Genomic DNA, 461373 nt, shown 5'->3' with positions numbered 1-461373 from the left:
GCGCCACGGTCGACGAGCACGACGACGGCATGACCATCACCCCTGGTTCGCTTAGGCCTGCCGAGGTGGCCACCTACGACGACCACCGCATGGCGATGAGCCTCGCCCTGGTTGGCCTCCGACAGCCGGGCGTGGTGATCCTCGACCCGGGATGCACATCCAAGACCTACCCGGAGTTCTTCCGCGACCTCGAGTCGATCACGGCGTGAGTGGGCCAGGATGCGGTTTGCCGCGTCCTGGACGCGCCAAAGACCACCGCTGCAGCCCGTACTGACGGGCCATCACCGATGGATACCTTGCGGGTTCTTGCGGCCCGCCGGGCGTTGCTCAGCTATCCTTTGGTAGGCCGATCCCGCTGGCGGCGGCGGACTGCAATAGCTCCTCCGCCCGCTGCATGATGGCCGACGAGGAGCTATCGGTTTGGCTCCCACGTGAGGACGGCTCGCTCGCCTCAAAGCGAGCGCTGCAGTGTTGGCAGACGACGCGACGACCAAGGTATTCCACCCGTACCTGCAGATTTCTACCGCAGGTGGGGCATTCTTGGACGAAGTAGGTAGTGCGTGGCATCGGATAGCCTCCTGTGCGCCGGTCCCTATCGCAATCGCAGCAGATGAGTGTTGGACAGGATAGTTAAAGGGGCTCTCAGAATCAATTGTTTTCGAGCCTCAGAATGCCCGAATCCTTGGTTCCAAAAGGTGTAAGTTCAATGGTGGGAATGGTTTGCGGATTTTCGGGGCGCCGCATGCGGGTTCTGCCCAGATCCCGTCTGCTGCGTGCGGGGAAGTGTTCGGTCTTGTACGCATTTGCCGCCACATTGGTTCTATCGGCCACTCAAGTTTTTGCCGCCGGCGATACCGACAATGCGATACATGCGGCCGCAACGAAGTACTTTTCCACTAAATCGGACTACCGGCAGGGCGACGTAATCCGCAGATCTGACCTGACCGGAATTATCAAGCTGCTAGATGAGACCGGCGTGCCCGCCAAGCGGTTCGCGGCGTTGGAGGACTACATCCCGGCCGATTCGTCCGAGATTCAGCGGCTTAACGCAGGCAAGAAGGGCAAGCAGTTCCTCAGGAACCTGGCGGGGACGCCCGGCGGCTTTGCGGGCGTCGAGGACCTGGCCAGCCGGCCTGGCGGCGCCCGTGACCTCCGGCAGCTCGCCAACTCGCCAGGGGGCGACGTCATGATTACCTACATGACCACCACCAGTGGGGGGCGGAAGATGATGCAGATGACCCCCAAGGGCAAGAAGACCAGCAAGCAGGAGCCCCGCATCTACACCGAGTCCCAGCTGGTGCAGGCGATGATGCAGCTGAGCCGCATCGACGCAGCGCCGGCCGCAAAGTAGGGAGATCGTGCGGAAGCCCAGGCGGAAGCAGTCCCCGAACGCACGCCGATTGGTGCATCGCTCGCTTGAAATCGTAGATTCCGTTAGACTGGAGCCAGCCGTGGGAAGATTTCCCCGTTAGCCCCCCGCCTCGGGAGGTGGCGACGTTCTGACTGTCCGCGGGGAAAGCCATGGGCAACAAAGTATTCGGGCTGGTCGTGTTTCTGCTGTGGGCATCGTCGATGTCCTGGCTGACGATGGCCAAAATTCTGCCCGCGTACCTCCACGGCGACGCGCCCTCGCGAGGGCTGTCGTCCAAATCTCTGCCGGTCGGGTGGGGGATCGAGCTGGGCGGGCGTTCGTGTGGGGTCGCGGTGACGCAGACCGTCGACGGCGTCGACCAGGTCAAAGAGATCCACAGCCGTGTCTTGCTGGACGGGGTGTCGCTCGACTCAATCGCCCCGCAGTGGATGCAGGCCCTCATCAAGGGCCTGGGGCAGATCCGGCTCGACATGCGGAACAAGTCGACGCTCGACTCGTTCGGCAACCTGGCGACGATCGCGTCGCGGGTGAACCTCAACGAGATGGAGTCGGTGGTCCGGGTCGACGGCCACGTGGGCGATGGCAAGCTCAAGCTCAGGATCCGCTCCGGCGAAATCAGCCGCCTGGTCGAGTACCCGTGGCAGGACGGCGACCTGATGGGAGAGCTCACGCCGGAGTCGGTGATGCTCCAGGCCTACGTCGGACGCACCTGGCGCTCGGAGGCCTACTCTCCGTTCGCCTCGCCGCACGACCCGGTGGAGCTGGTCGAAGCGCGGGTCGTCGAGGAGGAAGACCTGCTGTTCGATCAACGCCTGACCCGCACCCGCCGCGTCGAGTACCGGTCGGTGTCGGCGGCGGGCGTCTCTTCAAGAAACCGGCTGCGTTCGGTAGTCTGGGTCGCCGAGGACGGACGCGTGCTGCGGCAGGACGTCTACTTCCTCAACACGCGGCTCCGGTTCACACGGTTGTCCGACGAAGAGTCGGTCGCGGTCGCGGACGAGCACCTCGAGTTAGACCGCTACGCCTCGGTCACAACGCCCCGGGCGGCCGCTGGGCGACGCTCCGCCCCGGCGCCCTGACGCGCAACAACCCCGGCCCGGACGCCCCTACTGCATGATTGAATTCCAGGACGTCTCGCGGACCTACGGGGACAAGCTGGCCGTCAACGGCCTGAGCCTGTCGATCAAGTCGGGCGAGCTGTTCTCTATGCTCGGCCACAACGGCGCCGGCAAGACCACGTCCATCAAGATGATCGTCGGGCTGCTCCGCCCCAGCGAGGGCACGGTGACCGTGGGCGGCTACGATGTCGTGACTCAGACACGCGACGCCGCCCAGCTCATCGGCTACGTCCCGGACCAGCCGTACCTGTACGAGAAGCTCTCCGGGCGCGAGTTCCTGCGGTTCGTTGCCGAGATGCACGGGCTGGGGCCCGACGCGGTGCGGGACGGCCTGGACCGAGAGATCGAGCGGTTCGGGCTGGCGGAGTTCGTCGACGACCTGACCGAGAGCTACTCGCACGGCATGAAGCAGCGCACGGTGTTCGCGTCGGCGTTGCTGCACAACCCCTCGGTGCTGGTGGTCGACGAGCCGATGGTGGGTCTCGACCCGCAGAGCATCCGGCTCGTCAAGGACCTCTTCCGGTCCGAGACCCGCGACGGGCTGTGCGTGCTGATGTCGACGCACACCCTGACCGCCGCAGAGGAGGTCTCCGACCGCATCGGCGTGATGGACCACGGCAGCATGATCTTCAAGGGAACGGTGAAGGAGCTGCAGGCGCTGCACCCGCACCAGGACGCCACCCTCGAAACGCTGTACCTCAAGATGCTCAGCCCGGATCAGGACGGCGGCGGCGAGCAGGAGCCCCGGAGCGTCGGGTAGCCGCCGCGGAGTCGACCTGCCGGTATGTCGTTGTCACTGATGCCCGAATCGAACGCCGACAAGCGGCCCTCGCCGTCCGGCAAGTCGCTGCCGTCGGAGGACCGCGAGGCGATGCTCTTCTGGGGCGTCCGGGCCGCGACCATCCGCGCCACGCTGCGCCAGCTCTACGCGCAGAACCGGCTGCGGACCGCCCTGGTTATCGGGCTGAGCCTGTTCTTCTGGGGCGGCCTGTTCCTGCTGTTCTACGAGGGGTTCCGGTTCCTGGTGCAGTACGTGGGCGGCCCCGGCGACACCTACCACGCGCGGACCGTGCAGTTCATCTTCCACATGTTCTTCGCCTCGTTGAACGTGATGCTGGTGTTCTCGTCGGCGATCATCACCTTCGGCGGCTTGTTCGCTTCGCACGAAACGCGGTTCCTGCTCACGCAGCCCGTGCGAGCGGAGCGGATCGTGCTGCACAAGTTCCAGGAGGCGGTCTTGTTCAGCAGCTGGGGCTTCTTCCTGCTGGCCAGCCCGCTGGCGATCGCGTACGGCATCGTCACCAACGCCATGTGGTACTACTACGCGTTGTCCCTGCCGCTGATCCTGGCGTTCGTCTACATCCCGTGCGGCCTGGGCTGCTTCTTCTGCCTGCTGCTGCTGCGGTTCCTGCCGAGCCTGTGGAAGACAGTCATCGCCAGCACGGCGGTGGTGATCATCGCGCTGACCTCGGTCAGCATCTGGCAGAGCGTCCGCAGCCCGCGCGACCCGCTGTTCGGCGCCGCGTGGTTCGAGGCGACTATTTCCCGCTTCCGCATTGCGCAGTCGGACTGGCTCCCCAGCAGCTGGCTGTCGAGCGGCCTGCTCGAGGCCGCCCAGCCGCTGGACGGGCTGGTCGATCAGCCGTTCGACCTGCCGTACGTGCAGAGCTGCCTGTACCTGGTGCTGCTGATCTCCAACGCGCTGATGTGCCACGTGCTGGTGCTGTGGTCCGGCCGGAGGTGGTACCGCCAGGCGTACGGCATCCTGGAGTGCCGCACCCGCCGCGCCCGCAAGGCGGAAACCGCCTGGCTGGACCGGGTCGCCCAGACACTGGTCAGCCCGCTGCCGCGTGAGGTGGGGCTGCTGCTGATCAAGGACTGGCGGCTGCTGCGGCGGGACCCGGTGCAGTGGTCTCAGTTCCTGATCTTCTTCGGGCTGCTGGGCTTGTACTTCCTCAACATCGACCGCTTCAACGCCAAGAGCTCCGACGTTAGCTACGTGACGTGGGTCAACATGGTCAGCTTCCTGAACCTGGCGGTTGTCGGGCTGATCCTCTCGACGTTCACCACCCGGTTCATTTTCCCGATGCTAAGCCTCGAGGGGCGGCGATTCTGGGTGCTAGGGTTGATGCCGGTCTCCCGGCGCACGCTGGTGATCAGCAAGTTCGTGTTCGCCGCCGTCGGGTCGTGGGGACCGTGCGCGCTGCTGGTGCTGCTGAGCGACCTCATGCTGCGCTTGCCGCTGCTGGTGATCGCGGTGCACCAGCTCACCACCGTGATGCTCTGTTTCGGACTAGCGGCGATGGCGGTCGGACTGGGCGCCATGATGCCGGACTTCCGGGAGCCGTCGCCGTCGAAGATCGCGGCCGGATTCGGCGGGACGCTGAACCTGGTGCTCAGCGCCCTTTACATCATCCTGATGGTGGTGCTGACCGCACTCCCCTGCCACTTCTACCACATCGCCACCCAGAGCCCGCTCAACACGCGGCTGTTCGACCCCGAATCGCTGCGGTGGTGGCTGCTCAGCGGGGTCCTGACGGCCGCGGTCGGGGCGGTGGTGTCGGTCAGCGTCGCGTTGGGCAAAGGGATCCGGGCGTTCGAGTCGCTCGAGTTCCACTAGCCGGGCGCCTCCCCCGCCTTCTGCGATCGGGGGGCGCGGCGCTATAATCCGGGAGACCGCCAACCGCCCCCTCCCCGCACGCCATGACCCCCGCCCCGCTGACCGACGCCCGACTCCGAATCGGCGCGGTCAATTACCTCAACTCGAAGCCGCTCGTGTGCGGGCTGACCGCCTACGCACCGAACTGCCAGCTGCTGTTCGACCTTCCCAGCCGCCTGGCGGACTCGCTGTCGGCGGGCAGGCTCGACGTGGCGCTGATCCCGACCGTCGAGTACCTCCGCGCGGCCGACTACCAGATTGTGTCCGACGCGTGCGTCGCTAGCAGCGACCTCGTGCGGAGCGTGAAGGTGTACTTCCGGACCACCCCGGAGCGGGTCACCAGCCTGGCGCTGGACGAGGGCTCCCGCACCAGCGCGGCGCTAGCCCAGGTGCTGCTGGCGATGCGTCACAACCGGCGCCCCCGCCTGAGCCCGCTGCCCATCGGCGACTGCGCCGAGGCGGCCGAGGCCGACGCGGTGCTGATTATTGGTGATCGCGCGATGTCGCCGCCGCCGACAGGATTCAAGTCGGAGTGGGACCTGGGCGCCGAGTGGCGGCGGGAAACCGGCCTGCCGTTCGTATTCGCTTGCTGGGCGGCGCCGCGCACCGGCGAGGCCGCCGCATTGGCGCCCGCCCTCGCCGCGGCCCGCGACCAGGGCGTCGGCGAATTGCCACAGATCGCCGCCCGCGAGGCGCCCAAGCTCGGCCTGACGGTTGATTCAGCCCACGAGTACCTCTGCCAGCACCTGCACTACCGCCTCGGCGGCGAGGAGCGTCGTGCGATCGAGTTGTTCGAGAGCCACTGCCGAGAGCTAGGCCTGGTCACCCCTGTAGAGTGTTAAGGCCGAAGAGTTTGGTTCGGTCAATGCCGCACCTTCCCAAGCCCGATAGAATCTCCCCGCGTCCGGGGCCAAGCAGCGCGCGAGTCCGACTATGGTTGCGATGAACCCGATTGAGAACCTGCTCTCGAAAGCCGTCGAAGGGGAGCGTCTGACGCCGTCCGAAGGGCTGCAGCTGCTCCAGTCGGCGGACCTCGCCGCGCTGGGGCGTGCGGCCGACGAGGTGACCCGCCGCAAGCACCCCGAGCAGTACCGCACGTACAACATCGACCGCAATATCAACTACACCAACATCTGCACCGCGGTCTGCGATTTCTGCGCGTTCTACCGTTCGCCGAAGTCAAACGAGGGCTACGTGCTGCCGCGTGCGGAGCTGCTGGAGAAGATCCGCGAGACCGTCGAGCTGGGGGGCGAGCAGATTCTTCTGCAGGGCGGCCTGCACCACGAGTTCAAGCTCGACTGGTACGAGGAAATGCTCCGCGACATCAAGTCGGCGTTCCCGCAGGTCAATGTGCACGGCTTCAGCCCGCCGGAGATCCACCACTTCACCAAGATGAACAACCTGTCGGTGGAGGAGGTGCTCACCCGGCTGAGGGACGCGGGCCTGGGCAGCCTGCCGGGCGGCGGGGCCGAGATCCTGGTCGACCGGGTCCGCCAGGAGATCACCCGCGGCAAGGTCCTGTCCGACGACTGGCTGAACGTCAACCGCGTGTGGCACCAGCTCGGCGGGCGGAGCACCGCCACCATGATGCTGGGCCACGTCGAGACCCTTGAAGAGCGCATCGAGCACCTCGAGCGCCTGCGCGAACTTCAAGACGAGACCGGCGGCTTCACCGCGTTCATCTGCTGGACATTCCAACCGGACAACACGGAGTTGTCACACCTGCCGCCGGCTGGGTCGTTCGAGTACCTCAAGACCAACGCAGTGGCGCGTCTGTACCTGGACAACTTCGACAACCTGCAGTCTAGCTGGGTCACGCAGGGGCTGAAGGTCGGCCAGCTGGCGCTCCTGTACGGCGCGAACGACATGGGCAGCCTGATGATCGAGGAGAACGTCGTCTCCGAGGCGGGCACCGTGCACCACCTGACGCTGCAGCAGATCCGTGACGCCATCGCCGAGCTGGGCTACGAGCCGCGCCAACGGGATGTCTTCTACAATCCAATCGACCGTGAGTACCGGCCCGCCGAGAACGCGGACGGCCGGCTGCCCAAGCTGCCGGTCGTGAGATAGGCTCAAGGAGAGGCCCCTGCTCACCCCGCCGCCGGCGGGACGCGTTCATCGATCGGAAACAGCCGGCACGCATGGATGACGACACCCCACAGCCCGCAACCGCCAAGGTGGTCGTGCGGGGCTTGGTGAAGGAGTACGACGACTTCCAACGGGGGAAGGTCCGCGCGGTCGACGGGCTGTCTTTCGAGGCCCACGCCGGCGAGATCATGGGGCTCCTGGGCCCCAACGGCGCCGGCAAGACCACCGCGCTGCGGATCCTCGCGACGCTGCTCCACCCCACCGATGGCGTGGCCCTTGTGAACGGGTTCGACTGTCAGCAGCAGTCCGAGCTGGTGCGGCGGCAGATCGGCTTTATCTCGGCCAACACCGCGGTCTACGACCGCATGACCGCGTGGGAGTTTGTCGAGTACTTCGGCAAGCTCCACGGGCTGGGCGGCGTGGAGCTGTCCGAGCGGATCGACACGCTGTTCGATCACCTCGAGATGCAGCCCATGCGCGACACGCTGGGCGCCAAAATGTCCACCGGCATGAAGCAGCGCGCGTCGATCGCCCGGGCGCTGATCCACGACCCACCGGTCCTGATCTTCGACGAGGCGACCAACGGCCTCGACGTGCTGGCCGCCCGCGCGGTGCTCGACACGGTGTCGCACCTCCGCGAGCAGGGCAAGTGCCTGATCTTCTCGACCCACATCATGCGTGAGGTGGAGCGGCTCTGCGACAGCGTGGCCGTGATGCACCGCGGGCGGATCCTCGCGCAGGGCACGATCGAGGAGCTCAGCGACCTGCACCATCAGAACGACCTGGAAGAACTGTTCTTCCAGCTGATCCGCGACGCCGACGCCGCTGCTCAGGAGGCGCTGGACGCGTGAACTGGCGCAACATCCAACTCGTGTGGGCCCGTGAGGTCCGCGACCAGCTGCGCGACCGCCGCACGCTGTTCATGGTGGCGGTCCTCCCGCTGTTCATGTACCCGCTGCTCGGCGCCAGCTTCTTCCAACTGTCGCAGTTCCTCAAGCAGCACAAGGCGACCGTGGCCGTTGTGGGCGCGGAGCAGCTCGGCCAGGTCGACGGCGTCCCGCCGCTGATCGACGGCGACGCGTTCGCCGCCGACCTGTTCTTGGACCCGCAGCAGTCGCGACTGCTCGAGGTGCAGCGGATCGCAAGCGACAGCCCCGACGCCGACCTCAAGTCGCTCCAGCGGCGGCTCCGCTCAGGGGACATCGACGCCATCGTCCGCTTCCCCGATGACTTCGCCGAGAGCCTGGGGCGGATCCGCGAGCAGTCCAAACAGCCACCCGGCGCCGAAGCGGATGACGCCGACGAGCCCGACCCGCAGATCAGCACCATCCCCGTGCTCTCCAACACGGCCCGCGAGGCGTCGCAGGTGGCGCACCTGCGGGTCGACCGCGTGCTGGGCGCGTGGGTCGAGCGGGTGGTCCGCCGCAACCTGGCGGACAGCAAGGTGCCCGAGAGCATCACCCGCCCCATCCAAGTCGTCTCGAAGGACGTGGCGGACGAGTCGCAGAAGCGGGCCGGCGTGTGGGCCAAGCTGCTGCCGTTCGTGGTCTTCGTGTGGGCGCTGACGGGCGCGTTCTACCCCGCGGTGGACCTGTGCGCCGGTGAGAAGGAACGCGGCACGCTCGAAACCCTCTTGTCGAGCCCCGCCCAACGCGGCGAGATCGTGTGGGGCAAGATGCTGACGGTCATCTGCTTCAGCATCGTGACTTCGCTGCTCAACCTCGCCAGCCTCGGCGCCACGGGCAAGTTCTTGCTCGGCCAGCTCACCACCGCTTCGGGCGGCGACGCCGGGCTGGGGATGCCGCCTATCACGTCGCTGCTGTGGCTGATCGTGGCGCTGCCGCCGGTGGCGGCGTTGTTCAGCGCCCTGAGCATCGCCTGCGCGTCGTTCGCCAAGAGCACCAAGGAGGGTCAGTACTACTTCATGCCGCTGTTCATGGGCATGATGCCGCTGATGCTGTTCCCGATGTCGCCGGGGGTGGAGCTCAACCTGGGCAACTCGCTCGTGCCGCTGATGGGCGTGGTGCTGCTCCTGCGGTCGCTGATCGAGGGGCAGTATCTGGAGGCGTTGCGGTACGTCATTCCGGTGACCGCCGTGACGCTCGTCTGCTGTCTGCTGGCCGCCAAGTGGGCCGTGCACCAGTTCAATCAGGAGTCGGTGCTATTCCGAGAGGGCGAGCGGTTCAGCGTTGGGCAGTGGCTGAAGAAGCTGGTCCGCGAGCCGCAGCCGGTCGCCACCGCCGGCATGGCGATGGCGTGCATCGGGTTCGTGTTCCTGCTCAAGTTCTTCGCCGAGATGGCGGTGGCGGGCCTCGTGGCGGGCGCCGAGCCTGGCATGCAGCTGCTGGCCGTGACCCTGCTGGTCAGCCAGGCCTGCATCCTGACGCCGGCGGTGGTGATGGCCCTGACGCTCGTCCAGCAGCACGCCGCTGCGCTGTTTGGGCGGCGGCGACCAACCGCTGCGTCGCTCGCGCTCGCCGTGCTGACCGCCGTGTTGGCGCACCCGGTCGGGATGCAGCTGGCCCACTTGGTGCAGAGCATCTACCCGCCGTCAGAGGAATTGATTAGCCAGACCGCCTGGATTTCCGCCCTGATCATGCAGGCCTCGCCCTGGCTGCTCGTGCTGCTGATGGGCGTGCTGCCGGCGGTCTGCGAGGAGCTGACCTTCCGGGGGTTTGTGCTGGGAGGCCTTCGGTCGTCCGTCCCCACGACCTGGGCCGTGCTGGTCTCGGCGGTTGCGTTCGGGGCGGCCCACACCATCCTGCAGCAGTCAATTTCCGCCGGAATCCTCGGCATCCTGCTGGGCTATCTGGCGGTCCGCTGGGGGAGCGTCTGGCCCGGAATCTTCTTCCACGCTGTGTACAACTCGCTAATGCTGCTGTTTACCTCCAACGCCGGGGCGATTTCCGATTGGGCCCAGAAAAGCGGTTGGCGCGGCGTCCTGCAACTGGATGATAGAGGGCAGGTCAGCGGGTACCACGGGGCGGTGGTTGCCCTGGCGGCCGTGGGCCTATGTGCGATGCTAGTTTTCTACGAGCGTACGAAGCCCCGGGCGGCTACAATGGCGGACCCCGCCCAGTAGTTCTGGCTCTAGACAGGCCGGCCCGCAGCATACTGCGTGCGGATAGCCGTGGTTGCCTGGGTACTGGCGTCCTCCCGCCCTTAGAAACGCTGCCGCTGAATGTCTGCGATTGCTCTTCGTGCTCGGGTTGTCTACCCCGTCGTTGCCCCCCCTGTGGAAGGGGGCGTTGTGGTGGTGGAAAACGGCCGGATCGTCGAGATTGGACGCCGCACCCCGCCTGGGGCGGTTGAGCAAGATCTTGGCGACGCCCTGCTGATCCCTGGGCTCGTCAACGCGCATACCCACCTCGAGTTCAGCTCGCTTAAGAAACGCCTCGGCAAGCCGGGCATCAGCCTTCCTGAATGGGTGCGTCTGGTTATCGGGCAACGGCCTACCAGCCGCCAGGTGGACAAGGCGGTCGCCGCCGGGCTGCAGCAGAGCGTTCAGGCCGGCGTCACGACCGTCGCCGACATCTGCCGCCTCCCGAGCAACGCTTACGCAGACGCGGCTGTGTGCCCCCGTTCGGTGCTCATGCAGGAGTCGATCGGCTACTCTCAGGCCCGTGCGGCGTCGGCCCTGTCCGCCGCCAAGCAGGGGCTGGAGGAGCTGGGCGCCGCGTCCCAGCGGGCCGATGGCCGGGTGTCGCTCGGGGTCAGCCCCCACGCCCCGTACACGGTGTCGCCTCACCTGATCCGCGAGCTGGTCTCGTTGGCATCCGAACGCAGGCTGCCCGTGGCGCTGCACCTGGCGGAGTCGCCGGAAGAGCTGGAGCTGATGAACTCCGGCACCGGGCCGTTCCAGGAGCTGCTTGAGGAACGCAGCATGTGGGACCCGTGGAGCGTCTCGCGCGGGGCGACGCCGCAAGACTACCTGCGGATCCTTAACCTGGCCCCACACGCGCTGGTGGTCCACGGCAACTACCTGGACCACGCCTCGCTAGCGATGATGGGCCGGCATGCGGACAGCATGTCGCTGGTTTACTGCCCCCGCACCCACAGCTACTTCCAGCACAGCGAGTACCCGCTCGCCGAGGCGCTGGCGTTGGGTGTCCGGGTCTGCATTGGGTCAGACAGCCTGGCGTCGAGCCCCGACCTGTCGATCCTCAGCGAGATGCGCGAGGTCGCGGCCAAGCACCCGACCGTCTCGCCGGACGCCATCCTGCGGATGGCGACCCATTCGGGCGCCGAGGCGCTGGGCGTCAACGACCGGTCCGGCAGCATCCGCCCCGGCGCGCCGGCCGACATGGTGGCGGTTAATGTTCCCGGCGGCATCGACGGCCGGGCCAACAGCCTGCTCGAGTCCGTACTCAACGACGATCAGCCGATCGCCGGCTGCTGGATCGGCGGCCAGGCGGTGGTGTAGCGGGCCGCAGGGTCCGCGCGGCGCACACGTTCAACCGGCCCGATAACTCAGGCCTATAGACGCAGCTCGACTGCAGAGATCTGGCGGTGTTAGCACCGCGGCGAGACGCACTCGCTCAGCGCGACCGCTCCCAGCGGGATCGTCCGCTCGGTAAGGAGCTGCAGCTCGGTCGCCTTGGCGGCGAGCTGCGTGGCGTTCTCCGCGCGGAACTTCCGCAGCACGCGGGCGCGGATCTTCTCGACCGTCCGCACCGACACGTCGAGGTCGTTGGCGATGGCCTTGTTGAGCTTGCCGCCGATCACGGCGTCCATCACCCGACGCTCCTGGGCGGTCAGCTCACTGGCGGAGGACTTGAGCGCGGTCAGCCGGCTCCGCAGGTCCATGCACATGGCGTCCTGGTCCAGCGCCTTGCCGACCGCGCGGCGCAGCGTCTCCGCCGCGTAGGGCTCCTCGAGCACCGTCACCGCGCCCTGCTGCATGTACTCGACCGCCGCGGCGACGGTGGCCTGCCCGGCAAGCACGACCAGCGGCGTGGCGTCGCCCCGCGCCTTGAGCTCCTGCTGGAGCTGCAGGCCGGTTGTTCCGCCAAGGTCGTGTCCCACCACCAGGCAGTGCGGCCGCGACTCGCGTTGAATCTCCAGGCAGGCGCCGGCGCTCGGCAGGGTTCGGGCGTCAATCGTGTCAGATCGTAGCTCGGCGGCCAGGGCTTCCCTTACCTGCGGATCACAGTGAGCGACGTAAACAACGCGTTGGCTAGCACGGTACACAGTAGGTCTCCGGAATCTCAATGAGGCGGGTACATCTTCCCCACCCCCTCCCCACGACAACGGGCCTTTGAATGCGCAATGGTTTTTCTTCACAATCTGGCGCCCATGGCCTGGATCGGACCTAAGGCTTTACTGTGTAAGAGCTTTTAGCTAGGATTCGGACACCCGAACCCTGGTTGCGGGAGCCCAAAAGACAGCCGCAAGCTGGTCATTCGCCCCGTTCTGGTCGGTTCGGACCACGCCTTTTCGGGGCCAGCTGCCAACGGTCCCATCCGTGTATGCTTCGCGGTGCGGTTGGCCGATTGGCCGACCGCGCTAAGGTTCTTGTGATCGCCATCGATGGCCAGCGCACCGACGCTCCGGGGCGCCGGGTCCCACCGACCAGCGGTTGCAGGAGGAGCCGAAGCGAGAGTCAACCGCGTAGCATGGACGCTGATTCACCTAGGGCGACCCGTGTCCGACGAACGTCAGATCACCGCCGTACTCCAGGCGATCAGCCGGGGCGATCACAAAGAGATCGACCGTCTTGCGCCGATGGTCTACGACGAGCTCCGCGAACTCGCGCTGCGGTACATGAGCCGGCAGCCGGCCGGGCACACGCTCCGCTCAACCGCCCTGGTTAACGAGGCGTACCTCAAGCTCTGCTCCGACCGGGACGTCGACTGGCGGGGGCGGAGCCACTTCTTCGCCGCTGGGGCCCAGGCGATGCGTCGGATCCTGGTGGACCACGCGCGGAGCAAGGGCCGGCAGAAACGCGGCAGCGGCTTGCAGCGGGTCGAGTTCGAAGAGGGGCTGCTGGGCGAGGACGAGCCCCATGAGGACGTGCTCGCATTGAACGAAGCGCTTACCAAGCTGCAGACGCTGGACGAGCGGCAGTCGCAGATCGTCGAGCTGCGGTTCTTCGGGGGCCTGACGGTCGCCGAAGTCGCCGAGGCGCTGGGGCTCTCCAAGCGGACGGTCGAGCTCGAGTGGAAGATGGCGCGGGCTTGGCTGCGGCGAGAGCTCTCCGGCGGCGGGGCGTCGTAGGTCGCAACGACAACCAGTCGGAATCTACTGGCCGCTTCCTGCCTTGACGCCCGACGGGACCAGCCGACGCCCTAGGTTCAGGGCCGTCGTCCGTTCGGCCGATACCCGAACCGTGATAGCCCGGTCCGAACGGCCGATCGCGATCGCCAGGGGCGACTCGGGCAGCTGCTTGGGCGCCGTGAAGCCGATGGCGTCGGCCATATAATCGGAGAGGACCGCGTTCTGCCACGCGGCGTAGCGGTCGAGCCACACCCTCCCGCTCAGGCCGCCCGGCTGTTGGCCGGGTCGGACCCCAGCCGCCAGTTCACGAAACTCGGGGGTGGGGACATCGGCTAGCAGCACTTGGGTATCCCCGAGGACCGCCAGCTTCCCGACGTGCAGTCCATCGACGCCGTAGTAGCGACGCATGATCGCCTGCGTGTCGGCGGACGGCGGGTCTTCGAGCGCCGCGCCGAGGTCGCTGACAAACCTGGTGACCGGCGGCTGGTCCTCGCCCAACAATTGCTCTTCGTCTACCTGTACGGCTAGCTTAATCCGCGCGTCCGAAGCCGCGACCGTCCGGTTCCAGGCGTCGGTTGCCGCCCGCACCTCGGCAAGGAACTGCTCCGCGTCCGATACCCGCAGCACGGCGGCCCGGTTGGAGTAGAACGGGTCTTCCGCGGTGCGCGTCAGCAGCACCGCGTCGGCCGCGGTGACCATCCCGACCGCTGCGAGCGTCCGAGCCTCGAACTCCGCGTACTCTTCGCCGGGGTAGACGCTCGCCTCTAGCTCGTCGGGACGTCCTTGGCAGTAGGCGAGCCACACGCTCATAAGCGTGCGCAGCGCCCCGCTGCGGGCGTCGCCCGCGAGGGTGGCGATGGGCAGACGCGGCGAGTCGCCCAGACGCGGCGCCACTTGCTGATTGCCTGCCCCCGTCGTGGCGGCGTTGCTCCCAAGCTCATCGGCGACAACCTCGACCGAGAATTCCTCGTCTGTCAGCGAAACTCCTAGCGAGACCTCCCTGAACAGCTCAGAGACACGTTCGGCGAGTGGGAGGTTCCCGCCGATGGCGGCGTCGATCCACCGGGCCGAAGGAGGCCACCCCAGTTCGTTGAGGGCGATTCGTTGGCCGCGGCTGCGGCCGGCATGCTGCAACTCGACGCGCTGGCGGAGCTGGTCCAGGCCCTGCTGCGAAACGCGGAGGGTCACGTCGTGTGTGGGCTCCGGTTGGGCCGCACGGGCGCCCAAGTCGTCTTGGAGGAGGGCTTGCCGGTCGAACGGCGCCACCATCGTCACGCCGCCACGGACGCGCGAGGCGAACTCGATTCCACCGACGGTGAAGATCCCGATGTCGCCGGTGAGGTCGCCGCCGAAAGTCTCCACAAGAGCAGCCGGGGGGGTAGGCGTTGTCGCAAACAGGTGCAGCCGCTCGAGCTCGCCATCAGGTGCGGCGACGCCGACCGTCACGCTGCCGCCGGCTAGCTTGAGGTCTGGCGCAGCAAGCAGCGGCAGCCACTCCTTCCCGAGCACCGGCAGCCCCGCGTCGGCCGCCATCCCCTGCACCCTGGAGAGCGTTTCCAGGGGATCACGAATCGTGAGCGTGGCGAGCCAGTCGGGCGGGAGTGGGCCCTGAGCCTGCGCGGGTTGGCAGGCAAGGAGGGTGGCCAACAGCAACGCCGCGGTCACTCTTCGGACGTTGGGCATGGGGCGTCTGGAACGGGTGCGGGGCCGGCTCAGCAGCTGCGCAGCATGCGAAACTCGGCCGCGGAACACGTGCCCAGTATAACATGACGCAGCACGGCAAGATCCGGACCGCCTGCCGGCCGCTCGCGGGCCGGCGCAAGGTTTGCGCCGGATCTCCAACACGGAGTGAGACCCTCACGCGAGATCACGGCAACTACCGACCTTGGCGGCCCGCAGTGGCGCTGGTTGCCGCTAGAGCTGAGCCTTCGCGGCCGCGACGATCGCCTCGGTGGTGATGCCCCGCGCCTGGTAGACCTCCTGGTAGGGCCCCGAGTCGCCGAAGCCGTCCATGCCGACGAACGCGCCGCCGGCGCCGATCCAGGCGTCCCAGCCCTGCCGGACGCCGGCCTCAACGCCGACCCGGGCGGTGACAGCGGGCGGCAGCACGCTGTCCTTGTAGGACTGTTCCTGTTCGTCAAACAGCTCGAACGACGGCATGCTCACCACCCGGGCCTTCACGCCGTCGGCGGTCAGCTGCTCGTAGGCCTCGACCGCGAGGTACAACTCGCTGCCGGTCGCGATCAGGATCACGTCGGGGCTGCCGCCCTGGGCTTCGGCCAGCACGTAGCCGCCCTTGTCTAGGCCCTCGACGCTGGCGAACTTGTCGCGGCAGAGGGTCGGCATGTTCTGGCGGGTGAGCACCATCGCCACCGGGCGGTGCTGCTCGGAGATAGCGACCCGCCACGTGCGGCTGGCTTCGTTGGCGTCGCCGGGGCGGATGACCACCAGGCCGGGGATCGACCGCGCGGCGGCCAGCTGTTCAACCGGTTGGTGGGTGGGGCCGTCCTCGCCGACCCCGATCGAGTCGTGGGTGAAGACGTAGGTGACCGGCAGCTTCATGATCGAGCTCAGCCGCATCGACGGGCGGAGGTAGTCGCTGAACACGAAGAAGGTGGACACGTACGGCCGCAGGCCCAAAAGCGCCATGCCGTTGCCGGCGGCGGCCATCGCGTGTTCGCGGATGCCGAAGTGCAGGTTGCGGCCGCCGTGCGTCGTGGCGGAGAAGCTGCCCTCGCCATCGATGAGCGTCTTGGTGCTGGGGGCCAGGTCGGCCGAGCCGCCGAGCATCCACGGGAGGTTCTTGGCGACGCCGTTGAGCGCCTTGCCGCCGGTGTTGCGGGTGGCGTTCCCTTTCGCGTCGGCGGGGAACTCGGGCAGGTCCTTGTCCCAGCCCTCGGGGAGCTGGCCGGCCCAGATTGTCTCGAGCTCGGCCGCCAGTTCCGGGTGCGCGGACTTGTAGGCCTCGAAGGTCTTGTCCCAAGACGCGCGGGCCGCGGCACCACGCTCGCCCATGGTGTCGGCGAAGTGGGTGAGGGTTTCCTCCGGGACGTAGAACTTCTTGTCGGCAGGCCAGCCGTAGCCCTCCTTGGTGAGCTTGATCTCGTCTTCGCCGAGCGGGGCGCCGTGGGCGCCGGAGGTGCCAGCTGCGTTGGGGGCGCCGTAGCCGATCACGCTGCGGACGATGATCAGGGTGGGGCCGGCGTCGTTGGCCTTGAACTTGGCGAACGCCTGCGACAGCGACTTCAGGTCGTTGGCGTCGTCGACGCGGTAGACGGTCCAGCCGAGTCCCTCGAATCGGGTCGCGACATCCTCGCTGAACGCCAGGTCGGTGCCGCCCTCGATGGTGATGCTGTTGTCGTCGTAGACCCAGCACAGGTTCGACAGCTTCAGGTGGCCGGCCAGCGAAGCGGCCTCGCACGCGACGCCCTCCATCAGGTCGCCGTCGCTGCACTGCACGTAGACGTCAAAGTCGAACAGCTGCTGACCCGGCTTGTTGTAGCGGGCGGCAAGCCAGCTCTGGCCGATCGCCATGCCGACGCTGTTGGCGCACCCCTGACCGAGCGGTCCGGTGGTGGTCTCGACGCCGGTGGTGTGCCCGAACTCGGGGTGACCCGGGGTGAGGCTGCCGAACTGGCGGAAGTTCTTCAGGTCGTCGACCGTGAGTGATGGCTCGTCTAGCACCTTGCCGCAGGCCTTGGTCTTCTTGATGCCCGAGACGTGGATCATCGAGTACAGCAGCATCGACGCGTGGCCGCACGACAGGATGTACCGGTCCCGGTTCGGCCACAGCGGGACGGCCGGGTCGTAGTCCATCTCCTGGGCCCAGATCTGGTACGCCACCGGCGCCAGAGCCATGGGGGTGCCGGGGTGCCCGCTGTTGGCCGCCTGCACCCCGTCCATGGAGAGGGTGCGGATCGTGTTGATGGCGGTAGTGACGGTATCCAGGGCGGACGTGGACATGGAGGGGGAGTCTCACTAACGGGTACGGAAGCCTGCAACGAATGGCGTCAGTCTAGGTGTCGCCTGCTCAGACTGTCAACGATGCCCCGGGTTTACCGCCGGTGGATCCGCCGTGCCCACCCGACCGACGGTAGCGGCAAGGTCAAATTACCGAATCCACGCCGTCCGGGCTTGCAACTCGGACCCTAGGAGAGCTCGATCCGGCGTCCCTCGCGGTGGCTGGTCTGCCCGGCGATCACCAGCGTGGCCGCCCGGTAGGCGTCCTCTAGGCCGGAGCTCTTGAGCACCAGGCTCGACACGGCGCGGTGGAACTGCATCAGCAGCTGCTCGCCGACCGGCCGCTCGGAGTCGAGCGACTCGGTGTGCTGACCGGCGTCGTCGAACCAGACGAGGCGATTGGGGAGGTCCAAGAACGCGATGCCCCGCTCGCACACCACCTGCAGCTCCGCCGGCCTGCGGAACGACGCCGCGTCGGACCACGCGCTCGAGACATAGCTGCCGCACGCGATCTGCGCCATCACGCCGCAACCCTCGCCCGGGCCGGGTCGGAAGCCGAGCGTCATCAGCGAGTAGTCGCCGCACGCCTCGGAGACCGACGGCGTGTGCGGGCCGGTCTCGTGGGCGGCGCCCGTGACGCTCTGCACTTCACGACCGGCAACGTAGCAGCACCAGTCGACCATCTCGACCAGCCGCCGCATGTTGGCGGGGCCGTCGCCGTCGTCGCCGCGGGAGGCGTAACGCTGGTTGCAGAAGATTAGGCGCGGCCGGCCGAGCCGGGTCGCCATGAGCTCCTGCAGACGCGTCGTGGCCGGCGCGAGACGCTTAGGGAATTCCGCCATGAAGGCGATGCCCGCGTTGGCCACCCGGTCCCGCAGGGTCGCGGCCTGCTGGGCCTCGAGGTTGACCGAAGCGCCGCAGTAAACGGCCTTGCCAAAGTCACAGGCGGCCAGGATCGGCAGCGCGCCGAACCAGCGGGCCGAAAGCAGCATTACCGCGTCGACGTCCTCGCAGGCGGCCAGCGCCCGGAAACCCTCCATCGGGCGGGCGCCAAGCTCGTTGGCGACCTGCTCGGCGCGGTGGGCGACCGGGTCGCAGACCGCCCGGACCTGGAACCGAGTGGACAACGCGTGCAGCGCGGGTTTGTGCCGCGTGGCCCAGGAGGGGCCGAGTCCAATGAGGCCGAGTCTGAACTTCAAGTGTTACCGTCCGCTGCCTGGCGTGCTGTGCACGGCTTCCTGCCGACCGCCCCGAATATAGCGAATGGCGGGCCGATTCCCCAACCTGAATTGGGGCTAAGCCCCCGCCGGCGGGCGGCGGCTCGCCCTCCGCGCTACTCCATCAGCTTGCGGACATCGGGGTCGGCAAGCTGCTTGACGACCTCGGGCAGCGTCGCGTCGATGGACTGCAGCTTGCCGCGGCCCTCGCGGACACGCTGCTCTACGTCACGCTGCAGGTCGGGGGAATCAAACTCCCACGCCACCGCCTTAACCTCTTCAGACATCGAATCCAACGGGCGGACCAGTCGGAAACCGATCCCCATCGACGGGTCATCGGTGAACCACCAGGGGCTGAGCGGGATGTTCGGGTCGGACGCCTTCCAGTCCTCGTCGACCGAGAGCAGCCGCGCTGCGAACGTGGCGTCGGCCGGCTCGGACTCGTAGAAGCCCCCCTTCGCGATCCGCGGGAACTGCTGCTCCGGCTTGCCGATCGCCTGCCGCCACGTGAGCGGCCCGTTGGACGCCGCCGACTTGTGGGGCACGTCGAGCACCCACTCGGCGGCGTTGCCAATCATGTCGTGCAGGCCGAACGCGTTGGCCGTCTTCTCGCCGACCGGGTGTGCGACGTAGTCGCTGTTCGCCTCGTACCACGCGGCGGCGTCGAGATCGCCGGCCGGGGCGTCGCCGTCGGCGCCAGCGCGGGCGGCGTGCTCCCACTCGGCCTCGCTCGGCAGCCGGTACGGCTCGCCGGTGAGCACGCTCAGCCACTTAGTGTACTGCCGGGCCGCGTAGGCGGTCATGGTCACGGCCGGCAGATTAGGGTCCTCGCCTGAGTAGTACGTGGTGGACGGATCGTAAAGCGCCGTGGGCGCCGTGATGCCGTCGACGGTTGTGGGCGTCGCATCGATGGCCGCCTTGAGGGCGGTGCGGCTGGCCAGCGCCTTCTCAAGCTTGGGGCTTCCGTCGTAGAGCAGGCCGCGGAGATAGGCGAGTTCGCCGAACGTGCTGTTGAGCGCCATGAACGGCTTGTACTGCGCCCAGGTGACCTCGGTGGTCGCCATCCAGTAGGGCGGAATCTTCACCTGAACGGGAGGCGACTGGCTGTTGGGCTCTGCTTCTGACGCGTCGCCCCGCGGTCCTAGCGTCACGACGCCGCCCGGGATGGGCGTCATCTTGAACTTTACCCCGGCGCCCGGGATGGATTGCTCGTAGGGAACCATGAAGCCGTGGTCGGTCTCGACGAAGGGACCGCTGGCGGGCTTCTCGGCGGAGATCCCAACTTTGCTCGTGGATTCTCCGTGGCTCAAGCCGGCGGCGAGAGTGAGTAGAACCAGCGGGCACACGCGGAGCGGCTTCGGAGACATAGACGGCCTTGAGGGGATTCTGGGGGAGGACCCACCATTATGGCTGCTCTGGAGACTCGTTCCAACCTGCATGTCGCCGCAGCATCTCGCGAACCTCGTCCATCGGCAGCCCGACGACGTTTGATTCGCTGCCAGCGATAATCCGCACAAACCCGAGCCCGTCCTGGTAGCCGAAGGCGCCCGCTTTGCCGCGCCAGGCGTCGCTGTCCAGGTAGTCTTCCAGCCAGTCATCGGTGAGGCTGTCCATCATTAGCACCGACTCGCTGTGCCAACACTCGGCCGGTTCGGGGGCGTCAGTCCCCCACAAGCAGACGCCGGTCAGCACGCGGTGCTCGGTTCCGCTGAGCGTGAGCAGGATGCGGCGGGCGTCGTCGCGGTCGGCCGGCTTGCCAAGCACCTGACCGTTGCACTCTGCGATCGTGTCCGCCGCCAACACCCACGCCGGCGGGTCCCCTTGGTCGGCGATCCGCCTGACGACATCCTCGGCCTTGCGTCGGGCCAGGTCGCACACCAAGCTGGTAGGGTCCGGCAGCCGCGGCGCGTCGGCCTCGGCCGAGTCGCACGGCGGGAAGAGGTTAAACTCGATGCCGGCGTCGGCCAGCAACTCGCGTCGGCGGGGCGATCCGCTCGCCAAGACTAATCGCTTCATGCTCTCAACTCACTAGACGCTAAGGTAAGTCACGCCGCGAAATGCAGGTACTGTACGAGGATAATCACCTGCTCGCGGTCGTAAAACCGCCGGGCGTCGCGACGATGGGAACGCCCCAGGGCGTCGAGACGCTTCTCGACCAGGCCAAGCAGTACCTGGCGCGGAAGTACCAGAAGACAGGCAATGTGTACCTGGGCGTCGTGAGCCGCCTGGACGCGCCGGTGACCGGCGTGGTGCTGATGGCCCGCACCTCCAAAGCCGCGTCCCGCCTGAGCGCCGCGTTCCGGGACCGGGAAGTGGGCAAGCAGTACCTGGCGCTGGTGGAGGGACGACCCGACCCCGAGCAAGCGCGGCTCGAGCACTTCCTCCGCAAGGACGAACGCCACCGGAAGGTCCACGTCACGAACAGCGGGGCCGAGGACGCCACCCGCGCCGAGCTGAGCTACGAAACGCTCGTCTGCCGCGGCGAGCACTCGCTCCTCCTGGTCAAGCCGGTGACCGGGCGGAAGCACCAGATCCGCGTTCAGCTGGCCAAGATCGGCTGCCCGATCGTCGGCGACCGCAAGTACGGCAGCCCGACCCCGCTGAAGCAGGGCATCCGGCTGCACGCCTGGCGGCTCGCGGTAGAGCACCCGGTGCGACGCGAGCCGCTGACGCTCAGGTGTCCCCTGCCCCGCACATGGCCCGAATGGGCCCAGCACGCGGCCGACAAGGCGGGTGAGTAGCAGCGACTGTGGGGGCGACGCGCAGATCCCTTCGAGAATCGTGCAATAATAAAGAAGCCTACTGGCGTATCGTATCCCGGTGCGTTGTTTCTGCCGGGGGAGCCTCGCACAGGGCTGGCCCCGCACTAGGTTAACCACTGAGGCGTTCTTGTCGAAGCCGCTAGGCCAGACACCGTTTGAGCAAGCCCTGCTGGCCAGCGGGCTGGTTCCCCCTGCGCAGATTGCCGAGGCCCGCGCGGAGCTGAACGGCTCGGTAGGCGACCAGGCGTTGGCGGCCAAGCTGGTTGAGCTCGAACTCCTCAACGAGTGGCAGGTCGACCAGCTGCGCGAGGGACGCACCAAATTCACGCTAGGCCAGTACGCGATCATCGATACGGTCGCCAAGGGCGGCATGGGCCACGTGTTCAAGGGCGAGCATCAGCTGCTCGGGCGCGTCGAGGCGATTAAGGTGCTGCCGCGGAGCAAGAGCCGCCCCGACGCGATCGCCAGCTTCAGGCAAGAGATTCGCGCCCAGGCCCAGCTCAACCACCCGAACCTGGTGAGGGTGTCGTACGCCGACCGCGATGGGGACACCTACTTTCTGGTTACCGAGTTCGTGCCGGGCGTCGACCTCCGGCGGCTTGTCCGCCGCACCGGGCCGCTGCCGCCCGACGCCGCGGCGTGGGTGGTGCTGCAGGCGGCGCAGGGGTTGGAGTTCGCCCACCGCCGTGGCATCGTCCACCGGGATGTGAAGCCCGGCAACCTGCTGGTCACCCCGGATGGGGACGTCAAGCTCGCCGACCTCGGGTTGGCGTGGTACCTGAACCACGAGGTGCCGACCGACCCCGGCGGACGGAAGAAGGTGGTGGGCACGTGTGACTACCTTGCGCCGGAGTCGATCTCCGACCCCACGCGGATCATCCCGGTGAGCGACCTCTACTCGCTGGGCTGCACGCTCTACTACGCGGTGACCGGCAAGGTGCCCTACCCCGGCGGCAATGCGGTGGAAAAGATGCGGCGGTGCCTGCGCGAGCCGCCGCTCCCCCCGCAGAGCATCCAGCATGACCTGCCCGACACGGTGGTCGAGGTGATCGCGCTGCTGATGGACAAGAACCCCGAGACCCGGGTGCCGTCCGCTTCGGTCGCCATCGAACTGCTCCGGCCGCTGCTGCAGGAGGGGTCGCGCGAGCGGGTGTGCGAGAGCATCCGGGCTTACGACCGGGTGATGAGCGAGCGGGGCCGCACCGACCGGTCCGGCGCGCACGCGGCGACGAACCTCATCAGCGAGACCCTTACCGATTCCGACTCGCACCCGTACTCAGAGCCCGGCGACCCGGCGAGCGACATGACGCCCGACGCCCAACAGACCAGCGGCGCCCTCAGCACCACGGGCGAGGTTCCGATCGCGAGCGAGACCCCCACGCCGATCCATCCGCCGTTGGCGCCGCCGCCACCCGCCCAGCCGCTGGACGTGGCGGTGTGGGCCGTGGCGGGGCTCGCGCTGCTTGGCACACTGGGCATCGCCGCCGCGGGGCTGCTGAAGATCCTCGGCTAGCGGCCGACGCCGGGCGTAGGATCAGCCCTCGTTCTTCCGCGCGTTGGCCAGGCGGCTTTTTACGCCCTGGATCTCGCTCGGATTCAGGAACGCCGCGAGCACGCTTCTGGTGTCGGCGAAGATCCGGTCGATCCGCTTCTGGATCATGGGCACGTCCGACGTGCTGGACTGCTCGAGGTTGCGCAGCTGGCGGTCGAAGATCGCCCGGGCGGGCAGCCGCTCGAGGTCGGTGATTAGGCGGACGGCCTGGTCGTAGTTCTTGGCCTCGATCGCCGCGTCGATGCGCGCAATCAGGATTTTGCGCTGCGCGACCAGGTCGATCAGGTCCTCGCGGAGGATGCCCAGCTTTGCCTCGGCGTTGAGCCGCGTGGTCTCGTCGAGGAGCGGAACGTCCATCTCGTCTACTGAGCCGGGCGCCACCGGCACCTTGGCGACCAGCTGCGACCCGCTCTTGATGTAAGCCATGAGGATGGGCGCCTCGCCCGGCTCGATCACCAGCCGACCATCGGGCCCGGTGGCGCCGGCGGGCTCTCGCTCCGCATCCTCACCGTCCTGGATGAACACTTGGTAGCCGACCAGGGCTCGTGCAGGGTCCGCCTTCGCGTGCGCACGCAGCGTGATCGGCGCCGACCTGCGGGGCAGCCGGACGGCGAGCCGTTCGACCCGACCCCGTCGGCGTGAGGGAAGCGGGCGTCGCGTGTGGCTGACAAACTTGGCGGTCGGGTTGTCGCCGGCCTCGCCCACCAGCAGGTAGGTCCACGGGACGTCACGGATCCCCTCGGCCGTGGCGGCGCCGTCCCGGTCGAGCTGCCGGAGCACCGGCTGCAGGATGTCGTCGGGGCGGATCCAGTCGGGCGCCCCGCGGCGCTGCGGCAGCTGGTCGCCGCGGAACGCTAGCTCGATCAGGTTGGGGTCGCCTTGGGAGATGCTAAACTCGGCCAGTGGCGAGAACGCTTGGCACGCTAGGCGGAATACGGCCTCCGGCGCCTGGGAGAGGGTCGCGACCTCGGCCTCGACCGGTCGTCCCCAACGCATGAGGATGGCGTCGTACTCGGCGACACGGGCCCAGACGCCGCGGGGCGTCTCGCGGATCTGGGCGACTAGCAGCTTGTCGGCGCCCTCGATGCCTTCAACCAGCGCCTCGCGGGCGGCGGCCTGTCCGTCGATCGCGTCCGCGACCAGCCGGGTCTCCGCTGGCGAGGCCGCCGCGATGTGCATGTCCCAGAGGGCGCCGATCGACGCGTCGGCGCGCTCGTTGACGTGGGTGTCGACGTCGGCGGCAACCTCTTGGTCGCCGGCGGTCACCGACTCCACCGCTACAAGCATTTGAATCTCGTAGGGGGAGAGACGCCACGTGCTGCTCTGAGCCGTGGCGTGGCTACTGGCGAGAAGCGTCGCGACGAACGCCGCAACCGACGCCAGGTGGAGTGCTTGCTGGATTACGCGTTGAGTCCGTGTCATAGCTGCCAGCCCTCCAAGGTTTGGTAGAGCGACACACAGCTCTCGGTTGGGCCCTTCAGGTCGCGGCGGTAGGCGTAGAAATTGACCGTCTGCCACAGCGGCAGCACCGGCAGGTCGCCGGCCGCCAGGGCGTGCACGCCCCGCAACGCCTCGCCGACCTCCACCCAGTTGCGGGCGTCGTCGAGGCGTTTAAGCGCCGCCACCATGGGATCGCTGCAGCGTCCGGCGACGCCCTCGGGACCCAGCAGAGTCACCGCGTCGACCAGCGGCTCCCACACCGCCAGCTCTGCGTAGCGTAGGTCAAAGTCTGGCTCGTCCGACAGCAGCTCTACCTCGCTGAGTTCCACCACCTCGATGGGCACACCGGCCGCCTTGAGCTGCATCTGGATCGACTGGCAGGCGGTGCGCGCCACCGGGTCGCTGTTGTGCGCTAGGCGGAGCGTGGGGAACGGGCGGTCGGCCGGGTCTTCCTTGCCGTGCTCGGCCCGCTGCGCCTGCGACCACGACAGCGCGGAGAGCAGCGCTCCCAGGCGGGGGTCGTAGGGGCGGGGCTCGACGCCGTCGTTGTAGCCGTAGCGGATTGGGTCGCTGAGCGACACGCCGGCGGGGAACGGGCCGCTGACCACCTGGAACCCGAGCTCCGAGCGGCCTCCCAGGATCAGCTCGTTGAGGATCTTCTCGCGATTGATTGCGTACAGCATCGCCCGCCGCAGCGGGCGGGCGTCGAGCAGCGGGTTGCGGTGAGTGGGGATCAGGACGTGGACCGTGGGCAGCTCGTACTTGCCAACGGCCAGCGACCGATCTCGGCGGACCGCCGCCAGCTGCCACGGCATCAGCCGGTCGATCAGCTTGACGTCGCCTCGCGACAACGCGGTTAGCGCTTCGCCGTCGTCGGCCAAGTACCGCTCTTCGAGTTCGGCGATCGGTGCGTCGGGGTCGCTGCAGATAAACTGGCTCAAGCCGTCGGTGGATTCGCCAACGGTGAATGAGACGCGTGGCGGCGCGATCCCGGCCTCTCGCAGCGACGACAGCCTCAGCATCGCGTCCGGCCTCACGTGCGGGCGCTGGAGTTCCAGCGTGAGCGAGCCCGTGAGCTGATCTACCGCCACCGACGAGACCAACGAAGGCAGAGGCGCCACGGCCTGGCTTCCACCGGGCGTAGACGCCCGCAGCAGCCAGCGGGCCAGCTCGTACGGTGTCTGCTTGGCCCGCTCCTCCGTGAACCCGAAGTGCAGCGCGGCGCCGCTGTCGTCCAGCGAGACCCGGCCCACCGGGCAGGTGTAGACCCCGCCCTCAGGGCTGTAGCCGCTCAGCTCTGTTATCGTCCGCCGCGCGACCCGGCCCGCCCGCAGCGATGCGGTTGAGTCGATCCGCGGTTCTAGGTCTCGCGGCGCCATGGTGCGGACGCCGACCGACATCGTGGGGTACTTCTCGGTCACCCTGCGCAGCAGCTCGTTGGCGAGCGGGTGATCGGGCAGGATCGCGAGCGCGTCGAAGGCGGCGTCACGGGCCTGCCGGTAGTCGCCATCACGGAGCGACCCGGCGCCCTCGCGGACCCGATCGGTGGCGTTCTGCTTGAACCTTGCACGCCAGCTCGAGACGACCTGCAGGTCGGCGTCGCGGAACTGCTTCTCCACCACGTCGAGCACGTCGCGCGCTGCACGCAGGTTGTTTGCGCCCACGTAGTCCTGGATGATCCTGTTGGCGACCGTGTCGACCGCGCGGCCGATGCCGCCGGCCTGAGGGTTGCGGTCATACAGGCTCAGCAGGATGGCGAGGGCCTGGTCGTACTCCTTCTTCTGGAACGCGTCGAGCGCGTTCGCCTGCAGGTACTGGGCGGTCGCCTGCTCTAGCCCTGGCAGGTTCTTGTAGTTCTTGTTCAGGAACGCGAAGTAGTCGAACGCGTCATTGAACTTCTTCTGCTTGGTCAGCTGGCTGGCCTCGGAGATCAGCATCTGCTCGTAGAGCCGCACGTCCTGGATATCGGACCAGGAGATCTCGTAGTCCTTGGTCGGTTGGTCGAGCAGCCGGACCACCAGCCGCCCTCCCGGGAAGGGGCGGGGGACTCGCCGGCCTGGGAGTTCCAGTGGAGCGACCTCCAGTGTTTTGCCGCCTGCTGATTGCTTGAGGACGACCTGGTCGAACGGGCGGCGGTCGACCACCCGCTGCGCATCGTCCTGTGCGACCGCCGCGGGGGCGGCGGCGAGCAACAGAATGCAGGCGATAAGCGTCAGGTTGGCGGTGCGGAGGTGCAAAGCGGACTCACGGCTGTGGGACAATAACCAGGGCGCCATCCGGCGTGGCGAGCGCGACGTCGCCGCCGAATAGCGCCGGACCGGCGGCGAGCCGCTGGCCGACGTCGAGGCCTCCGGTTGAGGCGCCGTCGGCAAGACTGAGCCGCGTCAACGACCCGGAACGCGTCGCCAGGATTGCGGCGCCGTCGCTAGCAGCGGGCGCACCGACCAGGTCGGACGCCGTGACCGTGGTCCGCCAGGCCGGCTGGCTGGGGTCCGTGGCGCGGATGCAGAGGAGTTCATCACCCGCGGTCGCGACCAGCACGCTCTGATCGTCTACCGCGTACGGGCCCCACAACACGGCCGCCCCGGGGTCGACCACGCCGGCCTCCTCGAGCGAGTCGGTTGCAAGGGCGGTGACCCGGCCGTTGGCCCGCGGAACAAACGCCAGCCCGCCGGCGACCGCGATGCGGCCCTGCGCGGCGTCGGGCCCGGCGGCCTCAACGCGGTGGATTTCTTCTAGCCGGGCGGCGCCGTCATCGACCAGCTCGAGCGCGGTGATCGAACGGTCGTCGGCGATCACGATCCGCCGGCCGTCGACGCCCGGCGTCTGCCAGTGGACCCGCTCTCCCGGCTTGAGGATCGGTTGATACGGGGCGGCCAGTGGCTGGCCGGTTTCGCCGCTGAGGCAATGGACCTGCCCCATGGCGAGCGGCACCACCCAGCCGGCGCCGATCGCGGCGGGCTCGCACGCCACCTGGCCGGGGAGCGCGTAGCTAGGGCTGCCGTTGCGGCCGGCGTGAGCTGCGCGGCCATCGGTGGCGTCCCAGTAGACGGCCGACCCGTCGGATTGACCGCTAGCCAACTCGAAGACTGGTGCGGCGTCGGTCGCGTCGGATTTCGCCGGCGTGGCGACGGCGAAGCGGGCGGGCGCTGAATCGATGCGGAACACGCTTCCGGCCGCGGTCGCGTGCAGCAGCCCGTTGGATCCGGCCCGCGAGACCGGAGCTCCCGCCGGCGGCGCCGCGAGATCGGTCTCCCAGTAAGACTTGCCGCTCCGCAGGTCCGTGGCGCCGATCGACACGCCAGGACGCCCGGGGCGTTTGCGGGCGTGAATCAGCGCGCCGTCCTGGATGATGAGCGGGGAGACGAATGTGTCACGGCGGAACGGGTCCGCGACGTCCCGCACCGGCAGTCGGTTGCCGCTGGGCGAGATGGAGTAGCGGAACAGGCCCACCTCGGCGAGCCAGAGCTCCCCGTCGTGCACGCCCGCGTAGCGTGGCCCGCGGCGCATTCGCGTCGGTTGACGAGAGGCGAGCAGCACGATTGGCTGTGCGTCGTCCTCGGCCGAGACTTCGAACACATCGACGTGCCCGGTGTCGGTCGCGACCGCCACGCGGCGGGCGAAGGTGATCGGCGGCTCGGTGACGAGGCCGCTGATCCGCTGCGTCTGCAGCCGCCGGTCGATCGATCGCCGCTCGTCGACCCCCAGCACGTGAAGGGTGGAGGTCTCGGCGCCGTCGTTCTCGAGCACGAGAACACGGCCCTGCAGGGCGATTGGCGCCGTGGCGATGCTGCCCTTGGCGTGCCCCAGGTAGAACACGCCCAGGCAGGACAGGTCCTTGGCAGACAGGCTGTATAGGCTGGAGTGATCGCCCGCCAGGTAGATGGCCTGGTTCTCGGCGTCGTACGCGGGGGGAGTGCGGAGCGGCTGTGCGAACTGGACGTATCCGGCCGAGTCGCCCGACTCGGCATCCACCACGAAGAGCTTTCCGGACGCGCCGGGCGTGAGCAGGCGGCCTTCGACCAACGCCGGCTGGGAGAGATCATCGCCTAGCGGCGTGCGCCACACGAGCTCGCCGTCCGCCGCCCGCAATCGCACCAGCTCCTGCCGGCGGGAGTCGACCGCCACCACGTCGTCGCCGATCCGCAGCGGCGCGCCAAGGTTTGGCGCGGCGCCGACGTACCTGCGCCACAGGAGCGCGCCGTCGGCTGCCGAAACGCCGTACAACCCGCCTGCTAGACGCAGCACCGCCACCCCTGTGGCGGGCGCGGCGGCCTCAACGCGGGGCGTGGCGACCGCCAGCTCGGCGATCACCGGCGACTCGGCCTCGGCGTCGAGGCCGGCCTGCGGCTCTTGGACGAGCTTCACCAAAGACTCTTCGGCTTCGGCGGCGGCGGCCACCGCTTCTACGACGCGTTCGTCCTGTGCGAGCTGCGGGTACTGCTTGATGAACGCGGTGTGGGCGGCGTACGCCTGCTTGGGGTCGCCGTCGGCGGTGGCCTGGCTCATCGCCCCGAGCGTGGACTCGAGGCTCTCAAGGGCCGTCTGCCGCAGCCTGATCCGATCGAGCACCTCCCGCACCGCGTTGAGCTGTCCCTTGTCGCGCAGGTTGCCCGGGATGAGCTTCGCGTTCTGGCAGAGCACCAGCGCCTGCTCGGTCAGCCCGACGTACTTCTGCATCTGGTCGATGGTGGTCGCTTGATCGGCCTCCTGCGAGAGCTGCTCGGCGATCTCCGGCAGCAGCGCAGCCAGTTCCGCCTGGGCCTCCTTGTAGGCCTCCTGGTCCTCGATGATGTCGGTCTCTTCCTTGGCGACCTGCAGCGCGTCCTCAAAGTCGCGTTTGACGTCGGTCACCAGGCGGATCCGCGCGGTTCCCAGCCGCACACGCGCCAGCGGCGCGTCCTCGCCGTTGGGGTGTTTTTCGAGGTACTCCTCGAAGTCGGCGATCGCCTGGGGGTAGGACCCCTGGTCGTAGGCCTCTTGGGCGTTCTTGAAGCGTTCTTCGGCAGACTCGTAGCCGAGCAGGTAGAGGATGGCGCCGCCGATCAACAGCATCAGCACCAGGCCGCCGGTCCCGATCAGGATCAGCGGCGAGTCCCACTCGTTCTGGCCCTTGGCCTTCTTCTTCCCCTTCTTTTTCTTGCTCTTGGACTTCTTGTCGCCGCTGTCCCCGTCGGTGATCGTCTCGGTCAGGCCCCCGCCCGTCAGGCCGCCGCCGTCATCGCCGTAGGCGGACATGCCGACGCCGCTCAGGCTGGGGAGGTCCGGCAGCCCGCCCGAAGCGGCCGCCGCGCTGTCATCGTCGTCGTCGAGCCGCTGGCTCTCGAGGATGGCGCTCTCCTCGGGCGTGAGGATCGCCTTGAGGGCGCGTTTGGCCTGGGCGGCGGTGAGGTGGCCCTTGTCCACCAGGAACTTGGCCACCGCGCGGGGCGACGGCACGTCGCTCTTGTCCGCGAGCTTCTGCTCGAGCTTCTTGAGCACCGACCGCGAGACGACGTCACGCTTGGCCAGCTCTTTGAGTAGTCTTTCTGTGTCCATATCCGGTTATCGCTTCTTGCGTTACGCGAGGCGTTGGGTGCGGGTCAGAGGTCGCCCTCTTCGTACATCATGATGCGGACCTCGGGCATCTGCACGTCGGCGCCGGCGTCCAGGGCGGCGATCGCAAACTCGTACAGCGACTCCGAGTGCGCCTGCACCAGCATCTTGGTCGGCCCCTTGCCCATCCGGCCTCCCTCGCCGTTGCGGGCCTCGCGGACCTTGCTCCGCATCTCCTGCACGCTGGGCGCCTTCTGTTCGTCGGTCCACAGCGGGCTGCCGACCCAGTAGACGTTGTCCTCATCGATGCGGATCACGATCGAGTCCTTCTCCAGGTCATCGATGGTCTGCGTGGCGGCCGCCTGCTCTTCGTTCACCGGAGGCACCTCCAGCGCCTTCTGCAGGGCGAATGCCGCGGTAATCATGAAGAAAATCAAGAGCAGGAACGTGACGTCGACCATCGGGGTCATGTCCAGCTCGTCGTCGATGCGCTTCGCCTTCTCCTCCCCTTCTTCGACCATGTGTTCCAGGTCGTCTTCGATGTCACTCATGCCGTCGGCTCGCTACTAGTTTGTCAACGCGATGGGGCGTTACTGCACTTCCAGGATCGCCAGGTGGATCTTCACGCCCTCGACCTGCGAGATCGCCTTGATCAGGCCGTCCACGTCACGATAACGGATGCTCTTGTCGCCCTTGATCACGACGTCGGTCTTGGTCTCGGCGAAGCCCGCCTCAACGGCGTCCTTGACCTCGTCCCGCCGCTGGGCCGGGTCGTCGGGGAGCCGCGCGGATTCAATCTTTCCATCGGCCTGGTAGACCGGGGCGGTGTCCAGTCCGCCGTCGCCGATGGTGAACACCGTGGAGGTGAGCTGGCTGACGGGGCTGCCGCTCTTGGCCTCGGGCAGCTCGATCGATGTCTGCTTGTCAGGCGTCGACGCGACCAGGAAAAAGATCAGCAGCAGGAACGTGATGTCGATCATCGGCGTGATGTCCATCTCGTCGTCGACGTCTTTACGCTTGCGGCGCAGCGACGCCCCGGCGGCGACGTCGTCCAGCTCTTCCTGCGGTTCTGTCGGGGTGGCAGTGCTCATCGGGCCCCGGGGGCGGTGGTGGATTGAAAGTTTGGGTCGCGCTAGCCGCGTCCGACCACGGACCGCATGTCGTCGATCAGGCGGGCGAGGCCAACGGAAACCAGGTCCTCCATCTTGCGGATCTGGATGTTGATGCTCGCGCTGCCCAGCACCAGCGGCACCGCGATCGCGAGTCCCATGGCGGTCGTGATCAGCGCGAACATGATGTCCTCGGCCATCTTGCCGGTGTCGACCTGGGCGCCGGAGCTGAGGTTGCTGAACGCGCCCATCATGCCGATAACCGTGCCGAACAGCCCGATCATCGGCGCGCTCTTGCTGACCGTGCTGACCCAGCTCAGCCGGTGCTCGATGTCCGCCAGCACGTCCTGCTGGAACCGCTCGACCAGCCGCCGCTGCAGGCGGTTCATGCCCACCTTGCGGTTCTCGATGGCGTACAGCGCCAGCTGGGGCATGGCGCGGCGGTCGTCGTCGCACAGCTCGGCCGCGACATCGAACTTGCCCCCGTTGAGCGGCGGCTCGAGCTCCTCGAAGAACTCGTTCTGTTCCGACTCGTTGCGGAAGCGGGTCTGGCTGACACGCCGCCAAGTAAGGATCAGGCAGAACGCCCCCCACAACGCCAAAAGCGCCATCGCGGTGTAGACCACGTAGCCAATCAGGGTGAACAGGATCGCCATTGCTGGTTTCTCGGTTTCCGGTAGGTGTCTTGCCCGCCAGGCGGACCGTCATGTGTTAGTAGTAGAGCTGCTCTTCCAGCTCCCAGGTAAACTCGTTGCCGTCCCGCACCACGCGGAACACGCTCCGCTGAACCTGGTCGAGCGACGTCTTGCCGGCCTTCTGCATCGCCTGGTTCTCCAGCCCCAGCAGGTACCCCGCGGACTCGTTCGGCCAGAACTGAATGATGATGTTCCCCCGGTTCGCAATCCCCGCCCGCTGCACGAGCGCCCGGTCGAGCCCCTCGAACGCGGTGCCGTTGGAGAGGAAGCTCACACGGTTCTCTGGGTTCTTGGCGGGGTCGGCGCTGCGCGTCGTCGGGCTGCCGGCGGTGAAATTGGACGCGTAGTACACCGTGTTGTTGCGCTGGTCGAGCACGGCGAGTTCTACCTTCCAAAAGTCGAGGAAGCGGGCGTACTCGTTGCGGTCGGCGGGTTCGAACCGGATCTCCCGCTGCGGCTCATTGACCGGGGGCCCGTCTCCTCCCACGCCCGCCTGCCGAGAGTCGCCGAACCCGCTTCCCTTGCCGACCTCGGAATCGGAATCGACCGCGTCGTCCGCCAGCAGGGCCGACTTGGTCGACAGGTCCGATAGCGCAGTCAGCGTGTCCTGCAGCTGCGGCTCGGTCAGCTCAGGGGCGTCCTCGATGCCGGGCGGCTCGATGTCTTCTTTCAGACCCATCGCCGCGTCGGCCGGCCGGCTGGCGGGGTTCACCGGCAGCAGGAACGGCGGCACGTTGCGGCGGTTCAGGTGGTTGGCGTACCAGATGATCACCAGCGCCCCCACCCCCACCCCGACCATCACCAACAGGGCGATCAACAGGCTCGACCCGCGGTCGTACGAGTTGACGCTCAGGCGATAGCCCTGGTCGTTCGGGTTGTGGTCGGCGGCAGGCATCGACGCCCGGGGGTTAGTTCAAGTTGATCGCGGCGTCGGGGCGGACCGACAGGTACCAGCTCTTCCACCGCTCGATCACGTCGCGCAGCTGCTGGTCATTGTAATTGTCGGGCAGCCCGTAGCCCTCGAAGCGGCGGCTGACGAACCGCAGGCCGTCGCGGGCCTCGCGGACCACCCGCTTGTCCGGGTCGGTCAGGGCGAAGATCAGCGTGGGGGCGTAGTCCAGGTCGCCGCTGCGGCCCAGGGCCCTGACCGCCAGCACGCGGGCGGCGGGCGCGCCGCCGCGGGCGATCTGCTCGAACCGGCGGCCGTTCTGATCATTGATCTCGCCGACCAGCGCCGTGGGGTCGTTGACCATGGCGTCCAACGCGGCGCCCTCCTCGTCGCTCAGCATGTTGATCAGGTCGTCCACCTGGGTGGCCGCCTGCTGGGCGACAATCTGCCCGCGGCTGAGCTTGATTGAGTCCAGCCGGGCCGGAAGCCCTCGCCCGCTGACCAGCGTGCCGACGCCCAGGCCCCGGCGGATGCTCTTGAGGGTCGAACGCTGCAGGAACAGGATGGCGAACGCCGTGTCGACGCTGTCGCCGCACTGCCCCTTCCAGGAGCCCTCCGGCGCCTGGTTCTGCTTGAGCCACTCGTAGCCCTTGTTGTACCACTCCGGCTCGTCGGGAGCGTCGCCGGTCAGCTGTCCGAAGAAGCTCTTGTACCGCTCAAGCGAGTACATGTAGTAGAGCTGGTAGCGGCGGATCGCCACCTCGTAGTTCTTGGTCATGTAGGCGTCGCCGTCGCGGATGGTCTCGAACAACTCATTCCGCGGCAGGTCACCCACGCTCAGTGGCGGCGCTTTGCGGCGTTCGCGTTCGCCGGCTTCGCGGAGCGCGTCGGGCACATCTTCGGCCGTGTTGGTCTCGGCCCCCGGCTCTAGCAGGCCGAATAGGTCGGCCGCGATCAGCACGCTGCCCATGGCGGCCGCGCCGATCGAGATGGTCATCTCCGACTTGTCCTGCGGCTCGCGCTCGCCGAGCGGCGCCAGCTCGCCCTTGTAGGCCCAGCCGCCCTCTGGGTCCTGCGTGCGGATCAGCCAGTCGGCCATCCGGCGGGCAGTGTCCTCGTCGGGCCGGTAGCCGTTGCGGTGCGCTTCCCACAGGGCGAGCGCGCCGTATTGGGTTTGCGAGGTGTCGCCGATCTGCTCGTTGGTGTAGCCCCAGGCGCCGTGGGCCTTCTGGCGGGCGGCCAGGGCGTTGAGGTAGTGGCGGATCATGTCCGCCTGGCCCCGTGCGTCGTACTCGCACAGGAAGATAATAGCCATGCCGCAGCTGTAGATCGTGATGCTGTTGCCCTGGTCGCCCGCCTGCATCGACTGGCGGCACGCCTGAACGGCTTCCTTCACCCGCGGGTGATCGGGCTGGTCCGACTTGACGTAGGCCAAGGCGATGACGCACTTGCCGCCGAGCCGCGAGTCGCTGTTCTTATCCAGATACTCCAGGCCCTTACTGATCAGGGCCTTTACTTCAGGGCTCTCGGGCGTGTAAGCCCGGGCGGGCGCGGCCGACAGAACCACCGCAAGCAGCGTCAATGCTGCTAACAATACGGTTCGGGGGCGTGTGTCCTTCATCGCGCGTAGCAATATTCTAAGGCGGGGACGGTCCCATTAGGTGGGAGAGTCCGCGGAGAGCGATCTAACGGTGCTGCCCCGGACTACGAGCGAGCGGTGTTCCAAGCCGCACGCCCAAGGACCGAACCCTCATGGTAGTTGGCTCTTACGGCGAAAGTCAACTAGCGGGGCCGAAAACAGGGCGGTGGGACCTAAAGCCAGTTGGCTGCCCTTACAATGAAGCTCCCGTACTGGGGCCGGCCGGTCCGTGCCGGAAGCCACCGACTTAAGGCCCCGCGTTCGGCTGCGACTACGCATGATCGATGTATCCGTCCGGGGGCGGCGCAACCTTGAACGTCAGTTCACGCATCGGCGCCTGCCACCGCCTCCACGGCTTCGGCGCAGGTCTCTCAGCAGGGTGGCGGTCGATGGGCGGTGCGCATCGAGAGCTCCACGGCACTGTTTCGCGCATGGCGAGAGCGTAGGAGAAATCCCACAATTGAAGGCACCCCTATCTATCGCACATCGCTCTTGGCAGGCCGGGCTCAAGAGGCGGTTGGCTGACGCAGAGAGACCCGTCGGACCAGTAATCCTCGATTGAGCACGAAAGTCGACGCAAGACCTGCCTCGAAGCCGACCGACGCGTGGGGACCTCTGGTTAGCTGGCGCAATAGACGCCGCTAACGCGCGTCAGGCGTCAATCTCGTAGCCCGCTCGTGAGGGCCGGGCGATGAAGCTGTTGGCAAGCGGGTCGTCGACGAAGCTCTGCTTTACGGGATCGAAGGTCACACGCTTGCCGAGTCGTAGCGCCACGTTGATTGCGTGGCACACGTTGAGGTTGTGACGGTTCGTGTCGACGCCAGAGATCGGCGTCGCGCGGGATTTGAGGCATGCCAGGAAGTTCTTCACGTGCTTCTCAACAACGAACTCGTGACCCTGGTCGGTCAGTTGAGCCCCGCCGTTCTCGAGGCCGGAATACATCCCATCCAGCTCTTCCAGCGGCAAGCCGGTTTCGGCGAGCTGTTCCACCGGCTTGCCAACCAGCTTACCGCGGTTCACGAGGTAGCGGCCCTGGTCCCCCTCGAACAGGATCGCGTTGTCGACGCCCACCGCGTCGGACGAGTCGACGACGTCCAGTTCGACCCCATTTGCGAATCGCACCCGCGCGTGGAACTCTGTCGCGACATTAAAGCGGTCGTCCTCAGTGGGGCGCCCGTCCTCAAGCGGGATCGGGTGCACCACGCGCAGCGGTTCTACCTCGTACGACATCTCCGATGCGATCGAGTCACCCAACGCCCACAACGCGATATCAACGTGATGGGCGCCCCAGTCGGTGATCTTCCCCCCGCCGTACTCGTACCACCAGCGGAAGTGCACGTGCCCCCGGCTGTACGGATACTGAGAGCCGTAACCGGACTCGGGAAGCGTTAGACTCGCCCGGTAATCCACGGCCGGTGTTGGTCCGAGCCAGCGGTCCCAGTTCATGCCGGCGGGAGCCGATTGCTTGGGCAGCGGGTCGCAAACCGGACTGCCGCCGATCGCGCAGGTGACTCGACGGGGACGGCCCACCCGCCCATCGCGCAGCAGCGCGGCGGCGAGTTGGAACTGACGCGCCGAGCGTTGGTGGGCGCCCACCTGGACAACTCGTCCGGTCTCCTTGACAGCGTCGGCGATCAGGCGCCCTTCGTCGATCGTCAGGGTGAGCGGCTTCTCGCAGTAGACGTCCTTCCCGGCGTGCATCGCTTCGATCGCGATCTTCACATGCCAGTGGTCCGGTGTCGCGATCGCGATCGCGTCGATGTCGTCTCGATCAATTATTCGCCGGTAGTCGTCGCAGGTGGTGGGCGCAGCATTCTGTCCGCTGCCGGAGAGCGACTGGAGCCGCTGGACACCGAGCGCTAGCTGGCTGGGGTCGACGTCGCAGATTGCGGCGATGTCCGCATTTGGGAAGAACGCGCCCGCCAGCGTCTGGAACCGGATGCCCGTACCGATCATTCCAAGTACCGGCCGATCGAGCGCGTCCGCTCGTTCGTTCGATCTCGCAAACCGCGGACCGATGGCTGCGATGGCGCATGCCGACCCGTATTTCAGCACATCTCGTCGGGTGGGGCCGTTCATAGCAACGCTGCTCCTGGAGTGGTAGCAAGTTTCAATGCTGTTCGGGACGAACCTGCGATTCGTCGTACTCGTGTATCTGCCGCTAAGCACGCGCCGGCGACGCGGGTCAGGCCCGATCTCGAACGAGCAAGGCCGGGCATACGGAGACCCTGCTCAGTCGATCGTCCAGTCGATGGGGGTGTGGCGGGACACAATCTCTCGGATTGCGTTGATCTCGCGGAGGCCTTCCGCACTGGTGAGCCCCCGCTCTGAAAGGTAGGCGGCGGCTGCGCCTGCCGCACAACCCGAGGACCATTCGGAAGGGTGCAGGCGTACGGCCGAGTTTGCCAAGAACGTCTGCGCCATGGTTTTGCCCGCCACAAGCAGGTTCTCGAAGTCCCGATTGGTGAGGCTGCGGTACGGAATGTAGTAAGGCAGCAGTGATCGGGTCGACGAGTGGGCTAGCTCGCTGTACTCACAGCCGGCTAGCGGGTGGATATCCGCGGCGTACGCGCCAAGGGCAACGCGATCGTCGAATCGACGCCCGGTTTGCGCGGGCTGGGCGCCGCTGATGTCGCTGAACGTCAGGAGGAAGTCCTCCAGCCCGACGGACCTCCGGGTGTCCCGGATGTAGGGGACCTTAGACAAGCCGTGGGTGGTCCCCAACGCCTTGTCGTCGATGGTGAAGCAGTCGGGGTCGATGTCTTGAGGCGCCGCGCGGCGGAACCAGTCGTGCCAGGCAAACGCCTGACGCTCTGCGGCGGCAAGTACTTCCACGTCGACGCCACCCCGCCAGTCGTTGGTTTGGCGGGCGGTCTGTTGCTTGTTAAGGAACAGATAGCCGTACGGGTAGTCGTTGCCGGACTCGTCGGTAGAGGGGTGGTACCCCCAGTTCTGCAGCGAGAGGTCGCCCGGCGAGGGGGCGGCCGAATCGGCCAGCAATCGGCGGTACGTCCACACCTTGTCCCAGGCGTCGGCACGGTCCCGGTAACTCCCGAAACCAAGGTTGGGCGCCGTTGGGTAGACTGGGTGCTTCTCTTGGGCGGAGCTGTGGTACCGCATCACGAAGCCGAATGTGATGGCTTGGCCGCACGCACTGCTGCCTGCCAAAGGCTTCTCGGGATCCTCGGCGCCAATCAGGTAGCTTGCCCCGGAAAGGGCCAGGACCTCTCCCCACTCGGTCGCGTCAATGAAGACGGTTTGGCGGTCGGCGCCTGCGCTGAAGACGTAAACGTGTTTATCAAACCGTTCGGACGGCGCAACCGAGTACCAGTCAGCGAGTTCTTCGGACAGAAGGCGGTCGTACCCGTTCGCTGCGACGCCGGGGCGTGGCAACCGCTGGATGGCTGTGACGCCGGTGATCCGACGGTTCGCCTTGTCGGTGGTGACCGACTTGACGACCGTGTCCCGGAAGACCGTAAGCCGATCATGCAACCTTCGCTCACGCGGGAGGAACGCTTCATCGAGTATCACGCGTGGGAGGAAGCAGAATCGGCTCACCCAGCCTTTCCCCGGGTTCCCGATCTCGGCGAGCGTGTCCCGCAGGAACGGCGTCATGTTCCGCGGGTCACGCGCAATCCCCGCGACATCAACAACAACCTTCTTTGTGTGGGGATCGACGACCCGGTGCCACGCCTCGTCAACCGCGGGAACACCGGAGGAGGTGAACTGCCCTCCGATCCAGTCCGTCGGTTCGAGAAGTGCTACGCGGGCGCCCTCTTCCGCGGCGGTGAAGGCAGCAGCGAGCGCCGCCGCTGAGCCGCCGCAGACGACTACGTCGAACTGGTCGAGCGAGTTTGTCTCGCCCGGAGCCGAGCCGCAGAAAGCCAAGACGATCGCCGACGCCCAGCAAGCCGACGCAACGGATGCTGAGATGACTGCGTGGAAGGCAACTCTCATCGACGCCCCGCCTTCCCCGACTCGAGTGCGATCTGATGGCCACTCAGCCCGTCCGCTGGAACATCGGCGGTTAGCCCGCTAGCACCCAGCGAGGTGTACTTCTCGGGAATCAAGAGCTGGCCCAGCGAGTCGCCGGCGGGCCCGGACGCTTCCGGTCGGCTTGGGTCCTGCGAGTTGTAGCAGACCACCCGCACGCGGTGCTGCCCAACGATCGCCCCGTCATCCGAGGAGAATGTCGACAAAGAGAACGTACCGTCTTGTTGAATCGTGCCGGTCGCAGGCTGACCGCCGCTGACGGCTTGGAACATGACGCTGCCGAAGCGGAGAGGCTCGCCGTCCAGGGTGACCTTGCCGCTCACCGGCGCCACGGCGGGGTGGGAGGAGCAGCCAAGGGGACTAAACAACGCAGCAAGCGTTAGGGTCGTGGCTGCTGCGTACAACTGACGGGGTATCGACAAGTCCGTGCTACTCCTGCGCTGATGGTTCATTCGCATCCTCCGGCGCGGGCCCGGCCGGGAGGCTGCCGTTTGGCCCGTCACCGCTGTCGTCTCCGGCGAGCCCGTCGTCTTCATCGTCTTGGGGAAGGTCTTCCAGCTTGATGACAAATGGAGCATTCCCTGTGGCGAGCACTGAGACCTCAATCCCGCTGGTCGAAAAATTGGCGTAGCGCTCCGGAACCAGCAGCTCACCAAGGGAGTCGCCGCTGGCTTCGGCATCGGATTCCCCAGCCTGGGTTGAGTAGCTTGTAACACGCACTCGGTGTCGTCCTACGGCTGCGCCGTCGTCATCGCCGTAGGTGCCCAGGGTAAACGACCCATCTTCCGACAGCCGCCCGACCGCGGGCTGCCCGCCGCTGATCGGCTGGAAGACGATCTGCCCGACCGCCAGCGGGCTCTCGTTGAGCATTACCGTGCCACTAACCGGGGCCAGCTCGGGCCGGCCGTCCGACCCACCGCAGCCAACGATAGATGCGGCGGTCAACGCCACGGCGGCCAGCGCCCCTCGTGGGGAGTGACGTTGTGAGTTACAGCCCATTGATGATCTCGCCGCCGTTGACAGTGCCAAGCCCCAGGTAGGTCAGGAAGTCGATGTTCTCGGCAACCGGTCGTACGCTGCCATCGCAGTACACGAACTGAACCACGCCCGTGTGTAGGCTGCTGAAGGGCCGCTGCACAAACGGCGCTGAGAACTTGTCGAGCTTGGAGTTGGGTTGGTTCAGCAGGACCTTGAGGTGGTAGGGGGCGTTTTGGAAGCCTCCGAGGTACCACGGCCGGTTGAACCACGGCCGGTCAAGACACGTCGAGAAGTTCTCACACGGGGTGTCGACAAACTCTCCGATCATGAACGAGTTGGACGTCCCGTCGGTGATCTGCCGCAGCTTGCGGGGCTCTTCCTTGCCGAAGAAGCGGTTGGGCAGCGGTTCTATCACGTCGAACGTAAACGCGCCGTTGCGGTAAACAGGCCCGAAGGGCGTCTGAACGCGCAGCTCGTCGATCTCCTCCTGCGAGTACCCTCCCCCGCCGCTAAGGCTCGCGATTGTGGCGGCGTCTGCCCCCGAGCAGCCCGAGTAGGTGACCAGGGCGCCGTGCTGGTAGGCGTAGGCGCTCGACGACCCGATTCCGGCGCCGTCCTCCGATGTCACGCGCACCGGCGGCGCGTCCCAACTAGGGCACAGGTACGTCGAAACGACGATTGACTGGGAGGGGTCATCGTACGGGTTTGCGCTCCGCTCGTACTCAAAGTCGATCTGGTCGTAGGCGGCCTGCTCCTCGATAAACGGAAGGATCCGCGAGAAGATGCTCTTCTTCGTGAAGTTCCACTTCGGCTGGCGGCGCTGCTCGTCTAACTCCCAACCGGCAAACCCTGGGGGCAACGCGTCCTTGTACGTTGACGCGTAATTGAGGCAACCGATGCCCAGCTGACGAAGGTTGTTGCTGCACGAACTCCGTCGCGCTGCTTCCCGGGCGGATTGAACCGCTGGCAGCAGCAGGGCGATCAGCACCCCGATGATGGCGATGACCACCAGCAGCTCGACCAGTGTGAACCCGGATTGGCGCTGCGGGACGCCCGGAGTCGACTTGCTTTCCAGTCTCATGCACCCGTCCTTTGATTGCGGATCCCGCGGTCACCGAGACGCCCGCACGCTGTGCATGACGCCAAGAGCAGGGCGAGGACAGCGGAGGCGGGCTCCGGGGCGGCGCCGCTCTGCAGGCTGCCCCCAGCCGCCGCCCCGTAGTTGCCTCGCCAGAACGCATAGTCCTCGGCGTCGACCAACCCGGGGGTGGCCGCGTCGGGGCTCTCGCCTGGCAGCGACACGCTCGCGCCCTCGTTGTCTCGCCAGATGGTGTAGTCGGCCGCGTCGACGGCCCCGTCGTCGTTGTAGTCGCCGACAAGCACGTCGACGCCGGCGCCAACCTCGAAGATGAAGACGTTGCGGTTAACGAAGTCGACTATTGCTAGCGTGTTGGAGGCCGGGTCGTAGTCGAAGTCGTAGATCCCGGCGCCGTCGCCGATGTCCGCGCCGGTCAGGCCGCCCAGGAGATTGAACGTCGCGGTCTTGGCGACGCCGTCCGTGTCAACAACCTTGACTACGTCGACAAAGGCCTGTTCGGTAGACGAGACGACGCTGTCGTTGTAGATGAGCAGGTCGCCTTCCTCGGTGCCCCCGATGAACTCGATCTTCTGACCCAGCTTGAAGGCGCCCGCATCGGTCGGGTCGTCGACGATGGTGCGACGGTTGGTGGTGTCGTTCTCGCCCGAGCGGTCGGCGGCGTCGATGTCGTTGTTCCGGCGAACATACATATCGCCGGTGTCGGGGTCGAAGGCGAAGTCGCGGGCGAAGTTAGACCCCGGCGGGCTGTCGGGAAGCCACTGGAACCCGAGCGGATCGGACCCCAGCAGGTACTCGCTGGCGCCCGTGTCTGCGTCTTGCAACGCACGGCGGCCACTAGCGAACTGCGTCCACGCGACGCCGGGGGTGGCGTCCGATCCGTTGAATCCAGGATCAAATCCGACGCCCGAACCGCCCCGCCCAGTGATGCCCGCATTGCTGAGGTCCCACTGCAGTGAGTTACTGCTGGTGTCGAACAGCTGGATCGCGTTGGCGGACGCGGCGCCATCGTCGTATGCCGCCGCAAGGCCGCTGCCCGACAGTTCGAGCCCCGTGTAGCCACGCCCCTGTGGCTGGAAAATGTCGCCGAACTTGGCGCCGAAGTCCGCGTCGCCGAGCACGTTGACCCCGGTGCGGGTCGGATTCAGCACTTCGATCAGTCCAATCGGAAGCAGCGATGTGCCGAAGTTGTCGTGCCCGGCAAGGTAGAGCTTGCTGCCGTTCCAGGCCACCGCCAGGGGGTTGGTCCCGATGTACTTCGGGTTGTCGTCGAACGAGGTGTCTTCCGGGTCGAGGTCGGAGCTGAAGGCATAGCTGACGTCGAACCTGGCGATCTCGTTGAACTCAATCGCACTAGCGTTACCGGCGAAGCCGGCCGCGACGGCCGCGGCCAAGACGCCGAGTGTGTAAGGGAGGAGTCGCATAGTCTACCTAAGGCCAAATTGTGTGAAGTCTGTTGCCGTAGCCAACTCTGGTCACGCCGACCGCACCGGCAGACCCACGCGTCGCGTGCGCTGAGTGGCTCCGGTGGCGAACGCAGCAACCAACAGCACGGCCGCAGTCGGTTCGGGCACAACTCCGAAGATGTGCACGTTGCGATTGGCGAAGTCGGCGATCGCCAGCGTCCTGGTGGTGGGGTCGTAGTCGAAGTCGTAGTAGCCGTTGCCGTCGGCGGGTACTCCGCCGCCGATGAGGTTGAATACTGCAGACTGGGCGGCGCCGGCTGTGTCGATCACCTTCACCACCGATGCAAACGGCTGGTTAGACTGCGTCGCAGGGCGATCGTTATAGATCAGCAGGTCTCCGTCGGGCGTCCCTGAAAGGAAGCTGATCATGTGCCCGGCAACGAAATCAGCGCCCGTGTCGATGGGCACAAGTTCGGTGATCGCCGTCACCGAGTTCCCCCCGGTGCGAGTGCTCATGATCACGCCGTTCGAGCGACGGGCGTAGAGATCGCCGCTGGCAGGGTCAAAGTCCATGTCACGCCAGAACGACCCCGAGCCAGTGTTGATGATCATCCCATCGGATGTGCCGTAGATGTCGGCGCCGGTAGCGGCGTCCTGCAGGGCGCGACGGCCGCTGCCGAAGGTCGTCCAGGCGACGCCCTGGTCGGCGCCGCCGAAGCCTGGGTCGAATGCTACTCCGCTGCCGCCGCGGGCGTTCTTGGCCCAAGTTTGAGTGCGAGTCGATGCGTCGAGGGCCTGGATGCCGTTGGCGTCGGCGCCGCCGTCGTCGTACGCGGCCGCGAGGGTGGAGTCCTTCAGGTCGAGGCCCGAGTAGCCGCGGAGATTGGGAGTCGAGAGCACACCGAACGAGTCACTGAGCGTCGCCACATTCAGGCCGGCCGCGCCGGCGTTGGTGATTTCAGTGATCGCCGTGTCCGCCTGAGCGCCCGACGAGTTGAACCCGGCGATGAACAGCTGTCGTCCATCCCACGCAACAGCTGAGGGGTTGTTGCCGATGTACGACGTGGAGTTGGCGTCCGCAGAGGCCGAGACATCAAACCTGGCAATCTCAACAAAGGTTGCGGACAGCGCGGCGTTGGGAGTGAGGAAGAGGCAAGCGAGGAGCGTGATCGCCGCCGACAGTTTGCAGTTCATGAGACGTCCAGCCAGAGGGTGCGAATGTGGTGAGGTATCCAAGCAAGTCCATCACGAAGGCCTAATCTCTATTCCTCAGGCGCGCATGGCGACTGTGGCTTAGGCTACCGGGACATGGATCAGCGGTCAAAATTATCTGCGATATTATTTCCACCGTTTGCGACACCGCCCTGCCCGTCAGGCTGTGCGCCTCGCCGAAATTGCAGCGGAGTGGCGCCGTACCGGTTGCGAAATGCGGTTCCGAATTGCGTTGCTCCGGCGTAACCAGCCGCCTCCGCCACTTGGTCGATAGAGAGTTCGGTTTCGACCAGCAGCTGCCGGCCTCGTTCCAGTCTCAGCCGCCGGAGCTCTTCGGCAGGCAGACGCCCAAGTTTGGTCTTGAACAGCCTTTCGAGCTGGCGACGCGTGACCGGCACGGCCTCGAGAACTTCCGCCACCCCGATCCCGCGGCAGGCGTTCTGCTGCATGAAACGCAGGGCTCTCACGATCATCGGGTCGTCGATTGCCAGCACGTCCGTCGATTGGCGGCTGTAAATGCGGAGCGGCTCGATCAATGCTGGTTCGGCGCTGGCGGGGGCTCCCCGCAGCATTGCGGCAAGGCGCTTGGCGGCCTCGAAGCCGATCCGATGGCTGGCCACTTCGATACTGGAAAGGGGTGGGGTGCAGATCTCGCAGAGCAGATCATCCGAGTCACCGGCTAGGACAGCGACGTCGTCGGGAATCGACAGGCCGGCCTGAATGCCGACCTCGATCAGCGACTTCCCCTGCACCGCATCGGAAGTCAACACCGCGACAGGCGTCTCGAGCTGCGTCAACCAACGCGTGACCCTGCGGCGATACTCTTCCGGGCTGATCTGCCGACCTACACGGTACCCCGGCCGGTACTGCGCGCAGCCAAGCCCTTGCTGCTCAAGCACTGCGGCGAAGGCTTTGCCGCGGCGGCGCGAGTAGTCGCGACTCGGCGGTGCGAAGTAGGCAAAGCTTTCAAAGCCTTTGCTGCGGAAGTGATCAACCGCCGACTCCGCCCAGGCACGAAAGTCGGTGATGACCGAGTCGGTCTCGTCCGCTTCGGTGTAGAAGTCGCCAACGTCAACAACCGGCGCGCCCTGGGAGACCAGCCGCTGGAACTGGAGCGGGGTTGAGATCCTCGCGATCAACCCGTCGGCACGCCAAGCGGGAGGGATAGTGCGGGTCGCCGGGCTGTGGTGAGGCTCGATGAGCAGGTTCCACGGGCCAAACTTGTCGGCGTAGCTTGCAACGCCACGAAGCAGGTCTCTGCCCCATGCCGTGTCGGATTCGATGAGTACGCCAACCTCCGGGATCGCCATCTACGTTCCTCTGCTCGCAGCACCGGGTGTTCGGATGGCTCTCTCGCGCCTGTCGGCACACGGGCGGTAAATCGGCCAGCGATCATGCCCTTGGAGTGGTAGTCTGGTCTAGAATAGGCGGGCGGCGACGAGCGAGGAAGTGCGTCGCTGCCAGCCCATTCGCCCATACGGCCAGTCAATGGAATCGCCACATCGCTTCGCCATCGGGCTGTTGACCACTGTCACCGGCGACGCGGTGGAAGCGGCGCTCATTCACAGTGACGGTAGGGACGACATCCGACCAATCGGTGGCGTACATCTGCCGTGCCCTCAGGCTTTGCATTGGGGGCTGCTCGAGGCCACTCAGAACGACCTTCCGATTACCGAGCTAGGCCGGCTAGAGCAGGAGCTCACGCACCACTTCGGTCGAGCGGTGGAAGAGCTGCGTCGGGCTCACCCCGCGGAGGTTAACGCCGCCGCCGCGGTAGGGCTAGACGGGCACACCGTGCGCCGGATGCCAGAGGAAGGGGTTTGGCTGCAGATCGGCAATCCCTGGCTGCTAGCCGAACTCACGGGACTGCCGGTTGTAGCCGACTTCCGTCGCCACGATATCGCGATCGGCGGCCAAGGGGCGCCGCTAGAGTCGATGTACCACTGGGCCCTAATGGCCGAGGAGCCGCGGCCCGCTCTGATGATCAATTTGGGCGCCGTGAGCAGCCTCACTTGGCTGAGTCCGGCGAATGAAATCATCGCGGGCGATGTGGGTCCAGGGTTGGAGCTGCTGGACGAGTGGGTTCAGGAGGTCGCCGAAGCCGCCAACGACGATGGAGGCCAGGTCTCGCTGCGGGGTGAGGTGCACCAGCAAGTGGTTGACTACGCGCTGGAGGGTCGCTTCTTTTCCCGTCCGCTGCCCCGCACGCCGACCCGGTCCGACTTCGAACACATCGATGTCTCCGGATTGGAGCCGGAGGACGGCGCGGCTACCATCTGTGCGATTATCGCCGACGCCATCTCGCTAGCGGTCCGGCAACTCCCGCAAGCACCCGAGATAGCCTGGGTGACGGGCCGCGGCAGCCGCCATCCCTTGCTGTTGGAACGCCTCGGCGCGTCCATTGCCGAACTGCGCAACGTCGACCGACGGGGCCTAAACCCTGACACGCTCGAGGCGGAGTGCTTTGCCTGGCTAGCCATCCGCTATCAGCGCGGCCTACCCGTAACGACGCCGGAGACCACTGGCTGCCGCGAGGCGAGCTGTGCCGGAGTTTCAACGGCCCGTGGGCCATGGTCTTAGCCGGGTATAGCGAGCCAGGCGGTATCGCGTTAGCTCACGAACGGCGCCCGTGGTTAGGTCCGGCGCGACTCGAGGGTCTGTTGGTCGGCCTCGAGGAGCTGCATCTGGCGATCGAATAGCTTTGAAAACCAAACCGCCATCGCCACGGCGGTCGCCATGTATAAGAATCCTTCGGCCCAGCGGCCCACGAACCATACAGAGGCGGTCAGCACGCCCGCGATCAGCGTCAACGCGCCCACGGCGGCCGCCAGCATGCCCCGCAGCAGAATGCCCCGAGGGGGCGCCCGAAATTGTGGGTTCTCTCGCAAGCAGCGTTCTCTCACGGGGTTCCAGAACCCCATCGGTTTGGCCTGTTGGTAGAAGGCGACCAGCTTGGGCATGGGTTCGGGTCGCGTTATGAGCGTCGCCACCACCCACGCAGTGCACGTCAGCGCCATGCTCAGCGCAGCCTGGAGCATGTCCATTCCCTGCGCGGCCGACTCGCTCGTGGCGCGCGTCTCTTCCCAGGAGGTCAGGCTACTTAATAGGCCGGGCATCCGGTGTCCAAACACAGAGATACCGCCCAAGAGAACGTAGATACAAGGCCCCCCAACCATTGCCGTCAACCAGCTCCAGAAGTTCACCCGCCACCACCACCACTGGCCCCAATACACGCTCGCGGTGGCGCCGTACATGCCAGCTAGAACGATAGCGATGCCTATCAGCGATTCGGAGTAGTAGGCCACGGTGACTCCCGCCCCAAGGACCGCGAGCATCAGCACCCTTCCAACCCAAACGGCGCCGCGTGAGCCGGGCGACAGCAGTCGCGAGTCAGGGATCAGTTGTCGGGCGACATCGTTAACTAGTGTTTGAGCGCCGTAGCTCAGGTGACTCGAAATCGTTGACATTACACTCGCCAGCAGAGCCGCCAGCGCTATGCCGAAGAATCCTGACGGGAGGTACTCGCCGAGAAGCATCGAGTATGCCTCCTCGCGGCGGCCTGGACGCGCGTCGTAGAGCCACGGCTGTTTGGCGAGCAGCCCCAGCGTGGGCAGCGTCAGCAGCAGCAGCATTGTGAACAGTCCAAGAGTTCCCCAGATGTTCATTCTGGCCGCGTCACGGTCACTCCGGCAGGAAAAGAGACGTTGCCCTTCGAGGTCGACGGCCCCTCCGCGTCCGACGGTGGGCACGATTAGCCACGCGAGCACTACTGCCGGCCCGAGCACGCGATGCCCCCAGACCGGCCATGTTGAGAGGATATCTGCGGCGTCCGCGGGCCGGGCCGCTTCGATGGCCAGGGCAAGGCCAGAGGGACCGCCGTGCTCCCACAAGACGGCGACAACGAGCATCGCGCTAGCGATCAGCATCACAAGCGACTGCATGACGTCGGTCAGCACGACGCCGGCGAACCCACCGATCCACACATACACGATCAAGATGGGGAGAATGATCGATAGTGTGGTTGCCTTATCCTCGATGCCGAACGCTGGGCCAAAGACTTTGTGAACGCCTAGCAGCCCCGCCCCGATCCAAGGCGCCATGTTTACCGCCACCGCGAACAGCGCGGAATAGACTCGGATGAAACGCGTCCGGCGCCCAGAGAACCGGAGAGAGTAGAACTCGGGACCGGTGCGGATCTGGAGCTGCCTCCAGCGCACTGCAAACAGCAGCGCCGCGATCATCCAGCCGAGCGCGAACCTGGGCAGGTAGAAGAACGCGATCGGCAGTCCGACTACGACCGCAAAGCCGCAGTACGTGGGGCCGACATCGGCGTTCAACGCGGTCGCGGCGAACGACACGCCGTTCATCCAGCCCGGCACCCGCCGCCCGGCGAGGAAGTACGCGTCCTCGCTGTTGGCGCCGCCGGCTGCAGCGTCCTGCTCCGCGCACGCCGTGCTGCGGAATCTGCGACTCGCAAGCAAACCGATGACTAGCGTTGCGAAAAGGTACAGCACGACCAGCAGCTGGTCGATGGCGGTCGCGTATCCGAGGACCTGGCAGGCGTGCATCTGGATGGACACGTGTGGCAGGGAGGCAACGGGGCCGAGTTGCAGTTATTGGGCCCCGTGTTAGCCCTAGGCGTAGACCACTTGATTGGCGTCGCTTGAGTGGTAGATCAGGTCGACGATCGATTGCACGTCTCTTGCCTGCGTTGGCGTGGCGCCCGTGCCGTACCGACGCGTCGCGACCGCCCCGGCAAAGTCTTCGATCTGGAGGACGAGCCGATCGGCTTCAGGTAGCTCGACACGGCGCTCGGTGTTCCGGCCCTCCGACTCGGTCCGCAAATTTAGGTGGTCGCCGAACAGCTCGAACGAAACCCCGCCCCGATCTCCGAGCAGGGCGAACATCGAGTCCGGCGCACTTGCCTGCGGCAGGTTGCACGCCCAGGCCACCTGAAGGTCGAGCGTGGCGCCGTCCTCGAAGGTGACTAGGGCGGTGGCGTGGTCGTCGACATCGAACGTCCCTTGGTAGTCGGGAGGCCCGGCCCACATCGACTCGTAGACGTACTCTCTCATCTTCACGCCGAAGACCGAGTACGCTTTGCCACTGACGGTGGCGGTTCTCGGGTAGCCCATCAGGTGCTGCGCAAGGTCGATGAGGTGCACTCCCGCATCAATCAGCACCCCGCCGCCAGACAGGGACTTTGTGGTGAACCATTTGCCCAGACCGGGGATTCCGCGGCGTAGGTGTAGGTGGGCCTTGGCGTGGTAGATCTGTCCCAAGTCGCCCGCTAGAACACACTGCTTAGCGGCCCTCCCCACAGAGGTGAATCGGTGGGCGTAGCCTACCTGCAGGATGCGGCCGGAGTCCTCGGCCAGCTCCACGAGTTCGTCGCAATCGGTGGCCGTCAGCCCCATCGGCTTCTCGAGCAAGACGTCTTTTCCAGCGCGCATCGCGTCCACGGCTAAGGGGCGGTGCAGGCTGTTGGGGACGGCGATTACGACCGCTTGGATCGATGAGTCACCCCACAGCGACTCACAATCGGAGGCGGCGTACGCGTTGTGTTGCACGGCCAGCCGCTCGGCCTGGTCGAGATTCTGGTCGACCACCCCCGCTACTTGTAGTCCGGCGGCGGCCGCCGCTTCGGCGTGCTTCTCGCCGATCGCGCCGGCGCCAATGATCCCTAAACGCAACATTGCTTCACTCTACTCGGTTCGGTCGGTTGGGCTTTGCGGTCCTCACCGTTTCGTCGCGGACACGCTGCGGGCCTGTCGGCCGTGATCGAACTGGAGTATGACTGCTCGCGCAGGCCTCAACAATAGCGCGGCTGTCGAGAGCTAGCCCGAGTGCGGCTCAAGATCCAGCCACGTGGAGGCGGCCTCGGGCGCCCGCGTCGCGTCGAGGACCCGCATGATGGCCATCGTCTGTTCTCGTGGCACGAGCGCGCGGCCGGCGTCGAAAAAGTCGAGGATGCACCTTGCCGCGTTGACGAACAGCACCGAGTCGTCGACCCTGAGTAACCGCTTCTCTGCTAAGGACTCAACGAGCACCTCGAAAGGCAGGTGCTCGCTGGCGTTGAAGTGAATGGTCGCGGTGCGGCCCCGAGAGAACTCGAGCAGGATCGTCGTCCACGGGCTGCCGCTGATGACTGCCATCCGGCTGGGCGTCTCGTCGAGGCTGCTCACCGCCAGCTCAATTGGGTGCACTCCGTACTCGGCGAAGGTGTCGCCGCCGGCCCACACCGTGATCGATCGTATTCGCTCGCCGGATTCTCTGCAGTACGCCTGAACATTGGTCGAACGCAGTGCCGACGTCGACTGAATCGCGGCGCCGTGTTGGTCGGCGAGGTCGAAGATCTGCTGGGCCTCGGAGCAGTTGATGGCGAAAGTCTTGTCGACGAACGTTGGCTTTCCGTGCGGCAACACCATCTTGCACAGACGCCAGTGGGTGGCGGGTGTAGAGGGCGCCAGGATTGCAATCGCGTCGACATTGGATGCGAGTTGGTCAACGCTGTCGTAGTACACCAAGCTGTTGCGCTCGGCCCATTGGACGCCTTCGGGCATCTGTAGTGCGGTAGCGCCTGCCACGCTCCAGCCCCGGCCCGCCAGTTCTCCGCGGATGGCGGCCAGATAGGTATTAGAATGGAAGTTATCCAGGCAGTCATCGACGAAACCGAGGTTTCCCCCAGGCATTGCCGCCTCCGTCCGTTCGGTGTTTGTAGAATCACGGGTTGCGAAGGAGCCGCATTGGGTAGCGGCGGTCGGCTCGTCGGTTAGCGCGGGAGTCGACTCCAAGGCAAGAGAAGAGCATAGAGGACGGCCGCGGCGTTGGGGACTACCGATCGGATGAGTCGAAACCAACTACGGGTGTCCGATCGACGCAAAAGCTCGTGAACCCGGTCATTGCGAACAAAGCGGCGGGGCGTTGCTCAAGGGCCAGATCGGCGATGCGCGGCCGCAAGCAACGCGGCGACCACGATCAATGCAGCAACCGACGGCGCGGGCGCCTCGGTCAGTTCCGCAACGAGGCTCGCCTCAACGGCGCCGAAATTCGCTCTTTAGACATCGTAGTCTTCCATGGTCACCTCGCCAGGGGTCGCCTGTTCGTTCGGCAGACGCGGACGATCGGCGCCGAACTGGTCACGCCAAACCGTGTAGTCCGCCGCGTCCACGACGCCGTCGTCGTTGTAGTCCCCTTCGAAGACCACATCGGCGACTTCCAGCGACAGCATGTTGGCCGAATAGTTCAGGTTCCATCCGAGCTGGCCTCCCAGCGACAGGAGGGACAAGTGGGGGAATTCGCCGTTGATCGCCGCCGCAGTGAGGATCTTGAAGGTGTCTCCTAGAACGGGGGCGTACGTTCCCAGCAGCTCGACATTTAGCCGGCCGTCGAGCACCGCCTCGCCGACGACCGTTATCGTACCGAACACCGTTTCACTGGCGAGCTGGATATCAAGCGTGCTTAGGTCATTCTGTTCATAGTCGCCTTCGACAACCATATCGCCGGTGGCGAGCGGATTTGGCCCGGGTCCCATGGCGCCGCATTTGTTGACGAGATCACCGCGGAACACGTCGGCAGACAGGACGCCGCCGACCATGGTAAAGTCGCCATCGGCGGACAGCTCGCCCGCGCGAAGCCGGCCGCTTCGCAGCTCGGCCTTGGCGGGCGCCTCGATGTTGAACACGGGTGAAGCAACGTCCCCTCCATCGACCAGAGCCGTCTGAGCAATAGTGACAACGTCCAGTCCGCTGTGGACGCCGTCGTTGAACTCCACCGACGCGTCGAATCGGACGGTCGTGCCCGAGCCCACCGAGAAGGACAACCCGGCCCCTACGAACCTCGTCTTGGCAAAGATCGTGTGCGTCGACGGCCCGGGAGCGACGACGCCTCCGGTTACGTCAAGGTCGACGCCCCTGATGGCGGCTCCCTCGCCCTTGACGCCGGAGATCAACCGTAGCATGTCCGCCAGGAACCACTGATCGTCGGCCACGTCGACATTCAGCAGCCCACCGTGGATCGACAGGTACCCGTTGTAGACGTTGTGCGACGGGTTGAGGCTGCCAGCAGTGAGGTGGAACTCGCGGCCGTTCTCAACAGTGAAGGACGAGTCGTTCAAAGGGCCATCCCAGTCGAACACGCTGGTAGTGGAGATCGTCTGGTCGGCGGTGACAAAGGCGTCGCCAGCCTGCTCCACAATTCCAGAGGCGTCAATCAAGCCGCCGTCGTAGTAGGTCTCTCCCCAGACGACGAGCGTAGACCCCGCGGTGACGTCCGTTGTTGACGTCGACCGGAAGGTGGTGGTCCCCAGCAGGTTGGCGACCCCGCTAACGTTGACTAGACCCTGCAGGTCCATGCCGGCGTCGACGTAGGCGATGCCGGCGCGGAAGTCGAGTCGCCTGCTAGATAAAGGACAACGTCGGAGCCATCGAGTACCGACGTGGTTGAGCTCCCGGTAGAGCCGTCCGAGTCGAAAGTGCCGACTTCGACTATGCGATGGGGGCGGGAGTGTTATACGCCGCTCGGAGAGGCAAAACCCTACACACCAGCTGGCAGACCGAAGGTGTCTCGCGCTAGCTGTACGATAACGCCCGGAGCTCACAAGGCGAGTCCCCTAGCCAGCGCGGACTCCCGTTGCGATTTCATGAGCCGAGTGGCCAGGAGCCCGGGCGACGCCAAGTTGGCGCCGGTGGGCGGCCAGATGCCCCTCGTAAGAGGGAGTCTTGAATGAGGCGTCTGTGATGGATACCCGACCGGCACGGGCGGCACGCGCAGGACGGCCGCAGGCGGAGCAATCGATCCGAACTCAACGACCTACACTTCGATCAGCATCCTTGCGGGATCCTCGATTGCCTCTTTGATCCGGCGGAGGAAGGTGACCGATTCGCGGCCGTCGACGATGCGGTGATCATAGGTCAAGGCGACGTACATCATCGGCCGGATGATCACCTCGCCGTTGCGGGCGATCGGCCGGTCCTCGATGGCGTGCATGCCGAGCACCCCGCTCTGGGGCGGGTTCACAATCGGGGTCGACAGCAGCGAGCCGTACACCCCGCCGTTGGAGATGGTGAAGGTGCCGCCGGTGAGTTCGTCGGGCGAGAGATCCCCCGAATTCGCCCGATTGGCGAAGTCGCCGATGGCGTGCTCAATCTGGGCGAAGCTGAGCCGTTCGGCGTGCCGAATCACTGGGACGACGAGCCCCTTCTCGCCCCCGATTGCAACACCGATGTGGTGGTAGTTGCGGTAGGCAATCTCGTCGCCGCGGATCTCGGCGTTGAGTTCGGGGATTAGCTTCAGTGCATCCACAAGCGCTTTGACGAAGAAGGACATGTAACCCAGCTTGACCCCGTGCTTGTGCTGGAACCGCTCGCCGTGGGCCTTGCGGAGGTCCTTCACCGCGGACATGTCGATCTCGTTGAAGGTGGTCAGCAGTGCGGCCTGATGCTGGGCCTGCACCAGCCGGTCGGCAATTCTCCGCCGGATGGGACTCATCCGCACGAGCTCCTCTCGGGCGGCCTGTTGCAGCGGACGGTGGTCCTCTGGGCCGGGCGGGTTGCGCGGGCGGTCGTCTCCAGCCGGCCGGTGGTTCTCGTGCTCCTTCACCCACTGCCGAACATCTTCTCCCCGGATGCGCGGCCCCGAAGCCTCGATGTCTTCTAGTTCGAGGCCGTGCCGACGCAGCTCGCGACGCGCCGATGGCGTGGCGAACGCCTTGGCCGTCGCCCCCTCCTTGGATGGCGGCGCCGGTGCTTCAGCGCTGGGGCCTTCGCCTTTCTCCGTTTCATGATTGGCGGGCGCCGCCTCCCGGTCGTCACGCTCCTCCCCCTCAGTCGCGCTGGGACCTTGCTCGCTATCTCCGTCCTCCCTCCCCTCTTCCAAATAGCCTACGACCTCGCCGACGCCGACCGACTCGCCCTCCTGCTTGAGGATCTTAGTGAGCACTCCGGCCCGCGGCGCAGGGAGTTCGAGCGATGCCTTCTCGGATTCAAGCTCGACCAGCCCCTCGTCCGCCTGCACGGAGTCGCCTTCCTTGTGAAGCCACGCCCCAATCTGGACCTCGCGGATCGATTCGCCCACTTCGGGGATTCTGAGTTCAATGCTCATCGCAGATCTAGGTGTTAAAGGCCTGTTCGATTAGTTCTTGCTGTTCGTCTTTGTGCGCGGCCGAGGAGCCGGTCGCGGGGCTCGCGGAGCTCTCGCGGGAGACGCACGAGAACGGAAATCGGTCAGCAATGCGATCACAGCACCGCTGCCTCCAGTACGGCCAGGCCCCCATGTTCTCGGGCTCCTCCTGAACCCAAACCACGCGGGCGCCGTCCTCATATGGGCGGAGCGTGTCGGCGAGCTGGGCGTCGCTGAGCGGGTAGAACTGCTCGACCCGCACGATCGCGACGTCGGAACGCCCGCGTTCTTCCCGCGCCTCCAACAGGTCGTAGGCCATCTTCCCGCTGGACATCAGGATCCGGGACGTCTCCGACGCGGCGGGCCGGTCGTCGGCCAGGATGGGGCGGAACCCGCCGCCGCTCAGCTCGTCCAGGCTCGACGCCATGCGTGGGTGACGCAGCAGGCTCTTGTGGGTCAGCACCACCAGGGGTTTCCGCCACGGACGCTCCACTTGACGGCGGAGCAGGTGGAAGTATTGGGCCGGCGTGGTCGGGCAGGCGACCTGGATGTTGTCTTCGGCGGCTAGAGTGAGGAACCGTTCGAGTCTCGCGCTTGAGTGCTCAGGCCCCTGCCCTTCAAAGCCGTGCGGCAGCAGCAGCACCAGGCCGCTTAGCCGCCGCCACTTGTCTTCCGCGCTGGAGATGAACTGATCAATGATCACCTGTCCGGCATTGGCGAAGTCGCCGAACTGAGCCTCCCACACCACCAGGGCGCCGGGGTAGTCGAGGGAGTAGCCGTACTCGAATCCCAGCGAGGCGCCCTCGCAGAGCGGGCTGTTGATGATCTGCACCTCGCCCTGTTGGTCGGCGAGGTTCGAGAAGATGTTGATCCGGCGTCCGTCCTCCGCGTCGTGGAGCAGCGCGTGGCGATGGCTGAACGTTCCTCGCCCCGAGTCTTGCCCCGACAGCCGCACCGGCGCCCCTTCGGTCGCGAGGGACGCGATAGCGAGCGATTCTGCGGTCGCCCAATCGACGGGCGCCTCCTGCTCGGCGATGAGTTTCCTTTGCTGGACGCTGCGTTGGAGCTTGGGGTGCAGGTGGAACCCGTCCGGGAACGTCGTGATCTTCTCTATCAGCTCCTTCAGTTGCCCGGCGTCAACGGCGGTTTCGCATTCGTCGTCATCCGCGGCGCCGCCGCGGTAGTCCTGCCAAACGCCGCCGAGGGGAGGCTCGTGCGGTTGGGCGGTCTTCTGCTGAGCAGCCTGGTAGTGCTCCTCGAGCTCAGCACGCGTCTGCTCGGCGTGCTGATCGGCCTCGGCGCGCGTCACAACGCCGGTTTCGACGAGCCGATCACGGTACGCGTCGTAGATCGAGTCGCGGCTCTCGACCGCGTCGTACATGACCGGCTGGGTGAAGGTTGGCTCGTCTGCCTCGTTGTGCCCCCAGCGGCGGTAGCAGTACAGGTCGACGACAACGTCGCGCTGGAAGCGGGCGCGGAACTCCATCGCCAGCCGCACGACGCTGGCCACGGCGAGGGGTTGGTCTCCATTGACGTGGAAGACCGGGATATCGTACGCCCTGGCGATGTCGGTGGCGTACTCGGTGGACCGACCCTCCGACGGCCCGGTGGTGAACCCCAGCTGGTTGTTGACAACCACGTGCAGCGTTCCGCCGGTGCGGTAGTCGTCGAGCCCGGTCAGGTTGAGGGTCTCCTGCACGATGCCCTCGCCGGCAAAGCCGGCGTCGCCATGGATTAGGACCGTCACGCCGCGTGTCCTATCGGCGTCGCCTACGCGATCCTGCTTCGCGCGGATCCGGCCCAAGGCGATCGGGTTAATGAACTCCAGGTGGCTCGGGTTGAAGCAAAGCGAGATGTGCACGTCGGCGCCGTTCGAGCCGGTCCACTCGCCGCTCGCGCCGAGGTGGTACTTGACGTCGCCACGTCCCCGCCACCAATCGGGGTGCTGGTCCTCGAACTCTCGGAAGATCTCCTCGGGGGGCTTGCCCACGATGTTCGCGAGCACATTCAGGCGGCCGCGGTGGGCCATGCCGATCACCACCTCCGCGACGCCGTGGCCCGCCGCGTTGTCGAGCGCCAGGTCGAGCAGCGTGATCAGCGTCTCGGCGCCTTCGAGGGAGAAAGTCTTGGACCCCAGGTACTTCTTGCGGACAAATCGCTCGAAAGTAACGGCGCGGCTCAGTTGCGTGAGGACCCGCCGCTGAAGCTCCGCCGGGGCGTCGGCTCCCTGCTGGTTCTCGATCCGATTCTGCAGCCACGCCCGCGCATCGGCGTCGCGCAGGTGGGAGTACTCGTAGCCTACCCATTGGCAGTAGGTATCGGTGAGCCGCTGCCGCAGCTCTCCCAGCTGGACGCTCGTGGGCGCCTGGCGGCCAGCGGTGGAGAGCAGAACGCTCTCGCTGTCGTCGTCGGTGCTCAGCCCGTACTCACCTAGCTGGAATAGGTCGCCGCCGCGCTCCGACAGCCCGAGCGGGTCGAGCTTGGCCGCGAGGTGCCCCCGGTCACGGTAGTCTGCGACCAGCCGGTCGACGCCATGCTGCAGCCGAGCGCTGCCGTGATCGCGTGCTGCGAGAACGGGGGGGTTAAAGATGCTGGTCGGTGGGAACGGCGGATGGTTAGAAACGGCCGTCCGGTTCCTTTGCACAAGCGTGTTTGATTCAGCTCCAGGCTCCGGCATGAGAGGCTCGGTGGTTCCTTGATGGCGGCGTACGCTTTTTGGGCGCTGCTGTCAGTTTGAGAATTGGGACGGGGCAGCAACGTGCCAAGACGCACCGCCGCTCCGCCATGGGCGACGAAGGAATTAGAACGTGAACTGTTGGTACAGCGAGGCAAACGCTATGCCGAGTCGGTAGCGACGGCGAACCTTCACTAGCTAAGGAGAGCTAGCGGTACACTTATGCCTAAACGCTTCAGCGTGGTCGCCATGCAACCAAGGTGGGCCGGTAGAAACCGGGCTCAATAGCGCCTATGCCCGATCATGAACGCGATTCGCAAAGAGCCCACCGCTCATCGCAGCTTGGGTAGGTAGAGCCTTGCGTTCTGATAGTACTTAGGGAGTCTGGACCGGAAAGGGCGTCCGCGGGCCTCGTACGGGGTGGCAGGTCCTGTTGGAACTGCATCCACCAAGCTTCCACAAGTTGGGGCGATTTGGCGGCTCAGTTCGAGCAGGCGTGCGTCGGTTGGTCCGGCAGGCGACCTGGCTGAGCGAGTCCGAATGCGGGAGCAGACGCAGTGCGAGTCGTACGGCGAGCGTGAGGTTTTCGGTCACGGAGGCACGCCCCTAATTGCGTTAGTCGGAAAGTCCCGTACAACCGCTTCATCACTCAGGCGGGGCGCTGGCGGTGCGGCCTAACCTAGCAAAGTCGGTGGGTCGTAAGTGGGAATCGAGAATAGGGTTAGGAGGGCTTGATGGAGGCCCGACTGGGGGGCATACTTAGGAGCTCTCCGAGTGGAGAGCTAAGACGATTGGGCCTCCGGCTTGTTGTGTCGCACGTCGGCGTTGCGAACCGTCGCAGGAGGCAAAATGTCCTTCCGACAGTAAGTTGCGTTTCGCGCCACTCTGTGAATACGGTCAGATAGCTCAGTTGGTAGAGCACGGCCCTGAAAAGGGATTCTGAGCACTCTGCTCAATCATGCCGAATACGCGTTATAGCCTGAAATAGTAGGCGCAAACGCATTCTCTCGTAGTTGCGAAATATGACGGAATCGGCCTAATTGTGCTGGTAGCGGTTGTGGCCACAACCGCTCGCTCGCGTCCACGGTGTGTCAGGTTACCACGTCCATCTTGACTGGCAACCTTCGGCGGAGGGGCATAGGAGCGCGTCGATTCCAATTCCGATGAGTGTCCGCATCGTTGATGCGGTGCGACCCGCGGCGGCGCCAAAGCAACGTGTCTGTTCGGGGGCAGAGAAGACGGATCGTTATTCAGAACACTTCCGTGGTGGAGCGTGTGGTCGGTGGTCACACTCGCGGTTGTCACGCTCGACTAGGCCGCTCTGCAGTCAACACCGACGGACTTGAGGCCGCACGACCGGTACAACCCGCGCCACCGACCGGGATCGCAAAGTTTTCCTGGCCAGCGGGGCTTTCCAGACTGGAAAAGTTCTGGGGCAGTGATTAGTTAGGAACCCATGAACTCAGCCACGTGTGTGGCTGTCGTGGGTCCGCGCGTCGCGGATCCAGCTGGCCCCTCCCTATCCTGTTGCGTCCCGCAGCACGAGCACGAAGCTCAATCGGGAGCGACGTCGACGGCGTCCTCCACCCGAGCGGCATGGACATATGCCCCCACTTCTCTCTTCCCAAGGCGTCGCCGAACGCCTCGGCGTGAGTCGCTCTCACGTCTCGCGTCTGATTTCGACAGGCGTGTTGCCCGCCAAGGACATCGCGGTCCCCGGCGCCCGTCGTCCGACCTACCGTGTTGACCCGGTGGCCCTGGACGCGTACCTAGACCGGTCCGCGTACCAGCCTCAAGGCAGGCCGCCGGCGCTCAAGAGGCGTCGTCGGTGCGTCGACCAGGGCTGCAAGGACTTCTTTCCGCGCGCCTAAGCGCAGACTGCTGTCTTTGATCGACACAGTTTCGGCTTGGTCGGGCAGTCGTGCACGGCGTGCTGCAAGCAGGTGCAACGGTTCGGTGTGTCGCCGAACCTCTAACCCGCTTTTCGCCAGACTGGTTTGGCGATTACTTTTCTATTCAGGAGCAGAGACTAATGACGACAGAATCCCTTACCGATTACCGCAACGAGCTGAAGACGTGGGCGAGTAAGCTTCGCGGCAAGGGGCTGCGTGTCCGGGCCGCCGAGGGGAAGAACCCCGGCGCCATGGGCGCCAACTGGCAGACCGCGGAACCCACCGAGGCCGCCCTTAACGCCTTTATCGACCGTAGTGCAACGCCCACGATCGGGATTCTGGCCGGCCCCTACAGTCCGCCGGACGGCGCCGAGGGCCAGATTGTCGTGATGGTCGACATCGACTCGGACGAGGAGATGGAGGCGGCCAAGGAGTTGTTCGACGGAGAGATCCCTCCGTGCTGGTGGGCAAATACGGGGCGCGGCCACCGGCTCTCGTTCCGGGCCGCGGCGTCCGACCTGCCGGCCGACCGCGGCAACGTGCACTTCCGGGGCTCAAACGGGGCCAAGGTGATGGTGCAGATCGGCACCGGCGGCAAGGGGGCCTTCTCGGTGCTCCCGCCGAGTCGGCACTATGTATCCGATGGCAAGGGCGGATGGACGGCTACCGGGAACCGCTACGAATGGAAGGTCGGCCACTCCCCGGATGCAATTCCCGAGCTCCCCACCCTCCCGGACGACGTGGCTAAGAAGCTGAAGGAGTTGGCCGAGAACGACGCCGAGGCAAAGAAGCAACACGAAGCCAAGCTGGAGGGCATCGACCGCAAGGAGGGCGACCCGGACACGGGCGTGCACCGTGGCTGCCTGGCCGCCATGATCGAGACGACGAAGAACATGGAGGACGTTAGCGACGGCTCGAAGCGTCTAGCGGTCTGCATGCGCAGGGCGGCCGAGCACTACCTCTCGAACGACTGCGCGCTGGCGACGCTCCAGGAGTACGAGGAGCAGACGACCCCGTTTCTCAGCAGCTTCACCGATAGCGAGCGTCTGGACCGGCTCCGCCAGGCCGAGCGCAGCCCCGACGTGACGACGGGAGGGGCCCTGGTGGAGCTCGACTTCGCGACGTTCGCCCCGATCGCGCTCCGCGGCCTCAGCGACGACGGCAATACCGAGCGGCTGGTCAGCCTGGTGGACGGCGACATCAAGTACGTGCCGGAGTGCAAGCAGTGGGCGACCTACCTGCCCAAGAGTGGGCTGTGGCGCTTCTCCTCCGAGCCCAACGATCTGCGGTACATGGCTCGGAAGAATCTCGCGGCTATGGTGCGGGCCGAGCTGCAACTGGCCTACAGCCTGGGTATGGACGTCGATGAAGAAATGGTGAAGCAGTACGAGAACTTCGCGAAGAGTTCGGCCAACCACGCCCGGATCCGTGACGCCGTCAAGCTCGCGGCCGACGACCCCGCCATGCGGCTGGGCCTCGCCGCTTTCGACAGCGACCCGTACCTGCTGGGCACCCCGAACGGCGTGCTGGACCTCAACGCCGGCCGGCTGCTGACGGCGAACCGGAAGGCCTTGCTGACCAAGGCGACGAAGGCGCTGTTCGGGGACGCGGCGAAGGCCACCAAGTTCCTCGAGTTCCTCAACGAGACCTTCCAGTCCGACACGACGATGATCGCCTACATGCAGCGGCTGCTCGGCTTGTCGCTCATTGGCAAGCAGCTCGAGCACGTCCTGCCCGTCTGCTACGGGTCGGGCGCCAACGGCAAGTCGGTGCTGTTCGACACCGTCTCGCACGTGCTGGGGGACTACGCGGCGCCCCTCCCCGACGGGCTGCTCACCGCGTCGCGGTGGGACAGGCACCCCACGGATATCGCCAGCCTGCACGGCAAGCGGTTCTGCTTCGCCGAGGAGACCGCCCAGGGCGCCGAGCTCGACGAGGCCAAGGTTAAGCGCCTGACCGGCGGGAGCGCCCTGACGGCGCGCTTCGTCCAGAAGGACTTCTTCACCTTCAACCCTTCCCACTCGCTGTTCCTGATGACCAACCACAAGCCCGAGATCCGTGGCACCGACACGGGAATCTGGCGCCGGATCAAGGTGGTCAGCTTCGACAACATCGTGCCGGAGGAGCAGCGGAACCCGCACCTGAAGAACCAGCTGCTCGACGAGCAGGACCACATCCTGGCCTGGCTGGTGGAGGGCTGCAGCGAGTACCTCGCGTCGGGGCTCCAGGAGCCGCCGCAGGTGCAGCTCCATACCGAGAAGTACCAGCAGCACTCCGACCCGGTGCGCCAGTTCCTGAGCGAGGCCATCAAGCCCGCCGATGGCGGGTTCCTCGCCACTCAGGACATCAAGGCCAACTGGGAAGCATGGAGCCAGGAGAATGATGTGTGGGCGGCCGGGCCGATCGAGAAGCGGCTGAGGGAGCACTACCCCGGACTCTCCACCAACCGGAATGGGAAGCGGGGGTACAAGAACCTCGCGTTCCAGGACGATACGTACGCCTTGGGCGTCTGATGAGGGGGCCCGGAGGTTCCCTCGAGATACGTTCAATACATTAGATACACCAACTGGTAAGGGATTCTTCAGATAGACAACTGTAATAGTTCTCTATTGGAACTCCTTACTCCAGTTAGTGTATTTGATGTATGAGGTGTATTGGATCGGTTGTGGCGGACGTTCTCCCGGCGGCGCCTCGAGAGAAAAAATCAGGAGAGGCCCCACATACACGCATGGGGCCTCTCCTGTTCTCGTTTCCCACAGTCCATTCCCCTGGCTAACTGCCCTCCAGCGGCTCAGGCCGTCGCCTCTCTTCTGAGCGCCCTGCGGCGCCCCGCGCCGAGCCCAGCTGGCCACTCCCCCAGCGCCCAAACCCTAGGCGCAACTGCCCAGCAACCGGGCGCACCAATCTCTCCGCCCAGGGGGCGCCGACCCCGACCCGCCCGCGAAGGATGGCGGCGGATCCGGACGCGTGTTCGGTGGTTCGTCACCCGAGGAGGCTTATTGCGATGGCCTGCTTTATCGATTTGATCCACGCGCTCGCCACGCTGGCGGGCGCCGCCGGGCTGGGCGCGGCGTGCGTCGCGCTGGTCGTGGTCGCCCTGCTGCACGGAAGGAGGGGCCGATGAGACTGCTCCGCACCAACGCCAAGCTGGCGAAGGCCGGCCCGGACCGCTACCTGCTGGCGGGCCTCACCCTCGCGCCGCACCGGCTGTCCGGGCATGAAGTCTGCCCGGCCTCGACCGTGGGGTGCCGCGCGGCGTGCAACCTCTGGTTCTCCGGCCAGCGGGTGCTGCCCGCCGCGCGGAACCGGGCCCGCCTGGACACCCAATGGCTCTACGAGGACCGCACGGGCTTCCTGGCGCAGCTGGACCGCGACCTGGCCGCCCATGCCCGCCGCGCCGAGCGGCTAGGGCTGCGGCCCTTGGTCCGGCTCAACGTGGCGTCCGACCTCGACTGGTCCGAAACCATCGCCCGCTGGCCCGGCATCCGGTTCTACGACTACACCAAGGTCCGAAGCCGGTTCCGCGCGTACCTCGATGGGCGGCTGCCGGAGAACTACACGCTGACCTTCTCGGCCTCGGAGTCGTCGCACCCGGCCACGCTGGCCAGCTTCCTCCGCCGCGGGGGCAACGTGGCGGCCGTGTTTGCGGTAGACTACTACCCGGCTTGCGGCCGGATCGGCGCGCTGCCGCGTTCCGTTAGGTACTGGGGCGCGGAGTGGCCCGTGATCGACGCCGACAAGCACGACGTCCGACTGCCCAGCGTCGACGGGCGGGGCGTGGTCTGCGGGCTGCGGCTCAAAGGGACCAACGCCGCCAAGGCCCGCGGACGCGCAACCGGTTTCGCGGTGCGATGCTAGAACTGCAACAACGCGTGGCGGCGCTGCTGCTGGCGATCCTGGATCGCCAGGACGAACTGCCGCCCGACATCGTCGAGGCGGCGCGGGACCTCGAGCCCGACGTCGCCGAAGCGATCGCACGGCTGCGGCGCGAAGCAGCCGAGTAGCCGCGGCCGGCGCACAACCTGGATTCCCCTTCACGCCCGCTAGGCCTCTAGCGGGCGTTTTCTGTTGGCGGCGCGGGCTTCTCTCGCGCCAAGTTTGCTCACACGGCGCCCAGGAACCGCCAGGGCGCGCTCAGGGGCCCTCAGAGGCCGTCTCGCGCGCTCCGGGCGCGGCCGTGGGCCATCTGCCCAACCGGCGCTGCGGCGCGCTGTACGCGCGCTCAGGCGACTTCTCGGCGGCATTCCCAAGACCCAGCTGTCCACCTACTCTGATGGCGGGCGTTCTTGCGATGGCCCACGTGGCCCGCTTGCCCAGAAAAACAGCAGAAAATCCATCAGATCGGGCGTTCAGAGGGGTGCCCAACCGGCTGGCCAAGATATGAACGTCTGACCACTTGTCGGAAATGCGGCTAGCCGACACTTCTCAATAACCACAACCATAGGTTCTTCCTGGAGTTACGGCGACCGTGCCCCCGGCGGAAGAGGGCGTTAGGGCTGGGTGGCTGTCGGTCGGGCTGGCATGGCCGGATGTCGCGGATGCCAAACGGCTTTTCAGAACAACGTGATGTCCGAATGGCTTCAATGCTTGCGATTGGCTTCCGATTGCAATCACGTGTTGCTACGCCTAATGGTTCCTCAGGAATCGCCTTGGATCGATCTGGCTCAACTCTTGTCTTGGAGGTTATGCAGAAGCTTAGATTAGCGCTGTATGTAGAACTGATGTAGCCACATCTGTTCTTGGCCGCGACTTGACCTTGAGTAAACGAGAAAACAGTTGCACGCCGCATCAGTGTCTGTCAAATTCGCGTGAGCACGGAAGCACACTTTTCACTTGCCGACGCGTGCACTGACTCTGCAGCCTCAAGGACGACCCATGCGTCGATTCCCCATCTCCTGGGACGGGACCCTTGCGTCACTAGGTCTCAAGCGAAAGCTTTCCGCCAGCAAGAAGGACCAGTATTGGCGCCGACGATTCGCTCGCATTGAACAGCTTGAGCGGCGAGAAATGCTAGCCGCGGACTACGTCGTAACGACGCTGGAAGACATCGTTGCGGCGGATGACGTGTTGAGCTTGCGAGAGGCCATTAGCGCGGCGGCGAGCGACGGGCAGTCTGATCAAGACACCATCACGTTCGACCCATCACTTTACGCCGCGGGGCCCGCAACGATTACGCTAGGATCGCTGGGCTCGATAATTACAAGCACGGACTTCATTCTTGATGGGCCAGGCGCCGACTTGCTCACCATCTCGGCAAACGCTAGCGCCGCCGATCAGCGACGCGTTTTCCAGTTCAACACTGGGGCGGACGTCACCCTTACCGGCGTCACCATTGCCGACGGGTACGTAATCAGCGATGGCGGCGGCATCTGGAACCGGGGAAACCTCACGCTTCGCGAAGTGACATTCCGCAACAATGTGGCGGTTAGAAACAGCAGCGGAGGTGCGGGCCAAGGGGGCGGGCTATTTCACCGCACCGGGAAGCTGATCATTCGGGACAGTACCTTTGAGGAGAACACGGCTCGCTATGGCGGCGGTGCAAGGCTGCTGATGGGCGACTCGGGCACGCCCGAGGCTGAAATCTACGGCGTTACGTTCGTCTCAAATCATGCCCTGGATCTCAGCAGCAGTCCGAGCAGCTACACGGCTGGCGGCGCGTTGCACGTGCAGCACGCGGTAGGCGACGTGCTCGTTGCCAACAGCACCTTTTCAGACAACACAACAACGTACGGCGGTGGGGCAATTCGAGCGGCCTACGGTGTTGAGTTGACGGTCGTCAACTCAACGATCGCTTTCAACCACTCTGACAACCAAGGCGGAGGTTTTAGCGTCAGTGGCGCAACGGTAGTAATTGACAACTCGATTGTGGCCGCCAACACGTCTGGCAACGGCTACTCGGACGCCGTGTCGTGGAGCAGCCCCACGTGGAAGGGCAGCCACAATCTGTTCGGTTCGGTTGGCAACGCGGGTCTAGACACGACCCCGGGGTCTGGCAATACGTCAATCGGAGTAGGAGTTAACCCAGGCCTCGCCCCGCTGGGCGATTACGGTGGCCCCACCGCAACACATGCGATCCTGGCCGGTAGCCCCGCCATCGACGCCGGCATCCTCTACTCAGACGCGGTGTTGACCGGTGCGCCGGTAGCGTACTACCGCTTTGACGAGCCAAGTGGATCGACTGCTAACGACTCGGCCGGCACTAACAACGCAGTCGTCTATGGGGCGCCGTCAATTGGGGCCGGCGCCGTTGGCGGTGGGAAATCGCTCGAGTTGGACGGTGTTGATGACTATGCCCAGATCACCAACGCCACGATTGGCGCTAGCTTTACCGCCGAAGCGTGGGTGTCTTCCTCGGAGGTCAAGTGGAACAAGTCCGCCTGGATTGCCAGCGCACGCGGGGCCAACGGGTTCATTATTCATCCAATGGCGGGTTCCACCAAGTGGAAAGGATACATCTACGACAGCTCCGGCACCGCCTACGAGATCGGCATCCACACACCGCCAGGCGGCGACATTCAATCTTGGAACCACTACGCGATTACCTTCGATGCGTCTACAGGGCAGGCGGTCATGTACTTTGACGGCAATGCCGTCGCCATTAAGGACCTCTCATCGATTACTCGTACCGAGGTTACTGATGCCACCGTGCTGATCGGCAAGGACGACTGGAGCACAAACGGCATTTTCGGTGCAGGCAAGGTCGATGAGGTCGCCCTCTACGACACTGCGCTTAGCGCTGCCGCCATCCGATCCCGGGCTTCGCTGCGCGCCGCTAGTTTTGCTGATCAGCGTGCAGGGAGCGGCTATTCGGCACGCGCCGTAAACGGCATGGGGGACATCGGCCCCTTCGAGTACGGAGCGCAGCCCGTCGCTTCCGAAGAACCTTTCGAGGTCACCAGGCAAGACGGATACGTCGCCGACGGCGAGAACTGGGTGGCTTCGAATGCTGCGGGCGCTTCGGTCGTGGTCTGGGAAGGGAGCGGCGCCGAGGGCGACGGGATCTACATTCAGCACATCAACCCAAATCTAAGCGTGTCGAGTCTGCCGAGGCTAGTGGACATCGGCATGGACGCGACGGACGTGTCCTCGCCCCGCGTCGCCATCGACGGGCAAGGCCGGCACGTGGTCGTCTGGCGGGTCGACAGTGGCGACAACGCCGGCATCTGGATGCGTCGGTTTGATGCGGCGGGCGGAGCGATCGATGAGTTCCCCGAGCAGGTGAATGATGGCGTCGACACGTTTTACACTCCGACGGTTGAGACCAACGAGGCTGGCCAGGTGGTTATCCTCTGGAAGTCAGGCGCGGACACGTTGCGATTCCGACGATTCACGACCAGCGGATTGAGCCTGGACAATTCGTCGCGTGTTGCTGTTGCAAGTTCAGCTGACCTCTACGTAGCGACGTCCGGCCGCAGCGCAGTAGTGACTGAAGACGGCGGCTTCTACGTGCTGTGGGAGGACGACAACGAGACCATTCTGATCAAGCAGTTTGAGGCGAGCGGAGCCCCGGCAAGTGATGCGGTCGTTGTAGGCAGCAAAGTCGATGATGCGGCTCCGCTGCCGGACCCGGAATCGGGCGCCCAGTCTGAAGTCACCTCGCTTGCCCCTTACGATATCGCCCCAGACGGAAACGGAGGCGTGCTAGTCGCATGGGCGAAGCAGCTACACGTCACGGACAACGAATCTCAGGGCGGGAATACAACAAATGCCTCGACAACAGACGCACTCTTGTACGTAAGCCCGGTCTCGGCCAGCGGTGTAATTGGCGGTCGGATCACGATCGATGCCTCGACCATAGAGACGACTCAAGTCGACTACACGTCGCCATTCACCGCTAACTACTACCTCTCTGAAGCGTATACGATTAATCGACCAACGTTAGCGGTTGATGCAGAGGGAAGATTTGGGCTGGCGTGGAGTCGCTCTGACAGCGTGCTCTTCTATGGGTCTAACTTTGATCTGAACTCATCAGGGAACATCGTCTACTCGCCCGGAAACCACCACACAAACAGCGGTAGTTCTGGTCATGAGATGACTTGGTTCAACTCCGCCGGGATACGCCTGCTCGACGTTACTGCGAAACCACTCCCCGGCGTGAGCAGCACTTACTCATCCCTGACCTCTGATGCAGCCGGGAACTTCCTGCTCACAGCGAGAGGAAATGACAGTGAGATCTGGGGCCAGCGATTCAGGCTTCCCCAGCGAGTGACGCTCAGTGACGGCGGCCTGCTGACGATTGACGAAACCATTGCGCAGAACCAGACGATCGTGCTCTCTGCGGCGATGTCCGACGGCCAGTGGTGGGTCACCCTCAATAGCAAGAAAACCAATATCCTGGCTTCGGCGGTGACGGCGATCAGTATCGTCGGCGGCGCGAACGACACCCGTGTTGACCTCAGCGGGGTGGTCGCGGGCCAAAATCAGCCGTTTGCCAACCTCAATACCACCGACGCGGAAATGATCGTCGTGGACGGCGGCAGCGGCAACGACGTCATCATTGGCTCGGCTTACCCTCAGACGCTCCGTGGCGGCGCCGGTGACGACCGGATTCTCGGTGGCGACGCGAACGACCTGCTCTACGGAGGCGAAGGCGACGATGTGCTGCTCGCCGGTCTTGGCGCCGATGAACTCTACGGCGGCGTCGGAAACGACACGCTCAGGGGCGGCGAGGGCAACGACACCCTTTACGGGCTCGATGAGACCACTACGCCAACTCTTCAAGAGGGCGAGGAGGACAACGACCTGCTGTTCGGCGAGGAGGGCGACGACGACCTCTATGGGAGCGCCGGTGATGACCGGCTCGACGGCGGCAGCGGCGGCGACGATTTGCTAGTAGGCGGTGATGGCGACGACGTGTTCGTGGTGACCGACGCGAGCGCGGATACGGTAACGATCAGCGACACCGGCGGCGTCGACACGATTGACCTTTCGGCCGCGGCAAGCGGCGCGACGGTCTCGCTGGAAGGCGGCTCTGGTGTGTTTGCCATAGCTAGCGTTGGTTTCACCGTGTCCGGGGTGGAGAACATCATCGGCACGCCTTACGCGGATGTCCTAATTGGCAACTCGTTCGCCAATCGTATTGAGGGCGGCGGCGGCGATGATCACCTCTTCAGCGGTGGTGTTGCGTCCACTGAAGTAGGCGGCGTCGACACGCTTGCTGGCGGGCAAGGGAACGACCACCTCTTCGTCCAAGTCGTTGCCGACGCGCAAGGCGAAGACCCCGAGGTTAGCGATCAACACTTGCTGCAGGGGGGCGCAGGGAGTGACTTCTACTACGTTTCGAATGTCGACGCGACCGTCACGATCAGTGACCCCACGGGCGACGACACCCTCGACCTGGAAACGCTCGGCTGGGCCGGCGCCGCCGCGCCGGTGATCGACGACAGCCTCACCGAGGGGCTGCAGCAGTTCGGCGATCTGAAGCTGGAGAGCGCGGGGCTAGCCGACCTCGAAAACAGAGCCGTTCCAACCGATGCGGAGGCGGACCTCACCGTCACTTATTCAGCTCTTAATGACGGGGGATGGGACATCAGCGGAGCTTCACCGACGTTAACGGCGTCGGCGACTATCGATGGCTCAGCAGCAGGCGTCGTTATTCAGTACGAGAGCGAATCCCTCGGGTCCGGTGCCTTCACCATCGGTGGCTCCGGCGCCTCGATAACGATCACCCTCAGCAGCCCGGGGGCGCTTGCCCCGGGGATGCACGCGATCACCATTTGGGCGACTAAGCCAGGTGATGAATTCGTCTTGTACACGCCCGAGACGGTGGTCTTCGAGATCGCTGGCGCGCCCACCCCTGTCGCTAGCGTTGTGGTGGAGGATGGCAGCGGCGTCCCTGTGACCGGCTCTGTGACTGTGCAAGCCGGGTCAAGCACAGAAGGGACCGCATCGCTTTTCCTCAAACACGCCGAGACGCAAGACGTTACCTACCACTACAGCTTGGGGCCTGGCGCGCCCCGGGGAGCGTCGATCGACGCCAACGGCGCCTTTAGCTGGACGCCCAGCAGTGATCAGCTCGGGAGCCACACGTTTGACCTTCGCGTTACCGAGCCGGGCTACCCGCCTGTCCGCGTGTCGAAGAGCGTCACGATCGAAGTGGAGAGCGAGCTGGCAATCGACTCGTTTGAGCTAATCAGCGATACCGGTGCGTCTGGAACCGACGGGATATCGGCCAACACGTGGCTGCAAGGAAAGGTGGTTTCCAACACTCCGCTGGAAAATGTCAGGGTCGTCTTTCAGCTCGGCTACCCCGGGACGGGCAACATCGCGATTGGCAACGACAACGAAAACATCGTTCAGCTCTCCGTTTCCCCAGACAACCCGCGCGAAGCGACCTTTCTGATCATACCCGACCGAAGTCTTCTCACGGCTGGCCAGTACAACACTATCGGTGTGCAGCTGAATGAGGCAACGTCTCCGAACAACGCGATTGGCCCGGTTCACACTGCCACGTTTAATCTTGATCCGAGTGAGAATATAGTTCCGTCGATTGTCTCCGGCAGCTTTGGGCTGGCCACCGACACGGGCATTGACTTGAACGGAATCACCAGCGACCCAACCCTCGTTGGAAAGGTATCACATCCTGACGGTGGGATTGCGGGGTTGAAGGTTGATATCTACCGGAAGTCTGCTGACAGCCCGTCAACAACGTACGTCCCGCACGACCCAGAAGTTCCCGGGAGCGCGCAAATAGTAGCGACCGTCGAGACTGACGATGAGGGTAGCTTCACTTATACGCCAGCAAATCTCAGCGACAGCGACAAGAGCCTTTGGTGGGCCGTGGTAAGGGAGGAGTTGTTCGAGGATTCTCCCGCGGAATCAACGCCTGACCCATCAAGCCAACTAGACTCGGCGGTGTATGTTGAATTTCGTCAGAACACGGCGCCCACGGTGACCAGCGTCTACCTGATCAACGATACCGGCACGCCTGCCGACAACAAGACCAGCGACACCCGGGTCGGGGGGCAGGTTGAGGCCGGCGAGACCGATGGCGTCGTCGAGGGCATCGTCGTTGAGGTTAGCTACACCGGCACGGAAACGGTGACCGAGTTTGCGGTGACGGACTCTGACGGCAAATTTGAGCTTCCATTGTCTCACCTGCAGGTGGGAACGCTGACGCCAATCTCGGTCCGGGCGATCGAGCGGGACACCTACACAGGGCAGGTTCTGACCGGAACTCCCAACAACACGCTCTCCATTACCCACGACCCGGCGGATCTCTCCGCGCCCACGATTGAGTTCTTCGGACTCGGCGGAGGCGTCGCGAACAATTACGTCGGCGAGGTTGCCGGCTACGACCCGAATAGCACACCGATCGTCATCGAATTCTCGACAGCATCCGATACCACCAGCACGTCCAACGAGGATGAATTCGAGGCCAACATCGTCGGCTACGCCACACCAGCGGGGGAAGAGCGCTCGTTTGCCTTCACTGTACGCGGGCTAGGTCTCGCCCCTGACGTCCAGACTTTGTACGCCCGCGCTGTAGCGATCGGCGACACCGGCGCCACAGCGGTCGGGCCCGAGGTCTCCGCGGCCATCGCTGAGGTTGAGGACCCTACCTTCCAGAGCCACTTGGCGTATGTCGATGGAGACGATCGCACGGCGCTCCCAATTGTCGAGGGCGTGGTGGACTACGCTGGCGACATGGCGGACCTGCTGCTGGAGTACCGCATCGACGAGTTAAGCGGCAAGGTCTACACGGCCGAGCTGAACGAAGACGGAACGTTCCGGTTCGTAGTCGAAGGAATTGAGTCCGCCGCTCCAGGCTACGACCCGAACGCCCCCACGCACTCGGTTCAGCTGCGCGTCCGCCCGCTTGACGAGGTGGCCGCCGCGCCAGAGTTTAGCGATGACGGCGTGCAGACTGATACGGATGGATTCGTTTCTGGCCTTGACGGGGGTCTAACCGATTCCTCGGCCACCTGGCTGGTGGAGACGCTTGGAGCGGACGGCGCCGGGCTGAGCGGCGATTGGCACAACGGCGCGTTCGCTCGTGACTGGGAGCAGGCCGAGGCCGCATGGGAGGCGCCGACAGCATTCACGTATGACGCGAACTTGTGGGCGTCATCCGTGGACCTCACGCTCGACACACGGGCTGATACCTCGTTGCCGCTCGTAAGCGGCACGCTCTCTGGGTTGGACTCTACCAACAGCAATACGGGGCTCGGCGGTCTGACGGTCGAGTTCTACTTGCGGGATGGACAGGCGGTTGAGGTCCTGGACGGCTCCGCCGTCACCGACACAGACGGGTCGTTCGTCTACCACTTGGCCGGGCACTCCGTCGGCGTCAACGAGCTTGTCGTTCGGCTTGTGCAGCAAGAGGCATCATCAACAGGCGGCCCAACGACCTCGATGGTGGTCTATGACGGCAACTTTGCCGTCACCGCCGATCAGACGCTAGCGTTGGATGATTTGAGCCTGAAGTCGCCCACCCTCGACGATGGCCAGACGCTCCAAGCAGTCCTGCCGACGCTCATCGGGGCTCTTGGCGCCGCGATCCAAGATCGCGGTTTGCGGACGGTCGAGTTTGACTATGGCGCGGGGACTTTTGAGGCATCGACACTGACCGACGCCTCTGGGGCGTTCGAGTTCACCCCGGAGAGCCTAGCTGGTCATGTCAGCAGCAACCATGTCACGGTTGCCGCCCGCATGGCTGAGACACGCACCGATGAGGCCACCGGGCAGAGCTACAAGGTCTATGGAGCGCCGCTGTCGCTGACCTGGGAGGTAGTCGGCAACCAAGCGCCGTCAATCACGCAGTTTGAGCTGGCCAATGACACCGGCTATTACAACGCGGGCCACCAAGTGCTCGACCGCGTCACCAGCGATCCAACCCTGGTTGGGCGCGTGGTGGATGAGGACGGCACCCATCAGGCGTTCGTCAACGTCGAGTTCGACCACAACGGTAATGGGCAGGTCGACGGGTGGACCACGACCGATGCCAATGGAAACTTCCGCTACACGCCAAAAGGGATCGATTACGGACACTGGGATATCCGCGCCCGCGTCGTTGAACGCGACGGCGTAACCGGCGACGACCGGGCGGCCGAGTACGGCGGCGGCGGGGAGGACTGGGCTTGTGTCACTGCCACCGGCGATCCCAACATCAGCTCCGGCGCGTCGGGATTCACCTTCGTGGCCCCGCTGGGCGTGCTGGTGGACAACCTCGGCATTGTGCAAGGCGGGGCGACAGTCGACCCGCGTCTGTCTGGAACGGTCAAAGATAGCCAGGGCGGCGCCGCCCCGTTCGCCACTGTAGATTTCTTCCGCTACGACGCGATTGCAGAGACAATCCACGAGGCGCTCGGCAGCGTTGTCTCCGACGAGAACGGGGATTTTGAGTTCATGCCGGTTGGGCTCCCGTTCTCGGCCGACGCGGCCAATCTTGGCGTGATAGCTGTGCCTCAGCAGAGTCCCTACTTTGAGGAGGCGCCTCCCGCGTCATCGGGTGACACCTACACCTACGCTAGTACTTTCGCATCCACTTCCACTGCCGGCACTCCCACGGTGGCGGCCGCACTGGCTAACCTGTCGACGCTGTTGGTCAGTGGTGAGTTTGACGTAGAAGACGACGCAACCAGTCCCCAGTACGTCGAGCTGCAGTTGCTCGATTCCAACTCCCAAGTGCTGTCAACCGAGATTGTCAGCCTGGAGACGCAGTTCAAAGAAGTGCTCGACAACGAGGTTGTCACCGTCAAGACGGTGTACGCCTTCAGCTACCCGCTTGACCTCACCGCCAGCGGCGCCAGCGAGGTCGCTGAGGTTAGTGCCAGGGTAGTCGCTTGGAAGGAGGACGCGTTCGGTGTCGATCCAATGGTAGGCGGATTTACTTTTGGCGGATGGTCAAGCCTAGACATCGACACGTCGCAGGGCGCCGGCGCACTGGCGTTTAGCGATGACGTGGAGTCCACTGGAACGGGCGTCGTCGCTCCGGAGCTCTCGGGCGCAGTCGACCGCATCGGCGCTACAGGGGGCACCCTGGTCGATGCTCAGTACGAGGTCGAGCTCGACTTCGACGGCGATGGTCTCGCCGATGAAACCGTGCGCCTCGACGATGCCGATCCGTTGGGCAGTGGTTCGATCGGGTGGTCTCACGTGCTAGAAGGCTTCGAGGCCGGCGAGATCGAGTTGTGGGCGCGCCCAGTTGCCTATGTGACGTACCGGACCTCGGAGGGCGAGGAGGTTAACGAACGGGTAGAAGCGAGCTGGGGGGAAGACCCCATCAGCATCGACTTCGAAAGCCCGGCCCCATCGATTAATGCGCCCGGTGTCCATTCTCCCGAACCCTCTAACAGCGGCGCCACCAAGGACCCGACCATCACCGGCGAGGTGACCTCGCCGCTCAACGGGGTCAGCACGGTCGGAATGACGGTCGAGATTGATGAGAACCTCGATGGTATCGCCGATGGAACTGCCGTCGTATTGCCGAGTGAGACGTTCGAGTACACGCTCAGGGACGCCAAGTTTGGCGAGGTCACGGTCAATGTGCGCGCAGTAGACACGTATTCGCACACATCGGAGCTGGCCGGGCAGTGGCAGCCGGTGGTGTTCACCTACCTGCCGCCGACGCCGCCGGAGGTCCTTAGCGTAGGCCTCCAGACGTCCCACACCAATGCCGAACTCTCGTCCGAAGCTGTCACCAACAACCCGGTGGTTGTTGGCGAGGTGACGGTTCCCGCCGGCGCCTATTCCGTGACGGTGCAGTTCGACCACGAGGGTGACGGAGTCATCGACGGCACGACAACCACCGACGCGCTAGGCAGGTTTACTTATGTGCCGGAGAACCTGCGGTGGGGGGAGATCAACAACTTCCAGATGCGGCCGGTCGCCCGGGTCGGCGATCAGGCAATCCCTGCAATCGGCTGGCACAGCTTCTCGTTTTTCCATGATGTCTTTGACGCGCCGGTGATCAGCCAGCTCACGGTCGTCGACGCCAGCCGAGCGATCATCGAAGGCCGCGCTACCAGCGGCGGGTTCGGCCAGTCGGTGCGGGTGGAAGTCGTCGTGCGCTATCCCGGCGGCGTCGCGGCGACTAATTCTCCCAATACCGTCGAGACGTCCGGTGATGGCTACTTCCGTATGGAGCTCACCGAGCTTCCAGCGCTCGCCGCGGGGCAAAAGTACACGATCGAGGCGACCCCCTACTTGGACGACCCGAACAGCGTCACGGACGTGCCGGGCGAGACGGCCAGCGAAACCTTCGAGTATACCCCCACGTCGGTCGACATCTCGCAGGCTGCGCTCACGGCTTTCGGCCTTGCCCACGACACCGGCCCTAGCGATTCACTCACCGCGGATCCGACGCTCGCTGGAACGGTAAGCGGCGCTGTGCCCCAACTCTATGTCGAGTTCAGCTTTGTCAGCAGCCACACCGACGCCGGCTTGTATCGCACGCCGGTCATGGCGGATGGGACCTACTCTTATACTCCGACCGGACTGACGCCTGGCGTCGAGTACAACGTATGGAGCCGCCTCTCGCTGTGGAATCCTGGCGATCCCCAGAACCAAGTCTCCGCCGGCGAGCAGTACAGCGCGTGGACCGGCGCCGAGCAGTTCACGCTTGACCTTTCACAGCTCCCGGCGCCGTTGGTCACCTCAATCGTGTTGTCTCAGAACCAGGCGGGCGAGAACGAGACTCCCCAGTCCAGCACGCCGGTCTTCAAGGGGCAGGTCAGCAGCGACGGCGCTATCGCGGGCCTCAAGGTGCTGTTCGACCACAACGACGATGGCGTCATCGATGGGTGGACCACGACCCGCCAGGACGGGACGTTCCTGTACCGAGCCGACTCGATTGAGCCAGGCCCGGAGGCCCTGACCCAGACCCTCACCGCTTGGGTCGAGCAGCAGCACTACCAGGTAGAGCATACTACCCGTTCGGCCCCCACGCGGTTCGACTTCATCCTCACCCGCGCCCCGATCGTACGGAACCTCGAATACACGCCCTACGACGCCGCCGGCCCTGCGGACGCCACGCTGGCCGGAGAGGTGTTCGACGACTCGGGCGCCACGCCGGTAGCGGTCGAGTACTACCTATTCGACGACGGCATCGGCGACGCGCCGCCCACCGACCTCGACGACTGGACCCCGCCCGCGTCCGGTGCCAACAGCACGCCGGTCGCCAATGACGCGTTCACCGTCACACTCGGCGATCCCCCTAGCGGACCGCTGACGGTCGTGCTCCGCGCGACCAACGACGAAGGCGTCGACGGACCTTGGCGAATCTTCTCAGTGGTTGTCGGAGAGGACGCCAGCCCCATCCTGCCGATTACCAACCTCGGCCTAGCCGCTAACATCGGCAGCGAAGCAGCGCCTCAGACGTACGAGCCCACGCTGGTGGGCCAGGTAGGCAGCGGACGCCAAGGCGCCTTCGACGTGGTGCGGATAGAAGTCTGGAAAGCGGAAAACGACCCAAACACCGACCCCGCGGACGTCACGGTTCGCACCAACGCTGATGGTGAGGGGCGCTTTGAAATCGCTATCCCTGACCTCGATCCCGGTGATCACGTCGCGCACGTCGTTTCGCTGTGGTACGACCCCGCTCTGCAGGAGGAGGTCGCCAGCGCCGCCGCAGAATTCGAATTCGAGATTGTCTCCACGTCACCGTCTCTGACGGGCCTGTGGCTCGCCGATGGCACCCCCGTAGATGGGGCCACATCGGACGCTTCGTTCCGGGCGCAGCTGCAAGTAGGCGCCGCCAACGCGGCGGGCTACCGTGTCGCCTACGAGGTGGTTCCCACTGGTCAGAACGCCACGGGCGAACCAGATGGCTACGCGATCAGCACGCCCGGCGCATCGCACAATATCGAATTCACTCCCGTCGGGCTGCCCGCGACAGACGTTACCGTCCATGCTTGGGTGGTCGAGTGGAGCGACTCGGACGAGCGCTACCTGCGCCCGGGCGACAGCGGCATCTCCGCTCAGCAGTTCTCGTTTACCTACCAGCCGCCCTCGGCAAGCGGTCCGCAGCTTGACTCGGAGGTAAATGACTCGGCCGCCCAGCGGGCGGACGGCGCGTTTGTCGATGCGGTAAAGCACTCGCTCAGCGACGGTCTTAAGAACGCGTTCTCGTCCTCGAGTGGATCGAACGCGTTCGACACGCTGGCGCTTGACGAAAACGACGGTGGCGGCGCCTATCTGGCCGGGTCGGGGATGATCAACCTCGACTTTGCTCGGGTCGAGATCATGCACCGCGGCGCCGCCGACGAGGTGGGCGCCGACGGCCTGGCGCCAAGCCTCTTCGAGTTTACTGACACGTTCGCCTACACCGGCGACAAGTCGTGGAGTGGGGAAGTGACCATGCCGGTCACGCTAACTGGCGCGGACGGCAACTACGACATCGACTACGCGTACGCCCAGTACGTACTGGAAGACAACGGGACATCCCTCGATCTCTGGGCGATTTACGCCATTCAGCTCTCGCTGGACTGGGAGTCCACCGATGGGGAAGGTCTGAACCACAACCTGGAGATTGCAGGGTCCTACGTCATCACCATAGGCGCAGAGTTAAGCTACCCGTCCGGCGGCCAGGCCGATGTGCTGTCCTACAACATCACAGAAGACGCCCAATACGAGTTCTGGCAGCGCGAGTCCGACGCCCCCACAGACGAATTCGCTACCGAGACCGTCGTCACCGCCGGAAACTACGGCCTCTACTACCGTGAGGGCGACGCATTTGACGACGACTCCGACATCACGCCTACCCTGACCGACCGACGCTACAACATAACCGAGGATCGCACCACCGAAACCTGGGTCACCAGCGCCGACAGCGACTCTTTGTCCACGTCCACGGGGACCGAGTCCTACGACTACGAGCTGAGCGCCTACGCCAAACAGACCAGCGAGGTGACCAACTCCGGCTCAATAGTCACAACGTTCAACGGCGCCGGCGCATCCCTCACGCAGGACATCTCCGGCCAGCGTACCGTCACCTCCGAGGCGATGTACGAGTCCACCCTCGACGGCGACGCCAGTTTCCAGCGGGCGCTCGACAACGACGACCTCGACCGCGCGGAGGTCGCCACGCTCGACTACTCGTTCTACCAGGCCAACCTCTACGCCGAGACCGATTACCAGCTCACGCACGCCGAGCGGCACGTCGACACCGCCTACCAGCTCGAAGAGACTTCAATCGAGCGGTCCACACAGAGCGGACTGGGCGTGCTCCAGTCCGGGGAGGCTGCTTCGGACTACTCCAACAGCGATTGGGACTTCCACCAGACTACTGAGGCCACCACCCGCACCACCGAGAGCGGGACCGCCGGCAGCCACGCCGGCCCCGGAGGCGCCACGGTCGAGTCGCTCGACGCGGCGCTTGCGCTTACGACGACCGCGACAGCAAACGGCCACGGCGGCGTGCACCGCTACTACGACGAGGGCGCCGACGCCTCGGGCGACCTCGTCAGCATGACCGACTCGGGCGAAGTGCGCTCCAGTTACCAGTTCGACAGCAACGCCGTCGGCAAGCTGGACGCGGTGGCCTACGCCGTGGACGAGTACTTTACCCTCTCCGGCGCCCAGACCCTCAACGTCACCAGCACGTCGAGCGACCTCACCGACGTAACCGGGCTGAGGGTAGAAGTTACCCAAGAAGCCGGCGCCACAGCCGCGACCACCGCAACAATCGACTACTCCAGCCGTACGAGTTCTCAAGCTACCGTATCAACGCGAGCCGAGACAGCGTTCCGCCGCGACCCGTCAGGCGGCGTCTCCTCCGGCGCCTTCTCGACTTCGGCCACCGGGTCAGCGATATCGGCTTCGCAGGCAGGCGGCATGAGTGTGGTGCAGGAGCCGAGCTACCCACCTAGCCTCGAAACAGCGTTCCAGGACAAGCAGTCTTCCAGCTACTCCCTGGCCGCGGATGTGCAGGCTTCGTTTGGCGAGGATGGCGTTGTGAACGGCTCGGTCAAGCGTTCAGAGAACGTGGACGCCCGCTCAAGCAGCTACGTGCAGCTGGGCGGTGAGCTCGTAGCGCCCAGCCTCCAGCTCAAGGTCGCCGACGCCACCATCGACAGCACCGGCCCCGCCACAAGCTTCTCTCTGGAAAAGGCTCAGGCCACCAGCCAGTCGCAGGAGGCCTACATCTTCCAACGCTCCGCTGGTGTCGAGAGCCAGCAGGGCACGTTCTCGGATGAATCGACGCTTTCCGTGGAGGGCACATCGCAAGTCCGTGTGCTGCCGGGTTCCGGAGCGGACTTTATCTACGCCCAACGCGAGGACACGGGCGTGCAGTCCACGAGTTCGCTTGCCGGTTCGTTCACGGACAACGGCCTGGGACACCGGCGGGTTCACGCCAGCTCCGACGAGACGCTCGAGTCCCACGCCAGATCACGAAGCCTGTTCGGCGACTCCTATTCTGAGGGGAGCACCTCCGAGGACACTATCCACTACGGCGTGATCAGCGGCGACCGCACGTCGTCCGAGTCCACGTTCAAGACCCAGGGCATCGTGAGCATCGAGGAGACCAACGGAGTCGAAGCGGTCGAGTCGGCCTCGACCGGCACGTTTGGCGTCAGTTCCCTGGTCAGCTCGCACGTGATCACCACGAGCAGCTCCAGCCCCAACGCGTCCGACTACTTCCGTGTGCGTCAGAACGTGTCGCAGAACGCGACCAGCACCGCCTACGGTGAGATCACTGCCACTGCGGTTGACGACTCTGAAACCAGCCGCACAACCGTCGACGCGCGGCAGGGGGCCACCGCCCGCGAGAGCTACGATTCGGTGTCACGCACTGCTGACGCACAGGAAGAGAGCAAGTCGCTGGTGCAGTCTAGCGGCCGCAGCCGCGCTCGCCAGAGCGGCTCGTCCGAGGGGACGGTCACCGCCAGCCCGCGGGGGACGAGCTCGCTGTTCTTTGTCGACAACGACGCCACCGCCAAGTCGCAGGACAAGGTCGAGTGGAACGAACGTTCCGGCTCAGGCCCGACCCTCGAATCGTCCCAGGGGACCCGCATCGACAAGAGTTCCTTTGACTCCGAGTCGGACGGCTACGTCAAGACGGACATCGATGGCGACCGCCACGCCGAGTTCGACTGGAAGGAGTCCTCCACCGCGTCGGTCGACCTCACCAGCAAGTCGAAGCGGGGCTACACCGACTCGTTCGACAAGACCCGCTACGCAGACAGCTCGGCTCGGATCAACCAGTCGCTCTCGGCCGAGGCCCAGGGCCAGCTCCGCGAGCAGCGCGAGAAGGTCGACGTCGAGGTAACGTCGTCCTCGCAGTCCCAGACCGGCGGCTACCACTTCGAGGGGGGCAGCTTCTGGGTCTACTACCACCTGGACGGCGCCGCGGAGGTCTACCACCTGTCGGCCTCCTTCTGGACCGTCGATGGCGACGCCGATGGGTCAACCGAGACCGAGGAGGAGTGGGTCGAGGGCTTCAGCGACAGCAGTAACAGCGAGATCGACTACGAACGCGAGGACAACTGGTCGAAGAAAACCAAGTTGAAGGACGACGGCGGCTGGTCCTACGAGACCACCCAGGACTGGGACTCGTGGCACGAGGAGTACGTGTACTCAACCGAGCAGACCATCACCACCACCGACGTGGGCAAGCTCACCGAGGACTTCACTTCCGCGGGTGGCGAATCGGGTGATCGACAAACGCTCGAACGCACCCATCATATGAATTGGCGTAAGGTCACCTCTGAGCCGGTGGCGCCTTACGGCAACTACATAATGTGGGCCAACTTTGGCATACCACCGGCGGACGCTGGTCTCGAAGAGTACCTCACCAAGGAGTACACGGACTCACTGATAGAAACCCGCTTCCAGGCCGGCGATTCGCACAGCAGTCACACGCTCGGGCCAGACGGCGGCGCGCGGAATGGCACTCTGGTTGCGCACAGCCAGGACATCAAGACACGGATCGAACGTGACGAGCATAAGTGGAACTACTCGCCGCCCGTTTTGGATCCGGGCGACGACGGCATTTTCGAATCGCTGACCGACGTCGGGCGAAAAACCAAAGACAAGGTCTACCAGTCCGGCGTCCGCGTCAACGAAACCGCAGGCTACTCGGACGATGAGTCAGGGGTACGCCAAGCGTTTGACGGTTATGCCCGCACGGTCAACTACGCTACGACGGGGGAGGTTTGGTCGGAAGCCGGCAAGAAAGACTACCTGTTCTACCACATAGCAAACGGCTCCGTGCAGAACAGTGATTCAGAGGACGAGATCAACCGCTGGGAGTCGATCGATTTCGACCTGACGACCGTCACGCTCACGACCGACACCTACTACGGCAAGCAATCGGACGGCCAAGACGGCGGCGCCGCCAGGGCTACCACCGCAGCTTCAGGCAGCGAGGAGTCCAACGCCGTCCCCGGCGCCCGCGAAGAGACGACCAGCACGGTCAGCGAGAACGAGAGTCAAAGCGGCCGACAGGTAGAGACCTCGGGCTCGCGTCTGGAGGACACGGGCTTCTGGATCGCCAGCACCGTTGTGGATCGCGAGCGGACGCCGCAGACCGTTGCAACCGAAACGGAGGGCGAAACGGTTGTAAAGCCAAGTGATGCTGCGTCGGGGGGGCAGTGGTCGACGATTAAAGACGCAACACAGTTAACCCTCGAAGAGCTTCTCGAACTCAACCATATGTTGCCAAAGTATCCAGGGGAGACTTGGACTGACTACTTGGCAAATTATGGATTCGACAGTCCCCATGTTGCTTTGCTTGACGCCCTTGCAGACGGCAAAGTCACTGGCCCAGAAGCTGCGAGCCTCGACTTCACGGATGAACAGTTGCGGGATATCCTCGGAGACATGTACCTCGAAGACAAAGGCTATGAAGTCAACCGAAATCGGGCCAGGTTGGCGGTCATGGTGAGGAATAACCCTGCACTTGAGATTTATGCTAGAATAGCGATCCCCACTGCCGATCTGATCGCAACGGGCATGTCAGTTCCGACAATGGTACGCCCACCAGCTACTGGGCTCTCTGGGGCACTCACCAGATCCAAGCCGAACTTTCCTCAACCAGTTAGGGCACAGGCCCCAAGAACGCTATTCAAGAACGGCGAACTCTTTGAAGCTGCCTTTGACACCAGCAAAGGGAAAGTAGGTTTGCTGGCGGAGACGGTCGTTGATGGTAAAACGCTCCGCCTGAAAGATGTCGTTATTGAGCCGCTGAAAACTGGCAAGTTGAATATCGGGCCAAAAGAGGTGCTTGCTGCGAGGCAACAGCTAATTGAACAAGCAAGAGCTGCTGGTTTCGAGAAGCTGATAATCTCTGGCAAGCGATTGACGGGAGCCAATAAAGGGAAGTTGGTTGACTTGACTATTGACCTCACGAAGTAAGGTGAAGCCGGTGGGAACGCCAAGTGATTACAGCCATACCGAAACAGTCTGGCGGCAGACGGGTAGTTATGATGCTGTCTTACGCCACCTGCGTAGTAAAGGCTTCTCGAAAATAGAGTCGGTGAAGGCAGTTCGAGAATTCTGTGATGTTTCTCTTGGCGAAGCGAAAGAGATCACTCACTCAAGCGATGTCTGGAAAGACACTCTGGCTGATTCTCAGCAACTTCATGATGCCTTGTTTGAGGGGGCCGATGAAGCGGATTAGGGTGATGTCGTGAGCAACTTCTTACGGTTCGTATCACCCTACAAGTGGGAAGGCTGCTGGGTCTTCGACGACGACCAGTACGATCTGGTCAAAGAACCGTTCGTGTTCGGTGCTGACGTGGTGCTCGATTGGCTCGTCACCGACATCGAAGGTGCCGAGAACGGCTTCAAGCTTCTGTTCGCCGAGAAGCCCTTCCCCGGCTATCAAGCCAAGTTCGAGTGGCTCAGGGAAGAGTGCGAAGGCAACTGGTACATCGAACAATCAACAGGCCAGGAAGGCTGGCTCTGCCCGGCTCTGCTCAACTACTTCGAGACGCCGCCGAAAGAGATATACGTGCTCGCCAGCAAGCGAGATTGACGCCACCACCTCATCACCTCGCCGAACCGATGAGGCCGTGAGGTTGGCGCCCCACCAAAATCACAACACGCTCTCTGCCGATAGGGCGGTGCGTCGCCCCTGTAATCGGCCTTCTCATCACCGCGCGGATATACCCCTCCCCCCACCTCACTGCCTCAATCGGACCACGGGTTTCTACGCTTTCGGACTGTAGGGTTTGCGGTAGGTGGCGTTGGTGAGGCGCCAAGGGAACGAAACTGAGAGCCGTGTATGCTCCCGACAGTCTTCAGTAGAAACCGGCCACCCAGCGCGATCTGATGAACGGTTGCCGGGAGCGCCGTGCTGTCCTTCCGTGTCCCTGGACGGCCTGACGGCGGGCAGGGTTGTGTCCGCTATGGACGTCAGAAACGGACAGAACCCCTGCCGCGGACATTGGCGGTGTTCGACTAAGGCATTGTGTTCAAACGGTTTACGCGAAATTCGGGGCGGAGCTGTGCCCCGAGTTTTGTAGCTCTGTAGAAAACTTACAGTCAACCACGACATGTAGCCCGGTTGACCAACGTGAGCACCACAATCCATTGTGTTTGAAGGGATGTTTTCTACAGAGCTAGTTTTGTAGCTCTGTAGAAAGCTTCTAGATGTTTAAAGGATCATGAGGTTGAGCGTGAGCGTCTTGAGGGCGGCTTCGCGTCGCTGGTTGGGCTTTTTCCGTGCCCTGAGCTGGGAGCCGATAAGTCGCTTGAGCATGCTGATGGTGGTCTCGGCCTGGGCGCGTTGCCCGTAGCGGGTGGTGTGCAGCCGGCTGGCCATGACGTGTCGCCAGTAGGTTCGGGGCGGCTTGCCGGACCGGCCGAGCCTAGCGGGGATCAGCGAGCGGACGCCGCACGCCTCGCGGCAGTGCCGGTGGTTGGCCTCGCTGTCGTAGCCGCCGTCGGCCAGCAGCGTCTCTGGATCGGGATCCGCCGGCGGGCCTGATCGAACGCCTCGCGGAAGTGGCGGACGTCGCAGCTGGGGCCCTTGTCGTGGACCACCGCCAGGACCACGTGGCTGGTGCAGTCGCACAGCACGCCGATCTTGGGGAACTCCCGGTAGGTGAGGTAGGTGTGCTGTTTCCCCCGTTTCTGGGCCCGCGAGCGGGCCTGCGTGTAGTGCCGGCTGGCGGCGCTCGACTCCAGGCCCGTGGCGTCCAACGCCGCCAGCGGCGAGCGGCCCGGCAGGAGCGACAGCTACTGCCCCATCCGGACCGAGTGGTCCAGCATCCGCTGCACGCGGCGGCTCTCCAGCAGCCGCGTCGCCGCCTTCTGGAAGGTGGTGAAGTGCGGCACGCTCGCCAGGCCGATCGCCGCGGTCCAGCTGGGCGACTCCTCGAGCACCGCCGACAGCTTCCGGTAGTCCAGCCGCAAGAACTCCTTCAGCACCAGGCAGGCGAACAGCTGAGGGAGCGTGAACTTCTTCGGGGCCCGGTGATGCCAGTAACGACGCACCGTCCGACGACCCAGCTCGTGGGCGGCAAGCAGCAACGCGATGGGGGACTTCGTCGTTCGCACCCACCCCGTACGGAAACAACACTACCAAGGGTTTAGCTAGCAACGATAAGATTTCTACAGAGCTAGTTTTGTCCCCTCCGCGCGTGTTTTCGGACAGAACCCTGCGGTCGAAACCCTCTGGAGTCGCTTCGACTGAAGTAGTCGAAACGAGGACCTATTCCGAGCTGCCCGGTTCGTTGGTCTCGGGTGCATCGGCATCCGAGCTACTCTCAGTCGCGGCGGGTCGCGACCGGCGACGGTTGAGTAACTCCCTCGTGCGACTGAGCTCGGCGGATTGCTTCGCTGATATCGGTCCGAGCCCTAGCCAGCGGCTATCACCCGGCAGGAGGTTCACAGTGGCCTCGTGCAACGACGTGGCGCCGCCGTCGGAGTCGGCGAGGCTCCGCTGCACGCTTGTCTGCCGGTAGGGAGGGACGTGGGGGAACACGAACGCGCGGCCCTCGGGCGGTTCACCCCGGTCGGACCAGTACTGGTTGATGACCACCTCTGGCAGCGTGTCCCGCTCCGGGGTCCGGGTGGTGAGGTCGATCGCCTGAGCCAGGTTGCTGGGCGCCTGGAAGCTAACGGTCAGCTCGCCCCAGGCCATCAGGCGGACCGCACCGCTGGCGGCCAGCTGCTCTCCGGACAGGTCGGCGAAGCCGGCGGCCGGATGCAGCACGATCAGCCGCCAAGACTGGACGCGGGGCGCGGCCAGCCGGAAGGCGCCCGCGGCGTCGGTGGTGGTGATCACGTGCTCCAGCGGATTGCGGACGCGTCCGTCGACCAGGGCGAGGTCATAGCTGCGGTAGCGGATCGACTCGTCGATCGGCGTGATCAGCAGTACCTGGGCACCTGGCGCCGGGTTGCCCGCCGCGTCGACCACCGTGCCGGTGATCGGCTCGGCGTTGGGCGGCGTGAGGTCGTCGGCGGTGCGGATGCGGTCGTACCGCAGGTCGGTGCGGGGCCACAGATTGCCGATGCTGTGGCCATTGAAGCCGACCTCCTTGCGGAGCAAGAAAATCGCCTGGCTGGCGGCCTGCTCGTCCTGATCCAGCTCGCGCCAGCCGCGCGTGACGTAGAAACTGGGGTGCAGCGATTTAGGATCGGGCGCCGCCAGCATGCGGCGTTTGAGCCCGTCCCAGGTGACGATCTTTTCGCCATTGAGGAGCAGCACGTGCTTGGCGATGATAATGCGGAATTCCAGAGGAGCGGACGCGGCTGTCGCCTTGAACGGCTCTTGCTCGGCCGTCGGGAGCGGATTGCCTTGGGCTTCCGCATCGGCGGGGTACAGGACGACTTCCGCCTGCTTGTCTCGCAGCGCAGCCAGCGATGGCGCCAAGCTGAACGCCTCGGCGCGTTCGCCGTCAAAGTCTTGGAAACGCTCGTGGGTCACGTTCAGCACCAGCGGCGGCCCAGAGGGCGCCGGACGGCCGGGCATCAGAGGAACGAACAGGAGATCCTGCTCCTGCGGCGCGGTGTCTACCGACCAACGCCCGTCGGCGTCGGTGGTCGCCGTGGGGCCCCAGTACGACCGCACCGGCCGCACAACCGGCTTGCCAGGGATGTCAACGTGGAACTGCGAAGCGACGCGATCGATGACCTCTACCGTCGCTCCGGCGACCGGCTCTCCCTTGGTGTTGGTGACCCTGCCGCCGATCTCCACCCCATTGAGGAGCTTGAACACAAACTCGTTGGGAATCCGGCCGCCATCGGCTTGGTCCTCCGCCCACATGGCGTGCATGAAAACGCGGCCCGGCGCCGACGCCCAGATTCGCAGGTCCTTGGACTCTCCCTCCCAGGTGACGCTGGCCCAGCCGTCGGCGTCGGTCTGGTAGTTGTGGTTCTTGATCTTTGTCGGCCGCGGCCCGTCAGGATCGTGGATCACGTGGTTCTGCCGCACCTTTGCGCCCTTGATTGGCTGGCCGGCCTCGTCGAGCACGCGGATGCTGATCGTCGAAACGCGGTCTGCGTCTGGGCCCTCGGTGAGGATCTCGATTTCTTCGTCCACTGAGTTGATCGGTGTGGCGTTAAGGCGGGCTTCCGACGCGGCCTGCTTCGGCGAGTCGCCAGCAACTGCGGGCGACTTGGCCAGCGGCGCCGCCAGCAAGATGGCAATACCCATCACCGCCAGCGCCCCGCCGCGAGACAGTCGCAGCGGTTCTCGCAGCGGCTCCCCAAGCAACCGCGCCACGCGCCGGCGCAGCTCCGACGGGCGGCCGTTGGCGGCCAGCGCGACGAGCTCGTCGGTTGGTGCGCTCCCGCGGCTCAGCTCCACGACCCGCAGCAGCGCGGCCGCGTACAGGGCCCGTGGCTCTGGCGAGTGGTTGGCGTCCACCGCGCAGGCCATCTCATCGCAGCAGTACTCGCGGAGTCTGCTGGCACGGCGGCTGAGAAGCCATACGGCAGGGTTGAAAAACAGCAGCGCCTCGGCCAGCCGTTGCAGCAGGTTCGCCCACAAGTCATACCGCCGCACGTGGGCCAGTTCGTGCCGCAGGATGAGCTCAAGCTCCTCACCACGCATCCCGGCCAACGCGACGCCCGGCAGCAAGATGGTGGGACGCAGCAGCCCCACCACCTGCGGCGTCACCGTCGTTCTGGCGACTACCAGTACCGGCGTGAAGCCCACTCCCCAGTCTTGGGCCAGTTGTCGCAAGAACCGGACCGGCGCCCCATCCACAACCGGCGCCGCTCGTGACGCCAAGCGGTGCGCTCGCGCGGCGGCCAGCCCTAGCCGGATGAGCATCGCCGCCACGCCGCACAGGTAGACTGCCACAACCCACGCAGCGGCGGCGGGCTGCGCCGTACTGGCAGCCGGCGATGACTCGCGCAGCCGGGCAGGAGGCGCCTCGATGGGCGGGGGACTGACGGCAGTCGGCGTCGGGTCGACAGGCGCCGCGGTGATGTCGGGCGTGACCAGGCTAGCCGAGGCGGAAACAGGAGCAATCGCCTCAGCGACCACGGGATTGTGCTCGCCATGCAGCAGGTAGGTCGCTGGCAGCATTGCAACACAAGCGGCCAAAGCTACGACATGCACCACATAGTTTCCCTCGATCGAGCCCCTCGTGCGGACTCGATCAACGGCCCCGGGGGCCGCCGACCAGCAATGCCCCCTGCCAGAGCGAGTGCAGCAGCGTCCAGCAAAGACGACCGCATAGATCTGTGTCAAATGCCTGCAGGTACATCATGACTTCTGCTCCTTCGCCTTGCGGACAATCAACTTGCGGATCTCTGCGAGTTCTGCTGAATCGACGTCGGCAGACTCTAGCAGGTTGAGCACCATTGCGGACGGCGAACCGTCAAAGACACGCGACAGAAGGTCCGTGACAAACCCACCGGAAATCTGCTCCTTGGCCACCTTCGGAGAGAAGAGAAAAGACTTGCCCTGCTTCGTCCGCGTGAGGTAGCGTTTGCGGTGCATGATGTTAAGCACCGTGATCACCGAGCTGTGCGCCAGCGGGCGATCGGCCTCGGCTTCGAGCCGGGCACGGACGTCGCGCACCGGCAGCGGGGATTCTTCCCAGAGGATCTTGAGGATCTCGAGTTCGAGCCCTGTTGGGAAATCCGACTCAGGCCTGGCCATGCGCATCTCCGTAAACGCTCAAGCACTGTCTAATTCTTTAGATGATGGTATGGGCGTCCGGCGTCGCGGTCAACACAATTATTTAATTAGTTAGATGGATTGTCGGGCCGCACCTAAGCTGCCAAAGAGGCTGCTTTCACCTGGGGAACTGGCTTCGCCAAACTTGAACGACGAACCCAAGGCGCCGAGGATGGTGGGCCTCGAAATGGGAGTGGACGACGGACATTACGGCAAAGGTCATCGCCACAAGTCTGCCGGTAGGGAGAAAAGCGGTAAACGCCGAGGAGGCTCTGGAGCGGCGCGTCAGCGAAGCTTCGGAATCCTTCTGGGATCGAGCTGCGGTGTGGGCTAACGATCTCATTGGATGCCTAACCTAGCTGCGGTGCCAACGTGACGGAGACGCCGCTGCGAGTTGGCCCTAACGTCAACTCAGCGAAGTCAATGCAACCGGGGCGGAAGCGATCTAAGAGAACCAGCAGCGGCAAGCGAGTAGCGAAGACTGCTGTCCCACCCGTGTAGGCGAGTCGCTGGCGAGATTGGGTCTGTAGTGTGGCTCTGCCACCACTCATGTGACAGGCCACACCCCGTTCAGGAGTCTCGCGTCGTCCGCGCGTAGTCACCCGGAGGCCAACTGTTCCCAACAACGTAGCCGAGTAGCCTAGCCCGACTACGCCGGGCCGCGCCCGCCAGCAAGAGGAGCGTGAATGCTGACGGCTCTGGAATGGTGGCGACGTTAGCGAGCACGACACCGTCGGTTTGGTACTTAACGTCGAACAGATAGTTTCCAACGCGGATCCGCTCTTCAGCGTCCAGGAACCTTCCCCCCAGGCTGGCCGCCTGCAAGATCAGAAACTCGTCGGTAGGCAGTGGAGAGAAACCGTCGACCAACGAGAGCTCAAGGAGCGCGCCGTCGATCGATGCATCCCCAAGCACGTCGAGCGCATCGTACCCACTGCCGCGGAGCACCCCGCCAAGTTCAACGACAAACCGGCTCCCCCCTCCCAGGCGGGCGTCGCCATCGATGGTCAGCAGGCCTGGCGACTCGCCCGGCGAGACCGAGGCGCCATCGGCGAGAACTACGTCGTTGCCGAGCACGCCGCCACCGACCAGCGCGGCGCCCTCGCCAGCAAGTGCCAGCTCCATTGGCGCGCCGCCCTTGAGGAGCGTGAGTGACTGGCCCGTCTCAGCGTGCAGTATGACGTCGACCACCGCCTCGTCGAGCCCGCGGTCGACCAAGTTCAGCACCGCGACTGCGGCGTCTGAGCGGATCTCGCCGAGCAGCTGCGTGATTCCGGCATTCAGGTTAGCGAAGTTGGTCTCGACTACCTCGACGCCGTACTCCAGCTCGGCGTAGCCGCTGACGTAGATAGGACCGCGAAATTGGAGCAGCTCGTCCGTGACTGCCGTGAGACGCGAGTTGTCCGCGAGGAAGGTCGGGCCAGCGACTTCCACGCCGCCGACGCGGGATTGCCCCGAGACATAGAGGGCGCCACCGATCTGCTGCTGGAATTGAAACTGAGGCAATCCTCGCAATTCTCCGGACTGCAGGTAGACCTCGTTGTGTAGGGTGTGTTCGTCGATGTCGCGGGAGTCGAGCTGCAGCACTCCGCCCGCAGAGACAGTGATGGCGCCGGATCCGAGTGCGTCGGCCTGACGCAGATTCACGGTCACGCTGTCGATATTGACGTCACCGGTGAAATCTGGGTTCGAGCTACTTATAGACAATAGGTTCTCCTGCCGCGGCTGTATCAGCCCGCGACCGGTGAAGGCGAGGTCGCCCCCGCCAGAAATCGGGCGGTTCAGCGCCGAGTTGACGCCCGTCGCTACGTACCTCTCGACGACGATCCGAGATGCCGCGGAAACGTGGATCTGTGAGTTGGCCGAGTAGTCTCGCGATGAGAACGTGGATGGCCCCACCAACAGCTCGCCGCCGGCCAACTCGACGGTGGCGCCGGAAGAGTAGAGACCAAGGCTTCCGCCCGTCACGACGAATCTGGCGTCCGCGAACGCGGACGCCCCAAGGTGGCCCTGCTCGACAACGACCCTCCCGCTAAATGTCGACCCGATTCCAGTCCTAAGGAAGGCGTTGCCGCTAGTCGTTTTGACAATCTCCCCCTCGCCTGCCAGGTTGACTTCGCTGACCAGGCCTCTCTCAAGGATGAGCTGCTGGAACGCGAGCGAGTTCTGGCTGCCGAAGCCGGCCTCGATCGAGCCGCCCTGAGTGACACGGATTGTGTCGAGCTGCTTCACCTCCGTGGCAGCGTAGTCGAGTTCGACAACGCCGCCCGCCACACTCAAGTTGGTGCCGGCGGGCAGGCTATTCACTGACTGGAAGACGACCGTCCCCTCATTGACGTAGGTAGTCCCGGTGTAGGAATTCGTTCCACTCAGGTAGATGTCATAGGTCTGCGCCCCGGGCGTTAGAGTGAGATCGAGTGGGGCGCCGCTCTCAACGATGTCTGCCCCGATGCCGCCCCGACCGTAGATGAGCAGCTCGCTGAGGCCCTGCGCGCCGGTGGACAGCCGCCCATTAGATAGCTGCCCCCCGTTGGCGAGGTTGAGACCGCCAGTCTCAATGTTCAGAGTTTGGCCGCCAAGATCGATTGTGGTATGGCTTGCATCGAAGCTAAGCGACGCTATCGTAGCCTCACGACTTAGAGTCGTTGTGGAACTCGTCACCGCGACGTGGTCGCTGGCCACAGCCGCATTGAGATTCGTTCGATCGATCGTCACCGGGACGATTCCACGCTCTGAGAAGGAAGCGAACAGGCCGATGCGATTGCTCGACGATTGGTGGTCGACGGCGATCAGCCAGGGCAGGATGCCGTGGGTCAGCTCGGGCAGCTCGGTCACGTGGGCTTGTGCCGTCGGCGAGACGTCGATCCTCGCCACAGCGCCGCGCTCCCGTGCGAGGCTTGCGAGCGTTAGCTGTTTGTCAAACGTCCGTTCCGTCGACGACGGGAACAGGTCTACGAGCGAGTCGCCCTCGACAAACCTCGCGGCGCCGACCACTTCATCGAGCTCACCGTTGCTGACGAGCGCGCCCCCCTTGAACTCGAGCGGAACCCCGTCGGGGATACGGTCGTTGATCTTCACGCCGCGGTTGTTCAGATCGAGGGTTCCATTACGGAAATCGGTCGCCTCGTGCAAACGGATCACCGACGTGTTGTTCAGCCGTCCCGCGCCGGCCACTACCACAACGGCTTCAACTACTTCGGTGGCACCGGTGTAGTCGGCGTCGGGCGTCGTGATCTCAAGGCGGAACTCGTCGCCTCTGGTCACCAAGTCGCCCCCGGTGATCGGCCCGGCCAGCTCGATGACCTTGCCGCCTAGTGTAGAACTACGCTCACCGAGATCGAGCCGTCCGTTCAATCGGACTCGGCCGCGGCTAGCGAACATCCCCGGCGCCCAGAGGTCTCCCGTTGCGTTATCCAGTAGAATCTCTTCGTCATACTCCACGACTCCGGTCTGGTTGAAGTCAACCACCGCGCCCGGCCCAACGACGTGTGTCGCGCCCGCCGTGGTCCCGAAGGAATCGGGCGAGGTGATCTTGAGCCGCCCCTCCTCGACGCGGATAGCGCCGGCGTAGCCTGGCAGGGCGCCCAACTCGGCGTCGACGCCGGTCGTCTTGCGGATCAGCGACACGCCGGTCAGGCTCCCGTCGATACGCCCGCTCTGCAGCTCGATGTCGCTGTTCCTCACATGGAGCGAGGCCCCCGGCGTAACCGCCAGTTTGCCGCCCTGGCGGACGACGGCGTCATTGATCGTGAGGTCGGCGTTCACTTGCAGCGAGCCTTCAACGATATCGACGTCTTCCAGGTAGGATCCGACGTGGTTCACCACGACCGCCTGGGTCCGCGGGGGGTCGAACTGCCGGGTTGTCGCGAGCCTTGGCAGCCGCGCCTGCTGGGCGTTCAGCTCGACCACTCCCTTTTCGGCGACCACCACTGGTTCGTTGGTCGATGCGTTCAAGATCAAACGATTGGAGCCGACGTAGGTCCCCTGCTGAACGCTGCCCAGCGCGGCGGGTGAGTTTATCGTCACCGTTCCCGTTCCGCTGAGCAACGTCTTGGCCGCGTAGGTGCCGTCAGTGTGCAGGACAACCGGGGCGTCGCTCCCAAGGGTGAGCGAAATCGCCGAGCCGATGGCGCCTCCGTAGTAGTCACCGCTGCGAAGGGCAGCGGCCCTGCCCGTCAATTCAATCGCTCCCATCACCGACAACCCCGTAGCTGTGAGCTGGCCTCGATCGAGCGTGATCTTGCTCGCAGCCGGCGTGCCGACGTTAAGGGTCAGGCTACCCCGCTGGACCAGGAAACCGCGGTCGCCGTTCGGCAGCACGTCGACCACGACACTGGCGTTTTCGTGCACCTCGATCGGGGTTGACGAGACGCCGAACACATCGGGCCGATCGATGACGTAGTTTCCCGCGAGGATTGTTCGCCCCTGGTAAGCGTTAACCACGTTCAGCAGCACGCCGCCGCGGATGGTTAAATCCCCGTCGTGGGCGAGCGGCGCATCGACGCTAATAACACCGTCCAAAAAGAGACTGCCGGCGCCCGTGGATCCGCCGGTCCAGGTCGCGCTGTCACCTTGCCGCGCCCCAAAGACCACCTGGCCGCCGGCCCCGTCGGCAACAATCGGTAAGGCGTACCCAGGCTGCCTGGGGAACTCGACCACTCCGCCCGCCACCGTCAGAGGAATGTCTGCGCTGAGCGTGTCCGCGGAGTACTTGAGCTCGCCCGCTTCGATGCGGAAGGGCTCTCGAGTCGGCGCGAGGATATTCACCGCCCCACCCTGGATCGTAGTACCAACAGAAGTGGCGCCAAACGGCGTGGCCGAGTTGGCGTTGACCTGCCCAGAGACAATCGTTGTCTTCCCGCCGTAGGTGTTGTCGGCGTTGATCTCAATCCGGTCTCGCGACTCATTGCCGAGCGTCAGCCCACCAACTCCGGAGATGACGCGCGCGAGATTGGTCGAGCCGAGGTACGGCTCGAAGAGTTCACCCCTGCCGTCGAGCCGCAGCGGGTTCTGCGGGCGGAGGATGCTCGAATCGCTCAGCAGTTCGATCCCGCGCAGAGCTGTGACTCCGGACGGCGCGAGCGTCCCGCCATCGAGCACAAAGTCCTGGCGAGGCGTGCCCAATACCGGCAGCACTTCGCCGGGGCCGACGTAGGTCTGACCGCTGGTAGTTAGCGACTGGAGCCCAACAAGAATCAAGGCGCCGAGCATCCGAAGGGGCAAGACTCTCATACAACTCCGCCTGACTGTACAAACTGGTTCATCTATGGCTGGCGCGCATCTTAGCGAGTCCCGTTCAGATCTCTCGCCCTACAACGGGCCGCCTCTAGCGATGGCGCCAGAGATGTGTTGCGAAAACGCACCACTGTACTCGATTACGGGTTGACTCATGTGCCACGATTCAGGCAAACGCAGCCCGTAACCGGCCCATCGAACACGCACGCCGTCCGACGAGATACCCTGCGGGTTGAACGCACGTACCTGCGGCAAATATCCCGGACCCACCCCACTCTGAAGAAACCACGGGTCTCGTTGATTCTGACCGGGATTACCTATAGGGACTTGCCAGGATCCACTCCAAGGTCGGAGTCTCACCTATTGTAGCAGCATGCGCCCACCCGCGTCTATGCTGGGGGTGCGCCACGCGATCGGCCAGCCGCAGTTAGGGCAGCGTTGCGAGACGCAGCCGCGCGGAGATGAGCCCAGATCGCTCAAGCGGATGCTGCACGATACCTCGCGGGACACCACCCGCAGTTAGGCTGCCCAGGCGTTCGACGCGTTTCTCGACCGCCAGCTCAAGCAGGCCATGTCGATTTTGTGCCGACAGAAAGACTGTGACGACATACTCCCCTTCTACGAATTACCCGAGTAGTGGGGCCACCTGCAGACCACCGAATCTGATTAAGAGTGCCTTCTCCACCATCTAACTGCATTACCGAAGGACCAAGGGCTGCGGCAGACGCACCAACTCGCTCACCATGCTGTTCAAGCTCGCCGAGTACGTGTCAGAACGTTGGTGGGCCGTCAATTGAGCGCTGCAGCTGCCCAACGTCCTTCAAAGAACCTCGTTCCAAGACACACTCTCACTCCATGCCGCCGCCTGCGTCGTTCTCCGTTTACCACTCCTAACGGTCCTGCCGCCGTTGCCTCACTGACGCCAGAGTGGAATCTCAAGAATCTTCAGTATTTCCTTGAGCCCAAGCAGGCTGGAGCCTGCTGAGATTGCCACAACCGTCGGCACGAACGCTCCCTCAACGCTGCGGGCGGTATTCACTACTTTGCGGCTACTGGCCTACCTCGCAGAACGGGCGACTCTGGCAGATGAAAATCAGCGGTCACGAACATGTGGTTTCAATCCGCGCCCCCGTGAGGGGGCGATGACATCAAGACTTACACCGGCTACGACAACACCAAGTTTCAATCCGCGCCCCCGTGAGGGGGCGATACGCCCCGAGCCCGCCCCGCCGTACTCGCTGCCGTTTCAATCCGCGCCCCCGTGAGGGGGCGATTTCCGGTCGGTTTTCTATCCCGCGACCAACAGGGTTTCAATCCGCGCCCCCGTGAGGGGGCGATCCGTCGCAGCCGGCGGTGGTCGAAGTCTGGGGAGTTTCAATCCGCGCCCCCGTGAGGGGGCGATGACACGGACGCCGAGCGGTTCGGCTGGGTGTGCCATGTTTCAATCCGCGCCCCCGTGAGGGGGCGATAGACCGGCCCGCCCAAGGAGTGGATCATCGAGCGGTTTCAATCCGCGCCCCCGTGAGGGGGCGATGCCCCGATTGACTCCAGCACAAACACCCGGTCGTAGTTTCAATCCGCGCCCCCGTGAGGGGGCGATGTAGCAGCCTTCCGCGACGTTGCCCTCGCCTACCAGTTTCAATCCGCGCCCCCGTGAGGGGGCGATTTGAACGCCTTGTGCGTGCCCGCCTGGGCGTAGTTTCAATCCGCGCCCCCGTGAGGGGGCGATGACGACACGCATGCAGTTCGCGACGGTCTGGTTGTTTCAATCCGCGCCCCCGTGAGGGGGCGATCCGGCGTGCGGGATGTAGCCCTTGGACGTTTCGCGGTTTCAATCCGCGCCCCCGTGAGGGGGCGATCGTGTTTCGTTGGCATCCGTACGGACGAGAGCCTGTTTCAATCCGCGCCCCCGTGAGGGGGCGATGCCCGGTCGGCTGATCTTCAGCACCACGCCAGACGGTTTCAATCCGCGCCCCCGTGAGGGGGCGATGGTGAGCAACGCCTGATCGCACTGGAGTACCCGGTTTCAATCCGCGCCCCCGTGAGGGGGCGATCTGACCTCCTAAAGGTGACAAGCGATGGCAAAGAAGTTTCAATCCGCGCCCCCGTGAGGGGGCGATAGGATTCGAACCTGCGACCTTTTGACCCCCAGTCTGTTTCAATCCGCGCCCCCGTGAGGGGGCGATGGTGAGCAACGCCTGATCGCACTGGAGTACCCGGTTTCAATCCGCGCCCCCGTGAGGGGGCGATTCGGTACGAGGTCCGCTACGAGTTCACGGCCGCGTTTCAATCCGCGCCCCCGTGAGGGGGCGATGGGCTTTGCTACTAACTTGCTACTAACGTCCGCAGTTTCAATCCGCGCCCCCGTGAGGGGGCGATACGACATTCACAAGCTCAAGGCCAAGGCGGCAAGGTTTCAATCCGCGCCCCCGTGAGGGGGCGATCACAATGCCGCCGACCACCGCGATTGCCAGGAAGTTTCAATCCGCGCCCCCGTGAGGGGGCGATGAGCTTGATTGACTCCCACGCAACGCGGGCGCGGTTTCAATCCGCGCCCCCGTGAGGGGGCGATGGGGTGGGCACAATCTCCGCCAGCAGCATTACTGGGTTTCAATCCGCGCCCTCGTGAGGGGGCGATTGCGGCGCGTCAAGCTTCTCGGCGAGAACTCGCGGTTTCAATCCGCGCCCCCGTGAGGGGGCGATCGTCGGCGATGGCGTGGGTGATCTTCAAATGGGGGTTTCAATCCGCGCCCCCGTGAGGGGGCGATTCGAGACCGATGGCTGCGGCCCGTGTCTCAAGGCGTTTCAATCCGCGCCCCCGTGAGGGGGCGATGTTGGTGGACTGTCGCTACAGATCCGTGCGGACGAGTTTCAATCCGCGCCCCCGTGAGGGGGCGATGCGGCGGGAGTCGAACCCGCTCGGGCACGGATTGTTTCAATCCGCGCCCCCGTGAGGGGGCGATGGCCAGCGGCGGACCCTCGGCCCACTGGTGTCGCAGGTTTCAATCCGCGCCCCCGTGAGGGGGCGATGTGGGCACAGCGCCCTGCTGCCGAGCCTTGAGCTCTGTTTCAATCCGCGCCCCCGTGAGGGGGCGATCAGGAGTCGTCAAAGTGACTCCGGCCGAACGTGTTTCAATCCGCGCCCCCGTGAGGGGGCGATCCAGCGGGTGGTTGACGAGTTCATGGAGCGGGAGTTTCAATCCGCGCCCCCGTGAGGGGGCGATGGCCGAGGCAGCCGCGCCCTTACGCTACCCCTCAAAGTTTCAATCCGCGCCCCCGTGAGGGGGCGATTCACCGCTGGACGGCCAGCCGTCGACGAAGTGGGTTTCAATCCGCGCCCCCGTGAGGGGGCGATGCCCCGCCGCTCTGCAAGAGGCCGCCGGCCAGTACGTTTCAATCCGCGCCCCCGTGAGGGGGCGATGGCCAGCTCGTGACAACCTGGCTCCACGTCGAGTTTCAATCCGCGCCCCCGTGAGGGGGCGATGTGAAGTCGACAAACTGCTGCGCGGCGTCGTTCCAGTTTCAATCCGCGCCCCCGTGAGGGGGCGATACCAGCTGACCGTGGACTCGGATGCTTACGGTGTGTTTCAATCCGCGCCCCCGTGAGGGGGCGATCAGGATTGCTCGCATCACTTGTCGGTCTCCTATAGTTTCAATCCGCGCCCCCGTGAGGGGGCGATGGCGTGCACCGCTCGACGATTGGCTGCAGCGAACTGGTTTCAATCCGCGCCCCCGTGAGGGGGCGATTCAGGTGGTTGACGACCACGCGGACCTGGTCGCGGTTTCAATCCGCGCCCCCGTGAGGGGGCGATACAAGTTGATAGTTGGTCCGGTCCTTTGGTTTGTGTTTCAATCCGCGCCCCCGTGAGGGGGCGATCTCGGTCAGGTCGTCGGTGCCGTCGGGCGTGGTGCTGTTTCAATCCGCGCCCCCGTGAGGGGGCGATAGCATTTGGGGACCTGATACCCCAGGAGTGAGTAGTTTCAATCCGCGCCCCCGTGAGGGGGCGATTCCGGCAGCTACAGGCCGACGCCAGGTTCGACATGTTTCAATCCGCGCCCCCGTGAGGGGGCGATGCGGAGCTGGGCGCGGAGGCACGCCATCGATTCGTTGTTTCAATCCGCGCCCCCGTGAGGGGGCGATGATCTGGTCGAGTTCTCGGTGAACCATACCGAGGTTTCAATCCGCGCCCCCGTGAGGGGGCGATCCAGGTCCCCGTCGGCCTCACGCAACGCGTCGGCGTTTCAATCCGCGCCCCCGTGAGGGGGCGATTGCCGGTGGTAGCCGTAGTCCGCCACGCTCCGCGGTTTCAATCCGCGCCCCCGTGAGGGGGCGATTCGACGCCGCTGACACGCACTGGGTCTTGCGTGATTGTTTCAATCCGCGCCCCCGTGAGGGGGCGATGACCGGTCCGGCGCAGACCTGCGCGTCGTCGTGGTTTCAATCCGCGCCCCCGTGAGGGGGCGATCCTTGGCTGCTGCAAATCACTCAGTCGGAGAGCCGTTTCAATCCGCGCCCCCGTGAGGGGGCGATGACGTTCCCCGACTACACGTCGGACATGAGCTGGTTTCAATCCGCGCCCCCGTGAGGGGGCGATGATGATCGGCGACAAGGCCCAGAGCGTCGGCGAGTTTCAATCCGCGCCCCCGTGAGGGGGCGATCGCGTCCGCGTCGGTCGGCGCGTCGTCGCCGTAGTTTCAATCCGCGCCCCCGTGAGGGGGCGATGACCACCAACGAGCTGGTGGGCCGCTCGGCGTGGGTGTTTCAATCCGCGCCCCCGTGAGGGGGCGATCCCGAGCCGCCTAGTCTCTTGCGTGTAACGACTTGGGTCAAGCGATCCGCGAGGGGCTGCTGATGAGGCACGCCGAGACGCAGGCCGGGATTGCAAGGCCCCATAAGGCTCGAATGCCACACGGGTTGTGGAATCCGCGAACCTCCCGGGAAAAGCACGAGCGCACCGGGTTCGCTGCACGCCGATACGGACTCTTGGCTAGATGATCAACGGCCCATCGACATCATACCCCGGCTTGCTGCCGTGGTGCTCGACGCGACGCTGCCAGTTCGCCCCGAGATGGTAGAAGCGGAGGCTGTCCTCCTCGGGCTTGATCAGGCTGAGGAGCCGCGCCCGGCACTCGGTCCACTGGGCGGGATCGACTTTCATCTCAAACACCGAGTTCTGCACGCGTTGGCCATAATCCAAGCAGGCCTTGGCGACGCTGCGGAGGCGTTTCGCGCCGCCTGGGGTAGCGGTGGCGACGTCGTAGGTGACCAGGACGTACAACAGGTTTCTCCAGAAGGGACACTACTTCCACAGGTAGGGCGGGTAGGCATCGATATCGCCCCGCAGGTATCTCGCAAACAGCCTCGCCTGCAGGTGGATCACGAGACCGATCGTGCAGCGTTCGCCCAGAAAGGTATGGGTCGTCTCTTCCTGCTTGCGGTTCTGCCAAGCCACAAGTAAATCCTTGCGTGCCTTCTCTTTCATCAGTACTGCGCCACTCTCGACGGTTTGAAAATCGTTGGGGCGCACCTGCCCTCGGTTAATCAGCGTCAGCACAAACCGATCCGCCAGCCACGGTCGGAACTCCTCCATCAGGTCGAGCGCCAGGCCAGGGCGACCGGGGCGGTCGCGGTGCAGGAAGCCAACGGCGGCGTCCAGGCCGACCGATTCGCACGCGCTGCGCACGTCGGACATCAAGAGCGTGTAAACGAACGACAGCAGCGCGTTGATTCGGTCGAGCGGCGGACGGCGGGACCGGCCTCGGAACGCGAAATCGCCCCCGCCGGAGGTGCGGAGCGTGTCGAACGTGGCAAAGTACTGCAGCGCGGCTTCTCCCTCGATCCCGCGGAGCCGATCCGTCGAATCGGCCGCCTTGGCCTCGACGATGCTGGCCCCCATCCGCTTGGCGGACCGCGAGAGGCGGTCCGCTCGCTCTCCGGTGGCGTCGTCGCGTGCGGCGCGGTTGAGCACTGTCCGGCAGTTGCCTAGCTTGCCCAGCACGAACGATCGGGCCGCCTCACAGGTTGCTTTCTCATCATCGGCCGCCCGATACTGCTGCCGACGCAGCAGGACATTGCCCGGGGAGTAGCCGACCACGGCCGCGCGGAATCGGCCGCTCTCCGACAGCAGCGAGAGTGAAACGCCCGCCTCCGCGCAGGCGGCCATCAACTGCGGGCTCAGCCCAACGCGGCCGAAGCAGGTGATCGCGTCCAGGTTGTGCAGCGGCACCCTCAGGCGGGTCTTCTTCTCGATCCGCACCGCCACGGCCTGGCCGTCCTTCGCCAGGTAGGCGCCCTGGGTGGTGATAAAAAGCGTGTTGAGATGAGTCTTCATGGGACAAGACGCCGTGCGGTTCTGCCAGAGGTCTGCGTCACGACTCCGCTTCGGCCGCACGCTCTAACTGCCGATCGATAAACGCCCGGGCGGACCTCCTCCGCATCGACTCTGGCAGGCAGAGCGGCAGCAGCGAGCAGGTTTCGCATTTCTTCTCGCGGACCGCTGGGGGAGTCACTCCACGGTAGAGCAGGTCACGCAGGCGGTCGGCGGCCGAAAGGGTGCTTGAGCGAAGGTCGGTATCAAAAGGCACCGGATAGCGTTTGCGGAGCCTGCCGTAGTACAGGGCGCCCTCGCTGATCGTAACGCCGTGCATCTCTTCCAGGCAGATCGCCTGGGCGCAGAGCTGAACCCGGTCGGAATCGTTCTTCTTGGGCTTGCCCCGCTTGTACTCCACGGGCGTCACGACCCATTCGGCTAACTCGTCCTGGCTGGCCCGCCGCAGTCGGCTGGCCAGCGAGCCCCGCGAGACCCTGGCGCCAGTCGGCGGCCGGTACAGCACAATGTCCGCCACGCCGCTGACGCCCAGCACGAGCGACCGTAGCGGCAGCCCGCGGGCGATCCGCTCGCCGTCGCGGGTCTCGGGTTTGCCGTCGTGGGCCTTGCGGTGCAGCACCTGGCCTTCGGCGGTGAAGCGATTCTCGGCCCACACCCGCTCCACGTGAATCAACGCACACTGCCGCTCGCAGAACAGCAGGTGTTGCAGGGCGCTGATTGGCAGGAGGTCGGATTCGGGGTGGGGCATGATGTTGCTCGGGGAGTTGGGCGTTCCCGCATATGCTAACTCCTGCCTGCCAAACGTAGCCGATCCGACTGTCGTCAGAACTTGCGATCGATCGTGATGCCCTCAGGCAGTTCGCTTTCGTCGACGAGCACCTTATAGTCGTCGAAAGACCGTGCCGGCAGCCCCTCCAGCGATTCCTTACGTTCGATCCTTACACGTCCGAACAGCTTGCTGGCCGGGGCGTTACCAAGGGAATCGGTATGCTCAAAGCAGATCAGCGACTGGGGCGACATCTCACCGCGCGACGAGGAACGGTCGGACTCGAACATCTGTTCGAGCGCCTTCCAGAATAAGTTGAGGTCTTGTTCGCCAAAGCCGGTCTTGGCGGCGAGGTAGGGATTAATGAAGCCGTGCACGCGGTACAGGCCGTATGGGACAGTGAACTTGCGCCCCATGGTGCGGTTGCCGCCCTCTTGCTTCTCCGCCTCACGCTCGGTCGTCACCGCGCACCGCGTTACCGCGTGCTCCTGGGCCACGATGGGTTCGACACTCTCGGCGATGGCGAACTGAATTGGTCCCCGCACCTGCCCGCAGTTCACGTCAGTCGTCATGACGGCGCCAAAGGTTCGAATATCGAAGAAGTTCTGGCACATCCACTTGGTGAGATTGCGATCTTCTTCGGCCTTGTCCTTCCCCTTGGATTTCCGCTTCTTGGCGTCAATGTCAAGAGCCTTATAGGCCAGGCTGTGCTGGTCGTTCAGAATGGCCTTCTCGCGTACGTAGATGCGGAATCCCTCGGCTTCGGCGTCCGAGTCGCCGTTCTTCACCAGATCAACGAAATTACGGACCTTACGCTTCAAGCAGACGTCGGTAACCAGGCCGTGACCGGTCTCCGGATCGACCCGTGGCAAGTTGCCGGCGTCGGGGTCGCCGTTAGGGTTGCCGTTCTTCACATCGAAGAGGTAGACGAAGTCGATTCGCGGGATCATGTCCTGAGCCTTAGTGAATGTCTGGAAGAGATGTGTCCGTAGGAATTACCCGAGGTTACACTGCAGCGGCGGGATCAAGCGCTGGCTTAGGCGCCTTCTTCGTGAAGATGTCCTGCCGCTGATGGTAGTAGCCGATCGCGAACAGGCCCTGCTGCTGCAGGTTGAGGTGCGATGGGAACCCATTGATCCGACCAGTGATCTCTTGGATGCGGCGCTCGTGATAGGTGCGGGCGCCTTTCTCCAGCTTGCCGAGGTGATGCTGGTTCATGCGGATGATCCTAGGGAAGACACTGCCGGGCGTAGCGGACGCGGCGCCGAAGTAACGGTCTTTGATTGTGTCGTTGATGCCCGGGAGAGCGTCCTCTTGGGTCTTCTCAAGTTCGGCAAAGAGTCTGCCCAACTGATATGCTTCTTCAGTGCGTTCAGGGTCGAGGCTCATCAGTAGCTCCTGAGCGAGTGGCTGAATGTTGTTTCGGGTGTTGCGATTCAAGCACGCCTTGATCGCCGCAGCCCTGACGTACCGCACCTCGCAGTCTGCCCGGACGCGGCGAAGCAACGCGGCATAGAACATCTGTGGGTAGGGCCGGCCGGTCAAGATCGCCCGCAGCAGGGCGCCCTCCAGCAGGTCGGGAACTTCTTTGGCCTCTCGTGCGGTCTCGCCGATGAGCCGCCACAGTGGCGGGTGGGGTTGGTCCTTGGGGCCGTGGCAGATCTCGAGGTCCTTGAAGTGCTTCCCCAGATTAGCCAGGAAGTCCCCTAGCGTGCTCTCGTGCCAGAACCGCACCGAGATCCGCGCCGCGTTGGGCGCCAGGCCGAGCACATAGAACGGGGTGTTCGGGTCCTTGAACTTGGGTGGGAAGGAGCCATTGGCGATCGCGTCAATCAGGTCATGGACTTCGCTGAGCTGGGTATCATCCTCCGTCTTGGTGCTCGGGTTGAAGAGCTGCTCAATAAAATCTTCGGCAGGCGACGGAGCGGCGGTCCAGAACACGACCGACGTGTCGCCAACGGAGAGTCGTCGGCCAGCAGAGCGGTCAAGCAGCCGATTTAGCGCCGTGCAGTAGCGGAAGGCGGCTTGCTCGGACACCGGGGCGTTCACGCTCTGCTTCTTGCCGTAGGAATCGAAGGCGTCCAGATTGAACGAGACCAGCGCAGCTCCCGACGATTGGCCACCGTAGACTCCTTTAATCTTGGGCTCGTGCAACCGGGCGATGGGCGCAACCTCGCCCGTCACCAGGCATTGGCCAAGGGTGCCAACTTCTGCCGTCTCTTCTTCAGCGAATTGCTTCAACCACCAGTCACGCACCGGGGCAGCGTGGTGAACGTAGGGCAGCGTGTTGCGGATCTTGAACACGCCAAAGCCAGTTCCTAGTTCGACAAGTGCCGGCTGGTCGATCGCTTTCGTAGGGTCCCAAGCCTCAAGGAACCGGCAGACGGCGCTGAACTGCGAGTCGTTGACCTGCGGCTCGGCATCCAAGTGGCGTTGTCGGAAGGCGGCAAACGCTTCGGCGGTGCGCTCCGGCTTAGGGTCGTCCGGTCTATAGCCCAGCATGTATGCAGCATTGTCCCACAAGAAGCAAGGGTTAATGCCAGAACCCGAAGGCTTCGAGTTGCCCGGCACCACAACCGACCGGTGCCGATTCCTTCCCTTCGCGTCAGGCTGCCGCGCGTCCTGCACCTCGTGCAGCGTCCCATCGGCGTCGATCACGACACAGAACGAGATCTGCTGGCGGCTGAAGCCGTACTCAGCGACGCCGCTGTCGGGATCGGCCAGCAGCCGCTCGTAGTACGCGTTGAGGGCCCGGAGGATCATGCGTGTCCCCCAACGTCGGCCATCGCCAGCGGTGGGACCTCGATTACGCCCTGACGCATCTGGGCGTCAAAGAACCGTGCCCGGGCCGTCAGCGGCTCGCCCGTGTGGCCCGAGACGGTGTCAGCGTCCTTTGGTTTGTCCACCGGCGTGAACACCATGTCATGCAGCATGAGGCCGAGATCACGTTCGCCAGCCAGCTCGGACTCCGGGATCGGGCCTTCGACCCACTCAAAGTCGCAGGGGAACTCGCGGTTGCCCAGGTAGGGGCGGTGGAAGCACTGGCCCTTTTCCGCCCGACGCTTGAACATGTTGTAGTGCTTGGCGATCGGGTCGCTGTGGTCGAGGAGGTCGAAGCGGGCCTCAATGATGTACTCGACATCCCGCAGGATGGTGGCCGCGCGCTGCTGGCGGACCTCGTCGACGTACAGGGCAAGCGGCTCCTTGAGCGTGCCGTTCATCGCCTTTTTGGCGTTGGCGGCCGAGGCCTTGCTGGCGACCTCGTTGCGGCGGAGGTTCGTGAAACGCGGCGGCTTGTAGACGTGGATCCGCTCCACCACCCAGCGCACCTGGGGCTTCCAGTAGATCGCTTCGAGAATGCCGCGGGCCGCCGACGGGGTGATGACGTCGTAGCTCAGCCGCTCGACCTTGGTCTCAGGGCGGGTGAAGCAGGCGTAGTCTCCCCAGATACGGACTGCGATGGGGGATCTACCCATGATTCTGTTTAGCCTTTCGATGCACCACGGCGACAGGGCGGAGGAGCGATGGCCGCAATCTAGCAGGCGGATGACCGCAGGACAAGTTGGTGGAAAGCTTGCCATGCGATGGAGCAACTGATCTCAGAACACCTGGCTCTCAGCCGACATGAACCCCGGTCGGTCGGCCATCAGTCCCCGGTGGGGATCGTAGAGCGATATGTTCTCAAGGGCGTAGTACCCCTCGCTGACCTCCGCAATGTCATGCTCAGCGTGCAACGCACGAAACGACCACAAGCTGAGCCCTACCGTGTACCGCTGTAGCTTGCGGAGCAGCCATCGTTCGGGGCCATTACGCCGCAGATGCTCGATGAGGGCGGCGCCGCCTCCGTACCGCACGAAGACTGGCAGCGTTGTCTCTTCGATGAATTGAAACCTCTCGTCAGCCGACTTGAAGTTGTAGGCAAACTGGCCACGCTCCTCAGGGAAACACTCCATCACCCGGTTGTCGTCCCACTTGTGGTCGCCGGCTTGATTCCAGTAGTGCAACTCGAAGTACCGACGCACCGCGGCGGGATCGAGCGGGTCAGGATGGTCGTCTAGCAGTTCTCGGGTAGTCTGGGCTGTGGCGCCCAAGTAGCCATGGGGGCGAACCTCGCTAGGATCGAATAGGTACAACTCTCCCAGCCCCGGCAGGCGACCTTCGCGGTTGCACCGCCCGGCCGCCTGGGCGATCGAGTCAACGCCGGCCATCGCGCGGAACACTACCGGAAAGTCAACATCGACGCCCGCCTCGATGAGCTGTGTGCTCACCACGCGGCAGGGCTGGCCGTCCTTCAGCCGCTTCTTCACTTCGAGCAGCTTCTCACTGCGGTGCTGGGCGCACATCAGCGTGCTGAGGTGGAACAGGTCGTCCGGCGGCACGTCAGAACCAGCCAGGCGATGGTAGAGGTCTGCGGCGTGGGCCTTGGTGTTGACGATTGCCAGCCACGCCGAGTGCTTTTCGAGTCGGTCGACTAGCTGGTCGTCCGACACGTCGCCGAGTATGCGTGGCTCGACACGCCGCATCGCCGCGGCCAGTACCTGGGGCTCCGGGATGATCTCGCGAACGTTCGTCAATCCGATAGGAAATTCGTCCCTGTGGTCAAGGGCCGGTTGCGTAGCCGTGCACAGCACCACGGTGCAGCCGTAGTCGGCAACCAACTCGCGGAGCGCCGCGAGGCACGGCTGGAGCAGATGCACCGGCAGAGTCTGCGCTTCGTCAAGGATGATCACGCTCCCCGCCAGACGGTGCAACTTTCGGCAGGGCGTCGTGCGGGAGGCGAACAACGATTCAAAGAGCTGAACGTTGGTCGTGACCACCAGCGGCGCGTCCCAGTTCTCGGCGGCGAGCCGATTGCTCCGAGTCTCCTGGTCAGGGTCGAGGTTCGAGTGGTGTTCCAGCACGACGCCCTCGCCCAAGTCATCAAAGACCCTGCGATACACATCGACCGTCTGCTCGATGATGCTCGTAAACGGGATCGCCATCACCACCCGCCGCAGGCCGTGCCGCCCCGCGTGGCGGAGAGCGAACGCCAGCGACGCGAGGGTCTTGCCGCCCCCGGTAGGGACGGTCAGTGAGAACAGGCCGGGCTGGCGTTCTGATGCCGCCCAACAAGCTTTCAGAATATCTTGGCGATGCCGGTTGACCTCGGTTGATTCCGATTCCTGACCGAGCGTGTCGAGATACGCGTCAAGTGTTTCAGCATGCAGTTGCAGCGGCGCGGGAGGCAGCCTCTGCTCGGCCAGGTCCGGGGCGCAGAAGCGTTCGGTCTCGATCCTGTCCGCGTCGATCAGGCATGAGAAGAGCATGCGCGTGAAGAACGCACACTGAAAGGCGAATCGCTCGCGACCGTCCCGGTCGACGGTCAGGCCGGGCGTTCCGAGTTGGGGTGGCTCAAGCAGTTCCGGCTCGACGTGTGCTTTCCAACCTGGAATCGGCTTGTCAAGCCGCTCTGAGAGCTTAGCGTTGTTCGCAAGCCCGGCGTGGTGACCTGCGATGACGTAGCTGAGGAGACGCGAGAATTGACCAGCCGTCTCCTTCGCGTACTTTGCGCCAGCCGTAGAGTGGTCGACCCGTCCGACCTTCTGCTCCAGGTGAGCCTCAAAGCCGTTTGCCTCCTGGAGCATTGCCTGAAAAGCATCGGAGTACTTTCCCAGGTCGTGCCACAGTCCTGCGACGCGCCCCCACTCGGCGCAGCCCCCCTTGTTGGGGCAGAGCCAAGCGGCGAACCCTGTCGCACAATCCGACACGGCGCGGAGGTGACTCTCAATTGGCTCCCAACGCTCAGGGCCTTGTTCGGGCAAGGTGTGGGCGTATCGCATCGGGGACTCGGTCGTAAGTCTGTTTTGGTGTGATGGAGAAGCGAACACGCTGCGGACTCTCGTGGACTACGTTGGTGCCGGCGCGCCAAATGCACTGAGGCCAACCACTGGGAGCTCGAACCACTCACGCGTAACGATGGTTCTGGGCGCTTGCCGCGATGGGATCAAGATTATACGGGAGCATGGCAGTCACCAGCCAAAGGAATTCACGCTGAGCGCTCTCCGCGAGCTTCAAGAGCCAGCTCGAAGAATTCTCTCCCGGGAGATGGGATAGGCGCACCTCTTGAGGTTGCAACTGCCAAGAACCGCGCTGAGTTCCGACACGTGGTTCCGTCGATACCGTCTCTGTGCCCGCACAAAGCCGGATGCAGGCAGGGTTGAACAGCAATGCAGTGCGGGTTGCGTGTCGCAGCGGTCCGCTTCGCCTAAATGTCGCGATCCTTCATGAGCCAGTCGCGGACGTGATTCGCCACATCCCAGAACCGCTGCTCGGAGATCGTCTCGCGGTAGGCGCCCGCCATGGAGTTGTCGGAGTGCCCCATGATGCGGTCCACTACGATCTGATCCTTGACGTCACCGCCGATCGTGGCGAACGTGTGCCGCAACGCGTAAAATGTCACGTTGGGGCGGTAGACACCAACTCGCTCGGCCAGCTTGCGGTACTCGGATGAGAGCGACGAGCTAGCTGCCCACGACTTGCCGTACTTCGTGCGAAACGCCAAGTTTGCCACCTCCTCGCTCGCCGGTGCGGGGCTGGCGTCAATTCCCGCCTGGATCGCTTCGATCGTCTCCGGCCACAGCGGGCAGTCGCGCTCAATCTCGGTCTTAGGACGGGGAAAGCTGATCCACTTGCGATCAACGTCTATTGCAGAGACCGGTAGCTTCCCACAGTCGGTATTTCCGAAGCCGCAGTTGATCCCAAGCAGGACAAACGCTCGGAAGGGATACTTGGCGGCGTCCAGGAGCTTCCAGATCTCTTGAGCGGAGAGAAGCTTGGGATTCTGCGATCGCCGGTGGGCCTTGTAAACGCGGGACTTGGGGCGGCTGAAGTAAATACCAAACCGGATGTTCTTCTCGGTGAGCCCCTCCTTCATTGCGTAATTGAAGATCGTCCGCGTGCGAGTCACCTCGGACCCCAGCGTGTGCGGATTGCTGGTCTCGGCGGAGAAGGCGGCGTGGAGCTCGCTAAAGTCAGCCGGCCCAATGGAGTCGAGCGTGCGGCCGCGTCCCAGCGTCGCGAGTATCGTCTTGGCCGTCTTGAAGTACTTGTTCCAGGTGAGTTCCGTAAGCTCGTTGCGCTCGACACGGGCCTGGTTGTGGTTCAGGAACAAGTTGCACAAATGGTGGAGGTCGATCGATTCGGAGTCGCGGCTGCGCGGCCGTCTTCCGGCGAACAGGTCGTCTCGCTCCTCAAGGAAGCGGCGCACCGCAGCGTCAGGATCGGCCCAGACGCCAAAATAGTAAATCTTCCCCTTGATCTTCTTAGCCCACTGTCCGCACGGATGGGCCGTAAGTGGAAAGCCAGAATAGGGTTTGGAGGGCTTGATGGGGGCAGTTTTGGTGGCCATACTTAGGTCTCGCGAGGTGGGGCTGAGGGAGGCCAAAGCGGCCAGCCACTGCCTCGCCGGGGGCGAACCCTGCGGGCAGGAAATTGTCCTCCCGGTTGTGGTTTCGGTTGTGGTCGCGAGCAACGATCACAAAAAAGCCCATACGGTCAGATAGCTCAGTTGGTAGAGCACGGCCCTGAAAAGGCCGGTGTCCCCGGTTCGAGCCCGGGTCTGACCACTAAACGTAAGTTAAGCCGAATCAAGAGTTTAAGTTACCTGCCGACGGTCGGCAGCGCGGCGTTTTCCAGGGAGCCAATAACGGTAGTCTACCGTTTTCGGGCTCCGAAACTCTGGAGGCCCGCGCCATGCCGCGTTCTACCGCCGTCCCGAAGTACCGCAAACACCGCGCTAGCGGTCAAGCGGTTGTCACTCTCAACGGCCGAGACTTCTATCTCGGTCGCCACGGTACCAAGGCCAGCCAGGCTGAGTACGATCGCCTCATCGGCGAGTGGACCGCCAATGGGCGTAACCTGCCAAGTGCCGATGCCAGGATTACCGTCGTCGAACTCTCCGTCAGGTACCTGAAGTTTGCCGCCGGGTACTATCGGAAAGATGGGCGATCTACGGACGTCCTGCACAAGATCAAGTCGGCGGTCCGGTACCTCAAGCCGGGTTACTGGCGGCGGCCCGCTACGGACGTCGGGCCGCTAGCCCTCAAGGCGATCCGCCAGAAGATGGTGGAGGACGGCCTCAGCCGCTCCTACATCAACGAGCACGTTGCCCGCCTCAAGCGGATGTACAAATGGGCCGCGGCAGAGGAGCTGGTTCCCGAGTCAGCCTACCGTTCGTTGGCCCTGGTTGATGGCCTTAAGTGTGGCCGGACCGAGGCCCGGGAGACATCCCCCGTGCTCCCGGTCGACGACACCATTGTCGACGCCACCCTGCCCTGCCTGCCCGAGGTGGTTGCCGATATGGTGCGGCTGCAGCGGCGGACCGGGATGCGCCCGGCAGAGGTCTGCCTGGTGCGTCCCTGCGACCTGGACCGCACCTCCGACGTCTGGGTCTTCACCCCGGAGTCGCACAAGACTCAGCACCACGGCCGAGATCGTCAGATCTTCATAGGTGCCCAGGGGCAAGCCATCCTTCTACGCTACATGGCTCGCGCTGCGGATGCCTATTGCTTCCGTCCGTGCGATTCTGAGGAGAAGCGGCTCGCCCAGCGAAACGCGGCTCGCAAGACCCCATTGTCGTGCGGCAACACCCGGGGCAGTAACCGGGTCAAGCGACCCAAGAAAACCGCGGGCGACTGCTATACAACCCGATCCTACCGGCAGGCAATCTACCGCGGCTGCGACCGGGCTGGCATCGATCGCTGGGCGCCCAACCGGTTGAGGCACACCGCGGCAACAGAGATCCGGCGCGAGTTCGGCCTCGAGGCGGCGCAGGTGATCCTTGGGCACTCTCAGGCGGCAATTACACAGGTGTACGCCGAACGCGACGCTGCCAAAGGAATCGAGGTCGCCCGCCAGATCGGTTAGGATTCAATCAAGCTCGCCGGGTCCGCGGAGTAGCTACCGCTCAGATCGGCCGGTGTTTGTGGTCCGCAATCTCGCCACGGCACCGGCTGGTCGCCCGGTTCGTTAAGGAGATTGCTGTGGCGAAGAAGAACGCTATCCCGGCGCCGATGACCGGCATTTACACCAAGCGCCGACGCGAGCTAACCCCTGCACAGTGGCGTTCTTACTCTGACGCGTTGAACGCCCCGGCGGAGTCGTACGTGCGGGACCTGCAGTCGCGGTTCGTCGACGCCGCTATGCCGCATTTAGTCCCAATAGACGGCGATCCGTTGATGGTGGTCAGCGGAGCGACTCCCCCGCCTGCGGGATGCACAGATCGTGTCGAGATACTGGCGCCAGGCGAGGCCTACGCGGTGCAAGAGTCCGCGCCGCCTGCGTTTGACCACGCTATGGAAGGCCTGCGGCTCTGCGAGAATCTGCTACGTGCTTTGCAGCGTGACGATCGTGGCGGAATCGTTCAGAACGCCGTCGCAGTAGGTCGCGCGATCGAACGATTGGCGATCTTGCCACTCGAGCCGTTCGTCATTGAGGGGCACAAACGGAAGGTAGTTCAGACGGCGAGCATGCGGGCCAAGAAAGGCAGTGTCAGCGAGCGCAATAAGTCCGAAGCGTTAAGGGCGATTGCACGTGAACAGCAGCGACACTACGTACGCCGCCATGATATAGACTTCATCAAAGAGATGGCCGCACAGAAGCTCGGAATCTCGAAACGCGCGTTGAACATGAGGCTCAAAAAGTAGTCGAGGGTTTTTTGGGAAGCGTTCTTAAGAGACTTCCCATCCGGCAAGTAACCTCTGCAAAGACTTGGTACCTAACACCAACCTTTGTGGAGGTTTTTTCATGCCCATCCTCGAAGAGGAGCTAGGCCCGCTGGTCGACCGCGTCGAGAAGGTCTGCCGAAAGCGGCACCACTACAGCACTGCGTTTCGGTGGACACAACGTGGCCTGCTGACCCCAGACGGCCGCCGTGTCCGCCTGGAATACGTCAAGGCCGGAGCCGAGCGGCTCACCAGCGTTGAGGCTGTCCGGCGGTTCTTTGCCGCCACTACTGGGGCCACCGCCCCGGTCGTGACCCCTCAGACCAGCCGTCAGCGTGAGGCCGCTCTGGCAAGGGCTGAGGCCGAGTGCGAGTCGCTCGGGATCTAGAATCGCCCCAAACAAGTGAGGCCCCTCTGCGCGGCAGCGCCGAAGGGCCGCACCAACAAAGCTGGAGAATCGTTCGTGACCAAAATCTTACCAACTAAGCAGGCCGCCGCTAAAAGTAGGCGAACTGCCGAAATCACTGTGTCGCGCATCGACGTCGCGCCGGGCGGCAAGCTGCGGGTCCACGTTTCCGCCCACGGGGGGCATGCCTGGGTGTTCGCGGCGAAGGCCCGCGACGTGCAGACCTTCGCGGCGTTTCAGCGGCAAATGGTCAACGCCGTCGGGGTCTGGGCGGACCACGCGAGTCAGCACGACCACTCGAGCCGCAACAGTGTCCGCCGCTGGCGTTTTGCGATCGACGACGCCTTCGGCTACGGTGAACTGATCGCCGATCCTGAGAAAGGCGGCGACGATGTCTAGCGCAATCACTCACGCGGCCCGCGCCGGCGAATCGCTTCGGCGGCTCTTCCCCGCGCATATCGCCGAACTAAAGGCATCGGGGATAAGCGAGGATCAGGCGCTCGAAGCGGGAGTTTACTCCGAGCACGATCAAAGAGAGCTCGCCCGCCTTGCGAATAGGAAACGGTGGGGCGTCAAGCTCGGCGCCGCTTTGGTATTCGAGTATCGCGACCTTGGCGGCAACACGGTTCTGCATCGGCTCAAGCCCGAGCGTCCCGCCAAGCAGGGTGGTCGGGAGCTAAAGTACATTCAGCCATCGGGCGAGCGGTCGCAGAGCTATTTCCCACCTGGCGTCGCGAAGAAGGCGCTCGAGCCCGGCGTCATGCTCGCAATCACAGAAGGCGAGAAGAAGGCGCTGTCGGCCACGATCCACGGCCTGCCCTGTGTCGGGCTGTCGGGTGTCTGGAATTTCAAGCCCGGTGGCAAGGTTGGTGAGCTGTTGCCCGAGCTAGAGTTAATCGACTGGAGAGGTCGGCCGGTATACATCGCGTTCGACAGCGACGTCCTCGACAAGGAACAGGTTCGATTGGCCGAGCAGGTCCTAGCCGCAACGCTCCAGGATCGTGGCGCCGAAGTCAAGGTCTGCCGGATCCCAGCGGCCGACGACGGCAGCAAGCAGGGACTCGATGATATCATCGTCGCGCGTGGGCGGTGTGTGCTCGACGAGCTGCTGAATGCCGCGGCTGTTCCCGAGCCGGTTGATTCTGCGTTGTTGATGGCGCCGGCCAAAGAGGTCGACGGCGCCCGCGAGGCTGCAGAGATCGTCGACGCCGAGCAAATCGACGGTGTCTGCAAGCTGATATTCTGGTCTGGGCAGTGGTGGCATTGGGCGGGCGGACGCTACGTCGTTCGTCGCGATGACGAGATTCGGGCGGAGGTCGTCAATCGTCTTAGCGGGCGCTACGCGGGTGTGCGAACCTCACACGTTGGCGACGTCCTCGAGCACTTGAAGGCGAAGACGGTGCTGTCTTCTCAGGTCGACGCGCCGACCTGGTTGAAGCCAACCCGCGGCGACCCTGACCCCTCGCAGTGCATCCCCGCCCGTAACGGCATCATCGACCTGGCGAAGCTGTACGGCCCCGACGGCACTCCCCGCGCGGAGGCGATCATCGAACCCACGCCGCGCCTTCTGAGCGTCGCGGCTTGCGACTACCGATTCGATCCTGACGCCCCGGAGCCGGCGGCCTGGCTCGCCTTCCTTGATTCGATCTGGGGCGACGACCCGGAGTCGGTTAGCGCGTTGCAGGAAATGTTCGGCTACTTGCTGACTGCGGACACCAGCCAGCAGACGATCTTTCTGCTTGTCGGGCCGACCAGGTCGGGCAAGGGCACAATCGGCCGCGTGATTCACCAGCTAGTCGGCAAGGCGAACACGTGTGGACCGACGCTGGCCGGGCTGGCGAGCAGCTTTGGCCTAGCGAGCCTCATAGGCAAGTCGGTCGCCGTGGTCAGCGACGCCCGGGTCAGCAAACGGGCTGATTCGTCCGTGATCCTCGAGCGGCTGCTGAGCATCAGCGGCGAGGACACCTTGAGCGTGCCGGTGAAATTCAAAGAGGACGTCAATACGAAGCTGCCGACCCGCTTGGTGATCCTCAGTAACGAGCTCCCGCAATTCGCCGACGCCTCGAGCTCGATCGCTGGGCGGTTCCTAGTCCTGAAGATGAGCCAATCGTTCCTCGGAAAAGAGGATCGATCGCTCGACCGAAGGCTGGCGGCTGAGATGCCGGGGATTCTGCTGTGGGCCTGCGAGGGCTGGCGTCGCCTCAACGAGCGAGGCGGCTTCATGCAGCCCGAGTCGGGGCAGGAAGCGATTGAGGGGCTGCGCGACTTAGCGAGCCCGATCGGGGCGTTCCTGCGTGATCGCTGCGAGATCGTTCCCGGCGGCCTAGTGGCTGCGGATGATCTGTTCGCCGAGTGGACGGGCTGGCTTTACGACCAGGGCTACTCGCAACCGACCGACAGGGCGTCATTCGGCCGCGACCTGGCCGCCGCAGCGCCGACCGTGCGGCGGGTTCAGCGGCGGAGCGAGGGTGGGAAGCGGGAGCGGTACTACCAAGGCGCCAAGCTCCGAAGGGGCTGACCGACTGTCACCGGTGTCACCAGCGTCACCGGTGACAAACCATTGTACGTATGCGAGAGAGAAGAACAGGTAATTAGGGGTAATATAGGGGGTGCAATGCAGCGTCACCGGTGACGCTGGTGACACCGATCACGACCGCAACCTACCAGGCCGACCAGCGTGAACGTTCCAGCTACTACCGTCACGACGCCCCGCGACAGCGTGTCCGACGGCGGGCGTTGCCTGCAGGCGGCCGCACGGGTCCTAAATCTAGATCCGAAAGACGGGATCAAAGGGAAGTACTAGCGGCTGCAACTCTCTTTACTTTGTAGGCGAAGACAATCCCATGCGACCGAAGCTCGGCGTCAAGATCCGAGGATCTGGGATGCCAATCCGTTCGATGAGTGTCACGATTGGCACCGAGCTGATCGCCCAAGTTGTGCTGCCGGTGACTATCAAACTCAACGCCGCGACCCGACTGCGCCCCAAGCTGCAGGCCGGCATGATCGGAGCGGCGCTCCGAGAATCGTTCCCGGCAATCACACCTGCACCGACGGTTGTCGCCGTCGCGCAAGTGGAAGGCCGAGGCTGGCGGATCTGCTCGTCGGCCTCGCCGACTACTCAGCCGAGATTGCTCATGCGACCTGCTCGATGCCCGGGCCGCGAACCAACGAGAATCCCATTAGTAAGCACGACCCGCGGCTGCTTTAACCCCACCTAAAGCCGCTCGAGCCCCGCTCGGTGCAGCGCGGGCTCGGCGAGCGCTGGAAAAGCTATCCGCGCGCCGCAACCGGCGCGTTGTGATCTTTGACAATTCGGTCCGTGCCCGCGGGGTCAGCGCGTCAACGGCCGCCTGCGGGCCAAGCGGTCATCGAGTCTCGAATACTCGTTTCGTTTGGCTCGGGTTCGAAGATGTAGAATAAAGGTAACCGGTAGATTTCCCTGAGCGTTGAGAGGTACGCGTCCGCAATCGCATCTGCCTCGCGTGGGCCAACTACGTGCAACGCCGATATTGGGCAAGAAATTGGCCAGTGAGCATACTCGAGCAGCTGGCCAATAGCTTGGCGGATGCATTCTCGTGGCGACAGAGAAGTCTTTATTTCAAAGATCTCCAGCCCTCTTTCGACCTTAACAACAAGGTCGGCAAGATTGCCACTCGCCATCTGACATTCAACAGCTACTGACGGTCTTCCATAACGATCGACAAGTTTTGCATATAGTGATCGTTGCATCGCCGCATGGACATGGGAAACGGTGCCCGGCTCTATCCCTCGGCGTTGAGAAGGGGCGACGGACTGGGTCGGTGAACTTGGACAGAATCTGAACTCGCCTGGACCGTTCGAAAACATCGCGCTCCCTTGGGCAAGCGCGTGTTGTAGCCCGTGCAGAGACGCATCCGCCTCAATACCAATCACTAGTCGGAGTCGCTTGGTCGGATTGCCGCCGGATGTAGATTCGAGCGTCCTAGCTGTCCTCGCAGCACTCCTGGTTATTGATCTTCTCAGGTCATTGATATCGGTAACTTGGCGTAGCTCGATCGGGTAACTGTAGTCGTCGATGTTGATCTGAGATTCCGCTCGGGCTAGATTCCGAGAACTCGCAGAATCAACGAGAGTGCAAGATAGACTTGCGCCGCATTCAGCGAGCCCGTGAAGCAGCGTTTCGAGCCCAGCCAAGTAATCAATGTTCCGGTCCGGCCCTTTACTTTCGATGATAAGGAAAGTGCTCTCTGCGTTTCTTCCAACCGAGAATGTCGCATCCAAGCCGGCAACTGTGGTCATCTTGGTCACGATTTCGAAGCCGTTGTCGAGCAGGATTCGAAAGGCAGTCGAGCTCTCGCCTCCGCTGAAGTCATCTGGGCCAAGCGGTGCGCCCAACGCGGCTTCAGCGGCGAGGGCTATTACAACTTTGGGCGGAAATCTGAGTCCGTCGTGCAATAAATCAAACCGAGTAGAGTCGGCAAATCTCGGAAGCGATTCGCCTTGCTTGGATCGTTCAATCGCTTGAACCAGATGCTGCTTACTAATCTTGTATAGAACTCGCGCGGGTACTCGGGCAGTCATCTTCTTTGCTTTCTGGCCACCAAGCTAATGGCGGCGCCAATCTGATGCGATCGATCGAACAATCGGCAGGGTCATTCTACCCTGCCGCCGTCGTCCGTATTTCAAGACAAGATCCATAGCGGTGGGGATGCAACGCCGCAGACGAACCATATGGCCCCCACCTGCGCCACAGTGGAGAGCAGCGAGGTCGGCGACAATTTCATCTCGCCCGGCTTAAGTAACAGTGAGCTGGCTGAGTCGGTAGGCGCATTCCGTAGTGCCTTTTCGGTCCAGACGACTGGCGGCCTCGGCAGTTTGACCGCTGAGCCGGCAACCGTCGATGAGTACTGCTTCACGGATCTCCATTTTGATTCAAATAGTTCAAGCCCCTAGAGGACGCGAGGAAGCCATATGGACCCTTGCCCATACATTCCTTGCCTTACTCGGGGCAGCCTGCAACTACCGTAGGGGGCGCCAGGTGGTGTGCCTCGAGATCGACGTGATCGAGGGCCGACACCCCTGCGAGGCGGCCCTTCTTCTCGAGACATAGGGCTAGCTAGGTGCCATATGACTTCTCTCGGCGACGTTTCAAGCACCTGTAACTCTCAACTAACTTGGGCTCCGCTGCAGCGACGGCTACTCTCGATTGACTTCAAGTTCTGGCTGAGAGTGCCGCCGAAGTCCAGTCGCGTGCTGTCGAGGCGTCGCTCATCTTTGCGGGGGAAACGACCTGCTGCGGATTTAAGAGTAGCTTGGCGAACCCAGGTCGAACCTGATAGGGTTTGCTTGAAATCGTCAATCAACTCTACAGCGGGACGCAAGGAGACTGTGTAGTCATGGCAAACCTAATTGACTGGAACGCGATGCAGCACAAGTGCAAGGCCTACATCGGCGAATCAGATTACGCCAAGAGTGAACGCAGTGCGTTTACGCATGTGGTTCTTGAGTATCAACTTGATCTTTCGTCCGAGGAGATTTCGGACAGTATCACTGATGGGGCTCAGGACCGCGGCATCGACGCTGTTTACGTCGACGAGCGCGATGGATGCAATGATATCCACCTGTTCCAGTTCAAGTACGTAAGCGAGTTCAAGAAAGCAAAGAACAATTTTCCTTCGAACGAGATCGACAAAGTACTTACGTTTGTTGCTGAGCTGCTAAACAAAGAACCAGGGCTAATTCCAAGCTGCAATTCGATGCTTGGTGCCAAGGTGCAGCAGATGTGGGATGCTTTAGCGAACCCAAATCCAGCATTCCACGTTCACTTTTGCGGGAACTGCGAAGCGATGGTTGATGACCAACAAGCTAGATTAGCAGCCAGTCTCGCCCCGTACCATTCATTCACGGTGCACCATCACTCCCTAGAATCACTAGTGCGAGATTTTCTGGAAACCAAGAGGCCGCGGCTAGATGCCGATATCAAAGCGGTCGACAAAAACTACTTTGAGCGGACAGACGGGAAGATCCGCGGGCTGATTTGTACATTCGAAGCGAATGAGATCGTCAAACTAGTAGCCAACCCAGATAATCCAGCGGAAGTGCGACCCGACGCTTTTGATGACAATGTTCGGATCTACCTCACAAAAAAGAATAGTGTCAACCGTAAGATCCTCGAAACGGCATTGTCAGATGAGAATTCCGAGTTTTGGTACCTGAACAATGGAATCACCATTACCTGCGATTCGTTCTCGTACCAGCCAGGTGAACGCGGACCCACCATAGCGTTAAAGAACTTTCAGATTGTCAACGGAGGGCAGACCTCTAATGCCCTGTTTGAAGCGCACGCACAGGATAAGACAAAGCTCAGCGATGTACTTGTGCTGGCCCGGATCTATCAGACTCAGGATCATGACATCACGTCAAAGATCGCCGAAGCCACAAACAGCCAGACACCGATTAAGACAAGAGACTTGCATTCCAATGATGAGATTCAGAAGAAGTTAGAGGAGGCATTTAGCGACAATGGACTGTATTACGAGCGAAAGTCGCGACAACATAGCGATCAGCCCAAGAGTAGTCGGATCGATGCCTTAGAGGCAGCGCAGGCACTGCTCGCCTATCTGGGCGGGTTGCCTGAGGTTGCAAAGAAGGATCGAGGCAGGATCTTTCGCGATCTCTACTCGACAGTATTCAACGCGGAAACGACCCACGAAAAGCTCCTCGTTGCACTCCGGGTTTACGAAGAGATCCAGAAGCAGAAGAGAGATCTTCAGCGGAAACTTCGTGCGAAAGAGGAGGTAGATGCTTCGTTGCTTTTCCTAATCGATGGCGGCTATCACGTTCTGTTCGCGGTGAATGAGTTGTGCCTAGCAGAGGAAATCTCGCCGCTTGATCAATCGCAGGCAATCAAGCAGATTCCGTCAGCGATGACGATTGTCAAGAGGGCAGTCGCGAAAGAGATGAAGGCCGATAGAGGATTCACAACTAATCGCTATTTTAAGGATCCGCGAACGAAGCGGGACATTCAGCGTGCAGTCGTCGGCTTCTCGGCAAAGAAGAAGTCGGCAAAGAAGAAGTCGGCAAAGAAGAAGTCGGCAAAGAAGAAGTCGGCAAAGAAGAAGTCGGCAAAGAAGAAGTCGGCAAAGAAGAAGTCGGCTAAAGAATGAACGCAAGAGTCTGTGTAGCCCAAGGATCTCTGACAATACTGCTTGAAGTAAGTATTAAAACCTCTTGATGGCGATCACTAAGCCGGCGAGCTTGAGGAATCCGTGGAAGAGGTGAGCATGCCGATCGTTAAGACTAGTGAGCCTCCAGATGGTGCGGAGCCAACTGATGGTGCGTTCAATGATTCAGGGTCGCTTGTAGGGGTGGGCCTTCCGCTTGTCCTGCGTGGCGGGGCGGACGCGGCCCCGGCGGTGGGGGCAGATCAGGTCGATGCCGAGCGTCGCCAGACGGCCGCGTAGCGGATCGCTGTCGGCGGCCCGGTCGTAGACCAGCTAGTCGGGTACGTGCGGGGTGATCGCTGAGAGGACAGCGGTATCACGAGCTGAACCTCGGCACGGTTGGCCGGCTCGATATCCATGGCCAAGGTGAGGCCCTGACCAACGGCCCGTTTCATTAGCTTGGTCGCCATGCCGCGGCGGATCTTGCCTACGCGCTTACACCTATCCTGGCCGAGGCCAACGCGCAGTCGGCGAAGCCTTCGCTCTAGTCGACTTGGCCCGCGCGGTCAAGCTTGCCAATCAGCCGACGCCAGGCATTCTCGAGCACGCACGACTCGATCAACTCGACGAACTTCCGCCAGAAGGTCGGGTACGACGAGAACCGGTCGGGTAGGTCCGTCCACCGGGGGCCCGCGCGGAGCACCCACAGCACGCCCTCGAAGCAGGCCCGGCCCGAGTGGCCATCAGCGGCAGGCAGGAACTAGTCCAGGTCGCCAGCGGCGTGACCCACTGAGTGTCGTCCAGGTATATGAACGGCGGCAGCGATATGGTCCTCGCCCAGTTTTCGTCATTCAGCAGCGCACGGGTGTCTCGCATCAGTGTGCGTTCGTCACACCAGCAGACCCCTGCCGTCATTCAGAAGTAATTCCGCCATCGCTACGAGTGACGTCACCGCGAATCGCTTGTACTGTATTTCTAACTTGATTTGATTCTGTGATCCAATTTTATACCGTGGAGGATATATAATAGCTCTTTCGCCACGAGCCTACATCCTAGGACGAGGTGCACACTCAGAGACAGCCTGTTTTACCTAGCAAGCCAGAGCCGAGTCGTCGCTTCTTTCGAACAGATTGGTCGGTCACGTGACCTGCTGAAGACATCAGGCACAAGCATATGGCGATTCAGCGACATTCCAACAAGCAATCTCCTTCTGACTTCGGCACGGGTAGTCCTCCGCCATTGCCAGAATCGAATGAGCAGCAATTCCATTCGTTCGCCTCAGCTGTCGCAGCAACCTTATTCGTGTTGTTCTTGCTTGTAGTCGTAGTGCTGGGGTTTCGCTTCAGGTTGCTCAGCAATCACCGCGCAGCTGAGAACTCGGGGGTAGCGTACACTTCCTCAAGAATGGAAGGCGGGGAGTCCAACGGGAAGCAGATTTCCGCCGAAGGAATGATGCCTCATCAAGCTTCCGATGCGATGGAGTCCAACCCGGATTCCATGGCTGAATCAGAGGTTCGAGACCAAGGGCAAGATCCCCTCAGCACGACATTCGAAAACGAGGGACGGCAGCCTCCACAGGATGCACGACATGCTATCGAAGAAAATGTGGAGGTAAGTCTTCCGCCCGTGGCGCTAAAGGAACCCTCGGTCGGCCAGTTCTTCATACCGGACGACGAAGGCTCACGGAACTGGGATCCTGAAAACCAGACGCTTGACTACCTCGACCTGTCAAGTTCTCTATCCGGCCGATCCGGCGACGAGAAGCAGCAACTGCTAGAGGAGAATGGTGGAACTCCGGTCACTGAGCATGCCGTCGAACTTGGGCTCGAGTGGCTGGCGCGCAACCAACAAGAAAGCGGCCTGTGGAGTCTGCGAGGGCCGTATCAGGATGGAGCGAGACTAGAGAACGACGCTGCTGCAACCGCAATGGCGCTGCTCGCGTTTCAAGGCGCTGGCCATACTCATCAGGGAGATTCCCGCAGCAAATATCGGAGAGTTGTTGCCCGAGGCTGGAAGTGGCTCAGGAGACAAAGTGACGCAAGCGGCAGTTTCTATCGATTGCGCGGTGGGTCAACTAGTGGAATGTACACGCATGCGTTGTGTGCAGTCGCACTGAACGAGCTGTACGGAATGACTCGCGACAGAGACTTCCGTCGACTTGCGCAGAGAGCCGTAAACTTCAGTGTCCGCGCACAGTCACCGATGGGAGGGTGGCGGTATAGCCCCAATAGCCATGACAGCGACACATCGGTAACGGGATGGTTCGCTATGGTCTTGCAGAGCGCACGAATGAGCGGACAGGATATTCCTCTTGAGTCGTTGCGTAACGTTTCGGCTTATCTCGACAATGCATCAAACGGCTACGGAAGCCGGTATTCCTACATGCCTGGTACAGTGGCAAGCCGGAGCATGACGGCTGAGGCGCTTCTGTGCCGGCAGTACGAGGGCTGGCCCCGCAACGACCAGCGAATGCTGGAAGGCGTCGACTATCTTCTCGAGGAGCTGCCAGAGTGGGATAACCGGAAACGCAACATCTACTATTGGTACTACGCCACGCAGGTTTGCCACAACATGGGTGGGAAGCCGTGGCGGAAGTGGAATGATGCCATGCGCGAAGTACTTCCCGGCAATCAAGAGCAAGAAGGCCCAGAGGTCGGAAGTTGGAGTCCACGCGGCGACCGGTACGGTAGCGTTGGCGGACGTCTATACGTCACTTGCTTGTCGTTGTGCACCCTCGAGGTTTACTACAGGTACCTCCCGATCTACGAAACCACCTCTGTTGAGGAACGCTAATCGCCCCTATCGCTACGATTAGGGCTGAGAAAAGGTGCCCGTGCAACGCGGCCGACGCCGTGTTCGGCACCGTGCCGCTAGAATGCCCGCAATTTTCGCCTGCTCTTCTGAATCTCTAGGACTTGAGGTTGCGCGACGCCGCAGTCAGAATGGAAGGGCAAGCGACCAGGTCGAGACGGCGTTCGGAAGGTCACTAGAAGAGGCCGAGCGCCATTGCGTGGCCGGGGCGGCTGCGTTCAACAAGCTGTAAACTTAGGGACGACTGCAAGCTAGCTGCATCGCCTTAGTTCAGAGGGTAAATCCAGGGGCAAAATGGACTCCAACGAACTAGCTGTTTACACGCGACTGCTTGGCATTCCCACCGAGAAGTGCCCTCCGACCTACTACACTCTCCTCGGCCTCGAGCCCAATGAGCCCGACACCAACGCGATCGTCGCGGCGGCGAAGGCGCAGACTAATCGGCTTCGCAAGAATGTACCGCACGAATTGCATGCGTCAGTGCTCGCCGTTGCTAAGACAATCTCAAGGGCGAGGATATGCCTGAGTGATCGCGATGCCCGTGCGGCTTACGATCAGAGCATTGGCTTCCACCATAATGCCGAAGAAGAGAAGCCTAGCCTGATCTCGGGAGGTGGCAATGAAGGCTTAGTATCGCCGGATGAGGGAAGTCTACTGCCGCCGTTGATTCTAGAGGAGTTCCCACTAGACCTGACATCTGATGACGACTCGCTGTGGGTTGAGGACGAAATACCGGAACTGCCTCCAACAAGGTTTGCTCTTTCCTCTGCTCCAGCCACCAGAAAACCCGCGAACGGCCGTAGCAGCAAGAGCAACACTAGTCTCTTTGTGATCGGCGGCAGTGTGCTCGCCGTCACTGCTGCACTTCTCGTAGCGATGCTGTGGCGGTCGCCTAGTGCTACGATCGGCCACACCGCCTCCTCCGATAGATCTGAAGCATCGAACCGGCAGCAGTCTTCACGACCGGAGAGCGAGAATCAACGTGCGGTCGCAACAGCGGAAACGACTGTGGTTCCAGTGGAAGTTCTAGAGGAAGCAGATCCTAGTCCCGAGGAGGATGCCTTAAGACCGCGGGATCAGTCGCCCACGCAAGTTGAGGTAACGACAGACCGCGTCGAAGTGCCACCATCAATGAGCTTGGTCGAGCCTGCCGCGGCAACGTCAAAGGTCCTTTCTGCTGATGCCAAGCCGAAAGCCAAAGCAGGTGAGGCCGTTGTCTTTGATCTTCAAGACTCGGTTACGTTACCAGGTTATGCACGCTCATACGGTGACGCCGCAGAGTCAGCTTCTGCGAAAGTTGTATCTCTCGGAGCCATATCGCATATCTCAGATTCAGACTTGAAATTTGCGATTTATTCGCCGAGTCACGGAGGTCAATCAGCATCGACCTTCGACGTCATGAAGATAAAGGACCGCCCAAGTGGGAGTGTCTGGGGGATTCGCTTTGGTACGCAGGATATCCCTGGCACTCCGGACCGGAGGTCTGCTCTCGCAAGCCACGCCAAGACGACTGGGCCAGTGATCGCAGGCCTGCGCGTACGTGACGGAAGGCTAGAGTTTGCATGGGGCAAAGGGGATGCAGCTGCGGCAGGGGGGCAGCTCCGCAACTGCGCGATACATGTTTCGGCAGGGAAACTAGAAGGGCGAGTTGGACTGTCCGAATCTGGCACGATAGACGCATTGACACTTGATCTAGAGCAACCGATTCCACCGATTCAGGTACACCACTTCCCACTCCCTCCCGAGCCGACGCTCCGCTGCGAGCTTGTCGCTGCCCTGTTCGCTGGAGTAGCGACGGAAGTAGATCCACCATCGCAACAGATTGGCTGCGGCGAGACTCTGACGCTGAAGATTGTTGACTGGCAAGACGGTGAATGGGTTGGAGATCTAGAGGTTCGCGTGCGTTTTAATGCTTCGCGTGATGGTCGTTCGGCTGAGCTAGAGGTTCAGCCAAGATTCCGCATGGGCAGGGGATGGAAGCCATTGGAGGCTGAAGAGATAGAGTCGCTCGCGAGACGTTCCGAGATCGATCTTCGTAAGGCGCGCGCCGAGTTAAACTCTGCACGGAGCGAGATTTCTTCTTTACCGGGAAGGATTGCCAGCCTGAGGGCGGCGGCGACTCGTAATAGTGGCAGTAATCCTGGCGCAGTGCGTGAATTGTCTTCTGCCCAGTCTGCTCTGAAGCGTGCAAACTCGCGAGCGGGGCGACTGAGTCGGTCAATCCCGAAGATCGAAGAAGGTATAGCCCATCTGCGACAATTAGAATCGATTCGACGATCTCTCCATCAGAAAGCAAGGTTGCAGTTTCGTGTGTTTGTGCAGCTAGTGGATGGAGAGCTCAGCCTACTTCACCCGGATGAATCCAGCACAACTCTGTGAGGCCGGAGTGCCTGTGAGTCTCAGTAAACTTAACTCTCGAATGAGATTACTCCGAGTTGGGCTAGCGGTTGTCTGGCTTGCTACGGCAGTTTCGTGCCAGCTATCCACCTCTGTGGTCCACGATGCCGATTCGGAATCGCTGCCGAATGAGTCGGACACTTCCGCGTCCATTTCCGCTTCTCCAGATGACAAGCCAGAGCGTAGGAGCAAGGCCGGCGACGCTGCTCACGGCGTCAATGATGAAGAGACTCGTAGTACGCCGCCCCCCAAGGCGCCTAACGCTACACCAAACGCAACCGCTAAGTCGTTTGAAGAAGCGCATCAGTCTGCTGAGATGGGCCGGCGTGCGGCTGATGCCGCGTTCGATGCGGGCCGCCTTCAAGACGCTTTCTCTCAGGCAGTTAAGGCTTGGCAGCTTGTGCGTACTCGCACGGACGACCCGGAGTCCCAAGCGTTGGCCGCTGCTCTGCTTAGAGACGTAGAGAAGTACGGAGAAGCGTTGAACCAAGCGAACGGCGGCGTTCGTCACGCCGTCGAAACCAATAAGCCGCTTCAATTTGAGTAAAGCAATTGACGTGATGAGTGGTTCGATTTCACCGAACGAGGTTCACCTGGGCTTGCGTCCTCGCGTGATCTGCCCGCATTGCTGGACCCGGTTTAACACGGAAGACACACTTTGGGTCGCGACCCACCCGGAGCTTCAGCATGACCCGCGGCTTGATGGAGATGGGCTTCGGTTCTTGCCTACGCGTTTCGATGTAAATGGGAACGCTATCGATCCTCACGGGATGGTTTGCCAGGACTTGGCGTGCCCCAACTGCCACCTTCGTGTTCCGCGTCCCCAATTCGAGATGCCAGCGATGTTCGTCTCGATTGCTGGGACGCCATCCTGTGGCAAGACGTACTTCCTCGCTTCGATGACATGGCGTCTGCGACACGTTTTCCCGAAGCATTTTGCGATGACGTTCTCTGATGCAGACCCGGTTTCAAACCTCCAGCTCAACGAGTACGAGAACCAACAATTCTTCAACCCCAACCCTGACGAAGTCGTCAAGCTGGCAAAGACGCAGGAGCACGGCGAACTCTATGACACCGTGATGTTCGGAGAGAAGCTGGTAGAATACCCGCGTCCGTTTCTTTTCGCGATCCGCCCGAATGCGCACCACCCCAACGCCGGACAAGGTGGCAAGACCTCTCGCTTGCTCTGCCTGTACGACAACGCGGGAGAGTCGTACGAGCCCGGCCGCGACGATGCATCGTCGCCTGTCACTCGGCACTTGGCTCACGCCCAGGTGCTGATGTTCTGCTTCGACCCGACACAAGATCCACGGTTCCGCCAGGAATGCCGGTCGGCGTCACAGGACCCGCAGGTAGTTGGTGGACTCGAGACGCGTCGTCAGGAAGCGGTTTTCCATGAGTTGGTTGACCGCGTGCGACGTCACGCAGGTCTTCATCAAAACGAGAAGCACCGTCGCCCGTTGGTTGTCATTGTTACCAAGTACGATGTTTGGAAACCGATGCTTGGCGAATGCGATTTGCCAGATCCATGGCTGCCAGTACCAGGCTCCGCATTGTCGGGGTTGGACGTTCCCCGGATTGAGGGGGTTTCGGATCAGGTGCGGGAGCTCCTCTGGCGGTTCACCCCGGAGATGGTTTCGGCGGCAGAGGCGTTTTCAGATAGAGTCACCTACATCCCCGTCAGCGCTACCGGCTGCAGCCCGGTGGTGGACGAGGACTCTGGGCAGATTTCAGGTATTCGACCGCGAGATATCAATCCTATCTGGACCGAGGTGCCGCTACTACTAGCACTCGCTAAGTGGGGAGCGGGAATGGTGCCGTACAAGACCGGCAAGAAGCCAGAAGGCGACATCGAAGGCCGATCCGCCTAGCGTCTTCGCCGGGTGTTCACAAGTACTTTCTTACGTCACCAAGAACCGTGTCTCAAGAACTCGTCTACACGTCGGCGCCGAAAGGGCTCAAGGTTGGAAGCCGAGGCTTCTGCACCGTCGCCTCGACGCGTGGGATGGCCAAGAACCTGGCCGATCGGTTGGAGGCAATCAGTGGCTACAAGCATGTCTTCCCTCCCGGCACACCAGAAGCCATCAAGAATCCCGTCAACTACAGCTACTTGAGTTTCAAGGTTGGCGGCAAGAGCTACTTCATTCTTTCTCGAGTTGCGGACGCGGGGCTCGACTACACCCAGCGTGCAAACAAGATCGCGCATCACGTCGCTTTTTCAAGTGGGGAGTTTTGCGATGCTGGTCCGGCGTGGGCGGCCTCTCAACCCGGGTTCCTGATTGAGTCTTGGGATAGCGAACCACAGATGTTCGAGGAGGGGCGTGCCCTACCCGCCGGTGGATTGGAAGCCGGAGTCTGTTCTGGCTGGCGTTCAGCTACGGGAGACGCCGGTTGGGCGGGTGTGCTGGCGGAAACCGTCGCAAACCGCACGCATAGCGAAGCCTACCTCGTGTATCCGCTCGGGTTGGACATCCTTGCCCTGCTTTGTGAAGCGCAGTCGCTGCTGTCACCGCCCTCGCGTTGGGGCGCAACGTTCACAACCTACTTTACACGGATCCCTCCCGGCGTGGACTGCAAGTGGCGATGCATCCCGGTCACCGAAGGCGAGGAGCAGCGCGTCGCTGCGGCGCCCGGCAGACTCGTCGTTGACCTTACGAAGCCGCTTGCCCCGGCCCGTGGGGGGGAGTTGGTAGAGTTTGCGAGAACGGGACAATCACCGGTCCGGCCAGCAACGCCTCCACCAAAGCCACACGTCGCTGCTCCTCCTCCGGAACCAGTTGTCGTTCTGGAAGATATCGAACTAGACGAAGGCTACGATCTTCAACCCGAAGCAAGAGCCGGTGCCGGTCCTCCGCAGCTTCCCGCCAAGCCAGGCCGGCGCCGCGAGCCACTCGAATACGGCCCTATCTCGAATTCTCCGGGGGCCGGGGTCTATGCGCTGCTTTCGCTGCTTATTCTGCTGAGCTGCGGAATAATTGCGGGTCTCTCTTACTTAGGTTGGGGAATGTCACAGCGTTCGGTAGTCGAGGCCGACAACGAACAACTTGACGAATCACTTGATCCATTTAGCCCGAAACTTATCGAAGAGCCAGGTGCAGAGTCGGGTGAAGAGTCGGGTGAAGAGTCGGGTGAAGAGTCAGGTGAAGAGTCAGGTGAAGAGTCAGGTGAAGAGTCAGGTGAAGAGTCAGGTGAAGAGTCAGGTGAAGAGTCAGGTGAAGAGTCAGGTGAAGAGTCAGATGAAGAGTCAGATGAAGAGTCAGGTGAAGAGTCAGGTGAAGAGTCAGGTGAAGAGCCAGGTGAAGAGCCAGGTGAAGAGCCTAACGCAGATACTGCAGTGCAATCGAGAAAGCATGCAGGGGTGGGCGACGGTGTGATGCTAGAGCCGATTCCAGACGATTACTTTGCACAACTGAGTTCGGCCGTTGAGCTCCCATCTGAAAGTGAGGAAGCTGTCAAACTCGGCACATTGCCGAGCAATAGCGTCTCCCTAGGCTTGGCTTTAGTGATACCCGATGGACCTCCGATGCCTAACCTGTCAATCAGAGAGCAAACGGATCTGTTCAGCTGGGAGATCCTTCGCGACGATTCGCCGATTATCTCGATCGACAAGCAAGCTACTGGCAGCGACGACCTGCTAGAGATTGTTGCAAGGGCCCTCGTCAAACTCGACAGCGAGCTATCCGTTGCCGAGCAACGCCAGCTTCGAGGCGGCTACTTGCAGTTCACCACGATCGGCAGACAACCTCAGCTGAAGCACTTCATCAGACTGAGTCGCGTAGCTGTATTGAGGCCATTGCAGTTGTCCGCTCGCGATTCAAGCGACTCCATTACCGTTCCTCTGGAGCATAGCTACTCGAAGCTAACGGTAGTGCTCAAGCTTATTGACGATCGAGTGAAGATGGTCGATGCGAACGGACAGCACCTAGACTCGATTTCGATACCTCTCGGATCTCCACGCTCGATGGGGCTCACCGGCGTGCTCAAGTCAAGTGACTCCAGGAGGCACCGCATTCAATTGGATCTGATGGCCGACGAGCATTCAGTAGGGCAAGTAAGGGTCGACGCGAATCTTCGGTATCGTCCGTGGCAGGGTTTTGAAGAAAGTGAGCAACTCCCAGACCTTGAATCCATCCGAAAGCCAACGAAGGGTGAGATCCTAGCCACTATTACAAAGTGCTTAGTTGCTGACAGCTCGCGCTTAGAAGTCCTGAATCAGTGGATCCAAGGCTCTAGTTCACCAACTCATATCAGGACTAAGAGCGACCTTGGCCGCTGGGCGAATTCTGTAAACTACAAGAAGCTCGACCAAGCTGTGAAGGTCGTTCGGCCACGAGAAGGCAAGCCAGTAACTAAACTGAATGAGCAAGGCGAGTCAGTGCCAACTCGCGAGTGGGAAGATGCGTTGGAGGCCTATAGCATCTACCGTGACTGGACAGCCACCGTCGCCAAGTTGGATGAGCTACGACAGTCGAGAAAGTCAATCGTTGAATTCGGCACAACTCTCGTAGCGGAATTTGACGACGCCGGAGGCAACATCACCAGTCAGGTTATCGCGGAAACTAACCCTTAGCCAATGCAAACCTATCAGGACTACGTCGACGAGATCCAATCCGCTGTCTTCTCCACGGAGACGGCGGACCCGGACTTCCTCCGTGACACGGCGGCACTCTACGCGGAAGCGTGCGCCGAAGTGAACGACCGCCTGCGTCGAGTTGGGCACCTACTGCGACGTGGGCACCGGAGCGAGGCGATCCAGCTTACCGAGGAGGAGCCTAACCTGCTGGATCAGGTCGCCCTGCTCGACTTCCCCGAGCTCCCCGAGTGGATCAATATGCTGATCTCCTGGGACATGGCGACTCCGCCGCCCCTCCTGGTCGATATCGCCGCCGATCTCAACCGGGCATATGCGGACCAACAGCCCGTGGCGCCATTGCTCAGGCAGCACCGCCTGCTGGCATTAGGACGTGCGCCTTTGAGCGCACGTATCAATGTATTGCGACGGCTTATCGAGCTCGACGGGTACAACGAAGCCTGGGGCAGCGACCTCGAGTCGATGGAGAAGGTGCGGCTCAAGGAGATAGGCAACGAAGCAGAAAAGGCGTTCCGGAAAAACGATAAGGTACGTCTGTCCCGATTGCGCGAGGAGCTTCTATCGGGAGACTGGAGCGTCTCCATCTCGGACAGCGTCAAGGATCGCGTTTCCGAACTGAGTGACCAGGCAAACGTCAGGGGAGCCTCAGAGGACGTCACACGACTGGCGTCAGAGCTTAACGAAGCGTTCATGGCATTCGATGTCGATCTCGGGATGCAACTGCGAGATCGTTGGCGAGACGCTGTATCCACGGCCTGCCTAGCGACGGACGATGAACGCTTGGAACAGGCGAATCCCGCCCTAGACTGGTTATCTGACCAGGACAAGTTGATCGGCGAGCAGGTACGCCGCAGGGAACTCATTGAGGAAATTGAACGGGGCCTCGAAACGGAGGCGCCCGCCAAAGAGCTCGAACGTCTACTAGACAAGTCCGAGACCTTTGAGGAGCCTTTGCCAGAAACGCTACGACTCCGCGTCTCACGCCGGCTGCAGAACGCGTCGGTAGCGGCCCGCCGTCGGCACATGGTCACTCTAGTCTCGCTAGTTGGGCTGCTACTATTGATTGGCGTCGGCGTAGGCTACCTCGTTACGTCGCAACGCCGTGCCCGTATAGCTAACGACGCGGCCGCAACATTGGAGCGGCTGATTGGCCAGGGAGAGATTGAGCAGGCAGCACGCTATTACTCTACCCTCGCGGCGGACCAACCCGGGATTGCGGGCACATCAGCCGTACAAGACCAGCAGGCGAAAGTTGTTGCGGCTCAACGGGAGTCCGAGCAGCGAAGAGCAGGCTATGAGCGAGCGGTTGAGAGAGCGAGGGAACTCACCCCTGAAGATGCGGACACCTCGGCGATTGAAGAAGCGTTGGACCTTGCGACAACCGATGAGCAGCGTCGGAACGTCGAAGCCATTCAGGAGAGCCTGGCAAAGGATAAGTTCGCGTTGCAGCGGAAACGCGACAGCGACTTCACACGTATCCTGGAAGGTCTTCGCTCCCGGCTACGGACCCTTCAGAAGAACCAAGAAGCACCTGTCGCCGAGCTTGTGAGTCAAGCTCGCGCCTTCAGGAGAGAGGTCACCGAAACAAAAGATGCGCATCCCGGTGTGAGCTCGACTCTGCTGAGTCAGCTTTCCCCTTTGTCAACACGCGCCGAATCGCTTGAACGTGAGTGGCGTCGGTCAATCTCGAGCCAGGAGGCCCGCGACGACCTCGGAAAGGAGATCGGCAACACAACGGGGTATGTCGTTGCACTAGAAGACTTCGCGCAAGCCGTGCCTGACTCTCCAATTGCCGGTAACTTGGAGCTGCTCAAGAGCGAGAGCCTATTATGGCAAGGGTTGCTCGATTGGAGTGCGTTTCTGTCGTCTGAATTGACCGAGCCACACCGGCTCAGTCCAGCAGATGCCACCGCCGTGCTCGCAAAAGGCGACAAGCTACTAGAAAATCGAGCCGAATTCCCTGGCAGCACAGCCTTTAAAGACCGTCGTGCATACATTCAAAGTGTCGAGATGCGACCAAGGGCGATTGAAAGCCTCGCCAAGCTCTTCAGGGATCCACTTATCGCGAATCTATGGATGCTTCACAAAGCCGACAATGGAGATTCCTTCTATTGCCCGCAAGAGCCTGTCGAGCGAGAGAACCAGTGGCGTTTTGAGTACTACACCGACTTCAGCTTGACTAAGAGAAACGGAGGGTCGCTCAAGAGCGCTGTCGACTATGCAGGTCGAGCGCCTCAGTCGGAGTTAGCTGAATCTAGTCGCGAGGCGCTCGGGCAATTGGGTAGTCGTTCGTGGGAAAGCGTGATGTGCGAACTGCTCAGAGGGGTGATGGAAAAGCAGCGACTTGACCCGATACTCCGCTTGATCCTTCTGAAACGAGTGCTGCGAGAAGCTGCTAGAGGCAGTGATGCGGTCGAGAAGGGATTCACTACCTTCGGTGATTCGCTCAACGACATCAACATTGACATGACCGTCAAGTGGATGGATCCACGCGACACGGAGGCCCGGAAAGAGCGTGCGCGGGCTGCAAGGCTGTTGCTTCAACTTCCGCCGATCGACCAGGCTATACAAGCCACAGTTCGAGCGTATCAGGCACTGCGGTTGGCTGATCCTCCCCTGCACAGCTGGATCGGATGGTTGTCTCGCGATAGTTCTGGGAATTGGGAGGTTGTTACGCGAGAGAACCTGGAAGCTGACGGCGCCCTGGTTGTGCTGATGTCCGGGCAAGGCGATCGTAGTGCGGAGCTTCATTCCATCGGCCAGATTAGAGAGGGAACCGCAACAGTTCGATCTTCCACTTCTCCGGCGTTCGTAGAAGGACGGCCGGTATTCCTACAGCACTGATCAAGAAGCAGAGAATGAACGACAAGTACTGGCTCGGAGTATCCGTTGATGGATGAGCAACTATACGTCCGAATCCGTGGACGCGTGCAAGGACCATTTGAACTGGACAGGCTGCGCAATCTTGTTCGGCGCGGCCAGCTAAGCCGCATCCACGAGGTATCCACTGACCAAGCTACATGGACCGCAGCAGGTGACTACCCAGAGCTTTTTGCGTCCTCCGGCGCCGGAGTGACCGTATCGCAGGACGCGGGGCGTGAGGAGGTAGCCGAGGCGTCGACCAGCGGTGGTTCCCCATCCACTGAAGTCTCCGCAACTTGGTACTACTCTAATGGGCAGTCACAACAGGGGCCTGTGACCTTACCCGCCCTCAAGTCGATGCTGCAATCGGGAATGGTGGATAGCGACGAGTTAGTGTGGACTGAGGGAATGGACCAATGGGTTGCGGCAAACCAGGTTCGCGAGCTTGGCAGTGTCACGAACGCAGTGTCCCCCAATTCATCACGTCAGGTCAGAGATCGCGACCCGGTCAGTGAAAGCACAGCTCGCACGCTTGCGGAATCTCGACCGTGGGTCTTGTTCATATCGATCTTCCTATACGTCACGGCTGCCTTGTTCATTGTGGGCGGAATTCTCGGATTGGCAGTTGGGCCGCCTGAGCTCGGAGTGCTCCGGATATCGGCAAGCATCTCGTTGCTCCTATACGGAGTCGTGTCATTCTGGGCAGCACAGCTACTACTCAACTACACCACGCGTTTAGGGAAGTTCATCAATAGCCGCTCCGATGCACAACTCGACTCCGCCTTCAAAGGTCTGAAGACTTTCTGGGTCTTCACCTCATTCATTCTGATTTACCTTACGGTGAACGCCATCGCCGGGATCTTCTGGCTCACCACCCTTGACGCCGCTCTGAAGCTCTAGACGTATCTTGGACGCGGCGAGAATGTGTGGGACCTCGCGATTATGGCCACAACGATGCACAGCGAAGCTCCTGCCGCCGATATCGATCCAGAGCGAATTCTGTCCTGGACTCGTCTAGATGTCGAACAGCGTCTTGGGTTCCGAGGCGCTCGTTTTACACGGGTGAGCACCCCACTCACTTTCCTCATCGGCCTCGCCATTACGGTGGTCTTCTACGCAGCGATTACGCTCGCGGACGATACATACTTCTCGCAGATGTTCTGCGATAGAGGCATAATCCCATACGCAATTGTGTCGCTTACTGGTTGGTCGCTTGCGATCCTTTATATTAAGTACTGCAAGCTGAGGGTACAGAGGCGTGCTCTGGAGGTGCCTGTAGCGCCGACGGACCACGAATTCGTGCTTTCTCCAGCAACCGTCAATGACGTACTCACTTCGATCTACCGACGAGTAGACGACCCCCAACGCTTCATCGTATTTAACCGTGTCTTGCTTTCGCTGGCGAACCTCAAGAATCTCGGGCGAGTTACGGATGTCGATGAGATGCTACGATCGCAAGCGGAATACGACGAATCGGTCATGGAAACGAGCTACTCGTTGCTTAGGGGATTTGTCTGGGCAATCCCTGTGCTCGGTTTCATTGGAACCGTCCTCGGCCTGTCAGCCGCTATCGGATCTTTTGGCTCCGTTTTGAGCGAGAACTCAGACATGAGCGTCGTGGCGCAGTCGCTGAGAGGTGTGACATCTGGACTTGCAACAGCGTTCGAGACCACCCTCGAAGCTCTAGTAGCGGCACTGGTCATCCAGATTCTAGTCACCTTTCTCAGGAAGTCTGAGGAAGAATTCTTAGACGACGCTCGCGAATACTGCCATCAACAGGTCGTCAACCGCCTCAGAATGACTCCATTCGAGTCAACGACCCAATAGAAATGAGACGGTCCCGCCACGAAAATGCCTTCTCGCTGTTTGCCTTTCAGGACATCATCACAGCGGTGACTGGGGTGGTCGTTCTCTTGACGTTGATGCTGGCAGTCGAGCTTGTTCAACGCAAAGAGATTTCGCTCGATCCCGGGTCGCCCTCGTCTGCGGCTCGGGCCGCAGAGCTGTCAGCGCTTGTTGATGAGGCAGAAACGCTCGAGAAGACACTCCGTGAGATTCAGGCTCTCGTCGAGGAAGCTGCCGCGGTACCGTTCAACGCAATATCGCAGAGAAAAAGGGAACTCGAGAAATCGGTTCTCTCGATGGAAGAGGAGTCCCGCAATCTAAGTGGTGAAATCAATCGAGTAGAGCTGTCTCGGCAACAGGCAGCAGCTAAGTCTGAGGCACTATCTGAGACAGTTGATCTCGACACCCTTAGACAGCAGCTAGGTGCTCTGAAAAGCCGTCTCAATTCTTTGCTTGTGTCTCCGCGCGTTGCTTATAACCCAAGCCCGCTCGCAAGGAAGTCGGCATTACTTGTTGACCTATCCCCGGAGTTTATTCGCGTGAGTCGTCCAGGCCTAAGAGAACCACTGGTTCAATTCGACAAAACTCAAACGCCAGCACGGATCGACGACCTTTCGACTTGGGCGATCTCGAGAGATCCTGGAGATGAGTACTTTGTGATCCTGGTGCGCCCGAAATGCCTTGCGATGTTCGATGAAACGCAGCGGAGGCTAAGAGAACTGGGCTTTGATCTTGGAATCGACCTGTTGGGCCCTACTGCGGTCTTGTCGGATGCCAGCCAGTCTGGAGATTCGCGATGAGAAGACGGCACGACAGTCACAATGCGGACAGCTTGGATCTCTTACTAGACACGGTTTCAAACACATTCGGTGGAATTCTGTTCTTGGCGGTCTTGATCGTCATACTCTTGCGATTTACGGGGCGGGATACTCCATTAATTAGCTCGTCAGTTGCACCTAACGACTACGGCGGCCCCTCGGAGCTCGAGATCGCAACCGCCAAGGCCATTGTCGATGAGCTACGGACTGCCTGTAGGCAAGCTAGACAGAATGCCTCCGAAATGGGTGCAGCCCAAGTAAAGGGCCAATATCGCTCCTACCTGGACTTACAACTACAGCGCAGCGAGCTTCAGGTGAGGCGAGCGAAGCAATTGACGCAGTTATCAGAACTCCAAGTAGCTGTCCGGCAATCGCAAGCAGAAGCCGCGTCAACGCTTAGCGAGGCAGCCAGCCTAAAGAATGAGATTGCTGAGGTGGAAAGTGAGATCCTTCGCGAGACGGCGAAGGTCTCTAGGACCACTGAGCTTCCTAGCCTAAGAAACACGAACAAGCGGGAGTTCCCAGTCATCCTCCGGTATGGTCGCCTATATGCCCCTTATTCGCCTACCGGCTACGGCGAAAGTCGCAAACGAAGTCTTGGGGGGTTTGTCGTCTTAGACGAAGATGATTCGATAGTGCGAGTCACGCCCAAACCATACGCTGGCCTGTTGCTAGACGGCGGGCAAGCGATGACACAACTACTTGAAGACCTTTTTGAAAACCTTGATGAGGAACGCTTTTATGTTGCAATCGGGATATGGGAGGACTCGTTCGCCGAGTTCTCGGAACTGCGTGCACGCCTAGTGGACCTAGGCTACGAGTATCGAGTCGTTCCTATTGCGGAGGATGGCGTCATAGTCGAAGGCGGGGCAAGGGATGCCTTAGTTCAATGAGTGCCCATCCTCCTAACATTTTCCTCGTGGATGAACGGCCACGTCACCCGTGCGGGAATGCTATGCTGCATTGGGCGCGTCTTGAGCCGACTTCACATCAGGTAGCCAATTGCTTTGGCAGGCGGGGCTTGGCAGAGCGCGAAGTAGGAACATAAAAGACGGCTCTGCAGCGTCTAAGGCAGCAATACCAGCGGAGGTGACACCGCGGAGAAAACGAGCTTGAAGGAATGGGGCACACGTCGTAGTTTTACGGAGCGTCTCTAGCGACTGCTTGACAAGACTTCGAAGTCGCGGCTGTGATACGTTCTTGTTTGCCCCAATACCTAGTGGCTTTCCGAATCTTCAGCTGGTTTGCGGCTATCGATAGGCCAAAATGCCGGGAGAGCGCGTGGAACGTGTGCTCTTTGAGAAGAGCGAGCGAAAAGTGCGACGCTTCCAGTGATTGCTCGGAAGCTTTAGGGAACCGTGGTCAACACTTGAACGGATTTGGGAAGCAGTGCATGTGCAGCCTGCTCCCGCACTTAATACGTTCGTCGGTTAAGTGGGACGCTACTCAAGACCCAGGTCCGCATTGCGACTAGGCCACTCGACGTCGACGACGTCGACACTGAATACGGCGTCGTCTGGAATCTCGATCGAACGAAAGTCGCTCATGATATTCGGCTCAAGCCGAAGCTCTTTCGATTCACCAGGCTCAAGACCGCCGGGAATCGAGTAGCGAATAAGGCCCTCAGCCCAGGGAAGCTCGCGTCCGGGCGTCTGCAGGACTCCGATAAAGTCGACGGTTTGGATGACGTGGTCGTTGTCATTCCGAATCGTGATCAGGATTCTATTGGAATACTCATACTGCCCGGGCGGCTCCAGCGAGGCCGAGAGCACCTTGACGCCCACAAGGTGAGGCGCTAGGAGCTCCGTTTCTGATACGCGACGCGCCTCCACCTCTTTGGCGGCCTCAGCCATCACCTTGGTTGTTGAGTTCACTGCCGAACCTGCAAAGATCACAAAAGCCGCGCATCCACCTATGGTCGCCACGCCGACAGCAGCGAGGCAGCCGCACGTCATCCCGAACCCGGAGAAGAACGTACCCCGCGTCTTGTGGGTGTGCTCAATAGATGCAGTCGCATGCCGGGCCGGCTGCGGGGCGACCGGAGCCATAGGCATCGCGGGTGGTGGGGGGGGCTGGACCTCAGTAGTAGGTGATGATGGTCTCAGGGGAGGGGGAAGGGAAACATTGGCCTGAGCGGAACCACTTGGAACGATGATCGGAGCGCCACAGCCAGGGCATTTTGCGGACTTTCCCGCCATCTCGTCGGGAGCTTTGATGCCTCTAGAGCATCCGGGGCACACTACTCGGATCATGGTCACCTCAGAACAGGGTCCGGCATCAGGAGGGAAGTAACACAGTATAGTTGCCGCTAATCCGAGACACAAAAACGTCCCCAGCCCGTGGGGGGCAACCGGGAGGTCTGACATTCTGCGACGACTGTTGTCTGTGCTGCCAGGCCAAGTCCTTCGACAAGGACCGATCCCTAGTGGAAGCAGTGCGAATATATTACCCAGCCAGCTCACTTCGATCCCTCTACGCCTGCACGAAGTGAGCTGGTTCAGGCTGGAGGTGGATTCCGAGGCGTCGAGGCGGTCGGGTTGAGGCGGCGCCTCGGACAGCAGACGGCGGATTCGGGCTACATCCGCCAGAGTGAGATGCGCTGCGGTTGAAACTCCGATCTACACAAAGATTGGCCAGTGACCCCACCTGCGCCATTGCGAAAGGTCCGGCCGCGTTGCCACGTCGCGAGCTCTATCAGGTCTTTGCCAACGGCTGCGCGATCGAGTTAACGTTGAAGACACTCAATCAAGAGCAAGACGGCGCTTGCTTCGGTGAAATGGTCGTCCGACGCGGATGAGACAGTGCTTGATCAGCCACAGGTGACAAGCCGCTGGTCGGGCGCATGTTCGCCACGGCTATCAGCACGTAAACAGGCCCATTTGTAGAAGCCGAACGCGGGTCTTGGCCCTTTAAAGATTGTAAAGCGTCGCAACAGAAAATACGGCTGCCTGATCTTCCCAGACCGCTCAAGCCTAAACGTCACCGCAGATTGCCGGTGTCTCGTTAAAGCGGTGCTTTCGTAGACCATTTGCTCGGTGCGTCCATCGACAAGGGAAGCAGGGGGGCTTAGCAGGGATGAGATATCCCCTGGCTCACAGTACAGATCCACTCGTAAAAAATCAGCCGGTGCTGCTTGTGGGTTCTTGCACATGGCCGGAAGGACAGTAAAAAGGGTTTTCCGCAACTGCAACTCACTAGGCCTAGCTTGGCCGGCAAGCGGCGAACCGGGCCGGCGGTGCCGGTAGGCAGTGTTCGCCAAGCAATGGTGCCAACCTTGAGCCGCAAAGAACGCAAACGGCATGCGTTGAAACCCCCGACAGCTCTTGTGACGATCAACCGTTACCGTGTCTGCACTGCCAAGCTCTTAACCAGAAGGAGATTCCGCATGTCCACGGGTGCTAAGAAGCGGGATTGGATCGCCAAAACTGTGGTCACCGTTGTCTTGCTGTCTGTAGTGTTCGCGGGATTTAGGATTTTTTGGCCGCAGAATTTCTATTTCGTCATCACTAATGAGTTTAAGCTGCCGCGCAATACATTCACCGAGCAGATAGATAAGCTCGATCAGATCTACGCGAAAGGTTCCATTAAGATCCCACGTGGTCAAATAGAAATTCATGTCCCGTCTCAGAATGTAGCGGGCACCGAAGTCAACTTTCGATCACTCAAACTCGACTTTAGTTCACCAACGACGCTGCACTACGACATCAGTTTCATCTTGGAGTTGTTGGACGAGCAACCTGACACCGACAAGTTGGCTGCTACGGCAGTCATAGACCGATTCCAGTTCGATCTCACGACACCGATGGAAATCAAGTACGGTGACATGCCTGTCGTGTCCGTTGCCAGACTCCAAGTCGATGAGGTCGGCGCTGACGGCGAGAGTGCGGAAGCAGGTCACGGTGCGTCCGATTCAACACCAGATTTGGGAGTTGAGGTCGAAGCTCAGGTGCTGCTGGGTTATGCCTTCCTGCAGGCGATGCTCGATGTCCCGTTTGAGACCAGCAGTCCGCTACTGGCAGACATAAACGCCGGAAATGCAAAGGTGGTAGATCTGCCGAAGGTCAGCGTCGATGCGCTTAAGTTGCGATTGGGAGAAGGATTTCAAGTTGGCTACCATGAGTCATCGCTTCTTCTCGAATCAGGGTCGGAGATAGAGCTAGTCAACGTCAGAATCGATCCCGAGGGCGATACTAAGGCATCCGGAAAACTTCAGATTGATTTGAGTCTTGGAGGAGAGTCCAAAGTCAAAGCCCAATCCGTCACTCTGTCGAACATGTCGGGTATCGACCTCATCTACAGTGGCGAGTTCAAAGTATTCAACGATCGAATTGTCATTTCGGATGGTGAGTCTGTAGACAGCTCTTTGATAGTGGAAAGCTGCCGCGTCACTGCTGAGTTGGGGCCGTCGACCGTCAAGTCGAAAGTCAGCCCTTTGCGAGTTGCTCTTGATGAACACTCAGCAACCTGCTTACTGAAAGGCACCGAAGTTATCCACTTCGCACCGGGCGACTCTAACCAAGTCAAAGTGAGTCTCGGACTCCAAAACTGTAGCATCAAGTCGGAATACGTCTCGGCAACGCTCGAGGAAGTCGCGATCTCTGACGCGGCCTTTGGATATGAGGTGCGTAACGGCAAGTCGTTGGCCACGCTAGAGCTACCGTCAGTAACTCCAATCCGACTGTCAAAGATCGACTTCTCAAAGTCTGATGTAGATTTTGCTCTGGCCGGAGAAGCGGAACTACAACTTCCGGCTGGCGATCTGCTAAGATCGCGAAACTTGAAACTCGACATGCAAGACTTCTGCGCAGCAATCGATTCGTTGACCGTATCGCTGCCCAGTAAAGGCTTAGTGCGTGCGGAAGGTGTAGGGTTTGAGATGCCGCAAACAAGCGGTACCATCTTCCTTGCGGACAAGAGAGGCTTCGATGGGAGCGCCGCCCTCAAGAGCGTTGTGTCAAAGGCATCCTTCTTTGACAAGGGGTCTGGGAAGCCAACTGCCACTTTAAAGAACGTCACATGCGACCTGCGGCTAGTAGGCGCCGATGGCCAAGTCAACGTCGCTGGCTCGCTCAGCGGAGGAGAAGGCGATGTAGATGGGTTCAAGATTAAGTCTGGTGATGTTTCTGTAGCTCTAGGCGGCCTCAGTTTTGGTGAAGACACCATCGAGTACAGTCGCATTGTACTTAGGGTATCTGAGGGCTTCCTCAATCGTCTGATCGCGACGCAGGTGAAGAGCCTCAATCAGGAGAAAGTTAAGCGAGATGGAAGCCTGAGATATGAAGTTGAAGTCTCGCGTGCTAAGGCAAAGGTGAGTCCACGCAACGGTGACAGATTCAGTTTTTCCGGCAGTGCTCGCGTGCGTGGCAAGTACGAAACAAAGACACTTCCACGTGTACGAATGGAGAGGAAGACGAAGAAGGTGACAGTGAGGATTGCCGGGAAGAAAATCGGGAGCAAGACAATTAGCTGGGACGAACCGCGGACTTACATGGACTGGATGAGAGTGGCGAGCGCGACTGCCAATGGGACGATCAAGGGCAATGCGAGTGTGTCTTTCAATTCCAACGTCAAGTTAAGCGATCTCGAGGGTAAGCTAAGAGTCAGAATATCGAAGATTGAAGCAGACGTTAGAAACTTTCCGGGGGGCGTCGAGACGGTGTTGAACAATTACTGGAAAGACATTGCAAATCTTGACAAGACTCATAAATTCAAGCCCTTTAAGAGCTTCAGCGGCAAGAACCTGAAACTGCTAAGTTCAGTCACCGTGAAGGAGCTGGCTTTTGAGAATGAGCCAGGCGTAATGGTCTTAGTCATGTCTGGCAGCTCGCCTAGATGAGAAACCGTAGATTCTGTAGACGAGAGGGATCTCCAATGGGCGTTTGCTAAGCTGTGCGGATTACTGACGATTGATGAAGTATTCTCATTCGTGCGGCGGTGCAAGTCTTGGTGAGCGACTGAAATAGTGGGTCTCTAGCTGAGCAAACGGTGAGGCCGAAACGTCTTGATCGCAAGGTAGCTTACGATTCCTGAATATGTGATTGTGTACCATGGTGGATAGATCCATGGCATCTCTTTGCGTGGGAACCTAGGCCAAAGCGGCTCGAAACCCGAGAACCATGGCTTTCCCATAAGTAGAGTGACGATCGAGCTATCAGCATCGTCCGCTGGGCGAAATGTCGCGTACTCCGCAAGAAGCACGAGCACGCTGGCAAGCCCGATAGAGTAGACTGCTCTTGAGAGAAGGTGCGGCCCAACTAGTCCTAGGAGGCGTCTGCGGCGGATCTGAAGAGGCAGCGAGACAATAGTGTCTTCGACTGGGGATAATTCGGACGGGCCCAACATTCCCGCTTTGACTGTACTTATCAGGGAATCCCTCAGGTCAAGGCATTGCGAGTATGCTCGGTCAAAGGCAACTGCCATGACGAGTATGACGAGCGGCCCAAAGACTACTAGGAAGCCGTTGTCGATACCCCCTCCAAATACATCCCACGTTTCGCCGTGGGTGTCATCAGTACCGTACCCAGATTTCGTTACCACGCTGCGTGACATCGCAGCCATTAGGACAAAAGTCACAATCGCGTACGCAGCGAGTCTTTCAACAGAGTCGCGTTTAGCGCGGTAATAGAGAACGAGGTCAATTCGCTGCTCCTGCATTGACTGCCCCGAGTGTTGAGGTTGATAGTCGGAGTGGCCAACGTTCGGAAGCAATCGGAAGAATCCGATGAGTGTGAACGCAAGCGAACTATGTCTGGTGTACTTCTTGCCTGCAGTTTATTGAACCAATCTTCGCAGTTCAATTGGCCTGAGTATTTGGCGATGGTGGTCAGCCTTTTCTCGGGACGTCGAGAGAATAGCATGCAGGGACGTTCTACCTGTGGTGCGGTGGATCGCGGGACTCCCGCCTGAGCATTGGCAAGTTGCATAACGAGATACGATTCCTAAAGAGCGTTTCTAGATCTGGGAAACAGGAGGTAAGCGAAATGCCCTCAGTAGAAAGAAAAACGAAGAAGCGCAAAGGCGATGATGGCACAAGGATTGAAATAACCACGGTCAGGACGTGTCAGAAGATCGGTCCGAAGACAATTTGCACACCGCGCATCAATGAGGCGGCTCAGATTCACCTCGGGGCAGCTCCGGCTAGACGTTTGAACGATGGACAGAAGAAGGCGGCCGCCGCGATCGCGACATACTTGGCAAGCACCGGAGCCGGCACTCCGGCTGCCGCTATCGTCGCGCTCGTTGGCGCCCTTATCGCTATTGGCTACGATGCTCTCAAGAACACCGATGGCAGCATGGACATTTATCTAACCAATGTTTCGGCGAGCGCGGGCAAACCGCGAGTTCCTGTGGTTGTCGATCCGGGGGTCTGCACTGTTTTTCTGCAGACGCTCTGAATTAGCTTTCTTGTCTGACTGCGTGACTGCATCTGTGACAACTTTGTTGAGGTCGAACTCTATTCTGTGAAACCGATGCTGTGATTCGGTTCGGCGGGCATCGGGCAGTGGATCCGCCCGTATGGCTGACTTGGCAGCAGCGTTCACAGACGCTGCGCGTCGACGAGAAGTACCTGGCGGGTGTCCATGGGCATCAGTCAGTAGCGTCCGGGGTTTTGTGTACTGTGCCGTTGTTAGACCATTGATTCGACAGTGTTGAGTGTAGGGCGCCTTCATCTCGGTTGATTATGCCGGGTCGGTGCTAAGCAACACGCACGCGGCGGCTCTCGAATAGTAACCGACTTGTCACGCCTTAGGCGTTATCGGCTATTGTTCGCGCCTCTTTATAAGCGGTTCTTGCGGTCAAACTCCGCGACGCTCACGCTCGCGGAGGATTGGGTGCACCTCGTCGATCGTCGCCCCTCCCGCTGCGACTGGGCGGAGCAAGGCGAATGGGAACTCTCGGCCTGTAGCCGGTGGGCAGGTACAACAGTACCGCGGCGATGGCGGTCACATATAGGTGCGTCTGTATGATGCGGCCGAATCAGCCTCGCTCTGGACCGGCTCGGGCATGGCGAGGACTTCCGACAGCCACGTGGAGGTCTTCACGTAGGCGTCAACCCTCGCGGTGACGGGTCGGCCCTTGGCTATTCCGCTCGGCGATCGCCCACGCGCCGCCCGCCACGGCGGGCAGGAACTTATTGTCGACCGCAACCGTCTTCTGCAGCAGGCCGTGCAAGTAAACCGCTCCGCCGGCGGGTTGCGTCACCTCCTTGCGGACGCGCTTCGCCACTATCGTCTCGATAATCGACGTGAGCCGTTCGGGTTTGCAGAGCGCGTTGAAGTCCGAGATCGTTCTCTTGCAGACCTTGGAGACCGTGAGGTGCCTCTGCGCCTGACGCGTGTGTCTGAGGTTTTTGATCGTCTGCAGCGAGCGGACAGCCGAGTTGAGAAGCGCAGGCAGGTAGGCGACGAACACGTCGTCCAGGAACAACCGACAGTTGCCGTAGGCGCCTTCACCACGCAGCGCGTCGCGAAAGTTCTGCAGCAAACGAATGTGTTTGCCGCCGACATCAGGCTCGGGCAAGTTGGCGGGCGACATACGCCACCTCTACCGTTCTGAGCCGTAACCGCGCACGTTAATACTGTGAGAATGATATCCCAGACGCTAGTCGGCGCTAGGATAGGCAGCGACGGGGCGATATGCCACAAGAAGATCCAAGATTCGAGGCCGCGAACCTAGCGGAGTTAGAAGGCCGCTACGACAATGGTGGCATGACTAAACTTCTGCCAGCAATCGCCCTCTGCCTGGTCGCCACTTATGCCCGCGCCTGGAGCGAGCAGGGCCACCACATCGTCGCGCTAATAGCGTTCGACCTTCAAGACGAAGCGACCCAGCAATGGCTGCTGGACTTGCTTACGCATCACCCCCGGTTTGAGCAGGATTTCCGTGTCCCGCCCAATGCTACTGAGGCTGACCGCTACCGCATCGGCCGGGCCGCCTACTGGCCCGACGTCGCGAGGAGGCAGCGGCGGTACAACCGCCCGACCTGGCACTACCAGCTCGGAGCGACGCGCGTCGTGGGAGACCCGTCCAAAGTAAGCGTCCACCAGACCCCAGGCCCTCTGCCTGCAGACGCCACCCTCGATACCCGCGACTTGTACATCGCGCAGGCGATTGATCTTTGCCGCAAAGTGATGGGCGACAGCGAAGCGACAAAGCCAGACCGTGCGATCGCGCTATGCTGGATTGGCCATCTCGTTGGTGATGCGCATCAGCCCTGCCATGCCGGGAGTCTGTACGTTGAGGGGCTTTTTCCCGAGGGTGATCGCGGCGCTAACGAGATCAAGACGCGTCAGTCTGGCAACCTGCACGCCCTCTGGGACGGCCTGCTCGGGCGGCGGTTCGATGAAGGGGATGTTGAACGGCGCCGCGAGTCTATCGTCAACGGCGACGGCGTTAAGCCGTTCAAGCGTCTGCTTCAACGCCGCGTCAAAGACCCACCTCTGAAGTGGCTGATGGAGTCCCGCAAGTTTGGGATCAGCGAAGTCTATGACCCGGAGGTCCTGCGACCAATTCAGGCAGTGGTCGACGGTAAGGCAGAGACGTTGCCCCAATTGGATCTATCCGACGCCTACCTAAAACAGGCCGGTGCCATGGCCCGAATGCGTGCCTTGTTTGCTGGCTACAGGTTGGGGGAAGTGTGGCGGTCCGAGCTTGCGAGGGCATCCAGCCGGCAGGCAGCTGGGATCGGCAACTAGCCCGCCTCCAACCTTCCGTAACCGCGACAGGCGAACCTTCGATCATCCCACAACGAGAATTCTGCCTCCTTCGAGTCAGATGAGAGTGACATAGTCGCCACACTTCCGGCCCTCCCGCGGGACCCCACATACTGGCCCGGGAGGCGATGGTGGAGGGATGGAAGGACGAGTGGTTTATGGAACAAGAGAGGGCGTACCGCCTGCGACAACTTGAGGCCCGGCGGGCGAGAGCACGGCTGCTCGGCTATCACCCCAGCCTGGGTGACCCACCCAACTGGGTTCTCGATATGAGCAGGGCCGAAGTCAAGACGCTCATGCTGATTATTGAGCTTCAGGCGATCTAGGGAAGCGATTGGGATTCGCTTCCCGACGCCGCCAACCGGTTGCGAGCGATCCGGCGAGCAGCAAGGCGACGGCCGCGGGCTCAGGGACTGCTGTCGCCGCGCCCACAATGTCGGAGAGCCGTCGGCCGTAGTTGTCTCGCCAGAGTTCGTACTCGGGGAGCCCTATGGTGCGGCGATTCTCGGGAAGGCTCTCGTGCTCTGCCCATGTGATGGCAACGTTGTGCATTGCGTAGAGATCGTTTCCAACGTTCTCACGCCACACGGTGTAGTCCGCCGCGTCGACCGAGCCGTCGCCATTGTAGTCGCCCTCGAAGACTATGCCGGCCTGGCTCCACGCGAGGGTGCTCAGTTCTGCTGTGTGGTATCCGTATGCGGTGACGGTCAGGAATTTGCCCCCAAGCGTTGAGGTGTCGACTTGGAAGCCGTAGTCAACCGCGCCGTCACTGACGAGCAGGGTGTCTGTAATCTCGCCGCTCCCGACGGAGTTCCCAACTGCGGTGAGGACAAGGTCAAGCTCGTCGGCGGCGATATCTATGGCCACGTCGGCAGCGTTCCTCGCGGTGAACCTGAACGCGAGGGGCTCGCCGACTGGAGCGGTGAAGTACTCGCGAGGGATGGCCTCGAACGAAAGCACCGCCGGAACCTGGTAATCTGCGACGACCGGCAAATGATCGCTTGACGACTCCAGGGCAGCCAGAACTCCTGGCGACGCGCCGGCGCCTGTCGTGATGCTTCCATTGAGCGAGTGGGTTCCGTTGTTGCCGAAGGTTCGGTAGCTACCTGCGAGCAGATCAAGCCCCTCGTTGTCGAGCAGCTCACCGGTCACGAGTTGGAAGTCGAACCGGTCATCGATACCCCCCGTAACCTGACCGGCGAACTTCGGAGAAGTCGCAGGGCTCTGGGTATGAAGGGCGCGAAAGGCCGAGTTGTCGTGCCAGTTGCCGGGCGAGGCGACAGGGTCAAACGCCTGGCCCGGGCCTGGAGCTAGCAGGGCATGATAGCCAGGTTCAGACGAGCTGTAGGTGTTGAAGTCGCCGCTCAGTATGGCAGCTTGTGACTCGTTCATCGCGTCCAGATCGGACCGCAGGGCGTTTGCCTCAACAAGTCGGCGGGCCTCATTGCTCCCGCCCGTCGATGCCTTGTAGTGATTGCTGTAAACGAGGAACGACGCTCGCTGATGATACCCTTCTGGCACCAAGCGATAGCGGAGTGTCGACCGAGCCTGCGCCGACGTGTTCACACTGCCGAAGGCAATGGTCTCTAGAAGGTCGACCGTTTGAGTGTTGTAGACCAACCCAGGCAGCCCGGCGCCGGAGGACTGTGCGTTGGTGGGCACCGGGGCAGCCGCGTAGATCCCCGCCCCATAAATGCCGTTTAGCACATCAACGATCGACTGCGTGTCGCCACCGCTCTGTTCCTGCAGGCTTAGCACGTCAATTGGTTTGGCGATCCCATTGACCTCTTCCAGGCCGATGGCTTCGAGTACGGTCGCCGTGCCGTCCCTAGCGCCGCCGTTCGTGTTCCAGGACACGACGCGGAGTTGGGCGGAGGCGACGCAGCAGACGAGCCAGCAGGCCGCTACGCGGGCGATCATCCAGAGCGGAGAGGTCGGCAACGATTTCATCGAGTCCGGATTCGATCGCGGTGAGCTGGTTCAGGCGGTAGGCCGCTTCGGTGGGGCCGAGGCGGTCGAGCTTAGGGTCACCTCGGCCAGCAATCCCCGGATGCGGCGTACGTCGGCCAGAATTGTCCGGCGAGTGTGCATAGCCCCAAGATAGCCAGCCGCTGGGCGGGATGCCACAAGATGGGCGTCCGATTCGTGCCGCTGCGGCTGAGTGACTAAGATACCGCCCGCCATGGAAACGCCGTTCCATTCAACGCCCGTCATCCGAACAGACCCGGCGCCGCTGCCGGAGGGCGTGACGCGCTGCAGCCACACCACGCCCGACGTCACCCTCGACACATGCCACGCGGTTAGGATCACCCTGCGGACGCTGGACGGCAGCCGTCAGTTCTCGCTTATCGCCTGGAGGGGCAGGCCGACGCAGATGAGGCCGATCGACAAGCCGCGGATTACGGCGCTGCGGCTGGGGGATTGGGTGCGGTGGCGTCGCGGTGTCTATGAGGTGGCGGGGGTGGAGGTTTGGCGCTAGAAAGGTACGCAGAAGTTTCACTCCGGCGCACAAGAGCGGACCCCAATTCGCATAGGTGATATACACTGACTGCAATTTGAGGATCGCTCTAGCGACGGAGGTTGGGTGCTCCGTCCGCAGTTGCGCGGATGGCTAGAATGCTGAGGGTGGTCCAACCAACGCACATTCCAGTTCAGCGTGAGTGACGGCTGACAAGGTCACCGCAGTAAGTTTGCTTGCACTGTGCGCTAGCTGACCAGCCGCATCGCCGCTGCGACAGGGCCAAGCCCATGGCTGCCGCCATCAGCACCGCGGCAGACGGCTCAGGGATCGGGATCAGGAACACTTGGCCAAACGTGTTAGTGGGCGAAATCCCATCCACCAAGATTGCCCCATCGTTGTTGATCTCCCTGGCGACGTTCAAGCGCCACCCTCCTAAGTCGGGCACCAGCGTTTCAAGGTCGTAGAAACGGTCGTCTTCCCAAATCATTGCGGTGCTGCGATTGCCCTCGGGCGTTTGAATCGAGCCCACGATTAACCCGGCATCGTTGATGCTCAAGGCGTCGGAGGCTAGGGCGTCCGCGGGGTGGGGCAATTTCTCAACCACACTGTCGATCCACTTTACCGCCCGGATCTCGGCCTGATCTATGTACGACCCCCCAACCACGACTCCACTGGCGTTGATATCGGCCGGCGCGGTGTCATCGCCTCCCGCTAGGTCGGGCAGTGTCGTGAATTCACCGTCTCGCCAGCTCCACCCTTGCAACAAAGATCCGTCGGCGTGGCCTACCACTTCTCCGGCGTCGTTCATAGATCGCACCGTGCCGCGCACTGAAGGCATGGGTCCCCAGTCGACGAATTGCCCACCGTGCCACGTAAAGAGCCGCCGCTCGGCCGCAGATCGAGACAGCTCGAACCAGCCGGCGATCAAGCCGGTCTCATTCACTGCCCCCGCCTCGGCGCCTGTGCCCCCAAACTGGCCGAGTACCTGCAGCACGCCATCGTCCCAGATCGCCGCTTGCGGTCGTGTGCCGGCGCCACCGCCATAGACAGTACCGGCCACCCGCGCAGCGTTGTTAATCGCCAGGCCAATGCCTTCTCGGCCAATTCCTGGGTCGAGGTTTGACACGGTCTGACCGTCGTACCAAAAACCGTCGTTGCCGCCGCGAACGACGAAGTACGTCAGCTGCCGAGAGTCGTTCATATCGAGCACCCGACCGCCGCTGACCGCAAATGGCGCCACCTCAACCCGGTAACCCTTGACGGGGATTACGGACCCGCGAGTTTGCGCGTTGAGCGATTGCGCATCGGGGGCCAGATCGGCCCCTAGCAACTCTGCGGGGTGCGAGTACGCGGCAAGCACCAACGCCGTCAGAATCGTTGGGAGGGGCAGCCAATTCTCTCGAAGCATTAGGTCAACTCCACTCTCATTCGGGCCAGCGTGCCAGGTTCCTCGGGGCACGCCTTCGGATGAGCGGCTCCGCAAGCGTACAGAATAACCGGCGCTCGAGGCCCAGTCTAACGACAGGCCTTGAAACTTACTGAAGATACATCGTCCTGCGAAATCAAGTCGCTGGGCACTGCTCATCTCCGCCGACGGCTGAACGCTCCAACGCACGCCAGGGCAACTAGGGATGCGGCGGTGGGGGTGGGGACTAATACCAGGTTCAACCCCGACGTGTCGTCACCCAAAAACTTGACAATGGCGTTGAGCGGAGTTCCATCCTGAATTGTTCCGGTGAGGCGATACTCGCGCAGAAGAATCGGCAGAGAGGGCGGGGATTCGTTCAGCAGATCCCAGCGGAAATCTGAGCCGTACACGTTAATGGCGGCGTCCCCATTCGGGAAAGCTTCCAGAAAGCCCCCCCCAAAAACATTGAGGGTGCCCCCAGAAGTGGCTTGCACGGTTCGCACCGAGCCCGCATGGAGATTTGCCACGCCACCGAACTCGGCCTTGAGCAGTCCAACCTCACCACCGCGCACTTCGGCGACTGCATCACCTCCAACTTCGTTCTTGAAGTGGGTTTGATATCCAGAAGCCTGGACGCTGCCGGCAGAACCCCCAAGGAACTCGGTGCGGCTGTTGCCCCATCCTTTGAAGTATTGAACCGAGCCGCCCCGAACGGTTGCGACACTCGTCCCCTGTATATCGGCATGCGCGACGTAACCGCCATCCATCAGTACGCTAGCGCTATCGAAGGCACGAACTCCTCCGATGTCCCCACCTCGGATTTCAACACTCCCAGATTCCCAAAGGCGCATATGGGCGACGTATCCGCTTACCATGAGAACTCGCTGGTTCGAGACGAAGTGAGGCGTAGCGGACGACTCGTCAATTACAACGTCGAAGTTGGTTGCCGCACTCACATGGCAGCTCGCAGCAGCTAGTGCGATGCAAATCAACGGCGGCAAGCAACAGCGGGACGCCTCAAGCGCGAGTATCTTCATAGCCCCAGACTATTCGGTAACCGGCGCATTGGCAAACACGCCGTGGAATCCAAGTTCAGCGAGTCGGTGAAGGCTGGCGAAATCGTCAAGCCGTTCGAACTCGGAGGCGGACCACATTGGCTGCGACGCCGGCCCTGGACGTATTCGTCAGAGGGGCATCTAGGGGGCGCTAGCTGGGCCGTGGCCGACGCCCGCGCTGCCAAGTGCTCCAACTTGGAACGTCTTGGCGGCCGGGCCTTACTTCCTACGCCGCGGGTGACAGCCGCAGGAGGGATTGGTGCTGGCGGCCACGTTGTACTTGTCTGCAGTGAAGAGTCGTCCGCAGTCGCAAAGGAACTCGCCGTTTCTGCCATCCAGCTGCCGAACGAACGCTATGCCCTTGAAGACGGCTCCCACTTCGTACAGACCGGTCCTTAGTCGGCAGCCGCAGCTTGGCCGTCTGCTACGCGCCACACTTGGGACGTTCCGTTCGAACACCACTCCGCAGACACAGAGGAATCGGCCCACGCCCCCCTCCAGGCGTTCGAGCAACTCGACTCCTACGAACACCTCTCCAGGAAGGTGCTTCCCTTCGTTGCAACCGCAACTGGTCGTGTTGCCGTCTGCGATGTTGCCGATGCGGGCGTCGAACAGCTCACCACAGTGGCAGCGGAAACGCCCTTTGTACTTCGGCAACCGCTCGACCAGTTCCAGGCCGTTGATTACCTGGCCGGCGGAGTACTTCGGCGGGCGGCCGAGGGTAGGCTTATTGGCTGGGGTTGGCATACCTCAAGCCTAGTCCGTGACGCATCGCAGTCAAAAAACCTAGCTAGACACTGGAGCCCGGGATGGGACACGACATCACAGCCTATCGCTCAGACGTCGACCGCGACGCCTTGCGGATTGAATACGGCCTGATCGACGAAGACGGCGACGATAGCGGCGAGGAAGTCGACGAATGGCTCGCGAGGTACGAAGAGTACGACAAGCACGCTAGTGTCGCCCACTTGCGAAGGTCCGCGGGCGACCCAATGAATCAGGTAATCTACCTTGCCCTGGGCGTCCTCGATGAGGCGTACGCAGGTCCGTCCGGTAAGGGCGTCGAACTGCCAATCTCTCTCGACCAACTCAGGACCGCCGAGACCGTATTGCTCAATAAGACCTACCAAGGCGTGAAGCTTGACCCGAAGGCATCTCGCATCATGAACATCCTTCAACGGATGCTGGGCGGATCTGAAGTCGTGGTAGGCGTCGGCGAGCAGAACCCCGAGCAGGAACTTGAGTTTGTGCGGGCGTGCATCGCCCACCTGGAGGAGGTGGAGGGGGGAGCGTTGTTTATCTTGTTTTCGTGAAGAGAGGGGCAGCGATGCGAATCGCAGCGGACGGGCTCTCTCAAAGCGACCACCTGGCGCAAAACGGTACGTACCGTTTTGGCTTTCTCGAATACCGCTAAACCCCGAGAAATAACGCGATCGGCTGCAACTGCTTGCAATGGTATTTTCGGGGCCGTATAGTGCGAAAGGTTCGAGGAAAACGCCGATAAACGCTTGGTTCTCAGCCGTTCTGAAAAGGCCGGTGTCCCCGGTTCGAGCCCGGGTCTGACCACTAAATTAGAAGGCCCGCGTGGATGCTGTCCACGCGGGCCTTCTGCGTTTGAGATCTGGTGGCCGCCGTCTGGGCAGGCGCATAGTAAAAGGACGCGCGAGAGATTCTCGCGCGTCCTTTTGGCTTGCTATCAGCTCTGATCGCTGCCCGCGCCGTGGGACTGCGTGCGGGGACGCAGGTCAGGCTCGGATCGGCTTCGCGGGGCCCTGGCTTAGGACACCATGTCCTTCAGCTTCTTCAGAGCGGTGACCTTGACCGCCTTGCTAGCGGGCTTGGCCTTGAAGATGGTCGGTTCGCCCGTGAACGGGTTGATGCCTTCCCGCTCCTTGGTGGCCGGCTTGTGCTTGACTGTGATCTTGCACAGGCCTGGGATGGTGAAGACCTCAGGGCCACGGCGGCCAAGAGCCTTCTCGATCTGGCCCGACAGGGCATCAAAGACTTCACCAACCTGCTTCTTGGTCAGGCCGGTCTCCTCCGCGATGTTCGCGAAGATTTCAGTCTTGGTCGGTGGCTTGGGGGCGGCTTTCGCCATAGCGTTGGATCCTCCAATCGATGGTTAAATCTTTACTGGCACGGGCCAAGATCGGCTGATCCAACCCGCGAAGAGGTGATTAAAAGACCCGCCATCACAAATTACAAGCGGGAAATAGCCGTCTCATTCGGAAAATACGGGAAGGTCGTGGCCGTGGCGGCCGTTTTTCCCGCGGATTTGAGGGGATTCTCTGAGCCAGCTTCCACAGCACACACCGTTCGGATGGCTTCTGTGAGGAAGCGTAGTACGCGGCGCCGCAAAGGCCAGCAACTATCGCATTAATTGTCTTAAGGTGTTTTGTGACATAGGCTTGCGGTGCTACGTCGTGTAGCGTAATAACCGCTCACACTGCTTCCGCGTGTGGCTGCGGTGCTGTTCAGGAGCCTATACGGGGTCGGCGTGCATTCAGCTTGTTGGTCCTGGGGCTGGCTCGTAGACTTCAGCGTAGGGCGGCGGGCAAAATATTCGAAAATTCTTCGGGTGAGACGCCAATTTGGTCCCTAAATCTCCTCGCCAACCCGCTCACTGCGACTCATCCGGACTGCCTCAGGCGGACCCATTGGCGCCCGCACTGGGCGGGTGTAAATCGCGGTCCTGCTCAAAAGGCGGGCGAATCCGACGCCGGTTTGCATTGGCCGTCGTACCATTGCTGGCGCTGATGCCTTCCGGTGCGATCGGGGCGACCGCGGACGAAACCGAGGACGAGGTCGGCTTTCAGGACCAGCACTCGCTCTATTATGGGGTGCATCTGCCCCGGGAGCGGGTGCTTGCTCGGGGGCTGACAATCGCCAAGCAGCTGCTTGAAGAGCAGCGTTATGCGGAGTCTCTGCCCGTTCTAGTACGCGTGCTCCATTCGACGGAAGACGCGTACCCTGCCGGTCCGAGCCCCGAGTCGGACGAGCAACTGAGCCTCAAGGCCGAGGCCGCGCGCATCGTCGCCAGGTTGCCCGCCGAGGGCCAGCGGGCATATCGGCTCGAGGTGCAGGCTCAGGCGGAACGCGAGCTCTCTCAGGCTGCGCGCTCGGGCCCGGACGCGCTCCGACTGGTTGTCAGCCGCTTCCCCCATACCGAGGCTTCACGGCTGGCATCGTGGCTGTTGGCCCAACACGCGTTCGAGTTCGGCGAATTCCGGGAGGCAATCGTTTGTCTCGAAACCCTCAAGTGGGATGGGATGCCGGGTGACCAACGTGATCAGGTTGACGCGCAGATCGAGCTAGCTCGCCAGGCCGCCGGAGACTCGACTGCGCAGTCAACTGTCGAGTGGAATGGTGAAGGGAGCTGGCTGAGCGGCAGCCGCGAGTGGCTTGCCGCCGGTGGGGGGCCTGCGCGGAACCCGCTTCTGGATTCGCCGTCGCCCCACCTGTGGGCCGCCTGGGTCAGTTCAGCGGCCGGACTCCCGGGGTGGGCGGCGTCGGCGTCGGTCGGTCAGGACGACTCGCCCCGGGCGAGTGCGGTAAGCCCGCTGGTGGTCGGCCGGTGGGTCGTCGTGCGGCGGCACGATGGCCTGGCGGGCGTTGACCGCGAGAGTGGAAAGCTGGTGTGGCGACGCCGCCTGCCGAGCCACGCCTCCGACACGCCCGCGTCGCACCAGATCCGCCGCATGCAGGGCGACGCCGCCTACCTCAAAGACGTGCTGGAAAGTGAGAGTCGAGACGCGGTGAGCACCCGCATCAGCAGCGATGGGCGGTTGGTCTTCGCGGTCGCGGCGTGGGCTGGGGCGGGCGACAGCCGGCCACGCGACGCTTGGCGGGCCTACAGCGGTGGGGCGTTCGCGATCGATGGAGGGCAGCAGAATCAGCTGGTCGCCGTCGATGCACTTGCCGAAGGGAAGCTCCGTTGGCGGTCGTCGGACGTTGACGGGCTTGATGGGGTCTTCTTTCTAGATTGCCCGCTGGTTGTTGGCGATCGGCTGTTCGTGCTTGGCGAGCAGGATCAAGCCGTCTGCCTGCTGCAGCTCGATCCGCAGACGGGCGAGGTTCGCTGGCGGCAGACAATCGCGACCGTTGAGAGCCCGGTGCAGCAAGAGGCTATGCGGAGGATGGTCGGCGGCAGTGCGTGCTACGCCGATGGTTTGGTCGTCTGCTCAACCGGCGCCGGTCTGCTGGCTGCGGTGGATCCGCTGCAACGCACCCTCCGTTGGGTCTACCGGTTTCCGGTTGAGGGCGGAGTGCAGCTTGGTCGCAGCACGCCCTGGGGCCGCCGCGGATCGGACCGCTGGCCGCGGGATGCCCGCAGGCAGTGGCTATGGAACCAGATGCTTGTGGCCGATGGAAAGGTGCTGGTAGGTTCGCCCGAATCAAGACGGCTGCACTGCGTCGACCTCCAATCCGGCGAGGCAGACTGGTCCACCGGGAATTCGAATCCACAGCTGTTGTGCTCGGCTGACAACGGCGTGGTAATTGTGGCCCGCGAGGACGCCGTTGCGGGGGTTGCGCTCGACGATGGCCGCACCGAGTGGACCACTCGACTCCCGGCAGGGGCGCACCCTGCGGGCTTGGGGGCGTGGTTCCGTGGCGGCTGCCTGCTGCCACTGTCCGACGGCTCGGCGGTGCTGCTACGGCCAGAAGACGGCGAGGTCGCCTCAACCTGGCGGGTCGGGCCCGAAGGCGTGATGGGCAACCTCGCATTCGACGGACAGTCGGTCTATTCGCAATCGTTCACGGGCGTGGCCCGCTTCAATACCAACAGTACTGAGGAGGGCTCGCTCCGCCGTGAGGCCGAGATCGCTTCGGTCAATGGTCGCGACCGCGATGTACTGACAGGTCTGATTGAGGGCTACCGCGAATCTGGCGTTGGATCCGAGTATGCCGCGCGGCTCCGCGAGGTGCTTGCCAGGAGTGGCTACACCGACGTGCTCGACGCCGCGCAGCCAAGCGAGCTTGTCCCGCTGTTCACAGATCGGCCAACGCCCGTGTCGCTCCGCCTGGCACGCCTAGACGCCGCGGTGAAAGCCGCGGACGCCGCCGCGGTTCGACGCGAGGTGGCGGAGTTTATGAACACGCCGGTGGGCGACCAACTGCTGACGCTCGACGCCAGCCGAGCGGTTGCTCCCGCTCTGTGGTTCCGAGCTGCGGTCGAGGCGACCCTCGATCGCGACGCGAGAGATCTCTTGCGCAACGAACTGAGTGGCGACGCGGGGCCGGACCGAATGGCCCTCTTGAACGCAGTGTTCGGCCGAACAGGCCTCGCAGACGCGTCGCGAGACGCGCAGCAGTTCACGCCCGATGGCCGCTGGGCTCTGTCGCAGGTGAGATCGGAGACCCGCCCGCGTGCCGACCGGGTCCGGCGGAGAAGCGGGGGCCGGGTAAGCTCGAATCCCAGTGAGTTCCAGCTGCCGCTACTGGTGGCGGTTGGTGGGGCGAGAGGTCCCGTTTCGCGGCTGGTGGCCTCCTCTTCGGGGCAGGTTTCACTAATGAATGCGCTCGGTGAGGTGACCTCTCAGATTGAGCTTCCTAGGAGCTCACCCGAGAGGCTGCAGCGTTTGGCGAGCGAGGACGCGCCGGTAGCGGGCTGCTGGGGCCGCTGGCTGTGCGTCTGCACCGGCGACGACGTCATCGCAATCGACACCGCTTCGCCCGACTCCGGCGCTGTCTGGTCGGCGAAGCGATCGCTGTTAGAGGTCGACGCACAAGGGCCCCCGGGCCAAGCGGCCCGGCTGCGGTCGGTGGTTCAGGCGGCGGCACAACGTGAGGTGCGTTTGGCCGGGGTCGCCGAACGAGGAGTCACTGTCGCAGCACGAGACCTAGTGGCATGCCTCGACCCGGTCGGGGGGCACGTGCTGTGGGTCGTGAGCGGGATTGAGACCGAAGGGCGGCCCACGGCCGATGCTAAGTACGTCTATTCCTCGCCCACACTGCGGCCGGGCTGGCGGCTCGACCTCGCCGATGGTCGGCGCGCCGAGCTGCCAACGCCCAGCGGGGACCAGCTCGCTATCCTGGGTGGGCGGGTTGCCGTGCTGCAACGAGATTCTCAGTCTGCCCGACTGATTGTCGTTGACAGGTCGACGGGAGGGACGCTGCTCGACCAGCAGTACGAAGCCGCGGTGCAGCATTGCTACCGGGGTCCCCTGCTGACGGTGGTCGACCGCGTCGGGGTGGATGTGTTCGACCTCTCTGCACCTGAGGGTGTGCAGCAATTGCTGCACGACGACCTTTCGCTCGAGGCCGACGTGGTGTCGGTGGTGGCAGAGCGCGTGGACAACCGCCTGCTGGTCGGCGTAAACCACGCGGCGCCGCACGTGCATCGGGCAGCGAGAATCATGCCGATCGACCAGAACCCCGTGCAATCCGGCCCACTCTTCTGCTACAGCCTCGCGGACGGAGGCCGGCTGTGGCCATCGCCGGTCCAGGTATCGGGCAAGGCGCTCTTGGCCCGGCAACCGCAGCTCAGCCCGCTTGCGCTGCTCGCCGCGTCCGTGCAGGAGCGGGACGCCACCGGGCGCTACGACTCTGTACAGCTCGTCGCGATCGATTTGGCGTCTGGCCGGACCGTGCACCGCGACTCGGGGCCGAGGAACGACCGCGGGCGGCAGTACCGCATCCAGCTCGGTCAGGGGCCGAAGCCGTTCTACCAGATATCGCTCGACGACCATTCGGTCGTGCTCTCCGCGGAGCCGCACCCAACCCCTCCAGGTCCGCCCGCGCGGGCCCCGGTTGAGCAGTCCGAGGGGGGGAGTCTGTGGAATATGGGGCGGGCAATCAACAAGCTGCTCGGCGAAGGCCTTGGAGAGATCGCGACACCCGAGCCAGAGGATGACGACTAGCGATTGCGGGGCACGGCAGTGGTAGTTGGCGGTCAAAATGCATCAGGTGGGCCAAATGGGATTAGGACACTCCGCGGGAGGGGCCTACAATGAGAGAAGCGAAAGGAAACCCCTGCCGTTGCCCCTCCACGCGTGCCTGGACGGATTCATGCCACTCTCGCCACAGCGACTCAACCTCTCGCTAGTCTTGGTTACAGCGACCTGCCTAGCAGCCCTGGGTAGTGATCGCAGCAGCTGCCGAGCTCAAACCCCGGACGCCCGGGCGGACGAGGTGATCGACCAGGGACTGCTGTGGTTGGCGTCTCAGCAGCACCGGCTGGGGCACTGGACCGCCCAGGGCCGCTACCCTGCCGCGATGACCGCGCTGTCGGGGCTGGCATTCCTGTGCGAGGGATCGACGCCGACCCAGGGCACCTACTCCGAGAACGTCCGCAGCGCGGTCGATTACCTCGTCCGGCAGGCGCGCCCCAACGGCCTGATTGGCGACCCGCTGCGAGACGACCGCTACACCTACGGTCACGGTTTCTCGATGCTGTTCCTCTCCCAGGTGCTGGGGGAGGAAGAGGACTACCAGCGACAGCAAGAACTCATTCGCGTGCTCACCAAGGCGGTCGAATTCACCGGCGAGGCCCAGACCGCCGCGGGCGGTTGGGGGTACGTCAGCGCGAAAGACCAGTCTGGTTTCGATGAGGGATCCACCACCATTACCCAGGTACAGGGGCTCCGCGGCTGCCGCAACGCGGGCATCCCGGTGCCCAAGGTGGTGATCGACAAGGCGGTTGAGTACATCCACAACTGCACGCTCAAGGACGGCGGCGTACAGTACAGCTCGAAGGGGGGCGGCGGCCGACCGGCAATCACGGCCGCGGCGATCGCGTGCCTGTACAACGCGGGCGAGTACGACGACGAGTTCGTCCCCCGCATGCGGGAGTACTGCCGCCGGCACCTCGACGCGCACAACCAGAGCAACTACGGCCACTGGCACTACGCCCACTTCTACTACTCGCAGGTGCAGTACCGCGAGGGCGGCGAGACCTGGGAGAACTACCGCAAGGCGACCGCCGCCAAGCTGATCCGCGAGGCGAGCCGCGTGCAGACCCCCGCCGGCCAGGGCGTCACCTGGGGCCAGGGCTACATTGGAAACGTCTACACAACAGCGCTCAACCTGATCATCCTGCAGCAAGAGAACGCGGCGCTGCCAATCTACCAACGCTAAGCAGTCCAGACACGCAACCCGGAACCGAGCATGGCCGACGAACATGATCCCCACAGCGACCCGCCGCCAAGCGAAGAGATTGTGGAGCGGATGCGCGCAGCCACCGAGGCGATCCGCACCCAGCTCCGGCAGGTGATTGTGGGGCAGGAGGAGGTGACCGAGCTGCTGTTGATCTCGCTGTTCAGCCGCGGGCACTGCCTGCTGGAGGGGGCGCCGGGGCTCGCCAAGACGCTGCTGGTGAGCACGCTCGCCAAGAGCCTGAACCTGACGTTCAGCCGCATCCAGTTCACGCCCGACCTGATGCCGGCCGACATCACCGGCACCGAGGTGATCGAGGAAAACAAATCGACCGGCGCCCGTGAGATGCGGTTCATCCCGGGGCCTATATTCACCAACGTGGTGCTGGCCGACGAGATCAACCGCACGCCCCCCAAGACCCAGGCCGCGTTGCTCGAGGCGATGCAGGAGAAGCAGGTCACGATCGGCCGTATGCGGCACCTGATCGGAGAGCCGTTCTTTGTGCTCGCCACGCAGAACCCCATCGAGCAGGAGGGCACCTACCCGCTCCCCGAGGCGCAGCAAGACCGCTTCATGATCAAGGCGCTCGTCCGGTACCCCAGCTTCGACGAAGAAGTAGAGGTCGCTCAGCGCACCACCCGCGGCGCCGCGGGCGAGGTGCAGGCCGTGCTCTCGCCCGAAGAGATCTCTAGCCTTCAGGACCTGGTTCGCAGCGTTCCGGTGAGCGATCACGTGACCCGCTACGCCGTGGCCCTGGTTCGCGGCACACGTGTCGGCGAGCCGGAGGTGACCGAATTCTGTCGACGCACGTTGTCTTGGGGCGCCGGGCCTCGGGCGGTGCAGTACCTCATTCTGGGCGGAAAGGCCCGCTGCCTGATGGCGGGGAGGCCGTGCGTCTCGGTGGAGGACATCCAGGCGCTGGCCGCGCCGGTGCTGCGGCACCGCCTAATGCTGGACTTCGCGGCCGAGAGCGAGGGGGTCACCCCCGACGACGTGGTCGCCGACCTGATCAAGAACACCTCCACCCACCCGGACAGGCTCTCCGATGACCCAAGATTCCGCGGCGTCCTTGCTTCCTGACGTCGTCCGCCGCGTTGGACGACTAGAGGTCCGCGCGCGGTACGTCGTCGAAGGATTCCTGAGCGGCCTGCACCGCAGCCCGTACTTCGGGCAGTCGCTCGAGTTCCGCGAGCACCGCCAGTACACACGCGGCGACGACCTGCGCCACGTCGACTGGAAGGTCTGGGCGCGTCAGGACCGGTTGTATGTCAAGCAGTACGAGGAGGACACCAACCTCCGCGCGACGATGCTGGTCGACCAGTCGGCCAGCATGGCGTACGGCGGTGGGCCGCTTTCCAAGCATGAGTACGCGGCCACGCTGACCAGCGCCTTAGCCTACCTGCTGTTGCGACAGAACGACGCGGTTGGCTGCATCACGTTCGCAGCAGGAGTTACCGGCCAGGTCCCGCAGCGTTCCAACAAGGGGCACCTGACCGCCGTTGCTGACCTGCTGCGGAGCGAACCCGGCGGCCGAGAATCGGACATCGGCGTGGCCGCTTCGGCGGCGGCCGCTCAGCTCCCACGCCGGGGGCTGGTGGTGCTCACCAGCGACTTGTTCACCGACCCCGCCGGACTGGACCGTGGGCTACGCCAGCTCCACTTGAAGGGGCACGACCTGATCGTCCTGCACCTGCTCGACGACGACGAGCTCGACTTCCCCTTCAACCGGGCGGCCAGGTTCGAAGGGCTGGAGTCGACCCAGCAACTGGCCTGCAACCCGCGGGCGCTGCAGAAGGGCTACCTGGAAGCGATGGACCGCTTCCTAAACGAGACCCGCCGTATCTGCCTCGCTAATCGCGCCGACTACCAGCTGGTGCGGACCAGCGCGCCGTTCGATGCGGTGCTCACTGCCCTGCTCTCCCGCCGCCAGGTGCGCAGCCGCTCGCGCGACCGTGCCTCGCCGCCGACCGGCGCCCCGTCCTGATCCGACTCGCTCTAAACATTCTCAGATCTGCTCCGCGTGACCTTCGCCTTTCCCTCGCTGCTGTGGCTCGGCATCCCGTTCTTGGCGGGCGTGCTAGCGATCCACCTGCTCAACCTGCGTCGGCAGAAGCCGATCCAGTGGGCGGCGATGGAGTTCCTGCTGGAGAGCGAGCGGATCAATAAGGCTTGGATCAATCTGCGGCAGTGGCTGCTGCTAGCGGTCCGGATGCTTGTGATCGCGGCCGCGGTGTTCGCGCTGGCGAAGCCGCAGCTCAAAAAGTTCACTCTAGCCGCGCTGGCGGACAGCCGTGTGAGCCATATCGTCATCCTGGACGATAGCTACTCCATGTCCGACGAGCACGGCGCCGGCAGCGTGTGGGGCGACGCCGTCGCGGCGGTCGACCGGGTGCTGGAATTCGCAGCCAGTCACCCTCAGCACCAGGTGACGCTGCTCCGCGCGAGCCATGCGGGGCCGGATGAGGCCCTGCTCGGCGAGGGCGAGCAAGACATTGGCCGTCTGCGTGCGCTTCTCGCCGACTGGCGGCCCAGCCAACAACCCGCTGCGCTTGCCCCAGCCATGGCCGGCGCTGTTCAGTTGACCGAGGCGGCGCCAACCGGCGCCCGCCGCATCGTGTACGTGGTGACCGACGGGCGCCGGAGTGAAGTCGAGCCCCTCAACGACTCGGCCCAGCGTGTGGAGCGTCTGCAGGAAGCCGGCGCCGAGGTGCGTTGGGTCGCCTGTGCCGCCACGCACAGCCCCAATCTGACCCTTTCTAGCCTCGAGCCGCTGCCGGGCCCGCTGGCCGCCGGCGTCGAGCTGAGGATGCGGGTACGGGTCACCAATCACGGCCCCGGAACAGCCACGGACGTGTTGGTCCAGGTCGCCCGCGATGGTCGGAGCTCGCCGGCGATCGAGATCGGCGCGATCGAGGCGGGCCAAACCGCCGAGCGGCAGTTCTCGGTGCTCTTCCGCGACCCCGGCCCTCATCGTGTCACCGCTCGATTGGACGCCGACGCGGTTGTGGAGGACAACGCGCGTTACTGCAGTGTCGACTTGGCGCCTGAGCGGAAGGTGCTGCTGGTCGACGGTTCACCTGAGGGCCGCGAAGGGGTGCCGTACGCCGCCGCGCTGCGACCGAATCCGCGGATAAACACCGGTTGGCAGCCAGAGGTTGTGGCGGCCGAGAAGATTAGCGGCGCCACGGCGTTTGGGCAGTACGCGGCCGTGTTCCTGCTGGACGTTCCCAGGCTGAGCGACACAACGGCCGCAGCTCTGGTGGAATACGTCCGCGGCGGCGGCGGGCTGTTCATGTCATTGGGTGAAAACGCGGACCGAGACTTCTACAACCAACAACTCCTGGGAGACCGTCCCCAGGCGATCGCGAAGGTCGAGCTGCTCAAGCAGGGGCGCCCGCCGCTAGGCGAGGGCGGCGACATGACGGTCACTGAGCACCCCGTGTTCGGGGTCTTTTCAGGAGATCGGAACACCTTCCTGAGCCTGGTCGCTGTCAACTACTTGCATAACTGCAGTCCCGTCGATATCGGCGGCCGCGCTCGGGTGATCGCGAGCCACACGAGCGGGGCGCCGTTGGTTGTTGAGAGCCAGCTGGGCGAAGGCCGCGCCGTGGTGATGCTGACAGCCGCCGGGCAGAAGCAGCGTCAGGATGAGAGCTGGTCGAACCTGAGCACCCTGCCGGTTTTCCCGGTGCTCGCTTTGGAGCTGGCGGCGCACCTCGCGGAGCCGAGGCTATCCCCCGATCCGCTCGAAGTGGGAGGGACATGGAATCTGCCCACGGGCGGCGACTCCGGTGGGCCTCGGGTGCGTATCAGTCGGGTAGAGCGTGGCGTCGCGGAGCTGGTCACAGAGGCCTCGCACGACGAGTTCGCGACGCGGGGAGGACCGACGGCGGCAGGTTACTACCGGATTGAGCCCGCGGGCCGATCGGCCGACGAGATCGTTGTTGTGGCGGCAAACGTTGACCCGGCCGAGGGCGATCTCCGACTCCCCGCTGACGGCGAGCTTGCGGACGCGCTCGGGCGAGTCGGCGTTTCCGTGGAAACGGCTGTCGCACTGTCTGCCTCGTCGGGTGAGGATGGCCCTTCCCCCATCCCCCCATTGCTTGCGCTGCTGGTGGTCGGCTTGCTGCTAGGTGAGCAGGCGTTAGGCGTCGCGGCGAGCTACCACCAAGAATCCCGCGGGGGGGCTGCATAGTGATCCTCGCGCAATCAACCAGCGGCCCCGCGCCACGCTACGAGTTCGCCACGCTCGGCCCCTGGTCGGATGAGCCTGGTGCCTTGTTGGCCGCCGCCTGCGTGGGCCTGGTGCTGCTTGCGGCGGTCGCGCTATTCTACTGGCGGGAGCGGGCGTCGCTGTCCCCGGCCGCCATCCTGCCGCTGCTGGTGCTCCGGCTTGGGGCCGTTGTGGGGGTGGTTGTTTACGGGCTAGCGCCCGAAAAGCGTGACGCGCGTGAAGAAACGCAGCCGTCGCGGGTGCTGATGATTGTCGACAACAGTCTCAGCATGTCGATGTCGGACTCGAGCGAGTCGACCGCAAACGCCTCACGAGCGGAGACCGCCGTAGCCCTGCTCGGCGGCGGGCTGCTCGACACGCTCCGCGCGGAGCACGAGGTCCACGTGGCGCCCTCCAGCGATCTGCGCGGCGGCGTTGTGCTTCCCCTCCTCGATGCGAGCGGCGACGCTCAGGCTAGTCAGCAGACTGAAGAACCGCCCGACTTCGCGACGATGCTCGCTCCACGAGCCGCAGAATCGCGCCTCGGTGACGCGATTGAGCAGGGGCTGGCTGTGTCGGCGGGCAGGGCGCTGGCCGGGTTAGTGATGATCTCCGACGGGCAGAACAACGCCGGTGCGAGCCCGGAGCTGGTGTCCGCGGTGGCTGGCGATGCGGGCACGCCGATCTTCACGATCGGCACAGGTAGCGAGTCGGTCGCCAAGAACCTGGCCGTGCGTGACTTGATTGCGCCGCGGCGTGCTTACCCGAAAGATGAGATCCAGCTGACCGCGGTGATCGAGCAGCAAGGGTTCGACGCGGCTAACGCTTCGGCCTCCCTGTTCGTGCGACCCGCCGCAGCGGCGGCCGCGTCGGAGCAACTGCTGGACGCGCAGCCGATCGAGTCTCTGTCGCCAGACGCACCGCTGACGCTGCAGTTCACCGCCAGACCCGAAGAACCGGGGAGCTACGTGTACCGTGTCAGCGTTCGGCCGCTGGCGGGAGAAATCAACGAGGAGGACAACTCCGCGACCGCCGAGGTGCAGGTGGTTGACCGGCTATTGAAGGTGCTGGTCGTGGCGGGCGGGCCGACGCGGGACTACCACTTCCTCCGCGACCAGCTCCGCCGGGACGACTCGTTCGCGGCGGATGTCTGGCTTCAGTCAGCGCCAAATGCAGCGGTGCAGGACGCTGACAACGTGCTCCGCGAGATCCCCGCTGACGAGGAGAAGCTCGGCGAGTACGACCTCTTCGTCGCCCTCGACGCCGACTGGACTCGCGTGCCCCGCCAGACGATCGACGCGATCGAACGGTGCATCGCGGAACGGGGCGCCGGCATGCTCTTCGCAACCGGTCCCGTGAACACTCCTCGCTGGCTCCGCGACGGCGACGCCCAGGGCGTGTTGTCGCTGCTCCCGGTTCGACCGGCCGCCGCGCCGCTGCTGCTCGGGCCGACCGAGCGAAGCTCGCCCACTCCATCGAGGATCGAGCTCACCCGAGCCGGCGAGCAGGCGCCGCCGCTGTGGGTGCTGGGCGATCAGCAGGCCAGCACCGCGTTCTGGGAGGACCAGCTGCCGGGCTTCTACACGACAGCGGAGGTCGACGCCGTTAAGCCGGGCGCCGTTGTCTACGCCGAGGCGGCGTCCAACGAGGCAGCGACCGACAAGCCGCTGGTGGTCTTCGCGGAGCAGTTTTTCGGCGCGGGCCGTTGCTTCTATATTGGGGCGCCGGAGGTCTGGCGGCTGCGAACCGAGTCGACGGCGGCTATGAGAGCCTTCTACACCAAGCTGCTGCAGCACCTGTCGCAGGGGCGGCTCCTGGCCGATTCACCGGCCGGTAGCCTGTTGTTCGAACGGGATCGTTACAACGTCGGCGAGACCCTAACTCTGCGCGCCACGCTGACAGACTCCGCCGCGTCAGAAATCGCGAATCAAGGGTCGCTCACTGCCCGCCTGGAGCTCCCTGACGCCAGTGTGCAATCCGTTCCGCTCAGCAACAGTGGGGCCGCCCCGCATATCTGGACCGGTTCGCTGCGGGCCGACCGAGAGGGCGCCTACCACGCGACCGTCGACATCGCAGCGGTGGGCGACCCGCTCACCGCGAAAACCCAGGTCCTGGTGCCTGCTCTGGAGCGGTCGCGGACGCAGCGGAACACGGCGTTGCTGACCGAGGTCGCGGCGCAGAGCGGCGGGCGATACTACCCAAGCACCGAAGCCGTTCTGTCGGGCGGCGATGACCTTCCGCCGCTTGCAGAGCTGCTGGTGTCTCGCAGCGAGACCATGATTGTTTACGGCGCGCCGGACGAGCAGTTTTCCAAGATGGCGGCTCGATGGCTGCTGGGCCTTATTGCTGGTTGCCTCTTGCTAGAATGGGCCACCCGCCGCGTGCTTGGGCTCGCCTAACAAGACTCTACTATGCCGCACCACCACAATCTTATCCGATACGCGCTCGACACGGTCCGCAGCCGTGTGCGTTTCGCGTTGGCAGGTGAGACCGCGGCCCGCACCACCGTGGCGGTCGGTGGGTTTGTGTGGGCGTGGCTGGCGGTAGACCGGTTGCTCGAACCGCCGTGGTGGGTCCGGGCCGCCGTGTTCGCACTCGCCGGCGCCCTCGTGCTACGCTGGCTCTGGCGGCACTCGCTCTCAGCGCTGCTGACGAGGCTTCCGGACTCCGTGATCGCTGCCTGGATCGAGCGACGCCACCCGGAGCTGGGCGAGTCGCTGCTAACGGCGCTGCATGCGGACCCCCACGACCCCGATCCCTCTCACCGTGTTCTTGTGCAGGCGGCCGAGAGACGGGCCGAGCAAGTGTTGCTGGAGCACGAGGAGCCCGAGGTGGTCGACACGCGTCGGCTCCGGCCCTGGTTCTGGGGCGCCGCGGCGATTCTGCTGACGCTGGTGGCTGGCCTCGCCCTTGCGCCCGATGCGTCCGGTGTCTACTTGCGGCGTCTGGCCTTATCGAGCGAGCTGTGGCCGCGTCAGGTAGTGCTGGTGGCCGAGCAGTTTACGCCGGATGACAACGGGCGGTTGGTGTGGCGGGTTCCGCGGGACACCCCGCTGGAGCTTAATGTCCGCGCCGACTTCACGGGGGGGCACGTCGCGCCGACCGAGGTGCAGGCCCGACTGCGTCAGCAGGACGGCGCCCGCAGCCGTCGGCAGCTCGCAGCGATCGGCGAGCCGACCGGCGGCCCAGACGCGCACCAGGCTTACCGGATGAAGATCGATCGCCTGCGTCAGGACCTGGAGGTTCGACTCTACGGCGGGGACGCCCGGCTAGGGCCGTTGCTGCTGGTAGTGACGCCCCGCCCCACGGTCACCTCTGTGGACGTTGAGGTCAGGCCTCCTTCCTACACGAGCGACCGGCCCTACACGGCGCCCGCGGACGCGGTCGATCAGGTCCCCGAGGGGGCGGCGCTGACGTTCCAAGCGCAGTGCAATAAGCCGCTGCGCAAGGTCGCCGCAACGCTAACACGAGGAGACGTGTCCACCCGGCTGACCGCGGACATAGCGGCCGACGGTCGGCGGTTCACGCTCATGGTCCCGCCTGTGGTTGACGGGGGCGGCGTCGAGATCACGCTGCTCGACCAGGACGGAATCGACAGCCAGCCTGCCTACCGGTTCCCGCTCCGCGTGCAGGCGGACACACCCCCGTCGATCGAGTTCGCCGTAAACGGGGTGGGACGCGTGATCACCCCCGACGCAATCCTGCCGACCGACATCGCCATCGACGACGACCACGGCCTCGGCGCCGCCACCCTGACGTTAACGATCGGTGACTGGGAACTCCCGATCCAACTCCCGGTGGGCGACGTTGGGGACGAGTTGACGGCGTCTCCCTCGGTTGACCTCCTCGCGCTGCGGTCGGATCCGGCGGCGCGCCTGCCCCGCCCCGAGCCCGGTGAGCGGCTGCAGCTGCAGGTGTCAGCCGAGGACCTCTACCGGTCGTCGGCAGACCCAGAGGCGCGGCCGCACGTGAGCACAAGCCAAACCGAGACCTTCACGGTTGTCACGCCCGAAGACCTGGTCGCGCGCCTGGAGGAACGCGAGGTCAACCTCCGCCGCACCTTCGAACAGACCTACGACGAGGCGCGGTCCGCCGAGCTCAACGCCGCCCGCATGGACGACGCCCCCGACGGCGTCGCGGCCGACGAGCTTGCTCGGCGGAGGCGCCTCAGCATGTCGCGGCTCGTTGAGCAGCTCAGCAAGCTCAAGCATGATGTAGCCGGCGCCGGCGAAGGGTTCAGGGGGATCCTCGAAGAGCTCGACAACAACCGCATCCAGAACGACGACCTCAAGGAACGGATCGACGTGCGGATCGTCCGCCCGCTCGACAATATCTCCCAGCGCAGCCTGCCCGAACTTGAAGGGCAGGCCCGATTGGCCGCCAAGTCGTTGGACGACCGGCCCGGCGAACCGGCGCTGCCCGAGGAGGCCAGTGCGAAGCTCCGCTCGACCGTAGCGGAGATGGAGTCCGCGCTCAACGAGATGAAGGCCGTCGAAACCTATAATGAAGTGCTGGCACTGCTGCGTGGGATCATCGACGATCAGCGTGACCTGTCAGAAAAAACGGGCGACGCCCGCAAGTCATCGCTCAAGGGGCTACTGCTGGACTGATCCCCCAGCCTTGGGAACCTGCTATGCACGCTAAACGAGGTACTCTACCAGCCTGCCTGCTAGCCGCCGTCGGCTGGCTTGTGCCCGCGGTTGGCCTCGCACAGCCCGCCGACCTGTCGGTCGAGCAGGCGCAGCTGCAAGAGAAGTTCGCGAGGCTCGAGTCGCTCGCGGTCCGCATCGCCGAGTTTGTGGAGTCGGACAACCCCGATCGGGCGCAGCAGCTGCGGGACGCGATCGGCAAGAGCAGGGACCTGGCGCTCCGCGACCGGTTTGAGGCGATTGTCACGCTCCTCGAGCAGGAACGCTACGCCGCCGCGCAGCGCGATCAGGGCCAGCTAGCGGACAACCTTGAGACGCTACTCGGCTTGCTGCTGGCCGACCCCCGCGAGGCGCGTCTTGAGGCGGAACGCAAGCAGCTCAAGCAGGCGATCCAGGACGTCGGCAAGTTAATCCGCGAGCAGAACGCGCTCCGCAGCGAGACGCTCGACAGCGAAGACCCCAGTGGTGGAGTAGAGCCGCAGAACGCGCTCGAGAAACGCGCCGAGGGCGTCGAGCAAAGCCTGGATGAGCTGATCAAGAAGTCCGACCCGTCCGCGGGTGACGGCCAGACCCCGCAGCAGCCTTCGGGCGAGCCCAGCGACCAGGGCCAAGCGGCGAAGCAAAGAGCCGGGCAGCGCTTGTCCGATGCCCGGTCGGCGATGAAGAAGGCGTCTGGCCAGATGGGTGAAGGAGATTCCCAGGGCGCCGCCGACGCGCAAACCGAGGCCCAGCGGCAGCTCGAGGAGACCCGTGCCGAGCTTGAGGAGGCGCTCCGGCAGACTCGGGAAGAAGAGGCGATGCGGACCCTCACGAGGCTGGCCGCGCGGCTGCGTCGCGTGCTCTCGGAGCAGACCGAGATTAACCGTCTCACTGTTGAGGTGCAGGAGCTGCACGGGGACGCCGTCAGCCCGCAGAAAAGGTCGGCGTCGGCAGGGCTCGCCAAGCGCCAGGATGAGGCCGCGTCCATTGTGGACGGTGCATTGCGGCTGCTGTCCGAAGAGGGCAGCAGTGTGGCGTTCGTCGAGGTGCTGGATCAGGTCCGCGAAGACATGACCTCTGTGTCCGGGCGGCTCATGGGCAGCAAGTGTGGCTCGCTCACCCAGGCGATCGAGCAGGACATCGTCGACGCCCTGGACGAGGCAATCGCCGCGCTCGACTCTCAGCTTGCAGAAATGGCGAACAAAGATCAGCAGGAACAGCAACAGTCGGGGGGCGGCGGAGGGGCGATGCAAGAGCCGCCGCTTGTCGACCAGCTTGCCGAGCTGAGGATGATCCGCTCGCTGCAGGTCAGGGTGCTGAAACGCACGCGTCGGCTGCAGGAATCGCGGAAAGGCGAGCAGATCGCGGAGGAGGATTTCCGCCAGATGCTCGACGACCTCTCCGAGCGACAAGAGCGGGCCGTCGAAGCGGCTTTGCGACTCTCGCAGCAATGATTGCGGATCCCGACCCCCAATACAGCCATCAGGCACCGCCGAATGGCTGTTTTCCGAACCAGATTCGCGTTGTCGCTTCTGTAGAGATAGCCGATAATAAGGTCTGCAGGCGCGGGAGGAGGAAGAGGTTGACTATGGCGTTTCCCAGAGCACGATCCCCGCGCCCCTTCTGTTGGGGCCTGCTTGGGGTCCTCATCGCCGCATCGCCCGCATTATCGGCGGTCGACGACGCGCCAATTGCTTCAACGCAGGCCGAGCCGGCACAAGCGGAGAAGCGGTCGGACTCGCTCGAACAACTTGACGCCCGCCTACGCAAGCTAGCGCCCCAAGACGAGCGCGTGGCCCGATTGCTGGATGCGGTCGACGCGGGGGACCCTCCAAGCACGATCGAGACCGTCCTTAGCGGCGATCCGCTGGTGGGGGCGCCAAGGAGCGATATCGCTCTGCGGGTTGCTGCGGAGCACCTCGCCGCCCGTCGGTACGAAGAGTGCTTGGCGTGGCTCGAGGTTGCTGATCCGGCCGAATCGAACTCACCCGAGCTGTACTGGCACTACGCGGCCGTGGCGAACCATCAACTCGTCCGCATGCCCCAGGCGGGGGACGCCGCGGACGCCCTGCTCGCTCTGCGACGCACCACCAGTCGGCGCGTGCGTGAACTCGCCGAGCTGATCCAACGCGATGCACAGGCCCACAAAGATGGGACGCTCACGCACATCACGCATCAAATGAACGACGTTAGCCGGAGGCTCAGCCTTGGCCAGGCGGGTGAGCCTAATCAGACGCTTCAGCAGCAGGTCATCGATTCCCTCGACAAGATGATCGACGAGATCGAGCAGCAGCGAAAAGAGCAACAGCAGCAGCAACAACAGCAACAGATCGCGCAAGGGGGCCGCGGGGGATCTGCTCAGCCCATGCAGGACAGCCGCCCTGCCGATTTGAAGGGCGCCGGCGAGGTTGATGATCGAGACCTTCCGTCGGGCGGTGAATGGGGATCCCTGCCGCCGGCCGAGCGTGAGCGAGTCGCGCAGCAGATCGTCCGGGACTTCCCGGCGCATTACCGCGAGGTTATCGAAGACTACTTCCGCTCGCTCGCCACCGCACCAGAGCAGGAGGGCGAGCGTTGAGCCGGTTCACTACGACGGGCAGGCGGACCGCAGCGTTGGCCGTGCTTGCTTGGTTCCCGCTGGCGGTTGCGGCAGGGGCAGGCCCTGACGGCGCGCTCTTGACCCTAGGTGGTCAGCAGTTCGAAGGCGAACTGCTGACGCTCACTCCAGATACGGTTGAGCTGCGCACCGCTTCCTCGACTCGCAGCATTCCGGTCGACGATGCCCACTGGCTTCGGTTTTCAGTCTCTCAGAATTCGCTCGCGGACGAGGGCATCGGATGCATCGAACTCGTCAACGGTTCGCGTCTACCTACCGCAGGAGTGACGCTCGCTAACGGCGAGGTCACCGCAGCCCTGACCCCACCGCTGTCCACCCAAGGCGGGCAGCCGCTTCGAACTGACTTTGAGCAGGTGGCCTCGATCGTTTTTCAGGTGGGATCGCCAGACCTGCGTGAGCAGTGGGGACGCATCCGCCAGACCGATGCGACCGCCGACCTAATTGTTGTAAAACGCCGCGACGGCGCAACGCTCGATTCAGTGGAGGGGATCGTCACCGCAATCTCCGACGAGTCGGTTGCTGTCGACCTGGATGGCGAGTTGATCAGCGTCGACCGCAGACGCGTGTATGGCGTGGTCTGCTTCCGACCCCAAGCCCAGGAAGACCCGCGGCTGGTCCGTGTGATCGCGAGGCGGGGCGAGCTGCACGCCACCCGCGTTGAACTGCGCGAAACGCGGCTGCGTGTTGAACTCCCTGAAGGCGCCGAACTGTCGGCCCCGATCGACGAAGTGGACGCGATCGACTACTCACGTGGTGGGGTTCGTTCCCTGAGTGACCTGGAGCCCATGTCGGCTGAGTGGACGCCGTTCTTCCAGCCGCCAGGCGACCTCGGCCTGCTGGAGGAATGGGGCCGCGTGCGTCGCGACAGCTCGTACTCCGGGAAGCCGATCACACTGCGTGGCCCCAACGGCGATCTCCTCACGTTCGCCAAGGGGATCGCTATCCGCAGCCGTGGGGAGGTCTCCTACGCCGTACCGGCGGGGTTCTCGTGGCTCCGTGCAACCGCGGGCCTCGACCCGGCGCCCCGCGTCCGCAGCAACGCGGTGCTGAAAGTCCTGGCCGATGGGCGGGAGGTATTCACGCAGGGATTTCGATCGGGCGATCCGCCGATTGAACTCCAGCTACCTATAGCGGGCGTAGGGGCGGTGACGCTTGTGGTTGACTACGGCGGCAACGCCGACGCCGGAGACAACCTCCACCTCGGCAACGCCCGTTTCACCAAGTAACGCTATGTGGATGAAACGCCTCCTACCGCTGGTGCTCTTCGCAACGCCTCTGCTGACGCGTGCGTCGGGGCCGGAACTGCACCCGCTACTCCTCCAGGCCGAACGCAGTCGCGTGCAGGCGGTCGACAAGGTCACGCCGGCCACGATCGCCGTGTTCGACAACAAGGGTGAGGGGGGCGGCTCGGGGGTCATCATCCGGTCTGACGGACTCGCGGTGACTAACTTCCATGTGGTCGCGCCGTGCGGGCCGTTTATGAGCTGCGGCCTGCCCGACGGAACGGTGGTTCCGGCGGTGCTGCTGGGGCTTGATCCGCCCGGAGATGTCGCGTTGATCCGCCTGCTCGATGATCGTGAGTACCCGGTTGCCGAGATCGGCGACAGCGACTCCGCGGCCGCCGGCGATGAGGTGTATGTCGTGGGCAACCCGTTCCTGTTGGCTGAGGACCTGCAGCCAACAGTGACGCACGGCGTGCTTTCCGGAGTGCACCGCTACCAGTACCCGGCCGACACCATCCTCGAGTACGCGGACTGCTTGCAGACCGACGCCGCCATCAACCCAGGAAACTCAGGGGGGCCGCTGTACAACGCACGCGGCCAGCTGATCGGCGTCAACGGTCGGGCGTCGTTTGAGAAACGCGGACGCGTGAACGTGGGCGTGGGGTACGCGATCTCCATCAACCAGGTGATGCGGTTCGTTTCTGCTCTGGAGAGCGGCCGGGTGGTCGACCACGCCAGGCTGGGGCTGACGGTGCGGACCCTCGGCCGGAGACGCGTCGTGATCGATGCGATCGACTCCGACAGCGACGCCTTCCGTCGCGGCCTACGGTACGGCGACCAGGTCCTGCGGGTTGCGGGCCGCGACGTTGGCTCCGCGAACGAAGTGCAGAACATCATCGCCACCTACCCGCCGGGCTCCAGGCTGGCGGTCCGCGTCCGGCGGCCCGGCGAAGAGCCATTCGAAGCACGGGTGCGGCTCGAGCGGGCCCACGCCCCCGGTCGACTGGAGAGCATTGTCGAGGAGCAACTCGCGAAGCTATCAGGCGACCCGCCAGTCGCACACGCCTACGAGGCTCGGCCCGGGTTCGCCAACTACCTCGTTAATCGAACGCGTCGAGATCAGATCGTGCAAGCCTGCCCGCAGCGGGTCGAGGCGGCGACCGACCAGCCGTGGAATCTGTCCGGGCGGGACGATACGAGGGGCACGGTGGTCATGCGTCTGGCGTCCGACCGGGCGAGTTTCGCGTCCGACCGGGGGGAGTATTGGATCGATCCAACCGAAGACCTGTCGGGCCAGCGGGACCCGCCGGGCTCAGGCGGGCTGCTCGCAGCGCTGTCGCTGTGGCGTACGCTGCTCACGGCGGGGCCGGACGGCCTGCAGGACTGCTATTACCTGGGACAATTGCCGCGAGGCGGTGATGAGCAGTCGATGGAGTGCATCGTCGCCAACCACAACGGGGCCAGGGCCGAGTTCTACTTTGTTCCCAAAGATCTTCGCCTTGCCCGAGTAGAGTATTTTGGCGATGACGAGTCCGACCCGTGCGTTGTGCGTTTCGAGCAGGACGCCGACGGCCCAGGCCCTGGCGCGCAGCGGGTGGTCGTGTCGGTCGGCGAATCGACCTGGCTCAACCTGCGGCAGGTCAAGCTATCGACGACGGGGGAAGCGCCATGAGGAGCCCCCTGTCGGCATGCGTGACGCTTCTGTTGGCTCTAGCCGTGCTGCGTGCTGCGCCTGCGCAGCCGCCGCCAAAGCAGGTGATAGACAGGGTCCAGCAATCCCTGGTTAAGGTGTACGGCGCTGGGGGTATTCAGGGGCTCGAGGCCTATCAGTCCGGCTTTATCGCCAGCGATCAGGGGCAGGTCGTGACCGCCGATAGCCTGGTCCTCGAGCAGGGCGAGGTCACCGTGGTGCTGGCGAGTGGCGACCGATTCTCGGGCCGGGTGGTCGGCGCCGACCCGCTGCTGCGTTTGGCGGTGGTAGAGTTCGATCCAGCCGGTGAGTCGCTCGCGGCGGTCGACCTCACCAAGCCCCGCGACGCCCGCCCGGGTGAGCCGCTGCTCGCCTTCTCCAACATGTTCAATATCGCGGCCGGCGCGGAGCCCGCCTCGGTGATGCGGACACACTTGTCCGCGGTGACGCCCCGCGAGATTGCCTTCGGGGTGGCGGCCCCACGCGGGGCCGATCGGGTCCTGGTGGTGGACTCAGTGACGAGCAACCCGGGCGCCGCCGGCGGCCTGCTAACCGACTACGAAGGACGCCCGGTCGGGGTCATCGGAAACGAGGTCCAGGGACGCGTCACGGGGGGGTGGCTCAACTACGCGATCCCCGCGTCGCAGGTCGCCGCTAGCGCGCAGCGGATTGTGCAGGGCGAGCGGCTCCGTGGCGCCGACGACGCGCCGCTCGAACCAGTGCGCCCCCTGCCCCGCTGGGGCTTCGCGCTGGTGGAGAACATCGCCGCGAGGACGCCCCCGTACGTCGAGCTGGTGCGTCCCAACTCGCCCGCCGCCGCGGCGGGGCTCCAATCCGATGACCTTGTTGTCATGGTGGAGAACCTGATCACCGCGACGGTCACCGAGTCGTTACGCGTGCTCGCGCTCCGGGGCGACGGTCCCGAGGTACGCCTCACTATTGAACGGGACGGTCAACTTGTCGAGGTTGTGCTGCCCAACGAACCTGGCGGTCGCCCGGCCAAGGAGGCGCCATGAGTCGAATCGTTGTGCTGGTGCTCTGCGCGGTCCTGGCTTCACTGCCCGCCCGCGGCGAGGCCCAGAACCTAGCAGGCGGAGGCACTCCGGCACGCAACGAGCCGTCGCTAGCCGAGCTTTACGCTGAAGCGGTCGACGCCGCGGTCGCTCAGGTAGCGCCTGCGCTGGTGCAAGCCAGGGCGATCGGCGACTTCCGCGCGCTGGGACGCGAGGCCGCGGGGACCATGACCGGGGTGCTGCTGGATCGGCGGTGGGTGATCACCAGCTCGTTTGGCTTGCAGCGGCGTCCCGACGTGCTGATCGTTACGCTGCCGGGGGGCGCCACCCGATCGGCGTCGCTGGTCAGCATCGACCACAGCCGCCAGACCGCCCTGCTCCGACTTGCCGAGGAGGCGCCCCATGCGCCGCCGCCGCTTGAGCCAAGAACCGACCCCCAGCCTGGGGAGACCGCCATCGGCGTCGGCGCCGCGTACGAGGCGAGCAGCCCCAACCTCTCGGTGGGGATCGTCAGCGCCGCCAGCCGGCGGCTGGGCCGCGCGGTGCAAACGGATGCGGCCGTCTCGCCAGCGAACTACGGCGGCCTGCTGATCGACCTGCGCGGGCGCGTGCTTGGCCTCCTGATCCCGACGGGCGAAGTCGATGGCCAGACCGGCGGCGCGGAGTGGTACGACTCGGGGATTGGCTTTGCAGCGCCGCTCGAGGCGGTGCTCGCTCGGATCCCAAGGATGCAGTCGGGCGAAGACATCTACCGAGGTCGGGCCGGTCTCGCGCTAACCGCTGGGCACGAATTCCTCGAGCCGCCAACGATCCGCACGCTGCTCCCAGGCGGTCCGGCGGACGCAGCCGGCCTCCAGAAAGGGGACGTGATCACTTCGGTGGGCGGCGTTCCGGTCGCCAACCAGAAGCAGTTCCGTATCGCCATGGGGCCGCGCGACGACGGTGATGAGGTCGAGTTGGTTGCGCGGCGTGGCGACGACGAGAATACCCTTGTTGTCAAGCTGGTCGCTCCCTCGGAGCTGCCCCAGCCGAAGAAGAAACCAGCCGAGGCATTGCTAGAGGGTCTGAAAGAGCACCTCCCGCAAGCCGATTGACGCCGTTGGGAAGAACTCGTCGACGTAGCCGGCGTCGGCAAGAGCTCGGGCATTGGCGCCCGTGACCGGCGGCGGAGCCGACTTCAAGAGCACCAGGCCCGCGTCGAGCAGCCCGGCGATCCTTGCCGCGATCGAATCGCTGGTGACCTCCCAGCCGATCGGCAGGTGAGTTCCTGGCAGGCGGGGTTCCAACTCGCGCAGAAAGTCGCTGACCAGCAGGAAGTCGGTGCCCGTCCGCTCGGCAAAGGGCGAATCGACTAGAGGGACGTCCAGCTGCTGTCCGAGCGACCGACTGTTGTGATCCATCGCCACGATCGCTTCCCAGTGCGCGTCGATGCTGCCTATCTCGCCAGCGACCCACCGCTCTCGCAACTGATCGACCAGCATTCCTCCGCCTGCGATCAGGAGGAGGTCATTGGTTGCACACGCATCGCCGACCCACCGCTTGAGCCGGCTGGCAGCGCTGGCGTCGCGGAGCAGGCTGCCGCCGACTTTGACGACGTGAACGGGCTTGTTCAAGTCGGCTCCGTGCGTTCGGCGAGGAAAGCGACCGCCCACGCCGGCGCGCAAACGCTCTGCGCGTCGCCGATTAGTGCGGAGAGTGAAAGCAGAGGGGTATCGGGAGCAACTTTCTCCGAAGCGGAGCGAGCGAGCCACTCACCGGCGCCCGACGTGATGACCTGTTGGGTCAATCCATGATCCTCCAGCAATCGCCGCGAAAGGCAGTCGGCGAGGTGCTGCTCCAAGGCATGCACAACGCGGGACGCCACCGCCGTTATCTCGTCGGGTGAAAGCTCCGAGGCGTCGGCGCAGACCATTCTGGCCAGGCGTGCGGCGGAAAACGCCCGCGTGGCGGGGCGGCCGTCTGCCGTTTCGCAGTCGGCCGACTCCTCGGCACGCCCAAGCAAGCGGGCCGCGTCGGCGACGGTGGCGAACAGTTCTGCGGCCACAGGGCACTCGTGCCCCTGCAGCGGAAGCGACCGCACCACCGCGCAGACCGGGGTACGGCCAACGCCCTGGTAGAGCAACTCGCCGGCCAGCAGCCGGTCGGTGTCGGTGATCGACTGCGTGGTCGGTCCCTCTCGGTCGAACCGCACGACATCAGTCGTCGTCGAGCCGACATCGATCAGCACGCCGGGGGCCCCCACGAAGTTGCCGCACGCGGCCGCCAGAGCATGCCAGTTGGAGGCGGCGACGCCCACACAGTCGGCTTTCGCCTTGGCGGCGTCGACGAAGGCGCCGATTCGCAGGTTGTAGTACTGCGCCACTCGACCGCCCGCGGCCTGCTCAACCGCGTCGATGATCGCCCGGACGCCCTCCGGTTTGCTGGCGAAGCAGTCAGCCAACTCACCGGTCATTGTCACGGCCAGGCGTTCCGACCGGGGAGATGCGTCCACTAGCTGCCGGACGGCGTCGCCGAGCGACTCCGGCTGCCGCCACAGTGGGAACGCGACCTGCTTGGCGTAGCCGCTGGTGTTCGCGGCCTTAAGGTTCGCGCCGCCGATGTCGAGGCCAAGCCACGCGCCTGCCGTGCTCATGGCTCCACGTAGCTCACGATGCCGTCCGGATCGAAAATGATGGCCCGCTGGTCGAAATCGAGCTGAACCGGCTCGCCCCGGGCGCTGTCGAGCATCGCCTGGGCGAGGCTGCTCGTGGCTGCGAATCGGAGTCCCGCGTACGAGGTGGTGAGTCGGGGGTTGATCTCGATCACGTGGTCCTCGACGCCAGACGGATCGGCGCCGAGCACAATGTCCAGACCCACATAGCCACGCGTCTTGGGCATCGCGGCGATCGCTTGCAGGCTGATCGCCTCGGCCCGTTCCGCGAGGCCGGGGTCGAGGGGCGCCGATCCGCCTAGATAGCGGAACCGGCCGTCGGCCGACAGGCGTTGCCGGCACGGCATGAGCGGCGTCGGCCCCGCGTCCGAAAGAAGCACCGCGACGCTGGCCGCCATGCCAGAGACAAACGGCTCCAGCCGCTGAGCCCACGCGTAGTCGGGCGGGTGCTCGCTGCTGTCGTACATCAGGTAGGTGTCTTCCGAGCCGGCGCCGTCGATCGGCTTCAGCACCGCGGGGTACGGGTGGTTGGACGGCAGCAGGGCGCCCTCGTCTACGGTCACGCCGCCCGGCACCCTGACGCCGGCGGCCGCCAGCAGGTCGGCGGTGCGGCCCTTGTCGCCGGCGATCTCGATAAAAGCGCTTCCCGGCGAAATCAGGCGGGCGCCGGCCTGCTCGGCGTGTTGGCACAGCCGCAGCAGGCTGCCGTCGGTCTCCGGGGCGATCAGCAGCACCGCGTCGGCTTCGTGGAACTGCTGCTCCAGCAGCTCGTCCCGTTCGCCGGGGCTGTCTACCGTTTGGATCCGGCAGCCCTTGGCGGCCAGCCCCATCGCGCGGTTGTCCCTCAGCAGCAGCACCTCGGCGCCCGGCAGGCAGGCAAAGTCCTCCGCCACCGCCTTGGCCATCGAGCTACCCTCGCGCAGCAGCGAGGGGGGAAGCGGTCCGTCGTGCTCCAGCAGCCCGCCGCCGGAGACCCATTCGTAGACCAGCACCTGCACTAGGCATCCCGGATTGTTGAGCGGACCTTATCGGCGTCGGTCCTGACGCGCCGACCCACGCGTGTGCCTGCGGATCAATTTCGGTCTTAGAAGATGCCGAGCTGATCCCGCGCGTCCTCGGTCATCCGGTCCGGCGACCAGGCGGGCTCCATCACGAGTTTGATGTCGACCTCGCCCACGCCCTCGACGCCGGCCACCGCGTCCTTGGACTGGCTGAGGATCTGCGGCGCCGCCGGGCAGGCGGGGCTGGTCATGGTCATATCGATCGCGACGTCCGACTTGCCGCTTTCGGCCTCGGTGATCGTGACCTCGTAGATCAGGCCGAGGTCAACGATGTTGACAAACAGCTCGGGGTCGATGACCTGCTTGAGCGATTCCCGGACGGCGTCTTCGGCGATAGGCATGGGAGGGCGGTTGACCTGGCAAGAGGTGGGCGGGGGCCGCGGCGGCGGCCCCAAAGTTTGCGAGTGACTCTCCGGTATATTATCGTGTTATCCGATCTGGCGGTCCACCCACAAGCACACCGACTGCGAGCTAGAACACCATGAAGGCGGCGCTCCTGTACGCAATTCTCACCGCCCTGGCGGCCGCGCCCACCTGGGCCCAGACAGGCCGCGTGCTGGACGATCTGTCGCTTGAGAGCGAGATCCTCGGCGAAACCCGCAAGTACGCCGTCTACCTCCCCCCGGACTACGACAGCTCCGAGCGGAGCTACCCGGTGCTGTACCTGCTGCACGGCGCCGGCGACGACCAGTCCGGCTGGGTCCAGTTTGGCGAGGTCCTGCACCTCGCCGACCGTGAGATCAACGCCGGCCGCGTGACGCCGATGGTGATCGTGATGCCCAACGCCAACGAGACCCACCGCGGCTACACCAACCACATCAGCGAGGACTTCCGCTACGAGGACTTCTTCATCGAGGAGCTGATGCCGCACGTGGAGTCCAAGTACCGCATCCGGCGGCAAAAACGCTACCGTGCCGTGGCCGGGCTCTCGATGGGCGGCAATGGCAGCTTTATCTACGCGCTGCGTCACCCGGAGCTGTTTGCTTCCGCGTGCCCGCTGAGCGCGTACGCCGGGCCGCTCTCCATCGACGAGCTCAAGCAGCGGCGCGGAGGGTCCGAGGCCTCGCCCGAGCAGATCGAGGAGCACTTCAAGAAGTACTCCATCCTGGAGCTGATCAAGAACATGCCCGACGAACAGCGCAACGCCGTCCGCTGGTACATCGACTGCGGCGACGACGACTTCCTCTACGAGGGCAACTCGCTCGTGCACATCGAGATGCGGAAGCGGAACATCCCGCACGAGTACCGCGTGCGCGACGGCGGCCACCGCTGGAGCTACTGGCGGTCGGCGCTGCCAGAGGTGCTGGCGTTCGTCACCGAAGGTTTTCATCAGAACTGAGGACGGGGCGTCACTCAGCTAACAGCCGCACGTGCGTCGGCGCGTCGCGGTCGCAGGTGAGCCAGCCGTCGCGTTCGTGCAGCTCCACCACCTGGATTGAGCTGCGGCGTTGCTCGGCCGTGTCCTTCCGGGCGTCCGGGCCGCGGCGGCCGGGGTGGGTGAAGTAGAACATGAACGCGCGGTCGCCGCTCACCACGACGTCCGGGTGCTGACCGATGACCTGGTCGTCCTCGCCGACGCCCGGCTCGGCCAGCAGCGGCGTCGGCTGCTGCTCCCAGTTGTCGGCGTCGTCGGAGCGGAACACGCCGATGCCCCGCCACAGGTCCATCACCAGCCAGTACTTGCCCCGCCACCGGAACACCTTGGGCCCTTCGCCCCGCTGGCCGATGGCCTTGCCGCGGTCGGTCCACTCGGTCAGGTCGTCGCTGCTGGCCTGCCAGATCGATTTGCCGTCGCGCTCGTTGTTGTACCACAGGCGCCACTTGCCGCTGGGCGTCTGCAGCACGGTGGCGTCGATGACCTTCTCGTTGGCCAGCGGCAGCGGCTTGGCGTCGGTCCAGTGGAGGAGGTCGTCGCTGCGCAGCTCGACGATCCGCCGCGGGTGCGACCAGTCGGCGAACACGCCGGGCACCACCGTCAGGTACATCCGCCACTGCCCCTCGGCGACGCGCGTCACCTCGGGCGCCCAGAACGTTGGCTCCCCGCTGGCGATCTCGACCGGCACGTCGATCTCGGCGGCGCCGACATAGGACCAGGTCGCGCCCCCGTCGGCGGACTCGGCGATGCCGATCTTCGTCCCGTGCACCCACTCCACGCCGCGCAGCCCTTCAGCCGTGGCGCGGCGGTTGGTGTAGAACATCCACCACTTGCCCGTCTCTGGGTTGAAAACGAGCGACGGGTCCGCGGCGCCATCGAACACCGGGTCGCGGAAGAGCGGCTTGTCGGCGACCTTGCCGGCAGCATCGTCCGCTGCCGCAGCGGGCCAGCATGCCAGGACAAGGCACAGCCCAACAAACCCCCGCTTCGCCAAGTTGATTAGATTCTTGAACATGGTCTATCTGTCAGCGGCCAGAGGATGTGTTGAGCAGAGGTTCGCCGTCAGCGGCGCCGCAGGGGTATTGTCCGATTGTTTTGTCCAAAAGCACGCGCGAAGGGGACAAAACTCGGGGTGCACCACTGCCTGGTTTGGTCGCAAGTGTTGTATTTGTATAGCGTTGCGCGAATCGCCTCTGGCGGGGCCGCGGGGGTTTTGTCCGATCAGGCCAGGTGGTTGGGACACCACCGTAGCCGTTGAATGATTCTCTCAGCGCTCGCACCAGCGCTGACGACCCACGAGTGACTTTAGGGGCACAAGAGCAGCGCCTCCATTAGATCGCGCGGCGCGGCCGTTTTCCACAACAAACGCTGGCCGCCGGCAGACGGGGGGCGGGAGTACGCGATCTCCCGGCTGGCCTGGGGGCGTCAGTCGGAGAGCCTGACCAGCACCTGCCCATCCTCGACCTTCACCTCGTGGGCGACGGTCGGTTTGGTGGCGGGCATGGTCAGAGCGGCGCCGCTCTTGAGGTCGAATTTGGCGCCGTGGCGGGGGCAGGCGATGGTCTTCGCCTCGGCGTCGATCGGCCCGTCGGACAGCGGGCCGCCGTCGTGCGTGCAGACGTCGTCGATGGCGTAGAAGTGGCCCGCGGCGTGGATCAGCGCCACCGCGCGGTCGTCGACCTCCACCAGCGTCGACGAGGGGTCCGGGAACTCGTCGACCGAGCCAACCGAGTGGAAACTCATCGCGGCGCCTACTGGTTGCTGAGGTCTTGGACGCGCTGGCCGATCGCCTCGCCGAGCGCCTCGCGGACGCTCTCGATGGTGATGCGGTCGAAGATCTGCTGGAAGAAGCCGCTGACGATCATCCGCACGGCCTCCTTGCGGGTGTAGCCGCGGGTCATGGCGTAGAAGATCTGCGACTCGTCGACCTTGCCCGACGTGCTGCCGTGCGTGCAGCGGACGTCGTCGGCCTCGATCTCCAGGCCGGGGATCGAGTCGGCGCGGGAGTGCTCGGACAGCATCAGGTTGTCGTTGCGCTGGTAGGCGTCGGTCCGCTGGGCCGGCTTGTCGACCTTGATCATGCCCCGCCACACGGTGCGGGACTTGTCCTGCAGGGCGGTCTTGTACAGCAGGTCGCTGCGGCAGTAGGGCGCCTCGTGGTGCTGGTGCGTGTTGTAGGTCAGGTGCTGGCGGCCCTGGGTGAACATGGCGCCGTTGACCTGCGCCTCGGCGTCGGAGCCCTCGAGGGCCACGTGCTGGTTCACCTTGGCGAGCTTGGCGCCCAGCGCGCCGATGGTCCATTGCAGCTGGCCCTGCTTGCCGACCACCGCCTTCTGGTGGGCGAAGTGCCAGACCTTGTTGTTCCAGTTCTGCAGGTTGACGTACCGCAGCTTGGCGCCGGCGCCGACGATCAGCTCGATCGCGCCGCAGTGCAGCCCGGCGGCGTCGGGCGAGGCGCTGGCGGTCTCGGCCAGCAGGGTCGCCTCGGCGCCGTCCTCCAGCACGACCAGCGTGCGGGAGAGGTCGGCCGACTTCTCGGCGCCCAGCACCGACAACGCGTGCAGCGGCTCTTCAATCGCCACGCCCTTGGGAACGTACAGCACGGCGCCGCAGGTCCAGAACGCCGCGTTGAGCATCGCGAAGCGGTCGTACTTCGGGCAGACGATGTCCCGCTCGATCGCCGGGCGGAGCTTGTCGCCGTGCTCGGCGATCATCCGCTGCATCCCGCCGAACAGCACGCCCTTGGCCGCCAGCGAGTCCGAGAGCTCCTCGCTGACGAGGTCGCCGTCGACCGACTGCACGTGGCCGCCCAAGTCAACGCCCTGGGTCAGCAGGCCCGGGTTGGCGGGGCTGGAGGCCGGATCGGCCGGCTTGGCGAACTGGTCGAGCTTGAACAGCCGGATGTCGGTCCGCATCCACTCCTCGTCCTTCGACGAGGGCCACGGCGTGTCGCAAAACGCCTGGAAGGCGTCGCGGCGGCGGTCGGTCATCCAGCCCGGCTCGTCGAGCCCGGCGAGCAGCTCATCGAAGGCTGCCTGGTCGTATCCCTGGGAAGAAAGCGTAGCGGTCATGCTGGCGTTTGTTTGATTGCTGGCGTGTGTGTGGTTGAGATCCGGCTTAGCCGACGCTGCCTTCCATCTGCAGCTCGATCAGGCGGTTCATCTCCACGGCGTATTCCATGGGCAGCTCCTTGATCAGCGGCTCGATGAACCCGCTGACAATCATGCTGCTGGCCTCGGCCTCGGTCAGGCCGCGGCTCATGAGGTAGAACAGCTGCTCCTCGCCGATCCGCGAGACGCTGGCCTCGTGCTCGATCTGGACCTGCTGCTCCTCGACCTCGATGTAGGGGTAGGTGTCGCTGCGGCTCTGGGGGTCGAGGATCAGCGCGTCGCACACCACGTTGCTCTTGGCGTTGGTGGCGCCGTCCTCCACCTTGCACAGGCCGCGGTAGCTGCTGCGGCCGCCGTTCTTGCTGATGCTCTTGCTGATGATGCGGCCCGACGTGTCCGGGGCGCAGTGCACCAGCTTGGCGCCGGCGTCCTGGTGCTGGCCCTTCGACGCGAACGCGATCGAGAGGATCTCGCCCCTCGCGCCCGGCTCCATCATGTACACGGCCGGGTACTTCATGGTGAGCTGGCTGCCCAGGTTGCCGTCGATCCACTCCATCAGGGCGTCCTGGTAGGCCATGGCCCGCTTGGTCACCAGGTTGTAGATGTTGTTGGCCCAGTTCTGGATGGTGGTGTAGCGGCAGCGGCCGTTCTTCTTGACGATGATCTCCACCACGGCCGAGTGCAGGCTCTCGGTCGAGTACATCGGCGCGGTGCAGCCCTCCACGTAGTGGATCTCGGCGCCCTCGTCGACGATGATCAGCGTCCGCTCGAACTGGCCCATGCTCTCCGCGTTGATGCGGAAGTAGGCCTGCAGCGGGAAGTCGATCTTCACGCCCGGCGGCACGTAGATGAACGAGCCGCCCGACCAGACCGCCGAGTTGAGCGCGGCGAACTTGTTGTCCTCCGGTGGGATGATCTTGCCGAAGTACTCGCGGAGCAGCTCGGGGTGCTCCTTCACGGCGGTGTCGGTGTCGGTGAAGATCACGCCCTTCTTGGCGAGGTCCTCGTGCAGCGAACCGTACACCACCTCGCTCTCGAACTGGGCTTTCACGCCGGCCAGGAACTTCCGCTCGGCCTCGGGGATGCCCAGCTTGTCGAAGGTGTCCTTGATCTCCTGGGGGACGTCCTCCCAGGTCTTGCCCTGGCCCTCGGTCGGCTTGAGGTAGTAGTAGACGTCATCGAACTTGATGTTGATGTCGCCGCCCCACTCGGGCATCGGCTTCGACTCGAAGATCTCCAGCGAGCGGAGCCGGAACTCGCGCATCCAGTCCGGCTCGCCCTTCATCTCGGAGATCTGCTCTACCACCTCGCGGTTCAGTCCCTTGCGGGCCTTGAACACGCCGGTCGTCTGGGTGACGAAGTCGTACTTGTTGATCTCGCCGACGGTGTCCTTCGGCGCTTCCTTGAACGGGAGGGTTTCGGTAGCCATTTCGATCACCTTATGCGGCGCGGATCCGCGCCAGAGTCACTTAGGTTGGTGTACGGGCGGGTCGGCGTGCTAGACGGCGGCCGCTTCTTCATCCTGCATCTCGGCCTCGACCTTCGCCTCGACCGGGTGGTCGGCGCGGATGCGGTCGTAGCCGTCGGTGTACAGCTCGCGGGCCAGCTCCTCGCCGCCGGTCTCGACGATGCGGCCGCCCAGCATCACGTGGGTGAAGTTGGGGGTGTTCTGCTCCAGCAGCTTGTCGTGGTGGGTGATGATGAGGATGCCCATCTCCGCCCCGCCGATCTCCGCGATCGACTGGCTGGCCAGCTTCACCGCGTCGACGTCCAGGCCGGAGTCGGTCTCGTCGAGGATGGCGAACTTCGGCCGCAGCATGGCGAGCTGCAGGATCTCGGCCCGCTTCATCTCGCCGCCGGAGAAGCCGTCGTTCACGTAGCGGCGGGCGAACTCCGTGTCCATCCGCAGCTGGCCCATCTTCTCCTTCAGCTCCTTGCGGAACTCACGCATCGGGATCAGGTCCTCGCCCTCCTTGCGGCCTGGGTTGCGGACGTTGGTCGCGGCGTGGCGGAGGAAGTCGGCCAGCTTGACGCCGGGGATCGCCATCGGACGCTGGAACGCCATGAAGATGCCCGCGCGGGCACGCTCGCTGGCGTCCATGTCGAGGACGTCCTCGCCGTTGATCTCGATCGAGCCGCCGGTCACCTCGTACGACGGGTGGCCCATGATGGCGTTGCCCAGCGTGCTCTTGCCGCTGCCGTTGGGCCCCATCAGGGCGTGGGTCTCGCCGCGGTTGATGGTGAGGTTGACGCCGTTGAGGATCGGCTTGCCCTCGACGCTGACGTGCAGGTCCTTGATTACTAGCGATTCGGTCATTGCTTTTCGGTAACTGAAGCTTGGTTGGGGGTGTGCGGTAGCTGCCGGCCAGGCCGGCTTACGTGGGCCGCCGGCCGGCTAGGTTTGGGCGGGCAGCGAGTTGGCGGGGGCGTCGGCGTGCTTGGCGTCCGCCTTGGTGGGCTCGAACGAACAGCAGGAGCCGCCGTCCAGCCGGCATTCGGCAAGCCGGACGGTTTCGCCGAGCGCTTCGGAGATCATCAGGCGTTCCATCGCGCAGACGCTGCGGTCGTGCTCGGCCAGACCCGGGTACGGGCAGGCCAACGCGGTGAGCACGGGCAGCCCGCCCGACTCGTCGACCTCGAAGGGGACCTCCTTCTGGTCCATCAGCTCGCTGAGCGCCCTCATCTTCTCGGCCAGGGCGCCGTTGCCGAGCTGCTCTGCGTAGCCTTCGGCCAAGCGGTTTGCGAGCCGCTTCAGCAGGCCGCGGCGGACTTCGATGTCCTCAATCCGGCGGATCTCTTCCCACAGAACCTCGACGAGGTCGCTGAAGTTGTCGCCGGTGAGCTGCTCGCCTTGGGGGCTGAGCGAGTAGCGGTAGCTGGGGCGACCGCGTGGCTGCTTCTCGACCACCCGGTCAACGACGCCTTTGTCCATCAAGCGGGAGAGGCGCTGCCGGACTGCGGTGCGGGTAACCCCAAGAAACTGCTCCAGGTCGCCAATGCTCGCGGATTTGACGCGTCGCAGGTGATCGAGCAGGTCGCGGTCGGTGGTGTCTGGGGCGATAGCGGCCATGGTTGCCTCAATCGTATCGGTTTAGGCATTTTTGGCAACCGGATGTTTCTAAAATTGCCAGAATCACGCCCTCTGCGACGTAACCCTTTAATTGGTCTTGCTTTATCGTTGCATGTCAGCAGAATTGGGCCCTAGCAGGCACATGCAAGCTTCCGGGGCACCCAATCGGTGTAACGCACCGATTCGCCATCCGTACGAGGAAGCGTCCCTGCTGGCAGCGTTGCCGACCTACGACCGCAAGCCCCCCAGCACCCCAAGGACCACGCGATGCCGTTTGTCCCCACCTCTGACATAAGCAAGATCCTCCTGAGCCTGCTGCTAGCAGCGGCGGCGATCGGACTGCCGACAGCAGCCTACGGTCAGGACGGGGGCGACGACTCCGACGCCCTGGAGGCGGTTGAGGAGGCGGCGGGCGAGGCTGAAGAGGCGGCCGAGGACTGGATGGAGGAGGTGGACGACTGGTTCGGGCGGATTGTCGTCGCCCCGATGGTGGCCGTGTTGTTCTACAACCTCGGTCCCTACTTCGGGATCGAGGCCGGCGTTCCGGCGGTCGTGGTGTGGCTGGCGGTGGGCGCCGTGTTCCTGACATTCCGCATGGGCTTTATCAACTTCCGCGCCTTCTGGCACGCCATCCGGGTCACCAAGGGTGACTACGACGACGACGACCACGACGGCGAGGTGTCTCACTTCCAGGCTCTCTCCAGCGCGTTGTCCGCTACGGTCGGGCTCGGGAACATTGGCAGCGTGGCGGTAGCGGTAGGTATCGGCGGGCCGGGCGCCATCTTCTGGATGGTCATGTGCGGCCTGTTCGGCATGACCAGCAAGTTCACCGAGTGCTCGCTCGGCCAGATGTACCGGCGGGTCGATCCCGACGGGCACGTTTCCGGCGGCCCAATGCGTTACCTGTCGGCCGGGCTCCGTGAGATGGGGCTGGGACCCCTCGGGGCGTTTCTCGCGGTGCTGTTCGCCGTGCTGTGCATCGGCGCCTCATTCGGCGGCGGCTGCGCGTTCCAGGTCTCGCAGTCTCGGCTGGCGGTCAACGAAGCGGTGACCGGCATGTTCGGCGTCGCGCCGGAAACGCTCGACGACCTCCGCTGGGTCTACGGCCTGGTGATGGCGGCCCTGGTGGGCATCGTGATCATCGGCGGCATCCGCCGCATCGCCGCGACAGCGGAGAAGATTGTGCCGCTGATGTGCGCGGTCTACGTCACGACCGCGCTGGTGATCCTCGGCATGAACGCCGATCAGATCGGCGCGGCGTTCGGAGAAATCTTCCAGCAGGCCTGGGCGAAGGATAGCATCTACGGCGGCGCCATCGGGGCCGCGATGCTCGGCATCAAGCGGGCGGCCTTCTCCAACGAGGCGGGCGTCGGCTCCGCCGCCATCGCGCACTCGGCGGCCCGCACCAACTACCCCGTCCGCGAAGGCATTGTCGCGTTGCTGGAGCCGTTTATCGACACGGTCGTGATCTGCACGATCACTGGGCTGGTGATCGTGGTGAGCGGTGTGGCGATCGACCCGGCCAACGCCGAGATCGTCAAGGCCGAGGAGGGCGCCACCATCACCAGCCTGGCTTTCGGGTCGGCCGTTGAGTGGTTCCCCTATGTTCTGGCGATCGCGGTGATCCTGTTCGCGTACTCGACGATGATTTCCTGGTCGTACTACGGCGAACGGTGTGCCACGTACCTGTTGGGGCCCAAGGCGTCGATGCCGTACCGGCTGGTGTTCCTCGTCGCGGTGTTCTTCGGCGCCGTGATCGACGCGAAGAACGTACTCACCTTCAGCGACCTGATGATCCTCTCGATGGCCATCCCGAACATGATCGGCTTGTACCTGATGAGCGGAAAGGTGAAGCGGTCGCTGAACGAGTACTGGGCCAAGTACAAGCACGGCGACTTCGGGCAGAGCGCGGCGTAGGCTAGCCGGCGGCCGCCGGCTGCTCGCTCGGGAAGTAGTCCCGCACCACCGCGTAGAACTCGTCGGCGGTTTCGATCGTCGCGACGTGCTTGCGGAACTCCCGCGCGCCGCGGCGGCCCTGGGCGTAGCAGCAGGCGTACTTCCGCATCAGCACGGCGCCCTTTTGCTCGCCGAACCGCTCCTTCACCAGCTCGAAGTGGTGGACCATCAACGCCCGCTCTTCCTCGAGCGTGGGGTCGGGGGGGATCGGCTCGCCGCGTAGCGCCGCCTGCGCCTGGGCGAACAGCCACGGCTTGTTGAGGCTCGCGCGGGCGATCATCACGCCGTCGACGTCGTAACGCTGGAACGCCTGCACGACCTTCTCGGCCGAGTCGAGGTCGCCGTTGCCGATCAGCGGGATCTTCTTCAGGAAGGGCTTCACCTGGGAGATCAGGTCCCAGTCGGCCGAGCCGCGGAACATGTCCGCCGCGGTGCGGCCGTGGAGCGTCAGCGCGGCGGCGCCGGCGTCTTCCACAATCTGGGCGACCTCCTTGGTGACGATCTTGTCGCGGGTGCAGCCGAGCCGCGTCTTGGCGGTGACCGGCGTCGGCGCGCAGGCCTTCACGACATGCTCGATGATCCGCCCCATCCGCTCGGGCTCGCGCAGCAGGTACGAGCCGCTGTGCGCCTTCTCGGTGACCTGCCGCACCGGGCAGCCGAAGTTGATGTCGACCACGCTCACGCGGTACTCTTCCACCAGCCGCTTGCCCACGCGGGCCATGATCTCGGGGTCGTTGTCCCAGATCTGGACCGCCAGCGGGCACGGTTCTTCCGCCACGCCCCACAGCCGGTCCGGGTGGGTGGCCTCCTGCTCGTCCAGCCAGACGAAGCCCTTGGCGTTGACCATCTCGGTGGCCAGCAGCCCGGCGCCGCCGAACTCGCGGACGATCTGCCGGAAGGCGTAGTTGGTGAACCCCGCCATCGGCGCCTGCAGCACCGGTGGGTCGACCAGGAGGTCGCCGATATGGAAGGGCGGCGCGATAGGCGGGGCGGCGGGCATCCCCCGATTGTAGCAGCCGTGGCCCGCTCAGAAACCGGACCTGGCGAGCGGCTCGAGCGACGCGGCCGACTCGAACCCGAGCGCCGCCGCGTAGTCGGCTAGCGCAACGTGGTAGTCGTACAACGCCTCGACGCGGGCGATGGCGGCCTCGGCCAGTTGCTGCTCACGCAGGTTGAGATTGAACAGTGTGCTCTGGCCCTCGCGGTACAGCCGCTCCTCGGCGGCCTGCATCCGCTCGGCGAGGGCGACCCCTTCGGTGGTTTGCGCTGCGCGTTCGGCGGCGGCCGTCAGGCCGACATGGGCGGCTTGGGTCTCGGCGGCGATCTTGTCGGAAGCGAACCGCGTCTTCGCGCGGAGCTGGGCGATCTTGCCGCGGAGCTGCCGCGCCTTGCCCAGCGCCTTGCGACGCTCAAGCGGGACCGACAGCAGCACCGAGGCCTCGAGCTTGAGTTCTGACTTGTCCCGCTTGGCGCTGGTCGGGGCGCCGACGTCCTGCGCGGCGAGCAGCCCGGCGTCGACCCGCGGCCGGGTCTCGTTGTTGGCCTGCCGCAGCAGCACCGCCAGCTGACGCCTGGCCAGCTGCAGCTCCTCGAGCTCGGGCCGGTTGGCCTGGGCGAGCGGGACGTCGGCCTGCTCGCCCCACGCCTCGGGCGCTAGCGCGTCGGGGAACGTGACGTTGGCCAGCGCGAGCGGAAGGACCACGGGGCGGCCGGTGTCGTCGCGGAGGAACAGCGACAGCTTCACCGCGGACTGCTCCAGCTTGCGGCGCGCGTCGGTCAGCTTGGCCTGCCGCGACACGATGATCCGCCTGTTGTCGACGATGTCGATCTGGGCCTTTTCGCCCTCGTCTACCTGCCGCTCCAGGTAGTCGGCCCGGTCGAGCCCTAGCTGCAGCACCTCTCCGGCAATCCTGTACGCGGCGGCGGAGGCGACCCACTGCCAGTACACGGCGGTGGCGTCACGCACCGAGCCGATGATCATCGCCCGGATCTCCGGTTCTACCCTGCCCCGTTCGAGCTGGGCCCGCCACAGCTCGGCGCGGTTCTCGTCGATGCCGCGGTCGCGCGCCAGCGGCGCGAGGAACCCGAGCTTGAACTCGCCCCCCTCGTTGGTCTGCCGCTCCTGGTACCACGGCTCAAAGTCGCCGCGGCCGACACGGTAGCCGGCGAAGGTCTCGCCGCCCCAGTAGGTGTCACGCTTCACGCCGATCTCGTGCCGGTAGTTCTCGTAGAAGTCGAGCGGCTGCGAGATGCTGGCGCCTTCCAGCTTGCGGTCGAACGCGCCGGCGGCGGCCAGCGCCTCGCCCGACGCGATCACCCGCGCCGCGACCGCCTGCTGCACAAGCGGGAAGTGGAGCCGCACCGAAGCCGCTAGCTGCTCCACCGATGGCGCGGAGACAGGCAGCGGCACCTCTTCCGGCTCACCAGCGTCGAGCGGCGGTAGCCGGAGCGTCTCCTCCTCTTCAGCAGCGTCCTCGCCGGGGACGGACGGGGCAGGCGCCTGGTAGGCGGCCGGTTGCACGTCGGGGATCGGGGTGGGAACGGCCGCGGACGTGGCGGGACGCGCCGTGCGGCAGCCGGGCGCAACCGCGGCCATGCTCACTGAGCAGGCAAGCACCCATTCCAACCAACGCATGGCGACACCTGCAGACCTACAAGGGGCGACCGGACACAACGCCCCGGACTTACAGGCACAATCGGCGTTACGCGTCCAACCGTTGCAGGCGGGCCATACCAGGCCGCAGAGCTTACCAGCGGCTGTTAAACCCTGCGGGTTGGCTAGATCTTGATCTTGGGTGGCTTGGGCGACTTGGCGTCCTGCTGGGAGCCGAGCGCCTGCGGGAATCCGTTCATCCGCCGCCACACCTCGTACCCGAGCGGCACTTGATCGAGCAGCACCCAGGCGTTGGCTCGGACGCCCTGCCGCAGGTACGGGTGCTCGGGCCAGGGCTGGTCGTCGGGGTCCGGCACGACGACGATCCGGAACTTGCCCAGCCCGTTGTCAGCCGGGTCGACAAACGCCACCTCGCCGCCGAAGGTGCCGACCGCCACGCTCGGCCAGCCCGAGAACTGAACCGCCGGCCAACCCTCAAACTGCAGCCGCACGTGGCGGCCCGCCGAAACGAGCGGCTGGTCATTGCCCGAGACCCACGCCTGCACGGCCGGGGTTTCGGTGTCGGGCACGATGCGGCAGAGCTGGTCGCCGGGCTTAACGATCGACGACGAGTCGAACACCGCAAGGTCCATGATGAAGCCGTCGCGTGGCGCCCTGACCTCCTGCGTTTGTTGGACGGCCAGCTTGCTCTGCTGGTCGAGCAGCTTCGAGTTCTTCTGGTTGATTTCTTCTTCGATCTTGTTGATGTCAATATCCGCTTTCGCGACGTCCGCCCGCGCTTTCTCGAGCTGCGACATCACCTTGTTGATCTTGGCCTGCCACTCCTGACGCTTCGACTCCCGCTCGCGGCGTTTTCCCTCGACGCCGCTGCGGGCGTTCTCGACTTCCTGCAGGGCGATCTGCACGCCGGCCTTGGCGTCGCGGTACTTCTGCTCGGTCTCCTGGGCCTTGAGCTGGGACTCGATGCCGTCGTTAAAGAGCGACTGCTTCCGCTCGTAGTCCGCCTCGGCCTGCCAGCGTTTGGCCTCGGCCGCGGTGACCTTGCTCTGCTGCGCGGCCAGCTTGGCGGAGGCCTGGTCGACAAACCGGTCGTAGGCCGCCACCAGCTCGTCCCTGGCGGTCTGCATCGCGGTGAGCTCTTCGCTGGTTACTGCGACGATGCGGAGGTTGTTGTCGCGGAGCTCGCGGGCCCGCTCCAGGCGCCCCTGGGCCACCTTCAGCTCTGCTTCGGCGTTGGTCACCTGCTGCTCCAGTCGGCTCAAGAAGAGCGGGTCCTGGTCCTCGATGCGGAACAGCAGCTGCCCTTTGGTGACGTAGGCGTTCTCGCGGACGCCCTCGCCACGCTCGGCAATCCGGCCCTTGATGGGCGCCTGGATCGACTGCTGACGCTCGAACGGGTCGAACGCGATGACTGAGCCCTCGCCACGGACCGATTGCTGCCATGGCGCTAGGAGCATCGTCAGGGTTGTCAGGACCAGGACCACCATCAACCACTTGCCGAGCCGCCGGACAAAGCCGGTCACCCTGGCCAGCCTGAGCGCGGGGAACTGGCTGGCGTCGTAGGCCGCCCGAGCCAATGCCCTGGGCCTCGTGTGGTCGCCGGTGGTGGAAGCTCCGCTGTTCTGCATTGCTATTCTCCAGTCTCTCTCGTGGCGCCCGCCAGCCCGGCGGGAACCTGTGCCTCGGTCAACGCGAGCACCGATCCGATCCGCTCCGCGAGATCGCGTCGTCCGGTGGTCACGACCAGCGTCCAGGTACGGTCGGCGTCCAGCAGCGCCTCGAGCGCGGACTCGAGCTGCTCGTCGGGGAGGCCGTCGAGGGTCCCGTCGACCAGCAGCAGCTTCGGGTCTGCCGCCACGGCGCGAGCGATCATCAGCAGCCGCTGCTGGCTGCCGCTCAGGGGCGCCGCGGCGGGCGTGAGCGGGGTGTCGATTCCCTGCTCAAGGCTGAGGCAGTCGTCGAGCAGGCCGACCGCTTCGAGCGCGTCCCGGCACTTGTTGGTGCCGACACGCCGCCGCCTCAGGTGGACGTTGTCGGCGATGGTCCCTTCGAACACCTCTGGTTCAGCGGCCAGCGCGATCGCGTCGCGAAGCACGTCGGGCCGCAGGTCCGTCGGCGCGACGCCGGCAATCGTGAGACGCCCCGCAGGAGGATCGACCGACCCGTACATCATGCCGCACAGGGTGGATTTGCCAGACCCGGCCGGGCCCACAACCGCCACACGGTCGCCGGCGGACACCTCCAGTGACAGTCCCCGTCCTAGCAGCCCACGGGCGCCCGGCACGCGGATGTCTCGCAGTGAGATGCGCAGCCCTTCCTCGGGGGTTTGGAATTGAAGCAGCCCGTCGTGCCGCTCGAGCGGCAGGTCGAACAGCACGCCCAGCTTGTCGACCGCCGCAACCAGGTCGTAGAAACCCTCGAGGTGCTTGCCGGTCTTGGCGAGCGACCCCAGGATCGTCGAGACGATGAGCTCGGCCGCGACGAGCTGGCCCAGCGAAAGCTGACCCTGGATGACCAGCCAGCCGCCGGCGCCGAGCAGGATGGTGCCGGCGACCGCCTGCAACCCCAGCACGAAAATGATCTGGCGGAACAGCACGCTGAAGTGCGACTGCCGGCGTTCCAGGTAGTTCGTGGTGAGGAGGCTCGCCCGGTCGGCGGCGAATTCGGCCCCACCGGCCGGTTTGAACGCGGTGCCGCAGCGGGTCAGGTCCTCGAACCAGGCGGTCAAGCGGTACTTGTACTTGGACTCGTCGATGCCGGTCCTGACCGCGCCGCGGCCCAGGGTCACCAGCCCGCCAACGACTAGGCCCATCAGGATCACGTCGAACCCGAGCAGCCAGGGGTGGTAGAACGCGAGCACGGTCATGCCGACCAGGGTCGCCAGCACCAGGTTCACGCCGTCCAGCAGCAGCTGCGCCACCACCTTCTGCAGCGTGACCACATCGAGGAACCGGTTGGTGAGCTCCGGTGCGTAGGCGCCCCCGAGCTTTGACTTGTCGATCGATGGGAGGCGGTAAGCCAGGTCGGCCGCGATGCGGGCGAATAGCCGACGCTGGATCACCTCCGCAACGTACGTCTGCATCGCCTGCATCACGCCGGCGAACGCGAGGAACCCGAACAGCAGGGTCGCCAGCACCACGACCGGCTGCAGCAGCCGGCCGAACGCGACCGTATTAACGAGCGCCTCGACCGCGATCGGCGTCGACAGGCTGAGGAGGCCCGCGACGAACGCGAATGCGAGGATGATCCAGATGTCGTCCCACTCGGGCCGCAGCAGCTCCGCGAGCCGGGCAACCGGCCGGTGGGCGAACCGCGGGTTGTGCGCCGCGTCGACGGTTTCGGCGTGCTCGACAATCAGCCACCGCCGCGGATCAGGGGACGCGTCGGCGGCTTCGGCCAGGGTCTTGGCCTTGGCCTTGGACTGGGCGTCGATCTCGCCTTCGGCGACAAGATCACCCGCTAGCAGCACAATCGGGCCCTCGCCTTCTCTCCACAGGCCTGCGACAGCCGCGCCGTCATCGGCCAGGCGCCGCGCCTCGTCGATACTGAGCGCGGCCTCCCTCGCCCGCAGGTTGAGGCTCTGGCAGGCCTCGGCCAGCCACTCCGACCAGCGGTGCGCCTCGTCGCCGGGCCATGCCTCTTGGGTCTCGCGGAGCAGCTGCTCGGCGCGGAGGTGCTCCACCGGCGCGCCGCACTCGCGGCTCAGCCGCACCAGCACGCCGGCGAGGGTGGAAACGGATTGGGACGGGGCGCGTTTCATTGGTTCCCCCGCGGCTTCGCAGCGTTGGCGCCATCGTCCGGTTGGTAGGCGAGCACCTCTAGCAGTTCCTCGATAGTGGAGTGCGACTCAACCGGGTGACGCAAGTGCTTGCCCGAGGTGACCGTGTAGCGATTCCGGCGTCCAAGGCGCTCGTGCTCCAGGAACCCTTCCTCCTCGAGCTCGTGCACAATCCGCTGCACGGCCCGCTCCGTGATCCCAATCCGGGCCGCGACCTCGCGGAGGACGAGGTCCGGTTCGCAGTACAGCACGACAAGCACGTGCGTGTGGTTCGTCAGGAAGGTCCAGGGCGCCGAAGACGCGTTCTTCTGCGCGGACTGTTGAGCGGATTGCAGGCGGGGCACAGGTCGGTTCCCTCGAAACGTAAAGCTATCAGATGGGCTTCCAAGGGAACTCTAAGACACGAACTGCATTTCGCCAATTGCGATTCGCTAAAATAGATTCCTCAAATTGCATTCGCAGGATTTCAACCAGTCGGCCGGCGCCTGCGGAGGCGGTGAATCCTCGTGATTTCTCGAGGATTCTGTCGAAACCGGCCACTTGCTGTGATCCAATTTGGGTACCGACCAGCCCTCTGCAGAGTTCCGAGGACACCACCCGCATGGGGGTGATTCAGGGCCGTCTGGGGTGGGCTTTGATCGCGAACCGCAGGTAGTTTTGTCCCTATCAGCGTGTAGGGGTGGACAAAACTCAAGGCTGCCAGCGGCACGCGGTTGGCGTTCGAAGCTGCTATTTCAGCGTGAAACGCATTCCGAGGCCGGAATTGAACCCCGACTTTTGTCCCTAAGGATCGATAGCGCCAGAACGGACAAAACTCTCGGCCGCGGGGCCTACCGAGTCAGCCCGCCCTGGAACGTCTGGGGGCGGGTGGGCGGCATGCGGGAGCCGCCGGTGGGGTTGGAGGCGGTCGCCGAAGGGCTGCTCGCCCGCGGGCGGTCTACCAGCATGGCGACCAGCCGGTTGGCGCCGATGTCGCCGGGGGTGGCGAGCTCGGTGTAGCGGGTGATCTGGCGGTTGTAGTCCTTGGCGATCTGCACGAACGCGCGGCGGTTGAAGGCCAGCAGCTGGAGCGCCTCGAAGACGGCGTCGCCGTTAGGGCTGCGGTTGCTGATCGATTGCAGGAAGGTCTGGGCGCGGGTGACGTTCGCCGCGGCCGCCACGAGCTCGGCGTGCCGGAGCGGGATGAGCTGGTTGAGGTCGCGCGCCTCCGCAGAGCTGCGGCCGGCGAACGCCTGGTCGTAGACGGTCTCGTACTCGTCGCACAGAGGCAGATCACCGGGCAGCGGCAGCGTTGCGGCGCCCATCATCGCGGCCAGCCTGCGTTGGGCCACGACCGCCGCGAGCTGCGACGTGCGGACGCGCGACTGCCAGATCGCCACGGCCTGGCGGATCTCCTCGTTCCGCCCGCCCAGGGCCTGGTTCTGGTTGTTCAGTTCCAGCGACTCGGCGAGGCCGAGGTAGTAGTCGGCCACGGCCGAGCAGAGGTCCCAGTAGGCGTAGATCCGCCGGGTCTGCTCGGAGCGATCGGAAGCGGTGGCGATGACCTGCTCCAGCCGCACCGGCGTGCCGGACAGCGGGGCATTCGTGGGGCCACGCATCATCCCCTTCATCAGCTCGTCAGCGCGGTAGGCGCGGGAAGAGACATTGCTGCGGGCCGCGGCCGGGGGGGCGAAGGGCTCCTGCTGCGCGGGGCGGGTTGGCTGGACGGATGGTGAGGCCGGGGGAGTGGCGGCCGGCGGCGTAGCGAGCGGGGCGGCGGCGCCGCCGCCGAACGGCTGGCTCCCGCCGAGCGGGGCGATGCCGGCCGGGGGCGGACTGGCGGGCAGGCCGCCGGTGGCCGCGGGCGGAACGGGGGCGGCGCCCTGCCCCAGCGCGAGTGGTGGGGTCGACGCGCCGTAGCGGCTGTCGACCTGCGCAGACGCCACCTGGCAGATGGAGATTCCTAACAGGCAGGTGGCTGCGAGTCGCATGTGCGCGGGTCCTTGCGCAGGGTCGGGGTGATCCGTAACACCGCCGACAACCTGCCAAGTGCTGGCACTAGCGTCAAGATCAATCCTCGCGGCCGTGCTAGCAACGCGGCCGCCGAGCCAACGGATCAGTCGAGTTCTTCGAGCCAGACGCGGAGCTCGTTCTCGTACTCGCTCGCCAGGTCGCCGCGGACGAGGGTGCGCTGGAATTCGGCCAGGCCGTCCAGGCCGGTGTCGGCGTCCTCGGCGCTGACATAGCGGAGCGTGGGGTCCGGCGCGGTGAGCCGCCGGCAGATCGTCATGAGGAGGTCGCTGTGGCGGACTTCGGCGGGGAGGATTTTCTTGAGCCGCTGGGGCAGCGCGCGCTTGGCCTCCAGCAGCTTGGCGAAGTCGTTGATGCCGGCGAACAGCGGCTGCCCGGCGAGGATCTCGATCAGCACATAGCCCAGGCTGCACAGGTCGGAACGGGGGGACTGCTCCTGCCGCTCCAGCACTTCCGGAGCGGCGTACTGCGGCGTGCAGGTGCGGTCCGGCGGCATGTTCTTGAGGTCGACCGCCGAGCCGATATCGATGATCTTCGCGTTGCCGGTGCGCTTGACCATGATGTTGGACGGCTTCATATCGCCGTGCACGATCTCTTCGCGGTGCAGCGCGGCAAGCCCCGCAAGGCACTCGCGGATGATCGCCACGGCCATGCCGGGCTTGAGCCGCGGGCGCACCGGGCCCGCGGTGACGATCACGTTATTGATGTACTCCCAGCGGCGGTTGCTGACCCGCTCGCGGGCGCGCTCCAGCATGCCCGCGGTGAGCAGGATGTCGAGGTCGTAGCCGTCGATCCACTCCATCTGCAGGATGCGGATGCGGTTGCGTTCGATGAAGTTCTGCACGTCCAGCAGGTTGTCGTGCTGGATCTGGGCGACGCGGCTGTTGATTGCCGCCATCTGGCGCATCGCGTCCACGTAGGCCCGCTCGTCCATGTAGCGTTCGGGCGAGAAGAACTTGAGCGCCACCGGCAGGGTGAACTGGTCGGAGCCGCGCTGCTCCGACAAATAGACGACCCCTTGCCCGCCCGAGCCGAGGATCCGCTTCATCCAGAGGTGCTCGGTCCAGCTCAGCTTCTCTTGCTGGATGAGCTCGTCGTACCGGGCGTAGAGCTCGTTCGGGCAGCGGTTGCCCTTCTGATCTCCTTGGAAGGAGATCGTGCGAGTCTGCTGCAGGATCGTAGTGCTCATGAGGGAAGGTCTTTCAGCCGGGTCGTGGTGTATCCGTACAGGGCCCCGCCTGAGGGGCAAACTCCGTTGTCGCTGCTCGCTTCCCTTCGATCCGTTCTCAAGTCTCCTCTAATTCTATGTCGCCCAAAAGTGCAGCGTCTACCTAAGTTTACGCAATATCGGGGCGTAACCTCAGCGGCCTTTCAGGTATCCGCGGAGCGAGTCCTCCGGGGTCGGGAACCCGAGCCGCTTGTCGACGAGGTTGAGCGGCGACTTCCCGTCGGCAAACCGCTGGAGGTTCAGGCAGAGCAGATCGGTCATGTCGTCGATGCGAGACGCCTTCTGCCCCCCCACGTGGGGCGTGATCAGCGTGCTGGGCGCGTCCCACAGCCGGCTCTCCACCGGCAACGGTTCGATCTCGGTGACGTCAACCGCGGCGCCCCCCAGGTGGCCCGACTCCAGCGCGTCGACCAGATCCGATTCGACCACCAACGGCCCCCGGGCGACATTCACCAGCACGGCGCCCGGCTTCATCAGGCCGAGCTGCTCAGCTGCAATCATGCCGCGGGTCTGGTCGTTGAGCGGGGCCGTGAGGATCACGACGTCGCACTGCGGCAGCAGCTGGTGCAGCGCGTCGTGTGGCATCAGTGTGTCGACCGTCTTCGGCTTGTCGCGTGGGTAGTAGTCGGTCGCGATGATTCGCGTCTTGAACGGGGCAAGCACGTCCGCCAGCCGCCGCCCGTTCGCGCCGAAACCCACAATGCCAACGGTCGACCCGCACAGGTCGCGGGTGGGCAGCCTGATGAACTCGCGTTTCTTCTGGGCTTCGACAAACTGTGGGATCGACCGGAGCAGGCCGAGCAGCAGCGCCAGCGTGTGGTCGGCGACCTGGTCTGCCAACACGCCCGAAGCGCTAGAGACCGTGATGCTCGAAGCAATGACCTCCGGCGTCAGGCAGTGGTCCATGCCGGCCGCCGACGATTGGATCCATTGCAGGCGGCCTGCGGAAACTGTTTCTGGCCACGGCACGGGGACCTTGGCGTGCCCGCAGTAGATGTCGGCCGTAGGGAGCAGCTCGGCGATTCGCTCCTGGCCGGCGTCCACCACTTCGAGTTCCGGGGCGGCGGCCTGAATCCGCTCGATGTGGCGCTGCTCGACGGGGTAACACAGGACGATTCTCACGATTGGCGCTGCCTCTGGTCGGTTCCCAGGCGGGCGACCGCTAGGGTCCGCTTGCGGGATAGTGTGGTTTTATTTCGCACTTTGGGCTACAATCCGGGCTTGACGCGAGCAGCCGCGGTGGGCGGTTGTTTCGACGGTCGAAGATCCTACCTGCCTCGACTAAGCTCGCCTAGCGACAGTAGTCCGGTTCAGGGCGCGTACGAGTCTACCACTCTGCCACGGTCAAGCTCGGACAGGCGGTCCTCTTGCCAGCGCCCAGGAACCAGCGGTCGGCTAGCGCGATCCCCTCCTTCGTCTGGGGCGCCACAAATAGGGAGTGTTTCGGTTGGGCACCACTAAGGCTCAATTGGGCGGATTGACCGTCCTCTGTATCGTGTTGATGCGGCTGGCAGCCGGCTACCACTTCTTCTCCGAAGGGATGAAGAAGTTTGAGCCGGACCAGATCAAGAAGACCGAGGGATTCCTCCGCGGCGCCACCGGGCCCATGGGGGACTACTTCAACTCCTTCGCGCCTGGCCCGCACCGCGCCTACGAGTTGCTAAACCGCCCGCACAAGTGGGACAGCCTCGCCGAAGAGGAGGAGGCGGAGATCAACAAGTGGCAGGGCGAGTACTCGAAGTACCTGGCCGAGGTCCGCAACCGGAACAAGCCGATCGAGGCGAAGAACAAAGAGATCGCCAAGAGCGGCGAAGGCGAGCCTGATGAGCTGGAGCTAGTTGACACGCAGTTCCCGCCGCACGGGTCCTACGGCGATTGGGCGCGGCAGATCGTGGCCGACTGGGAGGGCCAGCTCGAAGAGTTCGCCAGCCGGGCGAAGCTCGACGATCAGGGGCAGCACCTCGCCGAGCGGGCCTACCTCCGGGCCAAGATCAAGCTGGGCCAGTACCTCGAGTCGATCGAGCAGGAAGTCGAAGAGTACCAGCACGAGTTGTGGCGGCTGGAGGAGCTGAAGCACGAGGTCCACAACGAGGGGGGCAGCCTCCCCTACATGGACGACCGCATTGCCGATCAGCAGCGGTCGGCGGCCGCGACCCCGCTGCCGTGGATCGCCGAGGTTGGCGCGATCGAGAAGCGGCTGCACGAGGACTTGCTGGAGCTGGCGCCCGAGGGTGCCGAGCCCGAGAAAGTGGTCGCGGCGCTGCACCCCACGACCGAGCTCGACCAGGTGAACACGATCGTCACCTGGGTGGTGGTTGGGTCGGGCGCGTTGCTGTTCGTCGGCCTGTTCACCCGCGTCGCGGCGGTGGTGGCGGCCGGGTTCCTGTGCTCGGTGATCGCGACGCAGCCGCCGTGGGTCTACGGCGCCAACACGCAGTTCTTCTACTACCAGCTGTTCGAAGTCACCGGGCTGCTGCTGTTGGCCGCGGTCGGCGCTGGCCGCTGGCTCGGCATCGACGGCCTGATCGGGGCCTGCTGCTGCGGCGAGAAATGCGAAACAAAAACGACCTAGCACGCCTATAACTCCGTATACAACTCACCCAGGCGGCCCCCCGGCCGTTCTCCTGGCCCCCTTGGAGACGAAACGATGCATCTGACCGACGAAGAGCGGAAGATCGGCAAGGACAACTACGACCGAGTCATCGGCACGACCCGGCGCGACTTCTTCAAGGACCTGGGAGGCGCCGGGTTGGTGACCGGCGCCGCGGCCGGCGCATACTACTTCGGGTACAAGGAGACCATCGGCGGCGACCGGCTCCGGGTCGGCGTGATCGGCACCGGCGACGAGGGCAACGTGCTGATCGGCGCGCTGAACCCCGAGTACATCGAGGTCAAGGCGATCGCCGACCCCCGCCCCTACAGCCAGCACCGGGCCTTCCACGGCGACCAGTACAGCCCCTCGGCCGCCAAGGCGCGCAAGGGCCTGATGGCGGTCTACGGCTGGAAGTCGGAGGACGAGGCCAAGAAGAACGTCGACGTCTACGCCGACTACAAGGAGCTGCTCGAGCGCGACGACATCGAGGCGGTCATCATCGCCACGCCGCTCTTCTTGCACGACGTGGTCGCCATCGACGCGATGCGGTCCGGCAAGCACGTACTGACCGAGAAGCTGATGGCCCACAGCGTGCGGCAGTGCAAGGAGATGGCCCGCGTCGCAGAGAAAGAAAACAAGCTGTTGGCGACCGGCCACCAGCGTCACTACAGCATCCTGTACGCCAACGCGGTCGACACCATCCGCCGCGGCGTGATTGGCGACATCCACCACATCCGCGCCCAGTGGCACCGCGGCAACCTGCCCGGCAACGACAGCTGGCGGCCCGACCTGCCCACCGAGATGCTGACCCCGAGCCAGATCTCGGCGGCAGAACGGAAGGCGAAAGCCAACGGCGGCGCCGCTGGCCTGCAGGCGTGGCGCGACGAGTACCACATGCTCCGTGAGTTAGTGAAGTGGCAAGCGCAGCTTTCCAAGCTGAAAAACGATAGCAAAGCCAAGGAGTCGGATATCCTGGCCTGGGAACGGAAGGTCGCCCAGAAGGAGGCCCAGATGGACGACTACGGCCTCGACGCGACCAACTACGGCTACCGCGAGTACCAGGTTCCGGAGGGCGAGTACGTCTGCTCGCCGATCGAGGAGATGATCCGCTGGCGGTTGTGGGACCGCACCGGCGGCGGCCTGATGGCCGAGCTGGGCAGCCACCAATTGGACGCGTCGGGCATCTTCATCAGCTCGCAGTTCGACGGCAAGACCAAGGTCCGACCGCTGACGGTCACCGCGGTGGGCGGCCGGCATATCTTCCCGCCGAACCGCGACGTCGACGATCACGTCTACTGCACCTACGAGTACCCCGGTCGCGGCTACTTCGAAGACAACGACCCGAAAACCGAGCAGGTGGCCGACGAGAACAAGAAGGTCGTCGTGACCTACTCGTCCATCAACGGAAATGGCTACGGCGGGTACGGCGAGGTCGTGCTGGGGACCGAGGGGACCCTGATCCTCGAGCGTGAGCAGGAGACCCTGCTGTTCGGCACCCGAGGCACGTCCACCAAGGTCAGCGTCAACAAGGAAAACGCCCTGACCGACAGCTACGAGACCGGCGGCGCAGCGGTGGCGCAGTCGGTGGGGCAGCTCGCTTCGGCCGACGTCAGCCGCGGCTACACGGAGGAGATCGAGCACTGGGCCTGGTGCATCCGCAACGGCGAGCCCGCCTCGACGCTGCACTGCAACCCGAAGGTCGCGCTGGCCGACGCCGTTATCGCGCTGGTCAGCAACCAGGCGATCCGCGAGAAGACCCGCATCGATTTCGACCCCGAGTGGTTCGACCCGAACAGCGACGCGGTCCCCGAGGGCCCGGCGCCCAAGAAGGCTGACGACATCAAGGTGTCGGTCACCTAAGCGGGACCTGTAGCAACGCGACAATAGATTGAGCCCCGCGCCGGGCGGCTTGCCTGGTGCGGGGCTTTCGCGCGCCGCGTGGCGTCAATCAGCGATAGCTGCCGCCCGCAGCAACTCGCCTGCCTTGTACGAGCTGCGGACCAGCGGACCGGAGGCGACGCCCTTGAAGCCCATCTCGCGGGCGGCGTCGGCCCAGGCGTCGAAGGTGGTCGGCGGCACGTAGCGGTCGACCGGCACGAAACGCTCGCCGGGGCGGCCGGGCGCCAGGTACTGGCCGAGAGTCACGAGGTCGACTTGGGCTTCGCGTAGCCGCCGCATTGCCTGCAGGATCTCGTCGTCGGTCTCGCCGAGGCCGACCATCAGGCTGCTCTTGGTCACCATGTCGGGGCGGAGCTGCTTGGCGTGGGCGAGCACCGCCAGGCTCTGCCCGAACGATGCCCGGGGGTCCCGGATGGCGCCGTCGAGCCGCTCGACGCACTCCACGTTGTGCGCGAACACGGACAACGGGGAATCGGTTAGCAGGTGCTCGAGGGCCGCCAGGTCGCCGGCCAGGTCGCTGCCGAGGAGCTCAATCGTGGTGTGGGGGCAACGCTCGTGCACCGCCTGGACGCAGCGGCGGTAGTGGTCGGCGCCGCCGTCGGGCAGGTCGTCGCGGTTAACCACCGTGATGACTACGTGCGCCAGCCGCATCCGCTCGACGGCGTCGGCCAGCTTGTGCGGCTCGTCCGCCTCGGGAGCGGCGGGCGCCTTGAGCGTCTGCACCGAGCAGAACCGGCAGCCGCGGGTGCACTCCTTGCCGGCCACCATAAAGGTGGCGTCGCCGCTGGCCCAGCACTCGTGGATATTCGGGCAGCGGGCCTCCTCGCAGACGGTGTGCAGCTCGTTGGTCTGCACCACGTTGAGCGTCTTGTTGAACACCGGCAGGCCGCCACCGCTGGGGGGCTGGCGGCGGAGCCACTCGGGGAGACGCGGGCGGGTGGGCTTGGCGGAGGGGAGGTTCGTCACGCCCCTTATCGTAAAACAGCGGGGGACGCGCGGCAATCCGCGCGTCCCCCGAGAGAGTGGTTCATGCTGAAGCTACAGGTGGCTCAGCCGGTCAGCCCCTCGAACAGCGGCGTCGACAGGTACCGCTCGCCCAGGCTGCACATGATCGTGACAATCCGCTTGCCGGCCATGTCCGGGCGGGCCGCTACCTTGGCCGCCACGCACATGTTGGCGCCGCTAGAGATGCCGGCCATGATGCCCTCCTCCTTGGCCAACCGGCGGGCCCAGAGGAAGGCCTCCTCGTTGGTAACGGTCACGACCTCGTCCACCAGCGACGTGTCGAGGTTGCCCGGGATGAAGCCGGCGCCAATGCCCTGGATCTTGTGCGGTCCGGGAGAGCCGCCGCCGATCACGGGCGAGTCCGCCGGTTCGACGGCGATCGCCTTGAACGCCGGGTTCTGCCCCTTCAAGTAGCGGCTGGCGCCGGTAATGGTGCCGCCGGTGCCCACGCCGGCCACGATGGCGTCGATGTTGTGCCCGCTGTCTTCCCAGATCTCCGGCCCGGTGGTGGCCTCGTGGATGGCGGGGTTGGCCGGGTTCTCGAATTGCTGCGGCAGGAAGGTGTTCTCGCCCGACTCGGCCAGCTCGGCCGCCTTGCCGATCGCGCCCTTCATGCCGTCGGCCGCCGGGGTAAGCACCAGCTCGGCACCCATCGCCCGCAATAGCGCCCGGCGTTCCAGGGACATCGACTCGGGCATCGTTAGGGTCAGCTTGTAGCCCTTGGCGGCGCAGACAAACGCCAACGCGATGCCGGTGTTGCCGCTGGTTGGCTCGATGATGTGGGTGTCGGCGTTGATCTTGCCGTCACGCTCGCCGGCCTCGATCATCGCGGCGCCGATCCGGTCCTTGACGCTGTTGAGCGGCTGGAAGAACTCGCACTTCGCGAACACCGTGGCGTGCCCCTCCGGGACCAGCCGGTTGATCTTGATCATCGGCGTGTCGCCGATGCAGGTGGCGGCGTTGTCGTACGTGCGATTGCGTGGCATGTCAGAAAGTCCCTTTTGAGTCGATGAGTCCGTGACGCGGGTAGCCAGCGATTATCGGCTTTTTAGCCGTGCTGGCAACCCAGAACGACCGCCGACGAGGCCGCCCTGGTGGCGGCGGTTGGGCGACCGACGGACAGACCGCGGCCCCGCAGGTGGCTAGTCCTCAGCGACCGTCGTCCGCAGGTAGGCCAGCAGCACAACCACGGCGCCCAGGATCGACATGATCCAGCCGCTCGGGCGGACGAACGAGTCGCTGCTCGCGAACAGCAGCGTCGACAACGCCCCGCCCACGAACGAGCCGACCACGCCGAGCGTTATGGTCATCAGCCAACCCAGACGTTGGCGGCCCGGCATCAGCAGCCGCGCGATTGCTCCGACGGCAAGCCCGAACAGGATCCACGAGATCACTCCGAAGAGGTCCATGGCGGTCGCTCCTGGGGAGGTGAGAGAGGGCTCCCTCATTCTACCCCCGCGCGGCCGACCGCTCCAACGATCGTGGGTCGCCTACACGGCGAGCCGGCAGTCGGGCTCGGCAATCGAGGGCGCCAGCTCGGGGTCCGCCTTGCGGAGCAGCGTCTGACACTCGTCCGAGAGGTGGCAGAGCGTCACCGACTTGCCCAGGTTACGGTACTTCTGGCAGACGCCGCTGATCGCCTCGAGCGCCGAGTGGTCGTAGACCTTCGTGTGCTGGAACTCGATCGTCACCTCGTCCGGGTCGTCAGCCGGGGTGAACAGCTCACGGAACGAGGTCACGGCGCCGAAGAAGAGCGGGCCCGTCAGCTCGTACCGCTTGACGCCGTTCTCCACGGATACTTCGGCGTCGATGTGGTGCGACTTCCGCCACGCGAACACCAGCGCCGAGATCACTACGCCCGACGCCACCGCGACCGCCAGGTCTGAAACGACGGTGATCGCAGAGACCGCCACGATCACCAGGAAGTCGCTTGCAGGGATGCGGTTCCACAGGCGGAGTGATGTCCACTCGAAGGTGCCGATCACCACCACGAACATCACGCCCACCAGCGCCGCTACGGGGATCAATCCGATGCAGTTCCACAGCGGCGGGAACACGATGAAAGCCAGAAGCGCCAGCGCCGCGGTGATCCCCGACAGCCGGTGGCGCCCGCCCGAGCGGATGTTGATCATCGACTGGCCAATCATGGCGCAGCCGCCCATCCCCCCGATCAGACCGGCGAAGATGTTCGCGGCCCCCTGCGCCATGCACTCCCGGTTGGGCGCGCCGCGGGTTTCGGTGAGCTCGTCGATCAGCGTCAGCGTCATCAGCGACTCGATCAGTCCGATCGCCGCGAGCGTCACGCCCAGCCCCAAAACGATACCCAGGCTCTCAAGATTGAGGGGGATGCTGGGGATCGCAAACCGACCCGCCTGGCGGCTTGGCGCCGACTGGGTCACCTCAATCTGGCTGGCGGCGATCTCCCGGCCACGTTCGTCTACCTGCGAGACCAGCAGCTGCGGCTTCTCTTGCTCGAACAGGCGGGCCTTCTCGGTCTTCTCCTGGGCCACCGCGTTCATCTCGCGCACCGAGTCGTTGACCGTGACCGACTCGATGGGCGTCAGCTGCACCAGCAGGGTGGTCGCCACGATCGCGGCAAGCGTGCCGGGCACGGCGCGGGTCAGCTTGGGGAGCAGGTAGATGATGGCCATCGTCAACGCGATCAGCGAGAGGGTGATCGCCATCTGCCCGCCGCTGAGCCACTCGCCGGCGACCGCGAACGCCCGCTCGTGCTCGTCGAACACGACGCGGTGGTTGTGCTTCAGCTGGCCGAACTGCGACATGCCGATCACGATCGCCAACCCGTTGACAAACCCGAGCATCACGGAGTGCGGCAGCAGCCTGACAAACTTGCCGAACCGCAGCACGCCGCACAACATCTGGATCACGCCGCAGGCGATCACCGCAGCGAACAGGTACTCGAGGCCGTGCAGCACGACGAACGCGGTCATCACCACTGCCATCGCGCCGGTAGCGCCGGAGATCATCCCGGGCCGCCCGCCGAAGGCCGACGTAACGAATCCGACCACAACAGCGGCCCACAGGCCGACCGACGGGTCTACCCCGGCCACAAACGCGAAGGCAATCGCCTCGGGCACCAGCGCCAGCGCGACCGTCAAACCGCTCAGCAGTTCGTTCTTGAGATTGATTTCGCGTTTGATCAGCAGGTCGAACAGCATTCGTCTCTTACAGCAAGTTTGCGGTTGGCGAGCACTCTCCACACCGATCACGGGCGCACAAGAATGCTGGTCATCGGGGCGCGGTTTCAGCGGTCGAAACCGGCCGTGTGGTGCGACAACCCGTGCCAGGCGGCGGCGGGCTGTCGCTGGAGGTGGGAGGCTAAGGCGGGGACTCTCATCGCTCGGGAGGGCACAGCTTAGCCTGCCAGCGAGCACGCGGGAAGCCGGAATCGAGCGGCGCCGCGACGCATCGGCTGGTATGGCACGCGCATACCGTGTCTTCCGCGTGCGCAGAAACGCTAAATCCAGCTGTGCGTATCTGCGCGATACGCGTGCGCACAATCGCGTAGGAGCGCACGTAAATGATGCCTAGACTGCACCATAGAGGAGAGCATGCACGCGATTCGTGGGGCTGGGCGTCTGGAACGGATTGACGCCCCCCGCCGATCGACTTCCGCAAATGAGGTGCGACCGAATGCAATACGCAACACCCAATCGCCGCCAGCGCGGCTTCACCCTGGTCGAGCTGCTGGTAGTCATCGCGATTATCGGCGTGCTGATCGCACTGCTTCTTCCCGCGGTGCAGTCCGCCCGCGAGGCCGCGCGACGCATGAGCTGCACCAACAACCTGAAGAACATCGGGCTCGCCTGCCTCAACTATGAGTCGGCCATCGGCACGCTTCCGCCGGGCAGCATCAACACCCAGGTTCAGCAGGGAAGCGGCTTCGGATGGATGGTTCACATCCTGCCGTATGTGGAGGAGGCGAGCGTCAGCCGCCAGGCGATCGAGCGCTACACCAACTCAGAGGACCCCGACGCGTACGGCAGCAACATGGACGACCTCAACCAGCTGCTGCTGCCGATGTACCTCTGCCCGTCGGACCCCGACCTCAAGAACCAGCAGGAGAAGTTCGGCAACGCCGCCCGTAAGGGCATGAGCTACGCCGGCGTGACCGGTTCTTTCTACAGCCGCACCGGGTACTGCCCGTCGACGCGCGAGAACGACACCTACTGCGTGGCCGCCAGCGTGAGCGGACTGCTCGGCCCCAACAACTTCGATGGCCTGCTGGTCATGGACTGGCCGATCGCGTTGCGGAAGGCCACCGACGGCCTCAGCAAGACCTACATGATCGGCGAGCGGACCTACCAGATCCGCGCGTGGATGATCGGCGCCTACTGGAACCCGCCGACCATTCCACCGAAGCCCCGCCGCAGCACCAGCGACGACCCGTTCGTCCCGGACGGGCCGCAGCCGTCGGCCGCGTTCTTCGCCTGCAAGAACATCAACGATACCGCCCTGCTCAACCACGACCCGCTGACCGGCTGCTACAAGGCGCACGACAACAACGCCGGCGACCGCCCCGCCGTGGCGGACAGCACGCCGCGGACCATCACCGTGAACGACCTGCCATTCGCCAGCCGGCACGTGGGCGGAGCGAACTTCTGCTTCGGCGACGGCAGCGTGCACTTCGTTCCGGAGAACATTGACGTCGCGGTCTACCTGGCGCACGGGTCCCGCAACGGCGACGAGACGGTCGTCGACAACTAGCGCTCCTACCTGCCCCTCAATAGGCCCCACCAAAGATGATGCCACGCGTCTGCCGCCTGATCTGCCTGGCCCCAATGCTGATCGGCCTCGCCGGCTGCGGTGAAGCCTCCACCTCGCAGGCGGTTACCGGAACGGTCAGCTATCAGGGATCACCGCTAACCAACGGCGCGTTGGCGTTCTACCCTGCCGAGGGGCGGCCAATCCAGGCGGCTATCCAGTCTGACGGCGCCTACGAGGCCGACCTGCCACCCGGCGAGTACCGGGTGACCGTCATCGTGGGCGTGGACCTGCCGCCGGGCTGGAAGGACGGCGACCCGCTGCCGCCGCCTTCCGTGAAGCTGCCTCCCGCGTACACCAGCCGCGTCCGCACCCCGCTGGTGGCGAATGTCTCGGCCGCGCAGGCCGAGCCGGTCGACTTCACGCTCTAACGTCTTGGCCGTCTAGCGGCGACGCGACGAGTTCCGGCTCGACGAGTTCTGCGCCTGGTTGCTCGACCGTGAGCGGCTGCTGCTCGCTACGTTGCTCCGACGCCGGTTGCGGTACAGGTTGTCCACCACCTGCCCCGCGGGCGGCTGCACAAAGATCTTCGGGTCGTCGATCACCCAGGGCGTCGACCAGCTGCGGCCGTTGTCCCAGTTTGCGACGTTAAAGAAGAAGTTGTTGAACGTCAGGCACCGCCAGCTGTAGGCGTACGAGCTCATCAGGTGGTCTTCTTCGGTCAGGTCCTCGATGCCCTCCTTGGCGTAGTAGTGCACCATGCCGTCGGGCGTGAAGGACATGCCCATCGTGATCCAGCCGGGCTGCTCGATCTTGAAGCTCCGCGCGTCCTGTCCGCGGTTGTTCGCCCGCACGGTGATCTGCGCGTAGTCCGCCTCGATGTTCCGCGAGGTCTCGCTGCGGAACAGGATGAACATGCCGGGCCAGTAGGGCTCGACGTCGCCGTCGGGCTTGCGGCCGCGGCAGTCCGCCCGCATGCCGAACGACGGCCCCGAGCGGTTCTCCCACTGATCGAACGACGGCAGGTAGACCCGCACGGTGCAGCTGGGCTGCCAGCTCACCGGGATTGACCGACCGAGCCGGCGGTCAAACTTCATCAGCAGGTCGTCCTGCATCTGCTCGCCAGACAGCTTGCCCGGAATGCCCGACAGACGGGTCTGCATCATCAGGGCGCCGGTGCTGCCCAGCAGGCCGCCGGGCGGCGTATCGACCCGTTTGACCACGTCGGGGGTTCCCCGTTTGCCCCCCTCGTGCCACAGCTTGTTGTTCGAGTAACCACCGGGGCCGCGCTGCCGCTCGTCCTGCTCGTAGCTGCTCTTGGGCAGGTTCAGGCGATAGGACCAGCTGGGGTCCTCAAAGTCGTCCGAGCAGTCCTCCAGGAACACGCCCGTGCCGGGGACAAACGTCTCGGCCACGGCGGGCCCCGCTAGCATCGCCGCAGCGGCGAAGACGGTCAGGCGGAAAGTCAGTTTGCGCATCCTTGCATCCCCCCGGGGAAGTTCCGATTTCGGTTGTCCGGCGCAGCCCTGCGCCCGCACGGTTTAACTTGTCGGCACGACCCTCCCGATGGTTTGAGTCCGGATGCACAACTTGTCCACGACCGCCGCGAAATCGTCGTGCTGTCAGCGACTAGCGGAATCGGTTCCGGGCGTTCAAACCCGCCGGCAGATGCGGCGAGAGTTTATTGCAAGTGCTTCTTGGCAAAGCGCTTGCGATGAGCCGGCGGCAGCTTATCGCCACGCTAAATCCGCCTGATCAACGCCGCTGTACCAGATCTCAGCTGGATGGTGCACTTGTTCCCATGATGTGCTATCAATCTGCCGCATGCCCTTGCACCGACAATCGAAGCCGCCCTCCGGACTACCCAGCGAGGCCCGCGTGCTGGTGATTGGAAACAGCGCCGCCGGCAAGAGCACGTTGGCCCGGCGACTGGCGAGGGCAGTCGGCGGCCCCCACATCGAACTCGATGCGCTCCACTGGGGGCCCAACTGGCAGCCCCGCGAAGACTTCGCCCGTTCGGTTGACGAGGCCTCTCGCGGGCCGCGGTGGGTGGCGGACGGCAACTACAGCAGCGTGCGACAAGCACTCTGGCCGCGGGCGACAACCGTGGTGTGGCTCAACTACAGCCTTCCCCGCACCTTCTGGCGGGGCCTGCGGCGGACGGCGCACCGCTGGCTCACTCGTCAGGAGCTTTGGAGCGGCAACCGCGAGTCGATCCGCACAACGCTCTTCTCACGCGACTCGATCCTGTGGTGGATCCTCGCCACCCACGCCAACCGCCGGAGGGAGTTTGCCAGCCTCCGAGCCACGAGCGAGTTCTCGCAGCTAACGTGGATCGAATTTACATCGCCCCGGTTGGCCGAGGAATGGCTAGGCGCACTTGAAGCGAGTTGCGGCTAGCATCCGCCGGCCCTACGAGCGGCCGAGCGTTGGCGGCAGAACGTCGGACCCGCTACACTGGCGGCCGCACGCGGCAGAGCCCCTTACCAAGCTTGCCGAATCCGCGGTTCGCCCGCGTCTCGGCTCTCTGGGGTTACCCCAGGGCAGATTGAAGGGTTCGCGTTTCAGCGCGTGAGGTGCCATGCGCGCCTACGCATCGTACCTCACGCCCGACCAGACTCGTTGGTGGGGCTCCGCCGCGGCGCCTACCATGCTTCCCTCACGCACGCAGGTCACGCCACCGGTGGAGTGCACGCGGAACAACCTCGCCCGCGCGCTCGCCTCGGCTATGGCCGCGGGGCCAGTTGAGACCGACGCCCTGATGGAGCGGGCGTCCCGACTGTTGGGCGATCAGGAGCAGCACAAACGCTTGAGCTGGCTCCGTCCGCTCACGCGAAGGGTCGAAGCGGAGTTCGGCGCCGGCCCGCGCCCCCGGGCGGCTGCCCTAGCGGAGTACTTGCTTTGCGATGAGGGCTTTGAACGGGCGTTCCAGAAGCATGCCCCCTGGCCGGTAGGCCTGGTCAGCGCAGCACCCGCGATGGCGCCGATCCCGGACGCGGCCGATTGGCGGGTGGCGCCACTCACGACTGTCGGCCAGGCAGCGTCTTGGCTGGGGCTGTCGGTCGGTGAGCTCCGTTGGTTTGCCGATTGCCGAGCCTGGGAGCGGCGCCGGCCCGCGGGGCCGCTGCGACACTACCAGTACCGCGGACTCACCAAGCGGTTTGGGCAGACCCGCCTGATCGAAGCCCCCAAACCGCGGCTGAAGGCCCTGCAGCGGCAGGTCCTGGAGAGAGTGCTCGACCGCGTCCCCCCGCACGACGCCGCGCACGGGTTTCGCCGCGGGCGGTCGGTCGGCACGTTCGCGGCGCCCCATGCAGGGCAGCGGGTGGTCCTGAAGATCGACCTGCAGGATTTCTTCCCGTCGATCGCGGGCGCCCGGGTTGCGGCCCTGTTCCGCAGCGTGGGCTACCCGGAGCCGGTCGCCGACGTGCTGACCGGGCTGTGCACCAACTCGGCGCCACCCGACGTGTGGGCCGAGGGCCCGACGTCACGCGCCGCCGCGCAGCAGCGTCGGCTCTACTCGGCACCCCACCTGCCGCAGGGGGCGCCCACCTCGCCCGCGTTGGCGAATCTGATTGCCTACCGGTTGGACTGCAGGTTGGCGGCGCTCGCCAAGTCGGCCGGCGGCGTCTACACCCGCTACGCGGACGACCTGGCGTTCAGCGGAGGCCAGGAGTTCTTAAGGTCGGTTCACCGGTTCAGAACGCACGCCTGTGCGACGGCGATGGAGCAAGGTTTCTCCGTCAACCACCACAAGACGCGCGTGATGCCGAGCAGCCAGCAGCAGCGGATCGCCGGGCTGGTGGTCAACGAGCGTCCGGCGGTGAGCCGCGTAGAACGCGGCCGACTCAAGGCGATCCTGAGCAACTGTATCCGCCACGGCCCAGAAAGCCAGAACCGCGACGGCCACGCCGACTTCCGCGCCTGTCTGCAGGGGCGTGTGGCGTGGGTGGAGATGGCCTGCCCTCCGCAGGGCGCCAAGCTGCGGAGCTTGCTTGATCTTGTTGACTGGACGGCGACTAGGAAGCGTTGAACCACGAAGGGTAAGACGCCGACTTAGAGCCTCTCGCGGCCTTTGTGGTCAATGTCAAGCCTTTGATGACGGGTGACTTCACTCGCCGTAGCCTTCGAGTGACGACGCTTGCGAGCCTACACGTCGGGGTCCCCACCGTCTGGCAACGATCGCTGAGCCTCTAAAGATTCGGACGTTGCTAGAATTCTGTGGCTGGTCGGAAAGAGCTAATAACTGATGAGCAGCAAGCCTAACCCCTATCAGTCGCCGGCAGCGGTCGATGAACCTTCGCTACAATCACACCGGGTAGCCAACGTTTGGTATGGCTTGTTTCCGCTGTACTGCCTCGGGTGTTTCGGTGTGATTGCTTGGCTATCGATTCCAGCGGGGATTGCGTCGCCCCACCTGCCGAATGATCACCCGGGACACGTTGCCCCTTTGGCTTTCGGGGCGGTCTTCGCCGGGATGATGCCGATCCTGGGGACAGCCGCGGCCACCGTTTGGATAGTCTGGCGGCGTGGGGGAAGCGTTCGCGACCGTCTCGGCTGGACCTTCCTCGCGTGGATGTTCCCGCCTTTGGGGTGTCCCCTTGCCTACTTTCTGACGAAGCCCGCTACGCCGTCTCGTAGCCCTTCCGCTGCGGGCGGCTGACGAAGGTGTTGGCCTGCGCGTCGCCCACGAACTGCTGCGTGGCGGGATCGTACGTGAGCGTGCGGCCCAGCCGCATCGCGATGTTGACCGCGTGACAGATATTGAGCATCTGGTTGTGGCTCGCCACGTCGGAGATGGGTGTTTGACGGCTCTTCACGCAGTCGAAGAAGTCGGTCATGTGCGACCTCGGCTTCGCGCGTCCGTACAGGGTCTGGAACGGGTCGTCCGGCAGCGGTTTTTCCTCCAGGGCCTCGACCGGGGCGCCGACCAGCTTGCCGCGGTTGACGAGGAAGCGGCCCTCTGAGCCGGTGAACATGATGCCGTTGTCAAAGCCGAGGTCGGCGTCGGCGGTGTCGCGGACGTCCATCTCGACGCCATCGGCAAACGTGCAACGCACGTGGAACGCGGTCGCGGCGTTGAATCGGTCGTCCAACGCCGGCACGCCGTCGACAAACTCGACCGGGTGCGTCACCGAGAGGGGCTCGATCTTCACGTGACCGATGCCGCTCCGCAGCTTGTCGAGCGCCAGCATCGCGATGTCGACGTGGTGCGCGCCCCAGTCGGTCAGCTTGCCGCCGGAGTACTCGTACCACCAGCGGTAGTAGTGGTGCGCACGGCTGAACGGGTGCCCGGCGCCCCAGCCGCTGGTGTCGGTGATGGAGGGGGCTTCGCGGTACTCGACCACCGGGCACTGGCCGAGCCACTTCTCCCAGTTGAGGTGCTTCGGCGGCGCGACCGCGGGCAGCGGCGTCGCCTCGCGGGAGCCGCCAATGCAGACCGTGACGCGGCCGACGTCGCCAACGCGGTTGTCGCGCATCATGGCGGCGGCGTTCACAAACCGGCTGCCCATCTCGGTGCGCTGCTGGGTGCCGACCTGGACCACCCGCCCCGTGCGCTCGATGGCCCGCTCGATCTGCGCGCCCTCGGCGATCGTGAGCGTGAGCGGCTTTTCGCAGTAGACGTCCTTGCCAGCGTCGAGCGAGTCGATCACGTGCTTGGTGTGCCAGTGGTCGGTCGAGCCGATAATCACCACGTCGATGCGGGGGTCGTCGAGCACCCGCTGGTAGTCCTCGTGCACCGTCATGTCGATCGGGCGGCCCCGGTCGCGGTGGGCGTCCATCATCTTCTGCCAAGCACGGCCCGCCTGGGCCGCGTCGACGTCGGCTATCTTGGCGCACGGACCGAACTCCACCCCCTGCGGGCCCAGTGCGGTGTGGAAACGGATGCCGGTCCCGATGAATCCGATTACGGGCTGCTCGTTAGGCGAGGTCGAAGGACCTTGGGCAACCGAGGCGCCGGGGTGAAACGCGTTGAGCGCCGCGGCCTGCGCGGCGACGGCGCCGGTCGAGGCCAGAAACGTGCGTCGGTTGATTCCCATGATGTGGTGGAGGCCCAGGGGTTCGAGAAGGTGGGTCGCGGCCGGCGTCGGTACGTTTCGCTACGGGGCTAAGTCAACCGCGGTTCACGGCGCGGCGTCCAGGCCCTCGGTGGTCTGCACGATACGCTTGATGGTGCCGTCCTCGTTGTAATGCAGCCGGTCGATGCAGACCGAGCGACGGAAGCTGCCGCCGGTGCTGGGCGCCTGGACCAGTCCGTTGTGGTAGAAGAAGTAGTCCTCGCCCTTGAAGTTGATGATGCCCTGGTGGATCGTGTTGCTGTTGCCCGCCGCTTCTGCCAGTAGGCCGCGGTACTTCCAGGGGCCGGTGATCTTGTCGGACGTGGAATAAGCAGTCTTCTCCGGGAATCCGGTGGCGTAGGACAGATAGTAGGTGCCCTCTCTCTTGTGGATCCAGGGCGCCTCGGTGAAGGCGTGCACCTCTTCGTCTGGGATGACCTGGATCTCGCCGTCAAGCTCGGTCATGTTCGGTTTCAGCTTGGCGTAGTAGCACTTCTGGTTGCCCCAGAACAGCCACGCCTGGCCGTCGTCGTCGATCCACACGGTGGGGTCGATGTCGTCCCAGCTGATGCGGGTCGCTTTGGTCATATCGTTGGTGACTAAGGCCGAGCCGCGGGCGTCGATGAACGGGCCGGTGGGCGAGTCGGAGACCGCGACGCCGATCGCCTTGCCGCGGTGCGAGTCGTTGTGCTGCACAGTAGCGAAGAAGTAGAACTTGCCGTCCTTCTCAATCACCTCCGACGCCCAGGCGTCGCCGACGGCCCACTCAAAGTCCTTGGGCGAGAGCGGAGAGCCCTCCGGTTTCCAGGTCTTCAGGTCCTGGCTGGAAAAGCAGAGCCAGCGGAACATGCGGTAGTGCTCGTCCGGCTTGGCCTCGTCCTGGCCGCAGTACAGGTAGACGGTGTCGCCGACGACGAGCGGCGCCGGGTCGGCGGTGAACACGTCGGTGATGATCGGGTTGGCGGCGCCGGCGGTGGAGGCGAACGCCAGGAGCAGGACGAGCGGATTCAGATGCTTCATAGCGGGTGGTCGACAAGGCGGTGAGACAAGCGTCAGCGTCCCGACGCTAACCCCACCAGCATAGTTGGGCGAAGCTGGCGAAAACAGACCCGCCGCCCGCAGCGTCAGAACCAGAGCCGCAACCCCACCATCGGCCCCTGCAGCTCGGCCTCGCCGATCCGGCGGTAGTCGTAGCCGCCGAACAACTCCAGCCGGTCGGTGGTGACCCCCAGGGTGGCGGCGCCGTGCAGCATCTCGGCCTCGCCGACGCGGCCCATGTCGAGCTCGGTCGAGAACACGAAGGGCCGGCAGGGGGCGAAGTCGGCCTTGACCGTGAAGTTGACGCCGGCGTTGGTCTCGACGGCGTCGCCCAACCAGTTCACGCCCAGTCCGACGCGGACTAGCGAGTGGTCGGTCTCGACAACTCGGTACATCGCGTTGAGGTCGCCGATGTGCAGCTCGTCGTACCCGCCTGCGGGAAGCGACTCGCGGTAGGCGTCCCAGTGAAAGTCGAGGCACCACCCCATCGAACCCTCTACCTGTGCCGAGAGCCCCTGACGCGACAGGCCGTCGAAGTCGCTCCCCAACTCAAACCGGACGGCGCCCAGCCACGGCTTCTCGAGACCGGCCGGCCGTACGTTCAGAAAACCCTCCGCGCTGCCCGCGTACGGGAAGCACGCGAACGATCGCCGAAGCTCCGGGGTGTAGGGCTCCGCGGGAGGCGCCGGAGCGGCGGGCACATACGACGGCGCCACCGGCTGGTACACACTCGGCTGCTCGACGATGTAGGTGGTATGGCACGGGGTGCTCCAGAACGCCGGACCGGCAAATCCCCAGCCGCCGCAGGAGGACGGGGCGAACCCATGGCCGCCACGCGGCCGACGCCTGTGGCGTGCCGGCGCCGGTTCGTGCCGATGCTCACGTGGCTCGGGCGCGGGGCGCGTCTCGTGGCGGGCGACTTCCAGCTTGCCGCCGCTTGGCTTTGGCTCGGAGGGGGCCGGCGTCGAACCACGCGCTGCCGACCGGGCCTTGCTGAGTTGACCGGCCCCGGCGTGGCCTGAAGCCGCCGCTAGCAGGGCCGCGGCGTAGCAGAGGTTGAGCAGCAGCAGGGTTTGAGGTCGCATGGCAGCACTCCGTTTGCCGAGGTTCCAGGTCCGTTGACCTCACCCTATGGCAACGCGGGCGCCAAACCGCGTAGAGAGCCGTTTTTACGGTTGTTTCGGTGCTTGGCCGTCGTATCGTAGCGGCGGGTGTCGTCAATTGGACTGCGCCAATCTCAGAACCGCGACACCCTGCGGGCGGTCAGCTGCCGCTGCCCGCCACGCACTTGGCTACTCGGCTTGCTAGCACTTCGCACATGGCGGGGTGAAGGCCGAGCGGCTCGGCTACCTGGAACGGCGTGTCGCCGTGCCGCGCGGCGGCGGCCCGAGTCAGTTCCGGTATGTCCTCGTTCCAGTGTTTGCCGGGGGCGAGGAAGAAGGGGGCGACAATTATCCGCCCTGCGCCTTGCTCGACGAGCCTCGCGAAGGCTGCTTCGATGCTCGGCTCGGCCAATTCCATGTGCGCCGGCTCGACCAGTGACAGGCCGGTCTGATGCCGGAAAGATTCCACCACCGCCAGCAGCAGCACGTTGCTCTCGTCGCGTCGCGAGCCGTGGTCGACGATGATCAGCCCGATCGGTCCCGCGCAATCGGCGCTGTCGAGAAGGTGGGCGAGCGACTCGGTGGCGGGGGGCTGAGGCATCATCAGGCTGCAAGCGGGTGGCACGATCGGGGCGGTGGCGCCCCGCTGGCAGATTCTAGCGCCCTGGCCCGCTACGGCCAGGCGATCTTCTCGCGGGGTCCCACCGTCAGCGTGGCGCCAGAGGTCAGCGGGTACCTCTGCAGAACGCGGCGTACGTCGGCCAGGGTGACCGCCTCGATTGAGTCGAGATCCTGCTGCGCGGTGCGGTACTCGCGGCGGTGGAGCCAGTTAACCCCGACGCTGAACAGCCGGCTGCGCGGCCGCTCGTTGCCAATCACGACCCGCGACTTAATCTTGCTGCGGGCGCGGTCCAGTTCATCTTGCGTGAGCCCGTCCTCTTGAGCTTGAGCGAGCACATCGTTCAGCCGGACGAGATTCGCTTCCAGGTCCTGCGGCGCGCAGCTCATCCAGGTGTAGTACATGCCCAAGTCCTGGTACTCGTAGTGGCCCAGGCTGGCGGACTCGACGTGCCCGGGGTCGACCAGGTCCCAGTACATGCGGCTGCCGGAGTCGTCGCCCACGGCCATGGTCAGCAGCTTGGCGGCGTAGCGGTCCGAGTCGCCTGCATCAGGGCCCGCGGTCAGCTTCAGCAGGTACTGCTGCGTGGCGGCCGCCTGCGCGACGTGGTCGTGATTGTCGCCGATCGTGATGTCGGTGGAGCAGCGGTTGTCTTCGGTCCGCGACCAGCCGCCGCAGGCGCCCTCCACCTGCTTGACCAGGTCGTCAAAGTCCACGGCACCGCTCGCGACGAACGTCACGGTGGCGGGCCCGTACCGGCTGTCGAAGTAGCTGCGCATCGCCTCGGGCGTGAGGCCGCTGACGCTTTCGGACGTGCCAAGCACGCTCCGGGCAACGGGGTGTTGGCCGAAGCAGAGCAGCTTCACCTGCTCGTCGGCGCCGTAGGGGGGCTGGTCCAGGTACATCTGGATCTCTTCCAGGATGACCTGCTTCTCCATCTCAAAGTCTTCGGTCCGCAGGCTGGGCCGGACGATGTCGGTCAGCAGGTCGACGCACGGCCGCTGGTACTCCGGCAGCACGGTTCCGTAGTAGACCGTGTGCTCCTCGCTGGTGTACGCGTTGTAGTGCGCGCCGATCTCGTCGAACTCCCGGTTGACGTCCTCGGCCGAGCGGCGGGGCGTTCCCTTGAACGCCATGTGCTCCAGGAAGTGGCTCACGCCGGCGACGTCGTCCGTTTCGTCGCGGGCGCCGGCGCTGACAAACGCGCCTAACGCGGTCGACAACGCGAGCTCGTTGCACTCGGCGACAATCTGCAGCCCGTTGGGCAGGGTGTGGCTACGAAATTCCAACGGGCGACTCCAGCGGTTCGGGGCCGAGTGTTACCAGGGTGAAGTTTTCCGGCGGCTGCCCCTCGAGGAACTTGTTGATGCTTTCGGCGGTGATCGCGTCGATGATGGCGGAGAGCTCATCCACCGGCCGCACGCGACCCAGGCGGTACCAGTCGTGCGCCAGCGAGCCGCTGCGGCTGCTCGAGGATTCCTGCTGCAGGATCAGGCTGCTCTTAATGCGGGCCTTAAGGCAGTCCAGCTCATTCTGCTTGATGCCGTCACGCAGCTTCAGCAGCTCGGCGTGGGTAACGTCGAGCGTTTCCTGGGCGCGCTCGCAGGTAGTGCCTGCGTAGCAGAACACTGCCGAGCGTTCCTTCTGAGACTGCAGCGAAGCGCTTACCGTGTAGCATAGGCCCCGCTTCTCGCGGACCTCGGTGAACAGCCGGCTGCTCATGCCGCCCGACAGCACGCCTACCGAGGCCCACGCCTGGAAGTAGTCGTCGTGATCGTAGGGGACCGAGTCGTAGGCCAGGCCGATGTGGCACTGATTCGACTCGTAGGGGATGTGTGTGACCGGCGCGATCTCCGGCGGTGGCGCCTGGGCGCCCTCGTCCGGCGCCTCCCAGTCGGCGAACAGCCGCTGCACGAGATCGACAATCCGCTCCCACTCGAAGCCGCCAGCGATCGCCAGGATGGCGCCCCCTGGCTGGTAGTGGCGGCCGTGGAACGCCTCGACGTCGTGTGGAGTGAGCCGTTTCACGGTGTCGATCTCGCCCTGGCTCGGCAGACCCCACGGCGAGGGGTAATGCTGCCGCCGCAGCTCTTGCATCAGCTTGTGGCTCGGCTCGTCTTCGATGCCACGCAGCTCCTGCAGGCAGACCATCCGCCCGGCCTCGATCTGATCGGCCGGTAGCAGCGGCCGTCGGAGGATGTCGGCGTAGATCTCCAGGGCCGGCGCGAGCGCCTCGGCCATGCCGCTGGCACGGAGCGACACCTGCGACACCCCCACCGACTCGCCCCGATCGACGCCCAGCGCGTCGAGGTCGTTGATCAGCGCGCGGCCGTCGCGGTCGCCAGCGCCACGGAGCGTCATCTCGCAGGTCAGCGAGGCGAGCCCCGCCTTGCCGGCCGGGTCGTGCCGGCAGCCCGCCGGCGCCAGCATGGTGAACGCCGCGGACTGGAACGACGGGTTGGGCTCGCCCAACAGCACCATCCCATTGGGCAGTTCTAGCGTGTGCGTATCGAGAGACAACAGCGTACCCGCAGCTTAGAGGACATCAGGACAAGCGTAGCAGCGTAGCGGCTACCCCAGCGAGTACGCAACCTCGACGGCCTTGTACAGCGTCTTGGTGCGGCGGAAGCCGAGCTGCTGGTACAGTCGGACCGCCGGCTCGTTGGCGGCGGTCACCTCCAGGCACGCCCGGGTTAGACCAGCCTGCTGGAACCCGACCAGGGCGGCCGCCACGAGCGCGGACCCAAGCCCACGGCCGCGGTGCAGCGGCGCAACCCCGACGTTCTGAATGCCGCCCATCCGCGGCGACGCCTTGATGCCCTGGATCGTGCCACAGGGCTCAATCTTGTGAGGGCCTGCGACGTACTCAATCAGCCAGGTAGCGGCTGGCAGGAAGCCGTTCTTGCCGGAGATCTCCCGCATGAGCCGCTCGCACCCCTCGGCGGACCGCAGGCATTCGAACAGCTGAGAGTCGATCTCCTCGGCGAACGAGAGGTGCTTCGCCTCGGTGTGGTCGAGGAGCCGCTCGGGCGACCACGCCACCAGCCGGTAGCCAGTTGGGAGCGTCGGCAGTCTCAGCCCGGGGCCGAGCCGCCGCTCCATCTGAAATCGCTTGTGGTAGGTCAGCTTGCTCAAGTTTTGGCGCCACCGGTTCGGTGCAGCAGGACTTGCCGCACGCGCAATCTAGCCCGATTCGACAACCGGGTCAAACTGTTCTAAGCCATGCTGTGAAAAGCAGTTAGGGTTGTCTGCCGACCACGCAGCTCAAGCCGATTGTGCCGAGCTACGCCTACCCCAGCAGAGGGGCATCCGGCTTTGTCAGGATTCGCTTGATCGTCCCGCCCTCGCTGGGTTTTTGATCAATCAAAAAATCTGGTATCCTGTTGATATGGCACTACTTACTCCGACTCGACCTTACCCTCGCTGGTTTGACTGGATTGCCGTATCTCTTGTCTTCTTCGTCGCCGTGGGCTGCACGAATTCGGAGCCCGAGCCGGACGACGGCCGCCCGCTGGTGGTCGCCACGACCGGCCCCGTTGGTGAGCTGGTCCGCAACATCGCGGGCGACCACGCTCGGGTTGAGGTGCTGATGGGCCCCGGCGTGGACCCCCACCTGTACCGCGAGCTGCCGGCCGACACCGAGAAGCTCGGCCGGGCGGATGTCATCTTCTACAACGGCCTGCACCTGGAGGGCCGGATGGGCGACACCCTGGCCAAGCTGGGCAGAAAGAAGCCGGTCTACGCGGTCACGGAGGTGCTGGAGCGTGACCACGCGGATCAGTTGCTAACGCCGCCCGACTTCGCCGGCCACGCCGACCCCCACGTGTGGCACGACGTCGGATTGTGGGCCGAGTGCATCCCGCTGGTGGTGGAGAAGCTCAGCGAGGCCGATCCCGACAACGCCGACGCCTACCGGGCCGCCGGCGACAAGTACGCCAAGCAACTTACCGACTTGGACGCCGAGTGCCGCGAGCGGATCGCCCAGATCCCGTCCGACCGCCGAGTGCTGGTCACCGCGCACGACGCCTTTGCGTATTTCAGTAAGGCCTACGGACTCGAGGCGGTCGGCCTGAAGGGCGTGAGCACCGAAGACGAGGTGGACCTCAAGCACATGCAGGAGGTGATCGACCTGGTTGTCCACCGGAGGATCCCCTGCGTGTTTGTCGAGTCGGCCGTGGCGCCGCAGATCATGCAGGCGCTGGCGGAGCCCTGCCGCGACGCCGGGCACGATGTCTACGTCCCCAGCAGCGAGGAGCACCAGCTCTACGCCGACGCGCTGGGCAAGCCGGGCTCGAAGGCCGAGTCTTACACCGGCATGATCCGGGCAAACGTCGACACGATCGCCGCGGGCCTGACCGGCAAGCTGGGGGGCGGCCAGCCGTGAGCCGCATCGCCCTGGAAGCCCACGACCTGACGGTCGCCTACCACCGCAAGCCGGTGCTGTGGAACGTCGACTTCGTAATGCCCGAGGGCAACCTGGTGGCGATCGTCGGTCCGAACGGCGCCGGCAAGACCACGCTCATCAGGGCGGCGCTCGGCCTGACGCCGGTTGCCAGCGGGCATGTGGAAATCTACGGCGAGCCCTACCAGAAGCAGCGGAGCTTGGTCGGCTACGTTCCCCAGCGCGAGTCCGTGGACTGGGAGTTCCCGGTCACGGTGCGGGACGTGGTGATGATGGGCCTGTACGGCAAGGTCGGGTGGTTCCGCCGTCCAGGCAGGGCCGAACGCGAGATCGCCGACCGGCGGCTCGACGAGGTCGGGCTCAGCGACTTTGCCGGGCGTCAGATCCGACAGCTGTCCGGCGGACAGCAGCAGCGGGTGTTCTTAGCCAGGGCGCTGGCGCAGGACGCGCAGGTCTACTTCATGGACGAGCCATTCGCCGGCGTCGACGCCGCTACGGAGGCCGCCATCATCCGCCTGCTGCGGACGCTCCGCGAGTCCGGCAAGACGGTGTTCGTCGTGCACCACGACCTGCAGACCGTTCGCGACTACTTCGACCAGGTGATCCTGCTCAACATGCGGCTCGTGGCGAGTGGGCCGGTGCCGGAGGTGTTCACCACCAGCAACCTGCAGCGGACCTACGGCGGACGGCTGACCATCCTCGAGCAGGCGGCCGAGGCGGTCCGTCAGGGGGAGCCGTCCAAGTGATCCTCGCGTCGTTCGTCCTGAAGATCACGCTCGGCGCCGCGTTGCTCGGCGCCGCGGCCGGCGTGGTCGGCGGGCTGGCGGTGCTTCGGAAGCGATCACTGATGGGCGACGTCCTCGCCCACGCCGCGTTGCCGGGCATCTGCCTGGCGTACCTGCTGTTCGACACGCGGAGCCTGCCGGTGCTGTCGCTTGGCGCGTTGGCCACCGGCGTGCTGGCGGCGGCCGCGATCGCGCTGGTCACCCGCTGGACCCGCACCCGCGAGGACGCCGCCATGGGCCTGGCGCTCAGCACCTTCTTCGGCGGCGGCGTGGTGCTGCTGACGGTGATCCAGCGGCTGGCGCGTGGCAACCAGGCGGGGCTATCCTCGTACTTGTTTGGCGAGATCGCCGCGCTCCGCTCCCAGGACGTGACGCTCATCGCCGCGGTGACGTGCTTGCTGCTGGCGGTCGTCGCGCTGCTGCACAAGGAGCTCAAGACCCTCTGCTTCGACCCCGAGTTCGCCCAGTCGCAGGGCTGGCCGGTGCTAGCGCTCGATATCGGCATGATGGCCGCGGTGGCGGTCGTCACGGTTGTCGGCCTGCCGGTCTGCGGGGTGGTGCTGATGGCCGCCATGCTGATCATGCCGTGCGTGGCGGCCCGGTACTGGTCGCACCGTTTGGGGGTGGTGCTGATCGCCAGCGGCGCCATCGGTGCGCTGGCGGCGGCCGGCGGCGTGCTGGCCGCCGCGCCCGGTGGGCTGGGGGATACGGCTCTCGGCGGGCTGACCCAGGGCATGCCGCCCGGGCCGTTGATTGTCGTGACCGGCGGGTTGGTGTTCTTGGCGTCGGCTTTGTTCGCTCCGGAGCTAGGCATGCTGAGCCGGGCCCGCCGCACCCTCGCCATGCGGGTGCACATGGCGCAGGACCACCTGCTCCGGCTGATGTACGAGGCCGGCGAGTCCGCCCTGCCCACCACCACCCCGATCGCGATTAACTCCGTGCTGGCCCGCATGAGCGCCAGCCCGCTGACCAAGCACCTGGCAAGGCTCCGGTCGACCTGGATGGGGTTGATCGACCGCGTTGGCGCCGGCGAGTACGAGCTCAGCACCGAGGGCCTGGCGGCCGCCGCCCGGATCACACGCACCCACCGGCTGTGGGAGCAGTTCTTGGTAGAGCACGCCGACATCGCCGCCGACCATGTGCACCGCTCGGCCGACGACATCGAGCACGTGCTGCCCGCCGAACTGGTTGATGAGCTCGAACGCGAGCTGCAGCAGGAGGGCCGTCTGCCGCGGAGCGCGGCGGGGCTGCCGGCGTCGCCGCACGAGATCGCCAGTCCCGATTAACCCATTGTTCTCCCTTCAATCCTAGCCGTTCCGTGATTGCCGAGCTGTTCGACTCCGTCGGAAACCGCGCGATGCTGGTCGCCCTGACCTGCAACGCGTCGTGCGCGCTGGTCGGCTGCTACCTGGTGCTTCGCCGCGTCAGCCTGATGGGGGATGCCCTCTCGCACGCGGTGCTGCCGGGCCTGGTGATTGCGTTTGTCGTATCGGGCAGTTCGGGCCCGATCCCAATGTTTCTTGGCGCGCTGGCCGCAGGCATTGCCACGACGTTTCTTACCCAGGCGGTGCAGCGGTTCGGCCGACTGGCGCCCGACGCCAGCCTGGGGGTCGTCTACACGACGCTGTTTGCCATCGGCGTGCTGCTGGTCAAACGCTACTTTTCCGAGGACCGCATCCATTTCGACATTGCCTGCGTGTACGAGGGATCGCTCCAGCAGGTGGCGCTCGACACGTTCGACGTCGGCGGCGCCGAGCTCCCTTACGCCATGCTGGCCGCCGGTCCGGTGCTGCTGGTGGTTGTGGCATGCCTGCTGTTGTTCTGTAAGGAGCTGAAGATCAGCTCTTTCGATCCCACGCTGGCCGACACGCTCGGGCTTGCGCCGGGCCGGATGCACTACCTGCTGATGCTGCTGGTGTCGCTTGCGACAGTCACCTCTTTCGAAGCGATCGGCTCGATCCTGGTGGTGGCGATGCTCATCGCGCCGGCCGCTGCGGCCCAGCTGCTGGTCAACCGGCTGGCGCCGATGCTGCTGACGTCGGTGGCGCTGTCAGCGGTCGCCACCGTGGCGGGGTACCGTGCGGCGGTGTTATGGAATGTTTCGCCCAGCGGCGCGATCGCCGTGACCGCCGGACTGCTTTACCTGCTGGCAGCGTTGTTTAGCCCGACTGAGGGCGCCCTCAACCGCCTGCTCAACAACGCCCGGCTGGCGCTCCGGGTTCGCCGCGAGGACGTGCTGGCCTCGCTCTACCGACGGGGCGAGGCGGCCGACGCCGCGCCCGTAACCTACACAGCAGCTCGAGAATCAGCCGGCGGTGGGCTCTTCGCCGGGCTGGCGATCTCGCAACTGGTCCGCAGCGGGCATGTCCGCCGCCGTGGCGACGAGCTCTTGCTCACCGACCTCGGTCAGTCGGCCGCGGCCGAGCTGGTCCGCGCCCACCGGCTGTGGGAGTCGTACCTGGTGGACCGCGTCGGCATCCAGACCGACCACGTGCACGACGCCGCCCACGTCATGGAGCACGTGCTGGACGAGGGCATCCGCGAGCAGATCGCCAACCAGCTGGGCGTCGCGACCGACCCGCACGGCAAGGAGATTCCCCGCCAGTAGCTGCTGCTACTTCTCGATCAGCCCCCGGAGCGTCCGCAGGTTGATCACGTCCAGGTCCTCGCCGTTCTCTTCCCCCTTGGCGGTTTCCAGGTACATCGGCTTGCGGGCGAAGCGGCGGTCGTTCATCAGGTGGCGGAACGGCGACAGGCCCATCTCGCCGCGGCCAATGTGCTCGTGCCGGTCGACCCGCGAGCCGAGCGGCTTCTTGCTGTCGTTCAGGTGCAACGCGTGCACCGAGGCCAGGCCGACCGTCTGGTTCAGCTCCTTGACGGTCGCCTTCCACTCCTTCTCGGTCTCCATCGGGTAGCCGGCCGCGAACGCGTGGCAGGTGTCGATGCACACGCCCAGCCGGTCGGGGTGCCGCGCGAGGTCGATGATGGTCGCCAGGTGCTCGAACCGGTGCCCCAGGTTGCTGCCCTGCCCCGCCGTGTTCTCCAGCAGGCAGCGGGCCTCGACGCCGGAGGTCTGCTTGTGCACCTCGTTCAGACCCTTGGCGATCCGCTTCAGTCCGGCCTCCTCGCTGCTGGTGGTGAACGAGCCGGGGTGCACCACCACAAACGGGATGCCGAGCTGCTCGGCCCGCTGCAGCTCGACCGCCATCGCGTCGATCGACTTCTTCCAGAGCTCGTCGTCCGGGCTGGCTAGGTTAATCAGGTAAGAAGCGTGCGAGATCGGCTGGCGGATTTTGCGCTGCTTCAGCGCGCCACGGAACCGCTCGACGTCGTCGTCGGTGATCGGCTTGGCGCGCCACTGGTTGTTGTTCTTGGTGAACAGCTGCACGCAGTCGCAGCCGGCGGCCGCGGCGGCGTCGACGGACTTGTAGTAGCCGCCGGCGATCGACATGTGGGATCCAAGGTTTGGCATGGCGGCCATGGTATCAGATCGCCGACGCGAACGGCGCCGGGACCCTGCGGGCCAAGTCCAGCCGCGAGAAAGAAAGCCTAAGAAACCCACCGCAGAGCGGTTTTCGGCCAAGCGCATCCGTTAGAATGCGTCCTCGTTCAGCCGGTCCCGACGCAGGGCGCGTTCGCCAACTCTTCGAGGAGACTCTTGTATGCAAGGCTTCGGTGGCTTTCTGGTGCTGATGGGCGCCGGCTCGTTTGTGCTGAACATGATGAACCGCGAGTTCGTGCTGCTCGGCTGGATCGACAATTGGGGCCCCACAGTCGGCAACATCATCCGCGTCGGCTTGATCGCCCTCGGCGCGGCGATGTTCGCCTTGGCTGCCGTAAACGACTCGGGCTCGGACGACGATGATGATGATCTGTCGCGAGATGCGACCCGACATCTCTAGCGTGGTGGGCCGCTGGGCCGCCGTCGGTTCGCTTGTGGGAGTAGTGCCATCCGTTTCCGCTATTCGTTGCGGCTGCTCCTGCTGGCGCCGGTCACGCTAGCCGTGGCGTTTGCGTGGGCCGCCTGGCCCAGCCGCACCGTCACAGCGTTTAAGTCGGCGATCGTGAACGAGCGCTACGAGGAGGCTAACGAGATGGTGCGGCTAGAAAGCTGGACGCTGCCCGACGGGCGGACGCTGCCGTGTTCGTTTGAGTCGGGGCCCGATGGAGTGGAGCTCAGGTGTGGCGGAGGCGCGTTCCACCGCACCACGGATCCTGCCCGGTTTGCCAATGGGCTGGTTCCCGCGCCGGTAGGTGTTGCGGACATGGTGGTCTCCCGGCGCGTTTATGCCGTTGGGACCTATGGACAGCACCGTCCAGGATTCGAATTCGTTGTCGAGCGGGGCACGGTAACGCTGCGGCTGCGTTAGGCGACCGGCTCAAGACGCCCCAGGCTGGCGGCGATCCTGCCGTCGTGGGCCTTCGGCTCCGTGCAAATCCAGCCGAAAAACACCTTGGCGTCGCCCCGCCGATGGACGATGATACAAGCACAGGTGCCGATAGAAGGATGGATTGCATCGGAGTTCTCTGATGGCAAGGTGCCCGACGTGTGGGTCGAGGGCGATGACCCGGAGCCGCACCCAGGACCGCAAGGTCTACCGCTTGATCTTCGCCGCCAAGGCGCGGTGCAACAACTGCTTCAGCGTGTTCCTGGCGCCGCAGTGGGCTGTCAAAGACGAGCCGCAGCAGCGCCGGATGCGGGCCCAGCTGGCGAGCGACCTCAGCGGCCGCCAGAAGCGGTCGATTTTTTGATCCGCCGTCCCACCCCTCGGGCGGGCTTGCGGGGCTAGCCGAGCGTCACCAGCTCTTCTTCGCCGACTGCATCCGCTGAGCCGCCAAAGGGCTCCTCGGCGGCGTGATCTTTCTCTTCCAGCGTCGCGTCAAGCTGACGGGGCCGGGTGGCCAGGGCCGCCAGGTACAGCCCGGCGACTACCAGCAGCAAAGCCTTGACGCCGATCACGAAGGTGATGGACTCCAGCAGGCCCCCGACCAGGGCGCCCAGCAGGTTTGCCCCGAGCGCCTCGTTCTTCCGTTCGACTGCGGCGAACGACTTGATGAACACGATGCCGGCAAAGAACATCGGCAGCGTGGTTAGCAGGCCCACCACCAGCACGCGGCCCACCAACGGCAGCACGCTCATCTGCGACAGGTCGACGAAGTAGAGCACCGCACACGAGGCGATCAGGCAGCCGCCCACCAGCTTCTGAGAGAGCCCCGGCAGCGCGGAGGCCATCAGGTTTGCTAGCAGAATCATCGTGAGGATACCGGAGATGATCACCGCGTTGACGATCCAAGTGCTTCCGAACACCAGTGAGGCCTTGCTGATGTTCTGCACCTCCAGCAGCAGGAACGCGGCTCCCAGCAGGAAGAAGTGCAGGTTGGTGCGGGTAAGCCACGGCCGACCCGCGGCAGACGACCACACGCCCAGCCGCTTGCGGTAGTGGAACGCAAGCACAAGCACCATCACGCCCAACAGGTAGTGAAGTGTGGGGATGCGGCGGTGCTCAAGGTACAGGTAGGGCCAGTCGTCCACGGCGATCTCGGTCCCGCCGGGCAGCACGATCGGGTGCCGCTGCTGCCAGTCGGCAATCTGGGCGGCGAGTTCCTGGTCGGAGCCTAGGGCTGCGTTGATCGAGTCCTGGCTGCCGGTCACAAAGGTGGCGCCGCCCCAGCCGATCTCGGTCTGGGGGATGCCGAAGATCAACGGCGCCCGGCCGAACACCTCCGTCAAGCAGGTCGAGATGCGGTCGGCGATATACGGCCGCTGGGCGATAAAGGTGAGCATCATGACGCCGTCGTCGGTCAGCAGCGACCGCGCCTGCGACAGGCTCTCCTTGGTGTACACGTAGTGGTCCAGCCGGGCGTTGGTCATCGACGTGGTGGTGTGCGAGTCGAGCAGGCCGAAGATGACCAGGTCAAACCGCTCGTCGGTGGTCTCGAAGAAGGCGCGGGCGTCATCGGTGACGACCGTCACCCGGGGCGACGCGTAGGGCTGCTCGGGGTGGTAGTCCCGGCCCATCTTGATGATAGCCGGGTCGATCTCAACCGCCGTGACGTGCTCGGCCCCGGCGCGCAGCGCACCGGCGACGTCGTTGCCGGTGCCGGCGCCGACGATCAGCACCCGCTTGGGCTGCGGCTTGAAGCGGAGCGGGATGTCGTACTGACTAATGCGGTCGCGGCCCACCTCCGGCGGGTCTAGGCGTAGGGCCTCCTCGCTCAGGTCAACGATGCCCTGGTAGGCCGCGTTGTTCACGGTCACGACGTATCTGCCACGCCAGTTGCTGGCGTCGTTGTTCTCGCTGAGCGTCAGCTTCTGGTAGGGCGACCAGGTGTTGACCAACGCGTCGGAGTTCATGTCCGCCAGGCCGGCGGTCACCACCACGGCTCCCAGCACTGCGAGGTTGGCAAGCCGGCGTCCGCCGGCGTTGACGAAGACCGCCAGCAGGCCTGCGGCCACGGCGAACCAGACAACCGGAGGCGCGTGCAGAGCGCTCAGCAGCGCGAACAGCCAGATGCCAATCAGGCTGCCGCCAACGTTCACACCGTACGCCTGGATGGTGCGCGGGTGGTCATCCATATACCTGCCCAGCAGTCGGCCGAGCGGGATAAAGGTCTCGCACACCAGCAGCATCAATAGCAGCGTCAGGATTAGCCCGAGGGTCATCCGTGAGAGAACTAGCCAGCCGCCGGAAACGCGTTCGTACTCCCAGATCACCAGCTCGTCGAGCGAGCTCAGCATGGTGCTGATGTTGGCCACGAAGTCCCGCGTAAACGGGATCGCGAGGATCGCCGTCAGGCACAACAGCGGGATCAGCGTCCGCTGGATCTTGATCTCCTGCCGGCAGGTGAAGCAGCCCAGCCCTAACCCCAGGAAGCAGACGATGAGGATCGTGTTCTGCAGGTAGGCGAAGATGCGGATCTCAGTGCCGATCCAGCGAATCAGCAGCATCTCGAGGAACAACCCGAGCACGCTGACCAGGAAGATCCCGAGGTTGCGGTTCACGGGGCCCACGAGGGACGAGGGCTCGGCGGGACGGGATGGGGTCATCGGCCTGGCTTGCAAGTAAGGTGGCGGCGGGCCCGACCTGCGGGCGTTCCCGCAAGGCTAGGTCATGGACCCACGGAGGCGGTAATCCGCCGGCGCCCCACCCTGCGTGTACAGGTTCGGCGCCATCACTACCCGCATAACCTGCAAGGACGCGCCACCCACTGCTGGGGTGGGCAATGCCTGGGACGAGGCTAGAGTGTTTGTTTAGCTTCTCCCTCCGAACAGGAATCCGCTATGTTCCTCGCCCGCATCTACCTCGCCCTGGTGGGGCTGCTCTACGCCGGGCTGGCCGCGTACTGCTCGCTAAAACCGGCCGACGCGGCCCGCAAGGTGGGGTTCGAGCGGCTTGGGGACTCCGGCAAGTCGGAGTTCCTTACCGTGTACGGCGGGTTGGAGTTCGGGCTCGCGTTGCTGTTGCTGGTGCCTTTGGTGCGCCCGGCAACCACTGGCTTCGCGCTGTTCGCGTGTATCGCGGTGCACGGTTCGCTAGTGGCGTTTCGCGCGGTGAGCGTCGCGCTGCACCGCGACATATCTCCCTTCACCACTCGGCTGGCGGTGGGCGAGTGGGTCATCTTTCTGCTGTCGCTGGCGGTGTGGTGGTGGGTGCGTCGGAGCGGGGCTAGCTAACCCCCGCGTTTGCGGCGTTGGACACACACAGCTGCGGCGATCGCAACTACCGAGAGGCAGGCGGGCTCGGGCGCCGGTGTAGCGGCGATCCCAATCGTCTGCATCGCGTCGCGCCAGACGGTGTAGTCGGCGGCGTCGACTGTGCCGTCGTAGTTGCCATCGGCTGAGCCAAGCTCGATAGCAAACGCCCCCTCGGTGCCGTACTGCTGCCGCCAGATGCCCAGATCAGCGGCGTCGACGGCGCCGTCGAAGTTGTAATCGCCCGCCAGCAGGAGCGTGTCCGCGTGCTCGGCAACCCACGGCACGGCCACGTCATCCAGACGCGTGGAGGGCACTGCGCTGGTGGCCGCCGCGACGTAGAACGGCTCGCTGCTAGCGAACCCCTCGGCCCGCACCTGCATCGCAGCCAGGTAGACCCCCTCAGGCACCGAGGTGGACGACTCCATGAAGAACCAGCGGTGCGCGTGCAGCGCCAGGTTGTTGGCCGAGATTGCGCCCAGGCGTTTGCCGCGGACCATGGCGGGCGAGCCGTCTACGGTCGCGCTGTCGGAAAAGCCCTCGGTGTAGAGCGTGAAATCGACGCCCGGCGCCGACGACGCGAACGAAACCACGTCAGTCGCTGCGTCCCAGTACATCAGGTTGGCGGTCTGGCCGCCCACGTGTATTGGCAAGAAGTCCCAGTGCAGCTCGGTCCCCACCGGCAGCGGGCCGCTGCCCGCCGGCGCGTTGGCTAGGGAAAGGAATGAAGGCACGTCGTTGGCGAGCGAGGAGGGGAACAGGAGCCCGAACGCGCGGTCTCCGATAGTCTGTGCGCCGGTGGATTCGTCGTCGTAGCCGGTCACGAGCCGGCCGTCCTTCTGCTGGACCAGGATGCCGCCCTTGTGCGCCGTGGCCGGGGGCACGATCAGCAGCACGGCGGCCGCGGCCGCGAGCCATGCAATTGATGGACTAAACATGTGGGACGCCTCGATTAGAAAAATGAACGCTTCGCCGGAGACGACCCGGCGAAGCGTTCCGGTTGCGAACGACTAGCCTCGACGCCGCCGGCGCAGCAGCACGGGCGCAGCCCAAGCAGCGAGCGCGACGGCGCCTGGAGCGGGCACGGCGGCCAAGTCTCGGACGTGCTCCACGGCGTTGGCGTAGTACGTGTAGTCGACGCCGCCGTAGACCGGCGCTGGGGCGCCGATTGGGTCGGAGGCGTAGTTGCGGACCAGCTCGCCAATCGCCTCAGCGGCTTCTACCTGGAGGTCCGGGTCGGCGATGCCGGTGACGCCGTCCGCGATCAGCGAAACCATATAGTACGGGTCGGAATCGGTCAGGCCGTCGACGCTGATCGTTAGCTTGCCGACGTACACGCCCGCCGCGGGCGTCGTAGCGCCTTCGACGCCGAACAGCGGGTGCGAGTGGAAGCCGCCGTCCGGGAACGACTGCATCGGCTGTGGCGCGACGCCGCCGTTAACGCCGGCGGGCGTTGAGAATGACACCGCTCCGGCGCCATCCCAGTAGCTCAACTGCAAGAGGTTGACGGTAATCTCCGCGCTAGCGGGCAGCGTTCCCTCGTCCGCGTCGAAGCCGGGCTCCGGAGAGCCGAAGTCCCACGGGACCACGGGGTTGGTCGCCTGCGGAAGCAGCACCGACGAGAACACATTCTCGTTTGGGTCGAACACAAGCTGCTGATCGTCGTCGTCGTCGAGGATAGCGAAGCCGACGTCGGCCTGGCCGTTGGTCGAGAACAACGCGATGTCGCCTCCGCCGCCGTGAGCCAACAGGTCGTGCGGACTGACTGCGGCCGCCAAGCCTAGCAGGCAGGCGGTCGCGCGAATGAAGCCGTAGGAAGTCATCGTGGTATCTCCATGGTTGTTAACTAATGATTGGCTGACCCGGCCTGGAAGGCCGGGCAGCAACTCGGTTGGGACGCAGGCATCAGCGTCTACTGCGGCGGGATGGCAAAGTTCTTGCCCTCGCGACACCAGTCGAGCACCAGCGCCGCGGCGACCGCTGAAACGTGACCGTCCGCGTACAGGTAGTTGGCCGCCTGACCAGAGTGGCGGTCGATGGCCACCTCGGTGGACACGGCCTCCGCAACAAGGTCGTTGCGGAGGTTCTCTTCCGAGAACCACAGGTAGCTGTGCACGTGGTCGTAGTGCACGCCGAGCCGAGCCGCCTCGCCCTCGAACATGAGGATTGTGGCGTGCGTCTTGGGCAGGTCGTACAGCTCCGAGATCAGCCCCTCGTTGCGGGCGGCTACCGCTGCCGCGAGCGCCGGCGGCAGGCCGGCGGTGTCGACGTCGTTGCGCTCGCGTAGGTAGCCGTTCATCGCGTAGCTGGTGGCCGTGTCGAACATTCGCTCCCGCCGCTCTAGGTCGTCGGGGCAGAGCCGCAGCTCGTCGACATCCTCGGCGTAGGGCGCCAGGGTCGCGATCCACGACTTCTCCTCCTCCAACCGCTGCGGGCCGGACTGGTTGTGGTAGGCCATCAGCGGGAACCGCCCGTCATGGGTGGTCGCGTACTGGTGGATTGCCAGACCGAGCTGCCGCATGTTGTTGGCGCACTGCGAGCGTCGGGCGGCGCCACGCGCCGCCTGCACGGCCGGCAGCAGAAGCGCCGCGAGCGCGGAGATGATGCTCACCACCACCAACAACTCGACCAGGGTCATCGCATCGCGACTTGCGCGCATACGCTTGCCTCTGCGGACACAGGGAGGGCGTCGGCTAGCGGCGCCCAATGCGCATCGGCGCGCACCGCCAGACAGACCAGAACCAGCTACGCGAGCCGGCCGGCAGGCGGTCCGCGAGGAAGTCGCAGACGCAGCGACGTAGAAGAGTCTCGCGCGTCCCGATCGGCGGGACGCAGAAGACTGGGAGTCGGCGCTGGGCGCCCACTGGTGACCGCGGCGAATCCGATCTTTAGCACCGAGGACAGGGACAGCAGCGGGCACGCGTGCGGCGCGTGCGTAGCTACAACGCGGTGCAGACTTGTGCCCGAGTCGGGCTCGCTGCAGTTGTCCGACCGGCTCTTCGCAGCCGTGTGGCTGTGGAAGTGCCAGTGGGCGTCCGGCGCGTGGCTGTGGAAAAAGCCCTCCCGGTGTTTGTGCTCCGGGGCGCCGCCAGACCAGCTTTGCTCGGCAAGCTGATGGAGCGAATCGCCCACCGCCCCGACCGTCAAATAGACGAGCGAGAGTAGGATCGCTGCCGGTTTATGCAGGCTTCGGGCGGGCATGGGAGTGGGGTCAGAAGGTGGGTCCCCGATTATGCAGCAACCCTGGCAAGCGGGGAAGCATCTTTCGGACGATTGCAGCGTCGCCGGCCAACACGGATCAGTACCACGGCTACTAAGGTACGCGGCGGGTCGGATCGTAGATTCGAAAAAATGCCGCTGGCCAGGGTATCGGGCGGCTTGGGACCGAAAGCGGCGGCTCGCGATCCGACCGGACACGCGGGCCGCAGGCGGATTGAGCAGCTCGTGGGCTTGGCTTAGAATCTGCGGTTTCGACAGGCGATCTCCCCTCCCACCTCAACCATCGACCCCCCCAACCACGCAATGGAACGCTCGCTGATTCTTCTCAAGCCCGACGCCGTGCAACGCCGCCTGATGGGCAAGCTGATTTCCCGCTTTGAGGAGAAGGGCCTGAACTTTGTGGCCATGAAGCTGATCCGCATCACGCCCGAGCTGTCCAAGCAGCACTACGCTGAGCACGCGGAAAAGGCGTGGTACCCGACCCTCGAGACCTTCATCACCGGCGGCCCGGTGCTCGCGGCCGTGGTCGAGGGCCTGGACGCGATCCAGGTGGTCCGCGGCATGCTGGGGGCGACCAACGGCCTGCAGGCGGCGCCCGGCACCATCCGCGGCGACTTCAGCAGCAGCCGTCAGATGAACCTGGTGCACGGGTCGGACGGCCCGGACGCGGCGTCGCGCGAGATCGCGCTGTACTTCAAGCCGGAAGAACTCGTCGAGGACGAGCCGACCATCACGAAGTGGATGCGGGCCGCGGACGAGTAGGCGGTTGATCGCCTAAAAATCTGTGCTGCGACTACTGCCGCAGCAGCGAGACGCTGACGTGCATCAGGCGGTCGGCCAGCAGCACCGCCTCGGGGTCGTCGTGCTCGAACGTCACGTTCAGGAATTCAAGCCCCCGGGCGTACGCGATAGCGTAGCCCTGGCCGACGATCACCGACGGAACGGTGATCTGGCTGAAGGCCCACTCGCTGCGGCCGAGAGCGGACTTGGCGCCGCCGACGATGATGTTGGTGATCTCGCCCGCGCCGTCCACGACCTGTGAAGTCAGCTCGCTGAAGGTGTCACCCAGCAGGCCCTCGACCGCCTTGATGGCGAACCGCTCGGCCATGTTCACCGTGACAAACCCCGACACCTTGCCATGCACACCGATCATGCCGGTGATGCTGCCGGTTTCGCGGGACGGCACCGACGAAACGCCGACACACCTGGCGGACACGCCGCACATGGCGAGGCCGTTGGTCACGGCGTCGACCACCGACTCCAGCAACTCGCCGCTGACGCCGACCTGCGTGGCGGTGGTGGGAACCTCTCTCTCGGCGACAGCAGACATACGCTCGTTCCGTCTGTAGGGGGCGGGGGCGGGGCTGATGCCCGGCTTGCGATAGTATTGGTCGCAAAATGCCCGGCGCCGGGTTGCCCGCCGCCAATTGCCGTTACCCGCCCACAGGCGATAGAGCCGCGGGCGGCGCAGCCGGCGCCACCCGCAGAAGCGGCCCGCGGGCCTAAGACTCGGCCGCGACGCGGTTCGTCGCCAGCCCGTAGCGCTTGATCTTGCGGTCGAGCGTGGACCGCTCGATACCCAGGATGCCGGCGGTCTTGCTCTTGTTCCAACCGGTCGCGATCAGCGTGGCGAGGATATGGTCCTTCTCCATGTCGGCCAGTGAGGTGGGCTCGAACTCACGGCGCCCGTCGTTCGACGAGGCGCCCACCTCGGTGTCGCCGGCAGTCTTGAGCGTGGAGAGCACCAGGTCGGTCGCGTCGATGAACTCGCCCCGGGTGAGCACCACCGCGCGTTCGATGACGTTCTTCATCTCCCGCACGTTCCCGGGCCAGCGGTAGCGGAGCATCTCCTCCATGGCCTTCGGCGTGAAACCCTTAATGCGGCGGCCGGTGTCGGCGTTGAACCAGCGAAGAAAGTGCTCGGCCAGCAGAGGGATGTCTTCGGGCCGCTTACGCAGGCCGGGCACGATGATCTCCAACACGTGCAGGCGGAAGTAAAGGTCGCGGCGGAAGTTACCCTCGGCCACCTCGTGCTCCAGGTCGCGGTTGGTGGCGGCGATCACGCGGACGTCCACCTTGATGGCCTCGCTGCCGCCAACCCGCTCGAACGGGTGCCCTTCGAGCACGCGGAGGAACTTGGCCTGGATCGTGGGGCTCATCTCGCCGATCTCGTCGAGCATCAGCGTGCCGGTGTCGGCGGCCTCGAACTTGCCCTTCTTGCGGTCGGTCGCGCCAGTGAAGGCGCCCTTCTCGTGGCCGAACAGCTCGCTCTCGAGCAGCGTCTCGGAGAGCGCGGCGCAGTTGAGGCAAACAAAAGGCCCTTTGCGGCGTGCGCTAGAGAAGTGCACCGCGCGGGCCACCAGCTCCTTGCCTACGCCGGACTCGCCGCGGATCAGCACGGTGGCGCGGCTGGGCGCCGCGCGAGCGACCTCCTGGTTGACTTTCTCGATCGCCTCGCTGCGGCCGATGATCTCGCTCTGCACGCCGAGCTGCTCGCGGAGCTGGACGTTCTCGTCCTTCACCTGGTTCAGGTTCTCCGAGAGGACCTGCCGCTGGTTGAGGTTCTGCAATGCTACGGCGATGGTGTCTGCCACCGCGAGCGAGAACTCTAGGTCGTCCGGGTCGATCGGCTTGGACGAGTCCGTTGTATACAAGTGCACGAGTCCCAGCACTTCGCCCTGCCACCGGATCGGGGCGCACAGCACGCCGGTCGCGAGGATGTCGCCGCTGGAGTCGCGTGCGCCGAGCTGGCTGTCGTCCATCACGTTGCGGGCCAGCACGCCCTGCCCCTCGCGGAGCACGGTACCGCTGAGGAATGATGACACCCGCTGGTAGCGGTGGGTGGTCTCGGTTCGCGAGGTGATTACCTCGAGCTTGTCGCCCAACTCGCTGCCGATGGCGGCGCCCGATCGCAGCAGCACGGCCCCGGCGTCCACCGCGACGCTCTCGAACAGCCCGTCGAGCGCGCTGTTGGAGAGCGACACCAGGTCGGTCGCCTTGGCCAGGGTGAACGCGACGCGGCACAGCGCGGCGGCCGCACGGCCGACCTTGGGGATGGGCGCGTCGTTGTCGATGGACGACGGGTCGAGGTACCGGCTCTGCTCACGCCGGTGCGTGATCTGGGTCGGCTCGGCGCCGTCCAGCAGCACGCTTTCCTCGTCGTCGTACTCGAGGGTGTGGTGCGGCGAGTCGGACTCTACCGAACGGGCCGAGCGGAGCACGCTGCCCGAGTCGGGAAACGCCTGGGACAGGTTGTCCACGAACGCCAGGTGCGAGCTGCCGATCCGCACAATGTCGCCGGGCTCGAGCACGCGGTCCTCGCTGACTCGGTCTCCGTTGACGTAGGTGCCGTTCCGGCTGTCCAGATCCCGCAGCGTCCAGTGGCCCTGGGACAGGAAAACCTCGCTGTGGACGCGGCTGCAACGCTCGTCTTTGATGCAGATTACGTTGGTCGGCGCGCGGCCCACGGTCACACTCTCGCCCTCAACCAGGCGGAAGACATCGGTCCATTTGGACCCTTCGCGGATTACCAGGTACGCCGTAAGGCTCATGGACGCGGTGGGGTGAGAGCGGGGGCACGCGGTGTAGCAAAACGCAACACTTGCCTGTCTTCCAAGGTACGATCGACCCTTCGATATTTCAAGCACGCGTTGTCCGAAATTGTGATTTCACAGACACTTACGGAGATGTGGGGGTGCCCAATGGCCCGGGGATTCCCGCTCTTCCTGGATAAACGACTATACGACTGCACGGCCCTGAGATTCGCCACCCACGCTCGTCAGTTGATTGCGGGCATTTGAACCAAAGCGTTTGATAGCCCTAGACTTAGCAACTATTCTGGAGGCTTGCGGAACAAATCGCCCGCCTTTACGCGAAGAGGCTGCTCTGGCGGGGTCTCATAATTCTCGGAGGATGCGTCCGATGCGTCGGTGTTTCAGCGCCCAATCAATCGTCACGTTCGCCGTGCTCGGGCTCGTGGCCCTGTCCTGTGCGCCCAGCCAAGCGCAGTTCTTCCGCGGCGGCGCCGTGGGCGGCGTCAGCATCGACGCGCAGGGCGTGCTGACCGCGCCCGAAGTTGGCGAGAACGAACAGCTGATGAAGGCCTGGCAGAAGGGCCTGAAGCCCGTGCCGGCTGACCTGCAGGCCTACACCGATATGCGGTACGTGTCGCTCAAGCGGCTTGAGCAGCAGGTCGCCAAGGCGTTTGCTACCGGCGAGGCGATCCCCGAAGAGGTCGCGTTCCTGGCCGGTATGCTGCGTGTCGAGTACGTGTTTGTCTACCCCGAGCAGGGCGATGTCGTGCTGGCCGGGCCGGCCGAGGGCTGGAAGGTCGACCGCCTGGGCAACGCCGTGGGCGCCACGACCAACCGCCCGGTGCTGATGCTGGAAGACCTGGTGACCGCGCTGCGGGCCAACCGCGTGAGTGGCGGCCCGGTGATCAGCTGCTCGATCGACCCAACCGAAGAAGGCCTGCGTCGCTCGCAGCAGGTTGCCGCCCGGTTCAGCGCCGCCACGTCGTCAACCGCCGCCGGCCGCGCCATGGAAGAGGCGCTCGGCCCGCAGGTGATCACGGTGACCGGCGTCCCCGCCACCAGCCACTTTGCCCGCACCATTGTCGCGGCCGACTTCCGCATGAAGCGATTGGCGATGAACTTCGAGCCGGCGCCAATCGACGGCATGCCGAGCTACCTGCACATCGCCGGGACCAACACCGACGCGTTCCCGCGCTGGTGGCTGGCCGCCAACTACGAGCCCGTCCTGCAAGACCCGAAGGGCCTGGCTTGGCAGCTTCGTGGGCAGGGCGTGAAGTGCATGACCGAGACCGACTTCGTCGACGCTCAGGGGCGCCGCACCCGCAGCGGCAAGGCGAGCCGGGGCGCCCAGAAGTGGGCCGACCTGCTGACCCAGCGGTTTGACGAGCTCGCTAACGAGGATTCGGCCTTCGGCCAGCTTCGCAACGTGATGGACCTGTCTGTCGTAGCGGCGTTGCTGGAGAAAGAGGGCCTGCTGGAGCACGTCGGCCTCAGCATGCCCGCGCTGATGACGACCTACGAGCTGCAGGAGTACCCGGCGCCGCGCGAAGTCGCCTCGCAGGCCAGCTTCCTGAACAAGCGTGGCAAGCGGATCGTCACGGCCTCTGGCGGCGTTCAGCTGAGCCCCTGGCGCGTGGCGGAGAACCTGCAGCAGACCGATAGGCTTACCCCCGCCCGCGATCAGGCTATGGCCAAGGCGGGCGGCGCCTGGTGGTGGCAGTAGCAGCTGCCCTACGTCCCCTGCGCCAATAACTCTGGCCGGCCGACGCGAGTTTCTCGTCGGCCGGCCTTTTTTTGCGCCGGGCCCGAGCTTGCCCTGACGCCAGCATCTGTAAGAATCAGGCCATGACGTTTCGGTTCTCTATCCGCGCGGCGCTGCTTATCTTGACTTTGGGCGCCGGCTTGTCGCTCATCCTCGCCCAAGCGGTGCAGGGACAGATCTGGGCGGTTGGCATTGTGATCGCGGTGGCGTGCCTGCCTGCGGCGTTTCTGCCGTACGTTTTCTGGTATTGGGTGATCCGGGCCACTTCCCTCGTGTTGACCCCCAAGCAGCCCTCAGCCGATACGCCGCAGCAACCGAATTGAACACCGCTATTCGCCAGGGACGCTCGATCGACCTCCGACGCGGAACAACCCGTCGCGAGTGGCGACTGTGGTTAGCGATCGCCCTGCTGACGCCGTCAGTGGCTGGGGCGCAGGCAGGGCGGTTCACGGCCTCGACGCCTGCTCAGACGTCCGCCGGATCGGCGGCGAACGACCTGCGCGTCACGGTCAGCTTCGATCCGCTCCAGCTCTTCGGGCGTCAGCCCGTCGAAGTCGACATCAACGCCGTGAAGCCGACCGCCAGCGACCGCCAAATTACGGTTCGGTTCTACGCCGACCGCGGCTTCGACGGCACGCCCGATCGGTACGACCTGGCCTACGAACGCGACGCCGAACTGCCCGCCGGCGCCGCGCAGCTCTCGATCGAGATGCTGGTCCCGAAGCTGCACAGCTGGGGGATGGTGCGTTGGCAGGTCTGGGTGGACGGGCGGCTCGACCCCGATCTGTCCGGGGGCGCGGCCCTACAGAGCGGCGGCGCTCAGGGGCCGGTGAGCATCCTGGCGCCGGGACCCCAGCAGGCGATTGGCTCGCCCACGCTCGGCAGACTGCTCGCGTTTGGTTCGCCGCGGGGGACGCTGAACGGCGTGATCGAGATGAGCTACGCCCCGCTGCCTTCGGATTGGCGTGGCATTGAGTCCTACCACGCGGTGCAGCTGTCGGCCGACGAGCTGCAGGCGCAGGCTTCCAAGAATCCGGAAGGCGTTGCGGCTCTGCGGAGGTGGGTGTCGCTGGGCGGGCAGCTGCTGATCGAGAACGCGGGCGATGACTTCCGCAAACTAGACAAAGTAGACGAGTTCCTCGGCCCGAACTCCCGGGTCTTCGACCGCCAACTGGCCCGCGACCAGCAGCCCGAGGCGCCCCCCGACAAGGAAGACGACGAGCCGCCGGTGGAGGTGACGCCGCCCCCGTTCCCAGACTCGCCGGCGTGGCGCTGGGCCGAGGTGCTGCTGCCGGGCGCGGACGACGACGAGGACGACAGCAACACCACCGATCGGTCCGGCGGCGGGCGGCGGGTCCGCTCCGCGATGGAGGGTTGGTTCCTGGAGCGGCCGGTGGGGTTCGGCATGGTGACCGTCTTCCCGGAGGCGATCGAGCAGATCCCGGACGAGCGTTCCGGGGGAGGGCTAGCCGATCGCTTCTCAACATACAGCGACCGCTGGCTGCAGCGGGCGGTGGTCAGCTACCTCGCTGGCTGGGACTGGACCCAGCGCCACGGGCTGGCCCCCGACCGGGGCAACGACGAATTCTCCAACTGGCTCGTGCCCGGGGTCGGCGCCGCCCCGGTCGACGCGTTCCGGCTGCTGGTCACACTGTTCGTGCTGCTGGTGGGGCCGGCCAGCTTCTTCGTGCTCAGGGCCTACCACCGCACGCAGCTCATGGCGCTCACCGCACCGCTGGCGGCGGCGGTGTTCACGCTCTGCCTGTTCGCCTACGCGACGTTCTCGGACGGGGTCGGGCTGAGGGTGCGTGTGCGCAGCCTGACGCTGCTCGACCAGCAGCGGGGCGAGGCGGTCAGCTGGTCGCGGCAGTCCTACTACGCGGGACTGGCCCCAGCCGACGGGCTGGTCTTCCCAGAAGGATCGTCGGTTTATCCAATCATGGCGAGCTGGCAGGCCTCGGCCTTCAGCGACGCCAAGCCGTACATGCGTGAGATGATCGTGGAGGAGGACGCCGAACGCTACAGCCGCGGCTGGCTGTCGTCGCGGCAGACCTCGCAGCTGCTAGCGCTCGACAGCCGCAAGACCAACGCCGGCCTCCGGCTGGGGGGGACGGACGACAAGCCGACGGTGACCAACGAACTCGGCGCCACGATCGACCGGCTGTTTGTCCTCGACCGCGACGCCAATTGGTGGTCGGTGCGAGGCGTGCCGAACGGCGAAACGCTTCCGCTCAACACAGACGACCGGGCGGGCATCGTGGCCGCCGCCCGCAGGGCGTTCCTTGACGCCGCTCCGGCTTTCCCGCCGGGGATCGACGGCTCGACCCACCGCACGTCGATCAACCCGTTCGCGCGGCGCCGGTCTCGCAACCGGTACGGCCGCGGGGGCGGCGCGTCGCTGGAGGACGGCCAGCTGGAACGGCTACTCATCCAGATCGAGGGGCGCAGCGACGGCCTCACCACGCCGCTGCGGCCAGGCACGTACATCGCGATTACAGACAGCACGGTCGCCGCTCCGCTGGGGAGCGCCGACGCCCGCGAGCTCGGCAGCTTCCACGTCACTCTAGGAGTGTGGGGGGAGGACTCGCCGTGACCGCCGACCGCCCCCTGATCGAGCTGCGAGGCCTGCACCGCGTGTTCGGCGACACCCACGCGGTGCGCGGCGTGTCGTTCGAGGTCGGCCCGGGTGAGGTGTTCGGTTACATCGGACCGAACGGCGCCGGCAAGACGACCAGCATGCGCATCCTCGCCACCCTGGACGAGCCCACCGCCGGCGACGCCTACGTCGATGGCCTGTCGGTCACCGAGGACCCGGACCGCGTGCGGCGGCGGCTCGGCTTCATGCCGGACTACTACGGCGCGTACCGCGACGTCAACGTGAAGGAGTACCTCGACTTCTTCGCCCGCAGCTACGGGCTGCGGGGCGACGACCGTCGCCGCGCGCTGGCGTACGCGATGGACTTCACCGGCTTGGACAAGCTCGCCTACAAGCCCATGGACGGGCTCTCTAAGGGTATGAAGCAGCGGCTGGCGCTGGGCCGCACCATGATCCACGACCCGGCGGTGATGGTGCTCGACGAGCCCGCCGCCGGACTCGACCCGCGCGCGCGGATCGAGCTGCGTGAGATGATCAGCCGGCTAGCGCAGCTCGGCAAGGCCGTGCTGATCAGCTCGCACATCCTGACCGAGCTGGCGGCCATCTGCCACAAGATCGGCATCCTGGAGCAGGGCCAGCTGCTGGCGGTAGGGTCGGTCGAAGAGATCAGCCGTCAGGCGCGGCCGCACTCGATGATCACGCTGAAGATCCTGTCCGATCCGCAGGCGGCCGAAGCCTGGCTCCGCGACCGCAAGGACGTGGAGCACATCGAGCAGGTGGAGCAGCGGTTCACCCTGCGGCACGCAGGCGACGACGCCGCGCGGGCCGATCTGCTGGCGGCGATGGTCGAATACGGCATCCGTGTGGCGGAGTTCCGCTCGCAGGAGACCTCGCTCGAGGACCTGTTCTTGCACGTCACTGAGGGCCGTGTGCAATGAGCGTCAGCGCCCCTCCCATCTCGGACACGGAGCCGGCCGACGAGTCGTCGCCGTCGCGGGTCGCCGCCGCACTGGCCTGGGTCGACCAGCGGCTCGAGACGCTCAGCGACTACATCAACCCGATCCTGGTCAAAGAGACCCGCCAAGCGCTCAAGAGCCAGCAGTTCGTCCTCTGGTACCTGCTGCTGCTGGCGGGCTGTTGGGTGGTGACCATGGGCGGGCTGGCGGTGATCGGGCCGGCGGCGTACTACGGCGCCTTCGGCGGGCAGCTGTTCTTGTGGTACGCATGGATCCTGTCGTTCCCGCTGCTGGTGGTGGCGCCGTTCTCGGCGTTCCGGTCGTTGGCGGCCGAGCAGGAAGAGAACACCCGCGACGTGCTGACGGTCTCCGCTTTGTCGCCGTTCCAGGTGGTCAACGGCAAGCTGGGCAGCGCGGCGCTGCAGGTGGCTATCTACCTGTCGGCGATGGCGCCCTGCCTGGGGTTCGCCTACCTGCTGCGCGGCGTCGACGCGTTGACGCTCCTGCTGCTGCCGGCGCTGGGCGTGCTGGCCTCGCTGGGGTTGTCGTTGGTGGGGCTGCTGCTGGCGTCGCTGACGCGGCTGCGGTACCTGCAGATCCTCATTAACGTGGCGTTCATCACGCTGCTCCTGCTGCTGTTCTACAACTGCTTTGCGGTGATCGAGGAATTCGTTGACAACGGCTTCCGCATGTACCAGGCGGAGGAGTTCTGGCTCGGCCTCGGCATGATCTTCACCGCCTACGCCACCACGTTCCTGCTGGCGTACTTCCTGGCGGTGGCGGCCAACACCTTCACCAGCGCCAACCGGTCGACCCACCTGCGGGTCGCGATGCTGGTGCAGCAGTCCGCGTACATCGGCTGGTTCGCCGCGGTCTGGATCTACGACCGCGACGCGGACATCCCGATCGTGATGTTCGTCTTTGCGCTGGCGTACTGGACGTTCGCCGGGATGTTCCTGACCAGCGAGGGCCAGGTGCTCTCGCCGCGGGTCCGCCGCACGCTGCCCAAGACGGCGCTCGGCAGGCAGCTGTTCACGCTGCTCTCACCGGGGCCCGGGACCGGCTACTTCTTCGTCATGGGCAACCTCACGTACCTGATGCTGCTGACCTTCACGGCGTCGGTCTTCTCGCGGCGGGGAGGGCCGTCCATCAGCGGGGTGCCGCTGCTGTGGGTGCTCTGCGTCGCGCTGGCGTACGCCGCGGCCTACCTCGGCCTGGGGCGGATTATCATCCTGCTCGTGCGGCGCGTGGCCGAGCTGAGCCTGTTCGGCGGCTTCCTGGTGCACGTGCTGCTGATGCTGGCCGGCGGCTCGCTGCCGTTCGCCATCGAGGCCTCGTCCAGCATGTTCCGCCGCGAAGGGTTTAGCTACCTGGACGTCCCCAGCCCGGTGGCGGTGATGCTGCACCTGGAACGGGGAGACCTGTCCGACGTCGAGGCGGTCACCACCGGCGTGATCGTCATCGGCGCGGCGACCTGCCTGCTGCTTGTCAATCTAGTGCTGGCGGCGGGCGAACTCCGGCAAACGCGGCTGCCGCTGCCCCAGCGGATCATCGAGGACGAGCTGGCCAAGGCCGCCCGCCCCGTGCGCGCATCCAACCCGTGGGGCGACACCACCGCGGCGCCGCCCACCCAAGATGCCGCCGCCGACGGGGCCTGACGCGGCGGCGGGCGATTGCTTGTCTGGCGTTTTGTCCGCTTCGTTTTGTCCAAAAACACGCGCGAAGCGGACAAAACTCGGGGCGTATCTCTCCTAGGGTTGTGCGTAAGTGCTTTGTTACGAATGCATTGCGGTCATAGCCCTGTGATCCGGCAGCCGGGGTTTTGTCCGTTTTGGCCGCCAGGATCGGACAATCGGCTCCCGGGATAAGCCCCGGATCTCCAAGAGCGCAGCAGTCAGCCCCGCCTGCCGGGGACGTAGGGCCTAACCGGGGCGTGGGGGACGCGCGAACACCACCCCTCATTAGATCGCACGGGGTGGCCGGTTTCTACGAGAATCGAGCGGCGACAGCAGAACCCAGACGCGCCGCGTGGGGCGCGCGTCCGTGACGCCGGGCCCGTCGCACCGCCTCCCTAATCGAGCGACGCCGTCCAGCGGTTGCGGCCCCGCTGCAGCACGACCTCCGGAGGAGCAATCGAGATCACCTCGATGCCGTGCTTCGCAGTCCCCGCCGCAACCGAGGCGATCACGCCGTCGATCGACAGCACCGCCTTCGGCTGGTCGACCGACACGAAGCCCAGCAGCTGGACGGACTCATCGTCGTCGAGGGCGTTGCTGCGCGTCGCGGCCCGGGTCCGCTTGGGCGGAGCGAACAGGTCTTCGCGTTCCGGGTACGGTGGGTTGTAGGCGGGCACCCGCTCCACCTGCACCTCTTCCCGTGGCAAGGCGGGCGGAAGCTCGGTGGGCTGACGCCGCGGCGCCAGCTGCGCAGCGGCGGCGGGCGGCGGGGGGGCCTGCTCGGCGCATCCGGCGGCCACCATCAGTGGGGCGGCCAGCAGCAGCATCGTGGCGGGGTTGCGAGTCGGCATCGGCGGCAAGTCGGGTCGGTTCGAAGGCGGCCCGGCGACGGTCGCTGCGGGCCGAGCAAGTGTAGCACCCACGCCGGGGTCAGGCGGTGGCCGGTGGCGCCGGCTGTGCGGGCTTTGCCGTCAGGTTAGCGCCAGAACCGTTTGTAGAACGGCTCCCGCTTGGCCTTCTGGACCGGCGGCTGGCGGGTCTGTTCCGCGGCGCGGAACCGGTCGTCGTAGCCGGGCCGAAGGCCGCCGGAGAAGCCGCGTCCGCTGGCCGCGGTAGCGGCCTCGCTCTCGACCGGGGGCAGGCGGCGGATGTTGAGCGACCGCCCTTGCGCGTCGGTCGGGTAGGCCGGCAGGGCCTCGGCGGGCGTGGGCAGTTCGTGCGACGGGACGCACCCGCCGGGGCCGCAGGACGCGCACGCGCCGGGCGGGCAGCCCTCGGCGGCCGGGATCCGCTCCAGGCGGCAGTCGATGGTGTCGACCGTGCGTTGCTCGCGCTCGCAGAGCGGCTCGGCGCAGCTGACGATCGTGGGCCGGATAAACACCATCAGCTCGCTCTCACGCACGTCCGTCTGGTGCGAGCGGAACAGCGGGCCGATGAACCTCACGTCCTTGAGGAACGGGATGCCGTTGAAGTCGCCGACGTCGCTCCGCTGACGCAGCCCGCCGATCACGACCGTCTGGCCATTGGCGATCCGCACATTGGTGGTGGCGACCCGTTTGTCGATGATCGGTTGGTTGTCGCCGGGGGTGAACCCGGTCAGCCGGCTGAACTCGGGCTGCACCTCCATCTGGATGCAGCCGTCGTTGCCGATCTTGGGCGTCACATTGAGGGTGATGCCCGCCTCCTTGAAGGCCGTGGTGCCGATATTCCCGCCGGCGGCCGTCTGGGTGAGCTGCTGGTACGGGATCTCCGACACGCTCTGGATCACCGCCTGCTCGTTCTCCAGCACGGTGACGTTGGGCGAGGCCAGCAGACGCGAGTCCGCGGCGTTCTGCAGCGCCATCGCCACGGCCGCCATGCTGAAGTTGCTGCTCAGGTTGTACAGCGTGAACGCGCCGCCGGCGGAGCCTTCGGCAAACGGGATCTTGGTCACGGAGTTGATCAGCGTGCCGGTGCCCCGCGACAGCGTCCCGCTGCCGGAGACCTCGCCGCCGCCGGCGATCACGGTCCCCTCCAGGCTGCCGTTGCTGATGCTGTGCCAGTTGAGGCCGAGCTCCTCGAGGTCCTTGAGGCTGATGTCGTAGATCAACGCCTGGATCGCCACCTGGGGGCGCGGCCGGTCCGCGTGCGAGACGACCTGCCGCACCATCTGCAGGTTCTCTGGGTAGTCCACCACCAGCAGGCGGTCCTCCTTCTTCATCACGGTCGCCTTGCCGGCCGGGCTCATCACCGCGTTGAGCAGATCGACCATGTCCTGGGCCGACACGTGGTGGGTCTTGAGGTACGCGACCTCCAGCGGTCGGTGGGGCGTCGCGGCGGGCTGCCCGCCGTAAGACTTGGTGGTGGCGGCGTCGATCGCCTCGACGAAGCGGCGGATCTTCTCCACCCGGTCGGGGAAGTCGAGCACCACCACGCTCCGCGCCGACGGCAACGCCTTGACCTGCCCGCTGGGCGTGCTGAGCAGCGAGGCCCCCTGGACCACCTCGTCGACGTCGGCCGCCTTGATGGGGATGGTCGCGGAGATGAAGAACGGGTTGACCTGCCCGAGCTCGCTTAGTCGGGTCACGACCAGGCTCTCGCCCACGGCGCGGTACCCGTAGCCGTTGCTGAGCAGGATGGAGTCGAGGATCTCGCGGAGCGGGGCGTCCCGGAACACGCCGTTGACCGAGCCCTCCAGCTCGCCCGACACGATGTTGATCCGCCACTGTTCGCCGATGGTGAACAACGCCGACTTCAGCGTGCCGTTCTGGAGCGTGAGGTCGCCGCGGGTCTCGAGCGCCTGGACCAGCGAGGGGGCGGGCGCCGCGGGGGCGTCGGCCTGCCGCGGCCGGTCGGGGCGGGACCGCGGCGTCAGCGGCGGCTGCGCGACCGCCGCGCAGGCGGGCAGCAGGCAGGCGGCGGCCAGCACGCGCCAGAGCCACCGGAGCGCAGCACGGGGCGCCGTCGTCGGGTTGGCGGCTTGGCCACTCTGCATGCGTCCTCCATGACGCGGTAGGTGGGCGGTGGCTACACGCTCCCGAGGGAGTAGCACCACAGCTCAATATCTAGTTGCACCGTCTGGTGGTTCTTGCCGGCCGACCGCAGCTCCAGGAACTTCACGTGCTGCATGACCCCGTCGTTGTGGACGCGGCTGATCAGCTTCTTCACCGCCGCGGTCGACCCGGTCACCGACAGCGATACCGGCCGCGTCTCGACGTTGAACGGCGTCCGCTTCGGGTCCGGCCCGACCGAGTCGGGGTCCATCACGTTGTCGCCCTCGTGCCACGGCCGCGAGCGGGCGCCGCCGAAGCTGATCCGCCGCACGCGGCAGCCGGTCTCGCGGGCGAACGCGATCAGCCGGCTGCGGAACTCGCTCACGGCGTCCTCGTCGACCGTGCGTCCCTCGGCCTGGCTCAGCTCCTGCAGCTTCTCCCGCAGCCGCTCCTCAAAAACTGGTAGGTCCTGCTCGATCCGCAACGACTCGGCCAGCTCCAGCCGGAGGGCCTCCTGATCGTCACAGAGCGCACGGTACTCATCGGCCAATGGCAGCACGGTCAGAAGGGCAATCAGTACGGTGCCGGCTGTAACGATTAACCACCGCCGCTTGCTAGCACAGAACTGGTCAACGAGGCTATTCACTGCGGGCCTCCGACTTGGGGTGCGCGTCCCCGCCCATGGCGAAGTCGACGGTCATGTTGAAGCTGGTCACCGGCCCGTGCGAGCCGCGGCGGACGCCGGTCTCCTGCAGCGCGGCGTTCTGAGCGCCCGGCATCGACTCGATGTGCCCGACAAACTCGAACACGCCGCCCTCGGTGAAGCCGGAGCCGACGATGGCGGCCTCCCGCTGGTCGGCGATCGTCAGCCGGTCGAGCCACACGTCCGCGGGCAGGCAATGACCAACGCGGTTGACCACCGCGTCGAGCGGCGTTTCCGGCAGCCCGGCCGCGAGCTCGGTGAGCGATCGCAGCTTGGCGTCCGCCGCCGCGAGCTGCAGTCGGGTGTCCCGGTAGCGGACCTTGTGGGGCTCGGCCAGCGCGACCAGTCCAGCCAGGCTGTGGTTCCGCATCCCGAGCGAAGCGTTCAGCCCGAGCATCGCCACCGCGATGACGAGCACGGCCGCCAGCGGCGCCGCCGACCGGAGCAGGATCGGCCGCAAGTGCTTGCGGCTCTCGCGGATCCAGTTCTCCAGCAGGTTCGGCCCTTCCTCGACGCGGTCGGGGCAGAGCCACAGCAGCGAGGCGCCGAGCGCCGCGGCGTACTCGTCGCCCGGCGCCTCGTCACGCACGCGCCAGAAACGTTCGGGCGCAGCGGTCAGGGGTTTCACGGTCAGGCTGGGCGTGCGTTTCAATGCGACGGCGCCCGTGGCGCACGCCGCGGGCGAGCCGCTGAGGTACACGGTCGACAGCTCCTGTCGCCCACCGGGCTCGGCACGCTGGCACGCCCGGTGGAACCGACCGAGGTGCTGCGAGACGATCTGATCGGCCTGCTCCGCGGTGGCCGACCCGCCCGGCAGGTACTCCAACAGCAACCGGCCGTTGTGCGTAGCGCCGATCGATAGCGACTCGTCGTGGGCGGAGATCAGCAGCGCGGGCTGGTCGTCGTCGGGGTGGAACATGCGGTGCGCTCGGCTGAGCGAGACCATCGACGACTCGATCCGCCGCAGGTTGAGCCCCGCCTGCACGGCCGCCTCGGCGACGGCGTCGACCACCCGCTGGCTGGCCATCGAAACGAGGGCGTGCCGGTGGCGGGCGTCGACAGCGCAGACGCTCTTCGCGACGCACACATCCCCACCGCCCAATGCGTGGTAGAGCTGGCCCCGCTCCTCGAGGTCTTTGACGGAGCGGTCGATCTCGCCGGCGCCGCCGGTCGCGGTGCGCGTGACGCACATCCGCGCGCCCAGGAGCACAACGGCCTCGGCGCCCTGCAGGCGTTCTTCGGCCGCGAGCGACTTGAACGCGGCGGCCAGCGCGTCGGCGTCTACCGCCGTGGGGGCCGCCGCGCCGGCGGTCCGCCACGGGAGTGTCCGGGTAATCAGCAGCGGCTCCTGCGCGGCCCCGGTGCGGACCGTGATCGCCGCGTGCAGGCTGTTGTCGCAGAGCTCGATCACGACGTGCCGCTCGTCGGAGTTGCGACGCCGGTCCCCGCCGGTGCGGCGGTCCGGGTCCTGACGGCGGTCGGTCTTTCTAGGATTGCTCACGTGTTTCCCTACCATTCGATAGTCGCTTCTACCGTGCGGGCGGCCTCGCCGGCGACCCCCACCGAGACGACATCCACCTGGCCGTCCACTCCGTCGGCGACCGTGGCGGAGTAGGTGTCGTCGGCGGGGTAGGCGCCGTCGGTTATTGTGCCCCGGTAGGCGTCGTCCTCGGCCAGCAGCGCACAGGCGTGGTGCACGCCGGCGTTGGCCAGGTACAGCGCCCGCTCGTAATCCCGGACGTTCCGCGCAACGGCGGACTGCTGCGTCTCGGTGGTCAGCATGTTGAGCACCAGCGAGCTCACCATGAACACCACAAAGATCACCACCAGGAGCGCGGCGCCCTTGCGGCGGGATCGCTTTGTCGGTTTTCGGCGTGTCATCGGCGGAGCTCCTACCACGACCGTATCCAGGCGGAGCAGGATACCGTGCGCGATCCGCCGGCGGGCATGCCGATGGTCGCCGTCACACGCACCAGCTGCACATCGATCGGGTCGGCGGCCAGCGTGACGCCGTCGGCCTCCAGGCCGGTGAACACCAGGCTGTCCACGTCTGGCGCCAGGGCGGAGCTGACCGGCCCCGGGTAGGTCCAGTACCACACACCGCCCGGCGCGTCGGCCGTGTAGGCGACCGTGTCTCCGGAGTCCAGCGTCAGCGTGAGCTCGCCGGCGTTCTCTGCCGGGCCGGTGATGCTGGTGACGGAGGTCGCCTGACGGAGGGTGCGGACGATGTGTCGGAGCACCGCGTGCGCGTTCTCGGCCTGCTCGTGGTCGGCGTCGTGCGCCTGCCAGACGGCGTAGCTGGAGCGCAGCAGCACCACCGACGAGGTCATCATGGTCCCCGTGATCGCGGCCGCGGCCATCACCTCCAGGAGGCTCATGCCGCGGCGTCGGCTAGTTGACCGCTTTCTCCACATAAGCGCCCAGGTTTGCGACCTTGGTCCGGAACGAGCAGCTCAGCTCGCCCGTGTCCTGCGTCGCGTTTGCGTTCTGATCGATGTAGGTGGTGACGCTGACGTGCATCAGCTCGTCGACAACGCCGCCGTTGGCCGGGTCGTCCGACGAGGTGACCACGTACCGCAGCGAGGCGAACCCCTCGGCGGCGAAGCTCCCGGTCACCGTGCCCTCCTGCCAACCGGCGGCCACAACCGCTAGCCGCTCTTCGAGCACACGCACGGCGTAGTTGGTCAGCAGCAGCTGCTCGTCGGTCTTGCGGCTGACAGCCATCCCGTCACGCAGCAGCGCGAGCGCCGGCGCGAGCGTGCCCGCGGCCAGCGCGATCGCCAGCGTGAGCTCCAGCAGCGAGTAGCCACGCCGCAGCCGCCGCGGTGCCGAAGGTGGCTGGTGGGTTGGCATGTGGCGCTCGGGAGGGGCCGGGGGCTGTAAACCGCTGCCCAAACGTACGTTACGGCCGGCGCCGGTCAATCTCGACGGGCGCGAACCCTAGGGCGAAAGCGTCTTGTCGCAGCGGACGGCGCCGGTGGCGTGGTAGCAGGTGATCAGCCACTGGAAGTCGCCGCCGTCGACGGTCATCGTGCTGCTCCCGCCGCCCGACTGCAGAGCGCCGTCGAAGCCGAAGGTCCACTGGTCCGCCGCCGACGTAATCGTCACGCCCGTCGGAACCGTGCGGGCGTCGTCCACCAGCGCGCCGCCGCTCTGGCAGACAGCGAACCCGGTCACTTGGCCCGCGGTGCGGGTCAGCTGGAGGTAGTGGTCGACGCCGGTGGTGATGGTGCGGCGCCGGGCCTGACGCAGGTCCAGCATCAGCTTGCGGGCGACGCCCTCGCCGTCAGCGACGGAGATCGCGTCAACGCCGAAGCGCGTGACCGCCATCAAGCTGAGCACGCCGATCACCGCCAGCACGAGCGTCAGCTCCAGCAACGAGAACGCACGCTGCGGCCGGGCCAAGCGTGCGTCCTGTAACTTCAGTGCTCTGGTCATTCCAGCCGCCCGGCTTACGGAGGCGACCCAGAGTCCTGGGCGCGGTGGTTGGTGTCGAGCGAGTAGGCGTTGCCGTTCACCGGGTTCACCGGGATGCTCTCTGGGAAGTAGTTGGTGTCGGCCTCCAGGGCGTCAATGTCCGCGGGCCAGGTCCCCTTCTCGATGTACCACCGCTCGACGGCCGAGTTGATGGTGGCCAGGTTGTGGGCGTGGACCTTCTCCTTCGCCGTGTTGCTCGACACGCTGACGCGGGGAACGATGATCGCGGCGATGATGCCGAGGATCGTGACCACGGCTAGCAGTTCCATGAGTGAGAAGCCCCGGCGTTGGGGCTTACGCGGACTCGTCATTTGTCTTGCTCCGTTGCTCGCCATGTCGCAGTTACTGCAGAGGGGTGGGATCGGGGAGTAGGCCGCTGCGGCGCCGGCTCTGAGAAAGGCTAGTTCACCCTCGCTGGTGAAATGCCCCCCAATCTGATGGGCTTTCCGCACCCTGTGTCAGTGGGCGTGCCCTACGACTGTTCCATCCGTCACATCGATCGTGTAGGCCGATCCATCCACGGGGCAGACGGGGAGCCCGGCGGGGAAGTACTGAGCGTTTGCCCCGATGTCCGACAGGCTGGCGGCCGGGAAACCGCCGTTCAGCCGCCGCCAGAGCTGGACCTGCAGCTCGATCTCGCCCTGGTTCAACTCGCACGCCGCGGGCGCCGCGTTTGAGGATTGCGTCGTCACCCGCGCGACCAACAGGGCCGCCAGCACGCCAACGATCGCCACGGCCGCCAGCAGCTCGATCAGGGTCACTCCGCGGTGGTTGAGCCGGTATCTACGCATCGCTAGTTGATGGTGTTGATCATGTCGAACATCGGCAGGTAGATCGCCAACAGAATTACCGCCACGGCGGTGGCCAGGGAGATCGTCATGACCGGTTCGATCACGCCGACCAGCGCGTTGGCCTTCCGTTCCACCTCGTCCTCTAGGTGCCGCTGGATGTGACGCGCGGCGTTCAGCAGGTTGCCGGTCCGCTCCCCGACGATAATCAGCTGGCTCACCATCGGCGGGAACAGGTCGGTGTGCTGCTCGACCGTGCGGCTGAAACGCTCGCCCCGGTCGACTCCGGCGTACAGGTCCTTCACGCACAGCTTGACCGCGCGGTTGCTGACCGCCGTGCGGGCCTCGGCAAGCGACTCGACCAGCGTGTAGCCCGACCCCATCAGGTTCGAGAGAACGTCGACCAGTTCGAGCACCGCGATATCACGCAGCCAGGGGCCGACCACCGGCAGCCGCAGCACCCACTGGTCGATCGCCAGGGCGGTCTGCTCTCGGGCCCGCAGGCGTTTGACGACAAACACCGAGGCGGCGGCCGCCAGCAGCAGGTAGGGCCCGTAGGTCTGGGCTGCGGCCCCGACGGCGATCATCAGCCGCGTGACCGCAGGCAGCGGAACCCGGGCCGAGCGGTAGGTCTCCTCGAACACCGGCACGACGTAGCCCAGCAGAAAGGCGATGACGCCCGTGCCCACCAGCATCAGCATGGCCGGGTAGGCCAGCTTCTTGGTCACCTCGGCCTTGAGCTTGCCGGACTTTTCGCGCTGAGCGGCGATGTGGTCGAGCGTCGCCGCCAGCGCGCCCGAGCGCTCGCCCACCTTCACCTGATTGGTGGTGACCCGGTCGAACGAGCCGGGGTGGGCCAGCAGCGCGGTGCTGAAGTTGGATCCGTTCTCGAGCCGCCGCTGCAGGTCGGTGATCACATGCCGCGAGCGCTCCATCGCCCGCTCTTCCGCCAGGGCGCCCAGCGCCTTGGGGAGCGACACGCCGCTGTCGACCAGGGTGGCGAGGCTGCGGAACAGGAACGTGACGTCGGCCGAGGGCAGGTGCTCACGCTTGAGGCTCAGACCAAAGCCAGATCGCGTGGAGGCCTTGCCGGCGCGGCGGGCCGCGGGCGCCGCCCGGCCGGCGACGCCCATCGCAGGCGTTCTTGCGTTCATAGCGGCCCTCGCTAGCTGGATATCTTGTAGAAGACTTCTTCGAGGGTCGTCCGACCGGCGGCCACCTGCTCCAGACCCGCGGACGTCAGCTCGACCATCCCCTCACTCACCGCCAGCTCGCGGATGCGGCTGGTGGGGACGCCCTTCTCGATCGCCTCGGCGATCGTCGGCGAGACGGTCATGATCTCGTAGATCGGGATCCGGCCCGAGTACCCGGTGCCCAGGCACTTCTTGCAGCCGCGGCCGCGGTAGAACAGCCCGTCCTCGTCAAACGGGCGGCCCTTGGTGAGCGCGTCGAGCAGCTTGCGGTTTGGCTCGACCACCTCCTTGCACTCCGGGCAGATCGCCCGCAGCAGCCGCTGAGCGATGGAGCCGAGCAGCGCGCCGCCGCTCTTGAACCCGTCGATCCCGAGGTCAGCCAGCCGCGCCACGGCGCCGACGGCGTCGTTGGTGTGCAGGGTGCTGATCAGCAGGTGGCCCGTCAGGGCCGCCTGCACGGCGGTGGCGGCCGTCTCGTGGTCGCGGATCTCGCCGACCATGATCACGTCCGGGTCCTGCCGCATGATGTACTTCAGCGCGTTGGCGAAACCGAGGCCGTGGTCGTTGTCCGACGCCACCTGATTGACGCCCGGCAGCCGGTACTCGACCGGGTCCTCGACCGTGACGATGTTGCGGCTCACGGCGTTGAGCTTCGAGAGCATCGCGTACATTGTCGTGCTCTTGCCCGACCCGGTGGGCCCGGTCACCACGATCATGCCGTGGGGCTTGTCGATCAGGTTCTGGATCGAGGTGATGTCCCGTGGCTTAAGACCCAGCGTCGCTAGATCGAACACCTGGTTGCCCTCGTCCAGCAGACGCATCACCACCTTCTCGCCGCCGACGGTCGGGATGGTGCTCACGCGGAAGTTGACGCGGCTGCCGCCCTCGTCGACCGACAGGCGGCCGTCCTGGGGGCGGCGGCTCTCGGTGGTGTCCATGTCGGCCATCACCTTGATGCGCGAGACCACCGCCTCCTCGATGTGGCTGGGGATTGTCATCACCGGCTGCAGCTCGCCGTCGACACGGTAGCGGACCCGCATCTCGGGCGTGTGCGGCTCGAGGTGGATGTCGCTGGTGTTGGCGTTGATCGCGCCCATCAGGATGGCGCGGACCAGCCTCACCACCGGCGCCTGCTCCTCGTCGGACGGCGCCTCGGCGGCGAGGTCCTCGTCGACGAGCTTCTCGGCCGCCTCGAGGTCGGCCATCTTCAGGTCCACCAGCGTCTGCCGAGCGACCAGCCGGTCGTCGAAGCCGCGGTCGATCACGGCCTGCACGGGCGCGTCGAGCGCGACATACGGCTCAACGCGGTAGCCGGTGATCAGCTCCGCCTCGGAGATCGTTTCCAGGTCGTCGGGGCTGGCCATGGCCAGCTGCATGGTCTCGCCCTGCACGCCGATCGGCACGCACGCCCGGGAACGCACTAGCTTTTCCGGCAGCAGCCGGGCGACCTGTGGGTTGACCGTCTGGGGGGTCAGGTCGACGTACGGAGTGCTGTACTGCTCGGCGAGCGCGTCGCCCAACTGGTCGAGAGTAATCAGCCCCCGCCGCACCAGCAGCTGACCCAGGCGGCCCTGCTCGTCCCCCTGCGCGGCCAGCGCACTCTCCAGCTGGCCCTGGGTGATCAGGTGGTCGCGGATCAGGATGTCGCCGAGTCGGGCCATTCGTGGGGGCAGCGGGGCGTTGGTTGTTTCGTGGTCAGGCGATCGCGGCGGTGAGCTCGGCCAGCTTGCGGACCTTCTGCTGCAGCACGACCGGGTCGTACGGCGCGACCAGGTAGTCCTTCGCGCCGGCCGTGTAGGCCCGCTGCACGTGGTCCAGGTCCGCGTTAGGAGAGAGCAGCATGACCGGCGTCGCGCTGGTGCGAACATCGTTGCTGAGGCGGTCGATCAGCTCGATCCCGCTCATGCCAGGCAGGAAGTGGCCCACGATCATCAGGCTGGGCAGCTCGTCGGCAAGCCGCTCGAGCGCCCGCTCCGCCGACTCGACGCAGTCGACCCGGTAGCCGAGCAGCTCCAGGCGGAACGCGGTGATCTCGCGCAGGGTCGGCTCCTCTTCGATCAGGAGCACCTTGTTTGGTTTGTCTTGCATGGGGGATTACCGGAGGGGACGCAACGCTCCAGCAATACCTACTTCCGGCCCGGTGCAAGTCAAAAGAGTGTGGCCGAACCTGCTGATTCCCGCGGGGCGTTCATGACGGTCGCGCGGGCAATGCGGTCGGGGCGCCGCTAGGCGGTGCAGACCGGCGCCTGCTCGGAGAGCAGCGCGCTGAGCACGTCGTGCCGCGACAGCAGGCCGACCAGCCGGCCGCCCTGCACCACCGGCAGCCGGCGGACGCGGTGCAGGATAAACACGTCCGTTACGTGGCTGATGGCGTCGCTGGCGTCGACCGTCAGGACATCCCGGGTCATGTGGTGCTCGATCGGGTCGTTCTGCACGTCCTGGTTGTAGGCCATCGCGAGCAGGGCGAACTCGGTGATAATCCCCACGAGGCGCCCGGTCGGGTCGACCACCGGCAGGCCGCTGATGCGGCGGTGCACGAGCAGCTCGATGGCGTCCTGAATCGTCGCGTTCGGCGCGATGGTCACCACGTCGGACGTCATGATCTGGGCTGCGGTCAACATAGGTCCACCCTGGGCTAGCACTGCGGCGGGCCGAGGCGAGCGGGCCGCGCCGTTGGGGTCGTTACTCAGCAAGCATAGTACCCCCCGCCCGCCCGCACCCGCCGCAAGCGAGGCTTCCACACAGAAACCACGTCCGGCGTCACCGCTGGGTCCCGCGTAACCGTTACACCCGTCCAGAAAGATGGCGTCAGGCGGCCGCGCCGAATCGCGGCCAACAATGCTCGGCAGCGGCGGCGCGGAGAGCTATCCTAAATGGTGATGGCGATCTCCTTGTCACAGCTGCTCCCGCGTTCGGCGCTCGCCTTCCGCGGCTACAACACCACCAACCTGGGCCGGACCCCCGAGCTGCTGGCGGTCCCCGCGTACCAGCCGATCCTGACCAGCCGACTGCGGCGTGTAGCCGCGGTGGCGAGCGATCAGCTCGGCCGCCCGGTGGACCTGGTGCGGCGCGTCGCCGAGCGGCTGCCCACCGGTTTCGAGGACTACGCCGACGCGGTGGCGCTGGTCTACGCGGTGGAGCTGGGCCAGCTCGACCTGCTGCGCCAAGTCCACGGGCTGGATGTGGCCCAGGCGCAGATGGCCTACGGCTACAGCCTCGGTGAGGTCGTGGCCCTGGCCGCGGCGGGCGCCACGCCAGAGGACGAGGCCATCCGGGCGCCGCTGGCGATGGCCGACGACTGCGCCGCGCTCGCCGAGGGGGTGACCATGGGGGTGGTGTTCTCCCGCACGCTCGCCCTCAGCGAGGTGGAGGCCCACCGCCTGTGCGCGGACATCACGTCGGAGGGGGATGGCACGATCGCCGTGTCGGCGGTGCTCTCCCCGAACACCCTGATCGTGCTGGGGCAGAACGGCACGCTCGACCGCTTCCGCCAAGCGATGAGCCTGCTCTGCCCGGACCGGGTCTACCTGCGCCAGAACGACTCGCGCTGGCCGCCGCTGCACACGCCGATTGTCCGTCAACGCTCGGTGCCCGACCGTGCCTCGGTGATGATCCAGTCGATGAGGGCCGACGCCTCGGCCGCCCACCCGCCGGTGTTCTCGCTAGTCACCGGCAGGATGACCGCCAGCGAGCCAAGCCTGCACGAGCTGCTGCGGCTCTGGATAGACCACCCGCAACGTCTGTGGGACGCCGTTTGCGTGACGCTGGCGTCGAACGTGCGGAGCGTGATCCACGTCGGGCCCGAGCCGAACCTGATCCCCGCCACCTTCAAGCGGTTGAAGGACAACGTGCTGCAGCAGACCTCCGGCAACTCGGTCGCCGGACTCAGCATGCGGGCGCTCAAGCAGCTCGCCGGCCGGCCGTGGCTGGCGTCGATCGTTCCGCAGCGGGCCTCCCTGCTGCGGGCGCCGGAAGTCGAACAGATCATCCTCGAGGACTGGCTGCTCGAGAACGTCCCGGGCTAGCGGCCCGCTCGGTTCCCGCGGCCGCCAGGCGGAGACTAGAATGGCGGCATGTCGACCGAAACCAACTCGCACGCGGCGCCACTAGCCGGGCTGACCGCCGCCGTGACGGGCGCCTCGTCGGGCATCGGCCGCGCGATCGCGGTCGAGTTCGCCAGCCTAGGCGCCGACCTGGCCCTCTTCGCGCGGGCGAACGCCGACGGCCTGCAGCAGACGGCCGACCTGGTCGCGGCCCAGGGCCGCCAGTACATCAAGCTGCTGATCGACTTCACCGACCCAGCGGCGTGCCAGCGGGCTGTCGACAAGTCCTGGTCCTGGCGTCCGATTGATATCTGGGTGCAGAACGCCGGCGCCGATGTGCTTACCGGCCCGGCGGCGGAGCTGACCTTCGCGGAGAAGCTCGACCGGCTCTACCAGACCGACGTGCGCGGCGGCATGCTGGTCTGCCGCGAAGCCGGCGCCCGCATGACGCAGCGCGGAGCGGGCGTGATCCTGACGACCGGCTGGGACCAGGCGGAAACCGGCATGGGCGGTGACAGCGGCGAAATGTTTGCGGCCACCAAGGGCGCGGTAATGGCCTTCACCCGCAGCTTGGCTAAGTCGCTCGCGCCCGAGGTGAGGGTCAACTGCCTTGCGCCCGGCTGGATCCAGACCAAGTGGGGCGATTCGGCCCCCGCCTACTGGCAGGACCGCGCCCGCCGCGAGGCCCTGGTAGGGCGCTGGGGAACGCCGGAGGACGTGGCCCAGGCGGCCGCGTACCTGGCGGCGCCGGGCGCCGGGTTCGTCACCGGGCAGGTGCTCAACGTCAACGGCGGGTTCGCAGGTTCGGCCGAATTCTAGCTGCCGGAGTCCTTCTGCTCATGCCAGAGCGCATCCACTTTGTGACTGGCCGACTCGCCGAGCGTTCGCTCCGCCGGCTGCTGGACGCGCTCTCCGAGGAACTGGGCTTCAAACCCACGGTAGACGTGCTGCCGATCACGGTCGCGGCGCTGATGACGCCCGACTGGATCGCCAAGCGTATCGCCGCCCCGGCGGACTGCGAGCGGATTGTGGTGCCCGGCTGCTGCGATGGCGATCTCACACCCATCGAGCGAGCCGCCGGCAAGCCGGTTGAGCGGGGCCCGCGAGACCTCCGCGACCTGCCGAGATTCCTCGGCGGCGCCGGCCCGCCGGCGGAGTACGGCGCCTACAGCATCCAGATCGTCGCCGAGATCAACCACTGCCCGCGGCTTTCGACGGCCGAGATTGTCGAGGCCGGAAGGTCGCTCGCCGCGGACGGCGCGGACCTGATCGACGTGGGCTGCGACCCGGGGGGGGAGTGGCTGGGGGTGGCGGACGCGGTCGCCGCGCTCCGCGACGCTGGGCTGCGCGTCTCGATTGACAGCCTCAACCCCGGCGAGATCGCCGCCGCTGCTGCTGCCGGCGCCGAGCTGGTGCTGTCGGTTAACTCGTCCAACCGCCAAGCCGCGGCAGACTGGGGCTGCGAGGTGGTCGTTATCCCTGACGACCCGAAGACACTGGCAGGACTCGATGAGACCATCGACTACCTCGCCAACCGCGGGGTCCCTCTGCGGATCGACCCGATCCTCGAGCCGATCGGCTTTGGATTCGCCGACAGCCTGACCCGCTACGCGGAGACGCGACGCCGCTACCCTGACGCCGAGATGCTGATGGGCGTGGGGAACCTCACGGAGTTGACCGAGGTCGACTCGGCCGGCGTCAACACGCTGCTGCTGGGCTACTGCCAAGAGCTGTCGATCCAGAGCGTGCTGACCACGCAGGTGATCCCCTGGGCCGCGACCAGCGTCCGCGAGTGCGACCTAGCCCGTCGCCTGGTCCACCACGCGGTGACGCGGCAGACGCTCCCCAAGCACGTGGGCAGCGGTTTGGTGTCGCTCCGCGGTGGTCAGACCGCCGAGGTCGAACCGCAGACGTTGGCCGAGCTCGCCACCCAGATCCGCGACCCCAACTACCGCGTGTTCGCGGCCGCCGGCGAGGTCCATCTGGTCGGCAAGGGGCTGCACCTGCACGACCGCGACCCGTTCGTTGTGTTCCAAGGGCTGCTCGACGCGATCGCTGCGGGAAAGGTCGATCGCCCCCTCGACGCCAGCCACGCCTTTTACCTGGGCCACGAGCTCTCCAAAGCGGCCACCGCGCTGACGCTCGGCAAGTCTTACGAGCAGGACCGGGCCCTCGACTGGGGCTACCTGACCCAGCCAGAAGAGAGCCACCGCCTGACCCGCGACACGCGGGCCGGCGACCGCAAGCCGGGAAAGCAAGAGGGCTGACGGCCTAGCGGCGTGTCCGCCATAATCGGTCGATGCCGTTCTCACCCATTAACCACACGCCTTGGGGCGCCTGCTGGCTGCAGGTCGGGCCGCCGCTGCCGGGCGAATGCACGCCGGCCGGCTTGTTTGCCGCATTGCGGAACCAGCCCGGCTGCCTGTTCCTCGACAGCTCGCTGCCGCATGCGCGGCTGGGGCGGTATTCATACCTGGCGGCGGACCCGTTCGCGTGGGTCACGTGCGATCCCGAGTCCGATGGCTTCTCGCTCGTCGAGCAGCGGCTGGCGCCGTTCGCCTGCGAGACGATCCCCGGGCTGCCGCCGTTCCAGGGGGGCGCGGCCGGTTGCTTTGGGTACGAGCTCTGCCACTCATTGGAGAAGATCCCGCGCCCCCGGCACGCGGGTCTGCCGGGGCCTGCCATGGCGGTCGGGATGTACGACGTGGTTCTGGCGTTCGACCACCAGGAGCAGCAGCTTTCGATCGTCTCACAGGGGCTGCCGCAACTCGATCCGGAGAAGCGGTCCGCGCACGCCGTGCAGCGGCTGCAGACGCTCCTGCAAATGCTTGACGGCCCGACGACCTCTCCGCCCTCGGGCAGCCCACCGGTTCACGACTCGTCGTATGATCTCCCCCCGCAGCATCCCCTGGCTGGCTGGTCGCGCGTTACGAGCGACTTTTCGCGCGACGGTTACCTGTCCGCCGTGCAGCGTGCGGTCGACTACATCCACGCGGGCGATGTGTTCCAGGTGAACCTTACACAGCGCCTCATGGCGCCGCTGCGGGAGTCGCCGTCGGACTACTACCTGCGGCTCCGCGAGCAGAGCCCTGCCCCGTTCGCCGGCTACTTCGACGCCGGCGAATACGTGCTGTGCAGCGCTTCGCCCGAGCGGTTCCTGCGTGTAGAGAACGACCAGGTTGAAACGCGACCCATCAAGGGCACCCGCCCGCGGTCCGCCGACGCGGCAACCGACGCTGAACTGGCCGGGCAGCTGGCGGCGTCGACCAAGGACCGGGCGGAGAACACGATGATCGTGGACCTGCTCCGCAACGACCTTTCGCGGGTCTGCACCGACGACTCGGTCGCCGTCCCGACGCTCTGCGGCCTGGAGTCCTACGAGCAGGTGCACCACCTGGTGTCGGTCGTCGAGGGCCGGCTGCGGAGCGGCGTGTCGGCGCTCGATGCGCTGCGGGCGTGCTTCCCGGGCGGATCGATCACCGGCGCGCCGAAGGTCAGGGCGATGGAGATCATCAGCGAGCTGGAGTCCACCCCGCGGGGCCCGTACTGCGGGAGCCTGGCGTACATCGGGTTCAACGGGGCGATGGACAGCAGTATCCTGATCCGTACGGCGGTCGCGTCGCACGGCTGGCTGCAGATGTCGGTGGGGGGTGGCGTGGTGGCCGATTCGGTCCCCGAGGACGAGTACGAAGAGACCCTGCAGAAGGCCGCCGGCATGCTGGCCGCCCTGCCCCGCGAGACGCGATGATCCTGCTGATCGACAACTACGACAGTTTCGTGCACAACCTGGCCCGGCACTTCCGGCTGCTGGGCTGCGAGACGCGCGTCGTGCGGAACGACGCCATCAGCACCGACCAAGTCCGCCAGCTGGCGCCGCAGGCGGTCGTGCTCTCGCCCGGCCCCTGCACCCCCGACGAGGCGGGCGTTTCGCTCGAACTGGTCCGCCGCCTGCACAACGAGTTGCCGCTGCTGGGCATTTGCCTCGGGCACCAGGCGATTGTCGCCGCGCTGGGCAGCAGGGTCGTGCGGTCCCAACGCCCGATCCACGGCCAGGCTTCGACCATCCGGCACGACGGCCAAGGTGTGTTCGATGGTCTCCCTTCGCCTATGCGGTGCGGCCGCTACCACTCGCTGGTGGCGGCGGAGGAGTCGCTCCCGCCAGAGCTAGTCGCCTCCGCGTGGACCGACGACGGCGTACTGATGTCCGTGCGGCACCGCACGCTGCCGGTTGTTGGCCTGCAGTTCCACCCCGAGTCGATCCTCACCGACCACGGGCTGCCGCTGCTCGACAACTTTGTCCGTATGTCTGCGCCGCGCTGCACCCCGGTTACCGGGGGCGTGTGACGCGATGAGCACCCCACCCGCGCCCGACGCCCCTTCGTTGCCCGATGGTCTGCTGCTTGAGTGCCTGGTCACTACGCTCGATGCGGATGGCCAAGTCCACCTGGCGCCGATGGGGCCGATCGTCGACCCGAGCTTCGAGCGCGTGCTGCTCCGCCCCTACCCCCCGTCGCGCACGCTCGACAACCTGCGTCGCGACGGCGCAGCGGTAATGCACACCACCGACGACGCCGCGCTGCTAGCCCGAGCCGCCATCGGCGAGCTGACAGAGCTCCCGGCCACCACCCCCACCCCCGATTGCCGCGGCGCCATCCTCTCCGACGCCTGCCAGTGGCGGCAGCTGTCGGTCGAGTCGATCGACGATTCAACCTGCCCCGTCCAGGTTGTCTGCCGTGTGAGCGGCTCGGGCGTGCTCCGCGATTTCGTTGGGTTCAACCGCGCGAAGCACGCGCTGATCGAAGCCGCCATCCTTGCGACGCGGATCGACCACCTGCCACACGAGAAGATCCTCGCGCAAGTAGCGATGCTCGCCGCGCCGGTCGACAAGACAGGCGGCCACGCGGAGCGCGACGCGTTCCAGGAGGTCCGATGTTTCATCGAGAACCGGATCCGCGAGGGCCTCCGATGACCCTGCCGACCGCGGTCAATGTCTGCGCTCCGAGCAGGCTGCACTTCGGCTTGTTCTCGTTCAACGATCCGTCATCCCCGCTGCAGTATGGCGGAGTAGGCGTGATGATCAATGCGCCGGGCGTCCGGCTCCGCGCTGAGCGCTCGGACCAGCCGAAGGCCGCCGGCCTGCATGCGGACCGTGTGGCAAGCTTTGCCCGTCGCGCGGCGGAGCAGATTGGTCCGGCGGCGGGCGCAATTGAGTGGCGCGTCAACGCCGCTCCGCGGCAGCACGTCGGCCTTGGTCTGGGAACGCAGCTCGGCATGTCCGTGGCGGCGGCGGCGATAGCGCTTGCTGGCGGCGAGGCCCATTCAGCGGCCGAGCTCGCTCAAGCCAGCGGACGCGGATTGCGGTCGGCGATCGGCGCGCACGGGTTCATGTCGGGAGGCATGCTGATTGACGGCGGCCACCCTTCTACCGAGCCTTTGGGCCGGCTCGAGCACCGCGTCGACCTGCCGGCCGCCTGGCGGTTTGTGCTGATCATCCCACCCGTCGAGGAAGGTCTGGCCAACACGGCGGAACAGGACGCGTTTGCCCGGATGCCGCCCCCGCCCGACGAGGTGACGCGGCGGCTTCACTCCCTGGCGACCGACGAGCTGCTGCCCGCTGCTCGAGGGGCCAACTTCGCTCATTTTGCCGACACGCTGTACGAGTACGGCCGGTCCGCGGGTGAGTGCTTCGCCGCCGTGCAAGGCGGGCCGTTCGCCGGCCCGGCGATTGCCGAGCGGGTCGCGCTGCTCCGCTCGCTGGGCGTGGCTGGATGCGGTCAGTCGTCGTGGGGCCCGACCGTGTTCGCGGTCACCCCAGACGAGGCCTCCGCAGGGAGTCTGATCGACCAGCTCCGCGACGCTCCATCTACCAGCGACTGCGACCTGCTGGCCGCGGCGCCCTGCAATACCGGCGCGACCGTGACGCCGCTCTACAGCAGCCCGTAGGCGGTGAGCGTCGCCTTCAGCTTGGTGCGGCCGGCGTCGTCCAACGGCGTCATCGGCAGCCGCATCTCGCCCGAGTCGCGGCCCAGCATCTGCATCGCGGCCTTCAGCGGGATCGGGTTGGTGGCGAGTCCCAGCATGTCGCGGCACAGCGTGAACAGCTTGTGGTGCTGTTGGCAGGCGGCGTGCAGGTCGCCCCGCGCGGCCGCTTCCACCAACGCGATCACGTCCTTCGGCACGATGTTGCCGGCGACCGAGATCACGCCCTCGCCGCCCACGGCCATGAACGGCAGGGTCAGGCTGTCGTCGCCGCTGAGCAGCGTCAGGTTGGTCGAGGCCAACACCTGCGACGCTTGGTCGAGCGACCCGGTCGCCTCCTTGACCATCGTGATGTTCTCGAGCTCGCCGAGCCGCGCGATAGTTTCCGGCTCGATGTTCTTGCCGGTGCGGCCGGGAATGTTGTACACGCACTGCGGCAGGCCGGTCTCTTCGGCCAACGCCTTAAAATGCTGGTAAAACCCCTCCTGGGTCGGCTTGTTGTAGTACGGCGCCACCTGCAGCGCGGCGTCAGCGCCCGCCTTCTCGGCGGACTTGGTCAGCCGCAGCGCCTCGGCGGTGCTGTTGGAGCCCACGCCCGGCATCACCTTGATGCGGCCGGCGGCAGTCTGCACGACGAAGTCGACCACCCGCTCGTGCTCTTCGTGGGTCAGCGTGGGCGACTCGCCGGTGGTGCCGACCGGGCACAAGCAGGTGGTGCCGGCTTCAATCTGGAACTCGATCTGGGAGCGGAAGGTTTCGTAGTCGACCTCGCCGTCCTTGAACGGGGTCACCAACGCTACTGAGAGGCCTGCGAAGTCCTTGCCCTTGGTCGCCATCGTTCCGTCCGCTTGGTTGGAGTCTCAATTACACGTGAAATATTCTCGCGAAAGCGAGAACCCGGCATGATAGTGGTCGTCGGGACACCTCACAAGCGGCGAGGTTCGGGGCCCAATGTCGGTCGGAGCCCCCATTCGGCGATCTCGTTGGCCGCGACAAGTTGCTTCATGCCCAGAGACGCAGTTGCGCCGCAAACGACTTCCTAGTCACAACTTAGGTGGCATCGGCGGCGGTCGTAAGGTCTGGGTTTCTTCACCGCAGCAGACCAACTGCGGAAGAACTCCACCGCCGGCGTCGAATCTTAGCGCATCGGGCCCGCGACAGGACGGTGCCGACAAGACCACGCTCGCCTCCAACGAGTCCCTGAGCCCCCTCGCGTGGCCTGTTTTCTGGCCAAAAGTGAGTTCCCAATGGACAAGATTGCCCGCCCCTGGCGAACGCAGCTACGATAGAGGTTTGCGACCTCCCGCCGCTCGTGAACCGGGGTCGACTCGTCCCCCGCTGCCCCCCACCCCCGTAGGCAAGGAACGCTGGCCTTGGTCCCTCGACGACGCCTCCCAATGCGGCCCTCCATTGCGTTTGCCTCGCGGTTGGCTGTCGTTGGCGCAACGTTACTCCTGACGTCGGATGCCTCGGTTGGGCAGCAGGTGTGGGAGATCCCCCCGCGGACGCTGCCGCCGTCGTCTCAACTCTTTCCCGGTGACATCATCAACCTGCGGGATGGGGGCGTGCTGGACTCCCCGTTCTACTCACCGACAGAGCCTCCAGGCTACACGATCCCGTCTGGCGTCGAGCTGAATGCCTTTGGCGGGCATCTATCGGACGGAACAAACATCGGGCCGGCGGCGATCGCTAACCTGTACGGCGGCAGCAAGGGCGACGCCTTTTCCGCCTTGCTCGGATCGCAGGTTTACCTGCACGGCGCCGACTTCGCCATCGACGGTGTGCCCGTCGATGGACTCGACACGATCGGCGACCAGGCGACGCCCGCCCTGGCGGACGGACAGCTGCTTACGGGGCGGCTGTCGGACGGGACGCCGTTCGCGTTCTCGTCGCTCGACTGGGGCATCGTCGATGCTGACCCATTCTTTTCCCCTCCTCACGATCCACCCGCCACGCCCTCCGGCGACAGCTTCGCCCACGGCGCGCTCACGCTTGTTCTAGCCAGCACGCTCGATCCCGTGCCCGGCGAACTGGTCGCCCAGCCAAACGACCCGCTCCGGTTTATCGACGGGGCGCAGTCGCTTGCCGTGAACGCCAACGGCAGGGTCGGCGCGAACTTCGTGGCCGGCCCCGGCGCTGCCATGACGGTTAACGCCTCCCCGTGCTTCGGGTTCGGCTGCACTCCCGCGGTGGGTGACAACTTTGAGGCCATTGGGGCGACGGTAACCCTAGACGCGGGTTCCATCGCGGGTGACGCTGATCTGTTTCAGGGCGCCCAGCTAACGGTCAACGGCGGCACGGTCGGCCCGAACCTGCAGGTCCACCGCGACTCCCAACTGCTGGTACAGGGTGGCGAGGTCCTGGCCGGGTTGAAGATCATGCCCGGCGGCGTCGCGACACTCGTAGGAGGAACGGTCAGCCAGGCTACCAACTCACCGTACTACTACCCGACCTCCGAATCCGTAAGCGTTTATGGCGGCGGAGAGCTTGCCATCGGCGGCGGCTTGCTTTCCTCGCCGCTCGAACTCCTGCCCGGCGGACGAGCGACGCAGTCCGCGGGGACGGTAACCGGGCGGATGACGCTCTCGGCCGGCGCCGAGTTCTCTGCGTCAGGCGGCCACTTTGGCGACGTTGCCGCCAATTCGGCGTCGACCTTGCGACTCGTCGGCGATGGATTCAGCGTCGATGGAACGCCGGTCGCTGAGCTGGGCGGCGTCGGCGACGCCCAGCAGATCAACCTACCCAGCGGCGCCGTGCTGACCGGCGTGCTCGCGGACGGCCGACCGTTTGTCATCTCTTCGCAGGACGACTCCTTGGCTGCTGGCACACTGTGGCTCGAGCGGTCCGCGGCGCCGTCGCCCGGGGCGCCTGAGATCTCGGTTCCTACAGACCCAGCCCCCGACTTCGTGGTCGGTGGCCAAACGGTCACGGTGAACGCTGGCGGCCAACTCCCCAACTTCTTCGCGGCCGGGCCGGGCAGCGTGGTGAATGTTGACGCCGGTTCGATCGGCTCGAATGCCGAGTTCGCCGGCGCCGAGGTCAACGTAGTCGGCGGAGGCAGGCTGGGCTCCTCCGCGCGGGCCTACCGAGGAACCACCCTAACCGTCAACGACGGCCGTATCGGGTCGAACTCCACCGCCTACGACGGCTCGGTGGTCGACGTCTTGGAGGGGCAGGTTCTCAATGGGTTCAACGCCAGGTCTGGCTCGCAGATCACGGTGCGAGCAGGCTACGTCGGCGGCGACTTTGACGCTGATGTGGGCGCTCAAGTCGAGCTGACCGGCTACGATTTCAAGCTCGACGGCCTGCCGGTCGCTGGGTTGGCTACGGTTGGCGACGCTATCGGCGTGGACCTCGGCGCCGGGCAGCTTCTGACCGGCGTGCTGGCCGACGGGACCTCGTTTGCCTTTCACTCCGATGACAGCGACCAGCTGGCCGCCGGCACGCTCACGCTCAGGCGAACCGACGCGCCCGAGTCCGGCCCGGCGGCCATCTCGGTTCCTAGCGATGCTGCGCCGGTCGCCATCCGCGCCGGTCAAACGCTCACGCTCGAGGACGGGGGCGAGCTGGCGGACTACTTCGTCGCCGGTGACGGCAGCCGGCTGGTCGTCGAGGGTGGCCGCGTCCGCAACTACGCCGAGGCGATCAACGCCGAAGTCGAAGTCAACAGCGGCGAAGTAGGGGTCGGGTTCTCGGCCTTCAACTCGGTAGTCGATCTGAATGGCGGTGAGTTTTCGGGTACGGTCGACCTGTTCCACGGGAGCACCCTGACGATGACCGGCGGCCTGATCGACGCCTCGGTAAACGTCTACCGCGGCGCCCGCCTCGCGGCGTCCGGCGGTGGAGTCGAGGGATCGCTCAGTGTGCGGCAGAGCGCGAACGCTACGATCAACGCCGCCACGATCGACGGCGAGGTCTACGCCTACGCCAACGCAGACGTTGAGATCGGGGGGCGTTCTCGTGTTGAGGGGGTCTCGGCGTACAGCGGCAGCCGTGTCACGCTGGCGGGCGGGAGCTACGAGGACAACGTCAGCCTCTCAAGCAATTCCACCCTGACGCTGCGCGGCAGCGGGTTCCGCCTGAACGGTGCGCCGATCGACGACCTCGTTGCCGTCGGCGGCAAACTAGGCGAGCTGGACATCCTGACAGGCGTGTTCGCCGACGGGACTCCTTTTGCCCTTACCGAGCGGCGCGGGTTCTCGGAGAGCCTCGGCAGCGGGTACCTCGTGCTGACGCAGGAAGTCTACGCACAGGAGGCCGGCGACTACACGGCAGCCAGCCTGCCTAACCCGCTGGGCGTCCATGCGGGGCAGTCGGTGACCGTCTTCACAGGCCAGTCGCTCGGCCCCAACTTCAACGCCGGCTATGGCAGCACGGTTGTGGTGGACGGCGGAGAGCTTGGTGAGAACTTTGAGGCCGCCGGCGCTGTGGTTTCACTGTCCAGCGGGCAGATTGCCGATGACGCCGATCTGCTGCACCACACCACCGCCACCGTGACCGGCGGCGCCATCGGCAACGACCTGTTCGTGGCGCCCAAAGCGACGCTGCACCTTCAAGGGGGCGAGTTGGGACGCTACGCCACTGTGTTCGGAGTGTTGGACGTGTCGGGCGGCGAGGTCGACCGCGACCTCACCGTCGAATCAGGCGGCCGGGTTGAGGTGTCTGACGGCTTGCTTGGCGACTACACGCGGGTCGAGAACGGCGGCCTGCTGGAGCTCAACGGCGGAGCTGTCGGCCGCTACCTGGATGTCTACGGCGACGCGCTGGTGAGCGGGGGAACCGTCGACCGCGGGGCCGACGTCTGGTCAGGCGGCGAGCTCACCCTCGACGGCGGGGCTATCAGCACAGACCTCAACATCCGCTCTAACGGTCGGCTACGGGTGTCCGGCGGCACCCTGGCTGCCGGCATCGACGCCCAGTCCGGCTCGGCCGTCGACCTGTTCGCCGCCGGATTTGCGCTGGATGGCCTCGCCATCGACGGCCTCCAGGCGCCCGGCGACTCGCGGGTGCTTTCGGCTCGGCAGGGTGAACTGCTCGAGCTGACCTTCGCCGACGGCACGACCGAGTCGTTCACGCTCAACGCGTCAGGCAGCTCAAGTGGGGACGTGTTCAGCCCCCAGGCCGTGCTTACCCTGCACCTGGTGGCGGCCGAGGCGATGCTTGCGGGCGACTTCAACCAGGATGGCGTGGTCGATGCCGCGGACTACACCGTCTGGCGGGACCACCTGGGCGACGCCGCCGGCGCGCTGGCCAATGACCCAACCGGTGAGTCTATCGGCCAGTCGCAGTACGAACTCTGGCGTTCAAACTACGGCGCCAACTTCAGCCCGGCGGCCACCGGGCACGCGCCCGAGCCGGCGGTGATGGCCATGCTGCTACTGGCCGGAGCGGCCACAGCAACACTGCAGCGTGGGCGTCGAATCTAGGTTCATCACGACAATTCAACCGCCGACCGCCTACCGGGCCGCCTCGCGGATCAGCCGCTTCATATCGCGGACCGCCTGCTGAAGTCCGACCATGATCGCCCGTGAGATGATGCTGTGGCCGATGTTCAGCTCGCGCATGGCGGGCAGCGCGGCCACCGGCTGCACGTTGCGGTAGGTCAGCCCGTGCCCGGCGTGCAGCAGCAGGCCGGCGGAGGTGATGCCGGCGGCCGCCTGGGCCAGTTCGGCCAGCCGCTGGTCGCCCTGCGGCGAGCCGGAGGCCTCGGCGTAGGCGCCGGTGTGCAGCTCAATGGCTTCGGCGCCGGAGCCGATCGCGGCTTCGATCTGTGCCGGATCGGGATCGACGAAGAGGCTGACGCGGACGCCCGCGTCCTTCAGCTGCTGTGTAGCTTCACGGACTCGGTCCAGGCCGCCCACCACGTCCAGACCGCCTTCGGTGGTGACCTCCTCGCGGCGCTCGGGCACGAGGGTCGCCTGCTGGGGGCGGCACTCGACCGCGATGTCGACGACCTCCTGGTCGCAGGCCAGCTCGAGGTTAACCGGGGCGGCCACCGTCTGCAGCATGACCCGCAGGTCCCGCTCCTGGATGTGCCGCCGGTCCTCTCGGAGGTGCAGCGTGATGCCGTCCGCCCCGCCCAGCTCCGCCAGCGTAGCCGCCCAAACCGGGTCGGGCTCGTTGGTCTTGCGTGCCTCGCGGACGGTCGCGACGTGATCGATATTGACGCCAAGCAGCACCATGCAAGGGCTCCGGTGGGTTGTCTGCCGAGTGTAGTAGCGTGGGGGCGAACGGCCCATTCGATCCGATTCGGCCGGCCAGCTCAACGGCCGCCCGGCCGTTTGTGACGGTTAGACAAGCCGCGCGACGCGTTTGATCGCTCCGCCGACGCCTGTTGCGTCTGGGCAGCACGGTCCGGCGCACCCGGTTGGCTTCCCGCGACGCGCCGGGCCGCGGCCGCGTGGCCGAACCGCGACATGCCACGGCTGGGTTCCGGGGGATCGGCCTCACCCGGCTGACCCAACCCTTGCAGGGCCGGGAACGCGAAAGCCTGCCAGATGGTCGCCGCGTTTGCAGGCAACACGTAAGCTAGGGTCTTCTAGAGCGTCCGCAAGGGCCTCGCGGGTCGATCTCCTGGCGCCGCCAACCGACGCCCGTCACACCCTACCAGACCCTGACCGACCAGCCAGAACGCCCTGCCATGACGTGTCGCGAACTCGCCCAGCACATCGAACAACTCCAGCCCGAGGCCACTACCCAGGACGTGGCCCGGCTGTGCCTGCTGCTGGCCAATGGCGAGGACGACCTGACCGCACTGGCAGATCGGCAGACCTTGCGGGCGGCTTGGAAGGACGTCGGCCTGCGGCTGCAGCTGGCGACCGACCAGCACGCCGCGATGACCGGCGAGCTGGAGGAGCTGGCGCAGAGCGACCCGCAGTCGTTCACCAAGGACCAGATCTGGGTGCTGATCCGCGCCATCAAGGTGCAGAGCCAGATCCTGCAGATGTACGTTGGTCAGCCGCTGCTCGACGTGTAACCGCCCTGGCGCCGGGCTGCGCGGCCGCGGCTACCAGAGCCCGGCGACCATGGCCATCGCCACGGTCATGTAGATCAGGATGCCGGCGATGTCGACCACGCCCGCGACGAACTGGTTGCTCATCAGCGCCGGGTCGAGCCCCATCCGCTGGAACAGCAGCGGCAGCAGGCCGCCGGTGAGCGTGCCGCACATCACCACCAGCAGCAGCGTCACGGGCACCACGGCCACCTCCCACACTGTTGGGATCGACTGAGCCGCCTCGGCGTCGTCGGGGGCGCCCCGCGTCAGCATTACCGCGCAGGCATAGCCGATCAGCGCCAGCGAGCCGCCCAGGCACAGCCCCATGGCCAGCTCCTTGCGGATCACACGCCGCCAGTCCGACAGGCGGACGTCGCCGGTTGTCAGCCCGCGGATGACCAGCGTAGCGGACTGGCTGCCGGTGTTGCCGCCGCTGGAGATCACCAGCGGGATGAACAGCACCAGCCAGGTCACCTTCTGGAAGTCCTCCTCGTACCCACGCAGGGCTAGTGCGGTGAGCAGCGCCGCTACAAACAGCACCATCAGCCACACGCCCCGCTTCCAGGCGAGCTCGGGCCAGGGGGTCTCCAGGTAGCCGTCCTCCAGCGGGTCGACCGACGCGCTGCGGTGGGCGTCCTCGGTGGCCTCTTCCTGCAGAACGTCGATCACGTCGTCGTGTGTGATGATGCCCAAGAGCTTGCGGTGGTGGTCGACGACCGGGATCGCGATGAAGTTGTAGTTCGCCACCTTCTCGGCGACCGCCTCCTGGTCGTCGGTCACCAGCACGGTCACCACGTCCCGCTGCATCAGGTCGCCGATCTGCGTGTCCGGACGAGTGAAGTTGACCACCAAGTCCCGCGCCGAAACCAGGCCGAGCAGGTGGTCCTGCTCGTCGACGACGTAGTTGTAGTACACGGTTTCCAGGTCCTGGGCCTGGCGGCTGATCGCCTCGAGGGCGTCGTGCACGGTAAGCGTCTGCGACAGCCTGGCGACCTCGGTGGTCATCAACGCGCCGGCGGTGCCCTCCTCGTAGCCGAGCAGCCGGAGCGTCTCGCGGCGGTCGTCCTGCGGGAGCAGCGGCAGCGTCTGCTCCATGACGTCCTGGTCGACCTCGCTCAGCAGGTCGACCCGGTCGTCGGCGGGCATGTCGGCGATCAGCCGGCTGATCCCTTCGGGGCCGACGGTCTCGACGATCTCGACCTGCTTCGCCTCTTCGATGAAGCTAAAGATGTCCGCCCGCACGTCGGGTTCGGTGGCCTGCAGCACCTGCCACATCTCACCCGCGTCCAGGCCCTCCATGAACTCCGCCACGCGCGCCGGGTGGAGGGCCGCACAGAACTCCTGCAGACCGGTGCGGTCGTTCTCGGCCAGCATCTCGCGGAGTTCAGGGAGATAGAGCGTGTTGATCATCGGCCGGCGGGCGTCGAGGGGCTGGGTCGAGGGCTGGCGGGTAGGCGGGTGGCTAGCGAGCGGTCAAGCCGGTTCGGATTGACTCACCGCTAGCGTCGGGTTAGCTTGACTGTACAGAAGTAGAGTTGTCGCAGGGGTTTGCGCCAACCGCCTCAATCCGTCGGACGGCGAGGCGACAGACCGTCGAGTCGTCGCAGGCGTGCCGGGCCGCCGGCGACGGTGGCTCTTCGATGATTCCCCCTGTCGCTCGGTTCGGTCTGCTCCGTCTCGCAGCAGACGCGGATTACCAGCGTGCGACCTCCGGGCGAAGCGGAAGCTTATTAAGCATACTATGGTGGACACTGACAAGCCTGACGCTGAACCGCCGGAGGACGACCGCTTCGCGGCGTGCCAGGCGAAGCTGGGCTACCAGTTCGCCGACCTCAGCCTGCTCGAGGCCGCGCTGACGCACGCTTCAGGGGCGGACCACCGGCTCGAGTCGAACGAGCGGATGGAGTTCCTGGGCGATGCCATCCTCGGCGGGGTGGTCTGCGAGCGGCTCTACCACATGTTCCCCGACTACCTCGAGGGGGACCTGACCCGGCTGAAGTCCGTGGTCGTCAGCCGCCAGACCTGCGCTAAGATCAGCAAGGCGCTGGGCCTGGACGCGTTCCTGATCCTCGGCAAGGGGATGACTACCAGCCCGGAAGTCCCCATGTCGGTTCTGGCCGACGTGTTCGAGTCGCTGATCGCCGCGATTTTCTTGGACGGCGGTCGCGAGGCCGCGGCCGAGTTCATCCTGACCCACATGGAGCCCGAGATCGAGTCGACCGCCTCGGGCGAGACCGGCGGCAACTACAAGTCGCAGCTGCAGCAGTTCGCCCAGCGGGAGCACGGCGTCACCCCAACGTACTCGCTGATTGAAGAACGCGGCCCCGACCACTGCAAGTGCTTCAAGGTGGCCGCTCAGGTCGGCAAGCGGCGGTTCCCGCCCGCCTGGGGCCGCAGCAAGAAGGAGTCTGAGCAGCGGGCCGCCCAGAACGCCATCTGCGACATCTACGGCGAACCGGCGCCCCACTCGCCCGACGAGCTGGCCGAACTGGACGGCGTCTGACCACCCAGCCGCCCCAGCGCGGTGCGTCCTGTGCCGGTAGGGCCGGTTCTGCGGACACGCCGGCCCGGTGTTTGCTTGACAGCCTTCTGGGTCCGGCTCATTCTCGGGTCTGGGGCCTGCCGCTTGCCGATGACAGAGCAGAGGCGACGCCGCGCCCCGGCCGCTCGTCCCGACTGATTCCGCCCCCGCCACGACCGTGCGAATGCCAAGCCCAGCCCGACTCTTGCCGACCCTCGCCCTCGGGCTGGCGCTGCTGGGGTGCCGGCCCGGCGGTCCGGACACGACCGAGCCGGTCGAGTCCGGACCCCGACAGATCTTCGCGCTCGGCACGCTCCAGCCGGCCGGCGGCGTGATCAGCATCAGCGGCACGCCGGGCGACAAGCTCAAGGCGCTCGACCCGAAGGTGGTGGAGAACCAGCCCGCCCCCGCCGACGGCCTGCTCGGCGTGCTGGCCAGCTACGACGCCCGCCACGCGCAGCTCGAGGCGCTCCGCACGCGTCGCACCCTGGCCGACGAGAAGCAACGCGTCGACCTGCTGCTCGCCGAGGCCCAGCTCCGCGGCGCCCGCGCAAAGGTCAAGGAGGCCGAGGCCAAGCAGGCCGAGGCCCGGCTGCAGAGCGAGCAGGTGAAGCACCTGGACGAAGCCGCCGCCATCGCCCGCGACGAACTCGACTCGATTGTCGAGCTGCGTGAGTCGGACCCCGAGTTGGTGACCGACCACCAGGTCCGCAAGCAGCGGAACCGCGTCGCCCGCGCCGAGTCGGAGGTCAAGCTCGCCCAGCAGCGCATTGCCCCGATGGCCGAGGCGGCCGAGGCCGCGCTGCAGGCGGCGCACTCCAACGTCGAGGCCGCCGAGGTCAGCGTCGACAGCCTGCGTAAGAACGGAGCGTTGGAAGCGATCGACAAGGAGATCGCTGTCGCGCAGCAGGCGCTCGCCCAGTCGGTGCTGTGGGCGCCCGGCGCCGACCAGAGCAGCGTCGAGCTAGACGCCACGCCTACCGACAACCAGGACGCCGTCGACCAGCCGCGGCGTTACACGGTGCTGAAGGTGTTCACCAAGCCGGGCGAGCTGGTCTCGCAGCTGCCGGTCATGAACGTGGCGGACGTCAGCGAGATCGAGTGCGTCGCGGAGGTCTATGAGGCCGACGCCCAGGAGATCTTCGCCGGCCAGGGCGCCACGATTACCAGCCCGGCGTTTAGCGAGCAGCTCAAGGATGGCCTGCGGGGCGAGGTGGCCTACGTATCGAGCGTGATCGGCAGCCCCGGCCTCGACGCCCGCAACCCGCTGGCCCCAAAGGACCGCTCCATCGTCGAGGTGCGGATCAAGATCACCACCACCGATCAGGCCCAGCTGGCCGAAGCGGCCAAGCGGATCGGCCTGCAGGTGAAGGTGCGGTTCGACGCGGCGGATCAGAAGCCCGAGTAGGGCGTCGATCATCGGCTAGTCCGCGGCCGCCCCACGCCCGGCGATCAAGCGGTAGATGGCCGGGTAGAAAAAGATCATCGGCGCCGTCAGCAGCATCATCAGCGTGGCCCACCCGGCGACGGCGCCTACCACCACGTATCCGCCCGGAAACGCCAGCACGGCACACAGCACCGTCACCAGCAGCATCAGCTGACGCATCGTGAATTGGCGGCTGCTCACTTCGGGTCCTCTGTTAGCTGGGACGCAGGGATAGGCGGCGGAACGTAGGCGTCACGCTCGGCGTCGTAGCGCAGGCGGTCGAGCCCGGCGATGATGCGTTTCGGCCCCAGAAGCACCACTGATCCGAGTGCTGCGTAGATTCCGGATGCGACGAGATCGCTAAGCGATAAGCTGAACAACTGCTCATGCCAAGAAACGCCAGAATACTGAGCTGTCATCACGGCGCTGACGATGGACGTCGTGAGCTGGTGGACCGCCTGTACTAACAAATACACGCCTAGCAGACGAAGCCCGACCTCCAGCAGACGCTCCGGCAAGTCTGGCGGACTCGGCTGCCCCAGACCTCCTTCTTCCGGATACAGTCGCGTAGCAATCGCGGGGGAGAAGAGCAGCAGAAACAGGCCGACCGCGGTCACGGCGCCGCCCCAGTACAGGAAGCGGAGAATGTCACTTCCGTCCAAAGTCCCCGAGCTGGACAGCGAAGAAGCGACCATCGCAACATACGGCACGGCGCTGGCCAACTGCCACACCCCTAGCACCCGCAGGGCAAGGCAGAACCAATCTCGGCTGGTCATGTCGTTTCTCACCTGATGATGCGGTCGGAGCGTTGGGACGACTATCGTAGCGGATGCCCGCGGGGCTTGCGAACCGCGCCGTGCAATCCGCGCCAGCCGCACAACTGCCAGGGCCGGCGCGTGGGCGCGGCAATCATGGCCGCCCCCGCCATCCGCGCTCGACGCGGGCAACCGACCAGCAGATACTAAGGAACAAAGCCTCCTACACTTCCCTGCCCGTCCGCGGTCCTCATGCTGAACCAACAGCTCGCCTGGAAAAACCTGCTGCAGAACCGCGTGCGGACCGCGGTCGGCATGGCCGGCGTCGGGTTCGCGGCGATGCTGATGTTTATGCAGATGGGCTTCAAGGGCGCCATCGAGAAGACCGCCACGCAGATCTACGACGCGCTCGAGTTCGACCTGATGCTCCGCTCGCCGGCCTACCTGCACCTGACCGAGGCCCGCACCTTCCCGCGGGCGCGGCTGCACCAGGCCGCGTCGCTGCCGACGATAGACCAGGCGCGGCCTTTCAACATTGGGCTGAGCGTGTGGCAAGCGCCCGATGACGCCGCGTTCCGGCCCGGCGACGAGCAGAACGTCGCCGGCATGGGGCGCAGCATCATCACGATGGGCGTCGACCCGGCCGCCCCTCCCTTCACACGCCCGGACCTGCGCGACAAGGCCCGGCTGCTGAGCAGCGACGAATTCGTGCTGCTCGACTCGAAGAGCAAGAGCGAGTACGGCCCGCGGAACGGCAAACGGTTCACCGAAGCCGACATCGGGACGGTCACAGCGCTCGGCGCCCAGACCGTGCGGGTGGTGGGGCTGATCGAGCTAGGCACCGGCATGGCCAGCAACGGCGCCTGCATGACCAGCCTCGAGGGCTACCTGCGGGCGAGCCCGTGGCAGGACCGCGACACGATCACGCTCGGGCTGTTGACCTTGGCCGAAGGCGCGGACCCGCTGCGTGTGAAGCAGGAGCTGGGAAGCCTGTTCGCAGGAGAAGACGTCGAGGTGCTGACCCGCGACGAGGTCCGTGCGCACGAAGAGCAGCGCTGGATGGTGCAGACGCCGTTCGGGCTCATTTTCACGTTCCTGGTGGTGGTTTCGGTGATGGTTGGGGTGGCCATCGTTTATCAGGTGCTATCGAATGACATCGCCAACCTGATGAGCGAGTACGCCACGCTCAAGGCGATGGGCTACAGCAACGCCTACCTCTGCACGGTAATTCTGCAGCAGTCGGTGCTGCTGGCCCTGGTCGGGTTCCTGCCGGCGCTGCTGTTGTGCTGGCAGCTCTACGCACTGGTAGGCGGGTACGCCGGCATCCCTATGGTGATGACGCCCGGCATCACCCTGGGCGTGCTGGGGTTGTCGGTCGGCATGTGCGTCGCTTCGGGCGTGTTCGCGCTGCAGAAGCTGTTCAAGGCCGACCCGGCGGAATTGTTCTAACTCTGCTGCATCCACCACCCTAACAGACCGCCAAGACGCCACTCACTCACCGTGCTCAAGACCCCGCTAGCCTGGAAGAACCTGATGCACGACCGCCGGCGGCTCGCCACGGCGGTTGCGGGCATCGGTTTCGCCGTGCTCCTGATGTTTGTGCAGGTGGGTTTTCAGAACGCGCTTTACGACAGCCAGGTGCGGCTGGTCGATGCGCTGCGGGGCGATCTCTTCATCACAAGCCGCGACCGGTTCGCCATTGCCGCGGAGACGCGGTTCCCCATCCAGCGGCTCTACCAGGCACAGTCGGCGCCGGGGGTGGCTGGGGTCTACCCGCTGTATACCGAGCTCACCACCTCCGTCTTCAAGAACTTCGGCAGCCACGCGTCGAGCAAGGGGCACCAGATCCGATCGATGGCGATCCGGCTGGGCGACCCGGTCTTCCACCTGCCCGCGGTCGACGAATCCATCCCGTTGCTGCGTGGGCCGCTGACGGCGATCGTTGATCGGCAGAGCAAGCCCGCCAAGTTTGCCCTGCCGATCGACGATCCTGACGCGCTGTCCAACGCCAACATCGAAGTCAGCGACCGACGCCTCAATCTTGTGGGGACGTTCGACCTCGGGGCGGACTTTGTGAACGAGGGCAACCTGATCATGGGCACGGCGACCTTCGGCAAGCTGTTCCCGCACCGCGTGCCGATGGGCGACCCCCTGAGCATCGTTGACCTGGGCGTGGTCGAGCTCGTCGACGGCGCCAACCCCGAACAGGCCCGCGACACGCTCGCCGAGCTGCTGGGCGAGCAGGTCGGCGTCTTCACCCGTGAGGGGTTCCGCGGCAAGGAGATGAAGTTCTGGCGGAGCACCACGCCGATTGGCGCAGTGTTCTCGGCCGGCAAGGTGATTGGGTTCGTGGTGGGCGTGGTGATCTGCTATCAGGTGATTTTTAGTGGCATCTCCGACCACATGCCCGAGTTCGCGACGCTCAAGGCGATGGGCTACGGGCGGTGGTACTTTATCAGCCTGATCGTGGTTGAGGCAGTCTGGCTCGCGGTGTTTGGCTTCCTGCCGGGCGCGATGGTCAGCACCGGGCTGTACCAGTGGCTCGCCGCCCAGACCGGTCTGTTGATGCAGATGACGCCCTCGACGCTCGGCTTCGTGTTTGCAATTACAGTAGTGATGTGCGTCGCCTCGGGGCTGCTGGCGGTGCGGAAGCTGCTGACCGCTGACCCCGCCAGCCTGTTCTAACAACCGACGGACGCCCAACCGACGATGACGACCGAGATCGCACAATCCGGCACCCACACCGCCTACGGCCAGACCGGCAGGCCCACGGTCGCGGTGCGCGAGCTGAACCACTACTTCGGATCCGGCGAGCTCCGCAAGCAGGCCCTGCACAGCAACAACCTAGAGGTCTGGCCGGGCGAGATCGTCATCATGACCGGCCCCTCGGGCTCCGGGAAGACGACGCTCCTCACGCTGATCGGCACGCTCCGCACCGTGATGGAGGGCAGCCTGCAGGTGCTGGACAAGGAACTGCTCAACGCCAGCCCAGCGCTCATCACGCAGCTGCGTCTGCAGATGGGATTCATCTTCCAGGCCCACAACCTGTTCGAGTCGCTCACCGCTTACGAAAACGTCAACATGGCGGCCGAGCTGTTGGGCATGGACCGCAAGCTTGCCGACGAGCGGATCAAGTACCTGCTGACCCGCCTAGGCCTGGGCAAGCACATCCACAAGAAGCCAAAGCAGCTCTCCGGCGGGCAGAAGCAGCGTGTCGCCATCGCCCGCGGGCTGGTGCACGGCCCGCGGCTGGTGCTGGCCGACGAGCCGACCGCCGCGCTAGACGCTACCAGCGGGCGCGAGGTGGTGACGCTGTTCCAGGAGCTCACGCGTCAAGAAGATGACCCGTGCACCATCATCATGGTCACGCACGACAACCGGATTCTCGACGTCGCCGACCGGATCGTGAACATGGTCGACGGCCGGATCTCTTCCGATGTCGCGGTCAGCGAGGCCGAAGAACGGTGCGGCTTCCTCCGCAATATCACTTTGTTCCAGACGCTTACCCCATCGACCATGCTGCAGGTGGCCGACAGGATGCAGGTCGAGGAGTCGCCGGCCGGCGAAACCGTCATCCGCCAGGGCGACCCGGGCGAGCTGTTCTATCTGATCCGCTCCGGCAAGGCCGACGTCGTTGTGAAAGACGACCAGGGCGAGCGGACGGTGGCCAACCTGGGCGAGGGCGACTACTTCGGCGAGACCGCCCTGATCACCGACGAGCCCCGCAACGCCACAATCGTGACCCGCGAGGACGCCGTTTACTACACGCTCGGCAAGGAGGACTTCCGCGGCGTGCTCGAGGCGAGCCACACCTTCGAGGAAGAACTGCGGCGGGCGTTGTTTAGCCGGCAGTAGCCGATCAGCCTTCGGCGCCAGGAATCGCCAGCCCTTCGCACGGACAGGTCGGCTCGACAGGGGCGACGGTGTAGCTCGAGTGCGGCTCGCAGCACAGGTGAGCCCCCAGCCCACACTCCTCAACCAGCAGGCCCTGCTCTTGGCGGAGCGCGACCTCGGCCACCTTAAGCTCGACCACTTGCTCCACCAGGGTCGTTTCGGCGGTGAACACGCGGCCCCGCGCGACGCTGATCTCAAAGATCGAGGTGTCATTAACGTCTCGCAACTTCTCCAGCGCCCGCAGCTCAGAACGACGGTCCAGCACTGCCTGCCTGGCCACCGCAACGCGTTGCTGCTGGATCGCAACCTGGTACGCCGCCCCCTTGATCTTGGCCGCGGCCGCCTCACGGGACTCTTTGAGCAGCGTGCAGAGCTGCCGGCGGCGGATGGGCTCCTCCTGGTCGTAGCAGCACGAGCAGCGGATCACGTGGCAAAGCCCGCTCTGGGGCTCCACAGCGCCGAGGGCGGGGTCGGCGACCGTCAGCACCGCTCGCGCCACCGGCAGGGTCGCCTTCTCCAGCCGGCAGACAGCTAGGCGAACGCTGCGGACATCGCTGCGGTGGGCCAAGCCATCGGCGACTAGCGCTTCGAAGTCGGGTCGGGTCAGCTCGCAGGCCCAGTCGACCCGCGGTTGGAACATGCCCTCCTCGCGGAGCGGGCATCCCAGGAGCCGCATCAGCTGCCCGTTGAGCTGGATCCGCGCCAGGCTGAGCTGCAGCGCCTGGTCCTCCAGGCTCGTAAGCATCTGCGAGATCTCCGACCGGTCGATGTCGTCGGGGGTCTCTAGCCCGCGTTCGCGGAGCGAGTCGATCCGACGCAGGGTGTCACGCGCCTCGCCGATCCCGCGTTGGACATAGGTGAACTGCGTCTCGGCGCCGGCCAGCAGGTAGAACGTCGACAATGCGGAGCCGGCGGCCGCGTTGCGCACCTCGGCCTCGCGGAGCTTGAGCAGGTCACGGGTAAGGCAGAGCGCCTTCTGGACCGCCTCGGTGTCGCAGCTGATCAGCACGCCGGCCCAGTGCTGCTCCAGGTCCAGCAGGTAGGCCACCCGTGTGTTGCGGGCGGCGTTGCAGCCGCACGTCGACGCGTCGATCAGCCGGAACTCGTCGCTCGGCGAGGGCAGCTGGCACGGGAACTGGAAGAGCGCGTCGCGCTCGAAGCTGGCTACCTCAGTCAGGTCGGGCGCGTGGTTGAGCGGCGCGGTCTGCTCGTAGACGCATGGCGCGACGCGGGCGCACGGCACAACCCCGCTCGACGGGCATCGGCACCCGGTTAGCAGGGTTGCAGCTGTCAGCAAGAGCGGGATCCATTCCCAGCGTGGAGTCATACCGTCCGTGGCGTTTGGCGCGTGGAGTCTGCCTGCAACGGTTATCGCCCCGCCGACGCTCTGGCTGCGCGTGTCGTCCCGCGTTTTCGGCATGTTCGGGTAGCGCGGAGTTTGCGGTCGCGACCCTCAGGTGCTTGCAGCCGTTGCGGACGGTCGAACCGCACCCCTGTGAGCGGGCCGAGCGGAGAATTTCGGGCCGCGGAACGCCCAAATCTGGGCGGGGCAAGTACAACGGAGGTAGCGGCCGCCCCTGGGGCAACGGGCCGCGTCCGTTTAGACTGATGGGTCCGCCGCCCGGCGATCGCGCACGGGTCGGGGCACACGCAATTCCGCACCTACCGCCCACACCTATGCAGAAACAAAGCCTCCCCATCCGCGCCGAGAGCGATTCGCGTTTCTACCGCCGGTTCATCCTAATGGGCCTGGGCGCGTTAGGGTTTGCCGGTTGGTGCGTTTATGACGGCGCCGTGGCGTGGCCTGAGAAGAACGCCATCTGGGAGGCCTACAGCGAGATCCCCGAGCCCGACCGGCCCGAGCGTTGGCCCGAGGTCGCGGCCGAGAACGGCTGGAGCGACGCGAAACCCAACGAGCACGACTACCACCACACCGACGCCGACATCCAGATGCAGTTCTACATGGCCGTGCCAATCGCACTCGTCGGCCTGTGGTTCCTCTGGGGGGTACTGCGGGCGCGGGGCACCTGGATCGAGGGCAACGCCGAGGGAGTCACGTCGAGCTGGGGGCAAGGGTTCAAGTGGGATCAGGTCGAGAAGCTCGACAAGAAAAAATGGCGTAGCAAGGGCATTGCGAAGGTGAAGTACAGCGTCGACGGACGCCGGCGGACCTTCGTCATCGACGACTACAAGTTCATGCGTCAGCCGACCGACGCCATCCTGCTGGAGCTGGAGGATCGGATCCCGCGTGAAGCGATCATCAACGGCCCTACGGAGCTTGAGGTCGCTCAAGAAGCCGGTCCTGCTGAGCCCGACGATGGGGATGCCGCCCCTGGCGTTGAGCAGCAGCCTACCTAGTCTGCTGCTTAGGCTGAGCGAGCCCGGCCAGTTCTAAAGCCCGCTGGTAATCAGCCGCGGTGTTGCAGTTGATCAGGCTCCGCAGCTCTGGATCGGCCCCGCGGAGCGTAGCCTCGTCCAGCCACCGGCACTCGAGGCGGTGCGTCAGCGATTTCAGGCTCCGCTCACCGTCGTCGAGCAGCGATTCGGCCCGCCCGGCGGCATCGATCCGCATCGCCGCCGGCAGGGGGCGCTCTTGCCCCTCCACTCGACCGGCTACGCAGTCGGCCTCGGCGAGTTGGGCGAACAGCAGTTCGATAAATGGAGCGCTCAGCATCGGATGGTCGCAAGCGACCACCAGCGCCGCGTCGCAAACATCCGCTGCGGCCCGCATCCCCCATGCTACGGCAGCCAGCGGACCCTGACCTGGCTGCAAGTCCCGCACCACTGTCACGCCCTTCGGCAGGTCGGGCAGCGGTTGGCGACACGCCGCGACGCAGGTGATGCCAGTGAGGGGAATGCAGTCGGAGAGGCGCCGGACCGTTCGTTGCAGCAGCGTTTCGGAGCCAAACTTGAGCGCCGCTTTATCCTGCCCCATGCGGGAGCTCTTCCCCCCGCAGAGGATCACCCCGCCTCGCCGCTCGCGTGGCACGCTCATGGGCGTCGCCCCAACAGCACCCGCAGGTGCCGCCAGAACCGGCTGACGGCCGCGCGGAGCGTAATAAACACGAACATCAGCGACACCATCGCCAACGCCACCGACGTCCACCGGGACAGCAGCCGCGTGAACTCGCCCAGGTCCGACAGCGGGTAGCGGGTGGACGCCAGAAAGAACACGGCCGCCAGGATGCCGCAGCCAGTGGCGAGCAGGATCGCTCCCAGGTACTCGTGACGCAGGTCCTGGTCCGACTTACCCGTCCGTTGGGAGGGTTCATCGGCCGTAGTGGGCGCCGCGTACGGGTTGACTTCGTCGGGTTTGGCTGCGCTCATAACGCCTAATCGTAGGGGAGCGGGGGCGGCCGGGCAACGAACGACCCGCCGTCCGCGGCGCCCCGCCCCACAGGCCCGCATCCGTTCATGCTAACCCTCCAGCTCAAGAAGCCCGACGGACCGCGTATCGACGCCCGCGGCCTGGCGCCTGGCCAGTTTACCGACATCGACCTACTCGCCGCTTTCTCGCTACCGGTTGGGAACCAGCGGTCGCCGGTGGCCGGGCTGTTCGACATCACCGGCCACCCGGCTGATGCGGAGTGGCACCTCACTGGCGATTGCTCGCGGGTCGATTACGCCGGGCACGGCCTCAGCAATGGTCGGCTGGCAATCGACGGACCGGTGGGCAGGCACTGCGGCGCACGCATGCGAGGCGGACGGATCGAGGTCTCTAGTGACGCCGACGACTGGCTCGGAGCCGAGATGCGCGGCGGCGAGATACGCGTGCGCGGCGACGCGGGACGCTGCGCGGGAGGCGGCTATACTGGGTCCAAGTTTGGGATGCGAGGAGGCTCGATCGTCATCGCCGGCCGTGCCGGCCCCGAGGCCGGGCGGCAGATGCGTCGGGGAGTTCTAATCGCCGTGGGCGGATGCGGCGAGCTGGCGGGCTACCAGATGCGGGCGGGGACGCTCCTGACGTTCGGTCCGGCCGGCGGCAACCCTGGGTTAGAGATGCTCCGCGGCACGATCGGCTTGTTTGGTAAGTCCGCGGCGCCGCCTGCAACGTTCCGCAGGGCGTGCCGCGCCGGCCTGACCTCGGTCCGCCTGCTGCGATCGGAAGCCCAGCGGCTGTTAGGCGCCCATGGGCGTTGCATCCCCGACGAAGTAGACCTGTACAACGGCGATCTGCTGCGTGGCGGACGCGGCGAGCTGCTGATGACGCCAGACTGACGGCTTGCTGCGGGGTTCCCCGGCGCCCCCCGCGCCTGCTAACTTAACGCCGCCCCGCCTCCAAAACTCGACGGATATGCCCGAACACCCCTACGGCTGGCTCAGCATCGCCCCCCCTCTCGCGACCGTGGCGGTCGCGCTGCTTACCAAACGGGTGGTCCTCTCGCTGCTGCTCGGCATCGTGGCTGGCGCTCTAATCACCACGCATGGCGATCCGCTCCTCGCGCTCTACCAGGTCTGCGAAACGCAGCTGTGGGCTACCTTCATCGACCCCGGCAAGCTGCGCGTGCTCTGCTTCACGCTGTTGATGGGCGCCATGATCGGCGTGCTCAACGCGGGCGGCGGCATGCGCGGGCTGGTGGAAGCACTGGCGCCGCTCATCACCACGACCCGCCGGTGCGAGTTCGTGACATGGCTGCTGGGGCTGCTTGTATTCTTCGACGACTACACCAACACGCTGCTGCTGGGCAACACCATGCGGGCGACGTTCGATCGGCTGAAGCTCTCTCGAGAGAAGCTGGCCTACATTGTCGACTCAACCGCTGCGCCGGTCGCCTGCCTGGCGCCGTTCTCCGTGTGGGTGCTGTTCGAGCTCGACTGCATACAAGAGGGATTGGATAACGTCGGCGCCAACGCCGCGGCGTTGCCGAGTTCGATGGATCTCTTTCTGGCCTGCATCCCCTACCGCTTCTACGTAATCCAGGCCCTGCTGCTGGTGCTGCTGGTGGCCTTGCTGCGCCGGGACCTGGGGCCCATGGCCAAAGCGGAACGCCGCGCCCGACTCGGCGACCCGACCGGCGGCACGCCTGTCGACGAGATCGCGCCGCTTGACCACCCAGCAACCCATTGGACCAACGCGATGGGGCCCATCCTGACCACGCTCGCCGTGGTGATCGCACTGATCATCGTCGGCGGCCGAGCGTCACTGGCGGCGGATGGCGTAGAGGACCCGTCCCTATTGGAGGTGGTTGGCGCTGCCGATGCGTCCGTAGCCCTGATGTACGGAGCACTGGTGGGGCTGCTATCAGCGTCGGCGCTGCTGTACTGGCGTGGCGTGCTGACGACCCCGCGGATTCAGGACGCCGCCTTTCAAGGCGTCCGGATGGTGGTCCCGGCGCTCGCCATCCTGTGGTTCGCGGGCACCATGTCACGGATGACCGGCAACCGCAGCGTCGACGGGGCTACCCAAACCGTCGCCTACGAGTACCAGGACTACCGGCTCTACACCGGAGACTTCCTGAAGGAGCTTCTGCCTCAAGGCGACAGCGGCGCCGCGTCAGCTACCACCGCCCTGCTGCCCACGGCGGTGTTCTTGCTGGCGTGCGTGGTGGCATTCAGCACCGGCACCAGTTTCGGCACCATGGGCATCCTGCTCCCGTTTGTGGTGCCTGTCTCGATCGCTACTGTCAGCGGCACCGATGGCGCGTTCGACCCACACCACCCGCTGCTGCTGGCCTCGATCGGCAGTGTGCTGGCGGGCGCAATCTTCGGCGACCACTGCTCGCCAATCTCCGACACCACCATCCTGTCGTCGCAAGCGAGCGGCTGCGAACATATTGCACACGTCGTCACTCAGATGCCCTATGCGGTGCTTGCCGGGTTGGTGAGCGCGGTGGGAGTGGCTGCGGTTGGCTACGGCGCCAGCGTGTGGCTTGTGCTGCCGGCGCAGACCGTGGGGCTGGTGGCGGTGTTGCTAGTGTTCGGGCGTCGGGTAGAAGACGCGCCGCAGATCTTCGAATCCTGACGCCGCGGCGCGGCGTCGAATCCTCTCTTGAATCCTCGACAGCTCAAATGTTCCACACCGTCGCGAAGACGCATGAAATCGCCACCGGACAGGGCGGGACCTTCCAGGTGGGCGATCGGATGGTCGCCGTCTTCAACCGGGACGGCGAGTTCTTCGCCATCGATGATCACTGCCCACACCAGGGCGCGTCGCTCGGCGCAGGCTACCTCGACGAGGACGGCGCCGTCGCGTGCCCGTGGCACGCCTGGCGGTTCTGCGTGACGGACGGAAAGTGGTGCGACAATCCTCGGCTGGGCGTCGACACGTTCGAAGTGCGTGTGGTCGGCGACGAGATCCAGGTGAAGGAAGCCCCCAAGCACGAAGCGTAGGTACGAAACTACTCGCCAGCCGGCGCCAACTTGGCGGTGGCCGTCTGCGTGACCTCGCCGGTGGTCACCTGCTTGCCATCGGTGAACTTCAGCTCGCACCGCGACTCGAGCCGAGCCGAGTGCACGCGGCCCGCTTCGCGGTCGAACAGCACCTCGCCCTCGGATTGAACAACTCTCACCTGCACCGGGGCGGCGTTTTCGTCTTCCGGTGGGATCAGCATCAGCCGGACTCCGATCGCCGCTACCGGACGGCCGTCCGCCTCGCGTTCGCCGAGGTACTCGTATTGGAACTCCGCCGCCTCGACGCCGAACATCGCTAGCGGCGCTTCGATGAAGCTGACCCACTTCTGCCCTACCTTTAGCTCGCCGGCTGGCACTTCGATCAATGCGGGCCGCAGGAGCTGCTGGTACAAGGCGCCGCCCTTCCCTAGAGCGGCGGCGCCGGGGAAGTTTTTGAGCGACTGCAACACCTCTTCAGGCGGTTCGGACTTCAGGATCTCGCCCTGCGGCGATACGGTCAGCTGGCAGTTGTGCTCGGTCAGCGCGCGGTACACCGGCGCGATCATGGTGGCCAGGCCCTGAGGCGGCTCCTCCGAGTCAGTGTCCAGCTGATATCCCTGCCCGCCCGGCGCGTCGAAGGTGAGCTGCAGCCGACGAATGTCTTGCACCACCTTGGCGGCGCCGGCAGCGTCGACTGTTTCCACTTTCCAGTCCAGCGTTGCCGTCTGGTCGGACTTTGAGCGCACCTCGCCCCCGCGGGAGTCGAGCGTGACGTCAGAAGTCTGCCGCACCTCGAACGCCAAGTCCTCGCCCGCTGAGAACTTCCAGACCAGGGGCTCGTCCGCCTGCAGAACGCTCGCGATTAAGGCCAAGGCGGCAGCCAGGGAACGGTAAAGCATGGGAGTCTTCCGTGGTGGATCTTGCGACGCGGCGTTGACCGCTCCGCGGGTGGGGAAACCGGATCGGCCGGGGCGGCTACAGTGCAATCCGCTCGCCGATGGCGGGGGTTAGCGGCTCGGCGTCCGTGCTACGCCGCACCTCGCCGGCCCAGGCCGACGCGTCCTGCTCGATCGGCGGCCAGGTGCCGAAGTGGCAGGGCGCGACGCGCTTCGGAGCGAGCAGCCGGACCGCCTCGATCGAATCGGCCGGGCCCATGGTGAACAGGTCGCCGATCGGCAGAACCGCTAGGTCCAGCCCGCCCGCGGCGATCAGCTTCATGTCCGAGAACAGGGCCGTGTCGCAGGCGAAGTAGAGCCGCATCGCTTCTACTTCGAACAGCAACCCGCAGGCAACTCCGCCATAGGCGCCATCAGGCAGGCTGCTCGAGTGGTGAGCGATCGTCATCTTGAGCCGCCCAAACGGCTGGTCGATTCCGCCGCCGGGGTTCATGCCAACAACCTTGTCCTCCGCCACGCCCTGTTGCTGCAACCAGTTGGCCACCTCGAAGTTTGCCAGCACAACGGCGCCGGTGCGTTGGGCGATCGGCGCCGCGTCGGCAATGTGATCGAAGTGACCGTGCGAGACCACGATGAAATCGGCCTCGGCCTCTTCGGCCTTGATGGGCGCCTTGGGGTTGTCGTCCAGGAACGGATCGATCAGCACCTTGTAGCCGCCGGTCTCGAGGCTCCAGGTGTTGTGGCCGAGCCAAGTCAGGTGGGTTGCCATAGCGGTAGGAACGGTTGGCGGTGAAGGGGAAGCTTCGTACCCCGCTAAGAATACCCGATGACCCGGCCCCCGTGACACCGGCCGCCGCCCACCGCCGGAATCTGGCCACAACAATCCGATATCTGATACACTCTGCGGGTCAGGCGCCCGACCGATCCCCTTTTCGAGACCATTGCTGATGCCGCTTAAAGCCCTGCCGGAGTTGACGCTATCTCACAGCGCGATGACGATCCTCGAAGCCGCTGAGCAGGCCGGTCGGCTGCATTTGGCGGGCAGTGTCGAGGAATTGCTGGCGCTCGCCACCCCAGACGCCGCGCTGGGCCTCGGCGAGGTGCGTCCTGACGGATACTACACGGTCGGCTACGACGTCAAAGGCGAGTTCGTGCCCGAGGCCGAGGTCTGCCGGACCAAGAACGGCATCGCGGCCAATTACCTGGACCCCTACATGCGGCGCCGCGACCCGGACTGCATGCTCGTGGGCGACGGCGCCGCCACCGACAAGCCGACCTTCGAAACCCGCTTCGGTGAGTCATTCGATGGGCTGCGTGAGGAAACTCTCGACTGGCTGAAGCACCAGCCGATCGCCTGCTTCTTTTTCCGCACCGGGCTGCCCGACAACCCCCTCAACGCGGTGGCCATCGCGCCGGCCAACGCAGGCTTCTTCGCGCTCGGTCTGGCGATGCTCCAAGGCATCGTGCCGCTCGACGAGGTCCGCAAGGCGGGGGCCGACTACCACCACGGTGCGATCGTGTACGTGGCTCCGCCGTTCAGGCACACCCACTTCGACGGCAAGCAGGTGGTGGTGCACAACCGCAGGTTCGAAGACAACATCGACCTGCACGAGCTGTTCAGCTACAACCTCTACCCCGGCCCGTCCGCCAAGAAGGGCGTTTACGGCATGCTGCTGACGCTCGGCGAACGCGACGAGCAGCCGTGGACCACGGCCCACTGCTCGACCGTCGTCGTGGTTACGCCCTACGAAAACCAGACCGTCATCATGCACGAGGGCGCGTCGGGCGGCGGCAAGAGCGAGATGCTCGAGCAGATGCACCGGCAGGCCGACGGCACGCTGCTGCTGGGCGAGAACCTGGTCACCGGCGACGCCCGCAAGCTCACCCTGCCCCGCGGCTGCGACCTGCTGCCGGTGACCGACGACATGGCCCTCTGCCACCCGGCTCTGCAGAAGCACGAGGGCCCGGTGAAGAAGCTCTCGCTGATCGACGCGGAAAACGCATGGTTCGTCCGCGTCAACCACATCCACCAGTACGGCGTCGACCCGGCGTTGGAGGGGATCACGGTCGCCCCGGAAGGGCCGCTGCTGTTCCTGAACATCGACGCTAAGCCGGGCTCCACCGCGCTGATCTGGGAGCACACGCTCGACGAGCCGGGCAAGCCCTGCCCAAACCCCCGCGTAGTGGTGCCGCGGGAGTACGTGCCGAACGTGGTAAAGAAGCCGGTCGAGGTTGACATCCGCAGCTTCGGCGTGCGGTGCCCTCCGTGCACGGCCGAGCACCCCACCTACGGCATCATGGGACTGTTCCACGTACTCCCGCCCTCGCTGGCTTGGCTGTGGCGTTTGGTGGCGCCCCGCGGCCACGGTAACCCGTCGATCGTGGACCAGGGCGGTATGCAGAGCGAGGGCGTCGGTTCGTTCTGGCCCTTCGCCACCGGCCGCAAAGTCGACCAGGCCAACATCCTGCTCGACCAGGTCATGAGCACCAGCAGCACGCAGTTCGTGCTGATCCCGAACCAGCACATCGGCTGCTGGAAGGTCGGTTTCGCGCCGCAATGGATCGCCCGCGAGTACCTCGCCCGCCGCGGCGCCTCCCCCTTCCGCCCGGGCGACCTGAGCCCGGCGCGGTGCCCGCTGCTCGGTTTCCACAAGGAGACCCTGCAGGTTGAAGGGCAGACCATCGGCAAGTGGTTTATGGACGTCTCGCAGCAGCCGGAGGTGGGCGAGCAGGCCTACGACACCGGCGCCACAATCCTAACCGAGTTCTTCCACAGCCAGCTGCGGGAGTTCTTGGTCGACGACCTGCGGCCGCTCGGCAAGCAGATCATCGAGGCCTGCCTGGACGACGCGTCGGCCGACCAGTACGCAGCAATTGAAGGCTGACCCGTGCTACTCCGCCCGGTCGCCCGCCGGATCGGCGGCCGAGTAACGGAATCGCAGATGCTTGACCGGTGCGTCCGCCGGACGCAGCTCGCAGCTGATCGGGAGCTTGCTCGTAGGATTGAGCTGAAGCGTGGCGTCGACACGCTGGTCGCCGCAACGGATAACCAGATCGAGCGCTACCGCGTCGTCCGCTGCGCGCGGCCACGACTGGCTGACGGTCGCCTTGGCGCGCTTAGCATCCTCACCCGGCGTTGCAACGTCCAGCAACGTTGCAACGAGGTCCGACTCTACCAGCTCCGCCCTCCGGGCGGTTGGCAAGAGCCGCGACCCGGCGGCGTTCTCGCCGCTGACCTGCCGCAGGATGTCGCCGGACATGCTCAGGTAGGATGCGGTCGTTGGGCGGCGTTTGCCCGCCTGGTCTCGGCGCGTGGCGACCAGCCGCGGCGCGGCGGCCTCGGACGTGTTGCTCACTTCTTCCACCTGCACGAACGGCTGCTGCCGCACCGACTCGACCACCTCCGACCAGCGGTACCCAGGCTGGCTCCACACGCATGCCAGCAGCACCGCCGCGGCCGCCCCAGCCAAAGCCACCCGGCGGCCCACGCCCATCCGCCGTTCTGCGGGCGCCGCCAGGTCGTGCAATTCGTAACGCAGCCGCGAGATCTCGCCACGCTGGACCGCCGGCGGGAGATTGTCGCCGACGACCTCGTACTTTTTCTCTAGGAGCTTTGCGAGCGACCCGTTGCGGGCGGCTTGGATCGGATCGTTGGCGGCGGCGAACGCGGCGTCGAGATCTTCCGCCAGCCGCTGCTGCAGGTCCGTAGGGAGCGCCGGCGCGGCGTACGCCCGCCCGATCGGGTTCGCAACCGGGTCGACATTCCGCTCATTGTCTGGACGCTGACGCTGGCTCATTCGGCGCCCTCCCTCAAGAACGCGCGGTGCTCTTCGCTGAGCTGCTGCAGATGGTCGTCCGCGGCGGCGGGCTCGCTCGGTGTGAGCTCGTCGTATGTGCGACGAAACTCACGCCGCGCTCGGTACAATGAGGCCTCAACCGACTTTTCGGTGGCCCCCAGCCGCTCTGCTATCTGCCGGACACTCATACCCTCAGCGTACTTCCACTCCAGCAAGAGTCGGTGGCGTTTCTTTAGGCTCTGCATCGCTTGCCGCACCTGCTCCCGCTGCTCTTGCCGCTCAAGGTTGGCGGCGGGCGGCTCGACCGCGTCCCATTCCAGGGTCCTGGAAACGCCTTCCGCCGCCTTGCGGAATCGGGCCCCGCGGCGGTGGTGGTCCGCACACTTGTGGCGAATGACACTCCTCAGCCAGGCAGCAGCCTGCGGGGCGTCCACGCCGGTTTGATCAAAGTTGCGCACCCAGGCGGTCATCGCCTCACTCGTGACGTCCTCCGCCGCGTGGGCGTCCTGAACCAGGGAATACGCGTACCGCCACACCCACGGCATCCACCGCGTGTAGAGCTCACGCCAGGCGTGGCCATCGCCCCGCCGGGCGGCAATGATTAACTGGCTGTCGGTCAAGACGGCTCCCGCCGTGGGTTGCCCTCGCCCCGTCAGTGCGGCGTCCCGCCTATGGGGCATTCGTTGCTGCTCGCGTCTGCAGTAGAGTCGATAGCTTGCGGGAATTCACTCAAAAAAGCTCGCGAACCTGCCTGATAAGGCGCCGCGTTGGAGCAGCTAACCCTATTTAGCCGAGGATGAGTTACGCGGCGATGCCTCAACCGATCCCCCATGCGAGATACCAAGCCATGCGATAACCTGTTGCCACGGTGGTATTTACGGCTGGCGTGCAGGTTTTCGATCGTGACCGCACCGACTATGCTGACGAGCAAGCCAGCCGCATCGGGGTAAGTGAGACCAATCGCCCATGTCGATCGAATTCGACGTCCCCGCCCGGCACCTGCCGTTGACACCCTGCGCGGCCTAGCAAGACTAGCCGGGCAGCCCGATACCTCGAAACCGCGGCACGACCGCTGCGCCGGATACACGCCTCTATGACCTCGATCACCGAAGAGCCCGCCGCCTCTCCTCCCGCGAGGAAGCAGCGGCTGTTCCCCGCGCACCTGGCGCCGATCGACAAGTTTCTGCTCGACGACGACATCCCCCGCTACCCGATGACCTATGTCATCCAGCTGGACTGCGAGGGGGCGTTCGACCGTGACGACTTTGAGGCCGCGCTAGACGGCGCCATCGAGCGACACCCTTACCTCACCGCCAAGATCGGGCCGGGCAAGCGTGGCATGCTGAGCTGGATCGACGGTGGCGCCGATCGTCCGCTCCTCGATTGGGGCGGCTACGACGATCCGATCGTCCCGCCGGGCGGCGAGCCGATCGACATCCGCAATGAAATCGGGCTGCGGCTCTGGGTCCGCCAGGACGAACGGCGTTCGAAGCTCGTGTTCCAGTGGCACCACAGCGTGACTGACGGCACCGGCGCCTTCCGATTCATGGGCGACCTGTTCGTGTTGTACGACCAAAGCAAGGGCGGCAAAAAGAGCAAGATGCTGACGCTCGACCCGACCCTGCTCCGCGAGCGGCGCGGACGGATGGCTAGGGCCTACACCGCGGGCAACAAGCGGGCCGTCCGCGCCGAGTTGTGGAACCAACTCCGCGAGGTGTTCACCCGCTGGGCGGCGCCGCTGGCGCCGCGGGCCGACAAGAGCGCCGCGAGCTTCCCCGGCGTGATGATCCACACCCTGCCCAAGGACGAGACCGCCCAGCTGCGCGCCGTCGCCGACAAAGCGCACGTAATGCTCAACGACCTGCTGCTCGAACGGCTGTTCCAGTCGCTAGCCGTATGGAACAGCATGCACGTCCGCCGGACGTCCAAGCGGCCCCTGCGGGTGATGATGCCCACCGACCTCCGCGAGTCGAGCGAAACCGAGATGCCGGCCGCCAACATGGTGGGCTACACGTTCATCTCGCGAAAGGCCGAGGAGTGCACGGACTCCGACGCGTTGCTCCGCAGCATCGCCAATGAAACCGACCAGATCAAACACTCGCAGCGAGGCAAAGGCTTCATCGACGCCATCACCGCGTCGGAGGTCGTCCCGTGGGCGATCCCGCTGCTGCTGCACCGCGGCTGGTGCCTGGCGACCGCGGTGCTTACCAATAACGGCGACCCAGCCCGGCGGATGAACGCCCGCCTCCCACGAGACGGCGGCCGCTTGGCATCAGGCGGCGTAGTGGTGACGCGGTTCAGCGGCGTGCCGCCGCTCCGCGAACGGACGAACGTCGTCCTCTCGGCCATGACCTATGCGAAGGAATTGACCCTCTCGGTCCGCTGCTCACCGCAGGAGTTCGGCGACGAGGAATCCCAGCAGTTCCTCGACCTCTATCTCGCAAAACTGCGTGAGCTGCTCCCGCAGCAGCCAGAGTGATCTGGCGGCGGGCTTGCAACAAGCCAACCGTGGGCTAGAATTGCAAAACTCGGGCCAGCCCGAGCCATCCAGGGGGCGTAGCTCAGTTGGGAGAGCGACGGCTTTGCAAGCCGTAGGTCGCAGGTTCGATCCCTGTCGCCTCCACTTTTCTTAGGTGATTCTAGCGTAGGGCTTTAGCCCTAGCTCCGCTTCTAGCCGCGGGAGCTGCCAGTGTTCCAAACGGGAGTAATCACTACGCCTCCGGAGCTCTGGCGATGAGGAAACGCCTCCAGCCGTTGACCGAGTCGCGTCCCGTTCTACTGCCTCCGCAAGGCGAGTGGTCAAGCTTATATCAAGGCGAGTGGCCGCGTGAACTATCTCCGCGTGTATGGCTCGCTTGAGAGCCGCGACGCCTACGCCGATATGCCGATCGCCCCGCGGGTCGGCAGCCAGCGCACCTATCGGCTCGAACGAAGCGTGCGGCCGCACCGCCGTTCCTGACGTTGGGCGAAGTCTGCGGTCACTACCTAATCTAAGCCCGCACGTGTTAAGTGATGTGTGGCAAGGGGACGCCCGAGGCAGCCATGATCGCCGGGGCCCGCGGGCATGCGCGCACTCTTCGGCGATCACCCCGCCACAGCCTTCCTCCCGCTCCCTCTAATAACGGGTCGAGGAAGCATAGTCGCCGCTGGGTTGGCCTGCCCCACCGTGAACAAGGAAGTTCACCCTATCCGGCGAGCCTTCAAGTGGACCCGCCGGTGAGGAGCTGATCTCACCTCCAAAGCCTGCAGCACCGCCACACATACCCTAGTCCCGCCAAGACCTGCGTTTAGGTAACCTGTCAACGGTCGAAGAAGCGGATCACGGCCACTGCAAGAGGCAGTACGCAAGATAAGTGGTCCCTCTTTGATTGTCCCTTCTCGAGGCGAGCCGTACCACATCTAACCGCGTACACTGCCTGCCCAAGCACTACTTCCACCACGTTTCGAGCAACGCCAATTCTATCGGCCATCGTCACTGTACGGATCTCGGCCAGTACTTTGCTTACTGCCGCCTGGTATCGCCTAGTCCGCGTGACTGTTCGCGCGAATCAGACTGCGTCAACCGCTTGTGCACGTGCGGCCCAGCAAGCCCGCTTGGTTGCGTCCTCATACCTCACGGCTGTCGCTTGGCGCCACCCCAGTCATCCTTCGTCTGGACCGAACAAGAGCGGGAAGTACTCAGGGGACAGTCGCTCCACGGGCTTAGCGGCGATGCCGTAGAGGTTCTTGTATTGCGCCAGGTGCTCGTTCTCGACCGGACCGAGTCGGACGACTTCGTTAGCTCCGATCCTTGCCGCCCAGACGGCGTAGGTGGTGTCGATGCTCTTCCCCGGACCAGTGTCGAGGGTGTCAACGCCGTCCCGGTACGGGCCCTCGTCCATCCCAATGATGTAGTGGGTGTTCTTGAACCGCTGCTTCAGCCAAGCGAGCGGTTTGCACCGGCAGTCCCAGAGCACGTAGAGCACGCAGTCGGTGCTGACGGTCACATTGACTTCCAGCTGGGACGAGTGCTCGTACTTCCTGCTATTGAAGCGACGGATGAGGTCGGCGCCCTTCAGCCACGCGGGCAGTGGGCTTGCTGGCAAGCTGTTCCACTCGTGGACGCGGTCGCTGTAAGCTCGGGCGTCCTCTATGAGGCCCCGAGGGGTTATCCCGTAAAAGTGCGGCTCGCTGTCGCGCGCCAGGTTGTCGGTCACGCTAGTGAAGACGCTGCGGCGTAGGTTCGTGTCGGTCTGCCAACTGCTGTCCCAGGTCTCGGACTGGTGGTCATGTCCGATGCTCACCAACCGCTCAAAACGCTCCGATTCTCCAACCCGCAACGCCTCGCCTGCGAAAAGGCCTTCGGGCAGCTCAACTTTGCCTTCACGATCGGCCAGGTTCACCTCTCCATCGAACACAACGACGTCGACCTCCTCATTGTTGTCGACGTTAACGCCAAAACGGGTGCCGAGATCGGTGACCTGCACCCGCTTGGTTAGCACGGTGAACCCGATAGCGGGGCGCGGCACGTCGGCGGTCACCTTGCCGTGTGCCAGCGTGACTAAGCGGGGCGAGACTAGGTCGAGTTTACACGGGCCCTCGCAGTAGAGCTGAGAACCAGAACAGAATCTGAGAGTCGCCTTCTCACCGTCAGACAGCCGGAAGACGCCAGCGCCGAGTGGATCGCCGTCCTTGAGAGTCGTGGTGCTGTGGGAAGTGAGTCTGACCACGTGCGCAACCGCGTCCGCCGGGCGCCCGATCGGACGATCGCTGCGTAGCAAGAAAGCTAGCAGCACCGCCGCCGCGGCCGACGTGAGTATCCCCCCCCACAATTTGGCAATCCGAATGCGCGATGCGGCTGGCGTCAAAGAAGAAGGAGTAGCGGAGTCGGTCGCTGCCCGGGGCTGTCGCGCGGCGTTTGCCGGGACCACTCTGCCCAGCGCGTCCCAAGTCAACTGCGTATCGATGACCAGATGGTCAACGTATCTGGGCGCCAAGTGGGGATGCTGTTCTAGCAGTTCCCCCAGTCGCCGCAGGTCATCACGCCCCGCTGTCTCGTGGAGCACTGCATTAATGAGCGAGCGGAACTCGATCTCTTGCTTGCGGCTGTGCCTCGGAATCTTCATCCTTCGTGCCCCGATTGTACGATACCGAACTGGATGCAGTTCCGAAGCTTCTCGCGGATCCGGAAGAGCCTGTTCGCGACGCTCCCAGCAGACTTGCTCACCATTGACGAAAGCGACTCCACCGAGCACCGCCCGTAGTACCGCTTGTGGATCAAGTCCTGTTCGGCGGGCGTGAGCTTCTCCAGGCAGTCGCGAAGGTGGTCCTGCGCCCCCGGTGGATTCGCGAGCGACTGCTCGGAGTAGGCGTGGAGCATTTCGATTAACGTGTCGCTAAACACCAAGCGGTTGCGGGCGGCGTCGCGTCGGAACGCCTGGATTCGATGGAACGCGAAGGCCATCGCCCACGGGAGGAATGGCTTCGAATGGTCGTACTCTGCGCGCTTTTCCCAGATTGTCATGTTGGTGCTCTGCAGCACGTCGTCGGCCTCCTTCTTCTGACCGGCCAGGAGGGCCAGTATGTACCCCCGCAATGAACACTGGGCGCCGGTTAGCAGGCGGACGAACTCAGACTCTGATTCGTTGCGTGAAATGGCTCCTTCTTGAGTGGAAAAAGTCGGTCCGTCGGTCATGGGATCTGTGTGATGAGACGAAGGCATCAAGTACCCACTTCGGGTTTGGAGTCCGTTAGAGCTGGGTTGTCGCGTTTGCCTCGCCGAGGCTGTTGCTCGAATCCGCCGCGCCAGCCGCCACACCGTCGTTCTGAGGGGAGTTGGTTCGCCGGGAGAGATACTCTTTTCCGCCGAGGTAGAACTGCACCTGGGCGCCCTGTCCTTGGTCGTCGCGACGGAAGACAACACGACCCGCCGTGTACCGCAGCCGGAAGGTGTTTGCGTTTTCTGGAACGAGCTCCAGGGGGAGCCTTCCCGGCGCCTTGAACTTGAGGCGTCCGTTTTGCATCGTGACTCGGAAGAGGCTCTCCTTCTCCCCGATGCCATAGTCTCCCACCAGTGTCTCGAGCCTCTCGGCAGCGACATGAACGTGCGGACGCAGGTTTCTCGACGGTGGCGTCGTTTGTTCTGGGAGCTCTCGGACCCAGATATTCCGGAAGCGAACCGGGTTGCCGTGGTCTTGAAGCGCCAATGGCAGCCGTTCCGCGTGTGGCTCGTAAGGGAAGTTCATGAGCCAGGAGGTAGGCCCCCACAGCTCTCGATCGACCTGAACCCATACGCCGTTGTGGATCACGCTAAGTCTTGCGGGCTCAACGACTTCCCCTTGGTGGTCGAACCGGGGACGTCGGAACAGAATATCGAACGACTGCCATTCGCCCGGCGGAAGGCATGCGTTGGCCAACGGAGGATACTGGCCGTAGATGGCCGCGGCTTGGCCATCGGGGTAGGTGGCCGACTGGTAGGAGTCCAGTATCTGGATCTCGTACTCGCCCATCAGGAACACTCCGCTATTGCCGCGGTCTTGCCCAGCCCCGGAGGGGTGGGCAGGCGACGCCCACTCAAGGTGGAGTTGGATGTCCCCGAAGCCCTCGGCGGTGAGCAGTTTGCCGCTGTCGGGTACCGACTCCATATAGTCGTCTCGGATCACCCACTTGGGCGACCCGCCGTCGAAGCTGCGCCACTGGCTAAGGTCGCTCCCATCAAACAACACCCGAGCATCAGATGGCTTGGGGGTAGGGAGAGAGAGCTTGCCGGGCTGCACAACCGGCGGCTGGGGGCGCTCCAGATCGTGGATCAACCACCCCGACGGTGTTTGCGCCGCGGCCGCAATACAAACTAACGCCGCGGCGAAAACCGAGCATACGAGCAACAGTGTTCCCCGCTGTTCCCAGAACTCTAGCTGCCCTAGCAAAGGCCCAGCTGTGCGATGCTCATGCAGGCGAATGAAACCAGTCACGCAATCGTCCCGTACCAGATCCCCAGCCACGCAGGCGCACCTACACAGCATCAACTGAACACTCCGCCCAGGCCGACGTCGATCGCGGCTTGACGGTTCACAAGAGCCTATGCGTCTACTCCAACAGCTGCACGACGATGGAAGAGTGGTGCGGCAGCCGATTAAACGACAACGCTAGAAATCAACCGACAACGTTAGAAGAAGTCCCCACTGAGGACTTCGCCATCCGCCGAAAGGTTAAGGCGGTCCCAAACCGACACGTACGGCGGGTTCTCGGTGATCCCATCCACACGTATCTCAACGTCGTCCCGAACGAAGTGGACGCTCCCGTCGGCGAACGTGACGAACACGCCGCCGTGGTGCAGGCTGCGAGCGGTCTGCTGCATGTTGCCGGTCCGTTGAATGCAGCCCATCTTCTCTCGCGCGAGGCCGGGCTTGGAACCGAACTCCAGGGTTACGTCGGTGCAGCCAATAAAGTCGTCGGCCTCATCACCAGGAGAGTTCGGCCCCGCTGCGTCTCCGTAGTAGCCGTGACGCCAGAGCGCGCTCGGGGATCCTCCGAGCGCCCACACGCCGCGTACGTCGAAGGTATAAAGACCGGCACGGATCTCGCCCGCGAGGATCGTGTGGCTCGTCCCATCAGTGATCTTGGCGATGCTAATCGACGAATTGGCGCCCATGACTCCGCGGAGCCGGTAGTCTTTCCAACCCGGCGCCTGCTTGCCACCTGCGCTGAACGAGCCGTGCCCGTTGGTAGACATAGCGCCCAACGACGCGTTGGCCGCGTAGTTGCACCGTCCCCAGTTGGGGCCGAAGTGGTTCGTCGATGCTTTCGTATTCCCCTGGAAATTCACCTGCGCGTTCGGGTCCTCGGGGCACATCAGGCCGGAAATCCTGGTCGACCGTGCGGCCTCATTGAGCGGATCGGGAATCGGAAGGTTGAGGTCGAACGCGTCGTAGGTCGACTGCTCTTCCATGTAGGGCAGGCAGATTATGACCCAGTTGGCTAGGTGCCCGGCGAACTTGGCGGATGTGAGCCCTTGTGGCTTTCCGTCGGCGCCGACAGGCCACTGTGAGCTGGGAGGAAACTCTCCATTGGTGGAGTGGTAGTTCAGCAACGCCAGACCGACCTGCTTCATGTTGTTCTGGCACTGGGTACGGCGCGCCGCCGCTCGGGCCGCCTGAACCGCCGGTAGCAACAACGCCACCAGCACGCCGATAATGGCGATGACTACTAGCAGCTCCACAAGGGTGAATGCCCGCGCCGGGTTCTTTCTGAACGCAACCAACATCTGCCGTTTCTCCTTGACTAAGGCTTTTCGACCTTGATTTCGAAAGGTGAATCCGCGGTATCCACCATGAGCGGAGTCGTCTCTGAGCTGCTGTACTTGGGATCAACCGCTTGGGTCCGCTGACCGTTGCCGGTCTTTGACTTGACGATCACTTTGTGCTTGCCGGGCACCAATCCATCGCCATAGTTGTAGGTAGTGACCTGCGCAATGGTCCCGTCGTCGGCAATGCCCGCAACGCCTGGCCGAGGGACGGTCTTGGCGTCGAGCGGAGGCGTCTGCGGAACGAACTGAACCGCAACACCCGGGATCGGCGTCCCGTCGTCGTAGGTCACACGGCCCTCAACCGGCACCACGCCAAACGACGGTCTTGATCCGCCACAGCCCATAAACATGCTGGCAGAGAGCACTGACGCTCCAAGCACAGTCCTCGCCAGGGCCGGAAAGCGACGCGGCCTCTGGTTTTCAAGCATCATCCGTTCCCCCTTGTAGATCGCTTGCGCCCGCGGCGGCAGGCCAGCAGCCAACCACCCAGCGACGTCAGAACTGCGGAGCACGGCTCCGGCGCCGCGCTGGTCGTGGCCCCGACGCTTGGGGCGCCGCCGTAGTTGCTCCGCCACACGTCGTAGTCGGCTTGGTCAATGACACTGTTTCCATCGCCGTCGGCGGCCAAGTCGGTCGTGGAACCAAGCGTGTCCCGCCACACGGTGTAATCGGCCGCATCAACGCTGCCGTCGCCGTTGTAGTCTCCGTCGACAGACACGCCGTCGTCGTACTCCACAATGAAGTTTGAGATGGTATAGCTGCCGGCGCCGTCGGCGAAGGGCTGGTTGTTGAACATCAGAAAGCCCAGCGTGTCGATGTTCTCGATCCGTCCGTTTCGGTTGAAGAAGTCCTCCGGGTATACCCCCAGACCGCTCTCCACATCGAAGCGCGCAAAGTCCGCGTTGTTGACGTCGAGGAAGAGCGTCTCGGCGTCGGGGGCATCGTTTGTCCACGTAACCGTGAAGTACCACCCGCCCACGACGGCGTCGGCAACGCCGTCCGGGGGAAAGCTTGTGTCGACGTTTCGCTCAACCCGTTCGACCGTGGTCGTAAACGTATGGGTAATCGACGTGTCCACCCCCAGAGAGCCGCTGAATTCTCCGGTCGGGTTGTCGCCGCGACTGCCAAACGTCCCACTGGCGCTCAGGAAACTGTTATAGTTCCCTGGCTGGAAGTTGATGGGGGTATCGTTCTCAGTGGCGCTAATACTGTCATCGTAGCGCATTCTCCATGCACTGCCGCTGGTCGGGCCAATGTCGATCATGATCGGCACTAACCCCTGGTTTGTGGTCCTGTCGCCGTAGCCGAAGCGGAACTGCGTGTCGCCCTCACTGAGTATATTGTGGAACTGCACGTCGAAGCTCGCAGTGAGTTTCTGGCCCACCTGGGAAGTGTCGACACCCGTGAACTCTTGGTACACGCGGGGCCGGTCGCCCAGGTCAGACACCGCTCCTGAATGCGCCGAAGTAAAGGCGGTCGAAGACTGATCGGAGAGTGTCTGAATACCCTCGCCGAGGTTGAAAGGGTCGTGCTCCGACCACGCGTCATTGAGGATGATTTGCTGAGTTGCCGCGTTTGCTGGCCCAAGAGCGCCGGCAAACACAACCATCGCCCCTAGCAGGCCGCCAAGGCGTCGTGCAGCACGCCCGTTCATCTGCATCAACCAGTTCATTGTATTCCGCTTCTTTAGTGCGAGTGGGTTGCGAAGATCAAAGACGGCTACAAGCCAATAGGCACGAAACCGCTAAGGCCAATACCATGGCGGCGGGCTCTGGAGCATTGGCGCCGGCAGATGCCGCGGCGCCTGTGGTGGCGCCGTAGTTCGAACGCCAGAGATCGTAGTCGGCTTGATCGACTTCGCCGTTTCCATTGCCATCGGCCAATAAGTCTGTCGTCGATCCCAGCGTGTCACGCCACACTGTGTAGTCGGCCGCGTCCACCAAACCATCGCCGTTGTAGTCGCCGACCGGTGTGGGCGTGTCGCTGGATACACTCAGGACCACACTGTTGGCGTTATAGATCAGGTCCCAGGTCAATCCGCTGGTCAACGGCGCCAGGCTCAGGTCGACGGTCTTGAACTCGCCGTCGACGCCGTTGGGGTCGCCCGTCTGAAGCAGGGTATAACTGTCGCCGGCAGCTGGGCTGTATCCACTCAACTCCACCACAAGCTCCCCATTACCGATACGGGCGTCATCGGTGACCTGAATGATCGAATGACTCGACCCGGTGATGACGCTGTGCAGTGAAGCTGAGCCAGAGCGTGTCTTGTAGAGCGGACTGCCAAACGTCACACCGCCGGCGGTAAGCGTCTGGTCCACGATCTCCGCCATGATCAGATCGCCAACCGAGACGGTCGCATCTGGTCCAGTAATTCTCAGCGTCGATGACGCAGTCGCCCCAGTGCCGGCGGTCATCCACAACCCTTGAACGACTGAGAGCTCAGCGTTCTCTTTGACATCGATGACCGTGAGTCCACCACGGTAGTGGTCGTTGGAGTCGAGGCCGCTGTGCAGTGGCTCGTCGTCGCCTGAAGACAGAATCAGTCCAGCCGTTGAAATCAGATCCGGGTGCCCGTCGTCTGGCGGGTCCTGACTCGGGGCGGCGTAGGGGTTGGGATTGCTGTCGACCGTAAACCTGCCGAATCCCTCAAGAGTAATAGTGGTGCTCGACATCTGGTCGGGGTCGTTGTTATCGAAGTTCTCGCGTCCCAAGTAGTTCTGCATGCGGAAGTCTTGCTGGGTTCCACCGACTCCCGTGTTGAAGATGTTGAACTCACCGTTTCCCCGCACGGTAATCGACGCCCGCGCTTTCTGGTTGTACAGAGCCGCCACATTGAGTACTGCGTTGTCCTCGACCACGATGTCCGCAGAGTTTCCGTGACGGGCGCCGACATTCAGAATGCCGCTCCCGATGCTGAACGAACCCGTTGCATCCGCCGGCCCCTTGCTGTTGCCGATGGTGAGCTGCGAGTTCTGTGAAAGGGTCATGCTCAGCACGCCCTTGTTGTTGATCCCGCCAGCTAGACTCGCGTGAGAATCACCGTCCATAACGATGGCGCCCGAAGGCAGTCCGGACGTGCCGTGGGCGGTGTCGCTCCCGCCGGCGGCGATGTCCCAACCACCGAGGCTGCGGAGCACGGCGTCGTTGTGCAGTTCTAGCCTGCCTGTTGATCCGTGGGCGTTGGAGATCACCAGTGTGGCCGCATCCCCGCCGGCACCATTGTTGGGGACGTCGCCAAAGTCGATAGCGCCCCCGTTCATGACAAGCGTCCCACTCGCGTTGGTGTTGTTGCCGAGCACCGAGCCGGTCGCGTCGTAGACAACAATGTAGCCACTGTCCATTCGGTAGGCGCCCGAGCTGCCCGCGGAGTCTCCCGCCTTAAGGGCCTCGGTGTCGACGCCTGCGCCGGTGCCGGCGGCGGTGATCACAGCGGTGCCCCCACCGTCAATCCTTGGCGCCTTGTTGTTTCCAATGGGCACTACGCCCGTAGACCAGTTCGTCGGGTCAAAGAAGTCGCCCGTCCCGGACCCCGCGCCACCACCGTCGTCGGCGCTCCAGTTGATGACCTGCGCCTCGGAGGTCGCCGCCGCACCGAACAGCACTAGTCCAGCAACCATCAGACTCACTCCGACCCGGCGGAGCGAACGTATCAACGATGCCAGCATCCTCAGACCGCCTGATTCAAGAGATACACGTGATAGATGACCGCCTGCTTTGAAACCGATTGCTCGTCATCCCATCCACACGGCCTATCCGAAGTTGACCGAGCAGCTAGAAGAACGATGGGAAACGCGTGCGACCGCTGTAACCTCTCTATTCGGGCGCCGGTCACCGAGCGACTCGTCGCTGACAGACACCCATTCGACAAGCAAGACCGAAACACTTCGATACTTCCAACGCCCCATTGGCGTTCCTCGGTTCTCGTTGACCAGCAAGAAGGGAGGAGAGGCAGCTACCGGAATCTGCCTGCCAGGACGATGCCAAGCAGCTGCTCTCTCCCCCGTGTCGATACCAAGACGTACCGCTGTGCGTAGCCAGCGGGTCAACCCAAACGAGCCCGCCGCACGCGGGACGCGGCTCCCGCGAGCACTCCAACCAGTAGCAACGCGCCAGCCGGTTCGGGCACGGGTGTGCCCGACACGCTCACATTGGAAACCGTCCAGCTGACCGGATAGGTGCTGTTGATGTTCTCTTCCAGCATGGCGATCTGGATCATGTCGATGCTGTTGGTTGCGCCGAGCGCCAACGCCGAATCGTCGAAGGGGCTACCGTACGAGTTAACGACAGGAACAGCGCCTGGAGCATCGGAGGTCCACGACGAGGAGCCGACCAACCCACCGGCGACGCGTTCCAACGACAGCAAGAACGAATGGGTCTCGGTGGTGTTTTCTCCTACCGCCGAGCCGGCCGGCGACCCGCCGCCGCTGCCCAGCGTGCCACTGGCGTTGAGCGAATGGTTGATGTTGGTCTCGTCAAAGGCGTTCGGGTAGCCGGTGCCAGGCACGTCTGCGGGGTCGCCAATCCAGGTCAAACCATTGGAGTCGTAACGCAGGCGGACCGAAGTCCCCCCAAGGGGGCCCCCGTCAAACCCGTAGACGGCGCCGGAGTTATTCGCGGTAGAACTGATGCCGGCACGGAAGTCGGTGTCGATCGAGATATCCGTAGCGGTGGAGAATTGGATATCGAACGACACTTCAACCTTGTCGCCGATCCGATCCAGCCTCAGTGGATCAAAGATCTGGTAGACCTGAGGGATCTCACCCGTTTCTCCCACAACGCCATTGATCGTGGTGGTGTAGCCAGTCGACGACTGGCCCGAAAGGTCCTGCACACCGCTACCTAGGTTCGAGGTGTCCCACTCGGACCACGTAGAGCTCAGGGGGATCTGCTCAAAAGCGTGGACTGCATTGCAGCAAGCAAGGGCCGACATGGCCATCGCGCACGCGGCAAGGTTCTTTCTGACAATCATTAGTCGCTTCACCTTCTAAAGAAGAGAATCAAAGGAGTAATACTCCACAGCGCAGGAGCCGGCTGCAGAAACAACAAGCGTTCTCTTGTTCGCGACAACAGTGGGCAGACGCCTCCCGGTCGGCCGCCAAATCCGTCTAGGCCAAACCAAACGGCTCCCGCATCCTTGGCAATGCAGACGACATCGACGCCCTCTGAAGCAGCATCAAGAGCTCATTGATTTGACGTGACAAGAAGAGAATCAGGACCTAGCAAGCAACGCAGTAAGCCTCGAAGAGCTCAGCATTTAGGAGCAATCGGACCGGCGACAAAAAGCCTTCGCTTAGCGATACATCCACCTACGCCGGCACGGAAGTTTGTCCGCAATGCTATCGAAGGTTTACGAAACTAATTTGAAAACTTTTGAGTAAAACGGAGTTGAGCAGCCGCAGGCCGAGGCAAAGGCACCTCGCCTCGCCAGCAACTCCCGGTGGGCTGCAACCAATCGCCTATTGTTCGGTGAGAGCGGCGCACGCATACAGCTTGCCCCCAGGGGCCCACTACCAAACCAAAGCCCCCTCTCCTCCGCAAGTTATTTACCGGAGACAAGCGATCCATCCCGGGCAATTCTTCAGAAATGGAGGAACTGCCTAACGGGGCCTGGGCGGGTCTGGGGGCGCCGGTTCAAGCATTCCCGTCGGTTCCTTCTGCCCCATGCTGCCTACGCAGGGCCGAGCCATCGCTCCTTCTACGGTCCAGGCTTGGTTGCCCCCTAGTGGACCTGCGAGTTGATTGCAGCAATCGCCTCTAGACCGATCGCCCAGATCATAGACTAGCTTGGGGCCGGACTCGAGTTGCTGGACGCCCGCGTTGCAAACGTTAGTAGGCTGACAAGGGTCGGCGTTCCGACTGCAAGTGTCTGCTTGGCTGGGCTGCGTCGCCCGACTATCGTGAGGAGGATCCGCTGCGTGGCTTGGTCCTCTGAACCAAAAGACTTGCCTCATGAAAGCCCGGTCTTTTCTGCGACGCAGCCGTATTCTGTTCGGCGGGTTCATTTGCCTCTGCCTACTGCTGTTGGTTCTCAGGTACTTCAAAGTCGCAACCAGCGCATCGCGGAGGACGCCTGTACCGCTAACGCGGGGTAATGTCGAGGTCCCGGAACGGCGAACTCAGCCGTGGAACGCGCGTTCCCAGCTCAACGACCAAGTCTTGGAGCACTGGGCGGGCGTGCCGCTTCAGGATTGGGCTACGCACGGCAAGGTTCACGCTCCGCGTGCCCTAATGGGGCGGCTGGCTTTGCGACGAGAAGTCGAAGAAGCGAACGCTTACCTCCAGAAAGCCACGCCATTGGGGAGCGTGGGGTCCACTTGGGCACTACACGAGAAGGGCGACTACGACTTTACGCTGGCCGCACTCATTCCGATCCTCTTCTTGTTCGGGGATGACCCCACCCTGCTCTACCCGAAGACCGTTGAGCACCTGCTGGGTGTCCTGTTGACCGAAGATGGGGGAAGTCCGCTCTTGTCCGTGCCGAACACACTTGGGATCGTTCTCGACACCGAGAACCACCTGCTGATGACAGAAGGCTCGCGATACCTCAAGAATCGCTGGCTGTGCCTGCACGGAAGTTCGGACGCCGACCACGACAATAAAGCCAACGGTTTGGAACAGTGGCTCCTAAGGCACCTAGCGAAACTTGGCGAAGCGGGATTCTACGAGTTCAATTCGATTCCGTACGAGGGCTACACCCTCACCGCCCTGCTCAACCTGGAAGCTTTCGGCTCGCCCGCTGTTCGTGCGGCGGCGCGGAAGCTGCTAGATCGCCTCAACTGGGAGTACGCCGTGGCGAGCCTAGGTCTTCGCCAGTTTCCTCCTTTCCGACGGCAGCGCCGGCACGCGGGCAGCACCGACCTGGCCGGCGACTACCACACCGCGCTGATGAAGTCGTGGGTCAGCTTGTCCCCGGACGCCCCCACCCAGTTGCGGGTACGGGCGGGCGGTCTGCACCACGCTCTTTGGGCGTGCTGGTCTCCCTACAGGCTGCCCGACACAACCGCACATTGGGTGCTCGACAAGCCGAGAGACTACCTCGTACGCATAGGCCACGGCCCGGCGAGCTCTCCCGAGATCTACTCAGGTGGGCCAGGATACCTGCTTTCGGCCGGTGGGGTTGGACGGGGCGAGTCGTCTCTCGTTGTGGCACGGCCCACCACCCTGCTGCTAGATGACAACGCGTCGCAGCTCTCGGAGGTGATCCACTTGGCAGGCCCTGGAAAGGACTTTGACACCTGGAACAACACCGGCGTCTGGCGTCGCTTCGCCGTAGCGGCGGGACGGGTCCGAACGCCGACGGGGTGGACGCCCGATGCAGCGGATGCGGCGTGGTCGGTGTACCAGCGCAGCGACCGCCTCTGTATCTCCGTGTACTCGGCCGAAGATCTGGGCCTTATGCACCTGAGCGATTCTTCCAACCCTCATGCCGTACTCACCGCAATCGCGACGGCAAACCCGGACCGCGAACGTCTACGCAGCGAGTTCACCAGCCCCGACGGGACGCGGATTCGCTACGACCTCTACGCCCCGCGAGACCGCTGGGTGATCTTGCAGGTCGACGGGAGATCCGCTTCGAGAAGCTTCGACCAGTGGCCGCTAATGGAGGAGTTGTAGCCGCTCAGCCTGGTTTGCTGCCTTCCTGTTTCGCCACCTAACTCTTCAAATGAGACGGTGACTTTTTCCAGTATGGGGTTTGAGCTGTTTTCGGTCGCATCTCTCAACTGAATCTCTAAGCGGAACGCACGTCCGTCGGGCAAGTCGGACAGGTCCACCTTGGCTGGCGACCTAGCGACCTGCTTTGAGAACCTAGGGGCGTGATCTTACTCTTGACGAATCCTCTGCCAATCAGTCCAGCGGTCGACCCGACCGTCGCCTTCGATGTCCACGCCCACTCAGGCCCACACCTCATTCACCTAGGGGCCAGGGCTGACATAGTCGGTCGCTTGTTGAGTAACCAGGTAGAATCGCCCCTCCGCAAGCATCATGTCTGGGGCGGGGCGCCTCTTTTCAACGTGGCCGCACCACTTGAAGGGCTCGTTGATATCTGACACGGTGACGCGCCCCACGCTCATGTACAGACCTTCGGCCGGATCGTAGTCGCAGAATAAGTAGTACCGCCCGCCAATGGCGATCGCAGCCCAATCTCCATAGGCGTTCTGCTCGGGGTCATGGACCTCGTACTCGGCGACATTTGTCGAGCAAATGGCGGGGTCTTCATTCACCCAATGCGGATGGCGATAGGTTCCGGCCTTCCCGGTGGGACTCGTTCGTTCATCGACCGCGGGATCAAGGATCTCGAAGTTGCCACCGCCTTTCTGACTTACCGCGTGCGTGATCAGGGGCGCATCCCAGGCATGGGGCCTGGCGTTGATCGGGATCCAGTCTTCGGCGATTTATGTGGAACCGCTCTGCCCGGTTGCGGATAGGGTCGGGCACCGCGCATTGATGGGCGTGTTGTGGTGCGCCTTGGCGACCGGCTCCCGCTGGGAGGACGCGCCGCGAAGTATACGCTGCAGTGGCCGCACGGCGCACCGCCGGTTATGGAGAGGCTCTTCGGCTGGGGCAAAGGACGGCGGCGGAAGCAAGCACAGTACCACGGCCTAGCTGTCATCCAGAATGCCTGGAACTCGCTCGCCATGGACGCTATCTGCCAACGCATCGCAAGCGATGCAGACACGATTGGGTGGCTACAAGACTTCGCTTCGTCAAAACTGCTGAGTGCTTTCGCCCCGTAGCGACTGGTACAGTCGCCTAAATTGGCCCGGGGTGTCGCCGGTGTGTTGCTTGAACATCGTCAACATGTACTCCACGTGCGAAAAGCCGACCATGTTGGCAATGGCCGACAGTGGGTAGTCGGTGTCGACAAGAAGCTGCTTCAGACGCTCGATGCGTACCCGGGTGATCTCCGCCTTCACCGTTGTGCCCGCATGCTGAGCGAAACGTCGGTCGAGCGTGCTTCTCGACAGGCTTACAGCGGCCGCGACATCATCGACGGACACGCCTTCGTTCGCGTGGTCACGGATGAATCGGATTGCCGAGGCGACATCCTCATCACTGATCGCGAGAAGGTCGGAGGAGTGACGGGCGACGACCGACCTTGCGTCTACGAAGAACTTATCTCCAGAAGGGGCGACTCCCAGCATCATTCCGGCCAGCATCTCGGCAGCCATGTAGCCGATGCGGTACGCGTCTGTCGCGACACTGCTCATCGGCGGCGTTGTCAGTTCGCACACCAGCCGGTCGTCGTCGACTCCCACTACAGAAAGATCGTCGGGCACCGAAATGCCAACCTCTCGACAGACGCCTAGAACCTGAGCTCCACGGATGTCATTACAAGCAATCAGGCCGGTGTGCTTCGGAAGGGACCGGAGCCACTCGGCGAGCTTGTTTTGATGAACGATGCCTTCGGCTTCGGTCGTGGCGGTATCCGTCGACACTCCTCCGGGACTGTTGTAGACACTTGGCGAAACGCCAACCTCAGCGAGGTACGCGACGGTGAACGCCTCTCGGCGGCTGGAAAAGTTAAGACCTTGGAACCCGCAGTATGCAAAGTTTCGGATGCCACGCTCCAAGAAGTGCTCGCAGGCTAGGCGAGCCACTGACTGGTCGTTGGTTTCGATGCTTGGCACTCCTGTCAGACGGATCTTGTCGCGTAAGTCCACAACAGGAAGGCCAGAGTCGGCCAGGAACCCAGCGAGTTCCGGCGTCTCGATCCGCGCGATCACGCCGTCGCCCCGCCAGTTTTCCAGCCAGGACGGCACGGCGTCGCCGAGCGAGCGTTCGTGGCGATAGATGGAGTACGGCCCGTGAGTCCGCGTGTATGCCGCAACCCCACGCAGCAAGTCCCGCCCGTACCCCCGCGACGACTCGATCAGTAGAGCGATCTTTTTGGGCATATCAGCGTCTACGCAGGCCTCACGGGCAGATTAGTGGTCAGTAGGCCTCCGCCTCCAAAGTAACCCAAAAACTAATCCCGTGAGTTCACACCAACCGCCCCCACAGCCATCCACACCACATAAATCCCTATGGATGCATCACTTACGTCGCCGCAACCTGCGATAAACCTGTGCGGTATTTTCGAAATCTATTGACTCAAAAGCTCAACGACGTGGCACGAGATGCCAGCTAAATTGAATTGTCTAGCGGCATGGGACTCAGTAGTCCCGGATAGCCGTACGCCCTTGCCGATTCCATCTCGCGGGTTCTGGGACACCCGGGAAAAGCATTCGCCCTGCACGCCCCTTCGGGCCAAGTACCGTCTTCAATGGCTGCCACTGCAGTGAATGTTTTGGCGGCTTCCCTATGCATCATCCAACGACACGACTGAGCTTTGCGCTGATAACGGTGGTAGTTGCCGCGTCGGCCCATGCCGGTACCGGAAGGATTGTTGTTACTCGCTCGGCTGCAGACGGCATTGGCGCGGAGCCCGGCGTGATGCGCAGAGACCCCAGCGACATCATCCAATCTGCGGATCGGTACTATGTATGGTACTCAAAGGGAGCGGTGAGCTCTGGATACGACGCAACCATCTGGTATGCGACTTCGCCTGACGGCCGCCAGTGGACCGAGCAAGGCCAGGCCCTATCGAAGGGTGAAACCGGTAGCTGGGATGAAGCAAGCGTGTTCACGCCTAACATTCTTGTCGCCCAGGGCCGATACTGGTTGTTTTACACCGGCACGTCGAGAGTGTTCGCCAAGCCCTTCAGCCCTGACTCGAAGATTGGCGCGGCGGTTTCCGACTCGCCAGACGGACCATGGGAACGTATTGGATCAGCCCCCCTCGTGCGGAACAGCGACAGCCCCGAAGCGTTCGACAGCCACCTCGTTGACGACGCATGCCTGATCGTCCGCAACAACAAGTACTGGCTGTACTACAAAGGCCGCCAACTAGGCAAGAGCCCGGGGCAGACGAAGATGGGGCTGGCGATCGCCGACCGACCCCAAGGTCCCTACGTCAAACACCTGGAGAACCCCGTTATCGCCGGCAACCATGAGGTCTTCGTCTGGCCCCAGGGGAAGGGGGTGGCGGCAATGATCGGCACGACTGGTCCGAATGAGATCACCGAGTCGATTCTGTACGCGGCAGACGGGGTTCATTTTTCTAAGACCCACAACGTGGCAGAGGGCCCATGGGCGGCGGGCGGCTACCGACCGCAAGCCTTCTCCGACAGCGGCGCCGGCGCGATCCCACTTTGGGGGATTGAGATCGCGCGTCGAAAGAACCAACTGCCGTTCCTGCAACGTTTCGACTTGGTGGCGGAGTAGCGTGCTGAGTGAGCGCTCGCTTGATCAACAAACCACGGGCGACGTGCCTGCGGTGTTTGCAGAGCCGATCGAGATCGGTACAGACGTACCGGCCGTACGGCTGTGCGCGGCGGGAGATATAGAATGATTCTACGCGAAACAGGCCTAGGATCTTGGCCCGCACCTATGAGAATGCGCGGCCACCGGCCGGCAATCGCCGGCGTACTCGCCGTTGTTGCTATCGCAGCAGCCTTTGGCCCTGCGTCCGGGCGGCCACCCAATTTCGTCATCATCTTTGCCGACGACCTCGGGTACGGCGACATCAGCTGCTATTCGCCGGAGGGAGTCGAGACTCCCTATATCGATTCTTTGGCCACCGACGGCTTTCGAAGCACCGACTTCTTCATCCCGGCCAACGTGTGCAGCCCCTCCCGCGCGGCCCTGCTGACCGGTCGGTATCCGATGCGGTGCGGTTACCCAGTCGCGAGAAACTCGGCGGTCCCGAAGTACAGGAACTATGGCCTGCTGCCGGATGAGATCACAATCCCAGAGTTGCTGAGGTCTGCCGGATACAGATCGCTTATGGTGGGCAAGTGGCACCTTGGCATTGACGTCGCAGGTTCACACCCGGTTGATGCGGGGTTCGACGAGTACCTTGGCATCCCCAGCAACTACAGCAGCAACCAAGCCGCCCGCGGGGCGAACGCGGACACGCTCTACCGAGGCCGGGAGGTCGAAGAACGCAACGTGTCGTGCGAAGAGCTGACGGAACGCTACACCGACAAGGTCGTCGACTTCATTCAACGGCAGAAGGATGAGCCTTTCTTCATCTACGTCGCGCACAACATTGTCCACGCCCCACACCTGCCGAGCAAAGACTTCATCGGCACGTCGAAAAGAGGCAAGTACGGCGATTTCATTAAGGAGCTCGACCACAGCACCGGCCGTGTCATGCAGGCGCTACGCGACGCGGGTGTCGATGACAGCACGCTGGTAGTGTTCACCTCCGACAACGGCCCCACCTACCATGGTTCGGCAGGGCCTCTGAGAGGCGGAAAGTACAACACGATCGAAGGCGGTCACCGAGTACCCGGCATCTTTCGCTGGCCTGGCCGAATCCCGGCCGGGCAGGTCTCCGATGCAACACTGTCGAGCATGGACCTTCTGCCATTGATCTGCGGCCTCGCCGATGTGGAAGCGCCTCAGGACCGCAAGATTGATGGGCGCGACATCTGGCCAATCCTTGCCGGCCAGCAGGTCGAGTCCCCGCACAAGCAACTCTACTACTACAACGGCACGAACCTTCAAGCGGTCCGGGAAGGCGACTGGAAGCTGCACCTCCCGCGCACCGCACAGGACCAGCCATTCTGGTCGAAAAAGAGAATTCGGCAGCGGGTATTCGTAACGCTCAAAGAGCCACGCCTGTACAATCTCAGGAACGACGTCGGCGAGCAGGACGACATCGCAGACCTCCACCCCGATGTCGTTGCGAGATTGCAGAGGATTGCATCCGAGGCGCGTTCCGAACTAGGCGACGTACGCCTCACCGGCGCTGATCAGCGGGCAATCGATCTCGTCGACCCGCAGGAGCGGTAGGAGCCGATGAGAACCTTTTGGATTTGTCTGTGTGTCGTGGGGGCATCGTCCGCCGCCGTCGGAGCTGGTGCGGGCTCGCTCGCGTCGGACCGGCCTCCCAACTTCGTTATCATCTTCACCGACGACCAGGGCTACGGTGATGTTGGCTGCTTCGGTTCCCCCGATATCCGCACGCCGCGACTGGACGCGATGGCGGACGCGGGCTTGAGGCTCACCAGCTTCTATGCGCAGCCCATCTGCGGCCCTTCGCGGGCTGCGTTGATGACCGGATGTTACCCGATGAGGGTAGCAGAGCGAGGGAACACGAAGCAGGTGCACCCAATCTTGCACCTGGAAGAGGTGACCATAGCAGAGGTGTTGAAGACGAGGGAGTACGCGACGGCATGCTTCGGAAAGTGGGACCTGGCTAATCACTCGCAGACCGACTTCTACGCCGACCTGCTTCCTACAAGCCAAGGTTTCGACGAGTTCTTCGGCACACCGTCCAGCAATGATCGTGCAGTCAATCTCTACCGCAATGACGAGCTGATCGAGCCTAACGCGCCGATGGCCACGCTCACGGAGCGTTACACGGATGAGGCAATCCGGTTCATGCAGCGGCACTCGGACCAGCCGTTCTTTGTATACCTCGCGCATACGATGCCTCACACCCGGCTTGCCGCTTCGCCCCACTTCAAGGGCAAGAGCAAGCGAGGCTTGTACGGCGATGTGATTGAAGAGCTCGACTCTAACATTGGTCGCGTACTCGATGCGGTCGACGACATGGGGCTGGCCCAGGACACCTACGTGATCTTCACCAGCGACAATGGCCCTTGGCTCTCAAAGAATCGAGGGTTCGCGAACGGCCATCGCCTCAACGATCACGGCGGCTCCGCCGGTCCTCTCCGGAGCGGAAAGGTTTCGACGTTCGAGGGCGGCGTGCGCGTGCCCTGCATCGTTTGGGGCCCGGGCAGGGTCCCGTCAGGCAAGTCCAGCGATGCGGTCGCCAGCACGCTGGACATGCTTCCTACCCTCGCCGCGCTTGCCGGCGCCAAGACGCCGTCAGATCGCGTCATCGACGGCCAAGACATCCGGCACCTGTTTCACGGGGAGTTTGATCGTGCGGACCCCGATAAAGCCTTCTTCTACTACCTGCGGGTCCACCTGCAGGCGGTCCGGCAGGGCAGATGGAAGCTGCACTTGCCTCGCGACGCAGAGCCAACCGGCGCAGCACCGTTCAGCCTAAACAAGCATATCGCGTCAGGCGACCGCATCGGATTCGACTCGCCGTTTCTAGTTGATCTCAAGCACGACCTCGGCGAAACGACAAACGTGGCCGGTGAGCACCCCGGCGTCACGCGACGCCTGCTCGCATTGGCGCAAGCGATGCGTGACGACCTCGGCGACTACGACCACGTCGGCGAGCACATGCGATTTTATGACCTTGATGGACCGCGACCGACCAGGCCGCCACTCCCGCCGGAACCGTCTAACTGAAGGACGCACGGATGCAGTCAAGCAGGCAGCCCTATCGACGGAGGCTCATCGAACGCCGGATGAGTAGCTTTCGCACAAACGCGGTCCTTCTTGCCGGCAGCATTCTGCTCTGCCTAACACGGCACGCCGGAGCCGCGACACCCAACATCGTGGTCATTATGGCGGACGATCTGGGCTACGCAGATGTCGGCTTTCAGGGCTGCGAAGACATCCCGACTCCGCATCTCGACCAGCTCGCTGCGGACGGAGCCCGCTTTTCAAACGACTACGTCACAGGTTGTACGTGTGGGCCGTCTCGGGCGGGGTTCATCACCGGCAAGGTCCAGTCCACCTTTGGCTACTACGTCGACCCGGATCAACCGTTGAACCCTAAACAGGGGCTGCCCCCAGGCATTAAATCGGTCGCGCAACACATCCAGTGTCAGGGCTACGTTACAGGCGGCGTTGGCAAGTGGCACATGGGGACCGCGCCCCATCAGCACCCGAACGCACTGGGGTACGCGGACTGGTTCGGCTTCCTCGGCGGCGGATCGATGTACCCTCCGCTGGACCACCCCTCGTACGGAGGACACTTCAGGTCCAACCCCAGAACCTGGAGCATACGGGACACGCACCACACGCTACCGATGCTCCACAACAGTAAGGCGGTAGAGTGGCGAAAGCACCTAACCCGCGAGCTGACCGATGCGGGCATCCGATTTATAGAGAAGAATAGCCGCCACCCTTTCTTCTTGTTCGTCGCGTACAACGCCCCTCACGAGAACCTTGCTGCGCCGGCTGAAGCGATTGCACAGCATCTGCCCAACTCGGTGTCCGCCGTCCCGGGCGTGCCGCCTAAGAGCCGGCAAGCTTACGCCGCGATGGTGGATGAATTGGACCTGGGCGTCGGTCGCCTGATTGAAACGCTCGAAGAACTAGAGCTATCCGACAACACAATCATTTGGTTTCTTAGCGACCACGGCGGCATGAAACGCACCAGCGACAACCGCCCACTCCGCGAGGCGAAAGGCGACGCCTACGAAGGCGGGCTGCGGGTGCCCCTCGTAATCCGCTGGCCGACGAGGGTGACGCCGGGCGCTGTGCTAGAACACCCGGTAACCTCGCTAGACATCGGCGCAACGTCCCTGGCTCTCGCCGGCGGCGACTTGAATCGGGCCGGCCTGCACGGAAGCGACATCACCGCATACATCACAGGCGAATCGACTGACGCCCCGCATGATGTGATCTACTGGCACACCGGCAAGAGCCCTAGCGACCAGACCGGGGCCATGCGGGAAGGCAGTTTCAAGCTGGTCCTTACGGCTGGCGAGGTTGAGCTGTTCGACCTTGATAGCGATCCTGCCGAGTCTAAGAACCTGGTGAGTCATGAACCTCGGCGCACACGTCGAATGGTGATGCAGTGGACGAACTGGAACAAAGCAAACCGTCCGCCCTTGTGGCGGCGAAGCGGCGTACAAGACCACCAGTTTGCGGGCTACGAATGGCTCAAGGGCACACCGCACTACCAACAGGCCTCGGAGGACTAAGCCATGACTGAACGCCTGCCTCTGGTGCTGTTCCCAATCCTGCTGCTTCTTGGGATCGGGTTTGCCTCCGCTGGTGAGACTCGTCCTCCTAACTTCGTGGTCATATTCACCGACGACCAAGGCTACGGAGACTTGGGCTGCTTTGGCGGCCAGCACGTCACCACCCCCCGCATTGATCGAATGGCGGCGGAGGGTGCGAGGCTAACCAGCTTTTATGTCGCCGCCCCGGTCTGCACGCCATCGCGGGCCGCGTTGATGACCGGCTGCTACCCCACCCGTGTGGGGATGGGCGCCGGGTCGAAGCACGGCGTGCTCCTTGCCGGGGACGCCAAGGGCTTGAACCCAGCCGAGATCACCATCGCCGAGGTGCTCAAGGCCGCCGGCTACCGCACCGGCATGTTCGGGAAGTGGCACCTGGGTGACCAGCCGGATTATCTTCCGACTCGACAAGGGTTTGATGAGTTTGCAGGCCTCCCTTACAGCCACGACATCCATCCTTTCCATCCCAGGCAAGACCGATACGCCTTTCCTCCGCTGCCATGGCTAAAGGGTGAGACGGTGGTGGAAGAGGAACCCAACGCCGACTTCTTGACGAAACGCATCACTGATCACGCGGTCGAGTTCATAGCAGTGAACAAACACCGGCCATTCTTCCTCTACGTACCCCACCCGATTCCCCACAAACCGTTGCACGTCTCGCCGGACTTCGCGCAAAACCTCCCATCGGACATCACGGCCGGGCTGAGCAGAGAGGGTAACTCAATTGACTACGACCTGCGCGACCAACTGTACCGGCAGGCGATCGCCGAGATCGACTGGTCGGTAGGACGGATTCTTGACACGCTCAGGGAGTTTGGGCTCGACGAACGAACCCTGGTCCTGTTCACATCGGACAACGGGCCCCCCAAGAACTCCGTCTTCCCAAGCCCGGGTCCGCTGCGAGGCCACAAGGGGACCGTCTATGAGGGTGGGATGCGTGAGCCGGCAGTCATCCGTTGGCCTGGCAGGATTCCGGCCGCTTCGGTCAATGACGAGATCATGACCACCATGGACCTCCTGCCCACTTTCGCGGGGCTTGCCGGCGCCCAAACGCCGGCGGACCGCGTGATCGACGGCAAGGACATTTGGCCCACACTGGCTGGCGAGAGCGCAACACCACATCAGTCGATCTTCTACCACCGGGGAAACCGCCTCCTGGCGGTCCGAGCGGGAAAGTGGAAGCTGCACTTCCGCAGTGGCCGACCGCACGAGCTGTACGACCTGCACAACGACATCGGTGAATCAAAAAACCTGCTTGAGTCGGAACCGGAGGTGGCGGCTACGCTGAACGACTACCGGCGTAACTTCGCCGCGGACATCGCTAAGAACAGCCGGCCCGCCGCCTTCGCGGCCTCGCCCAGACCACTAACGCTCGACACTTCGCAAGCGATTGGCAACTAGATGGATCCGCGAGCTCTCTGTTACGGCGTCGCCCTGGCGGTGATGCTATCGTCCGTCCCCACCCCCGCGGCGCCGATAGGCGAGGCGGTCGTGGTCCGGTCGCCGGATGGCAGCCTGGCTGCGACATTCGAAGTCCGCGACGAGAAGCTCTACTACTCCGTGGCTAGAGGCGAGCGTCAGATCGTCGCCCCCTCGAAGCTAGAGATCCTGGCAGGCGCCACGGTCGCCATTGTCGGTCACTCTGCCCGAGAGAGCACAGAATCGTGGTCACCCGTGTTTGGTCAGTTCAGCACGATCACCGACCACCACCGACAGCTTTCCCTCTCGCTGGACGTGAACAACACACCCATGACGCTGGTCTGCCGCGTCTTCAACTCAGGGGTCGGGATACGCTTCGTCGCGTCTGAGGAATCGCGGGACAAGGAGTTGCGGTTCGTCAGCGAGTACAGGCTGCTCGAGGGTGTCGCCCACTTCGCCGGCGAGCGTGGGCGTTCTGTTGACTGGTTCGCTCATCCCGCGTCGAACGAGTCTCAAGCGCAGCTGGGGAGAGCCGTTGCCAATGGGGTTCCGCTGGTCTCGGTTGGCGCCGATGGGCTGCACACGGGGTACCTTGAGTCCGACCTGTACTCTGCTGAAGGATTTGAACTGATGCGACTACGGCCGAATCGGTCGGGCGGTAGCGTATCGGCGTTCAGCTCGGCAGTCTCGCGAGGCGAAGGCCACGTCACACCGTGGAGGGTGCTTCTCGTTGGCGATTCCGCCGGCGACCTTGTCATGAACACCGTTGCGTTGAACCTGGCGGCGCCGTGCAAGATGGAAGACACCAGATGGATTGCGCCCGGCAAGAGCCTTTGGGACTGGCGTATCCACGGCTACGACAACGGCAGCTTCAACTACGGGATTGATACGCGCAGCTACTTGCACATGATCAACTTCTGCGCCGAGTATGGCATCGAGTACCTGACCATCGATGACTTCTGGTTCATATCCGCCGGCGACGGAGAGATGGTGGTTTCGCCCGACGTTGACATCGAGCGGGTCATGAACCACGCCAAAGAGAACGGCGTGAGAATCATTCTCTACTATGACCGCCGCAAAGGCGACTTCGGCGACGACAAGTTGTTCGGCTACTACGCCGGCTTAGACGCCGCCGCCATCAAGTACGGGTTTATGGGGAACAATGCGGCGTTCACACGAAAAACAATCGACGCCTCGGCTGAGGTGAAGCTGCTTGTCAACTTCCACGACGGCCCGACCCCAATGGTCGGAGTCGAAAGAACAATGCCCAATCTGATCACCCGAGAATTCTGCCACGCCCAGCAAGACAGCCGGAGAGCCTTCACCCCAGAGTCTTTTCTCCGGATGGCGATGGTCAGCTCGCTAACCGGGCCCCTCGACATGTCCAACGGCAATTTCGATATCCTGGGCATCAATGCCGGCGAACGGCAGAAGGGTCCACGGCAACGGCACAGCTATATCTCAACAGTTGTAAGCGAGCTGGCCCGAACCCTCGTCGTGTACAGCGGGATCATTACCCTGCCCGACGCGCCCGAGGAGTACCTCAAGAAGCCCGACTTGTTTGAATTCCTGCGGCTGATGCCCACAACTTGGGATGAGTCGTTGGCGCCCAACTCGAAGATCGGCGAGTACCTAACGGTCGCCCGTCGCAGCGGCGAGGCGTGGTTCGTTGGCTCCGTAAACGACCAGGCTGCACGGACGCTACCGGTGAAACTTGACTTCCTCGAACCCAACAGGGTTTACGAGGCGACCGTCTACGAGGACGCCGAAGACACCCACGGCGTTGAGAATCCCGAAGCCTACACCGTCCGCACCACCACCGTAAAACAGGGCGACATCCTTGCTGCAAAGATGGCGGTTGGCGGCGGCCACGCGATCCTCCTCCGCCCCTTGGATCTCAAAGGACAGGAACATTAGATGGCCGCACACCTCTTCACCGCCGCCGCGTTCTGCTTCCTGCTTGCAGACTATAGCCACGCGGCAGGCGGGGCCGCGTGTGGGCCCCCAAATATCGTCTTCATCATGGCGGACGACCTAGGGCCGGGGTGGGTGGACCTAGACGGTAGCAACCCCACGATCAACACCCCCAATCTCGAGCGGCTGGCGCGCTCAGGAATGGTGTTCAATCGCGCCTACGCCGCAGCCAGTGTCTGCTCGCCAACCCGCGCCGCGTGCATCACCGGCATGTCGCCGGCCCGACTCCACCTCACCACCCACATTCCCGGCGTCGCGGGCAGGCGACATCGACCCCCGAAGGGTGGTCGGGTGGATGCGGAATCAATCAATCACCTGCCGCAGGAACTCCCTAGCTACGCCCGAGAACTTAGTGACCTAGGCTACGCAACCGCGTTCATGGGCAAATGGCATCTGGCAGGCGAAGGTTCGGCGCAGTCGGCGAACGGAATCGTCGATAGCAGGCATCATCCAGAACACTTCGGCTTCGACGTGAACCTTGCCGGATGCGCGCTCGGCCAACCGAAGTCGTGGTTTTCGCCCTACCGAAACGGAGCCTTGAGCAACGGCATTGTGGGCGAATACCTGACCGACCGACTGGGCACGGAAGCCGCGGAGTTCATCCGGAGCGAGCACGAGAGTCCGTTTCATCTGACGCTTTGGTTCTATTCGGTCCATACGCCGATCAAGGCGCCCAAAGAGCTGGTAGCCAAGAACCACGGCGACGCCTACCTTGCGATGATCGAGAGCATGGACTCCGCAGTCGGGCAGGTGCTCACCGCGTTGGAATCAGTCGGCGTGCTGGAAAACACACTGGTGGTGTTCTACTCCGACAATGGCGGCGATGTGCCAACGGCATGGCTAGCAGAGAAGAAAGGCTCGCTTCTCGAAGGGGGGTTGCGAGTCCCAATGGTTGCCAGTTGGCCTCTGGTGATTAGCCCAGGCGCCCAGTCCGAGGAACCGGTCAGTAGTATGGATTTCTTCCCGACCTTTGTCCACGCGGCCGGCGGTACACCTACGAATCCTGAGCGGTTGGAGGGCGCCAGCCTGCTCCCGCTGTTCAAGGGCGCAGGCTCGCTGGACCGCGACGCCCTTTTCTGGCATTACCCGCACAACCGCGGCGGCGTAGCGTACGACATGGGTAGCGCGGTGATTTCTGACGGCTGGAAATTCTACCAAGGCTACGGCCTAACCAAGGACGCCCTCTTCAACCTCAGCACAGACCCGCTCGAGCGGACAAACCTGATGGCAGAGGCTCCCGCAAGGGCGGAGCGGATGCGCGCCCTGCTCAACCAGTGGCTGGCCACCTCCGACGCTAGAATGCCACCGCCCGCAGAATAGCATGCAACGAAGACACGCTTCAGAAGCAGCTGGACTGGCCGTGCGGCAGATTTGCCTCGCATGCCTGTTCGTTCTGACGCCGTCCTCGCCGGGGACGCTGCTCGCCGCCGAAGACCGGCTCGTGCTGAAGTACGACGCGCCCGGCATTGACGACCTGCTGGCGGAATCAGACAGCGCGGCCTCCCGACTCGGCTACATGCAGACGGCGCTCCCGCTGGGCAACGGCCGATTGGGCGCAATGTTCTCAGGAGGGATCAACCAAGAGCACCTGCTGATCAACGAGATCACGCTGTGGATGAACGCGAAACGTGGGCTGGGCGACGTGGCCCAGTCGGGGACCCGCCCAGGGGCGTTTCGGAATCTGGACACAGTGCGAGCGGCGTACCGCGAGGGCAAGTACGGCCGCGGTCCCGATAGCATGGAGGCCTTGTCGACCAAGCACCTCAGCAGCGTCGAACCGCTGGGCAACTACGCCCCCTTCGCAGATCTCTTAATCTCAAGTGACCACGACCCCGCGGCTGTGCGCAGATACCGACGCTCGCTCGACGCTCGCACCGGCGTCGGCAGAGTTAGCTACCGGATCGGTGACGCCGAATTCGAGCGGGAATACTTCTGCAGCCACCCAGCCGACGTAGTGGCGGTCCGGTACACCGCCAAGGGCGCCAAGCTAAACCTCAGGATTGCAGTCACAACGCAGCATCGTGTAACGCGACTCGACTCCAGCAACACGCGCATAACACTCGTGGCAGAATGCCCGATGGCCAAAGATGATGTGGCGTTCATGCAGGCGGTCTACGTAGATGCGACCGACGGGAAAGCCACGCCGCTCTCCGATGGTTCCCTTGCCGTCGCCGAGGCTACCGCAATAACAATCTTCTTGGCCGGCTACTCGGACTACCTGCCAATCTACCCCACGTTCAAGGGGCGCGACTTTGCGGCGGATTGTGAGCAGACGCTGTCCGCGGCGGTGGCACAAGGCTACGACGCGCTCCGCACGGCCCACACCGCGGACGTATCGGCCCTGATGGACCGATGCCGACTGACGCTCGATCACCAACCGTCGGGCCTCACCACCGATCGGCTCCTGGCCGCTGGCGGCGGCATCGAGCTGGAAGAGCTGTACTTCAATTACGCCCGCTACCTGCAGGTCTGCTGCTCACGCGATGCGCCGGCGCCGTCCAACCTGCAAGGGATTTGGAACGCCGACCTCTCACCCGCGTGGAATTGTGATTACCACACCGACATCAACGTGCAGATGAACTACTGGATGGTGAACCCCGCAAACCTTCCAGGCTCGTTCCGCCCGTTTGTGGAATGGGCCAAGGTGCTTGCCGAGTCTGGCAGGCACACAGCGCGTGAGACTTTCGGCGTGAGCAAGGGCTGGTGCATGGGCGTCAATGGTAACGTCTACGGGTTTACCGCACAGAACCCGCACGGGCGCCGCCACCAGCAAGCAGCGCACTGGATCGCGCAGAACCTCTTCGAGCACTACGCGTACAGCCAAGACCAGGCCTACCTCGCAGAGGTCTATCCGATTCTCAAGGGAGCCGCGGAGTTCTTCATCGAGTTCCTTGCCCCCTGGAAGGATGGTTCCCTTGTGGTCTATCCCACCTGGTCACCAGAGAACGCCTACCTTGTTGGTCAGCACGGCCGATTGAACAAGCAGGCCTACGGCGCATCGTGGGATCAGCAACTCCTGCTAAACCTGTTCATCGACTGCATCGAGGCTTCGACAGTCCTCGATCGGGATCAAGAGTTTCGCGAGACTCTACGTGGGCTGATCCCGAAGCTCTGCCCACAGAAGACCGGAAAGCACGGACAGCTTCAGGAGTGGCCCGAAGACTGGGACGACCCAAAAGACAAACACCGGCACATCTCTCACCTGATTGCCCTTCACCCCGGCCGTGACATCTCACCCCTTACTACCGAAGAGCTTGCCGAAGCGGCCCTAGTAACGATGAGTCACCGTGGCGATCGGTCTACAGGGTGGAGCAGCGGCTGGAAGACCTGCTTCTGGGCGCGTCTGCACAACGGCGCCAAGGCCCACCAGCTCTACCGCTTTCTCACGGCACAGCGGGCCTACCCAAACCTGTTCGACTATCATCCACCGTTCCAGATCGATGGCAACTTCGGCGGCGCCGCGGGCGTCTGTGAGATGCTGCTGCAGAGCCACCTCCGCAGCATCAATAGCAGTTCGCCGGACATCCGCCGCGCGGCTTTCGTGGCTTACGCACAAGACGCTGCGAACCCCAGTCACTTCTTGCCCATTGCCCCAGACGATGCACTAGCCCGGGCGCCCTACATCCTGCACCTGCTTCCCGCTCTCCCCCCCGCGTGGACGGGCGGTAAAGTGACGGGGCTGCGTGCGCGGGGCGGTTTTGAGGTAGACCTTGAATGGGGTCAGGGCGAACTCACCCATGCCACAATCCGCTCCTTGAACGGCGGCGCTTTCCGCATCTTCTATGAAGGCACGCTCAGTGAAGTGATTGCCGTCGAGCAAGGCGAATCCTTTGTGTGGCCCCTCAGCAATTAGCCCCCCTATCGATGAGACGTACGATGAACGCTAAGACGGTGATCTTTTCTCACCTGCTTATTCCCTTGGGGTTGTTTGCAGAACTGCAAACCTGCTCCGCCAAACCGCCAAACGTGGTGTTTATCTTTGCCGATGATCTGGGGTACGGCGATCTCGGTTGCTACGGGGCGACGAAGGTCGACACGCCAAACATCGACGCGCTGGCGAGTACGGGAAGGCGGTTCACCGACGCCCACTCCGCCTCCGCCGTATGTACCCCCTCGCGGTACGCACTGCTAACGGGTAACTACCCGTTCCGAGCGACGAACGGCGCCGGGATTTGGGGGCCGGCCCCCGTCGACTCTGGACTGCTGATCGATACCGACGAGCTGACCATTGCGGACGTGTTCAAGAACGCGGGCTATGCTACGGCCGCGCTGGGCAAGTGGCACCTAGGGTTTGGCGCTGGCAAGAACGATTGGCAAGAACCGCTGCGGCCGGGCCCCTTGGATCTCGGTTTCGACTACTACTTCGGCGTGCCGGTGGTCAACAGCGCCCCCCCCTACGTCTATGTGGAGAACGATCGCGTCGTTGACGGAGACCCCAACGATCCGCTAGTTCACGTCGGCAGAAGAAACTCTATAGACGCGACCCCTATAACTCCAATCCCGCCCGAAGCGTCGCAACGGTCACCCAATCAGTTTGCCGGCGCGACGGAAGCCCATAAGCGGTACAACGACTACACGGTCGGCGCCGTCCTCGCTGAAAAGGCGACCGGTTGGATAACCGCCAACAAGGAGCAGCCGTTCTTCCTCTACCTGGCGACAACGCACATCCACCATCCGTTCACGCCCGGCCAAGCGTTCCAAGGGACGAGCGACGCCGCGCTCTACGGCGACTTCATCCAAGAACTGGATTGGATCGTGGGTCAGGTGGTCGCCCGCCTGGCGGAGCTCGGCTTGCACGATGACACGCTTGTCATCTTCACCAGCGACAACGGAGGGATGCTGAATCTCGGCGGACGAACCGCTGTCAAACTTGGGCATCGCCTGAACGGCGACCTGCTCGGCTTCAAGTTCGGCGCATGGGAAGGCGGTCACAGGGTTCCGTTTATTGCCAGATGGCCGGGCAGGATCGAAGCGGGCAGCGAATCGAACCAGCTGATTTGCAACGTGGACATGCTCGCCACCTTCGCGGCCCTCGCCGGGCAGGAGTCCAATTCGCTCGGGGGAAAGGACTCGGTGAACGTTTTGCCCGCTCTGCTCGAGAACCCGGAGGCGCCACTCCGCGATCAGCTAGTTCTGGCGGCGCACAAGAAGTCTCACCTTTCACTCCGCAGCGGGAAGTGGATGTACATCCCACGACAGGGGAGTGGCGGTTTCGCGGGATCTAAACCTCGCCAACACGCCTGGGGAGGCCCCCCGGCCACCGCTTTCGTCGGCAGCACCAACAGTGACATCGAGAACGGCCGGCTCAAACACGACGCCCCCCCCGCCCAACTCTACGACCTCGACGCGGATGTCAATCAGACAACGAATGTTTACGAGCAGTACCCTGACGTCGTGCAGAGAATGGACGCCGAGCTGCAGAGGCTGAGATCGGAGTAGATCGAACGTTAGGTCAGCCGCGCTACCGCCATCCTTTATAGATTCTAGCGGAGTACAGGATCAGAGGCACCGCGCATCGCTTTAGAATTGATTAGGGGCAGTTTCAGGAACCTCTCGCGCTAGACTAATAGGGGTTCCGTTTTTCCGCATGAGGCTTCGAAAGGAGACCTCTGCTGACGGATCGATCCCGCGGGAGCGAGGGCTCCAGGACGGAGCACGATGCGACCGAGTTGCGGCCAGAACTCAGCGACGAGTAATGGCGGCTGATTGGCGACCTGTTTGCTAGCGAAAAGCCGAACGCAATGGGCGGCCGCCCGTGCTGGAAGGACCTACCCGCCAGGTTCCCGTCGTACCCGACCTGCTGGCGGAGGTTCGTCGAGTGGACCGAGTCGGGCGTGCTCCGGAATGCCCGGCGTCGGCTGACTGACAAGCTCGACCGGGCGGGCCAAGTCGACTGGAGCGAAGGCTTCGCCGACGCGGCGTTCGCCTCGGCTCAGAAAGGCGTAGGTGCGTAGGAAGACATGCCGCGGCGAGGGGACCAAGGTGATCGTCCTGGCCGATGGCCAGCGCCTTCCTCTGGCCATCCATATCGAGTCAGCCAACCGTGCCGAGGTCCAGTTCATCGAGCCGCTGCTCTTCTTGGCGATCACCCCGCACGTGCCCGGCAAGCTGACCTACTACCGGACGGCCTAGCGACGCTGGATCATCAAACGCTCCATCAGCTGGCTCCACGCCTTCCGAAGGCTTGTCGTTAGTAACGATCGGCGCACTCATCTCTTCCACGGCCTTATCAAGATCGCCTGCATAGTGATCGCCATCATGAGGATCTGAGACTGGCCCAAGGCTTGCGAGGCAAGATTCATTCACGCAATTCAATGGACACGTATCAGAATGCGGCCGCTACCACTGTCTCTGCTACCGGCAATCAGGATTGGCTTAGAAGTTTTGACGAAACGAAGTCTAGTAGCCACGCAACATCTCTGCAACGCTTGCGATGCGGTAGCAGACGGCGTCCATGGCGAGCGAACTCCAGGCGTTTTGGGTGACAGCCGGGCCGTCGTGCCGTACTCGCTTCCGCTGCCGTCGCTTGTAAGCCGAAGACCGGCGGTGCGCTGTACGGCCACTGCAGCGCATGCGTCGCGGCGTGTCCTCCCAGCGGGAGCCGGTCGCCAAGGCGCACCACAACACGCCCATCAAATCGCCGTGCGCGCCCCAAGGCCGGCCGCGCTACGTCCTTCGGAAGTCGTGTGGGCTCGTGTTTGCAGTCGCCTCTGCGACCGCATAGCATGGTTTCGATAGCGGTTGGTCTGCCTTCAGATGGGGAGAGAGAAAGATGCGAACTTCATGGGGCCTCGTGGCTTCTACGATCTGTTTTGCGGGCGTCTTTTGGCTGAGTTCTGCGGGGGTCGAAGTGGTCGCCCAGTCGCCTCAGAACGCGGACAACAATCAGACGCAACCCGACCAAGCGCCGCGTCAGCGCCGCTCCCGCCCCCGTCCGGCGAGAAGCTCGGAGGAGAGCAAGCTGCTCCGCGGCAAGTACGGGCCGGAGCGCGCAAATAACGACCTGCTGTACTACTACCTCGACGTGCGGATCGACCCGGCCCGTCGAACCGTCTCTGGAAAGAACACCATCCGCTTCAAGATGCTCGAGGACGGGTCACGCATTCAGATAGACCTCCGTGACATCCTGCGGGTCGACGGGATCTCATTCGCCAACGCCGAGCTTGAGTACGAACGGCAGGCAGACTCAATTTTCATCGACTTCCCCCACACGCTCGAGGAGGGCAAAACCTACTCCATTGAGGTTTCCTATTCCGGCAAACCCACGCCGATCGGCCGCTTTGGTAGCTTGGCGTTCGAAGAGGATCCGGCCGGCCGGCCGTGGGTGTACACGGCCTGCGAAGAAGAAGGCGGGGCGATGTGGTGGCCATGCAAGGACCAGTGGTGCGACGAGGTGGAGAGCATGGACATCAGCGTCGCCGTGCCGAATGGACTAACCGGCGTTTCCAACGGGCGGCTGGTTGGTTCGACCGATCTTGGCGACGGCTTCACCCGTTGGGACTGGCGCGTCTCGTACCCCATCAACTGCTATTGTGTGTCCCTCAATATCGGCAGCTACGTCCACTTCGAAGAAGATTGGGACGACCTGACTCTTGACTACTATGTACTGCCGGAGGCGCTCGACAAAGCCAAGTCACAGTTCGTCCAAGTGCGGAGCATGCTTGAAGCGTTTGAACACCACTACGGTGAGTACCCCTTCAAGCGTGACGGCTACAAGCTCATACACGTCCCGTACACCGGCATGGAGCACCAGAGTGCCGTGACCTACGGCAACGGTTTCCGCAACGGGTTTGTTGGCCGTGGCGCTGGCGCCGGCTTGAAGTTCGACTTTATTATCATCCACGAGAGTGGTCACGAGTGGTTCGGCAACGCCGTTAGCGCGGCCGATCGCGCCGATATGTGGATCCACGAGGGCTGGACGAACTACCTCGAGAGCGTGTACGTCGAGTACCACTTCGGTTACGCGGAGGCGATGGCCTACCTCAACCATGGCAAGCGACAGGTGGCCAATCGTCGGCCGGTGGTGGGCGAACGCGGCGTGTATGCTACCCCGCCAGGAGACCAGTACAAGAAGGGCTCGCTGTTTCTCAATACGCTACGCAGCGTTGTTAACGACGACACAGTTTGGTGGAAGCTGCAGCGAGACTTCTTTCAGAGGTTCAAGTACAAGAACATTCTGACCGAGGACGTGGCCGAGTTCTTCAACGCCGAAACGGGCCTTGAGCTCGCCCCGATCTTCGAACAGTACCTTCGCCATGCCGCCATCCCCGTGCTCGAATTGAGGTTCGACGAGGATGGCGACAGCGTCTCCTATCGCTGGCAAGCGGACGTGGAGGGCTTTGCAATGCCAGTCAAGGTTGGCGCCCCCACCGCGTGGCAGACCATCACGCCTACCGACAAGTGGCAGTCGCTGACGACTCCGCTGTCGATGAGCGACTTTCAGGTCGCGACCAACCTGTACTACATCGAAGTCGAGAAAGAATAGAACCTAGGTTTCGTCGCGGAATGACGACCGGCCCCCTCCTGGCGCCCCGGGCAGGCCGGAGACCACGGTTCTGCATGCCAGACTCATTTGTGGTTCCATCGTCATGCTTTCCAGCTTGCGGCGTTTGGCGCGGGTGGGCGCCATTACGCATAATGATACCGACGCGATTGACCGCGCCGCCCGCCGACCAACCGTCCACGCCCCGCACCCACTCCGATGTCAGCGACAAGCACTCTGGCCCAAGGTCGTTCCGTGAAACTGGCTTACCGATTATTCTTCGCCGCTTTGCTTTGCACAACGACCGTGGCGCGGGCAGATGACGAGCAGGACGAGTACGTCGACCCGATGCAGGCAACCCCTGTGTTCGAGGAAGGCGAGGCCCAGATTGTTGATGGGTTCAAGGACGCCGCCTACTGGCTGCGACAGGACCTGTGGGTAGAGACCGATTTCGACTCCGACAACGACGGCCGCCTCGACCGGATGCACGTCAGCGTCACGCGGCCGCGGCAGACGGAACTCGCCGGGCTCAAGCTGCCGGTGGTCTACGTCTCAAGTCCCTATTTCGCAGGCACCGCTCCCACCGGCAAGAAGTACTTCTGGGATCCCCACCAAGAACTCGGCGGCGAGCCCAAGAAACGCACGTCCGCCCCGGCGATCGTGCGCAAGGGCATGCGGCCGTTGATCTCCAAGTCTCACACAGAGGCGTGGGTGCCCCGCGGCTACACCGTGGTGCACTCGTCGTCGCCCGGCACCGGGCTCTCGCAAGGCTGCCCGACCGTTGGCGGCAAGAACGAGTCGCTCGCCCCCAAGGCGGTCATCGATTGGCTCTGTGGCCGCGCCGACGGTTTCACCACGCCCGACGGCTTTGAGCGCGTCTCGGCCGGGTGGTGCAGCGGAAAGATTGGCATGATTGGCACCTCGTACAACGGCACGCTGCCCCTGGCCGCGGCGACGACCGGCGTCGAAGGCCTCGAGGCGATCATCCCGGTCGCCCCCAACACGTCGTACTACCATTACTACCGCTCAAACGGCCTGGTGCGTCACCCGGGCGGCTACTTAGGCGAAGACATCGACTGCCTTTACGAGTTCATCCACTCCGGCGCTGAGGCGATGCGCGCACACTGCGACTGCGAAATCCGCGACACGCTGTTCCGTCAGAACCAGGACCGCGTCAACGGCGACTACAACGACTTCTGGAAGAGCCGCGACTACCTGCACCAACTCGGCCCAATGAAGTGCGCGCTGTTCATGTCCCACGGCTTCAACGATTGGAACGTGATGCCCGAGCACAGCTACCGCATCTTCAACGCCGTGAGAGAGAAGGGACTGCCCGCCCAGGTCTACTACCACCAGGGCGGCCACGGGGGCGAGCCCCCGATGAAGCTCATGAACCGCTGGTTCACCCACTACCTGCACGGAGTCGACAACGGCGTTGAGGACGACAGCAAGGCCTGGATCACGCGCGAGGGCGACCAACGCGATAAGCCGACCGCCTACTACCGCTACCCCCACCCCAAGGCCGCGCCGGTGGAACTCCACCTGACCCGCGGCGCCCCCGAACGGGGCCGGCTCCGCAGGCGGGTCCGCCGTGAGCAGGGCGTTGAGACGCTGGTCGACAACTACTCGTTCAATGGCGAGGCGCTTGCCCGCGCCGAATGGACCCGCCACCGATTGCTCTATGCCACTCGGGAGCTCAAGCAGCCGCTGCATCTTTCGGGCATTGCGGAGGTCACCGTGCGGATGGCCTGCGATCGGCCGGCGGCGAACCTTTCCGTCTGGCTCATTTCCCTACCGTGGAACGAGCGCCGCGGCGCCAAGATCACGGACAATATCATCACCCGCGGCTGGGCAGACCCGCAGAACCGCGATTCGCTCACCGAGACCAAGCCGCTCGTGCCGGGCGAGTTTGTCGACGTCACCTTCCAGCTCCAGCCCGACGACCAGATTATCCCCGCCAAGCAACAGATCGGCCTGATGATCTTCTCCAGCGACCAGGACTTCACCCTGTGGCCCAAGCCGGGCGCGGAACTGAGCGTCGACCTCGATGGCACATCGCTCACGCTCCCGGTCGTCGACGGCAGGAGGGGGTGGCGACGGGCATTCCGAGAGCCTGAGCCTGAACCGGCGCCGGAGAGGTCAGATCAGGCAGAAGATGAAGAAGAGGCAGAGAAGGCCGAAGTGGAGCCCAGCAACGAAGCGACATGAGCGGCCGCGCACTGCGTCGGTTTCTGGCGAATCGCCGTCAGCAAGCCCATGGGGGCGCCAAGTCGGAGCTCAGCGGGCTCCAAGCCGAAGCCCAGGCGGCAGGGGGAGGTCGCCAACTATCGTCTTATCGCCGAGCGGCGGATAGCGATAAACTCGCCCCCCGCGATCAAAGCCCAGTTGCGACACCAACGCTGCTAGGCGGCCGAAACTCGCCGGAACGCTGCCCGGGCCTACGGCGTGCCATCGCGGTCGTCGGCGCCGGCGTCACGCGGTTGCTGGCCGCTAGCTTGCGCGTCCTGATTAGAGCGTTCGCTGCGGCCCTCTCCATCAGCGGCGCGTCGCCCGCGGCTGTTGCTGCGGCCGCGTCGACCGCCCTGCTCGAGCAGCTCTGGGTTGGCCGCCGCGGCCTGAACACGCGGCGAGTTGTTGTTGTTGAACACAGGAATCTCGGAGCGGCCGATCCCCTCCAGGTGGGCTAGTTCCGCCGCGGGTCGCATGGGACTGCCGTCGGGGTTTGTGGCTGTCGTCTTGATGTACCGCCACTCGCCATCGCCGTAGACTTCCTCAAGCAGGGCCGCGAGGGGCGGGTCTTTGTCTTTCACTTCTTGGCGGGTGCTAATGCCGCCCGAGTTTCTCGGGTTGGCGTTGTTGAACCAGGCCTGGGCGCCTTCGGCCCAGAACTCGTGCTCGTTGGAGCCTCCGTACACATTGCCCGGGCGGCCGTTGCGTCCGTGATCGCGATTCCAGGCGAAGATGCGGCCGGGCGGCGCGATTCCGTCGCCCGGGAAACGCGAGGCCTCAAGCGCTTCGCGGAGCTTATCCCAAAAAGGCCCGCGGTTGCGACGGCTGCTCTGTGTGACGCCGATCGCAGTGAGGGTCGTGTGCGCGAATTCGTGAATGGTGATATTCTCGCCGGAGCCTTGGCGGCCGTTGCCCCCGTAACGGTCGCCCTGAAGATTCAAGAGGTTCTCTTCGCCGCACGAACACCAGGGCATACCACCCAGCCCGCGTGAGCGATTGTCTTGAAACACCGCCTCAGCCAACGACCTTTCGCCTCGGCGGTTGTTCTCGGGAAGATCCATGGTGAACTCCACGACCGAAAGGATGGCCAGCCGGATCTTGAGCGGCTGAAACATATCCTTGACCCACTTAGGACTGTCGTGGAACGTATGGTCCATCGTATAAGCGGCCTCGAGCAGGGCGTAATCGGAAACCCGTTGCGATCCGACGACCAGGATCCCGTTAATCTTAAGCCCCTTCTTGTAGAAACGATCGAGGCTGTAGCTGTCGTAGATCTCGTCGGAGAGAGCAAACACGCCGACCGGCTCGTGCTTGACGACGTTGCCATCGGCGTCTCGAGTGTCGATCGGCTTGTACGTGTTCGTGGTTGAGACGCCGACAAAGGCGTCTCGCTCTTCGGGCGTCATGCCCGGAACGCCGCGACGTCGGTCTCCGCCACGGAGGGCCGCTGGCGCCAGCGATTCTCCGTCCCCCTGGCCCGCCGTGGCGGACTCGGCTCCGCCTTCCGATGGCGATTCGTTAGTTGACGCGCCCTGACTCGACGTGTCCTGCTGGGCCTGGGAACTACCGGCACCAAGTGCCAACACGCCCAGAGCGATCCACGCAGTTGCAACTATAGGAAACGCGCGCACGGCAATCTCCACGGCTCATGTTCTACTAGAGGGAGTTACATCCAAGCCAGATTCTAGATGCCGGCGCTGCGACTTGCCACCTGAGGCGCCGCGCCGCCAGCGATCAGTGTCCCGGCCAACGCCGGGGACTGCATTTCGAGGAAGAGCAGGAGGAACCGCAGCACCGCGACCGTGATCAATACCCCTAGCAACGCTCCGTAGAGGTACACCTCGATCAGCCGTGAGATACGGGCAGGGTCATGGATCTCTCCGATCTGAGTTGGATCCTACATTGCAACGTGTGGAGAAGCTCGCTGACGCCGCCGTCGCAGTGGGACTTATCAGCCCGGCCGCGAGACCTACCAGGGCGCCCAGAACGTGGGCGCCGGCCAGCGGGATGAACGACGCGCCGCTATGGTCGACGAACAGCGTCGAGCAGGTGGTGATCTCGAATACAATCTTTGCCAGCAGACCGGCGGCCTGTAGCGGGAAGTCGTCTCTCCGCCGGGCGTCGCGGTAGAGGCCGACGCCCAGCAACGCGAACAGCGCGGTGTCGATCCCGCTGAGCCCGCGGTAGAGGGGGATCTCCGGCAGCGCCGACTGCATGAGCACCGAGATCAGCACCGCGGAGGCCGCGACGCAGCCGGCAAACGCCGCCCGGCCCCGCCGCTCGCAGCAGGCGCCGAGCACCCCGAACACACCGAGGTCCCAGAACAGGTGGTCGCGATTCCAGTGCGTCAGGTGGCCAGTGAGCACCCGCCAGAGCTCGCCCTGGGCGATCAGCTCGCGGTCGAACTCCAGCGCCGCCGCCAGACCGGGCGCGAGGGTAGCCAGCACGGCGGCGGCCGCCACGGCGCAAGTGACCGGCGCGTCGGCGACGGCCGCCAGCCACGACCGGTGGCGCGCGAGGGCAGCGGTTATCATAACGTCTCTCCTGCAGGACCGTAGCGGGGGAACGCTTGAGAAGGCGCAGGGCCGTGCTAGCACGGCCCTGCACGCGTCAACTCACCGCGGCGGACGTCACGCCTCGGTCGATTCGCGAGCTCGCCGGGCGGCCGCGGCGGCGCCGCCCATGCCCAACAAGAGGGCGGCGCTGATCGGGTCGAGCGCCCCTCCGCCGCCGCCCGAGACAGAACGGCTCCCGCGGGTCGGCAGATCGAAGCCCTGCCGCGGGGCGGGCGGTTGCCGATTAGCCTGAGGGGCAGTGACGGCCGGCACGGACGCGCCGCTGGGCGCCGCTTTGACGTCGGTGGAAACGAACGAATGAGTTTCCCGCTGCGGTACCAGGCCGGCGAGCGACTCGTCACGCAGCTGCTCCAGTCGGGCGCGGAACTGCGCCTGCGCGGCGCGGTCGCGGTCGGTCCGTGCGGCGTTGCGCCGTTCGATCTTCCAGCGCTTGTACTCGGCGTCGTTCTCCAGCACGATAAACGACGCGTACTCGCTCACCACCGAGTACTCCTCGCAGAGCGACACAACCTCGTTGACAACGCCGGGCGACTCGCCGTCGCGGCGCATGTCGCGGAGCAGCCGTTGCACGCGGTGGGAGGCCCACATGCGCTCGATCTCGGGGTTCGCGTCGTCCTGTTCGGACAGGTCCACTGTGACAGTCTGCTCGAAGGGCGCGCCCATCACCTCGCCCTCGACATGCATCACCACGGCGCCGCTGTCGCGGTAACGGCCGTACATCCGCACGGGCGATCCGTGGAACAGGTTGGGCAGCTCCTGCGGCTCGACGTCGTACACGCCGCCGCCGGCGAACTTGATTGAGAGGTTCGTTCCGACCGGGTGCACGAGCTTGCGGCGGAAGGCCTTGGCCTGCCGGTCGAAGTAGTCGCCCCGCGAGATGAACGACGCCAGCCCGCCGGCGCCCTCGGCCAGCTGCGAAAGCAGCGGCCGGTTGACCTCGTTGCCCACGCCGATGCAGAACACCCGGCAGTTGGCCGGTCGCTGGCGGATGAGCTCGACCAGCTCGCGCTGCTCGCGGTGTTCGGTCATGCCGTCCGACAGGATGACCACGTTGAGCGGACGGTCGGGATCGCGGTACTGGTAGGCGGCGCCGATGGCGGGCCGGAGAACCGTCCCACCGCGGGCGCGCTGGGTCTGCAGGTAGTCGTCGGCCCCCTCCCGGGCCGACTCGTCGGCCGGACGCAGGCTCTTGAACAGCGGCGCCGGCGTTACGTTGAACGGAATTACCTCCAGCCGGTCTTCCGCGTCGAGCTGTTCAATGAACGCCGCCACCGCGCGGCGCGAGGTGGCGAGCTTCGAGTCGCTGGCCATGCTGCCGGAGATGTCGAGCACGAACACGTAGTCCATGCCGCCGGCCGCGTCGTCCAACTCGGCGCCGGCGGTGAAGGTGAGCTGGAAGTAGCCGTCTGCGCCCGAGCGGTGCGACGTGATCAGATCGACTCCGGTCTGCGGTCGCTTCAGGCCGACGTGCAGCACAAAGTCGCGCGAGAGGTCGCCGCCGCTAAGCTCAAGGCTGGCCCGTCGGTAGTGTTCGCCAAAGGCGGCGGTCACAACGTCCTCGCCGTGTGACGGGCTGGCGAGTTCGACGATCGGCGCCTCGTTCTTCACGTCGACTGTCACGGCGAACCGGCCCTGCGTCCGCTGGTCGATCTCCGCCCGAGTCACGGTCGCCAGCGGGTACACGTAGGTCGCCGCGTCGTGGTCGACATCGAGCTCCTGGTAGTAGGTCACCTGCACCCGCTGTTCGGCGCCGGCCGGGATGGGGAAGACACGCATCTCAAATGTCTTGTAGTCGACCTGCTCGAGCAGGCCCGGGTCGCGTCGGGTCTGCTTGTAGCTTTCGTAGATCTCGCGGGCGCGTTTCTTCTCGACGACCTCGCCGATCATCTCCTTGCCCTGGATCCACATGCTGAAGTTGCTGACGCTGGCGCCCTTGGGAACCGGGAACGTGTACAGCGCTTCGACGATGCGTTGCTCGGTGTTGCGGAACACCTGAGTGACCTCCGTCACCGCGACGCCGTTGTTGATGGTTACCTTGACGTCGTGCTCCTCGAGCGTGAGCACCCCACCAAAACCGTTGTCCGCGATCAGCAGGCCCGCCGCATCGGCGGCCGGCCCTTGTGCAGCGACGGCTACCGCAAATCCAACGGCGGCCGCGAGCCCCAGAGTTCTTGCTTGGGAGACCAACATGCTTGTCCTTCACTTCCAGATAGGGAGAACGGGGGTTCCAAATCTGGTAGCGTGCTAGGCAAGCCCGGCGCCAATGCGCCTGCTGCGACATAAGTGCCTTGAAAGCAAAGGCTTATGGCGTTCGTCGCGCGATCACCAGTCTTGGGCCTTGCATCGGTTGCCGGCGCCAAATGATCGCAGCTGTACGCTGTGTGTATGCCTGCTGGGTGCCGAACGTTGGCCGAGACGGGCGTATCGCCCGAGAATACGGCAGCTTCAGGCGCCCCGTCCGGGCTGCGGCAGACGCGCGGACGCAAGAGTGCCAAGACATGACTCGACCGCATATCGGATCCGCTCGTAGGCCTACGTTGGCGGACTCTCCAATTCGGCGGTGGTGGGAGTCGCCATGATCTCGCGGACGGTCGTCTCGATCGTCGCGCAGATGGGGTCCAGCTCGAGCCGGTCGCTGCCAACCTGGAACGGGTGCTCGACGCGCTCCGCGATATCCTCAGCGGCGATCACGCAGTAGCTGGTCAGGAACATGATTGCCGGCGTCAGCCAGCCGAAATCGGTGGCGAGGCCCCACGGCAGCGTCAGCAGGAACAGGGCGATCAGGTGGTGCAGCAGCACGCGGAACGACGCCGCGATCGGCGTGTTCTTGATCCGCTCGCAGCCGCCACAGACCTCAAGCATCACCTTGGCCTCGCGGTCGAGCATCAGGAACTCCCCGTACTGGATAACGCCGGACCGCTTCCAGTTTTCGCAGATGCCGTACACCTGATTGGCGATCCAGCCGCAGCGGTGCTTCACGCCAGTAGCCGGCAGCCCCGCGATTTGATCCGCCTCCGGCGGCATCATTCGGAGGTGGTTGCGCAGCTCCTGCGGGAACGCGACGAGCAGCTCGGTCAGCCGATCGCGGGCCGGGTCGTCCCTTGGGGTCAGCGTGTTGGCCTTGGCCGCCAGGTTTCGGAGGGCGTTGACGAGCTGGCCCCAGAGTGTGCGCCCTTCCCACCAACGGTCGAACGCACGGTTGATGCGGAAAGCCAGCAACAGGCCAATCACAAGCGACATGGCCGCCTCGAGCCCTGGTGGCAGGTCGGCGTAGTTGGCGTACTGCCCCTGCTCTTTGAGCACCGCCAGCACGCTGTAGGCGGCAAGCAGCACACACCAGGCTGCGGTGCGCAGGAGCGCGGGCGTTGGGAGGATCCATTGAAGCAACAGACGAGTCTCCGCGGGGTGACAGGGCCGGGGACCGACTAGTGTGCCGCGCGGGGAAGGCCGCCGCCACCCCGGCGCGGTTAGGCGGCTTCGGCTGCATCCGCGGACAGATCGGTCGGCTGGCGGCGCCGCGGGGGGCCCGTCTTGCGATTCGAAGCGGGCGGGTCGGTCGCCGGCACCTCGAGCTCGGACCGCAGCCGTTCCAACTCGCCGACCATCCGCTCGCGCACCGCACGGTACACAGGGTTTCCGGCGACATTGTTGAGCTCGTTGGGGTCGTGAAGCAGGTCGTAGAGCTCCCACTCGTCAACGTCGGGTTCGTAGAAGCGGATCAGCTTGTAGCGGCCGTCGGTCACTCCGTAGTGTCGGCGGACGTAGTGCCAGCCCGGGTATTCGTAGTAGTGGTAGTAGAACGTCTTACGCCAGTCGTCGGGCGATTCGCCTGCCAGCAGCGGCGCCAGCGACCGGCCCTGCATGTCGGCGGGAACTTCCGCGCCGGCCGCCTGGAGGAAGGTTGCGGCGTAGTCGAGCGGCGACACGATGTGGTCGTCGAACCGGCCCGCCTCGACCACGCCCGGCCACCGCACTAGGCACGGGGTGCGGAGCGATTCTTCGTACATCCAGCGCTTGTCGAACCAGCCGTGCTCGCCAAGGTAAAAACCTTGGTCGGACGAATAAATGACCAGCGTGTTGTCGGCCAGCCCCGACTCGTCGAGCCAGTCGAGCACCCTGCCGAGCTGCTCATCAACCGAATCGATGCACCGCAGGTAGTCCTTGATGTAGCGCTGGTACTTCCACCGCACCAGGTCCCGGCCCGTCAGGTTCGCCGCTTCCATCGCGCGGTTCTTAGGCCCGTAGGCCGCCTCGAACGCGGCACGCTGCTCGTCGGTGAGGTTGCGGGGGAAGTCGAGCTTCAGGTCCAGGCGGTCCATCGTCTCGGCGATGGTCATGTCCTGGTGCTTGACCGCGCTGCCCCGGTGGGCGTAGTCTTCGAAAAGCGTCGGGGGCTCTGGGATCGTGACGTCGTCGTACAGGTGCAGCTTGCTGATGGGGGGGGACCACTCGCGGTGGGGCGCCTTCTGCTGGTACATCAGCATAAAGGGCTTGTCCGAGTCCCGCTTGTTCTGCAGCCAGTCGAGCGCCAGGTCGGTCACGATCTCGGTGCAGTACCCCTCGACTCGCCGCTCGCCGTCCTCGCTCAGCAGGACCGGGTTGTAGTACGTGCCCTGGCCCCGCAGGATGTCCCAGTAGTCGAACCCGGTAGGCTGGCTGCCCAGGTGCCACTTGCCGATGACGGCCGTCTGGTACCCGGCTTGCTGCAGCAGTTTGGGGAAGGTCGGCTGCGTGCCGTCGAAGGTGTTCCCGTTGTTGAGGAAGCCGTTCTTGTGACTGTACTTGCCGGTCAGCACCACGGCGCGGCACGGGCCGCAGATCGAATTCGGCACGTAGCAGCGGTTGAACCGCAGCCCCTCCATCGCGATGCGGTCGATGTTGGGCGTGTGGTTGATCCGCGACCCGTAGGCGCTGATCGCCTGGGTGGCGTGGTCGTCGTTGAAGATCAGCAGGATGTTGGGGCGGTCGCCGGCCAAACTCTCGACTGCCGGAACAACGGACAGCGCCGCCAGGATCGCCGCCAGACGAATATGCATGATGTCGCTCGAGTGGTTTGTGGGCACTGTAAGCCTCGATTCTAGTCGAACTCGCCGAGCCCTTGCAAACTAGGACCACGGCCTCCCGCGGCGTCAGTGGTCATGGTGTTCGTCGTCTTCGGCGTGCGGCAGCGAGCCGCGGAACTGCTTGCCGCCGATCCGCACGACAAGCTGCCCCTCGGCGTGGCCGTGAGCCAGTTCCTTAAGCAGGTCGGCGTCAGCTGAGGTAAACCGGGAACCGGCGCTGGCCGGGTCCGACGCGTCCGGCGCCGCGGCAAGCTTGAACTGCTGGGGCTGGCCGTCGTGGGTGAGGTTGAGCGTTAGCTCTGCCGCGTCGATCGAAACCGCGCTGGTCGCCGCCGCATCCAGCAGATAAACGGAAACCTCTCCGGCTTGCTCATTGTGCACAACCTCGGCGTGGTACTGCTCGTCACCTAGCTCCACTAGGGCGCCGTGATGGGGGCCCTCGGTTGGGTGATCGTGAACAGCATGATCGCTGCTCTCGACCGCAGGCGGCGCCGTACGTGACGCCGGGCCGCAGCCGCCCAGTACTACGGCAAACGTACAACCCAACGCGGCGAAAGCAGATTTGGTAGACATCAAGAACTCCGTTGCTTGGAAGGGGAATAAGTAGTGCCAATCAGCGAGATTCGCCGTCCCGGGTCACGAGAGCGACCGCATCATCCGCCGCGTGGAGCGAACGCTGCGCGGCGCCCACACCGATGGACCAGAAGAGCGCGGGACGGACGAGAAACTCCAGCAGAGTGCAAGAGATCAGGCCGCCGATGATCACGGTCGCCACCGGGTACAGGATCTCTTTGCCGGGCTCGCCCGCGGAGAGTGCCAGCGGGACCAGGCCGATTCCAGACGTCAGCGCGGTCATGAGCATCGGGGCCAGCCGCTCCTGCCCCGCCCTGACCACCATGCCCGGCGTCCAGCCCTCGCCCTCATAGCGGACCAGGTTGAGGTAGTGGTTGAGCAGGAGGATGCCGTTGCGGGAGGCGATTCCGCACAGCGAGACAAACCCCACCATGCTGGCAATCGTCAGCGTCTGGCCCGTCAGCCACAACGCGGCGACGCTGCCGATGAAGGCCATTGGCAACGCCGCCATCACCTGGAGCGCCAGGTTGGCGGAGTGGAACATCTTGTACAGCAGCAAGAACATTGCCGCGAGCGACACCAGGAACAGCGCGCCGATCACACGCGATGCCGAACGCTGGCTCTCAAACTGCCCGCCGTACTCAAGGAAGTATCCGGTGGGCAGCTCCTGCGCGATCGGCTCAAGCCGTTGCTTGATGTCGTCGACCACGTCCACCAGACCGCGTCCCGAGACGTTGCACTGCACCGAGATCCGCCTGCTCACCTGCTCTCGGTTGATGGTGTTGGGACCCCCGGCCCGGTAGATGTTGGCGACATCCTCCAGCTTGACGCTGCCGCCGCCCGGCAGGTCGATCCGCAGTCGGCGGAGCGCGTCTAGGTCTTCGCGGCGCCGCTCGTCGAGTCGAACCAGCAGGTCGAACTGCCGCTGCCCCTCGTACACCGGCGACACCACCTCGCCCTGCATGGCGGTCTCGATCAGCTCGTTCACGTCGGCCCTCCGCAGCCCGAAGTACCGCAGCTTGGCGCCGTCCGCTTCGATCCGCAGCTGCGGGACGATCGACTGCTGCTCCACCATCAGGTCGCGGACGCCGGGCACGCTGTCGATTGCGGCGCGGATGGCCTCGGCCTCCGCCCGCAGCACGTCCAGGTCTGGGCCGTACAGCTTGATCGCCACCTGCGCCTTCACGCCGGAGAGCATGTGCGAAATCAGGTGCGCAAGCGGCTGTTCCGCCGACGCCGCTACGCCGGGCACCTCCGCGACGGTGTCGCTCACTTCTTCGATGATCTCTTCACGCGTTCGTGGGCTGTTCGGGTCGATCATGGCGATGAACTCGGTGACGTTCACGCCCTCGGCGTGCTCGTCGAGTTCCGCTCGGCCGGTCTTTCGCGCGAACGAGACTACATCGTCGATCTGGGCCAGGCGACCGCCGACGATCGCGGCGACGCGGTCGGACGCGGCGAGAGATGCGCCGGGCGGCAACAGCACGTTGATCTGCACGGCGCCCTCGTTGAACGGCGGCAGGAAGTCTCGTTCGAGCCCCAGGAGCCCCCAGCCGGCCGCCAGGGCGGCGGCCGACGCGCAGACTAGCACCGGCCAAGCCAGGCGGACGCTGCCGGCGATCAGCACACCGACGGCCCGCTTGAGGGCCCGTAGCAACGGCCCGTCGGACTCGCCACCGCCGCCCGCCTGCCGCCCCAGCAGCCAGTAGCACAGCACGGGCGTCAGGGTCAGCGACACCAGCAGCGACGACAGGATCGACACGATGTAGGCCACCCCCAGCGGCGTGAACAGGCGCCCCTCCATGCCCGACAGCGCGAACAACGGCACAAACACCAGCACCACAATCATCGTCCCGTAAACGATCGAGTGTCGCACTTCGACGCTTGCCTGGAACACCACCAGCAGGGCCGGTCGGGGAGAGCCATCGCGGCGGTTCTCGCGCAGCCTGCGGAAGATGTTCTCGACGTCCACGATCGCGTCGTCGACGAGCTCGCCAATGGCGACCGCCAGGCCGCCCAGCGTCATGGTGTTGACCGACATGCCCGCCGCGGCAAAGACAATTGCCGTCACCGCTATGGAAAGCGGGATCGCGGCCAGCGTGATCAGAGTCGTGCGGACGTTCAGCAGGAAGGCGAATAGGCAGACCACCACGAGCAGTGACCCGTCGCGGAGCGCTTCCATAACGTTCTGGATGGCCAGGTCGATGAACGCCCGCTGCTGGTAGAGCGTCGGCTCCAACCGGACGCCCTCGGGGAGCGACGGCCCCATCGCCGCAAGTGCGGCGGTGACATCCTTAGTGACCCGCCTGGTGTCAGCGCCGGGCTGCTTGAGCACCGTCAGCAGGACCGCGTCGCCCGGCGAGGCGGCGGCGCCGTCCGCCCGCACGTACGCGGAGCTCTCGCCCCGTTTCACCTGCGGCCCCTCCACGATCTGAGAGACTTGAGAGAGCGTGACGGACTGCCGGTCGCGGTGCGTGACCACCACCTCCTTCAGGTCGTCGACGGTCTTGATCCTGCCGATCGAGCGGACGAGGAGCTCGTTGGGCCCCTGCTCGTCGAGGTAGCCGCCGGTGGTGTTCTGGTTGCTCTCGAGGATCGCGTGCTTGACGTCGTGCAGCGACACGCCGTACTCGATCAGTCGATCCGGGTCCACCAGCACCTGCAGCTGGCGCCTGTCTCCCCCCATGACGATCACCTGCGAGACGCCGCTGATCGTCAGCAGCCGCTGGCGCACGGTCCAGTCGGCCAGCGTGCGGAGCTGCATCGGCGAGACGACCTCCCCGCCCGTCATGCCAACCACCATGATCTGCCCCATCAGCGAAGAGATGGGCATCAACTGTGGCCGCACCCCAACGGGGAGCGACTCTCGCGCCACTGCAACCCGCTCGCCGACGATCTGTCGGTCGTCGTACACGTCGGTGCCCCAGTCGAACTCGACGTAGATGACCGACAGGCCGATTCCCGACGAGCTGCGCACCGCCACGACGCCGGTCGCGCCGTTGAGCGCCGTCTCGAGGGGGAAGGTGATGAGCGACTCCACCTCTTCTGGCGCCATGCCGGGCGCCTCGGTCATGATCACCACCCGCGGGCGGTTGAGGTCCGGGAACACGTCGATCGGCAACTGGGTAGCCTGCCAGGCGCCTACGGCCAGCACAGCGATCGACGCGGCCACCACGAGCAGTCGATTGGTCAACGAGAATCGGATAATTGCGTTCAGCATGGCGTGGCTCAGCTCCCTGCGGGCGTCTAGTGGTTGTGCCCCGCATGCGGGTCAACCCCGCCGCCGGTTTGGCTCTTGAGCGCCAGATGGATCTGGTAGGCGCCACGGCCGGCGATGACGTCGCCCGGGAACAGCGCACCGTCGTTGGCGACTACGACCCACTCCTTGTCGCGCGCCCGCAGGTGGACCGGCACCTGCTCGAAGTGGTCGCCGTTCTGGCGGTAGACGTAGGCTTCGACGCCATCATCAACGACGGCCGCAGCGGGCAGCACCAGCTGATTCTCGAGACTTTCGATCGCAACGCCGACTTGCATCCGCTGGCCCGGCTTGAACCGCCACTCGAAGAACCGCTTCCCGTCGGGCGTGGTCTTGTCTAACGCCGCTCGGTTGGGGAGCAGCAGGTAGACCTTAAGCGCCCGAGAGACCGGGTCCACCTGACCCGCCACATACAGCACCTCCAGCCCGCCGGGCAGACTAGGCGCCTCGCCGCCGCTTGCGAGCCGCACCGACGCCTTCCGCCCTTCCGCGGCCGATGCGCGGATCGCCTGGGCGTCATCAGCGAAGGCTGACGCCTCCACCAGCAGCTCATGGTGGTCGGCCAGCACGGCGAGTTCCTCCCCTACTTCCACCTGCTGCCCAACCGCAGCGGACAGACGCTGCACGATCAGCGGGTGCTCGTCGATCGCCCCGTCCTCGTGGGTGTGATCCGGGGCGCTGACCACGATCGTCTGCAGAAGCCGCTTCTGGTCGCGGATCTGATTCACCTGCTGCTTGGTGAGCCCGTGCAGCACCATCGCCTGCTTCTCGGCGTGGAGCGAGGCGAGCAGCTTCTGCTGCTCGTACTCCAAGTCGATGATCCGCTTCCCCGGCACCACGCCTTTTCCAAGGCCTTTGAGGCGGGCCGCCTCGCGCTCGACTACCTCGAGCTGCGCGAGGTCAGCCAAGAAGTCTCGCTGCGCCGAGACCAGCTCCTCGTGCGTCAGACGCATCCGGAGTAGTGGGTCGCCAGGCGTCACGGACTGTCCCTCCACGACGCCAATCTCCGAGATGACGCCGGTCAACGGCGCCGTGATATGCGTCTGCGATCGACCGGGGCGCTCTACAACCATTGCCGGGAGCTCTAACCGCCGCTCGTAGTCGCGGAAGTCGACGGTGAACGGCTCGAATCCAACGTTCTGCAGCCCTGTGGCGGTGATTTTAATCTCGGCATGATCACTGGGGCTGTGGTGGTGATCGTCTTCGGCAGCGGCCGCTGCCGGCGCCGACTCCTTGCCGCCGGAGCGGGTCCAAGTGAGCACCGCGACCCCAGCGCCGAACGCGGCCAGAGCAGCAACGGCGAGCGTAGAAGTCAATGAGTAGGTACGTGCCGACATAGCAGACCTCATGGGAGCAGGCCGCCCACACGACAACATGGGGCGTCAGAGAGCGGAGCAGGCACTGATAGGCCGCAGCTGCCCGCAGCGGGAGAAACACGTCCGTTGTGAGGCGGACGCGCGACGAGCCAGCCGGCTCAGATAAGCATCACGCAGTTCGCGAGGTGCGCGCGCACCGGCAGCGCAATTGCCCGTCCAACTAGACCGCTAGGGCCTTTTGTGGGGCGGCACTCGCGGGGCAAGGTTGCGTCCTGCTCTAGCACCGGAGAGAACCCGGCCAGCATCAACGGGGCGATAACGGCCCCACGCCCGCCTGAGGCAGTCCACTGACAGTTGCTGTGGTCACAGGAGCAAGGCGCCGCCGGCCCGCCTGATGGGCGGCCGTCCCAGCAACCTGTCGCTTTCGAGTCACAGTCCTCCGCAGCCTCACCCGGGTGCGTGTGGGCGTGGGGGGCCACCTGATCGTGATCGGCGCAGGCGCAGTGAGCCTCGCACCCCAGCATCGCGTGGGCGAGAATGCTCGAAGCGATCAGTAGATTGAGGAACCGAGGCACGTGCGATCGAAGCAGGAGGTACGAGTCTGTGAATCGTAACGCCGAAAGCCAACGAGGAAAAGTCAGGATCTGAGCGCGTTTACGCCAAACTGGCCTAATACTCGGCGTTGAGACTCCCCTCCAATAGTAGCCCATCGATCAGCACCTTGCTGCGCCAGAGGCTCCCCAGGGCTTCCAGGTAGGCCAGGCTGGTCTCGGAGTTCGTCTGCTGGGCAGCCAGCATCGCCAGGTAGCCGATTTCCCCTTCTTGGTAGCCTGTCTCCACGAGCTGGAAGGTTTGTTGCGACCGCGGCAACAGTTCCTGCTGGTAGGTCTCAGCCGTCACTCGGGCGTCAGCGAACTCGCGGAACGCGCTGGCAAGCCGCTCCTGCAGGGCCAGTTCTACACGGTCGACGTTGCGACGCGTGCGGGTGATCTCTGCTTGGGCCTCGCAGATGGCGCCCTGGTTGCGGTTCCAAAGCGGCAGCGGGAGCCCGACCTGAACTCCGGCGATCGCGTCGCCCGAGGCGTAGTCGTACTGGACGCCTACCTGACTCGTGATGTTGGGACGCGGCTCAACACATGCCCGGTTCAGGACACGACGCGCCCGCTCGACCTCGGCGATCGCGGCCGCCAACTCGGGGCTTTGGGTCTGGAGTCGGGCGAGCTCCGCTTCCCAATCGAGCGGATCTGGCAGAACCGTCAGGTCGCCGACGAGCGGCTGATCCGGCATCTGACCGGCGCCCAGCACGGCCGACAGTTCGCGCCACGATTGCTCCAGCCGATTGGCCGCGGTCACCGCCCGCAACGAAGCGTTGCGTTGCTGTATCTCGGTTTGCAAGAGCCCGGCAACCGGGATCTCTTGCGCCTCGAGCAGCGCCCGGGACGCGTCCGCGGCCCGGTCCGATAGCTGCGTCAACTCTTGCGTCAGTTCCACCCGCCGCTGGGCAAGCAGCACCTCGTAGAAGCGACGCCGCACGTCACTCTTCACGCGCCGCTCGGCCGCGGCGACGTCCTGTTCGGCCCGCCGGATCTCGGCCGTGACAATCGCCTGGTCGCGGCGGAGTTTGTGAGCGACGATGTACTCCTGTGCGACGTACCCACCCTGCTGCCCCGCGGCGCCGTCGTCGCCGATCTCGCTCCCGGCGTATCCGATCGTAGGGTTGGGCGGCAGCCCCGCCTGCACACGCTTGCCCCGCAGGGCTCTCACCTTGGCGTGCGCCTGCTTGATCGATGGATTGTTCGCGAGTGCCAACTGCTCGAGATCGCCGAGACTGAGAGCCGTCGTTGCCGCTGGCAGGCGACGGGGCGACGCAGCACCGACGCCTTCCTCCTGCACCAGATCGACTGGCTGCTGGAGCAGGATAGTGTCGGTGGCTTGTTCGACGGGCAGCGGCTGCTCGTACGCAACGGTCTGGACCGGCTCAGGCCCGCCCACAAGCGGTTGAGCGTCGACGCCAGCCTGTCGTGTCGCAACGGCGCCGCAGCCAGTCAGCAGCAGTGCTGGCAGGGCGAGCCGGAATGCCTGCATGTACGTCATGAGGTCCCCCTTATCGGCTCGAGATCGACCCCCTACGACCGTCAGCATCAGCAAACCGGCAAGCGCCCGGCGTCTCCCGTCCGTCTTGCCCAATATCAAGCCCATTGGAACACCGACCAACTGCAAGAAACCGCAGCCCGAACACGCCAACGCCTGCCGCTGGGGCTCCTCTTTGACGGGCGCTTCGGGTAGGCGTATGCTGTCGTTCTCGCGACCTCTGCCGCCAGCACCGCCACCGCTAGCACCATGCCCGGCCCGTCCGATCGATCAATCACCTGCATGATCGCCGACCTGAAGGACGGCGAGGACTCGGTTGCGCAGCACGCATTGTGGCAGCGGTATTTCGCCCGATTGGTGGGGCTGGCTCGGCAGACGCTCGGCGCCAGCCCACGCGGTGCCGAGGACGAGGAAGACGTCGCGCTCAGCGCTCTGAAGAGCTTCTTCGACGGAGTCCAGCAGGGCGAGTTCCCGGACCTTCGGGACCGCGACGGGCTGTGGCCCCTGCTCGCCAAAATCACCGCCCGCAAGGCGATCAACCAGCGCAAGCGGCAGATGGCGGCCAAGCGGGGCGGCGGTCGGGTAGTGGCGGCGTCCGAAGCCGGCGGCGCCGGGCGGGACGGAGAGCCGCGGCAGATCGACTTCGTCGAGGACGATCTTTCTCCCGCGTCGATCGTCGCGCTGAGCGAGGAGTGCAATCGGCTGATCAATCTTCTGCCGGAGCCGATCCTGCAGGAGATCGCTAAGCACAAGCTGGCCGGGTACACCACCAGCGAGATCGCCACTCAGCTTGGGGTCGCACCGAGGACGGTCGAACGGAAGACGGGCCTCATCCGGTCACATTGGAAGCAGGAAGCCGACGCGGCGCTCGCTTCCGACTAACACCATACAGCATCAGCAATTCTGCCGCGATTAAGGCCGCGCCCGGCTCGGGAGCGGCGTTTGCCGAGGCAACCGGCGCGGGCGGCGGTGGCAGGTGGTCCCGCCAAACCGTGTAATCGGCGGCGTTGATCGCCCGGTCGGAGTTGCCGTCCGCAGCGTAGTTGGCGCCCCCGTAGCTGGTGCGCCATTCAGTGTAATCGTCGGTGTCGACGTCGCCGTCGGTGTCGTAGTCGCCTGGCATGAGGTACATCAATGACGCGTCGGCGTCATCGTCGGCGTGCGTCTGCTGCAGGTCGAACGACGGGTCGTAGGCAGGCGGCGCCGGCCCGACCGAATCGACGCCGAAGGTCACCTCCATGTCCGCGGGCAACTCGCCCGAATGGTTCATCCCATTAAGGCCGACCTGTAGGTACAGGTCCGCCGCTCCAATCGCTGTATTGGGAATCAGCGAGAACGACGCGATGAGCCAGGACTCGACACCCGACGAGTCGTCGCAGTAGTCGTCCTTGGCGTCGCAACTCCCACCGAACCCATCGGCGGTGGCCGAGTCGATCGTGAAACCCTGCAGCCCAGCGACCCCGCGATTGAACGCTACGGGAAGGTTGGCATCGACGTCCACCAGTCCCTCCGACGAGTCGCTGACATACTCGAAGCGTGATCGAGTCGTGGTCAACACCGGGTTGTAGACCTCAATCGACGCGGCATCCACGTCGAACCCTGTCGACGCCGAGACGATGTTCAGCGAGAAGTTGGTCAGCTGCGTGCTTCCGGCTGTCTGGGGGCGGCCCCACACGTGCACCCGGAGCGGTGTGCCGTCAACCGCGTACCCGCTGGCGACCCCCGGGCCCGTTGGGGACGAATCATCGAGCGACAGCCAGAACTGGGCAGGCGCTGCTTGTGCGCGTACCGGTCCCCAAGGGAGGCAGCACAACAGCAGCAGTACGGGCCGCCAGCACATCGGGTGTCGACACCAGGGGGGATTCGTGAACCAAGAAAGCACCGGATCCGCCCATTCTAGGCCGAAACCTGAGATTCCTCCAGAAAGTATGGCGGGGTCCGTGTCCGTTTGTTGATGGGCTGGTTGAGGGGCAAACCGCCAGGAATCCCGATGGATCGTCGACACAGCCAGCCACGACCTGACCTTTGGAGGCCCCCTGTCGGTGCGCAGATGCGCCGCCGGGTTATACTGAGAGGCGGTCCCTGGCCCCGGGTAACCGCCTCTCAGCCTCCCATGCTTCTACTCCGCCCCTTATCCGCCTGCGTGAGAGCCATCGCGGCCCTGGCCGCCCTGCTGGCTACCGGCGTGTCGTACGCCCAAACGCCGGGGGTGCCGGAGATTATTACGTCGTCGTTTTTGTTCCAAGCGCCCGAGGACGTTCTATTCGCCGACATCGGCGGGTTGGTCCCCGGCCAGGAGCACGACCAGTACCTGGTAGGCGGTCCGGTGAACCTGGATGGCCGCCTGGACCTGAACTTCATCAACGGTTACCAGCCAGCCCTGGGCGATGAGGTGACGCTGATTCTTGGAGGTGGCGGGATCGACGGGCAGTTTGCCTCGTACCTGTTCACCTCGCCACCTCCTCCTGACGTGGCGGCACAGTTGGTCTACGACTCCAACGAATTCCGGGTGCAGTTTGTCGCGCCGAACGGGGATGTCGCGTTGCAGTCACCCCAATCGGTGGTGAACTGGTTTGTCGGCGAGAACTGGACCAATGGGCTGACTCCGACCTCAACGGACCTCATCCGCCTGACCAACATCCCAGGCGCCGAGAACCAGGTTGTCCAGGTTGGCTCCCCCGCCGGCGGCCAGGCGTCCGCATTCGTCCACGAACTGTTCATCGAGGGTGACGGCCCGCGTGTCATGACGCTGCGGGTCGACTCGTCCGCCGCGACGCTGTCCTCGTCTCGTGCGATCAACGTCATGTCGAACGGCGTACTGGACATCAATCAAGGGCGCGTCGTGACGAGCGAGCTCAACCTCCGCCCCGGCGGCGCTGTCCGCATGCGGGGCGGCCAGCTAGTGACCGGCGCGGCCACCGTGAACATCGCCTCGGAGTTCCTCGGAAACGGCGAGATTACTGGTCTCGTCAGCGTCGCCAGCGGCGGCTTGGTGAGCCCGGGCGATGTGCGGACCGGCATCGGCGAGTTCCAGATCCAAGGCGACTACCAGCAGTCCACCGGCGGGGAACTGCACATGGACGTCTTCGAGAACACGCCGGGCGAGATCGACCACCTGGACGTCGCCGGGCAGGTTGAGCTGGGCGGCTCGCTGATGGTTGATTTCTCGCAGCTTAAGGCGCCGGTCCCCGGCGAAGAGTTCGAGCTGATCAGCGCGGGCGACCTGATGGTCGAGAAGCAGTTTGACCAGGTCGACATCGACGGCCTGCTGCCGTTCGACATGTTTGCCGCGCCGCAGTACAGCACCACCAGCATGAGCATGGTCATCGCCGAGACCGGCGACATGAACTTCGACGGCTCGTTCGACAAAGATGATGTCGATCTGTTCGTGCTGGCCCTCCGCAACCGGGACGCATACTTTAACTACGACCTCGACGGCTATCCGATAGGCTTCTCGGCCGACTACACCGGCGACACCAACGCCAACGGCCACTTAGACTTCGGGGACATCGATCTGTTTGTCGCCAAGCTGCCCAGCCCCGCCGCCGAGTACGCGGCCGTGCGGCTCGGCCTGATTGCTGTTCCCGAGCCAGGCTCGGCAGTGCTCGCCGCGTTGGCGGCCGCTCCGCTCGTCGGTCGCCGGCGGCGTATGAAGGGATCGAGCCCGCCGATGAGCCGTGGTTTCACACTCGTGGAGCTGCTGGTGGTGATCGCCATCATTTCGGTCTTGATCGCGTTGCTCTTGCCGGCGGTCCAGATGGCCCGCGAAGCGGCCAGGAGGAGCACCTGCAAGAACAACCTGAAGCAGCAAGGACTCGCGCTGCTGCTCCACCATGACCAGCGGGGCAGCCTGCCGCCGGGGACGCTCCTGCCAAGCCGGAGTCAGGACATCGGCGCCCCGTGGCGCGTGCTGGTGCTGCCCTACCTTGAGCAGGAGCCCCTTTTCGAATCGATTTCTGCCGTCGAGGACAAGCGTGCGTCCGACTATGGCGGGATGCGTAACACTGGTCCACGTGAAATGGAGCTCAACGTATTCCGCTGCCCAAGCCAGCCAACGCTAGACGGTAGCAACGTCACCTCCCACTACGATGCAATCGCCGGCGCCGCCGGGGATGTCGGCGCCTGGACCGCGGGCGAGGCGACCTGCGGCGACATCATGCAGAACGGTGTGATGTACCCGGAGAGCCGGGTGAAGATCTCACGCATTACCGATGGGACCTCCCACACGCTGGCGGTGGGCGAGCGGACCTACATTTTCCACCACTGGCTGCACGGCGCGAACTGGGCCGGCAGCGGGGGAAACTACAGCCGCATTTGCATGGGGTCTTCTCGCAACGTGGTCTACCCAATCAACGCCACACGCGATTCGTTCGGCTACGCCCTCATCCACCACGGCGCCCCCGGCGAGCGAAAGCTCCCCCTCAACGACCTGGAGTTCGCCAGCGAGCACCCCGGAGGCGCCAGCTTCCTGATGACCGACGGCAGCGTCCAGTTCCTGCAGGAGGATCTGGACATCAACATCTTGCGGGCGCTCGCCACCCGTGATGGCGACGAGGTCGTCCAGCGGGACTAGGCCCTCCCAGCCGCAATAACCGGCGCCACCGGCGACGAATCGGACGGGCATCGCCCTGTTCGTTTGACCCCGCCCGGAGCCAAGCGAGAATGGGGTAACCCCAGGAATCTTGCCGTGCTCCGCTGCTTCTCGTTGACGCTCTGCCTCGCCCTGGCCGCCGCCACGGCCCGGTCCGCTACTATCCAGATGAACGATGGTCGGACCCTCACCGGCGACATCGGCCAGACTTCGGGCGTAGCAGACGACCCAACCCGGCCCTCCCCGTCGGCGGGCGAGGTCAAGGTCACGCCGATCCTGATCATCGACGACGGGCTCCGCCGCACGTTCGTCAACAAGTTCCGCGTGCGCGAGATCCTCGACGCGCAGCGTGAGAAGCCAATCGTGATCGACGTCTGGCAGGACCACGCCGAGCACGGCGGCATGGTCGGGGCGGTCGGCCGCCAGCTGCGGGTCACGCCGTTCGACGAGTTCGGCCGCCGGATCTACGAGATGCAGGCCGCCGGCGGGTCGATCGCGGTCGTGCAGGGCGTGACCGAGGTGACGCCCACCTACACCCGCGTGCGTGGCCTGAACGCCGAACCGCGGAGCTACGTCTGGGACCAGCGGCTGGCGACCAGCAGCATCCCCCGCGAGACCCTCAGCAGCATCCTGCAGAACGCGGTCCCCGAGAACAACCCCGACGCCCGGCTGCAGATCGTCCGGCTCTACCTGCAAGCCGAGCGGTACATCGACGCCCGGCGAGAGCTGGAGGGCGTGCTCGAAGACTTCCCTCAGCTCGAGGACCTGCGTGACGAGCTCCGGCAGCTCCGGCGGCTCGGCGCCAAGGCGGTCCTGGACGAGATCGAACTACGCCAGGCCGCCGGGCAGCACCAGCTCGTGCGGGCGCTACTTGAGAACTTCCCCGCCTCGGAGGTCGACGGCAAGACGCTCGAGCGGGTGCGCGAGATGCTGGTCGCGCTCGACGAGCAGGACGCACGCGTCACGCGGACGCACGAGTTGCTGGGCCAGCTTGTCGATTCCATCAGCGAGCCCGCCGTCAAGCAGGTCGCCGAGGAGATCCAAGCCGAGATCACCCAGGAGCTGAACGCCGCCTCGCTGCAGCGCATGACCGCGTTCCTCAACCTCGCCGACGGCGACGCCCTCGACGCCGACCGCAAGGCGGCGCTCGCCATTAGCGGGTGGCTGCTAGGCGCCAACCAGGCGACCGACAACCTGGCCTCGGCGCTGTCGCTGTTCGACGTTAGGACGAAGGTCGTTTCGTACCTCCGCGAGCCCCTGGCCGGCGAACGCGAGAAGCTGCTGATCGACATCCGCGACAGCGAGGCCGGCGACGTCCGCCGTGTGGCCCAACTGCTCAAGCTCATCAAACCCCCGCTACCGCTGCCCGATCCTGCGGAAGATCAGCCCGGCGTGTTCGAGCTGCGGACGCCCATGGGGTCGGGCAAGGGGGACGTGCGCTACCTGGTGCAGCTCCCGCCGGAGTACGACCCGCTGCGTAGGTACCCCACGATCTTCTCCCTCAACGGCGCCGGCTTCACGCCGGAGATGCAGCTGGACTACTGGGCCGGCGGCGCGGGCCCCGACGGCCTCCGACGCGGCCAGGCCATGCGGCACGGGTACATCACGGTGGCGGTCGACTGGCTCGAGCCGCACAAGTACTCGTACGACTTCACGACCACCGAGCACCAGGCGGTGCTCGCCGCCTACCGGGACGCCATCCGCCGCCTGTCGATCGACACTGACCGCGTCTACCTATCGGGCCACGACATCGGCTCCGAGGCGGCCTGGGACATCTCCCTCGCGCACCCCGACCTGTGGGCAGGCGTCATCCCGGTGCTGGCCGCGGCCGACAAGTACATCAAGTTTTACACCGACAACGCGTCGTACCTGTCCTGGTATTTCGTGTGTGGCGAGCTGGACGGGGACAAGATCGAGCAGAACGCCTACGAGTTCGACCAGTACCTGAAGCCGAAGATCGACACCACCATCGCCGAGTTCCTCGGCCGCGGGCATGAGCCGTTCACCGACGAGATCCAGCGGCTGTTCGACTGGATGGGCCGCAAGACCCGCCCCAACGCGCCCGAGGAGTTCGAGGTGCACTCGATGCGTCCGTCGGACAACTACTTCTGGTGGGTCGAGTTCCAGGAGCTACCGGAGAAGTCCATGGTCGCCCCCAGCGCCTGGCCGCCCGGGCGCGGCGTTAAGGCCGCGCGGCTGCGGGGCCGGCGGTACCCCAACAACAAGCTCGGCGTGTTCGCCCAGGCCGGCAAGACCACCGTCTGGCTGTCGCCGGACCTGGTGGACTTCGACAAGCCGATCGAGATCGAGATCAACAACCGCCGCGTCACCGACCGCAAGAACCCCATCGGGCCCGACCTCCGGGTGCTCTTGGAGGACGCGCGGACCCGTGGTGAACGCAACCGGCCCTACTGGGCGAAGCTCGAGCACCCTTAGCCGGCCTACTGCCCCGCCTTGTTCAGCACCACGCCGGTGATGAACCACCCATCGTCCTCGGCGGTGACCGCACGCGCCGAAGGGCCGAAGTACCGCCGCGCCAGCTCGAACGACGGCAGCTGGCTGCCATCAATCCGCTGCCGGCGGACGATCGACTTCTCCAGCTCTTCCGGCGTGGTCAGCACCCGGTTCAGCAGCTGCGCGAAGAAGGTCTGCCCCTCGGGCAGGCGGCCCTCACGCATCAGCTCGTAGGTCGGGCGGATGGTCTCGTCGTTGCGGGTGAACGAGAAGCTGCAGCGGGGCTGCTGGGTCAGCTGACCCAGCTCACGCATCGCGGCCTGGTAGTCGTAGCTGCCGGCGAGCGACTCGGTGGGGTCCACGCCGAACACCGCCTGCTCCAGGAACTCCACGTCCGAGGCGATGATCAGGTGGCCGTTGTGAACGCACACCGCGGCGCGGCGGAGGAATTCTTCTTCGGCCGGGTCGGACGCGGCCGAGTCGATCGGGCTGATGAGCCCGCCGCCCAGCGGCACGGTGACCGCGGTCTCGTCCTCTGGGAGGATCTCCCAGTACTTCACGCCGCGGACCTCCTGCAGGATGGCGCCGTCGGTGTCCATCCACTTGTCGATCGGGTCCTGCAACGCGGCCGGGTTGGTGGCCTCGATGACAAACAGGAACCGCTCGCAGTCCGTGGTGATCGGCAGCTGGTAGTCCGCCATCCGGGTGACGCGGTCGCCCAGGTGCGCGATGATCTGCTCCCGCACCTTGATCTGGGGGCCAAACTCGTCGCGCTCAAACCCCTCCAGCGTGTAGCGGAAAGCGCCCTCGTAGCCCGACATCGCGTCGAACACGCTTTCCAGGTTCTCGAAGCCGTTCTGGATGTCGATGCTGAAGGTGCTGTAGTTGGCCGTGCTGCGCGGCGCCCACCGCTCAACGTCCAACGTCGCGACGTTCGGGGTCTCAGCCATCCGCATGCCGAGCTCGTAGCGGTCCTTGGCCGGCTTGCCTTCGGCGCCCGCCTTCGGCGGCGCGTAGACGGCCGTGCGGTGCACAAAGTCTTTCACGGCGTCAACCGCCACCTCCACGTGCCCGCCAACGCCCTCGATGGCGTCGAAGCCCTGCTCGCGGAGGATGGTGAGCGTGTCCTTCTTGTCGGCCAGCGCGGGCTTCGCCTCGCGCGACCGGCGGGCCAGGTCGTACTTGAACGGCGCGAGGAACCAGCGGGCGTCGGGGCCGCCGTCGTACGCCTGCTCGCAGCGCTGCATCGTCTTATCGAAGGCCGGGTTGCTCGACAGCGCGGGCGCCCCCTGCCCTGCGATGCGGGCCAGGACCGCCTGGGCCTCGGCGGGCGTCTCGACGAAGCAGATCAGGCCGCCGGACTCGAAGAGCACCAGGTCCTCGCGGTCGATCTTGGCGTCCTCGTCCTGGGGCAGCTGGTACACGGTGCCGGCGGCGCCGCCGAGGTTCATCGTGCTCTTCTTGGCGCCGCGTCCGGTCAGCGCGGCGTCGACCTTGCGGATCAGGGCGTCCGCTTCGGCCCGCTTGCCGTCCGGGTCGATCAGCAGCACGCTGACGGCCCGCTTCCCTTCACGGTGCGCGACGCCGATCGCCAGCTCGCCGCCCGCCGCCGACATGACGTCGTCCAGCGAAACGCCGAGCGTGTCGCGGACCTCGCCCAGCCGGTCGAGCGACTGCCGCCGGATGTGTTCGGCGAACGGCTTGAGCGTTTCGTCCTGGGCCAGCAAGCCGATCTGCGTGCGGGAGAACTTCTCGTCAAACGCCGGCGTGTCCGGGAGCGACAGCCAGAACACGGTCTCGGCGGGGAACACGTCCTGGGCGGCCGGCGCCGCCAGCGACGGGGTGGACGCCAACACCGCGATTCCGACCGCACCCAGCGTCGACCAGAGCTTCAAGGGGAAGGTGCTCAAAGGTTTGCTCCAGAGATAGTGGCTCGCGTGGGCCCCTGCGGACGCCGTTCAGCGCCGCGATCGCCCGGCAGGAAATCGGGAGGGCGGTTGGGGGCGGGCGGCGGGCGTGGGCCCGGGGATCCGCCCGGGCACAAAACCAGCCACCCTCCATCATCGACGGCTGAATCTGCAGCCTGCAAAACTGGCGGGTCGCGCGTCGCGGCTTTGCTAGCAGGAGTTACCGCCAGGGCTCCTGCCGATGGAGCGAGCGGCGCATCCGCGACATCCCGCGACCGTTAAGCAGGGCAATATACACGGGGTCTGCAGGTGGAGAAAGCGCCGGCCCGCACGCGGCGGCTGACTGGATTCGACCCACCCGATTGACCGAATCTGCTTGACGGGCCACACAGCGCGTCTTAGCTTTTAGGTGTGCGGAATACCCGCAAGCTTGTTTCCTCCATCTGAACGCGAGCAATCCCGACAATGGCAGCATCCCCGTGGCAGGCCGACAACCCGTACGCCTCGTTTGGTACCTCGGTGGCGGACTCGCCGGCCGATGCACGGGCGGCCTTCATCCGCCGCACCTACATGCACCTGACCGCCGCGGTGTACGCCTTGGCGGCGATTGAGTGGTTGATCTTGTCGTCGGGGGTTATGGACAACCTGATGCCGGCGTTGATGGGCAACGGGACCATGCTGGTGCTGCTGCTGGGCTTCCTCGGTGTGTCTTGGCTCGCCAACCGCTGGGCCAACTCGCAGGCTTCGGTTGGGATGCAATACCTGGGGCTCTCGCTGTATGTCGTCGCGCAGGCGGTGATCTTGGCGCCGATGCTGTACTTCGCTCAGGACATGACCATCAACACGGGCGTGGCCGGCACGCTGGGCGTGGTGCCCGCCGCCGGAATCGCCACGCTGGTGCTCTTCGCGGCGCTGACCGGCGTGGCGTGGTTCTCCGGGGCTGACTTCTCGTTCCTGGGGGGCGTGCTGTCAATCGCCACGATCGCGGCCATCCTGCTCGTATTCGCCAGCCTGATCTTTGGCTTCAACCTCGGGGTGTTCTTCAGCATCGCGATGATCGCGGTGGCGGCGGGCTACATCCTGTACGACACATCCAACGTGATGCACCATTACCAACCGTCGCAGCACGTCGCCGCTTCGCTGGCGTTGTTTGCTTCGGTGGCGCTGCTGTTCTGGTACGTGCTGCGGCTGTTCATGGCGCTCTCCAGCCGCGACTAGAGCGCCCGCCCACCAGCCGGACTTTTGTCCCTTCTGGCGCTATCGATTCTTAGGGACAAAAGTCGGGCGACACATCCGGCCTGAGCAGCGGTTTATCCCTTGTTTTTAAGGGTGGTCCGATCAAGGCGGGGGCTTAGGGGTTTGAGTTTTGTCCCACCGATGCGCGCGATAGGGACAAAAGTCGGAACGCGTCCAAGCCACGTGGACGCAGAGTTCACTCCGCCTTCAATTGGACCACTCGGGGTGGCCGGTTTCGACTGAAAACTCGTGAGAAAGCCCCGGTCCCTAAGTCGCCGCAGGCTTACTCGCGGCTGCCGGCTTCGGGCGGCGGTCCCGCCACGCGGGTGACCCACAGGAACAGCAGCCCGATGATCCCCTGAAACACCATCGCCATGCCGATCGGCGTGGTCCAGATCAGGACCTTCAGCCACGGCGCCCTGGCTTGATTGAACGCCTCAACGCGGTCGGCGGCCTGCTCGTCCACCATCGACCACGCGGCGACCGATGCGATCACCGGCCCGAGCACGACCAGCAGCAGCCCCACCAGCAGCGAGATCACACACGCACGCCGCAGCCACGGGGGGGGATTCATCGAACGGCGTCCTGGCCCGGCCGGGCGTCTGCTGAGGGGTGAGGGAGCGGGCTAGACCGCACCGGCTTCGGGGACTGCCTGGGACTGCGAAGCGGGCCAGGCGCAGGCGGCGCCTTCGGCGGCGGCCTCGACCAGGGCGGCCGCCATCGCCTTCCGCTCGGGGCAGCCGTGGCAGCTCCACCACTCGGCGGCCTTCTCGCTAGACCAGCGGCTGGCCACCGGCAGATCAAGCAGCGCCCGGCGCAGCTGCTCGACGGTCTGAAAGCGGTCCTCCGGGTCCTTCTCCAGGCACCGCATCACGACCTCGTTGAGCGCCTCGCTGATTTCCGGCTTGACCTCCCGCAGCGAGTCGGGCTGCTCCGACGCGTGCGCTACGATCACCTTGACCGACTGCTTGTACGGGAACGGGTAGCGTCCCGAGAGCAGGTAGTACAGCACGCAGCCAAGCGAGTAGATATCGCTGCGGGCGTCGGCCTCGCGTTCGCCGGTCGCCTGCTCCGGCGACATGAACATCGGCGAGCCGGTGATCGCGCCCTCCTGCGTGAGGGTCGCGTCGGCGCCCGAGAACGACGGCTTCGCCAGCCCGAAGTCGAGCAGCTTCGCCACGTCGAACTCGCCGCCGCGGTACGCGCAGAAGATGTTGGCGGGCTTGATGTCGCGGTGCACCAGGCCGGTGTTGTGCGCCTCGGCCAGCGCCTTGCAGACCTGCTCGATCAGGTAGACGCACCGCTCTGGGGGAAGCGGGCCATACTCGTCGACCAGCTCGCCGATGTTGTGCCCTGGCAAGTATTCCATCACGTAGTAGAAGGTGCCGTCCGGCGTGCTGCCGTAGTCGTAGATGTCGATCGAGTTCCAGTGCGACAGCTTGGCCGTCGACCGCACCTCGCGCTCGAACCGGGCCAGCGTGAGCGGGTCGCCCGCCTTCTCCGGCCGAATGATCTTCACGGCGCACGGGCGTTTCATCATCTGGTGCTCGGCGAGGTAAACCTCGCCCATTCCGCCGGAGCCCAGCTTGCGGCGGAGCACGTACTGGCCCAGCCGCTTGGCCTCGAACGCCTGCAGGCGGAGCGTGTTGATGGTGTGCACGCCGATCACGCCGATGGCCACCATCGCGATCATCAGCAGCGCCTGCTCGGTCGCGTAGTTCTCGAATTCCGGCAGCTTGACGCAGTGCTGGAAGCCGGGGCAGGCAAAACGCTGCATCAGGATCACCGCGATCGGCGCCAGGCCCATCGGGCCGATCACCGCAAACGCCCGCCGCCACGAGTTCGGGATGAAGATCGCGTAGGTGAAGATCAGCATCGTCCACGGCACTAGGATCACCGGCAGGTGCCCGCCTTCTGGCAGGTTGGCCATGTGGTGCAGCTTCTGCTGACTGAGCACCAGGAAGAACAACGCCGGGTCGCCAAACACCAGCAACTCGGCGATCCGCAGCCGCGTGAGCGTGAAACCCTGGCCCCAAGTCAGGTAAGACCACAGCACGCCCATCAGCACCGTAACCAGGGTGTGCGTTATGAACAGCCAGCGGTGCTCGGAGTCGATCCCCAGCACCAGCCAGCGGGTGAGGAACGCCGAGAACACGCAGAAGAAGATTGCGGCCACCGTCCGCAGTCGGCTGCGCAGGATGTCCCGCGTCTCGCTGCTGAGGTGCGGCGACGACCCCTCGACCAACGCCACCATGCGTCGCGCGGTCTGCCGGACCGCCTCGCGGGTGGAGGTCCGCCCCGCTGGGGGGGACGCGTCGATGGTTTCGGCGTTCTCGAACTGCGACTGAGAGGAAGACATAACCGGGGCGAGGCCGCGGGGGGAGAGAGCTCAGGACGTGGGCCAGCGCCCGGCTGGCGACCACGCTCGCAGCCAGGGCCGCGCACCCTTGCTACGCACCCCATCCTAGACGGTTCGCTCCTGATTGGGCAGCCCGCAGCCCCCTGGGCCGACTAGGCCGCCAGCGAGCGGTGACCGGGCTGCGCCAGGGCGGCGACCGCCTCGTGCGACAGCTGCTCGTAACGGTATTCCCCATTACCTTCCGCCCTGCCCCGCAGCACCACCGTGCCGGCGTGGCACATCCGCGGGAGGAAGTACCAGCCCCGCTCCAGGCAGTCGTCGTCGACGTCCGGTGAGATCAGCACCAGGTCGGTATTGGGCAGCGCATTGGCGACCGCCTCGATCGCGGCGGGCCCGCCGGGCGAGACCCGCACCTTGGCGCCGGTGGCGTTGAGCTCGCGGTGGGCCTGGATCAGCGACAACGGCGTCATCGACTCCGGCCGCTCCTCGAACCAGTCGACGGCCGCGTACCGCACCGTGGCCCCATCCGAGCAACGCTGACACGCCGCCACGATGGTCTTGGCCCGCTCGAGCGAACCGACCCCGACCTCTAGCACCGAGGTGATCTTGAGCCTGCGGACCGAGCGGTAGATCTGGCGATCGGCGACCGGCTTGCTGGCGTACGCGAGAAAAGCAAAGCGAAACCACCCCATAGCGGACATTGCGTCACTCCCTGACTGCCCTGCCGAGAACGGTTGGCGCACGCTGGGCGCCAATCCGACAACAGGAGTACGATCGACCGTTAGAACCGGTCGCGTGCAGCGGGAGCCGCGCCGCCGTCAAAGTCCACCGTGTCGACTACGGCGAGGCGGGCGGGTCGTCGTCGGAGGCGGACAGCACAATCGGCGTCGCGATGGCGGCGCCGAGCGTCACCATGCCGACGGGGTGCGAGAAGAACTTCTTGCTGCGCTGCACGAAGGTGTTGAGCATGGGCGGCGGACCGGACTGGCCACGCACCGCTGCTTCGTCGGCGACGATCAGCAGGGCTCCCAGGCTCTTCGGCGGCGCGGCCTTGTGATCCCAGACCCGGCAGACCCGCAGCGACTCGCCGGCCTGCAGGCAGTAGACGCCCCGCTTCAGGCCGCGGTAGGCGAATCGCCCCTGCGCGTCGGTGACCGCGGCCACCGGCCGCAGCTTGGCGTTCGCAAGCCAGACCTTGCCGCCCGCGATCGGCTGCCCTTCAGCGCCAAGCAGCTGCCCCTCGAACAGGCCTTCCTTGTTGAGAGCTAAATCCTGCGCGGCCGCAGCGACAGGCTTGGCTGGATCGACACGCTGGGCAGCAGGTTCTGCGCCGCACACCAGGGGCGCCGGAGCGCCGAGTGTCACCGCCATCAGGAAGGCGAACATCCGTTTCGCAATCGGGGGCATCGTTTCACCTCAGTGATACTAACGCGGCCACACGCCCGCTCCTCGGGCGATTGCGACGGATGGTAGCGGAGATTGCTTACCGCAAAAAGACCAACCCCGTAGAGCGGACCCGGCGGTTGCCCGCCAAGAACGCCCCACGGGGCTGATTGTTCGTGCCTGCCAGCGGCCAGCTACGGGCTCGCGGGGGGATCGTCGTCGGCGGCGGCGATGCCGACCGGGATGGCGATCGCCGCGGTTACAGCGGCGGCGGACATCAGCGGGTAGTTCTGCACAAAGCCCAGCAGGCCGCCCTGGCCGGTCACCACGTCAGAGCCGGTGACGATCAGCGCGCCGTTGCGGGCGTGCGGGGGAGCGGCCTTGCCGTCCCAGCAGCGGAAGGACTGCTTCTGATTCATCGCCACGACGTCGTACTGGCCGGTCTTGAGGCCCTTGACTGCGAAGCGGCCCTGCTTGTCGGTCTTCGTGACGGCGACCGTCTTGCCGCCCGCGTGCATCGCGACGTCAACGCCAGCGACGGCGGCGCCCTGGGCGTCGACGTACTGGCCGACGAACACCCCGCCGGTGCGGAGGGCGACATCGCCCTGCGACGCGGCCTTCGGCTGGGCGGCCATGGCTGACTGCGGGAGCATCATCCCGACGGCGGCCACCATCGCGGCCAGCTGCTGGATCGTCTTGATCTTCATCGCTACCTTCCTGAGATTTTGAGCCCTTAACTCTTGGTGCGAAGAAGCCGGGATGCGGCGCCCCGGCGTGTCGAGATCTGCACCTAGCAGCTTGTGTCGGCCCGCAGCGGCCGGCGGCTTGAGGGATTTGCTCAAGTTCTCGCCGCGTACGCCCGCGGTCTACCGCTTGGTGAGCCGGGCCCACTGCTGGAAATGCCGCGCGAGTTTGCCGTCGACGCCAGGCAGGGCCGACTCGAGCCGCTCAGACATGCGTCCCGGCGGCTCGCCGCGGCGGATCGCATTGAGGAATGACCACAGCTGCTGGGCGGCCGCGGGCGGACCGTGCAGCAGGAAGTGCGTCCAGGCCCACGCCGAGCGGTAGTCGCCCGAGGTCATCTCGGACAGGTCGCGTTTCTCTTCGAGTCGGTCGAGCCGCTCCACCAGACCAAACCGCAGGTCCCAGTGCAGCAGCTTCTCGTGAGGGTTGCCGAACGCCCTCTGGTCCTTGGGCATCTCGAAGTACTCGGCGAGGCCCTCGTCGAGCCACAGCGGCACCATCGCCAGGTCGGCGTGCAGCAGCGCGTGCGTGCACTCGTGCCGGAGGTCCACCGCCAGTTCCTCATCGCGGTACGCGAACACCGTCGAGCGGCCGCTCTGGCGGACAAACAACGCGCGGCGGTAGGGCGTGCCGGGGAATCGGCGGCGGAGGTAGTCGCGGTGCTGCCGCTTGTCGGAGAGCAGCTCAATGTCGATCGGCTCTGAGCACGGCTTGAGGGCCAGCACGCGGCGGAGCTCGAGCTCCAGTGCGGGCAGTTCGTTAAGCAGTGCGGTGGTAGAATCGAGCGGAAAGGTCGCCCGTACCTGGAACGGCCCGAACTGACACTGGTCGACCCACGACGATGCGGCCGCCGCCGCGCCGCGGGACGCCACCAGGCACCCCGCCGCCGCGGCCAGCCACGCGCGTCGAGTGACAACCGCCATCAAGCCGCCTTCCGCCAGAAGGACCACGCGGACTTCCTGGCCGGGCGGACCTGCGTTGCGCCGGCAGGCACCTCCCTTCCCGCGGCGGCGAGCGATGGGTTGCCAGAGCACCAGGCGATGGCGGCCTCCTCGCCGGCCAGCTCCTCAGCGCGGCGGAATGCGTCGAGCATCTTTGGTCGGCGGGACCGCGGCCCGTGGGCGTCGGTCGCCAGGAAGTGCACCAGGCCCCGGGAGCACATGCGTTCAGCCATCGCCCGGGGGGCGTCGCCGAAGGCGCCGGTCAGGCTGCCGGCGGTGACCTGCATCAGGCAGCCGAACTCGACCAGCGGCTCCACAAGCCCGGGCTGGGCGAGGATGCCGCGGTTGCGCTCGGGGTGCGTAAGGATTCCTGTGATCCCGTGGGCCACCAACGCCTCGAGCACGGGCTCGAGTGGCTGGTAGAGTTCGTGGGGCAGTTCCAGCAGGACGTGCCGGCGGTGGTCGCCAACACTCAGCACCTCACCGCTCTGCAGCTTGTCGATCAGGCCGTCGTCGATCCGCACGTCGGCGCCCGGGAGCACCTTCAGCGGCGTTCCGTTGGCCCGCAGCAGTTCTTGGAGCTCGACCGCACGCACGCGGATCTCATCGCCGAGGTTGTGCGAGAATGCGCCGAGTTGGTGAGGGGTCACGACAACCGTTTCGATCCCCTCGTCCACCGCCAGCAGCGCCATGGCGAGCGAGTCCGCGTTATCGCGGGCGCCGTCATCGATGCCCGGCAGCATGTGGCAGTGGATGTCGACAAAGTTGGGCGGCATGGCGTACCCAAGGTGGGGGGCGGTGGCAGGACGGCGGCGGAGTATAGGGGCACGCCGCCACAGGTCAAGACAAACCACCGCCGGTCCGCCGGCTCCGCTACACCATCCCCAGCGGCCAGTCGGTCAGCAGCTGAACGCCGGTCTCGGTGACCAGGTAGTTCTGCTCCAGACGCATCCCGGCCCGCAGCTCTTCGTGATACAGCCCAGGCTCGGCGGTGAAGAAGTCGCCCGGCTTGAAGGTGTCGTCCCAGTTGGGGTTCAGGTGGGGACCCTCGTGCGGCGCCAGGCCAACGCCGTGGCCTAGGTGGTGGTTGAAGAGCCACGGCGCCGCGTCCGCGAGGAGGTGGTTCACCTGCTCGAACAACGCCTTGCAGCTTGCGCCCGGCGCGACGGTCGACTCCACCAGCGCGAACACCTCGCCGATCAGATCCCACGCCTTCTGCTGCTGCGGCGAGGGGTCGCCCCCGACTGCTAGCGTGCGGGCGTTATCCGAGTAGTAGCCTCGGAACCCGACGCCAAGGTCCAGGATGTAGAGCTCGCCCGCCTCGCACTTGCGGTCGCGCGGCGGCCCACCGCGGCTGCACGCCTGGAAGTCCTGGCCGAAGTAGGTGAGCGGCTCGCCCAGCGTTTCCACCGCGACCGAGTGCAGCTCGCGGTAGACTTCCAGCTCGTTCACGCCAGGCTTCACGATCTGGCGCGCGGCGCGGTACATCGCCTCGTTCGCCTCATTCGCCCGGGCCAGCATGCGGAGCTCGTCGGGGTCCTTCTGGCGGCGGAGCGCAAAGACCACGCTGTCAAAGTCCAGCCAGTCGTCGGACCACGACCGGGTCAGGTGGTGGCTTGCAGCGGAAAACTCACAGGCGACCCTGCCCGTCGGCGGCGCCAGGTGGTCGAACAACGTGGCCACGCTCGCGACAATCTGGTCGGGAGCGTCCCGCATGGTTGATAGCAGCTTCTCCTCATAGCCATGCACCTCATCCGCCGCGGCGGAGATTTTTACCTTCCGGCTCGGCAGCACCAGCACCGTGCGGCCCTGGGCGTCGATCGCGGCTAGCACCGGGAACAATGGGCCCACGTAGCCCCCGGTAAGCCACTGGACTGACTTGGACCGCGATAGCACCACGAGGCCAACCCCCAGGCGATTCATCTCGGCAAGGAGGCGTTGCTGCCGGCCGCGGCAGGCGTTGAGGTCGACGTCCCAGGGGTTAGACACGGTTCTGCGGTTCCGTAACGGGGCTGTAGCGAAGCATGAAGAACGGCCTCTAGGGATACCTGATCAGGCGATTCGCGACTACCGCCGCGACCGCATTCCAGTAGCCAAGATCGCCCTCTTTGCGTCCCAATCCAGGATCCATGATCTCTTATTGAGACGGGCACCCACTCCGTACGACGACCAGGCGTTCTTGCTAAGCGGGATAAAGGACGCAATCCCGCCATTTCCGCAAGCTAGCATCCACGGCCACCGGGATTGCATCGATTGGCGCCGGACTTGCAGAAGGGGATTCGGTCGCGTCACGCGGCAAGCACGGCAGCGAGGTAGGAGCCTCGCTCGGAACGCAAGGATTAACAAGGAGACGATGGCTGATGTTAGTTCTCAGTAGAAAAGCGAACGAGTCCATCCAGATCGGCGACAACGTGACGGTTGAGATCCGCCGGATCGCCGGAAACCGTGTCACCGTAGCCATCAACGCGCCGCGCGACGTCCGCATCCTGCGGGGAGAGCTGAAGCAAGCGGCCACCGAATTCGAGGTCGATCTCGTCGAGGAAGGCTCCGGAGAACCGGACGACGCCTACACCGTCGAGCACGCCCGACTGCCCCTGCCGCGGCTTCACTCGGCGTATGCCGACAACCGCGCCCAAGCGGTCGGTTAACGACCTACCCTAGCTCGACGCCGCACCACGGCGGGCGGAAAGCGACCGCATGCAATCCGCCCGCGCACGGTCGATTGCCCCACGATTCTACGTTGGGGCAATCGGCCCTGCGGCGAATGCGAGCTAGCACCCCGTGCGAGTTTTCGCACTGTCACCTCATCAGGTATTTCTAGCCGCCGGCTTCAATATTGACCCGCCGGCGTGATTGCTAGTAGAGTCCCGCGACGCCGCTCATGGAGCGGTCGCCCCAGCTTCGTAGCTAGGCCTGGTCGCGAGCCTTCTGTGTCCCACCCAATCAGAACCCAACCGCTCCATCTGCTGTGGTTGGTTTGCGCCGCGATGTTGGTCGGCTGCGCTGGGGGAACGCAGTGGGTCTCCCTGCGTGAGTCACCGCAAAACCCCCTCGCAACGCGGATGGACGCGTTGTCGCCGATGGGCGCTCGGCCCTCGGCACGCACGGAGCAGCTGCTCCGCCAGCTCGACCTGCTCGGCGAGCTCTCCGGTGACCGCCCGGCGTTGATTGCGGCCATCGACAAGCTGTCGACGCCCATGACTCGCCAAGCCCACCGCTACGCAATGGCGGAGCTCGCCTACCTCGGCGCCAGCGAGCAGCGTGATCCGGCCCGCGCGACCGAGCTGTACGGCACCTCGCTCCGCAACGCGTACGCCTATCTCTTCGACGACGCGGCTGCCGTCAGCGAGTTCGATCCGCACTTCCGCGGGGCGTGCGACCTGTACAACCAGTCGCTGGAGGGGCTGCTGAGGCTGGTCAGCAAAGAGGGCCAGCTCCGCCCCGGCGAACGACGCACGCTGAAAACGGCCCACCACGTCTGCTCGTTCAATGTCGTGCTGCGCAGCTCCGGCTGGCACGACGAGGACCTCGACCGGTTCGAGTTTGTCAGCGACTACCAAGTCAACGGCCTCCGCAACCACTTCCACTCCTACGGGCTGGGCGTCCCGCTGATTGCGCTGCGGCGGCGGCACGACACCGAGGACCCGGCCGAGGCGTACATGCCCGAGCGGCTGTCGTTCCCGCTCACCGCGTTCCTCCGCGTGAACACCGAGTCGGCGCCCGAGGACCGCGTCCGCAACGTGAGCCACAACGAGCACGACCTGGTCAACCCGGCCGAACCGGCGCCGGCGTTTGTGCTCGAGCTGCACGACCCGCTCGACCGGCAGACCATCTCCATCCGCGACCGCGTGGTGCCACTTGAGTCTGACCTCAGCACGCCGCTGGCGTACTACCTCAACCAGCCGGCGCTCCGCAAGGACGAGATCTCCACGCTAGGGCTGCTGCGTCCCGACAGCGTGAAGAAGCTGCAGGGGCTCTACATGCTAGAGCCCTACGACCCCCACAAGATGCCGGTGCTGATGGTGCACGGCCTGTGGTCGAGCCCGGTCACGTGGATGGAGATGTTCAACGACCTCCGCAGCGACCCCAACGTTCGCGACCACTACCAGTTCTGGTTCTACCTGTACCCGTCCGGTCAGCCCTTCCAGGCCAGCGCCGCGCAGCTCCGCCAGGACCTCGATCGGCTGCGGGCCGACCTGGACCCGCAACGACGAGCGCCGGCGCTCGATCAAATGGTGCTGGTCGGGCACAGCATGGGGGGCCTGGTGTCGCGGATGCAGAGCGTCGACAGCAAGCGGCTGTTCTGGGAGGCCAACACCGAGCGGCCGTTCGAGTCGCTCATCGCCGATCAAGAGACCAAAGGGACGCTCGCGTCGACGTACTTCTTCCGGCCTAACCCGTCGGTGCGGCGGGTGGTCACGATCGGTTCCCCCCACCGGGGCAGCAAGTTCGCCAACGGCCTGACCACCTGGTTAGGACGCAAGCTGATTGCCGCCCCAATGCGGGCCATGCAGGGTCGGCAGCAGTTGTTCGCGCAGAACCCTGGCTACTTCCGTCTGCACTCGCCGGTCAGTCTGCGGACCAGCATCGATTCGCTGGCGCCCGACTCCACGCTGCTGCCGCCGTTGCTCGACGCGCCCCCAGGACCATGGGTCAGCTACCACAACATCATGGGCGACGCTCCCGAGTCCGGCTGGCGGACGCTGATTGGCAGCGAGGGCGACGGCGTCGTGGCGCTGGACAGCGCCCGCCTAGACGGCTCGCCCCAGCTCGATTCGCAGCTAGTGGTGCCGTCCGATCACCTCACGCTGCACCGGCACCCGCAGAGCATCCTGGAGGTCCGCCGGATCCTGCTCGAGCAGGTCAGCGAGTTGCAGTCGCCGGGCTATGGCTACCCGCGCGTGCAGCTTGCAACCCAGCATTTCGACGGCGATGCCCCGCGGACCGCAGTCGCGCCGGCAGATCGTCACGCCCACTAGCCGACGGGCGCGCTGGAACTGCTAGGCGGATCCCGCCCGCCTTAGCCCGGTGCACCTGGGCAGTCTCAGCAGCGACTACGAGTCCTTGATGGCGCGGCGCACCCTTTCGAACCCGCTTTTCATCTCGCCGGCGGCCAGCATCAACGCCGCAAAGACATTGCCGGCGGCCTCCTCCGTAGCGTCGCGGACCGGCTCGAACTGCTCGCCCAATTGGCCGACTTTGCCCGACAACCGCTCGTACTCGTCGCGGGCCTCCATCCCGGCGAGGTGGATGCGGAGCCTCAGCTCGTCGCGTTCCTGCTGCAGGCTGGCTACCAACTCGCCCAATTGATCGCGTGTGGGCATGTCTACGGCTCCGGATGGGTGATGAGCTGCCGCGCCGAGCAGATTGTATCACAGCGTCGCCGGCCGTCCGCTGGCGGCGATTAGCAGTCACGTGGGGCAAAATGCTCTGGAACGCGTGGCTTTGTCCCGTCTCACCCAGGCTGCGTGGATATTTCAGGCCATTTGCTAGATCTTAACAGGCCCTTCATATAAACTTAATTTATGTATCCCGCACGCGGCGCGCCGCCGCACCGCGTAGTGCAGCCCGCTACCCCCTCCTCCCACCTACTCGCCTACGCCCGTTCGGGCGACGGCGCCCCGGAACAGATTGGCATTCATGACGCAGCACACCCAGTGTCGCCGGCGGACCCTCCAGTTTCAGCGGCTCGAGGAGCGCCAGGTGCTCGACGCGTCGGCGCTCCGCATCACCGAGATCATGGCGTCCAACGAGGACACCCTCAACGACTTCGAAGGGGACGCCGCCGATTGGATTGAGATCTACAACCCGACCACTTCGGCCGTTGATCTCGGTGGGCTGTTCCTTACCGACGACGCAGAAGAACTGAACAAGTGGGAGTTCCCCCAAGGCGCGTCAATCGATCCGGGCCAGTTCCTGGTGGTGTTCGCGTCGGACAAGGACCTCCAGGCGCCCAACGGCGAGCTGCATACCAACTTCAAGATGGGCGCCGACGGCGAGTACCTCGGACTGGTTGCGGCCGATGGCGTCACCGTGATCGACGGGTTTGCGCCGGGGTTCCCCCAGCAGTTCGAGGACGTGTCGTACGGCCTCACCATGACCAGCGTCCCCGAGACGATCGTTGCCGAGGGCGCCCAGGCGCGCGCGTGGGTCCCGACCAGCGGCGTCCACGACGCGTCGTGGATGCAGCCGGGGTTCAACGACAACGTGTTCAACATCCAGGGGCCTTCGGGCTTCGGCTACGAGAACTCCCCGGGCGGCAACCCCAACTTTGTCGGCGAGTTCAACACCGGCGTCCCATCGGGGACCTCGTCGTTGTATGTGCGGGTGGCGTTTGATCTGGACTCGGTCGCGGGGATCGGGCAGCTAACGCTCCGCATGAAGTACGACGACGGGTTTGTCGCGTACCTCAACGGCGTGGAGATCGCTTCGGCCAACGCGCCGGCGTCGCTCAGCTACCAATCCACAGCCACGTCGATCCACGACGACTTCGACGCGATCGAGTTCGTCGAGTTCGACGTGTCCGCCAGCCTGTCAACGCTGGTCGACGGCGAGAACGTGCTGGCGGTCCACGCGCTCAACTTCTCAGCCGGCAGTTCCGACTTCCTCGTCGTGCCGGAATTGGTCGCGAGCCAGTCGTCGATCACGCAGCCCGATCAGCTGGGCTACTTCGAAGCCGCCACGCCAGGCTACGGCAACGGGCAGAGCTTCGCTGGATTCGCCGCCGAGCCGACCTTCAGCGTTCCGCACGGGTTCTACAATTCGGCGCAGCAGGTCGCGGTCAGCACCGAAACCGCAGACGCGATGATCGTCTACACGACCGACGGCTCGACGCCCGCGGTCGACCAGAACCTGAACCCAATCAACGGCCAGGCGTACTCCGGCCCGATCACAGTCAACGGCACAACGACCCTCCGGGCGATCGCCTTCAAGCAGGACTTCCAGCCGTCGTTTGTGCAGGCGGCGAGCTACCTGTTCCTGGACGACATTGTGGATCAGTCGCCCTTCGGCCAGGCGCCGACGGGCTGGCCGAGCAACAACGTCAACGGCCAGTTCCTGGACTACGGGATCGACCCGGAGATCGTCTCGCTGTACGGCGAGCAGGCGGTGAAGGACTCGTTGTCGTCGCTGCCGACCATCAACCTGACCACCGATGTGGCCAACCTGTTCGACTCGTCGACGGGCATCTACGTGAACGCCCAGAACCGCGGCCGGGAGTGGGAGCGTGAGGCGTCGGTCGAGCTGATCTACCCAGACCAGACCGAGGGCTTCTCGACCAACGCCGGGCTGAGGATCCGCGGCGGCGCATCGCGGAACGACGGCAACCCCAAGCACGCGTTCCGCCTGTACTTCCGCAGCGACTATGGCGACGGCCTGCTCAACTACCCGCTGCACGGCGAGGACGGCGCCGACGAGTTCGACGTGCTCGACCTCCGCTCGTCGCAGAACTACTCGTGGGCCAACTGGGGCAACTCAGTCAACGGCCAGCAGAACTCGTTCCTGCGTGAGGTCTTCGCCCGCGACACCCAGGCCGACATGGACCAGCCCCACACCCGCAGCACCTACGTGCACCTGTACCTGAACGGGCAGTACTGGGGCGTGTTCATGACGCAGGAGCGGATCCAGGAGCAGTTCGGCGAGGCCTACTTCGGCGGCGACCCAGAGGACTATGACGTCGTGAAGTCGGACCCGTTCGAGTCGGGCGGCACCGAGATCGCCGACGGCACCGACGTCGCGTGGCGGCAGCTCTTCGAGCTCGCGCAGGGGCTAGCCGACAACCCCGCCGGGGCCGCCAACAACTACTGGACCATGCAAGGCCTCAACCCGGACGGCACACGCAACGAGAGCCTGCCCGTCCTGCTGGATGTCGAGAACCTGGTCGACTACATGATGATCATCTTCTACACCGGCGGGCACGACACCGGCATCTCGGCGTTCTTCGGCAACCAGCGCGCCAACAACTGGTTCGGCATCTACGACCGCGCGGCCGCCGACCAGGGCTTCCAGTTCTTCCTGCACGACAACGAGCACTCGATGGGCGCCGGCGAGATCAACGGCACCCTGCACGGCACGGTGGACATCGACCGCACCGGCCCCTTCAGCGGCGACCTGTACGACGACTTCGAGTACTTCAACCCCGCGTTCCTGCACCAGGACCTGCTGTCGCACCCGGAGTACGTGCAGCGCTTTATCGATGAAGCGCAGGAGTTGATGTTCAACGGCGGCGCGTTGACGGTGGACGCCAGCGTCGCGCGGCTGGACGAGCGGATCGCCCAGGTCGGACCCGCCATTATCGCCAACGCCGCCCGCTGGGGAGACGCCAAGCGATCCACGCCCTACAACAAGTCCGACTGGGACGCGGAAGCCGCCTGGCTCCGCGACACCTACCTCCAGGTTCGCGGCGACCTGGTCATCGAACAGCTGCGTGACGCCGGGCTGCTCAACGAACTGGGCGCGCCGGTCTTCAGCCAGCACGGTGGTGAGGTCACCCCAGGGTTCCCACTGGAGCTCTCTGCTAGCGGCGGGACGATTTACTACTCGCTCGACGGTGAGACCGACCCGCGGCAGGTAGGCGGCGGCGTGAACCCGTCGTCCGAGGTGCTTGCCTACGGCGCGCCAATCGTGCTGACCGAGGATACCACCGTGTGGGCGCGGTTGCGTGAGCCGTCCGGCCAATGGTCGGGACTCGTTAAGGCGACGTTTTCCGTGCCCAGCCTGGCCGGCGACTACGACGGCAACGGAACGGTCGACTCCAACGACTACGCCGTCTGGCGATCGACCTACGGCTCGACGAGCGACCTCCGCGCCGATGGCAACGAGGACAGCGTCGTCGATGCGGCGGACTACACCGTGTGGCGGGACGCCGTGGCGCAGCAGCCGACGGTGGCAGCCCCAGCCTCCGCAACCCCCACAACGGTGACGGGCGACTCGACTATGCTTTCGGTCCTCGGTAGTCTGAGCGCGGGCGAGGGGCAGCTGGTCTACACCTGGTCGGCCACCGGCCCCGCCGCAGTGCAATTCGCCGCGAACGTGACGAACGGCGCCAAAAACACTATCGCCTCCTTCAGCCAAGCGGGCGACTACACCTTCACGGCCACGATCGAGAACCCCACGGCCGAGTCGATCGCCATCAGCTCGGTTGTGGTCACGGTTGAGCAGGCGGTTGCCGGCGTCGTGGTGACGCCGACCGCAGTCTCTGTGGCGGCAGACGCCGAGCTGCAGCTGACCGCCGTCGAGATCGACCAGTTCGGGGCGCCTATTGGCGCTCCGAACGGAGCTGTCTGGTCGATCAGCAGCGGCGGCGGCACTGTCGACCCCGCTGGGTTGTTTACCGCACCCACGTCGGGCGGCCCGGTCACCGTGCTGGTCGAGACCGATTCCGGCGACGCCACCGCCGTGCTGAACGTGGTAGAGCCAGTCGCCCTGTTCGCCGCCAACCAGTCGTTCGGGTCTACTCTGGTCGACTCCACGGGCGGCGCCGCAGGCTCGGTCACCGGTTCGTTCTCATGGGCACAGGGCGTCGACGGCAACGCCCTGCAGCTCAGCGGCGGCCACGCCGAGCTCCGCAACGGCATCGTCAGCGGGCTGGATGACTTCACCATCGCCACCTGGATCAACCTCGACTCCATTGCAACCTGGTCGCGCGTCTTCGACTTCGGCAGCGGCACCAGCACCAACATGTTTCTAACGCCGCAGGCCGGCGGGGGCGCCCTGCGGTTTGCGATCACCACCGGCAGCGGTGGCGGCGAGCAGCAGATCAATGGCCCGGCCATCTCTGCAGGCCAGTGGCATCATGTGGCGGTGACCCTATCGGGCGCCACCGGCACGCTCTACTTGGACGGGGTCGCGGTCGGCGCCAACAACAACATGACCCTCAGCCCGGGCGACCTAGGGTTCACCACGCAGAACTACCTGGGCGACTCGCAGTACCCGGCCGACCCGCCCCTGCAGGGCCGGATCGACGACTTCCGCATCTACGGCGACGCGCTCTCTGCTGAGCAGATCCTGCAGATGGCCGGCGCGGCGTCGGCCCCGCTAGCCGCCGAACCGGTCCTCGCCGCCATGCCGATTGGGGATCCGCTGGGCGAAGGCGAACAGGTCTGGCTTGCCGCCGCGTCCGTGATGAGCAGCGAGAACGCTCCCGCGCTATCAGCGGCAGCCTCGTCGGATGAGATCGAGGGAGCTGACGTCTGGCGGGCCAGGCAGACCACGTTCGCACTGCTCGCAGACGCCCCGCGTGAACCGGAACTGGACGATCTGGATACGGCGCCAAAAGCAGCGCCGGCAGAGAGCAGCACCGACACGGCGCTTGCGGAGCTTACCGAGGACTGGGGCGACGAGCTGCAGGACGCCGACTCGGCGTTGAGCTGATCCGGCTTGCTGTTTGCTGGTGATCTCGCCGCAGGAGAGTGAATCGCTCCGTTCTGTCTAGGGCGGGGCAACACCGCCGCTGCGCACCGCGTTTTCTCTCGCCCACTGGCGATTCTCCGCTATACTGGGCAACGCTCGGCCCGGGTCCGCCCCGCCTGTCGCCATCTCGCCAGGGCAATCGGCAGTCCGGACGCCGACGCAGGTGCGCCTGCAACTCACCTCGACCCAATCCAAGCCGCCCAGCACGAACGGGGCCCCTGATGAACCGCAGCCTAGTGTCCCAGCTCGTTGTGTTTGTGCTGCTGCTGGTCGCGCTGAACTTCTTCTTTCACCTGCACATCTCGATCATCGGCAGCCTGGTGCTAACGCTTGTTCTGTCGCTGGCGATGCGGCTCATGCAGCCGAAGTAGACTCCCCGCGTGCGCGGCCCGTGGCGGGCCGCGTTGCACCGACCACGCCGACGGCCAGCACAATGTTCCCGGTCTTCCGCCCCGAATCCCCCCAGGCGCAGGCGATCTTTGACCTGTTCTGGCTGGTGATGCTGATCAGCGCGGGGATCTTCACGGTGGTGGCGGTGCTGATCATCGTCGCGTTGTGGCGGGGGCGGTCGCGTGTCGAGCTTCCCACCCAGGAGTTCGGCAGCGCCCGGTCCGAGATGTACTGGATGGTGGGCCCTGCGATCGTGGTCGTCTGGATCGCCGCCATCAGCGCCAACCTGATCCTCACGGTCAACGCCGTGCCCGCGATCCACTCACCGCACGACGCGTCGGCGGAGCCGGAGATCACCGTCATCGGTCACCAGTGGTGGTGGGAGGTCCGGCACCACGCGTCCGGCATCGTCAGCGCGAACGAGATCTACATCCCGGTCGGCAAAAGAATCCGCGTGCGGCTTCAGTCGGCCGACGTGATCCACAGCTTCTGGGTTCCCCAGCTGGCCCGCAAGATGGACGCCATCCCGGGGCGGGACAATTTCATCTGGCTCGAGGCAAACAACCCCGGCGGCTACCAGGGGCTCTGCTCCGAGTTCTGCGGCACACAGCACGCGTGGATGAACTTCAAGGTGTACGCCCTGCCGCCCGGCGAGTACGCCGCTTGGGAATCCGCCCGGCTCGCCGCGCCCGCCGACCCTGCCGGCGCCGACGCCACGGCAGGCCAGCGGCTGTTCGGGTCGCTCTCGTGCGTCAACTGCCACGCGATCAACGGGACCGGCGCTGTAGCCACCATCGGGCCCGACCTGTCCCACATCGCATCCCGCAAGGAGCTGGCCGGCGGCGCCCTGGAGAACTCCCCGGAGAACCTCGCCCGCTGGCTAGCGGACCCGCAGGCGATCAAGCCGGGGTGCAAGATGCCCAACTTCCGGCTCACCGAACCGCACGTTCGGCAGCTGGTCGCGTACCTGGAGACCCTCGAGTGAGCACGGCCGTCGCCGAACAACACGACGTCATCGACGGCGGGGCGTCCGCGGGCCTGCTCTCGTGGGTGTCCACGGTCGACCACAAGCGGATCGGCGTGCTCTACATCCTGCTCGCGGTCTTCTTCCTGGTGGTCGGCGGCATCGAGGCGATCCTGATCCGCATCCAGCTGGCGACGCCAAACAACATGTTCTTGTCGCCCCAGACGTTCAACCAGATGTTCACCATGCACGGCACAACGATGGTGTTCCTGGTGGGCATGCCAGTCTTCACAGGGTTCTCCAACTACCTGACGCCGCTGATGATCGGCGCGCGGGACGTGGCGTTCCCGCGGCTCAACGCGATGAGCTTCTGGATGCTGCCGTTCGGCGGGTTCCTGCTGTACTTCAGCTTCCTCACCGGCTCGGCGCCCGACGCGGGCTGGTTCTCCTACGCGCCGCTGTCGACCAAGCCCTACAGCCTGGGCCCGGGCGTCGACTACTGGATTGTCGGCCTGGTGGTGATGGGAATCGGGTCGGTGGCCGGCGCCATCAATATCATCGCCACCGTGCTCTGCCTGCGCGCGCCGGGGATGAGCCTGCAGCGCGTGCCGCTGTTTGTCTGGATCATGCTGATGCAGGCGATGCTGATCGTGGTGACCATCCCGCCGCTGAACTCGGCGCTCGCGCTGTTGTGCGTCGACCGCTGGCTGGGCGCCGCGTTCTTCGAGCCGGCGCGGGGCGGCTCGGCGCTGCTGTGGCAGCACTTCTTCTGGATCTTCGGTCACCCAGAGGTCTACGTATTCGCTTTGCCGGCGTTCGCCATGATCTCCGAGGTGATCCCGGTCTTCTCCCGCAAGCCGATCTATGGCTATGCATTTGTGGCCGGGTCGTCGACGGTGATCCTGCTGCTGAGTTACGGGGTGTGGGCCCACCACATGTTCGCCGTCGGGCTGGGGTCGAGCGCGAACATCTTCTTCTCGGCGATGACCATGCTGATTGCGCTGCCCACCGGCGTGAAGATCTTCAACTGGACCGCGACCATGTGGGGCGGCGCGATCCGCCTGACCACGGCGATGCTGTTCGCGATCGCGTTCCTCATCCAGTTCGTTATCGGCGGCCTGACCGGCGTGATGTTCGCCGCGGTCCCGATCGACTGGCAGATGACCGACACCTACTTCGTGGTCGCCCACTTTCACTACGTGCTGATCGGCGGCATCGTGTTCGCCATCTTCGCCGCGACCTACTACTGGTTCCCCAAGATCACCGGCCGGATGCTCGACGAGCGGCTCGGGCGGTGGCAATTCTGGCTGTGGCTGGTCGGGTTCAACGGCACGTTCATGGTGCAGCACTTCCTCGGCGCCATGGGCATGCCGCGGCGGGTCTACACCTACGCGGACCACCCCGGCTGGGCGCTGCTCAACGGGATCTCTTCCGCGTCGGTCGTGTTCATGGCGGCCGGCACCCTGGTGCTGGTGTGGAACGTGGTAAGGAGCCTCCGCCTCGGCCCGCCCGCGGGCGACAACCCCTGGGACGCCTTCACGCTGGAGTGGTCGACCGCTTCCCCGCCGCCAGAAGAAAACTTCGTTGGGCCGCTGCCGGAGATCCAGAGTCGGCGGCCGGTGTGGGATCAGCAGCACCCGGAACACGCCGACTGGAAGTCCGACCCAACTCCCCCCGACCGCGGCGCCCGCCCCAACCGGGCCGCGGTGTGCGTCTGGGCGTTTGTCGCCTCCGAGGCGGTGTTCTTCGTGATGCTGCTGGTGGCGTACGTCGTGTTCAACTCCGGCGAGCAACAGGACGGCCCCACCGCCCAGTCGGTCCTGAACGTTCCCCGCACGGCCACGTTTAGTGTCTTCCTGCTCGCCAGCAGCGTGACCTTCTGGCTTTCTGAACGCGCCCTGCGAGCAGGCCGCCAGGCGGAGTTCACCAAGTGGCTCACGGCGACCATCGCGCTGGGCATTGTCTTCCTGTGCGGTCAGGCGTGGGAGTACGCCGGGCTGCTGTCCGGCGGGGTCAACGTGGCGAGCAACCTGTTCGCCTCGACGTTCTTCACGGTCACCGGGTTTCATGCGCTGCATGTGGCGGCCGGCCTGGTTGCTCTGGGGATCATGTGCGCGCTGGACCGGGGCGGCCATGTCCGCCAGCCGCAGTCCGGTCCGTACTCCGCCATCGGGGTCTACTGGCATTTTGTCGACGTGGTTTGGGTGTTGGTGTTCGCGATCATCTACCTGGGGGCGTTCCGGCTATGACCGACGGCAAACTGTGGTGCTGGACATCGCCCGTGTGGGCAGCGGCGGCCGTGCTGCTGCTGGCCTACCTCGCAGCGTCGGTCGGTCGCAGCCGCGGACAACTTGCGATTTTGCTTGTCGGCCTGGGGCTCCTGGTCCTGGCGTTTGTCTCGCCCGTCGGCGTGCTGGCCGAAGGCTACCTGTTCAGCGCCCACATGGTGCAGCACTTGGTGCTGCTGCTGGTCGTGCCGGCGTGCCTGCTGCTCGCCCTGCCGAGCCAAGCCGCCGAACGCTCCTTCAACCGTCCGCTGCCTGACCGCGTCGGGCGGCTGCTCGCCACAGCGCCCTTCGGCTGGGTCTGCGGCGTGGGCGCCATGTGGTTCTGGCACGTGCCGCAGCTCTGCAGCACCGCCGCGCTGAACCCGGCGGTCGGCGTCCTGCGAGACTGCTCGCTCGTCGCGTCCGGCATCGCATTCTGGTGGCCGATCTACGCGCCGTGCGAGCGCTACCGCATGCCGCCGCTGAGCGGCATCGGCTACCTGTTCTCCGCGTGCCTCGGCTGCACGCTGCTGGGCGTCTACATCACGTTCGCGCCGCTGTCGGTCTGCCCGGCGTTCGCCAACCCGGCCGATCGCATCGGCATCATGAACTCGCTCTACAACGCCGGGCTGACGCCGGGCATCGATCAGCACATCGGCGGGCTGCTGATGTGGGCGCCCCCGTGTGTGCTGTACATTGGCGCCATCATCGGCCTGCTGGGCCGCTGGTACGCGGCCCACGAACCGCAGCCGAATCAACTGGCCCCGGCCGCTAACAATGGAGTCTAAGTCGTGCCAGCGCCTGACCCACCTACCAAGCCGGAAGCCGCCCCGCCGCCCTGCCCCACCTACGCGCCGATCGCGATGGCGATGGGCGTGGCGATGACCTTCTGGGGGCTGATGGCGCTGACGTTCAACATCAACGCCATGTGGTTCATGTCGGTCGCCGGTGTTGGCCTGGTTGCGTGGTCTCTGAAGAGCTGGATTCACGAGATCGTCCTCGTCTGGGAGGCCAACCGTTGAACGACCCCAACGCCCCGTCCAAGTGCTGCTGCGAGCAAGAAGACCGGCGGTCGTTCCAGGCCAAGCTGTCGATTGGCCTGTCCGCGGCGATCGGCGCCATGATCGCAACGCCCGGACTCGGCTTCGTGCTGGCGCCGCTCTTCCGCCGGGCACCGCACCGGTGGCGTGCGGTGGGCGCCGTCGACAAGTTCCAGCAGGGCGGCACCGTGCTGGTGGAGTTCGAGGACCCCTCGCCCCGCCTGTGGGCCGGCGTCACCGCCAAGACGGCCGCCTGGCTGCGTCGCGAGGACGACCAGCGTTTCACCGCGTTCGCCATCAACTGCCGCCACCTCGGCTGCCCGGTCCGCTGGGTCGAGAAGGCGAGCCTGTTCATGTGCCCCTGCCACGGCGGCGTCTACTACAGCGACGGCACGGTAGCCGGCGGGCCGCCGCCCGAGCCGCTCTACCGCTACCGCACCCGCGTCCGCGACGGGCAGGTCGAGATCCACACGGCGGCCGTCCCACTGACGACGACCATCACGCTCGAGGACGTCTAGCACCCGCATGATTCCGCTCCTCAAAAAATCGTGGGACTGGATCGACAGCCGCCTCGGATTCACCGATTGCATCCTGCCGATCATCGGCCACACCGTGCCGCGTGACGCCCGCTGGTGGTATGTGTTCGGCAGCGCCACGCTCACCGCGTTCATCGTGCAGGTCTGCTCCGGGGTGTGCCTGGCGATGGCCTACGTGCCCGGCGGCGACCTGGCCTACGCCAGCCTGCGGTACATCACCGAGGAAGCCCCGTTCGGATCGGTGCTCCGCGGCATGCACGCGTACGGCGCCTCGGCGATGATCATGCTTGTGGCGATCCACCTCGCGCAGGTCTACCTGCACGCGGCATACAAGTACCCCCGCGAGCTCAACTGGATGACCGGCGTGGTGCTGCTGTTCGCGGTGCTCGGCATGGCGTTCACCGGCCAGCTGCTCCGCTGGGACGCCAACGGCGTCTGGTCCGTGTTCGTCGCGACCGAGATGGCCTCCCGCGCGCCGATCGTCGGGCCGGCCATCTCCCACTTCCTGCTAGGCGGCGAGACCGTGGGCGGCTCGACGCTGACCCGCTTCTTCGTCTACCACGTGTTCGTGCTGCCGGGCGTGGTGATCGCCGGCGTCGGCCTGCACCTGTTCCTGCTGTTCCGGCACGGCGTGTCCGAGATGCCCGACGTCAACCAGCCGGTCGACCCCACCACCTACAAGCCGGCCTACGAGGCCCGCCTGCGCGAGACCGGCGTGTCGTTCTGGCCCACCGCGATGTGGCGCGACGTGGTGTTCTCGGCGTTCGTCGGGGCGGTGATCGTCGGCTGCGCGCTCGTGTTCGGCCCGCCCGCGCTCGACGCGGCGCCCAGCCCCGCCAACGTGCACTCCAACCCGATGCCCGACTGGTACTTCTGGTGGTACTTCGCGGTGCTGTCGCTGCTGCCCCCCGCGCTGGAGGTCTGGTTCATCCTCGGCGTGCCGGTACTCGGGTTCCTGGCGTTGTTCTGCCTGCCGCTGCTCTCCAACAAAGGCCACCGGGCGCCGAGCAAGCGCCCCTGGGCCGTCGGCATCGTGATCGCCGCGTCGGCCGGCTTCGTGGTGCTCACCGCCTACGGCTACCGTAAGCCCTGGTCACCCGACTTCGACGTGCCAGAACTGGCGCCCAGCGTCATCGGCGCGACCGAGGGGCCGGTGTTCAACGGCGCCCAGCTGGTCCATTCCAAGAGCTGCCTGTACTGCCACGCGATCTCCGGATCGGGTGGCCACCGCGGCCCCGACCTGTCGACCATCGGGCAGCAGCTCACCCGCGACGACCTGATCGTCCGCATCAACAACGGCGGCTACAACATGCCCGCCTTCGCCAGCAGCATCACCTCCGCAGAGCTCACCCAGATCGTCGACTTCCTGATGACCAGGACCGGCGATCAGCCCCCCGTGCCGTCTCCCGCCCCCTAGCCCTCATCCGCCCGCCCGCGCATCAAACCCGGGCGCTGCGCCCGCATTGGTTTCGGCCAATGAGGTTTTGTCCGAAAACACGCGCGAAGCGGACAAAACTCGGACCGCACTTCTCCTGGCCATTCCGCTTAAGTCGTTTTGCAATAGCGACTTACAGCGGACCCCAGGTGGAGCCGGGGGAGGGTCTTGTCCGATTTCGTCCGCGAGAGGCGGACTCTACTACGTCCTCTCTGAGCGGCTGAACACGCGGCGGTAGAGCTGTCCCCGCCTACTATTAGATCGCTCCGGGTGGCCGGTTTCTAATGGATACGGCTGCGATCCGGCAGCCGCAGTGCTACCTATGGTTCGCATGCCTGAGTGGTCTGAGTCAGCGGGCAGGGCTGGCAGGTTGAGATGGGCAGCAAGTTTATCTCGCGGGGACCGTGGCGTGTCGAAGGGGTAAGTGTCATTGCAGCCCAAAACGCCCCTGGCCCATAAGAGCAAGTTGACTTAAGGGCGACAGCGAAGGCTTCGGCCGTGGTCAGCTCGCCGAGCATCCCTCGCAACCGTGAGGGAGCGTTGCGCACCGCCGAGCATCGCTGCGTGCCCTCGGACCTCACGCGGGGGGCTACGCACCACTAGTCGAATTCCCATTGGTAGGACTCTCCGGTCGCGAGGTGGGCCGCCACGGCCTGCGTGCCGTATCTTGCCTTAAGGTCCCCTGGGCGCGACGCACGGATGACCGCGCGGGTGAGCTTGTGGTCTGCCCAGTGCATGTCGACCTCGAATCCGCCCCGTGCGCGAAGCCCTTCGATCGACCCCGCTGGCCAAGCCGACGGCAGGGCCGGTAGCAGGTGCAGCTCACCCTCGTGGCTCTGGAGAAGCATCTCCGCAACCGCCGCCGCGCCGCCAAAGTTGCCATCGATCTGGAAGGGGGGATGGCTGTCGAAGAGGTTGCTGAGCGTGTTCTTGCGCAGAAGGTTCATGAGCAGCAGGTGGGCGTGGTCGCCGTCATGAAGCCGGGCCCAGAAGTTGACTTTCCAGGCCATGCTCCAGCCGGTCCCGCGGTCGCCCCGCGCCTCGAGCGTCCTCCGCGCCGCCTCGAACAGCTCGGGCGTGCCGGATGCGGTGATCTGCTGACCCGGGTGCAGCCCGAAGAGGTGCGATGTGTGCCGGTGCCGTGGGTCCTTCTCCTGGTAGTCCTCCACCCATTCCATCAGTCGGCCGGTTGATTGGCTAACCTGCAGCGGCTGCAGGTTCGACAGGGCGGCTTCGATCCGCGATCTGAACGCCGGATCGAAATCGCCGGACGGGTCGATGGCGTGGTTTGCCTCGAGCACCCCGCTAAACAGGTCGTGCACGATCTGCAGGTCCATCGTCGCGGCGTAGGTAAACTCGGAGACCGTGCCGTCGGCCTTGATAAACGAGTTCTCCGGCGAATGAGACGGGTTGGTAACGAGCCTGCCAGCCGCTGGCGTGCCCGGCGGGGCCACCACCAAGAAGTCGAGCAGGAACAGGGCGGCGCCCTTCATCATGGGGTACGCCCGTTCGACCAAAAACTCGCGGTCCCCATTGAACCGGTAGTGCTCGAGCAGGTCACGCACCGCCCACGCCGCTCCCATAGGCCAGACGCCGTGCACACCGTCGGCTGGCGCCGCCATCCCAAAAATGTCCGAGAGGTGGTGGACTACCCAGCCGTCCGCCCCGTAGTGAACCCGGGCCGTTTTCTCACCAAAAGGCGCCAGGCTCTCGAGATAGTCGAAGTAGGGCAGATGGCACTCGGCCAAGTTACAGCTCTGGGCCAGCCAGTAGTTCATCTGGAAGTTGATATTGAAGTGGTAGTCGCTGTTCCAGGGGGCTTTGTACGCATCGCACCACTTTCCTTGCAGGTTGGCCGGGAGGCAGCCCGGACGCGAACTGCTGATCAGCAGGTAGCGGCCGAATTGAAAGTACAGCTCTTCGAGCCGTCGGTCGGCCGCGCCTTGCTTCACGGCGTTGAGCCGCTCGTCGGTCGCCACGTTCGGCGCAACGGCCCCGCCCAGGTCCAGCCGCACCCGGTTGAATAGTCGATGGTAGTCTGCGACGTGTGCGGAACGCAGCCGCTCAAGAGGTTTGTTGCCGACCGCGCGAAGGACCGCGTCGCAACGCTCGGTGGGGTCGCCAGAGATGTCGCTCGCGTTGTTGTAGCTGCTTGCCCCGACCAGCAGCAGCACCGCTTCATCGGCGCCCGAGACTTCAAGCCTGCCGTCACGGCAGTCCACTTGCCCACCACGGATTCTCGGCGCGAGCTGCGCCTCGTATCGCACGCCTAGCTTTCCCCGCAGGATCAGCCGCCCTGACTCAGATGATATCGTCGCCCCTTCGCGGGCCAGGGTCGCGCTGAAACTGATCCTTCCGGGCTGGTCCGCCTTGAGGGCGATGACGATCACCTGATCGGGCGAGCTGGCGAACACCTCGCGGCTGTAGGTTACGCCGTCTGCCGTGTACTGCACCCGACTGGTCGCGTTCGCAAGGTTCAGGCTGCGGCGGTAGTTCGAGACCACCTCGACATCCGGAAAGTCGAGATGCAGATCGCCTAGCGTCTGGTAAGACTTAATCCTGAACGGTCGCCCCATCATCTCCATCTTGGCCAGGCGGGTCGCCTCGGCGTTCTTCCCTTCGAACAGCAGGCGTTGCACCGTTGGCAACGCATCCTTCGCCGCTGGGTTGGTGTAGTCGGTCGGCTCTCCATCCCAGACGGTTTCCTCGTTGAACTGAATCCGCTCGGAGTTCACCCCTCCAAACACCATGGCGGCGAGCCGCCCGTTCCCTACAGGCAGCGCCTCCCTCTCCCAGTCGCGAGCCGGCTGTCGGTACCAGAGCGTCATCGGCTCGCTGGGCGGCGACGCCGGATCGATGAAGTATGGGACTGCCGATTCTGAGTCCGCAGCTGCTGCGTGGCACACGCCGACCGTCGCACCAAGCGCTGCGCCGACGAGGGTCACAACCGCTGCTGAGACCACCCTAGCTCTACTCATAGCTAATTCCTTTGTAGACCGGACTGCCTGAAGCACGCAGCAGGGCATATGCAACTCCGTCCGACGCCGCTGGCGCGCCCCCGTTGCTTGCGCTACTTCAGCTCCAACCCGTGGCATCAAGTGCGAGACGCGGCGCCAAAGGACCACGCAAAACGTAGAGTCCAAAGCTTGGCCGATTCAATCACTGTGGCTTAATAACTATGTTACTCGCGCCAACGCTTATCAAACCGGCGTTCTACCTGAAACGATAGGAACCGACAACGATCGCCCGTGTTCGGCCGCGCGTGTGGGTCGCACGCAAGAGCGCTCCGAACTTGCCTATCGCACGACCGCCTTGCTGTGGACCTTCAATCGGACTTGGAAAGCGCTTGCTCGCGGCTCCCTCGCCCGCGGCGCGGTAAACACAGAGCCTGCCCGAGACTACGCAGCCGACAGACTGCAGTACAGGGGTATTCTGGAAGTGATGTCCTGGTGGCCAGCGTTGAGAGGAATCTAGTGGTTTCTCGAAGATTCCTTCGTATTTTCCCAGCCCGCCTGTGGAAACTCCTGCGGAGGCCACGAAAGGCCTTCGGCGTCATCTACTTGCCTCCTCTGAGGACCCAACGTGAGCTACCCCCTTCCAGCCCTTGATCGTCGGAGCTTTCTCGGGGCAGCGGCCGCCTGCACCACGATTCCTTGGGGGTCCTGCGGTCGTCAGGCTTTCGCGAACACGGCAAAGAACGACCGCCCCCGGATCGGTTGCATTGGGCTAGGGAAGATGGGGATGGGTGACGCCCACCAGCACTCCGAGTTCGGCGACATCCTTGCCGTGTGCGATGTGGACGATCGGCACAGCGAGCGCGCAAGGAATGACGAGCGGATTGGAAGGGGACGCGCCGACGCCTACAACGACTACCGCCGAGTCCTTGATCGCGACGACATCGACGTTGTAAGCATTGTCACGCCAGACCACTGGCACGTGAAGGTCGCCATCGAAGCGTTGCAGTCCGGCAAGCACGTCTTCTGTCAGAAGCCGTTAACGCTGACCCTGGAAGAGAACCGCTTGATCCGCCAGGCCTGCCAGACGCACCCCGAGCTAGCGTTCGTGGTGGGCACCCAGCAGCGTGGCGACAAACGCCGCTTCCTGCGTGCGGTCAACCTGGTCCGCAAGGGTCTGCTCGGCGAGGTCACCAAGGTGACGTGCGGCATCAACGGGAGCCCCACGGGCGGGCCGTTCAAGGTCGAGACGCCACCCGCCGAGCTCGACTGGGACCGCTGGCTCGGCCCAGCGCCGAAGACCGGCTACATGAAGCGTCGCTGCCACTACGAGTTCCGCTGGTGGTACGAGTACTCCGGCGGCAAGTTCACCGACTGGGGCGCGCATCACATCGACATTGCCCTGTGGGCGTTGGGGTTAGACCAGCACGGGAGTGGGCCCACCGAGATCGATGGTGCCGACGCCGAGCACCCGGTCCCCTTCGAGAACGGACGCCCGACCGTTAATGACTCTTACAACACGTCACACGACTTCAACGTCGTTCACAGGTTCCCGAGTGGGCTGGAGATGCACGTGACCAGCCGGGGCGACAACGGCATCTTGTTCGAAGGCTCGAAGGGCCGCTTGTTTGTTAATCGGCGGCGCATCACCGGCCGCCCGGTGGAAGAGAGCTGGGACAAAGACCTCTTCACACAGGACGATCTTGCCAACCTCTACAAAGGAAAGCCGCACGAAGGACACAAAGCGAACTTCTTCCGCTGCGTGCGTGAGGGCGGCCTGCCGGTGTCGGATGTGTTTTCACACGTTCAGACAATGAACGCCTGCCACCTCTCGAGCATCGCCGCACGGCTCGGGCGGACAATCCGCTGGGACCCGCAAAGCGAACAGATCATGGGCGACGATCAGGCGTCCGCAATGATGAGCCGTGCGCCTCGGTCTGGCTTTGAGTACCCAGAAGTCTAACCGGTTGGCGGCTCCTATTGCCCTACCCTGTGGCCGGCAATCGATGGACTTCTGTTGGTGGACGGGATCCCACCGTGAGTGGTTGATCGAAAACCGGCGGCCGCCGCCGCAGTAGAGCTCGTCCTCGTTTACGCGTCCTAGTTGACGACGGCGCTCAGATGGTGATCCGAATCCGAAGCAGCTGCGAACAAACTGAGTCTATGCACCGCCACATTGTGCTCCGACCTTCTTGTCGCGATCAAGGCGAGCCGCCCCAAGGGCCGCAACGGCGCCGACTATCGCCACGAACCACAACACGACGCTGTCTCGAATCCGCTTGCGGCAGAGTCCACGCCAAGCAACACATTATGCAATACAAACAGTTGATCGCCTTTGCCCTCCTGCTGGCCCCAATGGCGCCCTCCCTGCTCTACGCCGAAACCCTGAGTAAAGCGGCGCCGTCAAGCAGCGACCGAATGGACTGGTGGCGGGACGCCAAGTTCGGCATGTTCGTGCACTGGGGCATCTACTCGGTAACCGGCGGCGAGTACAAAGGCCAGAAGCTGCCCAACAGTGCCGAGTGGATGATGGCCCGCGGAAAGATTCCGGTGGCCGAGTACGAGCGGTACGCCGGCAGGTTTAACCCGACCAGCTTCGACGCCGACGCCTTCGTCAAGCTGGCGAAAGATGCTGGCATGAAGTACCTGGTGATCACGGCCAAGCACCATGACGGGTTTTCGATGTTCGACTCGGACAGCAATGACTTCAACGTGGTTGACAGCACGCCATTCCAGCGGGACATCATGAAGGAGCTATCGGTCGCGTGCCAGAACCAAGGCATCCGTTTTGGCTTCTACTACTCGCAGGCTCAAGACTGGCGGCACCCTGGCGGTTTTGGCAACGGGTGGGATAAGAGCATCCGCCGCGTCAGCAACGATACGTACGTAGATGAAAAGGCGGTGCCCGAGGTGAGGCAGTTGCTGACCGAGTACGGCCCGATTGCAATCTTCTGGTGGGACACGCCCAGGAGGATGACCCGTGAGTCGTTCGATAAGCTTCATTCGCTGACTGGCTTGCAGCCCAACACCATCACCAACGACCGCCTTGGTGACGACTACCCGGGCGACTACAAGACGTTTGAGCGCCACATCCCCAAGGACGCCCCCGGCGCGGCCGACTGGGAGGTGTGCATGCCGATCAGCGGAAGCTGGGGCTACAAACGATCGGACACCGACTTCAAATCGGCCACTACCTTGATCCGCAACCTGGCCGATATCGCAAGCAAGGGGGGCAACTACTTGCTGAACGTTAGCCCAACCGGCGAGGGGACGCTGCTCCCCCAAGCCGTGGAGCGACTCGAAGAGATCGGCGAGTGGATGCGCACCAATGGCGATTCCATCTACGGAACCACCGCCAGCCCCCTAGGGCAGTTGGAATGGGGGCGGTGCACCATGCGGCGCGGGGCCGGTGGGGCGCGGCTGTACCTCCACATCTTCGACTGGCCGACCGACGGTCAGCTCTTGATTCCGGGCCTAAAGACAGTGGTCGACAAGGCATATCTGCTCGACGGCGGAGACCCAGTCGACGTTGGGGTGGAGGACCAGGTGCTCACGCTTGGGCTTCCCCTCCAAGCGCCGAGCACGATCAACTCGGTCGTCGTCTTGGAGACTCGCGGCAATCTGAAAGTAGAACCGCAAGGGGCGACCGCTAGACCAGACGGATCGCTCGTGCTAACCGCTGGCAAGGCGTTCCTCCACAACAACGAGGGCGCGCCAGCAATCCGCATCCAGCGGCACGGCAAAGTGCAGAACCTCGGGTACTGGAAGGACGCGCAAGCCTGGGTGGAATGGTCTGTCAACATCGAGCAGCCCGGGAAGTACGATGTCTGTGCGGAGCTAGCGACGGGAGAGGGCGACAGCCAGTTTGAGATCGGCGTTCCCGGCAAGATGGTCGCGACAACAGCGGCAGAAACGGGCAGCTACCACAAGTACGCAAATCGGCGCCTCGGGACAATCTCGATCGATTCAGCCGGCAATCACCAGCTGCAGATAAAGCCCCTTCCCGGCGGCTGGACCCCGGTAAACCTCCGACAAGTCGAGCTGCGCCCCGTGGCTCAGCAATAACAGCCGGCCCTGTTGTCCTGCTGCGATTCGCTGAGTCGGTATTGCGACTTGCCCCAACTCCTTTCGAGGCTTTTCTTGAACGGCGCCCAACCGACTGCTGCTCTTATCCTCGCGGCGGGCTTGCTCGCGACTCAGGCCTTCGGGGCCGCCGAGATCTTCGTCGCGCCCCAGGGCGCGGACGCCAATAAGGGGACGCGGTCAGCCCCGCTCAGAACGCTCTCCGCCGCCCGCGACCGGGCTCGGATGCAGGCCGGCAAAGAGCCTGTAACCGTCATCGTTGCGGACGGCGTCTACTACCTTGCTGAGCCGCTGACCTTTACGCCGGCGGACTCCGGCGCCCCGGATACTCCGGTCGTGTACCGATCAGAGAACGAGGGCGGCGCGGTCCTGAGCGGCGGTGCTCGGCTCGAACTGCGGTGGACCACCTACCAGGATGGAATCCTTCAGGCCTCAACGCCTGAAGGGATCGCGATTGACCAGCTCTTCGTGAATGGCGTTCGGCGCCACATGGCGCGCTACCCTAACCACGACGCGACCAAGACGACCTCGGCCTATCAGGGGTTCGCCAAGGACGCCTTCGCGAAGCAGCGTGCGGCCGGCTGGGCCGATCCAACGGGCGGCTACATCCACGCCATGCACCGCTCCCGCTGGGGCGGCTACCACTACCGGATCACCGGCAAGAAGCCCAGCGGAGAAGTGACGTACGAAGGGGGCTGGCAGAACAATCGTCGCATGGGGATGCACGAAGAGCACCGGATGGTAGAGAACATCTTCGAGGAGCTAGACGCCCCGGGCGAATGGTTCCACGACGCAACAAACCGCATCCTCTACTACATGCCGATCGATGGAGAGTCACCGGAGGAATCGGTGGTTGAGGTGGTGCGTCTCCCGCGTGTCATCGACATCCGGGGCTCGCTTGAGGAACCGGTCCACAACATCACTCTGGAGGGCTTTGTGGTGCGCCACGCTGCGCGCACCTTCATGCAGACAGACGAGCCCCTCCTCCGCTCGGACTGGGCGATCCACCGGGGCGGCGCCCTCCTGGTCACCGGTGGCGAAGACATAATCATCCGTGACATGGAGTTCGACCAGCTAGGCGGCAACGCCATCTTCTTCAACAACTACAACCGCCGAGTCCGGGTGCAGGGCTGCCACATCCACGATGTCGGCGCGAGCGGCGTCTGTTTTGTGGGGGACGCCGACGCGGTTCGGAACCCGCTGTTTGAGTACCGGCAGAAGAACGACCTCCAGAGAATCGACCGCACCCCAGGCCCGCAGTCAGAGAACTACCCGGCGGATGGGGTAGTGGAGGATTGCCTCATACACGGCATCGGCCGTGTTGAACGCCAGCCGGCAGGCGTGCAGATCTCGATGTCACGAGCAATCGCCGTGCGGGACACATCAATCTACGACTGCGCTCGAGCTGGAATCAACATCGGCGACGGCTGCTGGGGTGGTCACTTGATTGAGCGGTGCGATGTCTTTGACACGGTGCTCGAGACCCACGACCACGGATCGTTCAACTCGTGGGGTCGTGATCGGTACTGGCGCAGCGACCGCAGTGTGACCCAAGAGGCCGTGGACGCCGACCCAAACCTGCCGTTCCTGGACGCAGCCGAGACTACTGTTATCAGGAACAGCAGGTGGCGGTGCGATCACGGCTGGGACATCGACCTTGACGACGGTTCGAGCAACTACGACATCTACAACAACTTGATGCTCAACGGCGGGCTCAAGCTACGCGAAGGCTTCCGCCGTCGCGCGTGGAACAATATCACGGTCAACAATGGGTTTCACCCCCACGTGTGGTTCGATCAAAGCCAAGACGAGGTCTTCTCGAACATCTTCATGGCGGGGCACCGGGGGGCCCAAACCCCCGCGGAAAACGCCCAAGGAAAACGCATCGACGCAAACCTGTTCTTCGTGACGGACGCTCGCACTGTCGACCGCTACGCCCGGTTCGGATGGGACGTCGACTCAATCGTAGCTAACCCCCGATTCATCGATCCGTCCTCCGGCGACTTCCGGGTGGCCGAGGGGTCGCCCGCCCGCGAGGTCGGTTTCCGCAACTTCCCGATGGACCAGTTCGGGGTGAAGAAATCATCCCTCCGATCGATCGCGAGAACGCCTGAGATCCCGCCGCTCAAACCGGGCGACGGGCATGAGAGTCGAGGCCGCCGACGCCCGAAAGCTGCTGATGCCGAATTCTTCTGGCTGGGCGCCAAGCTTCACGGCCTCAAGGGGGAGGAGTACTCGGCCTTTGGAACCCGCAAAGCAGACGGCGGCGTCGCCTTGGTCGAGGCGCCAGAGTCCTCTCTCGCCGCCGCGGTCGGCCTCAAGACGAACGACCTCATCCAAGCAGTCAATGGGGCGGCGACTCCAGGCATTGCGCAGTTCCTCGGGGCGGTCGCAGAGTCAGGTCCATCTCCGTTGCTGGTCCAGATTGTTCGGGACCAGCAGCCAGTAGAGGTCGCCGTATCGCCTTCGGTCAAGATAGACTTTGAAACGTCCGACAACGTCGACGAGCTGGCCGTGCCCACCACGTCGTCGCTATCGGTGACGGCCGCAAAGGCGACTTCCAACAGCCCGCTCCGCAGCCTGACTGACGGAAACGTGGCCGACAGCTACGGGCCGGTCTTCCCCAACGGTGAGAACGGGGGCGCCTACAAGATCAACCTAGGCAAGGTGCAGGACGTCAAAGCAATCCGGGCTTGGTCCCACAATAAGCACGGCAGACGCGGAGCGCAGCGGCTGACGCTCTACGGCAGCACATTGAGCCGAGACCCTGGCTGGAATGTGGCCGATCGTGAGCGGTTCACTCCTATTGCTTCGGTGGACACAACACGGCTGCCACGGTCGGAGTTCGAGATGTCAGGCGTCGCCGCGGGAGCGGGGAGCTCCCTCGGCGCGTTTCGATGGGTCGTGTGGCGGGTCTACCCAGTCACCAACTCTGAAGAGAACACGGCGTTCCAAGAGCTAGCGGTAGAGATCGGCAAGTAACCGTTCAGCAATACCCGCGACAGCCGGCGCCGGACAGTCCCGCTCCGCGATCAAGCGTTGGATCATTCTGTGGAGCCGGAATGCGATAGCCCCAGACGATAGACTGCAACCTCGCCGTACGACCCTGGCCTCTTTTCTCGCGAACGATTGGACTGGGTGTAGCACCCGACCTTGAAGTAGCACCGCCTCGCCTTGACAGGCCAATCCATTGCTAGAACGCCGTTGTGCCAGGTCTTGACGCGTCCTGCCTTCGCAATCATGCGGATCTTGAAACGCTTGCCAAGACGGTATTCTGAGTCGAGGATGACATCGGGTTCGCCGTCACGTTCGATGAAAAGCAAATCGTCCTCCAATCGCACCATGAGCAGATCGTCCTCGTGATCGTGGATCTGCAAACAGACAACATGCTCTTTGGTGCGGGGCGTCTGGGTGACCGCGATCTCGACCTCGATAGCGTGTGCCCCACCGTCGTCGGTGGCCCATTCTGCTTCAGTTCGCCCCGTGGGGCTCATCTCCCGCAGCTCCGATCGTGGGTACTTCGAGTTTTCGGTTCCCTTCCCGTCGCAGGCAGCACGGAACAACACATAGTCCCCTGAGTCGGACGTGCGAAAGTTCTCCGGGTCACTAAACGTGGCCAGCTCTGGCTGGGTCACCTCGTCAGGGTTGCCCGATTGGTGTTTCGTGTCGTACGGGAGCGTAAGCTTCCAAGAGGAGAGGTCCAGCACCTTCCCAGGCGGTGTTGCCGCTAAGGTGGGCGCCAACGCGGCATGGGCCACTGCGGCCACTAGCACTCCTCTGATCCGCCGCGGACACCGCGGATTCACGCCCATGCAAGCCCCCTTGGATTCGGACCCGTCCCATCGTTGCGTGGTCGACGCGGATTCATCGCACCATCTGCATGCTCATGCCGCCGTCGATGACGTAGGTCTCGCCGGTTATGAACTCGTTTGTCGTGAGCAGGTGCGCTACTTCGGCGACATCGTCTACCGTGCCTTCGCGGTGCAGCGGGATGCGGTTGGCTAGATTGTGGCTCTGCGCGTCGGGCGTCATGGCGTCGTGGAAACGTGTCCGGATGATGCCCGGCGCTACCGCGTTCACTCGGATGTTGTCGTCAGCGACGTCGCGCGCCAACATCCGGGTGAATTGGGTAATCGCCCCCTTCACCGTTCCGTAAGCCAGGGCGCCGGGGCAGCCGCGGATTGCGGCTGCGGACGACATCAACAGGATCACGCCCTCAGTGTTCTGCCGGAGGTAGGGAAGGCCGAAGCGGCACAGGTGGTACGCGGCGTGAACGTGCACATCGAAAGCCAGCATCCAGTCTTCGGGGGGTATACTCTCGACCGTGCCAGGGGCGGGTCCGCCTGCATTGTGCACGAGGATGTCGAGGCCTCCCATGAAAGCCACGGCTTTCTCGACCAGCGAGCCGATATCTTCCGCGTCGGCGATGTCTGCAGCGATGTGCTCCGCCGGGCCGAGCGACCGAAGTCGAGCCACCGCGGCTCTGGCCGCGGGGTCGTCGGTCCGGCTGTTGACCACTACGCTTGCCCCGTGACTTACGAAGTCGGTCGCAATCGCCTCCCCTATGCCCCGTGTTCCTCCGGTGATTAACGCCCGCTTGCCTTGTAGCTCCATTCCTATCCTACTCCACCTGATAAACCAACGTGCTGCAGCGTATTCCCTGCGTGGTGAACCCTCCAGCGGATACGCTAGGCCCGGAGCCACTCCTTCAGTACGCCGTAGTCGCGTTTGATAGCGGCAAGGTTCTCCTGCGCATCGGCGCCTTTCAGGTACTCGACGTGAAGAGATATGGGGCAATCGCCCCCTGCCTCACGGTGCATCTTCAAGAACCGTTTGTCGACCCGGCCCGTCCCCAGCGGGACGTGTTCAGGCTTGGGTCCGGCCCATCGAAAGTCCTTGACGTACACGGCGCCGATGTGCGGCTTCATGAGGTCGTAGTGCAGTGGCCAAGCGAGCCCGCCCTCCACGGTCGCGTGGCGGATATCGAAGGCCGACCCGATCTCGCTCGCCGGTATGTCGTTTATGAGGCTGTGGATGTCCCACAGCGGGGCCCCTACAAAATCGGCGCCGCAGTGGTTCTGGTACACTGCCGAAATGCCCAGTTCTCGGTTCAAGGCAGCCAACTCAAGTAGCCGTGGTCGGATCTCGGCGAGCTGTTCTCGGACGCCGCGGCCGCTGTCGTACCGGTAGAACCCCATCCGGTACTGTTTGATCCCCAAGGACGCAGCCGTGCGGAGCACCTTCTCTGTGTTGGGCTGGTCCAGGCCTAGCACGTCGGTGGTGATCATGGTGGTCTTCAGACCGTTTCGATGGATCGCCTCTTGGTGCTTGGGAAGGTCCTCCTCAACTCGCTCAGGCAATACGTGCCCATTCTTGCGGACAGTGGCTTCAACCCCGTCGAAGCCAACAGCTGCGACTGCTTCCGCCATCTCCCCATAGCTGAGCGGCTGGAGGAACTTAGTGAAGACACAAATCTCCGGTCTGTCCGTCTCTTGGGCGTGTTCGCTCGCGAAAGAAGGGACGCCGGCAGAAGCCGCCGACGCCAGCGTGGCGCCGAGGAATGCGCGGCGGCGGACGCCGCCAGAGAAACTCTTAGAACTACTTTCGTTCTCGCTCATCCGGGAGAACCTCGCTAAGAAAAGGATAAGACGTTTTCAACTAGCCATCGTAGACGACGCCGCGATATCACAGCGACCGCGCGCAAGGCGGCGAACGACCTCTAGCACTTCCGTCAGGCGTCACCGGCGCCCCGGAGGACTTAGCCTGGTGCAGCAAGCGGACCTCACTACGTTCAATTAACAGTAAACCATGAGAGCCTGCGACCAATCCGATTTTACGGAATCCGACTCCGGTTTTTCGGTTCCCTTTCGCTCCGGACCCCGGTAGCATCCACCTGCGAGTGCGTGACGATCGCTTTCCGATGAGTCCCTACTCTACAGGTACGCACAGATTCACTCGTAATTCCTACGGCTTCCTGCGAACACCATCGGGAGCACGCTTCCAGCGAAACCCGCCAGCGATTCGCGTGGCCGAGCAACACTATGCAGAAGACCCCCCATGTCGCCCTCCTCATCGAGACCTCAAGGGAGTACGCGCGCGGGCTGCTGCGTGGCGTGGCGACGTACCTGCGAGAGCGCGGCCCCTGGTCGATCTACTTCGAGCCACACGGGCTCGATGATCCACCACCTGATTGGTTGGTCGACTGGAAGGGCGACGGTATCCTTGCCCGGGTCAACAGCCGGGAGATGGCGGATGAGATTCTCGCGACCGGGATCCCCGCCATCGACCTAAGGGGGGCGCTAGTGGGACTGGAGCTGCCGTTCATCGGGGTCGACAATCGCCCGATTGCTAAGCTTGGCTACCAGCACTTGCGGGACCTGGGGTTGAAGAACTTTGCTTTCTGCGGCACCCCCAAGGGCGAGAACCCGAACCAGGACCTCCGGTGCCAGTACTTCGTCGAACTCGTAGAAGAAGACGGCGCCCAATGCCACGTGCTCCTCGGGGAGCAGCAGCGTCAACGAGCGCCCTCGTGGGAAGATCAGCAGCAGCAGATTGCTGCTTGGCTTGAGGACCTTCCCAAGCCGGTTGGGATCATGACTTGCCATGACGACCGTGGGCAGCAAGTACTCGACGCGTGCCGTCGGGCATCTATCTCGGTTCCCGACACGGTGGCGTTGATAAGCGTCGACAACGACTCCCACCTGTGCAACCTCAGCACGCCGCCAATGACAAGCATCGACGTCAACCCCAGCAGGATCGGGTTTGCCGCCGCGGAGATGTTGGGAAAAATGATGCGTGGCAAGCGTCCCGCACAGATGACCACCCTGCTAGGTCCGCCCCGCGGAATTGCTGCACGCAGATCCACAGAGATGCTTGCTATCGACGATGCCGACGTCGAGTTAGCAATCCGCTACATCCGTGAAAACGCCACCAGTGGCGTGCGTGCTGCGGACGTTGTAGCGCAGGCCCGCAGCCGCCCCACAACCCTAGAACGCCGCTTCAAGAGCATCCTTGGCAGAACGATCAAGGCAGAGATCACCCGTGTCCGCCTAGATCGAGCTAAGCTGCTACTCGCCGAGACGGAACTCAATGTGTCCGCCATTGCAGTGCGCACCGGGTTCGCCGAGCCTAAGTACTTTTGCGAGGTGTTCCGTAAGCACCAAGGGGTTACCGCCACCGAGTACCGGAAGAGGTTTCGCGACGCGTAGCGTTGACTCGCAGGTGTCCGCTCAACGGCGCCCGAGACGTAGCGAATCCAGCACGCCTTGCTGCGCTCCAAAAATTGGAATCGCAATCCGAGTTTTCGGATAGCAGTGTTTTCAGGCGATGCCTAAACTCGAAGGAGAGCTTGGGCATCCGCTTGAGCTGCCTCCTCCTGAGTTCGCTTTTCAGAGTCGTAGGTCCGCGACTAACAGACTTGCAACCGCCCGCCCCCGTGTGGGCGAGCGAAATGAAGTCGTGCTTTTCTTGTCGTCGCCGCACAGGGCGCCTCGGCACACTCGGTCTCATCAACAGGGGTTTAGATTCAATGAGTGGCAATCGCTGGTATCTCCTCGCAATCGCTTGGTGCGTCGGCGCCGGAATGGCCGCCTCGATTCAAGCTGGTACTGTCGTTCTCTATACAGAGGACCTAAGCGCATGGAACGACACCGGACGCAACGACCTGGGCGACGGAGTGCTGCCCTATGGCGTCTTTGAGGTCGATGATGTCGACGCCGGCTTCGGCACCACGCCGTTCACCACCGGCAAGGGCCTCCGAGTCGTTGACCTCACCGATGAGGACAAGCCGGAGATTCACGGCCAGTTGGCGGCCCCGCTGTTCGAGCCGTTTCGGGTCGACTTCCAGTCGTACAACGACAGCACCGTTGCAAGCTCCAGCGCGATACGCTTTCGGATGGGGAACAACGACGTCAACGTGACCTCAGAGAACAACGCCGCCTTCTCGGTGTCCTGGCAGGCGGACGGCGATGTGAACGCCAAGTACAGCGGCGCCGAGGATGGCGTCGGCGACGTGGACACGACAAGCACCGACCCGATGCTGAATGTGATTGTCGACGTCACGATGGTGGCCAACGCCGCCCTCTCCGGTGTCTACACCTACGACATCTTCGGCGAAACCCGCACGCTGGATCCATTGCACTACGACCTGTATATCGACGGGGTTCTGCTCAACTCGAGCAGCCCTGGCGACACGAAGCACGACGACTTCAAGAACGGGCTTCAGTTCCACTACGACAAGTCGGGCACCACGTATGACACCGCGCTTGGCCTACAGCAGTTCGCGCTCTTCGGCAGCGGCACATCGAATACCGACCCCGACGTTTACTACGACAACATCATCCTTACAACCGGAGTTGACATCGGGAACCGCGTTCCCGAACCCGCGTCGGCGGCGGGTCTACTCATTGCGACCCTTCTGTCCGGGGCGACTCGACGTCGCCGGACAAGCTAGCGGCATGGCCTGTGCCGTCGCGGGCCTGCAACGGGCTGCGCACCGCTGTTCAACAAGTTTCGGCTCGGTCCGCTTCGCAATACCTGGCCGCGAAGCGTGACCGGGCGGTTCAGTCACCCCTGAACTAAGCAAGCAGTCGATACTGCACCTCGCAGACTCTCACACTGGAATGGGCGACAAATATGGGTAGTTGGCAATTGCGGATCCCACCCAACTTTCTGGCGGCTGCGGCGTTAATCACTTTCTGTCACCCTGCGATGGGCGTCGTCGCAATCTTCGATGGGTTTGGGGACGCCGACCTCGACAACAACGGCGTCCCGCTTGAAGACTATGATGTCAGCGTGCAGGGAAGCGTGGAGAGCACCACCTACATACCCGGTCGGCTGTACGTTGACGGCATGAGTGGCGAGCGGACAAACACGGAAGTCGCCAGCGTACTCGACGCGGCCGACACGGGCATTCGCTGGCTGCAGATCCGCGGCTGGTCGGATGCTCTTGACACGGCGCACCCTGGGCCGGGCAGCCCAAAACCTCAGATTACGATCGTCGACGACACCCAGGGCGCAATGGTTGAGACCAGCGGTGGCGCAGGAGGCCTAGGCATCGATGCGATCGACAGCGGCTACGCCATGGCGTGGGAGTCGCGGGGAGGTGGTTCGGTCGCGGCCGGCTTCTTCGACCGCACGATCTCGCTCGGCTCGACAGTGGGCGACACCGTCAAGGTGAGCTTTGACTTCCGGGTGTGGCGCGACGCACCGAACACCAACAGCGGCGCCGACTCCAATAATTCGCCCTCGTTCGGTGAGCTCAGGTTCGGTCTGTACCAGGACACCGATAACCAACTCGGCATGACGAACCCCTTCGCGGGTCGACAGGTCGACGAAGAAGGAAACCCATTGCCCAATCAGAGCGCCGACTTTATGCCCGCTGTCTGGGGCCAGGAACAGGGGCTCTTCGAGGGCGCTCTTACCGGAACCCAAGGCGCCGGTGACGAGATCGGCGCTAATGGCGACGCCGGGTGGCAAGCCAGCGTCCACATGGGGGACGCACTCGTGCCCGATGGCGGCGGGAGTCGGATCCGAGAAGAGGTCAACGCGGACCGGCTCTTGCAGGGCAGCACAGACGTCGAGACCGTTGCACGCCCTGAGAATATGGCGTCCGGGGGCCCCTTCGACCCTCCGGAGTACGACTTCATCAACCTTGATCTCACGAAGGTCTACAACATCGAGCTCGTGCTCACGCGGGCGACGCTTACGGAGGAGGCGGACACTATCCATGCGGAGCTTCGGGTCACGGACAAGCAGTCGGGCGCGGTCAAGTCATTCGGCGACACCAACGACCTTGATGACATCAACCTTCCCGGGCTCGACAGCGACTCCTGGGATTACTTCGCGATCCGAAACGCCAGCAGCGGTGGAGGCGAGTTCGACTTCATCATGGACAACTTCACCATCGAGGTGGAGGGCTCCAGCGCGGTGCTGCTTGGCGACTTTAATGGCGACCTTGTAGTCGACGCAGCCGACTACACGGTTTGGCGGGACAACCTCAACGCCGCCGACGAATCCTTGATCGGAAACGCGGGGGACGGGTCCGGCGTTGTTGACGCGGGCGACTACGACCTCTGGAGGTCGCAGTTTGGCGAAGGCGTGGGGCCGGGCGCCTCGGCCTCCAGCGTGGCGCCAGAGCCATCTGGCGTCTGGCTAGCGGTCGCTGCGGCCGCCACGCTCGGAAGGCGACGCCGGTCGTGTTGGAAGCCGCGAACCTAGGCGTTGATGTTGCGCCGCGTCGGGCAGCGCGGCGGCTTTGAACTAGGAGCCGAGCGTGTCGAGCGTGAGCATTGGGTATCGTCAATTCGTTCAAGTGGTGAACGAGCTGCAAGCCAAAGGATTAACGATGCGAACTGGATACAACACACCGAACCGACGCCAGCACCGGCAAGCCGCCTTCACTCTCGTGGAGTTGCTCGTCGTGATTGCCATCATCGGAGTTCTGATCGCTCTGCTGCTGCCAGCCGTTCAGTCCGCTAGGGAAGCCGCTCGGCGGATGTCGTGCACCAACAACCTCAAGAACATAGGACTCGCTGTCCTCAACTACGAGTCTACCAAGGGCGAGTTGCCGCCTTCACGTTTGGGGCCCGACAGCACAGGGACCGACGAGGTCCGCAACCTGAGGACAGCGGTAGAGCGTTCCGGAGCGAGTGGGTTCGTCCTGATGCTCCCCCAGCTTGAACTGCAGTCAACCTACGATGGGCTGGAGATCTTTGACAAGAACAGCATCTGGCCCGCAGGGATCTACGACCCCTCCGGAAACTGGCACAATCCCGCGTATGTGCCAGCGCGAGAGCCACTGCTGGCCACGCGGCCCGATATCTTTGTCTGCCCGTCCGACACGTCTTTGCCTTACTCGGAGAACCCCCGGTTCCAAAGCTGGTCGGCAGCGCCTGCGACCGGCTCGTATGCGTTCAACGGCGGTCACCGAGGGCCCAACAGCCCCGAGCCTGTCAATGCTTGCCTGACCAAGCACAACAACACCGGGCCCCACTTGTATTGGAAGGCCAAGAAACTGCGGCACGTCATCGACGGCACATCTAAGACGTTCTCCACGGGAGAGGTCATCGACGCTCACACGGTGGACGGTTCCAACCTGTGGACCTACGCGTTCCGATACGCGGACTGCTTCCGGGTGACCAATGTCGCCCTGAACACGCCGACGGGCGTTGACGCGAAGGCGGTAGGCACGAACGCGGCGGTGGTCAACGGAGCATTCGCAAGCCGGCACATTGGGGGCGGCAATTTCACATTCCTCGACGGCCACGTGGAGTTCATTGCCGACGGCGTTGATTTCACCCTCTACCAAGACATGTCGACGATCGCCGGCACGCCAGAAGAGCGTGATGCGATCGACAACGACTACTGCGACTAGGACGGGATGCGCTGCTCAGGTTTTCAGTTGCAATCCGTCAGCATTCACCGGTCGATCCAGCATAGTCCGCTATGGAATCTACTCACCACCTCATCCGTTGCTACGCCATGGTAGCGTTGGCGTCGATTGCCGCCGTCGGGTGTGGCGACGGAGGGCCCAAGAGAGTTCCCGTGTCCGGCACGGTGCTCATCGACGGCAAGCCGCTTACCGTCGGCAATGTTCGCTTTGTCCCGGAGGGCGCCCGCCCCTCCTACGGCCAAGTGGACGATGAAGGAAGATTCACGCTCAGCTGCTTCGAGAGTGGGGACGGAGCCGTCACTGGGCTCCATCAGGTTCAGGTTTCCGCCAGTGAGATCATCGGCGGATCAAAGGTGCATTGGCACGCCCCTGCGAAGTACGCCGACTACCGATCATCCGGACTGACCGCTGAGATCACCGAGCCTGTCGACAACTTGACTATCGAGCTTACATGGGGCGACCCCAAGCAAAAGCGATCGAAGTAGTAAACGTGGATGCGACAAATATTCCTCACGAAACCGTTCTCCCCGCATGCCGTACTGGCCGTTCTTGTGCTGGCCAGTGCGGTGAACGGCGCTGAGTATTACGTCTCGTCGGCGGATGAAATCGCGCTGGCGATGCAGTCGGCTCAGCCCGGCGACTCGCTGATCATGTCGAACGGCGTCTGGACTAACCAGCAGATCAGCTTCGCTGGGTTCGGAGAATCGGGCAGTCCAATCACACTGCGTGCGGAGACTCCCGGCCAGGTGCATCTGAATGGCAATTCCTCGCTGAACATCTCCGGCGACTGGTTAGTTGCGGACGGCCTTAGGTTTGAGGGCGGGGCCCTTGGCCCCGGCGATCACATCGTAGAGTTCCGAGGGTCAAACGGAGAGGCGACGAACTCGCGTTTCACAAACTCGGCGATCGTCAACTACAACCCCGCCAGCACCGACACCCGCTACTTCTGGGTGTCGATGTACGGCCAGTTGAATCGTGTGGACAGCAACTACTTCTCCGGTCAGAACCATTCGGGCGTTACGGTAACGGTCTGGCGAAACTCATCGGAGGCCGACTTCCACCGGATTGACGGCAACTTCTTCGCCGACAGACCAGAAGGGAACGGGAACGGATTTGAAACGATCAGGGTTGGGACAAGTGATGAGTCGCTGAGCGACTCGTTCACCACGGTAGAGAACAACCTCTTCGAGCGGGTAGACGGCGAGATCGAGATCATCTCGAACAAGTCCGGCGCTAACACCTTCCGCTACAACACGTTTCGAGGCTCATCCGGCACCCTCACGCTGCGTCACGGCAACAACAACCTTGTCGAAGGAAACTTCTTTCTGGGCGAGGGGAGAGAAGGGACCGGAGGCGTTCGCGTCATCGGTGAGGGGCAGACGGTCGTAAACAACTACTTTCAGGGACTCGATGGCAGAGCGGGGGGAGCCGTCTCGATTTCGGCCGGCGTGCCCAACTCGGCCGTCAACGAGTACTATCAGGTCAAAGACGCGGTCGTCGCGCACAACACTATCGTCGATGTGAGTGGCGCCGCGATCAAGTTCGATGAAGGTCTCGGCTCTAGCGGGCGGACGCTGCTTGCCGAGAGGGTGAAGATCGTCAACAACGCGGTGTGGAGCACGAACGATCCGTTGTTCAGTGGCGCCGAAGGCGCGGACTGGAGTTGGTCAGGAAACATCGCGTTCGGGCAGTCGCTGGGGTCGGCAGTGCATACCGGAGTATCGGTGATTGACCCTCAATTGGCGCCTGGACCTGATGGCCTCTATCGACCGCAAGCAACCAGCCCGTTGATTGATGGCGGAACCCCTGGATTGGGCAGCATCGCAACGCATGACATGGATGGGCAGCCACGGGTTGGCGTAGGGGATGTTGGCGCCGATGAATACTCGAATGCAGTCATTGTCCGCAAGCCACTTACCGCCCGGGACGTCGGGCCAGACTGGCTGGCGGGTGTGACCGGCTCAACCTCGTTTAGCGGCTGCGGGCTCGCCCTGGGATGCGCGATACAGGCCGAGAGCTACTCCTCTATCCTCGATCCAGATGACAACGGCGCCGTGTGGTCGGTAGCGGTCGCCTACGGGGCATTGGGGGACGAGGTCCTGAAAGCGCCCAACGGTGACCGGGTCGACCTTGGCGCCGAACAGCACGACACCATCGCCACCTATGACTTGGAGTTTGAATCGGAGGGACTCTACCGGGCGTACTACCGCGCTCGAGGGTTTGACAGTTCGTCGGACAGCTTCCACGCCCCCGATGGGTTCGGCATCGCCCCTGACGTCAACGAATCACTATCAAGCAACGGAGTGTTTCGCTGGGAGCGAAGCGACACCGGATTCGTTGTCGACGCCACAATGATTGGCGTGCCGCTGGAACTGCGGCTGGCAATGAGAGAGCAGCGGGCCGAGCTGGACGCTTTCGTGTTGAGCAGCGACTGGGAGCTGTCGGACGGCCAGCTCGAAGCGATGTTCGCCAGCATTGACGGCGACTACAACAACGACGGAACGGTAGACGCGGCCGACTACAGCGTTTGGCGTGACAGCCTAGGCGAAGTGGGCGGAGGCCTAGCGGCAGACGGCGACCGTAACGGTCAGATCGGCGTCGGTGACTACAGCGTTTGGCGGCGGAACTTCGGCTTGGGCGCTGGACCGCCCGCGACCTCGGCGGCACCCGAGCCTTGTTCAGCCTGGCTCGCTGCGGTGGTGCTTCTCGTTAGCCACCAACAGTCCAATCTTCGCAACTGTCCCACCGACTAGAATTCAGCAACTGTTCCCAAGAGCAGGGAGAGATCATGAGCGAACCCAAGTCACCCTCTAGCGCCGAGCGGACCCGTCGGGATTTCCTCCAGAGGTCAGCAGCGGCTGTCGCATTCGCCGCCCCGACCATCGTCCCGCCGTCGGTGTTCGGCGCGACGGCGCCAAGCAACCGCATTAACGTGGCGTGCATAGGAACGGGGAACCAAGGGTTTCTTGATCTCAAGTTGTTCATGGCCCAGCCAGACTGCCAGCTGGTCGCGGTCTGCGACGTCAATCGGGGGAGCGGCGGGTACAAGAACGCGGAGGATGTCCGCGGCCGTGAACCGGCCAAGCAGATGGTAGAACAACACTACAGCCGCCGCAGTGAAGGTGGGACCTACAAAGGGTGCGACGCCTACAGCGACTTTCGCGACGTTCTTGCCAGGGACGATGTCGACGCGGTGATCGTCGTCGCGCCCGACCACTGGCATGAAGCGATGACAATTGCCGCGGCCAATGCAGGCAAAGATATTTACTGCGAGAAGCCGCTCGGGCGAACCATCGCGGGCCAGCGGCGCATGATCGCCGCAGCCCGAGAGAACGGCCGGGTCGTGCAAACGGGTTCTCACGAGCGATCCAACCCTTACGTCCGCGCCGCGTGCGAGTTTGTGCGAGACGGCGGGATCGGGAAGGTCGAGCGTGTTGTCTGCAACGTCGGTCGCCACAACAAGGTTGGTCCCGGCCCCGGCTGGCAAGAGGCGCCCGTGCCCGCTGGGTTCGACTACGACATGTGGCTCGGCCCAGCGCCGGATGCGCCGTACCACCCTGATCGATGCCTGTACAACTTCCGCTTCATCGATGACTACGCGGGCGGCCAGACGACCAACTTCGGCGCTCACTCGATCGACATGGCGCAATGGGGACTTGGGACCGACCACACAGGCCCCACCAAAGTAGAGCACGTCTTCGCCGACTATCTGCCCGAGGGGAGTCTATTCGACGCGGCAACCTACCTCAACTTCCGCTGCAAGTATGAGAATGGAGCTGTGCTCGAGTGCGTAACGGGACACCCATCGGTGCGTTGCATGTTCTACGGAACCGACGGCGTTGTATCGATCGACAACCAGGGACAGAACGCGTTGGTAATACCTAGGGACGCCACGCCAGACATGCTCCGAAAACGAGTTAAGTACCACTCGGGCTCAGACCACGTTCGAGACTTTCTGGACAGCGTCAGATCGAGGAGCGAACCGGCCGCACCGATTGAGGTCGGCCACCGCAGCGCGTCGGTCTGCCACCTTGGCAACATCGCTCTCCGGCTTCGCGAGAAGCTGTCCTGGGACCCAGAGGCCGAACGCTTTGAGGGAACGAAGGCCGACGCGGCCAATGAGCTGCTTGACCGGGAGCAGCGAGACTCCTGGACCACCTGACCAGCCGGCCGCGGATGCGAACAGGCGCCCAATCGACTGTCTATGAGAAAGCTCTAACATGCCACACGGAGCGGCTTTCGAGCGCGCGAAACGGCGCAGCTGCGGCGCCCCCGCCCTGACCGATCGACCAGTAAGGCTCGCAACCGACGTCCGCGTCGTTGGCGCAGAGCTGTACTTCTTGCCCGTGCGTACCCGCGTGCCGCTCAAATTTGGGGCAGAAACGCTGACGTCGGTCACCTGCGCGCGGGTTCGATTGACGGTCCGTGACTCCCAGGGGAGGACGGCCTGCGGCTGGGGAGAAACCCCACTGAACGTGGAGTGGGTCTGGCCGTCCGCCAGCCCTTACGAAACCAGACGCCGCATCACGCATGACTTTTGCACCCGCCTAGTGGACTGCTGGTCAGTGTTCCCCGTGACCGGACACCCGCTGCAGATCGGAGAGGCCTTTCAGCGGACCGTCCTGCAGGACGAACTGGATAACGTGAATCAGGGCGTTGCCGATGCCGATCGGCTTCCCCTGCTGGCGGCGCTGCTGTGCTGCTCCGCCTTCGACATCGCCCTGTACGACGCGTTCGGCAACCTGCACGGCATCCCCGCGATGCATTCTCTAACCAAGGAGTTCTGCAGCAGCGACCTCTCCTCGTTCTTGGACTCGGACGATGGGGTCGACTTCCGAGGCCGCTACCCAGCCGACTACCTGCGCCCACGCCGTCTGGAGTCACTCCCCGCTTGGCACCTGGTGGGAGGGGCGGACCCGCTCACCCCCGATGAGGCGGGCGCCCCACCGGCGTACGACGGGCACCCCGTCTTCCTCAGCGACTGGATCAAGCGTGACGGGCTGAAGTGCCTCAAGGTGAAGCTTCGCGGGTCCGATTACGAATGGGACCTCCTTCGCCTGACGCAGGTGGGTGAGGTCGCGCAGTCGCATGGCGTTGAACACCTTACGGCGGACTTCAATTGCACGGTGACGGATCCTAACTACGTCGTTGAGATCATCGATCAGCTCGCCCGCCAGGCGCCTGCCGTTCACGACCGACTGCTGTACATCGAGCAGCCATTCCCCTATGACCTCGAGAAGCACATGATTGACGTGCGCGAGGTGTCGCGGAGGAAGCCGCTGTTGATGGACGAGAGCGCGCACAACTGGGAGCTTGTGCGGGTCGGCCGCGCGCTCGGGTGGACCGGCGTCGCGTTGAAGACGTGCAAGACCTTAACCGGGGCGTTGTTGTCGCTGTGCTGGGCCAAGGCGCATGGCATGGGCCTGATGGTGCAGGACCTGACCAACCCCATGCTGGCTCAGATCCCCCACCTCACGCTCGCCGCGTACACCGAAACCCTAATGGGCGTCGAGACAAACGCGATGCAGTTCTACCCAGACGCCTCAGCGATCGAAGCGTCCGTACACCCCGGCATCTACCGCCGACGCAGCGGGCGGGTGGAGCTGTCGACCCTAGGCGACCACGGGTTCGGCTACCGGATCGACGAGATTGACAGGATTCTTCCCGCGCCCGTTGCTTCACGTATCGCGGCGGATGGCGGGGCGCCGCTGCCTCACTTTCGGTCACGGCATGCCGACGCCGCGCGGTCAGATAGCTGAACAGTGCGTTCGCTAGGCAACCCCAGTCGGAGTCGCCCTCCCCTGCCTCACACCGCGACTCCAATGACCTTTGTCCCCTTTCGCGTTATCGATCCTTAGGGACAAAAGTCGGCCCCCACCCGAAGCCCATGGGCTCGCCTCACGCTTGCATAGCAGTGTCTAGCAGCTTTCCCGCCGTTCACGGCGACGGAGTTTTGTCCACACTTGCCCGCTGACAGGGACAAAAGTGGCAAAACCCAAAAGGCTCCTCCGCGGTGCGATCCGCTACCTGCGGGACGCACCGCGCCGTCCAATCACCCGCCCAGTCTTCTCTCACCCCGTATTTGACCACGGGGGGTGGCAGGTTTCTACAAGAAAACGCGGCATCAACGGACTCGCGCGGTGGCGGCGGAGTCGGACTTGTAGACTCTCCCTGCAGGTCGGCGGCCGCCGCCCTGCAGACGCGAACCACATCCAGAATCTTCCCGTCAGCGGCTTGGTGGGGGCTCGAGGCCCCAAGATCTATTCGGCGAGGCCCCCAAGACAAGTTCAAGCGTTCCACCCGCGGCCACCTCGCTGTGTGACAACCAGCAACGGTTGAGCTCACGGCCGTTCAAAGCAGCCGACTGGATGTAGCAGTTCTCGAGAGATTGATTACGGGCAACAATCCGGAACTCTCCGCCGGGGAAGTAGGCGCCGTGGAGTTGGACTCTCACCTCGTCGAACAACGGGGCGGTGATCTCGTAGACAGAATCGCTCCCTGCACCGCCGTCGACCTGGAAGAGTCCAATCGCCATCAGAACGCCGAGCGCGCCCATCTGCCCCTGGTCCTCGTCACCGTGATAGCCTCCGTAAGGAGTGGTGTCGCCGTGCGCCTTCAACTTCACCTCGCGCACCCACTTCTGCGATAGCCAGGGTTTCCCGGCATAATTGAACAGGTGAGCCATGGCGGTCCCAGGCTGGTTGTCGTAATCGACGAGCTTCTCTGCGTGGCGCCCGTGATCGGCTACAAATCGACTCGAGGCGCTTTGCTCGAATGACTCGTTCAGCCTCGTTGCGTACGCCTCGGCGCCGCCCGCAATCCCGATTAGCCCCTTCATGTCATGGGGAACAAAGTGCGAGTAGATCATCGAGTTGCTCTCACAGAACCCACGGCAGCTCATCCCCTTGCCCGTAGGAGTGAAACCCGGCATCCAGCTTCCGTCCTTCATCCGAGGCCGCACAAGCCTCGCCTCGCCATCCCAGAGACTGCGATAGTTCTGCGAGCGTTTCATAAAGAGGTTGTAGTCCGAGTCCTTCCCCAACGATCTTGCGAGCTGTGCGAGGCACCAGTCCTGATAGGCGTACTCGAGCGTCATCGCCGCCCCGTCGCGGTGCGCGCCGCCGCCGCCCATGTCTTCCGGAACGTAGCCCAGGTCGACGTAGTGCTTGATGCCCCCACCACCCGCGTTCGCCTGGTGCTCGTAGCCCGCTCGATCGCGGATCCCACCGGGGAACGCGTTCTTTCTCAGGCCCTCGTAGGCGGCGTCCACATCGTACCCCCGGATGCCCTTGTTGTGCGCGGCGGCGAAGAACGGCGCCGCGGGATCTCCTATCATCACGTAGGTGTAGTTCCCTCCGGAGGGACCTCGCGGGATCAACCCGCCATCGCGGTACATGTCAACCATCGTGTTGCAGAACCCGTCGGCCACGTCTGGGTAGGCTAGCGTCCACAAGATATTGAGCGACCAGTGGCTGCCCCACAACGCGTCGAACGCGTAGTGGGCGTAGACCGGTTCGCCTTGGGCATTCAGCCTCTTGCGCTGAATGCGAGGGCGTGTCCGCGTCATGTCGCAGTAGCTGCCGTCCGCGTCCGAGACAATACGCCTACCCAACAGCGCGTGCCACAGATCCGTGTAGAGCTTGATCCGGTGCTCAGGATGGCCGCCGGTCACCCGAATCCGGCTGAGCCATTCATTCCACTCTTGGGTAGACTCGCGTCGGACCCGGTCGAAATCCCAGTGCGACGCTTCCGCATCGAGGTTCCTTCTGGCGCCCTCGATACTCGTGTAGGAGATTCCAATCTTCACGATGACTTGGCGGTCCGCCGACGCCGCAAACCGGACGGCGGACCCCGCTTCGGCCCCCTCGACCCCGGCGGCGCCGAGCGTGAGCTCACCTCCGACCCACGACAGGAACTCTTCGAACGGCCTGCTGAACCGCGCAACAAAGAACACTCGGGTGTCCTTCGGGCGTCTTGAGGTTCGCTCCATCAACGACCAACCGGCGATCTCGGTTGGTCCGACACGGGACACACTCGAAGCGACGACCCCGCCGTGCGCGAGGAATGCGCCAGTATCAAACAGAACGTACCCCGCCTCCCCCGCGGGGAACGTGTAGCGATGCCAGCCGGTTCGGCAGGTCGACGTCAGTTCGGCGTCGATCCCGTACCGCTCGAGCGTGAGCTTGTGATAGCCCGGGTGGACGATCTCGCTGTCGTGCGAGTACCGCGACTTGTACTCGTCCATACCGAGGTGACCGCGAAACTCGCCCGTGGTCGGCATCACGGGGATACCGGACATCTGCCAGGCATGGATGTGGCTGAAGCAGCGGACAAACTCGTCATCATAGAGGTAACCCGAATTCCAGCTCCCCTTGGTGGATGTGTCGGGACTCAAATTCACCATGCCGAATGGACGGCATGCCGAAGAGAAGTAGAACCACCGTGACTTGTGGGTGTCGATCTGAGGGTTCACCAGGTGCGTCAGATCATCGGCATTGGCGCCACGACCCCAGCAGCAGCTACCAACGGACAGCAAAGTCAACGCGAGTTGCAGCGATTTCATTCGACTCAGTTTTGACTGGGTGAGTAGGTTGATACTGCCTTGAGTCCGCCGGGCTGGTTCGAGGCAACTGTCCGAAGAAACAGGCCCACATACTGCGCGCGGACACCCGGGCAATTGGCATCTCCGTCGCCCAAGCGACCAGCCGCGGCCAGCCGCAGGCCTGGGGGAGTCCTCCTGCGATTTGAGGGCGTCGGCCGGAGGGCCGCCGACCGAGAAACCGCAATTACCCCCGATACTCGCAACCGCCAAGCACCAGAGGGCCCTTCACGGCCACAAGCCGCTGCTCAGAGGGACTTGCTGTGCAACCTGCTAAAGGTCATACCGGGACCGCCGGGCTATAGATGCATCCGTGAAACCCCTAAAAACTACGAAAAAAGCTGGGGCGTGCAGAAAATCTACACTTTCGTTCGTAATTACAACTGGTCAGTGCGGATACGTTCAGCTCGATGAACCTTCTCTCTACAGCTGGAAAACCCCGATTCTTATTCGAGGCCATGACTCAGCGACTCAACGATGCCCAGTTTGTCGAGAAGCTCACCGCAGTCCAGCTGCGGCTGAGGTCGTACGCCATCTCACTTGTTCGCTCCCCTTCAGACGCCGACGACATACTACAAAACGCAAGTCTCACCCTGTGGAATAAACGCGGCGACTACGATGCGACTCGCGAGTTCTTTCCCTGGGCCTGCGGGATCGTGCTCATCGAGGTCCATCGCCATCGAAGAAAGTACGCGACCGACAAGCTGATGTTCAGCGGCCCGCTGATCGACACACTGGCGGCAGAGTACGTCGAGCAGTCCGACGAGCTGGAGAATCGCGTCAAGACTCTCCAGAAGTGCGTCGCAAAACTGGACGAGAAGGATCGCGTGCTTCTGAAAGAGCGGTACGCGTCCGGCTTTAAACCTAAAGAGATGTCGCGGCGGCGAGGCTGTCCAATCACGACCCTCTACAGCGCGTTGTCGCGTATCCGAGGACTGCTTCAAAGGTGCGTCGAATCGACGCTCGCCCAAGAAGCCCACCGGTAATCTACCTTTATGGGCGATCACGGTATCGCAATCCCATGAGTGATGAACGTCTGAGAAAGCAGATCTCATATTGGCTCGACGGCTCGCTGTCGGAGGATGAGATGCATGCGTTGGAACAACGGCTCTTGGCGAGCGCCGATGACCGGCAGGCCTATCTGATCGCGGCCAGGTTCCATGCAGAATTCTCCAACCAGGCAAAGTCGCAAGAGCTGCTTGATGACATCCACACCGCCGAGCCGGTCCGGCCTCAGCCGCCGTCTCCCCCCCCGATCAGCGCGGCATGGCCGACCAGCTGGGGCGGCGTAGCGTTGGCTACGGCGGCCTGCCTGATGCTCTCCGTGGGATGGTGGTGGACTGGTGCGGGCGGTCGCTTGATGACCAACCGCGATCCAGGAGCGACCCACGGTCTGCCCGAGCTCACCAAAGTTTCCCTCCTCACATCTGTCGACCCGCGCTCCACCGACTGCCGCTGGTATGTTGAAGAACGGAGCCACGAGCGGGCGTCGGCGTTCCAGCCGGGCGACGTTTTCCGAGTGACGGCGGGGGCCCTCTCGCTCCAGTACGCGAACGGCACGAACGTCGTGCTCCACTCACCGGCGGCCTACGAACTGGTGTCCGGCAGCCAGGCTAAGATGCTAGTCGGCCGCCTGACCGCCAGCGTCACCGAAGCGGGCAAAGGCTTCACGGTGGTGACCCCCCAAGCCAACGTGGTCGACCTAGGCACCGAGTTTGGCGTTGAGGTTGGGAACGATGGCGCCACCGACGTAGTCGTTTTCAAAGGCGAGGTCGACCTGGCCTACCGGAGTCAAACGGCCGAAGCACGACGCCTCCGCATGGGTGAGGCGTTGCGATTGGACGCCGGTGGGACGGCTCATCGGATCGTCTCCATCCATGGGAAATCCTACTCGGGAGATTCGTCCGGCAAGCACACACGGCCCCTGCTGATCTCCGAGGTGCGTGACAACATCGAGCGAGACGACTCGATGCTGAACTACTACGAGATCGTGCACGAGGGAATGCGGGAGGACGCTTTGTCGCACGTGGATCGTGTTGCGCACCAGTACAACGGCGTAACCAAAGACGGCATGCCTGGGTACCTCGTTGGCGCCGACTACGTCAAGATGTTCAACAACGATAAGCTCCGCAGCGACATGCACATCGACGTCACGCTCAGCCAGCCAGCGAGGCTCTACGTGTTCTTCGACAATCGGCTCGCTCCGCCAGAGTGGCTGACGAAGGAGTTCCAGGACTCGGGTGACGACATCGGCCTGGACAACGGTCCGTTCCAGAGCAACGGGCCGGCATGGCACAACAAAGGCCCCGTCGGCGTTGGCCCTGGCGAGAGCATCGACGACGAGCTGTCGATCTGGTTCAAGGACGTAGAAGCCCCTGGGAAGGTGCGTCTGGGGCCCATGGGCGTGCCGGCAACGGTGGGCTCGAACATGTACGGCATCGCAGCGAGTCCCCTCGACGCGGTCCGGTAGCTGAATCCGAGCGTTTCCCAACAGTCGCGCTCTTGCTGCGTCGATCGCGGGCGGACCCCATTTGCTTGCAGTTAACTCAGCCGCGAGCCCTCGTAAGCCATCCCAGCACGGCCACACGTTTCTCCAGCACAGCCCGCAGAGCCGCGATGGGTGGCGCTCGCCGTCCGTGTGTGAAGAGGCGCTCTCACACTTGCTTGCGGCCCCGCGGTCGCTCGCTTTCTACCCTTCCCTTCGCCGGCCCGGCAAGTACTGAGCTCAGTTGAATCCAAGGAATCCCGTGAGTACCCGCACAAACCCGCGTATCGGCATCCGCCCCACCATCGACGGCAGACTAGGCGGTGTGCGGGAGTCCCTCGAGGAGCAGACGCTCTCCCAAGCCCGCGCAGTCGCCGACCTCATCTCCAGCAGCCTACGCCTGCCGGACGGCTCGGCGGCCGAGTGCATCGTCCACGACACCTGCATAGGCGGAGTAGCCGAAGCGGCCGCAGCGGAAGAGCACTTCCTCCGGCAGGGCGTTGACGTCTCAATCACAGTCACGCCGTGTTGGTGCTACGGATCTGAAACGATGGACATGAACCCGACCCGCCCGAAAGCGGTGTGGGGGTTCAACGGCGCCGAACGCCCCGGCGCCGTCTACCTCGCCGCGGTGCTGGCCGGGCACGCTCAGAAGGGCCTTCCGGCGTTCGGCATCTACGGCCGTGACGTTCAGGACGCAACCGACAGCACGATCCCGGCCGACGTGTCAGGCAAGATCCTCCGCTTCGCGCGGGCCGGTCTGGCCGCGGCTCAGATGCGTGGGAAGTCGTACCTGTCGATCGGAGGCACGTCTATGGGGATCGCCGGCTCTGTCGTCGATTCAGCGTTCTTTGAGAAGGGCCTCGGCATGCGAGTCGAAGCAGTCGACATGACCGAGATTGTGCGGCGCCAACGCGATGGGATATTCGACGGCGGGGAATGTGAGAAGGCAATTCGATGGGTGCGGGAGCACTGCCGAGAGGGATTTGATGCCAACCCCGAAGCCAAGCGACGTACGCGCAACCAGCTGGATAGCGAGTGGGAAGCGAGCGTCCAGATGGCCATCATCGCCCGTGACCTGATGATTGGAAATCCACTCCTCGCGGCCGCAGGCTACGGCGAAGAGGCACACGGCCACAACGCGATCGCGGCAGGCTTCCAGGGGCAGCGACAATGGACGGACGCGTACCCCAACGGCGACTTTATGGAGGCCATGCTCAACACGTCGTTCGACTGGAATGGGCGTCGCCGCCCCTTCATCATGGCCACGGAGAACGACGCGCTGAACGCCGTGACGATGCTGTTCGGTCACCTGCTCACCAACACCGCGCAGGTGTTCGCCGACCTGCGAACATACTGGAGCCCTGAGGCAGTCGAGCGGACAACAGGGCACAGGTTGCAGGGCGACGGGGCTGGCGGCTTGCTGCACCTGATCAATTCAGGGCCAGCGGCTCTTGACGGCGCCGGCATGCAAGAGGTCGATGGGAGTCCGGCCATCAAGCCGTGGTGGGAAGTAACCGACGAGGAGGTCGAGGCGTGCCTTTCCGCAACCACCTGGCACCCGTCCATCACCGAGTACTTTCCCGGTGGAGGGTGGTCAACCCGCTACTGCACCCGCGGAGGGATGCCGTCGACCATCGCCAGGATCAACCTGGTGGATGGGCTCGGACCGGTGCTGCAACTCGCGGAAGGCGTGACCGTCGACCTGCCTGAAGATACCCACGATTCGCTGGACCAACGCACCAATCCTACCTGGCCAACGACCTGGTTCGCACCACGCGTCACCGGTTCCGGCGCTTTCAGAGACGCCTACAGCGTCATGAACAACTGGGGAGCGAACCACTGCGTGCTCTGCTACGGACACATTGGCGCCGACCTAATCACGCTCGCGTCGATGCTCCGTATCCCTGTCTACATGCACAATGTTGACCCGAAACTTGTCTTCCGACCCAGCGTCTGGGCCGCTCACGGCACGTCCGATCTGGAGGGTGCCGACTTCCGCGCGTGTGCGAACTACGGCCCACTCTACGGCTAGTCAGCTACCCTGACCGAACTGCTTCCCAACCGGCGGATTGCCAACAATCATTCAACGCGCTCCCGCGTTCCACGAGCGAGATCAATCACAACCATGTCCGACCAGGCAGATAGTACACATCCCAATTCGACGGTAATCCCGCCGCACTACTTTCTCCCGTTTGTGCTGGTGACGACGCTGTTCGCCTTGTGGGGTTTCGCGAACGACATCACCAACCCGATGGTGGCGGCGTTCAAGAACATCCTGCTGATCAGCAACTACGAGAGCTCGCTGGTGCAGTCGGCGTTCTATGGCGGCTACTGCGTGATGGCGATCCCGGCGGCATTGTTCATCCGCCGCATGGGCTACAAGGCGGGCGTGCTGATGGGGCTCGCGTTGTACGCCACCGGGTGCCTGCTGTTTGTCCCCGCGGGGCAGGCGATGGCGTTCTCCGCGTTCCTGACCGCGTACTTCATCATGACCTCCGGCCTGGCGTTCCTCGAAACCACGGCCAACCCCTATATCTTGGCGATGGGGCCCGAGCACAACGCCCCCCGCCGGCTCAACTTCGCGCAGGCGTTCAACCCGGTGGGGTCGATCATCGGCATGATCACCGCCCGTAACCTAATCCTCGCGCGGCTCGACCCGGCCGACGAGGAGGCCCGCCGCGCGCTGGCCGAGTCTGAGCCCGCCGCCTTCGAGGCGATCCAGCGTTCGGACCTGGCAGTGATCGTCGGCCCGTACGTGACGCTCGGCCTGGTGGTGCTGGGCGTGCTGGTGGTGTTCGCGCTGGCGAAGCTGCCCCAGGGCGAGACCTACGAGAAGGGCGACTCGCGGCTGCTGCCGACCCTGGGCCGCCTGTTCAGCAATCCCCGCTACCTGGGCGGCGTCGTCGCGCAGGCGTTCTACGTTGGGGCCCAGATCATGTGCTGGACGTTCATCATCCAGTACGGCGTCAACGAGCTGGGGATGAAGGCCGAGGTGGCGCAGACCTACAACATCGCGGCGATGATCATCTTCGTCACGAGCCGGTTCATCTGCACCTACCTGCTGAAGTTCGTCAACCCGGGCACGCTGCTGGGCGTGCTGGCGGTGGGCGGCGGGATGCTGGTCTCCGGCGCCATCCTGCTGCCGGGCCAGGCGGGGCTGCTCTGCCTGGTTGGCGTGTCGGCCTGCATGTCGCTGATGTTCCCCACCATCTACGGCATCGCGCTGCGGGGCCTGGGCGACGACGCCAAGCTCGCCTCGGCCGGACTCATCTGCGCCATCGGCGGCGGCTGCGTCATGCCGCCCCTGCAGGGGAAGATCATGGACGGCTCCGCCGTCAATCTCGGCTCCCTCACCCTCTCCGCCACCCGCGCTTCGTTCGTGCTGCCGCTGATCTGCTTCGTGGTCGTGGCCGTCTACGGCTTCGCCACCTCCAAGCGGCAGGCAGCGTGAGCAGGCAACGCCGTAAGCGCGGTGAGTTACCAGCGGCTCATCGCGGCCCGGATGGCGTCCGCGTTGTGAATGCAGCCGCCTAACGGCGACATCGTGCTGCGGCTGGGTGTCGGAGCTGACGGCGCCTGTGGGCTAGAAACCAGCACACCACGGCAAGGACACCAGAGAACGTTGGCTCCGGGACGTAGGCCGGATGGGCAGCGTCGAGAGCCATCGCACCAAAGTTGCTACGCCACAGCTCATAGTCAGCGGCGTCCACGCCACCGGAATTGCTGCCGTTCCCACTAAGTGAGTCTTCATCGAGGGCGCCAAGGTTGTCCCGCCAGACAGAGTAGTCGGCGGCGTCTACTACGCCGTCGGCATTAAAGTCGCCTGCCAGGCCAGCAAACAGGAAACCGTTTAGCGTGACCACGCCCAGTTCACTGCTGTAGCTAACTATGAAGGAGCCTTCGCCGTCCGTTGTGTTGAGTCGACTGCCGTCAGCAACGTTGTCGAATGCACCAGACAGCGAAGCAGCTGAGACCACGGTGAAGACATCGTCGAATGCGGGTGTGAAGCCGTCGCCGATCAAGGTAACCGCAAGCTGACCGCCGAGCAGAATCTCGTCGGCTGCGAGTAGGTCGTAGTCTGTGCCCGCGGTGGCGCCGCTCACCTCAATGGCGAGAACGGCGCCGCGATGGAACTCGACATCCCGGGTTCTTAGTTCCCCGGCGCTGGAGCCGGGCGCCAGCGTTCCACCTGCCTGTACCACAACATCCGATCCGATTTCACCGACGCCGCCGAGTACGCCTCCGCTCAGCACCGCGTAGTGGGCTCCGCCCGTGTGCGTTCCGTCTACCCGCAGCAGCCCGTTGCTGATGGTGGTGCTGCCGGTGTAGGTGTTGACGCCCGCCAGCACCTGCTCTCCCGCGCCGGATTTTACCAGGCTAAGTCCGCCCTGGATCTCGCCGATGAAGTATCCTTGCCCCGAAGACGTTTCGACTGTCAGCGTGCCAGCATTATCCGCGGTTGGGTTGGTGGCCTCGATCACGCCGGAGCCGAACAGCTGCCCCACCCGAGCGGAGAGTTGGTTGGCGTCCGACCGTGCGTTGACGTCCATACGGCCGTATAGAAGCACAGCGCTGCCTGTATTGATCGCATCGGCTCCGATCGAGTCGATCGACGCGCCAGCGGCTACCGTCAGACCATTCCTCACCACGCCCGATCGAGCGGTGACCTGTCCCTCGGCGATGGTCAGGTTCCCGGCAAGCGTGCTGGGCCGCTCGATGCTGAGCTTGCCGGGACCACGTTTGGTGAGATTTCCCGTGCCCTGGATAGTGCCGACCAGCAGCTGGTTGCCCGCCACGCCTACGCCGATCGACGCATTTCCGTCTAGGACGATAACGCTTTCGTCGACTCGACTGGAGCTTCCGAAGCGGGTGCCGCTGTCGGCGCGTCCGTCAGAGTACAACGCTCCCTGGCCATCAACCCCGTCACCGCTGATGGTCAGCTTCTCGTTCAGGATCTTGACGCCCGGCTGCAGCTCCAGCGTGCCACCAAGTTGCACTACCGACGCGTTGCTGTCGAGCGTGCCTTCGGCCGCGGCGCCGTTGTTGCCCAGCCCAGCGGCGTGCGACACCAGCGTGCGTTTGCCGGCGGGTACCAGCGAGACGCCATCATAGTAGTTCTCCTTTCCGTTGGTGATCACCATCCCCACGGAACTGCCGGTGTTGTTGACCGCGTTTTCCCCCAGCACCAGGATCTGGTGGGTATTGTTGTGGAACGTCGAGTTCGTGTAGGGAGTTGGATCGCCGCTTTCTGGACCGTCGGTTGTGTAGTCGAAGTTCCGCCAGTTCTGGTAGTAGCTCTGGCCAAGGCGGATGACCGACTGCTCCGGAAGCGCGCCCGCCGGCAAGCTGCTGGTGATCGAGACATCGGCGACGCCGTTAACAAAGGCGGGCGACCAGTCCACGCCGACCGGATCGCCCCCCACCAGCTCAAGCTCGATCGAGTTGTTCCCCCCGCTGCCGTAGAAGACAAGCAGCGGCCCATTGGCGATGTCTCCTCCGCTGTTGGTGATGGTAGTGTTGTCGCCGACGTCAAACCCGGACTGGGTTCCATACGCGTAGGAGTTGCTGATGTTAACGGCGCCTCCGTCGTGGACAGTGGCAAACCCTGTACGCATGTTCGTCACCACTACGTTGTCGACGGTCAAGCCCGATGCGCCGCCGTACACTCGCACCCCGCCCTCAGCGCCGGAGATCATGATGTCGTCCGGGATCGGCTCTCCCCACCAGGTGTGGCCATGCTGCTGGTAGAGCGGATGTTCGACAACGCCCTGTGATGAGAACAACTCGCCGGTGACCGTGCTATTGGTAAGGGTTGTGTTGGTCGAGTTCTGCACGAAGAACCCGTGCCCGAACGCGTACGCCTCGAGGTGCATGTCGTTGATGACCGCATTGGTCGCTTCCCCCACCCGGAACGCCGACGCCTTGCGGTGAAGGATGTACGGGCTGACGCCCTGGGAGGCGCCTTTACCGAACGCGTCCCCGAGACCATAGGCGTCGGTGCGAGAGCCTCGCGAGACCACATGCGCGCCGTCAACCGTGTTGTTGGCGCCGGACAGCTCAACGTACTGCGTCGCCCAGTCGGCAAAGCGTTGGGCGTCCGGGTCGGTGTCCAGGGCGATATCCTGCCCGATCAGTGTCAGGCCCCGCACCGTATTCCCCGAGCCGGTGATCCGGACGACGTCGACGCCGCTGTCGTGCCCAAGGCTCCGCCCAAAGCCGTCGAGCTTACGGGTGTCTAGGTTGATCGTAGCGCCGGACAGGTCATACGTATTGCCCGAGCCGCCCAGCTCCATGAAAATCGGCATGGAGCTGGTAGGGTTGGCAATGTGATCGCCATTGATCCAGTAGTGGCCCGGCGTCACGACGCCGGTTTCTGGGTGGGGGTCGCCATCGGCGCCGCTAAGCACAACAGTCGTGTTGTCGACCGAAGTTCCGTAGGACCGAAGCTCCGCAAGACTGTTTGCAACTAGCTGCGCCGACGCCTGGGAGCAGGACGCAACGAGGGTGATCAGCAAGCACAGGCGTAGCAATGGGCAGCCAACTATCGAGTACGCCGCCGCCACGTCTGAGCGTGATACGGTGATTCTTCTGCGGGACTGGGTCATCGCCTCGCGTAGGAAGGAACGCCACTGCGGCGGCCTTCGAACTGCCTCCCTCTGCTTGGTCCGCTAGCTTCGCCTCGCCGGCGCCGGTGATCCAAAAGCAGCCCGTCTCCCTGCCCCAGGAGACGGGCTGTCATGGCAAACTGTCGAAACACGCACCAACGCCCTACGCGATACGAAGGCGCCCCCGGGCCGCGGTTGCCACAACGCCCGCGGCAAACAGCAGGATCGACCCTGGTTCCGGAGCAGCCGATCCGGCGGACGGCGCGGTCGTCGCCCCGTAGTTGGCCCGCCAGAGAGAGTAGTCGGCGGCCACCACGGTCGGGGCGCCGCTGCCGTTTCCGTTAAGCACCGACGAGTCACCGTCGAGATTGTCTCTCCAGATGGTGTAGTCGGCGGCGTCGACGACGCCGTCGGCGTTGAAGTCGCCGGGTAGGACGTTCGGGCTGATATCTGCTAAGTCGCCAAAATAGACGGCGCCAAAGGCAGTGGTCAGCCCCGCGGTGCTGTACTGCAGGGTCAGGTCTTCTTCGGACAAATCCCACACGACGCCCAGGTCCAGCGTCGCGCCTACGCCCAGCGTCGACATGCCCACAGCGTTCAGCTCCGACAACGCGTTTGCCGTTTCCGCAACCACGTCCCAACCCGCTACTCCCTGTCCCTCCAGGTCGCTGAAGCCCGGGAGCAACGCGCCGGATTCTGAACGGACGACGTACCCCGTGAGGTCGACAGACTGGCTGGACTGGTTCTGAAGCATGGCGCTCCCATCAACCGGGTCAACGACCAACACCAGATTGTTCTGCCGATTGCCCTCCAGGACGACGACCGCGTTCTCGATCACATTGTCGGCCGTGCTGTACTGGAAAGAAACGCTCTGCAGCAGGTTGGTTCCAATCGGCTGGTTGGTGTTGATACTCAACGGCGCTCCAAAGTCCTGGGACGCGCCATCCGTGAGAGTCGCCATTCCGGTTGCGTTGGTCTCGGCCAACTGGTTTGCCGTAGCGGTCTCTACCCAGCCGGCGGCATCGTCGCTGAACGAGCTCCACTGGCCTTCATTGACGGCGCCGTTCGACACCGACATCACATAGCCGGTGACATCAAAGTCAACCCCGCTGCCCGACGGGTTCGAGAGCACGGCCGTGCCCGCGTACGGGTCCACCCGCAGCACCAGCTGCTGCCTAATCCCCAGGGTCACTTCACTTTCTGCGGTCGATACAGTGAACGACTGCCCGTCCAGCAGGCTGTAGTCCGAGTTGTTCACCACCTGGGAGAACTGACCAAACACCCCAATGCCATCCGCGCTGCCATCGAACAGCGTCCAGCTGGATCCGGCGCCGGCGGACGCCAGCGACCCGCTCACCTGCAGCGTGCCGCCAAGCTGGATCTGCTCTTTCACGACGACCGGGTTGAACGTCGGGCCATCGATCTCAACGTTAAGCGTCGACACTGAGTTCTGTCCGTACCCGTCGACCGTGACCGCACCGATAGCGTCGTGGAGCGTTAGGACGCCGACTCCGTTGGCGTGCACGCCGTTTCGGATCCACCCCTGATTCATGTTGGTGGTGATGGTGTCCGTCACCGTGATGCTGCCGCCGTCCTTTATAACCAGCGAGCCTGTCGAACCGCCGTCCTCAGCGAGCCGGACATCAACCGGGGTCACAGGCGAGGTTGTCGCATCCAGGACCGCGATTCCTCCGTTTGAAATCGAGCCGTACTCCTGGAACCCTTCGTCGGGCTGGAAGTTGGAAGCCGGCTCTTCGGTCGTGAGCCAGTTGTCGCCTTCCCCGTTGCCCGCCTCACCGGCGTCCCACAGACCTTCCACACCTGCGGCGCCAATCCAGTTCACACGGAATGGCTGAGCTGCCGAGTCCGAACCGCACAGGGCGCACCCCAGCAGCACGGGTACCGACAGCAAGTATTGCGTACGTAGTGGTTTCATCGGATGACCTTTTTGAGAGAAGATGTCATGTTCGTTGGTTGTTGAATCGCTCGCGGTGAACAGACTACGCTCTCAGTTAGGTCAACCGGCGCGGCGCGCGACGCATGGTGGGGAGCAGACCCGCGGCAAGCAGGAGCAGCGTTGACGGCTCTGGCGCCGCGTTCGCGGATGCGGGCGCCGATGACGGAATGCTGGGGTCTTCGAAGTCGGCGCGCCAAAGCACAAAGTCTTCCAGGTCAACAAAGCCGTCTAGGTTGGCGTCGCCGTCGGTAGAGTTGGTCGCTTCGGTGAGGAAGTTGGCGGCCATAATGTCGTAGTCGGCGGTGTTGACAAAGCCGTCTTCATTGAAGTCGGTCAGCTCGAACGGGAACGCCTCGGCGAAGAGGGTGTCGATCTCGCTGGGGTCGAGCACGTGGTCATAGACCCGGAACAGGTCCACCGCCCCATCCCAGCCAAGGGGGTTGGCGTTGACGATGTTGTTGCCCAGTGTGGCGTTGACAATATCGAACGTCCCAGTGTCGCCGCCGGAACTCCGCAGCACGTTGTTGATCCAGATCTGATTCCCGGCCGCGCCCTTCGTGAAGACGAAGTGATGCCACTGCCCCGAAGTCTGGCTCGCCGTGACCTCCGCGGCGATCCCGACGCCGATCTGTCCGTTCGGCGACCGCCAGAGGGCGGACCCATTCTCCCAAGGAAGGTGGACCTGCGACTGCCGCCCGCCCCCAGCGTTGGTTCCGTACCACCAGGTGGACTGTTCTGGGTTGGTGATGCCGAACTGCACCCACGCCGAGATCGAGATCTCTTGGTTCGTGCTCCCAAAGGGGCCCGTGCCGGCGGCGAAATCAGAGGGCGCCAGCGATACGACATCATCGTCGCCGTCGAAACCCATTGCGGTTGAACCCGTGAGGACGCCCGGGACGCGCGTGGCGCCGCCGCCGATCGTTCCGTGGAAGCCGTTGCCGCTCGTGTCGGTCGCGACCGTGGGGTCCGTGCCATCGAACAGGAATTCTGTCACCAGCACAGCTTCTGCAACGCTAGCGGCGCCGAAGTAGAGTGCCGCGGCAAGTACAAGTGGGGACTTCATTATTGCTTTCCTTCTTTCCTAGGGTTCGGTGCTCTCAGAGCCGGTAAACCTTGCTGAGCAAGCCTGTCGGGGCGCTCAGGATGCCGATAATCACAATCACCACCTGCGACTCAACAAGCGTAAAGCCCGATCCTTGCAGGTCTGACTTTCGTGCGACGTTCCTCCGGTCACTGGACGCGAGATTCACTGGGCAGGTATGCCGCAGGCCAACTGCGTCACAGCTGCCCCAGCGAGCGGTCCACCGCAACGGCGCAGTGAGCTTAGACGCTAAATCTGATTAAGGTTTTTTGCCATCCAGGCTCCGCGTACACCGCTGAGCATGGCGTCGCTGGCAATTTAAACAGGTGGGAGCCCACGAACGGGGGCACTGACGAGTTATCCCTGTCTGCCCCCTACTCCACCGGTTCTACTGGGATTTACGAAATATTCTCAGGATTCCTCAGTTGTTGCGCGATACCCCTATATTTACAGGAAGCGGAGAGAGCCGGTGGCAGCACACAATCGACAGCCAACTCCGTGAACGCTTACATCTAAGTTGCGCGTCGTAGATAGCTGGTTCTAGTCGCTGGAATGCGTGCGTTCGAACGAAGGAGCGCGGGCGGGTACGATCCCCCCTATGGGTTCGTAACATCAAGCCGGTTCTCACCTTCAACGACCGATAGCTCGAGGCCGCTGGTGTCTGGCGAGGAGAGCTTTTTCGGTATTTTGGCCTGCGGTGGCTCGGGCTCGCCGGTGGGGTAGTTGACGGGCACCGGCGCCAGGTAGACGGAGTAGACCCCGAGCGGCAGATCGTGAAGGTAGTACTCACCGTTGGCGCCAACCTCGGTCATCCTCTCAACCCGGGGTGCCTCTGAGTAGAAGATCACGGCGACGCCACCGCCCGCGTTCGGGCCCAGCGATACCGTTCCGACGACGTCGCCGGTGGGCTCCGGGGCGCCCCCGCCGCAACCGACCAAGGCGCCCAGCAGGAGGATGAGCGGCCTTTCGAGAACTCGTTGAAGCATTCGGTTATCTACCCTAAGGGGCAAACGTCGAACTAGAGCGCCAATGGGGCCCCGGCGCTCTCGAGGGCAACGTTGCCGTCATCACGGTTGCACATATTGAAGAGCAGCTGCAGTTCCGTTTGCTCGTTGACGAAACGCACCGATCCGTCAACGAACGCCGCGAACGCGCCGCCAGCGTGCACCGACTGAATGGGGCGGTTGGGGCCAAGGTTGCCCTGGATGCCTGGGTTGTTTGCGGACTTGTCGTTCACGCGGTAGCGAACGGTGGTGATGTTGAACATCCTGCCATTGTCCATGCCCCCCATCGTAAACCCGTGATTCCCGTCGCTGCGGGCGTCAACGATCTCTTCGGTCGCAACGCGACCGCCACTCTTCTTGATCAACCAGTCCGACTGCTCCGCTAGCAGCATCGTCTTGGAGGTTCCGTCCGTAACCGAACGCAGCTGAACCGGGTTCGTATTCAGGAGGCAGCCACCAAAAGAGTAAATCGAAGTCGTGCCCAAAGCCGACTCGTGGTCGACAGCACCGGCAATCCCGGTGTAGGTCGCCATCATGGCGGCCGAAGGCGGATTGGTATTGGTGCCTTCAAAAAGATACTCGCCCACAGCGGGAAACTTGGGCAGGTCCGACGAGGGGCAGAGGAGCATTGGAACGGTGACTCCGCCCAGCAGTGCGAAGTTGTCCATGTTGGTGTTCGCGTTCCCGGTCCCTGCGATCCATCCGGTGTGGATGCTATTGACCCCAACCCTGTCAAAAGCCGAGTAGATTGCGTACTCCTCTGAGTAGGGGAGTAGCAGCACCCAGAAAGAGTGCCCCCACCCCCCGCGTGGCGCCGACCCACCACCTTTCGGAAGTTCTCGGAATGAGGTCTCGTAGTTGAGCGCCGACAATGCCGCTTGCTTAAGGTTGTTGGTGCAATGAGTCTTCCTCGCGGCCTCCCGCGCCGCCTGCACAGCAGGCAGCAATAGGGCAATCAGGATGCCGATGATCGCAATCACCACCAGCAGCTCGACCAGCGTGAAGCCCGCAGCGCGCAGCCCCGCTTTCCGTCTACCTGTTGCCATCTCGACCTCCTAAGTTTTTCTGGATACTTCCCGGCTGGAGACAACCTAAACTCGATCCCCTCGCCGTCCTCGTCCACCTCCGCGGTGAGGTCCGACGAACCTCTCTGCGAAGCCCGTTCTGAGGCGAGCTACTCGCACCTCGCGGATTGAGCCTCAATTACTTGATCGAGAACCCCAGTGGTCTCGAGAAGTTCTATCTTCTTTCCGAGGCACATAGCCGGAGGCACATCTCTAGCCGCCGTTACAGCTGCATCCGTTGCCTCGGATCTGCCCGGCAGAACGCGATCTCCCGGGGTGAACGTCGACAAGGGGCACCGGCATTGCGACTCAATCTCGCCGGAAGCGGCGTGACGGTCCTCGGGAAAGAACTCTATACGCTTCGAGGAATGGGACTCCATCGAGGGTGATTTGGCCTGACACTTCCACCACGGCGGAACTCGAGTTGCATCTGGCCAGCAATAGAAGCGCAACGCTAAGTAGGAAATGCAGCCCCGGAGACGCAGCCGGCAGCGCTGCGGCTTGATGGGACTTCGACACGAACTGGATTCGCTTCCCGACCGGCCCACTGGCGAGCCAAGAACGCGACATGAGTATTAGGACGAGGTAAAGAACGAGAGTGCGGTGTGGCAACCAATAGAGACTGAGCGCGTACTGCTTAGCCACGATAGCACTTCGCGTTCTGACGCTAGAATTACGAACGAATCTTTCGAAGTTCCTAGGATTAGAATGGTAGAAGTGTTAGCCCAAGACTTAATTGGGAGTCCGAGAGCTCGTCCATTCGCTCGGGACAGAGACTTCAAGGTACTGGCAAATAGTCGCCTAAGAAAACCGGGCGTGACACCTTGGTTTAGGGCGCCCGACGAAGATCGCATGCACGGGGTCTTTCCCCAGCGGGGGCTACTCACGCGCAGCCACGACCGCACGGCCATCCCCTCCATCAGCAGGCAGTCATCGGAACTCTAAGTTCTAGCGCCGATTGCTGGCGATTGCCTAGTCGAGTCGCTTCAGCGTGAGGTTCTTGAACTCCACCCACATCGGCGCGCCGGCGTGGAGCTGAAGGGCCAGCACGCCTTTGCCGAGCGCCAGCTTACGATGATTGTCCGTAAAGTCGAGGATTAGCGTGCCGTTGAGGTAGTGTTGGATGTGGTTGCCCTTCGCGATGATGGCAACCTCGTTCCAGTCGTCCACCCGGATCAGCCGCTCCAGCTCTGCGTCCTCAAGCAGCTTGCGATCGAGGTGCTTCCCGTCGACGTCCCAGCTCGCTTTCTCACCGGCCAGGCAGATACGCTTGCGTGACCCGCCCTCGTCGTAGATGAAGCCCGTCACATTGGGAAGCTTGTTCTCGTTGCGGAGCTCGTGCTGATAGCCTCGCACCACCCATGCGTTGCGTGCGGAGTCGTCGGTGATGTGTCGCGATCGGTACTGGATGCCTGAGTTGTTGGCGGCGTTGCATCGGTACGACAGCTTCAGCTCAAAGTCTTCAACCTCGCCCCCTTCCCAGATGAGGAAAGTGTTGCCCTTGGCGGAGGCGTCCTTGGTCGTCTCCCCACGGATAACGCCGCCCTTCGCCTTCCACAGCCTTGGGTCGCCGTTCCAGCCGGAAAGGTCTTTGCCATTAAACAGCTGCTGAACGCTCGAGTCGTCGCGGGACTCCGCCACGGCGCCGCCCAAGGAGAGGCCAACCAGTGCGGCTGCTAGAACGAAGTGCTTCATTACGGTACCTGGTGCTATCGTTGTCGAACGTGGGTGAGTGGAAAGGTGCTGGCGGGTGCTAGATACCTGCCCCGACGGCAGACGCGTTTGGCTTGTCGGCCGGGTGAACTACGCCAAGGGATGCTAGGAAAGCGTCAGCTTCTTTGAGCGTCTGGCTGTAGAACCGATTGTTGTTGCTGTCAGTGGAGTCGTGATTGAAGAAGCCGTGCTTCTGGCCCTCGTAGATGTGCAGGTCGCAGCGGATGCCGCGAGATTTCATGCGTCGTTCGTACTCACGCATCTGGTCGACCGGCACCAACTTGTCCCTGCTGCCGAAGAACACGATCGTTGGCGGCGTTCTATCGTCGATATTGTGCATTGGCGATACCGTGCGCCAGTACGCCGCGACCCGTGAGTACCCGTACCCGCCCGGGCCGTTGTTGAACACGGGGTTGAAGAGAACCAATGCATCGGGTCGACAGCTGGTAGCCGGGGCGCCGGGTTCGTCGACGGCGGTTCCAGTGGCCGCCGCCGCGGCGACATGACCACCAGCAGACCCGCCGCCTGCGACGATCCTGGTCGGGTCAACGTTCAGCTCGCCCGCATGGTCGCGAACCCAACGGATAGCCGATTTCCCGTCCTCAACACACTCGCGAGGGGTTGTGCCGTGGCGGCTTTCAACGCGGTACTCAGCCGACATCGCGACAAACCCCAGCGAGGCAAAATGCCTGCACTGGGGGTAGAACTGGGCCGGGTCGCCGCCCTTCCATCCGCCGCCGAAGAACAGAATGATGGCGGGCGATCCTTCTTCGGGCGCCGGACCTGGGGGAGCAAACACGTGCAGGCTGAGCGAGCCACCGTCAGTCGCCTTGTAAGGAACGAGGCGGTCCGGCGGCGGCGTTGGCGGAAAGCGAGGCGCCGCGATCGCGGCCGACGACCACGCCGCAAGCATGATCGCAACCCGCCATCCAACGGGACTTGGTAAAGGCGCCGTCAGCGGGATCTCGAGTTGCCTGGCGCATCGGTAGCGGCCACACACATGAGTCATTGATCCCCCTTCGTCCCTTGAGCACGACGAGGCAGCGCGCCCCGCCACCCCGCCAGCCACTGCTCGGCTAGCTGCGCCGCGAGTGGTGCGTGCGCGGGATCATCCGCGATGTTGACGTTCTCTTGCGGGTCGGTTCGGTGATCGTAGAGCTCAACCGCGATGACAGCCGAGGGATCATCACGCGCAACCCAGCGCGTGAAACGATAGCGGTCGGTCCGCATCGAGTATCCCATCAACCTCTGCCGCGACACCGTACGTGGGTACTGGCTGAACGCAGCAGCCTTCCACGCCATAGTCGGACACTCCAGCAGGGGCTTGAGGCTGATACCCTCAAGGTGGTCCGGCTTTGGGATCCCCGCCAATTCGGCCAGGGTTGGGTAGATGTCGACGAACTCGACCAGGGCGTCGGTGTGCCCGCCACCCGAAGTCAGGCCCGGCGTCGCAATCAGCAGTGGGGCGCGGGCGTCATCCTCGAAGTTGCTGTGCTTGCACCAACGGCTGTGCTCGCCAAGCTTCCAGCCATGGTCGCCCCACAGCACGACAATCGTCGTCTCACGCAACCCCAACGCGTCCAGTTCGGTAAGCACTCGGCCCAACTGGGCATCCATGTAGCTAATGGCGGCGTAGTAGCCGTGCTTGAGCTGCCGTGCGTAGTACTCCGGAAGATCGCTCACGTCTGGGACGCCGCTATACTTCCAAAGCTCGTTCTTGTCCGCCAAGCTGAATCGGGGCGCGCCATCCGGGAGAAAGCGATTGGGGGCTAGCGGGATCGCGTGCTGGTCGTAGAGTTGCCAGTAAGAAGCCGGCACGCTGAACGGCAGGTGGGGCTTTCTGAATCCCACCGCCAAGAAGAATGGCTTGTCTTGCCCGCTTAGCTCGCGGAGAGATTCGATGGCCTCGTCCGCCAGCCGCCCTTCTCCGCCTCCATTCGGAGGGTCATCGGTAGCTCGCACCGCGGGACCGCGGTCGGTGTTGGTGACCCGTTCGGCCCATGCCTCTGGCGTTGCGGTCAGCAGGGCGTGCTCATCGCGATGATCCGGACGCTTTCCTGCAGCGCGGCGGCCCTTGCGGAGTGGCCTCCGTTCTGCAGAAACAGCTGGGGCGGTCCAGGAGGGAGCGTCTTGAAGGTCGCCATGGTAGATCTTGCCGAGCCCACGCGTCGCGTACCCGTGGGCGCCAAACAGTTGAGGCAGCGTGACGACACCCGGCAGCGCGCCGCGAAAGTGTGTGTTGAGGTCCCACACCCTGTTCGTGTCGGGCCTGGTTCCTGTCATGACGCTGGTGCGTGACGGCGAACATACCGCCTGCTGGCAGTAGGCGCGATCGAAGACCAGAGAGCGTAATGCTAACCGATCGATACTGGGGCTCCTGACAGCCTGGTTTCCATAACAGCCCAACTCGGGTCGGAGGTCGTCGGCGACAATGAACAGCACGTTGAGCCGCTTACCGGCTGCTTTGCTTGTCGCCAGACCCGCGGCACGGCCGGGCGCGGCCGCCAGCAGTATCAGTAAGACCAGCAGGCCCCGCAGAAGGGTGATGCCTACCTTGGAATAAGAGGTGCGAGTGAATAGCTGCTCAGATGGGATCATAGTTCGATTGCCGCAGCCATGGGCTTAGGCAGCCTCTCCAGTTGCCGCTAACTCGAATGCAACCTGACGTGGGAATCACCGGTTGCGGGCTTCTTCGTCTTCGGTGGCATCCACTCCGCGGGCCGTGGGTTCGCGGTGGTCAACGGCGTGCTATCGCCGTACTGGAGCATCTCCTGCTTGAGCAGTCCCGTCATCCTGGCGACCTCAGAAGCGTACGCTGGGTCGTCTGCCAGGTTTCGTAGTTCCCTCGGATCGTCGTCGAGGTCGAAGAGCTGCGTTTTGTTGATCTGCGGATACCGAATCAGCTTCCACCGGTCATCCCTGACGGACCGCTGGCAATCCCGGTAAGCGGTGTAGAGGACGCTACGCGGTTCAGGCTCGCTGCCTTTGAGCAGAGGAACGAGGCTTTGCCCTTCAACACCCTTGGGAACGGCCGCGCCACCAAGTTCGCAGAGCGTTGGGAACAGATCCATTAGGTAAACGAAAGCGTCGCTCTGTCGTTCGGGGACTCCTGGTCCGGCAATCACCAATGGGCAGTGCATGCCCCCGAACTCGTAGAGGTTCTGCTTGCCGAACAGGCCGTGTTCTCCCATCGACAATCCGTTGTCGCCCGAGAAAATCACGATCGTGTTCTCCAGCTGACCGGTCGAGCGGAGCTGCTCGACGATCCGACCGACATGATGGTCGAGGCCGGTAATGCAAGCGTAGTAGTCCGCGAGCTGGCTCCGCGTATCGCGAGGAGTCCGCGGCCAGGGAGCCAAGCGCTCGTCGCGAACGGTCATCTCGCCGTTGTTGAAGGGGTGGACCGGCATAAACGCCTCAGAGAGCAGAACAACATCGGGTGAGTACCGGTCCATGAACTCAGGCGCAGCCACTCGCGGGTCGTGCGGAACGGGTGGCGCCATGTAGACGTAGAAGGGACGCGTCTGGTCCGACTCGCCGAGGAACCGGATCACCGCGTCGGCGTGCCGCTCGCTAGACCCGCGGCGCTTCCTTATTCCGCGGTCATCCATAACGATGCTTTGCTGAAACGCCTTGATCCCGGCTTTGAACTCGTTCCCACTCTTGCCCACATGAAACGTCTGGTAGCCGGCGTCCGATAGCACGCTGGGGAGCGCCATGGACGGGTCCCACGGATCAGTGGCCGCCTTACCCCCAGGGATCCTCAGCCAAGACCGACCGGTCAGCATCATCGTGCGGCTTGGCAGACAAACCGCGCCGACCATCGACCCCATAGTGTAGCAGCGGGAGAACGTCGTGCCCCGCTCGACGAGTTTGTCGAGGTTGGGTGTTTGCAGAGCGTCCGTACCAAGTGCGTGCAGCCCATCGGGGCGATGGTCGTCGGCGTGGATGTGCAGGATGTTCGGCGGCGGATTCTCGCCACCTACGGCATCGGGAGCAGCCAGCGAAGCTGAAAAGACCGCAATGACCGCAAGTTTGACTCTGCGCAACGAGCAATACATAGACTACTTCTTCGCCTTGGGAGGTTTGACGAGCTTGATTTCGACGTCGTTATCCTGGTTGGGGCCGGGCGTGCTGCGGCCGCGCGATACGTACTGTTCGAGCAAGCTTCGCATCCGCTGGACCACCTGAGGGTGTTCGTCTTGAACGTTGTGCTCCTCGGCCAGGTCGGTCGCCAGGTTGTAGAGCTGCACCATTGGTAATCCGGCCGCGTCGTCGCTGCCCGGCTTGGGGAAGCTAACGCCGCCCGAATCCTGGCACAGCAGCAACTTCCAATCGCCTTGACGAATGGCGAACGATCCATTGATGGAGTGGTGCACCAACGCCTCGCGGAGAGGAGCGACATCGTCGCCTCGCAGCGCTGAGAGAATACTCACGCTGTCCTCCCCCGCATTGGGAGGCAGCGGAGCGTCGAGCATGTCCGAGAGGGTGGCCAGGAGATCATTGAGGCAGATGAGCTGATCGCAGCGGCTGCCGCTCGCGACCTGCCCCGGCCAACGCACGAAGAACGGCACCCGGTGGCCGCCCTCAAAGATATCAGTCTTTAGGCCCCTGAGGGCGCCGCTCGGGTAGTGGCCACGTGATTGCAGTCTCGGAACTCCGGCGGCCTTCGAGCAGCCGTTATCGCTGGTCACGATGACGAGCGTCTCGTCCGCCACGCCAGTACGGTCAAGGGCTTCTACCACCTGCCCAACCACCGCGTCGGTTTGTACGACAAAGTCTCCATAGCCGCCAACGCCGCTTGCCCCCCGCCACTGATTGGCCGGCACAATTGGCGTATGGGGCGAGCTGAGCGGCAGGTAGAGGAAGAACGGATCGTTGCTGCCCGCCTGCTTGTGGATGAATTCCACGGCCCTCTCGGCCAGGCTCGGCAGCACGTCGACGGCTTCAAACCCCTCTGCCGCCGCCCCTTCTCGCTGCCACTTCTTGATGGTCGTCAATGGTTCGGTCAGCTCATCACCGTCGATAAATGCGAACGGTGGCATGTCGAGCGACGCGCTGATGCCGAAGTACTCGTGGAAGCCGCGGGTGGTCGGCCCCTCGGTAATCCGCGGCGAGGCGTCCCCCTTTGGCAACCCCATGCCAAGATGCCACTTGCCGATGCACGCGGTGGTGTAACCCTTTTCTTGCAGCAGCGTCCCGACGGTCAACCGATCGCGGACAATAAGGGGGGAGTCGTACCCGTAGAGGACGAATGTTTGCAATCGAGTTCGCCAGCAGTAACGCCCGGTGAGAAGTCCGTAGCGGGTGGGCGTGCAGACCGAGGACGCCGAGTGTGCGTCGGTGAACGACATCCCTTCGGATGCAACTCGGTCGATACTAGGGGTCGCAATCTTGCCCCGTTCCGGATTCAGGCAGCTGACATCCCCATACCCAAGATCGTCGGCCAGAATGACTACGACATTCGGACGCTGCCCCACCGCCAAGGCGAATGAAGGAAGCAGCGGGCAAAGCAGTGCGGCTACTGTTCTGAGGAGCACGGCGTAATCGATGTTTGATGTAACGGATTGTCGAGACAAACCGGGTGGCCTCTTGGCGTGACCAGTCGGCGGTGATTGAGCCGGGTCTATCTGTAGCATGCCAGCCGATGGCGCTTCAACTCACACTGCAATCTGCTAGTAGATAGGTGAGGCCCCCCGCGTCGAAGACCGCGAGACGCCAACCTCCCAGCCCAGCAATCCAACTTCAATCGGATGGTTCGCGATCGGGCTTCGGCTGATGAGCGAAGGACTAGACGTGATCGGTGGAGCTAACCGAGCACTTCCGTCTACCTATTCACATCGCCGAGGGAGGTTTACGAAAGATTCCTAGCAATCCAACGGAGTAGCCAGGCACGACTGACCCAATCGGGAATCTGGCAACCACCATGCGGGTCGCCGAAATCCTGCGGTTTTCTGCGGGATCTACGTCCGCCTTTCGGACGTTTTCCTGCATTTCGATGGAAATCCATCGTAAAAACGCCGCGATTAGGTGAAACCCCTTGGAAGACGATGTGGCACCGTCGCTCAACGGATCTCGTCTCTGCTTGGCGTACACTCCGCGCCATCGCACTGTTCTGGCTTCCTACTCGATACTTCGTTCTCGGAGTTGTGGTGGATTATCACTGCCTCATGAAGATGCTAAACGGCGTCACCAATTCGCGTCTTCAGCCACGTGCGGCGATGAAGGCTGCGTGCGTGGCGCTTCTCGCTTCGGCGCTAGTTGGCTGCGGATCGAATCGCGACGGGCTTGTCGAAGTTTCGGGCGTCGTGACGATGGACGGCGAGCCCCTCACGACCGGCCGGGTAGAGTTCTTCCCCGACTCAGGACGGCCAGCAAGTGGCCAGATCGACAGCGAGGGACGCTACCAGCTTTCTACTTACGAAAAGGGTGACGGCGCCAAACCGGGCAACTATGTCGTGACGGTGACTTCGCGGATCGTTCCTGACGAAGGAGTCTCGTACAAGAGCATGGAGGATGAACTGCGCGGCGTCCAATCCGGTTCCCGGGCGCCGTCTGGTCCGGCAAAGGTGAAATGGCTGGCGCCCCAGAAGTACTCGAATCGGACCACGTCTGATTTGACCGCGGAGGTTAGCGACGGCGGCGCCGAAATCGATCTCAATCTTCAGTCAAAGAGCTGAGAACCATACGCACTACGGAGAAAAGCATGGTCACTACAAGCCCCAGTAGCCGTTCGTCCGCAATCAGAGCTCCTGGATTTACCCTCGTCGAGTTGCTGGTTGTCATTGCGATTATCGGAGTGCTAATCGCCCTGCTCCTTCCCGCTGTTCAGTCCGCTCGCGAGGCTGCCCGTCGGATGCAGTGCACTAACAACCTAAAGCAAATGGGGCTTGCCCACCTCAACTACGAGTCCGCTCGCAGGCACTTCCCCGACGGGATGAGTCTCGACATGAAGGAAGGTTGTCCGTCGGAGGGCTGCCGCGGCTGGACGCACATCCATTTAACCCTCCCCTACTACGAGGAGGGGGTGCTGGAGCAGAGCTTCGACTTCGACTACGAAGGCGGATGGCTCTACTTCTTCCGGTCCTTAACCGACGCTGAGGCCGACGCCATTACCAACTCTCGCATCTCGGCGCTGCTGTGCCCGAGCCTTACCAAGTGGCAAGAGAACTACGGTTACGGCTACCGGAGAGACTACTACGGCAGCTTCGGAGGAAGGGGGCACAGCGAGGCCGGCGGCTCTTCGAGGTTCGGCTCGATCGACCCGGCCACAACCACACTCCTGGGTCCTAACGGCCCCGTCGCGGATGACGGCATCCTGTACGTCAACAGCAGCACCAAGTTCTCTGAGATCACCGATGGCTCGTCGAAGACCTTCCTGGCCGGCGAAAGCTACCACGGCAATGTCTCAAGCGCGCCGGGATACGGGACGTGCACCGGGGGCCAGCCAAGCTGGTACCAGGGCGGCTCAGGCAAGCCCGACCCTTCAAACACCAGCTATGGGCGGTCGCTGCGCGGAACCATCAACCCAATCAATTACCAGATCGAGTGCCTGTCTCGCGCGACTGACAACGAAGTCCCGTTCGGCAGCGAGCACACCGGCGGCTGCAATATGCTGTTCGCCGATGGGCACGTCGAGTTCCTGGTCGAGGGAATTGACTTCGACCTCTACCAGGGAATGTCAACCCGTGCCACCGGAGAGACGATAGCCGCCGATTGATATCGAGGGCGGTGCCTCGGATCAAACTCATCAAGTTACCGCTCCTACGGCTCCTCCTCGTACCGCGGACCGAGTGGCGTCCGTCGAAATCTGATCACCAATCTTCTTAGGACCGCTTCAATGAGACTTGCTCTTGCCCCCGTGTTCGCCGCTTCGACTCTGGTCTTGACGAGTTGCCTTCCGGTGCACGCGCAAAACTTTCTGTTCCGCTGGGACGCCGAGCAAGACGAAGCTTCCACCACCTCCAAGTGGGAAGACCCAGTTAACTGGTTCGATGAGACTACCAACGCCAATCACAACTCTGTAGCGCCCCACTTTATCCCAGAAACAGACACGCTGCCGGCGGCGACATTCGACGTGGCGGTTCGGAACGGCGGAGCGGTCGACTTTGATGACCAAACGTCGCTGGCGCTCGCCGGGGCGGCTGACGCGCCGGTGGTCATCCAGCGGTTCTTTCTCGGTGCGCCAGGCGCCGGAAGCGGCAGTGGCACGCTCAACGTGTCCGGCGGCATCCTCAACGCCGGCCGGTCCGGGGCGGGGATTGTTACCACTATCGGACGCGCCCAGGACGGCACGCTCAACATCAGCGGCGGGCAGGTGAACGTTGGCCACCGTGTGTTCCTCGGAAGTGGGGTGAATGGGCATGGGGAGATCAACCTGAGCGGCGGTGAGTTCGTGATCTTCCGTGGCGGCAACTCCGCGATCATGACGCCTGAGGATATCACCGCCTACGGACGGCCGTCGTTCGAACTAGGCGCCGACGACGGTGACTCCGACCCACTCAATAGCACCACGGGCGTGTTCAACATTTCGGGCGGCGCATTCTCGACACGGGCGCACATCGCCATCGGCAAATATGGAACCATTGACGTGCAAGGGTCCGCGGCGAGCCAGATCGGCATTGGCAGCAACGGCAGCCTCGACGGAGGCTGGCTGCAATACGCCGGCGGCACGCTCCGCGCCGGCGTCGACGCCGGAGGCATCACGCCGATCCTTATCGATGACGTTGACGACGACGGTCAGGGGGACGTCAGATTTGCGAGCGGATCGCTCCTCGACCCCTACGACCTTGGCGGCGCGCTACAGAACGTCTGGCACACCGTCATGCAGTGGGACGGAACGCTTGTCGAGAACGGCTTGTCGTTGACCCCCACGGCAATCGGCGCGGGCTGGGAGATGCAGGTTCTAGGAAACCTCCTTCAGGTCCGTCTGCCTGGCGAAGGCGGAGGTCTGCCGGGAGACTATAACAGCGATGGCGTGGTCGACGCCGCGGACTACACCGTCTTCCGCGACAACCTGGGGCTGAACGAATCGGCGCTAAATGGCAACGGCACCGGCGACCCATCCGGCAATGTGGTCGCGGCCGACTACAACCTGTGGCGCGCCAACTACGGCGCCTCGACGGCGCCGTCCGCCGCTTCCGCGGCGCCGGAGCCCGCATCCACGCTTCTTCTTGCAGCGGGCGTCGCATTGATGGGACAACGCCGCCGTCAGTGGTAAGGAGCAGGGGCGGAGGCAATGCTCTGCACCGGGTGTTTCGGCACTTGCCCGATCTAGCCAGGCGCCCATGGCGAGCTATGGCGAGGTCGAACAAGGAATCGTTAGTCCGCGCCGTTTCCGTTGCTGCTTGATGAACTTATCGTTTTTCTTGTCTTGACCAGAGGCTGTTGAGCCGGTCGCGCATCTTTGAGCTGGAGCTGTTGATCTAATGAAGTCCAATCTACTCAGACCCTTTGCCCTGCGGCGAACTGTCGCGATTACTGCTGCCGCCGTATGCGCCGCGGCGGTCCACTCAACCACGTGGGCCGCCGTCTGGACCGGCGGGGGCGCGGACAACGAGTACTCCACGGCCGCCAACTGGGACGACAACCTATCGCCCAGCGGCGCTGACAATAGCACGCAAGACATCAACGGTGCGTTCACCGTCGAGCGTTCAGTGGATAGCACCTCAGGCCGCACGTTCATTAAGGGCGGCGCGACGATGAACATCATCGGCGGATCGCACGATGACCAACGGAGCGGCGCCAACATCTTCAACTTCCTGGGCGACTCCAGCGCAGGCATGGTGAACCAGTCAGGCGGCGAGTATCGCATCGGCCACGGGCTTCGGGTCGGCGTAGGCGGCGCGCCCGACGGCGCCTACAACCTGACAGGCGGCTCGCTTGATATCTACCGCGGCTCCAATTCGAAGATCGAGTCGGACAACCCAGGCGGCCGTCCATCGCTTGAGGTCGGAGACACCACCGGCTCGGGCCTGTTTGAGATCTCCGGCGGCTCGCTGCAAACACGAGCAGGCGTCCATATCGGCCCGACGGGGGTGTTCAGTGTGGTGGGTTCCACGCCGACTGGGATCAGCATCGGCCCAAGCGGCAGCGGCGACGGCTCGTGGATTCAGCACGGCATGCTCAAGGCTGCGATTGACGCGGGGGGCGTAACGCCGATCTTCATTGACGACTTTGATGACGCGGGCGGCGTAGTAGGAGAGTTCAAATCCGGCTCGCTGCTAGACCTGAGCTTTGACGGAGTCGCTCCGTTCGCGGGTACGTGGACGCTGATGGAGATCGAGAACACCGACATCGTCGACGGGGGCCTAGCATTGTCTGATGTCACCGCGTCAGGCTGGAACTTCAGCATCGACAACAGCGGCGCCAACGGACTGCTGACCGCGACTTACGGCGTCCCCGAACCGGCTTCGACAATGATCCTGGTCATGGCGGCATTGGCCACCGGGCCTCGTCGCCGCGTCTGAGTCAGCCCGGTCAACGAAGCATTCTCGGGTGCAGCCCATCCCCTGGGGCAGGGGGATGGGCTGTTTTCTCTAAGTGCAAGGGCGCCGACTCATTGCGGGCGGAACAGTGGAAGGCAAATCTCATGACGCTTGGATTCAAGTTCGCGGTAGTATGCGTGGCCGTCGGCGCATCGGTCTGTAGCAGGCCTGCCAGAGGGCAGTACTTTGCCAACAATCTTGCGACGCTACGGTCGCTGTCGACGACTGTCAACAACGCGACCATCACCCTTGCGCCAGGCGACTACTGGATCAACGGCGATCATATCGCCAATCCCACGAGTTCTCAGCCAATCTTCCTGGAGCTAGGGGGCAACAACAACACGTACAATCTGACCGGCGCCAACCTCAAGCTCGACACCCGCAAGCTCGACGGGTTTGGTCGAGCCCTTGGGCACGACAGCGGCGTGCGGGTGGTGAAGATCAGCGGCGCCGGCAACACCGTAAACGACCTCAGCCTCACCGGGTACGACTTGGATCTGGACACGGACCCTGGCGCGCAGCGCTACGCCGATTGGGCGGCGGTCTACGTGCAACTGACCGGCGTGGACAACAGAGTGCAGGGCGCGAACGTGCTCTCTCGCGGTTCGTCGCCCTACGGCCTGGGCGACGCGTTTGGAAAGGGCGCCCGGCAGTTTCCCCAGGGTGAGCCGCCCGGGCAGGTCCCGGGCGAGCCGGAGGGGGTGGTTGGCCTACCCTGGGTGGGCCACAACAAGACCTCGGCGTTCAACGTGTTTGAAGCTACCAACGCGGTCGTTGACGACATGCAACTGGATGTCAAGACCTACGGTCACGGCTTTTTTGTCCAGAAGTCCAGGAACACCACGCTCACCAACAGCACGGTCACCGGCGAGCTGGTCCCCTCCAGCAACGTGATCAACCACCCCAAGTACCAGGAGTACGGGTTCACCTCTCACGGGAATGAGATCCCCGACGACATCATGATCTCCGCCAACGAGGGCGGGGTGCGATTGTATGGATCGATCAACGGCGTACCCACGGTTGGATTCACGGCAGAGAACGTGGTGGTAACCAACATGCGCACCGGCTTCGCTACCGCCTTGGGCTTCACGGACCTGGACAACGGCCTGGGCATTACGCTTAACAACGTCGAGGCCTACGGCACGGAGACGGCCTTCGGCCTCGGTTCGCTCACCACGGTTACAAACGCGAAGGCTGACATCGTGAACGGCCCCGCAATACACATCCCCCAGAACCACGCCCGGGACACGACAATCGAGCTGGAGCTGGTGGGAGAGGCGCCGGTCGGGGTGGACTGGGCCGCCGCCTACCTCAACGGCCAGCGGTTCAATGTGACGATCGACAGTGACCTTCCTGCGGGCGCGCTCCCCGCCGACTCGCTCGTCCGAATTGGTCAAACCTTCTTCAACAACTGGCGGGACACCTCCCACCCAAGCGGACCCGAAGACGGCGACCCGGGTGACTTCATCGACTCCGTATTCGTTAACAACACCAACCAGACGGCGGTGCTAGGCAACCTAGCCACAAACAACACGGGCAGCTCGCGTGCGCCGGTGATTACGAACGGCAAGAAAAACTCCTACGACGGCGTCTCAGTTGTGCTCAGTGGCACTCACGTCGTTCTGACCGACGCTCTTGGGCTTGGCAACAATGGCGCCGCCGCCGACGGATCGCTTGAAGCCAACGCATCGATTGTAGAGGCCGGGGGCAGCCTGGAGATCCAGCCCGGCATCCGGGTTGCGAACGAGAAGCTCACCATTAGCGGCCACGGAGTAGACGGCCGCGGCGCACTGTACTCCGATGGTCAGGCTAGCAATGGCACACGGTTTGGGAGCTCCAGTGTCAGTGACGAGAGCACAATCTTCCTGGATGGGAACGCGTCGATCGGCGTAGGAGTGCCCGGCCATCAGCTTCTGATTGGCGGAATTCAGGGGGCCGGCAACTTCACCAAGCGCGGGCCTGGCACGCTCAGTATCGAGAAGGCGAGCACATTTACTGGCTCGTTTACTGTGGCCGAAGGCGCCGTCGTGGCTCGGTCGAACGTCGTCAACGGAAACCTGACCGTGAGCTCCGGTGCGGTTCTTTCGGCGATCGGGGACAAAGCCGTCAACACCCCGGGCGTCGTGTTTTTGTACGGAGCCATGGATATCAACGCGCGGACCGACGACAACAGCCTGACGACGAGGACTGGCCAGATCTTCGGTCCGGGGAGCATTCTGGCGTCAAACCCGAACGCCAGCGAGCCGAGCTCCTTAATTGTCGATAGCCAGACTGGGTTGGCTTCGTTTACAGGAAGCATCCAGGGAGCGGTCAGCCTGGTGAAGTCCGGCAGTGGAACACAGGCCCTGTCTGGGCACAACACTTACTCGGGATCGACAACCGTCCAGGCGGGTGTCCTTCAGGTTAATGGAACACACACTGGAGGTGAGAACTATGCCGTGGTTGGTGGTGGTTCGCTTTCCGGAAACGGTGCGGTCGACGCCGCCGTGGTCGTTGAGGCTGGCGGCATCGTCGCTCCTGGCGCCAGCGTCGGCAGCCTGACGCTTGGTGAAATTGAGTTCCAAACCGGATCGACGCTGGCGGTTGAACTCGGCGGGCTTTCTGCAGGGATAGAACACGATGAACTCGCGGCCGGAGCGGCAACGCTCGGGGGCAGTCTCAGCGTTTCGCTGCTTGAGTCCGACGGCGCCCTGTTCCTGCCGCCGCCAGATGGTTCTTTCACCATACTCACTGCCGAGTCACTTAGCGGCAGCTTCGAAAACGCCGATGCTGGTGATCGCATCGGGACCGAAGGAGGAGAGGGCTCTGTAATCGTTTCGTACAACTACGTAGAAGGCGCCGTCGTGCTTTCCGAGTTCCTGATGACCGGTGACTTTAACGGAGATGGGCAGATCGATGCCGCCGACTACACGGTCTGGCGGGATGTCAGAGGAAACGCCGTCCCACAGTACACCTCCGCGGACGCCAACGGGGATGGGTTTGTCGACACGAAGGACTACGCCGTTTGGAGATCGCATTTCGGATACGCTGGCGATGCAAGCGGCGCGAGTAATGCGGTTCCTGAACCCCTCTCAGCGGTGCTCGCTGCGTCTGTAATTGCGTGGATCATGGGTTCGACTCGTTCCGCTACTTCGCACCAGCAACAATGTGGCTGACGCATCTGCAGAGTAGCACAGCGTAGGCGGTGCGGTTACGCTTAGGGCCGAGGACCGACACGCGAACGTTCCCGCCTACGAGAGGATCCTGGCGGTCGGCGTACACCGCCACTCATTCCAGCCACCCGAGCATCGATAAGCCTGTATGGACCATCAGGAGACGCTAGAGGCAATCCTCGAACTATCACACTTTATAGGCGAAGAACACCGCCAGCTAGCCATACTGGGCGAGGGGAACACTTCGGCGAAGCTCAACGATCACACCTTCCTAGTAAAGGCCAGCGGAAGCTGTCTGCAGACGCTCAGCGAAGAGGACGTGGTGGCGTGCCAGTTCTCTTCTCTGCTGCCGATGCTGGACGCGGACGGACTCTCCGATCAGGAGATTGAGGAACGCCTCCTAGCCAGCCGAGTCGACGCCGCCGCGAAGAAGCCATCGGTCGAGACGCTGTTCCACGCTTTTCTGCTGTCGCTCCCGGGGATCGAGTTCGCCGGACACGCGCACAGCGTGGCGGTCAACCAGATTCTGTGCTCCCCGATGGCCGGAGAGTTCGCGGCGAAGAGCCTGTTCCCCGACCAGATCGTGTGCTGCGGCGCTTCCTCCGTGCTGGTGCCCTACACCGACCCGGGCGTAGTGCTCGCGCGGGCAATCAGAGATCAGACATCACGATTCATGCAGAGAAACGGGGCGCCTCCACGGGTGATCCTGTTGCAGAATCACGGCTTGATCACTCTCGGCCGCACCGCGGGTGCGGTGAAGGCGGCGATGCTGATGGCCGAGAAGGCAGCCAGCATCTTCGTCGGCGCCGCGGCACTGGGCGGCCCCACGTACTTGAGTGAGGAGAACGTTAGCCGTATCGCCAATCGCATGGACGAGCACTACCGCCAGCGGGCGTTGAAGCTCTAAACGCCGCCTGACGGCCTCGCGCCTACCCTGCAAATCCCCCTCTTCCCTGTCGACTCCGAAAAGGCCTCACGTCCACGCCCCACAACAAAGTGAGTTGGGGGCTTTTCGATCGCGCCCGCAGCGAGTAGCGACTGTTGATACACAGCGAGGACTACGGTGACTGGCGCCCAATCCGGTCGAGACGATCATCCAGCTGTCCCAGTCTGATGCGAACGCGTTCTCACTCGCTGAGGGCGAGTTCCGTCGCTGGGAGTCGTCGGAGCGATTGATCGCATTTTGCCGGAACAGTACTCAAATAGGCGATAGTCTGAACCGTGGGCGTGAGCCCCCTGACGGTTGCTCCGCGTTTCCGCCAATCGAAGCGGGCGGCGAACCCGCTCGAAGATGCCGAGCCAACCGGTGAGAGCCGAGAAGCTCTACCGCTTCGTGCTGCGGCTTCACACGGTCCGGCCCTCCGAAGCCGAACCGTGGGATTCCCTCTTTGGCTTGAAATCGGAAAGCATTCGCCCCGAAGGCCATTCATTGAGCGAGTGCAAAGTAGAAGACGCTCGCTGGCGGGCAAGTTAGGTCGGATGCTCATGCAAGAATTCTGTTGACTCGCAATGTCTACATCGGTAGATTTAGTCTGCTAAACGAAGGCAATGGCCCCGAAGGCTGCTCTCCCATGTCATCGACGCAGTTAGGTCGAGTTCAGCTGCTCATCATGCAGGTCCTGTGGGCCGAGCGACGGGCAACGGCCCGACAGATCACCGACGCGATCAACCAGATCGAACCGATCGCCCACAGCACCGTGCAAACGCTGCTGCGTGGTTTGGAAGAAAAGGGCTCGGTCAAGCACGAGACCGAGGGGCGCACCTTTATCTTCCTGCCCCTGGTCGAAGAAGACAACTTCAAGCAGAACGCTACGCGTGACCTGCTTGAACGTGTTTTCAGCGGCAACGTCGGCAAGCTGGTCACGCATCTGTTGAAGAACGAGAACGTATCCAAGGAAGAAATCGACGAGATCCGCAAGCTCATCAACCGTCGCAGCAAGAACTAAAGGGGAGTCGCGATGAACTGGTTGTCGACTCAAACGGGCTGGATCGACGTTGTGTCAGCTCTGATCGGTCTTGCCGCCAACTGGATGCTCCAGTCAACGCTCCTTCTGAGTATCGGCCTGCTGGCGGGTGGGTTGCTTCGCCGCTGCGGCTCAGCCGTTCAGTCCGTTGTGTACCGGACAGCTCTGGCGGCCGCTCTCGTTTGTCCGGTTGCAACACTGACATTGTCTCAGGCCGGGTTTACGGGATGGTCGGTCGCCATGCCGCTGGCGTGGGTAACCAGCGAAGGCCCAGCCATTGGGGTCGAAGACGCCAGCCTCCCCCGGGTTGCCCTCGCCTCCACCTCATCGGAATTCGCACTTGCTCCGCCTGGTAACTCCTCTTCCAGCAGCCAGGGAGCACCTTTCGTCGCCATAGAACCAAACGCGGGTCCCATTGAACTTGAGCCGCCGCAAGCGAAACCTGCAGCGGCAGCGACTGATACGGACGAGACGCCGGCGCCGCCGCCCATCCAGGCGGCAATCGCGGAGGATCAGGGTGATCAGGGGGTAACGGTCACACTATTCGGCAAGGCCGCGTTAGCCGCTGCTGCAGCCTGGTTGCTCGTCTCGGGGCTGCTGGCGACGCGACTATCCCTAGCATGGTGGAGGCTTGCCCGACTGCGCCGATCGGCCGTCGAAGCCGACGACGCAGCGCGGGAAACCTGCCAACAGCTGTCCGAGGCAATGAACGTAACGACGCCAGAGGTGCGATGCAGCCCGTACCTGCCCGGCCCGTGTCTTTCGGGCGTGCGAAAGCCCACGGTCCTGCTGCCCGAAGCGGAGCTCTGCCTACCGCTGCGGGACGTGCTGATCCATGAGTTGGCCCACCTCCGTCGCAACGACTGCTTGTGGAATCTGCTGCGTCAGCTTGCCACGGCGGTGTTCTTCTTCCAGCCGCTGCTATGGGTCTTATCGCGGCGGGTCGAGGCGACCGCCGAAGAGGTGTGCGATGACTTCGTCGTACAGCTTGGCGGCGATCGCGAGGGTTACGCGCACCGGTTGGTCGACATCGCCGAGCTGTCTTCCGCGCCAATCGCGGCGGCTGGCGTGGGAATCGTATCGTTGCGGTCGATGCTCGCCAAACGGGTAGCGCGAATCACGGACACGTCACGGTCGCTCTCGACGCGAGTTGGGAACCTCCTGCTGCTGACGGTGCTGGTGGGCGGGCTCGTGGGCGTGTCGGCGACTGGGTTGATCGGCCTGGCGCCGACGCCCTCGCAGGCGGAGATCAGCGAGGATAGATCTGCGGACGCGACGGCGATCGCTGAGAACCGTTCCGAGGGGCCACCGGCGAGCGACGATCTAGTCACCGTCCGAGGGCAGGTGCTCAAGCCAAACGGCGAACCCGCAGGGCCAGTCGATGTTGTTGTTCTACGCTGGTTCTGGAACTACGGGGACAAGAAGCCGCTCGGCGCCGCGAAGGCCGATCAAGAAGGCCGATTCGAAGTCTCGTACCGGAAGTCGCAGTTCGCCGAGAACGCCGGGCGGGCGGATCAGTGGCGTGAAACGTACATCACGGCCTTCGCGGAAGGGTACGGACCTGGATGGGCGCACTACGATCGCTTGAAACCCGACGAGCGCGCGACCATCCGGCTTGTGGCCGACGACGTGCCGATCGAGGGGCGCGTGATCGACCTGGAGGGGAACCCGGTCGTGGGCGCCAGCGTCGAAGTTGGCTCGATCTACACGCCGAAGGCGGACACTCTTGATGAGTACATCGAGGCAATCAAAGCGTCTCAGGCGATCTCTACTGCGTACGAGAAAATGGACGGGGGGTTGCCGCCGCACAAAGCGAACCACTGGCCGACGGTCACGACGGACTCTGAAGGCCGGTTCCGCATAACCGGTATCGGACACGAGCGTGTTGTCAGCCTGGAAGTCAGCGGTCCGACAATTGTTACGAGGACCCTCCGCGTCGCGACGCGACCGATGGAACCGATCGTGCACCCGGCCTACGCGTACCGCGAAGCCGACAGCGACACCCAGTTCGGCTCGCGGTTCGAGTACACGGCGGCGCCGTCGCGTTCGATTGCGGGCGTCATCCGCGACGCAGACACGGGCCAACCAATCGCGGGCGCCGAGGTCTGGAGCTGGAAGTTCGCCGGCGACAACATCAGTGGGATTACCAGCGTAAAGTCAACGTCCGACAAAGACGGCAGATACCGACTCGAAGGGATGCCCAAGGGCGAGGGCAACGAGATTGTGGTTGTTCCCACAGGGCTGCCCTACTTCACGGCCGAGTTCGCCGTGCCGGCGCCGCCGGGTTTTGAGCCGGTCGACCTCGACCTCGAGCTCCATCGCGGCCAGTGGATCACCGGCCGCGTGACAGACAAGTCAACCGGTTTGCCAGTGGCGGCGCACATGCACTACATGGCGTTTCCGGACAACAAGCTGGCGCAGGATCTGCCCGAGTTTGAACACGGCGCGCATTGCTCGAACGTCCAGGATCGGTACCGCACCGACGCCGACGGGCGGTACAGGGTGGTTGGGCTTCCGGGGCATGGAGTTGTTGGAGTGAAGGCGATCCTCTACCCCTACCCCGGCGGGCAGGGCTACGCCGACCTTCCGGACGCCGACAACCGCGACGCCTTTATGCGGCTCAACGGCCCCATCAACCCCTCCCCAAAGTGGCCGACGGCCATGAAGGAAGTGTGGTTGACTGCCGACGCAGACAAAACCGCTCTCGACTTTTCGCTTGATTCAGGCGACAGCGTCACACTTAGAGCAGTGGACCCGAGCGGCCGGCCCCTGACCGGCGTCGACGTGGTTGGCGTCACGGAGATCTACGGGTCTCAAAGGAGGATGGAGTCGGCCGACTTCGATCTCCTCTGCTTCCGCCCCGGCGAAAAACGCACGGTGCTGCTTAGCCATTCGGAACGGCGCCTCGGCAAGGCGCTCCGCGTCGCCACTGACAAGAACCAAGGCGACTCGCAGGAAGTAAAGCTGGAACCGATGGCGACCGTCGTCGGGCGACTTACGCGAGACGGCACGCCGGTCTCCGGCGTATCGATACGGATCGATGTGAAGGGCGACTCGGGTTATGGCCGTAATCTTGGTAGCACAGCCACTGATCATGAGGGGAGATTCCGCCATGAGGAGTTCCTTCCCGGGCTAGACTACTCCATCCAGGCCCAGGGGCGGGGGCTCGGATTCACTTCGGTGGCTAAAGAGCTCACCGTGTCGGCCGGGGAGACGATCGATCTCGGCACGATCGACGTCGACAGTGACGACCGGCCCACACCTGTGCGGACAAAGCCAACCAGCGCAGCTGCTGACGAGCAGGCTGTCGGATCCTCCGTAGTCACGATCCGCGGCAAGGTGCTCGACCCAACCGGCGGACCCGTTGCCGGAGCTACTGTCGAAGCCCAAACCTGGATCCGCGACCCGGACGCGCCGCTTTCGCCCCTGGCGAAAACCGAGTCGGGCGCGGACGGCCGCTTCAAATTGACCTACCCGAAAAACAGCGACGTCGCAGTCGTCGCCGGCCGCGCCGGTTTCGGCCCTGGGTTCGAGGTAGTCCCAGACGACAAACCCGTTCCCGACTCCCTGACGCTACGGCTGGTGCGCGACGACGTCCCGATCCACGGCAAGGTGATTGATCTCGAAGGGAATCCGCTCCCGGACGTCACGGTCACGGTTTGCAACGTCGCCGCGACCGCAGATGAGAGCCTCGACAGTTGGCTCTCGGCGATCGAAGGCCGCGAGTGGTTCTGGACCGCTATCGAAAAGCACTTCAAGCGACGCACCCGGCTGACCCCGCCGCACACGACTGCAAAGCTTACAACCGACGCCAAAGGCGAGTTTGCCATCACCGGGATCGGCCGCGAGCGGAAGGTCCGCATCGCCTTAGAAGGGCCAACCATTGCTTACACGCTGGAAACGATCGTCACGCGTGACATGAAGCCCGTGGTAGCCGACGACCCAGAGTGGTCGGACAAGCAGACGATCTACGGGGCCAACTGTGAGATCCTCGCCGCGCCCACGCAACCGGTCGAGGGAGTCGTGCGGGACGCCGAGTCGGGCGACCCGCTGTCCGGAGTGTCCATCGCACCCTACTGGATGATCCGTCGTTCTTTCCCCGGCGAGAATCGCCTCCGCGCAGTAAGCGACAGCGAAGGCCGCTTCCGTTTGGTGGGCATGCCCAAGGGATCTCGCAAGCTGCTCAAGATTCTTCCCAGCGACGATCAACCGTACCTGATGCGAGACTACAGTGTTCCTGAGCAGCCGGGCATCGAGCCGATTAACGTGACGCTGGATCTGCATCGCGGCGTCTGGATCACCGGCCGAGTGACCGACAAGATCACCGGCGAGCCGACTGGTGGTTCACGGACGGCATGGGTTCAGTATTACCCCTACCTGTCGAACCCCTACGCCAACGCTCTGCCGGAATTCGCAGACGGCCCCCAAGATGGTTGGCAGAATCGCTACAAGATCGCCCCCGACGGCGCCTTCCGGCTGGTTGGCCTCCCGGGAAAAGCGATTGTCGGGGCCCAACTGTGGAGAGGACCGTACCCCAATGGCCAAGGCTCTGAGCTTATCGAAGGCGCGACCAAGGCAGGCAACTTCCTCACGTACGGATTGGGCTCGCCCCCGAGTCGATTGAATCCCACCATCATGCGTGAGGTCGATATCCCAGAGAACGCGACAGAGTTCGTGGTGAACTTCGAAGTCGACCGCGGGCGGTCGGTGCGGGTGTCACTCGCCGACGAGCAGGGAAACCCGATCGATGGCGTTCACACAGCGGGCCTGGTTCATCGCTCCGGCTGGACGCAGCCGGAGGGCGCACTTCTGGAAGTCTCCAGGTTGGGGGCGACCGAACAGCGGACCCTGTTGATTTACCACCCCGAGCGGCGGATTGGCAAAGTGCTGCAGATATCGGCCGCGGATTCGCCCAATGAGCTTGTGGCTGAGCTCGAGCCCTGCACGACGATCCGTGGCCAGATTGTGGACGGCCCTGATTCGCCCCTCCCCGGCGCCCAGATCCGCTTTGAGCCGCTTCCTGGAGGAGACTACAGCCCCGAACTTGTGCAAATCACCACCGACAAGCAAGGCCGCTTTGAACAGACGGGCGTGCTGCCAGGGACTTCCTACAACGTGTACTCGGAGTCCGCGCAGCTCGGGTTCAAGATACTCGCCAGAGATCTGAAGGTCAGTCCCGGCGAGGCAATCGATCTCGGCGTAATCGACGTCACCAGTGACGACCAAGCCGAGCCGGTCCGGACAACAGCGCAGGCACAAACTGGCGAAACGAAGCAAGGCGACTCTTCCTCGAGCGAATTCGCTGGCCAGGTTGTCGATCCAGATGGCAACCCGGCCGCCGGCGCCGAGTTGTACCTCGTGTTCCACATCCCCGAAGCGGGCGGCCTGCTGACTCCCAGTTGGAAACCCCTTGCGACAACCGATGCCGAGGGGCAGTTCCGCTTCACGGTTACGCCTGGCGACTTCGGGTCGTACGCGACGGCCCGCGAGTTTGGCTTCGGCCAGCTTGTCGCCAAGCACAATGACTTTGGCTTTGCCTGGGCGGCGGCCGGCTTGTTCGAGACTAGCGGCCAAACGCTCCGCAAAGCCCAGGAACGCCTGAAGACGGCGCCCCCGACCGCCGCCGAGTGGATCAAGATGCTGCTCGCGGCCAAAGGGCAGCCGCTCAGGTTGCAGGCTGAGAGCGAGCCAATCCGCGGCCGCATCGTCGACGTCAACGGCCAGCCGGTCGCCGACGCCAGGCTAACGCTGCTGGAAACCTGGACCGGCATCGACGGCGCCCTCGACGCATGGCGCAAGGCGGCCGGTGAGCCCAACGCGGACTACTACTCCGCGCGGATGCAGACGCCTCGGAGTATGAATGGGCCGCAACTGCGGTCGATTATCTCACCGGCGACAACCGACGCCAACGGGCGTTTTCAGATCAAGGGCGTCGGTGATGGCAAGATTGCATGGCTGCTGCTCGAGGGCCCCGGCATCGAGTCGGCCAAGATCTGGGCCCGCACCGAGGCGGGGGAAGCCGTCAGACTGATGCGAGAGCGCCGCTCGCCCGACCTCGGCTTCTACACCTACCACCCGGCCGAGTTTACGCATGTCGCCGGACCATCCGTGCCGATCACCGGCGTCGTGCGCGACGCGGACACGAAAGAGCCGCTTGTCGGGGTCACCGTGAAGAGCCAGAAGCGCCACGGCGAGCCGATCCACGGCTGGGGACAAGACTTCGTTCGCGCTGTGACCGACAAAGAAGGTCGCTATCGCCTCGAAGGGATGCCCGTCGGCAGGGAGAACGAGATTGCCGCGATCGCTCCGGGGGGCGACATCGCGTACTTCTCGGCAGAGAAGTCGGCGCCAACCGACTTGGGGCAGGCGTCCACCGTCGACTTCGACCTGCACCGCGGCGTGTGGGTCGAGGGAAGCGTCACCGACAAGCAGACGGGCGAAGGCCTGCCCGGCCGCCTGGCGTACTACGTCGACGCCGACAGCCCAGCCCACCAGGCGGCACGCTCGCTTGGGGTCGACGAACGCGATCGGCTGCGATCGGACAGCGAAGGGCGATTCCGCATCGCGGCCCTACCCGGACCAGGCTATATCACCTTCAACGCCGATAACCACCAGATCTACCCACGGGCCAATCGAATCCTTAAGAGCGATGGTTCGTTCGCACCCGCAGAGCGGATGATCAAGACAAATCCGTCGTACTTGATGCCGGGCAACACGCACCTTGTCGCAGAGATTGACCCCGGGGAAGAAGTCGAGCGGGTCGAACTCAACCTGCAGCTCGACCGCGGAACAACGGCCATCGGCCGCGTCGTGGGTCCCGGGGGAGAGCCGGTTACCGACTACTACCATACCGGCCAGCTGGCCGGATTCACCGGCTCGTGGGACCACTCGATCGGCGACAAGTTTGAGCTCGTCGGGTATGACCCCAAGCAACCGCGGCATGTTTACTTTGTCCACCAAGAACGGCGGCTGGCGGGGCACGCGGTCGTCCAAGGAGTGCTGCCGGAAGACTTGGTGATCGAGCTGCAGCCGGCGGGAAGGGCCAGCGGACGCTTGGTGGACAAGGACGGCGCCCCGCTGCCCAACTGCCAGCTCGTTCCCAGCACCCCAGCAATCGTCACGTTCGAGGACCTCGCCCAGAAGCCCGACACACCTCCGCTGCCGCACAACGTCGCTCACTCTTCGAGCGCAAGGTACGAGACCGACGCCGATGGCCGGTTCGAGATCTCAGGCCTCGCGCCCGGGGTGGAGTACCGACTCATGGCGTTCGACCGTGACAGCATGATGACCCGCCGCCGGGCGCCAACAGTGCCCGGTCCGCTGGACACAGTCATCACGGTCGAACCGGGCGAGTCGAAAGACCTCGGCGATGTGAGGCTGCGGGATGAGGGTGAGGTCGTGAAGCAAAACACAGCCGCGGAGCCAGCGTCAACGCCCAACGCCTCCGAGTCTATGCCCCCCATCCCCGCGGCGCAGCCGGCTGCGGGCAAGACGTTTACCGGCGCCGTGACGCTCCCCAATGGCAGCCCGGCGTCGGGTGCCCACGTGGCGATCGTCGCTCTGCGGATTGCTGGCACGCAGCAGACGCGCGGCGAGGTGTTGGGGCAAGGAACCGTTGGCGTTGACGGGAAGTACAACCTGACGGTCCCTGACGATGTCACGTCCAAGACACACGGCTACGCGAATCTACTCGTGCGGGCCGACGGCGCGGGGATTGCTTGGCGGGAGTTGAACCTCGACGAAGCTGAGAAGTTTGACATTCAGCTGGTCGCGGAACAGCCGATCGTTGGACAGCTCGTGGACATCGAGGGGCAACCGGCCAGCGGCGTGAAGCTGGTGGTTCAGTCGGTGGTGGAGCGTACGCAGGACCAACAGCCAATGCGCAACGGCGCGGGCTACCGCGAAGACAGCCCGCCGGCCGCGTGGCTGCAGGGAGCGGTGTCGGACGCCGACGGCCGATTCCGTTTACTTGGAGTGCCGGCGGACTGTGGCGTCATTGCCATTGTGACGCCCGACGACCGCTTCGGCAGGCAGCACCTCGCGCTCAACACCGGCAGGCCCGAGCAGCGTGGCGAACGCGACGCAACCTATCGAGCGTTCACCCGCAACAGCCAATTTGGCGAAGAGCTCGTTCTGCCGCTCTCGCCGGCGCAGGTGTTCGTCGGGACCATCACGTACGAGGATACCGGCGAGCCCGCCCCGCGTGCGCGAGTCTCTATCTGGGCGAGCCAGCAGGAGATGGGAGGATCGATGTACTCGGTCGAAGGCGTCGCCAACGAACGGGGCGAGTACCGCATCTCCCCCAGCCAGGGGGTGCGCTTCGGCGTCAACGCCTTCCCGCCCGGCGGTGTGCCCTACCTAGTGCGCCAAACGCCGCTCTCAGAGGCGCTAAGTTGGCATGAGGGGGACGCCGAGCGACGCGTCGATATGACGCTGCCCCGTGGGGTGCTTATCCGGGGCGTCGTAACCGAGGCCGGATCGGGCGCACCGGTCGAGGGCGCCGTGGTGCAGTACGCGCCGGAGTCTTCCAACAACCCCAACACGTCAGACGACATACTTACAGGCTGGCAGGCAACGCAGGTATCCGACGAGGAGGGCCGCTTTGCTATCGCTGTGCTGCCCGGACCGGGCAGGCTGTTGATTCAGGAAGAGAGCGGGCGGTTCGTCACACAGACGGTGACCGAGCGTGAGATCAGCAGAAACGAGACCGGCGGGCGGCGCAACTACTTGCAGGCGGCCGTGCGGATCGACCCGCAACCGAACGCCGAGCCGCTCGACGTGTCGGTCGAGCTCGAGCGCTGCGCCCCGGTCACCGGCCGCATCGTCGACGAGCAAGGCCTGAGCATTGACGACGCGTTGGTCGTCTCCCAGCACAACCGCATGCCGCGCTCACTGAATTGGCGCGGACAAGTGCTGCCGACCCTCGGAGGTCGGTTCGAAGTCTCCGGCCTGAAGGCAGGCGAGGAGATGCCGGTCCACGTGCTCGACCCCAAGCGACGGCTTGGCGCCACCGTGTTGGTGGAAGGCGGCGGAGATGCAACCGTGGTTCTTCGGCCGTGCGGCGAGGCGTCCGCTCGGGTCGTGGATCAGCACGGCGAGCCGCGCGAAGGCGTCGAGCTCACGCCGCACCTGGTCGTGTCCCCCGGTGCTCCGCGATACGACTTTGAGGCGGCTCGCAGGGGAGACACGCTGGCCGACTCCGACTCCGTTGCCAACATCGACCGCCAGAACTACTGGCCTGGCCCCAAGACGGACGACCAAGGCCGCATCACGCTGCCGGCGTTAATCCCGGGCGCACTCTACCGCATTATTAACTTTGTGGACGGACAGCCGAAGGCCGCGGCCGAGTTCAAGGTTGAACCCGGAGAACGTATTGAGCTGGGCGACATCGCGCTGAACTTTGCCGACTAACCGCCGAGCGCCACGGGAAAGGGACATGCCTGCCAACGACCAGAACGTCTGGGCGCCCTACACGCCCGACGAGTCCACGCCGTGGAACCTGCAGCGCGTTGTACACCTGCACCGCCGGGCTGCGTTCGCCGCGCCGTGGGGCGTCTTGCAACGGGACCTGGCCACCGGACCTCAGGGGGCGGTCGACTTACTTTTCGAGGGAGGCGAGTCGACCGATTTCGAGTCGATGGCAGAAACGATCGGCAACGCCGCGATGGCGTCGGGCAGTCCGGCGCGACTGAAGGCGTGGTGGGTCTACCGGATGCTGATGTCTCCCGACCCGCTAGGCGAGCGGCTCACGCTGGTGTGGCACAACCACTTCGCCACCAGCAACCGCAAGGTGCAGGACCTGACGCTGATGCGGGAGCAGAATGATCTGCTACGAAGTCACGCCAGGGCGCCCTTTGGCCAGCTTCTCGCGTCCGTGGTGAAGCACCCCGCGATGCTCGTCTGGCTTGACGCCGATTCGAACCGCAAGGGTCACCCCAACGAGAACCTCGCCCGTGAGCTGCTAGAGCTGTTCACGCTCGGCGTCGGAAACTACACGGAGCAAGATGTCAAAGCCGCCGCCCGTGCGCTGACCGGCTGGACGGTCGCGGGCGGCAGGTTCGCCTTCCGCGAGGCGCGGCACGACGCCGGCGAGATCGACCTGCTCGGTGACCGTGGACCGCTCTCAGGCGACGAGTTACTCGAACGCCTCCTGAACCACCCGGCAACCGCCAAGCGGCTCGCGCGGCGCCTCTGCCAGGCCTTTCTGGGAGAGAACGTCGGTTCCCAAGCGGCTGTGGAAGAGCTCGCAGACGGGCTTGCCGCACGCAACCTGGACGTCGGCTGGGCCGTCGAGACTATCTTGCGATCACGATTGTTCTTCTCGGACGAGAACATGCGTTCGCGGGTGTTAGGACCATCCGAGTACATCGTCGGCGCGGTGCGGGCCCTTGAGCTCTGCGCCCCGCCCCCCAGCACGCTGGTGCTGGCGGAGTGGGCCTCAAGGATGGGGCAGGACCTGTTCTACCCGCCCAACGTGGGGGGCTGGAGCGAAGGGCGAGCCTGGCTCGCCACCCGCACAGTTGTCGCCCGCGCGAATTTCGCCGACTCCCTGACCGGTGGTCGGGCGTGGCGGCCCGCCCGTGAGCCTGACATCGAAGATCTGCTCCGCCGAAACGGCCAGCCTGACAGCCTCCAAGAGGGCGTCGCGTGGCTCGCCAAGCTGCTCTGGGGCGAGAACGCGAACAGCGTCGCCGCCCGGGTTGCGGAAGCCGCCAAGTCGTCGGACGCCCCACTGTCGAATGCCCTGGCCCTGTTGCTAGCGAGTCCCGAACACTCGCTGGCTTGAACCAAAGGAGTCCCCATGCTCTCTCGTCGCCGGTTCTTACAGACTAGCTCGGTCGTATCGTTCGCCCCAATGTTGCCGTACGCTTTCACCCGCTCAGCGTTCGCCGCCGGCGCCGAGGCCGACGCCAAGTCGCTTGTGGTCATCCAACTCGACGGCGGCAACGACGGCCTGAACACGGTCGTCCCGTACGGCGACGACGGCTACGGCCGGTCGCGCAACAAGCTCCGCCTGGATGCCGACAAGCTCCACAAGCTCGACGACCACACCGGTTTGCACCCCAGCATGCGGGCCGCCAAAGAGCTGTTCGACGAGGGGCGCCTAGCGATCGTGCAGGGTGTAGGCTACCCCAACCCCGACCGCTCGCACTTCCGCAGCATGAAGATCTGGCAGACCGCCAGCTTCGACGACGCCGACCACGACGGCTACGGGTGGCTAGGCCGAGCACTCGACGCCAACGAGCACACCGACGCATCGGCGCCGGGGGCAATCTACGTCGGGGATCAAGAAACCCCTGTTGCGCTCTGGGGCCGTCGCTCTCAGGCCACGGCACTGTCGCGAGAGGAGGACCTCCGACTGATGCTGGCCCCTGCGTTTCAGGACGTACAAGCGCAAGGGCCGGACGCTTCGCTCTCGGCCTTCGTCTCGCGGCAAACGCTCTCCGCCGTAGCCGCTTCCCAAGAGTTTGACAGGCAGCAAACTAGAACCGCAGAGGTGGGGCACGGCTACCCTAGCACGGGCCTGGGGATGCGGCTGAAACTTGTCTCGCAATTGCTGAAGAGTGGATCGCAGGCCCGCGTCTACTACACCGCGCAATCGGGGTACGACACGCATTCATCGCAGCTCTTCACACACTCGCGATTGCTGGGGGAATTCTCTAACGCCCTCAAGGCATTCCTGGACGATCTGAAGTCGGCGGGACTCGATGATCGAACGGTCGTTGTGGCGTTCAGCGAGTTTGGTCGCCGAGTCAAAGAGAACGACTCCCAGGGGACCGACCACGGCACAGCCGGCCCGGTATTCTTGGCCGGCCCCAGTGTCGCCGGTGGATTGTTGTGCGCCGCGCCCGACCTGCCTGACCTCCAAGACGGCGACCTCCGCACGGGTGTGGACTTCCGGCGTATTTACGCCACGCTCCTCTCCAACTGGCTCGGCGTCAATCCGGCGTCTGTGTTGGCCGGCGTTCATGAAGAGCTGCCACTGCTGCGCCCGAGCTGATCTGAACACGCGAGACGCGGTCCAGCATGCGGCACTAACGCATTCGCAGGACAAGACCCATCTACTTCACCCTCGGCAGAGCTGCGAGGGTGAAGGCACCTCAGATTGCCGCGGCCGCTCGTCAAACACCTCGGCTAGACCAGCCGATTTGGCTTAAAGATCGGGGCAGTCTACCTTGTAGCCCTGCCCTTGGACCCTCTAGCTCGATCTTGCGGGCAGAAGTCGATGCATCCCTGGCAAAGCGTTAAGGTGCCGAATCGACGTCATTCAGATGAAAATCCCTGAACCCTGAGAGTACGCGGCTGACGACGCCAGTCTCATGCGCTCGCTTCCGACACAGCATAATCCACAGCTGGCATGGCGTTCCGGCGTCAGCGCCAATCGCCATGCAACACGAAGCCAGCCCACAGCGCGGGTGGCATGCGACCATTTGTTCGCTCATCAACAAGATCGCCACCGACGGCCCCACCCCTAAGCAGGTTGATCATGGCCTGTTGCAACGCCTCAGCCTTCGGCACGCCATCTCCCCACAGCCGGGTGTAGAACTCCGACATCAGCAATCGAGTGCTTGCATCCTCCACGGACCAAAGTGATGTGAGCGAAGAACGCGCCCCCGCGATATGGAGCGCGCGCTGAGCGCCAAGCATACCCTCACCCGGCGCTATCTCGCCTAAGGCGGTTTGACATGCCGATAACGTCACTAAGTCGGCGGCGCCGAGATCAAGCTCTTGAATCTCCTGCGTTGTCAGGATGCCGTTGTCGGCTTGGGTTTCGGCAGCTTCGCTGTCATTGGCGTGGGCTAGCGCTACTCCGGCCAGCACTACCGTTGAAGGCGTCATCGGGCCCTCTGCGACAACCGGAGTTGCGCCCGAGCCTGTGTCTACCAGCACGCAAAACCCATGGGTGTGTAGGTGCAGAAAGTCAACACCTGGGGCGTGGCGACGGATCTCACCCTCGCTCGCCAGGCTCTTTGTGAGCCGATGAGATTCACCCGTCGGATAGAGTTTCGTGAACGCGCGCTGAATCGGCCGGAGCGCTTCTTCTGCGTCGATCAACTTTTCAAAGTGAAGCTGCGAACCTGGGGGCCCACCGTCGGACGGCGCGGCGGCTGCTAGTCCATAGTCAATGTCGCCCACCACGACGAGCCGCGGGTCTTTCTTGGCTGGACGATCCGCAAGCAGTTCCGGTATGAGGCGGGGGCTCGCAACGGTAGCAATTGCGTGCGTTTCGATTAGGTAAGCAGAGCGAGAATCGACAGGAAGCGCGGGAAATGGGCAGGCGGACAGGTTGGTGCTTGGCGAAATGACGACGGTCTTGGCGTCGCCGACGTGCTCGACCAGCGGGTGCCAGATTGCTCGGTACACGTCCGCTCCGCGCTGGTCGGTAACCTGGGCCGAGCTCTCACCGGCCTCGTTCAGTCCGACGTACGGTTCTAGAGCCATTGCGTTCCGCCAAGCAGACATGGAATCAGCAACCTCAGTCAATCCCTTGAGATCGATGAGACGCACTTCGCCTTCGTTGCTGAGTACAAACGCGACCAACCCGAGCTTTGGTCGCAACCCGAAGAGAAGATCGAAGTAGTCATTGGGCTTGATATACTCAAAGTAGTCAACCAGGACAGTCCCGTCTGGAAGGACTGCCTGCAGGTCGGCGACGCTGGTGCGTTGGACCGCTGCGTGGTAGGCCGAGTTGTGAGACGCGAGGTTCGATTCAAGTTCTTGGAGGCGTCGTAGCAACGCTGACCGGTCTTCCGCTTCCTGGAGCTCAGGGCCCGTCGCGTCGAGCTCGCTAAGCCGCAGTTCGATCTCTTGCAGCTCTTCCCGCATCCGGCGAGATTCTGGGTCCTTGGCGGAGATCCGATCTCCCCTCTGTCGCGCGGCGACTGCCCCCTTGAAGGCGAGCGCGTGGCTGTAGGCCCGGCGGGGGTCGAGGTGACCTTCGAGGGCAAGGATCAAGAGTGCGTCGAGCGACCGCAAATCGGCTTGCGCCCGCCCGAGCTGCTCCCCTTCGGTGTAGACGCTAAACAGCGTTTCCCGTCGGTGGAGCTCCCACTCGAGCCGCTCCTCAAAGTGCCGCACGACCGCCGGCATGTCGCGGAGCCAGAGGTTGACACGGAGCATCCCGTCGATAACTGCCTCGTACGACCGCGAGTTCTTACCGAAGAACTTCTCGGCCAGCCGGCCAGCCTGTTCGTACTTCTTAAGCGCAGTGTCGAACTGGCCCCTCAGGTAGCAGTGGAATGCTTCGGAGGACAAGACACTGACATACTTCTCGTGGTCCGTCCCGTAGAGTGAAAGGACAATGCTACGCTGGTGCTCCAAATAGCGTTCCGCGGCTTCGAGGTCGTGTTCGGACCGGTGTATGTCAGCCAGCCGTTCGCAGGCGATAAGCACGCCGCCATTGGTCTGCTCACCGATCACGCGGTACGTCTGTAACGACTCAACCAAGTGCGCGGCCGCTTCTTGATTCTTGCCCATGCGTATTAGGTGTCGCCCCAACTCCAGTTTCGTCTCAGCGTACTCGACTGACCGCGCGAAGCCATGCTCCGCTAGCGACCGGATGGCTTGCTCCAACAGTGGCGTCGCTTCGGCGTATCGTCCGTGCATGCTCAACTGCGATCCGATTCTCCCTAAATTGCAGAGGTAGATCACGCTATCTTCGCCGAAATGCTCTCGGAAGATCTCTGCCCCTTCCCTCAGCATCGCGAGGCCAAGGTCAAAGCGCCCCTTGTTGGAGTGAATGATCGCCCGTGCTACAAGTGCGTCCGCCGTCAACGGGTGACGATCGCCGTTGACCTCGCGGCTCAACTGGAGAAGCTTTGCCTGTGCCTTGTAGTAATCTTCCATTGCCCCCTGTGCAAACAGCTCTTCGACGAGAGTGTCCGTGCGGACATACTCGATCATCCGATCGCGTTGCGTCCCTACTTCACTGAGGAGCCGAGTGAAGAAGTCGACCTCAAGCTGCGCGCGCTTCGTGTGCAGGTGGTCCGCCCCACGGCTCTTGGCCTCTAAGTCAACAACCTCTCGCCAGTAGTTCAGAGCCGCGACGTAATCGCCCCGCTCGGCCGCCTTCCCTGCTTGCCGTTTCGCTACCCCCGCCAACCAACTCATTAGGTTTGTCGAACTTCGCGAGGTAGCGCCAGCGACACGAAAGTACCTGCCGAGGGCATCCCTCACGTCCGCGGCGCCTTCCTCCAAGTAACCCATATTTGCGGTTGCAATCGCTGTGTGGATCTCGCAAATCAGAGTGTCCGGGTGGCCGGCGCCGAGCGGCTGAGAGTATATGGCGTGAGCAGCCTTGTAGGCCTCCTTGGCGCCGAGGTAGTCGCCCGCCTCCATGAGCCGCCCACCCATATTTCGGTACGCAACGGCCACCCCCAAGTCAGCTTCCCCAAGACTCAGTTGGATCATGCCCATGGCGCGGCGTTCCAATTTGGTCGCCTCTTCCAGCTCGCCCCGTGCTGCTGCTTCAGCTGCTCGCCGACCCAGCGCGATTGTCTGGTTGTAGAGTTCTCGCTGTCGCGGGGTGTAGCCCACTGTTCGGCCTGAAAGCCGCAGGCGCGTCACGGCAGACTCTTTGCCGAGCTGCGTCAGTGCAATCGCATGGACCCACGCACCGCCGGAGCCCGAGTGGGCGCTGCCAAGCTTGTGCCCGTTGCAGGCGACCTCAATGAGCCCGTTGCGGCACTGGATCGACCAGGACTCCGCCTCGCCGGGGATCCTGAACGCCGGGAGGCGCCTCAGCTCGCCAACCACGGGAGCCTCAGCAGATTGATCGCTGCCTTCGATCTGCGATACGACGACCTGGCGGTAAAGCCGACCTCGGTGGTATGCGCGGCCAATCAGTACGATGATCTGCCAGCCGTTGGACTTAACGAAGGTAACACGCGACGCGGAAGCCTCTCCCACGCGTACTTCGCCCGGCAACAGGTCGAGTTCAAACAAGAGTTCGTCTTCGATGGTTTTTACAACCGCCACAGTCGCGTTAGGGCTGAGTGAGAGCTTCCGACGCGACCACTCCGCGTCGCCCTCGATCTTGTAGTCTTCCCTCGTATCGACCTCAAAGCGATCCTCAAGTTGAACCGGTTCTGCTGAGAATCTCTCGACTTCTTCAGAAAAGGCAGGCACGGTCCCCGTCGCCACGATAGCGACCAGAGCGGCGAGTAATTGTTGTTTACCAGGCAGCTGTAACATTTGATGTCTTCTCTGATCCGGTTTCGGAGCTCATCGGGAAGTGGAAGTTAGACATCAGCCAGAGCAGCTCGCCCTGCGAGTGTTCTAGGGTAGTATGGCGCGCCTGGCGCAGTCCAGCATCTTCTTGGCTCACGTGCGGATCCAGGCCGACTTTCTCCGGCAACGATTCCCCGGCCAGTTCTAGGTGATCTCCTTAACCTGGTTGAGAGAATGTCCGCAGGGATCTTCTACGTTGAGCACCTTGCATACAGGAGCAAAGAGCAATGCCCCGACCGAACGAGCCGGTAGCAGTGGAAGCCAAACAAGTCACAGCGATCGGTGAGGAAGATCACCGGTGTACGAACATGAGGACTCCGCGCCCGTGCGCCATCGTCCAAGTGCCCAAATCTTCGTATGCTGTGGATGCAAACGCTTCGCCCGCAATGTGAGTCACGCATCCCAATGTGACGACGCCCCGTGCAGCATTGCGGCGGGCGGTATCCAAGTCCACGCCCGTGGCCGCAGATCTTCACACTTGAATGGCACAGGATTTGATCTCAAGCAACTCTTGGTTCTACGTAAGCTTCGAAGCGAGACGTAGAAGTGCGGCGGGATTAGGCAATACTGCCGAAGCGTACTTGAAGACTTCCGCCGTCGTGAGACCACGGCGTCACTCAGATCGGGAAAACATCTAGACTCCTCTTCACGCGGCGTCGACTTCGAGGAGATTCGGGCGACTACTGTTTGAGAGCAACCAGCATCATCAACAACCGGCCGCGACGCAACCAGAGACTGGGATCTACGGTTGCGGCTTAGACCGAAGATGGCTGGTTCCGAGACTGGGTTGCGGAGAGATCCTGGCAGTGAGAACATTGCCGCGTCTGGCTCGCTGCCAACTAGGCGCTACACTGGATCGCTGATCAGTACCCGTTGCTCACACTAAGGAAAGACCCATGGGACGTCCCCTCGACACGGACTTTGTGCGGGCCCAATTCCCAGCGTTCTCGGAGGCTTCGCTGCAAGGATGGGCGTTCTTCGAGAACGCCGGCGGATCGTATGCTTGCGGCCGCGCGGTCGATCGATTGCGGGACTACTACACAAGAAACAAGGTGCAGCCCTACGGCGCCTACCCCGCATCGCGGACCGCTGGCGAGCTGATGGATGAGGCCTATCGTCGATTTGCCGTGCTGCTAAACGCCGGCGAGCACGAGCTGCACTTCGGTCCCTCCACGTCCCAGAATACCTACGTGCTAGCCAGAGCGTTTGAATCCGTGCTGCAACCCGGGGATGAAGTTGTCGTCACCAACCAGGACCATGAAGCCAACTCGGGGGTGTGGCGTCAGCTGGCGCGAACCGGGTGCATCATCAAAGAGTGGCGAGTCGACCCAAGCACGGGGCGCCTAGACGTGGAGGAACTGGATGACCTCTTGAGCGACCGCACCCGCCTGGTTACCGTTCCCCACTGCTCCAATATCGTCGCCGAGATCAACCCCATCGCCGAAACCGTCGCCAGGTGTCACGGCGTCGGTGCGCGCGTCGTGGTTGACGGAGTTGCGTACGCTCCCCATGGACTGCCCGATCTGGGCGAGCTGGGCGCCGATGTGTATCTGTTCTCCCTCTACAAGACGTACGGCCCCCATCAAGGCTTGATGTATGTGCGCGATGAGCTGCTGCAGGAACTTACGCCGCAGTGCCACTACTTCAACGCCGGCACTCCGCGCAAGCGGATGACGCCGGCTGGCCCCGATCACGCACAGATCTCGGCTGCCGCGGGTGTCGCGGACTACATTGACGCCGTCTACAGCCATCACTTCGAAGCCCCGTCGGCGGCCGCGCTGGTAGGGCGAGCGGTGCACGACTTGTTCCGCGATCATGAGCGGCGACTGTTGACGGTACAGCTGGACTGGCTCGAATCGCGGGACGATGTGCGGGTTCTTGGGCCAGTCGATGCCAGCCGCCGTGCGCCGACGGTGTCAATCATTCCCCTGCGGCGCCAGCCGATAGAGGTATTGGCCTCGCTCGAGCAGCGCAAGATTATGGCGGGCCTGGGGCACTTCTACGCGCAGCGTCTCCTGGAGGCTATGGGCGTGAGTCCCGCACCGGGCATAGTACGGCTTTCTTTCGTTCACTACACCAGTCGCGAAGAAATCGACCAACTCATCATCGCACTCGATGAGGCGCTCTGAAGGTAATGCATCGAGCGGGCAATCAGGTTCCGTGATCGCTGCGGATCGAGGCCGCTAACGAAGCCACCTACCGCCACTCGGAAGGCCTGCAGCCACTCCGCGCCTCCCCCTGTACGCGAGCCACCTGGGCAGTGAGATTGGTCGCATCAATGGCCGGCTGCTCTTCCGAGTCTCCGCTGCCGCTCTTCCAGAGGGCACCTGACTCCCGTCAGTCGGTCATTGGTCGCAGAGGCGCCTGTCAAGGAACTTGCATCTATCAACCGGATAGCATCAGCAAGAGATGCGAGTTCTCTCGGACATGGGACTTCTGCTAAACACGCAGAACTGCTGAATAGAGTAAGACAACTCCAGCGTATGGCGCCCAGCAACCGAATCGGACACGCCACAGACGGTCCGAGGCGTGCGCCACGCAGAAACCTGCATATGAGCAGGCGCGAAGAGGGTCGCTGCAAGCTCTTCCGCAGCAACAAGTTGAGTGAGTGCTCCCTCTAGGACTCGAACCTAGAACCTACTGATTAAGAGTCAAGTTCGCGTGTCGTGCGGTGCGCTGGCGTTGTTTTTTCTCGCGTTCTGCGAGGTTCGCACGGCCACCCTTCACATCGGGCGGTGCGTGAAGAGCCGGTTGGGTGAGATTTGGGTGGGACGCCGCTCGACGCGGCTGCGTTCTTGTGGGCCATGGATCTGATCGCCCTGCCCCGCCAGCGATTTGTGTCGTCGGATTTTCTTTGAGATTCTCTTCGGGCAACAATGGCCGAATTGGTGCGTTCTGTTGCGCTGACGCTGCGTTTCGGTGTCGCAACTTATCTCGCGAGTCCAGGGCTTTCGCAATCGACAGCTTGGAACGCATGTCCCACCCAGACAGGGCATCTAGCATTTTTTGCCCCTTAGGTTTGTTTTCGTCACGTGCATGATCACTCACGCCTGACGTGAGCAGCTCCTATCTAAGGCCGCACGTGACACTGCCGCTCGGCTTCGGCCGAGCCTCTCAGTAGGAGCTGCTCACGCTGGGCGTGACCTACCAGGAGGCGGCAAGCCCGCGAAACGCACGACGTGGTTCTCACGGACGAGCGCGGGCCCCGCTCTTATTCATGTCCGACTACCCCGCGACCGACGGCGGCGAGCGGCTGCCGCTGTTCGATCCGCCCCAGCGGACGCCGGAACGCGAAGAGGCGCCGCTCGCGCCCTGCCGGGCGCCGGCCGCCGATCGCAAGCGGCTCGGCAAGCAGCAGCGCGAGATCGTCGAGCTGCTGCGGCAGGGTGAGCAGCCCAACCATCGGCTCTCCAAGATCGGCCTCCGCTACAGCGCCCGGATCGAAGAGCTAGGCAAGATTGGCTACGTGATCAAGCACCGCCGGGGCACGTCGCGCGGCGAGAACATCTACTGGCTCGAGAGCGAGCCCAGCCCGTAGTGGCGTGGTTCGACGCGGTTTGTTTTATTTCCACAGGAGCAAGGTCCATGCTGGTTCTTTCACGGAAGATCAACGAGACCATTGAGGTCGGCCACAACGTCAGGGCGACCGTGGTCGACATCCGCGGCGACAAGGTCCGGATCGGGGTCGACGCGCCGCCGGAGGTTCCCGTGCACCGCGGCGAGGTCGGCAACGCGATCCGGCGGGCCCGGCGGGATACGCCGCTCTTGGGCCTGATCGGCTACGCCGGCGCTGGCAAGGACGCCGCCGCGGCCGAGCTGGTCAAGCAGGGCTGGCGGCGGCTGGCGTTCGCCGACCCGCTGCGTGAGTCGCTGCTGCGGCTCGACCCGGTCGTGCGGCTGGACAACGGGGCGCACGCGAAGCTGGCGCGGATCGTCGGCACGTTCGGGTGGGACCACGCGAAGCGGCACGCGGACGTGCGGCGGCTGCTGCAGGGGCTCGGGACCGACGTGGTCCGCGATGTCTGCGGTGCGGACGTGTGGGTCGACCTGATGCGGCGGCGGCTCAATGAGACCCGGCGCCGCGGGCCGGTAGTGATCACCGACGTCCGCTTCGCCAACGAGATCGCGCTGCTGCGGGGCGATTTCGGCGGGAGGCTGATCCGGATCGAGCGACCCGGCGTGGGACCGGTCAACGGTCACGTCAGCGACCAGACCGGCGGCCTGCCGACCGACGGCGAGGTGCTGAACGACGGCTCCCCCGAGCAGCTCTGCCGCCGGGTGCTGGACTGCGTGCAGACCTTCTGGGAAGCGGACCAGGCGGCGGAGGGCGCGGCATGACCTGGATCGGACTCTACGAAGGGGGACGCGTGGACCTGCTGCACCCGCGGCCGGAGCAGTTCACCATCGAAGACATCGCCCGCGGGCTGTCGCGGGTGAACCGGTTTGCAGGCCACACGCACGAGCCCTACAGCGTGGCCCAGCATTCGGTGATCGTCTCGCGGTTGGTCCCGCCGGAGCTCGCGTTGTGTGGGCTGCTGCACGACGCCAGCGAGGCGTACCTGGGCGATCTGGTGCGGCCGCTCAAGCAGAGGCTGCCGGGCTACGTCGAGTTGGAGGCTCGGATGATGCTGGCGATCGCCGAGCGGTTCGACTTCCCGTGGCCCAAGCCCGTCGAGGTCCGCGAAGTCGACAACCGGCTGCTGGTGACCGAGCGCGACCTGCTGCAGCCGAAGGCGCCGGCGTGGGAGTCGCTGCGGGATGTGAAGCCCTACCCACGGGTGCAGATCTCCTACGAGTTGCCCGCCCGGGCGGCGGGCAACTTCTTGCGGCGGTACGAGGAGATCGTCGGCGATGAGCCGGGCGAGCTCCCGAGCGTCATGAACCGACTGACCGACAACCCGCGACCGTTTGGCGACGGCGCGTACTGACAACCCCGGAGACTCCGATGCCTGTAGCCCACCTGATCCGCTTCCCGGACGGTTCGACCGCCCTGCTGGGGGTCGACTCTGCGATCGCCGCCTACACGCTGCGTGAGAAGCTGATGGAGCAGTTCCAGCAGATGCCGCCCGGCGAGCCGCTGGAGTTCGCGATCAAGAAGACGCCGGTCAGCAAGGACGACCTGGAAGACTGCCAAGAGCTGTGGTGATGGGAAAACGTCCCGACGACGACCGGTTCTGCCCAGACTGCGGCGAGTACCTGGACGACTGCAAGTGCTGGCTCGACGAGCCGTGCCCCTGCTGCCTGGCGCCGCTGTACGGCTGCCGCTGCGACGACGAAGACTATTCCGCGCCAGACGCCTAGAGCAACCACGATGGCCTACCGAAGAAAACCCGCCGCCGGTCAGCAGCCGCTGCCGCTGGACGTCGAGTACGCCGAGCGGTTCCGTCTGCTGGAGTCGGTCCCCTACCGCCGCAGCGGCCTGTCGCAGCGGCGTTGGAACAACGTCGTGGCGTTGTTGTCGGCCGTGCACCGCCTCAACCAGGGGACCGGCTGCTGGGCGTCGAGCGACCGCCTAGCAGACGAGTGCCGCTACTCGCGGCGGACACTGTTCCGGGCCAGCGAGGACGCCCAGGCGCTGGGCGTGCTGGAGGTCGAGAACCGCAACCGGAAGGGGGCCAACGGTGGGCGGGCTTCCAACTCCTGGCGGATCGACTGGGGGGCGTTCGCTGGTCTGGGCGTGGCGGCGCCGTCGTGCGGGGGTGAGTGCCAAAACGCCCCAGGTGAGTGCCAAGATGCCGAGGTTGAGTGCCAGTTTGGCACGGCCATAGAGGAGAACTCTAAGCTTAGCTCTTCGAGTCGAGACGGGTCGAGCGCGACCGAAGAAGCTTGCTTTGGTTTCGGCCGCCGGCTGTCGCCGGGCGGCCTGGAGGAGGTCAGGCGGCGGGGCAACGCGATCCTGGCCGCTGTCGGGAAGCCCCGCCCCAACACGGACGACTGGGAGTACGCCGCCAAGATCGCCGTGCTGAGCGTCGAGCGGCTCGGCGAGCACTGGCTGGAGTCGAGCCTGGAGGCGGTCCGCCACGGCCGCCCCGAGACGCCCTGGAGGTTCTGGCGGGGTGTGCTGGTCAACAACACTCGGGAGTTCCTGCGGCTGGACCTGCACCGTCTGCTGGCGCAGACGTCGGTTCCCGATGCGTTGCGGCGTCGCTCCCGATCGGTCGACCTGAGCGAGCGGCTGTGCGTCGCGGGAGGGGCGGCATGAGCGGGGGGCTGAACCGTACGGGCGTCGAGCCAACCGGCGTCCTGACGATTGACTACCTGCGGGGCGGCGAGCGGTACCGGTTTGTGTTCCGGGCCGGGCAGCGGGACCAGGTGCGGCGGCTGCTAGCGCGGTACGCGGGGGACCCCAGCCTGGCATTCAGCTGGTACGACGCGGTGAAGGTGGGTTCGATGATCAAGCAGGGCGAGCAAGCTCAGCCATCGGAGCAACCGACGCTTCGCGACGTCAATCGCGAGCCAGAGCACGGTCGTCACCTGCCGTACTGCAACTGCGGCCACGGCGACGCCAACCACTGTGCGTGCCGCAGCGAGGCGATGGCGATCGCCCTCTACGGCGCGTCGTTCGCCGTCGTGCTGGCGTTGTTGTCGTTGCTGTTGTAGCGGACTGACGCGGGCGGACCGCGAGCCGGAAGCCGGGGCGGCGTCCGGCGCCAACGAGCTCTAATCGTTAGGACCAACCGGAAGGCAGGAGGCCCATGCCAAGGCACCGAGAGATTACGCTGAAGTTCCCGGCGGTGTACCAGATCGGCGTGCCGTTCGCGACGGTGCGTGGGAACCACCAGGAGGTGCTGATCGTCACGATGGACGACGAGTGGCTGACGGACGAGCAGCTGCGGGAGAAGGCCGAGCGGGTGCGGAGGCGGTTGGCGTTGAGGCGGGAACGGCCGACGCAGTAGGTGCAAGAGCGGCAGCCGTTCCAGTTCCAAACGAACCGCCCGAGACTGGCAGGTCGTACGCCGTGCCGGCGCCTAGCCCCCGATAGCGGGTGTGCAGGCTTCTTGTTGCATCGTCGCCAGGCGCATCTATCCTAACCTGCATCGGGCGATGAAGCCGACGCAGGTTAGTCAGGCTGCCTCGGCGCCCACGAGGGTCACTTGTTCGTAGATAGCGGCCCTCTGTTAGAATGCGTCGAACGGTGAATCCCAAGCAAGGTATGCCATGAGCAACGGCTTAATCCCCACCAAGGCACTTGAACTCCTAGGGCAAGCACGGTGGGACAGGTCTGCTAATCGCGAACTGGAACTCTCGTCGCTTTGTTTCTACTGGACAGACGAGATGCTGTTCGAAGTCGGGGCATGCTGTATGGAGGTTGACCCCGAAAACTACCGTTTCAAAGACTTGTTGCTGTACCGTCGCTCGTTGATTCGCAATCAGCCTGACGAACAGTATCGCGATGCTTGGGAGCAAGTGCTGGAAGCTTGCCCTGACTGGCCAGGGTTCCGTGTGGACCGATGCAGTACCGAGCTTGGTGCAGCTCTAGACTCAGCGGTTCGGAGACAATGTGCCTCCATAGAACGGGAATTACGGGAAGGTGAACGCACTCGCTAACCTGAACAGGAGGCGTCGTCCTGAGCATCGAAGATATTCTCTCAATCTACACCGGCGTGAAACTCATACGCAGCCAACGCCTCCCGCCTGGTCCTTCCCAACGCCGCCTCGAGAATCGAGCCCTAACCTGCACAGGACGACGAATCCTGCGCGTTTTCGGGAATCCTGAAACTGACCAAGGTTGTGACAACCCCAGCGAGTTCGCTACCGCCCTCCGGCACCGCGGTCGATGCAACCGCAAGACATTTGGCCAAGTCGATGATTCGCCTGGCCGGGCTGGAATTGCGGGTCACACATGTGTCGAGAGAGAGAAACCGTAGCTTGTTGCGCGTGCTATCCAACTACCGCGAATCTGCCGTCATCGCTTCGCATCCTACAGCTCGTCTCAATTGAGCCATTGTCCCGGCGAGCGTCGCCTCGGCTCGGGCGACCTGCAGCTCAAACATCAGCACTTCAGTAAAGCCGTCGGTGACTTCGCCGAAGTCGACGAGTCGGCCACGGTAGTCTGCCGAGGCTAGCTTCAGGGCCTGCTTGGCGCGTGGGAGGACCCGTTCGTTGTAGAGCCGCAGCTGCTCCTCGGCGGCGCCGACCTGCTCGACGAGGCGACGGATCTGGCGGTAGGTGTCGTCGCGGGCGGCGTTAAAATTACGGTTTGACGCGGTGACCTCGGCCGACGCCTCTCGGATTGAGGCGTTGATCTTCTCTCGCCAGATCGGCAGCGTTACGCCCACCATGAAGCCGACGTTGTCGTGACCGTTGGCCACTGGCGAGATGGCGGCCGACTCCGTGATCGACTGCCACGATGCGCCCATCGTGAAGTCCGGGTAGCGGTTGAGGCAGGCAAGCTGCTGCTTCTGGCGGTCGCGCGACACGGCCCACTGGAGCTCCCGTAGTCGTGGGCTGCACTCGCCCGCCACGGCGAACAATTCTTCGACGCTGTCCGGCAACGCCGCGTTGTCAAGCTCGCGAGTGGGTTCGATGTTGGCGCGGCCGGGATCTCCGACAAGCGCCGCGAGGTCGGCCTGGGCGAGAGCCTTCTGGCGGGCGAGGCCGATCAGGCGGTCGTCGATGGCGTCGACCTGCAGCTGCGCCCGGAGCACGTCTTGCTGGCTGCCCCCGGCCTGGTTGCGGGCCTTTGCCAGCGTGATCAATTCGGCCGCGATCTCGCGGTTCCGCCTGCTTATCTCCAGTGACCGATCGGCGAACCAAAGCTCGTAGTACGCCAACCGCACCATCTCCTCGATCTCTAGCTCCAGTTGGTCGAGGCGGGCCATGGCCATCTGCGTCTCGCGATCGGCGATCGCGGCCCTAGTGCACCGCTTCTCTGGCCAGGGGTACTTCTGCGAGAGCGCCATCGTGTTGCCGGCCCGCCCCGCCGCTGTCTGCAGGGCTTGGTCAGAAATCGGGTAGAAGCTGTTGGTCAGCAAGGGGTCATCCAGCGCCCGGGCTTGGGGGGCTCGCTGAATGGCCGCCGCAACCCGCGCCCTGGCCGCCCGGATTCGGGGGTGGCTGCCGACCGCCATACCCACGAAGTAATCGACCGGTTGGCTCGCTGCGGCGTTGCCGGTTGCCAACGGAAGGGGTGCCTCATTCGGCGTTGCGGAGGGGGCAGGAGCGGTCCCCTCGTCTTGCCCCTCGAATTGGGCAAGCCGCAAGGGCGAGCCGGGGGAGGCCGCGGTGTCTAATGAGACCTGAGCCCCGGCGGCAGGAATACTGGCGGCGGCCACGGCGTGCGGCGGGGCGTGAGTGGCCCCGCTTCGGCACCCAGCAACCAGGGACAGCCCCACCGCTCCGAGTGTTGAGACCGTCAGTGTGAGGGATTGCCGCTGGTTCACGCTCCGGTCGTCCTAAGCTCGCTGGAATAAAGCTGGTCGGGCGGAGATGCGCAGTAACCTTGAAGTAGGGAACCGGCCCGCGGATAATGCAAACTCTGGATTAAGCCCCTCGTTGCTATCGACCGGCAGAATGCTGAAGTCCCGTTCAACCCGAGCAGCCGTTACTCTCTGCGTGATCGGAGCGTTCATCGTTTCGTCCGCGGGGCGGGCTGGAATCCTCGGCACTGAGCGGTCTGCTTGCGGTGAGCACGCTGCTAGCAACGCCACCTGCCCTGGGTGCGGGTGCTGCGAAGTCGCCCTGTCGGGGGACCGCTGTGGCTGCTGCTCGCAACCCGCACCGCGGCGCGATGAGAGGTTAGAGGCCCCCGAGGCCGGCTGCTGCTCCGACGACATGGCGGTTGAGGCGCATGGCGACGCAGTAGCTGAGGCGCCAGAGGACTCGTCGGAGCACCTTACGATATGTATGTGCGGAGAGGCCCCGGCCCTGCCGACCGCTCCCCCTGCTGAGGGTCGGCTCGCGAGCGAACAGCTCGTCCGGACGCTGATTGTCGGATGCCCAAGCGCGATCGAGCTGGACGTCGACCCGTTGCCGATCGTCGCTCAACCGAGGGGTTCGACGCCCCCCTCGCTCTCTCATGGGGACGCCCAACGGTGCCTCAGCGTCTGGCGGATTTGATTCTTCCCGCTACCGGTGCGCGCATTGCGAAACGCAGCCAACCGCTGTGAGCCCGCAACGCTCTTTTTTTGCACCGGTCGTCGTTCCTCTTGCTAATAGCCGCGGGCCCTCGTTGTCTGTTGGCTATCTCGCGGGCAGATTCCGCAGACGACTAGGGCGCCTCCCATGGCAGAGAATCAAGGACACCAGCCGGGTGCGGCTGGTGCGAAACCGATTCGGCGTAAAGAAACGCCAACCAATTCCTCGGGCGTGCGTTGGCTGCTGCGCCTCGGCATCCAGAGCGGATTGCTGCTGGCCACGGTTGTCCTGGCAATCGTCCTCGTAGGGCTCGCCCAGAGAACGGGGTGGATTCGAGCCGCCGGCGGGACTTCCAAATCCAGTTCGACGACCGTTCGCGCCACGCGGTACACCTGCCCGATGCATCCTGAGATCCGCCAGGACTCGCCGGGCAAGTGCCCGATCTGCGAGATGGATCTGGTCCCCCTGACGGAGACGAACCAGGCAACGCCAAAGGAAACCGACAGCGGCGCCAACGGTGATCGCTATATCTGCCCGATGATGTGCACGCCGCCTCAAAGCGAACCGGGGAAGTGCCCGGTGTGCGCAATGGACCTCGTGAAGGCGTCTGCCGATGCCGGCGGGCAGGGTCGCTCGGTGTCGATTGACGCAGCGGCCCGCCGAATTCTAGGCATCCGGACCGCGCAGGTGTCGCGGCGTGAAGTCTACCGCCAGATTAGTACAGTTGGGCGTATTGAGTATGACGAGAAACGCGTCTCGACAATCGCCGCTTACGTCGACGGTCGGTTGGAGGAACTCTTCGCCGACTACGAAGGGGTGCAGGTAGCGAAGGGAGACCCGCTCGCCGTGCTCTACAGCCCTGCTCTCTACTCGGCGCAGGTCGAATTCCTCTCGAGCCTCAGAACGCCTGCGCTCAGCGCGCTGGGGGGCGGGGGCGAGCAACTGAGCGACGTCGCGCGGGACAACCTCTCCGAACTGGGCATGACAGCCGCGCAGATCGACCGGCTGCGAGAGGACGGGAAGGCCCAGAAGCGGCTGCGGATCGCCTCGCCGATCGGCGGCACGATCATCGCCAAGCAGAAGGTCGAGGGGGACTACGTCAGGACAGGGGAGCCCGTCTACCGGGTCGCCGACCTGTCGATGGTGTGGCTGATGCTGGACCTCTACCCTAGCGATGCGGCGGCGGTCCGGTTTGGGCAGCAGGTGGAGGCCGAAATCGCCTCGCTGCCGGGCGAGGTCTACACCGGCCGCGTCGCGTTCGTCGATCCACTGGTGGATGAGAAAACACGCACCGTGGCGGTGCGCGTTGAGATGTCGAACTTCGACGGACGGCTGAAGCCGGGCGACTTCGCGACCGCGACCGTCCGCGTCCCGGCCGTTGCGAGCGATCTGGTGTACGACCCGTCTCTAGCCGGTAGGTGGATCAGCCCGATGCACCCGCAGATCATCCGCGAAGCCGCTGGGCGGTGCCCTATCTGCGGGATGGACCTGGTGCCCACCTCAAACCTGGGCTACTCCGACGAGCCGCTGCCCGAGCAGTTGGTGACAGTGGCGCCCCGGAGCGCGGTGCTGATGGCGGGCGGCAACTCCGTTGTGTACGTCGAGACCGAGCCGGGGTTGTTCGAGCTCCGTGAGGTTTCTGTCGCGGTCATGACCAGGGACGACGCCGTCATCGTGAGCGGCCTCGAGGTTGGCGAGACCGTCGCAACCGACGGCAACTTCTTGATCGATTCGCAGATGCAGCTAGCGGGGAAGCCATCGCTGATGGACCCATCAAAGCTTGAGAGCGAGGCGTCGGCGCCGGTCGAGGAGGCAGCCCATGCTCACTAGTCTCGTCAGGTTCTGTGTGAAAGAAGCGTCCCTGGTGGTGCTGCTGGCCGCCGGGCTCATCGCTTTCGGCTGGTACAGCTACCGGACCGTGCCGATCGACGCGATCCCCAACATCGGGGAGAACCAGGTCATTGTGCTCACGCCGTGGCCCGGCCGATCGCCCAAGGATATCGAAGACCAGGTCACGTACCCGCTGGGGGTGTCGCTCCTGGCGGTGCCGGGCGCCGAGAGCGTCCGCGGCAAGAGTATGTTTGGCTACTCGTTCGTGCAGGTCACGTTCAAGGACAGCGTCGACTTCTACTGGGCTCGGAGCCGCGTCTCGGAGCAGCTCACTTCCGCGGCCTCGCAGCTCCCGGACGGCGTGACGCCGCAGCTGGGGCCCGACGCGACCGGGCTCGGCCAGGTATTTTACTACGTGCTTGTGCCGCCAGAATCGGGCAAGAGCCTTGCCGAACTGCGCTCGCTGCAAGACTTCGTCGTCAAGTACGAGCTGCAGGCGGTGGAGGGGGTCAGCGAAGTCGCCTCGATCGGAGGCTACGTCCGGCAGTACCAGATCGAGGTCGACCCGGACAAGCTGCGATTCCACAACGTCACGCTCGACCGCCTGATGATGGCGGTGAAGGGGTCGAACGTCGACGTGGGCGCCAAGACGATCGAGTCTTCGGGCATGGAGTTTATTGTCCGCGGCAAGGGGTTCCTTGGGAGCGGCGGCGACACGTCGAAGGCGGTCCGCGACATTGAGCAGACGGTTATCGAGCAACGGGATGGCGTGCCGCTGCGGATCGAAGACGTCGCGCGCGTGCAACTCGGGCCCGACTTCCGCCGGGGCGCCCTTGACTACAACGGCGGCGAGGCGGTCGGCGGCGTGGTGGTGATGCGGTACGGCGAGAACCCGCGCGCGGTCATCGATCGCGTGAAGGAGCGGATTGAGCAGATCAAGCCGGCCCTCGGCGGCGTTGAGATCAAGGCGGTGTATGACCGCACCGGCTTGATCGACGAGACCGTCGGGACGCTCACCACGGCGTTGCGCGAAGAGATTGTCATCACCGCCGTGGTCATCCTGCTGTTCTTGCTCCACATCCGCAGCAGCTTCATAGTCGCCGCTACGCTGCCCGTGGCCGTGCTGCTTTCGTTCGTCGCGATGAAGGTCTTCGGAGTCAGCGCCAACATCATGTCGCTGGCAGGAATCGCGATCGCCATCGGAACGATGGTCGACATGGGGATCATTGTCTCGGAGAATATCTATCAGCACCTGGCTGACTGGGAGCGGGACGGCGCCCCGGGCGGCGCGACCCGACGCACGACGCTGATCTCCGAGGCGGCCGCGGAGGTGGCCCCGGCTGTGGTTACAGCCGTCACGACGACCATCGTCAGCTTCTTGCCGGTCTTCTTCCTGACCGGCCGCGACTACAAGCTGTTCAGCCCGCTGGCTTGGACCAAGACGTTCGCCATCGCGTCCGCACTGGCGGTCGCCATCACCCTGGTCCCTGCCTTGTGCCGGCTGATGCTGAGAAGCGCCAGGTTCAAGCCGCTGGCGAGCCTGGCCATGGCGGCGGCTGCCGCGGTGCTGGCAGGCGGGCTGGTGCTGTTTGTCTGGGCCGATGCAATCGCGGGCGCCTACGGTCTGGCCCCCTGGGCCTCGACGGCCATTGGCTTGCTGCTGGGCGGTTTGGCGGGCTGGCAGCTAACTAGGGAGCGTATCCGTCCGGTCGAAGAGAGCATCGTCAGCCGAGCGATCGTTGGCGCCTACGTGCCGACGCTCCGGCTCTTCCTCGCGCATAAGTTCTCGTTTCTGCTCGTCCCGGCGGCGATTATCGCGCTAGGGTTTGGCGGCTGGTTTGGCCTGCCGACCGTGCTAAGGCCGCTAGAACGATTCGCCGAGTCGCTCGGAACGCGGCCGAACGATCTTCCCGGGTATGTCGCCTTGAAGCACACCTTCACGGGGCTCGAGTCCGACGACTGGATCGCGCTCGATGAGGGGAGCTGGTTCTACATGCCAACGCTGTACCCGGCGGCGAGTTTCAGCCAGGCGATGCAGGTGCTCCAGGCTCAGGACTACCTGATCAAACAGATCCCCGAGGTACAGGACGTGCTCGGCAAGATCGGCCGCGTCGAGTCGGCGCTCGACCCCGCGCCCGCGGCAATGATTGAGACTTATGTCATGCTCAAGCCCAAGGAAGAGTGGCGCAGCGGGGTCACCGCACGAGACGTGTGGGACGACATCAACGCCGCGGCCACGCTGCCGGGCGTCACCCCGGCCAGCCCACTACAGCCAATCGAGGGTCGGGTGGTGATGCTGCAGAGCGGCATCAAAGCGCCGATGGCGATCCGCATTTACGGCGATCGGCTTGAGGAACTTGCCGAAGCGGCGATGTCGGTGGCGGAGCACCTGAGGCAGTCGCCCTACGTCAACGCCGGCACGGTCAACCCCGACATTGTGCTCGGGAAGCCCTACGTCGAATTCACCGTCGACCGCGAGGCCGCCGCTCGGTACGGGATGACGGTCGAGATGGTGAACAGCGTCGTTGAAACCGCGCTCGGCGGGATGAACCTGATCAAGACCGTCGAAGGACGCGAGCGCTACCCGGTGCGGCTGCGGTATCGGCGGGACCTCCGTGAACGGATTGACGAGCTAGCAAGGCTGCCGGTCGTTACCCACTCCGGCGCCGTTGTTCCCCTAGAGGAGATCGCCAAGCTCGAGACGACCTGGGGCCCCGGCGCGATCAACAGCGAGAACGCCCGGCTAGTCGCCCACGTCGCCTTCGCGAGCAGCGGCGTGGCGGGCGACCTGGAGTCGGTGGCGGCAGTTGAGCAGTCGTTGTTCGATGCACAGGACCTCGAGGAGGGAGACCCCAACCGGCTGACGTTGCCCGCGGGCTACTCGCTCGAAGCGGTCGGCAGCTTCCGCAACCAGATCGAAGCCAACCGTCGGCTCGTCTGGCTGGTCCCCCTGGTGGTGCTGATCAACCTGCTGATCATCTACCTGCAGTTCCGACACTGGCCGATCACGCTCGCCGTGTTCGCAGGCATCCCCGTGGCCTTTGCCGGGGGCATGATTTTTCTGGCCCTCTACGGCACGGAGATGAACACCGCGGTGTGGGTCGGCTTCATCGCGTTGTTCGGGATCGCCGTCGACGACGGCGTCGTGATTGCTACCTACCTGAATCAGGTCTTCACGCGGCTCAAGCTGGCAAGCGTCGAAGACATCCGCGTTGCGACGATTGAAGCCGGCAAGCGGCGCATCCGACCCTGCCTGATGACCACTGCTACGACGGTGCTCGCCCTCGGGCCGGTGCTGCTTTCGACCGGTCGCGGAGCGGACGTGGCGAGGGCCATGGCCCTGCCGGTGTTCGGCGGGATGGTCGTCGAGCTGATCACGCTGTTCGTCGTGCCGGTCGTCTTCTGCGGCTACAAAGAATTCAAGATGCAAATGGGGCTGGCGGACCGCCACTGGGAAGGCGTCGAGTCCGCCGGCTCACTTCAAGATTTGGCGCCGAGCGTCTAGGGAAAGACGTTCGGCTAGTATGGCTAGATTCTTTCGAAGGGAGTGTGAGATGAAGATGCAAGCGAAACTGGGCGCCCTTTTCACCGCGGCGTTGCTGATGGGCGGACCCTCGTATGCTCAACACGACCCGACCATGCATCAGCACACCGAGTCGGGGTCCGCCGTGCCGGCGGCTGCGGGCGCCCATGGCGCCGGAGGCGCCACCCCGGCAGGCAAGGGGCCTCATGGCGGCTCGCTCGAGTCCGCCGACGGCATGCAACTTGAGTCCGTGGTCGATCCCGGCGGCGTCCGAGTTTATGCCTACAACGCCCAAGGTCAGCTGCTCGATCTGAGGAATGCGAAGGGCGTGGCGACGTTGACGCTCGACGGCGCCGCTAAACGCTACCGCTACGATCTGTTTCCCGAAGTGGGGCAGGACCAAGCGGCCAACGCCCTGAGCGTCCGCGTCGACCTTCGTCAGATCGCAGGACGCGAGGGCACGCTGAGGTTTCAGCTAGTCGGCCTGACCGACAATCGCCGGCCGACCAAGTTCACGACCGGGTTCGTTGGTCCCGTGACCGAGCAGCAGAAGGTCGCCAACGCGATCGCGGCGCAGAAGGTGTGCCCCGTGAGCAACCAGCCGCTCGGATCGATGGGCGACCCAATACCCGTCACAGTGGGGGATGACACGATCTACGTTTGCTGCGCTGGGTGTGTGGGCAAAGTGAAAGCCGAGTTCTCGAAGTATCTGGCACAGCTCAACGGACCAACCGGCTTGGCGCCCCGAGGAAGCGACGAGGTACGGCCTGGCGTGTTTAAGACCGTCGCGGCCGACCAGCCCTTCATCGCGGCTCAACAGAAGTGCCCGGTGATGGATGAGCCGCTCGGCGGCATGGGGGCCCCGCTAAAGGTGCACGCGAATGGCAAGGCGATCTACATCTGCTGCGCCGGCTGCGCGAAGAAGATCCAGGCCGAGCCAGCCAAGTACCTGCAGGTACTGGCCGACCAGGGCGTCACAGCGCCGACGCTGCGGTCGGCCGACGCGGGCGTCGTTGCTGCTAGCGGGGAAGAGGTGCGTCCGGGCGTCTTCAAGGCCACTGCGAGTGAGTCGCCGTTCGTCGCTGCCCAGAAACTCTGCCCGGTGATGGACGAGCCGCTCGACGGGATGGGCGGGCCCTACCGGGTCAACGTGGACGGGCGGGCTGTTTACATCTGCTGCCCTGGCTGCGCGAAGAAGCTGCAGGCCGAACCAGAGAAGTACCTCGCCAAACTGCACGAGCAGGGTATTACTCCGCCCGCCGCGAAGTAGCACGAAGCTGGAGGTGAGGGCGGCGAGCAGCACCTGCTCGCCGTCCCGCCACTCTCTTGGAGTTCTCAGTGTAGTATCGGCGGGCAGTCCGCCCGCTCCAATCGATTCCAGCAGCAAGCTAGATCCCCATGCAAGCGTTTCTTGAAAAATGGTCCGACGCGTCGCTGACTTCTCTTGGGTTCTTCTGGATGGCATTCTGGGCATTCGTGCTCGGGTACATCATCAGCAGTTGCATTCAGGTTTTCGTGACCCGCGAGCGGATGAAGCTGGCGATGGGCAAGGCAGGCGCCAGGAGCGTTGCCCTGGCGACATTCTTCGGGTTTATCTCGAGCTCCTGCAGCTTCGCAGCCCTGTCCACATCGAAGTCGCTCTTCAAGAAGGGCGCCGGGTTGGTTCCGTCGCTAGCGTTCCTGCTGGCGTCGACGAACCTGGTCATCGAGCTAGGAATCCTCATCGCCGTCTTCCTCAGTTGGCAGTTCGTAGTCGGCGAGTACGTGGGTGGCGTCCTGCTGATCTTGTTGATGTGGCTTGCGGTCAAGCTGACGCTTCCCAAGTCGCTTGAGGAAGAAGCCCGGAACAACATCGCGGACGAGGGCGACGAGGGTGAGGTGGCCAATTGGAAGAAGCTGATCACGAGCCTCGACGGGTGGCGTCGGGTCGCCAGGCAGTACTTCATGGAGTGGGGGATGGTCTGGCGCGACGTGACCTTCGGGTTCACGATTGCCGGGATCATCAGCGCGTTTGTGCCGCGGGCCTTCTTCACTACGCTGTTCGTCGGAGCGGGCGGGGAATCGGACCCCGCATTTTGGCAGGTGCTGCTGCAGTCGCTGATCGGCCCGGTTGCGGCGTTCTTCACGTTCATCGGCTCGATGGGCAACATCCCGCTGGCCTCGCTGCTGCTGGCGAACGGGGTGAGCTTTGCCGGGATCATGGCGTTCATCTTCAGCGACTTGGTCGTCTTCCCGGTGCTCCGGATCAACGCCAAGTACTACGGCTGGAAAATGGCGATGTATATTCTCGCCGTATTCCTGGTAGTCCTGGTCACGGCGTCGCTCCTGCTGCACTACGGATTCGCCGCGCTCTCGCTGCTCCCCGAAGGTGGCTCCCGCGAGTCGGTCGAGCCGGCCGAGCGGTTCAAGTTCGACTACACGTTCTT

The 461373-nt window shown here is 64.4% G+C and carries 327 protein-coding genes, 2 tRNA genes, 2 pseudogenes and 1 CRISPR repeat array (2 of these 332 running past the window's edge); of the genes and pseudogenes, 168 read left to right on the top strand and 163 right to left on the bottom strand.

The window, feature by feature from the left end; all coding sequences use genetic code 11:
• The 10 genes from aroA to KOR34_RS02720 form a co-directional block, all read left to right on the top strand.
• Nucleotides 1-209, top strand: the 3' portion of a protein-coding gene (gene aroA, locus KOR34_RS02765) for a 3-phosphoshikimate 1-carboxyvinyltransferase (RefSeq protein WP_146562019.1). 1066 nt of this gene lie to the left of the window's left edge; 209 of the gene's 1275 nt are visible here — the last part of the coding sequence; its start codon lies beyond the left edge, outside the window; its stop codon occupies nucleotides 207-209.
• A gap of 584 nt (nucleotides 210-793) precedes the next feature.
• Entirely contained in the window at nucleotides 794-1351 is a 558-nt protein-coding gene (locus tag KOR34_RS02760; RefSeq protein WP_146562017.1) for a hypothetical protein, read from the top strand.
• 170 nt (nucleotides 1352-1521) lie between these two features.
• Entirely contained in the window at nucleotides 1522-2451 is a 930-nt protein-coding gene (locus KOR34_RS02755; RefSeq protein WP_146562015.1) for a hypothetical protein, read from the top strand.
• Between the two features lie 34 nt (nucleotides 2452-2485).
• The gene (locus tag KOR34_RS02750) at nucleotides 2486-3250 is read left to right on the top strand and encodes an ABC transporter ATP-binding protein (protein WP_146562014.1); all 765 of its coding nucleotides are present in this window, start codon (nucleotides 2486-2488) and stop codon (nucleotides 3248-3250) included.
• 39 nt (nucleotides 3251-3289) lie between these two features.
• Complete coding sequence (locus tag KOR34_RS02745) at nucleotides 3290-5110, top strand: putative ABC transporter permease subunit (RefSeq protein ID WP_228714476.1); 1821 nt, start codon at nucleotides 3290-3292, stop codon at nucleotides 5108-5110.
• A gap of 83 nt (nucleotides 5111-5193) precedes the next feature.
• Nucleotides 5194-5991 carry a menaquinone biosynthetic enzyme MqnA/MqnD family protein gene (locus KOR34_RS02740; protein WP_146562010.1) on the top strand — a complete coding sequence of 266 codons (798 nt, stop codon included), beginning with the start codon at nucleotides 5194-5196 and terminating at the stop codon, nucleotides 5989-5991.
• 100 nt (nucleotides 5992-6091) lie between these two features.
• On the top strand, nucleotides 6092-7219 hold the full coding sequence (mqnC, locus tag KOR34_RS02735; RefSeq protein ID WP_390620766.1) for a cyclic dehypoxanthinyl futalosine synthase: 1128 nt from the start codon (nucleotides 6092-6094) through the stop codon (nucleotides 7217-7219).
• Nucleotides 7220-7290: 71 nt separating this feature from the next.
• Complete coding sequence (locus KOR34_RS02730) at nucleotides 7291-8088, top strand: ABC transporter ATP-binding protein (protein WP_146562006.1); 798 nt, start codon at nucleotides 7291-7293, stop codon at nucleotides 8086-8088.
• Nucleotides 8085-10319, top strand: a complete 2235-nt coding sequence (locus tag KOR34_RS02725) for an ABC transporter permease subunit/CPBP intramembrane protease (RefSeq protein WP_146562004.1) — start codon at nucleotides 8085-8087, stop codon at nucleotides 10317-10319. The genes KOR34_RS02730 and KOR34_RS02725 overlap by 4 nt, the downstream gene beginning before the upstream one ends.
• A 153-nt stretch (nucleotides 10320-10472) precedes the next feature.
• On the top strand, nucleotides 10473-11660 hold the full coding sequence (locus KOR34_RS02720) for an amidohydrolase family protein (protein ID WP_197531085.1): 1188 nt from the start codon (nucleotides 10473-10475) through the stop codon (nucleotides 11658-11660).
• An 89-nt stretch (nucleotides 11661-11749) separates the two neighbouring features.
• Here KOR34_RS02720 and KOR34_RS02715 read toward each other — a convergent pair whose 3' ends face one another.
• Nucleotides 11750-12427, bottom strand: a complete 678-nt coding sequence (locus KOR34_RS02715; protein WP_146562001.1) for a response regulator transcription factor — start codon at nucleotides 12425-12427, stop codon at nucleotides 11750-11752.
• A gap of 453 nt (nucleotides 12428-12880) precedes the next feature.
• Between KOR34_RS02715 and KOR34_RS02710 the strand changes: the two genes are divergently transcribed.
• On the top strand, nucleotides 12881-13453 hold the full coding sequence (locus tag KOR34_RS02710; RefSeq protein WP_197531084.1) for a sigma-70 family RNA polymerase sigma factor: 573 nt from the start codon (nucleotides 12881-12883) through the stop codon (nucleotides 13451-13453).
• Between the two features lie 24 nt (nucleotides 13454-13477).
• Here the strand turns inward: KOR34_RS02710 and KOR34_RS02705 are convergent, their stop codons facing one another.
• The 5 genes from KOR34_RS02705 to KOR34_RS02685 form a co-directional block, all read right to left on the bottom strand.
• Entirely contained in the window at nucleotides 13478-15136 is a 1659-nt protein-coding gene (locus tag KOR34_RS02705) for a hypothetical protein (RefSeq protein WP_146561997.1), read from the bottom strand.
• A 231-nt stretch (nucleotides 15137-15367) separates the two neighbouring features.
• A complete protein-coding gene (gene tkt / locus KOR34_RS02700) occupies nucleotides 15368-17416 on the bottom strand; it encodes a transketolase (RefSeq protein WP_146561995.1) in 2049 nt (682 codons plus the stop codon).
• A gap of 185 nt (nucleotides 17417-17601) precedes the next feature.
• The gene (locus KOR34_RS02695) at nucleotides 17602-18612 is read right to left on the bottom strand and encodes a Gfo/Idh/MocA family protein (protein ID WP_146561993.1); all 1011 of its coding nucleotides are present in this window, start codon (nucleotides 18610-18612) and stop codon (nucleotides 17602-17604) included.
• Between the two features lie 134 nt (nucleotides 18613-18746).
• Nucleotides 18747-19997, bottom strand: coding sequence for a formylglycine-generating enzyme family protein (locus KOR34_RS02690; RefSeq protein WP_197531083.1), 1251 nt, complete (start codon nucleotides 19995-19997; stop codon nucleotides 18747-18749).
• A 37-nt stretch (nucleotides 19998-20034) separates the two neighbouring features.
• Nucleotides 20035-20646, bottom strand: coding sequence for a Maf family protein (locus KOR34_RS02685; protein ID WP_146561989.1), 612 nt, complete (start codon nucleotides 20644-20646; stop codon nucleotides 20035-20037).
• Between the two features lie 41 nt (nucleotides 20647-20687).
• On the opposite strand from KOR34_RS02685, the gene KOR34_RS02680 reads away from it, so the two are divergent.
• Together KOR34_RS02680 and KOR34_RS02675 are read left to right on the top strand one after the other, a co-directional pair.
• Nucleotides 20688-21371 (top strand): RluA family pseudouridine synthase, encoded by a 684-nt coding sequence (locus tag KOR34_RS02680; protein ID WP_146561987.1) that lies wholly within the window; start codon nucleotides 20688-20690, stop codon nucleotides 21369-21371.
• Between the two features lie 148 nt (nucleotides 21372-21519).
• Nucleotides 21520-22905: a serine/threonine-protein kinase gene (locus KOR34_RS02675; protein ID WP_146561985.1), complete on the top strand. Its 1386-nt coding sequence runs from the start codon at nucleotides 21520-21522 to the stop codon at nucleotides 22903-22905.
• A 21-nt stretch (nucleotides 22906-22926) separates the two neighbouring features.
• On the opposite strand, the gene KOR34_RS02670 is transcribed toward KOR34_RS02675, so the two are convergent.
• The 16 genes from KOR34_RS02670 to KOR34_RS02595 form a co-directional block, all read right to left on the bottom strand.
• Nucleotides 22927-24366 (bottom strand): hypothetical protein, encoded by a 1440-nt coding sequence (locus KOR34_RS02670; protein WP_146561983.1) that lies wholly within the window; start codon nucleotides 24364-24366, stop codon nucleotides 22927-22929.
• Nucleotides 24363-26621 (bottom strand): ABC transporter substrate-binding protein, encoded by a 2259-nt coding sequence (locus KOR34_RS02665; RefSeq protein WP_197531082.1) that lies wholly within the window; start codon nucleotides 26619-26621, stop codon nucleotides 24363-24365. Before KOR34_RS02665 ends, KOR34_RS02670 begins: the two co-directional genes overlap by 4 nt.
• A gap of 7 nt (nucleotides 26622-26628) precedes the next feature.
• Entirely contained in the window at nucleotides 26629-29922 is a 3294-nt protein-coding gene (locus KOR34_RS02660; protein WP_146561979.1) for an outer membrane protein assembly factor BamB family protein, read from the bottom strand.
• A gap of 44 nt (nucleotides 29923-29966) precedes the next feature.
• The gene (locus tag KOR34_RS02655) at nucleotides 29967-30470 is read right to left on the bottom strand and encodes an ExbD/TolR family protein (protein ID WP_146561977.1); all 504 of its coding nucleotides are present in this window, start codon (nucleotides 30468-30470) and stop codon (nucleotides 29967-29969) included.
• 39 nt (nucleotides 30471-30509) lie between these two features.
• Nucleotides 30510-31010, bottom strand: coding sequence for an ExbD/TolR family protein (locus KOR34_RS02650; RefSeq protein ID WP_146561975.1), 501 nt, complete (start codon nucleotides 31008-31010; stop codon nucleotides 30510-30512).
• Nucleotides 31011-31051: 41 nt separating this feature from the next.
• Nucleotides 31052-31684, bottom strand: coding sequence for a MotA/TolQ/ExbB proton channel family protein (locus KOR34_RS02645; RefSeq protein WP_146561973.1), 633 nt, complete (start codon nucleotides 31682-31684; stop codon nucleotides 31052-31054).
• 55 nt (nucleotides 31685-31739) lie between these two features.
• The gene (locus KOR34_RS02640) at nucleotides 31740-32618 is read right to left on the bottom strand and encodes a hypothetical protein (protein ID WP_146561971.1); all 879 of its coding nucleotides are present in this window, start codon (nucleotides 32616-32618) and stop codon (nucleotides 31740-31742) included.
• Nucleotides 32619-32631: 13 nt separating this feature from the next.
• On the bottom strand, nucleotides 32632-34194 hold the full coding sequence (locus tag KOR34_RS02635) for a prenyltransferase/squalene oxidase repeat-containing protein (RefSeq protein ID WP_197531081.1): 1563 nt from the start codon (nucleotides 34192-34194) through the stop codon (nucleotides 32632-32634).
• A 708-nt stretch (nucleotides 34195-34902) separates the two neighbouring features.
• A complete protein-coding gene (locus KOR34_RS02630; RefSeq protein WP_197531080.1) occupies nucleotides 34903-36207 on the bottom strand; it encodes a Gfo/Idh/MocA family protein in 1305 nt (434 codons plus the stop codon).
• Between the two features lie 276 nt (nucleotides 36208-36483).
• Nucleotides 36484-38208 (bottom strand): FAD-dependent oxidoreductase, encoded by a 1725-nt coding sequence (locus KOR34_RS02625; protein ID WP_146561966.1) that lies wholly within the window; start codon nucleotides 38206-38208, stop codon nucleotides 36484-36486.
• On the bottom strand, nucleotides 38205-38612 hold the full coding sequence (locus KOR34_RS02620; RefSeq protein ID WP_146561964.1) for a carboxypeptidase regulatory-like domain-containing protein: 408 nt from the start codon (nucleotides 38610-38612) through the stop codon (nucleotides 38205-38207). Before KOR34_RS02620 ends, KOR34_RS02625 begins: the two co-directional genes overlap by 4 nt.
• Before the next feature lie 61 nt (nucleotides 38613-38673).
• Nucleotides 38674-39114: a hypothetical protein gene (locus KOR34_RS02615; RefSeq protein ID WP_146561962.1), complete on the bottom strand. Its 441-nt coding sequence runs from the start codon at nucleotides 39112-39114 to the stop codon at nucleotides 38674-38676.
• A gap of 118 nt (nucleotides 39115-39232) precedes the next feature.
• The gene (locus KOR34_RS02610) at nucleotides 39233-40303 is read right to left on the bottom strand and encodes a DUF1559 domain-containing protein (RefSeq protein WP_146561960.1); all 1071 of its coding nucleotides are present in this window, start codon (nucleotides 40301-40303) and stop codon (nucleotides 39233-39235) included.
• Nucleotides 40300-41742: a hypothetical protein gene (locus tag KOR34_RS02605; protein WP_146561958.1), complete on the bottom strand. Its 1443-nt coding sequence runs from the start codon at nucleotides 41740-41742 to the stop codon at nucleotides 40300-40302. The genes KOR34_RS02610 and KOR34_RS02605 overlap by 4 nt, the downstream gene beginning before the upstream one ends.
• Before the next feature lie 51 nt (nucleotides 41743-41793).
• Entirely contained in the window at nucleotides 41794-42918 is a 1125-nt protein-coding gene (locus KOR34_RS02600) for a hypothetical protein (RefSeq protein ID WP_146561956.1), read from the bottom strand.
• Nucleotides 42919-43037: 119 nt separating this feature from the next.
• Nucleotides 43038-44246 carry an AraC family transcriptional regulator gene (locus tag KOR34_RS02595; protein ID WP_146561953.1) on the bottom strand — a complete coding sequence of 403 codons (1209 nt, stop codon included), beginning with the start codon at nucleotides 44244-44246 and terminating at the stop codon, nucleotides 43038-43040.
• A 139-nt stretch (nucleotides 44247-44385) separates the two neighbouring features.
• Here KOR34_RS02595 and KOR34_RS02590 point away from each other — a divergent pair, with 139 nt between their 5' ends.
• On the top strand, nucleotides 44386-45516 hold the full coding sequence (locus tag KOR34_RS02590; protein WP_146561951.1) for an anhydro-N-acetylmuramic acid kinase: 1131 nt from the start codon (nucleotides 44386-44388) through the stop codon (nucleotides 45514-45516).
• 53 nt (nucleotides 45517-45569) lie between these two features.
• Here the strand turns inward: KOR34_RS02590 and KOR34_RS02585 are convergent, their stop codons facing one another.
• The 6 genes from KOR34_RS02585 to KOR34_RS02560 all read right to left on the bottom strand — a co-directional run bounded on the left by KOR34_RS02585 (nucleotide 45570) and on the right by KOR34_RS02560 (nucleotide 55732).
• The gene (locus tag KOR34_RS02585) at nucleotides 45570-47516 is read right to left on the bottom strand and encodes a sodium:solute symporter family transporter (RefSeq protein WP_146561949.1); all 1947 of its coding nucleotides are present in this window, start codon (nucleotides 47514-47516) and stop codon (nucleotides 45570-45572) included.
• Between the two features lie 54 nt (nucleotides 47517-47570).
• On the bottom strand, nucleotides 47571-48632 hold the full coding sequence (locus KOR34_RS02580) for a Gfo/Idh/MocA family protein (protein WP_146561947.1): 1062 nt from the start codon (nucleotides 48630-48632) through the stop codon (nucleotides 47571-47573).
• Between the two features lie 141 nt (nucleotides 48633-48773).
• Nucleotides 48774-49628, bottom strand: coding sequence for a Gfo/Idh/MocA family protein (locus KOR34_RS02575; protein ID WP_146561945.1), 855 nt, complete (start codon nucleotides 49626-49628; stop codon nucleotides 48774-48776).
• A 365-nt stretch (nucleotides 49629-49993) separates the two neighbouring features.
• Nucleotides 49994-51289 carry a hypothetical protein gene (locus tag KOR34_RS02570; RefSeq protein WP_146561943.1) on the bottom strand — a complete coding sequence of 432 codons (1296 nt, stop codon included), beginning with the start codon at nucleotides 51287-51289 and terminating at the stop codon, nucleotides 49994-49996.
• 458 nt (nucleotides 51290-51747) lie between these two features.
• Entirely contained in the window at nucleotides 51748-53037 is a 1290-nt protein-coding gene (odhB, locus tag KOR34_RS02565; RefSeq protein ID WP_146561940.1) for a 2-oxoglutarate dehydrogenase complex dihydrolipoyllysine-residue succinyltransferase, read from the bottom strand.
• Nucleotides 53038-53044: 7 nt separating this feature from the next.
• Entirely contained in the window at nucleotides 53045-55732 is a 2688-nt protein-coding gene (locus KOR34_RS02560; RefSeq protein ID WP_146561939.1) for a 2-oxoglutarate dehydrogenase E1 component, read from the bottom strand.
• A 1601-nt stretch (nucleotides 55733-57333) separates the two neighbouring features.
• On the opposite strand from KOR34_RS02560, the gene KOR34_RS02555 reads away from it, so the two are divergent.
• The 7 genes from KOR34_RS02555 (at nucleotide 57334) to KOR34_RS02530 (ending at nucleotide 80539) form a co-directional block, all read left to right on the top strand.
• On the top strand, nucleotides 57334-57600 hold the full coding sequence (locus KOR34_RS02555; protein ID WP_146561937.1) for a helix-turn-helix domain-containing protein: 267 nt from the start codon (nucleotides 57334-57336) through the stop codon (nucleotides 57598-57600).
• Nucleotides 57601-57761: 161 nt separating this feature from the next.
• Nucleotides 57762-60134: a phage/plasmid primase, P4 family gene (locus tag KOR34_RS02550; protein WP_146561935.1), complete on the top strand. Its 2373-nt coding sequence runs from the start codon at nucleotides 57762-57764 to the stop codon at nucleotides 60132-60134.
• Nucleotides 60135-60741: 607 nt separating this feature from the next.
• The gene (locus KOR34_RS02545) at nucleotides 60742-61479 is read left to right on the top strand and encodes a GP88 family protein (RefSeq protein ID WP_146561933.1); all 738 of its coding nucleotides are present in this window, start codon (nucleotides 60742-60744) and stop codon (nucleotides 61477-61479) included.
• Nucleotides 61473-61625, top strand: a complete 153-nt coding sequence (locus KOR34_RS26400; protein ID WP_197531078.1) for a hypothetical protein — start codon at nucleotides 61473-61475, stop codon at nucleotides 61623-61625. Before KOR34_RS02545 ends, KOR34_RS26400 begins: the two co-directional genes overlap by 7 nt.
• Before the next feature lie 871 nt (nucleotides 61626-62496).
• On the top strand, nucleotides 62497-79917 hold the full coding sequence (locus KOR34_RS02540; protein WP_146561931.1) for a choice-of-anchor Q domain-containing protein: 17421 nt from the start codon (nucleotides 62497-62499) through the stop codon (nucleotides 79915-79917).
• A gap of 1 nt (nucleotide 79918) precedes the next feature.
• Entirely contained in the window at nucleotides 79919-80182 is a 264-nt protein-coding gene (locus tag KOR34_RS02535) for a hypothetical protein (protein WP_146561929.1), read from the top strand.
• A gap of 9 nt (nucleotides 80183-80191) precedes the next feature.
• A complete protein-coding gene (locus KOR34_RS02530) occupies nucleotides 80192-80539 on the top strand; it encodes a DUF6717 family protein (RefSeq protein WP_146561927.1) in 348 nt (115 codons plus the stop codon).
• Nucleotides 80540-81160: 621 nt separating this feature from the next.
• Here KOR34_RS02530 and KOR34_RS26395 read toward each other — a convergent pair.
• The 14 genes from KOR34_RS26395 to KOR34_RS02465 all read right to left on the bottom strand — a co-directional run bounded on the left by KOR34_RS26395 (nucleotide 81161) and on the right by KOR34_RS02465 (nucleotide 105359).
• On the bottom strand, nucleotides 81161-81457 hold the full coding sequence (locus KOR34_RS26395; protein WP_228714641.1) for a transposase: 297 nt from the start codon (nucleotides 81455-81457) through the stop codon (nucleotides 81161-81163).
• Nucleotides 81385-81708: a hypothetical protein gene (locus tag KOR34_RS27040; RefSeq protein WP_228714662.1), complete on the bottom strand. Its 324-nt coding sequence runs from the start codon at nucleotides 81706-81708 to the stop codon at nucleotides 81385-81387. The genes KOR34_RS26395 and KOR34_RS27040 overlap by 73 nt, the downstream gene beginning before the upstream one ends.
• A gap of 36 nt (nucleotides 81709-81744) precedes the next feature.
• Complete coding sequence (locus KOR34_RS02520) at nucleotides 81745-82065, bottom strand: transposase (protein ID WP_146561925.1); 321 nt, start codon at nucleotides 82063-82065, stop codon at nucleotides 81745-81747.
• A gap of 154 nt (nucleotides 82066-82219) precedes the next feature.
• On the bottom strand, nucleotides 82220-85045 hold the full coding sequence (locus KOR34_RS02515; RefSeq protein ID WP_146561923.1) for a M56 family metallopeptidase: 2826 nt from the start codon (nucleotides 85043-85045) through the stop codon (nucleotides 82220-82222).
• Between the two features lie 180 nt (nucleotides 85046-85225).
• Nucleotides 85226-85624: a BlaI/MecI/CopY family transcriptional regulator gene (locus KOR34_RS02510; RefSeq protein WP_146561922.1), complete on the bottom strand. Its 399-nt coding sequence runs from the start codon at nucleotides 85622-85624 to the stop codon at nucleotides 85226-85228.
• A 588-nt stretch (nucleotides 85625-86212) separates the two neighbouring features.
• Nucleotides 86213-90874 (bottom strand): hypothetical protein, encoded by a 4662-nt coding sequence (locus tag KOR34_RS02505; protein WP_146561920.1) that lies wholly within the window; start codon nucleotides 90872-90874, stop codon nucleotides 86213-86215.
• Between the two features lie 1116 nt (nucleotides 90875-91990).
• A CRISPR array of direct repeats spans nucleotides 91991-95667; the repeat unit is 31 nt; unit sequence GTTTCAATCCGCGCCCCCGTGAGGGGGCGAT.
• 198 nt (nucleotides 95668-95865) lie between these two features.
• Complete coding sequence (gene cas2, locus KOR34_RS02500; protein WP_146561918.1) at nucleotides 95866-96156, bottom strand: CRISPR-associated endonuclease Cas2; 291 nt, start codon at nucleotides 96154-96156, stop codon at nucleotides 95866-95868.
• A gap of 21 nt (nucleotides 96157-96177) precedes the next feature.
• On the bottom strand, nucleotides 96178-97209 hold the full coding sequence (gene cas1c, locus KOR34_RS02495) for a type I-C CRISPR-associated endonuclease Cas1c (RefSeq protein ID WP_146561916.1): 1032 nt from the start codon (nucleotides 97207-97209) through the stop codon (nucleotides 96178-96180).
• 37 nt (nucleotides 97210-97246) lie between these two features.
• Nucleotides 97247-97954 carry a CRISPR-associated protein Cas4 gene (gene cas4, locus KOR34_RS02490; RefSeq protein ID WP_146561914.1) on the bottom strand — a complete coding sequence of 236 codons (708 nt, stop codon included), beginning with the start codon at nucleotides 97952-97954 and terminating at the stop codon, nucleotides 97247-97249.
• 74 nt (nucleotides 97955-98028) lie between these two features.
• Nucleotides 98029-98922 carry a type I-C CRISPR-associated protein Cas7/Csd2 gene (gene cas7c / locus KOR34_RS02485; RefSeq protein ID WP_146561912.1) on the bottom strand — a complete coding sequence of 298 codons (894 nt, stop codon included), beginning with the start codon at nucleotides 98920-98922 and terminating at the stop codon, nucleotides 98029-98031.
• A gap of 55 nt (nucleotides 98923-98977) precedes the next feature.
• Nucleotides 98978-100735 (bottom strand): type I-C CRISPR-associated protein Cas8c/Csd1, encoded by a 1758-nt coding sequence (cas8c, locus tag KOR34_RS02480; protein WP_146561910.1) that lies wholly within the window; start codon nucleotides 100733-100735, stop codon nucleotides 98978-98980.
• Nucleotides 100732-101448, bottom strand: a complete 717-nt coding sequence (gene cas5c, locus KOR34_RS02475) for a type I-C CRISPR-associated protein Cas5c (RefSeq protein WP_146561908.1) — start codon at nucleotides 101446-101448, stop codon at nucleotides 100732-100734. Before cas5c ends, cas8c begins: the two co-directional genes overlap by 4 nt.
• Nucleotides 101449-101571: 123 nt before the next feature.
• Entirely contained in the window at nucleotides 101572-103791 is a 2220-nt protein-coding gene (cas3, locus tag KOR34_RS02470) for a CRISPR-associated helicase Cas3' (protein WP_146561906.1), read from the bottom strand.
• A gap of 425 nt (nucleotides 103792-104216) precedes the next feature.
• Nucleotides 104217-105359: a tyrosine-type recombinase/integrase gene (locus KOR34_RS02465; RefSeq protein WP_146561904.1), complete on the bottom strand. Its 1143-nt coding sequence runs from the start codon at nucleotides 105357-105359 to the stop codon at nucleotides 104217-104219.
• 144 nt (nucleotides 105360-105503) lie between these two features.
• Between KOR34_RS02465 and KOR34_RS02460 the strand changes: the two genes are divergently transcribed.
• The 6 genes from KOR34_RS02460 to KOR34_RS02435 all read left to right on the top strand — a co-directional run bounded on the left by KOR34_RS02460 (nucleotide 105504) and on the right by KOR34_RS02435 (nucleotide 110597).
• Nucleotides 105504-105576 (top strand) — tRNA-Phe (locus KOR34_RS02460).
• A 127-nt stretch (nucleotides 105577-105703) separates the two neighbouring features.
• The gene (locus tag KOR34_RS02455; RefSeq protein ID WP_146561903.1) at nucleotides 105704-106876 is read left to right on the top strand and encodes a tyrosine-type recombinase/integrase; all 1173 of its coding nucleotides are present in this window, start codon (nucleotides 105704-105706) and stop codon (nucleotides 106874-106876) included.
• A gap of 116 nt (nucleotides 106877-106992) precedes the next feature.
• Nucleotides 106993-107655 (top strand): hypothetical protein, encoded by a 663-nt coding sequence (locus KOR34_RS02450; RefSeq protein WP_146561901.1) that lies wholly within the window; start codon nucleotides 106993-106995, stop codon nucleotides 107653-107655.
• Between the two features lie 100 nt (nucleotides 107656-107755).
• Nucleotides 107756-108061, top strand: a complete 306-nt coding sequence (locus KOR34_RS02445) for a DUF1580 domain-containing protein (RefSeq protein ID WP_146561899.1) — start codon at nucleotides 107756-107758, stop codon at nucleotides 108059-108061.
• A gap of 138 nt (nucleotides 108062-108199) precedes the next feature.
• The gene (locus KOR34_RS02440; RefSeq protein WP_146561897.1) at nucleotides 108200-108478 is read left to right on the top strand and encodes a hypothetical protein; all 279 of its coding nucleotides are present in this window, start codon (nucleotides 108200-108202) and stop codon (nucleotides 108476-108478) included.
• A complete protein-coding gene (locus tag KOR34_RS02435) occupies nucleotides 108471-110597 on the top strand; it encodes a phage/plasmid primase, P4 family (RefSeq protein WP_146561895.1) in 2127 nt (708 codons plus the stop codon). Before KOR34_RS02440 ends, KOR34_RS02435 begins: the two co-directional genes overlap by 8 nt.
• Nucleotides 110598-111418: 821 nt before the next feature.
• Here KOR34_RS02435 and KOR34_RS02430 read toward each other — a convergent pair.
• Nucleotides 111419-112639, bottom strand: coding sequence for a hypothetical protein (locus KOR34_RS02430; RefSeq protein WP_146561893.1), 1221 nt, complete (start codon nucleotides 112637-112639; stop codon nucleotides 111419-111421).
• An 815-nt stretch (nucleotides 112640-113454) separates the two neighbouring features.
• On the opposite strand from KOR34_RS02430, the gene KOR34_RS02425 reads away from it, so the two are divergent.
• Nucleotides 113455-115224, top strand: coding sequence for an AIPR family protein (locus KOR34_RS02425; protein ID WP_197531076.1), 1770 nt, complete (start codon nucleotides 113455-113457; stop codon nucleotides 115222-115224).
• Between the two features lie 541 nt (nucleotides 115225-115765).
• Here KOR34_RS02425 and KOR34_RS02415 read toward each other — a convergent pair.
• Nucleotides 115766-115978 (bottom strand): transposase, encoded by a 213-nt coding sequence (locus tag KOR34_RS02415; RefSeq protein WP_146561892.1) that lies wholly within the window; start codon nucleotides 115976-115978, stop codon nucleotides 115766-115768.
• 416 nt (nucleotides 115979-116394) lie between these two features.
• Between KOR34_RS02415 and KOR34_RS02410 the strand changes: the two genes are divergently transcribed.
• From KOR34_RS02410 to KOR34_RS02370, 9 genes are all read left to right on the top strand, one after another.
• Entirely contained in the window at nucleotides 116395-118014 is a 1620-nt protein-coding gene (locus KOR34_RS02410) for a prenyltransferase/squalene oxidase repeat-containing protein (protein ID WP_146561890.1), read from the top strand.
• A 312-nt stretch (nucleotides 118015-118326) separates the two neighbouring features.
• On the top strand, nucleotides 118327-120411 hold the full coding sequence (locus KOR34_RS02405; protein ID WP_146561888.1) for a hypothetical protein: 2085 nt from the start codon (nucleotides 118327-118329) through the stop codon (nucleotides 120409-120411).
• A gap of 860 nt (nucleotides 120412-121271) precedes the next feature.
• On the top strand, nucleotides 121272-122300 hold the full coding sequence (locus KOR34_RS02400; RefSeq protein WP_146561886.1) for a hypothetical protein: 1029 nt from the start codon (nucleotides 121272-121274) through the stop codon (nucleotides 122298-122300).
• A gap of 47 nt (nucleotides 122301-122347) precedes the next feature.
• Nucleotides 122348-124999, top strand: coding sequence for a GAP1-N2 domain-containing protein (locus KOR34_RS02395; RefSeq protein WP_146561884.1), 2652 nt, complete (start codon nucleotides 122348-122350; stop codon nucleotides 124997-124999).
• A gap of 3 nt (nucleotides 125000-125002) precedes the next feature.
• The gene (locus KOR34_RS02390; protein WP_146561882.1) at nucleotides 125003-127864 is read left to right on the top strand and encodes a hypothetical protein; all 2862 of its coding nucleotides are present in this window, start codon (nucleotides 125003-125005) and stop codon (nucleotides 127862-127864) included.
• A gap of 48 nt (nucleotides 127865-127912) precedes the next feature.
• Nucleotides 127913-128782: a DUF4339 domain-containing protein gene (locus KOR34_RS02385; protein ID WP_146561880.1), complete on the top strand. Its 870-nt coding sequence runs from the start codon at nucleotides 127913-127915 to the stop codon at nucleotides 128780-128782.
• 42 nt (nucleotides 128783-128824) lie between these two features.
• Nucleotides 128825-129709: a MotA/TolQ/ExbB proton channel family protein gene (locus KOR34_RS02380; protein WP_197531074.1), complete on the top strand. Its 885-nt coding sequence runs from the start codon at nucleotides 128825-128827 to the stop codon at nucleotides 129707-129709.
• Between the two features lie 2 nt (nucleotides 129710-129711).
• Nucleotides 129712-130527 carry a hypothetical protein gene (locus KOR34_RS02375; RefSeq protein ID WP_146561878.1) on the top strand — a complete coding sequence of 272 codons (816 nt, stop codon included), beginning with the start codon at nucleotides 129712-129714 and terminating at the stop codon, nucleotides 130525-130527.
• A 32-nt stretch (nucleotides 130528-130559) separates the two neighbouring features.
• On the top strand, nucleotides 130560-131438 hold the full coding sequence (locus KOR34_RS02370; RefSeq protein ID WP_146561876.1) for a hypothetical protein: 879 nt from the start codon (nucleotides 130560-130562) through the stop codon (nucleotides 131436-131438).
• Nucleotides 131439-131987: 549 nt separating this feature from the next.
• On the opposite strand, the gene KOR34_RS02365 is transcribed toward KOR34_RS02370, so the two are convergent.
• The gene (locus KOR34_RS02365; protein ID WP_146561874.1) at nucleotides 131988-132593 is read right to left on the bottom strand and encodes a hypothetical protein; all 606 of its coding nucleotides are present in this window, start codon (nucleotides 132591-132593) and stop codon (nucleotides 131988-131990) included.
• A 1337-nt stretch (nucleotides 132594-133930) separates the two neighbouring features.
• Here KOR34_RS02365 and KOR34_RS02360 point away from each other — a divergent pair.
• Together KOR34_RS02360 and KOR34_RS02355 are read left to right on the top strand one after the other, a co-directional pair.
• Nucleotides 133931-136381 carry a DUF945 domain-containing protein gene (locus KOR34_RS02360; protein WP_146561872.1) on the top strand — a complete coding sequence of 817 codons (2451 nt, stop codon included), beginning with the start codon at nucleotides 133931-133933 and terminating at the stop codon, nucleotides 136379-136381.
• A 1144-nt stretch (nucleotides 136382-137525) separates the two neighbouring features.
• Nucleotides 137526-137939, top strand: coding sequence for a hypothetical protein (locus KOR34_RS02355; protein WP_146561870.1), 414 nt, complete (start codon nucleotides 137526-137528; stop codon nucleotides 137937-137939).
• 655 nt (nucleotides 137940-138594) lie between these two features.
• Here the strand turns inward: KOR34_RS02355 and KOR34_RS02350 are convergent.
• A complete protein-coding gene (locus tag KOR34_RS02350) occupies nucleotides 138595-139080 on the bottom strand; it encodes a hypothetical protein (protein WP_146561868.1) in 486 nt (161 codons plus the stop codon).
• 101 nt (nucleotides 139081-139181) lie between these two features.
• Here KOR34_RS02350 and KOR34_RS02345 point away from each other — a divergent pair, with 101 nt between their 5' ends.
• Together KOR34_RS02345 and KOR34_RS26390 are read left to right on the top strand one after the other, a co-directional pair.
• Complete coding sequence (locus KOR34_RS02345) at nucleotides 139182-140240, top strand: S1/P1 nuclease (protein WP_146561866.1); 1059 nt, start codon at nucleotides 139182-139184, stop codon at nucleotides 140238-140240.
• A gap of 176 nt (nucleotides 140241-140416) precedes the next feature.
• Nucleotides 140417-140584, top strand: coding sequence for a hypothetical protein (locus KOR34_RS26390; protein WP_197531073.1), 168 nt, complete (start codon nucleotides 140417-140419; stop codon nucleotides 140582-140584).
• Here KOR34_RS26390 and KOR34_RS02340 read toward each other — a convergent pair.
• A complete protein-coding gene (locus KOR34_RS02340; protein WP_197531072.1) occupies nucleotides 140562-142178 on the bottom strand; it encodes a PEP-CTERM sorting domain-containing protein in 1617 nt (538 codons plus the stop codon). The genes KOR34_RS26390 and KOR34_RS02340 overlap by 23 nt on opposite strands.
• Before the next feature lie 262 nt (nucleotides 142179-142440).
• On the opposite strand from KOR34_RS02340, the gene KOR34_RS02335 reads away from it, so the two are divergent.
• A complete protein-coding gene (locus KOR34_RS02335; protein WP_146561862.1) occupies nucleotides 142441-142737 on the top strand; it encodes a hypothetical protein in 297 nt (98 codons plus the stop codon).
• 172 nt (nucleotides 142738-142909) lie between these two features.
• Here the strand turns inward: KOR34_RS02335 and KOR34_RS02330 are convergent, their stop codons facing one another.
• The 3 genes from KOR34_RS02330 to KOR34_RS02320 all read right to left on the bottom strand — a co-directional run bounded on the left by KOR34_RS02330 (nucleotide 142910) and on the right by KOR34_RS02320 (nucleotide 145929).
• The gene (locus KOR34_RS02330) at nucleotides 142910-144127 is read right to left on the bottom strand and encodes a hypothetical protein (RefSeq protein ID WP_146561860.1); all 1218 of its coding nucleotides are present in this window, start codon (nucleotides 144125-144127) and stop codon (nucleotides 142910-142912) included.
• Nucleotides 144128-144300: 173 nt separating this feature from the next.
• Nucleotides 144301-145164 carry a hypothetical protein gene (locus KOR34_RS02325; protein ID WP_146561858.1) on the bottom strand — a complete coding sequence of 288 codons (864 nt, stop codon included), beginning with the start codon at nucleotides 145162-145164 and terminating at the stop codon, nucleotides 144301-144303.
• 237 nt (nucleotides 145165-145401) lie between these two features.
• Nucleotides 145402-145929 carry a hypothetical protein gene (locus KOR34_RS02320; RefSeq protein WP_146561856.1) on the bottom strand — a complete coding sequence of 176 codons (528 nt, stop codon included), beginning with the start codon at nucleotides 145927-145929 and terminating at the stop codon, nucleotides 145402-145404.
• A 62-nt stretch (nucleotides 145930-145991) separates the two neighbouring features.
• Here KOR34_RS02320 and KOR34_RS02315 point away from each other — a divergent pair, with 62 nt between their 5' ends.
• Nucleotides 145992-146495, top strand: coding sequence for a hypothetical protein (locus KOR34_RS02315; RefSeq protein WP_146561854.1), 504 nt, complete (start codon nucleotides 145992-145994; stop codon nucleotides 146493-146495).
• Between the two features lie 464 nt (nucleotides 146496-146959).
• Here KOR34_RS02315 and KOR34_RS02310 read toward each other — a convergent pair whose 3' ends face one another.
• Nucleotides 146960-147280 (bottom strand): HU family DNA-binding protein, encoded by a 321-nt coding sequence (locus KOR34_RS02310; protein ID WP_146561852.1) that lies wholly within the window; start codon nucleotides 147278-147280, stop codon nucleotides 146960-146962.
• Nucleotides 147281-147938: 658 nt separating this feature from the next.
• Between KOR34_RS02310 and KOR34_RS02305 the strand changes: the two genes are divergently transcribed.
• From KOR34_RS02305 to KOR34_RS02245, 13 genes are all read left to right on the top strand, one after another.
• The gene (locus KOR34_RS02305) at nucleotides 147939-152042 is read left to right on the top strand and encodes an outer membrane protein assembly factor BamB family protein (protein WP_146561850.1); all 4104 of its coding nucleotides are present in this window, start codon (nucleotides 147939-147941) and stop codon (nucleotides 152040-152042) included.
• A gap of 148 nt (nucleotides 152043-152190) precedes the next feature.
• Nucleotides 152191-153258: a prenyltransferase/squalene oxidase repeat-containing protein gene (locus KOR34_RS02300; RefSeq protein WP_146561848.1), complete on the top strand. Its 1068-nt coding sequence runs from the start codon at nucleotides 152191-152193 to the stop codon at nucleotides 153256-153258.
• A 30-nt stretch (nucleotides 153259-153288) separates the two neighbouring features.
• Nucleotides 153289-154356, top strand: coding sequence for an AAA family ATPase (locus tag KOR34_RS02295; RefSeq protein ID WP_146561847.1), 1068 nt, complete (start codon nucleotides 153289-153291; stop codon nucleotides 154354-154356).
• Entirely contained in the window at nucleotides 154322-155260 is a 939-nt protein-coding gene (locus tag KOR34_RS02290) for a DUF58 domain-containing protein (protein ID WP_228714475.1), read from the top strand. Before KOR34_RS02295 ends, KOR34_RS02290 begins: the two co-directional genes overlap by 35 nt.
• Before the next feature lie 36 nt (nucleotides 155261-155296).
• Nucleotides 155297-157471 carry a BatA domain-containing protein gene (locus KOR34_RS02285; protein ID WP_146561845.1) on the top strand — a complete coding sequence of 725 codons (2175 nt, stop codon included), beginning with the start codon at nucleotides 155297-155299 and terminating at the stop codon, nucleotides 157469-157471.
• The gene (locus tag KOR34_RS02280) at nucleotides 157471-159888 is read left to right on the top strand and encodes a hypothetical protein (protein ID WP_146561843.1); all 2418 of its coding nucleotides are present in this window, start codon (nucleotides 157471-157473) and stop codon (nucleotides 159886-159888) included. The genes KOR34_RS02285 and KOR34_RS02280 overlap by 1 nt, the downstream gene beginning before the upstream one ends.
• A 12-nt stretch (nucleotides 159889-159900) precedes the next feature.
• Nucleotides 159901-162099, top strand: a complete 2199-nt coding sequence (locus KOR34_RS02275; RefSeq protein WP_146561840.1) for a DUF4175 domain-containing protein — start codon at nucleotides 159901-159903, stop codon at nucleotides 162097-162099.
• 23 nt (nucleotides 162100-162122) lie between these two features.
• On the top strand, nucleotides 162123-163571 hold the full coding sequence (locus tag KOR34_RS02270) for a hypothetical protein (RefSeq protein WP_146561838.1): 1449 nt from the start codon (nucleotides 162123-162125) through the stop codon (nucleotides 163569-163571).
• A gap of 134 nt (nucleotides 163572-163705) precedes the next feature.
• Complete coding sequence (locus tag KOR34_RS02265) at nucleotides 163706-164695, top strand: hypothetical protein (RefSeq protein ID WP_146561837.1); 990 nt, start codon at nucleotides 163706-163708, stop codon at nucleotides 164693-164695.
• Complete coding sequence (locus tag KOR34_RS02260; RefSeq protein WP_146561835.1) at nucleotides 164692-165960, top strand: NPCBM/NEW2 domain-containing protein; 1269 nt, start codon at nucleotides 164692-164694, stop codon at nucleotides 165958-165960. The genes KOR34_RS02265 and KOR34_RS02260 overlap by 4 nt, the downstream gene beginning before the upstream one ends.
• 10 nt (nucleotides 165961-165970) lie before the next feature.
• Nucleotides 165971-167629, top strand: a complete 1659-nt coding sequence (locus tag KOR34_RS02255) for a S1C family serine protease (RefSeq protein WP_197531071.1) — start codon at nucleotides 165971-165973, stop codon at nucleotides 167627-167629.
• Nucleotides 167626-168663, top strand: a complete 1038-nt coding sequence (locus KOR34_RS02250) for a S1C family serine protease (protein ID WP_146561831.1) — start codon at nucleotides 167626-167628, stop codon at nucleotides 168661-168663. Before KOR34_RS02255 ends, KOR34_RS02250 begins: the two co-directional genes overlap by 4 nt.
• Nucleotides 168660-169754, top strand: coding sequence for a S1C family serine protease (locus tag KOR34_RS02245; RefSeq protein ID WP_146561829.1), 1095 nt, complete (start codon nucleotides 168660-168662; stop codon nucleotides 169752-169754). Before KOR34_RS02250 ends, KOR34_RS02245 begins: the two co-directional genes overlap by 4 nt.
• Here KOR34_RS02245 and KOR34_RS02240 read toward each other — a convergent pair.
• The 4 genes from KOR34_RS02240 to KOR34_RS02225 form a co-directional block, all read right to left on the bottom strand.
• Complete coding sequence (locus KOR34_RS02240; protein ID WP_146561827.1) at nucleotides 169716-170273, bottom strand: amino acid kinase family protein; 558 nt, start codon at nucleotides 170271-170273, stop codon at nucleotides 169716-169718. The two genes, KOR34_RS02245 and KOR34_RS02240, sit on opposite strands and share 39 nt — an antisense overlap.
• Nucleotides 170270-171292: a hydantoinase/oxoprolinase family protein gene (locus tag KOR34_RS02235; protein ID WP_146561826.1), complete on the bottom strand. Its 1023-nt coding sequence runs from the start codon at nucleotides 171290-171292 to the stop codon at nucleotides 170270-170272. The genes KOR34_RS02240 and KOR34_RS02235 overlap by 4 nt, the downstream gene beginning before the upstream one ends.
• A complete protein-coding gene (locus tag KOR34_RS02230) occupies nucleotides 171289-172308 on the bottom strand; it encodes an ATP-grasp domain-containing protein (protein WP_146561824.1) in 1020 nt (339 codons plus the stop codon). Before KOR34_RS02230 ends, KOR34_RS02235 begins: the two co-directional genes overlap by 4 nt.
• A gap of 86 nt (nucleotides 172309-172394) precedes the next feature.
• Nucleotides 172395-172712, bottom strand: coding sequence for a metal-sulfur cluster assembly factor (locus tag KOR34_RS02225; protein ID WP_146561822.1), 318 nt, complete (start codon nucleotides 172710-172712; stop codon nucleotides 172395-172397).
• Between the two features lie 140 nt (nucleotides 172713-172852).
• On the opposite strand from KOR34_RS02225, the gene KOR34_RS02220 reads away from it, so the two are divergent.
• On the top strand, nucleotides 172853-173710 hold the full coding sequence (locus KOR34_RS02220; RefSeq protein ID WP_146561820.1) for an alpha/beta hydrolase: 858 nt from the start codon (nucleotides 172853-172855) through the stop codon (nucleotides 173708-173710).
• Between the two features lie 10 nt (nucleotides 173711-173720).
• Here KOR34_RS02220 and KOR34_RS02215 read toward each other — a convergent pair whose 3' ends face one another.
• The 6 genes from KOR34_RS02215 to KOR34_RS02190 form a co-directional block, all read right to left on the bottom strand.
• Complete coding sequence (locus tag KOR34_RS02215; RefSeq protein WP_146561818.1) at nucleotides 173721-174761, bottom strand: family 43 glycosylhydrolase; 1041 nt, start codon at nucleotides 174759-174761, stop codon at nucleotides 173721-173723.
• A 410-nt stretch (nucleotides 174762-175171) separates the two neighbouring features.
• The gene (locus KOR34_RS02210; protein WP_146561816.1) at nucleotides 175172-175489 is read right to left on the bottom strand and encodes a Rieske (2Fe-2S) protein; all 318 of its coding nucleotides are present in this window, start codon (nucleotides 175487-175489) and stop codon (nucleotides 175172-175174) included.
• 8 nt (nucleotides 175490-175497) lie between these two features.
• Nucleotides 175498-176817 carry a Fe-S cluster assembly protein SufD gene (sufD, locus tag KOR34_RS02205; RefSeq protein ID WP_146561814.1) on the bottom strand — a complete coding sequence of 440 codons (1320 nt, stop codon included), beginning with the start codon at nucleotides 176815-176817 and terminating at the stop codon, nucleotides 175498-175500.
• 46 nt (nucleotides 176818-176863) lie between these two features.
• Nucleotides 176864-178285 carry a Fe-S cluster assembly protein SufB gene (gene sufB, locus KOR34_RS02200; RefSeq protein WP_146561812.1) on the bottom strand — a complete coding sequence of 474 codons (1422 nt, stop codon included), beginning with the start codon at nucleotides 178283-178285 and terminating at the stop codon, nucleotides 176864-176866.
• Between the two features lie 69 nt (nucleotides 178286-178354).
• Complete coding sequence (gene sufC, locus KOR34_RS02195) at nucleotides 178355-179173, bottom strand: Fe-S cluster assembly ATPase SufC (protein WP_146561810.1); 819 nt, start codon at nucleotides 179171-179173, stop codon at nucleotides 178355-178357.
• Between the two features lie 78 nt (nucleotides 179174-179251).
• A complete protein-coding gene (locus tag KOR34_RS02190; protein ID WP_146561808.1) occupies nucleotides 179252-179926 on the bottom strand; it encodes a helix-turn-helix transcriptional regulator in 675 nt (224 codons plus the stop codon).
• Nucleotides 179927-180193: 267 nt separating this feature from the next.
• Here KOR34_RS02190 and KOR34_RS02185 point away from each other — a divergent pair, with 267 nt between their 5' ends.
• Nucleotides 180194-181843, top strand: a complete 1650-nt coding sequence (locus tag KOR34_RS02185; RefSeq protein ID WP_146561807.1) for an alanine/glycine:cation symporter family protein — start codon at nucleotides 180194-180196, stop codon at nucleotides 181841-181843.
• Between the two features lies 1 nt (nucleotide 181844).
• Here the strand turns inward: KOR34_RS02185 and dusB are convergent, their stop codons facing one another.
• The 8 genes from dusB to KOR34_RS02145 all read right to left on the bottom strand — a co-directional run bounded on the left by dusB (nucleotide 181845) and on the right by KOR34_RS02145 (nucleotide 192634).
• Complete coding sequence (gene dusB / locus KOR34_RS02180; RefSeq protein ID WP_146561805.1) at nucleotides 181845-182882, bottom strand: tRNA dihydrouridine synthase DusB; 1038 nt, start codon at nucleotides 182880-182882, stop codon at nucleotides 181845-181847.
• Between the two features lie 27 nt (nucleotides 182883-182909).
• Nucleotides 182910-184517, bottom strand: coding sequence for a TolC family protein (locus KOR34_RS02175; protein WP_146561802.1), 1608 nt, complete (start codon nucleotides 184515-184517; stop codon nucleotides 182910-182912).
• A 143-nt stretch (nucleotides 184518-184660) separates the two neighbouring features.
• Nucleotides 184661-186124, bottom strand: coding sequence for an HlyD family secretion protein (locus KOR34_RS02170; RefSeq protein ID WP_146561800.1), 1464 nt, complete (start codon nucleotides 186122-186124; stop codon nucleotides 184661-184663).
• A 2-nt stretch (nucleotides 186125-186126) separates the two neighbouring features.
• Complete coding sequence (locus tag KOR34_RS02165; RefSeq protein WP_146561798.1) at nucleotides 186127-188256, bottom strand: peptidase domain-containing ABC transporter; 2130 nt, start codon at nucleotides 188254-188256, stop codon at nucleotides 186127-186129.
• The gene (locus KOR34_RS02160) at nucleotides 188253-188618 is read right to left on the bottom strand and encodes a helix-turn-helix transcriptional regulator (protein ID WP_146561796.1); all 366 of its coding nucleotides are present in this window, start codon (nucleotides 188616-188618) and stop codon (nucleotides 188253-188255) included. The genes KOR34_RS02165 and KOR34_RS02160 overlap by 4 nt, the downstream gene beginning before the upstream one ends.
• A 486-nt stretch (nucleotides 188619-189104) precedes the next feature.
• Nucleotides 189105-190244 (bottom strand): hypothetical protein, encoded by a 1140-nt coding sequence (locus KOR34_RS02155; protein ID WP_146561794.1) that lies wholly within the window; start codon nucleotides 190242-190244, stop codon nucleotides 189105-189107.
• A 125-nt stretch (nucleotides 190245-190369) separates the two neighbouring features.
• Nucleotides 190370-191473: a serine/threonine-protein kinase gene (locus tag KOR34_RS02150; RefSeq protein WP_146561792.1), complete on the bottom strand. Its 1104-nt coding sequence runs from the start codon at nucleotides 191471-191473 to the stop codon at nucleotides 190370-190372.
• Nucleotides 191474-191644: 171 nt separating this feature from the next.
• Nucleotides 191645-192634: a D-2-hydroxyacid dehydrogenase gene (locus KOR34_RS02145; RefSeq protein ID WP_146561791.1), complete on the bottom strand. Its 990-nt coding sequence runs from the start codon at nucleotides 192632-192634 to the stop codon at nucleotides 191645-191647.
• A gap of 355 nt (nucleotides 192635-192989) precedes the next feature.
• Between KOR34_RS02145 and KOR34_RS02140 the strand changes: the two genes are divergently transcribed.
• Both KOR34_RS02140 and KOR34_RS02135 read left to right on the top strand, forming a co-directional pair.
• A complete protein-coding gene (locus tag KOR34_RS02140; protein ID WP_146561789.1) occupies nucleotides 192990-194084 on the top strand; it encodes a DoxX family protein in 1095 nt (364 codons plus the stop codon).
• 75 nt (nucleotides 194085-194159) lie between these two features.
• Nucleotides 194160-195965 (top strand): Gfo/Idh/MocA family protein, encoded by a 1806-nt coding sequence (locus KOR34_RS02135; protein ID WP_146561787.1) that lies wholly within the window; start codon nucleotides 194160-194162, stop codon nucleotides 195963-195965.
• Nucleotides 195966-196049: 84 nt separating this feature from the next.
• On the opposite strand, the gene lipA is transcribed toward KOR34_RS02135, so the two are convergent.
• From lipA to KOR34_RS02115, 4 genes are all read right to left on the bottom strand, one after another.
• The gene (gene lipA / locus KOR34_RS02130) at nucleotides 196050-196970 is read right to left on the bottom strand and encodes a lipoyl synthase (RefSeq protein WP_197531070.1); all 921 of its coding nucleotides are present in this window, start codon (nucleotides 196968-196970) and stop codon (nucleotides 196050-196052) included.
• Nucleotides 196971-197053: 83 nt separating this feature from the next.
• Nucleotides 197054-197995, bottom strand: a complete 942-nt coding sequence (gene cysK / locus KOR34_RS02125) for a cysteine synthase A (RefSeq protein ID WP_146561783.1) — start codon at nucleotides 197993-197995, stop codon at nucleotides 197054-197056.
• A gap of 156 nt (nucleotides 197996-198151) precedes the next feature.
• Nucleotides 198152-198418, bottom strand: a complete 267-nt coding sequence (locus tag KOR34_RS02120) for a GlsB/YeaQ/YmgE family stress response membrane protein (RefSeq protein ID WP_146561781.1) — start codon at nucleotides 198416-198418, stop codon at nucleotides 198152-198154.
• Between the two features lie 81 nt (nucleotides 198419-198499).
• On the bottom strand, nucleotides 198500-200188 hold the full coding sequence (locus tag KOR34_RS02115) for a SulP family inorganic anion transporter (RefSeq protein WP_197531069.1): 1689 nt from the start codon (nucleotides 200186-200188) through the stop codon (nucleotides 198500-198502).
• 475 nt (nucleotides 200189-200663) lie between these two features.
• On the opposite strand from KOR34_RS02115, the gene KOR34_RS02110 reads away from it, so the two are divergent.
• Both KOR34_RS02110 and KOR34_RS02105 read left to right on the top strand, forming a co-directional pair.
• On the top strand, nucleotides 200664-201737 hold the full coding sequence (locus tag KOR34_RS02110) for a DUF1559 domain-containing protein (RefSeq protein ID WP_197531068.1): 1074 nt from the start codon (nucleotides 200664-200666) through the stop codon (nucleotides 201735-201737).
• A gap of 38 nt (nucleotides 201738-201775) precedes the next feature.
• Complete coding sequence (locus KOR34_RS02105; protein ID WP_146561777.1) at nucleotides 201776-202165, top strand: hypothetical protein; 390 nt, start codon at nucleotides 201776-201778, stop codon at nucleotides 202163-202165.
• Between the two features lie 12 nt (nucleotides 202166-202177).
• Here KOR34_RS02105 and KOR34_RS02100 read toward each other — a convergent pair whose 3' ends face one another.
• Entirely contained in the window at nucleotides 202178-203212 is a 1035-nt protein-coding gene (locus tag KOR34_RS02100; RefSeq protein WP_146561775.1) for a hypothetical protein, read from the bottom strand.
• 346 nt (nucleotides 203213-203558) lie between these two features.
• Between KOR34_RS02100 and KOR34_RS02095 the strand changes: the two genes are divergently transcribed.
• Together KOR34_RS02095 and KOR34_RS02090 are read left to right on the top strand one after the other, a co-directional pair.
• Nucleotides 203559-204134, top strand: coding sequence for a toxin (locus KOR34_RS02095; protein WP_146561773.1), 576 nt, complete (start codon nucleotides 203559-203561; stop codon nucleotides 204132-204134).
• Nucleotides 204135-204315: 181 nt separating this feature from the next.
• Entirely contained in the window at nucleotides 204316-205767 is a 1452-nt protein-coding gene (locus KOR34_RS02090; RefSeq protein ID WP_197531067.1) for a reverse transcriptase family protein, read from the top strand.
• A gap of 592 nt (nucleotides 205768-206359) precedes the next feature.
• On the opposite strand, the gene KOR34_RS02085 is transcribed toward KOR34_RS02090, so the two are convergent.
• The 7 genes from KOR34_RS02085 to KOR34_RS02055 all read right to left on the bottom strand — a co-directional run bounded on the left by KOR34_RS02085 (nucleotide 206360) and on the right by KOR34_RS02055 (nucleotide 213688).
• Nucleotides 206360-207775 (bottom strand): Gfo/Idh/MocA family protein, encoded by a 1416-nt coding sequence (locus tag KOR34_RS02085; protein ID WP_146561771.1) that lies wholly within the window; start codon nucleotides 207773-207775, stop codon nucleotides 206360-206362.
• An 84-nt stretch (nucleotides 207776-207859) separates the two neighbouring features.
• On the bottom strand, nucleotides 207860-208813 hold the full coding sequence (locus tag KOR34_RS02080) for a glycoside hydrolase family 43 protein (protein ID WP_146561769.1): 954 nt from the start codon (nucleotides 208811-208813) through the stop codon (nucleotides 207860-207862).
• 104 nt (nucleotides 208814-208917) lie between these two features.
• Entirely contained in the window at nucleotides 208918-209916 is a 999-nt protein-coding gene (locus KOR34_RS02075; RefSeq protein WP_146561768.1) for a hypothetical protein, read from the bottom strand.
• Nucleotides 209917-210094: 178 nt separating this feature from the next.
• Complete coding sequence (locus KOR34_RS02070) at nucleotides 210095-210535, bottom strand: CbiX/SirB N-terminal domain-containing protein (protein ID WP_197531066.1); 441 nt, start codon at nucleotides 210533-210535, stop codon at nucleotides 210095-210097.
• 71 nt (nucleotides 210536-210606) lie between these two features.
• Nucleotides 210607-211842 carry a M16 family metallopeptidase gene (locus KOR34_RS02065; protein ID WP_146561764.1) on the bottom strand — a complete coding sequence of 412 codons (1236 nt, stop codon included), beginning with the start codon at nucleotides 211840-211842 and terminating at the stop codon, nucleotides 210607-210609.
• A complete protein-coding gene (locus KOR34_RS02060; RefSeq protein ID WP_228714474.1) occupies nucleotides 211829-213073 on the bottom strand; it encodes a M16 family metallopeptidase in 1245 nt (414 codons plus the stop codon). Before KOR34_RS02060 ends, KOR34_RS02065 begins: the two co-directional genes overlap by 14 nt.
• 51 nt (nucleotides 213074-213124) lie before the next feature.
• Nucleotides 213125-213688, bottom strand: coding sequence for a GNAT family N-acetyltransferase (locus KOR34_RS02055; protein WP_228714473.1), 564 nt, complete (start codon nucleotides 213686-213688; stop codon nucleotides 213125-213127).
• 253 nt (nucleotides 213689-213941) lie between these two features.
• Here KOR34_RS02055 and KOR34_RS02050 point away from each other — a divergent pair, with 253 nt between their 5' ends.
• From KOR34_RS02050 to KOR34_RS02035, 4 genes are read left to right on the top strand one after another with little or no spacing between them, the layout of a single operon-like run.
• Nucleotides 213942-214937: a metal ABC transporter solute-binding protein, Zn/Mn family gene (locus tag KOR34_RS02050; protein WP_146561762.1), complete on the top strand. Its 996-nt coding sequence runs from the start codon at nucleotides 213942-213944 to the stop codon at nucleotides 214935-214937.
• A complete protein-coding gene (locus KOR34_RS02045; protein WP_228714471.1) occupies nucleotides 214934-215701 on the top strand; it encodes a metal ABC transporter ATP-binding protein in 768 nt (255 codons plus the stop codon). Before KOR34_RS02050 ends, KOR34_RS02045 begins: the two co-directional genes overlap by 4 nt.
• Nucleotides 215698-217026, top strand: coding sequence for a metal ABC transporter permease (locus tag KOR34_RS02040; RefSeq protein ID WP_146561760.1), 1329 nt, complete (start codon nucleotides 215698-215700; stop codon nucleotides 217024-217026). The genes KOR34_RS02045 and KOR34_RS02040 overlap by 4 nt, the downstream gene beginning before the upstream one ends.
• Nucleotides 217027-217058: 32 nt before the next feature.
• Nucleotides 217059-218348, top strand: coding sequence for a metal ABC transporter permease (locus KOR34_RS02035; RefSeq protein WP_146561758.1), 1290 nt, complete (start codon nucleotides 217059-217061; stop codon nucleotides 218346-218348).
• Between the two features lie 6 nt (nucleotides 218349-218354).
• On the opposite strand, the gene KOR34_RS02030 is transcribed toward KOR34_RS02035, so the two are convergent.
• Complete coding sequence (locus KOR34_RS02030; RefSeq protein WP_146561757.1) at nucleotides 218355-219212, bottom strand: deoxyribonuclease IV; 858 nt, start codon at nucleotides 219210-219212, stop codon at nucleotides 218355-218357.
• 190 nt (nucleotides 219213-219402) lie between these two features.
• Between KOR34_RS02030 and KOR34_RS02025 the strand changes: the two genes are divergently transcribed.
• The 3 genes from KOR34_RS02025 (at nucleotide 219403) to KOR34_RS02015 (ending at nucleotide 220492) form a co-directional block, all read left to right on the top strand.
• Complete coding sequence (locus KOR34_RS02025; RefSeq protein WP_146561755.1) at nucleotides 219403-219642, top strand: hypothetical protein; 240 nt, start codon at nucleotides 219403-219405, stop codon at nucleotides 219640-219642.
• Nucleotides 219643-219708: 66 nt separating this feature from the next.
• Nucleotides 219709-220110, top strand: coding sequence for a hypothetical protein (locus tag KOR34_RS02020; RefSeq protein WP_146561753.1), 402 nt, complete (start codon nucleotides 219709-219711; stop codon nucleotides 220108-220110).
• 160 nt (nucleotides 220111-220270) lie between these two features.
• Entirely contained in the window at nucleotides 220271-220492 is a 222-nt protein-coding gene (locus KOR34_RS02015; protein ID WP_146561751.1) for a hypothetical protein, read from the top strand.
• Between the two features lie 34 nt (nucleotides 220493-220526).
• Here KOR34_RS02015 and KOR34_RS02010 read toward each other — a convergent pair whose 3' ends face one another.
• Nucleotides 220527-222788 carry a spermine/spermidine synthase domain-containing protein gene (locus tag KOR34_RS02010; RefSeq protein WP_146561749.1) on the bottom strand — a complete coding sequence of 754 codons (2262 nt, stop codon included), beginning with the start codon at nucleotides 222786-222788 and terminating at the stop codon, nucleotides 220527-220529.
• Nucleotides 222789-223022: 234 nt separating this feature from the next.
• On the opposite strand from KOR34_RS02010, the gene KOR34_RS02005 reads away from it, so the two are divergent.
• Nucleotides 223023-223415 carry a DUF4345 family protein gene (locus tag KOR34_RS02005; RefSeq protein WP_146561747.1) on the top strand — a complete coding sequence of 131 codons (393 nt, stop codon included), beginning with the start codon at nucleotides 223023-223025 and terminating at the stop codon, nucleotides 223413-223415.
• Here KOR34_RS02005 and KOR34_RS02000 read toward each other — a convergent pair.
• The 3 genes from KOR34_RS02000 to KOR34_RS27420 form a co-directional block, all read right to left on the bottom strand.
• Nucleotides 223412-224371 (bottom strand): dockerin type I repeat-containing protein, encoded by a 960-nt coding sequence (locus tag KOR34_RS02000; protein WP_146561745.1) that lies wholly within the window; start codon nucleotides 224369-224371, stop codon nucleotides 223412-223414. The genes KOR34_RS02005 and KOR34_RS02000 overlap by 4 nt on opposite strands.
• 72 nt (nucleotides 224372-224443) lie before the next feature.
• Entirely contained in the window at nucleotides 224444-225256 is an 813-nt protein-coding gene (locus KOR34_RS01995; RefSeq protein ID WP_146561743.1) for a hypothetical protein, read from the bottom strand.
• Between the two features lie 89 nt (nucleotides 225257-225345).
• Nucleotides 225346-226092 carry a DUF1559 family PulG-like putative transporter gene (locus KOR34_RS27420; RefSeq protein WP_146561741.1) on the bottom strand — a complete coding sequence of 249 codons (747 nt, stop codon included), beginning with the start codon at nucleotides 226090-226092 and terminating at the stop codon, nucleotides 225346-225348.
• An 863-nt stretch (nucleotides 226093-226955) separates the two neighbouring features.
• Between KOR34_RS27420 and ndk the strand changes: the two genes are divergently transcribed.
• On the top strand, nucleotides 226956-227414 hold the full coding sequence (gene ndk / locus KOR34_RS01980; RefSeq protein ID WP_146561737.1) for a nucleoside-diphosphate kinase: 459 nt from the start codon (nucleotides 226956-226958) through the stop codon (nucleotides 227412-227414).
• Between the two features lie 31 nt (nucleotides 227415-227445).
• On the opposite strand, the gene KOR34_RS01975 is transcribed toward ndk, so the two are convergent.
• Both KOR34_RS01975 and KOR34_RS01970 read right to left on the bottom strand, forming a co-directional pair.
• On the bottom strand, nucleotides 227446-227982 hold the full coding sequence (locus KOR34_RS01975; RefSeq protein ID WP_146561735.1) for a chemotaxis protein CheX: 537 nt from the start codon (nucleotides 227980-227982) through the stop codon (nucleotides 227446-227448).
• A gap of 172 nt (nucleotides 227983-228154) precedes the next feature.
• A complete protein-coding gene (locus KOR34_RS01970) occupies nucleotides 228155-230203 on the bottom strand; it encodes a sigma 54-interacting transcriptional regulator (protein ID WP_146561734.1) in 2049 nt (682 codons plus the stop codon).
• Between the two features lie 370 nt (nucleotides 230204-230573).
• On the opposite strand from KOR34_RS01970, the gene KOR34_RS01965 reads away from it, so the two are divergent.
• The 5 genes from KOR34_RS01965 (at nucleotide 230574) to KOR34_RS26385 (ending at nucleotide 237157) form a co-directional block, all read left to right on the top strand.
• The gene (locus tag KOR34_RS01965) at nucleotides 230574-231908 is read left to right on the top strand and encodes a DUF1598 domain-containing protein (protein ID WP_197531063.1); all 1335 of its coding nucleotides are present in this window, start codon (nucleotides 230574-230576) and stop codon (nucleotides 231906-231908) included.
• Between the two features lie 122 nt (nucleotides 231909-232030).
• Nucleotides 232031-232270: a hypothetical protein gene (locus tag KOR34_RS01960; protein WP_146561730.1), complete on the top strand. Its 240-nt coding sequence runs from the start codon at nucleotides 232031-232033 to the stop codon at nucleotides 232268-232270.
• Entirely contained in the window at nucleotides 232267-234540 is a 2274-nt protein-coding gene (locus tag KOR34_RS01955) for a hypothetical protein (protein WP_146561728.1), read from the top strand. The genes KOR34_RS01960 and KOR34_RS01955 overlap by 4 nt, the downstream gene beginning before the upstream one ends.
• Complete coding sequence (locus KOR34_RS01950; protein WP_315852832.1) at nucleotides 234537-235481, top strand: ABC transporter ATP-binding protein; 945 nt, start codon at nucleotides 234537-234539, stop codon at nucleotides 235479-235481. Before KOR34_RS01955 ends, KOR34_RS01950 begins: the two co-directional genes overlap by 4 nt.
• Nucleotides 235478-237157, top strand: a complete 1680-nt coding sequence (locus KOR34_RS26385; RefSeq protein WP_197531062.1) for a hypothetical protein — start codon at nucleotides 235478-235480, stop codon at nucleotides 237155-237157. Before KOR34_RS01950 ends, KOR34_RS26385 begins: the two co-directional genes overlap by 4 nt.
• Nucleotides 237158-237570: 413 nt before the next feature.
• Here KOR34_RS26385 and KOR34_RS01940 read toward each other — a convergent pair whose 3' ends face one another.
• The 14 genes from KOR34_RS01940 to KOR34_RS01880 all read right to left on the bottom strand — a co-directional run bounded on the left by KOR34_RS01940 (nucleotide 237571) and on the right by KOR34_RS01880 (nucleotide 248929).
• Nucleotides 237571-238026: a hypothetical protein gene (locus KOR34_RS01940; protein WP_146561726.1), complete on the bottom strand. Its 456-nt coding sequence runs from the start codon at nucleotides 238024-238026 to the stop codon at nucleotides 237571-237573.
• A 125-nt stretch (nucleotides 238027-238151) separates the two neighbouring features.
• Nucleotides 238152-240149, bottom strand: a complete 1998-nt coding sequence (locus KOR34_RS01935) for a secretin N-terminal domain-containing protein (RefSeq protein ID WP_146561724.1) — start codon at nucleotides 240147-240149, stop codon at nucleotides 238152-238154.
• Nucleotides 240150-240181: 32 nt separating this feature from the next.
• A complete protein-coding gene (locus tag KOR34_RS01930) occupies nucleotides 240182-240793 on the bottom strand; it encodes a hypothetical protein (protein WP_146561722.1) in 612 nt (203 codons plus the stop codon).
• The gene (locus KOR34_RS01925) at nucleotides 240786-242351 is read right to left on the bottom strand and encodes a hypothetical protein (protein ID WP_146561720.1); all 1566 of its coding nucleotides are present in this window, start codon (nucleotides 242349-242351) and stop codon (nucleotides 240786-240788) included. Before KOR34_RS01925 ends, KOR34_RS01930 begins: the two co-directional genes overlap by 8 nt.
• 8 nt (nucleotides 242352-242359) lie before the next feature.
• Nucleotides 242360-242731 (bottom strand): hypothetical protein, encoded by a 372-nt coding sequence (locus KOR34_RS26380; RefSeq protein WP_197531061.1) that lies wholly within the window; start codon nucleotides 242729-242731, stop codon nucleotides 242360-242362.
• A gap of 11 nt (nucleotides 242732-242742) precedes the next feature.
• Nucleotides 242743-243228 (bottom strand): hypothetical protein, encoded by a 486-nt coding sequence (locus KOR34_RS26375; RefSeq protein WP_197531060.1) that lies wholly within the window; start codon nucleotides 243226-243228, stop codon nucleotides 242743-242745.
• A 13-nt stretch (nucleotides 243229-243241) separates the two neighbouring features.
• Nucleotides 243242-243703, bottom strand: coding sequence for a hypothetical protein (locus KOR34_RS01915; RefSeq protein ID WP_146561716.1), 462 nt, complete (start codon nucleotides 243701-243703; stop codon nucleotides 243242-243244).
• Between the two features lie 87 nt (nucleotides 243704-243790).
• The gene (locus KOR34_RS01910) at nucleotides 243791-244255 is read right to left on the bottom strand and encodes a prepilin-type N-terminal cleavage/methylation domain-containing protein (RefSeq protein ID WP_197531059.1); all 465 of its coding nucleotides are present in this window, start codon (nucleotides 244253-244255) and stop codon (nucleotides 243791-243793) included.
• A 47-nt stretch (nucleotides 244256-244302) separates the two neighbouring features.
• Nucleotides 244303-244638, bottom strand: coding sequence for a competence type IV pilus major pilin ComGC (locus tag KOR34_RS01905; protein ID WP_146561712.1), 336 nt, complete (start codon nucleotides 244636-244638; stop codon nucleotides 244303-244305).
• A 147-nt stretch (nucleotides 244639-244785) separates the two neighbouring features.
• Nucleotides 244786-245118: a competence type IV pilus major pilin ComGC gene (locus tag KOR34_RS01900; RefSeq protein ID WP_146561711.1), complete on the bottom strand. Its 333-nt coding sequence runs from the start codon at nucleotides 245116-245118 to the stop codon at nucleotides 244786-244788.
• Between the two features lie 2 nt (nucleotides 245119-245120).
• Entirely contained in the window at nucleotides 245121-246269 is a 1149-nt protein-coding gene (locus KOR34_RS01895) for a type II secretion system F family protein (protein WP_146561709.1), read from the bottom strand.
• Nucleotides 246270-246280: 11 nt separating this feature from the next.
• Nucleotides 246281-247969: a GspE/PulE family protein gene (locus tag KOR34_RS01890; protein ID WP_146561707.1), complete on the bottom strand. Its 1689-nt coding sequence runs from the start codon at nucleotides 247967-247969 to the stop codon at nucleotides 246281-246283.
• 34 nt (nucleotides 247970-248003) lie between these two features.
• Complete coding sequence (locus tag KOR34_RS01885; protein WP_146561705.1) at nucleotides 248004-248396, bottom strand: response regulator; 393 nt, start codon at nucleotides 248394-248396, stop codon at nucleotides 248004-248006.
• 137 nt (nucleotides 248397-248533) lie between these two features.
• The gene (locus KOR34_RS01880; protein WP_146561703.1) at nucleotides 248534-248929 is read right to left on the bottom strand and encodes a CBS domain-containing protein; all 396 of its coding nucleotides are present in this window, start codon (nucleotides 248927-248929) and stop codon (nucleotides 248534-248536) included.
• 258 nt (nucleotides 248930-249187) lie between these two features.
• Here KOR34_RS01880 and KOR34_RS01875 point away from each other — a divergent pair, with 258 nt between their 5' ends.
• The 7 genes from KOR34_RS01875 to KOR34_RS01845 are packed head-to-tail and all read left to right on the top strand — an operon-like array spanning nucleotide 249188 to nucleotide 256294.
• Nucleotides 249188-250333: an ACP S-malonyltransferase gene (locus tag KOR34_RS01875; protein ID WP_146561701.1), complete on the top strand. Its 1146-nt coding sequence runs from the start codon at nucleotides 249188-249190 to the stop codon at nucleotides 250331-250333.
• Nucleotides 250334-250381: 48 nt separating this feature from the next.
• Complete coding sequence (locus tag KOR34_RS01870; RefSeq protein ID WP_146561699.1) at nucleotides 250382-251170, top strand: SDR family NAD(P)-dependent oxidoreductase; 789 nt, start codon at nucleotides 250382-250384, stop codon at nucleotides 251168-251170.
• Between the two features lie 20 nt (nucleotides 251171-251190).
• On the top strand, nucleotides 251191-252618 hold the full coding sequence (locus KOR34_RS01865; protein WP_146561697.1) for a DUF6513 domain-containing protein: 1428 nt from the start codon (nucleotides 251191-251193) through the stop codon (nucleotides 252616-252618).
• 32 nt (nucleotides 252619-252650) lie between these two features.
• The gene (pabB, locus tag KOR34_RS01860) at nucleotides 252651-254099 is read left to right on the top strand and encodes an aminodeoxychorismate synthase component I (protein ID WP_146561695.1); all 1449 of its coding nucleotides are present in this window, start codon (nucleotides 252651-252653) and stop codon (nucleotides 254097-254099) included.
• Nucleotides 254096-254695: an anthranilate synthase component II gene (locus KOR34_RS01855; RefSeq protein WP_146561693.1), complete on the top strand. Its 600-nt coding sequence runs from the start codon at nucleotides 254096-254098 to the stop codon at nucleotides 254693-254695. The genes pabB and KOR34_RS01855 overlap by 4 nt, the downstream gene beginning before the upstream one ends.
• 4 nt (nucleotides 254696-254699) lie before the next feature.
• A complete protein-coding gene (locus KOR34_RS01850) occupies nucleotides 254700-255320 on the top strand; it encodes a DUF447 domain-containing protein (RefSeq protein WP_146561691.1) in 621 nt (206 codons plus the stop codon).
• Nucleotides 255317-256294 (top strand): hypothetical protein, encoded by a 978-nt coding sequence (locus KOR34_RS01845; RefSeq protein WP_197531057.1) that lies wholly within the window; start codon nucleotides 255317-255319, stop codon nucleotides 256292-256294. Before KOR34_RS01850 ends, KOR34_RS01845 begins: the two co-directional genes overlap by 4 nt.
• Here KOR34_RS01845 and dapA read toward each other — a convergent pair.
• Entirely contained in the window at nucleotides 256279-257166 is an 888-nt protein-coding gene (dapA, locus tag KOR34_RS01840; RefSeq protein ID WP_146561687.1) for a 4-hydroxy-tetrahydrodipicolinate synthase, read from the bottom strand. The genes KOR34_RS01845 and dapA overlap by 16 nt on opposite strands.
• A gap of 561 nt (nucleotides 257167-257727) precedes the next feature.
• Between dapA and KOR34_RS01835 the strand changes: the two genes are divergently transcribed.
• Nucleotides 257728-261756, top strand: a complete 4029-nt coding sequence (locus KOR34_RS01835) for a hypothetical protein (protein ID WP_146561686.1) — start codon at nucleotides 257728-257730, stop codon at nucleotides 261754-261756.
• Nucleotides 261757-261786: 30 nt separating this feature from the next.
• On the opposite strand, the gene KOR34_RS01830 is transcribed toward KOR34_RS01835, so the two are convergent.
• On the bottom strand, nucleotides 261787-262512 hold the full coding sequence (locus KOR34_RS01830) for a pyridoxine 5'-phosphate synthase (protein ID WP_146561684.1): 726 nt from the start codon (nucleotides 262510-262512) through the stop codon (nucleotides 261787-261789).
• Between the two features lie 458 nt (nucleotides 262513-262970).
• Between KOR34_RS01830 and KOR34_RS01825 the strand changes: the two genes are divergently transcribed.
• Entirely contained in the window at nucleotides 262971-263306 is a 336-nt protein-coding gene (locus KOR34_RS01825) for a hypothetical protein (RefSeq protein ID WP_146561682.1), read from the top strand.
• Between the two features lie 30 nt (nucleotides 263307-263336).
• Here KOR34_RS01825 and mgtE read toward each other — a convergent pair whose 3' ends face one another.
• A complete protein-coding gene (gene mgtE / locus KOR34_RS01820) occupies nucleotides 263337-264734 on the bottom strand; it encodes a magnesium transporter (RefSeq protein WP_146561680.1) in 1398 nt (465 codons plus the stop codon).
• Between the two features lie 331 nt (nucleotides 264735-265065).
• Here mgtE and rnc point away from each other — a divergent pair, with 331 nt between their 5' ends.
• The gene (gene rnc, locus KOR34_RS01815; RefSeq protein WP_146561678.1) at nucleotides 265066-265827 is read left to right on the top strand and encodes a ribonuclease III; all 762 of its coding nucleotides are present in this window, start codon (nucleotides 265066-265068) and stop codon (nucleotides 265825-265827) included.
• A 202-nt stretch (nucleotides 265828-266029) separates the two neighbouring features.
• Nucleotides 266030-267253 carry a hypothetical protein gene (locus KOR34_RS01810; protein WP_146561676.1) on the top strand — a complete coding sequence of 408 codons (1224 nt, stop codon included), beginning with the start codon at nucleotides 266030-266032 and terminating at the stop codon, nucleotides 267251-267253.
• 15 nt (nucleotides 267254-267268) lie between these two features.
• Here KOR34_RS01810 and KOR34_RS01805 read toward each other — a convergent pair whose 3' ends face one another.
• Both KOR34_RS01805 and KOR34_RS01800 read right to left on the bottom strand, forming a co-directional pair.
• Nucleotides 267269-267472: a hypothetical protein gene (locus tag KOR34_RS01805; protein ID WP_146561674.1), complete on the bottom strand. Its 204-nt coding sequence runs from the start codon at nucleotides 267470-267472 to the stop codon at nucleotides 267269-267271.
• Nucleotides 267469-268047 (bottom strand): hypothetical protein, encoded by a 579-nt coding sequence (locus tag KOR34_RS01800; RefSeq protein WP_146561672.1) that lies wholly within the window; start codon nucleotides 268045-268047, stop codon nucleotides 267469-267471. The genes KOR34_RS01805 and KOR34_RS01800 overlap by 4 nt, the downstream gene beginning before the upstream one ends.
• A 231-nt stretch (nucleotides 268048-268278) precedes the next feature.
• On the opposite strand from KOR34_RS01800, the gene KOR34_RS01795 reads away from it, so the two are divergent.
• Genes KOR34_RS01795 through KOR34_RS01785 form a run of 3 tightly spaced genes read left to right on the top strand, consistent with a single transcriptional unit; the run spans nucleotide 268279 to nucleotide 271881 of the window.
• Nucleotides 268279-269475 carry an FtsX-like permease family protein gene (locus KOR34_RS01795; protein WP_146561671.1) on the top strand — a complete coding sequence of 399 codons (1197 nt, stop codon included), beginning with the start codon at nucleotides 268279-268281 and terminating at the stop codon, nucleotides 269473-269475.
• Nucleotides 269476-269526: 51 nt separating this feature from the next.
• The gene (gene devC, locus KOR34_RS01790; RefSeq protein ID WP_146561669.1) at nucleotides 269527-270711 is read left to right on the top strand and encodes an ABC transporter permease DevC; all 1185 of its coding nucleotides are present in this window, start codon (nucleotides 269527-269529) and stop codon (nucleotides 270709-270711) included.
• 24 nt (nucleotides 270712-270735) lie between these two features.
• Complete coding sequence (locus tag KOR34_RS01785; protein ID WP_146561667.1) at nucleotides 270736-271881, top strand: ATP-binding cassette domain-containing protein; 1146 nt, start codon at nucleotides 270736-270738, stop codon at nucleotides 271879-271881.
• Between the two features lie 4 nt (nucleotides 271882-271885).
• Here the strand turns inward: KOR34_RS01785 and KOR34_RS01780 are convergent, their stop codons facing one another.
• Nucleotides 271886-273163 (bottom strand): hypothetical protein, encoded by a 1278-nt coding sequence (locus KOR34_RS01780; RefSeq protein WP_146561665.1) that lies wholly within the window; start codon nucleotides 273161-273163, stop codon nucleotides 271886-271888.
• Nucleotides 273164-273597: 434 nt separating this feature from the next.
• Between KOR34_RS01780 and KOR34_RS01775 the strand changes: the two genes are divergently transcribed.
• Complete coding sequence (locus KOR34_RS01775) at nucleotides 273598-274278, top strand: hypothetical protein (protein ID WP_146561663.1); 681 nt, start codon at nucleotides 273598-273600, stop codon at nucleotides 274276-274278.
• Here the strand turns inward: KOR34_RS01775 and mobA are convergent.
• Nucleotides 274271-274915 (bottom strand): molybdenum cofactor guanylyltransferase, encoded by a 645-nt coding sequence (gene mobA, locus KOR34_RS01770; protein WP_146561661.1) that lies wholly within the window; start codon nucleotides 274913-274915, stop codon nucleotides 274271-274273. The two genes, KOR34_RS01775 and mobA, sit on opposite strands and share 8 nt — an antisense overlap.
• Nucleotides 274912-275247, bottom strand: a complete 336-nt coding sequence (locus KOR34_RS01765) for a hypothetical protein (RefSeq protein WP_146561659.1) — start codon at nucleotides 275245-275247, stop codon at nucleotides 274912-274914. The genes mobA and KOR34_RS01765 overlap by 4 nt, the downstream gene beginning before the upstream one ends.
• An 87-nt stretch (nucleotides 275248-275334) precedes the next feature.
• On the opposite strand from KOR34_RS01765, the gene KOR34_RS01760 reads away from it, so the two are divergent.
• The 3 genes from KOR34_RS01760 to KOR34_RS01750 all read left to right on the top strand — a co-directional run bounded on the left by KOR34_RS01760 (nucleotide 275335) and on the right by KOR34_RS01750 (nucleotide 278250).
• The gene (locus KOR34_RS01760) at nucleotides 275335-276138 is read left to right on the top strand and encodes a formylmethanofuran dehydrogenase subunit C (protein ID WP_146561657.1); all 804 of its coding nucleotides are present in this window, start codon (nucleotides 275335-275337) and stop codon (nucleotides 276136-276138) included.
• A gap of 76 nt (nucleotides 276139-276214) precedes the next feature.
• Complete coding sequence (locus KOR34_RS01755; RefSeq protein ID WP_146561655.1) at nucleotides 276215-277882, top strand: Na+/H+ antiporter NhaC family protein; 1668 nt, start codon at nucleotides 276215-276217, stop codon at nucleotides 277880-277882.
• Nucleotides 277883-277929: 47 nt separating this feature from the next.
• Nucleotides 277930-278250, top strand: a complete 321-nt coding sequence (locus KOR34_RS01750; protein WP_146561654.1) for a Rieske (2Fe-2S) protein — start codon at nucleotides 277930-277932, stop codon at nucleotides 278248-278250.
• A gap of 8 nt (nucleotides 278251-278258) precedes the next feature.
• On the opposite strand, the gene KOR34_RS01745 is transcribed toward KOR34_RS01750, so the two are convergent.
• Both KOR34_RS01745 and KOR34_RS01740 read right to left on the bottom strand, forming a co-directional pair.
• On the bottom strand, nucleotides 278259-279149 hold the full coding sequence (locus tag KOR34_RS01745; protein ID WP_146561652.1) for a hypothetical protein: 891 nt from the start codon (nucleotides 279147-279149) through the stop codon (nucleotides 278259-278261).
• Between the two features lie 76 nt (nucleotides 279150-279225).
• A complete protein-coding gene (locus tag KOR34_RS01740) occupies nucleotides 279226-279915 on the bottom strand; it encodes a metal-dependent hydrolase (RefSeq protein WP_146561650.1) in 690 nt (229 codons plus the stop codon).
• A 223-nt stretch (nucleotides 279916-280138) separates the two neighbouring features.
• Between KOR34_RS01740 and KOR34_RS01735 the strand changes: the two genes are divergently transcribed.
• Complete coding sequence (locus KOR34_RS01735) at nucleotides 280139-282031, top strand: DUF4914 family protein (RefSeq protein WP_228714468.1); 1893 nt, start codon at nucleotides 280139-280141, stop codon at nucleotides 282029-282031.
• A 6-nt stretch (nucleotides 282032-282037) separates the two neighbouring features.
• On the opposite strand, the gene KOR34_RS01730 is transcribed toward KOR34_RS01735, so the two are convergent.
• Nucleotides 282038-282943, bottom strand: a complete 906-nt coding sequence (locus KOR34_RS01730; RefSeq protein WP_146561647.1) for a hypothetical protein — start codon at nucleotides 282941-282943, stop codon at nucleotides 282038-282040.
• The gene (locus KOR34_RS01725; protein ID WP_197531055.1) at nucleotides 282940-283563 is read right to left on the bottom strand and encodes an RNA polymerase sigma factor; all 624 of its coding nucleotides are present in this window, start codon (nucleotides 283561-283563) and stop codon (nucleotides 282940-282942) included. Before KOR34_RS01725 ends, KOR34_RS01730 begins: the two co-directional genes overlap by 4 nt.
• Nucleotides 283564-284036: 473 nt before the next feature.
• On the opposite strand from KOR34_RS01725, the gene KOR34_RS01720 reads away from it, so the two are divergent.
• From KOR34_RS01720 to KOR34_RS27295, 3 genes are all read left to right on the top strand, one after another.
• Entirely contained in the window at nucleotides 284037-285422 is a 1386-nt protein-coding gene (locus KOR34_RS01720; protein ID WP_146561643.1) for a condensation domain-containing protein, read from the top strand.
• A gap of 71 nt (nucleotides 285423-285493) precedes the next feature.
• Nucleotides 285494-285566: transfer RNA gene (locus KOR34_RS01715), tRNA-Ala, on the top strand.
• Nucleotides 285567-285770: 204 nt separating this feature from the next.
• Nucleotides 285771-285902, top strand: a complete 132-nt coding sequence (locus tag KOR34_RS27295) for a hypothetical protein (RefSeq protein ID WP_261342608.1) — start codon at nucleotides 285771-285773, stop codon at nucleotides 285900-285902.
• A gap of 682 nt (nucleotides 285903-286584) precedes the next feature.
• Here the strand turns inward: KOR34_RS27295 and KOR34_RS01710 are convergent.
• The 8 genes from KOR34_RS01710 to KOR34_RS01675 form a co-directional block, all read right to left on the bottom strand.
• Nucleotides 286585-287652, bottom strand: a complete 1068-nt coding sequence (locus KOR34_RS01710; protein WP_197531054.1) for a FecR domain-containing protein — start codon at nucleotides 287650-287652, stop codon at nucleotides 286585-286587.
• A 392-nt stretch (nucleotides 287653-288044) separates the two neighbouring features.
• Nucleotides 288045-288617, bottom strand: coding sequence for a sigma-70 family RNA polymerase sigma factor (locus tag KOR34_RS26370; RefSeq protein WP_197531053.1), 573 nt, complete (start codon nucleotides 288615-288617; stop codon nucleotides 288045-288047).
• A 55-nt stretch (nucleotides 288618-288672) separates the two neighbouring features.
• Complete coding sequence (locus tag KOR34_RS01700) at nucleotides 288673-289734, bottom strand: 3-keto-disaccharide hydrolase (protein WP_197531052.1); 1062 nt, start codon at nucleotides 289732-289734, stop codon at nucleotides 288673-288675.
• 353 nt (nucleotides 289735-290087) lie between these two features.
• Entirely contained in the window at nucleotides 290088-291185 is a 1098-nt protein-coding gene (locus tag KOR34_RS01695) for a DUF1559 domain-containing protein (RefSeq protein WP_146565752.1), read from the bottom strand.
• 17 nt (nucleotides 291186-291202) lie between these two features.
• The gene (locus KOR34_RS01690) at nucleotides 291203-291517 is read right to left on the bottom strand and encodes a hypothetical protein (protein WP_146561637.1); all 315 of its coding nucleotides are present in this window, start codon (nucleotides 291515-291517) and stop codon (nucleotides 291203-291205) included.
• Nucleotides 291518-291654: 137 nt separating this feature from the next.
• Nucleotides 291655-292899, bottom strand: a complete 1245-nt coding sequence (locus KOR34_RS01685) for a hypothetical protein (RefSeq protein ID WP_146561635.1) — start codon at nucleotides 292897-292899, stop codon at nucleotides 291655-291657.
• 37 nt (nucleotides 292900-292936) lie between these two features.
• Nucleotides 292937-294844 carry a hypothetical protein gene (locus KOR34_RS01680; RefSeq protein ID WP_146561633.1) on the bottom strand — a complete coding sequence of 636 codons (1908 nt, stop codon included), beginning with the start codon at nucleotides 294842-294844 and terminating at the stop codon, nucleotides 292937-292939.
• A 425-nt stretch (nucleotides 294845-295269) separates the two neighbouring features.
• A complete protein-coding gene (locus KOR34_RS01675; RefSeq protein ID WP_197531051.1) occupies nucleotides 295270-296163 on the bottom strand; it encodes a hypothetical protein in 894 nt (297 codons plus the stop codon).
• Nucleotides 296164-297383: 1220 nt separating this feature from the next.
• On the opposite strand from KOR34_RS01675, the gene KOR34_RS01670 reads away from it, so the two are divergent.
• Nucleotides 297384-298841 carry a hypothetical protein gene (locus KOR34_RS01670; protein ID WP_146561629.1) on the top strand — a complete coding sequence of 486 codons (1458 nt, stop codon included), beginning with the start codon at nucleotides 297384-297386 and terminating at the stop codon, nucleotides 298839-298841.
• A 299-nt stretch (nucleotides 298842-299140) separates the two neighbouring features.
• Here KOR34_RS01670 and KOR34_RS01665 read toward each other — a convergent pair whose 3' ends face one another.
• Complete coding sequence (locus KOR34_RS01665; protein WP_146561627.1) at nucleotides 299141-299449, bottom strand: hypothetical protein; 309 nt, start codon at nucleotides 299447-299449, stop codon at nucleotides 299141-299143.
• A 483-nt stretch (nucleotides 299450-299932) separates the two neighbouring features.
• Complete coding sequence (locus KOR34_RS01660) at nucleotides 299933-301123, bottom strand: DNA-binding transcriptional regulator (RefSeq protein WP_146561625.1); 1191 nt, start codon at nucleotides 301121-301123, stop codon at nucleotides 299933-299935.
• A gap of 406 nt (nucleotides 301124-301529) precedes the next feature.
• Between KOR34_RS01660 and KOR34_RS01655 the strand changes: the two genes are divergently transcribed.
• The 13 genes from KOR34_RS01655 to KOR34_RS01595 all read left to right on the top strand — a co-directional run bounded on the left by KOR34_RS01655 (nucleotide 301530) and on the right by KOR34_RS01595 (nucleotide 321191).
• Nucleotides 301530-302492 (top strand): family 43 glycosylhydrolase, encoded by a 963-nt coding sequence (locus KOR34_RS01655; protein ID WP_146561622.1) that lies wholly within the window; start codon nucleotides 301530-301532, stop codon nucleotides 302490-302492.
• Between the two features lie 165 nt (nucleotides 302493-302657).
• Nucleotides 302658-304067, top strand: coding sequence for a sulfatase family protein (locus KOR34_RS01650; protein WP_146561620.1), 1410 nt, complete (start codon nucleotides 302658-302660; stop codon nucleotides 304065-304067).
• 36 nt (nucleotides 304068-304103) lie between these two features.
• On the top strand, nucleotides 304104-305543 hold the full coding sequence (locus tag KOR34_RS01645; RefSeq protein WP_228714638.1) for a sulfatase family protein: 1440 nt from the start codon (nucleotides 304104-304106) through the stop codon (nucleotides 305541-305543).
• Nucleotides 305544-305602: 59 nt separating this feature from the next.
• The gene (locus KOR34_RS01640) at nucleotides 305603-307069 is read left to right on the top strand and encodes a sulfatase-like hydrolase/transferase (protein WP_146561616.1); all 1467 of its coding nucleotides are present in this window, start codon (nucleotides 305603-305605) and stop codon (nucleotides 307067-307069) included.
• A gap of 3 nt (nucleotides 307070-307072) precedes the next feature.
• Nucleotides 307073-308509, top strand: a complete 1437-nt coding sequence (locus KOR34_RS01635; RefSeq protein ID WP_146561614.1) for a sulfatase family protein — start codon at nucleotides 307073-307075, stop codon at nucleotides 308507-308509.
• Between the two features lie 90 nt (nucleotides 308510-308599).
• A complete protein-coding gene (locus KOR34_RS01630) occupies nucleotides 308600-310444 on the top strand; it encodes a glycoside hydrolase family 97 protein (RefSeq protein WP_228714466.1) in 1845 nt (614 codons plus the stop codon).
• Nucleotides 310445-311821 (top strand): sulfatase, encoded by a 1377-nt coding sequence (locus KOR34_RS01625; RefSeq protein ID WP_146561612.1) that lies wholly within the window; start codon nucleotides 310445-310447, stop codon nucleotides 311819-311821.
• 1 nt (nucleotide 311822) lies between these two features.
• Nucleotides 311823-314354 carry a glycoside hydrolase family 95 protein gene (locus tag KOR34_RS01620; protein WP_146561610.1) on the top strand — a complete coding sequence of 844 codons (2532 nt, stop codon included), beginning with the start codon at nucleotides 311823-311825 and terminating at the stop codon, nucleotides 314352-314354.
• Between the two features lie 23 nt (nucleotides 314355-314377).
• Nucleotides 314378-315940: a sulfatase family protein gene (locus tag KOR34_RS01615; RefSeq protein ID WP_146561608.1), complete on the top strand. Its 1563-nt coding sequence runs from the start codon at nucleotides 314378-314380 to the stop codon at nucleotides 315938-315940.
• A 302-nt stretch (nucleotides 315941-316242) separates the two neighbouring features.
• Nucleotides 316243-316455, top strand: coding sequence for a transposase (locus KOR34_RS01610; RefSeq protein ID WP_146561606.1), 213 nt, complete (start codon nucleotides 316243-316245; stop codon nucleotides 316453-316455).
• On the top strand, nucleotides 316448-316633 hold the full coding sequence (locus KOR34_RS01605) for a hypothetical protein (protein ID WP_146561604.1): 186 nt from the start codon (nucleotides 316448-316450) through the stop codon (nucleotides 316631-316633). Before KOR34_RS01610 ends, KOR34_RS01605 begins: the two co-directional genes overlap by 8 nt.
• Before the next feature lie 640 nt (nucleotides 316634-317273).
• A complete protein-coding gene (locus KOR34_RS01600; RefSeq protein WP_146561602.1) occupies nucleotides 317274-318986 on the top strand; it encodes a M1 family metallopeptidase in 1713 nt (570 codons plus the stop codon).
• Nucleotides 318987-319202: 216 nt separating this feature from the next.
• Nucleotides 319203-321191 (top strand): Xaa-Pro dipeptidyl-peptidase, encoded by a 1989-nt coding sequence (locus KOR34_RS01595; protein WP_146561600.1) that lies wholly within the window; start codon nucleotides 319203-319205, stop codon nucleotides 321189-321191.
• Nucleotides 321192-321421: 230 nt separating this feature from the next.
• Here the strand turns inward: KOR34_RS01595 and KOR34_RS01590 are convergent, their stop codons facing one another.
• From KOR34_RS01590 to KOR34_RS01550, 10 genes are all read right to left on the bottom strand, one after another.
• On the bottom strand, nucleotides 321422-322618 hold the full coding sequence (locus KOR34_RS01590; RefSeq protein ID WP_146561598.1) for a hypothetical protein: 1197 nt from the start codon (nucleotides 322616-322618) through the stop codon (nucleotides 321422-321424).
• Between the two features lie 278 nt (nucleotides 322619-322896).
• Nucleotides 322897-323052, bottom strand: a complete 156-nt coding sequence (locus tag KOR34_RS26365) for a hypothetical protein (RefSeq protein ID WP_197531050.1) — start codon at nucleotides 323050-323052, stop codon at nucleotides 322897-322899.
• A gap of 28 nt (nucleotides 323053-323080) precedes the next feature.
• Complete coding sequence (rrtA, locus tag KOR34_RS01585; protein WP_146561596.1) at nucleotides 323081-323746, bottom strand: rhombosortase; 666 nt, start codon at nucleotides 323744-323746, stop codon at nucleotides 323081-323083.
• 96 nt (nucleotides 323747-323842) lie between these two features.
• The gene (locus KOR34_RS01580; protein WP_146561594.1) at nucleotides 323843-325978 is read right to left on the bottom strand and encodes a VIT and vWA domain-containing protein; all 2136 of its coding nucleotides are present in this window, start codon (nucleotides 325976-325978) and stop codon (nucleotides 323843-323845) included.
• 342 nt (nucleotides 325979-326320) lie between these two features.
• Nucleotides 326321-327121 (bottom strand): bestrophin family protein, encoded by an 801-nt coding sequence (locus tag KOR34_RS01575; RefSeq protein WP_197531049.1) that lies wholly within the window; start codon nucleotides 327119-327121, stop codon nucleotides 326321-326323.
• A 134-nt stretch (nucleotides 327122-327255) separates the two neighbouring features.
• Entirely contained in the window at nucleotides 327256-328824 is a 1569-nt protein-coding gene (locus KOR34_RS01570; RefSeq protein ID WP_146561590.1) for a sulfatase family protein, read from the bottom strand.
• 93 nt (nucleotides 328825-328917) lie between these two features.
• A complete protein-coding gene (locus KOR34_RS01565; RefSeq protein WP_146561588.1) occupies nucleotides 328918-329424 on the bottom strand; it encodes a hypothetical protein in 507 nt (168 codons plus the stop codon).
• A 40-nt stretch (nucleotides 329425-329464) separates the two neighbouring features.
• Nucleotides 329465-332644, bottom strand: coding sequence for an efflux RND transporter permease subunit (locus KOR34_RS01560; RefSeq protein WP_146561586.1), 3180 nt, complete (start codon nucleotides 332642-332644; stop codon nucleotides 329465-329467).
• A gap of 26 nt (nucleotides 332645-332670) precedes the next feature.
• Entirely contained in the window at nucleotides 332671-334017 is a 1347-nt protein-coding gene (locus KOR34_RS01555) for an efflux RND transporter periplasmic adaptor subunit (RefSeq protein ID WP_197531048.1), read from the bottom strand.
• 648 nt (nucleotides 334018-334665) lie between these two features.
• Entirely contained in the window at nucleotides 334666-335760 is a 1095-nt protein-coding gene (locus KOR34_RS01550) for a TolC family protein (RefSeq protein WP_261342606.1), read from the bottom strand.
• A gap of 6 nt (nucleotides 335761-335766) precedes the next feature.
• Between KOR34_RS01550 and KOR34_RS26360 the strand changes: the two genes are divergently transcribed.
• Both KOR34_RS26360 and KOR34_RS01545 read left to right on the top strand, forming a co-directional pair.
• Nucleotides 335767-336282 (top strand): hypothetical protein, encoded by a 516-nt coding sequence (locus KOR34_RS26360; RefSeq protein ID WP_197531046.1) that lies wholly within the window; start codon nucleotides 335767-335769, stop codon nucleotides 336280-336282.
• A 54-nt stretch (nucleotides 336283-336336) separates the two neighbouring features.
• The gene (locus KOR34_RS01545; protein WP_146561581.1) at nucleotides 336337-336969 is read left to right on the top strand and encodes an ECF-type sigma factor; all 633 of its coding nucleotides are present in this window, start codon (nucleotides 336337-336339) and stop codon (nucleotides 336967-336969) included.
• Here KOR34_RS01545 and KOR34_RS01540 read toward each other — a convergent pair.
• Nucleotides 336917-337762, bottom strand: coding sequence for a hypothetical protein (locus tag KOR34_RS01540; RefSeq protein ID WP_146561579.1), 846 nt, complete (start codon nucleotides 337760-337762; stop codon nucleotides 336917-336919). The genes KOR34_RS01545 and KOR34_RS01540 overlap by 53 nt on opposite strands.
• A 438-nt stretch (nucleotides 337763-338200) precedes the next feature.
• Between KOR34_RS01540 and KOR34_RS01535 the strand changes: the two genes are divergently transcribed.
• The gene (locus tag KOR34_RS01535; RefSeq protein WP_197531045.1) at nucleotides 338201-340660 is read left to right on the top strand and encodes a DUF1559 domain-containing protein; all 2460 of its coding nucleotides are present in this window, start codon (nucleotides 338201-338203) and stop codon (nucleotides 340658-340660) included.
• A gap of 114 nt (nucleotides 340661-340774) precedes the next feature.
• Complete coding sequence (locus KOR34_RS01530) at nucleotides 340775-343114, top strand: carboxylesterase family protein (protein ID WP_146561575.1); 2340 nt, start codon at nucleotides 340775-340777, stop codon at nucleotides 343112-343114.
• A gap of 5 nt (nucleotides 343115-343119) precedes the next feature.
• On the opposite strand, the gene KOR34_RS01525 is transcribed toward KOR34_RS01530, so the two are convergent.
• Nucleotides 343120-345042 (bottom strand): hypothetical protein, encoded by a 1923-nt coding sequence (locus KOR34_RS01525; protein ID WP_146561574.1) that lies wholly within the window; start codon nucleotides 345040-345042, stop codon nucleotides 343120-343122.
• 462 nt (nucleotides 345043-345504) lie between these two features.
• Here KOR34_RS01525 and KOR34_RS01520 point away from each other — a divergent pair, with 462 nt between their 5' ends.
• Nucleotides 345505-346257: a Bax inhibitor-1/YccA family protein gene (locus KOR34_RS01520; RefSeq protein WP_146561572.1), complete on the top strand. Its 753-nt coding sequence runs from the start codon at nucleotides 345505-345507 to the stop codon at nucleotides 346255-346257.
• A gap of 301 nt (nucleotides 346258-346558) precedes the next feature.
• On the opposite strand, the gene KOR34_RS01515 is transcribed toward KOR34_RS01520, so the two are convergent.
• The 8 genes from KOR34_RS01515 to KOR34_RS01480 all read right to left on the bottom strand — a co-directional run bounded on the left by KOR34_RS01515 (nucleotide 346559) and on the right by KOR34_RS01480 (nucleotide 353691).
• Nucleotides 346559-346849, bottom strand: coding sequence for a hypothetical protein (locus tag KOR34_RS01515; protein WP_146561570.1), 291 nt, complete (start codon nucleotides 346847-346849; stop codon nucleotides 346559-346561).
• Between the two features lie 51 nt (nucleotides 346850-346900).
• On the bottom strand, nucleotides 346901-348634 hold the full coding sequence (locus KOR34_RS01510; RefSeq protein WP_146561569.1) for a serine/threonine protein kinase: 1734 nt from the start codon (nucleotides 348632-348634) through the stop codon (nucleotides 346901-346903).
• Between the two features lie 152 nt (nucleotides 348635-348786).
• Nucleotides 348787-349335, bottom strand: coding sequence for a hypothetical protein (locus tag KOR34_RS01505; RefSeq protein WP_146561567.1), 549 nt, complete (start codon nucleotides 349333-349335; stop codon nucleotides 348787-348789).
• Nucleotides 349336-349471: 136 nt separating this feature from the next.
• The gene (locus KOR34_RS01500) at nucleotides 349472-350041 is read right to left on the bottom strand and encodes a carboxypeptidase-like regulatory domain-containing protein (protein ID WP_146561565.1); all 570 of its coding nucleotides are present in this window, start codon (nucleotides 350039-350041) and stop codon (nucleotides 349472-349474) included.
• 170 nt (nucleotides 350042-350211) lie between these two features.
• The gene (locus KOR34_RS01495) at nucleotides 350212-350724 is read right to left on the bottom strand and encodes a carboxypeptidase-like regulatory domain-containing protein (RefSeq protein ID WP_146561563.1); all 513 of its coding nucleotides are present in this window, start codon (nucleotides 350722-350724) and stop codon (nucleotides 350212-350214) included.
• Nucleotides 350725-350883: 159 nt separating this feature from the next.
• Nucleotides 350884-351684, bottom strand: coding sequence for a hypothetical protein (locus KOR34_RS01490; RefSeq protein ID WP_146561561.1), 801 nt, complete (start codon nucleotides 351682-351684; stop codon nucleotides 350884-350886).
• On the bottom strand, nucleotides 351684-352478 hold the full coding sequence (locus KOR34_RS01485) for a tyrosine-protein phosphatase (protein ID WP_146561559.1): 795 nt from the start codon (nucleotides 352476-352478) through the stop codon (nucleotides 351684-351686). Before KOR34_RS01485 ends, KOR34_RS01490 begins: the two co-directional genes overlap by 1 nt.
• A gap of 97 nt (nucleotides 352479-352575) precedes the next feature.
• Nucleotides 352576-353691 (bottom strand): M24 family metallopeptidase, encoded by a 1116-nt coding sequence (locus KOR34_RS01480; protein WP_228714464.1) that lies wholly within the window; start codon nucleotides 353689-353691, stop codon nucleotides 352576-352578.
• Nucleotides 353692-354062: 371 nt separating this feature from the next.
• On the opposite strand from KOR34_RS01480, the gene KOR34_RS01475 reads away from it, so the two are divergent.
• Nucleotides 354063-354350: a carbon storage regulator gene (locus KOR34_RS01475; protein WP_146561557.1), complete on the top strand. Its 288-nt coding sequence runs from the start codon at nucleotides 354063-354065 to the stop codon at nucleotides 354348-354350.
• 414 nt (nucleotides 354351-354764) lie between these two features.
• On the top strand, nucleotides 354765-356681 hold the full coding sequence (locus KOR34_RS01470) for an esterase/lipase family protein (protein ID WP_146561555.1): 1917 nt from the start codon (nucleotides 354765-354767) through the stop codon (nucleotides 356679-356681).
• Between the two features lie 75 nt (nucleotides 356682-356756).
• Here the strand turns inward: KOR34_RS01470 and KOR34_RS01465 are convergent, their stop codons facing one another.
• Complete coding sequence (locus KOR34_RS01465; RefSeq protein WP_146561553.1) at nucleotides 356757-357026, bottom strand: hypothetical protein; 270 nt, start codon at nucleotides 357024-357026, stop codon at nucleotides 356757-356759.
• Nucleotides 357027-357342: 316 nt separating this feature from the next.
• Between KOR34_RS01465 and KOR34_RS01460 the strand changes: the two genes are divergently transcribed.
• The 8 genes from KOR34_RS01460 (at nucleotide 357343) to KOR34_RS01430 (ending at nucleotide 368726) form a co-directional block, all read left to right on the top strand.
• Nucleotides 357343-362073, top strand: coding sequence for a LamG-like jellyroll fold domain-containing protein (locus tag KOR34_RS01460; RefSeq protein ID WP_146561551.1), 4731 nt, complete (start codon nucleotides 357343-357345; stop codon nucleotides 362071-362073).
• Between the two features lie 260 nt (nucleotides 362074-362333).
• On the top strand, nucleotides 362334-362483 hold the full coding sequence (locus tag KOR34_RS26355; protein WP_197531044.1) for a hypothetical protein: 150 nt from the start codon (nucleotides 362334-362336) through the stop codon (nucleotides 362481-362483).
• A 62-nt stretch (nucleotides 362484-362545) separates the two neighbouring features.
• On the top strand, nucleotides 362546-363487 hold the full coding sequence (gene coxB, locus KOR34_RS01455; protein WP_146561549.1) for a cytochrome c oxidase subunit II: 942 nt from the start codon (nucleotides 362546-362548) through the stop codon (nucleotides 363485-363487).
• On the top strand, nucleotides 363484-365715 hold the full coding sequence (gene ctaD / locus KOR34_RS01450) for a cytochrome c oxidase subunit I (protein WP_146561547.1): 2232 nt from the start codon (nucleotides 363484-363486) through the stop codon (nucleotides 365713-365715). The genes coxB and ctaD overlap by 4 nt, the downstream gene beginning before the upstream one ends.
• Nucleotides 365712-366521 (top strand): cytochrome c oxidase assembly protein, encoded by an 810-nt coding sequence (locus tag KOR34_RS01445; RefSeq protein WP_146561545.1) that lies wholly within the window; start codon nucleotides 365712-365714, stop codon nucleotides 366519-366521. The genes ctaD and KOR34_RS01445 overlap by 4 nt, the downstream gene beginning before the upstream one ends.
• Nucleotides 366522-366524: 3 nt before the next feature.
• Nucleotides 366525-366755 carry a hypothetical protein gene (locus tag KOR34_RS01440; RefSeq protein ID WP_146561544.1) on the top strand — a complete coding sequence of 77 codons (231 nt, stop codon included), beginning with the start codon at nucleotides 366525-366527 and terminating at the stop codon, nucleotides 366753-366755.
• Entirely contained in the window at nucleotides 366752-367291 is a 540-nt protein-coding gene (locus KOR34_RS01435) for a QcrA and Rieske domain-containing protein (protein WP_197531043.1), read from the top strand. The genes KOR34_RS01440 and KOR34_RS01435 overlap by 4 nt, the downstream gene beginning before the upstream one ends.
• A gap of 7 nt (nucleotides 367292-367298) precedes the next feature.
• A complete protein-coding gene (locus KOR34_RS01430; RefSeq protein WP_146561542.1) occupies nucleotides 367299-368726 on the top strand; it encodes a cytochrome b N-terminal domain-containing protein in 1428 nt (475 codons plus the stop codon).
• A gap of 617 nt (nucleotides 368727-369343) precedes the next feature.
• Here KOR34_RS01430 and KOR34_RS01425 read toward each other — a convergent pair.
• Nucleotides 369344-371722, bottom strand: a complete 2379-nt coding sequence (locus KOR34_RS01425; protein WP_228714462.1) for a glycoside hydrolase family 95 protein — start codon at nucleotides 371720-371722, stop codon at nucleotides 369344-369346.
• 604 nt (nucleotides 371723-372326) lie between these two features.
• On the opposite strand from KOR34_RS01425, the gene KOR34_RS01420 reads away from it, so the two are divergent.
• The 3 genes from KOR34_RS01420 to KOR34_RS01410 all read left to right on the top strand — a co-directional run bounded on the left by KOR34_RS01420 (nucleotide 372327) and on the right by KOR34_RS01410 (nucleotide 378763).
• Nucleotides 372327-373661: a Gfo/Idh/MocA family protein gene (locus KOR34_RS01420; protein WP_146561538.1), complete on the top strand. Its 1335-nt coding sequence runs from the start codon at nucleotides 372327-372329 to the stop codon at nucleotides 373659-373661.
• Nucleotides 373662-374008: 347 nt separating this feature from the next.
• On the top strand, nucleotides 374009-375763 hold the full coding sequence (locus KOR34_RS01415; protein WP_228714460.1) for an alpha-L-fucosidase: 1755 nt from the start codon (nucleotides 374009-374011) through the stop codon (nucleotides 375761-375763).
• A gap of 120 nt (nucleotides 375764-375883) precedes the next feature.
• Nucleotides 375884-378763 (top strand): right-handed parallel beta-helix repeat-containing protein, encoded by a 2880-nt coding sequence (locus KOR34_RS01410; RefSeq protein WP_228714459.1) that lies wholly within the window; start codon nucleotides 375884-375886, stop codon nucleotides 378761-378763.
• A gap of 62 nt (nucleotides 378764-378825) precedes the next feature.
• Here KOR34_RS01410 and KOR34_RS01405 read toward each other — a convergent pair whose 3' ends face one another.
• From KOR34_RS01405 to KOR34_RS01395, 3 genes are all read right to left on the bottom strand, one after another.
• Complete coding sequence (locus KOR34_RS01405) at nucleotides 378826-379548, bottom strand: polysaccharide lyase family 7 protein (protein WP_197531042.1); 723 nt, start codon at nucleotides 379546-379548, stop codon at nucleotides 378826-378828.
• Between the two features lie 97 nt (nucleotides 379549-379645).
• Entirely contained in the window at nucleotides 379646-380395 is a 750-nt protein-coding gene (locus tag KOR34_RS01400) for an SDR family NAD(P)-dependent oxidoreductase (protein WP_146561532.1), read from the bottom strand.
• 74 nt (nucleotides 380396-380469) lie between these two features.
• Nucleotides 380470-381399, bottom strand: coding sequence for a sugar phosphate isomerase/epimerase family protein (locus KOR34_RS01395; protein WP_146561530.1), 930 nt, complete (start codon nucleotides 381397-381399; stop codon nucleotides 380470-380472).
• 423 nt (nucleotides 381400-381822) lie between these two features.
• Here KOR34_RS01395 and KOR34_RS01390 point away from each other — a divergent pair, with 423 nt between their 5' ends.
• The 8 genes from KOR34_RS01390 to KOR34_RS01355 all read left to right on the top strand — a co-directional run bounded on the left by KOR34_RS01390 (nucleotide 381823) and on the right by KOR34_RS01355 (nucleotide 392932).
• Nucleotides 381823-382989 (top strand): XylR family transcriptional regulator, encoded by a 1167-nt coding sequence (locus tag KOR34_RS01390; protein ID WP_146561528.1) that lies wholly within the window; start codon nucleotides 381823-381825, stop codon nucleotides 382987-382989.
• Between the two features lie 374 nt (nucleotides 382990-383363).
• Nucleotides 383364-384233, top strand: a complete 870-nt coding sequence (locus KOR34_RS01385) for a PEP-CTERM sorting domain-containing protein (RefSeq protein ID WP_197531041.1) — start codon at nucleotides 383364-383366, stop codon at nucleotides 384231-384233.
• 257 nt (nucleotides 384234-384490) lie between these two features.
• Complete coding sequence (locus tag KOR34_RS01380) at nucleotides 384491-385999, top strand: hypothetical protein (protein ID WP_146561525.1); 1509 nt, start codon at nucleotides 384491-384493, stop codon at nucleotides 385997-385999.
• Nucleotides 386000-386126: 127 nt separating this feature from the next.
• On the top strand, nucleotides 386127-387155 hold the full coding sequence (locus KOR34_RS01375) for a DUF1559 domain-containing protein (protein WP_146561523.1): 1029 nt from the start codon (nucleotides 386127-386129) through the stop codon (nucleotides 387153-387155).
• Nucleotides 387156-387226: 71 nt separating this feature from the next.
• Nucleotides 387227-387658 carry a hypothetical protein gene (locus KOR34_RS01370; RefSeq protein ID WP_146561521.1) on the top strand — a complete coding sequence of 144 codons (432 nt, stop codon included), beginning with the start codon at nucleotides 387227-387229 and terminating at the stop codon, nucleotides 387656-387658.
• A gap of 9 nt (nucleotides 387659-387667) precedes the next feature.
• The gene (locus KOR34_RS01365) at nucleotides 387668-389926 is read left to right on the top strand and encodes a chondroitinase-B domain-containing protein (RefSeq protein ID WP_146561519.1); all 2259 of its coding nucleotides are present in this window, start codon (nucleotides 387668-387670) and stop codon (nucleotides 389924-389926) included.
• 35 nt (nucleotides 389927-389961) lie between these two features.
• Complete coding sequence (locus KOR34_RS01360) at nucleotides 389962-391335, top strand: Gfo/Idh/MocA family protein (protein ID WP_146561517.1); 1374 nt, start codon at nucleotides 389962-389964, stop codon at nucleotides 391333-391335.
• A 388-nt stretch (nucleotides 391336-391723) separates the two neighbouring features.
• Nucleotides 391724-392932: a mandelate racemase/muconate lactonizing enzyme family protein gene (locus KOR34_RS01355; RefSeq protein ID WP_197531040.1), complete on the top strand. Its 1209-nt coding sequence runs from the start codon at nucleotides 391724-391726 to the stop codon at nucleotides 392930-392932.
• A 467-nt stretch (nucleotides 392933-393399) separates the two neighbouring features.
• Here the strand turns inward: KOR34_RS01355 and KOR34_RS01350 are convergent, their stop codons facing one another.
• Nucleotides 393400-395736 (bottom strand): GH92 family glycosyl hydrolase, encoded by a 2337-nt coding sequence (locus KOR34_RS01350; RefSeq protein ID WP_146561513.1) that lies wholly within the window; start codon nucleotides 395734-395736, stop codon nucleotides 393400-393402.
• 494 nt (nucleotides 395737-396230) lie between these two features.
• Here KOR34_RS01350 and KOR34_RS01345 point away from each other — a divergent pair, with 494 nt between their 5' ends.
• The 4 genes from KOR34_RS01345 to fucP all read left to right on the top strand — a co-directional run bounded on the left by KOR34_RS01345 (nucleotide 396231) and on the right by fucP (nucleotide 401711).
• Entirely contained in the window at nucleotides 396231-396758 is a 528-nt protein-coding gene (locus tag KOR34_RS01345; RefSeq protein ID WP_197531039.1) for a sigma-70 family RNA polymerase sigma factor, read from the top strand.
• 35 nt (nucleotides 396759-396793) lie between these two features.
• Nucleotides 396794-398242, top strand: coding sequence for a FecR family protein (locus KOR34_RS01340; RefSeq protein ID WP_146561509.1), 1449 nt, complete (start codon nucleotides 396794-396796; stop codon nucleotides 398240-398242).
• Nucleotides 398243-398519: 277 nt separating this feature from the next.
• Nucleotides 398520-400292, top strand: a complete 1773-nt coding sequence (locus tag KOR34_RS01335; protein WP_197531038.1) for an L-fucose isomerase — start codon at nucleotides 398520-398522, stop codon at nucleotides 400290-400292.
• 93 nt (nucleotides 400293-400385) lie between these two features.
• Nucleotides 400386-401711 carry an L-fucose:H+ symporter permease gene (gene fucP, locus KOR34_RS01330; RefSeq protein ID WP_146561505.1) on the top strand — a complete coding sequence of 442 codons (1326 nt, stop codon included), beginning with the start codon at nucleotides 400386-400388 and terminating at the stop codon, nucleotides 401709-401711.
• 79 nt (nucleotides 401712-401790) lie between these two features.
• Here the strand turns inward: fucP and KOR34_RS01325 are convergent, their stop codons facing one another.
• From KOR34_RS01325 to KOR34_RS01275, 11 genes are all read right to left on the bottom strand, one after another.
• Nucleotides 401791-404775 carry an autotransporter-associated beta strand repeat-containing protein gene (locus KOR34_RS01325; protein WP_228714458.1) on the bottom strand — a complete coding sequence of 995 codons (2985 nt, stop codon included), beginning with the start codon at nucleotides 404773-404775 and terminating at the stop codon, nucleotides 401791-401793.
• 253 nt (nucleotides 404776-405028) lie between these two features.
• Nucleotides 405029-406801, bottom strand: coding sequence for a hypothetical protein (locus tag KOR34_RS01320; protein WP_146561502.1), 1773 nt, complete (start codon nucleotides 406799-406801; stop codon nucleotides 405029-405031).
• 76 nt (nucleotides 406802-406877) lie between these two features.
• Nucleotides 406878-407885, bottom strand: coding sequence for a LamG-like jellyroll fold domain-containing protein (locus KOR34_RS01315; protein ID WP_146561500.1), 1008 nt, complete (start codon nucleotides 407883-407885; stop codon nucleotides 406878-406880).
• A gap of 34 nt (nucleotides 407886-407919) precedes the next feature.
• Nucleotides 407920-408072, bottom strand: coding sequence for a prepilin-type N-terminal cleavage/methylation domain-containing protein (locus KOR34_RS27415; RefSeq protein WP_197531037.1), 153 nt, complete (start codon nucleotides 408070-408072; stop codon nucleotides 407920-407922).
• A 427-nt stretch (nucleotides 408073-408499) separates the two neighbouring features.
• Nucleotides 408500-408889 carry a hypothetical protein gene (locus tag KOR34_RS01305; protein WP_146561496.1) on the bottom strand — a complete coding sequence of 130 codons (390 nt, stop codon included), beginning with the start codon at nucleotides 408887-408889 and terminating at the stop codon, nucleotides 408500-408502.
• A 32-nt stretch (nucleotides 408890-408921) separates the two neighbouring features.
• Nucleotides 408922-409953: a DUF1559 domain-containing protein gene (locus KOR34_RS01300; protein WP_146565741.1), complete on the bottom strand. Its 1032-nt coding sequence runs from the start codon at nucleotides 409951-409953 to the stop codon at nucleotides 408922-408924.
• Nucleotides 409954-410943: 990 nt separating this feature from the next.
• Entirely contained in the window at nucleotides 410944-411666 is a 723-nt protein-coding gene (locus tag KOR34_RS01295) for a 3-keto-disaccharide hydrolase (RefSeq protein WP_146561494.1), read from the bottom strand.
• 58 nt (nucleotides 411667-411724) lie between these two features.
• The gene (locus tag KOR34_RS01290) at nucleotides 411725-412597 is read right to left on the bottom strand and encodes an alpha/beta hydrolase (protein ID WP_197531035.1); all 873 of its coding nucleotides are present in this window, start codon (nucleotides 412595-412597) and stop codon (nucleotides 411725-411727) included.
• Nucleotides 412598-412689: 92 nt separating this feature from the next.
• Nucleotides 412690-414282 (bottom strand): sulfatase, encoded by a 1593-nt coding sequence (locus KOR34_RS01285; RefSeq protein ID WP_146561490.1) that lies wholly within the window; start codon nucleotides 414280-414282, stop codon nucleotides 412690-412692.
• Between the two features lie 47 nt (nucleotides 414283-414329).
• A complete protein-coding gene (locus KOR34_RS01280; RefSeq protein ID WP_197531034.1) occupies nucleotides 414330-415733 on the bottom strand; it encodes a sulfatase-like hydrolase/transferase in 1404 nt (467 codons plus the stop codon).
• Nucleotides 415734-415748: 15 nt separating this feature from the next.
• On the bottom strand, nucleotides 415749-417263 hold the full coding sequence (locus tag KOR34_RS01275; protein ID WP_228714457.1) for a sulfatase family protein: 1515 nt from the start codon (nucleotides 417261-417263) through the stop codon (nucleotides 415749-415751).
• A 591-nt stretch (nucleotides 417264-417854) separates the two neighbouring features.
• On the opposite strand from KOR34_RS01275, the gene KOR34_RS01270 reads away from it, so the two are divergent.
• The 10 genes from KOR34_RS01270 (at nucleotide 417855) to KOR34_RS01225 (ending at nucleotide 439288) form a co-directional block, all read left to right on the top strand.
• Nucleotides 417855-418364 (top strand): hypothetical protein, encoded by a 510-nt coding sequence (locus KOR34_RS01270; RefSeq protein WP_146561484.1) that lies wholly within the window; start codon nucleotides 417855-417857, stop codon nucleotides 418362-418364.
• A gap of 26 nt (nucleotides 418365-418390) precedes the next feature.
• A complete protein-coding gene (locus KOR34_RS01265) occupies nucleotides 418391-419404 on the top strand; it encodes a DUF1559 domain-containing protein (protein WP_146561481.1) in 1014 nt (337 codons plus the stop codon).
• Between the two features lie 165 nt (nucleotides 419405-419569).
• Nucleotides 419570-420904 (top strand): hypothetical protein, encoded by a 1335-nt coding sequence (locus tag KOR34_RS01260; protein WP_228714456.1) that lies wholly within the window; start codon nucleotides 419570-419572, stop codon nucleotides 420902-420904.
• A gap of 208 nt (nucleotides 420905-421112) precedes the next feature.
• On the top strand, nucleotides 421113-422153 hold the full coding sequence (locus KOR34_RS01255) for a hypothetical protein (RefSeq protein WP_146561478.1): 1041 nt from the start codon (nucleotides 421113-421115) through the stop codon (nucleotides 422151-422153).
• 122 nt (nucleotides 422154-422275) lie between these two features.
• Nucleotides 422276-425326, top strand: coding sequence for a dockerin type I repeat-containing protein (locus KOR34_RS01250; protein ID WP_146561476.1), 3051 nt, complete (start codon nucleotides 422276-422278; stop codon nucleotides 425324-425326).
• A 145-nt stretch (nucleotides 425327-425471) separates the two neighbouring features.
• Complete coding sequence (locus KOR34_RS01245) at nucleotides 425472-426230, top strand: class II aldolase/adducin family protein (RefSeq protein ID WP_146561474.1); 759 nt, start codon at nucleotides 425472-425474, stop codon at nucleotides 426228-426230.
• Between the two features lie 664 nt (nucleotides 426231-426894).
• The gene (locus tag KOR34_RS01240; RefSeq protein WP_146561472.1) at nucleotides 426895-427269 is read left to right on the top strand and encodes a BlaI/MecI/CopY family transcriptional regulator; all 375 of its coding nucleotides are present in this window, start codon (nucleotides 426895-426897) and stop codon (nucleotides 427267-427269) included.
• Between the two features lie 12 nt (nucleotides 427270-427281).
• On the top strand, nucleotides 427282-436698 hold the full coding sequence (locus KOR34_RS01235; RefSeq protein WP_146561470.1) for a M56 family metallopeptidase: 9417 nt from the start codon (nucleotides 427282-427284) through the stop codon (nucleotides 436696-436698).
• Between the two features lie 25 nt (nucleotides 436699-436723).
• Nucleotides 436724-438073 (top strand): DUF1800 domain-containing protein, encoded by a 1350-nt coding sequence (locus KOR34_RS01230; RefSeq protein ID WP_146561468.1) that lies wholly within the window; start codon nucleotides 436724-436726, stop codon nucleotides 438071-438073.
• A gap of 69 nt (nucleotides 438074-438142) precedes the next feature.
• A complete protein-coding gene (locus KOR34_RS01225; RefSeq protein ID WP_197531031.1) occupies nucleotides 438143-439288 on the top strand; it encodes a DUF1501 domain-containing protein in 1146 nt (381 codons plus the stop codon).
• Nucleotides 439289-439659: 371 nt separating this feature from the next.
• On the opposite strand, the gene KOR34_RS01220 is transcribed toward KOR34_RS01225, so the two are convergent.
• Nucleotides 439660-443481 (bottom strand): CHAT domain-containing tetratricopeptide repeat protein, encoded by a 3822-nt coding sequence (locus tag KOR34_RS01220; protein WP_146561464.1) that lies wholly within the window; start codon nucleotides 443479-443481, stop codon nucleotides 439660-439662.
• Between the two features lie 932 nt (nucleotides 443482-444413).
• Here KOR34_RS01220 and KOR34_RS01215 point away from each other — a divergent pair.
• The 10 genes and pseudogenes from KOR34_RS01215 to KOR34_RS01180 all read left to right on the top strand — a co-directional run bounded on the left by KOR34_RS01215 (nucleotide 444414) and on the right by KOR34_RS01180 (nucleotide 450413).
• Complete coding sequence (locus tag KOR34_RS01215; RefSeq protein ID WP_146561462.1) at nucleotides 444414-445646, top strand: aminotransferase class V-fold PLP-dependent enzyme; 1233 nt, start codon at nucleotides 444414-444416, stop codon at nucleotides 445644-445646.
• Nucleotides 445647-446734: 1088 nt separating this feature from the next.
• Entirely contained in the window at nucleotides 446735-447055 is a 321-nt protein-coding gene (locus KOR34_RS01210; RefSeq protein ID WP_146561460.1) for a hypothetical protein, read from the top strand.
• 47 nt (nucleotides 447056-447102) lie between these two features.
• Nucleotides 447103-447261, top strand: a pseudogene (locus KOR34_RS27025) (carbon storage regulator); the annotation flags it as partial.
• A 147-nt stretch (nucleotides 447262-447408) separates the two neighbouring features.
• Nucleotides 447409-447855 (top strand): deoxynucleotide monophosphate kinase family protein, encoded by a 447-nt coding sequence (locus KOR34_RS27410; RefSeq protein ID WP_390620779.1) that lies wholly within the window; start codon nucleotides 447409-447411, stop codon nucleotides 447853-447855.
• Nucleotides 447852-448445: a phosphohydrolase gene (locus KOR34_RS01200; RefSeq protein ID WP_146561456.1), complete on the top strand. Its 594-nt coding sequence runs from the start codon at nucleotides 447852-447854 to the stop codon at nucleotides 448443-448445. The genes KOR34_RS27410 and KOR34_RS01200 overlap by 4 nt, the downstream gene beginning before the upstream one ends.
• A 17-nt stretch (nucleotides 448446-448462) precedes the next feature.
• Nucleotides 448463-448663: a hypothetical protein gene (locus KOR34_RS01195; RefSeq protein WP_146561454.1), complete on the top strand. Its 201-nt coding sequence runs from the start codon at nucleotides 448463-448465 to the stop codon at nucleotides 448661-448663.
• A complete protein-coding gene (locus KOR34_RS26350) occupies nucleotides 448663-448818 on the top strand; it encodes a hypothetical protein (RefSeq protein WP_197531030.1) in 156 nt (51 codons plus the stop codon). The genes KOR34_RS01195 and KOR34_RS26350 overlap by 1 nt, the downstream gene beginning before the upstream one ends.
• Nucleotides 448819-448828: 10 nt before the next feature.
• Nucleotides 448829-449719 (top strand): hypothetical protein, encoded by an 891-nt coding sequence (locus KOR34_RS01190; protein WP_146561452.1) that lies wholly within the window; start codon nucleotides 448829-448831, stop codon nucleotides 449717-449719.
• Nucleotides 449716-450117 carry a hypothetical protein gene (locus KOR34_RS01185; protein WP_146561450.1) on the top strand — a complete coding sequence of 134 codons (402 nt, stop codon included), beginning with the start codon at nucleotides 449716-449718 and terminating at the stop codon, nucleotides 450115-450117. The genes KOR34_RS01190 and KOR34_RS01185 overlap by 4 nt, the downstream gene beginning before the upstream one ends.
• Nucleotides 450118-450212: 95 nt before the next feature.
• Nucleotides 450213-450413, top strand: a complete 201-nt coding sequence (locus tag KOR34_RS01180; RefSeq protein WP_146561448.1) for a hypothetical protein — start codon at nucleotides 450213-450215, stop codon at nucleotides 450411-450413.
• Between the two features lie 993 nt (nucleotides 450414-451406).
• Here KOR34_RS01180 and KOR34_RS01175 read toward each other — a convergent pair.
• The gene (locus tag KOR34_RS01175) at nucleotides 451407-452588 is read right to left on the bottom strand and encodes a TolC family protein (RefSeq protein WP_228714637.1); all 1182 of its coding nucleotides are present in this window, start codon (nucleotides 452586-452588) and stop codon (nucleotides 451407-451409) included.
• Between the two features lie 1405 nt (nucleotides 452589-453993).
• On the opposite strand from KOR34_RS01175, the pseudogene KOR34_RS01170 reads away from it, so the two are divergent.
• From KOR34_RS01170 to KOR34_RS01155, 4 genes and pseudogenes are all read left to right on the top strand, one after another.
• Nucleotides 453994-455403 (top strand): annotated as a pseudogene (locus tag KOR34_RS01170) (efflux RND transporter periplasmic adaptor subunit); the annotation flags it as partial.
• A gap of 10 nt (nucleotides 455404-455413) precedes the next feature.
• Nucleotides 455414-458929, top strand: coding sequence for an efflux RND transporter permease subunit (locus KOR34_RS01165; protein ID WP_146561442.1), 3516 nt, complete (start codon nucleotides 455414-455416; stop codon nucleotides 458927-458929).
• 49 nt (nucleotides 458930-458978) lie between these two features.
• Nucleotides 458979-460217 carry a hypothetical protein gene (locus tag KOR34_RS27020; protein ID WP_228714453.1) on the top strand — a complete coding sequence of 413 codons (1239 nt, stop codon included), beginning with the start codon at nucleotides 458979-458981 and terminating at the stop codon, nucleotides 460215-460217.
• A gap of 128 nt (nucleotides 460218-460345) precedes the next feature.
• A protein-coding gene (locus KOR34_RS01155) for a permease (RefSeq protein WP_146561440.1) crosses the window boundary here: on the top strand, nucleotides 460346-461373 show its 5' portion. It continues 178 nt past the right edge of the window; the window shows 1028 of its 1206 coding nt (coding positions 1-1028); it begins with the start codon at nucleotides 460346-460348; its stop codon lies off the right edge, out of view.

Origin of the sequence: Posidoniimonas corsicana (assembly GCF_007859765.1) — a bacterium.
GTDB classification, from domain to species: domain Bacteria; phylum Planctomycetota; class Planctomycetia; order Pirellulales; family Lacipirellulaceae; genus Posidoniimonas; species Posidoniimonas corsicana.
Note: the sequence above shows the minus strand (reverse complement) of the source record. Positions and strands in the feature narration are given on the sequence as shown.

What these genes read in the sequence shown, in the direction of transcription:
- KOR34_RS02430 (WP_146561893.1), bottom strand. Translation starts at nt 112,639, where the DNA reads ATGACTGCCCGAGTACCCGCGCGAGTTCTATACAAGATTAGTAAGCAG.
- KOR34_RS02515 (WP_146561923.1), bottom strand. Translation starts at nt 85,045, where the DNA reads ATGCTGCCAGCGACCTACCTGCTGCATGGCGAGCACAATCCCGTGGTC.
- KOR34_RS02105 (WP_146561777.1), top strand. Translation starts at nt 201,776, where the DNA reads ATGCCACGCGTCTGCCGCCTGATCTGCCTGGCCCCAATGCTGATCGGC.
- KOR34_RS01900 (WP_146561711.1), bottom strand. Translation starts at nt 245,118, where the DNA reads ATGCGTAGATACCGGCTCAACCACCGCGGAGTGACCCTGATCGAGCTG.
- KOR34_RS02335 (WP_146561862.1), top strand. Translation starts at nt 142,441, where the DNA reads ATGGAAACGCCGTTCCATTCAACGCCCGTCATCCGAACAGACCCGGCG.
- KOR34_RS01375 (WP_146561523.1), top strand. Translation starts at nt 386,127, where the DNA reads ATGCGAACTGGATACAACACACCGAACCGACGCCAGCACCGGCAAGCC.
- KOR34_RS01390 (WP_146561528.1), top strand. Translation starts at nt 381,823, where the DNA reads ATGCAGAAGACCCCCCATGTCGCCCTCCTCATCGAGACCTCAAGGGAG.
- KOR34_RS01395 (WP_146561530.1), bottom strand. Translation starts at nt 381,399, where the DNA reads ATGAGCGAGAACGAAAGTAGTTCTAAGAGTTTCTCTGGCGGCGTCCGC.
- KOR34_RS02315 (WP_146561854.1), top strand. Translation starts at nt 145,992, where the DNA reads ATGGGACACGACATCACAGCCTATCGCTCAGACGTCGACCGCGACGCC.
- KOR34_RS01675 (WP_197531051.1), bottom strand. Translation starts at nt 296,163, where the DNA reads ATGGCCATGTCGGCCCTTGCTTGCTGCAATGCAGTCCACGCTTTTGAG.
- KOR34_RS01570 (WP_146561590.1), bottom strand. Translation starts at nt 328,824, where the DNA reads ATGCATATTCGTCTGGCGGCGATCCTGGCGGCGCTGTCCGTTGTTCCG.
- KOR34_RS01220 (WP_146561464.1), bottom strand. Translation starts at nt 443,481, where the DNA reads ATGTTACAGCTGCCTGGTAAACAACAATTACTCGCCGCTCTGGTCGCT.
- KOR34_RS02655 (WP_146561977.1), bottom strand. Translation starts at nt 30,470, where the DNA reads ATGAGTGACATCGAAGACGACCTGGAACACATGGTCGAAGAAGGGGAG.
- KOR34_RS01685 (WP_146561635.1), bottom strand. Translation starts at nt 292,899, where the DNA reads ATGAACTGGTTGATGCAGATGAACGGGCGTGCTGCACGACGCCTTGGC.
- KOR34_RS02410 (WP_146561890.1), top strand. Translation starts at nt 116,395, where the DNA reads ATGGCGATTCAGCGACATTCCAACAAGCAATCTCCTTCTGACTTCGGC.
- KOR34_RS01190 (WP_146561452.1), top strand. Translation starts at nt 448,829, where the DNA reads ATGGCCTACCGAAGAAAACCCGCCGCCGGTCAGCAGCCGCTGCCGCTG.
- KOR34_RS02265 (WP_146561837.1), top strand. Translation starts at nt 163,706, where the DNA reads ATGGCGTTTCCCAGAGCACGATCCCCGCGCCCCTTCTGTTGGGGCCTG.
- KOR34_RS02745 (WP_228714476.1), top strand. Translation starts at nt 3,290, where the DNA reads ATGCCCGAATCGAACGCCGACAAGCGGCCCTCGCCGTCCGGCAAGTCG.
- KOR34_RS01975 (WP_146561735.1), bottom strand. Translation starts at nt 227,982, where the DNA reads ATGTCTGCTGTCGCCGAGAGAGAGGTTCCCACCACCGCCACGCAGGTC.
- KOR34_RS01230 (WP_146561468.1), top strand. Translation starts at nt 436,724, where the DNA reads ATGCCTGCCAACGACCAGAACGTCTGGGCGCCCTACACGCCCGACGAG.
- KOR34_RS02090 (WP_197531067.1), top strand. Translation starts at nt 204,316, where the DNA reads ATGCGCGCCTACGCATCGTACCTCACGCCCGACCAGACTCGTTGGTGG.
- KOR34_RS01600 (WP_146561602.1), top strand. Translation starts at nt 317,274, where the DNA reads ATGCGAACTTCATGGGGCCTCGTGGCTTCTACGATCTGTTTTGCGGGC.
- KOR34_RS02400 (WP_146561886.1), top strand. Translation starts at nt 121,272, where the DNA reads ATGTTCGTCTCGATTGCTGGGACGCCATCCTGTGGCAAGACGTACTTC.
- KOR34_RS01240 (WP_146561472.1), top strand. Translation starts at nt 426,895, where the DNA reads ATGTCATCGACGCAGTTAGGTCGAGTTCAGCTGCTCATCATGCAGGTC.
- KOR34_RS01165 (WP_146561442.1), top strand. Translation starts at nt 455,414, where the DNA reads ATGCTCACTAGTCTCGTCAGGTTCTGTGTGAAAGAAGCGTCCCTGGTG.
- KOR34_RS02550 (WP_146561935.1), top strand. Translation starts at nt 57,762, where the DNA reads ATGACGACAGAATCCCTTACCGATTACCGCAACGAGCTGAAGACGTGG.
- KOR34_RS01935 (WP_146561724.1), bottom strand. Translation starts at nt 240,149, where the DNA reads ATGCAGAGTGGCCAAGCCGCCAACCCGACGACGGCGCCCCGTGCTGCG.
- KOR34_RS02355 (WP_146561870.1), top strand. Translation starts at nt 137,526, where the DNA reads ATGCCCTCAGTAGAAAGAAAAACGAAGAAGCGCAAAGGCGATGATGGC.
- KOR34_RS02015 (WP_146561751.1), top strand. Translation starts at nt 220,271, where the DNA reads ATGGCAAGGTGCCCGACGTGTGGGTCGAGGGCGATGACCCGGAGCCGC.
- KOR34_RS01730 (WP_146561647.1), bottom strand. Translation starts at nt 282,943, where the DNA reads ATGAGCCAGCGTCAGCGTCCAGACAATGAGCGGAATGTCGACCCGGTT.
- KOR34_RS01285 (WP_146561490.1), bottom strand. Translation starts at nt 414,282, where the DNA reads ATGATCCCATCTGAGCAGCTATTCACTCGCACCTCTTATTCCAAGGTA.
- KOR34_RS01505 (WP_146561567.1), bottom strand. Translation starts at nt 349,335, where the DNA reads ATGTCCGCTATGGGGTGGTTTCGCTTTGCTTTTCTCGCGTACGCCAGC.
- KOR34_RS02510 (WP_146561922.1), bottom strand. Translation starts at nt 85,624, where the DNA reads ATGGCCAGGCCTGAGTCGGATTTCCCAACAGGGCTCGAACTCGAGATC.
- cas4 (WP_146561914.1), bottom strand. Translation starts at nt 97,954, where the DNA reads ATGCCCCACCCCGAATCCGACCTCCTGCCAATCAGCGCCCTGCAACAC.
- ndk (WP_146561737.1), top strand. Translation starts at nt 226,956, where the DNA reads ATGGAACGCTCGCTGATTCTTCTCAAGCCCGACGCCGTGCAACGCCGC.
- KOR34_RS02210 (WP_146561816.1), bottom strand. Translation starts at nt 175,489, where the DNA reads ATGAGTTTCCACTCGGTTGGCTCGGTCGACGAGTTCCCGGACCCCTCG.
- KOR34_RS02000 (WP_146561745.1), bottom strand. Translation starts at nt 224,371, where the DNA reads ATGTTTAGTCCATCAATTGCATGGCTCGCGGCCGCGGCCGCCGTGCTG.
- cas8c (WP_146561910.1), bottom strand. Translation starts at nt 100,735, where the DNA reads ATGATCCTCCGGGCCCTCAACGCGTACTACGAGCGGCTGCTGGCCGAT.
- KOR34_RS02755 (WP_146562015.1), top strand. Translation starts at nt 1,522, where the DNA reads ATGGGCAACAAAGTATTCGGGCTGGTCGTGTTTCTGCTGTGGGCATCG.
- KOR34_RS01880 (WP_146561703.1), bottom strand. Translation starts at nt 248,929, where the DNA reads ATGTTGACCGCAGCCCAGATCATGACGTCCGACGTGGTGACCATCGCG.
- KOR34_RS01615 (WP_146561608.1), top strand. Translation starts at nt 314,378, where the DNA reads ATGAACGCTAAGACGGTGATCTTTTCTCACCTGCTTATTCCCTTGGGG.
- KOR34_RS01755 (WP_146561655.1), top strand. Translation starts at nt 276,215, where the DNA reads ATGCCCGAACACCCCTACGGCTGGCTCAGCATCGCCCCCCCTCTCGCG.
- KOR34_RS01870 (WP_146561699.1), top strand. Translation starts at nt 250,382, where the DNA reads ATGTCGACCGAAACCAACTCGCACGCGGCGCCACTAGCCGGGCTGACC.
- mqnC (WP_390620766.1), top strand. Translation starts at nt 6,092, where the DNA reads ATGAACCCGATTGAGAACCTGCTCTCGAAAGCCGTCGAAGGGGAGCGT.
- KOR34_RS01350 (WP_146561513.1), bottom strand. Translation starts at nt 395,736, where the DNA reads ATGAAATCGCTGCAACTCGCGTTGACTTTGCTGTCCGTTGGTAGCTGC.
- cas7c (WP_146561912.1), bottom strand. Translation starts at nt 98,922, where the DNA reads ATGATCCCGCGAATCGACTTCGTCTACCTCTTCGATGTGAAGAACGGC.
- KOR34_RS02190 (WP_146561808.1), bottom strand. Translation starts at nt 179,926, where the DNA reads ATGGCCGCTATCGCCCCAGACACCACCGACCGCGACCTGCTCGATCAC.
- cysK (WP_146561783.1), bottom strand. Translation starts at nt 197,995, where the DNA reads ATGCCACGCAATCGCACGTACGACAACGCCGCCACCTGCATCGGCGAC.
- KOR34_RS02595 (WP_146561953.1), bottom strand. Translation starts at nt 44,246, where the DNA reads ATGGCGATCCCGGAGGTTGGCGTACTCATCGAATCCGACACGGCATGG.
- KOR34_RS01895 (WP_146561709.1), bottom strand. Translation starts at nt 246,269, where the DNA reads ATGAACGCAAGAACGCCTGCGATGGGCGTCGCCGGCCGGGCGGCGCCC.
- KOR34_RS01345 (WP_197531039.1), top strand. Translation starts at nt 396,231, where the DNA reads ATGACTCAGCGACTCAACGATGCCCAGTTTGTCGAGAAGCTCACCGCA.
- KOR34_RS01995 (WP_146561743.1), bottom strand. Translation starts at nt 225,256, where the DNA reads ATGACTTCCTACGGCTTCATTCGCGCGACCGCCTGCCTGCTAGGCTTG.
- KOR34_RS01595 (WP_146561600.1), top strand. Translation starts at nt 319,203, where the DNA reads ATGTCAGCGACAAGCACTCTGGCCCAAGGTCGTTCCGTGAAACTGGCT.
- KOR34_RS01510 (WP_146561569.1), bottom strand. Translation starts at nt 348,634, where the DNA reads ATGTCTTCCTCTCAGTCGCAGTTCGAGAACGCCGAAACCATCGACGCG.
- KOR34_RS01750 (WP_146561654.1), top strand. Translation starts at nt 277,930, where the DNA reads ATGTTCCACACCGTCGCGAAGACGCATGAAATCGCCACCGGACAGGGC.
- sufC (WP_146561810.1), bottom strand. Translation starts at nt 179,173, where the DNA reads ATGACCGAATCGCTAGTAATCAAGGACCTGCACGTCAGCGTCGAGGGC.
- KOR34_RS02505 (WP_146561920.1), bottom strand. Translation starts at nt 90,874, where the DNA reads ATGAGAGTCTTGCCCCTTCGGATGCTCGGCGCCTTGATTCTTGTTGGG.
- KOR34_RS02445 (WP_146561899.1), top strand. Translation starts at nt 107,756, where the DNA reads ATGCCCATCCTCGAAGAGGAGCTAGGCCCGCTGGTCGACCGCGTCGAG.
- KOR34_RS01655 (WP_146561622.1), top strand. Translation starts at nt 301,530, where the DNA reads ATGCATCATCCAACGACACGACTGAGCTTTGCGCTGATAACGGTGGTA.
- KOR34_RS02175 (WP_146561802.1), bottom strand. Translation starts at nt 184,517, where the DNA reads ATGCGTTGGTTGGAATGGGTGCTTGCCTGCTCAGTGAGCATGGCCGCG.
- KOR34_RS01415 (WP_228714460.1), top strand. Translation starts at nt 374,009, where the DNA reads ATGCAATACAAACAGTTGATCGCCTTTGCCCTCCTGCTGGCCCCAATG.
- KOR34_RS01695 (WP_146565752.1), bottom strand. Translation starts at nt 291,185, where the DNA reads ATGTTGGTTGCGTTCAGAAAGAACCCGGCGCGGGCATTCACCCTTGTG.
- KOR34_RS02225 (WP_146561822.1), bottom strand. Translation starts at nt 172,712, where the DNA reads ATGCCTATCGCCGAAGACGCCGTCCGGGAATCGCTCAAGCAGGTCATC.
- KOR34_RS01380 (WP_146561525.1), top strand. Translation starts at nt 384,491, where the DNA reads ATGGGCGTCGTCGCAATCTTCGATGGGTTTGGGGACGCCGACCTCGAC.
- KOR34_RS01720 (WP_146561643.1), top strand. Translation starts at nt 284,037, where the DNA reads ATGACCTCGATCACCGAAGAGCCCGCCGCCTCTCCTCCCGCGAGGAAG.
- KOR34_RS02750 (WP_146562014.1), top strand. Translation starts at nt 2,486, where the DNA reads ATGATTGAATTCCAGGACGTCTCGCGGACCTACGGGGACAAGCTGGCC.
- rnc (WP_146561678.1), top strand. Translation starts at nt 265,066, where the DNA reads ATGGTGGACACTGACAAGCCTGACGCTGAACCGCCGGAGGACGACCGC.
- KOR34_RS01865 (WP_146561697.1), top strand. Translation starts at nt 251,191, where the DNA reads ATGCCAGAGCGCATCCACTTTGTGACTGGCCGACTCGCCGAGCGTTCG.
- KOR34_RS02340 (WP_197531072.1), bottom strand. Translation starts at nt 142,178, where the DNA reads ATGATCGCCCGCGTAGCGGCCTGCTGGCTCGTCTGCTGCGTCGCCTCC.
- KOR34_RS01520 (WP_146561572.1), top strand. Translation starts at nt 345,505, where the DNA reads ATGGCAGCATCCCCGTGGCAGGCCGACAACCCGTACGCCTCGTTTGGT.
- KOR34_RS02465 (WP_146561904.1), bottom strand. Translation starts at nt 105,359, where the DNA reads ATGGCCACCAAAACTGCCCCCATCAAGCCCTCCAAACCCTATTCTGGC.
- cas3 (WP_146561906.1), bottom strand. Translation starts at nt 103,791, where the DNA reads ATGCGATACGCCCACACCTTGCCCGAACAAGGCCCTGAGCGTTGGGAG.
- KOR34_RS02650 (WP_146561975.1), bottom strand. Translation starts at nt 31,010, where the DNA reads ATGAGCACTGCCACCCCGACAGAACCGCAGGAAGAGCTGGACGACGTC.
- KOR34_RS01760 (WP_146561657.1), top strand. Translation starts at nt 275,335, where the DNA reads ATGCTAACCCTCCAGCTCAAGAAGCCCGACGGACCGCGTATCGACGCC.
- pabB (WP_146561695.1), top strand. Translation starts at nt 252,651, where the DNA reads ATGCCGTTCTCACCCATTAACCACACGCCTTGGGGCGCCTGCTGGCTG.
- KOR34_RS27420 (WP_146561741.1), bottom strand. Translation starts at nt 226,092, where the DNA reads ATGCGCGCAAGTCGCGATGCGATGACCCTGGTCGAGTTGTTGGTGGTG.
- KOR34_RS02540 (WP_146561931.1), top strand. Translation starts at nt 62,497, where the DNA reads ATGCGTCGATTCCCCATCTCCTGGGACGGGACCCTTGCGTCACTAGGT.
- KOR34_RS01765 (WP_146561659.1), bottom strand. Translation starts at nt 275,247, where the DNA reads ATGAGCGCAGCCAAACCCGACGAAGTCAACCCGTACGCGGCGCCCACT.
- KOR34_RS02325 (WP_146561858.1), bottom strand. Translation starts at nt 145,164, where the DNA reads ATGAAGATACTCGCGCTTGAGGCGTCCCGCTGTTGCTTGCCGCCGTTG.
- KOR34_RS02270 (WP_146561838.1), top strand. Translation starts at nt 162,123, where the DNA reads ATGCACGCTAAACGAGGTACTCTACCAGCCTGCCTGCTAGCCGCCGTC.
- KOR34_RS02235 (WP_146561826.1), bottom strand. Translation starts at nt 171,292, where the DNA reads ATGAGCACGGCAGGCGCGTGGCTTGGCCTCGACATCGGCGGCGCGAAC.
- KOR34_RS02135 (WP_146561787.1), top strand. Translation starts at nt 194,160, where the DNA reads ATGCATCTGACCGACGAAGAGCGGAAGATCGGCAAGGACAACTACGAC.
- KOR34_RS01320 (WP_146561502.1), bottom strand. Translation starts at nt 406,801, where the DNA reads ATGAAACCACTACGTACGCAATACTTGCTGTCGGTACCCGTGCTGCTG.
- KOR34_RS01270 (WP_146561484.1), top strand. Translation starts at nt 417,855, where the DNA reads ATGAAGATGCTAAACGGCGTCACCAATTCGCGTCTTCAGCCACGTGCG.
- KOR34_RS01195 (WP_146561454.1), top strand. Translation starts at nt 448,463, where the DNA reads ATGCCTGTAGCCCACCTGATCCGCTTCCCGGACGGTTCGACCGCCCTG.
- KOR34_RS02660 (WP_146561979.1), bottom strand. Translation starts at nt 29,922, where the DNA reads ATGGACACAGAAAGACTACTCAAAGAGCTGGCCAAGCGTGACGTCGTC.
- KOR34_RS01385 (WP_197531041.1), top strand. Translation starts at nt 383,364, where the DNA reads ATGGCCGCCTCGATTCAAGCTGGTACTGTCGTTCTCTATACAGAGGAC.
- KOR34_RS02645 (WP_146561973.1), bottom strand. Translation starts at nt 31,684, where the DNA reads ATGGCGATCCTGTTCACCCTGATTGGCTACGTGGTCTACACCGCGATG.
- KOR34_RS01960 (WP_146561730.1), top strand. Translation starts at nt 232,031, where the DNA reads ATGACGTTTCGGTTCTCTATCCGCGCGGCGCTGCTTATCTTGACTTTG.
- KOR34_RS01680 (WP_146561633.1), bottom strand. Translation starts at nt 294,844, where the DNA reads ATGGTTGCTGGACTAGTGCTGTTCGGTGCGGCGGCGACCTCCGAGGCG.
- KOR34_RS01555 (WP_197531048.1), bottom strand. Translation starts at nt 334,017, where the DNA reads ATGTCGGCACGTACCTACTCATTGACTTCTACGCTCGCCGTTGCTGCT.
- KOR34_RS01300 (WP_146565741.1), bottom strand. Translation starts at nt 409,953, where the DNA reads ATGGCAACAGGTAGACGGAAAGCGGGGCTGCGCGCTGCGGGCTTCACG.
- KOR34_RS02360 (WP_146561872.1), top strand. Translation starts at nt 133,931, where the DNA reads ATGTCCACGGGTGCTAAGAAGCGGGATTGGATCGCCAAAACTGTGGTC.
- KOR34_RS02570 (WP_146561943.1), bottom strand. Translation starts at nt 51,289, where the DNA reads ATGGACCTGCAGGGTCTAGTCAACGTTAGCGGGGTCGCCAACCTGCTG.
- KOR34_RS02670 (WP_146561983.1), bottom strand. Translation starts at nt 24,366, where the DNA reads ATGACACGGACTCAACGCGTAATCCAGCAAGCACTCCACCTGGCGTCG.
- sufB (WP_146561812.1), bottom strand. Translation starts at nt 178,285, where the DNA reads ATGGCTACCGAAACCCTCCCGTTCAAGGAAGCGCCGAAGGACACCGTC.
- KOR34_RS01400 (WP_146561532.1), bottom strand. Translation starts at nt 380,395, where the DNA reads ATGGAGCTACAAGGCAAGCGGGCGTTAATCACCGGAGGAACACGGGGC.
- KOR34_RS01535 (WP_197531045.1), top strand. Translation starts at nt 338,201, where the DNA reads ATGCTTCTACTCCGCCCCTTATCCGCCTGCGTGAGAGCCATCGCGGCC.
- KOR34_RS01445 (WP_146561545.1), top strand. Translation starts at nt 365,712, where the DNA reads ATGACCGACGGCAAACTGTGGTGCTGGACATCGCCCGTGTGGGCAGCG.
- KOR34_RS02380 (WP_197531074.1), top strand. Translation starts at nt 128,825, where the DNA reads ATGGCCACAACGATGCACAGCGAAGCTCCTGCCGCCGATATCGATCCA.
- KOR34_RS01565 (WP_146561588.1), bottom strand. Translation starts at nt 329,424, where the DNA reads ATGTCTACCAAATCTGCTTTCGCCGCGTTGGGTTGTACGTTTGCCGTA.
- KOR34_RS01835 (WP_146561686.1), top strand. Translation starts at nt 257,728, where the DNA reads ATGCGGCCCTCCATTGCGTTTGCCTCGCGGTTGGCTGTCGTTGGCGCA.
- KOR34_RS01265 (WP_146561481.1), top strand. Translation starts at nt 418,391, where the DNA reads ATGGTCACTACAAGCCCCAGTAGCCGTTCGTCCGCAATCAGAGCTCCT.
- KOR34_RS02560 (WP_146561939.1), bottom strand. Translation starts at nt 55,732, where the DNA reads ATGCCGGAGCCTGGAGCTGAATCAAACACGCTTGTGCAAAGGAACCGG.
- KOR34_RS02250 (WP_146561831.1), top strand. Translation starts at nt 167,626, where the DNA reads ATGAGGAGCCCCCTGTCGGCATGCGTGACGCTTCTGTTGGCTCTAGCC.
- KOR34_RS26355 (WP_197531044.1), top strand. Translation starts at nt 362,334, where the DNA reads ATGAACCGCAGCCTAGTGTCCCAGCTCGTTGTGTTTGTGCTGCTGCTG.
- KOR34_RS02310 (WP_146561852.1), bottom strand. Translation starts at nt 147,280, where the DNA reads ATGGCGAAAGCCGCCCCCAAGCCACCGACCAAGACTGAAATCTTCGCG.
- KOR34_RS02630 (WP_197531080.1), bottom strand. Translation starts at nt 36,207, where the DNA reads ATGATCGGTACGGGCATCCGGTTCCAGACGCTGGCGGGCGCGTTCTTC.
- KOR34_RS26375 (WP_197531060.1), bottom strand. Translation starts at nt 243,228, where the DNA reads ATGAGCCTCCTGGAGGTGATGGCCGCGGCCGCGATCACGGGGACCATG.
- KOR34_RS02295 (WP_146561847.1), top strand. Translation starts at nt 153,289, where the DNA reads ATGGCCGACGAACATGATCCCCACAGCGACCCGCCGCCAAGCGAAGAG.
- mgtE (WP_146561680.1), bottom strand. Translation starts at nt 264,734, where the DNA reads ATGATCAACACGCTCTATCTCCCTGAACTCCGCGAGATGCTGGCCGAG.
- KOR34_RS01465 (WP_146561553.1), bottom strand. Translation starts at nt 357,026, where the DNA reads ATGCCCACACGCGATCAATTGGGCGAGTTGGTAGCCAGCCTGCAGCAG.
- KOR34_RS02150 (WP_146561792.1), bottom strand. Translation starts at nt 191,473, where the DNA reads ATGAGCACTACGATCCTGCAGCAGACTCGCACGATCTCCTTCCAAGGA.
- dapA (WP_146561687.1), bottom strand. Translation starts at nt 257,166, where the DNA reads ATGGCGACCAAGGGCAAGGACTTCGCAGGCCTCTCAGTAGCGTTGGTG.
- KOR34_RS01185 (WP_146561450.1), top strand. Translation starts at nt 449,716, where the DNA reads ATGAGCGGGGGGCTGAACCGTACGGGCGTCGAGCCAACCGGCGTCCTG.
- KOR34_RS02680 (WP_146561987.1), top strand. Translation starts at nt 20,688, where the DNA reads ATGCAGGTACTGTACGAGGATAATCACCTGCTCGCGGTCGTAAAACCG.
- KOR34_RS02575 (WP_146561945.1), bottom strand. Translation starts at nt 49,628, where the DNA reads ATGCCTGGGGGAAACCTCGGTTTCGTCGATGACTGCCTGGATAACTTC.
- KOR34_RS02275 (WP_146561840.1), top strand. Translation starts at nt 159,901, where the DNA reads ATGCCGCACCACCACAATCTTATCCGATACGCGCTCGACACGGTCCGC.
- KOR34_RS01875 (WP_146561701.1), top strand. Translation starts at nt 249,188, where the DNA reads ATGGCGATCTCCTTGTCACAGCTGCTCCCGCGTTCGGCGCTCGCCTTC.
- KOR34_RS01590 (WP_146561598.1), bottom strand. Translation starts at nt 322,618, where the DNA reads ATGACGCCCGAAGAGCGAGACGCCTTTGTCGGCGTCTCAACCACGAAC.
- KOR34_RS01475 (WP_146561557.1), top strand. Translation starts at nt 354,063, where the DNA reads ATGTTAGTTCTCAGTAGAAAAGCGAACGAGTCCATCCAGATCGGCGAC.
- KOR34_RS02220 (WP_146561820.1), top strand. Translation starts at nt 172,853, where the DNA reads ATGAAGGCGGCGCTCCTGTACGCAATTCTCACCGCCCTGGCGGCCGCG.
- KOR34_RS26380 (WP_197531061.1), bottom strand. Translation starts at nt 242,731, where the DNA reads ATGACACGCCGAAAACCGACAAAGCGATCCCGCCGCAAGGGCGCCGCG.
- KOR34_RS01845 (WP_197531057.1), top strand. Translation starts at nt 255,317, where the DNA reads ATGACCCTGCCGACCGCGGTCAATGTCTGCGCTCCGAGCAGGCTGCAC.
- KOR34_RS01635 (WP_146561614.1), top strand. Translation starts at nt 307,073, where the DNA reads ATGACTGAACGCCTGCCTCTGGTGCTGTTCCCAATCCTGCTGCTTCTT.
- KOR34_RS01610 (WP_146561606.1), top strand. Translation starts at nt 316,243, where the DNA reads ATGGGCGGCCGCCCGTGCTGGAAGGACCTACCCGCCAGGTTCCCGTCG.
- KOR34_RS01745 (WP_146561652.1), bottom strand. Translation starts at nt 279,149, where the DNA reads ATGCTTTACCGTTCCCTGGCTGCCGCCTTGGCCTTAATCGCGAGCGTT.
- KOR34_RS01830 (WP_146561684.1), bottom strand. Translation starts at nt 262,512, where the DNA reads ATGGTGCTGCTTGGCGTCAATATCGATCACGTCGCGACCGTCCGCGAG.
- KOR34_RS01305 (WP_146561496.1), bottom strand. Translation starts at nt 408,889, where the DNA reads ATGCTTCAACGAGTTCTCGAAAGGCCGCTCATCCTCCTGCTGGGCGCC.
- KOR34_RS01210 (WP_146561460.1), top strand. Translation starts at nt 446,735, where the DNA reads ATGTCCGACTACCCCGCGACCGACGGCGGCGAGCGGCTGCCGCTGTTC.
- KOR34_RS01340 (WP_146561509.1), top strand. Translation starts at nt 396,794, where the DNA reads ATGAGTGATGAACGTCTGAGAAAGCAGATCTCATATTGGCTCGACGGC.
- KOR34_RS02350 (WP_146561868.1), bottom strand. Translation starts at nt 139,080, where the DNA reads ATGTCGCCCGCCAACTTGCCCGAGCCTGATGTCGGCGGCAAACACATT.
- KOR34_RS26370 (WP_197531053.1), bottom strand. Translation starts at nt 288,617, where the DNA reads ATGACCGACGGACCGACTTTTTCCACTCAAGAAGGAGCCATTTCACGC.
- KOR34_RS01515 (WP_146561570.1), bottom strand. Translation starts at nt 346,849, where the DNA reads ATGAATCCCCCCCCGTGGCTGCGGCGTGCGTGTGTGATCTCGCTGCTG.
- KOR34_RS01360 (WP_146561517.1), top strand. Translation starts at nt 389,962, where the DNA reads ATGAGCGAACCCAAGTCACCCTCTAGCGCCGAGCGGACCCGTCGGGAT.
- KOR34_RS01500 (WP_146561565.1), bottom strand. Translation starts at nt 350,041, where the DNA reads ATGCCCCCGATTGCGAAACGGATGTTCGCCTTCCTGATGGCGGTGACA.
- KOR34_RS02705 (WP_146561997.1), bottom strand. Translation starts at nt 15,136, where the DNA reads ATGCCCAACGTCCGAAGAGTGACCGCGGCGTTGCTGTTGGCCACCCTC.
- KOR34_RS02555 (WP_146561937.1), top strand. Translation starts at nt 57,334, where the DNA reads ATGCCCCCACTTCTCTCTTCCCAAGGCGTCGCCGAACGCCTCGGCGTG.
- KOR34_RS26350 (WP_197531030.1), top strand. Translation starts at nt 448,663, where the DNA reads ATGGGAAAACGTCCCGACGACGACCGGTTCTGCCCAGACTGCGGCGAG.
- KOR34_RS02365 (WP_146561874.1), bottom strand. Translation starts at nt 132,593, where the DNA reads ATGGCTCCGGTCGCCCCGCAGCCGGCCCGGCATGCGACTGCATCTATT.
- KOR34_RS02320 (WP_146561856.1), bottom strand. Translation starts at nt 145,929, where the DNA reads ATGCCAACCCCAGCCAATAAGCCTACCCTCGGCCGCCCGCCGAAGTAC.
- KOR34_RS02185 (WP_146561807.1), top strand. Translation starts at nt 180,194, where the DNA reads ATGCCGTTTGTCCCCACCTCTGACATAAGCAAGATCCTCCTGAGCCTG.
- KOR34_RS02115 (WP_197531069.1), bottom strand. Translation starts at nt 200,188, where the DNA reads ATGCTGTTCGACCTGCTGATCAAACGCGAAATCAATCTCAAGAACGAA.
- KOR34_RS02005 (WP_146561747.1), top strand. Translation starts at nt 223,023, where the DNA reads ATGTTCCTCGCCCGCATCTACCTCGCCCTGGTGGGGCTGCTCTACGCC.
- KOR34_RS01235 (WP_146561470.1), top strand. Translation starts at nt 427,282, where the DNA reads ATGAACTGGTTGTCGACTCAAACGGGCTGGATCGACGTTGTGTCAGCT.
- KOR34_RS01885 (WP_146561705.1), bottom strand. Translation starts at nt 248,396, where the DNA reads ATGCAAGACAAACCAAACAAGGTGCTCCTGATCGAAGAGGAGCCGACC.
- KOR34_RS01365 (WP_146561519.1), top strand. Translation starts at nt 387,668, where the DNA reads ATGCGACAAATATTCCTCACGAAACCGTTCTCCCCGCATGCCGTACTG.
- KOR34_RS01200 (WP_146561456.1), top strand. Translation starts at nt 447,852, where the DNA reads ATGACCTGGATCGGACTCTACGAAGGGGGACGCGTGGACCTGCTGCAC.
- KOR34_RS26390 (WP_197531073.1), top strand. Translation starts at nt 140,417, where the DNA reads ATGGAACAAGAGAGGGCGTACCGCCTGCGACAACTTGAGGCCCGGCGG.
- KOR34_RS01855 (WP_146561693.1), top strand. Translation starts at nt 254,096, where the DNA reads ATGATCCTGCTGATCGACAACTACGACAGTTTCGTGCACAACCTGGCC.
- KOR34_RS01970 (WP_146561734.1), bottom strand. Translation starts at nt 230,203, where the DNA reads ATGAGCCTTACGGCGTACCTGGTAATCCGCGAAGGGTCCAAATGGACC.
- sufD (WP_146561814.1), bottom strand. Translation starts at nt 176,817, where the DNA reads ATGACCGCTACGCTTTCTTCCCAGGGATACGACCAGGCAGCCTTCGAT.
- KOR34_RS01175 (WP_228714637.1), bottom strand. Translation starts at nt 452,588, where the DNA reads ATGGCGGTCGGCAGCCACCCCCGAATCCGGGCGGCCAGGGCGCGGGTT.
- KOR34_RS02300 (WP_146561848.1), top strand. Translation starts at nt 152,191, where the DNA reads ATGCCACTCTCGCCACAGCGACTCAACCTCTCGCTAGTCTTGGTTACA.
- KOR34_RS02075 (WP_146561768.1), bottom strand. Translation starts at nt 209,916, where the DNA reads ATGCGACCTCAAACCCTGCTGCTGCTCAACCTCTGCTACGCCGCGGCC.
- KOR34_RS02170 (WP_146561800.1), bottom strand. Translation starts at nt 186,124, where the DNA reads ATGCAGAACAGCGGAGCTTCCACCACCGGCGACCACACGAGGCCCAGG.
- KOR34_RS01640 (WP_146561616.1), top strand. Translation starts at nt 305,603, where the DNA reads ATGAGTAGCTTTCGCACAAACGCGGTCCTTCTTGCCGGCAGCATTCTG.
- KOR34_RS01425 (WP_228714462.1), bottom strand. Translation starts at nt 371,722, where the DNA reads ATGAGTAGAGCTAGGGTGGTCTCAGCAGCGGTTGTGACCCTCGTCGGC.
- KOR34_RS02690 (WP_197531083.1), bottom strand. Translation starts at nt 19,997, where the DNA reads ATGTCTCCGAAGCCGCTCCGCGTGTGCCCGCTGGTTCTACTCACTCTC.
- KOR34_RS02165 (WP_146561798.1), bottom strand. Translation starts at nt 188,256, where the DNA reads ATGAAACGCGCCCCGTCCCAATCCGTTTCCACCCTCGCCGGCGTGCTG.
- KOR34_RS02070 (WP_197531066.1), bottom strand. Translation starts at nt 210,535, where the DNA reads ATGCCTCAGCCCCCCGCCACCGAGTCGCTCGCCCACCTTCTCGACAGC.
- KOR34_RS01460 (WP_146561551.1), top strand. Translation starts at nt 357,343, where the DNA reads ATGACGCAGCACACCCAGTGTCGCCGGCGGACCCTCCAGTTTCAGCGG.
- rrtA (WP_146561596.1), bottom strand. Translation starts at nt 323,746, where the DNA reads ATGATAACCGCTGCCCTCGCGCGCCACCGGTCGTGGCTGGCGGCCGTC.
- KOR34_RS02685 (WP_146561989.1), bottom strand. Translation starts at nt 20,646, where the DNA reads ATGAAGCGATTAGTCTTGGCGAGCGGATCGCCCCGCCGACGCGAGTTG.
- KOR34_RS02030 (WP_146561757.1), bottom strand. Translation starts at nt 219,212, where the DNA reads ATGCCAAACCTTGGATCCCACATGTCGATCGCCGGCGGCTACTACAAG.
- KOR34_RS01905 (WP_146561712.1), bottom strand. Translation starts at nt 244,638, where the DNA reads ATGACGAGTCCGCGTAAGCCCCAACGCCGGGGCTTCTCACTCATGGAA.
- KOR34_RS02290 (WP_228714475.1), top strand. Translation starts at nt 154,322, where the DNA reads ATGACCCAAGATTCCGCGGCGTCCTTGCTTCCTGACGTCGTCCGCCGC.
- KOR34_RS01315 (WP_146561500.1), bottom strand. Translation starts at nt 407,885, where the DNA reads ATGAAGTCCCCACTTGTACTTGCCGCGGCACTCTACTTCGGCGCCGCT.
- KOR34_RS02025 (WP_146561755.1), top strand. Translation starts at nt 219,403, where the DNA reads ATGCAAGGCTTCGGTGGCTTTCTGGTGCTGATGGGCGCCGGCTCGTTT.
- KOR34_RS02100 (WP_146561775.1), bottom strand. Translation starts at nt 203,212, where the DNA reads ATGCGCAAACTGACTTTCCGCCTGACCGTCTTCGCCGCTGCGGCGATG.
- KOR34_RS02455 (WP_146561903.1), top strand. Translation starts at nt 105,704, where the DNA reads ATGCCGCGTTCTACCGCCGTCCCGAAGTACCGCAAACACCGCGCTAGC.
- KOR34_RS02305 (WP_146561850.1), top strand. Translation starts at nt 147,939, where the DNA reads ATGCCTTCCGGTGCGATCGGGGCGACCGCGGACGAAACCGAGGACGAG.
- KOR34_RS02740 (WP_146562010.1), top strand. Translation starts at nt 5,194, where the DNA reads ATGACCCCCGCCCCGCTGACCGACGCCCGACTCCGAATCGGCGCGGTC.
- KOR34_RS02435 (WP_146561895.1), top strand. Translation starts at nt 108,471, where the DNA reads ATGTCTAGCGCAATCACTCACGCGGCCCGCGCCGGCGAATCGCTTCGG.
- KOR34_RS01245 (WP_146561474.1), top strand. Translation starts at nt 425,472, where the DNA reads ATGGACCATCAGGAGACGCTAGAGGCAATCCTCGAACTATCACACTTT.
- cas1c (WP_146561916.1), bottom strand. Translation starts at nt 97,209, where the DNA reads ATGAAGACTCATCTCAACACGCTTTTTATCACCACCCAGGGCGCCTAC.
- coxB (WP_146561549.1), top strand. Translation starts at nt 362,546, where the DNA reads ATGTTCCCGGTCTTCCGCCCCGAATCCCCCCAGGCGCAGGCGATCTTT.
- KOR34_RS01180 (WP_146561448.1), top strand. Translation starts at nt 450,213, where the DNA reads ATGCCAAGGCACCGAGAGATTACGCTGAAGTTCCCGGCGGTGTACCAG.
- KOR34_RS02120 (WP_146561781.1), bottom strand. Translation starts at nt 198,418, where the DNA reads ATGGACCTCTTCGGAGTGATCTCGTGGATCCTGTTCGGGCTTGCCGTC.
- KOR34_RS02255 (WP_197531071.1), top strand. Translation starts at nt 165,971, where the DNA reads ATGAAACGCCTCCTACCGCTGGTGCTCTTCGCAACGCCTCTGCTGACG.
- KOR34_RS02245 (WP_146561829.1), top strand. Translation starts at nt 168,660, where the DNA reads ATGAGTCGAATCGTTGTGCTGGTGCTCTGCGCGGTCCTGGCTTCACTG.
- odhB (WP_146561940.1), bottom strand. Translation starts at nt 53,037, where the DNA reads ATGAGCATTGAACTCAGAATCCCCGAAGTGGGCGAATCGATCCGCGAG.
- KOR34_RS02405 (WP_146561888.1), top strand. Translation starts at nt 118,327, where the DNA reads ATGGACTCCAACGAACTAGCTGTTTACACGCGACTGCTTGGCATTCCC.
- KOR34_RS02545 (WP_146561933.1), top strand. Translation starts at nt 60,742, where the DNA reads ATGAGACTGCTCCGCACCAACGCCAAGCTGGCGAAGGCCGGCCCGGAC.
- KOR34_RS02385 (WP_146561880.1), top strand. Translation starts at nt 127,913, where the DNA reads ATGGATGAGCAACTATACGTCCGAATCCGTGGACGCGTGCAAGGACCA.
- KOR34_RS02080 (WP_146561769.1), bottom strand. Translation starts at nt 208,813, where the DNA reads ATGAAGCATCTGAATCCGCTCGTCCTGCTCCTGGCGTTCGCCTCCACC.
- KOR34_RS01825 (WP_146561682.1), top strand. Translation starts at nt 262,971, where the DNA reads ATGACGTGTCGCGAACTCGCCCAGCACATCGAACAACTCCAGCCCGAG.
- KOR34_RS02095 (WP_146561773.1), top strand. Translation starts at nt 203,559, where the DNA reads ATGCCCTTGCACCGACAATCGAAGCCGCCCTCCGGACTACCCAGCGAG.
- KOR34_RS01250 (WP_146561476.1), top strand. Translation starts at nt 422,276, where the DNA reads ATGACGCTTGGATTCAAGTTCGCGGTAGTATGCGTGGCCGTCGGCGCA.
- KOR34_RS02425 (WP_197531076.1), top strand. Translation starts at nt 113,455, where the DNA reads ATGGCAAACCTAATTGACTGGAACGCGATGCAGCACAAGTGCAAGGCC.
- KOR34_RS01775 (WP_146561663.1), top strand. Translation starts at nt 273,598, where the DNA reads ATGCAGAAACAAAGCCTCCCCATCCGCGCCGAGAGCGATTCGCGTTTC.
- KOR34_RS01545 (WP_146561581.1), top strand. Translation starts at nt 336,337, where the DNA reads ATGCCCGGCCCGTCCGATCGATCAATCACCTGCATGATCGCCGACCTG.
- KOR34_RS01660 (WP_146561625.1), bottom strand. Translation starts at nt 301,123, where the DNA reads ATGCCCAAAAAGATCGCTCTACTGATCGAGTCGTCGCGGGGGTACGGG.
- KOR34_RS01740 (WP_146561650.1), bottom strand. Translation starts at nt 279,915, where the DNA reads ATGGCAACCCACCTGACTTGGCTCGGCCACAACACCTGGAGCCTCGAG.
- KOR34_RS02345 (WP_146561866.1), top strand. Translation starts at nt 139,182, where the DNA reads ATGCCACAAGAAGATCCAAGATTCGAGGCCGCGAACCTAGCGGAGTTA.
- KOR34_RS27020 (WP_228714453.1), top strand. Translation starts at nt 458,979, where the DNA reads ATGAAGATGCAAGCGAAACTGGGCGCCCTTTTCACCGCGGCGTTGCTG.
- KOR34_RS01485 (WP_146561559.1), bottom strand. Translation starts at nt 352,478, where the DNA reads ATGCCGCCCAACTTTGTCGACATCCACTGCCACATGCTGCCGGGCATC.
- mobA (WP_146561661.1), bottom strand. Translation starts at nt 274,915, where the DNA reads ATGAGCGTGCCACGCGAGCGGCGAGGCGGGGTGATCCTCTGCGGGGGG.
- KOR34_RS02155 (WP_146561794.1), bottom strand. Translation starts at nt 190,244, where the DNA reads ATGCGACTCGCAGCCACCTGCCTGTTAGGAATCTCCATCTGCCAGGTG.
- KOR34_RS02730 (WP_146562006.1), top strand. Translation starts at nt 7,291, where the DNA reads ATGGATGACGACACCCCACAGCCCGCAACCGCCAAGGTGGTCGTGCGG.
- KOR34_RS01650 (WP_146561620.1), top strand. Translation starts at nt 302,658, where the DNA reads ATGAGAATGCGCGGCCACCGGCCGGCAATCGCCGGCGTACTCGCCGTT.
- KOR34_RS01470 (WP_146561555.1), top strand. Translation starts at nt 354,765, where the DNA reads ATGGACGCGTTGTCGCCGATGGGCGCTCGGCCCTCGGCACGCACGGAG.
- KOR34_RS01965 (WP_197531063.1), top strand. Translation starts at nt 230,574, where the DNA reads ATGCGTCGGTGTTTCAGCGCCCAATCAATCGTCACGTTCGCCGTGCTC.
- KOR34_RS01370 (WP_146561521.1), top strand. Translation starts at nt 387,227, where the DNA reads ATGGAATCTACTCACCACCTCATCCGTTGCTACGCCATGGTAGCGTTG.
- KOR34_RS01915 (WP_146561716.1), bottom strand. Translation starts at nt 243,703, where the DNA reads ATGCCAACCCACCAGCCACCTTCGGCACCGCGGCGGCTGCGGCGTGGC.
- fucP (WP_146561505.1), top strand. Translation starts at nt 400,386, where the DNA reads ATGTCCGACCAGGCAGATAGTACACATCCCAATTCGACGGTAATCCCG.
- KOR34_RS02085 (WP_146561771.1), bottom strand. Translation starts at nt 207,775, where the DNA reads ATGGGAATCAACCGACGCACGTTTCTGGCCTCGACCGGCGCCGTCGCC.
- KOR34_RS01890 (WP_146561707.1), bottom strand. Translation starts at nt 247,969, where the DNA reads ATGGCCCGACTCGGCGACATCCTGATCCGCGACCACCTGATCACCCAG.
- KOR34_RS01810 (WP_146561676.1), top strand. Translation starts at nt 266,030, where the DNA reads ATGCCAAGCCCAGCCCGACTCTTGCCGACCCTCGCCCTCGGGCTGGCG.
- KOR34_RS02375 (WP_146561878.1), top strand. Translation starts at nt 129,712, where the DNA reads ATGAGACGGTCCCGCCACGAAAATGCCTTCTCGCTGTTTGCCTTTCAG.
- KOR34_RS01580 (WP_146561594.1), bottom strand. Translation starts at nt 325,978, where the DNA reads ATGTTGGTCTCCCAAGCAAGAACTCTGGGGCTCGCGGCCGCCGTTGGA.
- KOR34_RS02615 (WP_146561962.1), bottom strand. Translation starts at nt 39,114, where the DNA reads ATGCTCAACGAGAGCCCGCTGGCGGTCGGGCAGATCGTCTTCCAGCCG.
- KOR34_RS02600 (WP_146561956.1), bottom strand. Translation starts at nt 42,918, where the DNA reads ATGAACTGCAAACTGTCGGCGGCGATCACGCTCCTCGCTTGCCTCTTC.
- KOR34_RS01215 (WP_146561462.1), top strand. Translation starts at nt 444,414, where the DNA reads ATGGGACGTCCCCTCGACACGGACTTTGTGCGGGCCCAATTCCCAGCG.
- KOR34_RS02640 (WP_146561971.1), bottom strand. Translation starts at nt 32,618, where the DNA reads ATGCCTGCCGCCGACCACAACCCGAACGACCAGGGCTATCGCCTGAGC.
- KOR34_RS02625 (WP_146561966.1), bottom strand. Translation starts at nt 38,208, where the DNA reads ATGAGAGTTGCCTTCCACGCAGTCATCTCAGCATCCGTTGCGTCGGCT.
- tkt (WP_146561995.1), bottom strand. Translation starts at nt 17,416, where the DNA reads ATGTCCACGTCCGCCCTGGATACCGTCACTACCGCCATCAACACGATC.
- KOR34_RS01295 (WP_146561494.1), bottom strand. Translation starts at nt 411,666, where the DNA reads ATGAAGCACTTCGTTCTAGCAGCCGCACTGGTTGGCCTCTCCTTGGGC.
- KOR34_RS02050 (WP_146561762.1), top strand. Translation starts at nt 213,942, where the DNA reads ATGGCACTACTTACTCCGACTCGACCTTACCCTCGCTGGTTTGACTGG.
- KOR34_RS26385 (WP_197531062.1), top strand. Translation starts at nt 235,478, where the DNA reads ATGAGCGTCAGCGCCCCTCCCATCTCGGACACGGAGCCGGCCGACGAG.
- KOR34_RS02215 (WP_146561818.1), bottom strand. Translation starts at nt 174,761, where the DNA reads ATGTTCAAGAATCTAATCAACTTGGCGAAGCGGGGGTTTGTTGGGCTG.
- KOR34_RS02605 (WP_146561958.1), bottom strand. Translation starts at nt 41,742, where the DNA reads ATGCGACTCCTCCCTTACACACTCGGCGTCTTGGCCGCGGCCGTCGCG.
- dusB (WP_146561805.1), bottom strand. Translation starts at nt 182,882, where the DNA reads ATGCCCGCCGCCCCGCCTATCGCGCCGCCCTTCCATATCGGCGACCTC.
- KOR34_RS01290 (WP_197531035.1), bottom strand. Translation starts at nt 412,597, where the DNA reads ATGCTTGCGGCGTGGTCGTCGGCCGCGATCGCGGCGCCTCGCTTTCCG.
- KOR34_RS01225 (WP_197531031.1), top strand. Translation starts at nt 438,143, where the DNA reads ATGTTGCCGTACGCTTTCACCCGCTCAGCGTTCGCCGCCGGCGCCGAG.
- KOR34_RS01785 (WP_146561667.1), top strand. Translation starts at nt 270,736, where the DNA reads ATGACGACCGAGATCGCACAATCCGGCACCCACACCGCCTACGGCCAG.
- KOR34_RS26400 (WP_197531078.1), top strand. Translation starts at nt 61,473, where the DNA reads ATGCTAGAACTGCAACAACGCGTGGCGGCGCTGCTGCTGGCGATCCTG.
- KOR34_RS02580 (WP_146561947.1), bottom strand. Translation starts at nt 48,632, where the DNA reads ATGTTGCGTTTAGGGATCATTGGCGCCGGCGCGATCGGCGAGAAGCAC.
- KOR34_RS02610 (WP_146561960.1), bottom strand. Translation starts at nt 40,303, where the DNA reads ATGAGACTGGAAAGCAAGTCGACTCCGGGCGTCCCGCAGCGCCAATCC.
- KOR34_RS01255 (WP_146561478.1), top strand. Translation starts at nt 421,113, where the DNA reads ATGAAGTCCAATCTACTCAGACCCTTTGCCCTGCGGCGAACTGTCGCG.
- KOR34_RS01620 (WP_146561610.1), top strand. Translation starts at nt 311,823, where the DNA reads ATGCAACGAAGACACGCTTCAGAAGCAGCTGGACTGGCCGTGCGGCAG.
- KOR34_RS01735 (WP_228714468.1), top strand. Translation starts at nt 280,139, where the DNA reads ATGACGATCCTCGAAGCCGCTGAGCAGGCCGGTCGGCTGCATTTGGCG.
- KOR34_RS02390 (WP_146561882.1), top strand. Translation starts at nt 125,003, where the DNA reads ATGCAAACCTATCAGGACTACGTCGACGAGATCCAATCCGCTGTCTTC.
- cas5c (WP_146561908.1), bottom strand. Translation starts at nt 101,448, where the DNA reads ATGGGTAGATCCCCCATCGCAGTCCGTATCTGGGGAGACTACGCCTGC.
- KOR34_RS01795 (WP_146561671.1), top strand. Translation starts at nt 268,279, where the DNA reads ATGCTGAACCAACAGCTCGCCTGGAAAAACCTGCTGCAGAACCGCGTG.
- KOR34_RS02010 (WP_146561749.1), bottom strand. Translation starts at nt 222,788, where the DNA reads ATGACCCCATCCCGTCCCGCCGAGCCCTCGTCCCTCGTGGGCCCCGTG.
- KOR34_RS02330 (WP_146561860.1), bottom strand. Translation starts at nt 144,127, where the DNA reads ATGCTTCGAGAGAATTGGCTGCCCCTCCCAACGATTCTGACGGCGTTG.
- KOR34_RS01430 (WP_146561542.1), top strand. Translation starts at nt 367,299, where the DNA reads ATGATTCCGCTCCTCAAAAAATCGTGGGACTGGATCGACAGCCGCCTC.
- KOR34_RS01625 (WP_146561612.1), top strand. Translation starts at nt 310,445, where the DNA reads ATGGCCGCACACCTCTTCACCGCCGCCGCGTTCTGCTTCCTGCTTGCA.
- KOR34_RS01940 (WP_146561726.1), bottom strand. Translation starts at nt 238,026, where the DNA reads ATGCCGACTCGCAACCCCGCCACGATGCTGCTGCTGGCCGCCCCACTG.
- KOR34_RS01490 (WP_146561561.1), bottom strand. Translation starts at nt 351,684, where the DNA reads ATGGCGGTTGTCACTCGACGCGCGTGGCTGGCCGCGGCGGCGGGGTGC.
- KOR34_RS01800 (WP_146561672.1), bottom strand. Translation starts at nt 268,047, where the DNA reads ATGACCAGCCGAGATTGGTTCTGCCTTGCCCTGCGGGTGCTAGGGGTG.
- KOR34_RS01495 (WP_146561563.1), bottom strand. Translation starts at nt 350,724, where the DNA reads ATGAAGATCAAGACGATCCAGCAGCTGGCCGCGATGGTGGCCGCCGTC.
- KOR34_RS01850 (WP_146561691.1), top strand. Translation starts at nt 254,700, where the DNA reads ATGAGCACCCCACCCGCGCCCGACGCCCCTTCGTTGCCCGATGGTCTG.
- KOR34_RS01560 (WP_146561586.1), bottom strand. Translation starts at nt 332,644, where the DNA reads ATGCTGAACGCAATTATCCGATTCTCGTTGACCAATCGACTGCTCGTG.
- KOR34_RS02110 (WP_197531068.1), top strand. Translation starts at nt 200,664, where the DNA reads ATGCAATACGCAACACCCAATCGCCGCCAGCGCGGCTTCACCCTGGTC.